Origin of the sequence: Massilia solisilvae, assembly GCF_024753215.1 — a bacterium.
Classification (GTDB): Bacteria; Pseudomonadota; Gammaproteobacteria; order Burkholderiales; family Burkholderiaceae_D; genus Telluria; species Telluria solisilvae.
This window is the reverse complement of record NZ_JANUGV010000003.1, coordinates 1-446,615: the sequence shown is the minus strand read 5'-3', so window position 1 is coordinate 446,615 and position 446,615 is coordinate 1. Positions and strand designations below refer to the sequence as shown.

The following is a 446,615-nucleotide window of genomic DNA, read 5'->3' as shown; positions in this document are numbered from 1 at the left end:
AGCCACGCAACGCGTGGCTTTCGTTTTTCCGCAGCCGCCAATCAGCGGTGCGAGGTCAGGTTCGACGGCAAACTGGCCAGGTAAGCCGCGATGTCGGCCTTGTCCTTGTCCGACAGCGGCGCGGCCATGCCGCCCATGATCGGGTTGTTGCGGCCGAATGCTTTGCCGCCGCGCTGGTAGGCGGTCAGCGCGTGGTTCAGGTAGTCGGCGTGCTGGCCGGCCAGCTTGGGATAGCTCGGGTCGATCGGGCTCTTGAAGTCGGCGCCGTGGCACGAGGCGCAGTTGTACTTCTTGGCCAGCGCTTCGCCGTTGGCGGCGTCGGCCGCGTACACGTTCATCGAGATGGCGCCGAAGATCAGCGCGGTGATCAGTTTTTTCATGGCGCTGTCCTTATTTGCCGGGCTGTTGTTGGGAGTAGAACGCTGCGACGTCCGCAATGTCCTGGTCGGACAGGGCGGTGGCGATGCCGTTCATCGAAGGATGCTTGCGGTCCCCCTTTTTGTAAGCATGCAGGGCGGCTTCGATGTACTTGGCAGACTGCCCGCCGATCTTGGGCACGCTGTAGACCTCCGGGAAGCTGGATTTGTAGTCGGGAATGCCGTGGCAGCCGATGCAGTTTTCTACCTTGCCCTTTCCGGCGTTGGCGTTTCCGACGACATCAGCTCCGAAGGCGGCCTGGGCACAGCCAGCGAGCACGAGTACTGCTAAAAGTTTTTTCATGGTGGGCAATCGGTTAAGGGGGTGAATCGATACCGCAAACGTTAAAAAAGTTAGCATTTGTACTACCAGCGCCCGATTCTATCCGAAGACTTTGTTATCGTCTATAAACGGTGCAACATCGACAGCGATGGCCTCGGAACTGGCTTATACTCGAATAATTCATTCTTTTTTGTTGACGCGTATGCAAGCACCTCATCGCTTCGAAGGCACCGACAGCTACGTCGCAACCGACGACCTGAAGCTGGCCGTGAACGCCGCTCTCACATTGGCGCGACCGCTCCTGATCAAGGGCGAACCGGGCACCGGCAAGACCATGCTGGCCGAGGAGGTGGCGGCCGCGCTGAACCGCCCGCTGCTGCAATGGCACGTCAAGTCCACCACCAAGGCGCAGCAGGGCCTGTACGAGTACGACGCTGTGTCGCGCCTGCGCGACTCGCAGCTGGGCGACGAGCGCGTGCGTGACATTCATAACTACATCGTCAAGGGCGTGCTGTGGCAGGCTTTCGCGTCCGACGAGCCGGTGGTGCTGCTGATCGACGAGATCGACAAGGCCGACATCGAATTCCCCAACGACCTGCTGCGCGAGCTCGACCGGATGGAGTTCTACGTCTACGAGACGCGCCAGATGGTGGTGGCGAAGCACCGGCCGCTGGTCATCATCACCTCCAACAACGAGAAGGAACTGCCGGACGCCTTCCTGCGCCGCTGCTTCTTCCACTACATCAAATTCCCGGACAAGGAGACGATGGCCGACATCGTCAAGGTCCACTTCCCGCACCTGAAGCAGGACCTGCTGGCCGCAGCCCTGCAAAGCTTCTACGAGCTGCGCGACGTGCCGGGGCTGAAGAAGAAGCCGTCCACCTCCGAGCTGCTGGACTGGCTCAAGCTGCTGCTGGCCGAGGACATTCCCCCGGACGCCCTGCGCAGCCAGGACGCGAAGGCGATCGTGCCGCCGCTGGCCGGCGCGCTGCTCAAGAACGAGCAGGACGTGCACCTGTTCGAGCGGCTGGTGTACATGTCGAGGACCAACCGATGATCGAGGTGAAGCCGGTCACCCTGGAGTTCAACGGCGTGCGGCTGGAGCCGCTGGCGCCGCACCACGCCGACGGCCTGCGCGACGCCGCCGCGGACGGCGAGCTGTGGAACCTGCGCATCACCTCGGTGCCGGAGCCGCACAACGTCGAGCAGTACATCCGCGACGCGCTCGACATGCGCGACCGGCTGCCGTTCGCGGTCGTCGACGCCTCGACTGGCACGGTGATCGGCACCACCAGCTACCACGACATCGTGCCGCGCATCGACCGCGTGGAGATCGGCTGGACCTGGTACGCGAAAAGCCGCCAGCGCAGCCACGTGAACACGAGCTGCAAGCTGCTCCTGCTGTCGCACGCGTTCGACACGCTCGGCTGCGCGGTGGTGGGCCTGCGCACCGACATCTTCAACCACGCGTCGCAGCAGGCCATCGAGCGGCTGGGCGCGAAGAAGGACGGCGTGATCCGCCACCACCACCCACGCCGCGACGGCACGGTGCGCGACACGGTCATGTACAGCATCCTGCGCGGCGAATGGCCCGAGATCAAATCGCAGCTGCACTACAAGCTGGCGCAGCACGCCCGCGCTTGACCCCACCATGCTGATCGACTTCTTCTTCACGCTGCGCGACGCCAAGGTCCCGGTGACCATCCGGGAGTTCCTGACACTGCTGGACGCGCTGCAGAAGAACGTGATCGCGCCGTCGCTGGACGAGTTCTACTACCTCGCGCGCCTGACGCTGGTGAAGGACGAGGCCCACTTCGACAAGTTCGACCGCGCGTTCGGCGCCTACTTCAAAGGCATCGACGCGGTGTTCGACACCAAGGCCGACATTCCGCTCGACTGGCTCATCAAGAGGCTGCAGCGCGAGCTCACGCCGGAGCAAATCGCGCAGATCGAAAAGCTCGGCTACGACAAGCTGATGGAGCGCCTGAACCAGCTGCTCAAGGAGCAGAAGGAACGCCACGAAGGCGGCAGCAAATGGATCGGCACCGGCGGCACCTCGCCGTTCGGGAATGGCGGCGCCAACCCGGAAGGCATCCGCATCGGTGGCAAGGGCGGCAGGCGCAGCGCGGTCAAGGTGTGGGAGCAGCGCAGCTACCGTGACTATGACGGCGAGCGCGAACTGGGCATCCGCAACATCAAGGTGGCGCTGCGCCGCCTGCGCCGCTTTGCACGCCAGGGCGCGGCCGAGGAACTGGCGCTGGACGAGACGATCCGCGCGACCGCAAGCAACGCGGGCTACCTCGACATTCGCATGCAGCCCGAGCGCAAGAACCGCATCAAGGTGCTGATGCTGCTGGACGTGGGCGGCACGATGGACGACCACATCGAACGCACCGAAGAACTGTTTTCGGCCGCGCGCACCGAATTCAAGAACATGGAGTTCTACTACTTCCACAACTGCGTGTACGACTACCTGTGGAAGAACAACCGCCGCCGCCACGCCGAGCGCTTTCCAACCTGGGATGTGCTGCGCAAGTACCCGCCCGACACGCGCCTGATCTTCGTGGGCGACGCGACCATGAGCCCGTACGAGATCGTGCAGCCGGGTGGATCGGTGGAGTACAACAACGAGGAAGCCGGGGCCGAATGGCTGGCGCGCTTCTGCAATGCCTTCCCCAAGTTCGCGTGGCTCAATCCGGAACCCGAGAACCTTTGGCAGTACCGGCAGTCGATCGCGATCATCCGGCAGCTCGTGAACAACCGCATGTATCCGGTGACGATCGATGGGCTGGAGCGGGCAATGCGCACGTTGAGCAGGTAGGGTGGGCGGCTGTGCCGCCCACGCGTTCAAGCGGATCCTGTTACGTCGCGGCGCCATTTCAGCCGGTTGAACGCGTGGGCGGGAAACCCGCCCACCCTACGTCAATCGTGCGCGCCCCGCCCTCTTGTAGAATCGGCCAGAACCGACTTGCCAAGAGGACAAAGGATGCCCAGCCTGCTCTCGATCCTGACCAGCCTTGCGTGGCCGATCGCGATCACGATCGCGTGGCTGGTGGGCGAGTTCGGGCAGCGCTGGACCGGGCTGCCGCGCATCAGCTTCTATGGCCTGGCCGGCTTCGCGCTGGCCTCCACCCAGCTCGGCGTGCTGCCGGCGCCGGGCACCGACGACACCATGGCGCTGCTCGCGGACGTGGCCTTCGGCCTGATCCTGTTCGAACTGGGCTACCGCATCAACCTGCACTGGTTGCGCATCAATCCGTGGATCGGGGTGGCGGGGCTGGTGGAGGCGCTGGCCACGTTCGCCGCCGTGTACTTCGTGGCGGTGCGCTTCGGCACGGCGCAGCTCACGGCGCTGATGCTGGCCGCACTATCGATGGCCACCTCGCCCGCCACCGTGGTCCGCGTCATCAACGAACAGGCCAGTTCCGGCCAGGTGACTGAGCGCGCCCTGCACCTGTCGGCGCTCAACTGCGTGCTGGCCGTGTTCGCGTTCAACGCGGTGCTGGGGTTCTGGATCTTCCGCACCTCGGAAGACCTGGGCGACGCCATCTGGAGCAGCCTGGTGGTGCTGGCCGTGTCCGCGCTGGCCGGTGCGCTGCTGGGCGTGGCGGTGCCGGCCGTGCTGCGCGCGATCGGCAACGTGCGCCAGGACGCCACCGTCGCGTTCGCGCTGGCGGTGATCCTGCTGGTGGCAGTCACCTACACGGTGCGGCTGTCGCCGGTGGTGGCCACGCTTGCATTCGGTCTCGCCGCGCGGCACCGGCGCGTGGCCTTCAGCCAGGCGCAGCGCAATTTCGGCGCGTTGGGCGAGATCCTCACCGTGCTGCTGTTCGTGTTCGCCGCCTCCACGCTCGACTGGCGCAAGGTGGTCGCGGGCGCGGCGCTCGCGCTCACGCTGGTGGCGGCGCGGCTGGTCACCAAAACCGTTGGCGTGATGCTGTTCGCGCACCTGTCCGGGGTGTCGTGGCGCAAGGGCGCGCTCACGGGGCTGGCGCTGGCGCCGCTGTCGGTGTTCGTCATCATGCTGCTCGAGCATGCGCGCCACACCGGCCTGCGCGTGGTGGACGAGCTCCTGGCCATGGCCGCCGTGACCATGCTGCTCGAGGTGTTCGGCCCGATCATCATCCAGCGCGCCCTGGTGTGGGCGCGCGAGGCACCGGAGAAGAGCCATGCCCCTTGAACCATTCGCCTCGTCGCAGCCGCTCACCTTTGGCGTGGAGCTGGAACTGCAGCTGGTGAGCCTGTCCGACTTCAACCTGACGGCGGCCAGCCCCGACCTGCTGCACCTGCTGGAACGCAAACCGTTCCCCGGCAACGTCACGCCCGAGATCACCGAGAGCATGATCGAGATTAACTCGAGCGTGCACTCGCAGCACGCGCCGCTGCTGGCCCAATTGCAGGAGATCCGCGACACGCTGGTCACCGCCGGCGACACGCTCAACATCGGCATCTGCGGCGGCGGCACGCATCCGTTCCAGCACTGGTCGGAGCAGAAGATCTTCTCCAAGCCGCGCTTCCAGCACTTGTCCTCACTGTACGGCTACCTGGCCAAGCAGTTCACGGTGTTCGGCCAGCACGTGCACATCGGCTGCGCCAGCGGCGACGACGCGCTGTACCTGCTGCATGCGCTGTCGCGCTACATTCCGCACTTCATCGCGCTGTCAGCCTCGTCGCCCTTTGTGCAGGGGCACGACAGCCTGTTCGACTCGGCCCGGCTCAACTCCGTGTTCGCCTTTCCGATGAGCGGGCGCGCGCCGTTCGTGCTGCGCTGGGCGGAATTCGAGGACGTGTACTTCGCCAAGATGGAGCGCACCGGCATCATCAAGAGCATGAAGGACTTCTATTGGGACATCCGCCCCAAGCCCGAGTACGGCACCATCGAACTGCGCGTGTGCGACACGCCGCTCACGGTGGAGCGGGCGGCCGCGCTGGCCGGCTACCTGCAGGCGCTGTGCCGCCACCTGCTGTTGCGCGAGGACCCGCCCCCGCTCGAGGATGACTACCTCGTGTACAACTACAACCGCTTCCAGGCCTGCCGCTTTGGGCTGGACGGCACGGTCACGCATCCCAAGACCTACGAGACCATGTCGCTGCGCGAGGACATTCTGCACACGCTGCGGTTGATGGAACCGCACGCGGACGCGCTGGGCAGTTACGACGCGCTGCGCGAGCTGGCCGACGTTGCGCGTGCGAACAACGACGCCACTTACCTGCGCCAGCAGGTGGAAACGCAGGGCAGCGCAGAAGGCATGGTCAACGCGGCCATCCAGCGCTTTCGCATGGGCGACAGTTGACCGGCAGGGTGGGCAGCGAAACGGCCCACGCGTTCTACGCTAAGATCGCGGTATGAAAGACGGACCCAACATCACGACCATCGCCGCACTGATCGGCGACCACGCGCGCGCCGAAGTGCTGACCGTGCTCATGTCCGGCATGGCGCTGACCGCGACCGAGCTGGCCGATGCTGCCGGCGTGACCCGGCAGACCATCAGCGCTCACCTGAGCCGGCTGCACGACGCCGGGCTGCTGGCGATGGAAGCGCAGGGACGGCACCGCTACTTCCGGCTGGCCAGCGACGAGGTGGCGCAGCTGCTGGAGTCGCTGATGGGCGTGGCGTTCGGCGCCGGCGCGGTGCGCGTGCGCTCCAGCCCGCGCGAGCCGGCGCTGCGGCGCGCGCGCGTGTGCTACGACCACCTGGCCGGCGAGCTGGGCGTGATGGTGTACGACGCGCTGGCACGGCGCGGAGCGTTTGCGATCGATGGCGATGGGATCGGGCTCACCAGCCAGGGGCGTGCACTGGTCGGCGCGCTGGGCATCGACGCTGCTGCGATCAAGCCGGGGCGGCGGGCGCTGTGCCGCACTTGCCTGGACTGGAGCGAGCGGCGACATCACCTGGCCGGGGCGCTGGCGACGCAGATGCTGGCGCGGTTCGAAGAACTGGGGTGGGGAAAGCGAATGGATGGGTCGCGCGTGTTTGCGTTCACCGCATCCGGTGAAGCTGCCCTGCGCGACTGGCTGGCAGCTTAACCCCCCGCCCACTCCCCTTGCACGTCGTCCCGGCGAAGGCCGGGACCCATGCTGAGCCACCAGGCACGCGACGTATGGGTCCCGGCGTTCGCCGGGACGACAGCAGCTGTGGTCAAAACCGCGTTTCGCTCGCCGCGCGCAGGAACTCGTCGAGCACCGGCGTGCAGTCGAGCAGCTCGGTGCCCTTGGCCCGGTGGAACTCGGGATGCCACTGCAGCCCCACCACGAAGTCCGCCCGCTGGTAGCGGATCGCCTCCACCACCCCGTCCGGCTCGGACAATGCCTCCACCCGGATGTCGCGGCCCAGCTCCTTGACCGCCTGGTGGTGGATCGAGTTGACCACCGCGCACGGCACGCCCGGGAACATCTGCGCCAGCGAGGACCCCGGCGGGAACACGATCGAGTGCCGGTGCGCGTCGTAATCGTCGTTCACGTGCGCCTGCGCGTCCGGCAGGTTGGTCGCCACGTCCTGGTACAACGAACCGCCGAAGGCCACGTTGATGAGCTGGCACCCGCGGCAAATGCCAAGCACGGGCTTACCCGCGTCGATGAATTCATGCACCAGCTCCAGCTCGTACAGGTCGCGCGCGCGGTCGCCGCCCCATTCCGGCCGCGTGGGCGTTTCCGAATAGGTCATCGGCGAAACGTCGGCCCCGCCTTGCAGCACCAGGCCGTCCAGGTGGCGCGCGTAGTGGCGCAAGGTGATATTACTCGGGTGCAGCAGCCCGTTGGTGTTGACCGTCGGAATCATCAGCACCAGCACGTCGCGGGACATCACCCACTGCGCAATCGATTCCTCCAGGTATTGCAGGTTCTTGCTGCGCAGGCCGGTTGCGCCCGGCTCGGGGTGGAAGATGCGCGCGGAGACGCCGATGCGCAGTGTGCGGCGCATGAAGTCGCGGCTGAGCCGGTCGCGCAGGGCGCGCCAGCGCGCCGCCAGCACACGGCCGGCCAATGCGAACGGGGTGTCGCCGTGGCGCTGGTAGCGCGGCGGGCCCTCGGGCGAGCGCCGGTCCGGAATGCGCTTGGGGCCGGGACCGCCGGGCCGCGGCGGGCCCGCGTTGTCGCCGTGCGTGTCCTTGTCGTCAGCCATGCCCCACTATAGCTTGTGCACGCCTGCGCACGATTCGGAGGATGTAACAAATCCCGCATCGCTTGCGACAGCCTTCAACCGTCGTCCCGGCCTCCGCCGGGACGACGGTTTCTAGTGCTATCACGGCAGCGAGAGCAGCTTGTGCAGGGCCGCCACCAGGTGCCGGTCCGCCACCGGCTTGTCGAGCAGTCCGCGCACGCCCGCGTCACGCGCGCGCAGGCTGTCGTAGTGGAAGTTGCGGCTGACGAGGAAGATCACGGCCGTACGCGCCGCCCCACCCTGCGACTTGATCTGGCTGCACAGCGCATACGGATCGATGCCGGGCGTGGAGGTGTTGATCATCACGAGCGAGACCGGCGTCTCGTCGCACAGGCGCACCGCGGTCGGCGCGCTGTCGGTCCATTCGACCGGCTGCTTGCGCGCGCCCAGCACCTCGGCCACATGGTCGCGGAAGGCGCCGCCCTTGTCGATGATGAGCACGGCGCCGCTGGGCGGCGGCTGGCGCCGGCTGTAGAACGCATCGACCGGCTGGTCGGTTTCCAGGCGCGCGTGGCGCCGGCGGTCGGTGGACAGTGGCCGGGGCGGCGCGGCCAGCTGGCCGAGCGCCTGTTCGCGCCGGGTCATCAGCTGGGCCAGCACGCCGTGCAGGCGCGCGTCGTCCAGCGGGACGGACAGGCAGGGCCAGTGCAGCTGGTCCGGCACGCCACCCACCACCACCGCCGGCTGCAGCGGCCCGGGCCGCGCGGACTCGAGCCGCGCCAGCGCCAGCGGGTCCGCGCCGTTGGCCACAAACAGGTCCGGCTCTTGCAAACTCTCGTCCAAGAGGCAAAAATAGCCCGGCCCCGACGCCGGCGAGCGCGTCAACGCGGCTGCCAGCCGCGCGCCCTCATCCTGGGCGAACCCGATCAGGCGTACCGCAAACGGGGGTTTTGGTGCATGCATGGCATGGACCCGAACAAGCGTCCCAAAACGACCAATCTAGTCGCGATTGAGCAAAGTGACAAGGCCAGACTGGCCGCGACTCCTTATTTTCCTGACGACAAGCTAGAATGCGCAGGCATCCGTATAAATGAAGATCCAGCATGGCGACTAAAAAACCGGCAACCGACTACAGCGAATCATCCATCCGGGTCCTGAAGGGACTCGAACCGGTCAAGCAGCGGCCGGGCATGTACACCCGCACCGAGAACCCGCTGCACATCATCCAGGAAGTGATCGACAACGCCTCGGACGAGGCGCTGGGCGGCCACTGCAAGCACATCGCGGTGACGATCAATACCGACGGCTCGGTAACCGTGGACGACGACGGCCGCGGCATTCCGGTCGGCCTGCACCCGGAAGAGCACGTGCCGACCGTGGAGATCGTGTTCACGCGCCTGCACGCCGGTGGCAAATTCGACAAGGGCGCGGGCGGCGCGTACGCGTTCTCCGGCGGCCTGCACGGCGTGGGCGTGTCGGTCACCAACGCGCTGTCCACTCGCCTGAAGATCGAGGTGTGGCGCAAGGACGACGCCGGCAACGGCTACCACGAGATGGCGTTCGCGGACGGCGACGTGGTCGAGCCACTGGCTTCGCGCCCGGCCCCGCGCGACGGCAAGAAGTCCGGCACGCGCGTGACGGCCTGGCCGAACCCGAAGTATTTTGACTCGCCGAACATCCCCATGGCCGAGATGCAGCGCCTGCTGCGCTCGAAGGCCGTGCTGCTGCCGGGCGTGACCGTCACGCTCACCAACGCCAAGACCGGCGACACCCAGACCTGGCGCTACGACGAGGGCCTGCGCGGCTACCTGAACGAGGCGCTGGCCCAGGTGTCGAACGGCCAGCCGGTGATCCCTGTGTTCGAAGGCGCCCAGTTCGCGCCGCCCGGCGACGAAGGCTTTGCCGAAGGCGAAGGCGCGGCATGGGTGGTGGCCTGGACCGAGGAAGGCCAGGTGGTGCGCGAGTCGTACGTGAACCTGATCCCCACGCCTTCCGGCGGCACGCATGAATCGGGCTTGCGCGAGGGCCTGTTCGGCGCGGTGAAGAGCTTTGTCGAGCTGCACTCGCTGCTGCCCAAGGGCGTCAAGCTGCTGCCGGAGGACGTGTTCGCGCGCGTCTCGTTCGTGCTGTCGGCCAAGGTACTCGACCCGCAGTTCCAGGGCCAGACCAAGGAACGCCTGAACTCGCGCGACGCGGTGCGGCTGGTGTCCACCTTCACCAAGCCGTCGCTGGAGCTGTGGCTGAACGAGCATGTCGAGTACGGCAAGAAGCTGGCCGACCTCGTCATCAAGCAGGCGCAGTCGCGCATGCGCTCGGCGCAGAAGGTCGAGAAGAAGAAGTCGTCCGGCGTGGCCGTTTTGCCGGGCAAGCTGACCGATTGCGAATCGTCCGACATCACGCGCAACGAGCTGTTCCTGGTCGAGGGTGACTCGGCGGGCGGCTCGGCCAAGATGGGCCGCGACAAGGAATTCCAGGCGATCCTGCCGCTGCGCGGCAAGGTGCTCAACTCGTGGGAGACCGAGCGCGACCGCCTGTTTGCGAACAACGAGATCCACGACATCGCGGTGGCCATCGGCGTCGATCCGCACGGCGAGGGCGACAGCCCGGACCTCTCTAGCCTGCGCTATGGGAAGATCTGCATCCTGTCCGATGCGGACGTGGACGGCTCGCACATCCAGGTGCTGCTGCTCACGCTGTTCTTCAAGCACTTCCCGGCGCTGTTCAACCACGGCCACATCTGCATCGCGCGTCCGCCGCTGTACCGCGTGGACGTGCCGGCGCGCGGCAAGAAACCGATCCAGAAGCTGTACGCGCTGGACGATGGCGAACTGCTCGCGATCGAGGACAAGCTGAAGAAGGAAGGGCTGAAGGAAGGCTCGTGGGGGATCTCGCGCTTCAAGGGCCTGGGCGAGATGAATGCCGAGCAGCTGTGGGAAACCACCATGAACCCGGACACGCGGCGCTTGCTGCCGGTGGCGCTGGGCGACTTCGGCGTGGCCGAATCGGCCGCGCGCTTCAATATGCTGATGGGTAAAGGCGAAGCGGCCGCACGCCGCGCGTGGATCGAGGAGCACGGGAACGAGACGGAGGCGGATATCTGATTTTGTGCGCGGCCGTTCACGCCGTCCATGGGTCCCCGCCTGCGCGGGGACGACGTTCATGAGCTAGCTCTAAGACCGTCGTTCCCGCGCAGGCGGGAACCCATAGAACGCTGGCAAGACCGCATGCGCCAAGCAGAGTTAGCCCGAACACTGACCGAATACTGAATATGTCTATCCAAGCAAACCTCTTTGAACAGCAAAACGAACCGAACGACAACGGCGAAGCGCTGATCCTGTCCACGTTCGCCGAACGCGCCTACCTCGACTACGCGGTCTCGGTAGTCAAGGGCCGCGCCCTGCCGGACGTCTCGGACGGCCAGAAGCCGGTGCAGCGCCGCATCCTGTACGCGATGAACGAACTGGGCCTGGGCCCGACCGCCAAGCCGCGCAAATCGGCCGCCGTGGTCGGCGACGTGCTCGGCAAGCTGCACCCGCACGGCGACCAGTCGGTGTACGACGCGCTGGTGCGCATGGCGCAGGACTTTTCGCTGCGCTACCCGCTGATCGACGGCCAGGGTAACTTCGGCTCGCGCGACGGCGACGGCGCCGCGGCGATGCGCTACACCGAAGCGCGCCTGACCCCGATCTCGCGCCTGCTGCTGGACGAGATCGACATGGGCACGGTGGACTTCCAGCCCAACTACGACGGCTCGACCGAGGAACCGCGCACGCTGCCTGCACGCCTGCCGATGGTGCTGCTGAACGGCGCATCGGGCATCGCCGTGGGCCTGGCGACCGAGATCCCGTCGCACAACCTGCGCGAGGTGGCCGACGCCACCGTCGCCATGATCAAGAACCCGAAGATCACGCACGCCGAGCTGATGACCTACATCCCCGGCCCGGACTATCCGGGCGGCGGCCAGATCATCACGCCGGCGTCGCAGATCGCCGACATGTACACGAACGGCCGCGGCTCGCTCAAGGTGCGCGCGCGCTGGAAGATCGAAGAGCTGGCGCGCGGCCAGTGGCAGGCGGTGGTCACCGAACTGCCGCCTGGTACCTCGGCCCAGCGCGTGCTGGAAGAGATCGAAGAACTGACCAACCCCAAGGTCAAGCTCGGCAAGAAGACGCTCACGCCCGAGCAGCAGGCGCTCAAGCAGACCGTCCTGTCGGCGCTCGACACCGTGCGCGACGAAGCCGGCCGCGACGCGCCGGTGCGCCTGGTGTTCGAGCCGAAGTCGAAGAACCAGGACCAGGCCGAGTTCATGAACATCCTGCTGGCACACACGTCGCTGGAGACCTCGAGCCCGATCAACCTGGTGATGATCGGCGGCGACGGCCGCCCGCGCCAGAAGGGCCTGTCCGAGATTCTGCAGGAGTGGATCGACTACCGCTTCGTCACCGTGCGCCGCCGCACGGAGTTCAGGCTGGGCAAGGTCAACGACCGCATCCACATCCTGGAGGGCCGCGAGACGGTCCTGTTGAACATCGACGAGGTGATTCACATCATCCGCAATTCGGACGATCCGAAGGAGGCGCTGATGGCGCGCTTCCGCCTGACCGAGCGCCAGGCCGAGGACATCCTGGAAATCCGCCTGCGCCAATTGGCCCGGCTGGAAGCGATCAAGATCCAGCAGGAGCTGGCCGAGCTGCGCGGCGAAAAGGAAAAGCTGCAGGACATACTGGACAACCCGAACTCGATGAAACGCCTGATCATCAAGGAGATCGAGCAGGACGCCAAGCAGTTCGGCGACGCGCGCCGCACGCTGATCGAGGAAGCGCAGAAGGCGGTGGCCGAGCAGAAGGTGATCGACGAGCCGGTCACCGTCATCATCTCGGAAAAAGGCTGGGTGCGCGCGCGCACCGGCATCGGCCACGATCCGTCGCAGTTCACGTTCAAGGCCGGCGACTCGCTGTACGGCGCCTTCGAGTGCCGCACGGTGGACACGCTGCTGGGCTTTGGCGACAACGGCAAGGTGTATTCGGTGCCGGTGTCGGCGCTGCCGGGCGCGCGCGGCGACGGCGTGCCCATCTCGACCCTGGTCGACCTGTCGGGCGGCGTTCGCATCCTCCACTACTTCGCCGGCAAGGCCGATACGCGCCTGGTCATGGCGAGCTCGAACGGCTTTGGCTTTATCACCAAGGCTGGCGACATGGTCAGCCGCCTGAAAGGTGGTAAATCGTTTATCACGCTGGACGAAGGCGCGGTGCCGCTGTTCCCGCGCGTGGTGCAGGACAATGCCGGCGCGATCGCCTGCCTGTCCGAGAAGGGCCGCGTGCTGGTGTTCGGCATCGACGAGATGAAGACGCTGACCAACGGCGGCCGTGGCGTGATCCTGATGGAGCTGGAGCCGAAGGAGAAGCTGCTGGCCGTGCAGCCGATCAGCCCGCGCGGCGTGAACGTGCTGGGCACCTGGGCCGGCTCCAAGCCGCGCATCGTGGAGCTGTTCGGCAGCGTGCTCGAGCCGCACTTCGGCAAACGCGCGCGCAAGGGCAAGCCGCTGGTCCAGAAGATCAAGGCCCAGGACCTGGCGCCGCGCTACACCGAAGGCGACGTGGCGAAAGCGCAGTCCGAGTAACCCGCCCCGTAGGGTGGGCGGGTCCCCCGCCCACGCGTTCAACCGGCGTTTTCGAAGGCCGCGGTCATGCGGGCATTCGTTGAACGCGTGGGCAGCAAGCTGCCCACCCTACCAGTCGGCCGTGCGAACGCATGATGCCCACGCCGCCGGTCACGCACAACAAAAAAAATGGCGCCATCAGGCGCCCAATCTCCTACTTGGATCGGAGTACGGACCGGCAGCGTACGATCGGCTGTTCCTGTGTTGGCGACAAAGGCCAGCCGGGCGTTGCTGCCGCCCCGTGGTAAAGCTTACTTCGCGGCGCTCTTGTGCAGGTCGGCTGCAGCCTCGCCGCGCTTCTCTTCGGTCTTGGCGTGCGCCTTGGCCTTGTCGGCACTGGTCTCGGCCTTGACCTTGTTGAGCTTCTCGTCGGCCTTGATCATCTTCTTCTGCGCGTCGTAGTTGGCGTCGGCGATTTTCTTCTCCGCCTTCGCCTCTGCCTTGGCGCGGTCTTCCGGATCGGCCTTCGTCACCTTCTCGGTGGCGTCCGCCTGCTTCCTGGCGGCCTTTTCCTGTGCCTTGGCTTTCTTCTTCTCGGCCTTGGCGGCTGCCTTGTTCAGCTTCTTGTCGGCCTTGGCATCGGCCTTGACTTCCTTCTCCTCGGCCTTGGCCACGTCCTTGTCGGCGTCGGACTGGGCCTTGGCCATGTCGTGGCTGGTGGTCGTGGTGGTGGTCGTGGTGCTGGAGCTGGTCGCGCTGGTGGTGCCGGCGGTGCTGCCGGCCGCGCCCATTGCGCTGTTCTGGTTGACGGCGCCGCTGTTGGTGGCCGGGTCAACGGTGGTGGACTGGGTCGCCGGCGTGGTCGAGTTCAGCGGCGGCGTGGTGCGGGTCGGCTGGGTGGCCTGGGTGCCGGTCTGCGCATAAGCGGAGGCGGCAAGCAGGCCGCCGATCAGGGTAGCGAGCAATTTGTTCATCGTGTGTCCTCTTTCCGTTTCGATGGTTGGGCAAACGCCGGTCATTGCGCCGGTGTCGTAACTTTTTGTCATGCTGAGTTCCAGCATAGGACGCGGAAAAAGACAGGTCTGTTCGCCAGCTCACACAACCGAACCCGGCCGTGGAAGACGTCAACGATGGCCGGCGTACAGGTCGATGATGGCGGAGATGGCGTCCTGGCAGACGGGGCAGAAGCGCTCGCTGCGGTCGAACATGATGCATTGCATTGCCGGCCGGTAATAGCCGCTGGCTTCGTAGTTCGCGCCTTCGAATGCGCCCACCGCGCCGTGGTACTTCTGGCGCGCGAACAAGGCATTGGTGTGGGCCAGGTCTTCACGGAACAGGGCATCCATCTCGGACTCGGGCGCGTTTGCCGCCCGCAGCGCGGCGCGCTTTTTCTGATAGGCGCGCGAGTATTCCTCGTACTCGGCTTTGGGCCACGGCGTGGGAAGCGGCGTGCCCGCCTGCACGTGCTGGCGCCATTTGAGCCTGGCGGGGTCGCGCAGCGCGGTCACGTTTGGCTCCCACGGCTCGGGGCGCGCGCTGCTGGACTGGTACGCGACCGGCGAGGTGTAGTACTCGTCGGCCAGCCCGGCAAAGTGGTGCGCGAACTCGTGCACGAACAGGTAGTTGGCCCAGCTGTTGCCGGCGGCTGCGGTGCTGAACTGGCCAAAGATGCCGCCGCCGCCGTAGGTCTCGTTGTTGACCAGGATTTCGATGAACTCGTACGGCGCGTACTGGGCGATGTCGCGCAGCGCGCGGTTGTCCAGCGCCAGCACGTAGCGTTCGCTGCCGAACACGTCGTAGCGGGCGCCGAGCGGCGAGGCATGATAGGTCCCGGTCGATGGGCGCGACACGCCGGACTCCTGCGTGGGCACGGCCATTGCCCACACGTTGAAGTCGCTGGCACGCTCCTTGAACGGCGTGACGTCGAACAGGTGCTGCGACAGGCGCCTGGCGTCTGCTTCGAACTTGGCCATCTCGGCCTGCGTGTAGCCGTCGCCGAGGATCAGCAGGTCCACCTTGTGCGGCGATGGCCCGCTGACCTTGATCGGGATCGGCCTGGCCGGCGCCGGCGGCTGCTTGCGGATCACGTCCTGCGCATCCGCATCCACCTCCACGGTCCACGCCATCGAGAACGCATTGCGCTCGTCGCGCTTGAGGATGCGCACGCGCACCGGGCGGTCCGGCTTGGGAAAGCGCACCGATTCGTGGAACGCGCGGCTCATGCGGCCGGCTTCCTCGGTGGTGCGCCACTCTCCGAACACGGTGGAGAAGTCGCGCGAGTACAGCAGGTCGCCGGTCTTCGCGTCCGCCACCTCGACCCGGTTCTGGCCGCGGTTGGTGTCGTCGAACGGCTTGTTCATGTCGCCCGGCCACGGCAGCGGCTCGACCAGCACGCGTTCAAGGGCGTACTGGTCTGACAGCGCGTTGCCACTGTGGGTGTAGTCGACACGGATTATCGCGGGCTGCGTTTGCGCCTGCGCGAGCGATGCCGCCAGCGCCAGCGCGGCCAACAGGAAGCGATTCGTCGTGAGGAACACGGGGGCCGCCTTACTGGGCCGGGGCAAAGTCGCGCAGTTGCGCCACCGTCTTTGCGTCGAGCTGCATCAGCATTGCCACCACCAGCTCCACCATCTGATCGAAGTCCTGGCGAATGACCACGCCGTTGTGCGCGTGCGTGTACCGTACCGGCACCACCAGGTTGATGGTGGGCGTGCCGCCGTTACTGAGCTGCATTTCGGCCGAGTCGTCGCCGTAGCCTTGCACCAGGTCGGCCTGCAGCGGCAGCTTGTTTGCCGCTGCCGTCTTGCGCGTGAAGGCCACCAGTTTACGGTTGGGCAGCGTACTGGAGTCGTACAGGAACATGCCAGGCCCGGCGCCCAGCCTGGCCTGGGTTTCCTCCGGCTTTGAACCCGGCGTGTCACCACTGATGCCGCCTTCGATGGCGATGCCGATGTCGGGCTTGACCGTTTGCGTGGCCGTACGCGCACCGCGCAGGCCGATTTCCTCTTGCGTGGTGGCGACGTAAAACAGCTGGTTGGGGTGCGCCATGGTGGCCGTGCGGCGCATGGCTTCGATCAGCACGGCGCAGCCGATGCGGTCGTCCCACGCTTTGCCAACATAGTTTTTGCTGCCGTTCAGGACCATGAACGGCGCGTCGGGCACCACCGGGTCGCCCGGCGACAGGCCCATGTCAGCCGCTTCCTTCGCGTTTTTCGCCCCAACGTCGAGGAAAATCGCGTCACGCGGATAGACCTTGGTGCGCTCGTCGGCAGGCACGATGTGGATGTCACGAATGCCGGTCACCGCGCGCACAGGCCCCTTGGAACCGATGATGATCCAGCGTTGGCCGAGCAGGGCCTGGTCCAGCCAGCCGCCGAGCATCTGCATGGTAACGAAGCCATCCGACGTCACGCGCCGCACCATGCCGCCCAGTTCGTCCATGTGGGCGTCGATCATGATGCGCGGCCCGGTCTTGCCCTGCTGGGCGATGACGGAACCGAGCCCGTCGTAGCGGATCGGCTCGCTGGCGTAAGCCTTCATCTCGTTCACCATGATTGCACGTACCGCCTCTTCCGCGCCCGGGGGACCTGCCGCGTTCGACAGCTTCTCAAGCAGGAGTTCGACCCGGTCAGCCGCTTTTGCATCCATTGTTTGAACCGTTAGCGCCAGCACGGCGACGCAAGCCGATTGACCGATCAGGCGAAGAGCTTTCAGCACGAGTGAACTCCGAGGTGACAAAGTGCGATGAACCTCCCGGCACGGTGCCACCGGGACAGATCGTGGCAATATAGCACTAATGTTGCCTCGCCTCACGCGCCCGAGGGCGCGGGCTCACTTGTACTGGTACAACGGCCGCCGGATCAGGATGGGACGGATATCCAGGCGGACGTTATAGACGGAATACGCGTCGGTGGCGGACGACTGGTAGCCGACGCTGTCGCTGGTGCGGGAGAACTTGAACTCGAAGCCCAGGTCCGGCTGCACGCCGTGCGGGCTGCCGAGCGTGAGGCCGATCGCGTCCTGCTGGTCGCTGTCGATCAGCTTGGCCATCAGGTCCACCACGGTGCTGTTGCCGAGGATGTCCGCCGAGAACAGCGGCTCGCGGTAGTAGGGCTTGGCCGGATCGAGCTTGCCGTCGGCCTTGTCCGGCGACGGGGTGAAACTGCGGGTGGCGATGTTGAAGCGGTCGCCGTTGTCCAGGTAGCTCAGGCGCACATTGGCCACGTTGAACGGCCCGTCCTGCGCGCTGGCGCCCGCCAGGTCGATCAGGAGCGCGCCCTTGTAGCCGACCACTTCGACGTCGCGGTTGGGGCTCACCACCATGGCCGTGTTCTCGTCGATGCCCAGCCCGAGCTTGTAGCCCTTCTTGAGCATGGCCGGCAGCATGCGCGCAAAGCGCCCGCGCACCAGGAGGTGCTGGTCGACGAACACGTCGTCGCCGATGAAGCCCAGGCCCTGCGTGATCTCATGGCCGTCCGCCACGCCCAGCTTGAGCGTGGCCAGCACCGGCTTGGGAGCGCCGAACATGGTGCTGCTCATGATGGCAGCGCCGGCGCTGGAACCGGCGATCACGCCGCCGCGCCGGTACATGTCCCACAGCGCGTCCAGCACCAGCGTGTTGCTGCCGTCCGGGTGCTTGAGCGCGCGCGTGATGCGCTCCTGGTCACCGCCGGCGAAATAGGCGCCGCCTGCGCCGCGCACCGCCGCCGCGACCTCGGGGTCGTCCGCCATGGCTTTGTAGTCGACGCCCGCCAGCTTGACGGCGACTGGCACGAAGAAGGCGTCGGCGCCGTACTTGTCGAGCCGCTCGACATTGTTCATGCCGGTGGTCTCGGGGTAGGCCGAGGCGGAGGCGAAAACGGCGATGCGGGCGCCCTTGCCGCCGGCGAGCTGCACAATGCGCTCCCAGACGGCAGCGTTATCGGCCCGCAGGTTGCCGCCGATAATAACCAGCGAGCCCTTGATGGCCAAGGCTTCGGCAGCCTGGATGCCAGCGCCGCTCAACATGGACAGCGCTAACGCGACACGAACAGCGAATCGAAACATGCGACTCCCTCCTCCTGGCCGGACAATCGTAAGCCTGATTCCAGAAGGGTGTCGCCGTGTTGAGCGTGGTCAGGAGAGGTAAATATTCGGGAAATAGCGCTCCATCAGTGTCTCGGGCTTGGCGGGCGCGGTGAAGCCGAAACGGGTGTACAGCCCGTGCGCGTCGCTGGTGGCGAGCGTGAAGCGGCGCAGGCGCTGCAGGCTGGGATGATCGATGATCGCCTGCATCAGCCATTTTGAATAACCGCGGCCGCGGTATTCGGGCAGTACGAACAGGTCCACCAGGTTCGCGAAAGTGGCGTAATCGGTGATCACACGGGCAAACGCCACCTGGCGGCCATCGACAAAGCCGCCGAAACACAGCGAGTTCTCGATCGAGCGCTCGACGACATCTCGCGAGATGCCGATCGCCCAGGTAGATTGCTCGCTCAGGAAGCGGTAGATCATCGCGACGTCGAGCCGCGACCGGTCGGTGCTGATCTGGAAGTTGGAATCGTTGAGCATGTCATGCAATCCGGCTGAAAAGGCCATTCTAGCGCTGATTGGCGAAACACCAACGTCCTGTGCGAGCGCCAACCAGCGATGCCAAATCGTTACTGTTTTTTCAGGTAGCGCTCGGGCAGCTTGAGGTTCGCGTCCTCGCCGCGCCACAGCACGCTGACGATGTGCCAGCGCTTGCCGTCGTTGTACAGCTGAATGCTGTTGATCCCGCGCGCGAACGGCTGCGCGTCCGAACTGGCATGCTTGGACTGGTAGGTGGAGAACACCTGCGCCACCTGGCCGAACACTTCGGTCGTGCGCGCCACTTCGCTCTCGAAGAAGCCATTGGACGCAAAATGCGGGCTGTTGCGGGTGATGTAGTCGTCAACACTCATGGTGCGGATCACGAACGCCCCGTCCTTGGGCACCACCGCGCGCAGCGTGCCGTCGGCGGCGAACAGCGAACGCATGCGGTTCCAGTCGCGCTCCTTGCCGGCCGGGCCGGAGATCACGTCGTACAGTGCGGCGACGATGCCGTCGATGGACTCCACGTCCTTTGCCTGCGCCTGGACCGTCGGGGCGTTGGCCTGGGCCTGCTGCGCGAAGGCGCTGCCGGTGAACGGGCCAAGTGCGAGAACCGCCGCCAGGCCGAGCTGTGCGAATCGCTTCATGTTGTCTCCTGTTGTTATTTAATGAATTAATAGACTGCTAATTGCGGATTCTAACCGTCTTTTCAACCCGCCGCTTCCCCTGTCCCTGGCCCGGCGCAGTTTATAATCGTGTAAATCAAACCGGACCATTCCCCCATGACTGATCAATTTTCCAAGAAGGCCGAAGCCTGGTCGGCCCGCTTTTCCGAACCCGTGTCGGACCTCGTCAAACGCTATACCGCCTCCGTCTTCTTCGACAAGCGCCTGGCGCTGTTCGACATCGAAGGCTCGCTCGCGCATGCCGAAATGCTGGCCGCGCAGGGCATCATCAGCCAGCAGGACCGCGCCGAGATCGAGCGCGGCATGGCGCAGATCCGCGGCGAGATCGAGGCCGGCAGCTTTGAATGGCTGCTCGACCTGGAAGACGTGCACCTGAATATCGAGAAGCGCCTGACCGAGCTGGTGGGCGACGCCGGCAAGCGCCTGCACACGGGCCGTTCGCGCAACGACCAGGTGGCCACCGACATTCGCCTGTACATGCGCGCCGCCATCGACGACGTGCTGGGCATGCTGGCCGGGTTGCGCTCCGCGCTGGTTGACCTGGCCGAACGCCATGCCGACACCATTTTGCCGGGCTTTACCCACCTGCAGGTGGCCCAGCCGATCACTTTCGGCCACCACATGCTGGCCTACGTGGAGATGTTCGGCCGCGACGCCGAGCGCATGCAGGACGCGCGCCGCCGCGTGAACCGTCTGCCGCTGGGCGCCGCCGCCCTGGCCGGCACCACCTTCCCGATCGACCGCCTGCGCGTGGCCAAAACCCTCGGCTTCGAGGACGTGTGCCACAACTCGCTGGATGCCGTCTCGGACCGCGACTTCGCGATCGAATTCACGGCGGCTGCGTCGCTCATCATGATGCACATCTCGCGCATGTCGGAAGAGCTGATCCTGTGGATGAGCCCGCGCGTGGGCTTCATCGACATCGCCGACCGCTTCTGCACCGGCTCGTCGATCATGCCGCAGAAGAAAAACCCGGACGTGCCCGAGCTCGCGCGCGGCAAGACCGGCCGCGTGTACGGCCACCTGATGGGCCTGCTCACGCTCATGAAAGGCCAGCCGCTGGCGTACAACAAGGACAACCAGGAAGACAAGGAACCGCTGTTCGACACCGTGGACACGCTGATCGACACGCTGCGCATCTTCACCGACATGGCCGGCGGCATCACCGTCAAGCCGGAAGCAATGCGCGCGGCCGCGCTGCAGGGCTACGCCACCGCGACCGACCTGGCGGACTACCTGGTCAAGAAGGGCCTGCCGTTCCGCGACGCGCACGAGGCCGTGGCGCGCGCGGTGCGCGCGTGCGACATCGCCAAGTGCGACCTGTCCGAAATGCCGCTCGAGCGGCTGCGCGAGTTCTCGCCGTTGATCGAACAGGACGTGTATGCAGTGCTCACGCTGGAAGGTTCGGTGGCGGCGCGCGACCATGTGGGCGGCACGGCGCCGAACCAGGTGCGTTCGGCCATTGCCCGGGTGCGCAAGCAGCTGGAAGGCTGACACAGCGCCGGCGCGCAACAGGAAGAGAGGGCGAGCGATTCGCCCTCTTTTTTTGCCTGTGCGACGATCAGTACGGCGTGCCGTCCTTGTGGTGGTAGCCGTCGCGGCCCGGATGACAGACCATGTCGATGTCCGGGTACTCGGCACGGTCTTGCTGCGGGTTCCGAGTGCCCACTTCAAGGCAGATCGCGACCTGGTCGCTGCGGTTGACCAGGTGGTGGCCGTCGGGCACACCTGCGGGGAAGCCTGCACAGTCGCCTGCGCGCATGACCTGCTCGCCCTCGTCCGTGACCAGCACCACTTCGCCGGAAACGATATAAACGAATTCGTCCTCGTGCGAATGCCAGTGGCGCTGGGCGGACCAGCTGCCGGGCGAAAGCTGAAGCAGGTTGACGCCGAACTGGGTCAGGCCGGCGGCGTCGCCCAGGCGCTGGCGGATGCGCTCCTTCATCGGGCCGGCGAACTGCTCGGGGTAGTTGGTGCCCTTGCGTTGTTCGATGTTGCTCAGGTCGAGTTTTGGCATGCTTCCTCCGGTCTGCTTACAATTGTTGAACGCGTGGGCAGACGAGCTGCCCACCCTACCGTGATGCGTCGCGTAGGGTGGGCAGGTTCCTGCCCACACGTTGAGCTATTGGACGATCAGCCGCGCTTTTGCACCAGCGTGAGAATGTCGTAGCTGGCCACCAGCTCGTCGTTTTGGTTGGTCACCTGCACGTCCCATGCCACCACCCCCTGCCCGCGGCCCTGCTCGTCGGTGCGGTTGCGGTCCACCTTGCGCTTGCAGGTCAGGCGCGCGCGGATGGTGTCGCCAATGGCCACCGGCGCCACGAAGCGCAGGTTGTCCAGCCCATAGTTGGCCAGCACAGGCCCCGGTGCAGGCGAGACGAACAGGCCCGCCGCCGCCGACAGCACGAAGTAGCCGTGCGCGATGCGCTTGCCGAACTGCGTTTCCTTGGCCGCGATCTCGTCGAAATGCATGTAGAAGTAGTCGCCCGAGACACCGCCAAAGTTGACGATGTCCGCCTCGCTCACGGTGCGGCGGTGCGTGAGCAGCGAGTGGCCAATCTCCAGGTCCTCGAAGTAGCGGCGGAACGGGTGGATGTCGCTTTCCTTGACCGCGCCGCCGCGCACGTATTCACCCGTCACGGCCGTCAGCATCGTCGGCGATCCCTGCACCGCCGCGCGCTGCAGGAAGTGCTTGACGGCGCGGATGCCGCCCAGCTCCTCGCCACCGCCGGCGCGTCCCGGGCCGCCGTGCTTGAGCTGCGGCAGCGGCGAGCCGTGGCCGGTGGAATCGACAGATGCTTCGCGGTCGAGGATGTGCACACGGCCGTGCGAGGCCGCTGCGATGGGCACGGCATGCGCGGCAATCGCCGGGTCCCTGGTCACCAGCGTGGTCACCAGGCTGCCCTTGCCGCGTGCGGCCAGTTCCAGCGCCTCGTCGATGTCGGTGTAGGTCATCATGGTGCTCACCGGGCCAAAGGCTTCGATGTCGTGCACCGCGTCGTTGCTCATGGCGTTGCGGCACAGGAGCAGCGTGGGGCTGAAGAAGGCGCCGCTCTCGGCGCCCTCGCCCAGCGGCTTGAAGCCGTCGCGGCCTGAAAACAGCACCTCATTGCCGCGCGCGAGCTGCTCCACGCGCTCGGACACGTCGCGGTGCTGGTCGAGCGAGGCCAGCGCGCCCATGCGCACGCCTTCCATCTTCGGGTTGCCGACAACGACCTTGGCAAGACGCTCGCGCAGGCGCTGGCCAAGCGCCTCGGCGCGGTTTTCGGGCACGATGATGCGGCGGATCGCGGTGCACTTCTGGCCCGCCTTGCCGGTCATCTCGCGCACAACCTCTTTCACGAACAGGTCGAATTCGGGATCATCAGGCGTCACGTCCGGCGCCAGGATCGCAGCGTTGAGCGAATCCGCCTCGGCGGTGAACGGCACGGCCTGCGCTATCAGGTTGGGGTTGGCGCGCAGCTTGGCGGCGGTGTCGGCCGAACCGGTAAAGGTCACCGCATCGAACCCGGTCAGGCGGTCGAGCAGGTCGCCGGTGCCGCCGATGACGAGCTGAAGCGAGCCCTCTGGCAGCAGCTTCGATTCCATCATCATCTTGACCACCGCGTGCGTCAGGTAGCTGGTGGCGGTGGCGGGCTTGCCGATGCACGGCATGGCAGCCAGGAAGCTGGGCGCGAATTTTTCCAGCAGGCCCCAGATCGGGAAATTGAAGGCGTTGATGTGCACCGCCAGACCACCGCGCGGCACCAGGATGTGCGTTCCCGAAAAGCCGCCGCGCTTGCCCAGCGCCATGGCCGGGCCCTCGTGCAGCACGTTGGAGGACGGCAGCTCGCGGCTGCCCATGCTGGCGTAGGCGAACAGGGTGCCGATGCCGCCTTCCACGTCCACCCAGCTGTCCGGGCGGGTGGCGCCGGTCAGGTGCGAGATTTCGTACAGCTCTTCCTTGCGCTCCATGAGGTACAGCGCCAGCGCTTTCAGGCGCTGGGCGCGCTTCTGGAAGTCGAGCTTCATCAGCTCGGGGACGCCGGTCTTGCGCGCGTAGTGCACCGCTTCGGCGAAGTCGATTTTTTCGGCGTGCGTCTGGTAGATCGGCTTGTTGTCGAGCGCGCTGTGCAGCAGGGTGTGCGCTTCCTGGCCGAGCCAGCGGCCGCCGATGAAGCTTTGCAGGGTCGAGAGGTTGCCCATGTAATCGTCTCCTCAGGTGCCGTCGTTCCCGCGCAGGCGGGAACCCATGCTGAGCGTGCATTCACGCGGTCTATGGGTCCCCGCCTGCGCGGGGACGACGGTTGTTTAAGTTTTGGGTTTATGCAGGTCCGGCCCGAAGTCGATGCCGCGGCGGCCAGGTTCCGGTTCGGTGAACGCCTCGACCTCGCGCATCGTTTGCAGCGAGCGAACGTTCAGGTCGTGGTACTGCTTCGTACCCCGCATCTTCCATTTCACGTCGTCATCGGTCAGCGCGCGCACGATGCGCGCCGGCGTGCCCATCACGAGCGAGCGCGGCGGAATGATCATCCTCGCCTTGACGAAGCTCGATGCGGCCACGATCGATTCCTCGCCCACGACGGCGCCATCCATCACGACCGCGTTCATGCCCACCATGGCGTTACGCTTGACCTGGCACCCGTGCAGCACGGCGCCATGGCCGATGTGGCCGTCCACTTCGACGATGGTCACTTCGCCCGGAAAGCCGTGCATCACGCATGTGTCCTGCAGGTTGGCGCCCTCTTCCAGCACCAGCCGGCCGAAGTCGCCACGCATCGACGCCAGCGGCCCGATGTAGCAGCGAGGACCGACGATCACGTCGCCGATCAGCACCGCGCTCGGATGCACGTACGCGGTCGGATGCACCACCGGGCGCACGCCATTGATTTCGTAAACCTTGACCATGTTCACACTCGCTCGATGATGAGTGCAATGCCCTGCCCAACGCCAATGCACATGGTGCACAGCGCGTAGCGGCCACCGGTGCGATGCAGCTGGTTGACGGCGGTCGTGACCAGTCGCGCGCCGGAAGCGCCGAGCGGATGGCCGATGGCGATCGCACCGCCGTTCGGGTTCACGTGCTCGGCGCCGTCCGGCAGCCCCAGGTCGCGCGTGACGGCCAGCCCTTGCGCGGCGAACGCCTCATTCAGTTCGATCACGTCCATCTGGCCGATGGAAAGGCCGGTCTGGGCCAGCACCTTTTTCGAAGCGGGCGACGGGCCAAAGCCCATGATCCGCGGCGGCAGGCCGGCGGTGGCCATGCCGAGCACGCGGGCGCGCGGCTTGAGGCCAAATCGGTCCAGCGCGGCGCCAGACGCCAGCAACAGCGCACAGGCTCCGTCGTTCACGCCGGACGCGTTACCGGCGGTGACGGTGCCGTCCGGCGTGACCACGCCCTTCAGCCTGGCGAGCGCCTCGATGGTGGTGTCCGGGCGCGGGTGCTCGTCGGTGTCGAACACGCGCGACTCGCCCTTCCTGCCGTGGATCGTGACCGGCACGATCTCGTCCTTGAAGAAGCCGGCGGAATTGGCCTTGGCCCAGCGCTGCTGGCTGCGCAGCGCGAACGCATCCTGGTCGGCGCGGTTGACGTTGAACTCGCGCGCAACATTCTCCGCCGTCTCGGGCATCGAATCGATGCCGTATTTCGCCTTCATCAGCGGATTCACGAAGCGCCAGCCGATGGTGGTGTCCTCGATCTTTGCGGCGCGCGAAAAGGCGCTGTCGGCCTTGCCCATCACGAAAGGCGCACGGGTCATGCTTTCGACGCCGCCGGCGATGACGAGATTCGCTTCGCCGGCGCGGATCGCGCGCGCGGCGGTGCCGACGGCGTCCAGGCTCGATCCGCACAGGCGGTTGATGGTATTGCCTGGCACCTCAGGCGGCAGGCCCGCCAGCAGCCCGGCCATGTGGCCAACGTTGCGGTTGTCCTCTCCCGCCTGGTTGGCGCAGCCGTAGTACAGGTCGTCCAGCATGGTCCAATCCACGCCCTTGTTGCGCTCGATGAGCGCGGCGATCGGCAGCGCGGCCAGGTCGTCCGCGCGCACCGAAGCGAGCGCGCCGCCGTAGCGGCCGAACGGGGTGCGGATGGCATCGACGATGAATGCATCGGTCACTTCAAATCTCCTTGTGTTCACTGTTTGTGGCGCTTGTCCACGACGCGCCGGGCCTTGCCCGTGAGCGTGCGCTCGATGCCCTGCGAGGGCAGCAGGGTCACGCGCGTCGTCACGCCGATGTTGGTCTTGATGCGGTACTGCAGTTCGCGCGCGAGCCGGTCCACCGCCTCGTGGCCCAGGTCCTCGCGCAGCTCGGCCAGCACTTCAAGCGTGTCCAGGTGGCCTTCGCGCGCCAGCACCAGCTGGTACTGCGGCGCCAGCGCCGGCATCTTGAGGATCAGTTCCTCGATCTGGCTGGGGAAGACGTTCACGCCGCGGATGATGAGCATGTCGTCGGAGCGGCCGGTGACCTTGCCCATGCGCCGCATCGAGCGCGAGGTGGGCGGCAGCAGCCGCGTGAGGTCGCGCGTGCGGTAGCGGATCACCGGCAGCGCTTCCTTGGTCAGCGAGGTGAACACCAGTTCGCCCTCCTCCCCTTCGGGCAGCACTTCGCCGGTCTCGGGATCGACGATCTCCGGGTAGAAGTGGTCTTCCCACACCACCGGCCCGTCCTTGCTCTCCACGCACTCGCTGGCCACGCCCGGGCCCATGACTTCGGACAGGCCGTAGATGTCCACCGCGTCGATGCCGGCGCGCTCTTCGATCTCGGCGCGCATCGCCTCGGTCCACGGCTCCGCGCCGAAGATCCCGACACGCAGCGAGGAGGCCGACGGGTCGAGCCCCTGGCGCGCGAATTCCTCGATCAGGGTCAGCATGTACGACGGCGTGACCATGATGACCGAAGGCTTGAAGTCATTGATCAGCTGGACCTGCTTTTCGGTCTGCCCGCCGGACATCGGGACCACCGTACAGCCGAGCCGTTCGGCCCCGTAGTGCGCGCCCAGCCCGCCGGTGAACAGCCCGTAGCCGTAGGCCACGTGGATCATGTCGCCGGGCCTGCCGCCAGCAGCGCGGATCGAACGCGCCACCAGGCCGGCCCAGTTGTCGATGTCCTGCCGGGTGTAGCCCACCACGGTGGCCTTGCCGGTGGTGCCGGACGAGGCGTGGATGCGCACGACCTGCTCGCGCGGCACGGCAAACAGCCCGAACGGGTAATTGTCGCGCAGGGTCTTCTTGTCGGTGAAGGGGAACCTGGCCAGGTCGGCCAGGGTCTTGAGGTCGTCCGGGTGCACGCCGGCCGCATCGAACGCGGCGCGGTAGTGCGGGACGTTGTCATACGCATGGCGCAGCGACCACTTCAGGCGCTGCAGTTGCAGGGCCTGCAGCTCGTCGCGGCTGGCGCACTCGATCGGGTCCAGCGCGCCCGGGTCGGCGGTACTCTTGGCCATGCTGCCTCCTTTGTCAGGTGGGGACGTCGACCACGTGGCCGCTGACCCGGTGCGACTTGCCGCGGAAGAGCGCGATCTTGCGGCCCTCCTGGTTGGTCACCACGATGTCGTACACGCCGGTCTTGCCGGTCACGGCCTGTTCCACAGCTTCGGCCGTGAGCGTATCGCCTTCGCGCCCCGGGGCCAGGTAGTCGATGCTGCAAGCCGCGCCCACGGCAGCCAGGTTATGCGAGTTGCATGCGAAGGCAAACGCGCTGTCGGCCAGCGTGAAGATGAAACCGCCGTGGCAGGTGCCGTGGCCGTTGAGCATATCACCGCGCACCGCCATCGACATGCGCGCGTAGCCCGGACGGATCTCGTCGAGCGTCATGCCGAGCGCCTTGCTGGCCGGGTCGCGCTCGTACATCGTTTTGCCGGCCAGTTCGGCCAGTGCTTGTGGATCCCTATGCATGAAACCTTGCTCCTGCTGACAGCTTACGGCGCAGCAGCGGCGAGACGCGATAGCGGTCTTCGCCATAACTGGCTGCGAGATTGGAAAGAACGATGACGATCTGTTCGATGCCGACCGAGTCGGCCCACGCCAGCGGGCCGCGCGGGTAGTTCACGCCCTTGCGCATCGCGGTATCCACCGCGGCGGCGCTGCATACGCCCTGGTTGACTGCGTCCGCAGCCTCGTTGGCGAGCATGGCGACGGTGCGCATGACGGTCATGCCCGGAACATCGTCGATGCGCGTGACCGCGAAGCCGGCTGCCTGGAACAGGCCAACCGCGCCGTTGTATGCGGCATCGCTGCACTGGTCGGCGCGGGCCAGCGCAATGCGCGTGGCGCCCGCGGGGTCGAGCAGCAGGTCGTACAGCACGGTATCGCGCACTTCGCTTTCGCTGGCGCGCTCGGTGGCAGTGCGCCCGTCGGTCAGGTGGATTGCCGTGTTCTGCAAGTGAAAGCGCGCTTCGCCACGCTCGGCGTCGGCAATCACCTGCACGCCAGCGGCCTTCAGGCGCTGCGCGATGGCGTCGGACATGGCATCTTGCGCGCCCGGGCCAAAGCTCACATGCGCGGGCGCGGGCCGGTGCGGCTCCAGCTGCGGTTCGGGCCTGGTGGCGTCTTCGCCATAGCGATAGAAGCCGCGCCCCGATTTGCGGCCCAGGAAGCCGGCGTTGACCAGCTCCTGCTGCAGCACCGACGGCGTAAAGCGCGGGTCGCCGAAGTAGGCGTTGAAGACCGATTGCGTGACCGAGAAGTTGACGTCATGGCCGATCAGGTCCATGAGCTCGAACGGCCCCATGCGAAAGCCCCCGCAGTCGCGCATGACGGCGTCGAGCGTGGCCGGATCGGCGGCGCGCTCGAGCAGCAGGCGCAGCGCCTCGGCGTAGTACGGACGAGCCACGCGGTTGACGATGAAGCCGGGGGTGGACCTGGCGTGCACCGGCTCCTTGCCCCACGCTTGCGCCGTCGCGTTCACGATCTCGGCCACCTCGCGGCTGGTGGCCAGGCCGCTGATCACCTCCACCAGCGCCATGAGCGGAACCGGGTTAAAGAAGTGCATGCCAACCAGGCGCTCCGGCCGGCGCAGCGGCGCGGCGATCGACGTGATCGAGATCGACGAGGTGTTGGTGGCGAGGATGCAGCGCTCGCCGACGATCGCTTCCAGGTCCGCAAACAACTTGCGCTTGACGTCCAGGTTCTCGACGATGGCCTCGACCACGATGGCGGCGTCGGCCAGTTCTTCCAGCGTGCTGGCCGGGTGCAGGCGTTCGCGAGCCAGGTTCGCTTCAGCGCTGCTCATGCGGTCCTTTTCGACCAGGCGCGCGTAGGCCTTGCCGATGTCCGCAATCGCCTTTGCCACCGCTTCCGGGCGGGAGTCGTACAGCCGCACCGGATAGCCAGCGGCGGCGGCCACCTGCGCAATGCCGGAACCCATGGCGCCGCTGCCCACGACCGCGACGATGCTGCCTTTCGGAAGAGCGTTCGCCATCTTATTCGCCCTTGAATTGCGGGGCGCGCTTGGCCATGAACGCGGCCACGCCTTCGCGGTAGTCGTGGCTGTAGCCCAGCTCGCGCATCATGTCCGCTTCCAGCTGCAGCTGCTGCGGCAGCGTGTTGGCGTAGCTGGCCTGCAGCGCCTTCTTGGTGAACGCCAGGCCCTTGGTGGGCGCGCTGGCAAAGTGCGTGGCCATCTTCATCGCCTCTTCCATCAGCGACTCGTCCGGCACGGCGCGCCAGATCAGGCCCCATTCCTCGGCCTTTTCGGCGGGGAGCTTCTCGCCCAGCATGGCCAGGCCCATGGCGCGCGCCATGCCAACGGTGCGCGGCAGGTGCCAGGTACCGCCGGTGTCGGGGATCAGGCCCAGCTTGCAGAACGCTTCGATGAAGCTGGCGGATTTGGCGGCCAGGACGATGTCGCAGGCCAGCGCGAGGTTGGCGCCGGCACCGGCGGCCACGCCATTGACAGCGCAGATCACGGGCATGGGCAGCGACCGCAGCGACATGACCAGCGGGGCGTAGAACTGCTCGACCGACGCGCCCAGGTCCACTCCCGGCGAGCCCGGCTCGACGGCGCGGTCGGACAAGTCCTGGCCGGCGCAGAACCCGCGGCCGGCGCCGGTGAGCACCAGCACCCGCACCGAGCGGTCGGACTGCACCTGCTCCAGCGCGTGGCGCACCTCCAGGTGCATCGCCTGGGTGAAGCTGTTCAGCTTGTCCGGACGGTTCAGGGTCAGTATGGCGATGCCGTTGTCGATCGTGAAGCGGATCGATTCGTAGTTCATGTTTATCCTCTCGTGTGACACACTGCACACTCAGCATGGGTCCCGGCCTTCGCCGGGACGACGTTGTTTTAGTGCGCCGCTGGTGCAGGAGCTTGCGGTGTCATTCCGCGATGTCGAAGTCCAGCACCACCTTGTCGGTGAGCGGGAAGCTCTGGCAGCTCAGGACGAAGCCACGCGCCACTTCGTAGTCTTCCAGCGCGTAGTTCACGTCCATCTCGACCTGCCCTTCCATCACCTTGCAGCGGCAGGTCGAGCATACACCGCCTTTGCACGAGTAGCGCATGTCCAGGCCGGCGCGCAGGCCCGCGTCCAGCACCGACTCCTTATCCTTGTCCATGCTGAAGCTGGTCGCGTTGCCGTCCATGATGACCGTCACCTCGGTCTGATGCTGCACGCCCGCTTCCACCTTGCGCGGCCGATGCTCGTGTTTCGGGATGCTGGCCGCGAACAGTTCGATGCGGATGCACTCCTTCGGCAGCCCGGCCTTCTGCAGCGCGGCCGATACGCCATGCATCATCTCTTCCGGCCCGCAGATGAAGGCCATGTCGATCTCGTCGATGTCGATCCAGTGCTTCAGGAACTGGGCACACTTGTTTCCGGTGATGCGGCCGTTGAACAGATCGATGTCCTGCTGCTCGCGGCTCATCACATACACCAGCCGCAGCCGTTCGAGGTAGCTGTCCTTCAGGTCGGTCAGCTCGTCGCGGAAGATCACCGACGAGGTGGCGCGGTTGCCGTACACGAGCGTGAAGCGGCTCCCCGGTTCCGCCGCCAGCGTGGTCTTGATGATCGACAGGATGGGCGTGATGCCGCTGCCGGCGGCGAACGCGAGGTAATGCTTTTCGTTGGCCGGGTCGAGCGGCACGTTGAAGTGGCCCATCGGCGGCATCACGTCAAGCGTCATGCCTGGCTTGAGGCTTTCGTTCGCCCAGCTCGAAAACAAGCCACCCGGCGTGCGCTTGATGGCCACGCGCAGCAACTTGTCCTGCACCGCCGAGCAGATCGAATACGAACGGCGCACGTCCTCGCCGTCGATGGTCGCGCGCAGCGTCAGGTGCTGGCCCTGCTGGTACGCGAAGGTCTCCTTCAACTCGGCCGGCACGTCGAAGGTGACGGCGATGGCGTCGCGCGTTTCATGCCGCACGCCGGCCACGGTCAGTGGATAGAATTTGCTCATGTTCGGCCTTAATGGCTCTTGAAATAATCGAAGGGCTCGCGGCAGTCCAGGCACTTGTAGAGCGCCTTGCATGCCGTCGAGCCGAACTGGCTGACCAGCGCGGTGTGCATCGACCCGCAATGCGGACATGCCACGTCGGGCTCCGGCGCCAGCCTGCGCGACAGGCCGCTGATGTCGATGGCCTGCTGCGCCGGCGGCGCAATGCCGTAGCGCTTGAGCGCGGCCTTGCCGGCGTCGCTCATCCAGTCGGTGGTCCATGCGGGCGCGAGCCGCGTGGCCAATCGCACCTTGGCGATGCCGTGCTTGTTCAGCTCCGCGGTCACCGATTCGGCGATCACCTGCATGGCCGGGCAGCCCGAGTAGGTGGGCGTGATGGTGACGACGCATTCGTCGCCATCGAACGCCACATCGCGCACGATACCAAGGTCCACCACCGAGATCACGGGGATCTCGGGGTCGGCCACTTCATCGAGCCAGGCCATCACCTGCTCGCGCGTTGCGTGCCCCGCCTGCATTACCATTCCACGCCCGGATAGGCGCGCTGCAGGAACTGCATCTCGGCCAGGATGTAGCCGAGGCGCTCGCTGTGGCGCCCCTGCTTGCCGCCGCGCTGCATGTAGGTCTCCAGCGGCGGCACGGTGAGCGTGGCTTCGTCGAAGATCTCGGCCACGTGCTGCAGGAAGGCCGCGCGCAGCACTTGCGACGCCGGGGCCACGCCTTGTTTGACCATCGCCTCGTCCACCGCGTCATAGATGAACATCTCGCCGGTGAAGCGCCACAACTCGTTTGCCGCAGCCTGCATGCGCGCGTGGCTCTCTTCGGTGCCGTCGCCCAGGCGCACCACCAGGTCGCTGCTGCGGCGCAGGTGGTAGGTCACTTCCTTGAGCGACTTGGCGGCGATCTCGGCGATGCGCTCGTCGCGCGAATTGGACAGGCCTTCGATCAGGAAGTAGTGCCACACGTCGAAGTAGAACTGGCGCATCAGCGTGTCGGCGTAACTGCCGTTGGGCTGCTCGACCAGCAGGCAGTTGCGGCAGGCGCCGGCGTCGCGCAGGAAGGCAAGCTTGTCCTCGTCGCGCCCCCGGCCTTCGACCTCGGCGGCGTACGTGAGCCACATGCGGGTCTGGCCGAGCAGGTCGAGCGCAATGTTCGACAGCGCCATGTCCTCTTCCAGCGCGGGGCCCTTGCCGGTCCACTGGCACAGCTGCTGCGCGAGGATGAGCGCGTTGTCGCCCTGGCGCAGCAGGTATTCGAACTTCTCGTTCATGGCCGCGCTCACAGGTTCTTGACTTCTTCCGGCATCGGGAAGAAGGTCGGGTGGCGGTAAACCTTGTTGTTGGACGGCTCGAACAGCGCCTCCTTGTCGGCCGGGCTCGATGCGACGATGTCCTGCGCCTTGACGACCCAGATCGAGACGCCCTCGTTGCGGCGGGTATAAACGTCGCGCGCGTTATTGATCGCCATTTCGGCATCCGGCGCATGCAGGCTGCCCACGTGCTTGTGTGCCAGGCCGTGCTGGCTGCGGATGAATACTTCCCACAGCGGCCATTCTTTGCTCATTGTTGTCTCCATTCGGTTTTGTAGGGTGGGCAGATTCTGCCCACGCGTCCAGCTATGCGTCGTGCAGTCGAACGCGTGGGCAGGAGACCTGCCCACCCTACGCGGCTGCTTGTTTTGCGGCTTTCTTGTCGGCGTGCGCCACCAGCGCGTCGCGGAACCATTGGCCGTCCTCGTACGCCTTCACGCGCGTGGCGAGGCGCTCCTTGTTGCACGGGCCGTTGCCCTTCAGGACGTTGTGGAACTCGCTCCAGTCGATCTCGCCAAAGTCGTAGTGGCCGCGCTCCGCGTTCCACTTGAGCTTGGGGTCGGGAATCGTGAGGCCCAGGTATTCGGCCTGCGGCACGGTCTGGTCCACCATGCGCTGGCGCAGCTCGTCGTTGGAGAACAGCTTGATGCGCCAGTTCATCGACTGCTGACTATTGACCGAGTCCGCGTCCGGCGGGCCGAACATCATCAGCGAAGGCCACCACCAGCGGTTCAGCGCATCCTGCGCCATGGCCTTTTGCTCGGGCGAGCCCTGCGCGAGTTTCATCATGATGTCGTAGCCCTGGCGCGCGTGGAAGGCCTCTTCCTTGCAGACGCGGATCATCGCGCGCGAGTACGGCCCGTACGAGCAGCGGCACAGCGGGATCTGGTTGGTAATGGCCGCGCCATCGACCAGCCAGCCGATGGCGCCCATGTCGGCCCAGGTGAGCGTGGGATAATTGAAGATGCTCGAGTACTTGGCGCGGCCGCTGTGCAGCGCGTCGAGCAGCTCGTCGCGCGAGACGCCCAGCGTTTCGGCGGCGCTGTACAGGTACAGGCCATGGCCCGCTTCGTCCTGGATCTTGGCCAGCAAAATGGCCTTGCGCTTGAGGGTGGGCGCGCGCGTGACCCAGTTGCCCTCGGGGAGCTGGCCCACGATTTCGGAGTGCGCGTGCTGCGAGATCTGGCGCACCAGCGTCTTGCGGTAAGCCTCGGGCATCCAGTCCTTGGGCTCGATCTTGACCCCGGCGTCGATCCGGGCCTGGAACGCCTGCTCCTGCGCGCTCATATCTTCGACGGACTGGACCTTCTTGAGGCCAGTGTCGACCATTTGTGCGTACATCGTTGTCTCCGTTGCATTCGTTATAAATCCATAATACGATACAAAATTCGCGATGTATAGCGGAATTTTGAATCATATTGAGCCGCCACAGGCCGCCCCGCCACCATGAATCTTGCCACCAGCAGCGCGTGGATCGACCGCTTCCTGAGCGCCGAACCGCCCCGTTCCAAATCCCTTGTGATGACCGTGCTGGGCGATGCCATCGCGCCGCACGGCGGGGCCGTGTGGCTGGGCAGCCTGATCGAGCTGGTGGCGCCGCTGGCGGTGACCGACCGGCTCACGCGCACCAGTGTGTTTCGCCTGGTGAACGAAGGCTGGCTGATCGCAAGCCGCGAGGGGCGGCGCAGCCGCTACCTGCTGTCGCCGCAGGCGCTGCCGCGGGTGGCGCGCGCCAACCGCCGCATCTATTCCAAGCCGGGGCTGCACTGGGACGGGCGCTGGGTGCTGCTGCTCACGCCAAACGGCTCGCTTGACGCCGACCAGCGCAGCGCGCTGCGCCGCGAACTGCAGTGGGATGGCTTTGCCATGCTCGCCGCCGGCGTGCTGGCCCACCCGGCCCCCGACCTGACCAGCCTGGGCGAGATCCTGCGCCGCAACGACGCCGAAGGGCGGCTGTTTGCCTGCACCGCCACCGAGCTGCCGGGCGTGGCCTCACGGCCGCTGCCCGAACTGGTGGCGGAGGGTTGGGACCTGTCGGGCGTGGCCGCGCAATACCGCCATTTCATCGACACCTTCGCGCAGCTGGAGACGCTGCTGCTGGACGACATCGAGCCGCAAACCGCCTTCATGGTGCGCACGCTGCTGGTGCATGCCTACCGCCGCCTGCAGCTGCACGACCCGATGCTGCCGCTGGAGCTGCTGCCTGCGCAGTGGCCCGGCACCCAGGCGTACGAGCTGGCGCGTTCGATCTACCTGCGCACCTTTGCACGGGCCGAGGAACACGTACTGGAAGTGCTGCGGCGCGAAGACCCGCAGGCGCCCGGCGCCGACACCGGATTCTACGAACGCTTTGGCGGCCTGCCCAAGGACGGCTAGCAGTTGAACACGTCGCGCTTGCGGCGCGAGACAAGCGGGTTGCGCAGCGACTGCAAGGGAAGGTCGATGTGCAGCAGCGGCCAGTAAAGGCGCGCGCCCAGGCACTCGACCTGGCACACCTGCGCGATGCTGGCATGCTCGAACTCGGGGAACTCCAGGAACGGCAGATACAGTTCCTCGCCGCGCAGCTCGAGCCAGAAGCCGCGGCGGTTGATGATGGTGACTTCTGGATGCGTAACACAGATGGCCATGCTTGCCGTTCCCCCATGACGTGGCGCGGAAAGCTTCCAAGTTAACAAATCGCGGCCGGCCCGGTTTGAGCCGCCGCAGGACAAAGCCCGGTTTCGGGCGCGCGAAAAAACGGTATCATCTCGGCTTTCTGCCATCCACAACAGGGAACACCCATGCCCATCAAGATCAGCAGCCAGTTCGATGCTGGCGCCATCGAGATCGTGAACGCCACAAGCGCAAGCGCCATCGATCTGAACATCCGCAAGGATTCGCACGCGGACATCATCCAGTGGTTCTATTTCCGCCTGCAGGGCGCGCAGGGCGAAGCCTGCACCATCCGTCTGCTCAATGCCGGCAAGGCCGCCTATCCGGCCGGGTGGGAAGGCTACCAGGCGATGGCGAGCTATGACCGCATCAACTGGTTCCGCGTGCCGACCACCTTTGACGGCAGCGTGCTGACCATCGAGCACACCCCGGGCATGGACAGCGTGTACTACGCTTATTTCGAGCCGTACTCGTGGGAGCGCCACCTGGAGCTGCTCGACCGCGCGCAGATGTCCGAGCACGTGCGCATGCTGGACCTGGGTTCGACCATCGACGGCCGCGACCTGAACATGCTGGTGATCGGCGAGCCGGCCGCAAACAAGAAAAAGGTGTGGGTGATCGCACGCCAGCATCCGGGTGAGACGATGGCCGAATGGTTCGTCGAAGGCATGCTCGACGCGCTGCTCGACCCGGCCAACCCGTTCGGCCGCCAGCTGCTGAACGAAACGGTGTTCTACGTGGTGCCGAACATGAACCCGGACGGCTCGGTGCGCGGCAACCTGCGCACCAACGCGGCGGGCGCGAACCTGAACCGCGAATGGATGAACCCGACCATGGAACGCAGCCCCGAGGTCTGCCTGGTGCTCGAAAAGATGAAGGAAACCGGCGTGGACATGTGCCTGGACGTGCACGGCGACGAGGGCCTGCCCTACGTGTTCATCGCCGGCAGCGAGGAGCTGCCGAACTTCACGGCCGAACAGGCGGCATGGCAGAAGAAGTTCTCGGACGACTTCATGATCGCCAGCCCCGACTTCCAGGACCAGCACGGCTACCCGAAAGGGAACTTCAGCGACGAGACGCTGACCATGGGTTCGCCGCACATCACGCACCGCTTCGGCTGCCTGTCGCTCACGCTCGAACTGCCGTTCAAGGACAACGCCAACGACCCCGACCCGCAGGTGGGCTGGGACGGCGCCCGCAGCGCGCGCCTGGGCGCGGCGGTGTTGCAGCCGGTGCTGAACCACGTGCGTTCGCTGAAGTAAGCGAGCCGGTGGCAAACGCGCGCAAGGGATGGCTGTGGGCGGCGGCGGGCGCCGGGCTGGGTTTGGCGGCATGGCTGGGCCACCAGCGCCAGCAACGCGCCAGCGCCACGCTGCGCGACGCCCTGCTCGGCCATGACGCCGGCGCGAGCGCGCCTGCGGCGCGCGTTCGCTTCGACCAGCTGGACGCGCTGCCCGGGCCGGTGCAGCGCTATTTCAGGCATGTGCTGGCCGACGGCCAGCCCTTGATCGCGAGCGCGCAGGTAGAACAGGCCGGCAGCCTGCGCACCACGCTCGACACACCGCGCTGGATGCCGTTCACCGCCACCCACCTGGTGCGCCCGGCGGCGCCCGGATTCCTGTGGAATGCGCGCGTGCAGGCGGCGCCACTGGTGCACCTGCGCGTACTGGACGCGTATGCCGATGGCCATGGCGCCAGCCGCTTGTTCGCGATGTCCGCGCTACAGGTGGCCGCCGCCCGGCCCGGCCCCGAGCTCGATGCCGGCGCGCTGCACCGCTACCTGGCCGAAGGGGCCTGGTACCCCACCGCCCTGCTGCCCAGCGAGCACCTGGCCTGGACGCCGATCGACGAGCACCGGGCCATGGCCACCATCACCGACCACGACACCACCGTGTCGCTGGAATTTCGCTTCAACGCCATCGGAGAGATCACGGGCGTGTACACGCCTGGCCGCTGGGGCAACTTCGGCGGCGGCTACCAGTTGCGTGGCTGGGAAGGCCGCGTGTCCGATTATGTGGAACAGGACGGCATGCGCGTGCCGTCGCGCGCCGAGGTGGGCTGGTACGACGACGCGCTCCAGTGGCAGCGCGTGTGGCAGGGCCAGGTCACCGGCCTGCGCTACGAGATGCTGCCCGGCGCGCCGGGCAGCGAACAGTAAGACCGGCCAGGCCGCCACGCAGCGGCCCGGCACGAAGGCCGCGCCTCAATAACGCGCGTCAGCCGGCTTCTTGTCCTTCGGCCAGTCCTTCACCTTGTCCGGGAAGTCCGGCCGCGGCTGGTGCGAGAAATACTCGGCCACGTCGACCGCCTCCTGGTCGCTCAGACCGCCCTGCCCCAGCGGGAACTTCTCGTGGAAGCCGACCGGCATATTGCGCTTGACGAAGGCCGCTGCTGTGTAGGTGCGCGCCATGCCCGCCCCGATGTTGAACGACTGGTCGCCCCACAGCGGCGGATAGATCATCGTGTCGTCGGCGCGCTTGAGCCCTTCGCCATTGCTGCCGTGGCACACCGCGCACTGCTGCGTATAGACCTTGCGGCCATTGTCAACATTCGGCTTGATCGACTGGTCGATCTTGCCCACGCCGCGCCCGGCCACCTTGTCGCCCGGCTTGGTCTCGCGCTTCATCCAGTCGAAGTAGGCCACCATCGCCTTCATGTCGGCCGAATCGACCGGCAGCGGCTTGCCGTTCATGGAACGCCGGAAGCAGCCGTTGATGCGGTCCTCGAGCGTGATCTCGCGCCCGGCACGCGGCGCGTAGCTCGGGAAGAAGGCGGAGACGCCGACGAACGGCGAACCATCGGCCACGGTGCCGGCGTTCAGGTGGCAGCTGGTGCAATTGAGCTGGTTGCCCACGTTTTTCGGCAGCAGCGCCTTGGTGTTCAGGTGCAGCTGCATGCCGCGCACCAGCTGGGCCGAGTTGGGCGCGTCCAGCATTTTCGCCATGCGCGGGGTATCGAACTTGCCCGAGTCGGTGGTGGCCGGATTCAGCGCGGCGCGCGCCCTGGCCACTGCCGATGCCTCCACCAGGCCGGCCTTGTTGCCCCAGCTTTGGCGCACGAAGCTCAGGATGTCGGCGATCTCGCTGTCGGCCAGCCGGGCAAAGCCGGGCATCGTGTACACCCGCGGGTGGGCCGATGTCTGCACCGTCTTCCACCCGGTCAGCGTGATGTGCAGCAGGGTGGCGGGGTCGGTGCTGGTCACGCTCTGGTTGCCGGCGAGCGCCGGGAACACGCCCGGCACGCCGCCGCCGTCGTGGCGGTGGCAGTCGATGCAGAACTGGGCATAGCCAAGGCCGCCGCGGGTCGTGTACAGCGTGGCCGGCGCCGCGGCCGGTGCACGTGGCGTGGACGGCATCGGCAATTCGCCCTTGGCCGGCGGCAGCGATTTCAGGTAGGTAGCGATCGCCACCAGGTCCGCGTCGCTGAAGTACTGGGTACTGTGGTGGATCACATCCGCCATGTTGCCCGACACGGTGGCAAAGCGGTTCTGGCCCGTCCTGAGCAGCTCGACCGTGTCCTGCACCGACCACAGGTTGCGCAGGCTCAGCGCGCGCCATCCCTCCACGGTCTCGCCGGCGAGGAAGGCCGAGCCGTTCGAACCGGCATCGTCCATGGCCTTTTCCTGGAACGCAATGCCGCGCGGCGTGTGGCAGGCGCCGCAGTGGCCGAGCGACTGCACCAGGTAGGCGCCACGGTTCCAGTTGGTGTCACGCGACGGATTCGGCCGGAACGGCTTGTCGTCCAGGAAGACGCCATTCCAGAGCGACATGCCCCAGCGCATGCTGTACGGCCAGCGCATGGCCGACGGGCGATTGGGCTGGCGCACCGGCTGCACGCCGCGTTGCAGGTAGGTGTAGAGCGCGGCCATGTCGTCCTTGCTCATCCTGGCATAGGACGGATAAGGCATGGCCGGATACAGGTTGTGGCCATCGGCCGCCACGCCCTTGCGCATCACGCGGTCGAATTGCTCGAAGGTGTACTTGCCGATGCCGGTGTCGCGGTCGGGCGTGATGTTGGTGGAGTAGATGACGCCCATCGGCGTCTTCAGTTCAAGGCCGCCGGCCATCGCCTTGCCGCCGGTAGCGGTGTGGCAGGCCATGCAATCGCCCAGGCGGGCGACGTAACGGCCACGCTCGATCAGCTGGGCGTCTTGCGCAGACTGGGCAACAGCATGGGGAGCCTGGGCCAGGAACACGGCGCCAAGCGCGGCAAACAGGTGGGGAAATCGCATACCGTTCCTTACAGATGGAATCCATCGCGCATCGATCGAGGGCGCGGGGCCGGACGGTAGTGCGACGGATGCGACAGGCAAATCGACGCACCGCTGCCGCTGTCGCCCGGCAGCAGTGCAGGGGCAAGGCGCCAGATCAGGCCGGCGTGCTGAACTCCTTGAATGCTGCAATCGCGTTGGCCGAATACATCAGCGACGGGCCGCCGCCCATGTACACCGCCATCGCGAGCGTTTCTTCCACTTCGCGCAAGGTAGCGCCCAGGCGCACGAGCGCCTTGGTGTGAAAGCCCAGGCAGGCATCGCAACGCACGGCCACGCCCAGCGCCAGCGCGATCAGCTCCTTGGTCTTCTCGTCCAGCTCGCCGGCTGCGGTGGCAGCGCGCGCCAGGTCGTTAAAGCCCTTCATCACGTCCGGCAGGTCGGTGCGCAAGGTGGCCAGGTTCTTCGACACCTCGCGGGTCAGTTCCTGGTAATTCGGAATCGCGGCCATGTCTTAGTCCTTCCTGGTGCTGCAGCTACGAAAGCCGAACGGCAGGTAGGCCGGGCAGAATCCGATGACGCCGGTTGCCGCGACGAGCACGCCGAGCCAGCCCCATGCGCCGATTGCGCCGGCCAGCGTGGCGCCGACCAGTCCCAGGCCAAGGACGACCCGCAGCACGCGGTCGATACCACCAACATTTGTTTTCATTGCTTTTCCCCTTTCAGTGAACGAGATTGCGGTTACCGGCCCTTGGCCGGCTGGGTGAACGACTGGCTGGTGCGCGACGCCTGCTCGAACCTGCGCGCGATGCTGCCGCAGACCAGGTCGCACAAGGCATGCACCGACGGATCGGCGATGCGGTAGAAGGCGCTGGTGCCGCGCGCGGTGCGGGCCACCAGGCGGTGGGAACTGAGCACGCCCAGGTGGCGCGAAATGTTCGCGGAGGTGCAGCCGCAGCGCTCGGCAAGATCGCCCACGCTGAGCTCTTCCTGCTGCAACATGCTCAGGATCTGCAGCCGGGTCGGCTCGGCCAGCGCCTTGAAATAGTCGGCGACGTGCTCCAGTGCTTCCCTTGATAGCTGCCCCATGCATGCTCCTTGTACGACTCATTGAGTATTTGCGCATTTAACCAAATAGTCATATGCGCAAGCATTGATGCTCATCAAAAAATTGCTGGAATACAAAAGAAAACGCCCCGGGCTGGCCGGGGCGTTTGCTTGACTGCGGTGACTGCGTCAGATAGTGATGACCGGGTGGTCCACCACCAGGCCGGTGCCGATCAGGGCCACGCTCTGCTGCACGTTCTCGGGGCTGTCGCTGATCGCGGCCAGGACCTGGGCGTTGGTCGCCGCGTGGCTGTCGAGCACGCCGGCCCAGAAATCGATGCCGGCCTTCTCGCCGGTGCGGTGCAGGATGTGCTCGTAGTATTTGCCCACCAGCTCGGCATTGGTGAGCCCGCTGCCGTACAGCTTCTGGTATTCGGCCGACTTGATGAACTCCTGGGCGATGTTCTCTAGCTTGTACAAGCCCCGCTCCATCTGCGCCTCCCAGTAGTTCATGCCGTCCGCATCCGGCTTGCGGTCGAGCGCAGCCTGGTACAGCCGGAACAGCTGGCCGCTGGCGCCGGTCACGTCCACCGGCAGGAAAATCTTGTCTCCGAACTCGACGCGCTCGACGTTCACCAGCGTGTCGGTGCCGGAATCGCCTTTCAGGCCCGTGACGGCGACGCCGCCGGTGGTGCGCTCGATCTTGTAGTCGGCGATCGCGCCGGTGTAGCGCACCGTGTCGATCTCGATGCCGCCGTCGATCGTGTCGTTGCCGGGCCCGCCGATGATGAGGTCATTGCCCATGCCAGCCTGGATCGTGTCGTCGCCGGCGTAGCCGTACAGCTGGTCGTTGTAGCTGGTGCCCTTGATGGTGTCGTTGCCGCTCAGCAGGTAGGCAAAGGTCTGGCGCGAATCGGTCACGTTGTCGATCAGGTTGGTCAGCATGGCAGCGGAGAGCTCCAGCCCGGTGACCTTGAACACCTCGGTGCTGGCCTGCAGGAAGCTTACCTCGGTGACCCTGCCGCTTGGCATCGTGTCGGCCGTGACCACGAACTCGCCGGTCAGGACGATTTTTTGCGCACCATTCGTGTAGGTGATGCTGGTCGAGGTGGCGGCGGCCGGCGCCCAGTTCCAGTCAGGCAGGGCGTCGAACGAGAGGAAGGGATTCGAAAGCGTCAGGTTTGCCATGGAGTTCTCCGCATTAGTAAGTGATGACCGGCGCGTCGAACACCAGCCCATTGCCGATCAGCTGCACGCTGAGGGCCAGGTTTTCCGGGCTCTCGCTGATGGCGGCGAGCACCTGGGCGCTGGTCGCCTTGTGGCCGTCGAGGACGCCAGCCCAGAAGTCCAGGCCGCCCTGCTCGGGCGCGCGGTGCAGGATGTGCTCGTAATACTTGGCCACCAGGTCGCGGTTGGACTGGACCGAGCCGTACAGCTGCTGGTATTCGGCCGACTGGATGAACGAGCCGGCCAGCGCTTCCAGCTTGACGCCGTGGTCCTCGACCTGCGCCTGCCAGTAGGTCAGCCCCGGCTCGTCCGGCAGGCGGCCCAGCGCTGCCTGGTACAGCCGCACCAGCTGGCCGCCGGTGCTGTCGGGCGTGATGAGTGCGACGTTCTTGTCGTTGAACCAGGCGCGTTCGACATTGGTCAGGGTGTCGGTGCCGCCACTGCCCTTGAGGTCGGTGATCGTGTAGCCGTTCGCGGTGCGCTCGACCTTGTAGTTCGCAAATACGCCCTGGAACACCGCGACGTCGAAGCCGGCGCCGCCATCCACGCTGTCGTTGCCCGCGCTGGCGCCGATGCGGTCGTCGCCGGCGCCGGCGCGGATGGTGTCGTTGCCGCCGAAACCCTGGATTGCGCCGTGCAAGGTGGAGCCGGTGATGGTGTCGTCGCCGCTGAACAGGAAGGCATACACGTCGGCATCGTATTTGGCGCCGAGGATCACGTCCACCAGCTTGGCCGCGTCAACGGAAAGATCGGTCGCGCGCAGCACCTGGGCGCCGTTGAAGCCCCTCGAGTACACGTTCACGCCCGTCGTGGTGCCCGCCACCTGGCCGCCGGCGCCGATGGTGAAGTTCCCGGAGATGGTCAGGTCCAGGAACTGGCTGGTGTACACGACGTGGTCCGACGCGGTGGTAACGACCGTCCATTGGGTTGCGGTGGCGCCGATCAGGTCCACATAGGGACCCAGAATGTCCAGCTTTGCCATCATGCTCTCCTGCGATTTAACGAAAAGTCAGGATAGCATCGGTAACAAGAGGTATCTACAAGCGGTTGTCCGGAAATTGTCTTCAAATGGTATCGAATGCGCGCATCGCGACGACAAGCGCGGCGCTAGAGCCCGGTCGGGGGCATGCTCAGGAAGCCGTTCCCGATCAGGGTCACGCTCAGGTCCACGTTTTCGCGGCTCTCGCTGATCGAGGCCAGCACTTGCGCAGCGGATGCGGCGTGGTGGTCGAGTGCGCCGGACCAGAAATCCAGCCCCGCCGGGTCGGGCGCGCGGTGCAGGATGTTCTGGTAGTACCTGGCCACCAGTTCGTGGCTGGACAAGCCGCTGCCGTACATCTTCTGATACTCGCCCGACATGGAGAACGCGCCGGCCACGGCTTCCAGGCTCACGCCCTGCTCCATGCGGCCCTTCCAGTAGTCCAGGCCCGCCAGGTCGGGCTCGCGGTCGAACACCGCCCGGTACAGGCGAAACACCATGCCGCTGATGCCGTGCACCTCCACCGGCGCGGCGACCGTGTCGTCGAACACGATCCGCTCGACATTGATGAGCTTGTCCGTCGCGCCGCCCGCCAGCGCGGTGACGGTGACGAGGCTGCCGCTGTTGTCGATGCGGTAGTCGGCCAGCTTGCCGGCGTAGCGGACGGTGTCCATGCCCGAGCCGCCATCGACCGTGTCGTTGCCGGGGCCATCGGCGATGATGTCGTCGCCCGGGCCCGCGACCAGCGTATCGTTGCCGGCGTAGCCCTGCAGGACGTCGTTGCCGTCGCTGCCATACACGATGTCGTCCGCGCCGAACAGCATCTGGACGTAGGCCAGCGCATTGGCGTCGTCGTCCACGGCCTTCGCCAGCGCCGCGGCATCGAGCGACAGGCCGGTGGCTTGCCACAGGTCGCCCGGGCCGGAGGTCATGCTGGCGCCGGTCACGGTGCCGGTCACGTCAGCGTGGCTGTCGAGTGCAAAAGCGCCCGTGAACACGAGCTTGCGCACGCCGGACTCGAAGGTCAGCGTGGAGGACGTGACGCTGGTCGCCGTCCAGAACCACGGCTGGGCCGACGTGAAATCGACTGCGTTGGAAAGGCGGAAGGTAGCCATGCTGTTTCACCTGTCGTCGTGGGCGGGGCGCGCCGGCACAGCCGGCGCGTGTCGCTGGACAGTATGAAACAACATGGGAAACGGGCGCGCACTGTTGAGCTCGCCCGTGGGCCGGCATCAGCTGCCGGCCACCACCATTTTCTCGATCAGGATCGAGCCGGTCGACTTGTTGCCGCGCGTGAGCACGTCATTGCCGATGCCGACGATGTCGCGGAACATGTCCTTCATGTTGCCGGCGATGGTGATTTCCTCGACCGGGTACTGGATCACGCCGTTCTCGACCCAGTAGCCGGACGCGCCGCGCGAGTAGTCGCCGGTGACGTAGTTCACGCCCTGACCCATCAGCTCGGTGACCAGGAGGCCGGTGCCCATCTTGCGCAGCATGCCTTCGAAGTCATCGGCCAGTTTGGTGTCCTTCGACACGATCTCGAGGTTGTGCGAACCGCCGGCATTGCCGGTGGTTTGCATGCCCAGCTTGCGCGCCGAGTAGGACGACAGGAAATAGCCCTGCAACACGCCGTCGCTGACCACCTTGCGCGCGACGGTGCGCACGCCTTCCTCGTCGAACGGGGACGAGCCCATGCCGCCGACCAGGTGCGGGTCCTCGACCACCTGGACGTGGCCAGGGAAGACCTGTTGGCCGAGCGCATCGAGCAGGAAGCTCGACTTGCGGTACAGCGCCCCGCCGGAGGTGGCTTGCACGAAGGCGCCGAGCAGACCGGCGGCCAGCGGCGCCTCGAACAGCACCGGGCAGGTGCGGGTGTCGAGCTTGCGGGCGTTCAGGCGCGCCAGCGCGCGCTCGGCGGCGTAGCGGCCCACCTTTTCGGGGTCGGCCAGCTTGTTGGGGTCGCGCGCGCTGGTGTACCAGTCGTCGCGCTGCATCTTCGAGCCCTTGCCCGCGATCGGCGCCACCGAGACGGTGTGGCGCGAGAACGGGTAGCCGGCGCAAAAGCCGAGCGAGTTGGCCGCGACGAAGTGGGTCTGCTGCACGTACACGCTGGCGCCCTCGCTGTTGGTCACGCGCGGATCGACCGCGAACGCGGCATCCTCGCAGCGGCGGGCAATGTCCACCGCCTCTTCGGCCGGGATCATCCACGGGTAGCACAGGCGCAGGTCGCGCGGGTTCATCTCGAGCAGCTCGGCGTCGGGCAGGCCGGCGCACGGGTCTTCGGCCGTGAAGCGGGCGATGTTGTAGGCCGCTTCGACGGTCGCGCGCAGCGACTCGGGCGCGAAATCGGACGTGTTGGCGTGGCCGCGGCGCTTGCCGCAATAGACGGTGACGCCGATGCCCTTGTCCTTGTTCTTCTCGATGGTCTCGACCTGGCCCTTGCGCACCGTGACCGCGAGCCCGCCGCCCTCGCTGACCTCGACCTGGGCATTGCTGGCGCCCTGTTCCCGGGCATAGCCCAGCATGTCCTGGGCCAGTTGCTTGAGCTGATCTTGGGAGTAGGTGAAGACGGACTCGTTCATGTGTGTTTTCGTAGCGGGCTTTAAAACAGTTATCATAGCAGCCGTTTATTGTTTTTACTGATCGGCCGCGCGCCAATCGGATCTCCATCATGCCAAACCCAAATCGCGGCTCGTGCGGCTTCCAGTCCAACGAGTTCGAACAGGAATACGAACGCCCTTCCAAGTCCGCCATGAAGCGGCAGATGAACGAGCTGCAAAAGCTCGGCGAGCAGCTTGTCGCCGAGCCGCGCGACCGGGTCAAGCGGGTGCCCATGCCGGAAGAGGTGCGCGACGCGATCCTGATGTGCCAGACCATCACCAACCACGAGGGCCGCCGCCGCCAGCTGCAGTATGTGGGCAAGATGATGCGCACCCTGGACGAAGAAGAGGTGGCGGTGATCCAGCGCACCATCGACAGCTGGAAGGGCACCTCCAAGGCCGAGGCGGCCGCGCTGCACGCGCTCGAGCGCCGCCGCGACAAGCTGCTGGCCGACGACAAGGCGCTCACCGACCTCCTCGCCGAGCACCCGGAACTGGACGTGCAGCACCTGCGCACGCTGATCCGCAACGCGCGCCGCGAACAGGCAGAGAACAAGCCGCCCAAGGCCTACCGCGAGATCTTCCAGATCCTGAAGGAGCTGGGCAAGCCGCAGGGCGCGGCCACCGACGACGAGGAGCCAGGCGAGGATGAATCCGACGAATAACGAACTGGTGGTCGGGCTGGTGTCGGTCTCGGACCGCGCCAGCGGCGGCGTGTACGAAGACAAGGGCATTCCGGCCCTGACCGACTGGCTGGCATCGGCCTTGAGCACGCCGTACCGCATCGAATCGCGCCTGATCGCGGACGAGCGCGCGCAGATCGAAGCCACGCTCGTCGAGCTGGTGGACCGCGAGCGCTGCCACCTGGTGCTGACCACCGGCGGCACCGGCCCCGCGCGGCGCGACGTGACGCCCGAGGCGACGCTGGCCGTGGGCACCAAGGAGATGCCGGGCTTCGGCGAGCAGATGCGCCAGATCAGCCTGCGCTTCGTGCCCACCGCGATCCTGTCGCGACAGGTGGCGGTGATCCGCGAGACGCCAGACCATGCGGCGCTCATCATGAACCTGCCGGGCCAGCCCAAGTCGATCAAGGAAACGCTCGAGGGGCTCAAGGACGAACAGGGCAAGGTGGTGGTGGGCGGCATCTTTGCGGCCGTCCCCTACTGCATCGACCTGATCGGCGGCCCCTACATCGAAACCAATCCCGCCGTGACGGCCGCGTGGCGCCCCAAGAACGCGCAGCGTCCTTTGCAGCCCAAGGAGTAATCCATGACCCAGCTACTTGAACACATCCAGGTCGACACCGGCCCCGAGCCGACCGCATCGATCATCTGGATGCACGGCCTGGGCGCCGACGGCAATGACTTCGTGCCGCTGGTGCAGGAACTCGACTACACCGGGCTGCCGGCGATCCGCTTCGTGTTCCCGCATGCGAAAACGATGCCGGTGACGATCAACGGCGGCTACGTGATGCGCGCGTGGTACGACATCACCGGCGCGGAACTGACGCGGCGGGAGGACGAGAACGGGCTCTACGCGTCGCAGCGCGACGTCGAGGCGCTGATTGCGCGCGAGAAGGAGCGCGGCGTGCCGGCGTCGAAGATCGTGCTGGCCGGTTTTTCGCAGGGCTGCGCCATGACGCTGCAGACGGGCCTGCGCCATCCGGAGAAACTGGCCGGCATGCTGTGCCTGTCGGGCTACCTGCCGCTGGCGGACAAGGCGGCGGCCGAGCGCACGCCGGAGAGCCTGGCCACGCCGATCTTCATGGCGCACGGCCGACAGGACCCGGTGGTGCCGTTCATGCGCGCCGAGCGGTCGCGCGAGGCGCTGGTGGCGCTGGGCTATCAGGTCGAGTGGCATGAATACATGATGCAGCATTCGCTGTGCATCGAAGAGGTACGGGACATCAACGCTTGGCTGCGTAAGGTCCTAAGCTGACGCCACCACCAACGCAAAACAACGTCGTCCCGGCGAACGCCGGGACCCATAGGCCGCGTGAGCAACCGAAGGCCGGATTGTGTCACGCTCAGCATGGGTCCCGGCTTGCGCCGGGACGACGTGTTTGAGGGTTACGGTTACTCCGGCATCGGCGGCATCGTCGACGGCGGCACAGCCGTTTGCGCGGTGTTCATCACCATCGCCAGGAAGGTGTAGTAGCCGTTCAGCCCCATCAGGTCCACCACCCCCTGCTCGCCGAACAGCGCGAGCGCCTCGCCGTAGGTGTGGTCGGACACCTGCTTGTCGCGATGCAGCTCCACGCAGAAGTCGTACACCACCGCCTCGTCCACCAGCATGCCCTGCGGCCGCTCGCGCCGCGCGATGGCGCCGATGACGCCCGGCGGAATGCCCACCTGCGCTGCGATCGGCGCGTGGATGGCCCACTCGACCTGCTGGTTCCAGGCACGCGCCGTCACCAGGATCGCCAGCTCGGACAGGCGCACGCCGATCGCGCTGCGGTAGCGCAGGTACTCGCCCATGCGCTGGGCATACTCCATCAGTTCGGGACTGCGCAAGAGCGGGATGAAGGGGCCGTACACGGCGCCGCGCGGGCCTGCGATGATCGCCTGCGCCGCGGCGCGCTGGGCGTCGCTCATTTGCTCCGGGGGGATCGGGCCTAGCCGGTCGGTCATGGGTCGGGGCGCGGAGCGCCAAGTGTCTGGGCGGAAAAATATTCGCACAGCTTCCAGCAAAAATCAAAAGAAACGGTGGTGTTCAAGCTTATTGTCAATCGTCAACCTGAACCGGGAGGGACGAGCAATGAGCCACATCATCCACCGCAGCTTGCGCCAGGTTCCGCCGGTGGCGGTCAGCGCCAAGGGCATCTTCATCCGCGACAGCGAGGGCAATACCTACATCGACGCAAGCGGCGGCGCGGCCGTCTCGTCGCTGGGGCACGGGCACCCGGACGTGCTGGCGGCCATGCACCGCCAGATCGACCACTGCGCCTACGCGCACACCTCGTTCTTCACCACCGAGGTGGCCGAGGCGCTGGCGGACAAGCTGGTGTCGAAGGCGCCGCAGGGCATCAGCCAGGTGTACTTCGTGTCCGGCGGCTCGGAGGCGATGGAGACGGCGCTCAAGCTGGCGCGCCAGTACTTTGTGGAGGCGGGCGAGGAACAGCGCACCATGTTCATCTCGCGCCGCCAGAGCTACCACGGGAACACGCTGGGCGCACTGGCGGTGGGCGGCAACGAGTGGCGCAGGAAGCCATTCGCGCCGCTCCTGATGGAAGTGCCGCGCGTGTCGCCCTGCTACGAGTACCGCGGACGCGGCGAGGACCAGACAGTCGAGGAGTACACCCAGGCGCTGCTGGACGAGCTGGAGGACGCAATTGTGCGCACCGGGCCCGAGAAGGTGATCGGCTTTTGCGCCGAACCGGTGGTGGGCGCGACCGGCGGCGCGATCCCGCCCACGCCGGGCTATTTTCGCGGCGTGCGCAAGCTGTGCGACCAGTACGGCATCCTGTTCATCGCGGACGAGGTCATGTGCGGCATGGGCCGCACCGGCACCATGTTCGCGATCGAGCAGGACGAGGTGGCGCCGGACCTGATCGCGGTGGCCAAGGGGCTGGGCGCGGGCTACCAGCCGATCGGCGCCGTGTTGGCACAGGGCGCGATCGTGGAGCGCCTGCGCCACGGCAGCGGCTCTTTCCTGCACGGGCATACCTACATCGGGCACCCGGTGGCGTGCGCCGCCGCGCTGGCGGTGCAGCAGGTGATCGAGCGCGACAACCTGCTGGCGCAAGTGGCCAGGCGAGGATCGAGCCTGCGGCGCATGCTGGGCGAGGCGTTCGGCAACCACCCGCATGTGGGCGATATCCGCGGGCGCGGGCTGTTCATGGCGATCGAGCTGGTGCACGACCGCCCGACCAGGAACCCGTTCCCTGCGTCGCGCAAGCTGCACGCCAAGATCAAGGCCGAGGCCATGATGCGCTCTCTGATGGTGTATCCGATGGGCGGGACGATCGACGGGCAGCGCGGCGACCATGTGCTGATTGCGCCGCCGTTCATTGCCTCGACCGGGGATCTGGCGGAGATCGTGGGCCGGCTCGCCGAGTCGGTGGAGGCGGCGCTGCGGTTGAAGTGAACGGTAGGGTGGGCAGCTTGTCTGCCCACGCGTTCAGGCAGTGCGTGCGCGGTTTGAACGCGTGGGCAGGAGACCTGCCCACCCTACGTGTCTTACGCTTTAGGGTACGCCACCACTTCCTGCTGCTGCTCGCCCAGGCCGGCGATCCCCAGGCGCAGCTTGTCGCCTTTTTTCAGGAAGCGCTGCGGCGTGCGGCCCAGGCCCACGCCCGGCGGGGTGCCGGTGCAGATGATGTCCCCCGGTTCGAGCGTCATGAAGCGCGATACGTAGCTGACGATCTGCGCGACCGTGAACACCATGTTCTTCGTGTTCCCGGTCTGCATGCGCTTGCCGTTCAGTTCCAGGTACAGGTCGAGGTCCTGCACGTCGAAGATCTCGTCCTTGGTGACCAGGAACGGGCCGACCGGGCCGAAGGTGTCGCAGCCCTTGCCCTTGTCCCACTGCGAGCCGCGCTCGAACTGGTACTCGCGCTCGGACACGTCGTTGACCACGCAGTAGCCGGCCACGTACTTGAGCGCGTCGGCCTCGTCCACGTACTGCGCGCGCGTGCCGATGACCACGCCCAGCTCCACTTCCCAGTCGGTCTTCTTCGAACCCTTGGGCAGCACGATGGGATCATCCGGGCCGGACAGGCAGGTGATCGCTTTCATGAAGAAGATCGGCTCCTTCGGCACCGGCGCGCCGGTTTCGGCGGCGTGGTCGGCGTAGTTCATGCCGATGCCGATGAATTTGCCGGTGCCCTTGACGGGCACGCCGAAACGGCGTTCGCCGCGGACCAGCGGCAGGGTCTTGTAGTCGATCTTGGCGATCTTGCGCAGGGCACGATCCGACAGGACGGATGCATCGATGTCCGTAATGACGCCGGACAGATCGCGCAGCCGTCCTTCTTCGTCGAACAGGCCCGGTTTTTCCTTACCGGGACGACCGTAACGTACCAATCTCATATTCTTCCTTCGTTGCGAGCAAAACAGCCTCGCATTGTACCGGACGGCGTCGAAGGAAGTAGCGCACCAGCCCGGGCAGCTGGAGCAGGACCAGCACGCCGAACGCGACCCGGTAGGCGGTGCCCGGATAGTGGCCCAGCGGGCCGGGTTGCCAGGCGCCGATGATCTGCCCGAAGCCGGCCTGCACCAGGAACGCGCCGATAAAGATGAGCAGGTTCAGGCAGGTCGAGGCGCGCCCGGTCAGCTCGCGCGGCATGGCCGCGGCAACGATGGTGTACTCGATCCCGGTGATCGAGCCGACCAGCGTGAACAGCGTGGACACCAGCTGGAAGCTCGGCGCGTAGTTGAAAATCGGGACCGCCTGCACCAGCACGAACAGCGCCACGCCGCACGCAGCCACGTCGAGCGGCTTGATGCCGCGGCGCGCGGCCCATTCGGTGATCATGCCGGTGCCGATGGCGCCAAAAATCACGGCCGCCATGCCCAGGTAGAGCAGCCAGGCCACGGCGCCGTCGGAAAAGCGCGCGGCATCGGACAGCCAGCGCCCGATCCACAGGCCCTGGATGCCGAAGAACACCATGTGCGGCACCAGCACCAGCGAGACGACCTCCCCGAACGCAGGATGGCGGTAGACCTCGAGCAGCGAGCGCAGGGTCGGCGGGCTGCGTTTGGCCGGCAGCTCGGCCTTCGGGTACAGCAGCAGGATCAAGAGGCCGGCGCAGGCGATCAAGCCGCCCAGCAGCAGGAACAGGTGGCGCCAGTCGGTGAACTGCAGCGCGAGCCGCACCGGGGTGGTGCCGGTGGCCGCGCCCAGCCCGCCGGCGGCGATCAGGTAGCCGTTGATCGATGGGAGCTTTTCGGCCGAGATCCAGGTGGCGATCGCCTTCATCGCCGACATGAAGCAGCCGCCCAGGCCCAGGCCCATGATGAAGCGCGCCAGCACCAGGTCGCCGAAGCTGCGGCCGGCCGCGAACAGCAGCACGCCCAGCGCGGCCAGCAGCATCAGCGCCGGCTGCACGCGGCGCGGGCCGTAGCGGTCGAGCGCGATCCCGACCGGCAGCTGCACCAGCGCGAACGAGAAGAACAGCGCACTGGTGAGCAGCCCCAGTTGGCCGGGAGTCAGGCGCAGCGAATCGACCAGCCACGGGGCCAGCACCGCGTTCACGTTGCGCATCAGGCAGGACAGGTAGTGCCCGAGCGCGAACGGCAAGAACACGCAGAAAAAAACCGCCGCGCCGGTCAGGCGTGGCGGCTGGGTGGGCGAGTCCATGGGGGCCTTTCGCGAACGATCAGGCGGCGGTGGGCTGGGTGTCGCTGGCGCGCTGGTTGTGCTGGCGCGGCGTGCTCGCGATCGGGATCACGCGCCCGGCCGGGAGGTGGAAGTCGGCCTTGCCGCCCTCTTCCTCGAAGAAGAATTTCTGGCGCCCGAAGGCCGGTTTGAGGTGGTCGAGCCAGGTGGCCTGGGGGTCGTATTTGGCGAAGAAGGGCTTCCTCACCCAGTCCGGGTTACGCGCTTGCAGAAACTGCAGCGCGAACAGCTTTTCGCCATTGACCTGGACCACGCCGTCGATCACCACCTTGCCCGGGAATGCGCTCATCGACGGCCCGCGCACGGTGCGCGCCAGGCCCGAGACCTGCTGGTAGGCCTGCTGGAACACCTCGTGCGCGCGCGCCAGCGGCAGCGCGAAGTAGTCGCGCGGGCCGGTGTCGCGCTCGACGAACATGTAGTACGGGATCGCGCCCAGGCGCACGCCGGTGGTCCACAGCTCGGCCCAGCTGTCCGGGTCCTCGTTGATGTGGCGGATCAGGGGGCCCTGCATGCGCAGCGTGGCGCCGGTGCCGACGATGCGCTTGACGGCCTGCTGGGCGACCGGGCTCCTGAGCTCGACCGCGTGGTTGTAGTGCCCCATGATCGCCATGTTCTTGCCGCTGGCGACCACCTTTTCGAACAGGCGCAGCAGGTCGTCGGCGTCCTTGTCCGACACGTAGCGCTGCGGCCAGTAGGCCACCGACTTGGTGCCGATGCGGATGTTCTGGATGTGCGCCAGCTCGGGCGCGAGCAGCGGCTCGATGAACTCGGTGAGCGAGCGGGTATTCATGATCATCGGGTCGCCGCCGGTGATCAGGACGTCGGTCACGTCGGGGTGTGTCTTCAGGTAGGCCACCAGTTCGCTGCATTCGCGCGCGTCGAACTTGAGGTCGTCCATGCCGACGAACTGCGGCCAGCGGAAGCAGAAGGTGCAGTAGGCATGGCAGGTCTGGCCCGAGCTCGGGAAGAACAGGACGGTCTCCTTGTACTTGTGCTGCAGGCCGCGCAGCGGCGCGTCGTTCACGCGCGGCACGTTGTGGGTCAGCTGGCCGGCCGGGTGCGGGTTCATGCGCATGCGGATCCGGTGCACCAGCGCGTTGATCGCCCCCTCGTCCTTCTTGTGCAGCACCAGGTCGCGCAGCTGTTCGTACTCGGCGGCGGGCAACATGTCGCGGTGCGGGAAGGTCAGGCGGTAGATCGGGTCATCCGGTATGTTGCTCCAGTCGATCAGCTGGTCCATCACGTACTGGTTGGTGCGGAACGGCAGCACGTGCGATACCACCTGCACCGCTTCCTGCAGTTCGGGGCTCATCCATTGCCACTGGCGCGCGTTGACGATGGTCTGGCGCGTGTACGGTTTGAACTTGGCGGGCGCGGCGGCATCGGGCTGGGTCACGGCATTCTCCTGATAAGGAAAGATGGTGGGGCGGCATTCTTGGCAACAAGAATTGCCGAACGGGAATTTCATGGTAGGCCCGGGCTATGCGTATCGAATTGCCGCGAATCAATTGATTCAAAGGAAGATTTCCGCGCGGAACAAACTTCATGCGTGCCGGATCGCAACTTCGGCGCTTCCTGATTGCGCCTGCGCAAATTGCGCTATGGCAGGACGCGTACAGTCGTGAATGCATCTAAGCAACACCTGACCCCCATTGGAATTTTGCGAAAGGATGTTCACCATGAAGCTGACCGCCACCGCCACCGCCCTGTGCCTGAGCCTTGCCTGCGCCGGCGCCCTGGCCAACGAACCGACCGAGAAGGACGCGATCGCCATGGCCGAGCGCGGCGCCGCGTTCTTCAAGGCCCACGGCAAGGAAGAGCTGATGAAGAAGATCGCGGCCAAGGACCCGGATTTTTCCCAGGGCTCGCTGTACATCGACATGCGCGACATCAAGACCGGCATCGTGCTGGCGCACCCGCACAACCCGTCGATCGTGGGCAAGGACCTGACCGACGTGCCGGACGCCAACGGCAAGAAATACCGCCGCGAGATCATCGAACTGGCCGCCGCCAAGGGCAAGGGCTGGGTGGACTACATGTACAAGAACCCGGTCTCGGGCAAGATCGAGCCGAAGACCACCTACATCCTGAAGGTGGACGATTTCGTGCTGGAGGCCGGCCTGTACAAGAAGTGATCGGCTGGTACGCGGGCGGCATGCAGCCGCCCTTTTTCGTTTTCGCCGGGAGGCAAGCATGTTGAAGAAACTGCGAATCGGCCCCAAGCTGCTGCTGGCGCCGGGCCTGGTCCTGTTGCTGCTGACCCTGCTGTCGGGGGCGTCCTACTACGGCATGGTGCGCCAGAACGCCTCGCTCGAGAACATGGTGCTGGTGCGCGCCGCCCACCTGAAGAGCGCGGCCGACGTCGCCGGCGAGGCCAAGGGTGCGCACGCCAACATTTACCAGCTGCTGGCCTGGGTGAACGGCAGCTTCGCCAAGAACCGGCTCGACGCGCTGGTGGCCACGATCAACCAGAAACACGCCACCATCGGCGCCCAGCTCGACGCGCTGGCCAAGGTCTCCAGCGTGGACGAGCGCAAGCTGGTCGATGCCTCGGCGCGCGCGCTGGCGGCCTACCGCAAGAGCGTGGCCGAAACCATCGAGATGGCCCAGGTGGACGTATCGATCGCCGCCAATTCAATGCAGAAGGCGGAGGCGCAATTCGTCACCCTCAACGGCCAGCTGGCCCAGCTGTCGGCGCTGGAAAAGACGCTCAGCGAAACGGCTTACGCCGGCGCGCGCGCCGAATTCCGCTCGCTGGGCGTGACGATGGCGGTGCTGGTGCTGCTGTCGATCGCGCTGTCGCTGGTGGTCACGATGCTGGTGCGGCGCGCCATGCTGGGCGACATCCGCGCCATTGCCGACGTGGTGGCCGAGCTGGCCGAAGGGCGGCTGATCGCGTGCCGCCGCAACGAAGGCCGCGACGAGATCGCCGACACCTCGCGCGCGCTCGACCACACCATCGCCAACCTGAACGCGGCGCTGCGCAAGATCCTGTCCTCGGTGGCGTCGATCGACACCGCATCGCGCGAGATCGCCACCGGCAACCTGGACCTGTCCACCCGCACCGAGATGCAGGCCGGTTCGCTGCAGCAGACCGCCAGCGCCATGCAGACCCTGACCACGGCGGTCAAGGACAACGCCACCAACGCGCGCCAGGCCACCGAGCTGGCGGCCGAGGCGGCGCGGCTGGCTTCCGATGGCGGCGACGCGGTCAACCGCGCGGTCAAGACCATGGAGTCGATCAAGGCCAGCTCGCGCAAGATCGTCGAGATCATCGGCGTGATCGACGGGATCTCGTTCCAGACCAACATCCTGGCATTGAACGCCGCGGTGGAAGCGGCGCGCGCCGGCGAGCAGGGGCGCGGTTTTGCGGTGGTGGCGGCCGAAGTGCGCACGCTGGCGCAGCGCTCGGCGGCGGCGGCCAAGGAGATCAAGGCGCTGATCGCCAGCTCGGTGGCGGTGATCGACAGCGGCAGCGACTCGGTCAACCAGGCCGGCGCCAGCATGGGCAACATCGTCGCGTCGGTCCGGCAGGTCAACGAGATCATCGAGCGCATCAGCGCGGCCAGCACCGAGCAGGCGGACGGCATTGCCGAAGTCAACCGGGCGGTCGGGCAGATGGACGACATGACCCAGCAGAACGCGGCCCTGGTCGAACAGGCCGCGGCGGCGGCCGAAAGCCTGCACGAGCAGTCGGTCAATTTGTCCGAGGCGGTGGCGATCTTCAAGATCGACGGCGCGCCGGCAGCCGCGCCGCCCGCAGCCGAGCCGGAAACCGAGTTCCGCGAGCCGCAGTACGAGCGCCGCGCGCCGGACAGCCCGATGCGCGCAAGCGCCCGGCGCGCCCTGCCCGACCCGGCGCGCTCGCGCAAGCGCGGCTAGCGCCGGGGAAACGACCGGCTCACGTAGCGCGAGCCGGCCAGCCCGAAGCGCCAGGGCACCTCCATCGCCTTGGAAATGCCGATGCGCGGACCGGTGACCACTTCGATCCCGGCCGGCGCGGGCAGCAGCGCGAACGGCGGCGCCCACAGGGAGCTGCCGTTCAGGTCCCGCGTCACGCCCAGCGCCTGGCACAGCTTGCCCGGGCCGGAGCACAGCAGGTAGTCGTTGTCGGTGTGGCGCCGCGCGCGCATCGCGGCGATGCCGGCCACGGGCTCGAGCGCGCGGATCAGCACCCCGGCCCCGTGCCCTTCCTCGCGGCAGACGAAGTTCAGGCACCAGTGGATGCCGTACGAGCGGTACACGTAGGCGTGCGCCGGCGGCCCGAACATCGCCGCGTTGCGCTCGGTCGGGCCGGAATAGGCGTGCGAGGCCGGGTCCTCGCGGTCATAGGCTTCGGTTTCGACGATGCGCCCGCCCACGCCGTCCACCAGCAGCGTCACGCCGATCAGCTGGCGCGCGACCAGGTGCGACGGTTCCTCGAAATCGATTCCGGCAAGCAGCGTTTTAAGCATTCCGAGATTCTATAACGCCCCCGCGGACGAGGTCGCGCTGTCCGTTTCGCCACAGTTTTGATGGTTTTGCTGCAACACCCAGCGCTCTGGTTTATAGTGGCGGTTCCGCGTTTCCGCGCGGAACCATTGGAATCGCCTTGATGAGCAACCTAGCAGCCCACGCCCCCGCAGATTCGGTCGACGCCCTGATCAAGTCGATCCGCATTCCTCCCCGTCCCAGCCTGTTGGCGGACCTGCAGCGCGAGCTGGCCGCGCACGAGCCCTCGCCCGAGGCGATCGCGCGCATTGCGGCGCGCGACGTGGGCATGGCAGCGGCGCTGCTCAAGCTGGCCAATTCCTCGTTCTACGGGGGCAAGCGCAAGGCCAAATCGGTCGAGCAGGCGATCCTGTTCCTCGGGATTAACCAGGTGGCGTCCCTGATGACCGGGCTGCTGGCGCGCCGGACGATCACGGCCGACAGCGCCGCACTGGCCACTTTCTGGGACATCTCGACCCGCCGCGCGCACGCCATGGTCTACCTGTCGCGCCGCCTGCGCATTGGCGAAACCGACGTGGCGCACACCTTTGGGCTGTTCTGCGACACCGGCGTGCCGCTGATGATGGATCGTTTTCCCGGCTATGCCGCCACTTACGGCGCGGCGGCGCTGGACGAGGCGCGCCAGTTCACCGCGCTCGAGGACGAGCGCCACCACGCCAACCACGCGGCCGTGGGCTGCCTGTTGGCGCGCAACTGGGGCCTGTCGGCCGACGTGGGGTGGGCCATCTTGCACCACCACGATCATGCGGTGCTCGACGATGTGGCCACGCCCGATTCGGTGCGCTCGCTGGTTGCACTGTCGCTGCTGGCCGAGCGCGCAATCCGCAAATACCAGGGCGACGGCGACTGCCCGGAATGGAACAAGGGCGGCGCGCGCGCCTGCGCCTACCTTGGCCTGTCGGACGACGAAACCGGCGACCTGCTCGACGCGCTGCACGAGGCGCTGCACGACGACGCCTGACCTTTGACATGCCGTCCACGTCGGAAGATACTGGCTCGATGGAGCGAGGGAGGGTGTCATGAAAATTGCGGCGGTCCTGCTGTCAGCGCTGCTGGCCGGCTGTGCCAGCGCGCCGCCCCCTGCCCTGCCGCCCGGCCCTTCGCTGTTTGACGACGGCGCATTCGGCGCGTCGTCCGAGCCGGTGGATACCAGCACGCTGTTCGCGCTCAGCCCCGAAATGCGGGCCTACCTGCACAGCCCCGGTTTCTCGACCCGCGTGCGCGAGAAAGGCGCGGTGGCCGGGCTGCTCGATGCGCTCTACGACAAGGGCGAACTGAAGCTCGAATACGAATCAAGCACCACCCGCACCGCCGCGCAAACCTTTGCCGCCAAGTCCGGCAACTGCCTGTCGCTGGTGATCATGACGGCCGCGTTCGCGTATCAGCTGGGCATGAAGGTGCAATTTCAGAGCGTGGACGTGGACGAGACCTGGAGCCGCACCTCGGGCCTGTACCTGGTCAGTTCGCACGTGAACCTGTCGCTGAGCACGCGCAACAAGGAAGGGCTGCGCATCGGGGATCTCGACCATCCGGTCACGGTGGACTTTTTGCCGCCGCCGGAAGCGGCGCGCTTTCGCACCCGCGCGCTGGAAGAGGACGACATCGTCACGCTCTACATGAACAACCGCGCGGCCGAAGCGCTGGTGCAGAACCGCATCGACGACGCCTACTGGTGGGCGCGCACGGCGGTGGCGCGGTCGAACGCGCCGGTGATGGCGTTTAACACGCTGGGCGTGGTGTACCAGAAGCGCGGCGACGGCGAGCACGCCGAGCGGGTGTTTCGCGCCGCGCTCGAGCGCGATCCGGACAACCTGGTCGTGATGCAGAACCTGGTGCCGGTGCTGGCCGCGAACGGCAAGCCGGCCGAATCGGCCGCGCTGGCGGCGCGCCTGGCCAGGCTCGACCCGGACCCGCCGTTCCGCTTCTTCGACGAAGGCATGAAGGCGTTCAACCGCGGCGACTACGCGGCGGCCAAACGGCTGTTCGAGCGCGAGGTCGAACGCGCGCCCTACAACGACGAGTTCCACTTCTGGCTGGCGCTGGCCTGCCTGCGCCTGGGGGAACCGGCACGCGCGCGCGAGCAGCTGTCGATCGCCATCGACACCACCACCCGGCGCGAAACGCGCGCGTTGTACTCGGCCAAGCTGGCGCACCTGCGTAGCCTGGTGCCGCAGGCGCCAGCGCGCTAGCGCGTCAGCGGCGGCGCGGGAAACGCTGGTGGGGCGTGGCGGAACGCGTCTCGATATGGCGGAACACGATCCTGCCCTTGTTCAAGTCGTAAGGGGACAGTTCCAGGGTCACCTTGTCACCTGCGAGAATGCGGATGTGGTTCTTCTTCATCTTGCCGGAAGTGTAGGCAACGAGCTTGTGGCCGTTGTCGAGGTCAACGCGAAATCGCATTTCCGGCAGAATTTCGGTCACCATACCGCTCATTTCGATCAGTTCTTCCTTTGCCATGCGTAGGTCCTTTTAAAAAAATGAATAGCAACGCCGACGCAAAGATGCGCGACGCCTGTGTGCCGCGCTGCTCGAGGCGCGCGAACGGGAATGCGGGGTGAAGATGTCAGGGCGGCAGCATTGCGCTGGCCACCGGGTGAATGAGGAAGGGCTGGGAAAAGCCGGCCTTTCATCGGGCTTTGCCTCAGTGTATCACGTGCGTCGATATCGCGTCCGGAAGGCCCTTGCGACGCAGGGCAGCAGGTGCTACCTTGGTGACACCATCGTCAACCCGCGCAAACACTCATCATGTCGACCACGACCCTTAAACTTCCCGATGAAGTCAAGCAACGAGCAGTCAAGGCAGCCCAGGAACTAGGCATCAGTCCGCATGCGTTCATGGTCGACGCCATCCGGCAAGCGACCGATGCAGTAGAACAGCGCTCGCAATTTGTTGCTCATGCACTGGCGGCGCGCGATGAGATGCGCCAGAGCGGACGAGGGCATGACGCGGACGAGGTACGCACGTATCTGCGCACACGCATCAGCGACAAACAGACGCCCAGGCCGGACACCAAGACATGGCGGAAATAAGCTATTCCAGCCAAGCGCTTGCCGACCTTGAGCACATCAGCGACTTTCTAGCAGGGCAAGGTGTCAGCGCACAACTGGAAGCGCTCGACTTGATTGATGATGCAGTAGGTGTACTCGCTCGCCACCCCTTGATCGGCCGACCGGCCGAGTCCGGGCTCAGGGAACTCGTCATCTCACAGGGTAAAACCGGCTATGTCGCACTCTACAGCTATGAAGCCAACGACGATGCCATTCTGATACTCGCGATACGGCACCAGCGCGAAGCCGGATTTTTCCATACTGATGCAGGGCCTCGGAATCCGTGAGCTTTGCGCCACCCGATCACTTCAGCGCCAGCCACGCTTCCAGCTTGCGCTCGTAGCTCATGCTTGCATGGGCGGGTGAAGACGAGGGCAGCACGACGGTGCGAAAGCCCGCCTGCGCGAACTGCGGCGCGAATTTGCCCGATGCCTGGCCGTTGAAGCCAATCGTCTCCAGTTGCGGGCAACGCTCGCGCAGCAGCGCGAAGTCGTTGGCCCGGGCATTGCGGATGCTGGCATCCAGACTGCCCTTGCGCTCGCACGCGCCCAGCACGTCCCACAGACCGATCCGATGGGCGAGCAGCCGCGGCAGCCTTTCGGCATACGGCAGCGCGGCCAGGTCTTCCCCGGCCACGGCGGAGATGAGGCGCCAGAACTGGTTGCGCGGGTGCGCGTAATACTGGCCGGCCGCGAGCGATGCGGCGCCCGGAAAGCTGCCGAGCACGATCACGCGGATCGCCGGCGAAATGACGGGCGCGAGGCCCGCGAGCGGGGCATTCGAACGATCTGGAGTGGAAGCCATGGCAGCGATTCTAGCCGGTGTAGAATTCCCGCATAAAACTGAACACGAGGGGACGACCATGGAACAGGCCGCACAACCGCGCACCATCGACGCGCTGCTCGCGCAGTACGCCGAGAGCCACCGCAACCCGACCAACGAGCTGATCCACATCGTGTGCGTGCCGGTGATCGTGTTCACGCTGCTTGGCATGCTGTGGGCGCTCAATCCGCTGGTCGCGCTGATCGTGGCCGAGGGCTCGCTGTGGTACTACGCCAAGCTGTCGCGCCGGTTCGCGGCCGGCATGTTCGTGATGACCACGCTGATGCTTGGCGTGCTCCTGTTCATGCCGCCGATGACGGTACTGCCGATGTCGCTCGCACTGTTCGTGCTGGCGTGGGTCGGCCAGTTCATCGGCCACAAGATCGAGGGCAAGAAGCCGTCGTTCTTCGACGACCTGCGCTTTTTGCTGATCGGGCCGCTGTTCGTGCTCGGCTTTTTGTACCGCCGGCTGAACCTGGCTTACTGAGCGCGTTACATACAGATACCTTTTGCCGCTGGCAGTGCGCCAAAGCGGCGCGTAAGCTGTCTTCGACCGGACCTCGTTCCGACCGGAGGCTGCCATGAAACTTGTCCCCGTCCTTGTGCTTGCCAGCGTGCTGGCCGGCTGCGCCACGCCGCCGCAATCGTCCAGCGTGTACAACTACTACCAGACGCAGAACGAACAGTTCGTGCGTACCGGCACGGTCGAATCGATCCGCAACGTCAGCATCGTCAATCCCGAGCGGGGCGTGGGCACCGTCGGCGGCGCCGCGCTCGGCGGGCTGGCCGGCTCCAACATCGGCGGCGGCAAGGGCGAGGCGGCGGGTGCGATTGTCGGTGCGCTCGCCGGTGGCTTGCTCGGCCAGCGGATCGAGCAATCCGCCAACACCAAGCAGGGCATCGAGATCACGGTGCGTCTGGACACCGGCGAGCTGGTGGCGATCACGCAGACGGCCGATGAACAGTTCCGGCCGGGCGAGCGCGTGCGTCTGTTGAGTAACGGCACGACGACGCGCGTGTCGCACTGAGGGCGGCGGCGAGCTGGTGCGGCGCCGCCTGGCGCCGCGTATCACCGCGTGGGCACACGGCGCCCACCGGCCATCCATATTCATGCCAACAAGAAACTGCGAAAGCACGTATACTTTCGCGATGCCTTCTTCCGCGCTCTTTGCCATCGCCTCCATCATCTGGGGTTCCACTTTCTGGGCCATCACCCTTGAACTGGGTGAAGTGCCGCCGGCCGTGTCGGTGGTCTATCGCTTTGGCCTGGCGTCGAGCGCGCTGTTCGCAACTTGTCTGCTGCGCGGCGGCAAGCTGATGCTGCCCTGGCGCGCGCAAAAGTGGATGATGTTGCAGGGCCTGCTGACCTTCTGCGTATCCTACGTCTGCACCTACAACGCCGAGCAGCACGTGGTCTCGGCGCTGGTGGCCGTGCTGTTTGCGCTGATGGTGTTCTGGACGCCGGTGTGTGCGCGTGTTGGCCTCGGTACGCCGCTGTCGCCGCGCACCTTCACCGCGGGCATGGCCGCGATCGCCGGTGTGACCATGTTGTTCTGGCAGTCGATCGGCGAAGCGCTGCAGGAGCTGACGCACGGCGGCACCGGCGGCTTTTTGCTGGGCGCAGCGCTGGCGGTGGTGGCCTCCATTGCCAGCTCCGCCGGCAGCGTGGTGGTGACCAAGGTACGCGAGCAGTCGTCCAACCTGATGCTGACGATGGCGTGGTCGATGCTGTGGGGGACACTGTTCGTGGCCCTGTGGTGCGTCGCCACCGGCCAGCCGTTCGTGCTGCCCGCAAAGCCGAGCTACTACGCGGGCCTGATCTACCTGTCGCTGTTCGGCTCGGTGATCGCGTTCTTCGCCTACTTCACCCTCATCAACCGGATCGGCTCGCAAAAAGCCGTGTACACCACCGTGATTTCGCCGGTGATTTCGGTGCTGCTGTCGATCCGCCTCGAACATTTCCGTCCCGGCCTCGTCGAGTGGCTGGGCATCGCAGTGTGCCTGGGCAGCGTGGCCTGGGCCTTGCGCGCGCCGGCCGCCAAGCCGGTATCCATCCGTTTAGACAACGCCATCGAAACCACACCATGACCACGAACCAGCTTTCCATCCGCCCGGCCACCCCTTCCGATGTCACCCACATTTACTCGATGATCCTCGAGCTGGCCGTGTTCGAAAAGCTCGAGCACCTGGTGGTGGCCACCGAGGCGCTGCTGCACGAGGGCCTGTTCGGCGCCAACCCGTCGTGCGAGGCGATCGTCGGCGAGGAGAATGGCCAGGTGGTGACCTTCGCGCTGTTCTTCCATAACTTCTCGACTTTCCTGACCAAGAAAGGCCTGTACCTGGAGGACTTGTACGTGCGCGAATCGCACCGCGGCAAGGGCTACGGCACGGCCATGCTCAAGCACCTGGCGCAGATCGCGGTGGAACGCCAGTGCGGCCGCTTCGAGTGGTCGGTGCTGGACTGGAACGAGCCGGCGATTAATTTTTACAAGGCGATGGGCGCGGCGATCCTGCCCGATTGGCGCATCTGCCGGGTGACCGGGGAATCGCTGACTGCGCTTGCGGCGGACTGAGTCCGACGAAACAGCTGGGCACACGCTGGTTGGACGCGTGGGCAGGAATCTGCCCACCCTGCGTTTCGCGATCCGTCGCGGCAAGAAAAGAAAAGCCCACGGCGCTGTTGCTGCCGTGGGCGAACCCATTTTTTAGATGGGGAGGGGAGACTGGAATCAACAACAAGTTGTACTTTAACTGTTGGGGTCAAGCCATTCCGCTCTCTTTACATCTGGTTACCGCTTTCGCGACTACCCTTAGTTCAATAATTACTCAGCTGGAAAACTGTGGTTTGAGCCCGGTCAACTGGACAGCGCCCGTGTGGCGCGATTGAGTTAACACAAGAACAATGGCCGGCGGTAACCGAAAATGGTGGCTTCTCCAAGAGGGCGACCACCATGAAATCAAGCGTCAAAGCGATCACCTCACAGCTGTACAAGGCGTGGCAAAAAGCGGTGCTGCGGGCCCGCCTCGACAGCTACACGCGCCACCTGCAGGCCATCGCGGCCCAGCGCGAGAATGACTTCCACGCCGAGCGCATGCTGCACCGCGCGGTTTCCGCCACACGGGCCAAGCTGCAATCGCTTTGATCGACGCTGGTTGCGCTGGCCACACAGCCGGTTGGCGCCACGCCTGTTGCGACGCGCCCACGTATCGTCCGCGGTTCCTTGATGCTCAGCAGGCGCTTGCCGGCATCTGCGCCGGCCGCAGCGCGCCCGCGTTGACCACCGCCTGGCAGGGGTTAAAGCCGATGCCGTAGGCCAGGTCGGCCGGGCGCGCAATCTTCCACAGGGCAAAGTCGGCGCGCTTACCGACTTCCAGCGTGCCGGCCTCGTCGTGCATGCCGAGCGCGCGCGCCGCGTGGACGGTGCAGCCCGCCAGCGCTTCCTGTGGCGTCAGGCGCCACAGCGTGCACGCCATGTTCATTGCCAGCAGGAGCGAGGTCATCGGCGAGGTGCCCGGGTTGCAGTCGGTGGCCAGCGCGATCGGCACACCGGCCGCACGCAGCGCGCCTACCGGCGGCACCACCGTCTCGCGCAAGAAGTAAAAGGCGCCCGGCAGCAGCACCGCCACCGTGCCCCCTTCCGCCATCGCACGCACGCCCTCGGGCGACAGATGCTCCAGGTGGTCGGCTGACAGCCCGCCGTAGCGCGCGACCAGCTGCGCGCCCTGCTGGTCCGTCAACTGCTCCGCGTGCAGCTTCACCGGCAGGCCGAGCTTGCGGGCGGTCTCGAACAGGCGCTGCGTCTGGTCGTGCGAAAAGCCGATCCGTTCGCAGAACGCGTCCACCGCGTCCACCAGCCCCTGCCCCGCCAGCTCGGGCAGCATGTGCTCGCACAGGTGGCCGATGTAGTCGTCGGCACGGCCGGCGAACTCGGGCGGCAGCGCATGGGCGCCCAGGAAGGTGGTGGCCACCCGCACCGGCAGCAGTTCGCCGATGCGGCGCGCGGCCTGCAGCATCGCCCGTTCACTTTCCAGCGTCAGGCCATAGCCCGACTTGATCTCGATGGTGGTCACGCCCTCGGCCAGCAGGCTGGCCACGCGCGGCAGGCTGGCGCGCACCAGCTCGTCCACGCTGGCCGCGCGCGTGGCGCGCACCGTGGACATGATGCCGCCGCCGCGCCGTGCGATCTCCTCGTACCCTGCCCCGTTCAGGCGCGCCTCGAACTCGTCGCTGCGGTTGCCGGCATAAACGATATGGGTGTGGCAGTCGATCAGGCCGGGCGTCATCCATGCGCCGCCGCAGTCGTGCACCGCGCGCGCTTCGCCCGGGGCCTGGCCGCGCGGCCCCAGCCAGGCGATGCGCCCGCCCGCCACGGCGATGGCGGCATCGACCAGCTCGCCGTAGCCATCGGTCATGGTGGCCAGGTGCACGTTGGTGAACAGCGCGTCCCAGCGCGCGCGCGCCGGCTCACTCATAGAAAATATCAACGATGAAGATCTCGGCCTGGACCGCCTCCAGCGTCCACAGGGCGTCGCCGTCGAAGACCAGCGCGTCGAACCGCACCATGCCGATGCGCTCGGCATCGTTCGAAACCGTGAGGCTGTCGCCCTGGGCCAGGAACAGCACCGTGACGTCGCCGCGCGGCGCGAACGTGGACGTGCCGGCCAGTACGCGCCGGCCGAACTCGTGATGGCAGCGCTCGCGGCGCGTCATCACGTTGAAGTCGGTGGTGGCGCCGCGATTGAGCTTGGCATCGACGCGGGTCTCGCCGGGGAAGGCCGCCAGCGGCTCGTCCTCGCACACCAGCATGCGCTCGCCATCCTCGAAGTCGAGCGTCACGCCATGGCCCTCGACCAGCACCAGCGTGCGGTCCACGCCCGGAAACTGCGAGAACGGCCCGTCCGCGGCAATCGTGGCCAGGCTCACGCGCCATTCGAACTCGTCGAAGAGCGCGTCAGGCGGGGCGATGGCGATCTCGGTGGTGCTGCCGCCGCCGTTTTTCCACGGGACCGGCGACAGTCCTGCAAAAGGAATCAGAGTGCTCATGGGCGCACCTCGCGCAGTTGGTGGATGGCGTGGCGGTAGCGCTCGGCGATCGCGTCCTGCGCGATGTGGCGAGCGCCCTGCACGACCCAGTGGCCGCCGGCCAGCACGTCGCGCACCAGGTTGTCGTTGCCGCAGAAGATGAAGCGCCCGAGCACGTCCTCGTCGGCCACGCCTTCCAGGTTGGGATGCGCACCATCGAGCACCAGCAGGTCGGCACGCCGCCCCGCCTCGAGCGCGCCAACCCGCCGGCCGGCTGCCTGGGCGCCCCCGCGCAGCGCCTCCTGCCACAGGTATTGGCCGACGTCGGGGCGGTCGCGCGTGGCGGCCACGTTGCGGCGCTGGCGCAAGAGGCGCTGGCCATACTCCAGCCAGCGCAGCTCCTCGACCGGGCTTTGCGACACATGGCTGTCGCTGCCGATCCCGAACTGCCCGCCCGCCTCGATGTAGGAGGCCAGCGGGAACAGACCGTCGCCCAGGTTCGCTTCGGTCGTCGGGCACAGGCCGGCCACTGCGCCGCTCGTGGCCAGCGCCTCGACCTCTTCGTCCACCAGGTGGGTGGCGTGCACCAGGCACCAGTGCTCGTCCACGCCGACGCGCTCCATCAGGTATTCGACCGGCCGCTTGCCGCAGGCCGCAAGGCACTGCTCGACCTCGGCCTGCTGCTCGGCGACGTGGATGTGCAGCGGGCGGCCGTGCGGCAGCGACGCCGCCAGCTCGCGCACCTGCGCCGCGCCGGCCGCGCGCAGCGAGTGCGGCGCGGCGCCCACTTCGAACTGACCGCCGCGCAGTTGTTCCAGGCTTTCGGCGATCGCCAGCACCAGCGCGACGTCGCTGCGAAAGCGCTGCTGCTCCGGCCTGAGCGGCTGCTCGCCGAAGCCGGCATGGCTGTAGAGCACGGGCAGCAGGGTCATGCCGATGCCGGCCTGCTGGGCCCCAGTGGCGATCCGTTCGGCCATCTCGGCCGGGCGCGCGTAGGTGGCGCCGTTGGGGTCACGGTGCAGGTAGTGGAACTCGCACACGGACGTATAGCCGTGGCGCAGGCATTCCACGTACAGCTGTGCCGCAATCGCTTCCAGCTGCGCGGGCGAGATGCGGCCCGCAAACCGGTACATCAGCTCGCGCCAGGTCCAGAAGCTGTCCGGGCCGTCGCCGAGCTTTTCGGTCAAGCCGCCCATCGCGCGTTGGAACGCGTGCGAATGCAGGTTGACCATGCCCGGCACCACGTAGTCGGCGCGCGCCACGCCGAGCCTGGGGGAGGCGCCGGCCTGCACGCGCACCAGGTCGCCCTTGCTGTCCCATTCCACCAGCACGTCGCCCCGCCAGCCCTCGGGCAGCAGCGCATGGCGCGCGAACAGGGCCATCATGTGCGCACCCATTCGAGCGCGGCGCCGACCATCTGGGCCAGCAGCGGCTGGATCTCGGCGGCGACCTCGGGCCGGTAGGCAAACGGCGGCGCCTCATCCATGTACAAGCACTGGCACATCTCGAGCTGGATCGCGTGCACGTTCTCGTGCGGCCGCCCGTAGTGGCGCGTGATGTAGCCGCCCTTGAAGCGGCCGTTGACCGCGATCGAGAACCTGCCGTGCGCGCGCGCCACGTCCACCACCGCTTGCTGCAGCCCCGGGTCGCACGACTTGCCTTCGGCGGTGCCGAAGTTCAGGTCCGGCAGGCGGCCCTCGAAAAAGCGCGGCACGGTGGACGCGATCGAATGCGCGTCCCACAACAGCACGCGGCCGTGCAGCGCCAGCAGGCGGTCCAGTTCGGCGCGCAGCTGGTCGTGGTAGGGACGCCAGTGGCGCGCCAGGCGCCGCTCGACTTCAGCGTGGCCGGGCTCCCTGCCGGGCAGGTACAGGCTCTCGCGGCCGAAGGTATCGACCGGGCACAGGCCGGTGGTGTCCATGCCGGGGTACAGGTTGGTGTCCTCGGGCGGGCGGTTCAGGTCGATGACATAGCGCGACCAGCGCGCCGACAGCACCGAGATGCCCAGCGCCTCGGCGAAGTCGTACAGCCGCGTAAGGTGCCAGTCGGTGTCTGCGAGTGCGCGTGCGCACGGCGCCAGCGTATGCGCGACCTCGTCCGGGATGTCGGTGCCCACGTGCGGCATCGACAACAACATCGGAACAGTGCCTGCCTTGAACCTGAACTCCATGGACGACTCCTGTTGTTAGCTGGGTTGCGATTCAGGCGTGCAGCGCCGCGAACAGCTCCTTGCACGACGCCGACAGCTCGCCGTCGACCACCATGCGGCGCGCGGCCTCGATGTCCGGCGCGAAGAAGCGGTCCTCGTCGAAGCGCGGCACCCGTTGGCGCAGGCGCGCATGCACGTCTTCGAGATAAGCGGAACTGGCGAGCGGCCGGTGGAAGTCGATCCCCTGCGCCGCCGCCAGCAGCTCGATCCCGACGATGACCGCCGTATTGTGCGCCATTTGGCCCAGCCGGCGCGCCGCGAAGGTGGCCATGCTGACGTGGTCCTCCTGGTTGGCCGAGGTGGGCAGGCTGTCCACGCTGGCCGGATGCGCCAGCGACTTGTTCTCCGACGCCAGCGCCGCAGCGGTCACGTGCGCGATCATGAAGCCCGAATTGACGCCCGGCTCGCGCACCAGGAACGGCGGCAGGCCGGACAAGGTGGCGTCGATCAGCAGCGCAATGCGGCGCTCGGCCAGCGCGCCGATCTCGGCGATCGCCAGCGCCAGCGTGTCGGCCGCGAACGCTACCGGCTCGGCGTGGAAGTTCCCGCCCGAGATCACCTCCCCTGCGTCGGCGAACACCAGCGGGTTGTCGGTGACCGCGTTGGCCTCGATCAGCAGGGTGCGCCCGGCGCCCCCGATCAGGTCCATCACGGCGCCCATCACCTGCGGCTGGCAGCGCAGGCTGTACGGGTCCTGCACGCGCTCGTCGCCGACCAGGTGCGAGGCGCGGATCGCGCTGCCGGCCACCAGCTGGCGGTAGATGGCCGCCGCCGCGATCTGGCCCGGCTGCCCGCGCACTGCGTGCACGCGCGGGTCGAACGGCGCGTCGCTGCCGCGCGCGGCGTCCAGCGACAGCGCGCCCGACACCATGCCCGCTTCCAGCAGGCGCTCGGCCATGAACAGTCCGTCGAGCGCGAGCGCGGTCGAGACCTGGGTGCCGTTGATGAGCGCCAGGCCCTCCTTCGGCCCCAGCTCGACCGCTTCGATGCCGGCTCGGGCAAGCGCCTCGCTTGCATCGAGCAGGCGCCCGTCCACGCGCACCTGGCCGACGCCGAGCATGGCCAGCGTCATGTGCGCCAGCGGCGCCAGGTCGCCGGACGCGCCGACCGAGCCCTGCGACGGAATGGCCGGCATGATGCCGGCGTTGTAGAGCGCGACCAGCGTATCGACGATCACGCGCCGCACGCCGGAATAGCCGCGCGCCAGGCTGCCGATTTTGGTCAGAAGGATGAGGCGAACCACTGCGTCAGGCAGCAGCTCGCCGGTGCCGACCGCATGCGACAGGATCAGGTTGCGCTGCAGCTGCGCCAGCTGGTCGTGCTCGATGTGCTTTTTGGCGAGCAGGCCAAAGCCGGTGTTGATGCCGTACGCCGGGTCGCCCTTGGCGACGATGGCCTGGACCGCGGCGGCGGAGGCGTCGATGGCAGCGTAGGCGCCGGGTTCGAGCGCGAGCGTGCCACGCGCTCCCCACGCGGCGCGCAGGTCGTTCAAGGTGAGTGCGCCGGGGCGCAGGACGAGGCTGGATTCGGATCGTTTCATGGATGCCTTACTTGATCATCGGGAGGTTCAGGCCGGCGCGCCGGGCGCAGGCCACCGCGCTGTCGTAGCCGGCGTCGGCATGGCGCATCACGCCCGAAGCCGGGTCGTTGAACAGCACGCGCGACAGGCGCTGGGCCGCGGCCTCGGTGCCGTCGGCCACGATCACCACGCCCGCGTGCTGCGAGTAGCCCATGCCCACGCCGCCGCCGTGGTGCAGCGAAACCCAGGTTGCACCGCCGGCCGTGTTGAGCAGGGCGTTGAGCAGCGGCCAGTCGGACACCGCGTCGGTCCCGTCGCGCATCGCCTCGGTCTCGCGGTTGGGGCTGGCCACCGAGCCGGTGTCGAGGTGGTCGCGGCCGATCACGATGGGCGCCTTGAGCTCGCCGTTCTTCACCATCTCGTTGAACGCCAGGCCCGCCAGGTGGCGCTCGCCCAGCCCGAGCCAGCAGATGCGCGCCGGCAGGCCCTGGAAGGCGATGCGCTCGCGCGCCATGTCGAGCCAGCGGTGCACGTGGCGGTGCTGCGGGAACAGCTCCTTGATCTTGGCGTCGGTCTTGTAGATGTCCTCCGGATCGCCGGACAGCGCAACCCAGCGGAACGGCCCGCGCCCTTCGCAGAACTGCGGACGGATGTAGGCCGGCACGAAGCCCGGGAAGTCGAACGCCTCTTTCACGCCCTCGTCGAGCGCGACCTGGCGGATGTTGTTGCCGTAGTCAACCGCGCGCGCGCCCATCAGCTTGAAGTCGAGGATGGCGCGCACGTGCTCGGCGCAGGATTGCGCCGCCGCCTTGGTCAGGCGGGCGTGCTGCGCCGGGTCCTGCTGGGCCGTGCGCCACTCTCCGATCGTCCAGCCGCGCGGCAGGTAGCCGTGGACCAGGTCGTGCGCCGAGGTCTGGTCGGTGACGAGGTCGGGCACCAGGCCGCCGGCGCGCGCACGGCGCACCAGCTCCGGCAGCACCTCGGCCGCATTGCCGAGCAGGCCGATCGAGACCGCCTCGCGCCGCGCCTTGTGCTCGGCCACCAGCGCCAGCGCCTCGTCGATGCTGGCGGCCTGCTTGTCCAGGTAGCGGGTGCGCAGGCGGAAGTCGATGCGGGTCTGGTCGCATTCGACCACCAGCGACACCGCGCCCGCGAACGTGGCCGCCAGCGGCTGCGCGCCGCCCATGCCGCCCAGGCCCGCGGTCAGGATCCAGCGCCCCGCCATGTCGCCGCCAAAGTGCTGGCGCCCGGCCTCGGCAAAGGTCTCGTAGGTGCCCTGCACGATACCCTGGGTGCCGATGTAGATCCAGCTGCCGGCCGTCATCTGGCCGAACATGAACAGACCCTTGCGGTCCAGTTCGTTGAAGTGTTCCCAGGTGGCCCACTTGGGCACGAGGTTGGAGTTGGCCAGCAGCACCCTCGGGGCGTCGGGATGGGTACGGAACACGCCCACCGGCTTGCCGGACTGCACCAGCAGGGTCTGGTCGTCCTCGAGCTCGCGCAGCGTGGCCAGGATCTGGTCGAAGCACGCCCAGTTGCGCGCGGCGCGGCCGATGCCGCCATAGACCACCAGGCGCTGCGGGTCCTCCGCGACCTCGGCATCGAGATTGTTTTGCAGCATGCGGTAGGCTGCTTCGGTCAGCCAGCTCTTGCAGCTAAGCTCGCTGCCGCGGGGGGCGCGAACGACGCGGCTGGGATCGAAGCGCGGGTCGACGCCGGATTGGTGCGATTCTGCGGTCATGGCAACTCCCTTCGAAAGGAAACGGCGCGCGAAACCGATCGCGCGCCTTGCGATGCTCAGAGTCTAAGTTGTCTATACAACCTTGTCAAACCGGCCGGACCCGGCGTGCCGCCTGGATCAACGACCGTCTTGCTGCAGCACGGGACGGCCGGCCACCCAGGTCTGCAGGACGCGGGTCTGGTAGATATCGTACGGCGACATCTTGAACAGGTCACGGTCGATCACGATGAAGTCCGCGTATTTACCAGGTTCCAGCGAGCCTACGTTGTTTTCCTGGTGGCCGGCGTATGCTGCGTCAAGCGTGAAGCAGCGGAACGCTTCCTTGAGCGACATTTCCTGCTCGGGATACCAGCCGGCAATCGGCTGGCCCTGGTGGTCCTGCCGGGTCACGGCCGCGTGGATGCCGTAGAACGGGTTGGGCGACTCGACCGGGAAATCGGAACCGCAGGCGATGCGCGAACCCTGTTGCAGGAAGGTGCGCCAGGCATAGGCGCCCTTGATGCGCTCGTGCCCCACGCGCTGCTCGGCCATGTTCTTGTCCGAGGTCGCATGGGTCGGCTGCATCGACGGGATGATGCCGATCGATTTGAAGCGCGGCAGGTCGCTGAGGGCCACCACCTGCGCGTGCTCGATGCGGTGGCGCAGCGCGCCGGTCTTCGTGGCCGGGATCTCCTTGGCGAAGGTGTCGAGGATCTGGCGGTTGCCGGCGTCGCCGATCGCGTGCACGTTGACCTGGTAGCCCTTCTGCATGGCCTTCTTCATCATCGCGTCGATCTCGGCGCTCTTGTGGAACAGCAGGCCGTGCGAGGCCGGTTCGTCCGAATATGGCTGGATCAGCGCGGCGCCACGGCTGCCCAGTGCGCCGTCGGCGTACAGCTTGACGGCGGCCAGCGCGTACATGTCGCCGGCATAGCTTTTGAGCGGGCCGTTCTTGGCCAGCTGATCGAAGTCGGCGCCGGTGCCGCCGATCATGGCGTAGATGCGCGCGGTCAGCTTGCCGTGGTCGGCGTAGTCGCGGTACAGACGGTCTTCGTTCACGCCGATGCCGGCGTCGTGCACGCTGGTCAGGCCCACCTGCGCCATTTGCCTGAGCGCGGCGTCGAGCTGGCGGCGCGCCTCCTGTTCACCCAGCCTGGGCACAACGCGGTTGACCAATTCCTGCGCCGCGTCCACCAGCACACCGGTCGGGTTGCCGTCGGCGTCGCGCATGATCCTGCCGCCCACCGGATCCGGCGTGGCCTTGGTGATGCCGGCTGCCGCCAGCGCGCGGCTGTTGGCCCAGCCGGCGTGGCCGTCCACGCGCTGCAGCCATACCGGGCGGTCGCCCACCACGGCATCGAGTTCGGCGGCGGTCGGGAAGCGCCCCAGCTTCCAGTTCTCCTGGTTCCAGCCGCGCCCATGCAGCCAATCCCCTGCGCTGCGCGTGGCCGCGTACTGGCCAATGGCCTTGAGCGCATCGGCCAGCGAGGTGGTGGCGGACAGGTCGAGCTGGGTCAGCATGCCGCCCAGGCCGAACACGTGGCCGTGCGCGTCGATCAGGCCCGGCAGCACGGTCTGGCCGTGCAGGTCCACATGCTTTGCGCCCGGCGCCCTGGCGGCCACCTCGCCCGCCGCGCCCACCGCGATGATGCGGCCCTTGTCATCGAACGCCATCGATTCGAACTGCACCATGTCGCCCTTGGTATTGAGCGTGTAGCCGTTGGCGCGGTCGATCACCGTATCGGCATGGGCAAGGCTGGCGAAGCCGACGGCGGCAAGCAAGGAACACTGCAGGGGAATCTGGCGCAGGCGCATGGGATGTTTTCTCCGTTCTTGTGATGGAGGACCCCATTGCGGGATCCGGGGCAAGAAGCAGAGTGTATAGAAAATTGCGGAATGGTCAAACCGCAGCGGATGAGCTCAGGCAGCGTCGTGGAAGATGATGCCGAGCGTGTGCCGCACGCCACTGCGCACGCGGCTCACGCCGTGCCGCATATTGACGCGGTATGGCCCGCGCGTGCCGCCCACCGGCCGCTGGCTGACGGGGAAGATCACGGCATCGCCCTGCGCCAGCGGCACCACCTCGACGCGCGACTGCATGCGCGGCCGCTGTTCGGTCAGCACGAATTGGCCGCCGGTGAAATCCGCCCCCGGGCGCGACAGCAGCACCGCCACCTGCAGCGGGAAGACCAGTTCGCCGTACAGGTCCTGGTGCAGGCAGTTGTAGTCGCCCGCGCCGTATTGCAGCAGCAGCGGCGTCGGGCGCGTCTGGCCGGCGGCATGGCAGCGCGCCAGGTACTCGGCATGGGCAGGCGGAAAGCGCCCGGACTCGCCCAGCGCCTGTTGCCAGCCGTTGGCGATGCGCGCCAGCGGCTCGTAGAGCGCGCCGCGCAACGCGGCCAGCCCTGGCGGCAGCGGATAGGCAAAGTACTGGTATTCGCCGCGCCCGAAATGGAAGCGCTCCATCACCACCCGGCTGCGAAACAGCCCGGGCCGCGCATAGCTTTGCGCGTAGCTGTCGCATTCGGCGGGAGACAGCAGGCCGGGGATGGTCGCGCAGCCGAACGCATCGAGCTCTTCGCGCACGCGCTCCCAGTCGTGCGTGATCATCGGCTGCCCTCGCGTTCGAGCAGCGCCTGCTTGCGCTCCACGCCCCAGCGGTAGCCGGAAAGCGCGCCGTCGTTGCGCACCACGCGATGACAGGGAACGGCCACCGCCAGCGCATTGGCGGCGCAGGCGCTGGCCACGGCGCGCGCGCCCTGCGGCATGCCCAGGCGCCGCGCCAGTTCGGCATAGCTCACGGTCTGCCCGGCCGGGATCTCGCGCAGCGCCTGCCACACCCGCTGCTGGAACACGGTGCCGCGCACGTCCAGCGGCAGGTCCAGGCCGATGCCGGGCGCCTCGACAAAGCCGACCACCAGCGCCACCGTGCGTTCGAAAGCGGCGTCGCCGCCCAAGAGCTCGGCGCGCGGGAAGCGGTCCTGCAGGTCGCGCACCAGGAGCTCGGGGTCGTCGCCGATCAGGATCGCGCAGATGCCCTTGGCAGTGGAAGCGACCAGGATCGCGCCGAGCGAGCAGCCGCCGACGGCGAACCGGATCGTCTCGCCGCTGCCGCCGGCGCGAAACCGGGTCGGCGTCATGCCCAGCACCTCGTTCGAGGCTGCGTACAAGCGCGCGCTCGAATTGAAGCCGGCATCGTAGGCCGCCGTGGTCACGCTCGGCGCCTGCGCCAGCTCGCGCTTGAGGCGTTCGGCGCGGCGCGCGGCGGCATAGGCCCTGGGCGTGATTCCGGTGTGGGCCTTGAACACGCGGTGGAAGTGGAACCGGCTCATGCCCGCTTCCTGCGCCAGGCTGTCCAGGTCCGGCTGTTCCTCGGCTTGTTCGATCAGGCGGCAGGCGCGCGCGACCGCGGCGGCCTGGCGCTCGGCCAGCGGCGGCTCGCCGGGGCGGCAGCGCAGGCAGGCGCGAAAGCCGGCGGCCGCGGCATCGGCGCAACTGTCGTGGAAAGCGACGTTCTCACGGCGGGCCGGGCGCGACGGGCACGATGGCCGGCAGTACACCCCAGTGCTCCTGACTGAATAGACGAACAGGCCGTCGGCGCTTGCGTCGCGCGCGCGCACGGCGGCCCAGCGCTCGTCTAAGGTGGCAAATCGCTTGCTGCTTGGTGCTTGCATGGCGCGCTCCTCTGGTTGGCATTGGGACCATCGTAGTGCCCCGCCGCCGCGCCGGCACTCCGACTCTTGCTGTCGAATTGGCGGTAGAATCCGGCTATACCCGGCCGCGTCGCCGGGAACTTCGGAGAGTAGTTTGGAAGAACACAGCGCGCAAGACAACACCCCGATCTTCCAGCGCATCAAGGACTACCTGGTTGCCGAAATCGCCAGCGGCCGCTGGAAAGAGGGGGACCTGGTGCCGTCCGAGCAGGCGCTGGTGCGCCAGTTCGGGGTATCGCGCATGACCGTCAACCGTGCCGTGCGCGAGCTGACCGCCGAGCAGGTGCTGACCCGCCGCCAGGGCGCCGGCACCTTCGTCGCCCCCCAAAAGTACCAGGCCACGCTGGTCGAGATCCGCAACATCGCCGACGAAATCCGGGCCCGCGGCCATGCGCACCGCAGCGATTGCCGCCTGCTCGAGCGCGCCCCGGCCAGCGAGGCGCTGGCGGCCCGCTTCGGGGTGGCGCCGGGCACGCCGCTGTTCCATTCGGTTATCGTGCACCTGGAAGACGAGGTACCGATCCAGGTCGAGGACCGCTGGGTCAATCCAGCCTGCGCGCCGTCCTACCTGGAGCAGGACTTTTCCAGCATCACCCCGAACGAGCACCTGATGAAGGCCGCCCCGCTGTCCGGCGCCACCTACCGCATCGAGGCGCTGCCGGCGCCCGCGGAGGTCGCGGCCATGCTCGGGATCGAAGCCAAGGCCTGCTGTCTGGTGCTCAAACGCCAGACCATGTCGCGCGGCATGGTGGCCACGGTCGCGACGATGTGGCACCCCGGCCATCTGGCGCAATTCTCGGGGAGCGTCGGCTAGGCGCGCCGGGTTCGGCAAAGCCGTTGCGCACCCGCCGTGCATGTTGAGATTTTGTACAAACGCCGGAACACTTTTCTGGAAAATCGGTTATTATTTCGACTAATCCCCGCCTGACTCCCTCTAGCCGCCCTCCAGATATTGAATATCGCACACCGTGTCTCCACCATCGTGTGCGCCGGCCTGGCAGACAGGCGGCAGCCGGTTGATCGATCGACGGGCAAGGCATTAATTGACTACCTCACTTGAGGAACATAATGAGCGAAAACATCAAACACATCAGCGATGCCTCTTTTGAAACCGACGTGCTCAAGTCCGAGCGCCCGGTCCTGGTCGACTTCTGGGCCGAGTGGTGCGGCCCCTGCAAGATGATCGCCCCGATCCTGGAAGAGGTCGCGAAAGAATACGACGGCAAGATCGTGGTCGCCAAGATGGACGTGGACGCCAACCAGACCGTGCCGGCCAAGTTCGGCATCCGCGGCATCCCGACCCTGATCCTGTTCAAGAACGGCGTGGCGGCGGCCCAGAAGGTTGGCGCAATGGCCAAGGGCCAGCTGACCTCGTTCATCGACAGCAATATCTGATACCATAGGCGGCGGCAGCGCGCCCGCGCTGCCGTCATTTCCCAAACGGGCACCGGGGTTTAAGCTCCAGCCCAGTTTAACGAACCCGCGTAGTTCCCTCCCCTACCTTTACTTTCCCGCCACGGGACACCCACACACATGCACCTCTCAGAACTGAAGGCAATGCACGTCTCCGCCTTGCTGGAGATGGCGATCAGCCTCGATATCGACAACGCAGCGCGCCTGCGCAAACAAGAACTCATGTTCGCGATCCTGAAAAAGCGCGCGAAACAGGGCGAGCAGATTTTCGGCGACGGCGCGCTCGAAGTGCTGCCCGACGGCTTCGGCTTTTTGCGCTCGCCGGATGCGAGCTACATGGCCTCGACCGACGACATCTACATCTCGCCGTCGCAGATCCGCCGTTTCAACCTGCACACGGGCGATTCGATCGAGGGTGAGGTGCGTACGCCGAAGGATGGCGAGCGCTATTTCGCGCTGGTGAAGGTGGACAAGGTCAACGGCGAATCGCCGGAAGCGTCCAAGCACCGCATCCTGTTCGAGAACCTGACGCCGCTGCACCCGAACGTGCCGCTGCGCCTGGAACGCGACATGAACGGCGCCGAGAACATCACCGGCCGCATCATCGACCTGATCGCGCCGATCGGCAAAGGCCAGCGCGGCCTGCTGGTGGCCTCGCCCAAGTCGGGCAAGTCGGTCATGCTGCAGCACATTGCGCACGCGATCACGGCCAACCACCCCGATGTCACCCTCATCGTGCTGCTGATCGACGAGCGCCCCGAGGAAGTGACCGAGATGCAGCGTTCGGTGCGCGGCGAAGTGGTGGCCTCCACCTTCGACGAACCGGCCACCCGCCACGTGCAGGTCGCCGAGATGGTGCTGGAAAAAGCCAAGCGCCTGGTCGAGATGAAGAAGGACGTGGTGATCCTGCTGGACTCGATCACCCGCCTGGCACGCGCCTACAACACCGTGATCCCGGCCTCGGGCAAGGTGCTGACCGGCGGCGTGGACGCCAACGCGCTGCAGCGCCCGAAGCGCTTCTTCGGCGCGGCGCGTAACGTCGAAGAAGGCGGCTCGCTGACCATCGTGGCCACTGCGCTGATCGAAACCGGCTCCCGCATGGACGACGTGATCTACGAAGAATTCAAGGGTACCGGCAACATGGAGGTGCACCTGGAGCGCCGCCTGGCCGAGAAGCGCGTGTACCCGGCGATCAACCTGAACAAATCCGGCACCCGCCGCGAGGAACTCTTGATCAAGCCGGACCAGCTGCAGAAGATCTGGATCCTGCGCAAGCTGCTGTACTCGATGGACGAGATCGAGGCGATGGAGTTCATCCTCGACAAGATGCGCGCGACGAAGAACAACGTGGAGTTCTTCGACATGATGCGCCGAGGCGGGTAACCCCTCCCGCCACAAGTGAGGCGCAAGGAGCTTGGCCAAGCATGGCCAAGCCGTTCCGCAGGCATGGGGCGTTGCCCCATGAAACCCCTGCTTCACCGCAGGGGCGGTTAAGTTCGCTCAGCGCACTCACGAAAGGCGGCCGCGTGCCGCCTTTTTTATTTGTCCGCTACCATAGGCAGCTCAAGACGCTTGCGGCCTGCCTTCGCAACAATGGGCCATTCCACTCGGAGTGATACATGGCGACCAACCCAACCGAAGCGACAGCCGATCCCTATCGGCTGGACCACAGGCTTACCGTCCTCGAAACTCGGTCCGACACAATCTTGCCAACACTTGCCACCAAAGCAGACCTGGCGGACCTCAAATCGGAACTGCGGGCGGAATTCGTGAGCTTGTCACGCTGGATGGCCACACTCCTCGTCACCGTCGTCCTTGGGTTCGCTGGCATGTTTGTGACCATGTTCACGATGTTGCACCACTGATATTGCCTCCCCTTCCGCGATAGCTGTATAATCGCCGGTTCAGTATTCAACCCCTGGCAAGTGATCGGCAATCGGGTCAAGAAGCAGGACGACCGACGAAGTGCTGGTTGGCTACCAAACTAACCGAGGCAAAACCATGAAGACCGATATCCATCCGGATTACCGCGAAGTTGTGTTCCACGACCTGTCGTGCGACTTCAAATTCATCACCCGTTCGACCATCGCCACCCGCGAAACCATCAATTTCGAAGGCAAGGAATACCCGCTGGTCAAGATCGAGGTGTCCGCTGAATCGCACCCGTTCTTTACCGGCAAGCACAAGATCGTCGACACCGCTGGCCGCGTCGAGAAGTTCCGCCAAAAGTTCGGCTCGGTCGGTTCGAAGACCTCCGTCGCCAACGGCTAATTTCGTGCACGCACCCCGGAAAGCCTGCTGGCTTTCCAACAAGAAAGGAAGCCCCCGGCTTCCTTTCTTTTTTTCGCGGCTATACTACGCGACTAATATCGAATTGCTTCCGCTATAGATGAAACCCGTCCGCCTTCCCGCCGCCGCCACCCTCGCGCTGCCACGCTGGGCGCTGTTCGCGCTTGGCCTGCTGTACATCTTGCCGGGGCTGATCGGGCGCGATCCGTGGAAGGACGATGCCGCCAGCTTCGGCATCATGTGGACCATGGCGCACGGGAACATCAGCGACTGGCTGCTGCCCAACATCGCCGGCCTGCCGGCGCCCGAGGAAGGACCGCTCGCGTTCTGGCTGGGCGCGCTGTGCATCAAGCTGTTCGGCTGGCTGCTGGGCGACGTGCTGGCCGCGCGCCTGTCCACCATCGCCATTTTTGTCGCCGGCACCGCTTCGCTGTGGTACACCGCCTTCCACCTGGGCCGCCGGGCCGAGGCGCAGCCGCTGCGGCTGGCGTTCGGCGGCCAGCCCGAGCCGGACGACTATGGCCGCACGCTGGCCGACACCGCGGTGCTGATCTACCTGGGCTGCCTGGGCCTGCTCGCGCTCAGCCACGAGACGCTCGCGGCCACCCTGCAAGGCTCGCTGCTGGCCTACTTCCTGTACCGCGCGGTACGCTATGTCGAGCTGCCGTCGCCGCGCAACGCGGCCCTGATCGGCCTGTCGCTCGGGGCGCTGGCCCTCACCCGCGGCTACGCCTCGCCGCTGGTGCTGGTGCTGGCCTTGTTCCTGTGCACGCGCTTTCTCAAGATGCCGGCCGCCCCCACGCTGCGCGACCTGGCGCTGGCCGTGGCCACGGGCGTCGGCATCACGCTCATCTGGATCGTGCCGGCGCTCCTGGCCCACCCCTACAACGGCACGCCGATCGGAAGCTGGAACGCGTGGAACCTGTCGCAACTGGCCCTGCCCGGCTGGTTCTCGGTCAAGACCTTCTTCCGCGTGGGCGTGTGGTTCTTCTGGCCGGCCTGGCCGTTCGCATTCTGGGCGATCTGGGCCTGGCGGCGCCAGGAAAAGCTGCTGCACATCGTGCTGCCGCTGTACTTCGTGGCCGCGCTCACGGTGCTGATCGTGTGCGACCCGCTGCCGGAAAACGGCGACATGCTGCGCCTGCTGCCGCCGCTCGCACTGATGGCCGCGTTCGGCCTGCCGACCATGAAGCGTGGCGCGATCAACGGCATCGACTGGTTCTCGGTGATGGTGCTGACCACGTTGGGCGCGCTGGTCTGGCTGTTCTGGATCGCCAAGCTGACCGGCTGGCCGGCGCAGCTGGCCAAAAACGCGCTCAAGCTGGTGCCAGGCTTTCACCCGGAGTTCGGCCTGGTCGCCTTCATCGTCGCGCTGGCGGCCACGGTCGGCTGGTTCTTCCTGGTCCACTGGCGCATCTCGCGCCAGCCCTCGGTGCTGTGGCGCGCGGTGGTGCTGTCTTCCGGCGGCCTGATTTTGCTGTGGGTGCTGGTGATGACGCTGTTCCTGCCCGACCTTAACTACAGCAAGAGCTACGCCAGCGTGGCCCAGCAGATCGCGGCGCGCCTGCCGGCCGAGACCAACTGCATCGACACCAATGTCGGCCCCGCGCAGCGCGCCTCGTTCGCCTACTTCGGCCACCTGCCGTTCGCCGGCGTCGAGAACGCCGGGCGTTGTGACTACCTGCTGCTGCAGGACAGCGTGCGCCTGAAGGACGAACGCCAGATGGCGCAGCAGTTCCGCCTGCGCGACTACACCATGCTGTGGGAAGGACGGCGCCCGTCCGACCGCGACGAGCGCTTCCGGCTCTACCGCCGGCGCTGACCGACAGCCCCGCCCGCGCGGGGCTCTTTTTCATCCGCGCCGCCCGGCGGCATGCATGCCGCATGCGCGCATTGTTTTATTGCAAATTGCTCCACTTTTGAGCAAAATCAAGCGCCAAGCGAGCCGGACCGGGACACAATGCCGGCAAGCAGCGCAGCTTTGCCACTGGGGAGTTCAAGGATGAAAAGCGTCAGTTTTTCGGAAGTGGTCTATGCCCATGAGGTCGCGCCCTGGCTCAGCCCGCACCGGCCGCGCCGGCGGCTGGCCACATTCGCGCTCGTCATGGTCCTGGGCCTGGCCGGACTGGTCGTGCTGTTCCGAAAGCTCGACCCCACGGCGCCACTGGCCTACATCGTGATCCCGGTGCTGGCGGGCGGCCTGTTGCCGCTGTTCGCGCTCATGCCGGCACGGTTCGAGGTGACCACGCGGTTCGAGGCGCGGCACCTGCTGCGCGCGCTGGAAGAGGGATTGGCGACGCTGGGCTACGAACGCATCCCCATGCCGCCGGGCTTCCTGCGCTACCGGCCGCGCGGCGGCCTGCGCTGGCCCTCCCGTGACATCGAGGTCACGCTGCGCGAACACGTGCTGGCCGTCACCGGGCCGGCGATCACGCTGCACGCGCTGCGCAAGTGCCTGGGCGCTGCCCCGCAGGGCTGAGCCCCGCTGCCGGCCGCCGACGCCGGGTTACACCTTCATTGGCAGAATCACCATCTGCAGACCTTCCAGGTGCAGGCGGCGCTGGACCGCGAGCGACGCCTGGTTGTGCAGCAGGCGGATCAGCCAGTTATCGGACCCGAACACCAGCTTGCTGGTGAAGAAAATCGCATTCGGGAACTCGTTGCTGATGCGCTCGCACATGCGCGTGATCTCCTCCACCGCGTCGGTGCCGAACCCGATGTACGAGGCGGCAGCCATGCCGTGGCTGTGGCAGAAGTCGACGAAGAACTCGAGCGTTTCGGCCGCGTCCTCGCGCATCTTTTCCATCGCCCCCTCACCGCCGTACACGTGCGCGTCCACCGTGCGCGCGTTCACGAACAGGAAGTTCTTGAAATGGCCGGGGAACATGCGCTGCACCCACAACAGCGCGTGCAGGCCGCCGCCGCGCGAGTTCCCGACGATGAACACCGCGGTCTGCGCCTGCGGGTCCGGCTCGATGGGCTCACGGCCGGGGCCGAACGGCTGGCTCGCGAACACGGTGTCCACCAAATGGATGGCGCGCTTGGTTTCGCGGTAGTGGTTGCGGATGAAAATGCACAGGCAGGCGATGGCGGCGATGATGGCGGCGGTGGCCCAGCCGCCATCGGCAAAGCGCTTGACCAGCAGGATCGCCAGGATGCCGGCGCAGATGATGAAGCCGACCAGCGAGAGCAGGAAGCGGCCGATCCAACGCGTCCCCTCGGGGCCGCCGCGGTTGCGCCACCAGTACACGCACAATCCGAACAGAGAAATGGCGAAGGTGAGGAACACCGACAGCGAATACAGCACCAGCAGCATGGTGACCTGGCCGCCGGTCCAGAACAGGATCGCGAGCGCGGCGATGCCCATCACCAGGATGCCGTTTTGCGTGACCAGGCGCGAGGACAGGTAGCGGAACTGGTGCGGCACCCACGAGTCCGACGCCATGTTCGAGAGCACCGACGGGCCGCCCAGAAAGCCGGTGTTGGCGGCCACGAACAGCAGCCCGGCCTCGAACAGCAGCACCACCGCGAGCATGACCTGGTTGAGCACCGGCCCGCCCAGTCCCATGTTGGCGATGATGACCTTGAAGGTGGAAGCGTTCAGGGTCTGGCCTTCGACCGGATGCGCGTCCCACAGCAGGTAGAGCATGATGATGCCGCCCGCCGTGATCGCGAGCGACACGGCCATGTAGAACATCGTCACCTTCCCGGTGCGAACGCGCGGCTCGGCCAGCATGTTCACGTTGTTCGACACCGCCTCCAGGCCGGTGTAGGTGCCGCCGCCCTGCGAGTAGGCGAACAGCAGCATGCCGGCCACGCTGGACCAGCCGATGCCCTGCGCCAGCGAGGTGGTTTCGGCGATGGTTGCCGGAATCAGCAGCGGCAGGTGCGAGGCATGGGCCACGATCCCGTACACGATCAGGACCAGGTGGGTGGCGACAAAGCCGAGGAAGATCGGCAGCAGGATGCGGATCGCCTCCTTCAGCCCGCGCAGGTTCATCATGATCAGCGCGGCGATGAAGAAGGCCTCGGCGGCCAGCTTGTACGGCTGTACCCAGAGCGGCAGGAAGGACGCGAGCGCATCCACCCCTGACGCGACCGAAATCGCGATGGTGAGCACGTAGTCGAGGATCAGCGCGCAGCCGGAGACCAGGCCGAGGTAGGGTCCGACCAGCTTGGTGGCGACGCGGTAGCCGCCACCGCCGGTGGGGAACAGTTCGATCACCTGGTTGTAGGCCAGCGCGATGATGAACACGGTGGCCGCGGTGGCCAGCGCCATGTACAGGCCCAGGTGGGTGTGCGTGCCGAGCGCGCGGAAGGTCTCCTCCGGTCCGTACGCGGACGAGGACAGGCCGTCGGCACCCAGTCCGACCCAGGCCAGGAAGGCCACCAGCGCCATCGAATGGCGGGTCTCGCTCTTCATCGGGTCCAGGGCTTTGCCGAGGATGATCTCGCGTATCTTCTTGTTTTTCATCGTGTCCGCCACCGCCGGGATGGCTCTGTTTCTGAAGGGAAGCGAGATCATACGCTGGAACCCGGCAAAAGCACACAATGGCGCTATCACGGGTGGGGGAAACCGCCACGACGCTTCAATGCGATCTTGTTTTCCCCTTATCGGCATCTGCCCGGTCGGGGGCGGCATCGCTGTAGGCTGGTCAGTTGCCAAAACGGTGTGCTAATATGCGTGCCTCCCTGCAGTGCCTCTGTGGCGGAATTGGTAGACGCACTTGACTCAAAATCAAGCGCCGAAAGGCGTGCCGGTTCGATTCCGGCCGGAGGCACCACTCATCCCATCTGTTGTTCTTCGCACCGTTATCGCATAGGCTGCTCAGCAAAACTTCCTGACGGGAGGCGTTTCGCCGTACCCATCCTGACTCTTGCTTTGCGGCGGTTTTTAGCGTCCAGTTCTTGCTATAAATCAATCGCCTGCTCAACCAAGGACGGCGCTCGGCCGAACTGTCGCTTACCAGGCATTATCGAGCCGCTCACAGCGACCACATCTGGTGTCGTTCTTGCCTGGGCGCTCCTTCCTGTCCACGTAACGTGGACGTTGCATTTAAATGCACAGCGCTGCATAATGGATTGTCCACGTTTCGTGGACACATAAATAAAGTGGACACTTATGCGCCTTGAGGACACACTTCTCGATCAAATTGTTGACGGTCTGAAACGAGCGACCGGATTTAACGTCGAACTGTTCAGCCAGGCGGTGAGAGATGAATCTTTCGACCAGGTCCTACAGTTTGCGACTAATGATAAACGGCCGTTTGTGCTGCCAATCGAGGTAAAGGCGACTGTCGATCGTCGAGATCAGATTCTGAGCTTCAAGAACCGTCATGGGTCTGAGGGGGTACTGGGCACCCGGCGAATGTCCGCTGAACTGGGGCAGTACTGTCGGGAGAACAATGTGATGTTTGCTGACGCCGCAGGCAACTGTTTCCTTAAAACGGACGACCTTCTTGTGTTTATCCTGGGGCAAAAAGCTAGTCCACAAAACCTGCTGTCGAGCGAGCCTACCGTGACTCCGGCTACGCTGCGGGTCATGCTCGCCGTGCTGACACAGCCTCATTTTCTTAACGCGTCCGTGCGTGAAATTGGTGAGGCTGCGCGAATTTCACACGGCGCAGCCGGAAAGGCATTGGAGAGCTTGCGGCAACTCGGCTTCTATGTTGAGACAAACTCCGCACGACGCATGCTATCGATACCCGAGCGCTGGCTTGACGTTTGGACCGAAGGCTATATCGCACGAATTCGCCCAAAGCTCCTCAAGCGCCGGATGCGCGCTGCCTCGATGGACGCCGCACGTGACCTAGTGTCGCCAGCCATGGGGGAAGTCGAGCTTGGTGGTGAAGCTGCAGCGTCGAAGCTCGGATATTCGCTCGTCCCCGGCGAACTGACGCTCTATGTGAATATGCAAGAGCCCGGAGTGTTGCCGGACCTCGTGCGCTGGCTCAAGCTGCGCGCCGACCCAGCCGGGTCAATAGAACTTGTGGATATGTTCTGGAACAGTCCAGCCCTCCGATCCTTTCCGACGGTGCCAGAGCCACTGATCTACGCCGACTTGATCTGGAGCTCAAATAGCCGCAATCTCGAGATTGCCCAAGAATTGAGAAAGGCGATCTGTGAACGCGTACAGAGTCAGTCCTGAACGTGCGCTGCCGGACGAAATGGTCGCAGTCATGCGCCACGTCTCCGAAGCCGCTCACACACTTAACTTGGACTTCTTCGTGATCGGAGCCGCTGCGCGCGATGCCCTGCTCTGGCACGTACACGGTATCGAGCGCACGCGAGCCACGAAAGATGTGGACTTTGCGGTCGGCGTTGCCGACTGGAACGCCTTCTCACAGCTTAAGCAGGCCTTGCTCGCAACGGGAGATTTTGAACCGGGAAACCAAGACCATCGCCTCGTCTACAAAAAAAGCCTGATCTACCCGCTCGATTTGGTCCCATTTGACGGTGTAGAGCAGAACGGCGAAATTGCCTGGCCTCCCGCCGGGGATTTTGTCATGAATGTCGCCGGATATAAGGATGCTTTTGAATCCTCTCTGCTGGTTGAGGTTGAGCCTGGCTTTTCGGTCCGCGTCGCATCCATACCTGCAATTGCAATCTTGAAGATACTCGCGTGGAACGACAAACCGTCGAACGATAAGCACGCGACGGACATCTTATACCTGATGCGCAACTACCATCAGGCCGGCCAGCAGGACCGCTTTTATACTGACGGACTGGACCTGATGGAAACCGCAGGGTATGACGTTGAACTTGCGGGCGCTGGGCTGCTGGCACGCGATGCCAAGAGAGACGTGCAGCTTGATACGTGCGCACAGGTGGTAAGAATTTTAACAACCGAACCCAGAAAAAAGTACCGCTTCCTCGGACAAATGTCACATAGGTCCGCGCTTCCCCCGGAAAACATCGAAGCACTTTTCGACATTTTTTTGAAGACTCTATCAAGCTAAGAAACGCTTGTGCGGCCGAAGCGACGATGCCACGAACTTGGCCCCGGGCAGATCGCTACCGGCAGCGTGAAATGACCAAAATCCAATCAGGCGCTCGTGTTGACGGCATTCCCCGCCGGATGGACGTCGGCCATCTTGCTCTGCAGGCTTTGCAGGAAGCTGTTCAGTTTATCGCTGCTGCCATCGGTGGACACACCCAGGGCAGACAACAGGTTCTTGAAACTGTCCTGCAGCGTGCTGGTGCCGCTATCGCTCGGCGTGCTGTGGCTCGATGTGGTGCTGTCGCTGCTGGTCGAGGTGCCGGTACTGCTCGACGCCAGCTTCTGGATCAGGCTTTGCAGGTCCGATTCCATGCGACCGGGGCCGCCCTGGCCCATGCGCGGCCCCTTGTGGCCATCGCCGTCGCCGTCCGGATCGCGGCCGTTGGTGCCGCTCGACGCGCTCGCGCCTGCGCCCTGCGCGTGCAGCGCCGACATCAACGACTGCATGAAGCTGCCCAGCGCCTGCTGCGCGCTGGCCACGTCGGTGGTGCCCGCGGTGCTGGCGGCCGTGCTGGTGCTGCCGTCGGTGGCGCTGGCGCCGCCAGCGGACGAGGTGTCGATGCCGAGCGTGTCGGCCAGCGACTGCATCACGGCCTTGCCCAGCCCGCCCCCGCCGTGCGGCCGCGGCGGCGCGCCGCCCTGCACTTGCTGCGCCTGGTCGTCGGCGGATGCCCGGCTGGCACTTCCCAGCTGGCTGGTCTGGGTCAACGAAGAGAGGGAACTGGAGATGCTGCTGATGGACATGTGGCTTCCTTGTTGGTTGAGTGACACGCCGTGCAGTGTGGCGGCCAAGGCGGTAAATCGCAGTAAAGCCCGGGTAAATTTACGTAAAGTAATGTGACCCGCTGAATACGTCTGCGCGGGGGCCGTTATCATCGGCGTTCTGGTCACGGAAAAATACGCATGGCAAAAGTGTTATTGATCGACGACGACGTGGAGCTCGTCGAGATGTTGAAGGAATACCTGGAGCAGGACGGCTTCGAGGTGGCGGCGGTGCACAACGGCGCCGACGGGCTGGCGCAAGCCGTGGGCGGCGAGTTCGCGATCGCGGTGCTGGACGTGATGATGCCGCGCATGCAGGGCATGGAGACGCTGCGCCAGTTGCGCACGCGCAGCCAGTTGCCGGTGTTGATGCTGACCGCGAAGGGCGATGACGCCGACCGCATCCTGGGCCTGGAGCTGGGCGCGGACGACTATGTGTCCAAGCCCTGCACGCCGCGCGAGCTGTCGGCGCGCATCCGTGCGATCCTGCGCCGCACCCAGCAGCTGGGGTCCGGCGACAGCAACCAGTTCGTGGTCGGGCGCCTGGCCATGTGGCCGGAGCAGCGGCGCGTGCAGTGGGACGGCAATGCAGTGGCGCTGACCAGCACCGAGTTCAACCTGCTCGAGGTGCTGGTGCGCCATGCCGGGCACACCGTCAGCAAGCAGGACCTGTCGGAAAAGGCGCTGTTTCGTCCGCTGGCGCGCTTCGACCGCAACGTGGACGTGCACATGAGCAGCCTGCGCCACAAGCTGGGCACGCTGGCGGACGGCCGCTCGTGCATCCAGACCGTGCACCGGCAGGGCTACGTGCTGGTCAAGGACTGACATGGGCCGCCTGTTCTGGAAGTTCTTCTTTGCCACCTGGCTGGTGCAGGCGCTGGCGGTGCTGGCGATCAGCACCGGTATCTGGTTCAAGGACCGCAATGCGGCGCACCGCAGCGCGCGCGTGGACTTTGGCCCGCCGGGCGCGTTCGCGGTGGACGCGGCGGCGCAGACGCTGCGCTTTGGCGGCCTGCCGGCGCTGCGTGCCCTGCTCACCCAGCATGACGGGATACAGTTGTATGCCGTGGATGCGGGCGGCCACGAGCTGCTCGGCCGGCCCACCGACGCCGCGCTGCTGCAGGAGCTGCGCCAGCTGCATGCGCGCGATCCGGCCGCACACGCACTGCAGACGGTCCAGGCAGAGGGTAACGACTGGCTGCTGTTCGCGGCGCGCAGCGAGCAACGCGGCGCGCGCGCGCGCAGCCACGGCCTGGGCGGTCACCGGGCGCCGCGCGACGGCTATTTTCCGCTGATGCCAATGCTGCTGGCGATGCTGGGCAGCCTGGTGTCGGCGGCGCTGCTGGCATGGCATTTCGCCAAGCCGATCCGCAGGCTGCGCACGGCGTTCGATGCGGTGGCCGCCGGCAAGCTCGATACCCGGATCGGCGCCCCGGCCAGGCGCGGCGACGAGCTGACCGACCTGTCGCGCGACTTCGACCGCATGGCGCAGCGGCTGGAGGACGAGCATGCGGCCCAACGGCGCCTGCTGCACGACGTGTCACACGAAATGCGTTCGCCGCTGGCGCGCCTGCAGGCAGCGATCGGCCTGGCGCGCCAGCGGCCGGACCGGGTCGGCACCTGGCTCGACCGGATCGAGCGCGAGAGCACGCGCATGGATGCGATGATCGGCGAGGTGCTGGCGCTGGCGCGGCTCGACGCCGGTGTGGGCGGCGCGCTCGGGGACGAGGTGGTGATCGATGAACTGGTGGCCCAGGTGGTGGATGACGCGCGCTTCGAGGCCCAGGCCAGCGGCAAGTCGGTGTCGCTCAGCGCCACCGGCGCCAGCGTGGTGCGCGGCGGCGCCGAGATGCTGCACAGCGCGATCGAGAACGTGGTGCGCAACGCGGTCAAGCATACCGAGGACGGCACCGCGGTGACCGCCAGCGTCACGCCCGACCCGCGCGCCGGGCTGGTGCGCATCGCGGTGTGCGACCACGGCCCCGGGGTGCCGGACGCGGAGCTGGCGCTGATCTTCCGCCCGTTCCAGCGCGGCAGCCAGAACACGGCCCTGCCGGGGCACGGGCTGGGTCTGGCGATCGCCCAACGGGTGGTGCGCAGCCACGGCGGCGAGATCAGCGCGCGCAACCGCGATGGCGGCGGCCTGTGCGTGGAAATCGTGCTGCCGCTGGCAAGCGGCGCCGGCGCGCCGCGCTAGCGGCTGGCGTAGTAGCGCACCAGTTCGTCGATTTCCTGCGCCGTCAGCTGGTGCGCGGCATTGCGCATCTGACGGTTGATGTCGTTGGCGCGGGTACCGGCGTGGAAGGCGCGCAGCTGGGTGCGCAGGTAGTCGGCGTTCATGCCGTCCAGGTTTGGCGTGGCCGGCCGCTGCACGTTGGGGCTGTGGCAGGCCGAGCAGGCGCCGATGTTGCGCATCGGGTCGCCGTTGCGCACCAGGCGCGGCGTGGCCGGGCTGATGCGCGCCGGGATCGGCCGGTCACGCTTCTGGCTGGCGTAGTAGGCGGCCAGGTCGCGCATGTCCTGGTCGGACAGGTTGGCCACCATCGGCTGCATGATCACGCTCGGGCGGTGCCCGGACTTGAAGTCGGCCAGCTGCTTGTAGATGCTGGATGCCTGCTGGCCGGCCAGGTGCGGCGTGCCGGCCGGGCTGGTGCCCTGGGTGCCGTGGCACATGGTGCAGGCCAGCGCCAGCGTGGCGCCGCGGCCAACCTCTTGCTGGCTGCCTGGCCCCATCATGTCGGCGCTGACCACCACGGTGCTGGGGAACACCGCCTTCTCGCCGGGCAGCGCGGCGTTCTGGAAGCGCGCCGGGGCGCCGGCGGCGCTGCAGATCGCGTCCCACAGGCTGAGCGCGCCGGCGTTGTGCGTGCGCGGCAGCCAGACGAAGCCGACCATTCCGGCCGCCACCGCAATGACGACCAGGATGCCGACGCTGCGGGTGAACCAGGGATTGCGGGTGCTGAACAGGTCACTCATGGATGGCCTCCCACCGGCACCGCCGGCACCGACGTTTCCTTCAGCGGCAGTAACTGGGCGATCGGGTAGCCGTAGTTGACCACCGACAGGCCGACCATCAGCGCCAGCCACAGCGCAAAGCTGTTGAGCGCGACCGGCAAGCGCGCGGTCGCATGCACCGGCTGGCTGAAGCGGAACTCGGGCAGGCGGATGGCCTCGGACATGTGGCCGCGCAGCAGCACCAGCAGGAACAGCAGGCCGGACACGACCAGCAGCAGCCCGCCGATGAAGCTGATGATGACGGTGATCGCCTGCGGCGCCAGCTCGGGGTTGCTGTAGTCAAAGTAGGCCATCCGGCGCGGCATGCCCATCACGCCCACCACGTGCCATGGGAAGGTCAGGACGATCATGCCGACGAACCACAGCCACAGCTGGGCCTTCATCATGCCGCTGCTCTCGAGCTGCTTGCCGGTCAGGTGCGGCCACAGGTCATAGGACAGCGCGAAATACATGATGACGATGGCGCCGGCGAAGATCAGGTGGAAGTGGCCGGTGATCCATTGCGTGTTGTGCACCGCGAAGTCGAGCTGGTAACTCATGTTGATGATGCCGCCGGCGCCGCCAAAGCCGAGCAGGATGAACGAGAACGCGACCGCCAGCATCATCGGGTTGTGCCAGGGCAGCGCGCGGATCCAGCCGAACGCGCCCTTGCCGCCGCGCAGGCGCCCGGCGATCTCGACCGAGGCGGTGATGGTGAAGATGGTCAGCAGCGTGGGCACCGAGACCATGCCGGTGAACACCGCGTGCAGGAACTTGACGCCGGAGCCGACCTGCGGGTCCTGGAACAGGTGGTGCACGCCGATCGGCATCGAGAACACGAGGAACAGGATGAAGGCCAGGCGCCCCATGGTGTCGCTGTACAGGCGCGCGCCGATGGCGCGCGGCACCAGGGTGTAGAACGCGATGTAGGCCGGCATCAGCCAGAAGTAGACGATCGCGTGCAGGGTCCACGAAAAGAACACCCGCGCCAGGCCGGCGTCGATGGTGGTCTTGAACCCGAGCGCGACCGGCAGGATCAGGAACAGGATCTCGATGGCGGCGCCGAGCGAGGTCCAGGCCCACAGATAGGCGCCGGCCACGTTGGCGAACATCGGCAGCGGCACCGCCACCCCCGGGTTGGCCTTTTTCCACACGCGCAGGTTGACCGACATGAGCGCGACCCAGATCCACGAGCCGACCACCACCAACACCACGCCGATGTAGTAGGCCGGGTGGCCAATCAGCGGCGGGTAGAAGGTGTACAGCACCGACGACACCCCGGCCGAGACCGGCGCCATCGCCACCACCACCCCGAGCAGCAGCAGGAAGAAGCCGCCCCAGGCCCAGCGCTTGCCCACCAGCGGCTGCTTGAGCGACAGCTCGACGATCGCGTAGCCGAAGCCCATCGCCACCAGCGTCGGGAACACGTAACCCATGGCCGAGCCGTGCGCGGTGACCGAGCGGTAGTACAGCTCGGGGTTGCCGATCCAGTCGCGCAGCGGGCTGCGGATGTACATCTGCCACTCGCCCAGCAGCAGCGCGACGAAGAAGGCGATGAAGGCGATCCAGAAATGGGCCAGCACCAGGCGCCGGGTATCGTTACTTAACACAGCTTAGCCTCCTGGCGGTCGCGGCGCGCCGCATGAACTCGCCCTTGTCGATGATCTGCACATGCGCCCACATCGAGGCATGCCCGGTGCCGCAGTACTCGTGGCACGGCATCAGGTGCTCGCCCGGTTCGGTGAACCGGGTGCGGAAGTTCGAGATGTAGCCGGGCACCAGCATCATGTTGACGTTGGTGGTGGCGATCGAGAAGCCGTGTACCACGTCGGCGGCGGTGGCGCGGATCGTGACCGGGGTGTCGGTGGGCACCACCACGCACTGCGGGGTGAACGAATACTGGTTGGCCACCACCCGCACCGTCACCGCGCCGTCCGGCTCCAGCGCGGTTCCGAGGTTGCCCTCGACGAATTCGCCGGCGATGTGCAAGGTGCTCGGGTCGATGGTCTCGGTGCGCACCGGCGGCATGGCCGCCCAGTGCAGGCTCATGTAGGCCGTCATCGCCAGCAGAAACAGGATGATGGCGCCGACCACCATCGCCCAGCGCGACTCGGCGGCGGCGGCGACGTGGGCGCCGTGGTCGTGGATGTCGCTGGTGGCCATGTCAGTTCCCGCCGCCGCGCGCGACGAACACGCCGAAGAAGAATACCAGCCAGATCAGCAGCACGAGGGCGGTGGCCACGCCCGCCAGCGCGAACGCCCCGCGCGGCCCGCGCGCCACCACCGCATCGACCTGGCGCTGGGCCTCGGCCGGGTCGCGGTCCACATCAGTTGGTTCGTAGAACATGGATTCTCCAGTCAGGTCTCATTCGACGACGGTGGCCGAGCGCAGGCGGTTGACCTCGCGCACCGTCACCGGCCCGCCGCGGTTGCCCCAGGCGCTGCGGATGAAGGTGACGACGGCGGCGATGTCGTCGTCCGACAGCACCTGGGCGAACGGCGGCATTCCGTAAGGCATGGGGTTGCGGCGGGTGCCGGGCGGGTAGCCGCCGTTGAGCACCATCCGGATCGGGTTGACCGCCGAGGTCATGTTGATCGACTGGTTGGCGGCCAGTGGCGGGTAGTGCGGCAGCTTGCCGCGCCCTTCGGCGCCATGACAGCTGGCGCAGCGGTCGGCATAGATGCGGCGCCCGGTATTGAACGCCTCGCCGGCGCGCAATGGCGAGGCGCCCACGTCGGCGGTGACCGGCTGGTCGGCCGGCAGGGCCTTGAGGTACACCGCCATGGCGCGGATGTCCTCGTCGCTCATGAACTGCAGGCTGTTGTAGGTCACCTCGGCCATCGGGCCGTACACGGTGCCGCGGTTGGACACCCCGGTGGCAAGCAGGTCCATGATGTCGCGGATCTCCCAGTTGCCAAGGCCGGCCTCGCGGTTGGAGGTGAGCGAGGGCGCGTACCAGTTCTGCATCGGGATCAGGCCGCCCTGGAAGGCCTGCTCGGCCGAGGAGCCGCCCAGCGCGTTGATCGGCGTGTGGCACATCGCGCAGTGGCCCAGCCCCTGCACCAGGTAGGCGCCGCGGTTCCACTCGGCCGACTTGCTGCGGTCGGGCTGGTACTCGCCTTCCTGGAAGTACAGGGTACGCCAGCCGATCAGCAGCGCCCGGTTGTTGTAGGGGAAGCGCAGGTCGTGCGGGCGCGACTGCTGGCGCACTGGCGGGACCGAGCGCAGGTAGGCGAAGATGGCGTCGCAGTCGGCGCGCGTGACCTTGGTGTAGGAGGCGAACGGCATGGCCGGGTACAGCAGATCGCCGTTGCGCGAGCGGCCGGTGTGCATCATGCGGTAGAACTCGTCGGCGGTCCAGCGGCCGATGCCGGTCTCGGGGTCGGGCGTGATGTTGGGCGAGTACAGGGTGCCGAACGGTGTGGGCATGGGCCGGTTGCCGGAAAAGATTTTGGCGCCCGGGATCGTGTGGCAGGCGATGCAGTCGCCGGCCTGGGCCAGGTAGCGTCCGCGCTCGACCTGCGACTGCGGGGCCGGCGCGCGGCCCTTCGGCTGCGCCAGCGCCGCGCTGCCCAGCCCAGTGGACAGCGCCAGCAGCGCAACCAGTTTGAACAGGAAACGGACGGACATCGGTGCTCCCCTTTTATTGCGGTTGGCTGCCGCAGGCCAGCGGCAGGCGCGCGCCGCCGGCCCTGGCCGGACGGTTGCCCGACACCGGCAGCGACGCCAGGTAGGCGGCTACCGCGGCAACCTCGGGTTCGGACAGGCTGGAGGCGACGAATTGCATGCAGTCGGGCGCAAGCGCGGTACGGGTGCCGTAGCGCCACGCGCCGAGCTGGGCGCTGACGTAGTCGGCGCGCAGGCCCAGCAGGCCCGGGATGCCGGGTTCACGCCCGGTCAGCTCGGGGGTGTGGCAGGCGATGCAGGCGGGGATCTTTTTGCCGGGCACGCCCTGGGTGACGATGCGCTTGCCGTCAGCCAGCAGCGTCGGCGGCGCGTTGGTGGCCGGCTGCACCAGCGGCGGCGGGTTTTGCGCGGCGAAATACTCGGCCATGCGCATCAGGTAGCTGTTGGGCAGGTATTCCAGCAGGTAGTTCATCGGCACGTAGCGGCGGCGGCCGTCGCGGAACGCCACCAGCTGGTTGTACAGGTAGCCGGCCGGCTTGCCTGCCAGCCGCGGGAAATAGACGTTGGCCACGCCGCGGCCCTGCAGGCCGTGGCAGCCGACGCAGGCGGCCACCCGCGCTTCCATGGTGTCGGGGATGCGGTCGGGCGCGCGCTGCTGCGCCATCGCCGGCCCGGCCAGCGCCAATCCCGCGATCGCTAGACTCAGGAAAATCTTCAATTGATTCCTCTCCTGCAACAAGGCCGTGGCCGGCCTCTCTCGCCACCGTCAATGTGGAGCGAAAGTTAGCATGATCGCCACAAGTCCGACGCACGCTTCGGACCGGATGGCGGCAGGAGAAACGGGAAAAGCGGGCGCCCTACTCTGGCGAGCCGGGCGGGACCCAGGCATCGTACTTGCGTTCGATGCGGCGCATGGTGCCGTCGCGCGTCATCGCCTCGACCGCGGCATTCATGCGCGCCACCAGTTCGTCGGGCACGCCGCGGTTGCAGGCCAGGTACACCCGCAGCCGGTTGAAGGTCAGCACCGGCGCGATCTGCTTGTCCCAGCCGTGCTGGCCGAGCACCAGACTGCCGTGGCGCCAGGCGGCGGCCCACAGGTCGATGCGCCCCATGATCAGCTTGCGCGGGTTGATCAGGTCGTTGGGGGCCGGATCGACCTGGAAGCCGCGCTCGCGCAGGTACTGGTCGCGCGCGTCGCCGTTGTAGGTGCCGATGCGGTACTTGCGCGCGTCCTCGAGCGTGTTCAGGCGGATGCCGCTGCCGATACGCGCCGCCAGCACCCACTGCGCCTCGTCGGTCGGGCCGACCCACTTGAACAGCGCCTCGCGCTCGGCGGTGCGGGTGGTGGAGAACACGCAGGCGTCGGGGCGCTCGAGCGCGGCCATGTAGGCGCGCTTCCACGGCAGCAGGTCGATGGTGTAGTCGATGCCGGCGCGCGCCATGATCTCGCGCACCTTGTCGGTGCCGATGCCGGTGACGCGGCCGCCTTCGATCATGCTGGAAGGGGCCGAGGTTTCGGTCGTCAGGTACAGCTTGGGTTGGCCCTGCGCGGTTGCGGTGGCGCAGAGCGCAAGCAGTAGCGCTATCGCAGTTGATTTCGTCGACATTGGCTAACCCCGGGATGCGCCGCTTGCGGTGGCGTCGGGTTCTAGCATAACCGCAACGATGTCGGGGCAGCAAGAATGCATCGCGCTGGGGGAAAACTGCTGTATGCGCGCAACAGTCAGGCGCTGCGGCTCAGGCCTTGGCCGTGGCCAGTGTCTGCCCGGCGTGGCGCGCCACCAGTTCGCGGTACAGCGCGGTATAGCTGGCGGCCATTTGTTCGGACGTAAACAGCTCGCGGTAGCGCTGGGCGGCGCGGCGTCCCATGTCGGCGGCCAGCGCCGGGTTGTCCCACAGCCTGCGCATTGCCTCGGCCAGCGCCTGCGGGTCGGAGGGCGGCACCACCAGTCCGGTCTCGTTGTCGATGTTGATGTAGGTGGTGCCGGTGCCGATTTCGCTGGAAATCATCGGTTTGCCGAACATTGCGCCCTCCAGCAGCGAGATGCCGAATGCCTCCGAACGCAGGTGCGACGGGAAGGCCACCGCATAGCACAGCTTGAGCAGCGCCACCTTGTCGGCGTCGTCCAGCGCGCCGACGAAGTGCACATGGGACAGGCCCAGGCGCGCGGCGTGCGCCTTGAGCTCCTGCTCGATCGGGCCGGCGCCGACGATCACCACCGGGTAGTCGAGGTGCTCGACCGCGTCCAGCAGGATGTGCAGGCCCTTGTAGTAGCGCAGCACGCCGACGAACAGGAAGAACTTGGCGCCGACCCGCGCGCGCCACTGGTCCAGCAGCTCGGGCGCCGGCTCGGGGTAGGTATCGCGGTCCAGGCCGTAGGTGATGACGCGGGTCTTGTCGCGGTAGCGGTCCAGCACCGCGGACGAGGCCATGTAGTTGGGCGAGGTGGCCACGATCGTGTTCACGCTGTTCAGGAAGCGGTGCTTGAGCGGCTGGTACAGGCGCAGCAGGTGCTTCTGGCGCACGATGTCGGAGTGGTAGGTCACCAGGCTCGGCTTGTTCACGCGCGCCATGAAGTGGGCCAGGTCCATGAACGGCCACGGGAAATGGTAGTGCACCACGTCGGCCTCGCGCGCCATGCGCGCCAGCTGCCCGATCGCGGCCAGCGAGCAGGCGTTGGAGGCGATCTCGAAGTCGAGCGGCACGCGGTGCACTTCGGTGCCCTCGAACACGTACGGTGCCAGGTCCTTCTGGCGCGACAGCGACAGCACCTGGTTGGTCACCCCCAGCCGCCCGGTGCCCACGCACAGCTGACGGATCACCTGCTCGATCCCGCCCAGCGAGTCGGGGTAGTAAGTCTTGTAGAAGTGGAGGACGCGCATCGGTGCTGCCTGGCTCATCGGTTAAGGACGCTATGGTACACGGCTGCGGTGCTGCATGCCGTTTCGTGCCAGGTCAAGCGTGCGGCGCGCGCGCGCCCGGCCGCGGCGCAGCGCGCGCGCAACGCCGTATCGCGCGACAGCAGCAGCATCGCCTCGCCCAGCGCGCCGGCGTCGAGCGGATCGACTTCGAGCGCGGCGCCCTGCGTCACCTCGGGCAGCGAGCTGGCATTGGAGGCCACCACCGGCACGCCGGAGGCAAACGCCTCGACGATCGGGATGCCAAAGCCCTCGTACAGCGAGGGGAACACGAACACCCCGGCGCCCGCGTACACGTGGCGCAACTGGCGGCCGTCGGTCAGGCGGTCGAGCCAGACCAGGTTCTCGCCATCGGCTTGGGCAGCGCGCAGGCGCGCGACCAGCTGCTCGCAGCGCCAGCCGGGCGCGCCGACGATCACCAGCGCGCGCTCGGCGCGCACCGCCTGCGGCAGCGCGAGCCAGGCCTGCAGCAGGCGCTCGACGTTCTTGCGCGGCTGCAGCGTGCCGACGAACAGGAAATAGCCCGGCTGAAGCTGGAGCGCCGCCAGCGTGGCCGCGACCTCGCCCGCATCGGGCGGCTGCAACCACTCGTCGTCCACGCCGCACGGCACCACCGAGACGCGGCGCTCGTCCACGCCGAAGCACTGAACCAGCTCGTCCACCGCGAAATGCGACAGCGCGATCACGTGGTCGGCCTTCTGCGCCGCCTTGCGCTGCAGCCAGTTCTTCAGCTGGCGCAGGCGCGGGCTGCACCACTCGGGGTATTTGATCGGCAGCGCGTCATGCAGGGTCGCCACCACCGGGCAATCCATGCGCACCACGCGGTAATCGGTGACGTGGAACAAGTCGGCAGGCATGTGCACGCGGTGCACGCGCGGGGTCACCAGCTCGACCAGCGAGGCGGCCTCGAACGACTGCGGCATCGGCTGGCCGATGCTGATCGCGTCTGCGGCGGCATTGCCGGAGAGCGGCCGCGGCCAGGAATACGGCGCCACCTGGCAGCCGGCGCGCGGCAGGTGCCGCAGCAGCGCCTGGGTGTACACCCCGATGCCGTCGAGGCGGCCGCCGGTCAGCCCCGGCTCGATCATGTTCGCGCCCAGGCCGACGGTAAGCATTGCCGCACTCACGCCTGGAACATCCAGCGCAGGGTGTCGGCCAGCGGGATCGGTTCGAGCGGCCCGATCGCGCGCGCCAGTTTGGCGTTGCTGCCCATGAGATTGAGCACATCGTTGGCACGTACGAACGCGGGATTGACGCGCACCTCGATGCGGTAGCCGGCGATGGCTTCCATCATTTCTATCAGGCTGGCGAGCGCATGCGAGCGGCCGGAGCAGACGTTGAAGGCTTCGCCCGCCGGGCAGGCGGCAAGCAGGCGCCGGTAGCACGAGGCCACCATGCGCACGTCGGAAAAATCGCGCGCGATGGCCAGGTTGCCCAGCTCGATCTGGCGCGCGCCGCGCCGGAAGTGGCCGACGATCTTGGGGATCAGGAAGCTTTCGGTCTGGCCCGGGCCGGTATAGTTGAACGGGCGCGCGATCACGATCGGCAAGCGGTCCATCCACAGCCGCGCCATGTATTCCATTGCCAGCTTGCTGACCGCGTAATCGTTGGCCGGGCTGGGCGAGACGCTCTCGTCGATGACCTCGACGCTTGCATTGCCGTAGATATTGGCGGAAGAAGCCAGCAACACGCACTGCGGCCGGTGGCCGCAGCCGGCCAGGGCGGCCAGCAGGTTGCGCGTGCCCACCACGTTGACCTGGTAGATTTGCCCGGCGTCGCCATGTCCGACGAAGGCGATGCCGGCCAGGTGCGCCACCACGTCGGGCTGCACCTTGGCCACCATCTCGGCCACTGCGGCCTGGTCGAGCAGGTCGACCGCGAAGGTGTTGGCGGCGGCCGGTTCGCCCGGCAGCACGGTGCCGAACACCTGGTAGCCGGCCCGTTCCAGCTCTTGCTGCAGATAGTAGCCAGTGAAGCCGCGCAACCCGGTGACCAGGGCACGCTTGCCCGCACCCTCTTGCGGGCCGGCTTCGATGGCGTTCGGGTTCATGTCAGAACGAGAAGCCCTGTTCGTTACGGCGCAGGTCGGCGTCCACCATCATCTGGCACAGCTGCTCGAGGGTGGTTTCGGCCTGCCAGCCCAGCTCGCGGCGGGCCTTGGCGGCGTCGCCGATCAGCAGGTCGACCTCGGCCGGGCGGTAGAAGCGCGGCGACACCCGCACCAGCTCGCGGCCGGTCTTGCCGCACAAGCCGCGCTCGGCCTCACCGCTGCCGGTCCATTCGACCGTGATGCCGGCCCCCTTGAACGCCATGTTGACGAAGTCGCGCACGGTCTCGGTGCGGTTGGTGGCCAGCACGAAGGTGTCAGGCACGTCGGCCTGCAGGATGCGCCACATGCCTTCGACGTATTCGCGCGCGTAGCCCCAGTCGCGCTTGGCGTCGAGGTTGCCCAGTTCGATCACGTCCAGCTTGCCCAGCACGATCTTGGCCACGCTGTCGGTGATCTTGCGGGTGACGAATTCGCGCCCGCGCAGCGGCGACTCGTGGTTGAACAGGATGCCCGACGAGCCGAAAATGCCGTACGACTCGCGGTAGTTGACCGTCATCCAGTGCGCGTACAGCTTGGCCACGCCGTAGGGGCTGCGCGGGTAGAACGGGGTTGCCTCGACCTGCGGAATGGTCTGCACCTTGCCGAACATTTCGGAGGTCGATGCCTGGTAGAAGCGGATCGCCGGGTTGACGATGCGGATGGCTTCGAGCAGGTGGACCGCGCCCATGCCGGTGATCGACGCGGTGGCGATGGGTTGCTCGAACGACACGCCGACGAAGCTCTGGGCGGCCAGGTTGTACACCTCATCCGGTTCGGCAGTCTGGATCAGGCGCAGACTCGAGGACAGGTCGGTCAGGTCGTACTCGACCAGGGACAGGTTGGGGTGCGCGGCAATGCCGAGCTCTTCGATACGCCAGAAGTTGACCGAGCTGGACCGACGATAGGTGCCGGTCACGTGGTACCCTTTTTCCAGGAGCAGCTCTGCCAAATATGCGCCGTCCTGTCCGGTAATGCCGGTGATCAGGGCTCTCTTCGTTGTGTGCATGTTCGTGGTAATTCTAGGTGGTGATCGCGCAAGCCGGCGCGTTGATGCTGATAACCTGCCATTGTAACAGAGCCATTGCCCGCACCTTTGCACAAAAGAAAACGGTGACAGTGTGAGAACAATTTCTGACAATTATCCCGGCAAACGCGATCGAAACTCAGCCTCGAAACGAATTGTTACGTGAATTCAGGCGTTGCGGCAGGCGTGTTCACGATGATGTGACACGAGTCAACGCCGAGTGAAGACGGCCGAACTTTTGCAAGCCCGGCCGTAAATACGCTGCTTCAGCGCCCCGTGACAGCATCGACCACGCACAGCGCGGTCATGTTGACGATGCGGCGCACGGTGGCCGAGGGGGTGAGGATGTGGACCGGGCGCGCGCAGCCGAGCAGCACCGGGCCGACCGCGATGCCGTTGCCGGCGGCGGACTTGAGCAGGTTGTAGGCGATGTTGGCCGAGTCCAGGTTCGGCAGCACCAGCAGGTTGGCGTCGCCCCTGAGGGTCGAGTTCGGCATGGTGGTCAGGCGCAGCTTGGTGTCCAGCGCGGTGTCGCCGTGCATCTCGCCGTCCACCTCCAGCTCGGGCGCGCGCTGCTGGATCAGGGCCAGCGCCTCGCGCATCTTGCGCGCCGACTCGCTGCTCCCCGAGCCAAAGTTCGAGTGCGACAGCAGCGCCACGCGCGGGCGGATGCCCAGGCGTTCCAGCTCCTGCGAGGCCATCACGGTGATCTCGGCGATCTCGCAGGCGGTCGGGTTCTCGTTGACGTGGGTGTCCACCAGCGCCAGCTGGCGGTCCGGCGTGATCACGAAGTTTACCGCCGCGTACACCTTGGCGCCCTCGCGCTTGCCCAGGATCTGGTCGATGAAATTCAGGTGCAGGTGGGTCGCGCCGATGGTGCCGCAGATCATGCCGTCGGCGTCGCCCTTGTGCACCAACATCGCGCCGATCAGGGTGTGGCGGCGCCGCATTTCGAGCTTGGCCCAGTCCTGGGTCACGCCCTTCCTGCAGGTCATCTCGAAATAGGTCTGCCAGTAGTCGCGGTAGCGCTCGTCATGCTCGGGGCTGATCACGTCATAGTGTTTGCCTGCCTTCAGGCGCAGGCCAAAGCGTTCGATGCGCTGCTCCAGCACGCTGGGGCGGCCGACCAGGATCGGGCGCGCCAGGTTTTCGTCCACCACCACCTGCACCGCGCGCAGCACGCGCTCCTGCTCGCCCTCGGCGAACACGATGCGCTTGAGCTCGCGCGGGGCCTTCTTGGCGATCGCGAACAGCGGCTTCATGAAGCTGCCCGAACGGTACACCAGCTGCTCCAGGCTTTGCGCGTAGGCGGCCAGGTCGGCGATCGGGCGCGTGGCCACGCCGCCGTCCTGGGCGGCCTTGGCCACCGCCGGCGCGATATGGGTCAACAGGCGCGGGTCGAACGGCATCGGGATCAGGTATTCCGGACCGAACGACAGGTTGGAGATGCCGTAGGCCGAGGCCACCACGTCCGACTGCTCGGCGTGCGCCAGCTCGGCGATCGCGTGCACCACCGCGATTTCCATCTCGCGCGTGATGGTGGTCGCGCCGCAGTCGAGTGCGCCGCGGAACATGTACGGGAAGCACAGCACGTTGTTGACCTGGTTCGGGTAGTCCGAACGGCCGGTGGCGATGATCGCGTCGCTGCGCACCGCCTTGGCGTCTTCCGGCAGGATTTCCGGGGTCGGGTTGGCCAGCGCCAGGATCAGGGGATTGGGCGCCATGGTGGCGACCATCTCGGGCTTGAGCACGCCGCCGGCGGACAGGCCCAGGAAGATGTCGGCATCCGGGATGACCTCGGCCAGCGAACGCTTGTCGGTCGGCTGCGCGAAGCGCTCCTTGTCCGGGTCCATCAGCTCGGCGCGGCCCTTGTACACCACGCCGGCCAGGTCGGTGACCCAGATGTTCTCGAGCGGGAAGCCCAGGTCCACCAGCAGGTCCAGGCAGGCCAGCGCCGCGGCGCCCGCGCCCGAAACCACCAGCTTGCACTGTTTCAGGTCCTTGCCGACCACCTTCAGGCCGTTGAGGATGGCCGCGCCGACGATGATCGCGGTGCCGTGCTGGTCGTCGTGGAAGACCGGGATCTTCATCTTCTCGCGCAGCTTGCGCTCGATGTAGAAGCACTCGGGCGCCTTGATGTCTTCCAGGTTCACGCCGCCGAAGGTCGGCTCGAGCGAGGCGATGATGTCGACCAGCTTGTCCGGGTCGTTTTCGTTGATCTCGATGTCGAACACATCGATGTTGGCGAACTTCTTGAACAGTACGCCCTTGCCTTCCATGACCGGCTTGGAGGCCAGCGGGCCGATGTTACCCAGGCCCAGCACCGCGGTGCCGTTGCTGATCACCGCCACCAGGTTGCCGCGCGACGTGTATTTATACGACGCGGCCGGGTCCTTGACGATTTCTTCGCAGGGGGCGGCCACGCCCGGGGAGTAGGCCAGCGCGAGGTCGCGCTGGTTCAACAGCTGTTTGGTCGCCGTGACACTGATCTTGCCCGGCTGGGGAATCTGGTGATAGTCGAGCGCTGCAGCACGCAGTTGTTGACGTATTTCTTCTTTTTTGTCCAATGACGAATCCATGCTTTGCAGCCTTCCTGAACTGACGGGGAGACCTTTGATTTTAGCAGAGGCAAAGCACTCCGCACTCCTACGTATTTTTCCTTACTGCCCATCAACAACAAAAACTATTGATTCGATCCAAACAATCAATTTCATTTATTGATCGTCGTTCTCTATCATTCATTCCATACCGATTAACGCAGCAAATCACACCAGGAGAAACGCGATGACTACCCAGACCCAGTCCGTGACGATTCAAAACCTCGAAGCCGCCTTCGCCGGCGAATCGATGGCCCATATCAAATACCGCTACTTCGCCAAACTGGCCCGTGCGGCCGGCGCCATCGAAGTGGCCGAGGCGTTCGAAGCGACCGCCGACCAGGAAGTGGCGCACGCATTCGGCCACCTGGACCTGTTGTACCCGAAGGACAAGCTCACCCCTGCCAAGGCGCTCGAAATCGCGATCGAGGGCGAGACCTACGAGTACACCGAGATGTACCCGAAGTTCCGCCACCTGGCCGTGGAGGAAGGCAACGCCGCCGCAGTGGCCGAGTACGACGAGCAGATCGCCGAGTCGAAAGAGCACGCCGGGCAGTTCAAGCGCACGCTCGAAGTGGCCGCCAAGCGCTTCGCCGCGCTGGCCAGGGTGGAGGAACGCCACGCCAACCACTACCAGGCCGCGCTGGACAAGCTGAACGCCGCCTGAACGACAGCCCGAATTCAACATACATACAAGGAACACCATGAAGACCTACCAATGCATCGTATGCGGTTTCATCTATGACGAAGCGGCCGGCATGCCGGACGAAGGCATCGCGCCCGGCACCCGCTGGGACGACATCCCGGCCGACTGGGAATGCCCGGACTGCGGCGTGGCCAAGGCCGACTTCGAAATGGTCGAGATCTGAGATGGACGCCCCAATCATCATCGTCGGCGCGGGCATGGCCGCCTACAGCCTCGCGCGCGAGTTCCGCAAGCTGGACCAGGCCACGCCGCTGATGCTGGTCGCGGGCGACGCCGGCGCGGCGTACGCCAAGCCGATGCTGTCGAACGCCTTCGCGCTCGGCAAGGACGTGCCCCGGATCGTGTCGAACGACGCGGCCACGATGGCCACCACGCTCAAGGCCGAAGTGCTGACCCACACCCGGGTGCACGTCATCGACCCGGCCACGCGCACCATCGACACCGACCAGGGCAGCTTCGCCTACGGCAAGCTGGTGCTGGCCCTTGGCGCCGACCCGATCCGGCTGCCGCTGGCCGGCGACGGCGCGGGCGAGGTCCTCTCGGTCAACCACCTGGACGACTACCGCATGCTGCGCGAGCGCCTGGAGCAGGCCGGGCCCGGGGCGCGCGTGGCGATCATCGGCGCCGGCCTGATCGGCTGCGAATTTGCCGAAGACCTGGCCGCCGCGGGCTACCAGGTCACGTTGGTGGACCCGAACCCGCGCCCGCTGTCGGCACTGGCCGCGCCCACGCTGTCCGATGCGCTGGTGCGCTCATGGTCCGGGCAGCCGATCGGCCTGCGCCTGGGCACCACCGCCACCAGCGTCGTGCGCGGCCGCGCCGGGCTCGAACTGAAACTGGCCGATGGCGGCGTGGTGGATGCCGACGTGGTGCTGTCCGCGGTCGGGCTGCGCCCGTCGGTGGCGCTGGCGCAGCAGGCGGGCCTGGTCACCCGGCGCGGCATCGTGGTCGACAGCCTTGGCCAGACCAGCGCGCCGGGCGTCTATGCGCTGGGCGACTGCGCCGAGTACAGCGTGGGCGGGACCGCCGTGGTGATGCCGTACGTGGCGCCGATGATGGCCGCCGCGCGCGCCATCGCCGCCACGCTGGCCGGCACCCCGTCGGCCATCGCCCACCGGCAGGAGGCGGTGATCGTCAAGACGCCGAGCTGCAAACTGGCGCTGCTGCCGCCGCCGCCGGGCACACCCGGGGCGTGGATCAGCGTTGCGGACGGCGCGCGGATCGTGGCGCGCTTTCGCGACGAGGACGGCGTGCTGCGCGGCTTCGGGCTGTCGCAGCACACGCCGGCGCTGCGCGGCCAGCTGCTGTCCGAGCTGGGCAAGCGCGCGTAGCTAGCGTTCGCCGCGCGCGATCCGCAGCACCCGGCCGTGGTCGAAGTCGGACACGTACAGTGCATGGTCCGGGCCGAACACGAAGCCGAGCCCGGACGCCTGCCTGGAATCGAAGCCGGTCCCGATGACGGTGCCCTTGCCGTTCGCGCTGAAACGCAGCAGCGTGCTGCCGGACAGCACGTACAGGAACCGGCCGAAGCCGCCTGCGCCTTCGCCGAACACGATATAGGTGTTCAGGCCCGTTTCCAGACCGGATGCAAAGGTGCCGGCCGGTGTGCCGCTGCGGTTGTACACCCTGATCGTGCCATCGCTCAGGGCCACGAAGATACGGCTGTCCGGGTCGATCGCGATGCTGCCCGGCCGGCTGGGCGTTGCGAACAGCACGAATGGCGGGCCGCCCGCGCTGGCCAGCACCTGCGGCGCGTCATCCGAAAAGATGAGCCGGCCGCTGCGGTCGAACTTCATGTCGTCCACATCGCTGAAGCCGGCATCGAACAGCACGGCCGACGAGCCATCCGGGAAAATCGCCGCGAGGATGCCGTTCCCGCCCACCAGGACCGAGCGCTTGACGCGGCTGATGCGGCCGCACGCATCGAACAACACCGCATCCGGATCCTGTTGCGGGGGCCCGAACGGCGCCGACGTGCCGCCTGCGGGCGGAACGCGCCGGATCCGGTCCACACTGCCGCTCTGGCCCACGTACAGCGTGCCGTCGGGCGCGAAGGTCAACTTTTCCGGCCCTGGCACGCAGGCGTAACCCGCGATGTGAAAGCCGCGTATCACCCGCGGCAAGCCTGGCGCAGGCGACGCCTGGCCGGTCAGCCAACCCGATTCGTTTTTCATGTCCGGCTCCCCCGAAATGGATCGATGCATGCGTCATCTTAGGAGCGGTGCGCGGCGGGCCCATGCGTGCCATCAAGCGGACACGACCGTGCTCGGCCGAAACAGCGGACGATGCCAAGGTACAATCGACCCATGCTTTCCGAATTCGACCTCATCAAGCAATACTTCACCCGGGCAAGCGGTGGGCGTGCCGTGCTCGGCATCGGCGACGACTGCGCCCTGCTCGCCCCGGCTGCCGGCATGCAGTTGGCGGTGTCCACCGACATGCTGGTCGAGGACCGCCACTTCTTTGCCGGCGCCGACGCGCGCAAGCTGGGTCACAAGAGCCTTGCAGTGAACCTGTCCGACCTGGCCGCGATGGGCGCGCGCCCGCTGGCGTTCACGCTGGCGCTGTCGCTGCCCCAGGCCAACCGCGAGTGGCTGGCCGGCTTCTCCGAAGGACTGTTCGCGCTGGCCGACGCGCATAGATGCGAACTGGTGGGCGGCGACACCACGCGCGGGCCGCTCAACATCTGCATCACGGTATTCGGCGAGATCGAACCGGGCCACGCCTTGCGGCGCGACGCCGCGCGCGCGGACGACGACATCTGGATTTCCGGGACGCTGGGCGACGCCCGGCTCGCGCTGGCCGCATACCGCCACGAGCTGACGCTGGACGAGGGCAGCCTGGCGCAGGCGGCCACGCGCATGCACACGCCGGTGCCGCGCGTGGCGCTCGGGCGCGCGCTCGCGCAGGCGCGGCTTGCGCACGCGGCGCTCGACATTTCGGATGGGCTGGTCGGCGACCTTGGGCACATCCTCGCCGCGTCGCGCGTCGGCGCCACGCTCGACCTGGACGCGCTGCCCGCCGGGGCGGCATTGGCGCGGCAGGACGTGGCGCTGCGGCGCCGGTTCACGGCGGCCGGAGGCGACGATTACGAGTTGTGCTTTACCGCGGCGCCGGCGCAGCGCGAGGCGATCGTTGCTGCCGGTCGCGCGACTGGCACGCCGGTCACGCGGGTTGGCCGGATCGAGGCAGAGCCGGGGCTGCGCATGGTCGATGCGAACGGGGCGTCGCTCGATTTAGGGCTGGCCGGCTGGGACCACTTCACATCGTAGGGTGGGCGGGTCTCCCGCCCACGCGTTCCACCATCGCATGCGCCGCCTGGACGCGTGGGCAGGAGACCTGCCCACCCTACGTTTTCAGCGCTCGCTCGGCGCCGGACCGGGCCCCGTGCGCGGCTCCTTGCGGTCGTCGTACGGCCCGTGCTGCAGCCAGTAGTGGCGAAACGCCAGCCGCACGTTGTCGCGCAGCTGGTCGTCGTCCCACGGCTTGGTATAGAAGCGGTAGATCGCGCCGCGATTGATCGATTCGAGCACCGTGCCCACTTCGGTGTAACCGGACAGGATGATGCGGATCGTGTCCGGGTACATCTCCTTGACCCGGCTGAGGAATTCGGTACCGCTCATCACCGGCATGCGCTGGTCGCACAGGATCACCTGCACGTTGTGCAGCGCCAGCAGCTCGAAGCCCTCGGCCGGAGAGGACGCGGTCAGCACGCGGTAGTTGTCGCGCCTGAACAGGCGGTGCAGCGACGCGAGCACATTGACGTCGTCGTCCACCACCAGCAGCGTCTGCATATTGCGCTCGTCACTGGCTGGCGCATCCGGCTGGCTGCGGTTCTCCTGCACCATCTGCGCCAGCTCGGCGGGCGGCAGCGAGCGCGAGAAATGGAAGCCCTGGATCTCGTCGCAGCGGTGGCGCCGCAGGTACGCCATCTGCGCGCGCGACTCGACCCCTTCCGCGATCACCAGCATGTGCAGGCTATGCGCCATGCTGATGATGGCCTGCGCGATGGCCGCGTCGTCGGGATTGGTGATGATGTCGCGGACAAAGGCGATGTCGATCTTGAGCTTGTCGATCGGGAAGCGCTTGAGGTAGGCAAGGCTGGAGTAGCCGGTGCCGAAGTCGTCGATCGCGATCCGGATGCCGAGCAGCTTCAGGCTCGCCAGCACCTCGATGGTCTGCTCGGCGTTGGACATCAGCGCGCTCTCGGTCAGCTCCAGTTCCAGCAAGCCCGGCTCCACGCCGTGGCGCTCGATCGCGGCCCGCACCACCTTCTCCAGGTCGCCCTCGACGAACTGGCGACTGGACACGTTGACCGCCACCCTCAGGTCGCGCACGCCCTGCGCGTTCCACTCGGCGACCTGGCGGCACGCCTCGTCGATGATCCATTCGCCGACGCGCACCACCAGCCCGGTCTCTTCCATGACCGGCACGAATTCGGCCGGGTACACCAACCCGAAGCCAGGGCGGTTCCAGCGCAGCAGTGCCTCCACGCCGGACACGCGGCCCGTGTTCAGGTCCATCTTGGGCTGGTAGTGCAGCACGAACTGGCCCTCTTCCAGCGCGCCGCGCAGCGCCAGCTCCAGGTCGAGCCGCGCCAGCACCTGCACGTTCATGCCGGCGGTGAAGAAGCGGTAGCCGTCGCGCCCCGCCTCGCGCGCGCGCACCATCGCGGTGTCGGCGTAGCGCACCAGGGTGCCCGGGTCGGTGGCGTCGTCCGGGTACATGGCAATGCCGATGCTGGCGGTGAGCGCGGCGTGCTGCCCGTGCAGGTCGAACGGCGCGCGCAGCGCCTCGCGCACCTCGTTGGCCACCTGCGCCGCTTCCTGCTGCTCGCGCGCCATGGTCAGGATCAGCGCGAATTCGTCGCCGCCCAGGCGACCGACCGTGTCGCGCAGGCGCACGCAGCGCACCAGGCGCGTGCTGAACTGGCGCAGCAGCTCGTCGCCCAGCGCGGGACCGAGCGAGTCGTTGATCATCTTGAAGCGGTCCAGCGAAATGAACAGCACCGCCACGCGCCAGTGCTTGTCGCGCGCCAGTTCAATTGCATCGCGCAGGTTCTGGAAGAACAGGCTGCGGTTGGGCAGGCCGGTCAGCCCGTCGTAATGCGCCAGGTGCTTGAGCCGCTGCTGCGCCTGCAGCCGCTCGCTGATGTCGCGCGCGACCGCGATCAGCATGCGGCCGTGGCCGTCCGCCAGCCGCTGCCAGCCGATCTCCACCGGCACCGCGCCCTGACCGCCGGCGCGCAGCAGGTCGGTCTCGACCACGTCGTGCTCGCGCGGGGTGCCGTCATCGGCCAGCAGGCGCTCGAGCTGCTCTCTGGTGGCCAGCCCCAGCGCGACCGGGTCGATGCGCAGCAGCGCCTCGCGCGAAAAGCCGAGCATGCGGCAGGCGCCGTCCGAGACGTCCACCATCGCCATGCGCTCCGCGTCGATCAGGAAGATCGCATCGGCGGTGGCGTCCATTGCGCCGCGAAAGCGCGCCAGCTCGGCGGTGCGCTCGCGCACGGTCTGTTCCAGTTGCGCGCCATGCTCGCTCGACTCGCGATGCAGCAGGCGTACCTCGAGCAGGTTGCGGATGCGCGCCAGCACCTCGACCGTGTCGAACGGCTTGCTGATGAAGTCGCGCGCGCCGGCCTTGAGCGCGGCCAGCTTCTTGTCCGGCTCGGCCGTGACCACCAGCACCGGCAGCCAGGCGCCCTGCTCGATCGGCGCCAGCTGCTCCATCACCTCGAAGCCATCCATGCCCGGCATGTGCAGGTCCAGGATGATGAGGTCGTAGTGGTTGGCGCGGTGCAGGTCGGCGACCTGGCGCGGGTCGCTGCAGTTGTCGACGTTTTCGTAGCCGGTGGTCGTGAGCAGGTAGTCGAGCAGCTGGATGTTGACCGCCTGGTCGTCCACCACCAGGATGCGCGCGCGCCGGATGTCTTCCTGCGTGATCATGCGGCGCCCTCCCCGGCGTGCCGCGCGCGGACGTGTTCAAGGGTACGGTCGATGGCTTCGTTGAACATGACGATGTCGATCGGTTTGGTCAGGTAGCGGAAAAACCCGGCGCCCATGCCGCGCTCGACGTCGCGTGGCATGGCGTTGGCGGTCAGCGCAATGACCGGAATGGCGGCCGTATCGGGCGTCTCGCGCAGCACGCGCAAGGCCTCCACGCCGCTCATGCCGGGCAGGTTGATATCCATGAGGATGAGTTCGGGATGGTGCGCGCGCGCCAGCTCGATCCCCAGCCGCGCATCCGGCGCCGACAGCAGGCGCAGGTCGGCGCGCAGGCGCACGAGCTCCTCCACCAGCTTCAGGTTGGCCGGGTTGTCCTCGACGTACAGCAGCAGGTGCGCCGCGTCCACGGACGCATCGTGCGAAGCGGCCGGCTGCCAGGCGGGTTCGGGCGCGTTCAGCGTCGCCGGCGCGGCCGACGCCAGCGCGATCGAGAACACGCTGCCCACGCCGGGACTGCTGGTCACGCCGATCTCGCCGCCCATCAGCTCGACCAGCCGGCGCGTGACGACCAGGCCGATGCCGGTGCCCTCCTGGGTACTGTTCTCCTGCCCCAGCCGGTTGAACGGCTGGAACAGCGCGTCGATCTGGTCCTGGCGCAGGCCCATGCCGGTGTCCTGCACCGACAGCCGCAGCCGCCCGGACGGATCCGGCGCGCATGCCAGCACCACCGCCCCGCCCTCGCGGTTGTACTTGACCGCGTTGGAGAGCAGGTTGAGCAGCACCTGCTTCAGGCGCGTGCGGTCGGCGCGCACCACGGCGAGCGTATGGTCCGGGAACAGCACGCGGATGCCGCGCTTGTGCGCCTGCGCCTCGATCATGCTGCGGCACTCGGCGAGCACGTCGTCGATGCCGACCGGCTCCATCGACAGCGTGACCGCGCCCGATTCGATCTTGGCCAGGTCGAGGATTTCGTTGATCAGGGTGAGCAGGTGGCGCCCGGCCTTGACGATGTGGTCGGCGAACTCGCGCTTTTGCTCGTCGCTGGCCGGCAGCGCGTCCGAGTTCAGGATCTGGGCAAAGCCAAGGATCGCATTGAGCGGCGTGCGCAGCTCGTGGCTCATCGACGACAGGAACGCGGACTTGGCCTGGTTGGCCTTGCGCGCCTCCTCGATTGCGCGCACCAGCTCCTGGTTGGCCAGCTCCAGCTGCAAAGTGCGCTCGTGCACGCGCTCTTCCAGCTCCTCGTTCAGCCGCATCACCTCCTGCTGGGCGCGGGCGCGCTCCTGCGCCTCGTGCGCGATCTCCTGGTTCGAGCGTTCCAGCGCCAGCGTGCGCTGCTCGATCTCGCCGAGCATGGCGTTGAACGAGTCCGCCAGGTCGGCCGCTTCGTCCTTGCTGATACGCTGTGCGCGGCGCGAGTAGTCGCGCGTGGCCACCACGTCGCGCGCGATCCCGGTGATGGCCACGATCGGCGCCGTGATCACGCGCCCGATGCGGCGCACCACCAGCCACGACGTGGCCAGCGCCAGCAGGGTGACGCCGGCCGCGATCAGCAGGTAGTCGACGATGCGCTGCAGCAGCCGGTTCTCGGCGCGCAAGTACACCGTGCCGAGCAGTTCGCCGTTGTCGACGATGGGCTCGGCCAGCACCAGGTAGCGGCCCTGCGCGCGCGGCTTGCCGGCCTCGGGACGGGGCGGGAATTCGGCCGGCTCGCCGGGCGCCACGTAGGACGCGACCAGCTTGCCGGCGGCATTGTAGATCGCGCCGGCGCGCACCAGCGGCCGGGCGCGCAGCAGCGCCAGGTTCTCCTGCGCCAGCCGCGCATCATCGAAGTTGAGCGCGGCGGCGGTCATCCGGCCAAGCAGCTCGGCCTGGGTCACCAGGTCCGACTTGAGCGCGTGCTGGTAGCTGCGCAAGTCGTAACCGATCACGGTGCCAACCGAAACCAGGGTCGCGGCAAGAGTGGTGGACATCACGACCGCCATCAGCTTGGTGCGGATCGAACGCAGCCGGATCACAGCCGTGCCGGCCGCTGGCATGCAGAACTTGGGTGCGGCATCGCGGGTCGGGTTGATGGTTGGAAAATGCCTTCGGTGCAGGCGATTGCAGGATAGCAGCATGCGTACCCGGCATGGCGCACGGAACACTTGCGACAACTGATCCTAGTCAATACGCGCGGCACGCGGCCATGGCATGTGGGAGGATGCACATGAATGTTTGCAACACCCATTGACGGCGCTGCGCGCTAGAATGGCCCTTATGCGCGGCGTGCGCGCCGGACCAGCATAGACCAAAGGAGACGAATGTGAGCACTGACATGATCGACCTGGCCACCCGGGTAGGCCGGGCGCTGGAAGCCAAACGGCTGATGCTGGCGACAGCCGAATCCTGCACCGGCGGCGGCGTGGCGCAGGCCATCACCGAGATCGCCGGGTCCACCGGCTGGTTCGACGCCGGTTTCGTCACCTATTCCAACGCTTCCAAGACCGGCATGCTGGACGTGCCGGCCGCGCTGATCGCGCAGTTCGGCTCGGTGAGCGAGGAAGTGGCCGCGGCGATGGCCGAAGGGGCGCTGGCCAACAGCAATGCCGACGTCGCCGTCTCGACCACCGGCATCGCCGGGCCCACCGGCGCGGTGCCCGGCAAACCCGTGGGCACGGTATGCTTCGGCTGGTCGCGCGGCGACACCACCTACACCGAACGGCTGGTATTTGCGGGCGACCGCCACGCGGTGCGCGAGCAGACCGTCGCGCACGCGCTGCAGGGACTGCTGCGCTTCATCGAATAACCCGGTGCGCCGCGCCGGGATGAGATTGGCTTTCGTGCTCGCCGCGGCCAGCGTGGCCGCCGGCGCGCACGCGGCCCCGGCGCTGACCGTGTATGCGGCCGGCGACATCGCGCGCTGCCCGCACCCGGACACCCGCTTTTCCGGCGCCGCCGAGACCGCCGCCGTGGTCGCCGCGGGGCTGGCGGCCGACCCTGGCGCGGTGGTGCTCACGCTGGGCGACCACACCTACCCGCGCGGCCGGCCCGAGGAATACACCGCCTGCTACGGCCCGACCTGGGGCCGGTTTCGTGACCGCACCTATCCGGCGCCGGGCAACCGCGAGTACGCCACCGCGCGCGGCAAGCCCTACTTCGACTATTTCGGCCAACGCGCAGGACGCGGTTACTACAGCTTCGACCTGGGCGGCTGGCACCTCGTTTCCCTCGACAGCGACCTGTCCGGCGCGGCCATGGCGGCGCAGCTGGCGTGGCTGCGCGACGACCTGACCGCCCATCCGGCCCGCTGCACGCTCGCCTATTGGCATCACCCGCTGTATAGTTCTGGCGGGCACGGAAATGTTGCCGTAATGCACGACGCCTGGAACCTGCTGTACAAGGCCGGTGCCGAGCTCGTGCTGTCCGGGCATGACCACGACTACGAGCGCTTTGCGCCGCAGGACGCCGATGGCCGCCTGGACCAGGCGCGGGGCATCCGCCAGTTCGTGGTCGGCACCGGGGGCGCGTTTGCGACGCCGTTCCTGTGGCCGGTCGCCAACAGCCAGTTCCGCGAGAACAACCGCTACGGCGTGCTGCGCCTGCGGCTGTTTGACGGCGGCTACGAATGGCGGTTCATGCCGGTGGCCGGCACGCAGGAACAGGGCCCGGAGCCGGACCACGGCAGCGGCACCTGCCACTAGGGGGCGGGGAAGAATAACGATTGGAGCATTGGATGCAAAACACGGTTCACTTCATCTTGCAGGGCAAGGGCGGCATCGGCAAGACCCTGGTCTCGACCATCCTGGCGCAATGGCTGGCGCAAAAGGACGACAAGCCGCTGCGCTGCTTCGACACCGACCAGGAAAACCCGACCTTCTCGCGCTACAAGGCGATGAACGTGAAACATGTGCCGGTGATGACCGACACCCGCACCATCGATCCCAAGCGTTTCGACGCGCTGATGATCGACATCCTCGAGGAAGACGGCAACTGCGTGATCGACAACGGCGCCAACAGCTTCACGCCGCTGATGGCCTACTTGCTGGAGAACGACTGCTTCGCGATGCTGGAGGAAGCCGGGCGCAAGGTCTACATCCACACCATCGTCGGCGGCGGCGACACGCTGCACGACACCGCCACCGGCTTTGCCGCCACCGCGAAAGCCACGCACGTGCCGCTGGTGCTGTGGGAGAACGAGCACTTCGGCCGCCTGGCTTCGCCCAGCGGGAAGGTGTTCACCGAATCGCAGACCTACCTGGAGCATGCGGCGCGCGTGCGCGGCCGGGTGGTGCTCACCGCGCGCAACCCGGACACCTTCGGCGCCGACATCAAAAAGATGAACATGGGCCGCCTGACGCTGGACGAAGTGCGCGCGAGCGACCGCTTCAACGTGATGGAGAAGCAGCGCATCAAGGTCGTGTTCCGCGACCTGTTCGAGCAGCTCGACAAGGTCAACTGGTAAGCCGCCATGGACCAGCAAAAACTGCGCACCCTCGTGTTCGAAAAGACCGGCGTGAAGATCGACGTCGACGATCCCGTGTTCGCGCTGGTGGCGCTGAACGAGGCGGTGCTGGAGGAAGCGGTCGAGCGCCACGTGGCGCTGTTGAACGAGGCCAGCGACGAACTGGCCGCGCAGCTGTCGGTGCTGCCGGGCCGGCCGGCCGTCGCCGCCCCCGCTCCCGCGTCCGGCATCGACAAGCGCCACGCGCTGATGCTGGCCGGCGGCGCCGCGGTGCTCGCGGCCGTGCTGGTGCTGGCCGGCCAGGCGCTGTTCTTGCGCAGCGCGCCACTGCCTGCCGTGGTGCAGGCGAAGGAACTCACGCCCGAACAAACCGCGGCGATCGCCAGGGGCGAGAAGCTGGCGAAGATCGTCGAGAAGCTCGACCGCAAGACCAGGAGCGCCATCGAGGCCGAGATGCAGAAACCCTAGCGCGGCCGCCAAGCCGCATTGGAGCGCGACATGAAGCCACGCTTGCTGTTTGCCGTTTCCACCCTGCTGGCCGCGCTCGGCGGCCCCGCCCCCGCGGCCGACGCCCCCGCCCCGCCTGCCGCAGCCGCCGTCCACATCGACTACCAGAAGACGGTGCTGCCCAACGGGCTCGAGGTGATCCTGGTCGAGGACCACCGCCTGCCCATCGTCGCCGTCAACATCTGGTACCACGTCGGCCCCGCCAACGAAGCGCCGGGCCTGACCGGCTTTGCGCACCTGTTCGAGCACATGATGTTCGCCGGGACGAAGCACGTGCCGCGCGGCGAAGCCGATCGCCTGCTCGAAGGCGCGGGCGCGACCGACAGCAACGGCAGCACCGACTTCGACCGCACCAACTACTACGACACGGTGCCGTCCAACCAACTGGAGCTGGCCCTGTGGGTGCATGCCGACCGCATGGGCTACCTGCTCGACGTGCTGGACCAGCAGGCGCTGTCGAACCAGCAGGACGTGGTGCGCAACGAGCGGCGCCAGAGCATCGAGAACCAGCCCTACGGCATCGTCGAGGAGGCGCTGTACCACACGCTGTTCCCGAAGGAGCACCCGTACTATGCCTCGGTGATGGGCTCGCACGCCGACATCCAGAGTGCCAGGCTGGCCGACGTGCGCGCTTTCTTCACCCGCTACTACGGACCGAACAACGCCAGCATCGTGATCGCCGGCGACATCGACAAGGCCAGGACGCTCGCGCTGGTGCGCAAGTACTTCGGCGGCTTCAAGCGCAGCGCGCCGGTGCTGCACCCGAAGGTGGTCACGCCGCCGATCACGCGCGAGCGCCGCGTGGTGGTGCCGGACCGGATCGAACTGCCGCGCGTGTTCATGGGCTGGCTCACGCCGCCGGCCTACCAGAACGGCGACGCCGAGCTCGAAGTGCTGGCGCAGATCCTCGCCGGCGGCAAGTCGAGCCGGCTGTACAAGTCGCTGGTGTACGAGCGCCAGATCGCGCAGGACGCCAACGCCGCGCAGAACTCCTACGCGCTCACCTCCACCTTCGTGATCGACGTGACCGCCCGGCCGGGCCACACGCTCAAGGAGATCGAGGACGCGGTGGACGCCGAACTGGCGGCGCTGCGCGACTTCGGCCCGTCCGAGCGCGAGGTCGAGCGTGCGAGGAGCACCATCGAAACGCGCAAGCTGGCCAGCATCGAAAAGCTGGGCGACAATGGCCTGGCGAACCTGGTCAACCGCTACAACCAGTACCTTGGAGACCCCGGCTACCTGCAAAAGGATCTGGAGCGCCTGCGCCGTGTCCGCGCCCAGGATGTGCAGCGCGCCGCGCGCGCCTGGCTGCAGCAAGGCACGCGCGCGGTGATCGAGGGCGTGCCCGGGCGCCAGCAGCTGCCGCCCGACGTGGCGGCGCCACCAGCCAAAGCCGGCAAGACCACGACGGCCGGCATCAACCGCGACGAGGCGTGGCGCTACAAGGCGCCCAAGGCTGGCCCGGCTCCCCGCTTGACGCTGCCGCGCGCCGATGTGTTCCAGCTCGCGAACGGCTTGAGCGTCATCCACCAGTACAACCCGGCGCTGCCGCTGGTGGCCGCACGGCTGGTGGTGGCGAGCGGCACCGACGCGAACCCGGACGACGAGCCGGGGCTGGCGAGCTTCACCGCCGCCATGCTGGACGAAGGCACAGCCACGCGCAGCGCACCGCAGATCGCGGACGAGGTGGCGCAACTGGGCGCCTTCCTCCACACGGACAGCAATGCGGACGCGTCCTTCGTGTCGGTGTTTTCGCTGCGGTCCAAGTTCGCGCAGGCGCTCGACCTGCTGGCCGACGTGGCGCTGAACCCGGCGTTCCCAACGGCCGAAGTGGAACGGCAGCGCGCCAGCCGTCTCGCCGAGCTGGTGCAGCAGCGCGACGAGCCCGAGGCGGTGGCCGCAGTGGCGGCGGCCGGTGCGCTGTACGGCGCCGATCACCCGTACGGCTACGGTCGGCTCGGCACCGAAGCGGCGACCCGTACGGCCACGCGCGAGGACCTGCTCGGCTTCTGGCGCAGCCATTACGCGCCGGCGAACGCCGCGCTGGTGGTGGCGGGCGACATCACGCGCGACGAACTGAAGGCGCTGGCCGAAGCGAAGCTGGCGGCGTGGCCGCGCGCGGCATCGCAATCGAGCGCACCGGGCATGCCAAAGACCACGCGCGCGCGCCTCGTCCTGGTGGACAAGCCCGGCGCGGCGCAGACGGCACTGCGCGTGACCGCGATTGCCGCCGAGCGCAGCACGCCCGACTATCCGGCGCTGGAAGTGATGAACGCGGCGCTCGGCGGCCTGTTCTCGAGCCGCATCAACAACAACCTGCGCGAACAGAAGGGCTACAGCTACGGCATGTTCTCGCAGTTCCGCTACGACCGCACGCCCGGCCCGTTCTCGATCGCGGGCAGCGTGCGAACGGACGTGACGGGACCATCGGTGTCAGAGATCTTCAAGGAAGTGGCGCGCATGCGCGACGAGCCGATGGCAGGCACGGAGTTGGCTGGCGCCCGCAACTCGCAGATCCTGTCGCTGCCCGTACAGTTCGAAACCAACGAAAGCATCGGCGCCAGCCTGGCGGACCTGTTCGTGTTCGGCCTGCCCGCCGACTACTACCAGCAGCTGCCGGCACGTTACGCGGCCGTCACGGCGCAGCAGGCGCAGCAAGCTGCGCGAAAGTACCTGGTGCCAGAAAAAATGGTGGTGGTGGCGGTGGGCGACCGCGCGAAGATCGCGCCGCAGCTCGATGCGCTCAAGCTGGGCGCGCCGGAACTGCGCGACAGCGACGGGCAGTCGCTTCCTTAACGCTGCTGGCCCTCGAGGTCGGCGATCAGCTGTTTCATCTCGCCGATTTCCTTCTTCTGGGTCGCGATGATGCCGTCCGCCAGCTTGCGCACGCGCGGGTCGCTGATACGTGCGCGGCTGCTGGTCAGGATCGCGATCGAGTGGTGCGGGATCATCGCGCGCATGTACGACACGTCATCCACCGTGCTTTGGCTACGCACCAGATACAGCGCGACGGCGAAGGCCAGCGCGCTGCCGGCCAGGATCATCAGGTTCGTCGACTTATCCGGATACATCTTCCACATGAACACGAGCATCAGGACAGACATCACCGCGCCCATCACCACCGCCATCCAGGCACGGGTCTGGCTGAAGAAAATGTGGTCGGCCTGGTACGTGTTGAGGTACATGAGCCCGAACATGACGACTGTCGAGGTGGCGGTCATCAAGGCGTGCTTGCGGTAGGGCGACATTGCGCCTGCTTGGCCGTGGTGGTGTTCCATGGCTTTCTCCGGGAGGCTGTGGCGTGCGTGTCACCATAACGTGCCCGTCCTGCCGCGTCGGTGCGCGAAACCACATTTGTCATACCAGAGCTGGATGACGTACTTTGCGGTGGGCGGGAAGCTGACCGAAGCCTGCGCCTGGATGATAAGCTTTGTCAAAAACATAGGTAATGCGCACCGCCGGCGTTTGTTCCACGACCTGTTAAACCAGAAGTATTCCAATTGAAATTCCTGCTGATCGAAGACCACGCCCTGTATCGGCGTGGGTTGCTTTTCCTGCTCGAGCAACTCCCCGGAGAACATCAGTTCCTCGAGTCCGACAACTGCGAAGACGCCATCTCCAAGGCATCCGTCCACCCGGACATTAGCCTCATCCTGCTGGATCTCGCTTTGCCGGGGATGAACGGACTGGATGGCTTGCTGCGGCTTCGCAGCCTTTGCCCGACAACGCCAATCGTGCTGCTGTCGGCCAATGACAACTCCAGGCTCATTGTCGATGGCATGCGACGGGGTGCACAGGGTTTCATTCCCAAGTCGTCCAGCCCGGAAGTGATGACAGCGGCGTTGCAAGTGGTCCTTGCGGGCGGCACATATGTTCCGCTCCAGGGAGTGCTGCGCGACTCGCCATCCCTGAACGAGTCCCGCAGCCTCACCGGGCGGCAGCGTGAAGTCCTGGCCTTGATTGCCAGGGATTACTCGAACAAGGAGATCGCCATGCAACTCGGCATGCGGGTCAACACGGTGCGGGTGCATGTGGCGGCGATCCTGGATGCCTTGAACGTCGCTAACCGCGTGGAAGCGGCCCGTATGGCGGCGGCGCTGGGATTGTCAAGCGATGCCCGGTAAGCCGATACCCGCGACCACGCTCCAGGGGCAGCTCGAAGCCGAGAAGATCGAGGTACTGTTCCGCAATACATCGTTTGCCCTGATTACTAACCTATTGCTGTCCGCCGGGCTGGTCTGGGTATTGTGGAATGTCGCCGAACGGAACACCCTGATCGCCTGGTGGGCGGCCATCATTGTCCTGGTGATCGCCCGACTGGGTTTACTGGTGTGCTACCGGCGCCGGGCGGTGACCGGTACGCGGCCCTGGCACATCTACTTGACGGTGGCAACCATGCTTGCCGGGGCAGCGTGGGGAGCGGCCGGAACACTGTTCTTCAATCCTGATTCGACGATTGCCCTCATCTTCATCACCATCACCCTGGCTGGCATTACCGCGGGGTCGGTCGCCAGCTATTCTTCCTGGCGTCCCGCCCAATACGCCGCTATCCCCACTGGCCTGCCAATTGCATTGAGTTACCTGATGGCGGGCGGGGATTTCTGGATCATGGGGCTGATGTGCATACTGTACCTCTTCAATGTCCTGGCATCGGCACGCCAGGTTTCGCGCGTGTTGGACGAGTCGATTCGATTGCGGATCGAGAAGCAGGGACTGGTGCGGCAATTGCAGGATGAAAAAAAGGCCGCGGACCAAGCCCGGATGCGGGCGGAGGAAGCCAATCTCGCCAAGTCGAAATTCCTGGCTGCCGCCAACCATGACCTGCGCCAACCCCTGCATGCGGTGAACCTGTTTGTCGAGGCATTGCGGCACGCACCAGACGCGGCACGGGCCGGCGAGATCCTGGAACACCTGCAGGCATCAACCCAGTCGCTGGAGGGACTGCTCAATGAACTGCTCGACATTTCCAAGCTGGAAGCGGGGCTCTTCAAGCCCCAGGTCAGCGTGCTCCGCCTTCAGGATATGTTCGATGGCCTGGAGCGGGAACTGCGGCCGGTGGCCGAGGAAAAGGGCATCGAGCTGGGGTTTGTCGCGAGCCGTCTGGCCATCTTGAGCGACCCGCAGATGTTGGGGCGCGTGCTGCGCAACATCATCACCAATGCCATCCGTTACACCGACCGCGGGGCAGTGCTGGTTGGGGCAAGGCGCAAAAGGGATGGCGTGGCCATCGCCGTCTATGACACCGGAAAGGGAATCGCGCCAGAACATCACCAGGCCATCTTCCGCGAGTTTTACCAGCTCGAGAATCCCGAGCGGGATCGCCGCAAGGGCCTGGGACTGGGGCTCGCGATCGTGGAACGGCTTTGCCGCATTCTCGACCATCCCCTGGCGCTTCGTTCCGCGCCCGGACGCGGCACCGCTTTTTTTGTCCAGGCGCCCCTCGCAGCTGAAGGAACAAGGCTTCTTGAAACAAACGAGGAAGATTCCCCTGCCGAGCTGGAAGGCTGGTCGGTTCTTGTCATCGACGACGAAGCGGTCATCCGCCACGCGATGGCAGAGGTGCTGGGCGGCTGGGGCTGTCGAACGCTGACCGCCGAAAGCGCCGAGGAAGCGCTGGCCATGATCGAGCGCGAGGGCGTTGTGCCGGATGTGATCATTGCCGATTACCGGCTGCGAGAAGGGCACACGGGAAGCGAGGCGATAGCCCGCGTGCGCAAGGCGATTGGATCGCACATCCCTGCCCTGATCCTGACAGGAGACACGGCACCGGAGCGACTGCGGGAAGCCAGCGCCAGCGAGTGCTTTTTGTTGCACAAGCCGGTACATCCGGGCCGATTGAAATCTGCACTCACCCGCTTGCAGGAGCTGGTCCACGAGCAGGGCCTGTAACGCCACTTGGCCCATATCCAGGGCGCCTGCTTCCGGTGCCGGGCTGCCGTCAACCCGGCGTTTCCAGTGGCCCGGCGCGCGCCGTTGGAACTAGTCCTTGGCCTAGTCCTGCCTAGTCCCGCGCGTTATTTATCCCGGTAAAGATCGTCGCTATACTCCGCCGCTCCAAGGCCGATGCCCTCGCGGTGGTCTGAGCGCGAGAGCTTGCGCCGCGAACTGGCGGCAACTGCGGCACAAGCCGCATGCATCGCGTAACGACATCCACAACAAAGGGAAAGCCTCACATGTTCCATTCATTGCCTCGGCGCGCATCCACCGCGAGTGCGCTCGTTCTCGCCGGCTTGTTGCAGGCCTGCGGCAGCGACGTCGCAGACTCCAGCCCGGTCGGCACCGCCGTTTCCAAGCCGGCGGTCGTCGGTTTCGTCAGCTTCGATCAGCCGATGCAGAACGCGAGCGCCAGCGTCATCGATTCTGCGAACCCGGCGGCGGCGCAATCGCTCGGCGCCACCAATGCCAACGGCATGTTCACGGGAGCGGGGCTGAAGGCAGGCGGTAATTACCGGATCACGTCGAAAGGCGGAACGCTCCCGGACGGAACGCCCCTCAACGGGACGATGGCGGCAGAGGTGCGCAACTACAGCGGCGGGGCGGTTTACCTCACGCCGCTCACGACGCTGGCCAGCCGGTACCTGGCGGCACATCCGGAGCTGGATTTGCCCAAGGCAGAGGCAGCCGTGCGGCGCTTCCTGGGTTTGCCGGAGAACCGCGACCTGGGCGCAGGATCGAGCGCCAGCACGCCCGAGTTCTCTTACAGCAAATTTATCGCGGCCATGGGTGATGCCGGCATGGACCGTTTCATCGATTCCCTGGTCGCCAACATGGATGCGACTCCCGCCACCACGGTCAGCTTCGCGGCCGGCCCGTTGCTGCAGAGCGGAAGCGGCGCCATCGCCACCTACGTCGGCAGTGCACTCGTCGAGGGCGCGCTGAACGAATTGGGTGGGATGGCCGTATCGTCCGCACTATCGGGACTCGGCCTTGGGGACCAGACCGGCGCGCAGATTGGGCAGATCAACGAGCAACTGAGAGCCATCCAGAATCAGCTCAGGGACATGCAGACCCAGCTCAGCAACGTGCAGTTGGTGACGAGCCGGATCGCAACGGACCTGAAGATGGCGCAATACAACGATGGCGTATCGACCCTCGGCCCCTTGCTGCAAACCGTGCAGGCGCTCACCACGGAGCTGACGGCGCTTGTCAACGAAAGCGACGATGTCAAGCTCACCGAATCGTATAAGCAAAGGCGCACCGATTTTCTCAACAGCGTCTGCAAGATCTATACGATCGACCGGTCGTTCTCCCCATCGAGCGACGTGATCGACAACAGGCTGCGTGGCTTGCAGGCTGGCGCCACGCCACTGATCACCTTGTACAAGCAGGCCAAGACGGTGAACCGCTTGTTGTTCAACGCCGACGACTCGCAAGACCTGTATGCGGTGCGCAAGTACTGGGAAACGGTGCAGGCCCAGCTGTTCAAACTGGTGGACGTGTACCTGTCGGTCGGCCCGTCCGCGGATGGCTGCAATGCCAAGATCGCCAGCAAGCGCTATCCGGCGAACGACAGCAACCCGACCTACAAGCATGAACGCGAGAACCTGGTGAACGGGTTCAAGCAGCGCCAGCTGGCGCAGCTGCCGCTCTACCCGACCCAGCTCCTGCCCAAGGACACGGCCGTGGACCTGCAGCGCGACATCATGGTGCGCACGCAAGCACCGATCAAGAGTGTGATGACCGCGTATTCATGGGCCCGTGGGTACTCGACCAGCCAGGACAGCCTCTGGAACTATGCCCATATCACGATGGCGTCGGACCAGTCGCCGATGCCCGCCTCCCCGGCCTACCTGCGCCAGGGCTGGCGGCTGATCAACAATGACGAGCTCAGGCGCTATTTCCTCCAGGGCTACGACATGGCTGTCCAATATGGCTGGCCGGCAGCGTCGGTCTGGGGCGACTGGAATGCCGTCATGGAAGACATCACCATTTCCGACGAGTACTACCTGGTCGGCTTCAATCCCGCCCGAAGGAACTACGGCGTGCTGTACTCGAACACGAGCGCCCAAGGCGTGGCGATCGCCGTGCGTCCGCTGGTCCCTGGCGAAGACTACCGGCCCAAGTAGGGCGTGGTTGGTACCGGTAGCTGCTTGCTACGACTGCTGGCCCCGAACCTTCAGCCCGCTGCAGATTGGGCCAGCAGATGCGCACGCGTGCAGCGCCCGGTCACCTTGAGCCAGGCGCCAAACTCGGCTGCGGGAAACGGCTCGGCCACATAATAGCCTTGGGCTTCGTCGCAGCCATACTCGGTCAGCACATCCCAGATCTCTTTGGTCGACGTGCCCTCTGCCACCACCGACATCCCCAGGTTGTGCGCTAACTCGATGGTGGACTTGACGATCGCCGCAGAGCGCGTGTCCTCAAGCATGCGCATGGTGAACCCGTGGTCGACCTTGATGACGTCAACCGGCATCCTGGTGAGATAGCCGAGCGAAGAATATCCGGTGCCGAAATCGTCAATGAACAAGCGAAAGCCCATGCGGCTGAGCGCGGCGATTTTCGCAATCGACTCGTCCGGATCCGTGATCAGGCTGCTTTCGGTGATTTCCAGGCCCAGCCAGTCAGGGCTCCCGCCCCAGGTGTGCAGCAGCGTTTCGAGGTTCGGCACCAGGTCGTGCGACAGGAGGTTTCGGGGCGAAATGTTGACTGCCATCGGGATATAGACACCCTCGCGTTGCCAATTGAAACACTGGCGCACCGAGGCCTGCAACATGTGGCGGGTCAGTACGTGGATCAGCTCCGTGTCCTCCACCAGCGGCACGAACAGCGAGGGCGAGATCATGCCCAAACGCGGATGGCGCCAGCGGACCAGCGCCTCGGCCCCGATCACCGCGTTGGTCCGCATCTCGACTTTCGGCTGGCAATATAACTCGATCTGCCCGTCCTGTATCGCCTTGCGGAATTCGCCCAGCAGTGCAAGGCGATCCGACTTGTAGGGATCGTCCGCCGCGGCATATCCCAGTATGTCGGTGCCAATCCGACGCGCCTGGAACACCGCGACATCGGCCTTGCGCATCAAGTCGACCGGATCCGAGGCGTCCCCGGGACACAGGGCGATGCCGATATGCACGTTGATGTCGTACTGGATGCCCGCCACCTGGAAAGGCGCTTCGAACGCCCTCAACATCGTGCGCGCACAGTCCTTCGATTCATAGGCATGCTCGTGCGACAGGACTGCCGCGAACTGGGAGCCGCCAATGCGCGCCACGTAGGCACTCGCCCCTATCGCACCGGCGATGCGCACCGAGACGTCCTTCAACAGAACGTCGGCATTGTTGTGGCCAAGCGTCAGGCCGATGTCGCGGAAGCGCGCGACGTCGATCAATATGAGCGCCAGTGGCGCAAAGCCCGGGGAGTCGATCAGCGTTGCACGCTCCAGATGGCGGCGCAGCGCCACGCGGTTCGGCAGGCCGGTGACCTCGTCCTGGTAGGCCAACCTCTGGATCTGCTGTTCCGCCAACTTGGCTTCGGTGATGTCGCGGGTGTAGCCGACCATCCGGACGGCCCTGCCCGACGCATCCGTCTGAACCTCGGCCTGGCTTTCCACGTAGTACATCTCGCCGGGACGAGGCAGGACACGGAATTGCACGGAATAGCCCGTGCCTGGATGCGCGAGGCAATAACTGCGAGCGGTCTCGACCACAGGGAGATCGTCCGGATGAATGCGTGAGTTCAGGAACGCGAGCGGAACCTCGGACTCGCTGAAACCGAACACCTTGTGCATCTCCTCGGAAGTGGTGATTGCAGTGCCGGTGGTAAAGTCGACAACCCAGGTGCCGACCCGGGCAATGCGCTGCGCAAGCGACAAATCAGCGCGGGCCAGGCGCAGGTTTTCTTCCGTGCGCCGCTTATCGGTCAGGTCGAAGCTGGCGCACACGAAGGCGTAGGGAGTTCCGTCGGCATTGTCCTTGCGACTCCCCTCGACGCGAACGATGCGCTCGCTGCCATCCGGCCAGCGCAGCATCCATTCGGTGTCGAATAGCACACCGTCGTCAATGCAAGCATGGATCGCTGCTGCGGCGCGTTCCCGGTCGAGCTCATGGACGCATCCGATCAGGACCTTGATGGCCCCGTCCAGATCATTCGGTATGGTGCCGGGCTGCAATCCGAAATTGCGGCACTGCTGCCTGGACCAGGTCTGTCGCCCCCGCTTCAGTTCAAAGACACAGTGCCCCGCTCCGCTCAGCTCCTGCGCCAGCCAGCAATGCTCTCGAATGACGGATAACTCGACCAGCATCTCTTGCTGTGGCGTTACGTCCTGCACGCACAACATCACTTGCCGGCGCTGCCCTTCACCCAGGAGCGTCAGCGACGCCGCAGCCCAGAAGATGCTGCCATCGCGCCGCCAGTGTTTGACGATATCCGGCGGCCCTGGCTGCGCGGCACCGGAGCCGCGCAGTTCTTCCTTTAGGGCCGGGTGCCACTCGGCGTCGTAGATGTGGAAAAGCGACACGGCGTTCCACTCGTTCGCGCGGTAGCCGTACGCCTGATCCGCGGCGCTGTTCGCCTGAACACAAAAGCCGGTGTCCAGGTCGAAAACCATCAGCGGCATCGTGGCACGCGCGAACGCCGTCCGATACAACCCCGCTTCGACGCGGTACTCCATGCTATCCCCTGTTGCCAGACGCGACATGCATATCGCGAGGGCGCGCCGTGGTCCGTCAAGTCATCGCGGACATTCTAGTACAGATGGCAGGGATGAACAGTGACGCGGACATGTTTCCTTGAACCGCGCCCGCTCCGCTTTCAGGCGCCCTTGCTTGCCAGAGTTGATTCGCGATAACTGGACGGATCCACCCCGTACGCCTCCTTGAAAGCCCGAGCGAAACTGCTACGGCTGGCATATCCGGAGTTGCGAATTACATGATCCATGGACAAACTCCCGGCTGCCAAATCGGTCGCCGCCAGACGCATCCGCAAATCCCGAAGCACCATCATCGGCGAACGCCCAATGGCATTATTGAACCTCACCATGAACGCCGACCTGCTCAGGCAGGCTGTCTCTGCCAGCGTGTGAACGGTATGGGCCTTGCCGGGTTGGGCGACCATATCCGCAAAAGCATGGGCGATCTGGGGGTCGCTCAACATGGAAAAGCGTTCAACCCAGACCTTCATTGAACTGAGCGACTTGCGCACTAGCGCCACAATAACCTGCTTGAGCAGCGCACCGGTCATTGCGCCGGAACCGATTTCCTGCGACATCAGTTCAGCCATTGCAATCTTCAGCTTGGCGTCGAGCTGGTCGCCTGCACAAAAGTTCTCGATGATCGGGGCGGAGAGCGTCTCGAACAGGTCCATCGACGAGCCATACAGCGTCTTGAAGAAGCCGCATATCATCACCGTTTGAGGCCCAGCATTACCTGCCGTGAAGCGACGTATCGAGTCGACCAGCTTCATATTGTCTGCCCCATTTATCGCTGCCGTTGAACCTGGCTGCCCGCCGTCATTGATCACTTCCAGGCGGAACGGGCAATTCGGGGGCAGAATGACCAGCGTATGAGGCTCGACCTTCACTGGCGGGTCATTTCGAACATACATCCAACCTGTTCCCTCGAGCACGTAATGAATGCCGGGGAACTCATGTCCTCCCAGCACCAGGTTGTAGCCTGGGCTGACCAGACATTCCGACAAGCCAACTACTTGAACGTCCAGCACCGCAATCAAGCGGTTCAAATCGGGACCCGAAATTCGAGAGACGGACTTCATTGAAAAAGAACTCCTTGGTTGGCACTGTCTTCCGTTTTCATTACGACCGCCGCCAGGCGCCCTGCGCACTGTCTCGCTCGGGCCGCCAAAGTCACAATCGGTATATCGAAATGATGCCAGAAGCCGGATGGATTTTGCGGAGCCACCCCTAGATTAGGACGATCGAGCACATTTCACGGATTTTAGAGCCATGGGAGTCTTTAACATTCACCCATACCAAGATTCACAGTGACGAGAGCAAATGCACGACGTGGCATCAAAGCGCGAGATAAGGATTGCATACCACCTGGTCGATATCCGCAACCTGAAGTCGATTCAAGCCCATGGTTTGCTCAGTACGCAGAGGTTGGTAGAACTTTCTACGAACGTGAACCGCTCAATGCTTCGCCAGCATCGGCCTGAGGAAATGCATTTGGATTTTGGTGCGTTCATCAGAGATCAAAGCACCATGCAGCGAAAGTCGATTGAGCGAGCGCTGCGCTCGGGCGTTACCCCTGAAGATTGGTTCGAACTGCTGAATTCAAAGGTGTTTTTCTGGCTGGACCTGGATAGTCTCAACTGCCACCGCGCCGCTTGCAAGAACCAGAAGCAGGTCGTGCTGGCGATAGATGTGCGCCGCATGCTGGACGAATATGCTCCTTTGGCAAGCGTCAGCCCAATCAATTCGGGCCACGCGATGCGCAGCGCGGCACCCAGGAACCTTTCCACTTTCGTCCCCTATGAAAAATGGGTCGAAAGCGGATGGGATAGCGAACAGGTTCCCGGCATTTCTCGCCGCGGCAGCTTGTGGCCGGCAGAACTAGCAATTACCGGACAGATCCCGGACATCGCGCGATTCGTTATTGGGAGCGTGTATTGGGATGCCAGTGAGGCGCTCACCGAGCGCCACATCGCCACGCAAGCGCGAGTGGCGAGCAACGAATGAAACGACTCAACACCAAGTAAGCAAATACGAGCAGTCCTGTTAAACCCGATCTATCACACCGAAAGGAAAGATCATGCACGTAAAAAAAATGCTGGAAAAAGTCAACTCGGGCGCCGCGGTTACCCCAGTCGAAGCGCGCGATGCGATGCTCGGTTGCTTCGTCACGATTCATGGCGAGTCCCTCAAGCGAGGCGCCGAACTGCTGGGCAAATCCCTGAGCGACGCGGAGGCGGAAAAGCACGCGACCGTGATCATGAAGGGTCTGCTCGGTAACAACTGGGACAATCCGACCTCCAGGTCGCTGCATGACGCACGCATTGTCATGGACCGCAAGATGAGCTTTTCCAAGGCGCCGAAGGATTTGCGCGACATGCATGACCAAACGTGCAATCTCATCGTCAGCAAACTCTGAATCCGATCTCGGCAAGGCGGGCTGCGTCGTTCGACGCCGCGGCTCGCCTTGCACTGTATCCGACGGCAACTGCTGAAAGCGACGAGCCATGCATGCAAACGAAGGAGATACGATTCCGCCAGTGGCTCTGTGTGGTTTTACGCCACGCGTCGCCATTAGCCAGGTCGTCACACCTGCCCCTTCCTGGCTGGTTGTTGCGGATCTCGATCGCCTGGTCAGCACAATGGATGTCCAGGTGATTGCGCTCTCAGAATGCGTCGTCGGGCCAGGATTCGCACTCGACCTTGACGGGCTCGACACGCCAAGCTTTCACTACATCAGGCAGGGGCATGGATGGCTGTACACGTCAAACGAGCAGCCAGCCGAGATTGGATCGCAAACGCTGATCATCGTTCCGCCCCACTGCCCGTTCAGGTTCGAACTGGGGCCGGCACGCCCGTCAGCGCCCGGATCAGCAAAACTATCGCGAGATCGTGATCGTACAGAGACCACTGCTTTCATGTTGTGCGGCATATTCCGCAGCCTATACGGCAATTCGACCGACCTCTTCGATACGCTACGCGTGCCAATCGTCGAACAGTTTTCGAAAGACGACGGACTGGAGCTCAAATTGCAGCTCGCGCTGACCGAGCTGATTTCACGTCAGGTTTGCGCCGATGTGCTGGCCTCGACCACCATCAAGCAGGTCATTGTCGCACTGATACGCCGATCGGTCCTGTCGCTGCAAGACTGGACACGGCGGTTTGCCGCCCTGTCGGTCGCTGGATCACCGCGCGCCCAGGTAAATTCAGAAAAGGACAACACCAAATGAGCCTGCCTGTGATCGTTCACCGCAATTTATCAACGGCCAGTCTGGAAGCCATCCAGGCTGCCTTCGGCGCTACGCACGAGCTGATCCAGGCAGACGCCACGACAGGTATCGCAGCGGAAGGAAACGAAGAACGCGTCGCCCTGGTTGTCATTGGTGTGGACAGGGAAAATATCGCGCCGTCCCAAGATTTTCGGGTGCCCACAGTCCTGATCGCGAGGCAACACAATATGGAGCAGGAGCTAAAGGCACTGGAAGCCGGCGCAGTTGACTACTTTTCGGATGCAACGCCCGTGCCCGTGCTGGCGGCGCGGCTGCGCAACCACCTCTCCGGACGGATTTCAAAACTCGCATGCTATATCCGGGAACTCGAACGGCAACAAAAGAAAAACGCGAAGCTGAACCGGTCTCTCGCAATGCTAAGCGGAACGAACTCGGCCATTGCGCGGCTGCGCGATCGCGCTGTCCTGTTCAAGGAAACCGCGCGCATCGCAGTCGAACATGGCGGATATGGCGCAGTACTGATCGGAATGCGTGACAAGGATGAAAACCTTGCACTCGTTGCGAGCAACGGGCTTTCGCATGACGACCTTGCGGCCTTCGCCAAGTTGCTCGCTCATGGCGGCGTGATACAACAGAGCATGGACTCGGGCGCAGTCCAAATCCATTATCCGAGTTCGCTGGTTGACGTTGCTGGCCCAGGCGGCATGGTGGGATCCACGCGCCGCTTTGGGGGCTTGGCCATCGTGCCGCTCAAACCCTGGGACAGGGTCGAAGGCATGATCGCACTATTTGCCGACGAAGGACTGCTGGACGACATTGACGTGCCGCTCTTATCCGAACTGAGCCAGGACCTGTCGTTTGCGTTGCGAAACTTCGAGCAACAAGACAGGGCGAACTACCTGTATTACTACGATGTGCTGACAGGTCTGCCGAATTTCCCGCTGTTCCTCGACCGGCTGACCGAGGTTATCGGCGCGGCCTCTAACCGGGCGCGTGGGGTCTACGTACTGGTCGTAAACCTCGGGCATTTCAAGCACGTCAACGAAGTATGGGGCCGCACGGCAGGCGACCAGGTGCTGGAAATTATCGCTCAGCGCTTGCGTGCCGGCTTGCCCGAACAGGCCAGCATCGCCCGGGTCATTGGCGACAGTTTCGCTATCGCCGACCTGTATTCCGACAATGCCGATTTGACCCTGCTGATAGACCACGTCACTGGGATGATCGAGGAACCGATACAGCTTGAGGGCCACACGCTGCAGCTATCGGCGCGCATGGGGTGCGCGACATGCCCCGCTGACGGCGAAGAAAGCGAAGTGGTATTTCGCAACGCAGAAGCGGCACTGAAGCACGCCAGGCGGAGTGGAGAACGGGCTTGTTTCTACTCGCCCGAACTGAACGCACATGTGCGTGCCCAGCTTGAGCTGGAGGGCCTGATGCGCTCTGCCATCGGAACCGGACAGTTCGTCATGCACTACCAGCCGAAGGTCGATGTGCAATCCGGAGAAATGGTGGCCGCTGAAGCCCTGATACGCTGGATTCATCCGGAAAAAGGGATGATTTCTCCTGGGCGCTTCATACCGCTGGCGGAAGAAACAGGTTTGATTGTCCCGATCGGAAAATGGGTCATCGATACTGTTTGCGCCCAGCAGGCAGCATGGCGGGCCCAAGGAATTCCAGTCGTCCCGGTGGCCATCAATATCTCGGCCATGCAATTCAAGGGAAGCGATGTATTCAAAGACGTTCAGGCCGGACTCATGTCCTACAACCTGGTCCCGGAGCATATCGAGCTGGAGCTGACGGAGACGCTGGTGATGCAAGACCCTGCTGCAGCAGAGGAGACCATGCGTTCGCTTCGTGAGGCCGGGTTGCATTTGTCATTGGACGACTTCGGCACCGGCTACTCTTCGCTGGCATACCTGAAACGTTTTCCCTTCAGCTCGGTGAAAATCGACCGCGCGTTTGTCACCGACATTACGACCAACCCCGGCGACGCGGCCATCGCAAAGGCGATCATCGGGATGGGGCACAGCCTGCAACTGAAGGTAATCGCCGAGGGTGTCGAGACCGCAGAGCAGGTGCAGCTGCTGCGTGAGAGCGGCTGTGACCAGATACAAGGCTTCTATTTCAGTCAGGCGGTTCCTGCGGACGAGTTCTCGGGAATGCTTCGGGCACGAAAAGTATTCGCTGAATGTAACGCGTTGAATTGAATGCCGCGGCATATCGATGTGAATGGTCTCAACATTCACCGGTGTGCCCTGGCCGCACTTCCTTTAGATATGAGCATGAACTCGCATACCGCCTTTGAAGAGACATCGATTCAATGGGGTGCGCTACGAGCCCTGAATCTGTTCAGCGCGAATCCCGACGAGCGCTTCGACCGGCTTACGCGCCTGGCCAAGCGCCTCTTCGATGTGCCGGTAGCCAAGGTGACGCTTGTCGCGCGAGAAATGATCTACACCGTCGCGTGCACGGGAGAACAAAAGGCGCCGATACCACGTGAGCATTCGTTCTGTTCCGAAACAATAAAAAGTGACGACGTCATGATCGTCCCTGACACGCTCGCAGATGGCCGGTTTGCGGACAATCCTTTCGTCCTCGGGGCCCCCCACGTCAGGTTCTATGCCGGGTGCCCGCTGGTGATCAACGGCTGCCGGCTGGGAACCCTTTGCCTGGTCGACGACGTCCCCAGGAACATGACGCAGGAAGACATCATGCTCATGAAAGACCTGGCGGCGACGGTCGAACATGAGCTGACGGCAATGCATTGGGCCATCGTCGACGGGCTCACGGGGCTGGTGAACCGCCGCGGGTTCGAAAAGCTGGCCCAGAACGGACTGAATGCGTGCAGGCGCATGCAGCGCCCGGCTTCCTTGCTATTTTTCGACCTGAACGGCTTCAAGGTCATTAACGACACGTTCGGGCACGCTGAAGGCGATCTTGCTTTGCGAAACTTCGCGGGCGCGCTGAAACTGACCTTTCGCAGTACAGACATCATTGGACGGCTGGGCGGCGATGAGTTTGCCGTCCTGCTGCTCGACTCAAGCCCGTCTGACACCGGCGCCGCCATACAACGCCTGCGGACAATCCTCAAATCGCAGGACGAACGAGGAAGGCGCGGCTACCAGCTCCGATTCAGCGTCGGCCACGTGGATACTGACGGTCTGGAAGCTGCGGATATTGGCCGAATGCTGCTCGACGGAGATACCCTGATGTATTCCGACAAGCGCGCACTATTCAGGACTCCCGCGTCAACAAACCGGACTTCTTGACGCGACGCAAGATTTAGCATGGCACCTTCTGCCTGGGATTACCAGTTTGTCTGATACCGACATGGACGCCATGAACATTCATCAAATCTACCCAGGCGGCACCGTCTCCGGCGCGCTGGCTCTGATCAACCCCGGCGAGACGCCGATGCCGCTGGCGCCCCGGGTCGAGCTGACGAACGGCAAATCTTGCATCCCCCAGCACTACCTGCAGTATGAGCAAACGGTAGAAAGCATCTCTGCCGTCTTGAACGATATCGAAGCGGTCGACGATATCCTGCTGTTTTGCGGGGAAGATGATTTCGGTTTGTACCTGCAAGCTGGTTCCGTCGGCCACGACAACTTCAAACGTAAGGGTGACGCCGGCAATCGGCGCATCGTCTACGGCCGCCGGTGGCGTATCGACACCTATATCCCGACCTCGGAAGTAATACAGACGGCGTTCCTGGCAATAAAGAAGGCTTGCGAGCATGAGGTAAGGGAACTGCTGACCATTCACGACCTGGATGCCGGCCGAACCGGCACACCGTTCAGTACTCACCTTGACCTTCCACTGATGGCACGCTTTCCTTCACTTGTCATGCGCGAATCCGGTTCCGCGAACCAGCCACTTCTGGAAACGTGGTTACATGGCGTTCGCTTCAACGGCCGCGACATCAGGATCGACGATGTTGCGATCCACCGCAATGGCAATCTTGTCGTCGACCTTGCCTTCGCTGAAAGCTCGTCACCCCGGGCCCGCCAGGGATTCGATCACTTGCCGATGACGATCGTATTACACGAGTTAACCCAGGCCAGCGTGGTGCACGAAATCATGGACGCGCTGATACGGCATAGCGATCGCCTGGTTGATGAACAATTCCGCTATCGCGGCTTTGCGCGGTTCAGCCGGGACATCGATCCAGTGCGCCTGGCGCAAATGTCCGTCTCAACGCGCAACGCGAGTTTGCGCGATGAACAATTCGAACGTGTTCGCACTGCGCTGAACTACGATACCGACACGCGCAGGGTGCCGTCATTAGGCGCCGGCATGCTGGCGCACAGAAATCGTCAGGCACTGCTGCAGGAAAGCGGGCTTGGCGGCCACATGCCGATCGGATTCACGTCAGAACCGGAAGCGGCCGAGGCAGGCTAAAAGAAGGAAAGCGGTAGCAGGCATGCCTGCCTCTCCGCCCAGCGCGTAGGCGTTCAAAGCGGACCATCATACTCGCCGCGCGCGGGATACTCTTTGGTGATGGCGAAATCTATCGCCTGAAGCAATTCCGAGAACACCGGGCGAGCGAACGGCATGGTCTGAACCGCGCCGTAATACAAGGTGCCATCCGGCCGTACGAGAAACACGCCAGGCTCCGAAAACAGCGCCGGCTCTTCGATGTTGATCGAAGATTTTCCACGCGACGTCGACATGTAGAGCCCCCACTTGCGGGCGACCGGCAATGGCAGAGAGTGCCCGAATCGCAAGTTGCCGGCACCGACCTTCCGCGCCATCTCCTGGGCCCGCTCGGCAGTGTCCGAACTGATGGCGATCACTTTCGTGCCACGGCCCTCGAACTCGGGAACGAGGGCCTCGAGGTCGCGCAGATACTTCAGACAGATCGGGCAATGAAGGCCGCGGTAAAAGCATATCAACGTGAAACGCTCCGGCGCATCATCGGCAAGATTGAACTCGCCATGCGAAAGCGTCGGAACACGAAGTTCGGGAACCAATTGCCGGGGCAGTAACATTTTTTCTCCGTACTAGCTCAATCTCAATTTGTCGGGCCCTTCCGTTTTCCGGCCAGGGCTAGGCCGCCGTTACTTGCAGACCGCGCTGCACCGCAGGACGCGCGAGTCCACGCTCGAGCCAGGCCGGAACATGCATCAGGCTGTCGAAGGCGACAAGCTGGCGCGCTTCGTAAAAGCCGATCAGGTTGCGCACCCAGCCAAGCAGCGAGATATCGGCGATGCTGTAGTCCGCTCCCATCACCCAATCGCGGCCGGCGAGCCGTTCGTCGAGCACACCGAGCAGCCGGGCCGCTTCGGTCACGTAGCGGTACAGCGGGCGTTTGTCCTCATAGGCTTTGCCGGCGAATTTGTTGAAGAAGCCGACCTGGCCGAACATCGGTCCGACACCGCCCATCTGCCACATCAGCCACTGGATTGTTTCGTACCGGGTGGCTGGATCGGTCGACAGGAACCGCCCCGTCTTTTCGGCGAGATAGATCAGGATCGCGCCTGATTCAAACAACGCCAGAGGCCGGCCGCCGGGCCCGGCGTGATCGTAGATCGCGGGGATCTTGCCATTGGGGTTGAGCGCGAGGAAGGCCGGATCATGGCTCTCGTTGGCCGTGATGTCGATTCGGTGTGCTTCGTAGGCCAGGCCTGTCTCCTCGAGCATGATGCCGACCTTCACCCCGTTGGGCGTGGGCAGCGAAAAAAGTTGAAGGCGATCGGGGTGCTGCGCCGGCCAGCGCGTAAAAATGGGATGATCGAGTGCCACTTGCTTACTCCAGGATTTGTGGGTTCACTTGCAGGGCCAGGACGCCTTCCCAGGCTTTCTCCCGGGTGGTGCCTGCCCTGGCGCTGCAGCGAGGTCAGATCGAGCCAGCCGGCGCAACGGCCGGGAAGTCCTTCTCCGGATCGAACACGTTGTTGAAAAAGTTCGTCAGCGAGTACATGGCAACCAGCGCGACAATCTCCATGATGTTCGCGTCCGTGTAGCCAGCGTCCTGGACGGCTTTCAGGTCGGCGTCCGCGACGTTGCCGCGGGTCTCGATCACTTTGCGTGCGAACTGGACCGCGGCGGAGCGCTTCAGGTCGCTGGCATGGCCCTTGCGGGCGAGAATAATTTCATCGGCCGGCATCTTGGCCATGTGTTCGGCCGTGAAGCTATGAACCGCCAGGCAGTAGTTGCAGCCATTTACCTCCGACACGGCGAGGCCGATGCTGTCCCGCGTCTTCACGTCGAGCGCCTTGCTCAACGAGCCGAGCAGGGTTGCCCAGGCGTTGAACGCGATCGGGCTCTGGGCGAAGCTCGCCATCATGCTGGGGGTGAATCCGATGTTCCTGGTGAACGCATCGAGAGTCGATTTCGAAGCGGCCGGCACCTGTTCCGGCGTGAGAGCTACCGTTCTTGCCATCATAATCTCCGTAAGTTACGCGTTTCATTCATCGGGAAAGGTCCATGTGGCCCCCTCCCTCTGCTTGCTTCATGCCCGGGTTCCAGACCGAAGCGGATCAGACCTTGAAGTGGGAGCACCTTGCCGTCCCACTGGAAGGCTGCGTGGTCGTCCGGCACGAACGCCGAACGCCGATGCCCCTATATCAGATCCAGCACCTCGGCCAGCGGGCGGCGCGGCTTCTGCGGCCAGTTCCCCGGGCGCTCCGCGCCGACAGACAACAGCAGGACCGGCACTTCGTCCTGCGCAAGTCCGAACTCGCGGTGTACTGCGTCGGCATCGAAACCGATCATCGGCGTCGAGCCCAGGCCCAGCGCGCGAGCCGCATAGATCATTGTTGCGGCGCCGAACGTAGCGGTGCGCACTGCCTCGTCGCGGCGGCGCTGCGGAAATGCCATGTACAGCTCGCGCGCGGGGTTTTCCCATTCCGGCACCACGGCCGCCGGCATGATGCCTGCTTCAACCACCGGAGCCAGGCGGTCCGGAATGACGCTGGTATCGACCAACTGGCCGCAGATGATGAAAGTGACGGCTGCATCCTTGATTGCAGGCTGATTCCAGGCGATCGGACTGAGCCGGGCCTTGGCTTCAGGCGTGCGCACCGCGATGAAGCGCCAGTTCTGCAAGTGGAACGATGTCGGCGCGGTGGTGCCGATTTGTACGAGCTCGCGGATTTGATCGTCGCTCAAGGTGGCGGCACGGTCGTAGTACTTGGCGGCGCTGCGGCTCAAAATGCATTCGATGACGGCGTTGGTCTTGGTATTTGCGTTGGTCATGGTTATTCCTCGGGGTGACAGGGCAGGTTGAGGTGGCAGCGAATCGGTTCTCCTGGGATCACACAGGCCGCCAATGCCAGCTCGGCTTCGACATCAAGCAGCGCTGTTCAGGAGGCACGGGCAAGGCGGCAAAACGCGGCGAACGTCTTCGCGATACGGCCACCTGCGGTCTTGCCGTGCCCCCCCGATATCAGTGGTGGCGCCGGTGCCCGGAGCAAACGGGAAAAATGCGAGATGGCTCATGGTGCGGCACTTTCATCAGGTGGTCAGGAGCCTGTACTTTAGGCCTGCGCGATGCCAGTTTCGAGACTGCATTGGCTCAATAAGCTGCCCAGGAAGATCAAACAGCGACACAGGCCATCCCAAGTTCCACGCCACGCATACATGGCGCAGTCAGAAATGAAAACGGCGGCCGCATACGCGGACCGCCGCAAAGGGGCGACCTCAATCCAAACGGGCAGTTCAGTTTTTCGCCTGGGCGTTCTCGCCGGTGGCCGGCGCGTCCCAGCCTCCGCCAAGCGCCCGGATCAGTGCCACTGTCGTGGCCGCCCGGTTGCCGCGCAACTGCACCGCGCTGCGCTCGACCGCAGCCAGGTTGCGCTGCGCATCGAGCAGCTCCAGATAGCTTGAACGGCCGCCCTCGTACAGCTTCTGCGCCAGATGCGCCGTCCGGCGCGCCGAAACAACGGCCTGGTCAATCTCGGCGGTCTGGCCGGCCAGGACGCGCAAGCCCGCCAGATTGTCTTCGACCTCGGCGAACGCCACGAGAACACTCTGGCGGTAGGCCGCAACGGATTCCTCCAACGCCGCTTCGCTGCGCGCGACATTGGCCTTGTTACGGCCACCGTCGATCAAAGGGGTCGCCAGCAGCGCCCCCAGCATCCACGAGCGGCTGCTCCACTCGAACACGTTGGCGAAGGTGTCGCCCACGCCACCGCCCGCGGCATTCAGTGTCAGGGCCGGAAACATCGCGGCGCGCGCCACGCCCACCCGTGCATTGGCCGCTTCCATCGCGCGCTGCGCGGCCACGATGTCGGGCCTGCGCTCGAGCAGCGACGACGGCAGGCCTGCCGGAATGGACGGCATCCGCGTCGCGTCGAGCAGCGGGCTCGGACCGGCCGAGAAAACGGCTGCCGGCTTGCCCAGCAAAACCGCGAGCGCATGCTCTGCCGTCGCGCGCTGGCGCCGTAGCCCGGTGGCGTCGGCACGGGTGGTTGCCAGTTCCGTCCTGGCGCGCGACAGGTCGAATTCGCCGATGTCCCCCAGCTCGAAGCGACGCTGGTTCACCTTGACGTTTTCTTCGCGCAGGCGCACGGCGCGCTCGACGGTGTCCAGCTCGGCATCGGTGGCGCGCAGGCGGAAGTACTGTTGCGCGACGTCGGCCTGCAGCGACAGCAGCACCGAACGGTAATTGGCTTCCGATGCCGCCGCGTCGCCACGCGCAGCGGCCACGTTCGACGACACGCGGCCGAACAGGTCCACCTCGTAGCTTGCGCCCAGGTTGGCGCGGTAGCTGGTTTGCGCTGCAACCGGCGCGTCCTGCGGCTGGCCGGCCTGCAGCGGCGCGAGCCGGCCACGCTGGGCGTCCACATTCACGCCAACTTGCGGCACGCGCTCGGCGCCCGCGATCCCGGCGAGCGCGCGCGCCTGCTTGACGCGCGCCGCGGCCACCGCCAGGTTGGCATTGCCGCGGGTTGCCTCGCCGATCAGCGCCGTCAGCGCCGGATCGTTAAACGCCAGCCACCATTGCCCGCGCGGCTGCTGCTCCGCCGGATGTCCCTGCTTCCAGCGGCTGCCGTCCGCGGCCATCCTGACTTCGTCGGAGGCGCGCTGCGATTCCTTGAATGCGGCCGGCTTCTCGATCGCCGGCTGCTTGAGCACAGGTGAGCCGCATGCCGTCAGCACAAGCGCCGCCACGAGGGGAGCCACGCCTTTTGATATCCGCGCTTTCATGTCACTGGGCTCCTTCCATTTTGGCGGCGGCCGAAGCGACTGCCGGGGTCTTGCGGCCCAGGCGTTGCGCAAGCGTGCGCAGCAGAACATAGAACACAGGCGTGAGGAACAGGCCGAAGAAGGTCACGCCCAGCATGCCGGAGAACACCGCCACGCCCATCGCGTGACGCATCTCGGCGCCTGCGCCGTGGGAAAACACCAGCGGCACCACGCCCATGATGAACGCGATCGACGTCATCAGGATCGGGCGCAGGCGCAGGCGGCAGGCTTCCAGCGCCGCGGCGACGATGCTGCGGCCCTGCTGCTCGAGCTCGAGCGCGAACTCCACGATCAGGATGGCGTTCTTCGACGCCAGGCCGACCAGCACGAACAGCGCGATCTGGGTGAAGATGTTGTTGTCGCCGCCGCCGAGCTTCACGCCGATCAGCGCGCACAGGATCGACATCGGCACGAGCAGGATCACCGCCAGCGGCAGGGTCCAGCTTTCGTACTGGGCCGCCAGCACCAGGAACACCAGCAGCACGCACAGCGGGAACACGTACAGCATGGTGTTGCCGGCCAATTTGTCCTGGTAGGTCAGCTCGGTCCATTCGTAGCCGATCCCTTTTGGCAGGGTCTGCCTGGCGATCTGCTCGATGATCACCTGGGCCTGGCCGGACGACACGCCCGGAGCCGGGCCGCCGTTCAGTTCGGCGGCGAGGTAGTTGTTGTAGCGCTGGACGCGGTCCGGGCCGTAGGTGTCCTTCACCTTCATCAGCGACGACAGCGGGATCATCTCGCCCTTGTCGTTGCGGACCTTGAGCTGCTCGATCTGTTCACGCTGCGAACGGAACTGGGCGTCCGCCTGCACCCGCACCTGGTAGGTACGCCCGAACTGGTTGAAGTCGTTCACGTACACCGAACCAAGGTTGACCTGCAGTGTCTGGTTGATCTCGGCCAGCGGCACGCCCAGCTGCTTGGCCCGCACGCGATCGATGTCCGCGAACAGCTGCGGCACGTTGATCTGGTAGCTCGTGAACACCCCCTTGAGCTGCGGGTTTTTGGACGCCTTTTCCTGCATCGCCTTGACGGCCTGGTACAGCTCGTCGTAGCCGAGGTTGCCTCGGTCTTCGATCATCATCTTGAAGCCGCCGGTGGTGCTCAGGCCGCTGACCGGCGGCGGCGGCAACACCAGCATGAAGGCATCCTGGACCGCCTTCATGCGCTTGTTGATCTCGGCGGCGATCGCCTCGGCGCTCTGCTCCTTGCCGTGCCTCTGGTCGGCCGGCTTGAGAGTGGTGAACACGATGCCGGCATTGGGCGCATTGGTAAAGCCGTTGATCGACAGGCCAGGGAAGGCGACCGAGTTCTCCACGCCCGGGATGTCCTTGGCGATCGCAGACATGTTGCGGATCACCGCATCCGTCCGGTCCAGCGAGGCCGCATCGGGCAGCTGGGCAAACCCGATCAGGTAGCCCTTGTCCTGGCTCGGCACAAATCCTGGCGGCACCGCCTTGAACATGAAGATGCCGGCCACCGCGAGCAGCAGATAGACGCCCAGGGCTGCGCTCTTGCGCCGCAATACACCCTGCACCCCGCTCTCATAACGGCGCGAAGCGCGGCCGAAGATGCCATTGAATGCGGCGAAGAAGCGGCCGAAGAGCGTGTCCATGAGCCGGGTCAGGCGGTCCCTGGGCGCACCATGGGGCTGCAACAGCGCAGCAGACAGGGCTGGCGCCAGGGTCAGCGAGCTGAAGGCCGAGATCACGGTCGACATCGCGATGGTCAGTGCGAACTGGCGGTAGAACTGGCCGGTGAGGCCCGAGACGAAGGCGATCGGCACGAATACGGCGCACAGCACCAGCGCGATGGCGATGATCGGCCCACTGACTTCCTTCATCGCCTGGATCGTCGCCTCGCGCGCAGGCAGGCCGTTGGCGATGTTGCGCTCGACGTTTTCGACCACCACGATGGCGTCATCGACCACGATGCCGATCGCCAGCACCAGGCCGAACAGCGACAGCGTGTTGATCGAAAAGCCGGACAGCAGCATCACGGCGAACGTTCCCACCACCGACACCGGCACCGCCAACAGCGAGATCACCGAGGCGCGCCAGGTTTGCAGGAACACGATCACCACGATCGCCACCAGCACGATCGCTTCGACCAGCGTATGGACCACCGATTTGATCGACTCTCGCACGAATTGGGTCGGGTCGTATGCGATTCTGTATTCGACACCTTCCGGGAAATCTTTCGACAGGCGCTCCATCGTTGCGCGTACGTCGCTTGAGAGCTGCAGCGAATTGGCGTTGGGCGCCTCCCTGATCGGCAGGGCGACGGCCGATCTGTTATTGAGCAGCGAATGCAGCGCGTACGAATTCGAACCCAGCTCAAGACGCGCGACATCCTTGAGCAGCGTGGTCGCGCCGTCCGCATTCGTCTTGACGATGATGTTGCCGAATTCCTCGACGGTCTTCAGGCGTCCCTGCGTGTTGACGGTGAGCTGGAAGTCGGCATCCCTGGACGGGCCCTGCCCTACCACGCCCGCCGCGACCTGGACGTTCTGCTCCCGGATCGCGGCGACGATATCGCTCGCCGTGAGGTTGCGCGCGGCGACCTTCTGCGGGTCGAGCCAGACCCGCATCGCGTAGTCGCCCGAACCGAACATTGTCACCTCGCCCATGCCTGGAAGACGGGCCAGCTGATCCCTGATATTCAGGATCGCATAGTTGCGCAAGTACAGGTCGTCATAGCGGTTGTCCGGCGAGATCAGGTTCACCACCATCGTCAGGGTAGGCGACGTCTTGAGCGTGGTAACGCCGAGCTGGCGTACCTCCTCCGGCAATCGCGGCAGCGCGCGCTGCACACGGTTCTGGACCAGGGTTTCCGCCTGCTCGACATTGGTGCCGATCTTGAAGGTCACCGTCAGCAGCAGCGCGCCGTCGGAGGTGCTCTGCGAAGTCATGTACAGCATGTTCTCGACCCCGTTGATTTCCTGCTCCAGCGGGGTGGCCACGGTTTCCGCGATCACCTTGGGGTTGGCGCCCGGGTACTGGGCGCGCACCACCACCGATGGCGGCTGCACGTTGGGATACTCCGAAATCGGCAGCAGGAAGATCGCAATGAGGCCGGCCACGAACACCAGCACCGACAGCACGGCCGCGAAAATCGGCCTGTCGACGAAAAAGCGTGAGAAATTCATGCGCTTATTCCTTCTTGCTTGTGGCGGCGCTGGCCAGCATCGGCACGTTCTGGACCGTGACCGGGACACCGGGCTTCACGCGCTGCAAACCGTTGACGATGATCGTCTCGCCCGGCTTCAGGCCATGGCGAACCACACGCAGGCCGTCGACAATGGGCCCGAGCGTCACTTCGCGGTATTGCGCCTTGCCCTGCGGGCCGACCACGAATACAAACTTGTGGCTCTGGTCGGTGCCGACGGCACGGTCGGTAATGAGCAATTCCTCGCGTTGGTCGCCGCGGATCTGCACACGCGCGAACAAGCCGGGGGCCATGTCGCGATCTTTGTTGGCGAACACGGCGCGCATGCGCACGCTGCCGGTGCGGGTGTCGAGCTGGTTGTCGACGAATTCCAGCTTGCCCTCGTGCGGGAAGCCGTCCTCGTTGGCCAGGCCCGCGCGCACCACCACAGGCTTGCCGCCGTGTGCGCGCTCGGCCAGGCGCAGGTAGGTGCTCTCGTCGCCGTCGAAACCGGCGTAGATGCGGTCCTGCGACACCAGCGAGGTCAACACGGTCGTCGAGTCGACCAGGTTGCCCAAGGTGATTTCGGCCTTGGACACACGCCCGGTAATCGGCGAGATCACGCGGGTATAGGACAAGTTCAGTTTTGCCGCCTCGGCCTGCGCCCTTGCGGAACGTGCGCTGGCGTCCAGCTCCTTCCAGGCGGCCGCGCGCTCGTCATATTCGCGTTGAGAGATCGCCTGGTCGGCCACCAATTTTTCGGCGCGGTTCAGTTCAAGGCGTGCCAGTTCTGCCTTGGCACGCGCGGCGTCAAAGACCGCGGTGGCGCGGTCGGCCTCGGCCTGGAACGGACGGCGATCGATCTCGAACAAAACGTCGCCGTTCTTCACTTCGCTGCCGGGCTTGAAGTTCACGGCAGTGATGTAGCCGCTGACGCGTGGACGGATCGCGACGACGTCGATTGCCTCGAGGCGACCGGAAAATTCCTGCGTTTCGGCGATAGTCTTCTCGACCACTACCGACGCCGAGACTGGCGGCGCTCCCGCTACGGCAGGCGCGGCCTTCCCGGTGGCATCGCTGCACCCGGCCAGCGCCGCCGCTGCCAGGGCAGCCCCTCCCAATGCAAGGGCCAGCGGCCGGGCCCGCGTCATGATGGGATATCGACTTTTCATTCTTGTTCCTTCGATGTTGTGAATAGCAAGACAAGGCGGGCCAGCGCCATTTGCCGAAAGACACGAACAACACGGTGCCCACCGTGCCGCACAGGCACGTTGTCAAAACGACGGACGATTGATTCAAACAGGGCCGGCAAGACCGGCGGCAGCGGACGGACGACGGGTCGAACTTCAGGATCGCAGGCCTGTTGCCGTAGTGTTCCGGCCCATGGCGTGACTCTTTCATCAGGTATCAGAGGCTCCACTTTAGGCCGCCTCACGAGCGATTTCGAGACTGGTTCTTCTCAATAAAATGCCCAAAAGGATCAAGAGCCTTGGGCCGCTGGCGACGGCCACGGACCCGGCACCTGTTCACCGATCGGTTTGCGTTCGTTCAGCCGATCCTGACGCCGCACATCCCGGCCATGACCGCGGCCGCGACCATCGCGCCGAACACGACGGCGGCGCCCCAAAGCCGGTCGGCAGTGCGTTGGGCCGTGCCGTGGGCGATCAGCACGACCCGCAGGCCCGACGCCATGTGGCTCAGTACAAAGAACACGCCGAGCGCATAGTGCGGCAGCAGCCTGATGTTCCAGGCGTCATGGATGAGCCCGGCCGGAGCACCGATCGCGAAATCCCAGCCGGTCGGTATGCCGAGAAAGCTGCGCGCGTAGATAAAGACCGAGTTCATGTGTCCGAGCACAAACAGCGACAGGTAGGTGCCGGAGGCAACCTGATATGTCCGGTGAAAGGCCTGCGGTCCGGCGCTCCAGCGCCATGCGAGATGCAGGCCGGATCCGACCTGGAACAGCATGGCAGCCACCAACAGCGGTTCCCCCAGGCCTGAACGGTAGACGAGGCGCCCGATCTTCATCACGGCCGCATGGGCATCTTCGCCAGCAAGCCCGAACAGGTGGTTGGCGACATGGAACAACACGTACAGGCTCAGGATCGCGGCAGTCAACCCATGTACGACGCGCAGGCGCCGCACCGAAGGTACAGCCGCAACGACGCGATTCGGCGCGAGCTGCGACCAGATCGCGATGGTGATCCAGATCAGGCACCATACGGCTTCGTCGGGAATGGGACTGTTGACCAGGGCCTGGACGACGCCGAGGAAGACGTAGAGCGTCGGCGCGGTCATGCTGGCATACGCCAGCCGCCTCGCTCCCGCACTCGCGCTCAAGCGCAGGGCGAATGCGAGCCCGAGCAACGGCACGGCGACCGCGACGGCCAGGGCAAGCACCGCGACGAGGATCGCAAGGGACGAAGGCGCTACGTCCGGCGTGGCTACGGCGGTATGGAACCCCTTGAGAAGGAAGGGATAACAAAGAGCCGCCGCGGCCGGGGCCAGCGACCGGTAGTCGAAGCGTTTCTCAAGAAGGGGACCGCTGTTGCCTGCAAATAGGGTTTCGTTCTTCATTGTTTCCTCCGGCCCCGCCGCCCGCTCATTGCGCAGGGTTGGCGCGGCCACCGATGGCCTGATCAAATTTCTTTCCGCGAGCGCTGCAACCACGCCTCGAGATCGAGGTGGCCCAGACGCGCCTGGCCCAATGGCACAAGTGACTTTTCCTTGAGGCGCCCGCCGAAATATCGGGCTTCGTGATCCGTCACGACCTTGCGCGTGTCACCGACGGCCCTCAAATAGCGGGCAACGATGTCCTCGAACGGCGCCCGCTCCGGGCCGGCAATTTCGACGACCCCGTTTCGCGGACTGCCGAGGGCCAGTTCGGCAACGATGGCAGCGACGTCGGCGGCGGCGATCGGCTGCAGCAGGCTGGGTGCAAGCCGGACCAGGCCTGCCGCCGTGCTCGCATCGGCGATGGTGCCGAGGAATTCCAGGAACTGGGTCGAGCGGATGATCGTATAAGGAATACCGGACGCCTCGATCAGGTCTTCCTGCGCGACTTTGGCGTGGAAATAGTCCTGTTCAGGCACCCGGTCGACCCCGACGATCGATAGCATCACATGGTGCCGGACGCCCGCTGCGACCTCTTGCGCGAACAGGTTCCTGCCGGAGATCTCGAAGAATCCCAATACCGCCTCGCGATCATAGGAAGGCGGATTGGAAAGGTCGATCACCACCTGTGCGCCGGCCATGGCTTCTTTGAGCCCCACTCCCGTGATGGTGTCGACACCACGCCTGGGCGACGCCGCAACCACCTCGTGGCCGCCCTGGCGCAGAATGGCAACGGTTTTGGCGCCGGTCAGGCCGGTGCCTCCGATCACGACTATCTTCATTGTTCAGTCTCCCGACGGGCTCCTTTATCGCCCGGTCACGTGCCTCTACCTTAGGCCCTCCTCGAACCAATTTCGAGACTGCATTGGCTCAATAAAATGCCCAGGAAGATCAAGACGTCCGATGCCATCGATCGCCCACGCGTGGCAGGGCTCGAGCGTCCGCTTGCGATTGAGATTCAGGTGCAGATATCGCCGGGCGCGGCATCAATTGCCGGGGCGAAGGATCAGCTGGCCCAGGCCACAGTGCCAGCCCGCGCACCCAGCCGCCCGGCAAAAGCGTGTACTACTCGCCTGCGCGCGCCTGCCGACGCCACTGACCCGGTGTCATACCCATCTTGTCGGTGAACACGCGCCGGAAGGCTGCCACGGATTGATATCCAACCGACTCGGCCACGGACTCGGTTGTCATTGCCGGCTTCTTCAACTCGTTGGCGGCCCGGCTCATCCGGATATCGGTCAGCAGTTCGATGGCCGAGCGTCCAAGCTTGTCCTGAAAGTGGCGCACGAAGGTGGCGCGTGACATGCTGCACAAGTCGGCCAGATCAGGCAGGCTCCAGGATCGCGCCGGGTCGGCGAACATCGCCGCAATGGCCGGAGCCAGGCGTGGGTGGCCGGAAAGCGCGAGCAAGCCTGCCGGGGCCTGGTCGGACTCACTGGCCGCGCGCAGTACCAGCGTGAACAGCACCGACGTCAGGGCGTTGAGGATTGCGTTACCGCCCAATTTGTCACCGGCGGACTCGGTGCGCATCAGCCCCACGAGATTGGCCAGGCGGTTCGAGGCAGGCCCGCTATCCTCTTCACCATGGCCGTCCATGGCTCGCACCACGAGATTCGTCGGAAGATAATTGCGGATCAGCCGATGATGTGGCGAGCCGATGAAAAATCGCCCGCACAACATGTCCAGATGCTCCCCCTGGCCATCATTCTCGCTTAGCCTCCATCCTGCCAACGCCTGGCGCACGTGGGCTGGCGCCGGCGCGCGTCCGCTGCCATCGTGCAGCACGTGGGCAGCCCCGTGGGGCAACAGGACGATGTCGCCACCCACCAGCTCGGTGGCGGTCTTTGTCTCCGGATCCTCGATGACGGCCCGGCCGTTAAGGACGACATGGTAAGGAATCTCGTGCGCCGCCGCCTGCGGCCAGGACACACGCCATGGCGCCCCGTAGGCGCAGCGGACTTCCAGCCGGCCAGTGACGGTGATCAGTTGCAGGAAATGGCTCAGCCAGTCGACTTGTTGCATAGGACTTCCGGAACTTGAAATGCTCAAGCATCTTATTGGGCTTACATACCAGTTCTATGGAAAGCATCGCCCAAGATGCTGCTTATTTGAGTGGCTTGGTCAGCTCTTTGTCGTCGCTGTCAACGACGAATACCGCCAACAGCTTTGCAGGCCGGGTCTTGCTCGCGTTCCGGCTTACCGCATGGGTCGCGCCGGGCGGTTCGGACCAGCTCTGGCCCGCGCGGTACACGTGCACCTCACCATCGTTTACCTTTGACTCGACCGCGCCCGATACCACGTAGGCGTAAATGAAGGCAGACTTCGCGTGCATGTGAGGCGGCGAGCCAGCGCCCGGCGGATAAACGACTTCTACGGCGACCAGTGATTTGCCCGGCAGATTGGGAATTGTTTGTTCAAAATTCGGTTTTACGTTGGCACCGGGCCCATGCGCTGACGCGGAAGCGCTAGCGAAGATCGCAACCGTTGCGCAAGCTGCAGTCAGAATCGGACGTATGATCATGTGGTTCTCCCCTTCTTGAGCTTTACATTTTCCATGACCGATGGTGCGAATAAAAGGACCAAGATTCCCCATTTTTGTGTGTACCAAGATATGGATTCGGGCCTGCAGATTCAGCTCGACTGGAGAGCGCAGCTGCCCTTATCTGAGCAAATTCGTGCGCGCATTTACATGGGCATAGCGTCCGGGCTGCTGCTACCTGGCACCGATTGCCTTCGTGGCAGGCTCTGGCCGCGCAGCTCGGCGTGGCGCGCGTCACAGCTCACGCGGCGTACGAACGATGATCCGACTGTGTTCCGGGACATCACATGCGGCCTGCTGGCTCCCGCTTGGGAAGTACCCAGTCGGCGCGAGGGAAGTGGCAGGTGTACCCCTCGGGCCACTTCTCAAGATAATCCTGGTGCTCCGGTTCGGCTTCCCAGAAGTCTCCGACAGGTTGGACCTCGGTGACGACTTTGCCCGGCCAAAAGCCCGACGCGTTCACGTCCGCGATCGTCTCCTCCGCCACCTGTTTCTGCTCCTCGCTCGTATAGAAAATCGCCGAGCGGTAGCTTGCGCCCAGGTCGTTGCCCTGGCGATTCAACGTCGTGGGATCGTGGATTTGGAAGAAGTACTCAAGGATCCGCCGGTAACTCGTCTGCGTCGTATCGAAGACGATCTCGATCCCTTCCGCATGAGTGCCATGGTTGCGATAGGTCGCGTTCGGCGTGTCGCCACCGGTGTAGCCGACGCGAGTCGAAACCACACCCGGGAGCTTGCGGATCAAGTCCTGCATCCCCCAGAAACATCCCCCGGCAAGTACAGCGCGCTGATACATGTTAAACCCCTCCTACCTGGTCGAGATATTGGCCGTAACCCTCGCGCTCCATGTCGTCCCGGTGGACGAACCGGAGCGACGCCGTATGGATACAGTAGCGCAGGCCACCGCGTCCTCAGGGACGAACGCGGATGATCGTCTTCCCTTTTCCCGGTTCGGTGAGCGCCGCGACGGCCTGGTCGAGGTTCGCCACGGTGCCGATGTTCGTCCGCAGCCTTCCGTCCCGCACCCGCTGGACGATCTCGCTGAGCTGCGCCCGGTCGGCCTCGACAACGAAGTCAATCGCGCGGCCGTCAGCGGGGCGCGCCTCAGGCGGCCCGACGACGGACACAAGTGTTCCTCCGCCGCGAATCAGGCGCGCTGACCGCTTCCCGATGTCGCCGCCAATGACGTCGAACACCAGGTCGACGCTGCCGACGTCTTCCAGCGCTTCACTGTCGAGATCGACGAACTCGTGCGCACCGAAGTCGAGCGCCTTCTGGCGGTCGGCGGCACGTCCGGTGCCGATGACGTGTGCGCCGGCCAGTCGGGCCAGTTGCGTCACCATCGAGCCCACCGCGCCGGCCGCACCGTGCGCAATCAAGCTTTGTCCCGCCCGAAGGCGGCCGTGATCGAACAGTCCCTGCCACGCGGTGAGGCCCGAGATGGGCAGGCTCGCTCCCACGGTGAAGTCCACGTCGCCGGGCAAGGGCGCGAGGTCGCGTGCCTCGATCGCCACGTACTCGGCCAGTGAACCGTCGCGATACCAGTCCGCGAGGCCGAACACCCGTTGTCCTAACGTAAGGCCCGTCGTGCCGTAGCCGATGGCCGTGACCACGCCAGCGAGCTCGTGGCCGGGGATCGTGGGTGTCCGGTCGCCACCGCGGCGATCCGTCCAGGTGGATGGCCATGCCAATTCAGTCCCGACGAATCCCGACGCATGGATCTGAACGATCACATCGTTTATCGCTGCCTGCGGCTCCGGCCGCTCCACCAGCTTCATCCCGGCCATTCCCGCGGCCTGGTCGATTACTACGATCGCCTTCATCATTTTCCTCCCGGTTGCGAGTCCGCGCAGGCACCCGCTTCGAATTGCGGAGCAATTGGCTGACCGATGGAACATTCCGTTCAGTCACGTGCCAGCGCAAGCTTTAGACCGATCGCCGTTCACGGCTATCCGCTGTGGGCTTCTCCCGACGAACGGTTGGCACCATGCTAGCTTCTTTGCGTACTCTGAAGTCTCGAAATGGTTCTGATTAGTCCAGAACTCACATTGGAACAATGCTTCTTGGGAAGAGGTATACCCCGCGGTTGTGTGGCGAGCATCTCCTTCAATGCCCGCCACTTCAGGGACGTTTGTGGTTACCGCGTCGGCAGGCGCGTCCGCGTCTCGCTTACACGACGCTCAGTTCGACTGGATCGTGATTGCGCCTTCTCCCACGACCGTCCCTTGCCGATCGGTGTCGGGTGCGCGGCTATTCAGTTGATTGTCGTAGTCGACAACCTCGGCCTGCGAACCCGGCGCGTAATGCCAAATACGGACCCGCACCCAATCTTTCCCACTTCCGGAAGTTGTGTCACGCACGCGGTTCAGCATGAAATAGTAGCCGTCCGTCCCATTCACGTTGCCCCGGCCGCGGAACTGCACGCTGTCGCCTTGCATCGACTGCGCGTCGATTTGCTGGCTGCGGAAATTGATGCCGGCAGCCGTGAACTCGACGTTGGCCTGCGCGGCGCTGAGGGCGCTGCCGGTGTTCGATAAGACGGCGAAGGTGGCGATGCCGGCGTGCGTTCGGGCCATCCTGGACGCTCCCGGCGGCGACATGAACCATCCTTCTCCGGCGACGTAAGTGCCGGTACCGACGACGGTAATTTTCTTTTGCACGGTCGTGCTCACACCGCTGCTGTCCGTGACCGTGAGCGTGACGGTATAGATGCCGGGCGCCGCGAAGGCATGCTGGGCGCTCGCGTAACCGCCCCCGTCCTTCTCGCTGATGGTGCCCACATCCTTGCTCCCGTCGCCCCAGGACCAGCTGGCCTTGAGCGTATACGCGACGGAGCCAGCGGCCGGTGCTGGAAGCTTCGAACGCATGGCTGTCGATGGAGCCGACGACCTGGTTGATGCGCACGCCTACCTGTGGACGCGACGCGGGGGGCTGCTCGCTCGGGCCCAGCTGGATGACTGTGTAGGTGGTTCCTGCCCGGGCCGCCTCGGGGGCGGTCAAAGGCAAGCCCTGCCGAGGCCGGACGCTTATGTTTTCTCGGAGTGTAGGAGCTGACAACGGGACCTTCATCCCGATTGCCGACTTGTTCTATTCAAGCTTCTATGCCGGCGGAACACACATTCGCGCTTGTGAGCCGCCGGCTTTTGGCATAACATGTGAACGTATATTCAAACGTTGAGCATGACTACCCACACCGATCCCGCCGACTGGGTAGACCAGCTCGCCGACCTGTTCCACCTGCTGGGCGACAAGACGCGCCTGCGCATCGTCATCGCCTGCCTGGCGCGGCCGATCTCGGTCGGCGACATCGCGGCCGAGCTCGACCTGTCCAGTTCCCTGGTCAGCCACCACCTGCGCCTGCTGCGGGCCGCGCGCATCGTCAAGGCCGAACGCCAGGGCAAGCAAGTCTTCTACGCCGCCGCCGATGCCCACATCAGCGGCCTTTTGGCCGACATGGCCGACCACATCGCCGAACCGGCCGCACTGCACGAAGCATGAGTCAACATCACCACCATCACGACCACGACGATCACGACCACGATCACGGCCACCACCACGAGCATGGACACGGGCATCACCACCATCACCCGGCGCCGGGCGACAACACGCGCGCGTTCGCACTGTCGGTCACGCTCAACGCCCTGTTCGTGGTGGTCGAATTCGTCTATGGCTTCATCGCCAACTCGACCGCGCTGATGGCCGATGCCGGCCACAATTTGTCGGACGTGCTGGGCCTGTTGCTGGCGTGGGGCGCCGCGCTGCTGGCCAAGTCCAAGCCGGACGGGCGCTACACCTACGGCCTGCGCAGCTCGTCGATCCTGGCGGCGCTTGCCAATGCGCTGCTGCTGATGGTCGCCTGCGGCGCGATCGCGTGGGAGGCGGTGCTGCGCTTTGCGCACCCTCCCGCCGTGGCCGGGCTCACCGTGTCGGTGGTGGCGGGCATCGGCGTGCTGGTGAACGGCTTTTCGGCCTGGCTGTTCATGGCGGGCCGCAAGGACGACCTGAACGTGCGCGGCGCCTACCTGCACATGGCGGCGGACGCGGCGATCTCGCTGGCCGTGGTGGTGTCAGGCCTGGTGGTCATTTGGACCGGCTGGACCTGGCTCGACCCGGCGGCCAGCCTGGTCATCGTGCTCGTGATCGTGATCGGCACCTGGGCGTTGCTGCGCGAATCGACCCAGCTGGTGCTGGCGGCGGTGCCGGCCAACATCGACGCGCTCAAGGTGCAGCGCTTCCTGGAGCAGCGCCCGGGCGTGCTGGAGGTGCACGACCTGCACATCTGGGCGATGAGCACCACCGAGGCAGCGCTGACGGCGCACCTGGTGATGCCGGGAGGCTATCCGGGCGACGCGGCGATCGACGAGATTGTCGAGCAGCTAAAGCATGATTTCAGGATCGACCACACCACGCTGCAGGTGGAGGAAGGGACCACCGATCACGGATGTGCGTTGCATGGGGCGAGGCATTGAGGCGAGCGCCACGGCGTGCATGGCGGCACCCCTACTGACACCACGCACCACAGCACGTCATCCCGGCGCATCCTCGGCGGCCCGGCCGGGGTCCATAGAACAGTCGCGTTGCCGCGCACTCGGCATGGGTCCCGGCTTGCGCCGGGACGACGATGCACAGAGGTGTGACCCGGTCAGCCAGCCAGGTTGGCGTACAGCGGCGTGCTGAGGTAGCGCTCGCCGAACGACGGGATGATCGTCACGATCACCTTGCCCGCGTTCTCGGGCCGGCGTGCGACCTGGATCGCTGCCCACAGTGCCGCGCCGGACGAGATGCCGACCAGCAGCCCCTCTTCCCGCGCCGCGGCGCGCGCGGTCTCGAAGGCGTCGTCGTTCTTGACCGTGATGACTTCGTCGTAAGCCTGGGTGTTGAGCACGGCCGGCACGAAACCGGCGCCAATGCCCTGGATCGGGTGCGGGCCCTTGGTGCCCTTGGACAGCATCGGCGACGCTTCCGGCTCCACCGCAATGGCCTGAAAGCCGGGCTTTCTCGCCTTGAGCACTTCGGCCACGCCGGTGATCGTGCCGCCGGTGCCCACGCCGGCTACCAGGATATCGACCTTGCCGTCGGTATCGCGCCAGATTTCCTCGGCCGTCGTGCGGCGGTGCACTTCGGGGTTGGCCGGGTTGTTGAACTGTTGCGGCATGAAGCAGCGCGGGTCCGCGGCCACGATTTCTTCGGCACGCTTGATCGCGCCCAGCATGCCTTCCGAGCCGGGGGTGAGCACCAGCTCGGCGCCGTAGGCGCGCAGCAGCATGCGCCGCTCGTTGCTCATGGTTTCGGGCATCACCAGCTTGCAGCGGTAGCCGCGCGAAGCGCACACCATGGCCAGCGCAATGCCGGTGTTGCCGCTGGTGGGCTCGACGATGATGGTGTCGGGACCGATCTTGCCGGCTTGCTCCGCCGCCTCGATCATCGCCAGGCCAATGCGGTCCTTGACGCTGTGCGCCGGGTTGTAGAACTCCAGCTTGGCCAGCACGTCGGCCACGCCGTCCCGCGCCAGGCGCCGGATGCGTACGAGCGGCGTGTTGCCGATCAGTTCAGTGACGTCGTTTGCGATTCTCATGCCGGCCCCTTGTCGTTGATGTAATGGTTATTGCTTCACGTCCAGCAGTTCGACGTCGAAGATCAGGTCGGCGTCGGGCGGGATCACGCCGCCGCCGGCGCCGCGCTTGCCGTACGCCAGCTCGCTGGGAATGATCAGGGTGCGCTTGCCGCCCACCTTCATGCCGGCCACGCCCTGCTCCCAGCCCTTGATGACCTGGCCGGCGCCGAGGTTGAAGTCGAGCGGCGAACGGCCCGGTTCGAGCGAGGAGTCGAACTTCTTGCCGTGCTGGTTGCGCGCCAGCGGCTTGAACAGCCAGCCGGTGTAGTTCACCGTCACTTTGCTGCCGATGACCGCTTCCTTGCCCTTGCCGACCACGTGGTCGATGATTTCCACCTTGGGCCCCTGCGGCTGGGCCGGGGCGGCGGCAGGCTGGCTGGCCTGCGGCCCTGCGGCGGCGGATGCTGCCTGGCTGCCCTCCTGGGCAGTCGCGGTGGCCGCTGCCAGCAGCAGGGCGAGGAAAACGGATCGACGTATCATGTTGGCTCTTTCATTGAAAAGATTTCAAACCGAAATCTTATGATAGCAAGGCCGCTTGCTGTTGGACAGTTGCCACGCCGGCGGCCGCGTTGGCCGCATCGGCCAGCTTGCGCAGCACATGCCCGGCCGCGACCATGCCGAAGGTTGCGGTAACCACCATACTGGAACCGAAGCCGGCGCAATTGAGGCCGGTCACGCTGCCCGCGTCCACCGCGCAGGCGTCGCCGCTGTCGGGATAGCGCAGCGGCTCCATCGAGAACACGGCGTCGATGTGGTACTTGCTCTTCTCGCCCTTGGCAAAGCCGTAGCGCGCGCGCAGGATCTTGCGCACTTTCTTGAGCAGCGGCTCCTGCTCGGTGCGGGCCAGGTCGCGGATCTCGACCTTGGTCGGGTCGAGCTGGCCGCCGGCGCCGCCCACCGTCACCAGCGGAATGCCGTGCTCGCTGCAATAGGCGATCAGCGCCGCCTTGGGCTTGACGCTGTCGATGGCGTCGATCACGTAGTCAAAACGGTCCACGCCGATCATGCTGTCCAGGTTGTCCGGGTCGATGAAGTCCTCGACCAGGTGCACCTCGCAGAATGGGTTGATCTCGGCGATGCGGCGCTTGAGCGCCTCGATCTTGGGCAGGCCCACGGTCGAGGACAGCGCCTGGATCTGGCGGTTGATGTTCGATTCGGCCACGTTGTCCAGGTCGATCAGGGTGAGCTGCCCGATGGCGCTCCTGGCCAGCGCCTCGACCACCCAGGAACCGACGCCGCCCACGCCGATCACACAAACGTGCGCCGCGCGAAAGCCTTCCAGCGCACGCTCGCCGTACAGGCGGGCAATGCCGCCAAAACGGCGCGCGAAATCGACCTCTTCGTCCAGCGATGCCACGAAGGATTGGGTGTTGATTGTGTTCATCCCTGAATTCTAGCGGACCTTGCCGTACAGACTGCTCTAAAATAGCTCCTAGTCAATCGAATATTTCCACCTATTAATAATCCGAAAATGAAGAACCTGTTACCCGAGGCCGCTCCCGGCTTCGACCAGCCGGTCGCCGTGCTCAAGCACTGCCATGGCCGTATCCGCAAACAACTGGCCACGCTGGACAAGCTGCTGGCCCACCTGCCCCAGCATGGCGCCGACCAGCAGGCGCAACAGGCGGCGCAGGCGGTGCTGAACTATTTCGACAAGGCCGCGCACCTGCACCACGAGGACGAGGAGCAGGACCTGATCCCGATGCTGCGCGCCACCGCGCAGGGCGACGACGCGGCCACGCTGCAGGCGCTGGTGCCGGTGATCCTGCAGGACCACCAGGACATGGACGCGCTGTGGCTGGCGCTGCGCCCGCAGCTGGTGGCCATTGCCGAGGGCAGCGCGGCGGTGCTGGCGGCGGACACCGTGCAGCGCTTTGCCCAGCGCTACACGGCCCACATGGAGCGCGAGGAAGGCACGATGGCGCCGATGGCGCTGCGCCTGTTCAGCCCGGAGCAGATGGAGCGCATGGGCCAGTCGATGCAGGCGCGGCGCGGCATCACTGCGGCGGCGGCCCAGCCGGCGCCGGCGCAGGCGCTGGGTTCGCGCGTGGCCGACCTGCGCAAGGATTACGGCCAAGCAAGCTTGTCCGAGGAAGACGTGGCCGAAGACCCGATCGCGCAGTTCACGCACTGGTTCGAGGAAGCGCTCAAGGCCGAGGTCAACGAGCCGAACGCAATGAGCGTGTCCACCGTGGGGGCGGACGGGCGCCCGAGCTCGCGCATTGTGCTCATCAAGCAGTTCGACGAGCGCGGCTTTACGTGGTACACCAACTACGAAAGTCAAAAAGGCCAGCAATTGAGCGCCCATCCGTTTGCCGCTTTGTTATTCTTTTGGAGCGAACTTGAACGCCAGGTGCGAATCGAAGGCCGGGTGGAACGCGTGGCGGCAGAGGAAAGCGACCAGTATTTCCACAGCCGCCCGCTGCAAAGCCGCTTGTCGGCCATCGCGTCGCACCAGAGCGCCCCGATTGCAAGCAGGGCTGCGCTAGAACAGAACTACGAAGCGGTAGCAAGGCAGTATGGCGAAGAGCCGCCGAGGCCAATCCATTGGGGTGGTTTCCGTCTCGTGCCGGAACGCATTGAATTCTGGCAGGGGCGCCGGTCCCGTTTCCACGACCGCATTGTGTACACGCGGCAACAAGACGGGCGCTGGACGCGGCAACGTTTACAACCGTAGGCTGGCCACGCAGGCCGGCCTGCTGTCGACAGCCGGAGGTCATGCGTGTTCACCGAGATGAAGCTTTCCGCCTGGAGCACAGGCGTTCGCAGCAAAGTCAACCTGCCGCTACGGATCGAACTGTGGAACGGGCAAACGTTCGACCTCTCGTCCGATCCGCCGCGCGTCACGCTCAAGGTGTCCGGCCCGTCGGCGCTGCGCTACCTGATGGTGCCGTCGCTGTACAACCTGGGCCGCGCCTACGTCGAGGGCGCCATCGACGTGGTCGGGCGCGTCATGGACATCATCAACATCGGCAACGAGCTGGCGGCGTCGTCGGCCAAGGTGCCGGGGCGGCTGGCGCGGGCCATGCACCTGGTGTCCAACCACACCAAGGAAAAAGACGCCGAGGCGATCCGCTACCACTACGACGTCTCCAACGAGTTCTACCAGGCCTTCCTCGACCCCAACATGGTCTATTCCTGCGCCTACTTCGAAACCGGCGAGGAAGACCTGGCCACGGCGCAGGTGCGCAAGATCGACCACATCCTCAACAAGATCGGGCTGCAGCAGGGGCACACGCTGCTGGACATCGGCTGCGGCTGGGGCGCGCTGGCAATCCGGGCCGCGCAGCGCGGCGCGCGCTGCATCGGCGTGACCCTGTCCGAGAACCAGGCCCTGCTCGCGCGCGAGCGGGTCGAGCGGCTGGGTTTGTCCAACCAGGTCGAGATCCGGCTGCAGGACTACCGCGATGTCGAGGGCCAGTTCGACCGCATCACCAGCGTGGGCATGTTCGAGCACGTGGGCGTGGACAACCTGCCCGCATACTTCGGCCGCATCAACCAGCTGCTCGCGCCCAATGGCGTGGTGATGAACCATGGCATCACCACCACCGACATCGACTCCCGCTCGACGCCATATGGCGGCGGCGAGTTCATCGACAAGTACGTGTTTCCGCACGGCGAGCTGGCGCACCTGTCCACCGTGATCCAGACCATGCAGCAGGGCGGACTGGAAGTGCGCGACGTTGAAAACTTGCGCCGGCACTACGCGCGCACCTGCGCCACCTGGTCCGAAAATTTCGAGAACAACAGCGAGCGCATCCGCGCGCTCACCGACCAGAAGCACTACCGCATCTGGCGCGTGTACCTGGCCGGCTGCGCGTATGCGTTCTCGCATGATTGGATCAGCCTGTACCAGATCGTGTGCGGCAAGGCGGGGCAGGATCCGGCCATGATGCCGTGGTCACGGCGGTATATGTACCACTAGCCGCGAGCCGCCCGCACCGTCGTCCCGGCGAAGGCCGGGACCCATAACCCGTCAGCAGAAGAGCAAGCTCCGGCGCAACCAAACAGCCGGCTCAGCATGGGTCCCGGCCTTCGCCGGGACGACGTGCTGCTGTTAGCGGCTAAAGGCCAGGCTGGGTCACGCCGTCTCTTTCAGCCTGTTCGCAAACACCTTCCTGAACTTGGCCACCTTGGGCGCGACCACGAACGCGCAGTAACCCTGCAGCGGGTGCTGGTTGAAGTAATCCTGGTGGTAGGACTCGGCCTTGTACCAGGTTTTGGCCGGCTCGATGTGCGTGACGATCGGCGCGTCCCACACGCCGGCCATCTCGGCCATCACCTTGCGCGCCACCGCTTCCTGCTCGGCACTGGTGGTGAAGATCACCGAACGGTACTGCGTGCCGACGTCATTGCCCTGGCGGTTGAGCGTGGTCGGATCGTGAATCGTGAAGAAGATCTCGAGGATGTCGCGGTAGCTGATGAGCGCCGGGTCGAACTCGAGCCGGACCACTTCCGCGTGCCCGGTGGCGCCGCCGCACACCTGCTCGTAGGTGGGGTGCGGGGTGTCGCCGCCCATGTAGCCCGATTCGACGCGGGTGACCCCGCGCGCCTGCTGGTACACGGCCTCCAGGCACCAGAAACATCCGCCGCCCAGGATCGCCACTTCCGTGCGCGCGCCTTCGTTTTGGTTAGCCACAGCATCCATCTTCGACCCCACAACAAATACCTGCCCGAACGACTTGCTGCCAGCGAACTGTTCCGCCGGCAATCTCGGCAGTAAATATTCCCATGCCTTTAACTGTAACGCAAAGTACCTGCCTTGTGCAGCCTCAATTCTGCGGGGAGCGACAGCGGCCGCCGCCGGGCAATGGCATAATGGCGGCAACAATCCAGGGCCCCAATGAACACACGCTTTCCCCGCGCCGCAACGCGCGGTTTCGACTCGGTACAGTTTCGCCGCGCGCTGTCGCAGTTCGCCACCGGCGTGACGGTCATCACCACGCGCCTGGCCGATGGCAGCTACCGCGGCCTGACCGCCAGTTCGTTCAATTCGGTGTCGCTCGACCCGCCGCTGGTGCTATGGAGCCTGGGAAATGCCGCCAACAGCCTGCCCATCTTCAGCGGCAATTCGCACTATGTGATCAACGTGCTCTCGGCCGGCCAGCAACACCTGGCGGACCGCTTCTCGCGCCGCACCGATAATCCCTTCGCCGGCATCGAATTCGAGCTGTCGCGTACCGGCCAGCCGATCCTGAAAGGCACCGCGGCCTGGTTCGAGTGCCACAACCGCAGCCGCTATCCCGAGGGCGACCACGTGATCTTCGTGGGCGAGGTCGAAGAGTGCTCGGCCCACCCGCAACCGGCCCTGCTGTTCCATCGCGGCCAGTTTGGCAGCACGCAAGAACGTTAGGGCCAGTCCGCCTATCCTTGTCGCTCAAGCAAAAATGAAAATGGCTGTCGCAGATTGGAAAGATGCGACCGGCCCGTGTTTCTATAATTGAACGATTCGCGGCCCGTCCACCGTGGCCGCCTGACGACAAGAACCTACCGAGACAGGACCACCCATGAAGCCTTCCAGCAAAGCCCAGTTCCACTGGGACGACCCCCTGCTGCTGAACGAACAGCTGACCGATGACGAGCGCATGGTGCGCGACGCGGCCGCCGCTTACTCGCAGGACAAGCTGCAGCCACGCATCCTCGAAGCCTTCCGCCACGAGCGCATGGATACGTCGATCTTCCGCGAGATGGGCGAACTGGGCCTCCTGGGTCCGACGATTCCCGAGCAGTACGGCGGCCCCGGCCTGAACTACGTCTGCTATGGCCTGATCGCGCGCGAGGTCGAGCGCGTGGACTCGGGCTACCGCTCGATGATGAGCGTGCAGTCGTCGCTGGTGATGGTCCCCATCTACGAATTCGGCACCGAGGCGCAGCGCCAGAAATACCTGCCCAAGCTGGCCAGCGGCGAATGGATCGGCTGCTTTGGCCTGACCGAACCGAACCACGGCTCGGATCCGGGCTCGATGGTCACCCGCGCGCGCAAGGTCGATGGCGGCTACGCGCTCACGGGCAACAAGATGTGGATCACCAACTCGCCGGTCGCGGACGTGTTCGTGGTCTGGGCCAAGGACGACGAAGGCGCGATCCGTGGCTTCGTGCTCGAAAAAGGCATGAAGGGCCTGTCGGCGCCGGCGATCCACGGCAAGATGGGCCTGCGCGCCTCGGTCACCGGCGAAATCGTGATGGACGACGTGTTCGTGCCGGAAGAGAACGCCTTCCCGGACGTGCGCGGCCTGAAGGGCCCGTTCACCTGCCTGAACTCGGCGCGCTACGGCATTGCCTGGGGTGCGCTGGGCGCGGCGGAGTTCTGCTGGCACATGGCGCGCCAGTACACCATGGACCGCAAACAGTTCGGCAAGCCGCTCGCGGCCAACCAGCTGGTCCAGAAGAAACTGGCCGACATGCAGACCGAGATCACGCTCGGCCTGCAGGGCTGCCTGCGCCTGGGCCGCATGAAGGACGAAGGCACGGCTGCGGTCGAGATCACGTCGATGATGAAGCGCAACTCGTGCGGCAAGTCGCTCGACATCGCCCGCGTGGCGCGCGACATGCTGGGCGGTAACGGCATCTCGGACGAATTCGGCGTGATCCGGCACATGGTCAACCTCGAGGTGGTCAACACCTACGAGGGCACGCACGACATCCACGGCCTGATCCTGGGGCGCGCGCAGACCGGCATCGCCGCGTTCTGACGGCCACGGCGTCATCCCGGCGCACGCCGGGACGACGGTTTTGAGGCCAACAATAAAAAACCCCGCCGCAGCGGGGTTTTTCGTTACGGCGGGCGGGCTTAGAACTTGTAACCCACCGACACCATCACCGAGCTCGGATCGAGCTTCATGTGCTGGTTCTGGCCGCTCGAGAAGTGCACGTCGGTCGACAGCTTGGTCTTGATGTAGGCCGCGCTGGCGAACCAGCGCTCGCTGAAGTTCACCGCCACGCCCACTTGGCCCGAGTAGGTGAACTTGTTGTCGATCTTGAAGGTGGTCGGCACGCCGGTGCCCGGGTTGGTCAGCGCCGTCATCTGGCCCGAACCGGTCGCCTTCTGGAAACGTGCGTAGGTCGGGCCAAAGCCGATGTACGGACGGATCATCGAGCTCGGCTCGAAGAAGCGGTACTGGAAAAACAGGGTCGGGGGCAACGCCTCGACCGTGCCCAGCTGGCCGGTGCCTGCGATCGCGCCGGCGCCGTAGATCTTGTGCTTGTACGGCGTACCGAGCGCGCCTTCCAGCGAAATGTTGTCAGTCACGCCATAAGCAAACACCAGCACCGGCTGGGTGTCGCCGCTGACATCACCTTGCGATTTCGGCAGCGCCGGCGCCGAGATGTAGCCACTCTCGACGTGCGGGGTGATCTTGTTGACGCCGACCGAAGCCGTCCACTGGCCCGCCGACTGCGCCGATGCGCTCGATGCCGCGCCGAACACGCCCGCCAGCACCAGCATCTTCACGACGTTCTTCACACGTACTTTCATTTTATCTCCTGATTCTTATAGTGGAACGGCCCGCCGCAGCGTGGCGACGGGCCCGCCGTGATGATTACAGCCAGCCCTTGACGACCATCTGCTCGAGGACGTAGCGCGCGATCAGCGAGTTCTCGTACGGGGTCGGGTGGACATCGTCGGCGAACATGTAGTGGCTGACGTCGCCAGCAGCCAGGTTGCTGCCGTTGCAGACCAGCGAGCTGCCGCCCAGCGCGTTGTTGCCGCAGGCCTTGTCCTTGGTGTTGGTCAGGCCGTACGGACCCGGGTTGGTGACCTGGTCGTGGCTGATCGCCCACAGGTCCACGTACAGCACCTTGGCATCGTCTGCCACACCGGCCTTGAGCTGGGCGTTGAAGGCATCCACCGCCTTGCCGATCAGGGCGCGCACGTCGGCGCTCTGGCCGGTGGCCGACGGGGTGCTGGCCACGTCCGGCAGGTTGTTGACCACCACGTAGTTGGCGCCCTTGCCGATGATCTGGGTCTTGACCAGGGCTGCCAGCTCGGCGCCGGCGGTGCCCATTGCGGTCACGATGCCCGGGGCGTTGGCGGCAAAGTAGTCGGCGCCGGCCTTGGCGCCGGCCGCGGCCGCGTCGGCCTGGGCCTTGGTCACCATCGGGCCGTACACGGTCGGCGAGGCCACGGCCTGATTGCCCGGCTGCTGTGCGGCAGCGGTCACGGCGGCGGTCACGACGCTGGTGTCGGTGTGGCTCGGGTTGGCCGATTCGGTCTGGATCGCCAGGCCAATCGCCTGCGCCGCCGTTTGCGGGTTGGTCGCGCCGGCTGCCAGTTGCATGGTCAGCGAGGTGGCAAAGGTGGTCTGGCCGGCCTTGGTGCCGGCGGCGGTGGCGGCAGCCGACAGCTGGCCCATCAGCACCAGGATATCGTTACCGCCAGCCATCACGGTCACCACTTCGGTGCCGCTGAATTTGCCGCCGCTCTTGGCCAGGTGGTTGGCCACTTGCTGGACCACCGGCACGGTCAGCGCGCCCACCGGCGAACCGGTCAGCTTGTTGCCGGCGCCGACCGGGTTGGTCACGCGGGCGCCGCCCTGGGCGTAGTTGAAGCAGTTCGGGTGGTCGGTGACGGCTACCGAGAAGCCCTTGGTGGCGTCGCCCTGCAGGCCGGTCTGGGCCGCGCAGACACCGCTCACGCCGAGCTGGGCGCCGACCAGTTCGGTCCAGTTCTTGCCGGTCAGGGTCGGCTCTTTGGCGGTGTTGTCGCCGTTGATCGTCCATTTGCCGCCGCCCAGCGCCAGCACGCCGCCAACGGCATAGCTGCCAACGTCCGACAGGCTGTCGCCGAAGGACACCTGGGCGCTGTACTTGGTCTTGAGCGTTTGGTCGCCGGGTTTGCTGCCATTGCCGCCGCACGCAGCGAGGACGGCCGCGGTCAACAGCGCGAGCGCGAGATTGGTGTGACGCATTGTGTCTCCTAGATTGAAATGTTCTTGTTGAAACGAACGCCCGTGCTATTCGTGTCGCAACTAATATGCCAGTGTTCTGTTCGCTTGTATAGCGAAAGCATTGCAAAAACGTTAGTTCCCAGCAACAAGCTGTCAATACAGACGAGCAACTGGAGCGGTGGCGATTATAGCAACGCCGGCCGAGCACGCTAAACGAATTTGTGCGCGCAATAGCCGGGCTCAAGGAATGTTCATGCGCCGCGGGTTGGCACCCCGCGCACGGGAACTTTGGGACGCCGGCGCGGCACCTAGCGCGCCAGCACCGACTGGAACCAGTCGCGCGTGGCCGCCATGCAGAACGGCGCGACCAGCCCGGCATGGTAGCTGGACGCCACCGCGTCGCCGCCATTGGCCGCGCGCAGCGCCGCCTTGGCGGTGGCAAAGCCCAGTTTGGGCAGGCGGAAGAAGTCGTTCAGGCCATCCAGCGAGGAATCGATGTTCAGCTCGGTGACGGCGGCGCCACGCGCGCGGAAGTAGGTGGCGCTGTCGCTGGTATTGAAATACGGGACGGTCGGGTCGCCGTCGCCGCCACACAGCAGCAGCGGCACATTGGGCGCGTAACTGCGCAAATCGTTGCGCACCAGCCAGGAGCGCAGCGCCTGCGCCGGCGCGCACGACAGCGGCGCGCGCGCGTCCTGGCTGCACGGGTGGACGGCCATGTCGGCCAGGTAGCCGGCGCGGTAGTCGCTCCTGAGCAGGTTGCCCGAGCCGAAGTACTGTCCATAACCGCTGGCCTGCGGCATGGAGTCGGCCGCAAACAAGGCGGTGGCCGGCAGCTTGCCCTGGCTGACCAGTTCGCCCGCTCCCAGCGTGCCCGGCACCAGGTCCACGATCCCGCCGGCGTACTGCGCCTCGTAGATCTCGGCGGGATTGCGGTACAGCCCCGCGCCGGCATGCTGGCCTGCATTGACAAGCAGCGGCACCACCACCGTCGCGCCGTCGCGCGGGGCGCCGCCGAACAGCTGGTCGCCGAACCGGGCCAGCGCGTAGGGGCCGGACATGCCGGCCGCCGCCGTGACCGCAAACTCGCTCGCGCCCTGCAGCTGCATCGCGCGCTGGGTCGCCAGCGCCACGTAGCCGCCCTGCGAATAGCCGGTCACCATCAGCTTGCCCGAGTCGCGTGCGCCGATCGCCGGGAAGGCGGCGCGCGCGGCGCGCAAGGCGTCGATCATGTCGGCCGATTGCTGGTCGCGGTCCAGGTAGGGGTGGTAGCCGAGCGAGGAACCGCCGTAGCCGGCATAGTTGGGCGCCACCACGATGAAGCCCTGCGCGGCGAAGATGGCGGCGGCCAGCCGGGACTCGGTGTTGTTGGCGATATCGGCCATGTCGTACGCCTTTTGCAGCGAGGTGCCGTGCGCATACAGCAGCACCGGGCGCGAATTGCTGCACGAGCTGCCTGTCCCGGACGGCACCATCACGGTGGCGCTGGCGTCGGTTGCCTCGCCGGCGCCGCCGATGGTGTTGTAGTGCACGCGGTAAATCGACACCGCACACTGCGGCGGGCCCGAGATGGCGGTGGTGCCGCTTTGCGCGGCCTCGAGGAATGCGGCCATTTCCGCCGGCTGCACGGTGGCAACGCGCACGCTGGCCGACAGCGCCACCGGCACCGCGGTGGCGCTCGCGAGCAGGCTGCCGCGCGCCGGGGCGGCCACCGGGGTGGGGTTGGCGACGCCGGACGGGGTGCCGCCGACCGTGGTCCCGCCGCCGCATGCCGCGAGCAGGAGTGGAAGGGCGAAGGCGAGCGGGTAACGCATGGTCGATCCTGGTGCTGGGTCTTGTCTGCAGGCGCGCGGACGCGCCGAGGCGGCCTGGCGGATGCAAGGCGCGGGGATGAGACGAAGGGATTGTTGGCGACGGCAGGGACTAATGCCGGGTTCGTTCAGGATCGTATCACTGCTGATGAGGCTGGCGGGCTGAATGTTGCGCTACGGCCACGAATGGCCGTCGTCGCGGCGAAAGCCGGGACCCACGCTGAAGCGAGCTGGAGCCGCACGCTTTGCATCATCGCAAACGATGTATGGGTCCCGGCCTGCGCCGGGACGACGTTGGAGACGGTGGGGAATGATGAAATGCGCGGCTTCGGTTGAAGCCGCGGTTTACTTCAGCAGTGCCTGCAGTGCGCCCTCGGACCCGTGCGCGGCGCGGCGCAGACGGTCGTTCACGCCCAGCCAGGCGTCGTCACGCGGGGGCGCTTCGACCAGGATCACGTCCGCGCCCACGCCATCCATGGCGCGCAGTGCAGCGTACAGGTCGTGCGCGTAGCCATCGGGGGTGGCGGGCAGTTGTATGGCAGCGTGCGCGGCAGGCAGTTCCGAGAAATGAATCAGGGTCGCCTTACGCCCCGCCGCGGCGATGCGTTCGAGCGTTGCGGGCAGCGTTGCGCCAGCCTGCAGCACCACCGGCGTGCTCGGCGCGTAGTGCGATTCGAGCGTGCCCGAGGCGCGCGGCGCGGCGGCGTCGGGAGCGGCCGGGCGTTGGCCGATCACGCGCTCGATCGCGTCCGCGCCAATGTGGCCGGGCCGCAGCAGCACCGGGCCATGCGTGGCCAGCCGCGAAAGGTCCACGATGGTCGATTCGATGCCCACCTGCGACGCGCCGCCATCGAGCACCAGCGCCACGCTCGCGTCGCCCGCGAACTCGTCGCGCACGTGCTGGGCCAGGGTCGGGCTCACGTGGCCGAACTTGTTGGCCGACGGCGCCGCGACGCCGCCCTGCCCGCCCTTGAAGGCGCGCAGCAGCGCCACCGCCACCGGATGCGAGGGGCAGCGCAGGCCGATCGTGTCCTGGCCGCCGCTGACGGCATCGGGAATGCCAGGTGCGCGTTTGAGGATCATGGTGAGCGGCCCGGGCCAGAACGCCCGTGCCAGCGCGCGCGCTTCGTCGGGAATGTCGCAGGCCCAGTGCTCCAGTCTGCCCTCGGGCGCCAGGTGCACGATGACCGGATGGTCCTGCGGTCGCCCCTTGGCCGCGTAGATGCTGGCCACGGCCGCCGGGTTCTCGGCGTCCGCACCCAGGCCGTACACGGTCTCGGTCGGGAACGCGACCAGCCTGCCCTGTTCCAGCAGGCGCGCGGCGTCCTGCACCGCGCCCTGGTCGATGCCCTGCCCGTTCACGGTGCGATGCCCAGGATGGCGCAGGCCGCGCGCAGCTGGTCTTGCGCTTCGCCCAGCGTGGGGGCGACGAAGGTCACGTGGCCCATCTTGCGGCCGCGGCGCGGTTCTTCCTTGCCGTACAAGTGCAGGCAGGCGCCGGGCAGCGCCAGCACTTTGTCCCACGCTGGCTCGCGCACGGCGTCGCCGTCATACCAGATGTCGCCGAGGATGTTGAGCATCACCGCCGGCGAATGCTGGCGACAATCGCCCAGCGGCAGCCGCGCCATTGCGCGTACCTGCTGCGCAAACTGGCTGGTGACGCAGGCGTCGATGGTGTAGTGACCGCTGTTGTGCGGGCGCGGCGCCATCTCGTTGACGACCAGCGAGCCGTCCTGCAACACGAAGAACTCGATGCACAGCACGCCCACGTAGCCCAGCTGCGCGATCATCGCCGTCGCCGCGTCCTGCGCCTTCTTGGCGCATGCGGCCGACACGTTCGGGCCCGGCACGGTGGTGGTGAACAGGATGCCGTCGCGGTGCACGTTCTCGGCGATCGGATAGACCACCGATTGACCGTCGGCGCCGCGTGCGGTCAGCACCGACACCTCGTACGCCAGCGGCAGCATCTTCTCGAGCAGGCAGGTCACGCCGCCCATGGCGTCGAACGCCGCGCGCACGTCGTCGCGCGTTTTCACGCGCACCTGGCCCTTGCCGTCATAGCCCATGCGCACCGTCTTGAGAATGCCGGGCAGGAGCTCGTCGGGGATGGCGTTGATGTCGTCGTGCGAAGAGATCGCCTTGTGCGGCGCGGGCATCACGCCCGAATGCGGCGCGCACTCCACAAAAAAGCGCTTTTCAAGGATGCGGTCCTGCGCCACCGACACGCACGATGCGCCCGGCGCCACGAACACCTGCTGCGCCAGGCGCGACAGGCTCGCGGCCGGCACGTTCTCGAATTCGGTGGTCACCGCCACGCACTGCGCGGCCAGTTCGTCCAGGCCCTGCGCATCCTGGTAGGCCGCCTCGACCACGCGATTGGCCGCGTGCCCGGCCGGGCAATCGCGCGTCGGTTCGAGCACCGCCACACGGTAGCCCATCGCCTGCGCGGCATGGGCGAACATGCGGCCCAGCTGGCCGCCGCCCATCACGCCGAGCCAGGCCGGCGGGAGGAATGGAGTCTGCTGCGTGTCGCTCATACGGTCGGAAGGGCCATGGCCTTGGCGGCCGCGGTCTGCTGGTTGCGGAATTCCTGCAGCTTGGCCGCAAGCGCGTCGTCGTTCGCCGCGATCATCGCCACCGCGGTCAGGGCCGCGTTGGCGGCGCCCGCCTCGCCGATGGCGAAGGTGGACACCGGCACGCCCTTGGGCATCTGGACGATCGACAGCAGCGAGTCCTCGCCACGCAGGTACTTGGACGGCACCGGCACGCCCAGCACCGGCACGATGGTCTTGGCGGCCACCATGCCCGGCAGGTGGGCAGCGCCGCCGGCGCCGGCGATGATGGCACGCAGGCCGCGCTCACGCGCAGCTGCCGCATACGCGAACATCTCGTCCGGCATGCGGTGCGCGGAGATCACCTGCGCCTCGTGCGGCACGCCGAACTGCTTGAGGATGGCGACCGCATGCTGCATCACGTCCCAGTCCGAGGACGAGCCCATGATCACGCCGACCAGCGGTTTTGCTTGCTCGGCCATCGCGTCAGACCTTCAGCTTTTCGCCGGTCAGGCGCTCGATCGCCTCGAAATACTTGGCCTGGGTCTTTGCGATCACGTCCTGCGGCAGTGCCGGGGCGGGCGCGGTCTTGTTCCAGTCCTTCAGCGTCTCGAGGTAGTCGCGCACGAACTGCTTGTCGAACGACGGCGGGCTCATGCCCGGCGCGTACGAGTCGGCCGGCCAGAAGCGCGACGAGTCCGCGGTCAGCACTTCGTCCATCAGGTGCAGCACGTTGTTCTCGTCCAGGCCGAACTCGAACTTGGTGTCGGCGATGATGATGCCGCGCGTGGCGGCGTAGTCGGCCGCGGTCTTGTACAGCTGGATGCTGATGTCGCGGATTTTGCGCGCCAGCTCGGCGCCGATGCGCTGTTCCATCTCCGCGAAGCTGATGTTCTCGTCGTGCTCGCCCAGGTCGGCCTTGGCGGCCGGGGTGAACAGCGGTTCGGGCAGCTTGTCGGCCTGGCGCAGGCCTTGCGGCAGCGTGATGCCGCAGATGGCGCCGCTGGCCTGGTAGTCCTTCCAGCCCGAGCCGATGATGTAGCCGCGCACCACCGCCTCGACCAGGATCGGTTTGAGGCGCTTGGCCACGACCGCGCGGCCCTTGACCTGCTCCACTTCGTCCGGGCGCACCACGCTCTCGGGGTCGATGCCGGTCAGGTGATTCGGCACGATGTGGCCGAGCTTGTCGAACCAGAAGTTGGTCATCTGGTTGAGCACCATGCCCTTGCCGGGGATCGGCTCGTTCATCACGACGTCGAAGGCCGACAGGCGGTCGGTGGTGACGATCAGGATCTTGTCGTCGCCCACTGCATAGTTGTCGCGCACCTTGCCGCGGCCCAGCAGCGGCAGGGACTGGATAGTGGATTGGTAGAGGCTGTTCATAGAAGGGTATCGAAAAAACGCAAAACCGGCGGGGAACGCCCGCCGGTGTCAGAAACTGGTTTCCGGCGTAACCGGAACGTGGTGCCGCCAACCTGTACCGCGTCGTCCCGGCGGACGCCGGGACCCATGCTGAGTTGCCCGGCAAGCGGTTTCGTTTCAGTCAGCATGGATCCCGGCTTGCGCCGGGATGACGTTTTTCGGGCGCCCGAAAAACGTCATTTTACTTCACTTCACGATCTGGGCCAGCTCACCGGCCTTGTAGCGCTCGGCGATCTTCTCGAGCGGCATCGGCTTGATCCTGGCGGCCTGGCCTTCGCAGCCGAAGGCGATGTAGCGTTCCTTGCAGATCTTCATGGCCGCTTCGCGGGCCGGCTTGAGGTAGTCGCGCGGGTCGAACTTGGACGGGTTCTGCGCCATGTACTGGCGGATCGCGGCCGTCATCGCCAGGCGGATGTCGGTGTCGATGTTGATCTTGCGAACGCCGTGACGGATGCCTTCCTGGATCTCCTCGACCGGCACGCCATAGGTTTCCTTCATGTCGCCGCCGAATTCGCGGATGATGGCCAGCAGGTCTTGCGGCACCGACGACGAGCCGTGCATCACCAGGTGGGTGTTGGGGATGCGCGCGTGGATTTCCTTGATGCGGTCAATCGCCAGGATGTCGCCGGTCGGCTTGCGGGTGAACTTGTAGGCGCCGTGCGAGGTGCCGATGGCAATGGCCAGCGCGTCGCACTGGGTTTGCGCGACGAAGTCGGCGGCCTGGTTGACGTCGGTGAGCAGCTGCTCGCGTGTCATGGTGCCCTCGGCGCCGTGGCCGTCTTCCTTGTCGCCCTTCATGGTCTCGAGCGAGCCGAGCACGCCCAGCTCGGCCTCGACGGTCACGCCGATCGCGTGCGAGAACTTGACCACTTCCTTGGACACGCCGACGTTGTATTCGTAGCTGGCCACGCTCTTGCCGTCGGCCTGCAGCGAGCCGTCCATCATGACGGAAGTAAAGCCCGAGCGGATCGCGGCCATGCACACCGCCGGCGACTGGCCGTGGTCCTGGTGCATCACGACCGGGATGTGCGGGTAGGCTTCCACCGCCGCCTCGATCAGGTGGCGCAGGAAGGCTTCGCCGGCGTACTTGCGGGCGCCGGCCGAGGCTTGCATGATGACCGGCGCGCCGACGGCGTCGGCGGCGGCCATGATAGCCTGCACCTGCTCAAGATTGTTGACGTTGAATGCCGGAAGGCCATAGCCGTTTTCGGCGGCGTGGTCCAGCAGCTGACGCATTGATACGAGTGCCATGGTTGAACTCCAAAAATAATAAAAAAACCTGTTATTCGTATTCGCCTACCCGCACGATCTTGAGCGCGTTGGTGCTGCCCGCCTGGCCCATCGGCGAGCCCCAGGTCACGACGATCATGTCGCCCTTCTTGACCACGCCCACGCTCATCAGGAGCTCCTCGGCCTTGGCCAGCACGGCGTGGCTGCCGCCCTCCTGCTGCAGGGGGAAAGCTTGCACGTTACGATACAACGATGCCTTGCGCTGCGTCGTCTGGGACGGGGTCAGCGCGAAAATCGGGGTGTTGACGCGGTGCCGGCTCATCCACAGCGCGGTGGAGCCGGACTCGGTCAGGGCGACGATCGCCTTCACGTTCAGGTGGTGGGCCGTGAATAAGGTTGCGTAGGCAATCGACTGGTCGATGCGGGTAAACTGCACGTTCAGGAAGTCCGCTTCGAGCTTGTTGTACTCGGAGCGCTCGGCTTCCAGGCAGATCGCCGACATCATTTCGACGGTCTCGACCGGGTACTTGCCGGCGGCGGTCTCGGCCGAGGTCATCACGGCGTCGGTGCCGTCCAGCACGGCGTTGGCCACGTCCGACACCTCGGCGCGGGTCGGCACGGCGTTCACGATCATCGACTCCATCATCTGGGTCGCGGTGATGGCCAGCTTGTTCGAGTCGCGCGCCATCTGGATCATGCGCTTTTGCAGCGCCGGCACGGCGGCGTTGCCCACTTCCACCGCCAGGTCGCCGCGCGCGACCATGATGCCGTCGGAGGCGTCGAGGATTTCCTGCAGCACGGGAATGGCTTCGGCGCGCTCGATCTTGGCGATCATCAGCGGCTTGTGGTGGTAGGGCTCGCCGGCGATGTTGGCCAGCTGGCGTGCCATTTCCATGTCGGTGGCGCTCTTGGGGAACGAGATCGCCAGATAATCAGCCTGGAAGCGCATCGCGGTCTTGATGTCTTCCATGTCCTTGGCGGTGAGCGCGGGCGCGGTCAGGCCGCCGCCCAGGCGGTTGATGCCCTTGTTGTTGGACAGCTCGCCGCCCACCTTGACGGTGGTGTGGATCTCGTGGCCGACGATCTTGTCGACGATCAGCACGATCAGGCCGTCGTTGAGCAGCAGCGTGTCGCCCGGGCGCACGTCGCGCGGCAGCGCCTTGTAGTCCAGGCCCACGCGCTCCTGGTTGCCCAGTTCGCCGTTGTCGCCGTACCTGGCGTCGAGAATGAACTTGTCGCCGTTGGCCAGTTCGATTTTATTGTTCTCGAACTTGCCGATGCGGATTTTCGGACCCTGCATGTCGGCCATGATCGCCACTTCGCGCCCGCATTCGGCGGCCGCGCGCCGCACCAGGTTGGCGCGGTCGATATGGTCCTGGGCACGGCCATGCGAAAAGTTCAGGCGCACCACGTCCACGCCCGCTCGAATCATCCGGACGAGGACATCGAAATCAGAGGAAGCGGGGCCGATGGTTGCGACGATCTTGGTACCACGTTGCATAGCGATCCTTCAGAAAAGAAAAGCGCAGCCGTCCGGAACTGCGCTAAGGTTTGCTTACTTGGCGCTGCGCTGCAGCAGGATCTCCACCGCCGGCAGGGTCTTCCCTTCGAGGAACTCGAGGAAGGCGCCGCCGCCGGTCGAAATGTAGCCGATCTGGTCGGCGATCTTGTACTTGGCAATCGCGGCCAGCGTGTCGCCGCCGCCGGCGATCGAGAACGCCTTTGAATCGGCGATCGCGTGGGCCAGCGTTTTGGTGCCTTCGGCGAACTGGTCGAACTCGAACACGCCCACCGGGCCGTTCCAGACGATGGTGCCGGCCTTGGCCACCTGCTCGGCCAGCATGGCGGCGGTCTTGGGGCCGATGTCCAGGATCATGTCGTCGTCCAGCACGTCCTTCACATCCTTGACGGTGGCGGCGGCGGTCGGGGCGAATTCCTTGGCGCACACCACGTCCACCGGGATCGGCACCTGGGCGCCGCGCGCGGCCATCATGTCGATGATGGCCTTGGCCTCGCCGACCAGGTCGGCTTCGGCCAGCGACTTGCCGATCGGCAGCCCGACGGCCTTCATGAAGGTGTTGGCAATGCCGCCGCCGACGATCAGGTTGTCCACTTTCGAGGCCAGGCTTTCCAGGATCGACAGCTTGGTCGAGACCTTGGAGCCGGCCACGATGGCCAGCAGCGGACGCTGCGGGTTGTGCAGCGCCTTGCCCAGCGCGTCCAGCTCGGCGGCCAGCAGCGGGCCGGCGCACACCACGGGCGCGAATTTGGCGATGCCGTGGGTGGTGGCCTCGGCACGGTGCGCGGTGCCGAAGGCGTCGTTGACGTACACGTCGCACAGCTTGGCCATCTTCTGGGCCAGCTCGTCCGTATTCTTCTTCTCGCCCTTGTTGACGCGGCAGTTCTCCAGCAGCACGACCTGGCCCGGCGCGACCTCGACGCCATCGACCCAGTTCTGCTTCAGTTCGACCGGCTGGCCGAGCAGCTCGGACAGGCGCCTGGCGACCGGCGCCAGGCTGTCTTGCGGCTTGAACTCGCCCTCGGTCGGGCGGCCCAGGTGCGAGGTGACCATGACGGCGGCGCCGGCTTTGAGCGCGTCGCGGATCGCCGGCACGGATGCGCGGATACGGGTGTCTTCGGTGATGTTGCCGGCGTCGTCTTGCGGGACGTTCAGGTCGGCACGGATGAACACGCGCTTGCCCTTGAGCGACCCCTGGTCGATCAGATCCTGCAAACGGGTGAAATTGAGAACGCTGTTCATGGCTTGCTCAGCAGTGGGATGGTGAAAAATTGATATTCTACCTTAGGCCACCGCGCCAAAAACGTGGAAGACGCGCAACAGTGTGAAGGCGAGCATGCCAAAGCCGATCGTCTGCAGCATGTTACGGCGCAGCAAGTAAAAGCCCAGCGACAGTACGCCCGCGACCAGGCGCGGATTGGCCAGACCCAGGTGCAGTTCCCCGCTGCCGCCGTGCACCAGGTCGGGCACGACGATGGCGGCCAGCGCGCAGGCCGGGGCAAAGCGCAGCATCTCCTGTACCCGCTTGGGGATGGTCACGCGGTGGCCGAGCAGCGCGACGCCGCTGCGCGTGAGCGCGGTCGAGATGGCCAGCAGCACGATGACGAGCCAGACTTCCCAATCAGCCACGGCGCGCCTTTCGTTTCTCGTTGGTTTCCTCGACCACCATCGCGGTCACCATGCCGCCCAGCACGGCCAGCAGCAGGCCCAGCTTGTACGGCAGCGGGTCCGCGATCACGGCAACCGCGCCGGCCACCGCCACGCCGCACAGTGCGGCATTGCTGGTCACCAGCGGCACCGTCATGCACAGGATCGCCAGCGTACCGGCGAAATCGAGGCCCCAGCTGGCGGGAACGGCGCTGCCGAGCAGGATGCCGACCAGGCAGCACAGCTGCCAGACGACCCAGTTGGGATACAGCAGCCCTTTCAGGTAGGACAGCTTGCCCGGCACCGGGGACGGGTCCGGATAACGTTGCAAGTACAGGGCGACGGTCATGTCGCCGGCGATAAAGCTGAGCAGGAAGCGCTGGCGCCAGTGCAGGTGCGCAAAGTGCGGGGCCAGCAGCGCGGAAAAGATCACGAAGCGCAGGTTGACGACCAGCGCGGTGGCAAAGATCACCCACAGCGGCGCGTGGGCGGCCATCAGCGGCAGCGAGGCCAGCTGCGCGGAACCGGCGTACACGAGCAGGGTCATACCGCTGGCCTGCCAGGCCGTCAGCCCGGTCTTGACCATGGCCACGCCAACGACCACGGCCCAGGCGCCAATGCCCAAGAGCAGCGGCAGGCCGTCGCGAAAGCCCTTGCGCCAGGCAAGCGGGTCGTGCTGGTCGCAGCGCGCATGCGCCTCGGCGGCCGAACGGAGCGGGCTCATGTAGCTATCCCGCAACAGCAGGCTGGCACGGCGGCGGAATTGGCGCGGTCGGGCATGGAAAAGAACGAACGGGGACTCTGGAACAGCCCGCCATTTTACCCGGCCATTCCGGCAAGGGGTGTGAATCCGTTAGAATCGTGGTTTTGAGTAAACTGCCTGACGGAGAACCAGATGACTGAGAAGACGATACCTGTGGTGGAATTGCAGGCCCAGGACCTGCCGGCCTACTGCCCGAACCCGGCCATGCCGCTGTGGTCGTCGCACCCGCGCGTCTTCCTCGACTTCGACCACGCCGGCCAGGCCAAGTGCCCGTACTGCGGCACCCGCTACCAGCTGGCCCCGGGCGTCGAGCTGTCGCACCACTGATCCTGCCGCGGGGGGCGCGCATGCAACACCCGGGCGCCGATTTCACCCACCTGCTGCGCTACCGCGCGCCCCGCTGGCTGCAGGGTGGCCACCTGCAAACCATCCTGCCGGCCACCTGCATGGCCAGGCCGAAGGTCAGCTACCGACGCGAGCGCTGGGACACCCCGGACGGCGACTTCATCGACGTCGATTGCGTCGACGGCGCCCCGGGCCAGCCGTTGGTCGTGCTGTTTCACGGGCTGGAAGGCTCGTCCGACAGCCATTACGCGCGTTCGCTGATGGCGGCGCTGGCCGCGCGCGGCTGGTCGGGCGCCGTGCCTCATTTCCGCGGCTGCTCCGGCGAACTGAACCGGATGCCGCGCTTTTACCATTCGGGCGACGCACCCGAGATCGACTGGATCGTGCGGCGCCTGCGCCCGCGCGCGTCGGGCCGGTTCTACGCGGCCGGCGTCTCGCTCGGCGGCAACGCGCTGCTGCGCTGGCTGGGCGAATCGCAGCACCAGGCCGGCATCGTGGACGCGGCCTGCGCGGTCTCGGCGCCGCTGGACCTGGCGCGCGGCGGCGAATCGCTGTCATCCGGGCTGAACATGCTCTACACGCGCATGTTCCTGCGCTCCCTCAAGCCCAAGGCGCTGGCCAAGCTGGAGCGCTTTCCGGGCCTGTTCGACCGCGACGCCCTGCTCGCCGCGCGCGACCTGTACGAATTCGACAACATCGTCACCGCGCCGCTGCACGGCTACCGCGATACCGACGACTACTGGCACCGGGCCAGCGCCAGGCACGTGCTGGGCGACATCACCGTGCCCACCCTCGTGCTCAACGCGCGCAACGACCCGTTCCTGCCGGGCCAGCACCTGCCGGACCAGGCCGCGCCGTCCGTGGTGCTCGAGTATCCCGAGACGGGCGGCCACGTGGGCTTTGCAGTGGGCGCGCCGCCTGGACGCATCGACTGGCTGCCGCGGCGTATCCTGCATTTTTTCGAACACGGCGCCGGAGGCCAACATGGATGAAATCGTCAAACAAGCGATGGCCAAGTGGCCGAACGTACCGCACTGCTACGGCTGGCTGGCGCTGGACGCGCGCGGCGCCTGGCGCATGCGCGACGAGGCGGCCCAGCGCGCCGGCGCGCCGGGCGACAAGTTGACCAATGCCGCGCTGGTGGGCTTCATCAACCGCAATTACCTGCACGACGAGCGCGGCTGCTGGTATTTCCAGAACGGGCCGCAGCGGGTGTACGTGAACCTGGAAGCGACGCCGTTCATCGCGCGCACCGATCCGCTGGCGGGGTTCTTGCTGCACACCGGGCGGCCGCTGGGCCAGGTGGAGCAGGCGTTCATGACCGACCTTGGCCAGGTGATCCTGCAAGGCGCGGACGTTGTCGCGCAGGTCGACGACCGGGACGTGGCGCAACTGCTGCCGTGCATGGAACTGGATGGCGCGCCGGTCACCGATGACGCACTGGCTGGCTGGATCGAACATGGCGGTGACGAAATGCTTCTGCGCCATGGTGGAAAGGCAGTGCGCATCGAGCACCTCAGGGCGGAAGAAGTGGCCGCCAGGTTCCGCTTCATCATGCAACCGCAATTGCCCGGCTGAGGACCGGCAGGGTGATGGCGGGGAGCGCCGCGGCGATTGTCTCGTTTAACGTTATTTTTCCTCGTTTTGTCTCGCGTGACGCTGGGCGAAATGGTTCCTGTCGAGGGAAGCGCCGCGCGCTGTCGGCCGGCTGCGAGCAAACGCGAGTACGCACGAGACAAAACGAGACACCCCCCCCAGCCGCAATCACCCTACGGCCGGTCCTTCTTCTCTTCCTTTTCGTCCTTCTGCCTGGCCTTGATCTCGCGTTCGCGCGCGTCGATCACCGCCTGGTCGTAGAACGACACATCGCCCGCCTTGCGCGCGATGTCCAGCTGGTCGACCGCCGCCGGCAGGGCGCCGCTGAGCGCGTAGGATTCGGCCAGCGCCATGTGCTGCAGCGCGATCTTGCCCTGCTTGGCATAGGTCTTGGCCAGTTGGTCGTAGAGCTTGGGTTCGGCGCGGTACTGGCTGATCTGGTCGCGCAGGAAGCGCGCGGCATCATCGAGCTTGCCGGCGGCGACCATCGCGTCCGCATACTGGCGCGCAATGGCCCGCGACAGCGGGAACTGCTGGTGCGCCTGCGCCGCATCGCGCACGGCCTGCTGCACTACCGCATCCGGCTGGCCGGGCGCCAGCTTGATCTCGATCTGCAGTCCGGCCAGCATGGCAGCGCCGTCGTTGCTGTCGCGCTCGGCCGAGAACACGCCGGGCCGCGGCTTGAGCGCGGCGCGCGCCTTGTCCAGCCAGCTTTGCGCACCGGCCAGGTCGCCGCCGCGCAGGGCCAGGAACGCCAGCCCGTACTGCGCCGCCACCTGCTGCTGGCGGCTGGGCTGCTCCATCTGGGCCAGGAACGCCGCCCTGGCGTCGTCGCGCGCCTTCACGGTTTCGTCCTGCAGCACGCGGGCGCGCGAACGCACCAGGTAAAAGTCGAGCGAATCGGCATGCGGGCGCTGGTGCGGCGCCTCGCGCACGCGCGACTGGATGTCGACGATGCGCTCGGCCGTGAGCGGGTGGCTGGACAGCCAGGCCGGCATTTCCGAGTAGTTGCGCGTGGCCGTCTGCAGGCGCTTGAAAAACGCGACCATGCCGGAGGTGTCGAAACCGGCCGCGTTCATGATCTGGAAACCGACCCGGTCGGCCTCGCGCTCGGCGTCGCGGCTGAAGTTGAGCTGACGCTGGATCGCCAGGCCCTGCCCGCCCAGTGCAATGCCCATCGCGGCATCCGGGCTGCTCTTGGCGGCCAGCGCGGCCAGGATGAGCGCCGCCAGCGGCAGCAGCATGTCCTCGCGCTGCTTGCCCAGCATGCGCGCAATGTGGCGCTGCTGGACGTGACCGATCTCGTGCGACATCACCGAGGCCAGTTCGGATTCGTTCTGGGCCGCGATCAAGAGCGCCGAGTGCACCGCGATGAAGCCGCCCGGCAACGCGAACGCGTTGATCATCGGGTCGCGCACGGCGAAGAAAGAAAAGTCGAAATTGGCCTCGCCGCGCGCGCCGGGGGCAGCCGCCACCAGCGTGGTGCCCAGGTTGTTCAGGTATTCGAGCAGCGGATCGTCGTCGAGAAAATCGCGGTCGCGCCGGATATCGTTCATGATCTCCTCGCCCAGCTTGCGCTCGACGATCGGCGACAGGTCCTCGCGCGCCGGCTCGCCCAGCGTCGGCAGGTTGGTGTTGTCCGGCGGCTTGCGATAGACCTCGGTCGGCGACGCGAGGGCGAGCGCGGCCGATACGGACAGGCAGACGGCAGTCAGAGCGCGCGGCCACCGGCGTGGCGGCATCTTCGCTGGGACGGGGATCGAATTCACGGGTGCTATCATACCCTCATCGGCAGTTGTCGAACGGCTGGCCGAAACACTTTGTTACCCTGCATTATCAACCAAACAATCGCACGATGACCTCCCCCGACCAGCTCACCCATTTCGACGCCACCGGACAAGCCCACATGGTCGATGTCGGCGCCAAGGCCGAAACGCACCGGATCGCGGTGGCGGCCGGCACGATCCGGATGAAGCCGGAGACGCTCGAACTCGTCACCACGGGCAGCGCCAAGAAGGGCGACGTGATCGGCATCGCGCGCATTGCCGCCATCATGGGCGCCAAGCGCACCAGCGACCTGGTGCCGCTGTGCCACCCGCTGCCGATCACGCGAGTGGCGGTGGACTTCGAAATCGACCAGGCCACCAGCAGCGTGCACTGCCGCGCGCAGGTCGAAACCGTGGGCAAGACCGGGGTCGAGATGGAGGCGCTGACTGCCGTGCAGGTGGGCCTGTTGACGATCTACGACATGTGCAAGGCGGTCGACCGCGGCATGGTGATGACCAACGTGCGGGTGCTGGAGAAGCACGGCGGCAAGAGCGGCGATTGGACCGCCGAGTAGCGCCGCAAGGTGTTGTAGGGTGGGCAGGTTTCCTGCCCACGCGTTCAAACGCCTCCCGCAACACCGCAACGAAAGTCCAGCCCCGTCCGGCCCACCCGCGCCGCTACCCCGGGCACGCTGCGGCATCACGCTCCTGACAGTTGAACGCGTGGGCAGAATCTGCCCACCCTACGCACCCTTCAGCCCGCTATTCCCAAAGGCAGCCTCAACGTTTGACGCGGCGCATGCTTGATGTGCGGTCCTTGAACCGCGTCAGTATCTGCCGCTCAAATGCTTGCGTTGAATTGAAAAGCTTGCATTAACGTCAAGCCCACTCGGCGCGCGCGCAGCCGCGCATCTTTCCAGGCAAACCCATGTGACCCGCCTTGCCCGCGGGAGGGGCCTCTTTTTGCCCAAATTTTTGTAAGGAGAACAGGTACCCGAGGAACTGCCAGTACCAGCGTCCGCTTTATCCGTACTTATCCAAACTCAACAGAAGAAGAAGGAATACGAAATGAACAAGTTGTTCCCTCCTGCTTTGGAAGTCCGACTCCACGCCTGGTTATGCTGTCTCGCGATGGTGTTGCTCTCAGCATGCAGCGGCGGCGGTTCCGACACCAGCCGTCAACAGCCCCAGCTCGCGGCCGATGTGGCGGGGGTCCCGGCCCCCGGCATTGCCCCGGGCGAACCGCCGCCCACGCCCGGCCCCGCCCCTTCCCCGAACGGCACGCCCAGTGACGACGACATCGGCGGCCTGTACTGGTGGCTGCTCGGCCGTGCGCCCAGCGCCACGGACCTGCTGTTCTGGAAGGCGTCGAATCTGGGCCTGGACGACATCGCGTTCCAGTTGAAGAAGAGCCACGAGCTGGTGGACCTGCACGGCTGGAGCAGCATCGGCCAGAACACCCGCACCAGGATTTACGTCGATGCCTCGGCAACCGGCGAGCGACCGGACGGCAGCGAAGCCAATCCCTATAGGACCCTGGCCGCGGCCGCGAGGGCAGTCAAGGGGCCCAGCACGACCATCTTCGTCAAGCCGGGCGTGTACGAGGGCGGCCTGCGCACAACCACCGATGGCGCCGACACGGTTGCGGGCGGCTACGACGGCAGGATCTACTGGGTTTCGACCATGCGCTGGGGCGCAAAGATCGTGCCGGCGCCGGCCTCCACCAACGAGGCCGACAACAGCACCGGCTGGACCAACACCGGCAACTACGTGCACATCGTCGGCTTCGAAGTGGACGGCTCCTCTTCCGCCAGCGCCACGCGCGACAACTGGCGCCAGGGAATCTACACCAGCGGTTCGCACAGCGTGGTGCGCGAAAACTACGTGCACGACATCGCGCGCTGGTATTCGTGCAGCAGCGGCAGCGGCGGCGCCGGCATCAACATCGACGCCTACGACAACGGCGGCCTGAGCGATGCGGTGGGCAACTGGGTGCGCGACATCGGGCGCGATGCCGCCGGTTGCAACCGGTTCCAGGGCATCTACGTGAGCAGTTCGGGCAGCGTGGTCAACAACGTCGTCTATCGCGCCTACCGGGGCGCGGCGATCCACCTGTACCACGAGGCCAATGCGGTCAAGGTCATCAACAACACGGTGGCGGCGTCCTATGTGGGCATCGTGGTCGGGACCGGGGCGTACCGGGGGCCCAAGGTGGAGCATAAGGACACGCTCGTCTACAACAACATCGCTTACGACAATTACATCGGGATCGAGGAATACGTCGGCAGCGGCGGCATCATGGGCGTGAACTACTACCGCAACAACCTGCTCGCGCAGAACACGCGCGACTGGGGACCGATGCGCAACACCGATACCGGCACGCTGACCGCCGATCCGGCCTTCGTCCGCTACGAGAAGGCCATGCTGCTGCCGAATTTTCACCTCGCGTCGCACTCGGCGGCGATCGACAGCGGCACGACCAGCAATGCGCTCGCCAACGATTTCGACGGCCGCATGCGCGACCCGAGCAATGGCAGTTGCATCGGCGCCTACGAGGCGCCGCAGTAGCCAGCTGCGGTCATGCTCCACTGAAGCTTTCCCCGCATGGTACATTGCTGACCTTGCGCCGCCGGAGCCGGCAGGCGCCTGTCACAAGAACCTGAAGGGGATTGCATGAGATACCATTTGCTCGCGCTGGGCGCCGCCCTGGTGGCGACGGGCGCGTCGGCCGCGCCGCGCGGCTTTACGGTCGAGGACCTGGTCAACATGGAGCGCGTCGGCAGCCCGGCGGTGTCGCCGGACGGCTCCCGCGTGGTGTACACCGTGCGCAGCACCGACATGGCCAAGAACCGCGGCCACACCGACCTGTGGATGGTCGACCTGCGCGCGGCCAAGCCGGCGCCGGTGCGGCTGACCAACCACAGCGCCAGCAGCACCGATCCGGAGTGGTCGCCGGCCGGCGACGCGATCTATTTCCTGTCGGGCCGCTCCGGTTCGTCGCAGGTGTGGCGCCTGCCGCTGTCCGGCGGCGAGGCGTCGATGGTCACCAGCCTGCCGCTGGACGTGGACAATTTCCGGCTGTCGCCCACGGGCGACCGTCTGTTGATGAGCATGTCGGTGTACCGCGAATGCCCGGACCTGGCCTGCAGCAAGGCCAAGGACGAGGAGCGCGGCAAGACCAAGGCTTCCGGCCGGGTGTACGACAAGCTGTTCGTGCGCCACTGGGACACCTGGGCGGACGGCAAGAACGCGGTGCTGTATTCGGCCCCGATCGACGCCAGCGGCCGCGTGAGCGCGGCGCCGGCCAGCCTGTCCGGCACGCTCGACGGCGACGTGCCGTCCAAGCCGTTCGGCGACCATGACGAGTATCGCTTCAGCCCGGATGGCAAGACGGTGCTGTTCTCGGCCCGCATCGCCGGCAAGACCGAGGCATGGTCCACCAACTTCGACCTGTATGCGGTGCCGGCGGACGGCAGCGCCGCGCCGCGCAACCTCACCCAGGACAACAACGCCTGGGACACCAAGGGCGTCTATTCGCCGGACGGCCGCACCATCGCCTACCTGGCCATGACCCGCCCCGGCTTCGAGGCGGACCGCTTCCACATCGTGCTGATGGACGTTGCCAGCGGCAAGAAGCGCAACGTGGCCGAGAGCTGGGACCGCTCGCCGGGCAGCATGCAGTGGAGCGCCGACGGCAAGTCGCTGATCGTGGACGCGGAAGACGTCGGCAACCACAAGCTGTTCTCGATCGACGTCGCCAGCGGCAAGGTGACCGCGCTGACGGACAAGGGTTCGATCGGCGGCTTCGACGCGCGTCATGACACGATCGCTTTCACGCAGTCGAACCTGCAGTCCGGTGCGCAGCTGTTTGCGCTCAAGGGCGGCAAGGCGCGCCAGCTGACCAACCAGAATGCGGACCGCCTGGCCGACGTGCGCTGGGGCGAGTACGAACAGTTCTCGTTCGCCGGCGCGGGTGGCGACACGGTGCACGGCTACGTGATGAAGCCGTGGAACGCGACGCCGGGCCGGAAGTACCCGGTGGCCTTCCTGGTGCACGGCGGCCCGCAGGGCAGCTTTGGCAACGGCTGGAGCTACCGCTGGAATCCGCAGACCTACGCCGGCGCCGGCTATGCGGTGGTGTTCATCGACTTCCATGGCTCGACCGGCTATGGCCAGAAGTTCACCGACGCGATCAGCGGCGACTGGGGCGGCAAGCCGCTCGAGGACCTGAAGAAGGGGCTGGCCGCGGCCGAGGCGAAGTACCCGTGGCTGGACCACGAGAAACGCTGCGCGCTGGGCGCCTCGTACGGCGGCTACATGATGAACTGGATCGAGGGTAACTGGTCCGACGGCTTCAAGTGCATCGTCAACCACGACGGCGTGTTCGACGCCCGCGGCATGGCGTTCTCGACCGAGGAACAGTGGTTCACCGACTGGGAAAACGGCGGCGCCTACTTCGCCGTGCCGGAAAATCACGAGCGCTTCAATCCGGTCAACTACGTGAAGAACTGGAAGACGCCGATGCTGGTCGTGCAGGGCGACATGGACTTCCGCATCCCGACCGCACAAGGCCTGTCCACCTTCACGGCACTGCAGCGCCGCGGCATCGAGAGCAAGCTGCTGTTCTTCCCCGACGAGAACCACTGGGTCCTCAAGCCGGCCAACTCGGTGCTGTGGCATCACACGGTGCTGGACTGGCTGGATGCGCACCTGAAGCAGTAAGCGGGGTGGGGCCGGCGGCGCGGCCTCGCGCCGTCGTCAGAAATAACCTTCCTTCCACAGCCGGGGCCACGACGGTCCCGCGTTCACGGCTTCCAGCGCCGGGCTCAAGGGCTCGGCGCGCAAGCGTGCCAGCCCGTCCGGTAGCAGGTTCGCCAGCCCGGCCATGGTGGCGACAACCAGCACGGCGCCCACAAGGCGCGCGGTCCCGCCGGCGCCGGACACCTGCGTCACCGGCACGACCGTGCGGTACCAACCGGTCGCGCAAGCCAGGTACAGAGCGATCCCCAGCTGGCTCTGCGGCATCACAATGATGCCGGAAACCGTCCCGTCAACCAGGATCGCCACCGCCCCCACCAGCAGGGCTGCGGCAACGGCGCGGTTGTTCCGATCGTGTGCATCGACCTGGCGTGCCGCGCGCACCAGCGCACGCAGGACGATCGCGATCGCGGCCAGCAGGCAGACCAGCGCCGGCAAGCCCCATTCGCTGGCGATCTGCAGCAGCCAGTCGTGCGGGTGGGCTCCCTGGTGCACCGGGCGGCCAAAGTGAGCAAAGTGCATCGGCCCGACACCAAGCAAGGGGTGCTGCAGGATCAGCGTCACGGCCTGGTGCCACAGGGGCAACCTTCCGGAGGCCGGATCGGTCACCGTGCGCTCGACCGCAAAGGTGAAGGCGCCGATTCCTTGCGCGCCGAGCAGCGCGGGAACGATCACGAGCAGCACGACGTAGCCGACCACGCCCAGCATTGCGGTCAACCCGACCTGCCGGAGATAGGGCAAGGCGGCGCCCCGCAGCAGGAAGGCAGCCGCGGCGCAGGCGGCGGCCATGCCCGCCAGCGTGCCGCGCGCGGTGGTCGCGTACAAGGCCATCCACCAGTAGGCGGTGACGGCCAGCCACAGCCAGCGCAGCCGGGACGCGCGCGGCGTCAGGCTGCACAGCAGGACCAGCAAAGGCAAGGTCGAGGTCTGGACGTGGTTAAAGAAGCGGATATTGCTGAAGCCAGGCGTGAAATCGTCGGCCGCCAGCGCAATGTCAAGATAGAACGAGCCGAAGTAGGCGGCGAAGAACTTGATCGTGTAAAGAGCGCCGGCAATGGCGACGACCTGCAGGATCCGAAGCAATGCCGGCAGTCCACGCTTGGCGATCTCGGCGCCTGCAGCGATGGCGACGGCATACAGCAGGAAAAATACGGAGGTTTCGAAAGCGGCCAGGCGCGGTTCGCGTGCCTGAATGCTGCTGAGCATGCCGAGCAGGAAAAACACCGCGAGCATCTTGCCAGCCGCTCCGGCAAACAGCCGGCCTGCCACGTCCGAACGCGACGCCAGCAGCCAGGCCCCAACGCAAAGCAGGGTGACGATCTCGACAACGCGCTGGAAATCGTGCCCGGCCACCAGCATGAAATTGGCGCACAAGGCTGTGCAGAGCAAGGTGACAACCAGCATCCCGTTCTCTCTCGTCGTTTGCAAGATCGCCCTCGGCCTGTGTTTTGGGGATAAAAAAGCCGCCTGGCTTACACCAGACGGCTTTCTGTCGATGGCGATGCCCGGGCATCGCCATGGTCTGGATTAGCTACCGTTGCAGCTGGTGCCAGCGATCTTGGTCTTGTCGGCGGCTGCCAGGTTGGTGTCGCAGCTCCAGGCACCGGCGCCAGTGCGGCTCAGGGTGATCGTCTTGCCGGCAACGGTTGCCGGGCCACCGTTGATGGTGCAAACGAGGGTCACAACACCGGCGTTCGCGGCGCTGGCGGTGTCGCTGCTGCAAGTGTTGCTTGCCGCTTTCAGGCCCGATGCGCTCTGCACGTCTGCTTGCACTGCATTCGGGTCTTGGTTCATCAGGACGTCGACGCCGGTCTTACCAGCAGACACTTCCGCCAGCGCAGCGGCGAATTTCGACTTGGCGACGTAGTCCTGGTAGGCCGGGATTGCCACGGCGGCCAGGATACCGATAATCGCAACCACGATCATCAGTTCGATCAGGGTGAAGCCGGCTTGGGCTTTCTTAACGATCTTCATCGATTTCATTTTTCATCTCTCCAGGTTAAGGTTGGGTGACACCGCTTCTTGCCACGCTTTCCTATGAGCAATTGCCGTGCCAGCTGGAAAGTATGGCGATTTATTGCTGAATATGCAATAAGCAGCCGTTTCCGGAACATTTTTTGTTCGATAAGTGACAAAAATTGTCAGCGCGCGCGGACAAAGTTTGTCATTGGTCAAAAGAGAGGGGCGGATGAAAAAAGGGAGCCCGCAGGCTCCCTTTTCGCTACGACCAGAATGTCTTACAGCATGGCCTTGAGCAGGCGAGCCATTTCCGACGGGTTCTTGGTGACCTTGATACCGCAGGCTTCCATGATTTCCAGCTTGGCTTGCGCGGTGTCGGCGCCGCCCGAGATCAGCGCGCCGGCGTGGCCCATGCGCTTGCCCGGGGGGGCGGTGACGCCAGCGATGAAGCCAACCACCGGCTTCTTCATGTTGTCCTTGATCCAGTAAGCGGCGTTGGCCTCGTCCGGGCCGCCGATTTCGCCGATCATGATGACGGCGTCGGTGTCCGGGTCGTCATTGAACATCTTCATGATGTCGATGTGCTTCAGGCCGTTGATCGGGTCGCCGCCGATACCGACTGCCGACGACTGGCCCAGGCCCAGCGCGGTCAGCTGGCCAACCGCTTCATAGGTCAGGGTGCCCGAGCGCGACACGACGCCGATGCGGCCCTTCTTGTGGATGTGGCCCGGCATGATGCCGATCTTGATCTCGTCCGGGGTGATCAGGCCCGGGCAGTTCGGGCCCAGCAGCAGGGTCTTGGAACCAGCCTTGGCCATGCGGTCCTTCACTTCCATCATGTCGCGGACCGGGATGCCTTCGGTGATGCAGATTGCCAGGTCGAGCTCGGCTTCAACGGCTTCCCAGATCGCGGCGGCGGCGCCTGCGGGCGGCACGTAGATCACCGACACGGTGGCGCCGGTTTCGGCCTTGGCTTCCTTGACGCTGGCGAAGATGGGGATGCCCTCGAAGTCCTCGCCGGCTTTCTTCGGGTTCACGCCGGCCACGAAGGCTTCACGGCCGTTGGCGTAGTCGCGGCACATGCGGGTGTGGAACTGGCCGGTCTTGCCGGTGATACCCTGGGTGATAACTTTGGTGTCTTTGTTAATCAGAATCGACATTTTTCTATCCTTCGCGTATTAGGCTTTGCCAGCAGCAGCGGCCACGACCTGCTTCGCTGCGTCTTCCATGGTGTCGGCCGAGATGATCGGCAGGCCGGATTCGGCCAGCATTTTCTTGCCGATGTCTTCGTTGGTGCCCTTCATGCGCACAACCAGCGGCACGTTCAGCGACACGGCCTTGGACGCGGTGATCACGCCTTCGGCGATCACGTCGCAACGCATGATGCCGCCGAAGATGTTGACCAGGATGGCCTTCAGGCCCGGGTTCTTCAGCATGATCTTGAAGGCTTCGGTCACTTTCTCGGCCGTTGCGCCACCGCCCACGTCGAGGAAGTTGGCCGGCTCGCCGCCGAACAGCTTGATGGTATCCATGGTGGCCATGGCCAGGCCGGCGCCGTTCACCAGGCAGCCGATGTTACCGTCCAGCGAGATGTAGGCCAGGTCGAATTTCGATGCCTCGACTTCGGCCGGATCTTCTTCGTCCAGGTCGCGGTAGGCGACGATTTCCGGATGACGGAACAGGGCGTTCGAGTCGAAGTTGAACTTGGCGTCCAGTGCGATGACCTTGCCGTCGCCGGTCAGGATCAGCGGGTTGATTTCAGCCAGCGAAGCGTCGGTTTCCCAGTACGCCTTGTACAGGCCTTGCAGGTTCTTGCGCGCGTCGGCGATCGAGCCTTCCGGCACGCCGATCTTGCGGGCGATGTCATCGGCGTCCTTGTCGGTCAGGCCGATCGACGGGTCGATCACCACGTTGTGGATCTTTTCCGGGTGCGAGTGCGCCACTTCCTCGATGTCCATGCCGCCTTCCGACGAGGCCATCAGCACCACGCGCTGCGAGACGCGGTCGGTGACCATCGACACGTACAGTTCCTTCTTGATGTCGGCGCCTTCCTCGATCAGCAGGCGACGCACTTTCTGGCCTTCCGGGCCGGTCTGGTGGGTGACCAGCTGCATGCCCATGATCTGGTTCGCGTATTCGCGCACCTGCTCGAGCGACTTGGCCACTTTCACGCCGCCGCCTTTGCCGCGGCCGCCAGCATGGATCTGCGCCTTGACTACCCAGACCGGGCCGCCCAGCTGTTCAGCTGCTTTCACGGCCTCGTCCACCGACATGCACGGAATGCCGCGCGGAACGGTCACTCCAAACTTCCGGAGGATTTCTTTGCCTTGATACTCATGGATTTTCATGCTGTCTTCCCTTCCCTCTTACAGGTCTGATTAAGGTTGAAATCGAAAAAACGCGACGCCTAACTGGTCACGGGCTTGGCCACCCAGCGCGGGTAGAACTTGGCCACGGCCGGGCCATCGGCACGCAATGCGTGGCAGCGGTCGATCTGGAACGGGCGCTCGGCGCCGTCCTCGTCCACGCCGTCGCGGGTTTGGAACACGTCGTTGGCGTAAGCCTGGATCGCCGCCGTCGGCAGGACCTGCGCCAGTTCGGTGAGATGGGTGCAACCGAGCACGCCGGACAGGCGGTCCTTCAGGTGCAACCGGAAATGTTTCATCAGCGACAAGCCGATCAGTTTCTTGTAGGCGTCGGCGATGGTGTCGCAAAAACCAGGATAGGGAACGGCATCGGATGCGGCTTCGGCATCGACGATCACGAGCTCGCGGTCGATGGTCACCCGCAGCTTGAGGTCGTGCACCGGCTTGCCGCCCTCGCGCACGCCAGAGGCGAGCAGGATGTCCCTGACCTTGACGTCGCTGATGGACGCGTCGAGATCCCACAAGCCGTCCTCGCGCGCGTACGCTTGGACAGTGATGGCGCGCGTGTGCCGGAGCTGGCGCGGGACGGGAGAAGACAGGGGCATAAAAACCAAGTGCCGGGAATGCGGCGATAAATTACGCAGCCGTGTGCCTGATGCACGTTGCCGCAGCTTCTACGGCAACTACCGCTCATGCGGCGCTGCTGAAACCTCGAAAGTTTAGCACATGCTTGCGACTGGCTGCACTGCAGCATTCGATAATTGCCAAGCAGGCAACGCGATCGTGAATACCTGAGTTCGGGTCCTTTGGATGACTGACAGGGACCTGACAGCCCGTGCGGTCAGGTCGCCGACTGCGGCAAGGGAAAACAAAACCAAGCGCGCAGCGCCATCTGCGGTGAGGAGCACGCGGGTTAGACGTGCGGCGGATGGCGCTCCGCGCTTGATTCTGTGGCGCGCAGGTTGGGCTCCTGCTTGCGCGCGCCTGGTGCGACGCGCGTCGCATCGCGTGGGCTCGAGAGCCCACCCTACAGTTCGTCGTCGTCCGCGCCGCCCTGCATGGCGGCACGCACGGCCCGCTGCGAAAAGCCGCGCTGCAGCAAGAAGCGCATCTGTTTGGCGCGCTCGGCGGCATCCTGTGCCACCTTGCCGAACTTGCGGCGCCAGACTTCCCTGGCGCGCGCGAGCTCGGTTTCGGCCAGCCCGGACTTGAGCTCGGCCAGGGCCTCGCCGCCCACGCCGTGGTTCTGCAGTTCGGCCACCACGCGACTGTTGCCGTAGCGGCCGGCCTTGCGGTGCACGAGCGCTTCGGCAAAACGCTCCTGCGACAGCCAGTTGTTCTTCTCGAGGAAGTCGAGCACGGCTTCGACGTCCTCACCCTCCTCGGCGTAGCGTGCCAGCTTGCGGCCCAGCTCGAGCCGGCTGTGCTCGCGCGTGGAGAGGTAGCGCAGTGCGCGGGCTTTCAGGCTCAGTTCGGGCATGGCTGGTCGGCTCCCGCTTCGTGCACGGCGTGGGCTCGAGAGCCCACCCTACCCATCATTCGTCGGCGCCGACGGCCTTGAGCTTGGGCTTGCCACCGTCTTCTTCGACCGGCGGCAGCTCGCGCACGCCGAGTGCGGCACGGACCTTGTTTTCGATCTCGCGCGCCAGCGCCGGACGCTCCTTCAGGAACTGGCGGGCGTTGTCCTTGCCCTGGCCGATGCGCTCACCGTTGTAGCTGTACCACGAACCGGACTTCTCGATGACCTTGTTGTCGGCGCCCAGGTCGAGGATTTCGCCTTCCAGCGAGGTGCCTTCCCCGTACAGGATGTCGAAGTGGGCTTCCTTGAACGGCGGCGCGATCTTGTTCTTGACGACCTTGACCTTGGTTTCGTTGCCGATCACCTCGTCGCCCGACTTGATCGAGCCGGTGCGGCGGATGTCCAGGCGTACCGACGCATAGAACTTGAGCGCGTTGCCGCCGGTGGTGGTTTCCGGGTTGCCGAACATGACGCCGATCTTCATGCGGATCTGGTTGATGAAAATGACCAGGGTGTTGGTGCGGTTGATCGAGGCGGTGAGCTTGCGCAGCGCCTGCGACATCAGGCGTGCCTGCAGGCCCGGCAGGGCGTCGCCCATGTCGCCTTCGATCTCGGCGCGCGGGGTGAGCGCGGCCACCGAGTCGATGACCACCAGGTCCACCGAGCCCGAGCGCACCAGCGCATCGGTGATTTCCAGCGCCTGCTCGCCCGTGTCCGGCTGCGAAATGAGCAGCTCGGACAGGTTGATGCCCAGTTTTTGGGCATAGGTGACGTCCAGCGCGTGCTCGGCGTCGATGAAGGCGCAGGTGCCGCCCAGCTTTTGCATTTGCGCGATGGTCTGCAGGGTCAGCGTGGTTTTACCGGACGACTCGGGACCGTAGATCTCGACGATGCGCCCGCGCGGCAGGCCGCCCACGCCCAGCGCGATGTCCAGCCCGAGCGAGCCGGTGGAGACGGTTTGCACTTCTTCGACCGGCGCATTGGCGTCCATGCGCATGACCGAGCCCTTGCCGAACTGCTTTTCGATCTGTGCCAGAGCGGCGGCCAGCGCCTTGCTCTTTTCGGAAGCATTTACTGCGGATTTTTTGTCGTCCATAATTTTCTTTCAGTCAGAAGAAGGCAAGGTCGCTGGGAAAGCGCAAAAACGGCCGCGCGTCATCACAGGCGGTACTGTATAAAAAAACAGTAGTGTTTGCAAGCGCAAAATTGCCGGGTGTTTGACAAAGCTCGCGTTGTTGCGGCAAATCAAACACAATACAGAGATATATCAGGTCTAATCACACACCTTTCACCCGGTGCCCCGAAATGCGTATTTTACTTGCCGAAGATGATAGCGTGCTCGCCGACGGCCTGACCCGCTCGCTGCGCCAGTCCGGTTATGCGATCGACTGCGTCAAGAACGGCCAGGATGCCGACACCGCCCTGTCGACCCAGGAATTCGACCTGCTCATCCTTGACCTTGGCCTGCCCAAGCTGTCCGGGCTCGAGGTGCTGCGCCGCCTGCGCGCGCGCGGCTCGCTCCTGCCGGTGCTGATCCTCACCGCGGCCGACTCGATCGAGCAGCGCGTCAACGGCCTGGACCTGGGCGCGGACGACTACATGGCCAAGCCGTTCGCGCTGTCCGAGCTCGAGGCGCGCGTGCGCGCCCTCACCCGCCGCGGCGCCGGCGGCGGCCCCACCGTGATCCGCCACGGCCCGCTCACCTACGACCAGGTCGGGCGCAGCGCCTACATCAACGACCAGATGCTCGACCTGTCCGCGCGCGAACTGGGCCTGCTCGAGGTGCTGCTGGCGCGCACCGGGCGCCTGGTCTCGAAGGAGCAGCTGGTGGACCACCTGTGCGAGTGGGGCGAGGAGGTCTCGAACAACGCGATCGAGGTCTATGTGCACCGCCTGCGCAAGAAGATCGAGGTCGGCGGGGTGCGCATCGCCACCGTGCGCGGCCTTGGCTACTGCCTGGAAAAATACTCGGACGCCAACCGTCCCCCCACCGCAGCGGCCACTGACAGCAAGTGAACGATCGCGACGCCGGCCTGACCAGGCTGCCCGATGCCCGGGCCGCCGAGGCGCCGTACGTACCGCCCAATCCCGAGCCCGAGGAGAACATCCAGCACTCGCTGTTCGGCGAGATCCTGGACTGGATGCTGGCGCCGCTGCTGCTGCTGTGGCCGATGAGCATCGCGATTACCTATTTGGTGGCCAAGTCGATCGCCAACGAGCCGTTCGACCACGCGCTCAAGGACAACCTGACCGTGCTGGCCCAGCAGGTGCGCGAGGTGGACGGCAAGCTCACCGCGCACCTGCCCGACAGCGCGCGCGACATCCTGCGCGCCGACGACGTGGACAGCGTGTACTTCCAGGTGACCGGCCCGCACGGCGCCTTCGTGGACGGCGACCGCGACCTGCCGCTGCCGTCCGAGGAAGAGGTGGTGGACGGCCCCGAGGTCCAGTTCCGCACCGACCGCCTGCACGGCACCCCGGTGCGCATCGCCTACGCCTATGTGCACCTGGACCCGGCCCATCCCGACGCCGACGGCAGCCTGGCGCTGGTGCAGGTGGGCGAGACGCTGGAAAAGCGCGCCCAGCTGGCCAACGCGATCATCAAGGGCGTGATCCTGCCCCAGTTCATCATCCTGCCGGTGATCCTGGCGCTGGTCTGGTTCGCGCTCTCGCGCGGGCTGTCGCCGCTGGCCCAGCTGCAGGAGCGCATCCGCGCGCGCCGCCCGGACGACCTGTCGCCGATCGACTCGCGCCAGGTGCCGGAAGAGATTTCGCCGCTGGTCGGCTCGCTCAACGACATGCTCGAACGGCTGTCGCAGACGATCGACATGCAAAAGCGCTTCATCGCCGACGCCGCGCACCAGATGAAGACCCCGCTGGCCGGCATGCGCATGCAGTCCGAACTGGCGCTGCGCCAGCTCGACGCCGACGAGATCCACCGCTCGCTCGAGCAGCTGGCCAAGAGCAGCGAGTCGGCCACACGCCTGGTGAACCAGCTGCTGGCGCTCGCGCGCGCCGAGAACCAGCCGCACGCGGGCCTGGCGTTCGAGAAGGTCGACCTGGTCCAGCTGGCACGCAACACGGTGCAGGAATGGGTGCAGGCCTCGTTCGCGCACCAGATCGACCTGGGCTTCGAGCCGCTCGACGACAAGATCGAAATCGCCGGCAACGCGATGATGCTGCGCGAGATGCTGTCGAACCTGATCGACAACGCGCTGCGCTACACGCCCGCGGGCGGCAGCGTCACCGTGCGCGTGCGGCGCGACGGCGAGAACGCGCTGCTCGAAGTGGAAGACACCGGCCCGGGCATCGCCCCGTCCGAGCGCGCCAACGTGTTCGAGCGCTTCTACCGCATTCTTGGCTCGCAGGCCTCCGGCAGCGGCCTGGGCCTGGCCATCGTGCGCGAGATCGCGCAGCAGCACGGCGCCGAGATCGACCTGTTCAACAACCCGCGCAGCCATTCGAAAAAAAACCCGGGCAGCCTGTTCCGGCTGACCTTCCCGCCACCCGCGATCACCGACGACCATGCCTCCTAGCGCCCCTCCCGCCTCCGTGCCCGACCAGCAACAGCGAGAACAGCTTGCGCGCGCGCGCGAGCTGCACTGGCAGCGCGCGCGCCGCTTCACGCTGCTGCTGCTGGCCCTGTGGCTGGCGACCGGCTTTTGCACGGTCTACTTCGCGCGCGCCCTGGCACACCTGACGCTGTTCGGCTGGCCGCTGTCGTTCTACATGGCGGCGCAGGGCGCCTCGCTGGTGTACCTGGCCATCATCGGCGGCTACGCGATCCGCATGCGCCGCCTGGACCGCGAATATGCGCGCGCGGCCGGGGAGATCGCATGAACGCGGCGCACAACTACTTCCAACGGCTGTCGCGCTACTATCTCTGGTACACCGCCTGCTTCATCGCCTTTTTGCTGGCGCTTGGCCTGCTCGAGCGCGAAGGCATGCCGCGCCTGTGGATCGGCTACCTGTTCATGTTCGCGACCATCGTTCTGTACGCGACCATCGGCGTGATCACGCGCACCTCCAACGTCTCGGAATACTACGTGGCCGGGCGGCGCGTGCCGGCCCTGTTCAACGGCATGGCCACCGCCGCCGACTGGATCTCGGCGGCCAGCTTCATCAGCCTCACCGGCAGCCTGTACCTGCGCGGCTTCGACGGGCTGGCCTACATCATGGGCTGGACCGGCGGCTACTGTCTGGTGGCGCTGCTGATCGCCCCCTACCTGCGCAAATTCGCCCAGTACACCGTGCCCGACTTCCTGGCCGCGCGCTACGGCGGCGGCGCGGGTTCGCGCGGCGGCCCGGTGCGCGTGATCGCGGTGGGCGCCACCATCATCATCTCGTTCACCTACGTGGTGGCGCAGATCTACGCGGTGGGCCTGATCGCCTCGCGCTTTACCGGCGTCGATTTCTCGGTCGGGATCTTCCTCGGCCTGGCCAGCATTCTGGTGTGCTCGTTCCTGGGCGGGATGCGCGCGATCACCTGGACCCAGGTGGCCCAGTACATCATCATTCTGGTCGCGTTCCTGATCCCGACCATGTGGCTGTCCACCAAGCACGCCGGCAACCCGGTGCCGCAGATCGCCTACGGCTCGGTGCTGCCCAAGCTGGCCCAGCGCGAAGCCCAGCTGGTGCACGACCCGCGCGAGCAGGACGTACGCGACCGCTTCCTGCAGCGCGCGGCCGACTACCAGCGCCGCCTGGCCGGCCTGCCGGCGTCGTGGGCGGCCGGCAAGCGCGAAGTGCAGCGCAAGCTGGACGCGGCGCGCCTGCGCAACGCCTCGCTCACCGAGATCCGCGCCGCCGAGCGCGAGCTGGCGGCCTACCCGAAGAATCCCGAGGACGCGGTGCGCGTCTGGACCGAGCTGAAGGCGTCCAACCTGGCGCGCGCGCGCCCGCCCGAGCCGCACGCGACGCCCTTCCCCGGCGCGTCCGACGAGGCGTCCGACATCCGCCGCAACAACTTCCTGGCGCTGGCGCTGTGCCTGATGATGGGCACCGCCGCGCTGCCGCACATCCTGATGCGCTCGTACACCACGCCGTCGGTGAACGAAACCCGGGTGTCGGTGTTCTGGACCCTGTTCTTCATCCTGCTGATCTACCTGACCATCCCGGCGCTGGCGGTGCTGGCCAAGTACGACATCTACACCTTCCTGGTCGGCAGCGACTACCACCACCTGCCCTCGTGGATCTCGTACTGGGCCAACGTGGACCGGGTCAACCCGCTCATCAACGTCACCGACATCAACGGCGACGGCATCGTGCAGCTGGCCGAGATCGCGATCGACGGCGACGTGCTGGTGCTGGCCACGCCCGAGATCGGCGGGCTGCCCTACGTGGTCTCGGGCCTGGTGGCCGCCGGGGGCCTGGCGGCCGCGCTGTCCACCGCCGACGGGCTGCTGCTGGCGATCTCCAACGCGCTCTCGCACGACATCTACTACAAGATCGTGGACCCGGGCGCCTCCACCCAGAAGCGGGTGACGATCTCCAAGCTGCTGCTGCTCGCGGTGGCCTTCATTGCCGCCTACGCCGCCTCGCAAAAGCCGGCCGACATCCTGTCGCTGGTCGGGGCCGCGTTCTCGCTGGCGGCATCGACCCTGTTCCCGCCACTGGTGGCGGGCGTGTTCTGGAAGCGCGCCAACCACGTCGGCGCGGTGTCAGGCATGGTGGTGGGCTTCGTGGTCTGCCTGTTCTACATGCTGCACACGAACCCCAGCCTGGGCGGCAGCCTGGCAGCGGCATGGTGGAACATCGCGCCGATTTCGGCCGGCGTGTTCGGCGTGCCGGCCGGTTTTGCCGCGATCGTCATCGGCAGCCTGCTCACCGCGCCGCCACACCGCAGCAGCGCCGGGCTGGTCGATTACATCCGCGCGCCGGAACAGGCGGCCGATTCACAGGCGCCAACGCCGCAGTGAGCGGCCCAGGTCCATGCCGATGTGATAATTTTCTTGCTGTACAACAAAACCATCAAAGGAGACCACCGAATGGCAGCGCGCACCCTGTTGAAGATCCTCTTGCTGGCCTTGCCGGCCGCCGTGCAGGCGACACCCCAGAACGACCAATGGCACGCCAAGGCGCGCGCGCTGCTCGAGCATGCGGTGAACGTGCCCACGGTGGCGGGCCGCGACCGGGTGCCCGAACTGGCCAACTGGCTGGCCGACCAGTACCGCGCGGCCGGTATCCCGGATGCCGACATCCACGTCATGCCCTACGAGAAGACGGCCGCCCTGATCGTGCGCTGGCGCGCGCCCGGCAAGCCGGCCGCCAAGCCGATCATGGTCATGGCCCACATGGATGTGGTCGAGGCCAAACGCGAGGACTGGTCGGACACCGATCCGTTCGTGTTCACCGAAAAGGACGGCTATTACTACGGCCGCGGCACCACCGACATCAAGTCCGGCATCGCCGCCACCACCGCCGCCATCCTCAAGCTCAAGGCCAGCGGCTTTGCGCCCAGGCGCGACATCATCGTGTTCTACACCGGCGACGAGGAGACGGTCGGGATCGGCGCCACGCTCGGCGCGACCAAGTGGCACGACCTGCTGGACGTCGAATACGGCCTGAACGCCGACGGCGGCGGCGGCGGCTTCACCCCGGACGGCCGCGCGCTGGGCTTCACCATGCAAAGCGCCGAAAAGACCTTTGCCGACTACACCTTCACGGTGAAGAACCGCGGCGGCCACTCGTCCAAGCCACGCGCCGACAACGCCATCTACCAGCTGGCCAACGCATTGCATCGCCTGGAGACCTATCGCTTCGAGCCGGTGCTCAATGAAACCACGCGCGCCTACTTCGCCGGCCGCGAAAAAAACGAGACCGGCGCCCTGGGCGACGCGATGCGCGCCTGGCTGAAGAACCCTGCGGACGGCAAGGCCGCCGACTTCATCGAAGCCGACGAAGGCGAAGTTGGCCTGACGCGCACGCGCTGCGTGGCCACGCTGCTGTCCGGCGGCCATGCCGACAACGCGCTGCCGCAGACGGCCACCGCCAACATCAACTGCCGCATCATGCCGGGTGTGTCGCCGGATGCGGTGCGGGCCGAGCTGGAAAAAGTGGCGGCCGATCCGGGCGTGGCGGTCACGCGCGCCGACAAGTACGTGACCTCGCTGGCTTCGCCGCTGCGTGCGGACGTTGTGGCCGCGTTCACCGAGGCGGTCCACACGCACCATCCGGGCGCGCCGGTGTTCCCCGAGATGAGCACCGGCGCCAGCGACGCGCGTGCGTTCCGCGAGGCGGGCATTCCGGTGTACGGGGTCGATGGCGGCTGGTCGATCGTGCCGACCGACCTGCGCGCGCACGGGCGCGACGAACGGCTGCCGGTGAAGGCGCTGGACGACAACGTGGACCACTGGGTGGTGCTGCTGAAAAAACTGGGCGGGTAAGTTCGGCGCCGGCGGCACGCGCGGGCAGGAAAACCTGCCCTATCCGCCGCGCATGAAATGGCAACAGCGCATAGCGTCATGGAAACCTAGCTGTTATTCTTGAGCAAGCCGCCCGGCGGCACAACGACCAGAATAACAAGGAAGAAAACCCATGCCGTTCCCTTACCGTACCGCGTGCGCCAGCCTGCTGCTCGCGCTTGCCATCTCCACCGCCCACGCCGAACCGGCCGCCGCGCCCGCTGCGCCGCCATCGGTCGAAGCGTTCTTCGCCAGCGCCAAATTCGGCGGCGCGACCCTGTCGCCGAGCGGTAAATACATCGCCGCCCGCGCCGGCGCCGAAGGCCAGCACGACATGCTGATGGTGGTGGACCTGACCGCCAACACCGGCAAGGTGGTGGCCGCCTACAACGACGCCGACATCGACACCTTCCGCTGGGTGAACGACGAACGGCTCGTATTCAACGTGCAGGACAAGGATCTGGGCCTGGGCGACAAGCGCTACGCGCCCGGCCTGTTCGCGGTGAACCGCGATGGCAGCAACCTGGTGCAGTTGGCGGACCGCTTCATCGGCGCCCAGTCGCTCGGCCGCAAGATCCAGCCCTACAACACCTACCTGTTCGAGCAGTCCGGCCCCAAAAATTCGGAATGGGTGTACGTGTTTCGGCCGGAGTGGGCGGAAACCGAAAAGCTGAGCCATATCTCGCTGCTGCGCCTGAACACGGTCACTGGCCAGACCGAGATGGTGCCGCGGCCGGCCAAGGTGCAGGGCTGGATGCTCGATGAGAAGGGAGAGCCGCGCCTGGCCACAGGCACGGACAAGAACCTGACCACCATGTACTACCGCGACCCGGCCAACAACGAATGGCGCAAGCTGGCCAGCTTCGACCCGTACAAGCAAGACAGCGACAAGATCCTCCCGGTCGGCTTCGGTCCGGACGGCACGCTGTACGTGACGGCCATGGCCGGCAAGGACACCCGGTCGCTGTACACCTTCAACTTCAAGACCGGCACCATCAATCCGGATCCCGTGATCGTCACCGCCGGGTACGACTTCAACGGCAAGCTCATCACGAACAAGGACAAGGTGCTGGGCCTGGACTTCACCACCGATGCCCGTTCGCAGGAATGGCTCGACCCGGGCATGAAGGCGCTCCAGCAAGAGGTGGACAAGGCCCTGCCTGCCACCGTCAACCTGCTGCTGTCCACGCCCAAGAAGGAAGCGCCGTGGGTGCTGGTGGTGGGCTATTCGGACGTGATTCCGCCGGCCTACTGGCTGTACAACAAGGACACCAGGCAAGTCAGCAAAGTCGGCGACTCGCACCCCGCCATCAACCCGAGGCAGATGGGACGCCAGCAGCCGATCCGCTACAAGGCGCGTGACGGCCTCGATATCCCTGCCCTGCTGACCCTGCCGCCCAGCGGCAAGAGCAACCTGCCGCTGGTGGTGCTGGTCCACGGCGGCCCGTGGGTCAACGGCACCGCCTGGGGCTGGAACCCGATCAGCCAGTTCCTGGCCTCACGCGGCTATGCCGTGCTCGAGCCGTCGTTCCGCGGCACCACCGGGCTGGGCTCCAGGCACATGCTGTCCAGCTTCAAGCAATGGGGCCTGGCCATGCAGAACGACGTGGCCGATGGTACCCGCTACCTGATCGGCAAAGGCATCGCCGACCCGAAGCGGATCTGCATCGCCGGCGCCAGCTACGGCGGCTACGCCACCCTGATGGGCCTGGTCAACGACCCGGACCTGTACAAGTGCGGCGTGAATTGGGTTGGCGTGACCGACATCAACCTGATGTACAAGGGCAGCTGGAACTACCGCTCGGACATGACGGACGAATGGAAGCAGTACGGCATGCCCGAGATGATCGGCGACCCGGTCAAGGATGCGGCCCAGCTCAAGGCGACCTCGCCGATCGAGCAGGCGTCGCGCATCACCCAGCCGGTGCTGATGGCCTACGGTGGCGTGGACGAGCGCGTGCCGATGTACCACGGCAAACAGTTCTATGATGCGGTGACCAGGACGAACAAGAACGTCGAATGGATCGAGTATCCGGACGAAGGACACGGTTGGCATCTGCCGAAGAACAACTACGATTTCTGGACCCGCGTCGAGAAGTTCTTGGACAAGAACATCGGGCCGGGCTCGCAGAAGCAGCAATAACCAGCCGTCGTCCCGGCGAAAGCCGAGACGCATGCTGAGCTTGCAAAGTTGTCGGCAGTGCGGTCCTGCGAACTCAGCATGGGTCCCGGCCTGCGCCGGGACGACGTATCAACGCTAACAAATCGCGAGGATGCTATGTCGTCAGGCAAAATATTGGTCGCACAGGGAGGCGGCCCCACCGCTGTCATCAACCAGTCGATGGTCGGGGTCACGCTCGAGGCGCGGCGCTTTCGCAACGTCACCCGCATCTATGGCGCGCTGCATGGCGTGCGCGGCATCGTCAACGAGGACTTCCTCGACCTGACCCAGGAGACCAGCCACAACCTCGAGCTGGTCGCCGCCACCCCGTCGTCGGCGCTGGGCTCGACGCGCGACAAGCCGGACATGGCTTACTGCCAGCGCATCTTCGAAGTGCTGCGCGCCCACGAGATCGAACACTTCTTCTACATCGGCGGCAACGACTCGGCCGACACCGTGCGCATCGTCAGCGAAGAGGCGCGCAAGGCAGGCTACCCGCTGCGCTCGATCCACATTCCCAAGACCATCGACAACGACCTGGTCGGCAACGACCACGCGCCCGGCTTTCCGTCCGCCGCGCGCTTCGTGGCGCAGGCCTTTGCCGGCGCCAACCTCGACAACGCCGCGCTGCCGGGCGTGTACGTTGGCGTGGTGATGGGGCGCCACGCCGGCTTCCTCACGGCCGCTTCGGCATTGGGCAAAAAATTCCCCGACGACGGCCCGCATCTGATCTACGTGCCCGAACGTACCTTCGAGCTGGAGCGCTTCCTTGCGGACGTGAAGGCGATGTACGAGCGCCATGGCCGCTGCGTGATCGCGGTGTCCGAAGGCATCCACGATGCGTCCGGCCAGCCGGTGGCCACGCTGCTGGCCAAGGAGATCGAGCGCGACCAGCACGGCAACGTGCAGCTGTCCGGCACCGGCGCGCTGGCCGACCTGCTGTGCGATGAGATCAAGTCCAGGCTGGGGATCAAGCGGGTGCGCGGGGACACCTTCGGCTACCTGCAGCGCTCCTTCATCGGCTGCGTGTCGGACGTGGACCAGCGCGAGGCGCGCGAAGTGGGCGAAAAGGCGGTGCAGTTTGCGATGTGGGGCGACCGCGACGGCTCGGTGGCGATCCGCCGCACCGGCTTCTACTCGGTCGATTACGAACTGCAGCCGCTGGACGCGGTCGCGGGCAAGACCCGCACCATGGAGGACGAGTTCATCGCGCCCTCGGGCACCGACGTCACCGATGCGTTTCGCCTGTACCTGCGGCCCTTGCTGGGCTCGCGCATGCCGGACGCCTTCCGCCTGCGTGGCGCGACGGTCGAGAAGGTGCTCAAGCGATGAGCTTCCCCCTGCCTTCCCCGCTCACCCTGCGTGCGGCCACGGAGGCGGACGCCGCCTTCTGCCGCGCGCTGTTTGCCTCGACGCGAGACGACCTGCGCCAGTTGCCGCTGCCGCCGCCCGTGCTCGAACAGCTGATCGACATGCAGCGCCACGCACAGGAAACGAGCTGGCGGATGGCGTTCCCGCACGCCGCCGCGCTGATCCTCGAGTGCGACGCCCGGCCCATCGGCCGCCTGTTGCTCGATGCCTCGGGACGCGACTGGCGTGTGGTGGACATAGCGCTGATGCCGGGCGAGCGCGGACGCGGCCATGGCGGCGCGCTGCTCGGCGCGGTGCGCGACCAGGCGCAGGCGGCGCACGCATCGCTTGCCCTGTCGGTCTTACGCAGCAACGAGGCCGCGCTGCGCCTCTACCAGCGCCTGGGCTTCACGCTGGCGCGCAGCGACGAGATGCGCCACGAGCTGCTGTGGCAGGCCGGCGCTGAAGCGACGCCGGCACGGTAGCACCAGGACGCCTCAGACCAGGAAGTCCCAGTTCGTTACCATCTCGCGGTGCCCGTTCATTTCCGGCGCCTGCACCATGTAGTCGGCCACTTGCTCAAGGCTCAGCCCCTGCTGCTTCATCACACCGACCCAGAAATCCAGGCCCGCAGCATCGGCCTTGCGGCTGAACAGCGCTTCATACAGCACTTCGACGTCGTGGCTGGTGGTGCCGTTGAGCGCCTCGTGCTGCGCGTTCCACTCGCCCTGCGTGATCATCATCATCGCCATTTTGCCCCAGCTCATGCCGTGCTGCTGGTGCGCATCGGCCCAGAACTCGAAGCCGTACAGGTCGGCCTGGCGGCCGTAGATGCCCTGGTACAGGCCGGCAATGGTGGTGAGGTCGTCGCCGGTCGGGATGGCGAGCGCGCTGTCGCCGAACTGCAGGGTCTCGACGTTGACCACCAGCGCCTTCACGGACGGCTGGGCCTTGCTGCTGACCACCTGGTAGCCGTTGTGGAACTCGATGTTGAAGCTGTCGCGGTTGCCATTGAAGGTGATTGTGTCGCTGCCCGCGCCGCCGTGCATTAGCGTCTGGGTAGCCACAGGCGCCACGTCTGCCCGTACGTTCGCGCCGTTCTGCGCCGGCGGCAAGCCCCAGGTGAAACCGTCGTTGCCGCCGCCGGCGTAGATCGCGCCGGAACCGCCGGTGGCCACCGTGAAGTGCTGGCTTGCAGCGTCGCCCGACAGCAGCTGCGAGCGGCCGTCGGACACCACGTTGGCGCCGCCGATCACCGCCGCAAAGTCGACGTTCTGCAGGCCGATGGTGGAACCGCTGGGCAGCCTGCTGGTGTCGATCACCAGCGCCACGTGCTGGTCCAGGCTTCCCGCGCCGTTCAGATTCAGGCTGCCCGTCGGGGCTGTGGGGCCGGCCACCACGGGCACCACGGTCTGGACCAGCAGCGGCTGCGCCGCCGGCAGCTTGTCCAGGAAGCTCTGGCCGTTGCCGGTGAGGTGGCCCTGGTCGTCGATCGGGTGGTCAGGCGTGGCGGCCTTGATCGCGGCGATCAGCGTGGCACTTGCGTTCGCAGCCGGCTGGCTCGGCGCACCGGTGGCCGTCAAGCCATACCCCGGTGCTACCTGCGCGGTGAGGACGCTGCCGCCGGCGTTGCTTGCCAGCGGAATGTCGGCCACGCCGGGGCTGCCGGTGCTTTCGACACGGGTCGGCGTGACGATCGGGATAACGACGGCCGCGCCGGCCTGGCCTCCCGGCAGGGTCACCTGCGTCGTCCCAACCTGTACGCCATCGACCAGGCTGGTCTGCGCGGCTTTTTCGACGACGCGCAGCGCGAACGTCGCGCTGGCGCCGGACAGGTTTCCAGCTGCGTCATACTGGCGCGCGGTCACGCTGTGCGTACCAAGCTGCATACTGACCGGCGCAATCGTCCACTTGCCGCTTGCGTCGGCCGTGGCGGCGCCGATCCTGGTCGCGCCGTCAAACAGCTCGACCCTGGCATTGGCCAGCGCACTGCCCTCGAACACCGGCAAGTATTCGGTGACACCATCGCCCCGGGTATCGGAGTCGGAGGCGGCCGTCAGCGTGGGCGCGGCCGGCGCGGCCGGCGCGGTGGTGTCGATCACCAGGTTCAACGGCGCGCTGGCTGCGGAGACGTTCCCGGCGGCGTCGGTTTCCTTGACGCTCAAGGCATGGCTGCCGTCGGCCAGCGTGCTGGCGGTGATTTGCCAGGCGCCGGTTGCATCCGCCTGCGCGCTGCCCAGCAGCGTGGCGCCGTCGGTGTCATACAGGCTCACCTGCGCGAACGCCTCGCCGTGGCCGGCGACGGTCGGGGTGGCCAGGTTGGTCAGCCCGTCGCCCACGGCGCCGCTGTCGCTTGCCGCCTGCAGCACCGGCACGGCCTGCGCCGTCGGCGCCGTCAAGTCGATGTCAATGTGCAGGCGCGCGGGCGCGTCCCCGGTGTTGCCTGCGGTGTCGGTCGCGGTCGCGCTGACATCGTGGCTACCGCCCGCCATCGCCGACGCGGTGATCGTCCAGCTGCCCGCGCCGTCCGCGGTCGCGCTGCCCAGCAGCGTGGTTCCATCCGTATCGAACAGCTTGACCAGTGCGCCCGCTTCCGCGGTGCCATTGAAGGTCGGGGTGGCCAGCCTGGTCAGCCTGTCGGTGCCGGAGATGCCAGTGTCGGACGACGGCGCCAGGCCGCCGATCGCGACCGCCGGCGCAGCCGCGTCGAGCACATAGGATTGCGAATAGACCGGGCCGTCGTTGCCGGCCATGTCGCTCACCTTGACCTTGATGACGCCGTTGCCCGTGAGGGTCTGCCCCGGCAGCGACCAGGTGGTCTGGCCCGGCAAGGCGTTGGCCATCGTCCAGGTGACACCATCGTCGAGCGACACATACACGGCGTCATTCAGGCCTTCGGCGCTGGCCAGCGCGGCGGTGAGAGTGCCGCTGATGGTCTGCGCCGCGGTGCGGGTCACCAGGTCGGTAGCGGAAGCGCCGGTGTCGCTGGAGAAGCTGACGCTCGCGCCGGTATTGGCCGGCGCAGCGCTGTCCAGCACGTAGAAATGGCTGGCCACCGCGCCGTCGTTGCCGGCCGCATCGACGACCTTCAGCTTGATGGTGTCGCCGGTGAGCGTTGCGCCGTCCCAGGCCAGCGTGGTGCCCGAGACCTTGGCCGTGACGTCGGTCCAGGTGGCGCCGTTGTCGGTCGATCCGTACACGATGTCACCAAGCGCCAGGCTGCCGCTCAGCGTGGCGGTGATGGTCTGGACGGCCGTGCTGGTGACGAAGTCGCTGGCGGAAGCGCCGGTGTCCGCCGACAAGGCCAGGTTCGAGAAGGTGGTGGCCGGAGCGGTCGTATCCAGCGTGTACGCGTGCGAATACACGGCGCTGTCATTGCCGGCGATGTCGCTGACCTTGACCTTCAGCGTGCCGCTTGCGGTGAGCGTCTGGCCAGCCAGCGACCAGGTGCTGCCGCTGGCGCTGGCGGCGGTCCAGGTGGCGCCAGCGTCGAGCGATACATAGACGGTCTCGCCGGCTGCGACGCTGGCCGACAGCGTGCCGCTGATCGTCTGGGCCGCGCTCTTCGTGACCAGGTCCGTGCCCGAGGTGCCGGTATCGTTCGAGAACGCGGCGCTGGTCGCCGCGGCGGCGGGGGCTGTCGTGTCCAGCACATAGGCTTGGGCGTACACGGGGCCATCATTGCCGGCTGCGTCGCTCACCTTCAGCTTGATGGTGCTCGCGCCGGCCAGCAGCGCGCCGTCCCAGGCCAGCGTGGTACCCGAGACCCTGGAGGTGACATCGGTCCAGGTCGCGCCGCCGTCGAGCGAGCCGTAAACGGTGTCGCCGGCCGCCAGGGCCGCGCTGAGGGTCGCGCTGATGGTTTGGCTGGCCGCGCTGGTGACGAAGTCGGCGCCCGAGCCGCCGGTGTCGGCCGACAGGCGCAGGCCACTGAACGTTACGACCGGCGCCGTGGTGTCGACCGTCCAGGCCTGGCTGACCACCGCGCCATCGTTGCCCGCCAGGTCGCTGACCTTCAACTTGATCGTGTTGCTGCCGGCGAGCGTGACGCCGTCCCACGCAATGGTGGTGCCGGCAACCTTGGCCGTGATGTCGGTCCAGGTAGCGCCGCCATCGAGCGAACCGTACAGCACTTCGCCCGCGCCCAGCGCGCCGCTCAGGATGGCGCTGATGGTCTGGCTGGCGGTATTGGTGACGAAGTCGCTGGCCGACGAACCCGTATCAGCGGACAGGGCGATGTTCGCGACCGTGATCGCGGGCGCGGCGGTGTCGAGCACATAAGTGTGCGAATAGACCGGGCCGTCATTGCCGGCAGTGTCGCCAACCTTGACCTTGATGGTGCTGCTGCCCGAGAGGGTCTGCCCCGGCAGCGACCACGTCGCCTGACCGGCCGACGCGTTGGCCATGGCCCAGGTCGCGCCATCGTCGAGCGAGACGTACACCGCTTCGCCGCTTGCCAGCGCAGCGCTGAGCGTGCCGGTGATGTTCTGCGCGGCGGCGCCGGTCACGAGGTCCGTGGCCGAGGCGCCGGTGTCGCTGGAGAAGCTGACGCTCGCCCCGGTCCTGGTCGGTGCGGTGGTGTCGAGCACGTAGGACTGGGCGGTCACCGTGCCGTCATTGCCGGCAGCATCGCTGACCTTCAGCTTGATGCTGCTGCCGGTGAGCGTTGCGCCGTCCCATGTGAGCGTCGTGCCCGAGACCTTGGCCGTGACATCGGTCCAGGTGGCGCCGCCGTCGGTCGAGCCGTACACGATGTCGCCCGCCGCCAGGCCGCCGCTCAGCGTGGCGGTGATTGTCTGGCTGGCCGTGTTCGTGATGAAGTCGGTGGACATCACGCCGGTGTCGGCCGAGATGTGCACGTTGCCGAAGGTGAGCGCCGGAGCGATCATGTCGAGCGTGTACGCCTGGCTGGCGACGGCGCCATCGTTGCCGGCAAGGTCGCTGACCTTCAACTTGATCGTGTTGCTGCCCACGAGCGTGACGCCGTTCCAGGCGAGCGTGGTGCCGGAGACCTTGGCCGTGATGTCGGTCCAGGTGGCGCCGCCGTCGAGCGAGCCGTACGCCACGTCGCCTGCGGCCAGCGCGGCGCTGAGGGTGGCGCCGATGGTCTGGCCGGCGGTGTTGGTGACGAAGTCGGTGCTGGAGCTGCCGGTGTCCGCGGACAGGGCGATATTCCCGGCCGTGATCGCAGGCGCGGTGGTGTCGAGCACATAGGCGCGCGAAAAGACGGCGCCGTCATTGCCGGCCGTGTCGCCAACCTTGACCTTGATGGTGCCGCTGCCCGCCAGCGTCTGCCCCGTCAGCGACCACGTCGCCTGGCCCGGGACGGCGCTGGCCGTGGTCCAGGTCGCGCCGTTGTCGAGCGAGACATACACGGCTTCGCCGCTCACCAACGCGGCGGTGAGCGTGCCGGTGATGGTCTGCGCCGCGGTGCGGGTCACCAGGTCCGTGGCTGAGGTGCCGGTGTCGCTGGAGAAGGAAACGCTTGCGCCGGTCTTGGCCGGGGCGGTGGTGTCGAGCACGTAGGACTGGCTGGCCACCGCGCCGTCGTTGCCGGCCGCGTCGCTCACCTTCAGCTTGATGCTGCTGGCGCCGGACAGCAGCGCTCCGTCCCAAGCCAGCGCGGTGCCCGAGACCTTGGCCGTGACGTCGGTCCAGGTGGCGCCGCCGTCGGTCGAACCGTACACGATGTCGCCCCCAGCAAGTGCCCCGCTCAGCGTGGCGGTGATGGTCTGGCTGGCCGTGTTGGTGATGAGGTCGGAGGAACTCACGCCGGTGTCGGCCGAGATGTGCACGTTGCCGAAGGTGAGCGCGGGGGCGGTCGTATCGAGCGTGTAGGCTCGCGCCGTGCCGGCGCCCTGGTTGCCGGCGCTGTCCGCGACGAACAGCTTGAGCGTGCCGCTGCCGGCAGCCAGCGTGACGCCATTCCAGGCCAGCGTGGTGCCGGAGACCTTGGCGGTGATGTTGGTCCAGGTGGCGCCGCCATCGATCGAGCCGTACAAGGTCTCGCCTGCCGCCAGCGCCGCGCTGAGCGTCGCGGTGATCGTCTGGGCCGCGGCGTTCGTGATGAAGTCGGTGCTGGAGCTGCCGGTATCGGCTGACAGCTGCAGGTTGCTGAAGGTGACCGTCGGCGCGACGGTGTCAAGCACATACGCTTGCGCGTACACCGGACCGTCGTTGCCGGCCACGTCGCTGACCTTGACCTTGAGCGTGCCACTGCCGGCCAGCACCACGCCGGCCAGGTTCCACACGTTGCCGGCGCTGGTCGCGGCGGACCAGGTGCTGCCGTTGTCGAGCGACACCCAGACCGTTTCGCCGGCGGCGATGTTGGCGCTGAGCGTGCCACTGATGGTTTGCAGCGCGCTGCTGGTGACGAAGTCCACCGGCGACACCCCGGTATCGCTGGAGAACCCGGCGGTGCTGATGCTTATGGTCGGCGCAACGGTGTCCAGGGTGTAGGACTGGGTGCTGACGGTACCGTCGTTCCCCGCCAGGTCGGTCACCTTGAATTTGATCGAGTCGGTGCCATTGCCGAGCGTGGCGCCGCTCCAGATGATCGAGGTGCCCGACACCCTGTTCGTGATGTTGGTCCAGGTGAGGCCGCCATTGACCGAGCCATACACGATGTCGGTTCCTGCCACGGGCGCGCTCAAGGTCGCGGTGATGGTCGGGCTGGTGCTTTTGGTGATGAAGTCGGTGGACGAAATGCCGGTGTCCGAAGAAAGCGCGATGGCTCCGATCGTGTTGGCCGGAGCGACAGTATCGAGCACATAGCTGGTCGAATACACGCTGCCCTCGTTGCCGACGGCGTCGACGAGCTTGACCTTGAGGGTGTCGCTGCCGAACAGTGTGCCGAAGAACATGAAGGTGGTCGAGCCGACGATGCCGTTGGCGTTGATCCAGGTGGCGCCGTTGTTCAGCGAGGCCATGATCGTCTCGCCCGCAGCCAGCGGGGCCGAGAGCATGCCCATGATCGTCTGCGAGGCGACGTTCGTCACCAGGTCGTTCGCGGATGCGCCGGAGTCCGCGCTGAAATAGATTGCGGTTGCGCTGGCGGCAGGCGGGGTGGTGTCGATGACGATGGCCTTGTTGGCGCCGAGCGAGCCGGCTGTTCCGGGCACGGCCAGCGTCGTGTTCGCGTCCACGTTCGCGGCATTCCTGATCGTGGCGCCGTTGAGCGACAGCGCGGCTGTCGAGCTGTAATCCAGGTCGGACGAGTTCTCGTTGGCGCCGACCACATAGCTGAAGCTCAGCGTCGACGTGCCCGAGCCGCCGCTGTAGTTTGCGGTGCCGCCGCTCGACAGCGCCAGCTTGGGCGTGCCGCCGCTGGTATCGACCGTGACCGCGCTGCTCATGCCGACCGTGATCGTCAGCGTCGAACCGGCCTTGTAAGCCACGTTCGCATCGGACGAGGTGACGTTGGTGACGGTCGGGATCTCCGTGACCAGCGACCATGTCGAGCCGGTTTGGGTCAGGCTGCCATTGCCGTCGTTGGCCGTCACCTTGACACTGAGGTACTTGTCCTTGTCCGAAAGGCTCGGGGTGTAGCTGGCGGTGTTGGCCCCGGTTATCAGCGCCGCGTTGGTGCCGCTGCTGTCGTCGGCACGGAACCACTGGTAGCTGTAGGTAAGGGAGTCGCCGTCGACGTCGATCCAGCTGCCGCTGGCGGCGCCCACCGCGCTGCCGACGGCCACGGTGCCCGTGATCGTCGGGCGCGCCGTGTTGACCGGCACCGAGTCGGTCACGGCGGTCCACCCCGATGCACTGGTGACCGCGTGGCCCTGGCCGTCGTTGGCCGTCACCGCGACCTTCACGTACTTGTGCGCATCGGCGGCATCCAGCATGTAGGTGCTGTTCGCAGCGCCGGTGATCATCGCGGCGGAGGTGCCGCTGCTGTCCACTGCCCGGTACCACTGGTAGCTGTAGGTCAGCGTATCGCCGTCGAAATCGGACCAGGTGCCCGTGCTGGCGCCGAGCAGGCTGCCCAGCGTTGTGGTGCCGCTGATGGAAGGGGCGGAGACCGAGGTCGGCGGACTGTTGGACTGCTTGAGGTCGTTGATCAGGATGTTGTCGAACATCGGCGAGTAGCTTCCGGCATCCTGCAGCGTGATCCGGAACCCGTGGATGTCGTTGTATAGCGGCGTCAGGTAAGCCGGCACCTCCGCCGGCGCAAAAGTCGGCGCGGTGGCACTGGTGCCGCTTGCCGAGATGGAGAATGCCGAGCCGGCGATCAGGTTGTTCGACGAGTCGATCGCCTGGATCGTGAAAGTGCAGCCGATACTCGTCGGCGCAAGATCGAACGATTGCAGGTCGAACGTGTAAGTGCTGTCGTTCAGTGTCCAGTCCACATAGCTGATGTTGCTGCCTTGAACGCGAACGAACGCCTGACCATTGTTATAGACGCCTTTGACGGTAAAGACGATGCTGCTGCTGGCGGTATATGTGTTCAAATTCCAGCCGCTGCCAGCGATGTCGGAAACGCTGAGCGTCCCAGGGATACCGGACGCAAGCTGGCCGTAGGAGATCGGCGCGGTGATATTGGAAAAGGTCGTATACCCGTTCGCAGGCAAGGTCAGCACGCCGGCATAGGCGTCCTGGTGGCTGACGTCGACAACGCTGGCGCTGTCGATCTGGCCGCTGCTGAATTCAAGGCTCCAGTTGCCGCCCATGCTGGCGGCGCCGGTGGTGTCGGTGGAGGCGGCAACGTCCGCATGGGTGGCCGTGGCGATGGCGGCCACCAATTGCTGCCCGTCCGCGCCAGCGCCAACGTCGCAGCCATACAGCAGCAGGTCGCCGCCCGCATTGAGCGCTTGCCCGAGCGCGGCGAACTGGTCCCGCACCGGGGCCGACGCCACGTTCGCCGTATTCACCTCGTCGGTGCCAATGCGCAGTGTTCCCGCCGTACCGTGCGACAGGATGTGGATCGCGTCGTAGCCGCTATGCGTTTGCGCCCACGTTGCAAGCTGCGCCAGCCCGTCCTGGCCGCCATCGATCCTGACCACCTCGACGCCCGGGCGCACCGCCGCTTCCAGCGACAGGTAGTCGGCGACCGCGGTGTCGATGAAAACGACTTCCTTGCGCGCCACGTTGCTCGTGGTTGCGCTTGCGAAGGCTGCGCCGTCCTCGACGGCTGCGTTGGGTGTGCCGGTGGCGGCATCGATCAGGGTGCGGTTCATTCTTGTTCTTTCTGTTTGGCTGGCGGACGCGCGGCGCGCTGGCGCACGTCACCGGGCCTGGGGACACGGTTGACCGGACTTGACCAGATCGGACAACAGCAACGTCTGCGCGCGGATGGCTGGACCGGGGCTTGCGCGCCGGGGCTCCCGGACTGTGGCAGGCAAAATTGACGCGGTGATGACCAGCAAGGTCTGTTCAGAACCGGGAATATACTGGCGAAAGTGACTTGCGAGCAACAAATCCGCAGCATTGCGCTCGGGAAAGAGGGGGCGTGGAGATCGGTATTGCCGAAGTGTGAGGCGGGGTGAGGCGCGGCGGGCCCCGGTCCAGGGCGCTTTAGCAACAGGAATGGATGCGCCCGGGATCAGCCCGGGCCAGTGCGGCCCCGCCCGGCAGGCGGGCCGCACACGCGGAGAATCAGCGCACGATGGTTTGCGCTTCGGCGCCGTTGCGCTCGCGGATCTGGCCAATCCGGTACACGGTTTCGCCGGCCGCCTGCAGCTGGGCGGTGGCCGCGTCGGCGTTCTCGGCCGACACGATCACGCACATGCCGATGCCGCAGTTGAACACGCGGTGCATCTCGGCGTCGGCCACGCCGCCGTGCTGCTGCAGCCACTGGAACAGCGGCGGCAGGGTCCACGACTTGCCATCCAGCTCGGCGGTCAGGTTCTCGGCCAGCACGCGCGGGATGTTCTCGACCAGGCCGCCGCCGGTGATGTGCACCATGCCCTTCACTTCCATCGACTGCATCAGCGCCAGCAGGGGCTTGACGTAAATACGGGTCGGCGCCATCAGCACGTCGGCCAGCTTCTTGCCGTGGAAATCGGCTTCCAGGTCGGGCTTGGCCACTTCGATGATCTTGCGCACCAGCGAATAGCCGTTCGAGTGCGCGCCCGACGAGGCCAGGCCCAGCACCACATCGCCCGGGCGGATCTTGCTGCCGTCGATGAGCTGCGACTTTTCGACCGCGCCGACGGCAAAGCCGGCCAGGTCGTACTCGCCTGCCGGGTACATGCTCGGCATTTCGGCGGTCTCGCCGCCGATCAGGGCGCAGCCGGCCTGCTCGCAGCCGGCCGCGATGCCCTTGACCACGGCGGTGGCGGTCGGCACGTCCAGCTTGCCGCAGGCGAAGTAGTCGAGGAAGAACAGCGGCTCGGCGCCCTGCACCAGGATGTCGTTGACGCTCATGGCGACCAGGTCGATGCCGACCGTGTCATGACGGTTCAGCTCGAAGGCGAGCTTGAGCTTGGTGCCGACGCCGTCGGTGCCGGACACCAGCACTGGCTCCTTGTACTTCTTGCTGATCTCGAACAGCGCGCCAAAACCGCCAATACCGCCCAGCACGCCCTCGCGCATGGTGCGCTTGGCAAACGGTTTGATCGCTTCGACCAGGGCATCGCCGGCGTCGATATCGACACCCGCGTCACGGTAGGAAAGGGAGACGTTGGATGGTTGGCTCATGGTATTTGGCAGCGGAGGCGGTAAAATAGAAAGCGGAACGCCAAAATCTGGCTAGTCCGCTATTTTAGCAAAACGGCCTGTCTCGACGCCGAACCACCGACATAACAATAACGAGAATGTCTTTTTCCCTGACTCCGGAGCAGAAACAAACCACCTTCTGGTTGGCACTCTGGCTCGCGTTGGCGGGGTTGCTCTACCTGCTTGGCCCCGTCCTCACCCCGTTCATCGCGGCCGCGATCCTGGCCTATGGCCTCAATGGCGGCGTGGACCGGCTGTGCGCCTGGCGCATCGCCCGCTTCACGATGCCGCGCGCGCTGGCGGTGGTGCTGGTGATGCTGCTGGCCGGCGCGGTCATCGGCGCCCTGGCGCTGACCGTGGTGCCGGTCCTGCAGAAGGAAGTGCCGATGCTGGTCGGGCAGATCCCGGCCTTTTTGGCCAAGATCGACAGCGTACTCGCGCCGCGCCTGGCCCAGTACGGCATCGACCTGTCCCTCGACAGCACGCGCATCCGCGGCTTGGTGACCCAGCAGCTGGCCGCCGGCGACTGGACCAGCGTGCTGGCCAGCGCGCGCGTGGGCGGCAGCGCCCTGCTCGGCTGGGCCGCGACCGTGTTCCTGGTCCCGGTGCTGCTGTTCTACCTGCTGCTGGACTGGCACCGCATGCTGGCCCAGGTGCAGGGCGCCATCCCGCGCCGCTGGGTGGTTCAGGCCACCAGCATGGCGCGCGAGGTCAACGTGCTGCTGGCCCAGTACCTGCGCGGGCAGCTGCTGGTGATGTTCGTGCTGGCAGTTTACTACTCGGCCGCGCTGGCGCTGGCCGGGTTCGACGTCGCGCTGCCGGTCGGCATCCTGACCGGGCTGCTGGTGTTCATCCCCTACCTCGGCTTCGGGCTGGGCCTGGCGCTGGCGCTGATTGCGGCGGTGCTGCAGTTCCCCGGCCTGTCCGGGCTGGTCTATGTGGCGGCCATCTACGGCGCCGGGCAGGTGATCGAGGGCTTTTTCCTCACCCCGCGGCTGGTGGGCGAGCGTATTGGCCTGAACCCGCTGGCGGTGATCTTTGCCCTGCTCGCGTTCGGCCAGCTGTTCGGCTTTGCCGGGGTGCTGCTGGCCCTGCCCGCATCGGCGGTGCTGATGGTCGCGTTCCGCCACCTGCGCCACCACTATCTGCGCAGCACCTTCTATAATGCCTGATGCACATGATATTTTTTGTTTTGAGAACATCGGCATGAAACAACTGGTGCTCGACTTAGGCGCGGAGCCGGCACACCGCCTCGAGACCTTCCAGGTCGGGGAAAATGCCGAGCTGGCGTACATGATGCACCTGTTCGCCCAGCGCACCTCGCGCGAGCATTTCGCCTACCTGTGGGGCGAGACCGGCGCCGGCAAGACCCACCTGCTGCAGGCGCTGGCCGCAACAAACGGCTCGCGCTACATCGCGCACGACGCGAGCGCGGACCAGTTCGCCATGGCCCCGGACGTGAGCCTGTACCTGCTTGACGACACCAACCTGCTCTCGCCCGAGCGCCAGATCGACGCCTTTGCCCTGTTCAACCAGATCCGCGAGCACGGCGCCGCCTACCTGGTGGCCACCGGCCCGGTGCCGCCGGCCGTGCTGCACGTGCGCGAGGACCTGCGCACGCGCATGGGCTGGGGCCTGGTGTACCAGGTGCACGGGCTGTCCGACGACCAGAAAATCGCCGCCCTGACCCAGGCCGCCGAAGCGCGCGGTTTGACCTTGTCGGCCAGCGTGTTACCCTATTTGCTGTCCCATTTCAAGCGCGACATGCGCTCTTTGTCGACGATGCTCGATGCCCTCGACCAGTATTCCCTCGAGACCCAGCGGCCGGTCACGCTGCCGCTGCTGCGCGATTTGTTGCTTCAAGGGACACCGAATCCACCTGCGGAACCCAAGGAATGACCAATCTCGCGCTGTTTGACCTCGACCATACGCTGCTGCCGATCGACTCGGACTACGAATGGGGACAATTCCTGGTGCGCATCGGCGCGGTGGACGCGGCCGAATATGCGCGCCGCAACGACGAGTTCTTTGCCCAGTACCAGGCCGGCACGCTCGACCCGGTGGAATATCTCGAGTTCGCGCTGGGCACGCTGGCGCGCTACCCGCGCCGCGAGCTCGACGCCATGCACCAGCAGTACATGCGCGAGGTGATCGAGCCGGCGATCCGTCCGCGCGCGCAGTATCTGGTGCGGCGCCACCAGGACGCGGGCGACCTGGTGGGCATCATCACCGCGACCAACCGCTTCGTCACCGAGCCGATCGCGCGCGCCTTTGGCGTGCCGCACCTGATCGCCGCCACGCCGGCAGTGGACGCGCAGGGCAACCTGACCGGCAAGCTGGCCGGCACGCCGACCTCGGGCCCGGGCAAGGTGGACCACATGCACGCGTGGCTGGACAAGCTGGGCATGCGGTTCGAGGACTTTGGCAGCAGCCACTTCTACAGCGATTCGCACAACGACATCCCGCTGCTGTCGGTTGTCTCCCATCCGGTGGCGACCAATCCGAGCGCGAAGCTGGCCGCACACGCGAGCGAACAGGGCTGGCCTTTACTCCATCTATTCAATGATTAAAAAATTCATCCGTAAAATTCTTGGTGTGAAAGACCAGCGCGATCCAACCGAACCCGTGGTCCTTGGTCCCGACCAGCACGGGATCGACCCCAAGCTCGTCTCGCCCAATGCGATCCGGGTGACCCAGACCTTGCAGGAAGCCGGCTTCAAAGCTTTCGTGGTGGGCGGCGCGGTGCGCGACCTGCTGCTGGGCGTGAAGCCCAAGGATTTCGACATTGCCACCGACGCCACGCCGGAAGAGGTCAAGCGCCTGTTCCGGCGCGCCTTCATCATCGGCCGCCGGTTCCAGATCGTGCACGTGATGTTCGGCCAGGAACTGCTGGAGGTGACCACCTTCCGCGGCAACGGCAGCAACAACGCGCCCAAGGACGAGCATGGCCGCGTCCTGCGCGACAACAATTTCGGCCCGCAGCACGAGGATGCGGCGCGGCGCGACTTCACCATCAACGCCATGTACTACGACCCGGCCACGCAGTCGGTGCTCGACTACCATGGCGGCACCGAGGACATCCGCGCCAAGGTCCTGCGCATCATCGGCCAGCCGGAAGCGCGCTACCGCGAAGACCCGGTGCGCATGCTGCGCGTGGTGCGCTTCGCGGCCAAGCTGGGGTTCACCATCGAGCCGGAAACGCGCGCGCCGATCCCGGTGATGGCTCCGCTCATCAACAACGTGCCGACCGCGCGCGTGTTCGACGAGATGCTCAAGCTTCTGATGAGCGGCCAGGCGATGGCCTGCCTGAACGAGCTGCGCGCCGCCGGCCTGCACCATGGCCTGCTGCCGCTGCTCGACGTGGTGCTGGAGCAGCCGATCAGCATGAAGTTCGTCACGCTGGCGCTGGAATCGACCGACAACCGGGTCAAGGCCGGCAAGGGCGTCTCGCCCGGCTTTTTGTTCGCTTCGCTGCTGTGGCACCAGGTGCTGGAAAAGTGGAACGCCTACCGCGCCGCCGGCGAGTCGCCGATTCCCGCGCTGCACCTGGCGGCCGACGACGTGCTCGATGCGCAGACCGAGAACCTGGCCCTGCAGCGCCGCATTGCTTCGGACATGCGCGACATCTGGGCCATGCAGCCGCGCTTTGAGCGCCGCACCGGCAAGAGCCCGTTCAAGCTGCTGGAAAACCCGCGTTTTCGGGCCGGCTACGACTTCCTCGAGCTGCGCTGCCAATCGGGCGAGCTCGACGCCGAACTGGGCGCATGGTGGAAGGCCTTCGTCGAAGGCGACAACGCCGAGCGCGAACGCCTGCTCAACACGGCGCGCGAACCGGCGGCCGGCGGCGCCAAGAAGCGCCCGCACCGCCGCGGCCCGCGCAAGACCGGAGAAGGCGGCAGCGGCGCGGTCGCGAACGAGGCGGGCACGGGCGGCGCCACCGGCACGGACGGCAAATGACGGCCTGGGTCGGCATCGGCGCCAACCTTGGCGACGCCCACGGGAACGTGCTCGACGCCCTGGACCGCCTGACCTGGGTGCCGGGCGTGCGCCTGCTGCGCGCCTCCTCGCTGTACCGCACCGCGCCGATCGACTCCTCGGGCGAGGACTACATCAACGCGGTAGCCGAACTGGACACCTCGCTGAGCCCGCGCGCCCTGCTGGCAGCCCTGCTCCGCATCGAGCAAGCCCACGGTCGCGAGCGCCCGTACCGCAACGCCCCGCGCACGCTCGACCTCGACCTGCTGCTGTATGACGACGAGGTCATCGCCGATCTTCCCACCCTGGCCGTGCCGCATCCGCGCATGCACGAGCGTGCCTTCGTGCTGGCGCCGCTGGCCGAGCTCGCGCCCGGCCTGCCGATTCCCGGCCGCGGCCGCGTGGCTGACCTGTTGCCCTTTGTTGCGCACCAGGCCATCGAAAAAATCTAGCAAAGCTGTTATGCAAACTGTCCTGCTCCTCGCCGCGTCTAACATCTTCATGACGGTTGCCTGGTACTGGCATTTAAAGGGCGGCATGAGCAAGCCGCTGGTGCCGGTGATCCTGATCAGCTGGGGCATCGCCTTCGTCGAATACTGCCTCGCCGTGCCGGCCAACCGGATCGGTTTTGCCACCGGCTGGAGCGCGGGGCAGCTGAAAGTCGTCCAGGAAGCGATCGCGCTGGTGGTCTTCGGCATCTTCATGGTCACCGTGCTGGGCGAACCACTCCACTGGCGCCACTTCGCCGCCTTCGGCTGCATCATGGCGGCTGTCGCCTTCCTCTTCGTCGGGCGCTAAACGAACGCGCTCACAACAGCCTGGTGCCCAGCGGGACCTCGTGCTCGGGCGCGCACAGGCTGACGTTGCCCGAGGCGTCGTGAAATCCCGTCACCAGGCATTCCGACATGAAGCGCCCGATCTGCTTTTCGGGGAAGTTGATGACGGCCACGACCTGCTTGCCGATCAGGGTCTCCGGCGTGTAGAGCGCTGTGATCTGCGCGCTCGACTTGCGCACGCCGATCTCGTCGCCGAAATCGATCTGCAATTTATAGGCCGGCTTTCTCGCCTCGGGAAACGCTTCGGCGGCAATGATGCGTCCGACACGAAGCTCGACCTTCATGAAGTCCGACCACTCGATCTTTTCGCTTGTGCTCATGTGTAGGGGCAGGCGCAGAAGTTGGCCTTAAATAAACTCGTGCAACAAGGTTATCATGGCCGAAGGATGCGGGCAGGAATCCTGTCGCGGCATTATACTAACGACGATTTACAGAGGAAGAACGATGAGCGGATATTTGCAGGGCAAGGACATGGCGGCGCCGGGAGAGGGCAAGCATGCGCAGGCGCCGGTGGCGGCGCCCGCCAAGCCGGTTTCGATGGCCGTGACGATCCCGTCGCTGCGGACGATGCGTGCGGCCGGCCAGAAGATCTCCATGCTCACCTGCTATGACGCCAGCTTTGCCTCCCTGATGGACCGTTGCGGCGTGGAAGTGCTGCTGATCGGCGACTCGCTCGGCATGGTGTGCGCCGGTTACGACTCGACCCTGCCGGTCACGGTGGCCGACGTCGCCTACCACACCGCATCCGTGGCGCGTGGCAACAAGAACGCGCTGGTGCTGGCCGACATGCCGTTCGGCAGTTACGGCACGCCCGAGCAGGCGCTGGCCAATGCCGTCATCCTGATGCAGGCCGGCGCGCAGATGGTCAAGATCGAGGGCGGCGCCTGGCTGGTGCCGACCGTCCGCTTCCTGACCGAGCGCGGCGTGCCGGTGTGTGCGCACCTGGGCCTGACCCCGCAGTTCGTGCACCAGCTGGGCGGCTACAAGGTGCAGGGCAAGACCGAGGAATCGGCCGAGCGCCTCAAGCGCGACGCGCTGGCCCTGCAGGAAGCCGGCGCCACGCTGGTGGTGCTGGAAGCCATCCCGACCGGGCTTGGCAAAGAAGTCACCGAGATGCTGTCCATCCCGACCATCGGCATCGGCGCCGGCCCGGACTGCTCGGGCCAGGTGCTGGTGATGCACGACATGCTGGGCGTGTTCCCCGGCCGCAAGGCGCGCTTCGTGAAGAACTTCATGGAAGGCCAGACCACGATCGAAGGCGCGGTGCAGGCTTACGTTGCCGCCGTCCGGGACGGCAGCTTCCCGGCCCAGGAGCATTGCTTCTAAGCCCGCGAGGCCAGGCATGGCGCGTCCCGCCACCACCCGCCTGTTCCTTGCGCTCTGGCCCGACCCGGCCATCCGCGAGGCGCTGCGCGCGTGGCGCGACGCCTGGACCTGGCCGGTTGGTGCGGTTCCGGTGTCCACCGACAAGCTGCACATGACGCTGCACTTCCTGGGCAACCAGCCGAGCGTGCGGGTGCCGGAGCTGGTTGCGGGGCTGGCGGTGCCGCTCGCGCCGTTCCGCCTGGAGCTGGGCGTGCCCAAGGCCTGGCCCGGCGGCATCGCGGTGCTCGAACCGTTTCATGTGCCGGGCGCGCTGCTCCAGCTGCACGCCGGTTTGTCCACCGCCTTGCTGTCACTCGGGCTGTCCTTGGAGCCGCGCGCCTACAGGCCGCACGTCACGATGGCACGCCGCGCCGGCCAGGCAACGCTGCCAGCGCAGGCGCCACCTCTGGCGTGGGACATCTCCGGCTATGCGCTGGTCGCGTCACGCTTGGGCGGCTACGATGTGCTCGCCCGCTACGGCTGACTTTGTTGCGTAAGCCAAGGCTTGCGGTAGTTGGACGCGCGGGCAGCAAGCTGCCCGCCCCGCCCGCCTGTTATGTCCACCTGGCCAAGTAGTTTGTTACACTGGCGGAAACTTTCTCGGAAGAATTCCCCATGGACAAGTCCGCCGCCATCCTCATCGTTGACGATTACCTGCTGATCCGCACCGCGGTGCGCCAGGTGCTGGCCGAACTGGGCTTCATCAACGTGTTCCAGGCCGACAACGGCAAGGCCGCGCAGGACGTGATGCTCAAGCAGCGCATCGACGTGGTGATCGGCGACTGGGGCATGCCGGTGATGAGCGGAATCGACCTGCTCAAGTGGATGCGGCGCGACGCGCAGTATGCGGACACCCCGTTCATGATGCTCACCGCCGAAGCCAACCCGGCCTCGGTGCGCACCGCGCTGGCGGCGGGCGTGAATGCGTACATGATCAAGCCGTTCACGGTGCACAGCTTCGCCAGCAAGTTCATGGCCATGCTCGGCCCGATGCTCGAAGGCGGCCCGGCGGCCCAGCTGGTGGCGCCAGTTGCGCCCCCTGCCCCGGCCGTGCTGGCCCGCCCGGCGGTCTTGCCGGATGGCGCGGCGGCGGCCGACGTGATCGGCCTGGAACCGCCGATCGCCGAGCGCCTGCGCAAGTGCACGGTGCTGATCGTGGACGACATCGCCACCAACATCGAGGTGCTGGCCGGCGCGCTCAAGGACGAATATGCGATCAAGGTTGCCATCAACGGCAAGAAGGCGCTGGAGATCGCCAACGCCTTCCACGTTGACCTGATCCTGCTCGACATCATGATGCCGGTAATGGACGGCTTTGAAGTGTGCCGCCAGCTCAAGGCCAATCCCAGGACGGCCGACATCCCGATCATCTTCCTGTCCGCGCGCGACGGCGTGGAGGACGTGGTGGCGGGCCTGAAGCTGGGCGCGGTGGACTACGTATCCAAGCCGGCCGACCCGACCATCCTCAAGGCGCGGCTGTCGGCGCACCTGACGCTTGCCACCGCCATGGCCGACCTGAAGCGCCAGAACGACCTGCTGGTGGAAAACGCGCACCTGCGCGAGGACGTCGAGCGCATGACGCGGCACGACCTGAAAAGCCCGATCGCGGTCGCGCTGCACGGCGCCCAGGCGCTGCTTGGCAGCGAGCTGACCGATAGCCAGCGCGAGAGCGCGCGCATGATCGAGCAGGCTGCCGGCAACGCGCTCGAGATGATCAATCGCACGCTCGACGTGTACAAGATGGAGCAGGGCCAGTACCAGCCGCGGCTGGAGTCCTTCGACCTCTTTGCGCTGCTGGACAAGGTCGCGCGCCAGACCGAGCTGGCGTTCGGCGCGCGTGCGCTCACGGTCAGGGTATCGAACATGCCGGCCGACGTGCGCTGCCTGGCCGAGCCGATGCTGTGCTACTCGCTGTTCAACAACGCACTGAAGAATGCGGCGGAGGCTTCTCCCGACGGCGCCGCCGTGACGGTGGAGTTTGCGCCCGGCTATGGCTGCGTGCACGTGGTGATTGAAAACCAGGGCGAGGTGCCGGCGGCGATGCGCGGCCACTTCTTCGACAAATACGCGCCGTCCGAGAAGGTCGGCGGCCACGGCCTGGGAACCTATTCGATCCGCCTGATGGCCGAGGTGCAGGGTGGCGACGCCACGATGGATACCGGCGACGGCGTGACACGGCTGACGATCACCCTGCCCTCTGCTTGAGCGAATACGCAGTTGCGTCAAGCGTTGCAGATGACGCGTCGTTCCCGCGAAGGCGGCAACCCATGCTGAGCGTGCACACACGCGGTCCATGGGTCCCCGCCTTCGGGGGGACGACGGTTCAGGCGGCAGCTTTCACACCAGCAGCATCAGGTGCTCGCGCTCCCAGGAGCTGATCACCCGGCTGAAGGTCGCGAACTCCAGCTCCTTGACCTCGCAGAACGCCTGCACGAACAGCTCGCCGAGCATGTCGGCCAGCTGCGGGCACTTGCGCATGCGCAGGATCGCGTCTTCGAGGTTGCGCGGCAGGTGGTCGTGCACATGCTCGGCGCTGTCGGCCGTCGGCGCCGACGGCCTCAAGCCCTCGACCATACCCAGGTAGCCGCAGCTCAGCGTCGCGGCCATCGCGAGGTAAGGGTTGACGTCCACGCCCGGCACCCGGTTCTCGACGCGCCGGTTCTCGGGATTGGAATTGGGAATGCGAATGCCGCAGGTGCGGTTGTCATAGCCCCAATGCACGTTCATCGGCGCCGACTGGAAGCGCGACAGTCGCCGGTAGGAATTGACGTGCGGCGCGAACATCACCAGCGCGGACGGCACGTATTTTTCGAGGCCCGCAATGTAGCGGAAGAACAGCTCGCTCTCGCTGCCGTCCGGGTTGCTGAAGATGTTGCGGCCGGTGGTGGCGTCCACCACGCTCTGGTGCACATGCATGGCGCTGCCCGGCTCGGTTTCCATCGGCTTGGCCATGAAGGTGGCGAAGATGCCGTGCCGCAGCGCGGTCTCGCGCACCGCGCGTTTGAACAGGAACACGCGGTCGGCCAGTTCGAGCGGGTCGCCGTGCGCGAAATTGATTTCCATCTGGCCCGCGCCGGCCTCGTGAATCAGCGTTTCGACGCCCAGCTCGTGCTCCTTGCAGAACGCGGACAGCTCCAGGAAGAAGGGGTCGAAGTCGTTGACCGCGTCGATCGAGTACGACTGGCGGGTCAGCTCGGTCATGCCGCTGCGCCCGGTGGGCGGGGTCAGCGGTTCATGCGGATTGGCGTTGCGGGCCACGAGGTAGAACTCCATTTCGGGCGCCACCACCGGCTTCCAACCATGCTCGGCATAGCATGCCAGCACGCGCCGCAGCACGTTGCGCGGCGCCAGGGAGACCGGGCTGCCGTCGAAGTTCTGGCAATCGTGGATGACCAGCGCCACCGACTCGGCGGCCCACGGCACCACGCGGATCGTATCGGGGTCGGGCATGCACACCATGTCCGGATCGGTATCGCCCACGTACGGCGTGTTGTTGGGCTGCTCGCCGTTGACGGTATTGAGCAACACGCTCTTGGGCAGGCGCATGTGGTCGGCGCCGAGGAACAGGTCTTTGGGCAGGATCTTGCCGCGCGCGATGCCGGTCATGTCCGTGATCACGCACTCGACTTCGTGGATGCCGTGTTCGCGCAGAAACTCGCGCATGCCGTCACTCATCACTCTCCCCGGCCGACGCCGAAGGGGCGACTATAGCACCGGCGAGATGCTGCCCGCGCGCGGGACGCAACGTAGGGTGGGCAGATTTCTGCCCACGCGTTCAAACATGGCGTGCACGAATCGCAGGCCCGCTCGGTGGCGCGTCCGTGCCCGGCTTGGTTGAACGCGTGGGCAGGAAACCTGCCCACCCTACGATCATTTGCAGTACAGCCGGTCGATGGCGTGCGTGTCGGCCAGGTAGTGCCGCGTCTTGTACGACAACGCGCAGCGGTAGGCGCAGTGCGGGTCGTTCTTGACCACCACCTTGAACCCGCCGTCGTTACCCGGTGTGTGCGGCCCGCCTGCACCGCCCCTGAACAGGTAGTTGGAGAGCGGTGGCGGCGGCACGAAGCTGGCCGTCGGCAGTTCCGGAGGCTGGTGCAGCAGCCCGCCGTTGTTGCCGATCGTGAGGCTGAACGTGCGCAGGTGCGGGTGGTCGATCGTGTACAGGATGTGCACGTTCTCGCCCGACACCGGATTGCAGGCATTGGTGCGCAGTTCCTCCAGGTCCAGCGCCAGCACCGGCGGCGTGTTGTCCAAGACGATGGCGCCCAGCGTGTCGGTCGCCAGCGTGGCCAGCGAGGTGGCGTCGCGCACTTCGAACATGAGTCGGTAGCGGCGCACCGGCTCGCGCTCGGCGTTGGTGAGCGCGCGCCCGGCCTGCGACAGCGGCAGCCCGCCCGGCATGCGCAGCGGATGCGCGCTGGTGATGGCCGGCGTGTTGAGCGTGAACAGGTCGAAGGTGCGCAGGAACTTGTCGGTCTCCACATAGCGGATCGCGTTGGTGCCGTTGCGCATGTCCACCACCACCGCCTTGCCGTCCACCTTGATCCAGCCGTCCGCCCCCACGTCCGCCGGGCCCACGATGACCGGCGCCGAATCGGCCATGCCGAGGGCGTTGGTGTAGAACAGGTAACCGACGTGGGTCGGCAGCAGCTGGGTGACCGGCACCATCGTGGCCGGCGGCACGATGGGCAGCGCAGCCGGGTCTTCGGTGCCGCCCGGCCAGCCCCACTCGCCAATCAAAAAGCGGTATTCGACCGAATGGGCCAGCTCGGCCGCATTGCGCAACGGGCAATTGCCGCGCAGTCGCACGGCGCCGCCGAACACGTAGGATTCGGCGGCGGTGCCGGCGTAGCCCTCGGCCGAAAAGCCGGTCGCCGACGGGAACGGGTGGATGTCGAACACTTCCACCTCCTGCCAGTGCGGCGTGGTTTCGACCGAGCCCGGGCGCACCTGGTCGGAACACAGATTGACGCACAGGCACGGCCCGGCATTCTGGCGCCCCGGCTTGCGGCCGTCGAGCTGGGTTTCGGTCAGGATCGCCATGCCGCCCAGCTCGGCGGTGAAGTACACGTCCGGGCCGCCCACCCATTCGATGTTGATCAGCGGCGAGAACGGCGTCACGCGGAACTTGGCGCTGGTGTAGTCGATGCGAAAGCGGCCGGCGGCATCGGTCACTGCGGTGCCCAGCGTGTCGTCCTGCCACCAGTCGGCATCGTAGGCGCTGATGGTGGCGCCGCCAATCGGCTGGTGCGGCTCGGCGCAGGTGGTCAAGCGCCCGCAGATGGTCCAGGCGCCGAACAGGCTGCGGATATAGCACCAGATACGCTGCGGCAGGCAGTAATCCCAGACGGCGACATAGCCGTCCTGGTTCTGGCGCCAGCGCGGCTGCAACGTGGTGATCGAGAACTGCAGTGGTTCGCGTTCCGGCTTGCCGGCGTGCCCAGGCACGTCGGTGACGAGCACATCGATCTCGAACGCCTCGCCCTTGTAGTTCTCCTTCTCGCCGAGCTGGAAGCTGAAGTTGCCGTCGGCGTCGGCCTGGGCCTCGGCCAGCAGCGCCACCGCCTTCTGCCCGGCCTCGGCGGCCGGCAACAGCGCGAACGTGTCCTTCGGCTGCGCGGCGGCGCGCGCGGTCACCGTTTCCAGGTCCTGGTTGCGGTACAGCCGGACCGTCACACCGGCCAGCCCTTCCTGGCAGTCATCGCAAATCAGGCCGCACAGTCTTCCGCGAAAGGTATATCCCATGGCCGTTCTCCTGTTAAGAAAGCAGCCATTTTGTTCCCCAAGCAAGCTCATCTATTGAGCCAGCTCAAACCCCCGTTGAGTGTTGCCGTTTTGGCACAGCGGCTACCCGATCTGGATCCAGGTGGTCTTCAGTTCGGTGTACTTGTCGAACGCGTGCAGCGACTTGTCGCGCCCGTTGCCGGACTGCTTGTAGCCGCCGAACGGCACGGTGATGTCGTCGTTGTCGTACTGGTTCACGTGCACGGTGCCGGCGCGCAGCGAGCGCGCGGTCTGGATGGCCTTCGTCATGTCGGCGGTCCAGACGGCGGCAGCCAGGCCGTAGGGCGTGGCGTTGGCCTGCCGTACCGCCTCGCGCAGGTCGGTGAAAGCGAGCACGGACAGCACCGGGCCAAAGATCTCTTCGCGCGCGATGCGCATGCGCTGCTCCACGCCGTCGAACAGGGTCGGCTCGACGTACAGGCCGCCGGTGTCCTGGCGCGCGGCGCGGCCGCCCGCCAGCAGCCGCGCGCCCTCTTCCTTGCCGGACTCGATGTAGCCCAGTACGGTCTTCATCTGGGCGTGGTCGACGATGGCGCCCATCACGGTCGATTCGTCCAGCGGATCGCCCGGCGCGAAGCGGGGCAGCAGCGCCAGCGCCTTTTCCATGAACGCGTCCTTGATCGACGCCTCCACGAACAGGCGCGAGGGCGCGTTGCAGCTTTCGCCCTGGTTGAAGTAGATGGAGCCGACCGCGGCCGCCACCGCGGCATCCAGGTCCGGGCAGTCGGCGCACACGATGTTGGCGGACTTGCCGCCGAGCTCGGTCCAGGCGCGCTTGAGGTTGGACTGGCCGGCCATCTGGATGATCTGCTTGCCCACGCGGGTGGAGCCGGTGAAGGCGATGCAATCGACGTCCATGTGCAGGCCGAGCGCGCGGCCCGCATCGTCGCCAAAGCCGGGCAGCACGTTGAACACGCCGGGCGGGATGCCTGCCTCCAGCGCCAGCTCGGCCAGCTTGAGCGAGGACAGCGGCGCCTTTTCGGACGGCTTGAGCACCAGGCTGTTGCCGGCGGCCAGCGCGGGGCCGATCTTCCAGGCAGCCATCAGCATCGGGTAGTTCCACGGGATGATGGCCGCCACCACGCCCACCGGCTCGCGCGTGATCAAGGCCAGGCTGTCCTCGGGGCTGGGCGCGACCTGGTCGTAGATCTTGTCGATCGCCTCGCCGTACCAGCGGATGCAGTTCTGGGCCAGCTGCACGTCCACGCTGCGGCTGTAGCGGATTGGTTTTCCCATGTCGAGCGTTTCGAGCAGCGCCAGCTCGTCGCGGTGCGCCAGCATCAGGTCGGCCAGCCGCACCAGCACGCGCTTGCGCTCGGCAGGCGGCTTGCCGGCCCAGCGCCGGTCCTCGAAGGCGGCCCGGGCCGCCGCCACCGCGGCGTCCACGTCGTCCGGGCCGCAGCGCGCCACTTCGGCCAGCTTGCGTCCGTCGATGGGTGAGATACAGTCAAAGCGCTGGCCGGTGCAGGAATCCACCCGTTTTCCGCCGATGAAGGCGCGGGCGTCGATCTGCAGGGATGCGGCACGGTCGTGCCATGTTGGCGTTGCCATACGGTCTCCTCCCGGGCTGGACAGAATCGTGCTGTCAATATACCAAAACCCCGCCCACGGCCGATTTTCGCAGCTATAATCGCCCAATTTTCTAGCAGCAACCAACCGCCCGGTGGAGCAAGCAAGCCAAATGAACCTCACCCTGATCACCTGTGTCGTCCTGTACCTGCTCGGCACGCTTGGCCTCGGCGTCTGGGCCGGCTCGCGCATCAAGAACACCAGCGATTTTGCGGTGGCCGGCCGCAGCCTGCCGCTGGTCATGGTCATCACGACCACCTTCGCCACCTGGTTCGGCGCCGAGACCGTGATGGGCATCCCGGCCAAGTTCGTGCAGGGCGGCCTGAACTCGCTGATCGAAGACCCGTTCGGGGCCGGCACCTGCCTGATCCTGGTCGGCCTGTTCTTTGCCACCCGCCTGTACAAGCTGAACCTCTTGACCATCGGCGACTACTACCGCCAGCGCTACGGCAAAGGCATCGAGGTGTTCTGCTCGGCGGCGATCATCCTGTCCTACCTGGGCTGGGTGGCGGCGCAGATCACGGCGCTGGGGCTGGTGTTTTCGGTGCTGACCAATGGCGCGATGAGCGAGACCGCGGGCATGATCGTCGGCACCCTCGCCGTGCTGATCTACGTGGTGGTGGGCGGCTTTCTGGCCGTCGCGCTCACCGACTTCATCCAGATGATCGTGCTGGTGATCGGCCTGTCGATCATCGCGTTCTTCTCGGCCGACCTGGCCGGCGGCGCCGGCACGGTGGTCACGATGGCGAGCAAGGCCGACCTGTGGAAGATCCTGCCGGAGGCGAAATTCACCGACCTGGCGTTCTTTCTGGCCGCGGGTGTGACCATGATGTTCGGCTCGATCCCGCAGCAGGACGTGTACCAGCGCGTGATGTCGGCCAAGGACGCCGGCACCGCCAGAGCCGGCGCCGTGATCGGCGGCGCCAGCTACATCCTGTTTGCCGCGGTGCCGATGTTCATCGTCGCCTGCGCGGTGGTGGTGATGGGGCAGAACGCGCTCGACCTGGCCAAGAACGACTACCAGCGCCTGCTGCCGACCTTCGTAATGACCAGGATGCCGCTGGTGATGCAGATCCTGTTCTTCGGCGCGCTGCTGTCGGCGATCAAGAGCACCTCGTCGGCCACGCTGCTGGCGCCGGCCACCAGCTTCGTCGAAAACATCCTGAAGAACCTGCGCCCGCAGATGAACGACCGCCAGCAGCTGTTCGCCATGCGCGCCACCATCGTCGTGTTTGCGGCCATGGTGCTGCTGTACGCGATTGCGATGAAAGGCACCTCGATCTACGACATGGTCGGCCAGGCCTACCAGATCACGCTGGTGGCGGCGTTCGTGCCGCTGGTGATGGGCCTGTACTGGAAGCGCGCGACCACGCAGGGCGCGATCCTGTCGCTGGCGGCCGGGCTGTTCACCTGGCTGGTGTTCTTCCCGCAGATCTCGACGCTGGGCGCGCACTTCCCGGGGCAACTGGCCGGCCTGCTGGCCGCGTTTGCCGGCATGATCCTGGGGTCGCTGGCGCCGCAGGTGCTCAAGAACCGGCACGAGCCGCGCCACGTGGCCGAAGCGAGCGTTTGAGCGCCGGTTGAACGCGTGGGCAGAATCTGCCCACCCTACAAATGCCGGGACGCCCACGCGTCCGGCGGCGCGGGTTCAGCCACCCTTCGGCTTGCGCGCCGCGATCGCCTCCTGCAGCTCGGCCATCTTGCGCTGTTCGGCCAGCGCGCGCGGCGTGTCCCCGGTGTTCGACGGGATGTCGGGATCGGCACCCATCTGCACCAGCTGCACCGCCAGCTTCGGCTGCTGGTTGGTCGCCCACATCAGCGCGGTGGCTTGCTCGATATCGCGCGCGTTGATGTCCGCGCCGTGCGCCACCAGCAGCTTGACCAGCTCGCCGTGTCCGCCCGCGGTGGCCAGGTGCAGCGCGGTCAGCTCCAGCCCGTTGGCCTTCGCGCGGTGCGACACGTCGGCGCCCAGTTCGATCAGTTTGGTCGCGGCCTCGATCCGCCCGTCGCGCGCCGCTTCCATCAAGGGCGTAAAGCCGATCGGGTCTTGTGCGTCCAGCCGCGCGCCGGCGGCGGCCAGCACCCCAATCGTCTTTTCATCGCCCAGCCGCGCGGCCAGTCCCAGCGCCGAGCGGCCAGTGGAGTCCGTGGCGTTGACGTTGGCGCCACCGGCAAGCGCCTGCTTGACTGCCTGGGCGTTCTTGTCCGCTGCCGCCTCGAACAGCGGACGGTTACGCGCCTGCACCACCTGGCGGCGCTCCAGGTAATCGGTGTAGCGCTCCACCAGCTTCTGGTGCCCGCGCCGCAGCGCCACGTCGAGCGCGTTGCCGTGGCCGTAGAGGGTGGCGTCGATCTTGCGCGCAAGGAGCAGTTCGGCGATCGCTTCGTCCCCGTAGAAGGTGGCCCAGTTGAGCGCGGAGTCGCCCATCTTGTCGGTCAGGTTCACGTTCGCGCCCGCGTCGAGCAGCAGCTTGACCATGTCCGCATCGCGGTTGTTCGCGGCCAGCATGAGCGCGGTGGCGTTGTAATAGGTTGCGTGACGGGCGTTGACGTCGGCGCCGCGCGCCAGCAGCAGTTGCGCGATGTCGTGCTTTTTCAGCACCACGGCCAGCACCAGCGGCGGCGACTGCTTGTCGGTGCCGGCCACCATCGGCGACAGCCCGCCGTCGAGCAGCGCCTGCACCTGTGCCTGGTCCCCGGCCTTGACCGCCGCGGCCAGGTCCGCATACGTGCTCGCCTGCGCCGCGCCCGCGAAGCACAGCGCAGCCAGCGACAGCACGGCAATGGTGTTCCCGACTCTCATCCGCACACTCCTTCGATTGACATGCGCAGATTGTACCGTCAAGGATACCGAACGTAGCTGAATTATTTTGACTGGAAGGCTAGTCAACCCAGCCCCGCGCGCGCAGGTCGGCGTGCGTGAGGTCCAGGCAAAAGCGGATCCGTTCCAGCATCTCGTCGATCTGCGCACGGGTCATCACCAGCGGCGGCGCGACGATCATGCGCTCGCCCACGGCGCGCATGATGACGCCATTGTCGAACATGTGGCCACGGCAGACCATGCCGACCGCCAGCGACGGATCGAAGCGCTCGCCGTCGTGCACCGAGCTGCCCTTGCGTCGCACCAGGTCGAGCCCGGCCACCATGCCGCAGGTCTCCGCGTGGCCAACCAGCGGATGCGACGTCAAGTCCGCGAACCCGGCCTTCAGGTACGGCCCGGTCTCCTGCGCGACACGCTCGACCAGGCGCTCGTCGCGCAAAATGCGGATGTTCTCCAGCGCCGCCGCGCATGCGACCGGATGGCCCGAATACGTGAATCCGTGGTTGAAGTCCCCGCCCTTCTCGATCAGCACCTGGGCCACGCGCTCGGCCACCAGCACGCCGCCCAGCGGCACATAGCCGGAGGTGACGCCCTTGGCAAACGAGATCAGGTCCGGCGTGGCGCCCATCAGTTCGCAGCCGAACCAGCGCCCGAGCCGGCCGAAGCCGCAGATCACCTCGTCCGACACCAGCAGCACGCCGTACTTGTCGCAGATGCGGCCGATCTCGGGCCAGTAGGTCGGCGGCGGAATGATCACGCCACCCGCGCCCTGTACCGGTTCGCCGATGAAGGCCGCCACCTTGCCCGGGCCGAGCTCGAGGATCTTCTCTTCCAGCCAGCCGGCCGCCTTGATGCCAAATTCCGCTTCGCTCATGCCCTGCCCGTGTTCGGCATAGCTGGGCTGCCCGATGTGCACGATGCCGGGAATCGGCAACCCGCCCTGCGCATGCATGCCGGCCATGCCGCCCAGCGAGGCGCCGGCCATGGTGCTGCCGTGGTAGGCGTTGTGGCGGCTGACGATCACGTCGCGCTGCGGCTGCCCCATCACGTCCCAGTAGCGGCGCACCATGCGCATCACGGTGTCGTTGGCTTCCGAGCCCGAGGTCGTGAAGAACACATGCCGGAACTGCGGCGGCGCCAGCTCGGCCAGCAGCGCGGCCAGCCGCACGGCAGGCACGTTGGTGGTGTTGAAGAAGCTGTTGTAGAACGGGAGCGTGGTCGCCTGCCGGTGCATCGCGTCGGCGATGCTGTCGCGCCCATAGCCCACGTTCACGCACCACAGGCCGGACATGCCGTCGATGACGCGCTTGCCGTCCGAGTCCCACAGGTAGATGCCGTCGCCGCGCACCATCACGCGTGCGCCGCCGCGCGCGCGCAGCTGCGCGTGGTCGGTGAACGGGTGCAGGTAGTGCGCCGAGTCGAGCCGCTGCAGCGCCTGCGTGTCGTACGCCTCGGGCGCCGCGCGCGCCGTGGTCCCAGCCGTTGCGGCGCCCGGCGCCTCGTGCATCGCAGCCATGATGAACCTCCCCCGTTTCTACGAACCAGACAGGCCTTGCGGATGACTCAGACGTGCAGCAGCAGGTGCTCCCGTTCCCACGGGCTGATCACGGTCATGAACTCCTGGTGCTCGAGTTCCTTGATCGCGGCGTACACGTCGATGAAGCGCTCGCCCAGCACCTCGCGCAGCTTGTCGTCGCCGCGCAGCAGCGCGAGCGCCTCGGGCAGGCCCTGCGGCAGCTCGACCTGCATGTTGTAGGCGCTGCCCTCGACCATCGGGGTCGGCTCGATCTGCTCGACCATGCCAAGGTAGCCGCAGGCCAGCGTAACGGCCAGCGCGAGGTAGGGGTTGGCGTCGGCACCGATGACGCGGTTCTCCACGCGCCGGTCCTGCGCGCCCGACACCGGCACCCGGAAGCCCACGGTGCGGTTGTCCACGCCCCACTGCAGGTTGATGGGCGCAGCGGTGTGGCGCACGATGCGGCGGTACGAGTTGACGTAGGGCGCGACGATCGCCATGGCCGACGGCATGTAGCGCTGCAGGCCGCCGATGTAGTGGTGGAAGATGCGCGCCGGCGAGCCGTCGGGATCGCTGAAGATGTTCTGGCCGCTGGCGGCATCGACCACGCTCTGGTGCACGTGCATGGCCGAGCCGGGCTCGCCGCCCATCGGCTTGGCCATGAAGGTGGCGTACATGTCGTGCTTGAGCGCCGCCTCGCGCAGCGTGCGCTTGAAGTAGAACACCTTGTCGGCCAGGCCCAGCGGGTCGCCGTGCTGGAAGTTGATCTCCATCTGGCCCGCGCCGATCTCGTGGATCAGGGTGTCCACGTCCAGGTTCATCATGTCGCAGTAGTCGTAGATGTCCTCGAACAGCGGGTCGAATTCGTTGACCGCGTCGATGCTGTACACCTGGCGGCTGGTCTCGCCGCGGCCGCTGCGCCCGATGGGCGACGTCAGCGGCAGGTTGGGGTCGATGTTCTTGGCCGTCAGGTAGAACTCGAGTTCGGGCGCGACCAGCGGCTTCCAGCCCTTCTGCTGGTACAGCCTGAGCACGCGCCGCAGCACCGAGCGCGGCGCAAAATCGACCAGCTTGCCGTCGGCGAAATAGCAGTCGTGGATCACCTGCGCGGTCGGGTCCACCGCCCACGGCACGGTGGTGATGGTGGTCGGGTCGGCCTTGAGGATCATGTCGCGGTCGGTGCTGGAAATGGCACGCTCGAACGCAACGTCGCCGCTGGGCGAGTTGCCGGTCACGGTCATGCCCAGCACCACTTCGGGCAGGCGCATGCCGCGCTCCTCGGTGAACTTCACGCGCGGCAGGATCTTGCCGCGCGCCACCCCGGTCAGGTCGGGGACCAGGCATTCGATTTCGGTGACTCGCTTCGCATTGAGCCACTCTTCCATGTCGTTGTAAGTAAAGTTTTCGCGGATTGCCATCATCGCCTCACTGTCTGTTGATCGGGCCGCGGGGGCGCACCTGCGCCGCGCCGCGGGACGCTACGAGGGACGGGATGACACTACGGGACAGGGCGCGCCGCCCATTTTTCATAGGCGGTCATGGCCGGCTCCTGCGCTGCGCCTGGTACTCGCGGCAGGCCTGGCCGAAAGCACCGAACATCTTCATCGAATAGGGGTTGTGCGTGATGCGCCACTCGGGGTGCCACTGCAGCGCGAGCGTGAAACCGGGCGCGGTGCGCACCGAGAATGCCTCGACCAGCCCGTCCTCGGCGGTGGCCTCCACCACCAGGCCGCTGGCCAGCTCGTTCACGCCCTGCCCGTGCAGCGAGTTGACGGGAATCTCCGCCACGCCCAACAGGCGCTCGAGCATGCCGCCGGGCGCGAGCTGCACCTTGTGCGCGTCGCCGTACTGCTCGTCCAGGCCCAGTGCGGGATTTTCGCGGTGGTCCATCTTGCCCTCGACCGTCTGCACCGCCTGGTGCAGGCTGCCGCCGAGCGCCACGTTCATCTCCTGGAAGCCGCGGCAGATCGCGATGATCGGCACCCCGCGCGCGACCGCCGCACGAATCAGCGGCAAGGTGGTCTCGTCGCGCGCCAGGTCTTGCGGCAGCGAAGGATCGATCAGCTCCTCGGAATAGAAGCTGGGATGGACGTTGGAGGCCGAGCCGGTGAGCATGATGCCGTCGCACAGGCCGAGCACGGTTTCAAGGTCGAGCGCCGCGCCCAGCGACGGCAGGATCATCGGCGCGCAATCGGCCCCAAGCACGACGGCATCGACGTACTTGTACTGCGCCGCGTGGTACGGATGCTCTCCGAAGTCGCGCGTGCAAGCCGGAACGATAACGATGGGGCGCATGGTCTCTCTACCCTCGTAGTGTGACGCACACAGACCATCATAGTTGCTATCTGGTCCGAATGCGAGTAGCCATTAATGCAGATCAAGCGGCGCGCAAATATGCCGCGCGCATGGCCCGGATCTGCTATCTGGAGCGGACCTTGCTGGGCTGGGGTCCGTAACAAAAGCTTAATGGCAAGCGAGAAACCATGCCAACACAAAAGGCCGGCCGGCAGCCCGGCCTTCCGCGAGGCAACCCTAACGCGGGCTCAGCCGTGCAGCGGGGTGTAGGCGAAACCGTTGCCGATGATGGCGGCGGCGTTGGCGATATTTTCGGTGCTGTCGCTGAACGCCGTCACCAGCGTCGCCGGGCTGTTCAGGCCGCGGCTCATGGTGTCCACCCAGAAGTCGTGGCCGGCCTGGTCCGGCGCGCGGTGCAGCACGTTCTGGTACACCGAATTGACCAGGGCCTCGGCCGACGGGCTGGCGCCATACAGGTCGACCGCCTCCTTGGACGCCATGAACTGGCGCGCGATGTCGACCAGGGCCATGCCGCCATCCTTGGCGTTGATCCAGTAACCGAGCCCGCCTTCATCCGGCTCCCGCCCGAACGCAGCCTGGTACAGCCGGTACACCTGGCCGGCATCGCCATTGATGTCGAGCGCGACGTTCTTGTCGGTGAACGCCAGCCGCTCGATGCCCGCCAGGGTGTCCACGCCGTCCTTGCCGGTCAGGTCGGTGACGGTGGCCTGGCCGCCGCTTTGCGCAATGCTGTAGTTCGCACGCGGGCCGAGGAAGACGACCGTGTCGAGCCCGCCCTTGCCGTCGATACTGTCGTTCGCCGCGGTGCTCACGAAACGGTCCGCCATCGCGGTGCCGGTCTGGCCGGATGCAGCCGCCGCGGTCGCGGCGCTGGCGCTGATGGATGCGCCGCCGATGATTTTGGCGATGATGTCCTTGACCGTGGCGTTCGGGCTTTGCTGGAACAGCAGGGCCGCCAGGCCCGCCACATACGGACCGGCGAACGAGGTGCCGCCGTCGGCGCGGTAGGTGTAGCCGCCGTCCGCGTTGGGCAGGTAGCCGCTGGAACTGGCCATCACCCACGGGAACGGCGTCGCGCCCGGGGTATTGGACGACTGGAACGGCGTGGCCGCCATCGCGTCGAGGTTACCCACGGCAAGCGCCTCGCCGGTCTTGGCGATCAAGGCCAGTCCGGTTGCCCCGTAGGTGCTGAAATTGCCGCCGATGATCACGGTGAGCACGTTGTGCTGGTAGGCGTAGTGCACCGCATCGGCCACCACCGGATCGGGGCTGGCGCTGTTGTTCTGCAAGGGCATGCAAATGACCTTGGCGCCCTGGTCCACCGCCCAGCGAATGCCGCTGGCGATGTTGGTGGACGGCGAGCCATTCGACGAGCCGACCCGCACGTTGAGCAGTTGCGCATCCGGCGCCACGCCCATCGCATCCTGCCCGGCGTGCGGCGCATGGCTGGCGGCGATGATCGCGGCCACGCCCAGCGAATGGTCGCGGTAGTTGCCGTTGTCCGGCGCCGGGTTGGTGTCGTTGTCGAAAAAGTCGTAACCGCCGACGATGTTGGCGTTGACTTCGGAATTGCTGGCAATGCCGGAATCGATCACGGCCACTTTCACGCCCTTGCCGGTGATCCCCGCCGTCCAGGCCGAGGACGCGCTGATCACGTCCAGCGCCAGGTTGTTGCCCTGGGCGTTGAGCGGCAAGGTGTAGCCAAGGTCGGGCACGCCCAGCGACTTGGCCACGTTGATGACGCCATAGCCTTCCGCCGTCGACCAGTCGCCCTGCGCGGTGTGGATGATGCGTTCGGAGAAATCGGTAAATCCCGGCGTGCCGCTGCCGGTCACGTCGATGGCGCCGGCAACGGTCGGGAAGAACTTGAAGCCGATCGCGCCATCCTTGGACTTGATCTCCCATGCATGGCTGGAGAACGTCGGCTGGTTGAAGCTGGCCCCCGGCTGCACTTCGCCATACAGCTGCTCGGCGCCCGCGCGGTCGATCCAGAACACCTGCAGCACCTGGGTGCTGTGATTGGCCAGCGTGAACTGGCTCGGCGAGCCGCTGTCCGTCGAAAGGATGGAAGCCGTCAGCGGCTGGAAGTTGAGGCTGGCGCTACCGGCGGATGCAGTCATCAGTATTTCCCGTTGAAAACAAAAATTAAAAACGGGAAATACTAGCAGGATTATTGAACGGCGTGGCCCACGCCGTTCACCTCACCGCCATTACTTGCGCAAGCTGGCCAGTGCGGCTTCCAGCACCGTGTCGCGCCCCTTGCGAATGTCGGCCACGGTCGGCGCCACAGTCACATTCGGCGCGATGCCCTTGCCGATCCAGACGCGCCCGTCCGGGTAGGTGACGCTGCGTGTGCAGATGCGCGCGTGGCCGCCGCCGGGCAGGTCGAAGAACAGCGGCTGGCCGGTGCTGCCGCCGGTCGCTTCGCCGATGATCTGCCCGCGCTGCAGGATGTCGAACGCGAGCGCAAAGTCTTCCGCCGCCGAGTAGGTGCGGGCCGAAGTCAGCACCACCACCGGCTTGCTGTACTGGTGCGCCATGTCCGGCCCACGCGGCGTGTCCAGCTCCTCGTGGTCGGGGTTGGCCATCTGCCAGGCGCGGTAGGTGGGCCGGTAGTCGCGCGTGCCCCACTTGCCCGGCACGTAGGTCTTGTCGGTCAGCGTGGACAGCACGCGGTAGCCCTCGCCCGAGTTGCCGCCACCGTTGTTGCGCACGTCGATGATCAGCGCTTGCGACCTGGCGATCTGGTCGAACGCGGCAAGGAAACCGTCGGCCGCCTTGCTGTTGCCGAAGCTGTTCAGCGCCACGTAGGCCACATTGCCGGGCAGCATGCGAAACTCGAACGCCTCGATCTTCGGCGCCAGCTTGCCGTACTCCTGGAAGCTCACGCGCTTGACCGGCGCGTCGAACGCCTTGCCGGCGGCGGTGCGAAAGCTCACCCGCGGCGCCACGTCCACCGGCCCTTGCAGGAACTGGTAGCCGTACACGCGCTGGTTCATGTCATGCTCGCTGGACGCGCTCACGTAAGGCCGGATCTCGCGCTCGGCCCAGGCCTTGACCGGCTCGCCGTCCACCTCGGTGATCTCGGTGCCGCGCGCCACGCCCCTGGCCACCAGATCCGGGTCGAACACGGCGTCCACCACCACTTTTCCTTCGACCAGCCGGGTCTTCAAGAGCGGCTTGGCCCAGTCCTTGTTGAGCAGCTCGTCCGCGCCCCAGATGCCGGTGTGGCCGTCGCGCAGCTTTGCGCCAAGCTGGATCAGCACGCGGTAATACTCGGCCGTGGAGGTGGTCGCGCGCACCTTGGGCAGCGTCTCCAGGTAGAGCTTGTCCCAGTCCAGCTCCTTGAGCCTGTCCGTGTACACGAAGTTGTACTTCACCTCGGACCAGAACTTCGACAGCCCGGCCACCTTCTCGTCTTCCGGCAGGTCGTCACGGTAGGGCGAGCGCAGCGCCGCCGAGTTGAACAGGCGCGCCTCCAGCACCTCCTTCTGCTTCATCTGTTCCAGCAGCGCCGGCCAGCGCGGGTCGCCGTGCAGCGCGGCCAGGTCGCTGTCCTTTTCGGCCAGGGTGGCGTTGAAGAAGCCGTTGGCCAGCGCGCGCTGGAGCGTGCGCATCGCCTGTTCCTTCTGGCCGCCCAGTGCATAGGCGCAGGCCGCGTTGTACAGCTGGGCCGGCTGCGGCTGGCGCTCGAAGGATTGCTCGAGCAGCGTGCCGGCGCGCTCGTAGTCCCTGGACGCGAAGGCCATGTTGGCCTGCATCTGAAGGTCAGCGGCAGTTTGCGCCAGGCTGGCAGAGGCGGCAGCCGCCAGCGCGGCGGCCAGGATGAGACGTCGTGGCATCGGCAATACTCCTCGAAATTAACATGCCGGCAGCGTAAATATTGCCGGGATAGAAAGCCACGGCGATGCGACAGACTGCACAAATCCGGGAGCAGGCTGTACCGAACGCACCCGGCGGCGGGAGCAAAAAAGCACTACCATGAGCGAATTGCATGCTTATCGAACAAGGACGAGGACCCCATGCTGAACCTGAAAGACCCTTCCCTGCTGCGTCAGCAGGCCTACATCGACGGTCAATGGTGCGACGCCGAGGGCGGCGCCACGGTGGACGTGCGCAACCCGGCCACCGGCGAAAAGATCGGCACGGTGCCGCACATGGGCGCGCAGGAGACGCGCCGCGCGATCGAAGCCGCCAACGCCGCCTGGCCGGCCTGGCGCAAGAAGACGGCCAAGGAGCGCGCCGCGATTCTGCGCAAGTGGAGCGACCTGATGCTGGAAAACGCGGACGACCTGGCGGTGTTGATGACGGTCGAGCAGGGCAAGCCGCTGGCCGAATCCAAGGGCGAGATCGGCTACGCGGCCTCGTTCTTCGAGTGGTTCGGCGAACAGGCCAAGCGCGCCGATGGCGACGTGATTCCGTCGCCGTGGCCGGACCGCCGGATCGTGGTGACCAAGGAGCCGATCGGCGTGTGCGCCGCGATCACCCCGTGGAACTTCCCGTCCGCGATGATCACCCGCAAGGTCGCGCCGGCACTGGCGGCCGGCTGCCCGATCGTGCTCAAGCCTTCCGAGCTGACACCCTACTCGGCGTTTGCGCTGGCCGTGCTTGGCGAGCGCGCGGGCGTGCCGCGCGGGGTGTTCTCGATCGTGACCGGCGACGCGCAGGCGATCGGCGGCGAGATGACCGGCAACCCGACCGTGCGCAAGATGAGCTTTACCGGATCGACCGCCGTGGGGCGCCTGTTGATGCAGCAGTGCGCGCCGACGGTGAAGAAGATTTCACTGGAACTGGGCGGCAACGCGGCCTTCATCGTGTTCGACGACGCCGACCTCGATGCCGCGGTAGAGGGCGCGATCGCCTCCAAGTACCGCAACGCCGGCCAGACCTGCGTGTGCGCCAACCGCCTGTACGTGCAGGACGGCGTGTACGACGATTTCGCACGCCGGCTGGTGGCCAAGGTGCAGGCGCTCAAGGTCGGCAACGGCCTGGAGCCGGGCGTGAGCCAGGGGCCGCTGATCAACGCCAAGGCGGTGGAAAAGGTGGAAGACCACCTGGCGGACGCGCTGTCCAAGGGTGCGCAGGTGGCGGTGGGCGGCCAGCGCCACGCGCTCGGGCACAGCTTCTTCCAGCCCACCGTGCTCACCGGGGTGACCTCGGACATGAAGGTCGCGCGCGAAGAGACCTTCGGCCCGCTGGCGCCGCTGTTCCGCTTCCGCACCGAGGAAGAAGTGATCGGCATGGTCAACAACACCGAATTCGGCCTCGCGTCGTACTTCTATTCGCGCGACATCGGCCGCGTGTGGCGCATCGCCGAGGCGATCGAAACCGGCATGGTGGGCGTGAACACTGGCCTGATCTCGAACGAGCTGGCGCCGTTCGGCGGCGTCAAGCAGTCGGGACTGGGACGCGAAGGGTCGAAGTACGGGATGGACGATTACCTGGTCATCAAGTACATCTGCATGGGCGGCATCTAGGCTGGCTTCGCTACACCCGCCGCTCGATTGCGGCGGGTGTGATGGCTGTGCCCGCCCCCCCCTCCTTCTTGCATCAGTGCAAACTTCTGTATCCAATAAGTAACACTTCTTGAAATACCGTCGCTGACGCCGCCACAGTGTTTTGTCAGTACGTTCTTCCCTAATAGAATCTCCTCCCGGTTGCACCGATTTCGCAGCCACCGCTCGCCCCGCAAGTCCGTCCACTGCCCTGCCGTGTTGATTCGCCAGGTGCATCTGTCCAGGCCGTTGCGCCGTCCGAAACGCGATACCAATCAAGAGGGAAGAATGAACATGAATGCACTCAAGGTGGGCACCCGCCTTGTGATCGGTTTTGGCTGCCTCAGCCTGCTGCTGGTCATGATTATTGCAGTCGGCGTCAACAAGGCCTCCACACTGAACGCGGCCAGCGCGCAGATCGCGCAGCAAGAGCTGCCCAAGCTCGAGCAGTCGAGCATCCTGCTCGCCCAGGTAGACAGGATCGCGATCGCGCTGCGCAACATGATGCTCAACCCCGAGCCGCAGGACCGCAAGAAGCAGCTCGATACGATCGAGGAAGCGCGCGGCACCGCGAACGCGCAGCTTGACCTGCTGCGCGCCGAGCTGGTGGCGCCGGACGGGCGCGCCCTGGTGCAAACGGCGCAAGAGGCGCGCGCGCGCTACCGCGCCGGCCAGGACGCGCTGATCGCGCTGATCCAGGGCGGCAAGGACGATGAGGCGAAAACCTACCTGGCCACGCAACTGCGCCCGGCGCTGGCCAACTACAAGGGCACTGTCGAAAAACTGATCGCGCACGCAACCGGCCGCATCGACGCGGCCTCGCGCGATGCGGCCGCTACCTATGCCACTTCGCGCAATACCATGCTGGGACTGGGCGCACTGGCGCTGGCACTGGCGGCCATCATCGGCGCCACGATCAGCCGCAGCCTGCTCAAGCAGCTGGGCGGCGAACCGGATTACGCGGCACAGGTCGCCGGCGAGATCGCCGCTGGCAACCTGACGGTGCGGGTGGACCTGAAAGCCAACGACGAGTCGAGCCTGCTGGCGGCCATGCAGGACATGCGGCGGCAGCTGGAAGGCGTGGTGCGGCAGGTGCGCACCGGGACCGACACCATCAACACGGCCGCCGGCGAAATCGCGGCCGGCAACTACGAGCTGTCGGCCCGCACCGAGCACCAGGCCAGCGCGCTGGAAGAGACCGCGTCCTCGCTGGAGGAGCTGACCTCCACCGTGCGGCAGAACGCGGACAACGCACGCCAGGCCAACCAGCTTGCGCTGTCGGCCTCGGAGGTGGCGCAACAGGGTGGCGCGGTGGTGTCGCAGGCAGTCGAGCGCATGGCAAGCATCAACGCCGCGTCCAGGAACATCGTCGAAATCATTTCCGTCATCGACGGCATCGCCTTCCAGACCAATATTTTGGCGCTCAATGCGGCGGTCGAAGCCGCGCGCGCCGGCGAGCAAGGGCGTGGCTTCGCCGTGGTTGCCGCCGAAGTGCGCACGCTGGCCCAGCGCTCGGCGGCAGCGGCCAAGGAAATCAAGACGCTGATCGACCATTCGGTGGCGCAGGTGGACAGCGGCGCCAGGCTGGTGGACCAGGCCGGCGCGACCATGAAGGACATCATCGAGAGCGTGCGCCGGGTCACCGACATCATGGGCGAGATCACCGCCGCCAGCAGCGAGCAGAGCGCGGGACTGGAGCAGATCAACAAGGCGGTGGTCCAGATGGACCAGGTCACGCAGCAGAACGCCGCGCTGGTGGAGGAAGCCGCCGCCGCCTCGGCCTCCATGCAGGAGCAGGCGGCGAGTCTGGCCCGCACCGTGGGCGTGTTCCAGCTCGACCAGCTGGCCATCGCCGCCCCGTCGCGCAGCAGGCTGGCATTGGCCTGAGCATGCCGTGCTGCCGGGGCGCCGCGCGTCCCGGAAAATCATAGTTATTTGCAATCTAAATATCCCGCGGGAAACTTTTTCACCTATACTTGTCCTGTTGTCTATACAAATCCCTGGAGCGGACCACCGTGCCCGCTCCTGCACTTGTTGACCTGGACCTGAATGAAAATTGCAGACCTTCGCATCGGCGCCAAACTGGGCGCCGGATTCGCCCTTTTGCTCCTGTTTATGACGGTGCTGACGGCCGTCGGCATCTACCTGCTGCGCGACTACCAGGGCAGCACCGAAACGATCCTCAAGGAGGACATCGCGAAGGAACGGCTGGCCACCGAATGGATGACCGCCTCCGAGCTGAACGGCGTCCGGGCCGAAGCCCTGATCGGTGAAGACAACCCGGCCGTGCGCGCGCGCCTGGAGTTGCAGGTGAAAACCACGAGCGAACGCATCAGCAAGGTGCAGGCCGAGCTTGAGCGGCTGGTCTCGAGCGAAACCGGCAAGCAGCTCTACGAAGAAGCCACCGCCAAGCGTGACAAATACATCCGTGCGCGCGATGCCGCCGCCGCCAACGCGGGGGCGGGCCTGGACGCGATGGAAGCCGCATTGCAGGACTACGGCCACGCCATCGGCGCGCTGGCCACACACCAGCGCGAGCGCGCCGAGGGCAATGGCGACGCGGTGATCGCGCACGGCAAGACCGGGCAACTCGTGCTGTCCGCGCTGTGGGCATTGTCGATCGTCATCGCGGTCGGCTGGACGGTGCTGGTGACGCGGTCGATCACGGGCCCGCTGGGGCGCGCGATCAAGGTGGCCGAGGCGGTCGCGCAAGGCAAGCTCGATAACCGCGAACAGACCTTCTCGCGCGACGAAACCGGCCAGCTGCTCAGCGCGCTCAACCGCATGAACCGCGACCTGTACCGCATCGTCAGCGCGGTGCGCGACAGCACCGGCGCAATCGCCAGCGCCTCCGACCAGATCGCCAGCGGGAACGAAGACCTGTCGGTGCGCACCGAACAGCAGGCCGGATCGCTGGAGGAAACCGCGTCGTCGATGGAAGAACTGACCAGCACCGTCAAGCAGAACGCCGACAACGCGCGCCAGGCCAACCAGCTGGCCGACGCGGCGTCCACCGTCGCGCAGCAGGGCGGCCATGTGGTCGAGCAGGTCGTCACCACCATGGGCTCGATCAACGCATCGGCGCGCAAGATCACCGACATCATCGGCGTGATCGACGGCATCGCATTCCAGACCAACATCCTCGCGCTCAACGCCGCCGTCGAGGCGGCACGCGCCGGCGAACAGGGGCGCGGCTTTGCGGTCGTGGCGACCGAAGTGCGCAACCTGGCTCATCGTTCGGCCAGCGCGGCCAAGGAGATCAAGACGCTGATCGAGGCCTCGGTGCTGGAAGTGGACAACGGCGCCCAGTTGGTCGGCAAGGCCGGCAAGACGATGGAGGAGATCGTGGCCAGCGTCAGCCGTGTGACCGCGATCATGCGCGAGATCACCACCGCCAGCGCCGAGCAGGAAGCCGGCATCGAGCAAATCAACGAGGCGGTGAGCCAGATGGACGCGATGACGCAGCAAAACGCGGCGCTGGTCGAGGAAGCCGCGGCCGCGAGCGCGGCGATGCGCCAGCAGGCCGCCCAGCTGGAGCAGGCGGTGAGCGTATTCCAGCTCGGGCACGGCAGGTCGGAGCACAGGCTCATGCAGCCCCCGGCACCGCCCGCGCTGCGGCTGGCAGCCTGACAGTCCGTCCGCTGTACGCAACGGTCCCCGCGCGGGACCGTTTTTTTTGTGCGCCGCGTCGCGCCACGTGTTGCAGCCGCGCCTCATTTCTTTCTCTGAAAACACCAATATTTACACGCCGCAAAATACCAGTCGCATAATGGTAGGCCGGCTTTTGCTATGGAAAATGGAGCGAATGGCGGGGCCGCGCCACGAACCGGGACGGAACCGGGCCCATACTTTTATCCATAACGACAACAATGATGAGACTGGATGACCTGAAAATCGGCACGCGGATGGGGGCCAGCTACGCTCTCCTGTGCCTGCTCATGACCTTGCTGACGGCCGTCGGCGTGTGGCTGCTGCGCGACTTCGGCGCACGCTCCGAGGAAATGATGACGGATGCGCTGGCCAAGGTACGCATCATCAACGACTGGCGCGCCGCGACCGAGTTGAACGGCATGCGCACCACCATCATGATCACCTCCGAGAACGAAGCTGAGCGCACCGCGCTGGCGCCGCAAATCAAGCAGACCAGCGCGCGCATTTCGAACCTGCAAAAGCAGCTGGAACAACTGGTCGAGGACGCCGAAGGCAAGGCGCTGTACGCCAGCATCGGCACCAAGCGCAAGGCCTACATCGCACTGCGCGACAGCGCGTTCAAGGCGCGCGCCGACGGCAATGCGCAGGAGGCCGCCACGATCGCGCGCGGCGACATGGCGGCGGCGCAAAAGGCGTATGTGGACGAGATCGACAGCCTGGTCGAACACGCCAGGGCGATGGCGGCCGGCCAGGCGGCGCAAGTGAAGGCGCGCGGCGCGGCCGGACAGAAGGCGCTGGGCGCGCTGTGGCTTGGGGCGCTGGTGGTGGCGGTGAGCAGCGCCGTGCTGGCCGCCCGCTCGATCGGCCGGCCGCTGGCGCACGCGGTGGAGGTCACCAACGCCGTGGCGCAGGGCCGGCTGCACAACCGCGAGGAACGGCACGCGCATAACGAGACCGGACAGCTGCTGGCGGCGCTCAACCGCATGAACCGCGACCTGTATCGCGTGGTGGGCAAAGTGCGTGACAGCAGCGCGGCCATCGCCGCCGCCTCGGGCGAGATCGCGCACGGCAACGTGGATTTGTCGGCGCGCACCGAGCAGCAGGCCAGCTCGCTGGAGGAGACCGCGGCGTCGGTCGAGGAACTCACTTCCACCGTGAAGCAGAACGCCGCGCACGCGCGCCACGCAAGCCAGCTTGCCAGCAACGCATCCGGGGTGGCGGCCAAGGGCGGCGAGCTGGTGGCGCAGGTGGTGGGCAGCATGGACGCGATCAACACGTCGGCGCGCCGGATCACCGACATCATCGGGGTCATCGACGGCATCGCATTCCAGACCAACATCCTGGCGCTCAATGCGGCGGTGGAAGCGGCGCGCGCCGGCGAACAAGGGCGCGGCTTTGCCGTCGTCGCCTCGGAAGTGCGCAACCTGGCCCAGCGCTCGGCCAGCGCGGCCAAGGAAATCAAGGCGCTGATCGAGGTGTCGGTACAGGAGGTGGGCACCGGCAGCAGCCTGGTGGGCAAGGCCGGCGCAACGATGGAGCAGATCGTGTCCAGCGTGCACGAGGTGAGCGCCATCATGCAGGACATCGCGCTGGCCAGCAGCGAGCAGGAAGCCGGCATCGGCCAGCTCAGCCAGGCGATCAGCGGGATGGACGCGATGACCCAGCAAAACGCGGCGCTGGTCGAACAGGCCGCCGCGGCCAGCGAGACGCTGCGCCAGCAGGCGCAGGAACTGGAGGAAGCGGTGCGCGTGTTCCAGCTCGAGCAGGACGCGACGGTCCATTCGCTGCAGCCGCCTGGCGCGGGCGGCGCGCGCTCGCTGGCGCTGGCCGCCTGAGCGGATGTAGGGAGAGCAGGTTTTCCTGCCCACGCGTTCAAACAACGCATGCGTGATCTGAACGCGTGGGCGGGAGACCCGCCCACCCTACGGAAGACTACGCCTGGCCGTCGCGCTTGTATTCGTAGTACTTGCGCGCGTCGCCGCGCACCTGGTCGGCGGGGTACTTGGCGCGGTTCAGCACCATTTTTTCCTGCACCGCCGCCACCAGGTCGACGTCGAGCTTGTCGGCCAGCCGCACCAGGTACACCAGCACGTCGGCCATCTCGTGCTTCACTTCGCGCAGCTTCGCTTCGCCCAGTTCGCCGGGGCGGCCGTGCTGCAGCCACTGGAAGTGTTCCAGCAGCTCGGCCGCTTCGACCGCCAGCGCCGCCGACAGGTTCTTCGGCGTGTGGAACTGGTCCCAGTCGCGCTCGTCGACGAACTGGCGCACCAGGTCGCGCAGCTGCAGGAACTGGCCGGACGGTTCGCTCACGCCGGGGTCCAGCCTTCGGCGTAGCGCGCCAGCAGCGACTCGTACTTCTGTGCGAGTTCTTCGGCGCTGGACACGGTCACGCCCAGGTCGCGCAGCAGGCCATCCTTCAGGCCATAGACCCAGCTGTGGATGGTCAGTTCCTGGCCCCGCTCCCAGGCGTCCTGCACGATGGTGGTCTGGGCGCAGTTGATCACCTGCTCGGCCACGTTCAGCTCGACCAGGCGGTCGTGCGCGACGCCCTTGGGCATCACCTCGCCGAGGTAGCGGCCATGCTTGTGCTTGACGTCCTGGACGTGGCGCAGCCAGTTGTCGGCCAGGCCCACGCGCTGGCCGGTCAGCGCCGCGCCCACGCCGCCGCAGCCGTAGTGGCCGCAGATGATGATGTGCTTCACCTTCAGCACTTCAATGGCAAACTGCAGCACGGACAGGCAGTTCAGGTCCGAGTGCACGACCACGTTGGCGATGTTGCGGTGGACGAACATCTCGCCCGGCAGCATGCCCAGCAGTTCGTTTGCCGGCACCCGGCTGTCCGAGCAGCCGATCCACATGAACTCCGGCGCCTGCTGGGCGGCCAGCGATTTGAAGAAGTCCGGGTGTTCGGCGACCACCGAATCGGCCCATGCGCGATTCTTGGCGAATAGTTCCCGGGTGATGGGTTTTGAGTTTGGCATGTGTTCCCTTTTTGCTTACGCTACCTTGACCCGTCGCCCCGGCGCACGCCGGAGCCCATGCTGAGTCTCCGAAAGCCATGGCGGCGGCGTGCCGCAGCGTTTCCTGCAAACCGTCCATGGGTCCCGGCCTTCGCCGGGACGACGTTGTTTTAGCGCTAATGGCTAACTCGAAAAAAAACCGCTGGGACTCGCGCCATCCAGCGGTTCGGACCCTTACTCGAAGAAGTCCTTCACTTTGTCCATCCAGCCCTTGCTTTGCGGGCTGTGCTTGGCGCCGCCCTCCTTCGTCAGGCGATCGAACTCGCGCAGCAGGTCTTTCTGCTTCTCGGTCAGCTTGACCGGCGTTTCGACCACGACGTGGCAGAACAGGTCGCCAGTATACCCCGAACGCACGCCCTTGATGCCCTTGCCCTTCAGGCGGAAGGTCTTGCCGGTCTGGGTGCCCTCGGGCACGGTGAACGAGACCTTGCCAGACAGGGTCGGCACTTCGATCTCGCCGCCCAGCGCGGCCTTGGTGAACGAGATCGGCATTTCGCAATGCAGGTCGTCACCCTCGCGCTGGAACACCTGGTGCGGCTTGATGTGGATTTCCACGTACAGGTCGCCCGGCGGCCCGCCGTTGGTGCCCGGCTCGCCGTTGCCGGTCGAGCGGATGCGCATGCCGTTGTCGATGCCGGCCGGGATCTTCACTTCCAGCGTCTTGTTGCGCTTGATGCGCCCGGCGCCGCCGCAGGCCGCGCACGGCTCGGGGATCACCTTGCCGCTGCCGTGGCACTTGGGGCAGGTCTGCTGGATGCTGAAAAAGCCCTGCTGCATGCGCACCTGGCCGTGACCATGGCAGGTCGAGCAGGTGACAGGCGAAGTGCCCGGCTTGGCGCCGGTGCCGTGGCAGGTGTCGCACTTGTCCCAGCTGGGCACGCGGATGGTGGTGTCGAAACCGTGCGCCGCCTGCTCCAGCGTGATCTCCAGGTTGTAGCGCAGGTCCGCGCCGCGGTACACCTGCGGGCCCGAGCTGCGCCCGCGGCCACCGCCGAAAATGTCGCCGAAGATGTCGCCGAACGCATCGCCGAACCCGGCGCCGCCGCCAAAGCCGCCAAAGCCGCCCGCGCCCATGTTGGGATCGACGCCGGCATGGCCGTAACGGTCATAGGCCTCGCGCTTCTCCGGGTTGGTCAGCATCTCGTAGGCTTCTTTCACCTCCTTGAACTTCTCTTCCGCTTCCTTGTTGTCCGGATTGCGGTCAGGATGGTATTTCATCGCCAGCTTGCGATAAGCCTTCTTGATGTCCTCTTCCGAGGCATTCTTCGCGACCCCGAGGATCTCGTAAAAATCACGCTTTGCCATTTGTCGGCACCTTGCTGTTTATCTCAACTGTTGAAACGGTCTTTGCAAAAAAACCGAGCCGGGCACCATACGGCTGCTTCGGCTCGGCACTTTTCGCGGGATCAGCAAAGCCGATCCCCTTGTATTACTTGGCGTCCTTGACTTCCTTGAACTCCGCGTCCACCACGTCGTCCTGCTTGGCCGACGAGGCCTGCTCGGCGCCGGCGCCCGGCTGTGCGCCAGCTTGCGCGCCGCCAGCCTGTTGCTGCTGCATGTCGGCGTACATCTTCTCGCCCAGCTTTTGCGCCGCGGTGGTCAGGGCCGCGATCTTGGCATCGATGTCCGACTTGTCGCCGCTCTTGAGCGCGCCTTCCAGGTCGGTGATCGCCGCTTCGATCTTCTCCTTCTCGCCGCCTTCCAGCTTGTCGCCGTACTCGGTCAGCGACTTGCGGGTCGAGTGTACCAGCGCATCGCCCTGGTTGCGCGACTCGGCCAGTTCCTTGAGCTTGTGGTCCTCGGCCGCGTTCAGCTCGGCGTCCTTCACCATCTTCTGGATCTCTTCTTCCGACAGGCCCGAGTTGGCCTTGATGGTGATCTTGTTTTCCTTGCCGGTGGCCTTATCCTTGGCGCCCACGTGCAGGATGCCGTTGGCGTCGATGTCGAAGGTCACTTCCACCTGCGGCACGCCGCGCGGTGCCGGCGGGATGCCTTCCAGGTTGAACTCGCCCAGCGCCTTGTTACCGGCAGCCATTTCGCGCTCGCCCTGGTAGACCTTGATGGTCACGGCCGGCTGGTTGTCGTCGGCGGTCGAGAACACCTGCGAGAACTTGGTCGGGATCGTGGTGTTCTTCTGGATCATCTTGGTCATCACGCCGCCCAGGGTTTCGATACCCAGCGACAGCGGGGTCACGTCCAGCAGCAGCAGGTCCTTGCGGTCACCGGCCAGCACCGAGCCCTGGATCGCGGCGCCCACGGCCACCGCTTCGTCCGGGTTCACGTCCTTGCGCGGATCCTTGCCGAAGTACTCCTTGACCTTTTCCTGCACCTTGGGCATGCGGGTCATGCCGCCGACCAGGATGATGTCGTCGATGTCCGAGACCTTGACGCCAGCGTCCTTGATCGCGGTACGGCACGGCTCGATGGTGCGCTCGATCAGTTCCTCGACCAGTGCTTCCAGCTTGGCGCGGGTGATCTTCAGGTTCAGGTGCACCGGGGCGCCGTTGGCCATCGCGATGTACGGCTCGTTGATCTCGGTCTGCTGCGACGAGGACAGCTCGATCTTCGCGCGCTCGGCCGAAGCCTTGATGCGCTGCAGGGCGATCGGGTCCTTCTTCAGGTCCAGGCCGTTGATCTTCTTGAACTCTTCGATGATGTAGTCGATGATGCGCTGGTCGAAGTCTTCGCCGCCCAGGAAGGTGTCGCCGTTGGTCGACAGCACCTCGAACTGCTTCTCGCCTTCGACGTCGGCGATCTCGATGATCGAGATGTCGAACGTGCCGCCACCCAGGTCATACACGGCGATCTTGCGGTCGCCCTTTTCGGTCTTGTCCAGGCCGAATGCCAGCGCGGCCGCGGTCGGCTCGTTGATGATGCGCTTGACGTCCAGGCCCGCGATGCGGCCGGCGTCCTTGGTCGCCTGGCGCTGCGAGTCGTTGAAGTAGGCCGGCACCGTGATCACGGCTTCGGTCACTTCTTCGCCGAGGTAGTCTTCGGCGGTCTTCTTCATCTTGCGCAGCACTTCAGCCGAAATCTGCGGCGGGGCCAGCTTCTTGTCGCGCACGCTGATCCAGGCGTCGCCGTTGTCGGCCTTGATGATCTGGTACGGCATCAGGCCGATGTCCTTCTGCACTTCCTTCTCGTCGAACTTGCGGCCGATCAGGCGCTTGACGGCAAACAGGGTGTTCTTGGGGTTGGTCACGGCCTGGCGCTTGGCCGGCGCGCCGACCAGGATCTCGCCGTCGTCCTGATACGCGATGATCGACGGGGTGGTGCGCGCGCCTTCGGCGTTCTCGATCACCTTCGGCTGGCCGTTTTCCATGATGGCGACGCAGGAGTTGGTGGTCCCCAGGTCGATACCGATGATCTTGCCCATGATTTTGTTCCTTTTATGTAATAGATTTCAGATGGCTCAAATATTGGGAAAAACTGCGTGCTTTCAAGGGTGTTTTCCGGCCAGCACGATGTTTTTTGTTATTTCGGCTGTGCCGCCGTCACGATCGCGGGACGCAGCAGGCGGTCGGCGATCATGTAACCCTTCTGCAGCACGTTGACCACGGTATTGGCTTCCTGCTCGGACGGAACCACGGCCACGGCCTGGTGCTTGTTCGGGTCGAGCTTGTCGCCCGGCTGGGGCATGACCTCGACCAGCTTGTTGCGTTCGAAGGCGGCATTGAGCTGCTTGAGCGTCATTTCCACGCCTTCCTTGATCGATTCGACGGTCGGCGCTTCGACCTTGAGTGCCATCTCCAGGCTGTCCTTCACCGGCAGCAGCGCCTCGGCGAAGTTTTCGATGGCGAATTTGTGAGCCTTGCTCACGTCTTCCTGAGCGCGGCGGCGCACGTTGTCGGCCTCGGCCTTGGCGCGCATGAAGGCGTCATGCGTTTCGGCCAGTTTGGCTTCGGTGGCGCTGAGCTGTTCTTCGAGGCTGGGCTCGCCAGCGGCCGGCGCCGCTTCCTGGGCCGGGACCTGCTCCTGGCCGTCCGGCTGGTTCGGCACCTCTTGGTTTTCTTGGTCTTGCATCGAAAAAACTCCTAGAATCAAGGACTTGGCAAAGTGTTGGTGTTGTCCTGCTGTTGTACAGGCCACCAGATGGGGCGATCTCCTACATTTTCAAGGGGAATGCGGCTCAAACTGTTATGTTGCCATTTCACCATTCGTTACAAAATTTACACAACCGGGGATTCTTTTCGGCGGCGGAAGTTCTAAGATGGACTTGTGAGCAGCGTCGCGCACGAGCGACGTTTTTGTGTCGCCCTTGGGGTCGAAACCATGAAATTGCAATTGATCAGTGCCGCCATCGTGGCCTACACCATCCTCGCGATGGCGTGGATCTGCTACGCCGGCCTGGGGGTCCAGGCACACTGAAAACCTGACATTTTAACAGGCCGGCAACGCCGGTTCCTGCCTCTGGCTCCTGAACCGGCCTGGCCCGCCTGCGTCACGACCGACCGCGTGACCGCAAGCCCTCGGCGCTCCCGCCCCTTACACCGCTCCCATCTGCTCGGCCCGCTCACCGCCGATCGCGGCATCGCGCCGTTCGGCTTCACGCTGGGACGGGCTCATCATCGTGGGCCAGCCGATCAGGTGCTGCTCGGCAATCTCGGCCATGCCGGCGATCCAGGCCGGCGCCTCGTTCAGGCAGGGGATGTAGTGGTAATCCTGCCCGCCGGCGGCCTCGAACTCGCGCCGCACTTCCATGTTGATTTCCTCGAGCGTTTCCAGGCAGTCGCTGGTAAAGCCGGGGCAGATCACGTCCACCCGGCGGAGCCCATCGCGCGCCAGTTGCGCCACGGTGGGCGCGGTGTACGGCTGCAGCCATTCGGCGCGCCCGAAGCGCGACTGGAAGGTGACGATGTAATCATTGGGCGACAGGCGCAGGCGGTCGGCCAGCAGGCGCGCGGTCTTGTGGCATTCGCAGTGATAGGGGTCGCCCAGCAGCAGGGTGCGCTTGGGCACCCCGTGAAAGCTCATCACCAGCTTTTCGCCGCGGCCGTTCGCCTCCCAGTGCTCCAGGATGGTGTCGCGCAGCGCGTCGATGTAGCCGTCGTGGTCGTGGTAGTGCTTGACCAGGCGCAGCTCGGGCACGTTGCGCACCGTGGCGTAGTGCGCGAACACCGCGTCCCAGATCGAGCCGGTGGTGGTGCCGGAGTACTGCGGGTAGGCCGGCATGATCGCGATCCGGTCCACGCCCTCGGCCTTCAGGCGCGCCAGCACCTCGGCCAGCCCGGGCGCGCCGTAGCGCATGGCCCAGGCCACCTTGATCGAATCATGGCCGCGCTCTTCCAGCGCCGCCTGCAGCAGCGCGGCCTGCTTTTCGGTGTGCACGCGCAGCGGCGAGCCGTCGCGGGTCCAGATCATCTCGTACTTGGCGGCCGATGCGCCGGAACGGAACGGCAGGATGACCAGATGCAGGATGAACCACCAGATGCGCCTGGGAATCTCGACCACGCGCGGGTCGGACAGGAACTCTTTCAGGTAGCGGCGCACGGCCCGGCGGCTTGGCGCATCCGGGGTGCCGAGATTGACCAGCACGAGCGCGTTGCGGGCAACGCTGCCGTGGGTGTGCGGTGGTTCTTTTTGGAAAGGCATCTGTGCGTGTATGGACGGCTTGAGACCCGCCATTATAAATTCAGCCACGGTTTGTGCAGAAAGGATATTTGTCGTGCCGTCGCGACTCAGGTAGGGTGGGCAGCTCGCTGCCCACGCGTCCAGTTCGTGCTGGCGCTGCCTGAACGCGTGGGCGCGGGCCCCGCCCACCCTACGACGGACGGTGCCCACACCGGACGCGCACCTCAGGACGCCAGCAGCTCGCGCGCGTGCTTGCGCGTGGTCTCGGTGATCTCCAGCCCGCCCAGCATGCGCGCGACTTCTTCCACCCGTTCGCGCGCGCCCAGCACGTCGATGCGCGAGACGGTCTTGCCCGAATCCAGCGTGCCCTTGGCCACCTGGAAGTGCTGGTTGGCCTGGCTGGCCACCTGCGGCAGGTGCGTCACGCACAGCACCTGGCGCTGCTGGCCCAGGCGCTTGAGCAGGCGGCCCACCACTTCGGCCACGCCGCCGCCGATGCCGCTGTCCACCTCGTCGAAGATCAGCGTCGGCGTGACCGTGGCGCTGGAGGTGATCACCGAAATGGCCAGCGAAATGCGCGCCAGCTCGCCGCCCGAGGCCACCTTGGCCAGCGGCCGCGGCGCCACGCCTGCATGGCCCGCCACCAGGAACTCGACCTGTTCCAGGCCGTGGGCAGTCGGCTCGCAATCATTGAGCGCGACCTCGAACCGGCCGCCGCCCATGGACAGATCCTGCATCGCCACCGTCACCTGCTCGGACAGCGTTTTGGCCGCCTGTGCGCGGGTGCGCGAGAGCGCTTCGGCCAGCGCCATGTAAGCCGCCTTGGCTTTTTGCTCCTGGCGGCGCAGGCCGTCGATGTCGGTGGCGTCGGCCAGCTGGCGCAGCTTGTCGGCCAGCGCCGCGTGCTCGGCCGGCAGCTCCTCGGGCGCCACGCGGAACTTGCGCGCGGTGCCGTGGATGGCCTCCATGCGCGCGTCCACTTCGCGCAGGCGCTCCGGGTCCAGCTCGACCTTGTCGATGTAGTCGTTGAGCGCGTACACCGCCTCCTGCAGCTGGATGCGCGCCGGCTCCATGCAGTCGAGCACCGGCTGCAGCGCCGCGTCCACGTCCACCAGCTTGGCCAGCTTCTGGTTCAGGCCGGAGAGCTGCGACAGGATCGGATGGTCCGATTCCGAAATGGCGGCCAGCGCCTCCTGCGCGCCTTCGAGCAGGCTGGCCGCGTGCGACAGGCGGCTGTGCTCATTGCTGATCTCGGTCCACTCGCCCGGCTTGACGGCCAGCTTGTCCAGTTCGCCCACCTGCCACTCCAGCCGCTCGCGTTCGAGCATCACGTTCTTGGCATTGGTCTCGAATTCCTCGAGCTGGCGGGCCAGCTGGCGCCAGGCCCTGTAGCCGGACGCCACCGCCTGGGCCTGCGCGCGCGCGGCCGGGTCGTGCACGGCCAGCAGGTTGTCCAGCAGCGCGCGCTGCGCGTCGTTCTTGAGCAGCGACTGGTGCGCGTGCTGGCCGTGGATATCGACCAGCATCTCGCCCAGCTCGCGCAGCTGCGCGGCGGTTGCGGCGACGCCGTTGATGTAGGCCTTGGAGCGCCCCGCGTTGTCGATCACCCGGCGCAGCAGCGCCCCGCCCTCGTCCACCGCGAACTCGTTCTGCTCCAGCCAGGCCTGGGCGTCGGGCGTGGCCGCGAAATCGGCCGTGATGTCGGCCTTGGCCGCGCCCTCGCGCACCATGCTGGCTTCGCCACGCCCGCCCAGCGCCAGCTGCAGCGCGTCGATCAGGATCGATTTGCCGGCGCCGGTCTCGCCGGTGAAGACCGAAAAGCCGCTCGAGAATTCGAGCTCGATGGCATCGACGATGACGAAGTCGCGGATGGTCAGGGTGCGCAGCATGAAGAAACAGGTCTCCTGTGTGTACTTATGAGAGCTTGCCGTCGCTGGACGGGTACTCGTTCCAGTGCAGCTTTTCGCGCAGCGTGCCGTAGTAGCTCCAGCCCTGCGGGTGCAGGAAGGTGATCATGTGCGGCGAGCGCGAGAGCACGATCTCGTCCCCGTGCTGCAGGCTGGCGAAGGTCTGCATGTCGAAGTTGACGCTGATGTCGCGGCCGTTGACGATCGTGACCACGATCTCGCTGGAGTCGGGCACCACGATGGGCCGGTTGGACAAGGCGTGCGGCGCGATCGGCACCAGCGCGAAGCCGCGCACGCTCGGGTGCAGCAGCGGGCCGCCGGCCGACAGCGCATAGGCGGTGGAGCCGGTCGGCGTGGTGATGATCAGGCCGTCCGAGCGCTGGTTGTACATGAACTGGCCGTCCACCGTCACGCGCAGCTCGGCCATGCCGGCGCCGGTGCCGCGCGCGACCACCACGTCGTTCACGGCCACGCCGCAGAAGATCATTTCGCCGGCGCGCATCACGCGCCCTTCGAGCAGGGTACGCTGTTCGGTGGTGGCGCTGCCTTCGAGGATCTCGCCCAGCGCCGGCAGCATGCGGTCGATCGGGATGTCGGTGATGAAGCCCAGGCGCCCCTGGTTGATGCCGATGAGCGGCACGTTGTACTTGGCCAGCTGGCGCGCGATGCCGAGCATGGTGCCGTCGCCGCCGACCACCACCGCGTAGGAGGCGTGCTTGCCGATCTCGGGGGCGCTCATCGCGGCCACGCCCGGCATCTGCACGTGGGCCGCGGTCTCGGCCTCGAACACGACGCGGTAGCCGGCACCCTGCAAAAAGCCGACGATGCCGGCGACCGTTTCCTCGATCCCGGCGGTGTTGTGCCGCACGACCAGGGCGATGGTCTTTTGTGGTTCAGGCGAAGCGGGCATAGGCTAGTGGTGGGTCGATGGGTGGCACACGCGGCAGATTAACCGATTATCCAGGGCGCGGCTACACGGCGGCCGGCCCGGGACTGTACAAACGCACAGTATAGTTGGGCCGGCCGGCGCGCCGCAAGTTCAGTGCGCAAGCGCCATCGCCAGGGCCGCCAGCACCGCGATGGACATTCCGAGCAGGTGCAGCGCCATCAGCACGACCCAGCGCAGCGCGGTGGCGGTGCGCGAGCCGCCATAGACGCGGCGCATGGCGGTGGGCAGGTAGAACGCGAGCCAGAAGCCCAGCGCCGGGCGCAGGTACGGCACGTTCGCGGGCAGCACCATCATCAGGATCAGCATCAGGAACGCGAACGCGTTAGTGTGCAGCGCGAACAGCAGGTGCTCGCCGTACAGGCGCCCGGAACCGAGGTACAGCAGCTTCAGGTACAGCGCAAACACCGGCATCATCGCGAAGATCGCGTACGGGCCAAAGGCGAAGAACGCCGACTTGAGCGCCTCGAACTGCTCCTCCCGGGGCAGCCTGCTGAAGTGGCCGATCTTGGCGGCCAGGTTCTTGCCCAGGCGCGCTTCCAGGCGCTGCTCGTCACCCTCGTCCAGCCTCAGGAAATCGGTATTGCCCTCCCCGTCCGGCTCCGCGCGCTTGGCCGTATCGATGGCCTTTTGGGCCAGCACCATTCCGGCGGCGGTCGCCGCGCCGCCTTCCTTCTTGGCGGCGTCGATGTCCGCCTGCGCCTTGTCGAGCTGCCGCGCCTGCTTTGCCTGCTCGGCTTGCTGCGCGGCGGTGACCGGCTCCTTTGGCTTTTCCGTATTGAAGCCGTGCGTGTTCATCTTCAGCACCGCGAACAGCACCAGGCTGAACGTCAGGTACAGGCGCAGCGGCAGCACATAGCGCACGCGCTTGCCTTCGATGTAATCACGCGTCAGCCGTCCAGGCTTGAACAGCAGCAGCACCAGCGTCTTCCAGAGCTTGCTCTCGAGCGCGATGTAATGGCCGACGAACTCGTGGATGTACTCGCCCACGCCCGGCACGTGGGCGTGCGTGTCCTGCCCGCAGTGCTGGCAGTACGCGGCCTGCACGGACGCGCCGCAGTTCAGGCAGTGGGCAGGCGGTTGGTGGACGACGGCTTCGTGTTTCAAGGCACACCCTGGAATAGTTCAAGAACGACAAGTTTAATGGCTTCGTTTCCGAATTGCATCATCCAATTGCGCGACCGCCCACGCCGCAGCGCGTTACGATCCAGGCAACAGCATCGAAAGGAGAAGTGATGGTTACCGAAACCAAGGACCGCTTCATCAATACCAGGGCGCCGATGGAAAACGACCAGGTCAAGCGCGAGCCGCACGAGCGCGACGAGTCGCCCGACGCGCAGGACCAGCGCCCGCGCGGCGTGATACGCCAGGCCGCCGAAGACCTGGCGCAGGGCCTGGTGGACACCGATGCGCGCGACGGCACCGACATCGAGCAGGCCACCCAGCCGGCGCCGGGCGCGAGCGGCCAGGCCAACCCGCTGCCCGACCGTTCGCGCGACATGCGCGACCACGATGCGCCCCATCCCGGCCAGGGGAAAAACAAGTGAGCGCCCGGCTGGCGCTGGCCGCCGGGCTTTGGGCCGCGGCGGCAACGGCAGTCGCGCAGAACATGCCAGCCGGCTTCGGCCCCAACCCGGCCTTGCCGGAACCGGAGCATTCCCTCATCCCGACCCTGCACGTCGCACCCACCGAGCCGTGGCCCAAGGGCGCGCACCCGGCGCCCGCGGCCGGGCTGGAAGTGTCCGAGTACGCGAGCGGGCTGGACCATCCTCGCAACGTTTACGTGCTGCCCAACGGTGACGTGCTGGTGGCCGAGACCAATCGTCCGGCCAGCGCCAAGGAAAAGCAAAGCATCCGCAACATGGTGCAAAAGCACGAGCAGAAGGTGGCCGGCGCCGGCGTGCCTTCGGCCAATCGCATCACGCTGCTGCGCGGGCTCAAGGCTGACGGCAGCGCGGCCACCAGAACCGTGTTCCTCGAAGGCCTGAACTCGCCGTATGGGATGGTGCTGGTCGGCCAGGACTTGTACGTGGCCGATGCCGATGCGCTGCTGCGCTTTCCGTACAAGACCGGCGAGACGCACATCGCGGCCAAGGGCAAGGAGGTGCTGGCCCTGCCGGCGGGCATCAATCACCACTGGACCAAGAATGTGGTGGCCAGCGACGACGGCAAGAAGCTGTACGTGTCGGTCGGCTCCAACAGCAACATCGGCGACAACGGCATGGAAGTGGAACTGGGGCGCGCGGCGATCTGGGAATACGACATCGCCAGCGCCAAGGGCCGCGTGTTCGCCAGCGGCTTGCGCAACCCGAACGGGCTGGCGATCAATCCGCAAAGCCACGTGCTGTGGACCAGCGTGAACGAGCGCGACGAGATCGGCAACGAGCTGCCGCCGGACTACCTGACCTCGGTGAAGGAAGGCGGCTTCTACGGCTGGCCGTACAGTTACTGGGGCCAGCACGTGGACACGCGCGTCAAGCCGCAGCGGCCCGACCTGGTGGCCAAGGCCATCGTGCCCGATTACGGGCTGGGCGCGCACACGGCCTCGCTCGGCCTGGCGTTCTACGACGCCAGCCTGATGCCGCAGTTCAGGAACGGCGCGCTGGTCGGCCAGCACGGCTCGTGGAACCGCAGGCCGTTTGCCGGGTACAAGGTCATTTTCGTGCCGTTCGCGGACGGCAAACCAAGCGGGCCGCCGCAAGACGTGCTGGCCGGGTTCCTGAGCAAGGACGGGCACGCGTACGGACGCCCGGTGGGCGTGGCGGTGGACCGCCAGGGCGCGATCCTGGTCGCGGACGACGTGGGCAACAAGGTCTGGCGGGTCACGCCCGCCGGAAAACATTCACCTGAAAGGAGAACACAATGATCAATCGCACGGGCAGTGCCGTCTGGAGCGGCGGCCTCAAAGACGGCAAGGGCACGGTGTCGACGCAAAGCGGGGCGCTCAAGGACACGCAGTACGGCTTCAAGACGCGCTTCGAGGACGGCGCCGGGACCAATCCCGAAGAACTGATCGCGGCCGCGCATGCGGGCTGCTTCACGATGGCCTTATCGGCCCAGCTGGGCGAGGCAGGCATGACCGCCACCCGGCTGGAGACGACGGCCACGGTGTCGCTGGACAAGGCCGACGGCGGCTTTGCGATCACCGCGGTGCACCTGGCGCTGGTGGCGAGCATTCCCGGCGCCACCGAAGAAGCGTTCCAGGCCGCGGCGCTCAAGGCCAAGGAAGGCTGCCCGGTATCGAAGCTGCTCAAGGGCGCGAACATCACGATGGACGCGAAGCTGCAGGCGTAGCGTGAGCGGGTTTCCCGCCCGCGCGTTCAAACGGAGCATGCGTTGCCCGAACGCGTGGGCAGGAGAACCTGCCCGCCCTACCCGACATCCGGCAAGAACCGCCGCAAGCGCATACAATCGCAGCTTCGTTTCACATCTCACAAGGACCACGAATGCGCATCCTGCACACCATGCTGCGGGTCGGCGACCTGCAGCGCTCGATCGATTTCTATACCAACGTACTGGGCATGAAGCTGCTGCGCACCAGCGACAACCCCGAGTACAAGTACAAGCTGGCCTTCCTGGGCTACGGCAGCAATCCCGACCACGCCGAGCTCGAGCTGACCTACAACTACGGCGTGGACAAGTACGAGATGGGCACGGCCTACGGCCACATCGCCCTGTCCGCCGACGACATCTACAAGGTGTGCGACCAGGTGCGTGCCAAGGGCGGCAACATCATGCGCGAGCCGGGTCCGGTGAAGGGCGGCAGCACGGTGATCGCGTTCATCACCGACCCGGATGGCTACAAGGTCGAGCTCATCGAACGCAAGGACGATGCAGGCGGCGCCGGCCTGAACGCCTGATCGCCCATCAGCTGCAGCGCTGGGTCAGCAGGCGCGGCAGCGTCACCCTGAAGCAGCAGCCGGCCTGGCCGTTGGCCAGGCATTGCGCATCGCCGCCGTGGTGGCGCGCAATCTGGCGCACCAGATTCAGGCCCAGGCCAACCCCGCCGGCCGCCTCGCTGGCGCCGGCAACACGATAGAACGGCTCGAACACGCGCTCGCGTTCACCCTCGGGAATACCCGGTCCGGCATCGCGCACCTCCAGCCGCAGCATCCCCTGCACCTCTTCCAGCCCCACCTCGACGGCCGAACCGGCGCCGTAACGGACCGCATTTTCGAGCAGGTTGCGCACCATGCGGCGCAGCAGTCTTGGGTCTCCCGTCATGCCGAGCGCGCGCGCCTGCAGCTGCGCACCGGCGCGCGCGCACTCCTCGGCGAGGATGCCGGTCAGGTCCACCTCCTCGGCCAGCGCGGCGCCGATGCCGACGGCCTCCAGCCGGCTGGCCAGCAGCACCTCGTCGATCAGCTGGTCCAGTTCGGCCACGTTGCGGCGCAGCTCGGACGCGACCGCAGGGGGCACCTGCCCGGCCGCCAGTTCGGCCGCCATGCGGATGCGCGCAAGCGGCGAGCGCAGTTCGTGCGAGGCGTTCGCCAGCAGCGATTTCTGGGCGCGCACCAGCGCTTCGATGCGGGTGGCGGCATCGTTGAAGCTTGCGGCCAGGCGCGCGACTTCGTCGTCGCCCTCGACCGGTACGCGCGTGGCCAACTGGCCTTCGCCCCACGCGTGGACGCTGTCCTGCAGCCGTTCCAGCCGGCGCGTCAGGCGGCGCACCACGGGATATGCCACCGTGGCTACGGCCAGCGCAATCAGCGCCAGCATCACCGCCAGCCCGGCCAGGTGCATGCCCGGGCCGACGACTGCGAGCCCGGCGGCGACGGGATCGAAGGCCAGGTGCGCCAGCGCGAACAGGAAGGCCGCGAGCAGCAGGCTGGCCAGCAAGGCCAGGTAGAGGCGCACGTACAGCCGCCGCGGCAGCGGCACGCGCGCGGCCGGCGGTGCGGCCTCACGCATCCTGCACCTTTGCGAACACGTAGCCGGCCCCGCGCACGGTGATGATGCGGCGCGGCTGGCGCGGGTCGTCCTCGATGGCGGCGCGCAGGCGGCCGATGTGGACATCGACCGAGCGGTCGAAGGGATCGAAGGCCGCGCCCTTGACGGCGTCGATCAGCTGCTCGCGCGATAGCACGCGCCCGGCGCGCTCGGCCAGCGCGACCAGCAGGTCGAACTGGTAGGCCGTCAGCGCGCGCGCCTGCCCGTCCAGCCGCACGGCGCGCGCGCCAAGGTCGATGTCGAGGCGGCCGAAACGCAGCACCTCGGCGCCGGCATCGTCTGCCAGCGGCGGGCGGCGCAGCACGGCGCGGACCCGCGCCAGCAGCTCGCGCGGCTCGAACGGCTTGGGAAGATAGTCGTCGGCCCCGATCTCCAACCCGAGGACACGGTCGAACGGATCGCCTTTGGCGGTCAGCATCACGACCGGGATCGAGCGCAGCGGCGCGGCCAGGGCGCGCAGCTGGCGGCACACGTCCAGGCCATCGGCGTCCGGCAGCATCAGGTCGAGCAGGACCAGCGCGAACGGCGCGCCCTCCTGCTGCAGCAGGGCCAGCCCCTCGCGCGCGCTGGCCGCATGCCGCAGCGCGAAACCGTGCGGCGCGAGGTAGGCCGCGAGCATGCCTGCCAGGCGCTCGTCGTCTTCGATCATGAGGACATGCTGGACCATGCGCGGATCATACCTCAATGCATGTGCGCCCTGAGGTGCTCGGCGAACCTGGCCCGCTGCTCGGGCGTGAGCACCTCGGCGGCATCGGCCGCCGCCGCCGTGATGCGGCGGCTGATCTGGTCGAACAGCCGCACCTGTTCGGCGCGCAGCTGTTCCAGCGCGGCGCGGTCCACCACCGGCGCCGTCAAAAGCTCGTGCGCGCGTGCGTGCGCCTGATGGAACTGTTCGTGCAGCGGGCCCAGGTCGGCCACGGCGGCGTTGGCGATGGCCTGCACCCGTGCCTTCTGGTCCGGGCTGGCGCCGGTAGTGAGCTGCTCGACCATCCGGTCCACGTGCGCCTGCATCGACGACTGCCCGCCGTGCCCGTGATGGCCGTGCATGCCGGGGGCGGCGCCGGCCAGGCTGGCATAGGCAGCGCTGGCCGCGATGGCCAGCGTGGCGCCGAGCAGCCAGCGCCGCAGCGGGCGGAAAGCGGAGATCTTGTTGTCGTCGTACGTTTTCATGGAGAGCCTCTTGTGTGGTGAAGGAGATTCCACTGTACGGCGGCCGTTTTGCGCTTCTGTGTGGCGCGGGTAAAGTCTTGTAAAGCGGCGCTGTGAAAAAAACGGCGCCCGCGGGCGCCGTCTCGTTTGGTGCATGCAGCGATCAGTGCTGCAGCAGGCCGTTCACCGGCGCCAGGTCTTCCTCGCGCAGGGTGCCGGCGGCCGACTTGAGCTTCAGGCCGTTGACGATGGTGTTGTAGCGCGCCTTGGCCAGGTCGGTGCGGGTCGAGTACAGCTGCTTCTGCGCGTTCAGCACGTCGATGTTGATGCGCACGCCGACCTGGTAGCCGAGCTTGTTCGATTCCAGCGCCGACTGGCTCGAGATCTCGGCCGCCTCCAGCGCCTTGACCTGCGCCAGCCCGCTGTTCACGCCCAGGTAGGCCTGGCGCGCCTGCAGCGCGGCGTTGCGGCGGGTCGCCTCGAGGTCGTTGCGCGCCTTGTCTTCCAGCGCGATCGACTCGCGCACTTGCGAGGTCACCGCGAAGCCGTTGAACAGCGGGATGCTCCACTGCACGCCGATCGCATTGTTTTTGGTGGTCGCCGAGTTCTGGGTCTGTCCGTCCACCTTCTGGTGGGTGGAGCTGGCCACCAGGTCCAGGGTCGGGTAGTGGCCGGCGCGGCGGCGCGAGATTTCGTGTTTGGACGATTCGACGTTCAGCTGCTGCACCTGGACCAGCGGATTCTGGTTTTCCGCCGAGCTGATCCAGTTGTCGATGGTGAGCGGCTGCGGCGCGGTCAGCGTGACACCCTGGCGCAGCGGCGCCAGGTCGCCCGGCACGGTGCCGATGATCGCCTGCAGCGCGTTGCGCTTGTTGTCCAGGTCGTTCACGGCGGCAAATTCCTGCGCCACGGTCAGGTCGTAGGCAGCCTGTGCTTCATGGGTGTCGGTGATGGTCTGGGTGCCGACCTCGAAGTTGCGCTTGGCCGAGGCCAGTTGCTCGGTCACCGCGGCTTTCTGCGCGCGCACCGATTCCAGCGTGTCCTGCGCGCCCAGCACGTCGAAATAGGCCTGCGCCACGCGCGTGATCAGGTCCTGGCGGGCCTGCGCGAACTGGGCCTCGGCGATCGCGGCGGCCAGCTTGCCCTGCTGGTACGTCTCCCAGCGGTCCCAGCGAAACAGCGGCTGGGTCAGCGAGACGCTCCAGACGTCGGTGCGCAGGTTGCTCGTCTTCTCGGTGACCAGGCCATCGACCGTGCCATCCTTCAGGACGTTGGGCGCACCCAGGTTCCACGGCGCGACGTTGGTGTCGTTCTTGGTGACGCTGCCGCTGGCGGCGATGGTCGGCAGCAATCCAGCACGCCCCTGCGTGGTCTTCTCGCGGCCCGCGGCCACCGCGGCGCGCGCGCTGGCGAACGTGGCGTCGTTGGCCAGCGCCTGCTGGTACACCTGGATCAGGTCGGTCGCTTGCGCTTCCAGCGAGAAGAAGGCGCCGGCCAGCAGCACGGCGATGAGGGGTTTCTGCATTGCTCTCTCCATCGGAGTCATCAAAAGTAGTAGGAACAGGTCAGTACTTCGGCATCGAAGGATCGACCTGCACGGCCCAGGCGTGTATCCCGCCTGTTAAATTCGTGATCTTGCTGAATCCGTTACGTTCCAGGAACGCCGCCACCTGCATGCTGCGCGCGCCGTGATGGCAGATGCAGACGATTTCGCTCTCGTCGTCCAGTTCGTTCACGCGGATCGGGATCAGGTGCATCGGGATCTGGGTCGAGCCGGCGATGTGGCAGGTCTCGAATTCCCAGTTCTCGCGCACGTCCAGCAGCAGCGGGCGTTCACGCGCCGGGTCGGCCAGCCAGCCGGCCAACTCGGGAGCGGTTATTTGTTGCATCCTCAGAACTCGAAGTGCGAGGCCACCGGCGCACCGGTCAGCGGCTTGACGTTGGTCTCGAACACCTTGACCGTGTTGTAGGCCGAGTCGGCCACACGGGTCACGATGTTGCACGACATGACCGGCGGCTCGCCGATGATCGCGGCGATGCGCCCGCCCACCTTGAGTTGCTTGAGGAAGCCTTCCGGCAGCGACTCGAGCGAGCCCGAGACCACGATCACATCGTACGGCGCGTGCGCGGGCCAGCCTTCGGCGGCGTTGCCCAGTTCCACGGTCACGTTGGTCACGCCGGCCCTGGCCAGGTTGGCTTCGGCCAGCGCCTTCAGTTCCGGCGAGATCTCGACGGCAGTCACGTGGCGGCCCTTGTAGGCCAGCAGCGCGGCCAGGTAACCCGAGCCGGCGCCCACCAGCAGCACGTCTTCGTGCTTCTTGAGCATCACTTCCTGCAGAATGCGCGCTTCGATCTTCGGCGCCAGCATTGCCTCGCCGCCCGGCAGCGGGATCTCGACGTCGGCGAACGCCAGGTTGGCGTACGCCTGCGGCACGAACTGTTCACGCTTGACCACGTGAAGCAGGTCGAGGACGTCCTGGTCCAGCACGTTCCAGGGGCGGATTTGCTGTTCGATCATGTTGAAGCGGGCTTGTTCGATATTCATCTCAATACTCGGCGGAAAAAGAAATAATCCGATATTTTATCGTTGAACTGCCTCAGGACGAACATCTTAACGACGAGCGCCCGCGAAGCAGGGGAAATTGCGACAGGTTGCAGTTTAGAGGGGATGAACGCCGAAAATTGCGGCCTGGCGTGTTTGACAACTCAGGCTGCGGGCCGGGCGCCGCTATCGGCGGGGAGCAGGCCGAACAAGGCCATGTCGAGGAAGGTGGCAAGGAAGGCGTCCGGGTTCAGCTCGGCGCGGGCGCAGGGGCCCACCGAATGCTTCCACGTGACCAGGGTGAGCATGGGTGCCATCAGCACCTGGGTCATCTGGACCACGTCCACCGGGCGGAACTCGCCGCGGGCAATGGCGCGCTCGAGCATGCCGCGGATCATCATGGTGCCGCGGGTGACCACTTCTTCCTGGTACATCTGGGCCAGCTCGGGAAAATTGCCCGCCTCGGCCATCACCAGCTTGACGATGCCGGAGGCCTTGGTCGCGCCGATGCGCTGCCACCAGTTCTGGATCACCTGGCGCAGCAGGTCGGCGCTGTGGCCTTCGAAGGCGGCGATCGAGACCTCGGCGTCGCCGATCACCGGCACGATGCTGTTGCGCACCACGGCCTTGAACAGCTCTTCCTTGTTCTCGAAGTACAAGTACAGCGTGCCCTTGGACACGCCGGCGCGGCGCGCCACATCTTCCAGGCGCGTGGAGGCGAAGCCGCGTTCGACGAACAAATCGAGGGCGGCAGCGAGCAATTCCTGCGGCCGCGCATCCTTGCGGCGTTCCCAGCGCGGCTTGTTCTCAGCAGGAAGTTGCATCAGGCAAACCAATGTAATTGTGGTTCATAAATATAGGCTGCCGTGAAATCCCCCGTCAACTGCCGCGCAGCCGCAACAGATTGAATCACAAATCCAACAAATTTCATAAATTATTGACGAAAATAGTTGCATGCGCGAAAATCGTGATTATCGCAATCATCCGCCCTGTCCGCCATGCTCAAAGATCACACTGACGTCTGCACCACACAGGAAGCTGCCGAGATTCTTGGCCTGTCGGTCACCTCGGTTCAGAAGCTGGTCGAAGGCGGCGAGATGCCGGCGTGGAAAACCCCGGGCGGGCACCGCCGCATCCCGCGCGAATCGGTGCTGGCCTTCAAGGCATCGGGCACGGTGCCGCGCCACGACAAGGGCGCCCCGACCCGCTCCACCCTGCTGGTGGTCGAGGACGAGGAGATGCAGCGCGCGGTGTTCGCGACCCAGTTCGCCAAATGGAACCTGCCGCTCGACGTCACCTTTTGCAAGAATGGCTACGAGGCGCTGATCGAAATCGGCCTGCGCGCGCCGGACATCCTGTTCCTGGACATCTCCATGCGCGGGCTGGACGGCTACGAGGTCATGGAAACCGTCCTGAACAGGCCCTCGCTGCGCGACGTCAATATCGCCATCGTCTCGGGCGTGCTGTCCGAAGAACTGGCGGCACGTGGCGGCGTGCCCCCGGGCGTCGCGTTCTTCCCCAAGCCCGTGCGCTACGACGAGCTGCGTGGTTTCGCCACCGCCTGCTGCATGCGCAAGCAGCGCCTGTATGCCTGAGGCTGCGATGACTGCGGACCGGGTCACTGGAGCGGCAGGCATGGGCGAGCCCGGCTGCATTCTGGTTGTGGAAGACAACGCGATGAACCAGCAGCTGCTGGTGCGCCAGCTCGCGCGGCTCGGCCATGCCAGCGTGGCCGTGGTCGGCAACGGGGCCGAGGCGCTGCAGTGGCTGGAACAGCACGCATGCAGCCTGGTGCTGACCGATTGCCAGATGCCGCACATGGACGGCTACGAAATGACGCGCCGGATCCGCGAGCAGGAACGCCACAGCGGACGCCACGTGCCGGTGATCGCGCTGTCGGCGGCCGTGATGGATGAGGACAAGGCCAACTGCTTTGCCGCCGGCATGGACGAGCACGTATCCAAGCCAACCCAGCTGGCCACCCTGGATGGCACCCTGCGCCGCTGGCTGGGGCCGCGGGAACCCGCTCGCACACCAGAGAAGGGGGCATCAAGGTGAGCCTGACATACCGATTGATCGACCCTGCCGTCCTGCTCGACGCGGCGGGCAACGACCAGGAAGGCTTTATCGAGCTGCTCGCGCTGTTCGTGCGGGTCGTGCCGGATGGGCTGCGCCAGCTCCAGCTGGCCGTCGATGCGGCCAGCCACCGGGACATCGCGCACCACGCGCATTCCCTCAAGAGCTGCCTGTCGCTGGTCGGCGCCCACGGCCCGGCCGGCCGGCTGGAGCAGCTCGAGCGGGCAGCGCGCGCCGGCCAGGACCTGCCCGGCGCCGGCTTCACCCTTGTTTACGAAGAGCTTATCGAGGTGATTGCAGAAGCGCTGGCGTGCCGGGTCTCGGCCAGCCAGCAGGCTTGGGCAATCACCGACATAGAAACGCCAAACCCTTGAAATATGGAGCGAACAACATGGACGCAAGAACGAATGCCGTAAGTGAAGCGCGCTGGGGCGCCCCAGTGGAGTACACCTTCTCTTGCGCGAATCCGCAGCGCTGGATCGACCGCCTGCGCGAGATGAAGCAGCTGCGCAGCGACGCCCAGCTGTGCCGCGTGCTGCAGGTGCCGCCGCCGATGATCAGCAAGATCCGCACCGGCCGCATCAACGTGAGCGCCGGCCTGATGATCCGTATTCACGAGGTCTACAACCTGCCGATCTCGGACCTGCGCAGGATGATGTCCGAACACTGACCGGTTGCGCTGCCGGCGCGTCACCCAGGACGGGTGCGCGCCGGACCGTGCGCAACAGGCAGATGGCCCGTCCTTGACAACGCGGCAATTTTCACAAGCGGGGGCCTGGCCGCCCACCTTCCAAACCATGATCAACCGCCTCAAGAGCGCCACGCCCGCCATCTTGCTGTGTGCGTTTGCGGCCATGCTCATCGCCGGCGTCTGGCTCACCACCACCAACCAGATCCGCGAAGCCCGCGAGCACCTGCTCGAGACCGCTTCGCACGACGCGGCCAGCCTGGCCCGGCTGGTGGAAGAGCATTCCGTGCGCACCATCCACTCGGCCGACCAGGCCGTGCAGTTCATCAAGCACGAATACAAGGAGCACGGCGCGCACCTGGACCTGGCGACCCTGGTCGCCGATGGCGTGATCCTGAACGATATCTTCAACCTGTACAGCATCGTCGGCCCGGACGGCGACGTTCTGCTGTCGGACAAACCGTTCGCGCCGGTCAACCTGTCCGACCGCGAACACATCCGAGTGCATCGCGAGCACCAGGTCGAGGGCCTGTACATCAGCAAGCCGGTGCTGGGACGGGTGTCGCAGAAATGGTCGATGCAGCTGACGCGCCGCATCGACGGCCCCGGCGGCCGCTTCGGCGGCGTGGTGGTGGTCTCGATGGACCCGTTTTACTTCACGCGCCTGTACGAATCGGCACGCATCGGCCCGCACAGCTCGGTCGCGCTGGTGGGGGACGACGGCATCGTGCGCGCCCGCCGCTCCGGCAACCTGAGCGAAATCGGGCAAAACGTCAGCAGCAGCAAGCTGTTTCACATCATGCGCGCCAACCTGGGCAAGGTATTCATCCGCACCAGCGTGCTCGACGGGCGCGAACGGGTGTACACGGCGCGCCGCGTGGAGGGTCAGCCGCTCATGGTGGTGGTCGGGATCGACACCGCCGACGTGCTCGACGGCTACGAACCGCTGCGCATCCAGTTGCTGCTGGAAGCGGCCGGGGTGACGTTGGCGATCGCCATCTTCACCCTGCTGCTGCTGATCCTGTTCCGCGACCTGGTCCGCAGCCGCGCCCAGGCGCTGTCGGCCAGCGCCGCCAAGAGCCAGTTCCTGTCCAACATGTCGCACGAACTGAGGACCCCGCTGAACGGCATCCTCGGCTACGCCGAATTGTTGCATGAAGACCTGCCCCAGGGCAGCGAACAACACGACTTCGCGCGCTTCATCCACGAAAGCGGCACCCATCTGCTGGCACTGGTGAACCAGGTCCTGCAACTGAACAAGATTGAATCAGGCAACGAGCGCGTGACGACGGAGGTCCTGGCCGTGCGCCCGCTGGTGCAGCAGGCGGCCAACGCGCACCGCAGCAGCGCCATGGCCAAGGGCCTGGCACTGGACTTCACGGTGGAACCGGACACGCCCGAGCTGATCGTGAGCGACCGCCTGAAGCTGACGCAGGTGCTCAACAACCTGCTCCATAACGCGGTCAAGTTCACCGAGACCGGCTCGGTGCGGCTGGAGGTGCACCGGGAAGGCGACCGGTTGCGCTTTGCCGTGAGCGACACCGGGCCGGGCATTCCGGTGGCCTTGCAGGGCAAGATTTTCGAGAAATTCTTCCAGGTCGATGCGCAGGCCGCGCGCCACAACGATGGCACCGGGCTCGGCCTGGCGCTGGTCAGTGAACTGGTGCGCATGCTGGGTGGGGAACTGACGCTGGCCTCGGAGACCGGGCGCGGCACCACCATCGCCTTCACCATCCCGTGCGTGCTGCCGCCGCAAGACGGCGACGGCAAGATGCAGGCGGCTGGCGCATGATCCGGCCCTGGCCGGAGCGGCTCAGCCCGGACCGGGTTTGCCAGGAGCGGCATCCGGCACGTTGTCGCCGCTGCCGAGCCCCCACTTCATCCAGTCGCTGCCAAAAATCTCGATCGGGTGCTGGGTCCGGTCCGACCCGTTGCCGCATGCCAGGTTGTCTGCCGGGCAATACTTGTCGCAACCCCAGCAGATGAGCTCTGGCTTGGCGGGGCTGTCGGGAAACTTCTTACTCATGTTGAAACCTCGAGTGCGGCCCCATGAAAAGCGCGACGCCAACGCGGTGCGCGGCTATCATTGCGACCTGTACCAGCCGATGCTACGCCTCGGCCCGCGCCAAATTCCATAACCCAGGTCAAACAAATGCGTAACCAGCCGCCGCCCTGCCGGCCCGGATGCGGCGCCTGCTGCACCGCGCCCTCGATCAGTTCGCCCATTCCCGGCATGCCCAAGGGCAAACCAGCCGGTGTGCGCTGCGCGCAACTGGACGACGACAATGGCTGCCGCATCTTCGGCCACCCCGAACGGCCGGCGGTCTGCGCCAGCCTGCAGCCATCGAACGAGATGTGCGGCGGTTCACGCGCGCAGGCGATGTTCTTCCTTGCCGAACTGGAACGCCTGACCGCCTGACGGGAATTCTTTGCGGCCGTCTTGCCGGGGGAGACGATGCTCGTGGTAAGCTTCGGACCCGCGCAGTTTCCTTCCGCAGCTGAAACTTTCCCAAACCATTTTCACAACACATGGACATCATCTTCGCGCTCAAGGCGGTCATCATGGGCCTGGTCGAGGGCTTTACCGAATTCCTGCCGATTTCGTCGACCGGCCACCTGATCCTGGCCGGCAGCCTGCTCAATTTCACCGACGAGCGCGCGAAGGTGTTCGACATTGCGATCCAGGCCGGGGCGATCCTGGCTGTGATGTGGGAATACCGGGCGCGCATCGGCACCGTGCTGGGCGGCATCGCGTCCGACCCGCGCCAGCAGAAATTCGCGCTCAACCTGGTGGTCGCGTTCCTGCCGGCGGCCATTTTGGGCTTTTTGTTCAACAAGGCGATCAAGGCGCACCTGTTCGCGCCGCTGCCGGTGGCGCTGGCGTTCATCGTAGGCGCGCTGGTGATTTTGTGGGCCGAGCGCCGCCACAAGACCCTGCCCGGCGCGCACCGCATCGAGACCGTGGACGACATGAGCATGATCGACGCGCTCAAGGTCGGCTGCGCCCAGGCGTTCGCGCTGATTCCCGGCACCAGCCGCTCGGGCGCGACCATCATCGGCGGCATGCTGTTCGGCCTGTCGCGCAAGGCGGCCACCGAGTTCTCGTTCTTCCTCGCCATCCCGACCCTGCTGGCGGCCACCGCCTACTCGGTGATCAAGGAACGCGCCGCGCTGTCCGCCGCCGACCTGCCGCTGTTCGGCATCGGCGGCCTGGCCGCCTTCGCCTCGGCCTTCCTGTGCGTGCGCTGGCTGCTGCGCTACATCAGCTCGCACGACTTTACCGCGTTCGCCTGGTACCGTATCGTGTTCGGGATCGTCGTGATCGCCACGGCCCATTTCGGCTGGGTGATGTGGGCGGAATAAGCCCGGGAACTTCAAGCACATGAGTACCGACCTCGGGGCGCGCGCGCTCCACCTGCTGCAGACCGTCTTTGGCTATCCCGCGTTTCGCGGGCACCAGGCCGAAATCGTCGAGCACGTGGCGGCCGGCGGCGATGCGCTGGTGCTCATGCCCACCGGCGGCGGCAAGTCGCTGTGCTACCAGATCCCGGCGCTCTTGCGCGACGGGGTGGCCGTGGTGGTTTCGCCGCTGATTGCGCTCATGCAAGACCAGGTCGATGCACTGGCCGAGGTGGGCGTGCGCGCCGCCTTCCTCAACTCGACCCAGACCTTTGACGAAGCGCTGCGCATCGAGCGCCAGGTGCGCACCGGCGACATCGATATCGTGTACGTGGCGCCCGAGCGCCTGATGACGCAGCGCTGCCTGGACCTGTTCGAGGATGCGCGCATTTCGCTGTTCGCCATCGACGAGGCGCACTGCGTGTCGCAATGGGGCCACGACTTCCGGCCCGAATACATCCGGCTGTCGATCCTGCACGAGCGCTTTCCGCAGGTGCCGCGCATTGCGCTCACCGCCACCGCCGACCAGCTGACGCGCGACGAGATCGCGCACCGCCTGCAGCTGACCGAGGCGCGCCAGTTCGTTTCCTCGTTCGACCGGCCCAACATCCGCTACCAGATTGTCGAGAAGACCAACGGCCGCAAGCAGCTGCTGGACTTCGTCACCACCGAACACGCGGGCGACTCGGGCATCGTGTACTGCCTGTCGCGCAAGAAGGTCGAGGAAACCGCCGAGTTCCTGGTCGAGAACGGCATCAAGGCGCTGCCCTACCACGCCGGCATGGAGCACGCGCAGCGCGCCGCCAACCAGGCGCGCTTCCTGCGCGAGGACAATATCGTGATGGTCGCCACCATCGCCTTCGGCATGGGTATCGACAAGCCGGATGTGCGTTTCGTCTGCCACCTCGACCTGCCCAAGAGCATCGAGGGCTACTACCAGGAGACCGGCCGCGCCGGCCGCGACGGCCTGCCCGCTTCCGCGTGGATGGCCTACGGCCTGCAGGACGTGGTGCTGCAGCGGCGCATGATCGACGAGTCGGAGGCCGACGAAGCGTTCAAGCGCGTGCTCTCGTCCAAGCTGGACGCCATGCTGGGCCTGTGCGAGACGCTGTCGTGCCGGCGCATGCGCCTGCTGGATTACTTTGGCGAGAAGTCCGGCCCGTGCGGCAACTGCGACACCTGCCTGGTGCCGCCGGTGTCGTTCGACGGCACGGTGCCGGTGCAAAAGCTGCTGTCGACCATCTACCGGGTGGACCAGCGCTTTGCGGCCGGACACGTGATCGACGTGCTGCGCGGTGCGCCAAGCGAGCGCATCAGCCAGTGGCACCACGACACGCTGTCGGTGTACGGCATCGGCAGCGAACGCAGCGAGCAGGAGTGGCGCGCAATCTTGCGCCAAGCCATTGCGCTGGGGCTGGTGACGGTGGACCACGAAAACTTCAGCTCGCTCAAGCTGACCGAGGCCGCGCGGCCCGTGCTCAAGGGCGAGAAAAAGGTGCAGCTGCGCCAGTACCAGAAGCCGGTCAAGCAAAAGCGCCAGACCGCCAGCCCGCGCGGCTATGCCGAGATCGAGCTGTCGAAATCAGAGCAGGAAATCTTCGACAAGCTGCGCTGGTGGCGCGTGGAGACGGCGCGCGCGCACGGCGTGCCGGCCTACGTGGTGTTCCAGGACGCCACGCTGCGCGAGATCGCCAAGGTCAAGCCGGGCTCGCTGGACGAGTTGCGCGGCGTGTCCGGCGTGGGCGAAAAGAAACTGGCGTCGTATGGCGACGAGATTGTCGCGCTGATTGCCGAGATGGCGTGAAGGCAGGCGTTCGTTGAACGCGTGGGCAGCGAGCTGCCCACCCTACGCCACCGAAGTTGTAGGGTGGGCAGGTTTCCTGCCCACGCGTTCAACTCCCCCAAAAGAGCACCGGCAGAAGGCGCCGGTCAGAACTTGGTCCGCACGCCGAATACGAAATTGCGCCCCGGCAGCGGCGCGATGTCCTTCAGCAGCGAGGTCGACATCCGGATATCCTCGTTCAGCAAGTTCTTGGCCAGCAGGAACCAGGTCAGGTCATGCTCGCCCAGCCGCTGCGTGTACGACAGATGTGCGTCGAGCTGGTTGTACGCCGCGGTCGGCGTGTGTTCCGATACGGCCAGCCGGTCCTGCCCGAACGCATGCGTCAGCGTCAGCCCGCCGCGCCAGGCTTGCTCCCGGTAGCCGACGCCCGCGCCGATGCGGTCGGCCGGCTGCAGCGGCAGGTTGCCGCCCGCGTCCAGCCGCCCGCGCGAGGTGTCGGCAAACACCCGGCCGGACCAGCCGGCGCCGGTCTGGTTGTAGCCCAGCTCGGCCTCGGCGCCCTGGATGTGGGCCTTGGCCTGCTCGAAAAGACGCTGGCGATACGGCCCGCCCGGGTTGCCGTCCTCGTCCACCAGCGTATCGGTCACGCGGCCGTAGATGAAGTTGCTGACGTTGTTGCGGAACAGGTTCGCCTTCCAGCGCAGCAGCCCGCTCGTCTTTTGCAGCGACAACTCGATGTTGCGCGAGCTCTCTTTCTGCAAGTCCGAATTACCGATGTCAAAGGTCTGGGTCGCGTCGTGCGGGCCGCCCGAGTACAGCTCGTCGATGGACGGCGCGCGCTGCGCGTACGAGACCGTGGCGCCGACGCTGTAGCCCGGCATGAACGGCCACAGCGCGCCAAACGAGCCGGAGCTCAGGTCGAACTGGCGCTCCTTGTTGCCCACCGGCGAACGTTTCACCGCTTCGTAGCGCAGGCCGGCGGACAGGCGCACCGGTCCGGCATCCGCTTCCTCCACGACGAACGCGGCGGCCGAGGTCGAGTGCGTGACCGGCACCGTATCCGGGCCGCCGTCCGCGCTGAGCGCCGAGAAGTGCGTATTCTCGGTCTGGAACCCGACCGTGCCGTGCAGGCCCGCCACCGGCTTGTGCTCGAGCTCGGCGCGCGTTTCCAGCGAACGGTTGGAGAACAGCGTGGCCGGGTTGCCTTGCTGGTCGAGCTCGGCATGGCGGTAGTCGGTGTAGCCAGCCTTCATGCGCAGCGACGTAAAGCCGGCCAGCGGCGCCTTGACCAGGCTGTCGAGATCGTAGCGGTCCTGCTTCTGGTCGATGCGCGAGCCCTCGGCGCTGGGAATGCCGTACAGGTTCGACAGGTGATTGGCGGACGCGCCGACATAGCCCCAGTCGTCGATGTAGGAGCCGCCCACGCCCACGCTCTTCTCATTGGTGTCGGTATGCGGCAGCCGGCCCGAGGCCGACCCCGGGTCGCCCGGCATGGCGTTGCCGGGGATCTTGTAGTCGGCCGTGTCGCGCCAGTTGGCGTCCGCGTGCAGGCCGAACTTGCCGCTGGAACCATCCACCGAGCCGGACAGGTTGCGGCCGTTATCCACGGTGCTGTAGCGGGCCTCAAGCTGGCCGCTGGCCTGCGGTGAGAGCTCGGTCGGGATGCGCTCGTTGACCACGTTGACCAGGCCGCCGATGGCGCCCGAGCCGTACAGCAGCGCGGCGGGCCCGCGCAGGATTTCGATCTGGCGCGCCACCGCGCCTTCGGAGGCGACCGCATGGTCGTTCGACAGGCCGGACACGTCCGAGGTGGCCATGCCGTTTTCGAGCATCTTGACGCGCGCACCTTCCATGCCGCGAATGATCGGGCGCGAGGCGCCGGCGCCGAACGCCGACGCCGACACGCCCAGTTCCTGGGACAGGGTGTCGCCCAGCGAGCTGCCGATCTTGTCGCGCAGTTCGTCGCCGCCCAGCACCTTGGCCGGGTTCAGGATCTGGTCGCTCTCGGCGCCGCGGATGGCGGAACCGGTGACGACCACCTTGGTCATCGGGGCGGCACCGGACTGGGCAAAGGCCGGGGCGCCGCACGCCAGCAGGACCGCGCTGGCGATCAGCGTACGTTGAATATGCATGTTACATCCTCAAGCAAAACTGATAACGGACAGCACTGCCGGCACCGGGGTGGCGGCAGTACTGGTCGGAACGGGTGTTATCAGGCTGAGGGTGGGGCGCGCGACAGGAAGACGCAGTGCGTCAGCAGGCACAGGGTGGGCGTGCGCGGCGCGGGGAGCAGGCTGAAGGCAAGCTCGACCGGCAGGAACAGGCGCACCACGCTGGGCAGCGCAAACGCCACCTGGGCGCTGGCCGCGCACTGCGCGCACAGGTCGAACAGCGCGGCCTTCGGCTGCCTGCTGCCGTCGGTCGTTCCCGCATCAACGACTTCAGCCGCTACCGGCGAACGGTCGAGCGAGGCGGCGTGCGAAATGCCATGCAGCAGCCCCACCTGCTGCGACAACAGCAGCAGGAGCGACAGCAAGACATGGGTCAGGTAACGTTGCACGCGTGAAAAACCTTACAGGGGACGTGTGCATTCTAAGCGGACAAGCCGACCTGTGCCAGCGATTCTTTCGGACGTCGCGCCGACGTATTTACCGCTTGGTGAACACCAGGTCCCAGACCCCGTGGCCGAGCTTGATGCCGCGGTTTTCGAACTTGGTCAGCGGGCGGTAGGACGGCTTGTCGGCGTAGCCGGCGGCCGTGTTTTGCAGCGCCGGCTCGCTGGACAGCACCTCGAGCATCTGCACCGCATAGTCTTCCCAGTCGGTGGCCAGGTGGATGTAGCCGCCCGGCGCCAGCTTCGCGCACAGGCCCGCGACGAACGGCCCCTGGATCAGGCGGCGCTTGTTGTGGCGCGCCTTGTGCCACGGGTCGGGAAAGAAGATATGCACGCCGGCCAGCGAGCCGTCCGGGATCATGTCGCGCAGCACCTCGACGGCATCGTGCTGGATGAGGCGCAGGTTGGTGATGCCCTGTTCGCCGATCTGCTTGAGCAGGCTGCCCACGCCCGGCGTATGCACCTCGACGCCGAGGAAGTTTTTCTCCGGCATGGCGCGCGCGATGTGCGCCGTGGTGTCGCCCATGCCAAAGCCGATCTCCAGCACCACCGGCGCCTTGCGGCCGAACGCGGCGTCGAAATCGAGCGGCGCCTTGCTGTACTCGACCAGGAATTGCGGCCCGAACTCCTCGAACGCGCGCGCCTGTGCGGTGGACAGGCGTCCGGCGCGGGTGACGAAGCTGCGGATGCGGCGCTCGGTCGGGTCGTACAGCATTTGGCGGGCCGGGCCGTTGTTCGGGGTATCGGAGGACATGGGATCGCGGGAAGAAAAAGACCGGCGGGATTATAGCTTACGGCGCATCATGGCCGGGCCCGGAACCGGCGTTGGCGGGATGAATCCAAAGCTGCATGGACAATAACGATCCGCGGTTCGACCGCATCGATGAACGGTTTGAACGCATTGACGAGCGTTTGGAGCGTCTCGACCATCTTTCGGAACAAACTCGCGAAGAAATGCGATCGGTCGACGTGCGCCTGACCAAAATCGAAACGCAGCTCGACCAGATGCCCACCAAGGCCGAGCTGGAACTAGCCATCAATTCCGTTGTTAAGTGGGTCGTCGGCACGATGCTCGGGGCCGGCGTGGTCGCGGTCACGGTGATGACCTTCATCCTCAACAATGCGGTACCCAAACAAGCCGCCGCACCGCCTGCGCCCATCATCATCCAGCTGCCGCCGGGTACACAAGTCGTTCCTTCCAAGCCGCCGTAACCAGAGCCGGGTCCCTGCGCGGTGCGCCGTTGTTTGGTATCGTTGCAAGATTCAGCCCGCGCACCGCTGCGCGGTTCGCCACCTTGACCACGACTGCACACGATGACCGATCTCAGCGCTTTCCCCATCACCAAGAAATGGCCGGCCCGGCATCCGGACCGCATCCAGCTCTACTCGCTGCCCACGCCCAACGGCGTGAAAGTCTCGATCATGCTCGAGGAAACCGGCCTGCCCTACGAGGCGCACCGCGTGTCCTTCGACACCAATGACCAGATGAGCCCGGAATTCCTGTCGCTCAACCCGAACAACAAGATTCCCGCAATCCTCGACCCGAATGGTCCCGGCGGCAAGCCGCTGCCGCTGTTCGAATCGGGCGCGATCCTGCTCTACCTGGCCGAAAAAACCGGCAAGTTCATCCCGCGCGACCCGGCCGCGCGCTACCAGGCCATCCAGTGGCTGATGTTCCAGATGGGCGGCGTCGGCCCGATGTTCGGCCAGGTGGGCTTCTTCCACAAGTTCGCCGGCCGCGAATTCGAGGACAAGCGCCCGCGCGACCGCTACGTGGCCGAATCGAAGCGCCTGCTCGGCGTGCTCGACAGGCTGCTGGCGAACCAGCCCTGGATCGCGGGCGACGAATACACGATCGCCGACATCGCCACCTTCCCGTGGGTGCGCAACCTGATCGGCTTCTACGGCGCGGGCGAACTCGTTGCATTCGACAACTACAAGAACGTCGCCCGCGCGCTCGATGCCTTCGTGCAGCGGCCGGCCGTGGCCAAGGGGCTGGAAATCCCCGGCCAGTAAGGCTCAGCGGCAGGGGCAGCCGGTGCCCGTGTTCGCCGGCTGCAAGCCATGCTCGAACACGTAGTTGGCGATGGCGTTGCCCTGCTCGATGCCCTCGAGGTTGAACTGCCAGTGCACGCCCAGGTAAATGCGGCTGACGCCATTTTCCAGCTCGGCCTGGCTCAGGCTGGAATAGCTGCGTTCGATGCGCGGCCGCACCCAGCCCTGGTTGTCGCGGCTTTCGCCGTTCCATTCGTCGGATACGAAGCTGAAGGCGATGCGGTCGGTGCCGTAGAAGCGGCGCAGCATCTGGAACATGGCGCCGCCGAATGACGCGTGACCGGACGGGTAGGCCGGGAACGGCGGCGTGAGGTCCGGGCGGCGCGTGTTGGTGGCCTGGGCGCCCAGCGGCGTCCAGTTGGGGTTGCCTCGGGTGGCGTGGTTGCCGTCCCCCTGTCCGGTCGGACCGCTGCCTTCGTCGGCTTCGCGAATGCCAGTGACGGGGCGCCAGAAGTCGTAGCGCCACTTGTCGTTCCAGGCCGCGATGCCGGCGTCGGCCATTGCCGCGTTCACCAGCGCCAGCAGGCGTGCCATCTCCACTGGGTCGCGCGTACGCTTTTGCGCGATGTTCACGACGATTGCGTTGTACATGCACGGCGGCGTGCCGATCCAGGGCGAGCCGTCGTAGCTCCAGAACATGCCGATCACCGTCTGCTCGCGGGTGCGGTCGGTCGGCGTGGTGCGGCCGTCGCCACCGAGCCGCTTGACCTGGTAGAACGCCGACGTGTACTGGCTGCTCGTCAGGGCCGGCGGGGGCGGCACACGGAACTGGTCCACGGACGGCACCACGAACGGACGAACCTGGCCCCAGGTCACGCCCAGCGCGGCCGTACTCATGCTGACCGGATCCGGCCGCCAGTGGCCCGGGGCATTGCTCGGAAAATAGTCCACGCCGACGGTGCGGTCGGTGTTGTCCGAATTATCGTCGGCGCGCAAGGCCAGCACTGCGGCGGCGGCCTGGCGGCCGACCGCGATGCCGTTATATTTGGCACGCCCGTCCGGAATGTGCGCCAGGTCGTTGGCCAGCCACTTGTCAAAGCGCGCCCGCTGCGAGGTCCACAGCGCGGCCAGCGCATCGTGCGCGGCCTGGGCGACGGCGGCATCGGCCGAGGTGTCGGACGGCGCGCGCGGCAGGCCGGCGTAGCTGGGGTACTTCTGGTCGATCGCGTTGATGGCGTCGAACACGGCCAACTGCACGATTGCCATCGCGCGGCTGCTGTGGGTGGGCCCGGCATGCTGGCCAGCGACCCGGTTTTCGCCGGGCGCCGCCGGCACGTGGTCGAGCTCCACTGCCCGGATCAGGGCATTGTTCCATTAGATGACGCGCTGCGTGGTCTGCGTGGCGGCGTGCTCGTGCCCTGCGGCAGTTTGGGCATGTGCGGCCGGCGGCGCGGTCAGGAACGTGGCCACACTCAATAAACATCCAATCAGCAATTTCATGGCGTCGCTCCCGTTGACAAGGCGAGCCCGGGCGCTGGTGACGCCCAACGTTTAAGCTCGCTCGGAGCTTAGGAAGGCGTCATCTCCGGCGCAAGCCCATCGGCGACAAAGTTTGCGCCAGCCGAAATCAGCCGTTCCACGCACGTAATTGTTGGAAGCTGGCAGCGCCTCAACGGCTGGTGGCGGGCGTTACGGCCGGGGCTGGCGGCGTCAGCGGCGTGGCCCGGACCGCGACGAACTCCCATCCGCCTGCGGTCGGGCGCAACAGCGAGAAGGTGAAGAATTCGCGCAACACGCGCTTGCCCTGGGCGCCATCGGGCGCTTCGATGTACACCGCGTTGTCGGTGGCGACCAGCTCGCCGATCCGCTCCAGCCGGCGCACGACGGTGCGGTGGGTCAGGCCGGGCGGCAGGTTGCGAAACGAGCCGGTAAAGTAGTCGAGCAGCTCGGCCTTGCCTCTCAGCTCGGTCTTGCCGATGGTGCTGGTGGCATCGCCGGCGTAGAACGCCACCATCGCGGCCGCGTCGCGGCGGTTCCAGGCATCGTCGGCGGCGCGCGCCAGCTCGGCCATGCCGGCGGGCAGCACGACATCGGCGGCAGCGGCGGGCCCGGCCAGCACGGCGGCCGACAGGAAGGCAAAGGTGATCAGGCAACGGCGGAAGGGATTGGTCATGGTGGCTCCTGTTGTGGTTAAAATGGCCACCTTAGCCAAGTCGCGAGACGTGCCCAAGCGCAAATTCGCCAATCGACACCGCCTTACGCCAGTGCCCGGACAGATGCAATCCACGAATCGCGAAATGAAACTGCCCCGCCTGCTCGCGCAGCTGGCCATTGCCGCCGGGCTGGGCGTGATGTTTGCGATCATCGGCCCGTTCGGCACCTATGGCGAGCTCGGCGCCACTGCGCGTTACGCCTACTGGATCGGACTGGTGCTGGTCGGCTACCTCAACATCGTGCTGTGTGCCCATGCGCTGGCCCGCCTGCGTCCCGGCTGGGGACAGCGCTGGAGCATCCCGCTGGTCACCCTGCTGTCGGCTGTGCCGACCTCGTTCGCGGTGGCGTGGGCCGAGTCGCTGCTGCGGCTGGGGCACCCGGTGGCGCTGGCGGTGATGCCGCGCGTGTACGGCAGCGTGGCCCTGGTCCAGCTCGTGGTGCTGCTGTTGCTGACCCGGCTGCAGCCGGCGGGACTGCCGCTGGTGTCCAGCCGATCGCCGGTGCCGGCCAACCTGCCCCCGCAGGCGGAACCTGAACCCGCCCCGCCACCGTTCCTTGCCCGGATTCCCGCCCATCTTGGCGGCCAGCTGCTCGCGCTGCAGGCCGAAGACCATTACCTGCGCGTGATCACCACGCAGGGTTCCGACCTGATCCTGATGCGCATGGCCGACGCCCTGCGCGAACTGGAGGGCGAGCCCGGACTGCAGGTGCACCGCAGCTGGTGGGTGGCGCACCGTTCGGTATGTGCCGTGAAGCGCGACGCCGGCAAGACCGTGCTGGAACTATCCAATGGGCTGCAGGTGCCCGTGAGCCGGACCTACCAGTCAGCCGTGCGCGCGGCTCCGTTCGAGGCTGCACTCCAGCGCTGACGGAAGCCGGGCGCGGCCCGCAACACGTTGTCGAATTTCGCTGCGGCCATTCGTCCATACCTGTATGTCTGACACTTATCAGGAGGAGCTTGACGATGACCATCACCATCACCGCCTTTGAACGTTCGCCCGACGGCGGCAAGGGGCTGGCGCGCGACACGCGCGTACGCTGGGCGCTGGAAGAAGTGGGCCAGCCTTACCAGGTGCGCCTGGTGTCGTTTGCGGCGATGAAAGCGCCCGCGCACCTGGCGCTGCATCCTTTCGGCCAGATACCGACCTATGAGGAAGGCGATCTCGCCCTGTTCGAAACCGGAGCGATCGTCCTGCACATCGGCGAGCGCCATGCCGGCCTGCTGCCGACCGATGCCAATGCGCGGGCGCGCGCGATCACCTGGATGTTCGCCGCCGTGAACACGGTCGAGCCACCGATCCTGGAACTCGTTACCGCAAGAATCCTCGAAGCGGACAAGCCGTGGAGCAATGAACGCATGCCCCTGGTCGAGGAGCGCGTGCGCGGGCGGCTCGCACAACTGTCTGCGCGCCTGGGCGATGCCGACTGGCTCGACGGTGCTTTCAGCGCGGGCGACCTGATGATGGTATCGGTGCTGCTCAGGCTGCGGCCGTCGGGCATCCTGGACGCGTTTCCGAATCTGGCGGCCTATGTCGCACGCGGCGAGGCACGGCCCGCCTACCAGCGTGCGTTCGCCGCGCAATTGGCGGTCAACGTCGGGCATCGCCGGGAACCGACCTGAATGTGTCGCGGGCCGCAGCGCGGCTTTTCAATGCTTTCTGGCGCTCATCCATGGGCGTAGAATGAGTTCGTCAACAATATTTATTAACCGATGGAGTACAGCATGTTTCCGGAATACCGCGACCTGATCACGAAGCTGAAAACGACCGACCACCATTTCCAAAACCTGTTCGACAAGCACAACGAGCTCGACCAGCAGATCAAGAACAAGGAAGCGCATGTGTCGGAAGCCGAGATCGAAGACCTGAAGAAGCAGAAACTGGCGCTCAAGGATGAGCTGTACGCGATCCTGCGCAAGGCCAGCGCGGCTGCCTGAAGAGCGGTGTCGTGTCACGAAAGGCGGCGCACTGCGCCGCTTTTTTGTTTTTCAGGCCCAGCGGCCGCTTCGACACTTGCGCGGAACTCTCTTCCCGGGTGCGAGTTCGCTCCCGGGCCTTGATTCCTGAGGATAGGCGCAACGGATACCAACTCTTAATCGGGCCATCGTTTGCGGTGGACGATGAGAGTTCGATGAATACCAGTTACAGGTTCGCCCGCGCCATGCTGGCGTGCGCAGCGGTCACGGCTGCGGGGTCGAGCACGCTCAATGCAGCGGAGCAGGCAAACAGGGCAGAGAGCCCGCGCCGCACGGTCCAGGCCAATGCCACATGGCAGGGGACGGGCGTGAGCGTCGGCCTAGGCCTGTTCGTGTGCGTCGCGGCAGACGGGCTGTGGTCGCATTGCGAGCAAGGCATCCAGGGGATCACCCCGTTCTACGGACCGCAAGGGTTCGGCAAGGACGAGCCGAATCTGTCCCGGAGGTCGTCTGCCGCACTGGTGCGCTGATCGGCACAATCGGGACAAACGGGCGCTGCGCCTGTCGATAAACGACGAGCCGGGGGCCTTCGACAATAACCGGGGACACATGCAGGTCCAGATCGCCAGGTGCTTTTCGATTTTGCGGAAGACTGTACGTGCCCCCATCGGCTGAAGGGAAAGTTGCGTTTGTATTACACAAGGATTACTCTAGCGTTTTTCCTGTTTCGCTCGCAGTAAATACAAAAAAAGCTCTGGCATATAGAAAGCGATTTGGTCGTTAGATTCATTCAGCAGAAGTCGGCGCAGACTGAAAAAGCGTGCTCAATGCCAGCCACTGAACATACTTTAATTTGTTGAGTTTATGCAGAAGTCGTTGGCCATTGCATTGAACAAATATCCGGTTATACCTCAGTCCCTTCGCGCAGTAAGACATCTCAACAGTGCGGTCACGGAAATCCGGGTAGATTTGGCGAGTCTTTACCATCACTACTATCTCGACTCTTTCGGGCGAACGCCGCCGAGTCCTGATCCTGCACAATTCGAGCACATCCAGTTTCTACTTCCGACCAAGGACTTTCGTTTTCAAGGAGCGGGATTAGGCATTGCTCCGGCCATAAAAAAGCACCGATCCAACGAGCTTGGTCAAGCATTTTGCCGCTGGTTCCTACATGAGCATTTCAACATCACCTATTTCGCGCACATGGAACATGTTCTCGACCGACAGCTCCATCGGGCCTTTGACGGCTGCCGGGTTGAGCGCATCTCAAAGGGTGATGCACCCGACTATTTTTGTGCTGAAAGCGTAGACCGCATCTTCTTAGCGGAAGCGAAAGGCCGCCATTCGCCAATTAGCTTTAAAAACAAGGAGTTCAACTCTTGGCGACAGCAATTTGAACGTGTGATATTTAAGGATGCAAGTGGAAAGCCACTCAGCATCAAAGGGCATATTGTAGCTACACGATTTATCACTGAGCATGACAGTTCGAAACTTAGATCAGGACTCTGGGCAGAAGATCCTGATAGCCCTGGCGAGCAAGGGGACCACTTCGACACAAAACCTGAGCTCGGAAGAGCAATAATTACTTCACATTATAGCGGGATTGCTACAAAATTAAATCAACCGATTCTCGCGACATCCCTCGCAAGCGGTGTTCCGCTCCCCAACGAAATAATCATTCAATGTGTTGCCTGGAAGGTAATCGTTGGGCCATTACAAGGTAAACGGTTCATTGGTGGCTACTTTGGAGGGCCCCATGGAAGTATGTTAGCTAGAGACGCCCAAGGACGCTATTCATTCGAGCGCCATGACCCACTGCGATTAGACAGCCCAAGTGTTACTTTTTTTGGTGTAGAGGAATCAATTTTTCGTCAAGTGGTTTTAATGGCCCGCAATGGTGGCGGATCAGCCGCACAGCTTCGACCGTTTAAACCAATAGAGTTCTTCTATAGCGGTTTCAGCATTCTTCGCGACGGAAGTGCATTGGCGCCTGCAGAGTTCTTCGTGCCCGTTGATATGCTTGCGTTATAGAAACGCAGACAGCGCCAGCATGAACTTCCGGCAATTGAAGCTTTTTTGATGTACGACGCAGGCCGTAGTTGAACGAATTTGCCCGCTAATGACATGCGACTGTTTTACGGACACTACTCTAAAACACCTATGCCGATTCCCGTCTTCCTCAAGGCTCAGTGAACAAAGCCTGTGCCTCTAGGGCAAGTAAAGGCTTCGTTAGCCGTCAGGCGCCAAGACGAACTCAGGGAACTCGCTTAGACCGAACACCCACGTCGGAGAACGACACCAAGAACGAGGGCTTAGCGAGAATTTTGCGGAAGTCAGTCGATTTTGCGGAAAAAACCGGATGCGGAACTGCGCTAGGCCTCTGATTTGACTGGAGCGGGTGAAGGGAATCGAACCCTCGTCGTAAGCTTGGGAAGCTTCTGCTCTACCATTGAGCTACACCCGCGAAGGACACCCGGCATTCTACGCGTCTTTGTGCTCAGCTGACAAATTTTTGGTGGAGCACGCTTGACCTGGCGCGCACCCAGCGGTCACGTCTGCATGTTGACAAAGAGGTGCCGCCGCCACTACTGTTGCCGACCAAATTAACACGGGGAGGCGGACATGGCGCTCAGGATGGCGGTCGAAATTTTCATGGCGCTGGCGGCGCTGGGACTGGGCATCGCGGCGATCGTGCGCGCGCGCCGCGCGGGCGAATCGGTGCTCGACCTGCTCGGCCTACGCTGGGGGCCGACCGCCGGGCGCGACCTGCTGGCCGGCATGGCGATCACCGGGCTGGCGATGGGCGGCGTCTTCGTTGCCGAACTGGGCCTGGGCGCGATCGCCACCGCGCCGGCGCCGGCCGCGGCCGGTTCCAGCCTGCTGGTGCTGGCCCCGGTCAAGCTCGCGTTCACGCTCAAGGAAGAGATCATGATGCGCAGCCTGCTGCTATCGGGCCTGCTCATGGTGCTGGGCGGGCGCGCCGCGCTGGCGGTCGGCCTGTCGGCGCTGGCGTTCGGCTGCATCCACCTGACCAATCCGGGCGCGAGCCTGCTGTCGGTGCTGGGCAATACGCTCGGCGGCGTCATCTACGGCAGCGCCTTCGTACTGGCGCGCAACCTGTGGCTGCCGATCGGGCTGCACTTCGCGTGGAACTTTGCGCAAGGCCCGCTGCTCGGCTTTCCCGTCAGCGGCATGGACGCGGGCGGCTTGCAACAGGTGCACGACCTGGGGCCGACCTGGCTGACTGGCGGCAGCTACGGCCCGGAAGCGGGACTGGTCGGTATCGTCGCCCGTTTCGTGGTGATGGCCCTCGTGCTGCTGTGGGTCGGCGCGCGCACCCGCGGCGCCAGCCCTGCGCTGCAAGCGGCCGCCAGCTGATTCAGGCGCCGGGCTTGTCCACGAGCTCCTGCGCCATCCGCAGGCCCTCCACCATGGTCGCAAAGGCCTGCTTGCGCGCGGCCTCGTCCGGCACCCGCAGCGCGTACGAGGGGTGGTAGATGGTCACCACCCAGCGCCCCTCGTGGCGCAGCGCGCGCCCGAGCGTGTCCTTGAGCGTGACGTGGCTGGTGCCGAGCACCGACTTGAGCGCGGTGGTGCCCATGGCGACGATCACCTGCGGTTTGATTTGCGCGAGCTCCTTTTCCAGCCAGTAGCTGCAGGCCTCGATCTCGCGCTGGGCCGGCGTCTTGTGCATGCGCCGCTTGCCGCGCGGCTCCCACTTGAAGTGCTTGACCGCGTTGGTAACGTACACAGTGCGCCGGTCCACGCCGGCCGCCTCGCACACTCGGTCGAGCAGCTTGCCGGCCGGGCCGACGAAGGGCGCGCCGGCGATGTCCTCCTGGTCGCCCGGCTGCTCGCCCACCAGCATGATGCGCGCGCGCTTGCTGCCCGCGCCGCCCACCGGCTGGGTCGCGTGCTGCCACAAGTCGCAGCGGCGGCATTCGTCGAGCGTTGCCGGGTGCTGGCCCGGTTCGCTGCCTGGCGCGTCGCCGCCTGCGCCGCGCCGCGTGCCGGCGGCCAGCAACGGGATCACGCGCTGCGCCCCCTGCCCCGGCCCGGCCGGGTACACGCTGCGGTAGTAGGCGAGCCAGGGCGCGATGCCGTCGCCGGTCAGCTCGGCCGCGTCGGCCACCAGCGGGCCGCAATTGTGCAGCGTGGCGCCGTCCCACAGCACGCTCGCGTCCGGCGTGGCGATCATCCAGCTCACGCGCCCCATGCGGCTGACGAAGTGCTCGGCCACCTGCGGCAGCACGTCGTGCGCCGGCGCGTACCAGGCGACGAAACGCGGCGGCCCCGCATCCGCCGGCCGCTCGTGGAATCGGATCTTGTCCTGCATGTCGTGCTCCTCGCGCCGCACTGCCGCCACCATCGCGTGCAGGCCTTGCCAGTCCGGGTCGCGGTCGGATGCGGCCTGTTCGCCATGCTGCCAGCGCCACACGAGCCGGTACAGCAGCGCCCAGCGGTCGGGCGCGCGGCAACAGGCGGCGGCATGCAGCAGGTCCATCAGCCAGCGCGGCAGGACCGGCGCCGGGGCGGGTTTGTTCAGTTGAATGGACGCATTATGCGGCGCGAGCCGGGCAGCTGGCGCACCCGAGAACGGCGCGGCCCAATCGACTGCATCGGGCGCAACGCCGGCAGCCAGCAGCTCGCGCGCGGCCTCGCGCCATTCGGCAAAGCTGCGTGGTGCTGCGGGCGGCGGGACAGGACCTGGACGGGTTGGCTCGATACTGTACATGCATACAGTATAAGCCGATGGCGAGGCGGCTGGCGTCCGCTAGGCGGTGTGCGCGCCGGCCAGCAGGCGCTTGGCGCGTTCGAGCTGGTCGGGCTCCATGCGCAGGCCGATGCGCTCGGCGTAGCGCGCCGCCCCGGGGGCATTCGACATTGCCGCGCGCTGCAGCCAGCACCAGGCCGCGACCAGGTCGCGCGCCACGCCCTGACCGCTCGCGTACATGACGCCGAGGTTGAACTGGGCGCGCCCATGGCCCTGGCGCGCGGCGGCCAGGTACCAGCCGTGGGCCTGCTCGTAGTCCTGGTCCAGGCCGGCTCCGCCACAGTCGTGGCGCAGCGCCAGCGCGAACTGGGCCAGCGCGTGGCCCTGCTCGGCGGCCTTGCGGTACCAGTCGCATGCTTCGAGCGGGTCGTGGCCGCCATCCTCGTCACGGTCGAGCAGTGCGCCGACCATGTACTGCGCCGGCGCGTATTCCTGCGCGGCGGCGCGGCGGTACCAGTGCAGCGCGCGTGCCAGGTCTCGCTCCACGCCGATGCCGTTCTCGAAGCGCAGGCCCAGGTCGAACTGGGCGCGCAGGTAGCCCTGCTCGGCCGCCTTCGCATACAAGGCGATCGCCTGCGCCGGGTCGGCCGGCACGCCGGTGCCGCTGTCATACAGTACCGCCAGGTGGTACTGCGCGCCGGGCAGGCCCTGCTCGGCGGCCTGGCGGTACCAGTGCGCGGCCTGCGCGTGGTCCTGCGCCACACCCTTGCCCAGCTCGTAGCGCAAGCCGAGATTGTCCTGCGCACCGGCGTGGCCCTGCTCGGCGGCCCTGCGGAACCAGGCCAGCGCCTGTTCCTCGTCGCGCGCCACGCCATGCCCGCTGTCGTAGATCAGCGCCAAGTTGAACTGCGAGCTGGCGTGTCCCTGCTCGGCCGCGCGCAGGTACCAGCGAATGGCGCGTGTGGAGTCCTGCTCCAGGTCGATGCCCTTGTCGTAGCGTAGCGCCAGGTTGAACTGGGCCGGCGCATAGCCCTGCTCGGCGGCCTTGCGGAACCAGCCCAGGGCCTGCTGCGGATCGCGCGCGGCGCCCTGCCCGCCGTCGTAGCGCAGGCCCAGGCTGAACTGGGCGCGCGCGTGGCCCTGCTCGGCCGCGCGCCGGTACCACTGCATGGCCTGGTCCTGGTCCTGCGGCACGCCACGGCCGGCTTCGTACATCAGGCCCAGGTTGTGCTGGGCGTTGGGGTCGCCCTGCGCGGCAGCCAGTCCAAACCAGTGCAGCGCCTGCTGCACGTCGGCCGCCACGCCCAGGCCCTTGGCGTACAGCCAGCCCAGGTTGTACTGGGCGGCGGCATAGCCCTGCTCGGCCGCGCGCTGGTACCAGTAGAAGGCCTGCTGGTAGTCCTGCGCCACGCCCTGGCCCTTCTGGAACATCACGCCAAGGTTGTACTGGGCCTGCGCCAGCCCGCCGGCGGCCGCCATGCGGTACCACGCGACGGCCATCTCGTAATTCTTCGGCACGCCCTGGCCGTTGACGTACATGAAGCCCAGGCTGTGCTGGGCGTTGGCGTTGCCCGCTTCGGCCAGCGCCTTCATGCGCACGAACTCGGCGCTCGGGCGCTGCTGGCCCGCCGCCGTGGCTTCGTGGATGCTGGCCGCCTCGCCCATCGCTACGCCTGGATCGCGACGGCGCCCTGGCCGCCCGCCTGGGCGCGCAGCGCGCCGATGAAGTCGGGCAGCGCGATCGGCCGGTAGTACAGGTAGCCCTGCATGGTGGCGCAGCCGTTGGCCTCGAGGTAGCGCGCCTGCGCCTCGGTCTCGACGCCTTCGGCCACCAGGTTCATGCCCAGTCCGCGCGCGATCGAGATGATCGCCAGGATCACCGGGTAGTGGCCATGTTCGTCATGGATCTCCTTGACGAACGACTGGTCGATCTTGATGGTGTGGATCGGGAACCGGTGCAGGTACGACAGCGAAGAATAGCCGGTGCCGAAGTCGTCGATCGCCACCGACACGCCCAGCTGGCACAGCTTGTTGAGCTGCTCGATCGCGTACTGCGGGTTGCGGATGCAGATGTTCTCGGTGATCTCGACCTCGATCTGGGCAGGCGCGATGCCGTAGCGCGCCAGCGCCCCGCGCATCTTCTCGAAGAAGTCGCCACGGTCGAGGTATTGCGGCGACACGTTGAGCGACAGGCGCACCGGCCCTGTCGCGGCCTGGTTCCACTTGAGCATGTCGCGGCACAGCGCGCCGATCATCCAGTCCGAGATCGGCAGCATCAGGCCGTTCTCCTCGGCGAACGGCAGGAACTCGCCGGCCGACAGCAACCCGCGCTGCGGGTGGTTCCAGCGCATGAGCCCTTCGGCGCCGACGATGCGGCCGGTGACCACGTCGATCTGCGGCTGGTAGTACATCTCCAGCTCGTCGTTCTCGAGGGCGTTGCGCAGGCTGCGCTCCAGTTCGATCTTCTGCGTCGATACGTCCTGCATCGACGCGTGGTAGAAGCTGTGGCCGTTCTTGCCCAGCCCCTTGACCTGGTACATCGCGATGTCGGCGTGGCGCAGCAGCTCGTCGATGGTTTCGCCATCGCCCGGATAGATCGCAATGCCGATCGAGGCAGAGATGTGCACCTGGTGGCCATCCAGGTCGAACGGCTGGTGCAGGCACTCGAGGAATTTGTCGGCCACCATGCACGCGTCGGCGCGGTCGCGCAGTTCCGGCAGCACGATCGTGAATTCGTCGCCACCCTGGCGCGCCAGCGTGTCGCCGCGGCGCAGGCATTCCTTCAGGCGCAGCGCGGCCTGCTGCAGCAGCTCGTCGCCCTTGACGTGGCCGAGCGTATCGTTGACCAGCTTGAAGCGGTCCAGGTCGATGAACATCACGGCCAGCTCGGTGCCCTTGCGCTTGGCCTGGATCAGCGCCAGGCCCAGGCGGTCCTTGAACAGGATCCGGTTCGGCAGGTCGGTCAGGATGTCGTGGTAGGCCTGGTACGAGATCAGTTCCTCGGCCCGCTTCCTGTCCGTGATGTCGCGCGCCACGCCGTAGGTGCCGAAGAACTCGTGCTTCTTCACGTCGTGGTCGGGCACGTGCATGCCGATCGAGTTCAGCGCAATCGTCATCAACGTGTTGTTGAAGGTGCGTTCGTGGCCGCTGCCGGTGCGGCACTTCAGGCGCAGCTCGACGTTGCGCGAGGCGCGGTCGTCGGAGCGGCGCTCGTTGAACACGTAGCGCGCGCGTTCCAGGTCTTCCTCGTGCACCACTACCGAGTAGTGCTTGCCGATCAGCTCTTCGCGCGTGTAGCCCAGCAGCTGGCTGGCGCGGTCGTTCACGAAGGTGAAGCGGCCTTCGTGGTTGAGCGTGTAGATGATGTCCGGCGAGCTGTCCACCAGGTAGCGGTACATCTTTTCCGAATTTTCCAGCTGCTGCGCGATGCGCTCGTTCTCCAGCTTCAGGCGGCGCTGCGCGAGCGCGTTGGCCACCGTCTTGAGCAGCTCTTCGCGGCTGTAGGGCTTGCGCAGGTAGTCGTAGGCGCCACGCTTGACGGCGCCGATGGCCGCGTCGATCCCGACCTCGCCGCTCATCACGATCACGTCGGCGTCGATCTCCTTGGCGTTGATGAAGTCCATGATCTCGTGGCCGCCGATGTCGGGCAGGCGCAGGTCGAGCAGGACCAGGTCGAAGCGCAGCCGCGACAGCTGGGCCAGCGCCTCGCTGCCGGAGCCGGCGGTGACGAGATGGTAGCCGCGGTCGCGCAGCAGTTCGTGGAGCGACGCCAGCAGGCGCGGTTCGTCGTCCACCAGCAGCAGGCGCGGCTGCATGTCGGCGTCGAACGGGGCGGCGCCGCCGTGAAGCATGGTGGCGGTGCTGGCGGTATTCGGTGTCATGGTCATTTTCAGGCTGATCCGAGAACACGCGCCGGCAGGGCCGGCGGCGCGCTCACGCCGGCGCTGGTGGCGGCCGGCAGCAGGATTTCAAATGCAGTGCCGGTGCTGCCGCTGCGGCAGGCGATGTGCCCGCGCAGCTTCTTCACCAGGCTGTGGACAATGGACAGGCCCAGACCATGATGGGCGCCGTCCTTGGTACTTTTCACGGCAGAGAACAGATTGGCCAGCACGTCGCGCGGCAGGCCCGGGCCGGTGTCGGCGACGGCCAGCTCCACGTACAGGGTGCGGTCGCGGTTGACCAGGCCCCGGCTGATGATTTCGATGCGCCCGCCGGTCGCTTCCAATGCCTCGATCGCGTTCTTGACCAGGTTGACCAGCACCTGCTTGAGCATGTCCGCGTCGCCGTCGATGCGCGCGTCGTCCTGCACCGACAGCACCACGTCCACGTTCGCAGGCAAGAAGCCGGTGGTGCGGAACAGGCGCAGCACTTCGTTCGCGACTTTGGCCACCTGCACCGAATCCGGGCTGGTGGCGGCAGGCTTGAGGTCCGCCAGACCGTTGATCAGCTGGCCGACGCGGTCGATTTCCTCGTTCAGGATCGACATCTCGCCCGAGACCGGCTCCTGGCGCGCCAGCTTCTCGTCCAGCACCGACAGGTAGTTCTTGATGATCGAGAGCGGGTTGTTCACCTCGTGCACCACGCGGCGCGAGGCTTCGCGGTATTCCTCGGCCACCTGGGCCAGCTGGCGGCGCGCGTGGCCGCGTTCGGACAGGGTGTTCTCGAGCGCGGTGGCGGCCTGCGCGCCGAACGACTTGAGGAAGTGCTCGCGCTTCTTGACGGCGCCGAACTGCCAGGCCGGCAGGCCGCCCACCAGCACGCCCAGGCAGCGCGCGCCCGCCACCAGCGGCACGCACACCATGCTGTCGCTGCCGAGCATGCGCAACAGCTGCTCTTCGGCCAGCCCGAGCCCCTGGTCGTCGCGCCGCACGAAGGCGGTCTGGCGCGCCAGCGCGCTGTGCGCCACCACGCCGCCGCGCGCGAGCGGGATCGAGAATTCGGCCAAACGCGCCACGCCGCCAACCGGTGCGCCAACCAGCGCCTGGCCAGTCGGGTTCTCGAGCAGCACCAGCGCCGACTCGAAGTCGAACAGCATGCGCGCCGAGCGCACCATCGATTCGAGCAGGCCCGCCTCACCCTGCTGACGCGCGAATGCCTGGCCGATCTCGGAGACCAGCACCAGGTTGCGCATCTCGTCGGACAGGCGCTGCGCGACCGGATCCAGCTGGGCCGGCGCCTGCGCGCTCGGAGCCGGGATGTCGTCGGCGCCCGCCAGGTCGATGCCCAGGTGCTCGGCCGACTGCATGACCTGGCGTTCGGCCAGCGCCAGGATCTCGTCCAGGTCGGGGCGCGCCAGGCCGCACAGGCCCGCGCCTTCGAGCAGCGCCGCCTCGTCGTCCGCGTGCGCGGCCATCAGGTGCGCCAGGCGCACGATGCGGATCAGGGGATGGGCCGACTCCAGGCGCGAGCTGGCTTCGTGGTGGTACAGCACCGAATCGGCAAGGAAGGAGTCGAGCTGCCAGCGCTCGATCAGCCAGGCGCCGGCCTCGGTGTGGGTGATCTGCAGCGTGCGCTGCTCGACCGCGCACAGGTCCTCGTCGTCGCGCGCCGTGAAATTGAAGGCGTATTCGCGCGGCGCGGTGGCCAGCAGCGCCAGCCGCCCCACGTTGTGCAGCAGCCCGGCGAGGTAAGCTTCCTCGAGCGAGCCGTAGCCGGTGCGGCGCGCCAGCTCGCGCGCGACCACGGCCGCGGTCAGCGAATTCTTCCAGAACGCGCGCAGGTCGGTGCTGCCGGAATGGGGGAAGTTGTTAAAGGTCTGGAACACCGACTCGCTGATCACCAGCGTCTTGATCATGTCGGTGCCGAGCGAGACCAGCGACTGCTCCAGGTTGGCGCTGCGCGTGCCGCGGTGGTAGGCCGAGCTGTTGGCCACGGCGAGGATCTTGCCGGTCATGCCGGCGTCCTGTGCGATCAGCGCCGCCAGTTCCGGCATGCCCAGGTCGTCGGCCTGCAGGTGACCGATCAGCTTGATCAAAATCTGCGGCATGGCCGGCAGGCGCGCGATCAGCAGGCGATTGCGGATGTCCTGGTCTGGTTGGTGCATTGGTCTCGGGCTGGGCCACCCGGGGCGGGCGGCGGTTAGCTGCTGTCAATACTGGTCTTGCGAGTCTGGAAATGTTTCTTGTTCCATTTCCCCGCTGAAATACTTTAGCTTAGCATATATACACGAGTTGTGATTCCAACACAACAGTTTCCTCACAGATTCTCATGTTTGCCACGCTCCTGCCGTTTACATGGCCCCATTGGCGGCCTGGCGGTAGCGGTACCAGCGCGACACCAGCCAGCACGCCAGCGCCGCCAGCGCAAAACCGGCCTGGCCCAGCGCCAGCGCCAGCACCGAGTGCGACAGCGCCGGCGAGATCACCCCGGCCACGATCGCACCCAGCAGCGTGGAGACGAACGACTGGCACGAGGCGACCGTGCCGCGGATGTGCGGGAACAGGTCGAGCGCGAGCAGCGTGGCGCCGGGTGCGATGATCGAGCTGCCGAAGGTGAAGAAGAACATGGGCAGCACGGTCCACGGCAGCGCCGGCGGGTTGAGCAGGTGGTAGCCGACGTTGAACGTGACCGCGCACAGCATGAAACCGAAGCCGATGCCGATCTGGCGCGCAAAGCTCATCTTGCCGGCCATGCGGTTGGCCGTCAGCGCGCCAAGGAAGATGCCCGACACCGATGGGATGAACAGCCACGCGAACTGCGACGGCCCCAGGTGCAGGTGCACCGGCATGAGCACCGGCGCGGCCGAGATGTACAGGAACAGGCCGGCAAAGTTCAGCGCCACCACGCCCGACTTCATGTGGAACAGGAAGGAGCTGAAGATCGCGCCATAGTTGCGCGCGACGAAGCGCGGGTTGAACGGCTGGCGCTTCTCCCTGGGCATGGTCTCGGGCAGGTGCTGCCAGCAGACCCACCACAGCACCAGGCTGTAGGCGAACAGGGACAGGAAGATGGCGCGCCAGTCGAACAGCGTCACGATCCAGCCGCCCAGCACCGGCGCGATGGCGGGCGCGATCGAGAAGATCATCGTCACCATCGACAGCAATCGCGCGGCCGGCGCGTCCGAATACAGGTCGCGGATGATGGCGCGGCCGACCACCACGCCAGCCCCCGCCGAGACGCCCTGCAGGATGCGGAATACCCACAGGTAGTGCACCGAGTGCGAGGCGGCGCAGCCGAAGGTGCCCAGCGCGAACACCACCAGCGCGGTCAGGATCACGTTGCGGCGGCCGTAGGCGTCCGACAGCGCGCCATGCCACAGCACCATGCCGGCGAAGGCCAGCATGTAGGCGGTCAGCGTCTGCTGCACCTCGATGCTCGAGGCATGCAGGTTCGCCTCGATGCGCGGGAAGGCCGGCAGGTAAGCGTCGATCGAGAACGGCCCGAGCATCGACAAGCCGGCCAGCAGCGTCGCCAGCCCGCCGGCGCTGAGCATGGTGACCTTGTGGGGAGTGGGAAGCGGGACTGGCGTTATCGGGTCTTTGGGCAGGTTGGGCGGCTCGGTCGGTAGCATAAATCAGGGCGACTGCGGGGACTGCTTGGGTTTGGCTTCCTCGCGGCGGTTGAAGCCGGCCACCATGTCGAAGCGGAACAGGCGGCACTCGAGCGCGCCGTTGAAGAATGGTGTCTTGCGCGATTCCTTCAGGCGCAACAGCTTGGGCAGGCCCAGGTCGGCCGTGAACAGGTACACCTTCCAGCCGGCAAAGCGCTGCTTGAGCGTGGTGGAAAAGCTGGCATAAAACTGGTTGGCCATCTCGTCCTGCGGCAGCGTGCGGTCGCCGCGCACGCCGATGCGCTCGCCGTACGGCGGGTTGGTCAGCAAAATGCCGGGCGTGGCCACCGGCGGCTGCACCTGCTGCGCCTCGATCTGCTTGAGCGGCACTTCGAACAGAATGCCGGCACGGCGCAGGTTATGGCGCGTCATCGCCACCATGTCGCCCGAGATGTCCGAGCCGAAGATGGTGGGTTCGGCCGGCAGCGCATTTGGCTTGATCGCCGTTTTGATCTGCTGCCAGGCGTCGCGGTCGAAGTCGCGGAATTTTTCGAACGCAAAGCGGCGGCGCGCGCCCGGCGGAATGCCCTGCACCATCTGGGCCGCTTCGATGAGGATCGTGCCCGAGCCGCACATCGGGTCGAACAGCGGGGTTCCCGGCTTCCAGCCGGCCACGCGCAACAGGCCCGCGGCCAGGTTCTCGCGCAGCGGCGCGTCGCCCGTCTCCTCGCGCCAGCCGCGCTTGAACAGCGCCTCGCCCGAGGTGTCGAGGTAGATGGTGAAGTTGCGCTGGTCGAGGAAGCCGAAGATGCGCATGTCCGGCGTGCGCGTGTTGACCGACGGGCGTTTGCCGAACTGGTCGCGGAAGCGGTCGCACACGGCGTCCTTGATCTTGAGCGTGGTGAATTCCAGGCTCTTGAGCGGCGACTTGACGGCGGTGAGGTCGACGCGAATCGTCTGGTCCCAGTTGAACCAGTCTTCCCACGGCTGTTCCAGCACCAGGTCGTAGATGTCGTTTTCGTTGTCGTAGCTCGACATGGCCACGCGCATCAGCACGCGCGAGGCGATACGCGAGTGCAGGTTGATGCGGTACGAATCGACGAGCGAGCCCGAGCAGTGCACGCCGCCGGGCACCTGGTTGTGCACCTTGAGCGTGGTGCTTTGCTGGGCGATCTCGCCCAGTTCTTCGGCAAGCGCCGCTTCCATGCCTCGCGGGCAGGGGCAGAAAAATGAAGTCATCGGTGTTCCCTTTGTCCGTTAAAAAAACCAATTACAGAATGCGCCGTCGTTCCGGCGAAAGCCGGAACCCATGCTGAACATGCGAGAAGGCCAGCGTCAGCTTTGCTGCAAACTCAGCATGGGTCCCGGCGTGCGCCGGGACGACGGTTTTACGTGTGGTGGTTAAAAAGGCTTTACCACCACCAGAATCACAATCGCCATGAGCAGCAGCACCGGCACCTCGTTGAAGTACCGGTACCACGTATGGCTGCGCTGGTTCTGGCCGCGCTCGAACTTCTTGAGCAGCGAACCGCAGGCGTGATGGTAGCCGATCACGATAATGACGAGCGCCAGTTTCGCATGCAGCCAGCCGCCCTTGAAACCGTAGCCCAGCCACAGCCAGATGCCCAGCAAGGTGGCCGGCACGGCCAGCATGGTGGTGAAGCGGTACAGCCGCCGCGCCATGCCGAGCAGGCGCTCGGTCGCCGCGGCATTGGTCTCCTGGGCCAGGTTGACGTAGATGCGCGGCAGGTAGAACAGCCCCGCAAACCAGGAAGCGATAAAGACGATGTGGAAGGCCTTAATCCAGAGCATGCGGTGCTTTCTTTTGTTATTCGCGAATCTCGCCGTGGCCAAAGACCACGTACTTCAGTGAAGTCAGTCCTTCCAACCCCACCGGGCCGCGCGCGTGCAGCTTGTCGTTGGAGATGCCGATCTCGGCGCCAAGGCCGTATTCGAAACCGTCCGCAAAGCGCGTCGAAGCGTTGACCATCACCGATGCCGAGTCCACCTCGCGCAAAAAGCGCATCGCATCGCTGTAGTCTTCGGTCACGATCGCCTCGGTGTGCTTGGACGAGTAGGTGTTGATGTGCTCCATCGCCTCATCGATGCCGGCCACGACCTTGACCGACAGGATCGGCGCCAGGTATTCGGTGCGCCAGTCTTCTTCGACCGCTTCGACCAGGTTCGGGTAGCCGCGCAGAATCTCGTACGACTCGGGATCGGCGCGCAGCTCGACCTCTTTTGCCGCGTACAGCTCGGCCAACCGCGGCAGCACGGCCGGTGCGATGTCGCGCGCGACCAGCAGCGTCTCCATCGTGTTGCAGGTGCCGTAGCGGTGGGTCTTGGCGTTGAGCGCGATGCGCAGCGCCTTGTCGATGTCGGCCTTGCTGTCGATGTAGACGTGGCAGATGCCGTCCAGGTGCTTGATCATCGGGACCGTGGCTTCCTTCATCAGGCGCTCGATCAGCCCCTTGCCGCCGCGCGGCACGATCACGTCCACATATTCGGGCATGGTAATCAGGGCGCCGACTGCGGCGCGGTCGGTGGTGTCCACCACCTGCACGCCGTGCGCGGGCAGGCCGGCGCCGGCCAGCCCTTCGGCCACCAGCTGCGCCAGCGCGCGGTTGCAGTGGATGGCTTCGGAGCCGCCGCGCAGGATGGTGGCGTTGCCGCTCTTGATGCACAGGCCCGCCGCGTCCACCGTCACGTTGGGGCGCGCTTCGTAGATGATGCCGATGACGCCCAGCGGCACGCGCATCTGGCCGACCTGGATGCCGCTCGGGCGCACCTTCATGTTGCTGATTTCGCCGATCGGGTCAGGCAGCGCGACAATCTGGCGCAGGCCGTCCACCATGGTCGCGATGGCCTTGTCGGATAGCGCAAGGCGGTCGAGCAGCGCGGGGGCCAGGCCGGCCGCGCGCGCGGCGTCCAGGTCCTGCTGGTTGGCCGCTTTCAGGGCGGCGGCGTCGCGCTCGATCGCGTCGGCGATCAGCAGCAACGCCTTGTTGCGCGTGGCGGTGCTGGCGCGGGCCATCGCGCGCGAGGCCGCGCGTGCCTGGCGGCCGAGTTGTTGCATGTGTGCGGTGATGTCCATGATTCGTATGCTCAGTTTCAAACGGGGCCGGTAATGCGCCGATGCGGTTCGGCCTTCGTAGCGTGGGCGGGTCCCAACGCCCACGCGTTCAGGCAGCGCAAGCCTGGACTGGACGCGTGGGCAGGAGACCTGCCCACCCTACGGGTTTCAGCGCGCCACTTTCAAAGCCAGCTGCAGCATCGCGTCCCAGGCGTCGCCGCCGAACTGCTTGCTGCGCAGGCCCTTGACCATCTTGTCCACCTGCGCCGCGTCCTGCAGCGCCGCTTCCAGCGTGCCCAGCGAAACGCGGCGCAGCGCCGGCTCCATCATCCGCTCGCGCGGCCCCCAGATCCGGTATTCCTTCATCAATGCCGGCAACGGCCGCCCCTGCGCCATCCCGGCCTTCAATTTTAGCAGCGTGCGGATTTCCTCGGCCACCGCCCACAGCACCAGCGGCAGCGCCTCGCCCTCGCCCTTGAGCCCTTCGAGCATGCGCGCCAGCCGCCCCGGGTCGCCCGCCAACATCGCCTCGGACAGTTTGAACACGTCGTAGCGCGCCACGTTCATGACGGCGTCGTGCACCTGCTCGTAACTGAGCTTGCCGGGCTCGTACAAGAGGCCCAGCTTCTGAATCTCCTGGTGCGCCGCCAGCAGGTTGCCCTCAACCCGGTCGGCAATAAAGTCCAGGCTCGTGCGGTCCGCGCTCTGCCCTTGCTGCGACAGCCGCATGCCGATCCAGCCCGGCAGCTGCGCACGCTCGACATTCGGAATCTCGACGTACACCGCCGCCTGCTGCAGGCTCGCCACCCACGACGACTTGGCGGTCTGCCAGTCCAGCTTGGGCAGCGTGATGAGGGTCAGGTTGTCGGGACCTAAGTCCTTGACGTAGCTTTGCAGCGCGGCGCTGCCGTCCTTGCCCGGCTTGCCGCTGGGGATGCGCAGCTCGATCAGCTTCTTGTCCCCGAACAGCGACAGCGCCTGGTTTGCCGCCAGCAGCTCGCCCCATTTGAAGCTGCGCTCGACGGTGAGCACCTCGCGCTCGGAATAGCCCTGCGCGCGTGCGGCGCGGCGGATGCGGTCGGCCGCTTCCAGCGCGAGCAGGTGCTCGTCGCTGGTGATCACGTACAGCGGCGCCAGGCCCTTTGCGAGTTGGGCATCGAGCGCCTCAGGCCGCAGCTGCATCGCGCTCCTTCACGAGGCGGCCGGCGCGGGCGTTGCCGCCGGAGCGGCCGGCTTCATCGCAGCCAGGCGGCGCAGGATCTGCTGCACCAGGTCGCTCTGCATGTCGCGGTACAGCAGGTTGGCTTCGGCTTCCTTCGCCAGCACCTCCTGCTCGCTGAAGGCCATGTTGCGGGAGAGGCGAATCTCGGTGGGGCCCAGCAGTTGCGCGCCCTTGGCATCCGTGACGCGGAAGGTGAAGGTGTAGGTGAGCAGGTATTCGCGCACCCGGCCCAGGTTGTTCAGCGAAAGGATCTGGCGGCCACGCGCCTCGGACATCACCACCAGTTGGGCGTCGGCGCCCTCGGGCTTGTCCGCGATGACCACCGAGTCGGCCGCGCGCAGGTTGCGCTTGAGCTCAGTGCCCAGCGGCGACGTGTCCGGGAAGCCGACGTAGATGCTATGGAACGGCATGTTGTAGGTGCCGTTCGAGCCGCGCAGCTTGAAGCCGCAGCCCGCCAGCAGCGCCACCACGAACAGGGCCGCGAAGAAGCGCGCAAAGGGGAGACGGGCCGCGTTCATCGCTTACACCACGATGTTGACGAGTTTACCGGGCACGACGATGACCTTCTTCGGCGTGCCTTCGACGAACTTCTGGGCCGCTTCCGACGCCAGCGCAGCCTTCTCGATGGCGGCTTTGTCCAGGTCCTTTGCCACCTTGACCGAGCCCCGCAGCTTGCCGTTCACCTGGATCATCAGTTCGATCTCGCTCTGTTCGAGTGCCGCCGGGTCCACCTCCGGCCACTGCACGTTGAGGATGTCGCCGTACTTGGCCGCATAGCCCAGGTCCTGCCACAGCGCGTGGGTGATGTGCGGCGCGACCGGGTTCAGCAGGCGCAGGAAAATCGACAGGCCTTCGGCGATGACCGCGTCGGTGGCCACGCCCTCTTCCAGCTTGCTCGATTCGAGCGTGTTGAGCATCTTCATGCAGGCCGAGACGACCGTGTTGTACTGGATGCGCTTGAGGTCATAGTCGGCCTGCTGCAGCAGCTTGTGCACTTCGCGGCGCACGGTCTTCTGCGCGTCCGACAGACTGCCCTGCTGCTGGCCGGCCAGCGCGCGCGCCACGGCCTCGCGCTGCGCATAGGCGAAGGCCCACACGCGGCGCAGGAAGCGGCTGGCGCCTTCCACGCCGCTGTTGGACCACTCCAGGGTCTGCTCCGGCGGCGAGGCGAACATCGTGAACAGGCGCGCGGTGTCTGCGCCGTACTGCTCGATCTGGGCTTGCGGGTCGATGCCGTTGTTCTTCGACTTGGACATCTTCTCGGTGCCGCCGATCGCCACCGGCTGGCCGTCGGCCTTGAGCACGGCCGACACCGGGCGGCCCTTGTCGTCGAAGGTCAGTTCGACGTCGGCCGGGTTGAACCAGGTCTTCTTGCCCGACGCGTCCTCTCGGTAGTAGGTCTCGTTGAGCACCATCCCCTGGGTGAGCAGGTTGACGAAGGGCTCGTCGAACTTGACCAGGCCGAAGTCGCGCATCACCTTGGTCCAGAAGCGCGCGTACAGCAGGTGCATGACCGCGTGCTCGATGCCGCCGATGTACTGATCCATCGGCATCCAGTAGTCGTTGCGGGCCTTGTCCACCATCGCGTCATTCGAACCCGGCGAGGTATAGCGCATGTAGTACCACGACGAGTCGATGAAGGTGTCCATCGTGTCGGTCTCGCGGCGCGCCGGCTTGCCGCATTTCGGGCAGTCGCACTTGAGGAAGCGTTCATCCTTGTTGAGCGGGTTGCCGGTGCCGTCCGGGACCAGGTCTTCGGGCAGCACCACCGGCAGGTCTTTTTCGGGCACCGGCACGGCGCCGCAGTCCTCGCAGTGGATCATCGGGATCGGCGTACCCCAGTAGCGCTGGCGCGAGATGCCCCAGTCGCGCAGGCGGAACGTCACCTTCTTGTCGCCCAGGCCCATGTTCGCCAGGTCGCCGGCGACCGCGTTGACGGCAGCCACGTAATCGAGGCCGTCGTACTTGCCCGAGTTGATGATCCTGATGTTTTCCTTGGCGCCGTACCACTCCTGCCAGCCTTCCAGCGAGAAGGTCTCGCCTTCGACTTCGACCACCTGCTTGATCGGCAGGTCGTATTTTTGCGCGAACGCGAAGTCGCGCTCGTCGTGGCCCGGCACGCCCATCACGGCGCCGTCGCCGTAGGTGATGAGCACGTAGTTGCCGACCCAGACCGGCACCTGCTCGCCCGAGACCGGGTGGGTCACGGTCAGGCCGGTCGGCATGCCCTTCTTCTCCATCGTCGCCATGTCGGCTTCGATCACGCTGCCCTTCTTGCACTCGGCGATGAAGGCCTGCAGCTCGGGGTTGTTCCTTGCGGCGTGCTGTGCCAGCGCGTGTTCCGGCGCCACGGCGCAGAAGGTCACGCCCATGATGGTGTCGGCGCGGGTGGTGAAGACGAAGAGCTTGCCGTCGTTGATGAGCTCACCGGCGTCGTTCTTGATCTGGTGCGGGAAGGCGAAGCGCACGCCGGTCGATTTGCCGATCCAGTTGGCCTGCATGACGCGCACGCGCTCGGGCCAGCCCGGCAGCTTGTTTTCGACGTAGTCCAGGAGCTCGTCGGCGTATTCGGTGATGCGCACGTAGTACATCGGGATTTCGCGCTTTTCGATCAGCGCGCCCGAGCGCCAGCCGCAGCCGTCCACCACCTGTTCGTTGGCCAGCACGGTCTGGTCCACCGGGTCCCAGTTCACGGTGCCGGTCTTCTGGTAGATGATGCCCTTTTCGAGCATCTTCAGGAACATCCACTGGTTCCACTTGTAGTACTCGGGGCGGCAGGCGGTCATCTCGCGCGACCAGTCGATCGCCAGGCCCATCGACTCCATCTGCCCGCGCATGTGGGCGATGTTCGAGTAGGTCCACTCGGCCGGCGGCACGCCGTTGGCCATTGCGGCGTTCTCGGCCGGCATGCCGAACGCGTCCCAGCCCATCGGCATGAGCACGTTGTAGCCGTTCATGCGCAGGTAGCGGTACATCACGTCGTTGATCGTATAGTTGCGCACATGGCCCATGTGCAGCTTGCCGGAGGGGTAAGGCAGCATCGAGCACGCGTAGTACTTGCCTTTCGGGAAGCGTGGATCGTTCTCGACGGCCTTGTAGGCGTCGATCGATTTCCAATACGCTTGCGCGGCCTGTTCGACTTCGGCGGGACTATATTTCTCTTGCATGATGTTTCTGCGGGCAAAAATTAGGGGTGGAGCAGAACATTATACTGGTTCATCTTGCACTGCGGCGTGGGCGGGCGCAGCGGAGCCTGCAGTTGGCTTAGCGTAACGGGGAACGGCAAAAAGGAATGAAGTGTCGAAGCATCATGGACGATGACTTTGATTACTCGGCACTTGTCGAAAAGCTAAAGGCTTCGGGAACGCCCGTGTTGCAAGCGATTTCCGAAGCGTCCACTTTCAGCAGGCTTCACCGCAAGCTCGAATCAGAGATTTATCGATTGAAGCTGAGGGAACAAACCCATGAGTTTCAGATCAATGTCTTAACCGTTATGGTGGTTGCCTTGTTTTTTCTTTTGCTCTTTGTGTTAAGCCGAATGGAACGATTTTGACGAACGTTTCCTCAGCGACCGGTTCAGCGGCGGATCTGCGCGCCGAATTACCCGAAGCGGAACGAAGGCTGCGCGACGAAATAAAGGACGCCGTGGCCGATCTGAAAGACAAAATCGACAAGCTGGAGACCAGGATGAACTGGATAAGCGGGCTGATCGTCGCGGCGCAGTTTGGCCTGTTTGCGATGGTAGCAGGTCTCTATCTGCGCTAATGCTCGTCAGCCCAGCACCAGCTCCAGCGCCGGCTTTTCGCCGTAATCCTCGTAGCGCTCGTTGATGCCGATGATGCAGAACGCCATCTCCTCGAGGATGTCCCCGGCCTGCGCGCGCATCTTTTCCGCGTCCTTGACCACGATGCGCAGCACCTCGTCGTCCTTGAGCCGGTACTTGGACATGCCGTCCTCGTCGCGCAGGTAGCTCAGGCAGTCCACCCAGGCGTCCATCGTCGCCTGGTACGAGTCCGGAAAGCCGAACGCGCGCTTGCATTCGGCGTGGAAGCTCGCCTCGTCGGTGATCGCCGCGCCGTTCAGTTCAGCGGTGGCCATGGCATCAGCCCTTCAGGCCGAGCACGTCGAACATGTCGTACTGGCCGCTCGCCTTGTCCGCCAAAAAGCGGGCGGCGCGCAGCGATCCGTTGGCGTAGGTCACGCGGCTGCTGGACTTGTGGCTGATCTCGATGCGCTCGCCGATGCCGGCAAACAGCACCGTATGGTCGCCCACGATGTCACCGCCGCGCACCGTGGCAAAGCCGATGGTGGACGGGTCGCGTTCGCCGGTGACGCCTTCACGGCCGTACACGGCGCATTCCTTCAGGTCGCGGCCCAGCGCGTCGGCAATCACCTCGCCCATCTTGAGCGCGGTGCCGGACGGCGCATCGACCTTGTGGCGGTGGTGCGCCTCGATGATCTCGATGTCGTAGCCTTCGGCAAAGCTCTTGGCCGCCATTTCGAGCAGCTTGAGCGTCACGTTCACGCCCACGCTCATGTTCGGGGCGAACACGATCGCGGTCTTTTCGGCCGCTTTGCTGATCGCGGCCTTGCCGGCGTCGTCGAAACCGGTAGTGCCGATCACCATCTTGATGCCGTGCGCGGCGCAGTATTCCAGGTGGCGCAGCGTGCCCTCGGGACGGGTGAAGTCGATCAGCACGTCGGCGCCGGCCAGGCCCTTGTCCAGGTCGGACTGGATCACCACACCGGTCAGCTGGCCCGAAAAGGCGCCCGCATCGGTGCCAATCTCCGGCGAGCCGGCCACACCCAGCGCGCCGACCAGCTCGGCGTCAGGCGAGGCCTGCACGGCCTCCACCAGCATGCGGCCCATGCGCCCGCTGGCGCCCGCAATCGCGATCTTGATACTCATGTTGGTTCCTTACTTGCCTTCCTTGCGCTGGCGCACGTCCTCGAGCGACTTGCGCTCGTCCGGCGGCGGCGCGGCCACGGTGCCGGCGATGCGGGCGATGTATTCCTTCTCGGTCGGCAGGTGGCCGCCGTCGAAGTGATCGACCTTGTTGTCCTTGAAGAAGACGGTCACGCGGCTGGTGGTCAGCTCGCCGTTGCCGCGCGCGAGGTAGAACGGGTAGTCCCAGCGGTCGGCGTGGAACATGTCGGTCAGGAGCGGCGTGCCGAGCACGAACTTGACCTGGTCGCGCGTCATGCCGGGCTTGAGCTGCTCCAGCATCTCCTGCGAGACGAAGTTGCCCTGCTGGATGTCGGGACGGTAGGGCGTGAAGATCCACAGGAACTTCTGCAGCTTGGTCACCGTGGTCGTCTGGGCGCCGGCGTTGGCAGCGGCGGCCGAGCGGCTGGCGTCGGCGGCGACGGCCTCGGGCGAGGCGTTCGCCGGGGCTGTCGGCTGGCTGCGCAGGCTCGAGCAGCCGGACAGCGCCAGCGCGCACGCCAGGCCGCCGGCAGCGGCTGCCAGCGCACGAAAACGGTAATTTACGGCAATCTTGACGCGCATAGGGGTCCTCAAAACGTTTGAGCAGGAGCTCCAAAACGCTATATCATAAAGCACTCTGCCCATTCACGAGTATCAAAACATGAGCAATAACCCAACCGACCTGAAGGCCAGCGGGCTGAAAGCGACGCTGCCGCGACTCAAAATTCTGGAAATCTTCCAGAACAGTGAGGTACGGCACCTGACGGCGGAGGACGTCTACAAGACCCTGCTCACGGAGAACATGGACGTGGGGCTGGCGACAGTGTACCGGGTGCTCACCCAGTTCGAGCAGGCGGGCCTGATCAACCGCAACCACTTCGAGACGGGCAAGGCGATCTACGAGCTCAACGTGGGCACGCACCACGACCATCTGGTGTGCCTGGACTGCGGCCACGTCGAGGAGTTCGTGGACGAGGAGATCGAGGCGCGCCAGCACCGCATCGCCGAAGAACGCGGCTTTCGCATCGCCGAGCACGCGCTCGCCATCTACGGCAACTGCACCAAGCAAAACTGCCCGCACCGCCATTAGGATGCAGCGCGGGCGTTCAGTCCAAGCGCGCGGCGCCTGAACGCGTGGGCGGGAGACCCGCCCGCCCTGCACAGCACGCTCACAGCGCCTTCAGGTACTCGGCCAGGTCGGACACCTCGGCCGGACTCAAGCCCAGCGCCTTGCGCTGATTGTAGATTTCCACCACCTCCTTCAGCGTCGCCGCCTTCCCGTTGTGGAAGTACGGCGGGTGCTGCCAGACGCCCATGAGCGGCGCGGTGCGGTACAGCTTGGTCGCGCTCCGCGAGGCGTAGCTCGGCGCTCCGTTCGGCTCCGGCTCGCTCACGACCTGGAACGGCGCGTGCAGGCCCAGGTTGGCGTCGGTGAATTTGGACCCGAGGTGGCAGGTGATGCAGCGCCCCTTGCCGACGAACAGCGCACGCCCGCGGCCCACCGCATCATAGTCGAAGCTGCCTGGCGGCGGGGGCGGCGCCTTTAGCGACAGCTGGTAAGCGCGCAGCGCCGGCAGCGCCGGCCGCACCAGGTCGATGCTGCCGTTGGTGACGTCCACGCCAATGCGATCATCCTCGAAATGCCCCAGCCCGCCCATCTGGGTGACGGCCACGTAGCGGTTCCAGTAGGTGACGTCGTCGCCGTCGCCGGTATAAGTGATCTTGTGAATGCCGGCCAGGCCATAGGCCGGCGGGATCTCCACCGGCCCGTTCTTGCCGTCGATGTTAAAGCGCGGGTCGTAGCGGCCCCGGCCCCAGGAGTTGTACACCGCCTTCTGCGCCGCGGTGAGCGCGGGCGACAGCGCGATCACGGCGCCCACGTTCAGGTCGCGGTTGGGCCATCCGTCCAGGCGCTTGCCGATGCCGGCGGCGAACCCGTTGTCCACGGTGGAGTGGCACAGCGCACAGGTGATGCCCACGCGCTCGAGCACCTCCTGCCCGCGCACCGTTTCCACCCGGCCCAGGATGCCGACCACCGCGCCCAGCTTGAGCAGGGTCACCGTGGTCCTGGGGCTGTTCAGGTCGATGCTGCCGTTCCTGATGCCTTCGCGCACCGCCGGCGGCAACGCGTCCACGTCCACCTTGATCCCGAGCGCCAGGGCGGCGGCCGGACTGACCGAACTGGCGATCACCTCGTGCATGCGCAGCTGGTCGGTCCACTTGGCGCCGTCGCCGAAGGTGTCGTAGCGGAAGATCTGGCGGCCCTTGGCAACCAGCAATGGATCAAGCTCATCATCGTCGCGGTGGTGGCCGGCACAGGCGGCAAGCACGGCGCTCGCGAACAGCGGCAGGCAAAGCTTTCTGGCGAGCATGGTGTCCTCCTTCGGGCGCGACAGGGCGCCTGATTTCTACGGTACACCTCGCCAACCGAGCTGATCTTCAGCCAGCGCAAACGCGGCTCAGGACGCCCCAAGCCGCGCGAGCACCGCCGCCACGATGCGGTCGCAGCGCGCGCCGTCGAACGAGAACGCATCCTCGAGCGCCAGGTCGAACTGGCTGGCCAGCGCGGCGCGCAGCATGGCGCGGGCGCGGAAGAAGCGCGAGCGCACGGTCGCCTCCGGAATGCCGAGGCAGGCCGCAACCTCCTCGCCGCTCATCTCCTCCACGGCGCGCAGCACGAACACGGTGCGAAACGCCTCGGGCAACGCGTCGAGCGAGCGTTCCAGCAAAACCCGTGCTTCGGCGCGCATCGCCTCTTGCTCAGGAGAGTCCGTGCGCTCCTCGTCCATGGCGGCCTCCACTGCGCTGTTGCCGTGCTCGTCGGCGGGAAAAAGCGGTGTGATGTTGCCGCGCCGCCGGCTCTTGCGGCTGCGCGCAATCGCCTCGTTGACGACGATGCGGGTGAGCCAGGTGGAGAGCCTGGCGTCGCCACGGAAGCTGCCAATGGCGCGGTAGGCCTGCAGGTAGGCGTCCTGCAGCGCATCCTCGGCTTCGCCGTCGTCGCGCAGGATGCTGCGCGCGGCGCGAAACAGCGCCCGGTTGTGGCGCCGCATCAGCAGTGCGAACGCATGGTGATCGCCGGCGGCGATGCGTGCGGCGAGGTCGGCGTCGGTCAGCGAGGCGTCGTCGTTGGTGTTGGTTGCGGTGCGCATGGAACTCCCCGATCGTGGATGACGCGGCATTGGATGATGCCAGCGTCCGCGGCGTTCCCAGGCTCGTTGGACGCGTGGGCAGGAGACCTGCCCACCCTACTGCGCCGCCGTTCAGCTCACGCGGTGTTCAGGAGTGGCTCAGCGCGTTCGAGAGCAGCTTGGCGGTGATGTCCACAATCGGGATCACGCGCTCGTAGGCCATGCGGGTCGGGCCAATCACGCCCAGGGTGCCGACGATCTTGCCGTTCACTTCGTAGGGCGCGGTGACCACGCTCATTTCGTCCAGCGGCACCAGTTTCGATTCCCCGCCGATGAAGATCTGCACGCCGCCAGCCTTGCTCGACACGTCCAGGAGCTGCATCAGCCCGGTCTTCTGCTCGAACATCTCGAACATCTGGCGCAGCGAACTCATGTTGGAGGACAGGTCGGACACCGACAGCAGATTGCGTTCGCCGGCGATGACCACGTCCTCGCCCTCGGCCATCGCCTCGCTGCCGGCCTCGACGGCGGCCTGCATCAGCCGGCCCATGTCGTCGCGCAGCTGGCGCAATTCCCCGGTCAGGCGCATGCGCACTTCGTCGAACGACAGCCCGGCGTAGTTCTGGTTCAGGTAGTTGGCCGATTCGATCAGCTGCGACGGCGAGTAGTCCACGTCGGTCAGCAGCAGGCGGTTCTGGACGTCGCCGCGCGGGTCCACGATGACCAGCAGGATGCGCTTTTCGGACAGGCGCAGGAACTCGATCTGCTGGAACGCCGATTCGCGGCGCGGGCTTTGCACCACGCCGGCGAAGTGCGACAGCGAAGAGAGCATCTGGGCCGCGTTGGCGATCACCTTTTGCGGCTGGTGCGCCGGCAGGCGCATGCTGGCCTCGACGCTGTGCTCGTCGAGCTGCTGGACGGTGAGCAGGGTGTCGACGAACAGCCGGTAGCCGCGCGGCGTGGGCACGCGCCCGGCCGAGGTGTGCGGGCTGGCCACGTAGCCCATTTCCTCGAGGTCGGCCATGATGTTGCGAATCGTGGCCGGAGACAGGTCGAGCCCGGAGATCCGGGACAGCGCGCGCGACCCTACCGGCTGGCCGTCCGCGATGTAGCGTTCGACCAGGGCTTTGAGCAGGGTTTGGGCACGATTATCGAGTTGCATGATTTTGCGGTGGGCACCGGGTTGCCCTCCTATTATGCACGTTCGGCCCGCTGCTGTGCAGTCATCCGTGCTCGCGCTGCAGCCAGTCGAGCAGCTCGTGGAAGCTGCTGACGATGGCGTCCGGGACCACCTCGTGCTCCAGGTGGCGGGTGCTGCCGGTGCGGTTCATCCACACCGCGCGCAGGCCGGCGCGCTGGGCGCCCTGCACGTCGAGCAGCACGTCGTCGCCGACGTACACCGCATCCTCCGGCGCCACGCCCAGTTCCTTGCAGGCAGCGTGGAAAATCGCCGCGTCGGGTTTGGCGCAACCAAGCTGGTGCGCGGCGACCGAGACCTTGAAGTGGTGCGACAGGCCGATCGCCTTCAGGTCGGCATTGCCGTTGGAAATGGAGCCGACCAGCACCCGGTCCTTCAGCCGCGACAGGCCCGGCAGCACGTCGTCGTAGGGAATCACCGCATTGCGTGCGGCGAAGAATTCGATCATCGCCTGCTCGACCTTGGCCGGGTCCTCGCCGGCCTGCTCGAACGCGGCCACCAGCCCGGCGCGACGCAGCGCGCCCAGGTCGAGCGCGAACGCCGGGTTCTGCGCCAGCAGCGCCATGCGCGCCTGACGCAGCTCGTCGATCGAGAAGCGGCGCGCCACCGCGGGCGCATTGGCGGCCAGCCAGGCATGCAGCGTTTGCTCGGCCTGCACGATCACCGGCGCGATCGGCCACAGAGTGTCGTCCAGGTCGAACAGAATGGCCTTGGGCCAGGCGCGGCGCGTCGTTGTCATCTGAAGCGGGGGAAGAGAAAGGTGGGCCAGCCAAGAATAGCGACGGCGGCGCTGAAAATCAATCCTGGCCCAGCGGTTACACCGTGATACAAGGGTAATGGCTCAGCAAGCTGACAAATCGACTAAAATGGCGGCTATTTGTCTTTCAGGCGCACTCGGCTTTGGCGCCTTTCCTGTCCGCATTGGAGAAAATATGAAAAGTACGTACCTGCGCGCCGGCGTTGCCGCGCTGGCATGCGCGCTGGGGCTGTCCGCTTGCGGCGGCAGCAGTGGCCAGCTGGCGCTGGGCGGCACCATCTATGGCCTGACCAAGGAACAGATCGTGCTGCAAAACAATGGCGCGCATGACTACACGATCACGCCGTCCATGCTGGGCGCGGGCAACACTTTCTATTTCCCGGACCTGATCGGCATCGACGAGGCGTACAAGGTGACCGTCAAGAGCTTCCCGTCCAACGTGACTGGCTGCACGGTCAACTACGGCACCGGCCGCTCGGCCTTCAACGTGACCAACATCCAGATCGTGTGCACGCTCAAGACCCACAAGCTGGGCGGCACCATCAGCAACCTGAAGGGCGATGGCCTGGTGCTGGTCAACGGCAGCGACAAGGTCACGGTGCCGGCGGGCGCAACGTCGTTCCAGATGACCGAGGTCGGCGAAGATCAGGCGTTCGGCATCACGGTACTGAGCAGCCCTGCCAACCAGAGCTGCGTCGCGAGCAACGCGAGCGGCATCATGGGTACCGCCGACAAGAACGACGTCGTGGTCACCTGCACCCCCTGACGCGGCCGAGCCACTTTCCTGGAGAAACAGTCAATGAAGTTCACTTCGATGCGCAGCCTGCTGGCACTGGGCCTGGCCCTGACCCTGACCGCCTGCGGCGGCGGCAAGGCGACCTATACCATTCCGGGCACCGTGAGCAACCTGCAGTACGGTCCGCTGGTGCTGACCAGCAACGGCATGGACGTCACGGTCAACCCGTCCTCCACCCTCGTGCCGCCGGTCTACGACTCGGCCAAGGTCCCCGCGGTCACCTTCGAGTTCCCCAAGCAGCTTGAATATGGCGACCAGTATCTGGTCACCGTCAAGCAGCAGCCGCCGCACCAGACTTGCGCCATTCCCAAGGGCTACGAGCAGGACACCGTCGGGCACCGGGCCACGATCAACGTCCCGGTCAACTGCCTCCTGCAGTCGCATGCGGTTGGGGGTACGGTATCGGGACTGACCGCGACCGGCCTGGTGCTGGTCAATGGCGGCGGTACCCTGCCCCTGGCGTCGGGCACAACCGAATTCACCTTCCCCAACCCGGTGATCTACGGCCAGACCTACGGCGTGACCGTGCTGTCGAACCCGACCGGCCTGTTCTGCAGCGTGAACAACGGCGCCGGCACCATGCAGGACGCGGATGTGGCCAACATTACGGTCACCTGCGTGCCGTCGGCCTGATATTCAGTTGCGTGATGGAGAGCATTCTAAAAGGAAATTGGACGAATATGCTGTAGCGCAGCATACTGCACCTGTCTCCTCCAACTCTCCTCAGAAAAGAATTGGATTTAAGCCCGCCTCCCGGCGGGCTTTTTTTTATCTGCGCCCGGTACGGTGGGCAGCTTGGCTGCCCGCCCTGCGCTCAGAGGTTGGCCAGCGCGACGTATTGTTCCAGGCTCACGGCCTCGGGACGGGCGCCGGGGTCGATTCCGGCTTCGATTAGCTGCGCCTCGGTGAACATGCCGGCCACGCAGTTGCGGATCACCTTGCGGCGCTGCGAGAACGCCTTCTGCACGACGCTTTCCAGCCGCGCGCCGTCCACGGCCAGCGGCTGGCGGTGCGGGATCATGCGCACGATCGCGGAATCAACCTGCGGCGGCGGGTCGAAGGCGGTCGGCGGCACCACGAACAGCAGCTCCATGTCGTAGCGCCATTGCAGCATCACCGACAGCCGCGAGTAGGCCTTGGTGCCCGGCTCGGCCACCATGCGCTCGACCACTTCCTTTTGCAGCATGAAGTGCTGGTCCTCGACCTGCTGCGCATACTGCGCCAGGTGGAACAGCAGCGGGCTCGAGATGTTGTACGGCAGGTTGCCGACCACGCGCAGCTTCTGCCCCTCGGGCACCGGGATCGATCCGAAATCGAACTTGAGCGCGTCGCCCGCATGCACCGTCAGGCGCTCGCGCGGGTAGGTTTTCTCCAGCCGCGCCACCAGGTCGCGGTCCAGCTCGACCACGTGCATGTGGTCCAGGGATTTGAGCAGCAGCGCGGTCATCGCCGCCAGGCCCGGGCCGATCTCGACCATCACCTCGCCACGGCGTGGCGCAATCGCGTCGATGATGTTGTGCAGGACGTGGTCGTCCGTCAAAAAGTTCTGGCCGAAGCGCTTGCGGGCGACGTGTTTCATGCTTGTTGTGTTTTTCTGAGAATCAGGGATGGGCGCGGCGTGCCTGCACCATGTGCATGGCCACGCGCACTGCTTCTTCCATGCTGCCGCAGTCGGCCAGGCCCAGGCCGCGCGCGGCCAGGTCGAGCGCCGTGCCGTGGTCCACCGAGGTGCGGATCAGCGGCAGGCCGAGCGTGATGTTGACCCCGCGTCCAAACGTGGCGTGCTTGAGCACCGGCAGGCCCTGGTCGTGGTACATCGCCAGCACGCAGTCGGCGTCCTTCAGGTACTTTTGCTGGAACAGCGTGTCGGCCGGGAACGGGCCGCGGGCATCGATGCCGCGCGCCTGCGCCGCCTTGAGCGCCGGTTCGATCACGTCGATCTCTTCGCGCCCCAGGTAGCCGTTTTCGCCCGCATGCGGGTTCAGGCCGGTGACCAGGATGCTGGGCGCGGCGATGCCGAACTTGGTCTTGAGGTCGTGGTCGATGATGTCCAGCACCTGCGCCAGCGTGTCCTGCGTGATCGCGCCCGGCACGTCCTTGAGCGGCAGGTGGGTGGTGGCCAGCGCCACGCGCAGGTAGGGCTGGTGCTCGCCGGGCGAGCCGGCCAGCATCATCACGACCTTGGGGGTATGGGTTTTCTCGGCCAGGTACTCGGTGTGGCCCGAGAACGGCACGCCGGCGTCGTTGATCGTGCTCTTTTGCAGGGGCGCGGTGACGATCGCGTCGAACCAGCCCGCCGCGACGCCTTCGATGGCGGCGTCGAGGATGTCGAGCACCGCGCGCCCGTTGGCGGCATTGAGCGTGCCCGGCACCACGTGCTCGGCCAGCGGCACGTCCACCACGGTGATGCGCTCGGGGCCGAAGTGCGGCAGGCCGCTGTAGCGCAGCGCCTGCAGCGACACGGCCGACAGCCGGATCGCCGGGTCGATGGCGCCTGCCGTCATCGCCAGGAAGGCGGCATCGCCAACCAGCACGCAGTTGGCTTGCGCGCGCAGCGCCCACGCCGCGCGGATCGAGATTTCAGGCCCGATCCCGGCCGGCTCGCCGGTCGTGATCGCGAGCGTCGGACGGCGCGCCACTGCGTTCATCGGATCACTTGTCCTCGCGGAACTCGACGTAGGCGCGGTCGCGCACTTCGCGCGCCCAGTCCTCGGTCGCTTCCTGCAGCTTGCGCTCGTGGATGACCTGGCGCGCCACGCTGCGTTCCTTTTCCTTGGACAGGTCTTCGGTCTTGCGCTCGATGACCTGGATCAGGTGGAAGCCGAACGGGCTCTGCACCACGCCCGAGATTTCACCCGGCTTGAGCTGGTTCATCGGGTTCTCGAACTCGGGCACCGTATCGCCCGCGGCCAGCCAGCCCAGGTCGCCGCCCTTGGCCGCCGAGCCGTCCTGCGAGTACTGCTTGGCCAGCTCCTCGAAGGTGGCGGCCTTGTTGTCGATCTTTTCCTTCAGCTCCAGCAGCTTGCGCTTGACCTCGGCTTCGGTCATGGTCGGCGTCACCTTCATCAGGATGTGGCGCGCGTGGGTCTGGGTTTCCTCGGCTGCCTTGGCGTCCTTGTTGTCGGCCGGCTTGCGCTGGTCCACCAGCTTGATGATGTGGAAACCCGTGCTGGACTTGATGACCGGCGTGGTCTGGCCCGGCTTGAGCTTGCGCAGTTCATTGGTGAACAGCGGCGGCAGGCGGTCCGGGTCGCGCCAGCCGATCTCGCCGCCCTTGAGCGCGTCCGGCGCGTCCGAATACGTGGCGGCCATCTTGGCGAAGTCGGCGCCGGTGCGCAGCTGGCGCATCACCTCGTCGGCGCGCGCCTTGCGGGCGGCGATCTGCTCGGGCGAGGCGTTCTGCGGGATGCCGACCAGGATCTGCGAGATGTTCATCTCGACCTTGTCGGCGGCGGCTGCCTTCTCGGCGGCCAGGTAGGTGTCGATCTCGGCCTCGGAGACCTGGATCTTGGCGTCCACCTCGTGGTCGCGCAGGCGCTGCAGCATGATCTCGTTGCGGATCTCTTCGCGGAACTGGTTGAAGGGCAGGCCCTCCTTTTCCATCTGGTTGCGCATGTCCTGCACCGACAGCTTCTGGTTCTCGGCGATGCGCGCGATGGCACGGTCGAGCTCGATGTCGGCGACCTTGACGCCGTATTCCTTGGCCAGCTGGATCTGGGCGCGTTCGACGATCATCGCCTCCACCACCTGGCGCTGCAGGTCGGCCAGGTCGGGCACCTGGGCGCCCTGCGCGCGCATGCGCTGCACCACCTGGTCCACGCGGCCTTTCACCTCGTTTTTGGTGATCACGTCGTCATTGACCACCACGTAGATCGAATCGATCACCTTGGCGTCGGCGGACGCCGGCGGCAAAAAGCCGCCGGTGCTGGCCTTCGGGGCCGCGTCCGTCTTGGCGGCCTGGGCATGCGCGGAACCGGCGGCGAGCGCACACAGCAGCGCCGCTGCGAGCGAGATCTGTTGCAAACGGGTAGTACGCATCATCTGGGAAGCACTCATTTCAGGTTGATCCATTGCTCACCGGTCAGGGGCGGCCGACGTTCGTGTTCAGCCGGGTGTAGCCGGGGATGCTCTTGTTAAACGATTCCAGCGGGTTGCCGAAACCGAGGCGCGACAGTCCGTTCAGCTCGATCTGGAAGAAGATCGGCGTCGAGGTGGTCTGGGCCGCCGTCACGAAGCGCGAGGCGCCGAACCGGAACACCCAGCAATCGGCCTTGTACTCCAGGCCGACCAGGCTTTCGAGCAGCTTCTTGTCCTTCAGCGAATAACTGACCCGGCCCACGCCATACCAGCGCGCCGACAGCGGCCACTGGCCCGACAGGTCGGCGTTGCGGAAGCTGTCACGCTGGTAACGGTACTCGGCGTTGACCACCTTCATCGGGGCCGGCTGCCATTGCAAGCCAGCGTTCGAGCTGTACAGGCTGTGGCCCTGGGCGTCGTATTGTACCCCGGTATCGAAGTTCCAGTGATCGGAAATGCGCCCGCCGGCGGCAAACAGCGCGTCCGACCGGCTCTGGTTCTTCGCATCGTTGGCGGTCAGGGTCACGCGCGGGTTGCTGAAGTAATAGCGGGTGCCCACCGCCACGCGCAGGCGCTCGGCGCCGTTGCTCTCGATGAAGCGCGACACCACGGCGGCGGTCAGCTGATTGGCGTCCGACACGCGGTCGGCGCCGACGAAGCGGTTTTCGGTGAACAGCTGGGCGTAGTTGAAGCCGGCAATGGCCGTGTCGAAGTTCGGGATCTGGGTCTGGTCGCGGAACGGCGTGCGCACGTAGAACAGGCGCGGCTCGAGCGTCTGGGTGGCGGGGCGGCCGAACAGGCTGGCCTCGCGCTCGAAGATCAGGCCGCTGTCGAGCGAGAAGGTCGGCACCGCGCGGTCCTGTTCATTGGGCGCGGGGCGGCCGAACTGGTCCTTGTTATCGGTCAGGTCGTACTTGGTCGCGTGCAGCATCAGCTTGGGCGTGATGAAGTAGCCCGGGCGCACGAACGGCAGGCTGACCTGCGGCACGAACACGAAACGGTTGCCCTGCACGATGTCGCCCGGCTGCGAGAAGCGCGTCGCCTCGGCATCGACTGCCCAGTCGAACCCGCCCAGCACGTCGTAGCGGCCGGCGTGGAAGTTCAGCTGCGGCAGCCGGTCATACGGGCGCGGCACGAACAGCGCCGGGTTGCCGGTCGGGCCGATCGCGGCCGGGTCCTGCAGCACCTGGTAGTTCTGCACGCGCGCCGACAGGCTCCAGTACTGGGTGCCGTAATCGGTGCGCAGCTCGCGCAGCAGCTGGCGCTCGGCCGACGCGGCCACCGTGCGCGAGAAGTCGCTGGGGTAGTTGTCGTCCGAGGCCGCATGCACGGTCCAGCCGTAGGTCCAGCCCGGCGCGACGGTCTGGTTGTGCAGCGACTGCACCAGCCAGCGGTTGCGGTGGCGGATGCGGTCGTTGGGCAGCCCCTCGACGTGGGTCTCGCCGCTGTACGGGCCACGGTCGGTCAGCCCAAGGTAGCGGAAGGTGGCGCCCAGCTGCACGCCGCGGTTGAAGATCACGCGCGGGAACAGCGTCAGGTCGCGGTTGGGCGCGATGTTGACGTAGTACGGCACCATCAGCTCCGCGTTGCCCTTGGAGCCAGCGCCGATCGACGGCGGCAGCCAGCCGGAGCGGCGCGCGCCCGACAGCGAGAACGACAGCGCCGGGGTGCCGATGATCGGCACGCCCTTGAAGTAGATGACCGTGTTGGCGGCGGTGCCGACGTCGCGGCCCTGGTCCAGGCGCAGCTTGGACGACTTGAGGTACCAGTCGGGGTCCGGCCCCTCGCAGGTGCTGTAGGTGCCATCCGAGACCACGCCGACTTCCTCCGACAGGAAATCGATGCGGTTGGCGCGGCCCTGCGCGTTATTCAGCTGCATGTGGTACTGGGGATTGAGCACCCAGCCCTTGCCGGTCTCCAGATTGAGCTGCAGCGCGTCGCCCTTGTAGCGGTCGCCGAAGCGCCACATCGTGACATGGCCCTGCGCGGTCACTTCGTCCTCGACCCGCATGTAGCAGGCGGTGTCGGCAGTCATGCCGGTGCCGTCGCGGGTGATCTCGACGTTGCTCTTTAAATTCAGTTCGCGGTCCGGGCGGCCGGTGATTTCCTCGGCGCGGATCGTGACCGGCTGATCCTGTTCATCGGTGCTTGGCGGCTGGGCGCTTGGGGCCGTTTGTGCGTGCAGCGGCCCCGTGGCCACGGTGACGAGCGCGGTCAGCGCGAAGGCGCCTTTGCGCGAAGGTGGAAGGGCCGAAAACCAGCTCATGAAACGACTTGTTGCACCATAAACAGGCGATTTTTTGGATTGAATCCCTTATTATATGGGAACTTCACAATCAACCGGATTCCCCAGCCCGCTTCATGTCTTCTCTGTCTCAAAATTCCCCCACTTCCGCTGAAAAAGATGCGCGCCTGGCCCTCCTGACCGAGTGGCTGGCGGGCCTCGGCCTGGTGGACGCGGGCTCGCGGCGCCCGGCTTCTTCCGATGCGAGCTTTCGCCGCTACTTCCGGCTGGACGTGCTCGAGCCCATGCGTGACAAGCTGGGCGAAACCCTGATCGCGATGGACGCACCGCCCGAGCGCGAGAACGTGCCGGCCTTCATCCACGTGGACGGCCTGTTGATGGCCGCCGGCGTGACCGTGCCGGCGATCGTGGCGCGCGACGTGGAGCGCGGCTTTTTGCTGCTGTCGGACCTGGGCACCACCACCTACCTGCAGCGACTGAACGCGGACAACGCGGCCTTCATGTACTCGGATGCGGTGGACGCGCTGCTCAAGTTCCAGCTGGCCAGCCAGCCGGGCGTGCTGCCGGAGTTCGACCGCGCGTTTGCCCTGCGCGAGATGAACCTGTTCCCGGAATGGTATGTCGGCAAGCACCTGGGCATCACCATGACGGATCAACAAAAAGCGCAGCTGGACCAGGTGTTCGACGCGATTTGCGCCAACGTGCTGGCCCAGCAACAGGTGTACATGCACCGTGACTACCACTCGCGCAACCTGATGTGGCTCGAACAAGGCAACCCCGGCGTGCTGGACTTCCAGGACGCGGTGTACGGCCCCGTCACCTACGACCTGGCTTCGCTGCTGCGCGACGCCTACATCCAGTGGGACGAGGAACTGGTGCTGGACTGGGTGGTGCGCTACTGGCAAAGCGCCAAGAAGCTGGGCCTGCCGGTGAACCCGGACATCGACGCCTTCTACCGCGACTTCGAATTCATGGGCCTGCAGCGCCACCTGAAAATCCTCGGCATCTTCTGCCGCCTGAACTACCGCGACGGCAAGACCATCTACATGGGCGACCTGCCGACCGTGATGGACTACGTGCGCAAGACCGCCAACCGCTACAAAGAACTCAAGCCGCTGCTGCGCCTGCTCGATACGTTCGAGGGCGAGGCGCCCAAGGTCGGCTACACCTTCTGAAGAATTCCCGATGAAAGCCATGATTCTGGCCGCCGGCCGCGGCGAGCGGATGCGCCCGCTGACCGACACCTGCCCCAAGCCGCTGCTCAAGGTGCGCGGCCGCCCGATGATCACCTGGCACGTGCTGAACCTGGTGCGCGCGGGGATCACGGACATCGTGATCAACCACTCGCACCTGGGCCACATGATCGAGGCCGAACTGGGCGACGGCAGCCGCTATGGCGCGCGCATCGTGTACTCGCACGAACCGACCCCGCTCGAATGGGCGGGCGGCATCGCCAATGCGCTGCCCCTGCTGGGCGACGAGCCCTTCCTCGCGGTGTCGGGCGACATCTACGCGCCCTACTTCGATTTCACCCTGGCGCTCGATGCGCTCAAGGACGCGGACGTGCTGGGCAACCCCTATCCGAAGGACGCACGCGACATCGCCTGGCTGTACCTGGCGCCGAACCCGTGGCATAACCCGAAAGGCGACTTCGCGCTGACGATGTTCGAGGTGGCCAACGAGGGCAGCCCGATGTGGAACTACGCCGGCATCGGCGTGTACCGCCCGGAGATGTTCGAGGCGATCAGTCCGGGCGACTTCGTCAAGTTCGGCGCGCTGGTGCGCAAGTACGTGGACCAGGGCCGGGTTGGCGGCGAGATCTACAACGGCCAATGGGTCAACGTGGGCGTGGCCAGCCAGCTCGAGGAGCTGAACGCGCCGTTTGCGAAGGCCGCGTCATGAAACAGTTCGCTGCTCGCCGCGCCCGCCTGGCCGCAGCGATGCAGCCGGGCGCGGTGGCCGTGCTGTTCACCGCGCCTGAAGCGCCGCGCAACGGCGACAGCGATTATCCCTACCGCCACGACAGCTACTTCTACTACCTGACCGGTTTTACCGAGCCGGAAAGCGCGCTCGTGATCGTGGCGGCGCAGGGCGACAAGCCGGCACGCTCGATCCTGTTCTGCCGCGAAAAGGACGTGCAGCGCGAGATCTGGGACGGCTTTCGCTACGGCCCGCCGGGCGCCAAAGACGCCTTCGGCCTGGACGAGGCATATGCAATCGGCGAGCTCGATGCGCAGATGGCGCGCCTGCTGGCCGACTGCCCGGCCGTGTGGTATCCGCTCGGGCGCGGCCTGCCGGTCGAGCAGCGCCTGGCCGGCTGGCTGGCCGCGGTGCGCGCGCAAGGCCGCAGCGGCATCACCGCGCCGCCGGCCGCGCACGACCTGCTGCCCGTGCTCGACGAGATGCGGCTGCACAAGGACGAGACCGAGCTGGCCACGATGCTGCGCGCCGGGACCATCTCTGGCAACGCCCATGCACGCGCGATGCGCGCCACGCGAGCCGGCATGTTCGAGTACGAGATCGAGGCCGAGCTGCTGCATGAATTCCGGCGCTGCGGCGCGCAGTTCCCGGCCTACACGCCCATCGTGGCCGCCGGCGCCAACGCCTGCGTGCTGCACTACATCGCCAACAACGCACAGGTTGCCGACGGCGATCTGGTGCTGATCGACGCCGGCTGCGAGCTGGACTCGTACGCGGCCGACATCACGCGCACCTACCCGGCCAACGGCCGCTTCTCGCCTGCGCAGCGCTCCCTGTACGAACTGGTGCTGGCCTCGCAGCAGGCTGCGCTCGATGCGGTCGCGCCTGGACGGCCGTACAGCGACATCCACGACGCGGCGGTGCGGGTGCTGGCGCAGGGCATGCTCGACCTGGGCCTGCTCGACAAGGCAAAGTACGGCAACGTGGACAACGTGGTGGCCGAGCGCGCGTACCAGCAGTTTTACATGCACGGCACCGGGCACTGGCTGGGACTGGACGTGCACGACGTGGGCCGCTACCGCGACACCACTCTGGAGGGCAAACCCTCGCGCAGCCTGCTGCCGGGGATGGTACTGACGGTGGAACCGGGCATCTATGTGCGCCCCACCCAAGGCGTGCCCGAGACATACTGGAACATCGGCATCCGGATCGAGGACGACGTGGTCGTGACCGACGCGGGCTGCCGCGTGCTGACCGGCGCCGCGCCCAAGCAGGTGGACGAGATTGAAGAACTGATGCGCAAACCATGATGAACGAAGAACTGCAAGTGGACGTCGCGGTCTGCGGCGCCGGCCCGGTGGGCATGGCGCTGGCCGCGCTGATGGCCAAGCGCGGCGTGCCCGGCAAGCGCATTGCGCTGGTCGATGCCAAGTCGCTGGGACAGGCGATCTCGGACCCGCGCTCGATCGCGCTGGCCTGGGGCAGCCGCCTGCTGCTGGAAGAACTGGGCGCGTGGCCGCTGCCGGCCACCGCGATCCACCAGATCCACGTGAGCCGGCGCGGGCGCCTGGGGCGCAGCCTGATGGACCGTGCCGAGCACAAGCTGGCCGCGCTGGGCTACGTGGCGCGCTACGGCGACGTGGTCGATGCGCTGGCGCGCGCCTGCGAACGCGCCGGCGTGACCGTGATCCGGCCGGCACGCGTGGTGGGCGTGGACGAACAGAGCGACCGCGTCACGCTCACGCTCGACGACGGCCGCACGATTCGCGCGCTGGTGGCGGTGCAGGCCGAGGGCGGCATCTTCGGCCAGCAGCAGGACCGCTCGATCAAGCGCGACTACGGGCAGACCGGCGTGATCGCGCGCATCACCGCGAGCAACCCGATTCCCCATCGCGCCTTCGAGCGCTTCACCGAGGAAGGGCCGCTGGCCCTGCTGCCGCAGGACGGCGCCGACGGCCACCAGTACGCGCTGGTGTGGTGCGTCAAGCCCGAGCGCGCGGCGCAGCTGCTGGAGCTGGACGATGCGCACTTCCTGGCGCAGTTGGGCGACGCCTTCGGCTCGCGCCTGGGGCGATTTACCGCCGCATCGACGCGAGTGGCCTATCCGCTGGGGCTGAACGCAGACGCGCGCGCCACCGCGCGCACGGTCGCGGTGGGCAATGCGGCGCAAACGCTGCATCCGGTGGCGGGACAGGGCATGAACCTGGGCCTGCGCGACGCCGCGGTGCTGGCGCGCGTGCTGGCCACTGAAGGAGCGGGCCCGCATGCGGTCCAGCGCTTCGTGGACGAGCGCCAGCATGACCGGCGCCTGACCATCAGCGTGACCGATGCGATGGCGCGCATCTTCACCGACACCGGGCCACTGCAGTCGCTGTTCGGGTTGTCGCTGGCGGTGCTGGACACCGTCAAGCCGGCGCGCATGCTGCTGGCCGAGCTGATGATGTTCGGCCACCGCGGCGGGCGCGTGCCGCGCTACACGCAACAGTCATAACCTGCGGCTTAAAGACCGTCGTCCCTGCGGAGGCGGGGACCCATACTGAGCGTCCCCTCACGCTGTCTATGGGTTCCCGCCTGCGCGGGAACGACGTGCATAGGCTGCGGCTTAACCCGACGCCTCGGACCTGATCATCTCCACCAGTTCGCGCGCATACGCCGGCAGCGCCTCGAGCTTCTGCACCACGATGCTGCGCTCGCGCACGGCCCAGTCATCGGACAGATCCACCAGCGCCAGTTTCATCGTCTGGCTGTGGCGCCGCGCCGCGGACTGCGGCAGGATACCGATGCCCACGTTCGCCTCCACCATGCGGCACATCGCATCGAAGCCGCGCACCTGGATGCGCAGGTTCAGGCGGTCGCCGCTGTCCGTCACCACCCGGTTCAGGAAGTGCTGCAGCGTGCTGCCCTCGTGCAGGCCGATGTGGGGATATTCCAGCGTCTCGGCAAAGCCGATGCTGCCGGCCTGCGCCAGCGGATGATCCGCGGCCGTGGCCAGCACCAGCCGGTCGGTGGAAAAGTTGATGATCTCCAGCCCCTGCCCCTGCACCGCGCCGGCGGCAACGCCGATGTCGGCAGTGCCTTCCTGCACGCCGCGCACGATGTCGTGGTTCAGCCGCTCTTCCAGCGCCACGTTCACCTGCGGGTGCGACGCGAGGAAGGTGCCGAGCACGTGCGGCATGAATTCCGTCACCGCGGTCGTATTGGCGAAGATGCGGATATGACCCTTGATGCCGTTGTTGTACTGCTGCATGTCGCTCTTGAGCAGCTCGACCTGCTGCATGAAGCGCTGCGCGTGCGCCAGCAGTGTCTCGCCGGCCGGCGACAGGCTCACGCCCTTGTTCTCGCGATACAGCAGGCGCATGCCGAAGCGCGATTCGAGCTCCTTGATCCGGTTGCTGGCGGCCGCCAGCGACAAGTGCATCCGTTCCGCCGCGCGGGTCAGGCTCTTTAGTTCTGCGACGAAGATGAACAGGCGCAGGTCGGTCAAGTCGAAAAGCATGTGCGCGTTTCCTTATTTCACTCAGGCATTCTAGCCCAAGCGCCTTGCCTACGCCGAAACCGTAGCCCCCCTTCCAAAAGCACAGATTGTGCGTTCCGGGTGTCCGGCCCACACTGGCCACCTTGTTACTGATGACCCTGACATCCATGACTGCTGACGCCCTCGACAATTCCTTACTGCAACAATGGGTCGGCAAGACCGAGACGCTCGAAACCCGGGTCGGCGCCACGACCGCCAACGCGATGGCCGCCACGCTCGACCGTAGCGACACGTTCAAGGATGGCGACGCCTTGCCGCCGCTGTGGCACTGGGCCTATTTCTGGTCCGCCGCGCCGCAATCGGAGATCGGTCCGGACGGCCACCCGAGGCGTGGCGGCTTTTTGCCGCCGGTGCCGCTGCCGCGCCGCATGTGGGCCGGCGGCCGCCTGAGCTTTGCCGAACCGCTGCCGGTCGAAGGCGTGGCCGCGCGCACCTCGCAGGTGATGAGCGTGACGCCCAAGAGCGGCGCAAGCGGCAGCCTGGTGTTCGTCACCGTGAAGCACGAGCTGGCGCATGCGGGCCGCGTGTGCGTGACCGAGGAACACGACATCGTCTACCGTCCGCTGCCCACGCCCGGCGCGGCGGCCCCGGCCCCGAAGATGGCCCCGCTTGACGCCGCCTGGTCGCGCATTGTCACGCCCGACCCGGTGCTGCTGTTCCGCTACTCGGCGCTCACATTCAACGGCCACCGCATTCACTACGACCGCAGCTATGTGACCAAGGTCGAGGGCTATCCCGGCCTGATCGTGCACGGCCCTCTGATCGCCACCCTGCTGGCCGACCTGCTGCGCCGGCACATGCCAGATGCGCGCATGGCCACCTTCTCGTTCCGCGCGGTCGGCTCGCTGTTCGACATCGAGCCCTTCACCCTGTGCGGCCGGCCCGACGCCGATGGCCGCACCGTGCACCTGTGGGCCCAGAACATGCGCGGCGAGCTCGCCATGCAGGCCGAGGCCACGCTGGCCTGACGCGCCAGACCAAGAATAACTTCCGGAGACACCAATGCATCACCACGACAACTACGAAGACATCCGCGACGCGGTGCGCGCCCTGTGCGGCGAATTCTCGGCCGAGTACTTCCGCAAGATCGACGAGGAGCGCGGCTACCCCGAGGCGTTCGTCAACGCGCTGACCCAGGCCGGCTGGCTGGCGGCGCTCATCCCGCAGGAGTACGGCGGCTCGGGCCTGGGGCTCACCGAAGCCTCGGTCATCATGGAAGAGATCAACCGCGCCGGCGGCAACTCGGGCGCCTGCCACGGCCAGATGTACAACATGGGCACGCTGCTGCGCCACGGCTCGAAGGAGCAGAAGGAACGCTACCTGCCCCAGATCGCCAGCGGCGCGCTGCGCCTGCAGTCGATGGCCGTGACCGAGCCGACCACCGGCACCGACACCACCAAGATCAAGACCACGGCCGTGCGCAAGGGCGACCGCTACGTCATCAACGGCCAGAAGGTGTGGATCTCGCGCGTGCAGCACTCGGACCTGATGATCCTGCTGGCGCGCACCACGCCGCTGTCGGACGTGACCAAAAAGTCGGAAGGCATGTCGATCTTCATCGTGGACCTGAAGGAAGCGATCGGCAAGGGCTTGACCGTGCAGCCGATCCTGAACATGGTCAACCACGAGACCAACGAGCTGTTCTTCGAGAACCTGGAGATCCCGGCCGAGAACCTGATCGGCGAAGAAGGCAAGGGCTTCAAGTACATCCTCGACGGCCTGAACGCGGAGCGCACCCTGATCGCGGCCGAATGCATCGGCGACGGCTACTGGTTCATCGACAAGGTGACCAAATACGTGAAGGAGCGCGAGGTGTTCGGTCGCCCGATCGGCCAGAACCAGGGCGTGCAGTTCCCGATCGCGAAAGCCTGGGTGAACGTGGAAGCGGCCAGCCTGATGCGCTACAAGGCGGCCAGCCTGTTCGACGCCCACAAGAACTGCGGCGCCGAGGCCAACATGGCCAAGATGCTGGCGGCGGACGCGTCGTGGGAGGCGGCCAACGCCTGCCTGCAGTTCCACGGCGGCTTCGGCTTCGCCTGCGAGTACGACGTCGAGCGCAAATTCCGCGAGACGCGCCTGTACCAGGTTGCGCCGATCTCGACCAACCTGATCCTCGCGTATATCGGCGAGCACGTGCTCGGCATGCCGCGCTCGTTCTGAGGAGACCCGTCATGCGACCACTGGATGGAATCACCGTCATCACGCTGGAACACGCGATCGCCGCGCCGTTCTGCACGCGCCAGCTGGCCGACCTCGGCGCGCGCGTCATCAAGGTCGAGCGGCCGGGCGTGGGCGACTTCGCCCGCGCCTACGACCAGCGCGCACGCGGCCTGGCCTCGCACTTCGTATGGACCAACCGCTCCAAGGAGAGCCTGACGCTGGACGTCAAGCACGAACAGGCACAGGCCATCCTCGGCAAGCTGCTCGAAGGCGCCGACGTGCTGGTGCAGAACCTGGCGCCGGGCGCGGCCGCGCGCCTTGGCCTGTCGTACGAAGCCCTGCGCGAGCGCTTTCCGCGCCTGATCGTCTGCAATATCTCGGGCTATGGCTCGGACGGTCCATACCGCGACAAGAAGGCTTACGACCTGCTGATCCAGAGCGAGGCCGGGTTCCTGTCGATCACCGGCACGGCCGACGAGATGGCCAAGGCCGGCTGCTCGATCGCCGACATCTCGGCCGGCATGTACGCGTACTCGAACATCCTGGCGGCGCTGATCCAGCGCGGCAGAACGGGCCAGGGTTGCGAGATCGACGTGTCGATGTTGGAGTGCATGGCGGAGTGGATGAACTACCCGCTCTACTACAGCATGGACGGCGCCTCGCCGCCGCCACGCGCGGGCGCGGCGCACGCGACCATCTACCCGTACGGGCCTTTCCCGGTTGGCGATGGGCGCATCGTGATGCTGGGGCTGCAGAACGAGCGCGAATGGGGGCTGTTCTGCGCCAAGGTTCTGCTGCAGCCGGAGCTGGCGACCGACCCGCGCTTCAATTCGAACTCGGCGCGCAACGCCTCGCGCGACGCACTGCGCGCAATCATCAACGAAACCTTCGCCAGCTTGAGCGCCGAACAGCTGATCGAGCGCCTCGACGCGGCCCAGATCGCAAACGCGCACGTGAACACGATGCACGACATCTGGGACCACCCGCAGCTCAAGGCGCGCAATCGCTGGGCCGAAGTGGATTCGCCCGCCGGCCCCCTGCCGGCGCTGGTGCCGCCCGGCGTGCCCAATACCTGGAGCGCGCGCATGGATCCGATTCCGGCGCTGGGGGCGAACACGCAGGCGATCCTGGCGGAGCTGGGGTACGAGGACAAGGACATTGCCGCGCTGCGCGAGCAGATGGCAATTTAGCCCAGTCACTAGCCCCAACACGTCGTCCCGGCGCAGGCCGGGACCCATGCTGAGGTTGCAGGTACGCGGCACACGCTTGCTGCCACTCGCGCTCAGCATGGATCCCGGCCTTCGCCGGGATGACGGTCTTGAGGGTTGGGGCTGACGGAAAAGCAGCGAAAGAGAACACGAGGAGACATTTGGATGCATGACGACCACCCAAGCCTGACGCTGGCCACCTTCGCCGCCGGCCTGCGCTTCGAAGACATTCCCGCGCCGGTGATCCGGCGCGCCGAAGACCTGTTCCTGGACTGGTTCGGTTCCGCGCTGGCGGGCAAGACCGGCAAACCGGTGCAGATCATCGAATCGTTCGCGCGCCGCATGGGGCCGCAGGACGGCCCGTCCGAAGTGCTGGCCTTGCGCCGCAAGACCAGCCCGCTGTTCGCCGCAATGGTCAACGCCGCCGCGTCGCACTACGTGGAGCAGGACGATGTGCACAATGGCTCGGTGTTCCACCCCGCGACCGTGGTGTTCCCGGTGGCGCTGGCGGTCGCGCAATCGCTTGGCGCCAGCGGGCGCGAGCTGCTGGCCGCTTGTGTCGCCGGCTACGAGGTCGGCATCCGCGTCGGCGAATTCCTCGGCCGCTCGCACTACAAGATCTTCCATACCACCGGCACCGCCGGCAGCCTTGCCGCCGCTGCCACCGTCGGCTGCCTGCTCAAGCTCACGCCCGAGCAGATGCTGCATGCCTTCGGTTCGGCCGGCACGCAGGCAGCGGGACTGTGGGAATTCCTGCGCGACGCCGCCGACTCCAAACAGCTGCACACGGCGCACGCGGCAAGCACCGGCCTGATGGCGGCCTACATCGCCAGCGAAGGCTTCACCGGCGCGCGCCGCATACTGGAAGGCGCACAGGGCATGGGCGCCGGCATGTCGCGCGACGCGGACCCGGCAAAGCTGGTCGCGGGCCTGGGCCAGCGCTGGGCGCTGGCGGAAACCTCGTTCAAGTTCCACGCCTCGTGCCGCCACACGCATCCCGCGGCCGACGCACTGCTGCAGGTGCTGGCCGCGCACGGCTTGAAGGCGGAGGATGTCGCGCAGGTGACCACCCGCGTGCACCAGGGCGCAATCGACGTGCTCGGGCCGGTGGTCGATCCGAAGACCGTGCACCAGGCGAAGTTCTCGATGGGGACCGTGCTTGGCCTGGCCGCCGTGTTCGGCAATGCGGGGCTGAAGGAGTTCGACGAGTCGTTCCGCGACCCGCGCGTGATCGCGTTCCGCGACAAGGTGGAGATGGTGCTGGACGAGGAAGTGGACAACGCCTACCCGGCGCGCTGGATCGGCAAGGTCACCGTGCGCACCGTCGATGGCCGCAGCTTCGATGGCCGCGTGGACGAGCCGAAGGGCGACCCGGGCAACACGCTGTCGCGCGAAGAGCTTGAAGCGAAGGCGCTGCGCCTGGCGCAGTTCTCGGACGCTGCCAGCCCTGCCGAATTGCGCGCCGTCTTTGCGCGCATCTGGGACCTGGAGCACTGCGACCGGATCGACACCTTGCTGGCCGCGCGCTGATCCATGCTGTCGCGTTCCTATCTCTTCGTGCCCGGCCACCGGCCGGACCGCTTCGACAAGGCCTGCGCGGCCGGCGCCGACCAGGTGATCATCGACCTGGAGGACGCGGTGCCGCCTGCGGACAAGGTGGCGGCGCGCGCGGCGCTGGCCGCCTGGCTGTCGCCCGAGCGCCAGGTACTGGTGCGCATCAATGGCGCCGAGAGCGAATGGTTCGAGGACGACCTGACCCTGTGCGCCATGCCTGGCGTGGCGGGCGTCGTTCTGCCCAAGGCCGAGCGGGCGGCCGACCTGGCCACGCTCGCCGCGGCCGGCGCCCCGGCCATCCTGCCGCTGGTCGAAACTGCTCTCGGGCTGTGGAACTGCTCGGTGCTGGCGCGCATGGAGCGCGTCGAGCGGCTGGTGTTCGGCGCGATCGATTTCTGCCTTGACCTGGGCATCCAGGAAGGGCACGAACAACTGCTGTACGCGCGCTCGCAGCTGGTGCTGGCTTCGCGTGTGGCGGGCATTGCGGCGCCGGTGGATGGCGTGACGACCGCGTTCGACGACCCGGGCCTGGTGCGTGCGGACACGCTGCGCGCGCGCGGCCTTGGCTTCGGCGCCAAGCTGTGCATCCACCCAAAGCAGGTGGACACCGTCAACGACGCCTTCGTCGCCACGGCCGGGGAGCTGGCCTGGGCCGCGCGCGTGCTGGCGGCGAACGAGTCGGCGCGCGGCGCCGCAGTGGCGGTGGACGGCCGGATGGTCGACCGCCCCGTGGTGCGCATTGCGCAGCAAATGCTGGACGAAGCGCGGCGCCGCGGCCGCGCATGACACGACACATCGCGTGCCGATGCGGCGTCGCACGCGATTCATACAAAGCCGCAGACCTTACAACCATTTGGAGACATCGTATGAAATTCAAGCCAATGCATGCGGCGCTGCTTGCCGCCGCCCTCGTCAGCACCAGCGCCTTCGCGCAGGAGCCGATCGTCATCAAGTTCAGCCACGTGGTCGCCAACGACACCCCGAAGGGCCAGGGCGCGCTCAAGTTCAAGGAGCTCGCCGAGAAGGCGACCCGTGGCCGGGTGAAAGTGGAGGTGTACCCGAACAGCACGCTGTACAAGGACAAGGAAGAGATCGACGCGCTGCAGATGGGCTCCGTGCAGATGCTGGCGCCGTCGCTGGCCAAGTTCGGCCCGCTCGGCGTGAAGGAGTTCGAAGCGTTCGATATGCCGTTCATCTTCCCCGACAAGCAGGCGCTGTACCGCGTGACCTCGGGCCCGGTGGGCAAGTGGTTCTTCAACAAGCTCGAAGCCAAGGGCATCCACGGCCTGGCCTATTGGGATAACGGCTTCAAGGACATGACCGCCAACAAGCCGCTGCGCGTGCCGGCGGACTTTCGCGGCATGAAGATGCGCATCCAGTCGTCCAAGGTGCTCGACGCGCAGTTCCGCGCGCTGGGCGCCAATCCGCAGGTGATGGCCTTCTCCGAGGTGTACCAGGCGCTGCAGACCGGCGTGGTGGACGGCACCGAGAACACGCCGTCGAACATCTTCACCCAGAAGACCCACGAGGTGCAGAAGCACATGACGATCTCGGACCACGGCTACATCGGCTACGCGGTCATCGTGAACAAGAACTTCTGGGACAAGCTGCCGGGCGATATCCGCACCGAGCTCGAAGGCGCACTGAAGGAGGCGACCGCCTACACCAACCGAATCGCCAGCGAGGAAAACGAGCAGGCGGTGGAGGGGATCAGGAAGGCGGGCAAGACCACCGTCTACACGCTCACGCCGGCCGAGAAGGCGCAGTGGCGCACGGCGATGGCGCCGGTGTACAAGCAGATGGAGGGACGTGTGGGCAAGGAGGCGTTGCAGGCGATCGAGAAGGCGGTGGCGGGCAAGTAAGCCGCCGGCCCCAGCACGTCGTCCCGGCGAAGGCCGGGACCCATGCTGAGTTTGCGACTTCGGATAGTCAGCATGGATCCCGGCGTGCGCCGGGATGACGGTTTTGAGGGTGGTGGGCTATTCGACGGCTTTTACCATCGACTCGATCACCTTCTTGGCGTCGCCAAACACCATCATCGTGTTCGGCTGGTAGAACAGCTCGTTGTCCAGCCCCGCGTAGCCCGAGGCCATCGAGCGCTTGTTCACGATGATGCTCTTGGCCTTGTACGCCTCCAGGATCGGCATGCCGGCGATCGGCGATTTCGGGTCCTTGGCCGCCGGGTTCACCACGTCGTTGGCGCCCAGGATCAGCGCCACGTCGGTCTGGCTGAATTCGCTGTTGATGTCCTCCATCTCGACCACCTGGTCGTACGGCACCTCGGCCTCGGCCAGCAGCACGTTCATGTGCCCCGGCATGCGCCCGGCCACGGGGTGGATCGCGTAGCGCACCGTCACGCCGTGCTCGGTCAGCTTGTCCACCAGCTCCTTCACCGCGTGCTGCGCGCGCGCCACCGCCAGGCCATAGCCCGGCACAATGATCACCGACTCGGCGTTCTGCAGCAGGAAGGCCGCATCCTCGGGCGAGCCGGACTTGACCGGGCGCTGCTCCTTGGCGCCGCCAGTATCGGCCGCTGCCGCGTCGCCGCCAAAGCCGCCCAGGATCACGTTGAAGAACGAGCGGTTCATCGCCTTGCACATGATGTACGACAGGATCGCGCCGCTTGATCCGACCAGCGAGCCGGCGATGATCAGCATGGCGTTATTGAGCGAAAAGCCGATGCCCGCCGCCGCCCAGCCCGAGTAGCTGTTGAGCATCGAGACCACCACCGGCATGTCGGCGCCGCCGATCGGGATGATGATGAGCACACCGAGCAGGAACGACAGTGCGGCCATGAGGATGTACGGCGTCCAGTGCACGCCGCCCGCGTCGGCAAAGCAGAACATCAGGCCCAGCGCGATGATGGCAATGGCCAGCGCCAGGTTGAGCATGTGCTGGCCGGCGAAGCGCACCGGCGCGCCCTGGAACAGGCGGAATTTGTATTTTCCCGACAGCTTGCCGAACGCGATCACCGAACCGGAGAACGTCACCGCGCCCACAAAGGTGCCGATGAAAAGCTCGAGCTTGTTGCCGAACGGGAGAACGCCGTTGCGCTCGACGATGTTGAAGGCCCACGGCTCGGACACCGCGGCGATCGCGATGCACACCGCGGCCAGGCCGATCAGCGAGTGCATGGCCGCAACCAGCTCCGGCATCTTGGTCATCTCGACCTTTTTCGCGGCGTAGGCGCCGATCGCGCCGCCCACCACCACGCCCAGCAGCACCAGGCCAAAGCCCATGCCGCCCTGCGCCAGCTGCTCGCGCAGCTTCATCATCAGCGCGATGGTGGTGACGGCGGCGATGGCCATGCCGCTCATGCCGAACACGTTGCCCAGGCGCGCCGTGGCGGGCGAGGACAGGCCCTTGAGCGCCTGGATGAAGCACACCGACGCGACCAGGTACAGCAGGGTGACCATGTTCATGCTGATCGCGCTCATGCCATCTCCTCCTTGGCTTTGGCTGCGGCGGCGGGAGCGGCCTTGGGCTCCTTCTTCTTGAACATCTCCAGCATGCGCTGGGTGACGAGGAAGCCGCCGAACACGTTCACCGCGGCCAGTGCGACGGCCAGCGTGCCGGCGACCTGCCCGGCCAGCCCTTCAGTGAGGCCGGCAGCCAGCATGGCGCCGACGATGATGATCGCGGAGATCGCGTTGGTGACCGCCATCAGCGGCGTATGCAGCGCCGGCGTGACGTTCCAGACCACGTGGTAGCCCACGTAGATGGCCAGCACGAAGATGACCAGGTTGATGATGATGTGACTGACTTCCATTTGCTTGCCTCCAGGCCCTATCTGTAATTCGTAGGGTGGGCAGCTTCGCTGCCCACGCGTTCACACAGTGCTTGCGTACGTTGGACGCGTGGGCAGGAAACCTGCCCACCCTACATTATTGTTTGCGCAGCAGCTCGCCATCCATGCACATCAGCGTGGCGCGCACGATCTCGTCCTCGCGGTCGATGACGAGCTTGTCTTCCTTGTCGATGATGAGCTTGAGGAAGTCGAGCACGTTGCGCGCGTATAGCTGCGAGGCGTCGGCCGCCACCAGCGTGGCCAGGTTCGGCTCGCCGATGATGGAGACGCCATGCTTGACCACCGTCTTGCCCAGTTCGGACAGCTCGCAGTTGCCGCCCTGCTCGACCGCCATGTCCACGATCACCGAACCCGGCTTCATGGCCTTGACCATCGCTTCGGTGATCAGGACCGGCGCGCGGCGCCCAGGGATCAGCGCGGTCGTGATGATGATGTCGGCCAGCTTGGCGCGTTCGCCCACCAGCTCGGCCTGGCGGCGCATCCAGTCGGCCGGCATCGGGCGCGCGTAGCCGCCGGTGCCCATGGCAATCTCGCGCTCTTCGTCGGTCACGTAGGGCACGTCGATGAATTTGGCGCCCAGCGATTCGACCTGCTCCTTGACCGGCGGGCGCACGTCGGACGCCTCGATCACCGCGCCCAGCCGCTTGGCGGTGGCGATCGCCTGCAGGCCGGCCACGCCCACGCCCATGATCAGCACGCGGGCGGCCTTGACGGTGCCGGCCGCGGTCATCAGCATCGGCATGAAGCGCTGGTAGGTGTTGGCGGCCATCATCACGGCCTTGTAGCCGGCGATGTTGGCCTGCGACGAGAGCACGTCCAGCGATTGCGCGCGGGTGATGCGCGGCGCGGCCTCCAGCGCAAACGCGGTCAGGCGCGCACCGGCCAGCGCGGCCAGGTTGTCCTGGTCGAAGGGATTGAGCATGCCCACCAGCACCGCGCCCGGCTTCATCTGGCCGCGCTCGTGCTCGTCGGGTGCGCGTACCTTGAGCACCAGGTCGGCGCCGAGCGCGTCGGCGGCACTGCCGATGGTGGCGCCAGCCGCTTCGAACGCGGCGTCGGTCACCGACGACGACAGCCCGGCCCCGGCCTGCACCACCACCTGGTGCCGCGCAGCCAGTTTCTTGACCGTTTCAGGGGTCGCGGCGACGCGGGTCTCGCCCGGCCGGGTTTCAGCCGGAATACCAATTCTCATCAATCCCTCCGATCAGTTGAATGTATGCACACCATCATATACCGGAAAACCTCTTGTTATCCAAGTATCAAGGTTGGTAATGGTTGAATCTGCCATTTTCGGGCCAAACATGATTCAACTGCAGTTATATCCCACGGTTTTTTGTATCAAATCAAGCTAACCTGCACGGTGCGGGCCGGGGGCGCGCACGTATGGATGAGCGGGCCTGGGACACACCATGTAAAATGTCGGCTCATCGTCGAGGACCCGCATGCCCCATATCTGGAAACCGTCAGTCACCGTTGCCGCCATCATCGAACGCGATGGCCGCTTTCTGCTGATCGAAGAGGAAACCAGCGAAGGGATCCGGCTGAACCAGCCGGCCGGCCACCTCGACCCGCACGAGTCGCTGCAAGAGGCGGTGGTGCGCGAGGCGATGGAAGAGACCGCGCACGAATTCGTGCCCGAAGCGCTGGTGGGCATGTACATGTCGCGCTACATGTCCAGGTCGCGCGGCACCGACGTCACCTACCTGCGTTTCACCTTCTGCGGCCGCCCCGGGCGCGAGCTTGACCGGCCGCTCGATCACGGTATCATTCGCACCCTCTGGATGACACGCGAAGAAATGGCCGCCTGCCGCGAACGCCACCGCAGCCCGATTGTGCTGCAGTGCGTGGATGATTACCTGGCCGGCAAGCGCACGCCGCTGGCGTTGCTGCACACGCACGAGTCGGTGTACGACCGTGCGCTCACCCTCAAGACGGACGTTACATGAGCAAGAAAAAAGTCGTGATCGGGATGTCGGGCGGAGTCGACTCCTCGGTTGCGGCCTGGATGCTGAAGGAGCAGGGCTACGAGGTCGTGGGCCTGTTCATGAAGAACTGGGAAGACGACGACGATTCCGAGTACTGCTCGTCGCGCCAGGACTGGATCGACGCGGCCAGCGTGGCCGACGTGGTCGGGGTCGATATCGAGGCGGTCAACTTCGCCGCCGAGTACAAGGACCGCGTGTTCGCGGAATTCCTGCGCGAGTACCAGGCCGGGCGCACGCCCAACCCGGACGTGCTGTGCAACGCCGAGATCAAGTTCAAGGCCTTCCTCGACCACGCGATGAAGCTGGGCGCCGACCTGATCGCGACCGGCCACTACGCCCGCGTGCGCGAGAACGATGGCAAATTCGAGCTGCTCAAGGCACTCGATTCGACCAAGGACCAGAGCTACTTCCTGCACCGCCTGAACCAGGCGCAGCTGTCCAAGTCGCTGTTCCCGCTGGGCGAAACGCCCAAGACCGAGGTGCGCAAGATCGCCGAAAAAATCGGCCTGCCCAATGCGGCCAAGAAGGACTCGACCGGCATCTGCTTCATCGGCGAGCGCCCGTTCCGCGAGTTCCTGTCGCGCTACCTGTCGCACAAGCCGGGCCCGATCCGGCTCGACGACGGCACCGTGGTGGGCGAACACGTGGGCCTGTCGTTCTACACGCTGGGCCAGCGCAAGGGCATCGGCATCGGCGGCCTGAAGTCGCACAAGAACGCCGACGGCACCAGCGAGCCGTGGTTCGTGGCGCGCAAGGACATTGCCAACAACACGCTGTACATCGTGCAGGGGCACGACCACCCGTGGCTGCTGTCGTCGCGGCTGGAAGCCGGCCAGGCCAGCTGGGTGCTGGGCGAGCCGCCCGGCCAGCGCAAACTGTCGGCCAAGACCCGCTACCGCCAGGCCGACGTGGCCTGCACCGTCACCTCCGAAGGCATGGAGCGCTTCGTGCTCGATTTCGACGAGCCGCAGTGGGCGGTCACGCCGGGCCAGTCGGCCGTGCTGTACGACGGCGACGTGTGCCTGGGCGGGGGCATCATCGACGGGGCAAGCAACACCTGACCCGTCCGTGGTTCCGGGCCGGCCCTAGTCCTGCATGCACACGTCTTCCAGCAGCTCGCCGGCACGGCGGCGCGGTTGGGGCGTGCGGCGCTCGCATGCGGGCAGCGCCTGTGCCGTTGCATGGTCCACCAGCGCCAGCGCCGTCTGCAGGGTCTGGGACATGCATTGCGCCGCCGCGTTCATCGCTTCGAACGGGGACATGGTTGGCGCCTGCTGATGTTCGGCCTCGCGCCGCAGCAACGACGCCGGCCGCCAGCGCATGGCCCCGGGAAGCAGTACCCACAACGCGCGCCATGCGTTGTAACCCTTGCCCGCGACCGACAAGGTCATCTGCCGTGGCGACACCGCCCGCCCTTCGTAGATGAGGTCGCTTCCTTCGACCGTCGCATCGTAGCTGCGGCCGCCGCAATGCATGCGCAGCCGCGTGCCCTCCGGCAGGAACAAGGTCTTCCAGCGGTAGCCCCGGTCCGGCGCCACCACGCGCTCGAGCAACTGCCCGCGCTTGGCGGCAATCCATTGATCGATGGCTTGGGCCGCGGCCTCGGGAGCCGTCAGCGTATCGCCCGAGTCGGCGAGAAAATCGGCAAGGCGGCGCATGGCCTGGGAGGGGGCCAGCGGGGCGAGTGGCGCATTCATTCTCGTTCTCCTGTCGCGTTGTGTCTCGTTCTATCTCTTTCGACCTTATTTCAATTGATGAGTTCAATGGAGACGCAAAGAGACACGAAGAGACACGATGTGCAGCACAAAAGAGAACGAATGCGGCAGTTCCGTCGCCGCCAACCCCGCCCTCCCGGCCAGGCCGACCGACCGGCCGCTGGCCGCCTGCCGCCTGCCGCCTGCCGCCTGCCGCCTGCCGCCTGCCGCCTGCCACCTGCCGCCTGCTGCCTGCAGCCCGCTGCCTGCTGCCCGCTGCCGCTGCCCGCTGCCCGCTGCCCGCTGCCCGCTGCCGCTGCCCGCTGCCCGCTGCCCGCTGCCCGCTGCCCGCTGCCCGCTGCCCGCTGCCTGCTGCCCGCTGCCTGCTGCCTGCTGCCCGCTGCCCGCTGCCTGCTGCCTACGCCTGCCTGCCGCTACCCGCTACCCGCTGCCCGCTACCCACCTGCTGTCAGGCAGCTGCCAGCCGCTGTTAAAATTGGCCGCAGCCGTATAGCAAGCATCGACCATTCGGCATAGGGGAATCTTGCATGCACTTCCAACGACAAATATCGTTGCGTCACACCCCGCCGGCGTCCATCGCGCTGTTTGCCGGGCTGCTTCAGATCGCGCTCCTGTGGGCTGCGCCGCCGCCCGCCCGCGCCCAGTCAGTTAACGCCAAGCCTGCCACGCCGGCTCGCGCCACAGCCGACGCGATGTGGGTGGGCTCAGTTGGCCATTGGGGGAGCTTCGGGATAATCGAGATGCGCGCAAACGGCAAGGTGAGCCGGCTCACTCGCTACAGCAATGGCGATTATCTCGCCGAAATCGCAACTGCCGGGAAGCTCCAGCGGATGTTAATGGCAGGTCCGCAGCTGGCACCGCTGTACTTCGGATTATCCGGGCAAGAACTGGAGTTCAGCCGCAACCCCTTCTTCATGTTCCTCGAAGGGGCCGCGATTCCACTATTCGCCCTGCACATGGCCTTTCCGGCCGGCCCAGCCAGCCTGCTCCCGGCGCCATCCGAACGCTTGGTCAGGATAGGACCGGATGGCGTCGCGGTCTCTGCCTGGAAAGCGCTTGAAGCGGGAGTGATCGAATACCGGATGGACGGCGATGCGCAAACCCCGAAGGTGGCGGGCCGAATCGGCATGACGCGGCCCGAACCTTTGACGCGACGCGAGATCGATAGCTGGGGGCCGCCGCAGCAGGCGATGCCGCCGCAGCCGATGGCCCGGCCCTAGCTCGCCGCCGCCTGGTGCTTCTTGACGACCGCGATCACGGTATTACGGATCGTGCGCAGCACCGCATCGGCCTTGAACGGCTTGACGATGAAACCGTGCACACCGCGCGCCACCGAGGCCTGAATGGTGGGCGCGTCCAGCGTGCCCGACACCATGAAGATGAGCGCCTTGGGCAGCTGCTCGCGCAACTGCTCGACCACCTGGCTGCCGTCCTCCACCTGCTCGCGCGCGATGCAGACGAAATGCGCCTGGTGCTTGATCGCCAGCGCCAGCCCCTGCGGGCCGGTATGCGTCTGGCCGACCACGTTGTAGCTGCCGTCGGTCAGCACCGTATTCAACAGCCCGCGCGAAATCGCGTTCGAATCCACAATCACCGCCTTGAGCATCTGCCTCCCCTGTCTTTACACTTCGTATGCCAGCATGTTCCACGTCACGCCCAACCGGACGTCGGTCTTGAGCTCGACCAGCCGGCGCGAAAGATAGAGTATCTCACGCTCGGCCCTTAACCTCTCTCCAAGTGGGGTTTTGAGGATGCCGGCGCCGGCCATCACCGCGTCCAGGTCGCCGTAGGCGTTGAGCAGCCGGGCGGCCGTCTTCATGCCGACCTTGGACACGCCGGGCACGCCGTCGGTGGCGTCGCCCATCAGCGCCAGCAGGTCGTGCAGGCGCTCGCTGGCCACGCCAAAACGCTGGCGCACCCACGCGTCGTCGTGCCACTCGCCCTTGAAATGGTCCCACACCAGCGCGCCGTGCGCGATCAAGGCGTGCAGGTCCTTGTCGGTGGTGGCCACCACCGCTTCGCCGCGCCCCTCGGCCAGCCAGCGCAGTACGCCGGTGCCGATCACGTCGTCGGCCTCCACCTCCGGCACCGTCACCGCGCGCACGCCCACGCGCGCAAGCGACTGGTGGAACTCGGGCAGCGCATCGCGCAGGTACGACGGCATCGGCGCGCGGTGCTCGCGGTAGCGCGGATAGAGCGCGTGGCGCCAGGTCGGCCCGCCATGGTCGAACGCGGCCAGCACGTGGGTGGGCTGGTGCGCCTCGAGCAGGTTGCGGAACGACGAAAACGCATGGCGCAGCGCGATCCCCGCCTTCAGGTCCGAGTCCGGCTCGGGACTGGCCTCGTACACGCGGCGCACGATGTTCAGGCCATCGATCGCAAGCAGCTTGCCCATGTGGTGTGGTGGATGTGGTGGATGCAGTTTTGCATTATCACTCGTCAGTGCTCCCGTGCAAAGACAGCGCTCGCGTGCGCTACCCATGCTTTTTGGGTTCGGTGTACTATGCGCAACGGCAACTTTTTGCAAAGTTGCATCAACATTCAAACGAATATGTGGAGAACCCGATGCCCCGCCGAAGCACGCTGAAGCTGTCCGCCCTCCCCTTCCTGCTCGCTGCCCTGTTCCAGCCGGCGCTCGCCCAGACCCCGTACATGGCGCCGGACATCCCGGCCACCAAGTTCACGGCGACGCTGCCCGAGGCCGACTACGTGAAGCAGGAAGTGATGATCCCGATGCGCGACGGCGTCAAGCTGCATACCGTGATCGTGATCCCGAAGGGCGCGCAGCACGCGCCGATCATGCTGACCCGCACCCCGTACAACGCCTCCAAGCGCGCCGAGCGCATGGAGAGCCCGCACATCGCCTCGCTGCTGGGCGACGCGGATGACGCCTTCATCGAGCACGGCTACATTCGCGTATACCAGGACGTGCGCGGCAAGTACGGCTCGGAAGGCGACTACGTGATGACCCGCCCGCTGCGCGGCGCGCTGAACAACACGGCGGTGGACCACTCGACCGACGCCTGGGACACCATCGACTGGCTGGTCAAGAACCTGCCGCAGTCCAACGGCAAGGTGGGCATGGTCGGCTCGTCGTACGAAGGCTTCACGGTGCTGATGGCGCTGGTGGACCCGCACCCGGCGCTGAAGGCCGCCGTGCCGATGAGCCCCATGGTGGACGGCTGGCGCGGCGACGACTGGTTCCACAACGGCGCCTTCCGCGAATCGAACCTGGGCTACATCGCCAGCCAGAACGCCGCGCGCGGCAAGGGCGTGGAGATCGCCACCGGCATCTACGACGACTACGACGCGTTCCTGCGCGCCGGTTCGGCCTCGGACTTTGCACACCAGTACGGGCTGGACCAGCTGAACTTCACCAGGAAGATCTTCGAGCACCCGGCCTATGACGTGTATTGGCAGGAGCAGGCGCTGGACAAGATCCTGGGCAAGCGCGACCTGAAGGTGCCGACCATGACGCTGGTGGGCCGCTGGGACCAGGAAGACATCTACGGCGCCTACGCCACCTACGCGGCGCTGGAGCCGAAGGACAAGGACAACAACATGAACTTCCTGGTGGTGGGCCCGTGGCGCCACAGCCAGGTCAATGGCGACGGCTCGAGCCTGGGCCCGCTCAAGTGGACCGGCGACACCGCCGCCGAATTCCGCCGCGACTACATGCTGCCGTTCTTCGACCAGTACCTGCGCGACGGCGCGCCCAGGTTCGACACCCCGCCGGTGCTGTCGTACCAGACCGGCCCGAACCGCTGGCGGCGCCTGGACAAGTGGCCGCTGGCGCCGGCGTCCACGCCGCTGTACCTGGAGCCGGGCCAGCACCTGTCGTTCAACAAGCCGGCCGGCCAGCAGCAGTTCGACGAATACGTGTCCGACCCGGCCAAGCCGGTGCCGTTCGTGCAGCGCCCGGTGCGCATGGGCGACGGCAACGTGTGGCGCCCATGGCTGGTGGCCGACCAGCGTCCGTACTCCGACCGTCCGGACGTGCTGACCTACGTGAGCGAGCCGCTCAAGGCGCCGCTGCAGCTGGCGGGCCAGCCGATGGTGAACCTGTTCGCCGCCACCAGCGGCAGCGACGTGGACTGGGTGGTCAAGCTGATCGACGTGTACCCGGACGAGGTGGCGCGCCAGCCCGAGATGGGCGGCTACCAGCTGGCGATCGCGATGGACATCTTCCGCGGGCGCTACAAGGACGGCTTCGACAAGCCGCATGCGATTGCCTCGAACAAGGTCGAGCGCTACCGCTTTGCCCTGCCGAACGTGGACCACGTGTTCCTGCCGGGCCACCGGGTGATGGTGCAGATCCAGTCGAGCTGGTTCCCGCTGTACGACCGCAACCCGCAGACCTTCGTCCCCAACATCTTCTACGCCAAGCCGCAGGACTACAAGAAGGCGACCCAGCGCATCTACCACGCGCCGGGGATGGAATCGGCGATCGAGCTGCCGGTCGTAAAGTAACCGCAACATCAAACCTCGTCGTCCCCGCGCAGGCGGGGACCCATAGAGCAGTTGCGCCGAGGCACGGTTAATCGCAGCAGGCCAGCAAGCTCAGCATGGGTCCCCGCCTTCGCGGGGACGACGGGTTAGCGCTAACAATCCCAGCTCCGTTCGCCACCACACGGAACCAAACTGCCCGCCGCGCTATCCTTCGCCATCATGGGCGGCGCAATCTACATCGGCATTTCCGGCTGGCGTTACGAGCCCTGGCGCGGCGTGTTCTACCCCGAGGGCCTGGCGCAGCACCGCGAGCTCGAATACGCCTCGCGCCAGCTGCCGACCATCGAAATCAACGGCTCGTTCTACTCGCTGCAGCGGCCCGAAAGCTACGCCGCCTGGTACGCGGCCACCCCGCCCGGCTTCGTGTTCTCGGTCAAGGGCAACCGCTTCCTCACCCACATCCTGCGCCTGCGCGAGCCCGAGGGGCCGGTAGCCAACGTGCTGGCATCGGGCGTGTTCGAACTGCGCGAGAAGCTCGGCCCGTTCCTGTGGCAATTCCCGCCCAACTTCCAGTACGAGCGCGAGCGCATGGAGCGCTTCCTCGCCCTGCTGCCGCACGACACCGACGAGGCGCTGGCACGGGCCCGCCACTACGAGCCGCGCATGGAAGGCCGCACCTCGCTCGACGCTGGCCCCAAGCGACCGATGCGGCACGCGGTGGAGGTACGCCACGAACGCTTTCGCGACCCGGACTTCATCGCGCTCTTGCGCAAATACAAGATCGCGCTGGTCGTCGCGGACACGGCCGGCAAGTGGCCGTACATGGAGGACGTGACGGCCGACTTCATGTACCTGCGCCTGCATGGCGACAAGGAGCTGTACGCCAGCGGCTACAGCGACGAAGCGCTGGAACGCTGGGCCGCGCGCATCCGTGCCTGGACCGGCGGCGGCCAGCCCGAGGATGCGCAGCTGGCTTCGAGCAAGGCGCCGCCCCGGCGCGCCAAACGCGACCTGTTCTGTTACTTCGACAACGACATCAAGGTGCACGCTCCGTTTGACGCACGCAAGCTGATGGAAAAACTGGGGCTGCGCTAGAATCGGCTGGCAGAGTTGATGTGTTCAGGAGATTGCCATGAAATCACTCAGCTTCATCCTCGCCGTGCTGCTGGCCGCGCCCGCGCTGGCCGCCGACCCGCCGGTGCACAAATCCGACGGCATGCTGGTCGATGCCAAGGGCATGACGGTGTACACCTTCGACCAGGACAAGGGCGGCAAGAGCACCTGCACCGGACAGTGCGCCGAGAACTGGCCGCCGGTTGCGGCCGGCAGCGCCACGCTCGAGTCGCCTTATTCATCGATCACGCGCGAGGACGGCACCAAGCAGCTCACCTACAAGGGCAAGCCGCTGTACACGTTCTCAAAGGACAAGAGCCCGGGCGACAAGAAGGGCGACAAGGTCAAGGACATGTGGCACGTCGTGAGCGACTGATCTGGCGTGACCTGAACGCGTGGGCGGCAGACCCGCCCACGCTACGAGAACAACAGCGGCTCACGTAGGGTGGGCAGCTTGTCTGCCCACGCGTCCAGGCGGCGCGTGATTGGCCGTAGCGTGGGCTCAGGAGCCCACCCTACCGGTCGACGTGGAGCTTGATGACGCGGTGCTTGCCCGCAGGCGGCGCCGGCTCGCTGGTATCGCACGCATGGCAGCTGCTGCAATCGCTGCCGCTGCCGCTGCTGCTGCCGCAACCGGCATCGGTATCGAACCAGCGCGCCAACCGCGACTGCCTGGTGCCGCGCCCGTTGAGCAGGTACACGATCCGCCGCTTCAGCGCGGCCGGCATGTACTTGCGCGCCGCAAACGCAGCGGCAACCAGCACGATGACGGCGACGATCAGCTGCTGCACCATCTCAGGCCCCCAGCGCCAGCGCGACGCGGTAGGTGATGAACGAGGCCGTGTACGCCAGCGCGAACATGTAGCCAGCCATGATGAACGAATAGCGCACGCTGCCCGTCTCGCGGCGCACCACCGACAGGGTGGACATGCACTGCGGCGCGAACACATACCACGCCAGCAGCGACAGCGCCGTGGCCAGCGACCACGAATGCGCCAGTACCGGCGCCAGCGCGTCAGCGATGTCGTCGCCGCCTCCGGCCAGTGCGTACACCGTGCCCAGTGCGCCCACCGCCACTTCACGGGCGGCCATGCCCGGCACCAGCGCAATGCAGATCTGCCAGCCAAAGCCGATCGGCTCGAAGACCACCGCCAGCGCGCGCCCCAGCATGCCGGCGATGCTGTAGTAGATCGGCGGCTGAGTCGCGCCTTCGGGCGCACCCGGGAAGCTCGACAGGAACCAGACCAGCACCATCAGCGTCAGGATCATCGTCCCCACCCGCGTGAGGAAGATGCGCGCGCGTTCCCACAAGCCAAGCGCCAGGTTGTGCAGGTGCGGCCAGTGGTAGGCCGGCAGCTCGAGCATCAGCGGCTGCTGGCGGTTGGCGCCCATGGTGCGCTTGATGAACCAGGCGACCGCCATGGCGCTGGCCACGCCGGCAAAGTACAGCAGGAACAGCACCAGGCCCTGCAGGTTCATCATGCCCCACACCTTGCGGTCGGGGATGAAGGCGGCGATGATCAGGGCATACACGGGCAGGCGCGCCGAGCAGGTCATCAGCGGCGCGATCATGATCGTGACCAGCCGGTCGCGCGGGTTCTGGATCGTGCGCGCAGCCATGATGCCGGGGATCGCGCAGGCGAACGAGGACAACAGCGGAATGAAGGCACGGCCCGATAGTCCGACCCCGCCCATCAGCCGGTCGAGCAGAAAGGCCGCGCGCGGCAGGTAGCCGCAGTCCTCGAGCACGAGGATGAAGAAGAACAGGATCAGGATCTGCGGCAGGAACTGCAGCACCGTGCCGACGCCGCCGAAGATACCCTCCACCAGCAGACTGCGCAGCGGCCCCTCCGGCAGCAGGTTGCCGACGAATGCGCCGGTCGCCTCCACGCCGCTCTTGATCAGCTCCATGGGCGGCTGGGCCCAGCTGAACACGGCCTGGAACACCAGGAACATCAGCGCAGCCAGGATGACCGGGCCCACCACCGGGTGCAGCACCACGTGGTCGATCTGCTCGGTCAGGTTGCCGGTGTCGTTGGCATAACTGGTGCACTCGTCCAGGATGCGGCGCACCTCGCGCTGGGTCTCCTCGACCGGCACCGCGTCGATCGCGGCCAGTGGGTTGGGGGACAGCTTGGTATCGAACGGCATGCGGTCGAGCAGCGCCAGCAGCGCCTTTTCGCCGCCGGCCTGGATCGCCACCGTCTCGACCACCGGGAAGCCCAGCTCCGCTTCCAGCTTGGCCGTGTCGATCAGGATGCCGCGTTTTTTGGCCACGTCCACCATGTTCAGCGCCAGCACCATCGGCAGGCCCAGGCGGCGGATCTCCAGCACCAGGCGCAGGTTCAGGCGCAGGTTGGTGGCGTTGACCACGCAGACCACGGCGTCCGGCGCCTGTTCGCCCTTGCGCAAGCCGGCCACCACGTCGCGCGTGATCGCTTCGTCCGGGGTGTGCGCGGACAGGCTGTAGGCGCCCGGCAGGTCGAGCACACGGAACGCGCGTCCGCCGGGCGAGGTGAACGAGCCTTCCTTGCGCTCGATGGTCACGCCGGCGTAGTTGGCGACCTTCTGGCGCGCGCCGGTCAGGCGGTTGAACAGCGCCGTCTTGCCGCAGTTGGGATTGCCGAGCAGCGCGATCAGCGGCGTTTTGGTCGCCGCGCGCACCTGCTGTTCCAAAGCGCCCATGACTTACTCGGGCTTGATCGAGACCAGCGCCGCCTCGAAGCGGCGCAGGGCGAAGGTGGACTGGCCGACCTTCACCGCCAGCGGGCCGCCGGGCAGCCCGCGCTTGAGCATGCGGATACGCTCGCCCGGCACGAAGCCCAGCTCCATCAGCCGGCGCGGCACGTCGATCCCGTCCGAGCCGCCGGAGGGCGCCAGGTGGATCACAATGCCGCTCTGCCCCGCTTTCAGGGCGTCCAGGGTGGTCAGGGTCGATGCCAGGGTCATGGTGTGGTGCGCGTAAGCCGGATGGACAGATGAGAACATCATAAACCTAAATGCGAATAATTTCTATTTGCGATTTGTATACGATGGGCTGCTTTGCCTCAATTCGGCAACAAAATGCTTGCGTCCGCAGCCGCGTTTGGCGAGAATATACCACAAATGAGAATGATTCTCATTCTTCTAGTCGAAACGGCAAGGAAAGAAAACGATGATCGTCTGTGTCTGCAACAACATCTCGGACCGCGAAATCCGCCAGGCGGTGGACCTGGGGATTTCGTCGATGCCGGAACTGCACCGGGAACTGGGCGTGGGCACCTGCTGCGGCAAATGCGTCAGCTATGCGCGCGACGTGCTCAATGAGCACCTGGACAGCAAGGTCACGGAGCTGCATTACAAGAAGAGCACTACCTCTGCCTGAGCGTTCCAGGAAGTAACGAGTACCACCAGCCCCGAAACGTCGTCCCCGCGGAGGCGGGGACCCATAGACCGCTTGCGCAGCCGCCCATTGACGGGCCCACCACGGCGCGTACTCAGCATGGGTCCCCGCCTGGCGCGGGGACGACGTTGTTTGGGGGATGTCGATACGCGCACCGCAGCGAATCCGGTCGCGCGCCACGTCCGGAACGCCTGCGCTAGAGTGTTTGCACAACACCACGCAAGGGCGACACATGAAGGGCGATCCGAACATCATCCGGCTGCTCAACGCGCAGCTGACCAACGAACTGACCGCAACCAACCAGTACTTCCTGCACGCGCGCATGTACCGGCACTGGGGCCTCGTCAAGCTGGGCAAGAAGGAATACGACGAGTCGATCGGCGAGATGAAGCATGCCGACAAGCTCATCGAGCGCATCCTCACGCTCGACGGCCTGCCCAACCTGCAGGCGCTGCACAAGCTGCTGGTGGGCGAATCGGCCCAGGAAATGCTGGAATGCGACCTCAAGCTCGAGCGCGCGGCCCAGCAGACGGTCAAGGAAGGCATTGCCGCCTGCGAGGTGGCGGCCGACTACGTCTCGCGCGACATCCTGCTGGCCATCCTGGAAGACACCGAGGAACACATCGACTGGCTCGAAACCCAGCTCGACCTGATCGTGAAGATCGGCCTGCAGAACTACCTGCAGGCGCAGATGATCGACGCGTGAACGCGGTTCAGTCGATCTGCTCCCAGCGCCGCAGCCAGGGTTCATAAAAGCCGAGGTCCTGCGGCACGGCGCCGCGGATGGTGCAGATCGCCCCGGCGAACGCGGTGGCCTGCTCCAGCATCTCGATGCAGGACCAGCCACGCGACATTCCGTACAGCCATACCGCCGAAAAGGCGTCGCCCGCGCCCACCGTGTCGCGCACCTGCACCCGTGCCGCTTTTTCCTTCAGCCGGCTTTCGCGGTCCACATAGCGTGCGCCGCCCTCGCCCAGCGTCAGCAGCACGGCTTCCAGGTCGAACAGGCCGATCAGCTCGCGGCAGCTGTCTTCGAACGACGAGTAGTACAGGTCGCGCCGCACCACCAGCGCGGCCAGTTCGTCCTCGCTCAGCTTGGCGACATTGGCCAGCTGCAGCGATTCGTCGATGCAGGCGTCGTCCAGCTCGTCGTCACGCAGGTTCAGGTCGAGAAAGCGCGGCCCCGGGCAGGCGCACGCCAGTGCCGCCAGTGCAGCGTGCGAGCGCGCATCGCGCTGGGCGAGCGTGCCGAAATACAGCGCGGACGGGGTCACCTCCGACAAGGCCTGCACGGCGAGCGCGGCATCGATCGCGTCATAGGCCTGGCCGGGCAGGATCTCGAATTGGTGGCTGTGCCCGAACGTCTTGACGAGCACGCGGCCGGTCGGCAGATCCGGATCGGTTTGCAGGCCTGCGGTGGACATGCCGAACCGTTCGAATTCGGCCCGCACCAGCTCGCCGTTGGCGTCGTTACCGATGCGGGTGACCAGCAAAGGCCGTTCGCCGAACGCGGCCAGGTGGCGCGCGACGTTGAACGGCGCGCCGCCGGCCACCTGGTGGTCGCCGAAATCATCGACCAGGGCTTCGCCAAACAGGACCGGCGCTGAACGCTGCCCGCTCACGGCTCGTAGGGAGCGGTGTCCTTGAACGACGCGCGTTCGGACAGCTTGTCGAACAGGCGTGCCAGGTTGGGGTATTCCTCGCGCCAGCCGATCTCGGGGAAGCGGAAGCTGAGCCAGCCGAGGCAGCAGCCCACCGCCACGTCCGCCAGCGTGTAGTGGTTACCCATGCAGAACGGCGAGTCGCCCAGGTTCTGCGACATGACGTGCAGGCCGGTGCACACCTTGACCATCTGGCGCTCGATCCATGCCTCGCTCTGCTGCTCGCGGGGGCGCAGTGTGCGCTCCAGGCGCACCAGCACGGCCGCGTCGAGCACGCCGTCGGCCAGCGCTTCCCAGACCTTGACGTCGGCCCGGTCGCGCCCGTTGGGCGGCAGCAGCTTGCACACCGGGGTGAGCGTATCGAGGTATTCGGCGATCACGCGCGAGTCGTACATCGCGCTGCCGTCTTCCATGACCAGGCAAGGCACCTTGCCCAGCGGGTTGGACTGGTGGATCCTGGTCTCCGCGCCCCAGACGTTGTCCAGCTCGAGCGAATAATCGACCTTTTTTTCCGCCATGACGACACGGACTTTGCGCACGTAGGGACTGGTGACAGAACCGATGAGTTTCATAAATGCTCAGGTAAGAGGATTGGATGACAGTATAGCATTGGCCCCCGTGCACAAAGTGGCGCGAGCACCAGCCTGCGGTGTGTCCACAACAAGGCCGCGCCACCCCGTCGGTGGTAAAATCCGCGTTTTTGCACGGACCGCCTGCCATGACCGCTAACACCCTCTCCACCCTGTCGGCCCTGTCGCCGCTCGACGGCCGCTACGCCGCCAAGACCGACAAGCTGCGCCCGATCCTGTCCGAGGCCGGCTTCATGCACCACCGCGTGAAGGTCGAGATCGCCTGGCTGCAGGCGCTGTCGCAAGCCGGCTTTGCCGAGATCAAGCCGTTCTCGCCGCAAGCCGCCAGTTTCCTCGACCAGCTGGCCGCCGGCTTCACCGAGCAGGACGCGGCGCGCATCAAGGAAATCGAGGCCGTCACCAACCACGACGTGAAGGCGGTCGAGTACTGGCTCAAGGAGAAGGTCAAGGACATTCCGGAGCTGGTCGCAGCGAGCGAATTCATCCACTTCGCCTGCACGTCGGAGGACATCAACAACACCTCGCACGGCATGATGCTCAAGAACGCGCGCGACAACGTGATGCTGCCCGCGCTGCAAAGCATCATCGCCAAGCTGACCGAGATCGCGCACGTCAACGCCAGCCTGCCGATGCTCTCGCGCACCCACGGCCAGACCGCCAGCCCGACCACCCTGGGCAAGGAATTCGCCAATGTCGTGGCGCGTCTGTCGCGCGCGGCCAAGCGCATCGCCGAGGTCGAAATCCTCGGCAAGATGAACGGCGCGGTGGGCAACTACAACGCGCACCTGTCGGCCTACCCGGGCTTCGACTGGCCGGCCTTCAGCAAGAACGTGATCGAGCAGCGCCTGGGCCTGACCTTCAACCCGTACACCATCCAGATCGAGCCGCACGACTACATGGCCGAGCTGTTCGACGCCATCTCGCGCGCCAACACCATCCTGCTCGACCTGAACCGCGACATCTGGACCTACGTGTCGCTGGGCTACTTCAAGCAGAAGCTCAAGGCCGGCGAGATCGGCTCGTCCACCATGCCGCACAAGGTGAACCCGATCGACTTCGAGAACTCGGAGGGCAACCTGGGCCTGGCCAACGCGACCCTGCGCCACATGGCCGACAAGCTGCCGGTCTCGCGCATGCAGCGCGACCTGACCGACTCGACCGTGCTGCGCAACATCGGCGTGGGCTTCGGCTATGCGCTGCTGGCCTATGACAGCTGCCTGCGCGGCCTGAACAAGCTGGAAGTGAACCCGCAGCGCCTGGAGCAGGACCTGGACGCGAACTGGGAAGTGCTGGCCGAGCCGGTGCAGACCGTGATGCGCCGCTATGGCATCGCCAACCCGTACGAGCAGCTCAAGGAGCTCACCCGCGGCAAGGGCATCACCAAGGAAGCGCTGCGCGAGTTCATCGGCACGCTGGCCATTCCGCAGGAGGCGAAGGACGTGCTGCTGCAGATGACGCCGGCGAACTACACCGGCCTGGCTGCGCAGCTGGCCGCCGCGATCTGATGACGGGCTCCGCCAACGGAGCCGACCATACCAGCCCCTTCAACCCGTCGTTCCCGCGCAGGCGGGAACCCATGCTGAGCGTCCTGGCACGCGGTCTATGGGTTCCCGCCTGCGCGGGAACGACGTCGTTGGGCTAACGGTGGCCTCAGCGCCGCCACACCAGTTTCACCGCCACCCTGCGCGGCACCTCCATGCGCGTGCCCACCGGCCCGAACTCGGCATGTGAGCCGTTCAGGTTCTGTCCGCTCACGGACAGCTCCAGTTCGCGCGACAACCACCACCCGAAGCGCGCATCCACCGCCGTGTAGCCCGACACCGGCCCGATCGCCAGCGCCCCCACGTTGCGCACAGCCACCTCCAGTTCGCGCCGGTCATCGAAGCTGTAGCTCGACCGGAGCTGCGCCGTATGCGCCGGATCGAACCCGCTCGTGGCTGGGTCCCCCACGCTGTTACTGCCGGGCTTGAGCCGGAACCGTTCGCGCAAGGCCGTGAACCCGGCCGACAGGCGCCATTGTTCCGTCACCTGGTAACTGCCCCACGCTTCCACCCCATCGGCCGTGCCTTCCATCAGGCTGGCGAATGCAAGCGCCGTGCCGCTGGGCAGCAGCTCCACCGTGCGCAGGTGGTCGTAGTCGTTGTGGAACAGCGCCAGCGAATACGACAGCCCGGCCGCCGGCTGACCGCGATAGCCCATCTCATACACCCTGGCCACCTCGGAGCGCACCAGCGGGCCGCCGGCCACGATGTAGGGCGGCTGGCCGGGCACGAAGGCATCGACGTCGATGCGCGAGGGCGCGCGCACCGTGCGCGAAGCGCTGGCCCACAGCGCATGCCCGGCTGCCGGCTTGTACGCCAGCCGCGCGGTCGGCAGCCATTCGCTGCCGGTGTAGGGATTGCGCTCGACCCGCGCGCCCACGGTCAGGCGCAGCTTGTCCGACAGGCCGATCTCGTCCTGCGCGAACACGCTGGACCAAGCCTGCCTGTCGTCGGCCGGCAGGAAAGCGACGATGTCGCTGTTCGTGACCCGATCCCGGCTGTGCCGGTAGTTCACGCCCCACACCACGCTGTGCGCGCCAAGCGCCGGCAGCGAGTGCTGCAGCTGCAGGTCGGCGATGTCGAGCGATTCGGTAAAGCTGGGCGGCACCTCGCGCCGGGTGTAGTCGAGATAGGCCTGCACGCCCAGCGTGCCGCCGTCGTCGAGCAGGCGTTGCCAGTGCGCGGTGAGGTTGGCGCCTTCGGTGCGGATGGTCCCGAGCCGCTGGTCCGAGCCGGGCACGTTGATCAGGCCCGGCTCCGGCTGCTCCTGCTTGCCGCGATACGCGTTGGCGTTCACGCCGAAACGGTCGGCCCCGCGCTCCCAGTCGGCACGAAAGCCCAGCTGCGACTGGTGCCAGCCGTCGTTGACCGGTGCGCCCGACGCCAGCTCATTGTGCGAGCGGACCAGGGTCTTTGCGACCACGCGCCAGCTGGCCGTGCCGCTGGTGGCGCCGTAGCGCAGCGCGGCATCGGCGCCATCGCTGGCCGCGCGCGCCAGCGCCAGCGTGCCGCTGGTCTGGTGCGCCGAGCGCGTGGTGATATTGATGACGCCAGTGACCGCGTTGACGCCCCACAGCGTGCCGCCCGGCCCGCTGATCACCTCGATGCGCTCGACGTCCTCGAGCAGCACGTCCTGCGCGTCCCAGAACACGCCCGAGAACAGCGGCGTGTACACCGAGCGCCCGTCCACCAGCACCAGCAGCTTGTTGGGCGGACTGTTGCTGCTGCCGTTCATGCCGCGCGCGGTGATCGAATACGTCTCGTTGCTGGTCTGCGCCACCTGCAGGTTCGGCGCCAGCCGCAGCACCTCGGGCAGTGTGGCCGCACCCGAGCGGCGGATGTCCTCGGCGGTGATCACGTACACCGACGCCGGCGCGTCGATCAGGCGCTCCGGCTTCTTGGACACCGAGGTGACCTGGATGTTGGCCAGCTCCTCGATCGTCATGTCGGCCAGCTCGCCCTGCACCTGCGGCGCCGCGCGCGCAGGCAGCGCCAGCGCCAGGCCGGCAAACAGGGCCAGCAGGCGTCGGGCGGGTGAGCCGGTCTCGTGCATAATGCTCATGCGTCTTGCGGACAACGTAGCTTGAGGTTATTTTTGCTAAACCGATAATCGCAGATTTTACATTCCTTCCGTGTCTTGTGGCGTTTCGAGGCGCGCGCAGGCGCTGTAGTTTCTTGATACTATTTTGTTCTAATACGTACTAATTCTAAAAATGCAACGCTACACCATTCCGGCCATCGTCCTGCACTGGCTGATCGCCCTGCTGATCGTGGCCGCCTTTGTGCTCGGCCTGGTGATGACCGACATCCCGGGCCTGACGCCGGCCAAGCTGCGCTATGTGTCGTGGCACAAGTGGCTGGGCGTGACGGTGCTGGGGCTGGCGGTGCTGCGCCTGCTGTGGCGCCTCGGCCACCGGCCGCCGGCCCTGCCCGCCTCGACGCCGGCCTGGCAGCAAGGCGCCGCGCACGGCCTGCACGCGCTGCTGTATGTGCTGATCTTCGCGGTGCCGCTGTCCGGCTACGCGTTTTCGCTGGCCGCTGGCGTGAAGGTGGTGTATCTGGGCGTGTTCGAGCTGCCGGTGCTGTTCGGCCCCGACCCGGCCCTGAAACCCGTGCTGCGCGCGGTGCACTACTGGCTCGACATGTCGCTGGCCGCAGCCGTGGCGCTGCACCTGGCCGCCGCGCTCAAGCACCAGTTCGTCGACCGCGACGGCCTGCTCGCACGCATGCTGCCGTTTGCCCCAACCAAGGAGAACCCATGAAGTCATTCCGCCTGCTGATGCTCGCGCCGCTGTTCGCGGTGTCGGTCGCCGGCGCCGCCCCCTACAAGGCCGATTCGGCCAACAGCAGCATCAGCGCCGTGTTCAAGCAGATGAACGTGCCGGTCGATGCCAGATTCAAGCGCTTCGACGCCCAGCTCGACTACGACCCGGCGCACCCCGAGAAGGCGCGCGCACAGGTGGCGGTGGACACCGCGAGCCTGGACCTGGGCGACCCGGAATACAGCGGCGAGGTGGCGAAGAAGGAATGGTTCAACTCGGCGCAGTTCCCGAAGGCGACCTTCGTCTCCACCGGCATCAAGCCGGCGGGCGCGGGCAAGCTGACGGTGTCGGGCAAGCTGACCATCAAGGGCCGTGTGCTCGACGTCAGCTTCCCGGTGGTCGCCCGGACCGAGGGCAACAAGCAGGTGTTCGAGGGCCAGCTGCCGATCCGGCGGCTGGCGTTCAATGTGGGCGAAGGCGAGTGGAAGGACACGAGCATCGTCGCCGACGAAGTGGTGATCAAGTTCCGCGTGAGCGCGGCCAAGTAATTTCAACCGACGAGGGAAAGTCCAAATGAAAGCAAGCAAACCCCTGATGGCCCTGGTGATCGGCGCGTGCGCCAGCGCGGCGTTCGCGGCCGACACCTACACGATCGAGCCGAAGCACACCTTCCCCAGCTTCGAGACCGACCACATGGGCATCTCGGTGTGGCGCGGCAAGTTCACCAAGACCAGCGGCACCGTGGTGCTCGACCGCGCGGCCAGGACCGGTTCGGTGGACATCGCGATCGACCCGGCCAGCATTCAGTTCGGCCTGGTGGCGCTGGACGACCACGTGAAGGGCGCCGACATGCTCGACGTGACCAAGTACCCGAGCGCGACCTACAAGGGCCCGGTCGTGTTCAAGGGCGAGGTGCCGGCCGAGATCAATGGCGAGCTGACGCTGCATGGCGTGACCAAGCCGGTCAAGCTGGCGATCAACAGCTTCAAGTGCATCCAGCACCCGATGCTCAAGCGCGAGGTGTGCGGCGCCGATGCGTCGGGCTCGTTCAACCGCGGCGACTTTGGCGTGTCGTACGGGCTGCCGAAGTTCCAGCCGGAGGTGCGCTTGCAGATCCAGGTGGAAGCGATCAAGCAGTAAGCCGGAAGGCGGCGCAATAAACTGCCGTCGTGCCGGCGGACGCCGGGACCCATGCTGAGTATCCTCTGACGCGGCGATTTCGTAACGCCGCATCGGCGCCACCTCAGCATGGGTTCCGGCTTTCGTCCGAACGACGAGCTTTTGGTATCGAATAACGGGGTTTCCACGCAAGCGGGAACCCCGTTGTCACATCAGCGTCCGTCGCCGTCGAAGTCGCCCGGCATGGCGCGCTCGACCTTGTCCCAGGCCGCGCGGCTGGCCATCCTGGCCTGGTCCCAGGTCAGGCGCGACTTGCCCTTCACGCGGTCCCAGTCGTCGGCCATGTGGCGTTCGGCCAGGTCGTAGCTCGGGTAGCGCGCCGCGCTGTTGTAGCCCAGCGCGTAGGCCGGCTGGTAATCGTCGTAGGTGTAGCCCGGCGTGTAGTAGGGCTGGGTCTGGTAGTTGGTGCTCCAGTAGCTATCTTCCGCCTGCGGATTGACCGCACGGCCAGCCGCCTTGCCGACCGCGCCGCCGGCCAGCGCACCGACTGCCGCACCGGCCGCCATGCCCACCGGGCCGCCCACCGCGCCCAGCGCCGCACCGGCCGCCGCGCCGCCGCCCGCGCCCACGCCTTGCGCCAGGTTGTGCTCATGCAGCTGGTCGTCGGTTTTGGGGTTGACCACTTCGCCCGCGCCACGGCCGGCCGCGCCCCCCGCCAGCCCGCCGATCACGGCGCCTGCTGCCATGCCGACCGGGCCGGCCACCGTGCCCGCAGCGGCGCCGGCCGCCGCGCCGGCGCCCGCGCCCATGCCCTTGGCCAGGTAGTGCTGCGACAGGTCATCGCCGGCTTTCGGGTTGACCACTTCACCGGCACCTTTGCCGGCCATGCCGCCCGCAATGCCGCCAATGACCGCACCTGCGGCCGAGCCCACCGGGCCGGCGGCCGCGCCGATGCCCGCACCGGCCAGCGCGCCGGTGCCGGCGCCCAGCCCCGTGCCGATCACGTGCGAGCCGCCGTTGTCGGTCCAGGCGCGCTGGATGTGCTCGACGTCTTCGTCCGAGCGCGCGTGCACGCCCATCAGGATGCCGCCGTTCTTGATGCCTTCCTCGTAGTGCTTGACGCGTTCTTCGGGAATCCCGGCGCCGATCAGCGCGCCGATCAGGCCGCCGGCGATGCCGCCCGCGCCGGCACCGGCCAGCGCCGCTGCCAGCGGGCCGGCCACCACCAGGCCGAAGCCCGGCATCACCAGCGTAGTGCCGACGGCGGCCACGCCCGCCAGCACGGCGCCGATGGTGCCGCCGATGCCGGCGCCCACGCCCGCGCCTTCCGCGGCCTTGCTGCCCAGTTCGGTCTCGGTGTCGCCGAAGTGGGTCTTGCGGGTGCTGTCGGACATCATCAGGTTGACGTCGTCCTTGCCGTAGCCGCGGGTGGAGATTGCGCCATATGCGCGTTCGGCGCTGGCGCGGTCGGGGAACAGGCCGGTCACCATGCGCTGATTCTGCTGCGTCGTCGTGTCGTAGTTGCTCATGTCGAATCCTTCCTTGTCTGAGGGTGGGGGCTTGCCGCGCAAGCCGGGAGGCGTGCTGCCTTCCGGCCAACGATAGGACGGGACCGCCCACTCTTCTGTTCGCTGACGCACCCAGTCGCGGCATTGTCGCCTTGTAAAAGAACGCGGCGGAGGAATCGCAATCTAACGTTCGTTGCCGCACCGACCTGAGGAGAGTCGGCCCTCTAGACTTTTTCACATGGCCACGGCAATCAATTGGCCTGGGGTATGTTCATCCATTGAGAGGAGGAATCAACATGTTATTCATCATCTGGATTGTCGTTGGTGGCATCTTGGGCTGGCTCGCCAGCATGGTCATGAAAACCGATGCCGAGCAGGGCATGATCCTCAACATCGTGGTCGGTATCGTCGGCGCCTTCCTCGGCGGCTGGCTGCTCTCGCCGCTGTTTGGCTCGGGCACGATCAATTCGGACGACTTCAGCGTGTCGTCGCTGCTGGTTTCCTTCCTCGGCGCCGTGATTTTGCTGGCCATCGTCAACCTGCTGCGTCGCGGCCGGGTACGCTAAGTCATCCAATTTCTTGAAAACCAACGCTCATCGCGTTGGTTTTTTTGTACCCGTGCAGACCAAAACTGTCATCGTGGCAATGACGAGCAGCATCCTCTCGCTGTTCGTTGGTTTCCTCGCGCTCAATTTCATGCCGAGCGAGAAGAAAATCGAGACCCAGCTGGTACGCCAGTACGACACCGCCGACCCGCAATTCCGGCGCTCGCTCGGCGTACTGCTGGGGCCGCCGATTATCGAGGGCAACAAGGTCGAGGTGCTGCGCAATGGCGACCAGATCTTCCCGGCCATGCTCGATGCGATCCGCCATGCGCAAAAGACGATCACGTTCGAGACCTACATCTACTGGTCGGGCACGATCGGGCAAGAGTTCACCGAGGCGCTGGCCGAGCGCGCGCGCGCCGGCGTGAAGGTGCACCTGATGCTCGACTACATCGGCAGCATGAAGCTGGACCGGCAGCAGATCGAGGCGATGCGCGCGGCCGGGGTGCAGGTGCAGCGCTACCACAAGCCGGTGTGGTGGAAGCTGGCGCGGCTGAACAACCGGACCCACCGCAAGCTGTTGATCGTGGACGGCAAGGTCGGCTTCACCGGCGGCGTGGGCATCGCCGACAAGTGGCGCGGCAACGCGCAGGACGAGAACCACTGGCGCGACACCCACTTCCGGGTCGAGGGCCCGGTGGTCGGCCAGATGCAGGCGGTGTTCATGGACAACTGGACCAAGGCGACCGGCGTGGTGCTGGACGGCGAGGAGTACTTCCCGCCGCAGGAAACAGCGGGCGACCTGCCGGCCCAGATGTTTTCCAGTTCGCCCACTGGCGGCAGCGAGAGCATGCACCTGATGTACCTGATGGCGATCACCGCGGCGCGCAAGACGATCGAGCTGTCCTCGTCCTACTTCGTGCCGGACGAACTGGCGGTGAAGGCGCTGGTGGCGGCGGCAAAACGCGGGGTCAAGGTGCGCATCATCACGCCGGGCAAGATCATCGATTCGGACGTGGTGCGCATCGCCTCGCGCGAGCGCTGGGGTGACCTGCTGGCGGCCGGGGTGCGTATCGCCGAGTTCCAGCCCACCATGTACCACGTGAAGGCGCTGATCGTCGATGCACGGCTGGTGTCGGTCGGCTCGACCAACTTCGACAACCGTTCGTTCTCGATCAACGACGAGGCCAATCTCAACGTCCTCGACCCCGATTTCGCGCGCGAGCAGGTGGCCGTGTTCGAAGACGACTGGCGCCGCGCGCGCCCGATCAGCTTGTCGCGCTGGGAGGATCGGCCGTGGCTGGAGAAGCTGTCGGGCGAGTTTGCGTCGCTGATCGGGGCGCAGCTGTAAGTACGGCCAAGATTGCGGTTGACTATATGCATGTCGTTTCCCATACTGACGGGCACTCCCCTGCGGAGCGGACGTGTTTTTCCACCCATCACAACACCGACACGCATGAAAAAGACCCTTCTCTCGCTCGCCATCCTGACCAGCTTCGCCGCGCACGCCGACGAAGGCATGTGGATGCCGCAGCAGCTGCCACAAGTAGCCAAGCAACTGAAAGCCGCCGGCCTGAAGCTGGACCCGAACACCCTGACCAAGCTTACCGAGTTCCCGATGGGCGCCGTGGTGAGCCTGGGCGGCTGCTCGGCCTCGTTCGTCTCGCCGGAAGGCCTGATCGTCACCAACCACCACTGCGTGTACAACAGCGTGGCCGTCAACTCGACGCCGCAGAACGACCTGCTGGCCAACGGCTTTCTGGCCAAGACCAGGGCCGACGAACTGCCGGCCGCGCCGGGCAGCCGCGTGTTCGTGACCGAGGAGGTGACCAACGTTTCGGACAAGATCATCGACGCCGCCACCGCCAAGCTCACCGGCAAGGCGCGCATCGACGCGATCGAGAAGAACGAGAAGCAGATGGTTGCGCAGTGCGAGAAGGACCCGGGCCACCGCTGCACCGTGGCCAGCTACTACGGCGGGCTGGAGTTCTACCTGATCAAGCAGCTCGAGATCCGCGACGTGCGCCTGGTGCACGCGCCGCCTTCGGGCATCGGCAAGTTCGGCGGCGACACCGACAACTGGATGTGGCCGCGCCACACCGGCGACTACGGCTTCTACCGCGCCTACGTCAGCCGCGACGGCAAGGCCGCCGACTTCTCGAAGGACAACGTCCCTTACGTGCCGAAGCACTACCTGAAAATCGCCCAGCAGGGCGTGAAGGAAGGCGACTTCATCATGGTGGTGGGCTACCCGGGCCGCACCAACCGCCACCGCCTGCCGAACGAAATCGCCTGGACCTTCGACTGGAACTACCCGGCGTTCGTGAAGGCGTCCGGTGAGATCCTGGCGATCATCGACGAGCAAACCAAGAACGACCCGGCCGCGCGCCTGAAGTACGCGGGCCAGATCGCGGGCGTGAACAACTACTACAAGAACCGCAAGGGCATGATCGCGTCCTACCAGGACAGCGACATCCTGGCGCGCAAGACGGCCGAGCACAATGCGCTCAAGAGCTGGGTGAACGCCAACCCGGCGCGCAAGGCCGAGTTCGGATCGAGCATCGATGACGCCGAGAAGCTGATCGCCCAGCGCGACCAGGAAGTGAAGAAGGGCTTCTTCGTCAGCTACGCGACCCCGCGCTTCCTGGGCTCGGCACGCACGCTGTACCGCCTGGCCAACGAGCGCGCCAAGCCGGACGCCGAGCGCAAGACCGGCTTCCAGGACCGCGATACTCCACGCCTGACCTCGGTGATCGCCGGCCAGGACCGCACCTACGACGAGAAGGTGGACAAGGCGCTGGTGCTGAACTTCCTGAAGCAGTACCTGGCCCAGCCGCAAGCCGAGCACAACGCCGCGTTTGACGCCGCCCTGGGCGTGCGTTCGGGCATGAGCGATGCCGAGCTCAAGGCGCAGCTGGACACGCTGTACGCCGGCTCCAAACTGCAGGACAAGGCCGAGCGCCTGGCGTGGATGAAGAAGTCGCCGCAGGAGTTCAAGGCCAGCAACGACGCCTTCATCAAGGCGGCAGTGGCGATGTACGAGCCGGGCCTGAAGCAGGAGGCTGAAGAGGAAGAGCTTGGCGGCAAGATCCAGCAAGCCTATGCCAATTACATGAAGGCCAAGATCGCCTACATGCACAGCAAGGGCCAGGCCGTGTACCCGGATGCCAACAGCACGCTGCGCGTAACCTTCGGCAAGATCGCCGGCCGCGACCACGGCGCCGACGGCACCGGCTCGTGGACCGCGTTCACCACCGTCAAGGGCGTGCTGGCCAAGCACACCGGCGAAGGCGAGTTCAACGCGCCGGAGCGCCAGCTGGCCGCGATCCGCGCCAAGGACTTTGGCAAGTATGCCGATCCCAAGCTCAAGACCGTGCCGGTGGACTACCTGGCCACGCTGGACATCACCGGCGGCAATTCTGGCTCGGCCGCGCTGAACGCAAAAGGCGAGCTGATCGGCCTGGCTTTCGATGGCACGCTCGATTCGATCATCTCGGACTGGGACTTCAACAAGGCCAACACGCGCGACATCCAGGTGGACGTGCGCTACATCCTGTGGAACATGAAGCATGTGGACCACGCCGACAACCTGCTCAAGGAAATGAAGGCCGAGTAAGCCCCGCACGCCGGGCGACAGCAGCCACGCCGCCGCAAGGCCGCGTGGCTTTTTCTTTGGCGCTTCTGGCGGCGGGCGCGCGTCAATCGGTGCAGCGGCGCACTTGCTGGCGGCGTTCAAGGCCCGGACGGAACGGGAACCGGGCATTTGCCGCACGCCACGCTGACGCCCGTGACCACAGGTCGTTGACGGTGCGGCGTATCCAGATGTCGCGCCAGGCGTTGCGCACGCCTCCGGTCACCAGCAGCCCCCACTCCCGCGGCGACACGGTCTGCCCTTCATACATGATCCGGTCGCGCACCACCTGCGCGTAATACCAGACGCTGTGGTAGCGCATTCGCAGTTCCGTTCCCTCGGGCAGGAACACGTCCTGCCACTGGTAACCGCGGGCGCCCGCTCCCACCTGGCGAGCGCTGCGGCCAGCCATCCACTGCCTGAGCGCAAGCGGCAGGATTTCGTCCGGATTGCGCAAGTCGCCGTGCTTTCGCAGATGGAATGCCAGGTCGAGATAGACCTGGGTGGGGAGCTGCACGGGTATCGTCTCGTTTAACATATTTTTTCCTCGTTTTGTCTCGTCGTCGGTCCGGTTGAGACTTGTCTGCCGAGGGAGAGTTCGCCAACAACGGCCCGCGCACGAGCAAACGCGAGCATTCACGAGACAAAGCGAGACATATCCGCCAACGCGCACCCCAGGCTCTCACATGCGGCAAATGCTGCATTGCAGCATCAATCAATCTTCGGCCACGGGTGTGATTTTCCGAGGGGCTCGCTGCCACCCACGCACGCGCTCCACCGCGCCTGCAGTTGTACAACGGAAAACTTTACCGACCTCGGTTTTTCCCTAGCAAATTAGTAGGTTATTAGGCAAGAAGAACCACTTTTGAACTTGATTGAGAACAATTTGATGCAAATCAAGTGCCTCTTTTGACCAACCGGAAAAACCATAACCTTGGTCATGTTTCTTTTCGGCACCAGTCGCGAGAATGTGCACCAGCACAAACGCCCTTTTTTAATGGAGAGATCTCGATGGATCGCGACAACAACGAAAAAAATGTCACTGAAACGACGCAAGACAGCCGCCGTCGTTTCCTCGGCCGCAGCGCGATGCTGGGCCTCGCCAGTGCCGGCGTGGCCGCGCTGGCCGGTTGCAAGGAAGAAGCCCCGGGCAAGGCCGCGCCGACTGCGGCAGCCGTCCCCAACACCGGCGGCGCCTTCCACGAAGTGGCCCCGGGCCAGCTCGACGACTACTACCTGCTGTCCAGCGGCGGCCACTCGGGCGAAGCCCGCGTGATCGGCATCCCGTCCGGCCGCACCCTGCGCCGCATCCCGGTGTTCAACGTCGACCCGATGGTCGGCTGGGGCATCACCAACGAGTCCAAGGCCATCCTCGGCACCCGTCCGGACGGCCAGCTCAAGTACCTGACCGGCGACACCCACCACGTGCACGCCAGCTACAAGGACGGCACCTACGACGGCAAGTACGCCTGGATCAACGACAAGATCAACTCGCGCATGGCCCGTATCCGCCTGGATACCATGGAATGCGACAAGATCACCGAGATCCCCAACGTGATGGGCATGCACGGCCTGTTCCCGGACAAGTGCGACCCGGTCGACAAGAAGATCAACTACACCACCCGCGTGTTCGCCGGCTCCGAGTTCCACCTGCCGCAGCCGAACGACGGCCGTGACCTGGACGATCCGTCCAAGTGGTACGCCCTGTTCTCGTGCCTGGACGCCGAGACGATGGAAGTGCGCTGGCAGGTCCGCGTGGACGGCAACATGGACCTGGTCGCCACCTCGTACGACGGCACGCTGGCCGGCTCGAACCAGTACAACACCGAGAACGCCGCCGACCAGGCCGGCATGATGGCCGCCGAGCGTGACGCCTGCGTGTTCTTCAACATCGCCCGCATCGAAGCTGCCGTCAAGGCCGGCAAGTTCACCCACATCGGCAACTCCAAGGTGCCGGTGGTGGACGGCCGCAAGGTCTCCAACGGCGATCCGAAGACCGCCCTCACCTGCTACGTCCCGGTCGCCAAGAACCCGCACGGCGTGAACGCCAGCCCGGACGGCAAGTACTTCGTCTGCTCCGGCAAGCTGTCGCCGACCGCCACCGTGATCGACCTGTCGCTGGTGACCAAGTGGTTCAACGGCGAACTGAAGACCGAGCGCGACGCCGTGGTGGCCGAGCCGGAAATCGGCCTGGGCCCCTTGCACACCGCCTTCGACGGCAAAGGCAACGCCTTCACCACCCTGTTCCTGGACAGCCAGATCGTCAAGTGGAACGTGGATGACGCAATCAAGCAGTACAAGGGCGACAAGACCGTCAAGCCGGTGCGCGACCGCGTGGACGTGCACTACCAGCCGGGCCACGGCTACATCTCGATGGGCGAGACCAAGGAAGCCGACGGCAAGTACTTCAACTCGGGCAACAAGTTCTCGAAAGACCGCTTCCTGCCGGTCGGCCCGCTGCACAGCGAGACCGAGCAGCTGATCGACATCTCGGGCGACAAGATGCGCATCGTGTCCGACCACACCGCGTATCCGGAACCGCACGACGCGATCATCGTGCGCCGCGACATCATCAAGACGCGCCAGATCTACAACCTGGATGACTTCCCGAACAAGGTCACGTCCGAGAACGCCGGCATCGAACGCAAGGGCAACAAGGTTCATGTGCGCATGATGTCGCAGGCGCCGCAGTACTCGCTGCCGGTGATCAAGGTGAAGAAAGGTGACGAAGTGACGCTCACGCTGACCAACTACGACAAGGTCGAAGACCTGACGCACGGTTGCGCGATCCCGAACTACAACATCAACTTCATCGTCAACCCGCAGGAGACGAAGTCGGTGACCTTCAAGGCTGACAAGCCGGGCGCCTACTGGATCTACTGCACTCACTTCTGCCACGCGCTGCACCTGGAAATGCGCAGCCGCTTCCTGGTGGAGGCCTGATAGCAGGTTAAGGCAATGTTCAAGCGCCTCTTCGCGGGCCACATGGCGCAAGCCATGTGGCTCGCGCTGTGCATGCTGCTGCCGCAACTGGCGGCGGCATCGCTATACAGCACCGAGCTGCCGCCCGAAGTCGTGAGCGGCCCCAACCTCTGCGCCGCGGCCCCGTGCCGCGACGTGCTGCCTGCCGCGCAGTCGTTTTCGCCGCGCAAGGGCTCTCCGTTCTACGTGGAAGGCTACGGCGCCGACAAGCGCGTGGTCGGCTACGTGTTCCTGTCCACCGACGTGGTCGACATCCCCGCCTACTCCGGCAAACCGGTCGTCACCCTGATCGGCATGGATACCACCGGCGTGATCACCGGCGTGCGCATCCTCAAGCACTCCGAGCCGATCCTGCTGGCCGGTTTGCCCGAGACGGTGCTGACCAACTTCGTCAAGCAGTACCTCGGCAAGCGCGGCGACGCCAAGATGGAAATCGGCGCCGGACAGGCCGATGGCGGACTGAATTTCGACGGCATCAGCGGCGCCACCGTGACCGCGATCGCCGAGAACCAGGTCATCGCGCAAAGCGCCTTCATCATCGGCAGCCAGGTCGGCATCTTCAAGCGCAAGGAGCGCCCGCCCGCGCACTTCAAGCCGCTCGCCGAGCGGCTGTCGTGGGACGCGCTGGCCAAGGAAGGTTCGATCGGCCACCTGGTGGTGGCGGCCGAGGACGTCGGCGCCGACCCGTCCAAGGGCCCGTACATGGACCTGTACTTCGGCTACCTGAACGCGCCGACGGTCGGCACCAGCGTGCTGGGCGAGCATGGCTACAAACGCCTGATGCAGGACCTGAAGCCCGACGAGCACGCCCTGTTCGTGGTGGCTAACGGCCAGGTGTCGTTCAAGGGTTCCGGCTTTGTCCGCGGCGGCATCTACGACCGCGTCCAGGTACGCCAGGACAGCGCCAGCTTCACCTTCCGCGACACCGACTACCTGAACCTGTACGGCGTCGAGGCCGCGGGCAAGCCGGCCTACCGCGAGTCCGGCATCTTCATCATCCGCTCGAAGAACTTCAATCCGGCCTGGCCGTGGCAGCTGAGCTTTTTGGCCAACCGCACCGACAAGCAGACCGGCGCCAAGGTGTTCGCGCACTTCGACGAAGAATACTGGGTCCCGGCGCGCTACCTCGAAGGCGGCCGCCCGCGTGTGGAGCGCCCCGAGCCGGCCTGGCACAAGGCCTGGAGCGGCAAGAAGCTGGAGATCGCCCTGTTCGCGCTGGTGCTGCTGACCGCCGCCGTGCTGTACGCGCAGCGCGACAAGCTGGTGCGCGCGTCCAAGCGCAAGCACAAACCCTGGATTTCGGTGCCGCGGCACCTGCTGTGGATCGCGAGCGTGGTGTACCTTGGCTGGATGCTGAAAGCCCAGCCGAGCGTGACCCAGGTGCTGACCTGGTTCCACTCGCTGATCCACCAGTGGAAGTGGGAACTGTTCCTGTCGGACCCGTTCATCTTCCTGTTCTGGATCTTCCTGGCCGTCACCGTGCTGCTGTGGGGACGCGGCCTGTTTTGTGGGTGGCTGTGCCCGATGGGTTCACTGCAGCATCTGGCATACCGGCTCGGCCAGGTGATCGGCCTGGGAAGATACCAACGCCTGCTGCCCAAGCGCGTGCACGACAAGCTCAAATGGACCAAGTACGTGGTGTTCGCGGTCCTGCTGGCGGTGTCGCTGTGGTCGATGGAAGCGGCCGAGACGCTGGCCGAGATCGAGCCGTTCAAGACCACCTTCCTGGTCGGCCCGTGGAACCGCCCGTGGCCGTACACGCTGTTCGTGGCGGTCATCCTGGGCATCTCGATCCTGTCCGAACGGCCCTACTGCAAGTACCTGTGCCCGCTGGGCGCGTCGCTCGCGGTGCCGTCCACGTTCCGCCTGTTCGGCCTGAAGCGCAAGCAGGAATGCACCACCTGCCACGCCTGCGCCGCCGGCTGCGGCTCGCACGCGATCGACGCCCAGGGCAACATCGACCAGCGCGAATGCCTGGCCTGCCTGGACTGCATGGTGATGTACTACGACGACCATGCCTGCCCGCCGCTGGTCAAGGAGCGCAAGGCGCGCGACAAGGCGGGACAGCCGCTCACGCCGATCGACGCGCGCGGCTACTTCATCCCGCTCGAGAAGGTGCGCTCGGAACTGGCAACCAAGGCCGGCCAGCAGCAGGGGACCGGCAAATGAAGGGGCACATAGGCCTGCTGGCCGCGCTGATGCTAGCTGCGGCCAGCGCCCACGCCGCCGTGCTGCGGGTGGAAAGCGGCCAGTCGATTGCGGCCGCGCTGCGCGCGGCGCGCGTCGGCGACACCGTGCAGGTGGCCGCCGGCACCTACCGCGAGAACCTGGTGATCGACAAGCCGCTCACGCTCGAAGGCGTGGGCAAACCGCTGGTGCACGGCGGCGGCAAGGGCGACGTGATCCGGGTGCGCGCCCAGGACGTGACCATCCGCGGCCTGGCCGTGCAGGGCAGCGGCATCAACCTGGACGCGCAGAACGCCGGCATCTACATCCAGCCCGGCTCGGACCGCGCGCGCGTGGCCGATTGCGAGCTCACCGCCAACCTGTTCGGCGTGTGGCTGGAGCAGTCGGCCGATTCCACCATCGAGCACAACACCATCGTCGGCCGCGCCGACCTGTTCTCGGCCGACCGCGGCAACGGCATCCAGGTGTACAACACCATCAACTCGCAGGTGATCGGCAACACCGTCAGCCACACCCGCGACGGCATCTACGTGGACTACTCGCAGCACGCGCTGTTTCGCGGCAACCGCCTGCACGACGTGCGCTACGGGACCCACTACATGAACACCAACGACAGCACCTGGGAAGACAACGAGACCTGGCACAACCGCGGCGGGCTGGCGCTGATGGAGGTGCGCCACCTGGTGGTGCGCCGCAACCGCGCCTGGGGCAACGAGGAGCACGGCATCATGCTGCGCACGATCCAGGACTCGCTCATCGAGGACAACATCGTGGCCGGCAACGACCGCGGCTTCTTCATCTACGACGCCGAGTTCAACACGATCCGTGGCAACCTGGTGGTCGGCAACCGCAACGGCGTGCAGCTGACCGCGGGCTCCAGCAACAACCAGGTGGACGGCAACGACTTCATCAACAACCAGGAGCAGGTCGAATTCGTCGCGTCCAAGGACGTCGAGTGGGGCCGCAAGCAGCCCAACTACTGGAGCAACTACCGCGGCTGGGATCAGGACGGCGACGGCCGCGGCGACCTGCGCTACGAAGCGAACGACATCGTGGACCGCATCAGCTGGCAGTACCCGCTGGCCAAGCTGATGCTGTCCAGCCCCGCGCTGCAGGCGCTGCGCTTTGCCGCGCGCCAGTTCCCGGTGCTGCGTGCGCCCAGCGTGACCGAGCAGCACCCGCGCATGAAGCCGTGGCACACCAATTGGAGCAAATGGAATGGCGGACTACCGCATTGAAGTACGCAACGTGAGCTGCCGCTTCGGCGAGGTGCAGGCGCTCGACGGCGTGAGCCTGGCCATCGGCAGCGGCCAGATGGTCGGCCTGATCGGCCACAACGGCGCCGGCAAGAGCACCCTGTTCAAGGTGATGCTCGGCCTGATCCAGCCGACCAGCGGCGACGTGCTGCTGGACGGCGCCCCGGTCAGCGGCGAGCGCTTTCGCCAGGCGCGCCGCCGCATCGGCTACCTGCCCGAGACCTTCGCCACCTACGACAACCTGACCGGCGGCGAGGTGCTGCGCCTGTTCGCCGACCTCAAGGGCGTGCCGCGCAAGGAGTGCATCGGCGTGCTCGAGCGCGTGGGCCTGGCGCGCGCCGCCGGGCGCCGCGTGGGCGGCTACTCGAAGGGCATGCGCCAGCGCCTTGGCTTTGCCCAGGTGCTGCTGGGCGAGCCGGACCTGGTGTTCCTCGACGAGCCGACCAACGGCCTTGACCCCGAGGGCATCCACGACTTCTACCAGGTGCTGCGCGAAGTGCAGGCCGGCGGCACCACGGTGGTGATCACCTCGCACATCCTGGCCGACATCCAGGACCGCGTGGACCAGCTGGTGATCCTGCGCGCCGGCCGCGTGGCCGCGCGCGGCACCCTGGCCGAGCTGCGCGCATCCACCTCCCAGCACGCGCGCATCGAGGTGCGCGTGCGCGAAGGCGACGCGATGCGCATCGAAGCCAGCCTGGCCGGCGAGCACGCCATCGAGGTGCTGGCCGACCGCGTGCGCATCGCCTGCGCGCCGCACCAGAAAATGGCGCTGATCGCGCGCGTGGCCGCGCTGGGCGACGCGGTGCTCGACCTGTCGGTGCAGGAAGCATCGCTCGAACAACTCTTCCTTGGATTTGGAGGCAAGCATGGCACGCATTGAATTGCGCCAGGCAGGCGTGATCGCGCGCCAGGAATTCCGCGACCGCCTGCGCAACCGCTGGGTGCTGGCCGTGGCGCTGGTGCTGGCGCTGCTCGCGCTGGCCATCGCCTATGCCGGCAGCGCCCAGCAGGGCCAGGTCGGCTTTCGCGGCATCGAGGTGACGGTGGCCAGCCTGACCAGCCTGGCCGTGTACCTGGTGCCGCTGATCGCGCTCATGCTCGGCTACGACGCCATCGTCGGCGAGCGCGAACGCGGCTCGCTCGACCTCCTGGTATCGATGCCGATCACGCGCTTCGAGATCCTGCTCGGCAAATTCGCCGGCCTGTCGGCGGCGCTGGCCTGCGCCACCGCCGGCGGCCTGGTGCTGGCGGCGCTGCCGCTGGCGCCGCACTTCAAGAGCCACGACGTGTGGCACTACGCGGGCTTTGCAGGCAGCGCCGTGCTGATGGGGATGGCCTTCCTCAGCATGGCGATGCTGGTGTCCGTGCTGTCGCGCGACCGCATCCGCGCCAGCGGCGCCGCCATCGGCCTGTGGTTCCTGTTCGTGCTGGCCTTCGACCTGGGCCTGACCGGCGCGCTGGTCGCCAGCAACGGCGCGCTCGGCAGCGGCGTGTTCGGCGCGCTCCTGATGCTCAATCCCGCCGACGTGTTCCGCATGCTGAACATCTTCGGTTCCGGCGACGTGCAGGACATGTATGGCCTGGCCACCGCCGTGCCCGGCGTGCTGACCTCGCCGCTGCTGCTGGTGGGCGCGATGGCCGCGTGGATCGGCGTGCCGCTCGCGCTGTCGGCGTGGCGCTTCCGCTGACAAGGAGCTTGCGATGAGAATCCTGTTCATTGGCTGGCTGTTCCTGCTGCTTGCGGGCTGCGCCCGGCACGACCAGGTCTATCACGTGCAGGGGCACGTGTTCGGCACCCAGGTCGAGGTCAGCATCTACGGCGAAAGCGAACAGCGCGCCCAGCAGCTGGGCGACGAGGTGCTGCGCGAATTCGACCGCCTGCACCACAAGTTCCACGCCTGGCAGCCAAGCCAGCTCACGGCGCTGAACGACGCGATCGCGCGCGGCGAGACCTTCCAGGCCGACGCCGAAATGGTCAGCCTGCTGCAATCGGCCGCGCTGCTGTCGGCGCAATCGGACAACCTGTTCAACCCCGCGATCGGCCACCTGATCCGGTTGTGGGGTTTCCAGAGCAGCGACATCCACGCGCAGGGGCCATCGCAGGCCGAGATCGACAAGTGGGTGAAGGCCAATCCGCGCCTGTCGGACCTGCGCTACCAGGGCACGCGCATCCGCAGCGTGAACCCGGCGGTGATGATCGACCTGGGCGGCTACGCCAAGGGCTACGCACTGGACCGCGCCGTGGAGATCCTGCGCGCCGCACACGTGAAGGCAGCGCTGGTCAACACCGGTGGCAACATGATCGCCATCGGCCAGCCGGGCGAACGCCCTTGGCGCGTGGGCATCAAGGACCCGCGCGGCGACGGCGCGCTGGCCAGCGTCGAGCTGCACGACAACGAAGCGATCGGCACCAGCGGCGACTACCAGCGCTACTTCATGAAGGACGGCAAGCGCCACCCGCACATCATCGACCCGCGCACCGGCGACACCACCGACACGGTCGCTTCGGTGACGATCATCGCCAGCGGCGGCGAGCACGTGGGCCTGCGCTCGGACGGCCACTCCAAGCCGCTCTTCGTTTCCGGGCCGCAGCACTGGAAAGAAATGGCCGAGCGCCTGGGCCTGACCGAAGTGCTGCTGGTGGACGCCAACCGCAATGTCGTGATGACGCCGGCAATGCAGGCGCGCCTCGACAAACATTGACGCGTAGACACGTAGGGTGGGCAGGTTTCCTGCCCACGCGTCCAAGCGGCTCATCCCTGGCTGAACGCGTGGGCAGACGCAACTATGCTGCCGTTCGCATTCGCTTGCGTTCGAACAGGGACAAGTGCGCATCGCGTGCAAAGATGAAGACGCATGCCACTCAAACAAGAAGGCGTCAACGCGCTGCCGCGCGGCGGGCTGGTGGTCCTGCCTGGCGGCAGCGCGGCGGACGTGTGCCGTACACGCAAGGCCACACCCGTCCCTCCATTTTTCATGATTTGGTTCATTTTTTTTGCAGCAATTCGCCGGGACAATGTACAGTTGCAGAATCCCGCAACCAAAACCGCATCAAAAGGAACGTTTCATGAAAGTATCGAAGCTCGTGATCCTGGCTGTGGCCAGCCTGGCCGCATTCGGCGCCCAAGCCGCAGGCAAACCCGACCTCGCTCTCGGCGAAAAAACCTACAACGCGACCTGCGTCTCGTGCCACGGCAGCGGCGTGCTGAACGCGCCCAAGCTGGGCGACAAGGCTGGCTGGGCGCCGCGCATCAAGCAAGGCAAACCGACCCTGTACAAGCACGCGCTGGAAGGCTTCAAAATGATGCCGTCCAAAGGCGGCAACCCGGCGCTGAAAGACGCCGAAGTGCAGGCAGCGATCGACTTCATGGTCTCCAAGTCGAGCTGATCGGCGCAGCGCGCACGCACCGAAAAAGGGCCGGGAATCTCCCGGCCTTTTTCTTTGGGCTGGCGCATTCAGCGCGTGGCGCGGTCGTGGCGGGCGTGCCGCGTCTCGCGCATGCGCACCGCCACCACCAGGCCCGACAGGAAGGTCAGGGCCGCCACCACCCACACCGCGACGGGAACACCGAAGCGGTCCGCCACGAGGCCGGACAGCAAGGCGCCGACCGCATAACCGAGGTCGCGCCAGAGCCGATAGACGCCGACGGCGGAAGCGCGCCAGGCCGGGTTCACCACGTCGCCGATCGCGGCCAGCAAGGTCGGATAGACCATGGCCGTGCCAACGCCAAGCAGCAGCGCGCCGCACGCGAACCACGCGAACGCCGCAGACACGGCGACCAGCGCGATGCCCACCGCCTGCACCCACATGCCCGCCACGATCAGGCCCTTGCGCCCGATGCGGTCGGACAGTGCCCCGGTGAACAGCTGGCACACGCCCCACACCGCCGGATAGAGTGCCGCCAGCACGCCAATCTGCCGCAGCGACAAGCCCGCCGCGGCGAAAATGAGCGGGAACAGGCCCCAGGCCATGCCGTCGTTGAGATTGTTCACCAGGCCCGCCTGGCTGATCGATGACAGGTCGGGGTCGCGCCAGGTGGTGCGCGCATAGATCTCGCGTTGCGAGGGCCGCGCCGCTGGTGGCGCGGCGCCGGCCTCGTGGTGCGCGTAGTCGCGCGTCTCGCGCACCGCCGTCACCGACAGCAGCAGTCCGAGCACGACGTAAGCCACGCCCAGGTAGAACGGTTCGGGCCGCAAGCCGTAGCGCGCCGCCAGCCAGCCGCTGGCCAGCGCCGCGGCGCCGACCGCGCAATAGCCGGCAAACTCGTTGATGCCCATCGCCGTGCCGCGGTTTGCGGGCCCGGCCAGGTCGATCTTCATGATCACGGTCGTCGACCAGGTCAGGCCCTGGCTGATGCCAAGCAGCGCATTGGCGGCGAGGATCCAGTTCCACGACGGCGCCCACATCAGCATGAACGGCACCGGCACCGCGCACAGCCAGCCGGCAACCAGGATCGCCTTGCGGCCATACGCATCCGAAAAGCGCCCGGCAACATAGTTGGTGAGCGCCTTGGCTACGCCAAACACGACGATGAAGGCGAGGATCGCGGAATGCGCGACCAGCCGGAATTCCTGTTCCGCGATCGCCGGCAGGATGGCGCGCTCCATGCCCACCATGGCCCCGACGAAGGCGTTGACCAGGACCAGCAGCGCGAACTGGCGCCAGTTTGCCTTCAGCCCCAGTTGCAGCGCGTGCCTGACTGGCCGGGGCGCGAGATTGCGCGCTGCCTCGGACATCGCATCCCTCCTATATTCCAACGATTATTAGAATATAATGTAATCCACGCCCGCACGGCACGTCAACCCGGCCGGCACTTGACCCCGTGTCCGGCATTGCCCAGACTTCTCCCATGACATCGAATCGAAGCATCAAGGACGCGCTCTACGAGCAGGTGGCGCGCATCGGCAAGGCGGCGGCCAGCCCAAAGCGGCTGGAGCTGCTGGAACTGTTGTGCCAATCGCCCAAGACGGTGGAGGTGCTGGCGCAGGACGCGGGCATCAGCGTCAAGCTGACCAGTGCACACCTGAAGGAACTGAAGGCCGCGCGCCTGGTCGATGCCGAGCGCCAGGGACGCTTTGTCGTCTACCGCCTGGCAAGCGAAGATGTGGCCCGCTTCTGGGTCGCGATCCGGCTGCTGGCCGAAGACCGCCTGTTCGAGCTGCAGGAAGCGCTGCGCGGCCTGCGCGCCGCCACCCATGAATGGGAAGGCAACAACCGTGACGACCTGCTGGCCAAGGCACGTCGTGGCGACGTGGTGGTGATCGACGTGCGGCCCGCGGACGAATTCGAGGCCGGCCACTTGCCGTTTGCGCGCTCGATGCCCGTCGCGGAGCTGAAAACGCGGCTGTCCGAGCTGCCCCGGGACAAGCCGGTAATCGCCTACTGCCGCGGGCCGTTTTGCCTGATGTCGGCCGATGCCGTGCGGCTGCTGCGCCGGCACGGCATCGACGCCGTCCAGCTGCAGGAAGGCGTGGCCGAGTGGGCGGCCTGACGCCCCTTAGCGGTGGTTCAGCCGGCTGTTGCGCACGCCGTACACGAAGTAGGTAATGATCGCCACCGTCATCCAGATCGCGAACACGCGGAAGGTCGTGTGCGACAGGTCCTTCATGATGTACAGGCAGGCCAGGATCGACAGCCCCGGCACGACATAGGGCCCGAACGGCACGCGGAAGCCCTTGCGTACGCCCTCGCCCTGCTTCTTGCGGATCACCGGCACCGCGATCGACACCACGATAAAGGCGGTCAGCGTGCCCATGCTCACCATGTCCCAGAGGAAGGTCGAATCGACCAGGCCGGCCACGATGCCGACCACGACCGACACGATCACCGTGTTGCTCACCGGCGCCAGCGTGCGCGGGTTGACGGTCTGGAAGGTCTTGGGGATCAGGCCATCGCGGCTGATCGCGTACAGGATGCGGGTCTGGCCATAGATCGTCACCAGCGTCACGGAAAACACCGAGATCACCGCGCCGGCCGACAAAATCAGCGCCGGCCAGGCCTGGCCGGTCACGTTCTGCAGGATCACCGACAGTCCCGCCTCCTGCCCTTCGAACAGCGCGGCCGGCTGCGCGCCGAGGGCGGCCACCGCCACCAGCATGTAGAACACGGTCACAATGCCCAGCGCCAGCAGAATGCCGATCGGCACGTCGCGGGTCGGGTTCCGGGTTTCCTCGCCCGCCGTGGCGATGGTGTCCAGGCCAATGAACGAAAAGAACACCGTGCCGGCGGCCGCCGTCACGCCTGCCATGTCGCCCAGTCCCTTGGTGCCCGCGAAGAACGGATGGAAGTTGTTGATGTTAAAGCCAGTAAAGGCGATCACGGAAAAGAACACCAGGATCGCCAGCTTGATCAGCACCATGATCGCATTGGTGGTGGCTGACTCGCGCGTGCCGCGGATCAGCAGCACGCAGCACAGCACCACCAGCAGGATCGGCGGCAGGTTGATGTGGCCAAAATGGAACTCCGTGCCCGCCTTGCCGGAAACGATCATCGGCGAGCGCAGCGCTTCGGGGATCTGCCAGCCGACCGCGTTGTGCAGGAAATTGTTCAGGTAGTCGGACCAGCCGATCGCCGTGGCCGACGCTGCCAGGCCGTATTCGAGCAGCAGGCAGGCCGCCACCACGAAGGCACCGAACTCGCCCACCGTGGCGTAGGCAAACGAATACGACGAGCCCGACGCCGGCACACGGTCGGCCAGCTCGGCGTAGCACAAGGCCGTCAGGCCGGCGGTGAGCGCGGCCAGCAAGAACGACAGTACGACCGACGGGCCGGCCTTGGGCACCGCCTCCACCATGGTGAAGAAAATACCGGTGCCGATGGTTGCCCCGACACCGATCATGGTCAGCGGAAACAAACCCAGCGTGCGACCAAGCCGGTTGCCGTCGTGGCCATGGCCCTCGTCCAGTGTGCGCTCTGCGGTTTTGGTGCGGGTCAGCTTTTGGCTCAGTGTCGTCGTCAAGGCGTGTCCTTTTGTCGCGCTGGTCGCAGGCAACGGGATCTCCGCGGCCCAAAGCCCGGATTATAGGGGTAATGCGCATGCGAAAGAAAAAACTTTCCTTAAACATTCATAAGTTCTGCATCTTTTGCGATACAATCCTGCCCCTGCCCTGCTCGCCCATGACCAGCGGGCATTTTTTCAGTCCATAAACATGCATATTGCATGAACGTATCGAAGGAATTCGAATGATCTCCGCCGCATCGCGTCCGTACATCGACGCCAGCGTGCCGGTCCTGCGAGAGCACGGCCTGGCCATCACGACCACCTTTTACCGCAACATGTTTGCCGCCCATCCTGAACTGACCAACCTGTTCAATATGGGCAACCAGGCTGCCGGCAAGCAGCAGCAATCGCTCGCCTCGGCCGTATTTGCCTACGCGGCCAACATCGACAATGCCGCCGCCCTGGGGCCGGTGGTCAGGCGCATCGTGCACAAGCACGCCTCGGTCGGCATCAAGGCCGAACACTACCCGATCGTCGGCCACCACCTGCTGGGCGCGATCAAGGAAGTGCTGGGCGAAGCGGCCACGCCCGAACTGATCGCCGCCTGGGCCGAGGCCTACGGGTCGCTGGCCACGCTGCTGGTGGACGCCGAGCGCGCGATGTACGACGAAGCGGGCGTCGCGGCCGGCGAAACCCGCGCCATGCGCGTCACCGGCGTCACCCGCGAGAGCGAGACCGTGCTGTCGATCCGCCTGGTGCCGGAAGATGGCGCACCGCTGCCGCCGTTCGCCGCCGGCCAGTACGTGAGCGTGGCCGTAGACTTCGGCGACGGGCGCCGCCAGCTGCGCCAGTACAGCCTGTCGGACGCACCGGGCCAGGACAGCCTGCGCATTTCGGTCAAGCGCGAGGACGGCGCCGGCGGCATGCCGGCCGGCACGGTGTCGAACTGGATCCACGCGAACGTCAAGCCGGGCAGCGTACTGCAGGTGACGCACCCGTTTGGCGAATTCACCCCGGACACCGAGTCGATCGACCCGGTGGTGCTGCTGTCGGCCGGCGTGGGCATCACGCCGATGATCGCGGCGCTCAACCGCATCGCGCAAGCCAACCCCGAGCGCCGCGTGATCTTTGCGCACGCAGCCGTCGATGCGGCGCACCACGCGCACCAGGCCGACATCGCGGCGGCCAAGGCGCGCATGCCCTACCTGCACGTGGTGACGTTCTATGAAGAGGTGGACGGCGACGCGGGCGCGCTGCCGGGACGGATGGACCTGGCCCGGCTGCCCGGCTGGCCGCTGTCGGAGACCAACGTGTACATGTGCGGCCCGCTGCCCTTCATGCAGGAGCAGTGGAACGCGCTGCTGGCCGCCGGCGCCCCGGCTGAACGCCTGCACCGCGAAGTGTTCGGACCGGACCTGCTCGACAACCTGCTCTGAGACGGTCGTCCCGGCGGACGCCGGGACCCATGCTGACTTCCCGAAGTCGCAACTGCGACCATTATCCCGGCGTGCGCCGACTGACCGCTCAGTCGACCAGCCGCACCGACTTGCCGCTGATATTGCGCTCTGCCGGATTGCCGCGCACGCGGATCGGGCCCGAGCCGGTGGTTTGCGCCAGCAGTGTCTGGCGCACATTGGCGTAGATGCCGCCCGAGCCGCTCGTGGCCAGGTCGGCGCGATCGCTCGTCAAGCCTTCCAGTTCCGCGTTACCCGATCCGGTAGTGCGCACGTTCAGCACGCGCACCATGCCGCGCGCCTGCACCTGGCCCGAGCCGTGGATGCCGATGGTCGCGTGGTCGCCACGCAGTTCCCCGGCGATCAGGCTACCCGATCCATTCACCTTCAGTTCCGCGCCGGCCGAGCGCAGGCGGCTTGCATCCAGCCGGCCCGACCCGTTCAGGCGCGCATCGAACTGGTCCACGTCGCCGGCCAGCTCCACCGCGCCCGAGCCGTTCAGTTGCACGCCCAGGGGCGCGCCGTTCAGGCCCAGCACTGTAACGCGGCCCGATCCGTTCGAATGCAGTTCGGTCAGGCGCGGCACCGTGTAGGTGATGTGGACCGGATTACGGCTGCGGATGCGGTCGGCGTAGATGTTCAGGGTGTCGCCGCTGCTGTCGGTATGGATCAGCGGCAGCAGGTTCGAATCGGCCTCCACCACCAGCGAAGGCGCGGGACCGACGCGCACGTCGACCACCATCGCGCCGTTCACGCGCAGGTGCTGGAAGCTGCCTATCACGCGCTCGTCGCGCGCAGAAATGCCGTTGCCTTCGACAGCGGGGTCGCTGCTGAAGGCAGTACGGACGTGAACGTCGCCATCGTTGGGACTGACGATGATGGCGCACCCGCCCAGGACAGCGAGGCAGGCGATGGAAATCAGTTTGCGCATGAGGGGGCCTTTTTCGTTATTTGTGTCAGCTGGCCTCAAGGACCATGCTGTCACTTTAACCAGCCCCCCGTCACCCCGCATCGCCGTTGCGACGAGCTGCAGGATTTGCGTGCTGAAGCGTCGAAAGCGCGGACCAGTGGCGGTCTGGCCTTCGTAGGGTGGGCAGCTCGGCTGCCCACGCGTTCAATCAACGCAAGCGCTTGCTGGACGCGTGACCACCGTACCGGTCAGCGCTGCCCCAGTTTGGTCGGCCCGAACAAGTTCTTGAGCTGGTGCGGCTGCGAACGCCAGTACTGCGGCGGCGCCGACACCTGCGCGCCCAACTCGGCGGCGGCGTGCCACGGCCAGCGCGGGTCGTACAGGATCGCGCGCGCCAGCGCCACCATGTCCGCCTGGCCCGACTGGATGATCGTCTCGGCCTGCAGCGGCTCGGTGATCAGGCCCACCCCGATGGTCGGCATGCTGGTCTCGGCCTTGATGCGGGCGGCGAAGTCGATCTGGTAGCCCGGGCCGAGCGGAATCTTCTGCTGTGGCGACAAGCCGCCGCTGGACACGTGGATGAACTGGCAGCCCAGTTTTTCCAGCTCCCTGGTCAGCACGAGGCTCTGCTCCAGGTCCCAGCCGCCCTCGACCCAGTCGGTGGCCGAAATGCGCATGCCGACCACCATCGGCGCCGGCACGGCGTCGCGCACGGCCTTGAACACTTCCAGCGGAAAGCGGATGCGGTTTTCCAGCGATCCGCCGTATTCGTCGGTGCGCCGGTTCGACAGCGGCGACATGAACTGGTGCAGCAGGTAGCCGTGGGCGCCGTGCAACTCGATGGCGTCCAGACCCAGCGCATGCGCGCGGCGGGCGCAAGCGGCAAAGCCTTCCTTGATGCGCGCCAGCCCCTCCTTGTCCAGCGCCACCGGCACGGTTTCGCCTTCGGCATGCGGGAGCGCGGACGGCGCGACGGTCTGCCAGCCGCGCGGATTGTCCACCGGCAGGTTCGCGCCGCCCTGCCACGGCACTTCGCTCGACGCCTTGCGCCCGGCATGGCCAAGCTGGATGGCGATCTTGATCGGCGAATAGCGGCGCATCGATTCGATGGCAGGCTTGAGCGCCTCAGCATGCGCGTCCGACCACAGGCCCAGGTCATCCGGCGAGATACGGCCTTCCTGCGTGACGGCGGTCGCCTCGATGATCAGCAGCCCCGCACCCGACAGCGCCAGGTGGCCGAGATGAATGGTGTGCCAGTCGGTGGCCATGCCGTTGCCGTCGGCCGAGTACTGGCACATCGGCGCGATCGCGATGCGGTTTTCCAGTTGCAGCGGGCCGAGTGCGATGGGCGTGAAAAGCTTGCTCATGAAGACTCCCGTGTTTTCGAAACAGCTAGTCTAGCGCGCACGGGAGAAGTGTGCTGCGGGTGATTCAGGCGACGCGAACGACCATCAAGCCAGCCCGCAGGCCGACCCGGACGTCCGGATTGGGAAACACGACCAGCTCCTCGTCGTGCTGAACGGTATAAACAGTATCGCCGTCGGTGGCGATGACCTCGCCACGCTTGAGCGCCGTGAAGTTCTGCGTGTCGCGCCCAACGCTCATGCGGAAAGCGTCGGAATGCTTGATGATTTCCTGCACCTGCTTGAACACGTGCGGCTGCCCGGCCTGCCGCTGCGGCTCGCCGCGCAGCAGCCGATCCAGCGCCGCCGCAACGTCGGCAAACTGCGACAGGTCGTTCTGCCCCAGCGTGCCGATGCGGCCCAGTTCCACCGTGCTGGCGGCCGCGCCGTGATGCTCCGCGCAGTGGTAGCTGTAGGTGCCGGAGGACTTCGGGTTCATGATCACCGCGCCGATAGCCGCTGCGCCGAGCCAGCCGACCAGCGCCTGCTTGCGGTCCTGTTCAATCAGCTCGGGCACCACCGCGAACGTCGGGTAGTGCGAGGCGCGGATCGCCGTGTGCAGGTCCAGATGCCAGCGCACCGGCCCTGCCCCGTCGAAGAACGCGGCAGTGGCCGCGATCATCGCGTCCGCCCGCGCCGCCTCGGCGGTGCCGGCCAGCGCGCCGCGCTGCGCCCGGAACATGCGATTGAGGTCGGCGTCGATGAAACGTTTGCCCGCCCGAATCGCGTCGATGTTCCCGACACACAGCATCAGGTCCACCGCCAGCTGCTGCGGCGCGCGCGACAGCGCCTCGACCGCGTGCGCGACCATTTCGATCGGCCCGGTCTCGTCACCGTGCACGCCCACCGACAGCAGCACGGCGGGACGGGTCTGGCCATCCGCCGGCTTGACGGTCATGATGCCCTTGGCGGGCAGCGCGACCGCAAAGCCGGCGTCGCGAAAGCGCTGCGCGACTGTGCCGAAATCCGCTTCGGCCAGTGCGCGCACTGCTTCCGGCAGCGCGTTGCTTGGCTGGGAGCTCAGCATCAGGCCGCGATGCGATCCGGGCTGGTGCCCTCGGACAGCGCCCACACGTCGAGCATGGCCTGCTCCAGGTCCGTCGGCAGGGTGTAGCCGGCCAGGCCACGCTCCTGCATCACGGCGCGCACGGCAGCCATCGCATCGCCGCCTTTGGCACGCTCCAGCACCTGCATCAGCAGGCGTTGCTGGGTGCGGCGCAGGGCCTGCATCGCGTAGTTGCGCAGCTGCTCCTGGGACTTGCTGGTCGCCGCCAGCTTCAGGCCGCGCTCCAGGTTGTCGATGCCGGCCGCCTGGCGCAGCGCCATGCCAACTTGCAGGAACTGCGGCAGCGACATGCCCACTGCTCGCTGCACCGACACCGCCGCGAACAGGAAGGTCGACAGCGAGTCGACGGTATCGACCGCCTTCCATGCCTGCACGAAGTCCTGCGGCAGGCCGGCGTGGCCGTCGGCCTCCAGCTTGGCGGGCATCAGCTGGCGCACCTGGTCCGCTTGCGCGAACAGGTTCGACAGCTCCTGCATGCCGTCGGCGCCGCCCGGCAGCGACAGCACGCCTTCGATCACGGCGCGCAGCATGGCGCGGGTGCGCATGTCCACGATCACCGAGACGTCGCGCGGCACGTTCAGCGCGTCGGCGTCGAGCGCGTGGAACACCGGCTCCAGGTGCAGCGCGGCCCAGGCGCGGCCGAATGCCTTGATCACCTCGGCTTCGTCCACGTGGTGCTCGGTGGCCAGGTCGCGCAGCATCAGCGGGCCGCAGCGGTTGACCGATTCATTGGCCAGCACGGTCGCCAGGATCGCGTTGGCCAGCGGGTGCGCCAGCGGATCGCGCTTGGCCACCAGCTGCGCCGGGAAGTACGGGCGCAGCACGGTGCGCGCCCACGGCAACTCGGTCAGCGGCAGGGTCGCCAGGATGCGCTTGAAGCGGTTCTTCACGTTGGCGATCACCACCGCCAGTTCCGGCGCGGTGAGGCCCAGGCCCAGCGCCTTGCGGCGCGCCAGTTCGGCGTCGGTCGGCAGCTGCTCCAGGTCGCGCGATACGGCGCCTTCGCTTTCCAGGCTGGTGATGAGGGCAGCGTAGCCATCGACCACCGAGGCGTTCGATTGCGCCTGTACCTCGCGCACCAGCAGGTGGGTCTGCAGCTTGTTGTCGCGCAGGACCAGGTCCTCGATGTCGCCGGTCATGGCGGTCAACAGGTGGTTGCGGTCCGCTTCGGACAGCTCGCCGGCGTTCACCTCGGTGTCGAGCCAGATCTTGACGTTGACCTCGTGGTCCGAGCAGTCCACGCCGGCCGAGTTGTCGATCGCATCGGTGAAGATGCGGCCGCCCGCCAGCGCGAACTCGATACGGCCGGCCTGGGTCGCGCCCAGGTTGCCGCCCTCGGCCACCACCTTGCAGCGCAGCTCATTGCCGCTGACGCGGATGTTGTCGTTGGCGCGGTCCTTCACCTGCGCGTTGGTCTCGGTCGAGGCCTTGATGTAGGTGCCGATGCCGCCGTTGTAGAACAGGTCCACCGGCGCCAGCAGGATGCGGTGCATCAGCTCTTCCGGCGTGAGCGTGGTCTCTTCGATATCCAGCGCCTCGCGCACCTGCGGCGAGAGCTCGATATGGCGGGCGCTACGCGGGAACACGCCGCCGCCGGCCGAGATCAGCGACTTGTCGTAGTCTTCCCACGACGAGCGCGGCAGCGCGAACATGCGCTGGCGCTCCTTGAACGAGACTTCGCAGTCCGGGTTCGGGTCGAGGAAGATATGGCGGTGGTCGAACGCGGCCAGCAGCTTGAGCTTGCGCGACAGGAGCACGCCGTTGCCGAACACGTCGCCCGACATGTCGCCCACGCCTACCACCGTCACCGGGGTGGTGTTCATGTCGTGGCCCATCTCGTAAAAGTGGCGCTTGACCGCTTCGAACGCGCCTTTGGCGGTGATGCCCATCTTCTTATGGTCGTAGCCGTTCGAGCCGCCGGATGCGAACGCGTCGCCCAGCCAGAAGCCGCGCTTGACCGCGATGCTGTTGGCGATGTCCGAGAACGTTGCGGTGCCCTTGTCGGCGGCAACCACCAGGTACGGGTCGTCCTGGTCGTAGCGCACCGTGTCGCTCGGCGGCACGATGGCGCCGCGCACGCGGTTGTCGGTCACCTCCAGCAGGCTCGCAATGAACAGGCGGTACACTGCCTCGCCTTCGGCCGCCACCACTTCACGCGCCGCGTCCTTCGGCATCATCTTGCAGATGAAACCGCCCTTGGAGCCGGCCGGCACGATGACGGCGTTCTTGACCATCTGCGCCTTCACCAGGCCCAGCACCTCGGTGCGGTAGTCTTCCATGCGGTCCGACCAGCGCAGGCCGCCGCGGGCCACCGGGCCGCCGCGCAGGTGCACGCCTTCGAAGCGGCGCGAGAACACATAGATTTCGCGGAACGGGCGCGGTTCCGGCACCAGCGCGAGGTGGCTGGTGTCGAACTTGAAGATGATCTTGTCGCTGCCCGCTGCCTCGGCCTGGAAGTAGTTGGTGCGCACCGTGGCCAGCGCCAGGTCCACCAGCGCGGCGAAGATCTCTTCGGTGTCGGCGTGGTTGACCGATGCCAGGCCAGCCTTCAGGGCCTGCAGCTTGTCGGTGCCGGCGGCACGCTCCTGTTCGGAGAGCGCCGGGTTAAAGCGCTGCAGCACGCCGCCCACCAGTTCCTTGGCCAGATCCGGGCGCGAGCGCAGGGTCTCGGCCATGTAGCGCACGGTGAACTTGCTGCCGGCCTGGCGCCAGTAGCTGATGTACGCGCGCACCAGCTGCACCTGGCGCAGCGACAGGCCGCCCAGGATCGCCAGCCCGTTCAGGCGGCCGTCCTCGGCTTCGTCGTTGAACAGCGCCGTGAACAGCTCCTCGGCCACCGGCGCAATGCCCGGCTTGGCCAGGTTGGCGGCAGAATCAATATCCGCGGCCAGGCTGGTCACGTAGTGGCGCGCGCCGTCGGAGGTGGTGATGGCAAAGGTCTGCTCGCGGTCGATGGCCACGCCGGCATTGTGCAGCGCCGGCAGGATGCGCGACAGCGAGGGAACGGAGTCGCCGGTGTACAGGCGCACCGACGCGTTGGTGCCGTCGGTCTCGACGCGCACGGTCACGTGGTTCGGCTGGCCGTTCTTGAGCACGGCCTGCAGGTCGCGGAAGGCCACTTCCGGCGGGGTCGCGGTCACGTAGTTCACCGGCAGGGTCGGCACCAGCTTCTTGAGCGCGTTGCGCGGGCCGGCGTCGTCCAGCGTGTTGACCAGGGTGGCGAAGCGGTCGTGCCAGCCGTCCAGCACGGACAGCAGCGGCTTCTGGATGTCGGTTTCCAGGTCCAGCGGATAGCGCGCCGCGTGCGCGGTCAGGTACACGCGGGCCAGCGGGCCATCGGCCACCAGGGTCTGCGAGCGCACTTCGCGCGCGCCCGAGCTGGCCTTGAGCGCTTCGGCCAGCGATGCTGCCACGGCGCTGGAGAAGCGCTCGCGCGGCAGGTACACCAGCACGTTCAGGTGGCGGCCGTACACGTCGCGGCGCGCGAACACCTTGGCGCGCGGCTGCTTGTATAGCGACACCACCGAGCTGCACACCTGCGCCAGCCATTCCGGATCGGCTTCCAGCGCCTCGGTGCGCGGCAGCGATTCGAGGATCTCGACGAACTTCTCGGCGCGGAAGCCTTCCTGGCGCACGCCGGCGATCGACAGCACCTTGGCCACCCGGCCGCGCGCGAACGGCAGGCGCGCCAGCGGGGTAGAGGTGGCGGCGCGGGTGAACAGGCCCACGAAGCAGTGCAGGCCCAGGATGTTCCCTTGCGAGTCGGCGTTGCGTACACCGATGAAGTCGAGCGGCTGGTCGCGGTGCAGCGTGCCCTCGGCATCGGCTTTCACGATCGACAGCGGCTCGCTGAATTTGGCCAGGGTCTCGACGTCGCCCGGGATGTTGGCGATGCAGGTGCCGTACACCGGATGCGCCGTATCCTGCAGCACGCCGGTGCGGCTGGGAATGTCGCGCTCCAGTTCCTTGGCGCCCGGCTTGGCCACGTAGTAGGCGTAGCCGAACGCTTCGAAGCCTTCGTTCTTGGCCCATTCCAGGAATGCGGCCACTTCCTGGCCTGCGGGCGTGCCGCTGGCGGCAGCGGCGGCGGCCACCGCGGTCATGCGGTCGGCCATGGCGACGGCGTCGCGATGCACGATGGACGCGTCGTTTGCCACCATGCGGATGCGCGCGGTCAGCTTGTCCAGTTCGTCGAAAGACAGGTCCTCTGCCAGCAGGCACAGCACGTACGACTCGAGCGGCGCCCCGGCTTCGCCAACCGACTGCACCATGCCGTTGGCGTCGCGGCGCACGGCCAGCACGGCGTTCATCACGCCGGCGGCGGCGATGCGCTCGCGGCGCAGGGCCATCACGAACGAGTCTACCAGGTAGGGCATGTCGTCATTCAGGATCAGCAAGGCGGTCGCCATGCCTCCGCGCCCGTCGGAATAGCGCATTTTCGCGATCTGGCAGCTGCTGCCCTGGCGCTGGGCGACCTGGGTGAAGCCGTCCCACAGCACCGGCGCAAGGCTCTGCGGCGCGGTGCCGGCCAGGTCTTCTTCGTCGAGCGATTCGATCCAGGCGCTGATGAGGGCGCGCACCTCCTGGGTGGCGCCGGCAGCGCCCTGGCTTGCGCTCACCAGAGCCAGTGTCTGGGCACGCAAATCTTGAGGCATGTCTTTCATGTTGCTTCTCCAAAGCGTAGATATTGTTGCCGGTCGGGCGCAGGCTTTTGGCCTTTGCCCTGTCGGCTTTGTTGGGGACGGGGTTGGCCCGTCCAAATCCATCGGCTCCCTTATCCTGGGAGCATCATTAGCGTGCTATTAGAACATGCCGTGCGGGTGGAATCACCTTGAACACGGCCATCTTTTTTCAAATTCACGACAAGTCGTACAGGCCAGGCAGGCCCAGGATCGTCTCCAGGTCCTCCAGCGCGGCCATGCATTCGATCGCCAGCTGCGGGTCGGCCAGGTCCTTGGGCTCGATCCGGTCGCGGTAGTGCTTTTCCACCCATGGCACCAGGCGTGCATACAGCGCCTCGGTCATGATCACGCCCTGGTGCATCGCGCGCGCTTCTTCGTCGGTGAGGACGACGCGCAGGCGCAGGCACGCCGGGCCGCCTCCGTTGCGCATGCTCTGGCGCAGGTCGAACTCGACCAGCTCGTCCACCGGGCCGCCGCTGGCGGTCAACTGGCCCAGGTAGCGCGCAACCGCAGGGTTCTCGTGGCACTCGTGCGGCACCACCAGCGCCATCTTCCCGTCCGGCTTGGACAGCAGCTGGCTGTTGAACAGGTAGCTCGCCACCGCGTCGGCCACCGGCACGTCGGCGCTGTCCACCCGGATGGCGGTGAGCCCGGCGTCCACGTTTTCCATCGCGACGCGCAGTGCCGCCAACGTCTCCTGCTCGTCGGCGAAGGCCTGCTCGTGGTAGAACAGCACGTTGCCGTTGCCGACCGCGATCACGTCGTTGTGGAACACGCCCTGGTCAATCACCGCCGGGTTCTGCTGGGCGAACACGACCTGCGCCGGGTTCAGCCCGTGCAGCCGCGCGATCGCCTGCGACGCTTCGAGCGTCTGGCGTGCCGGGTACTTTTTGGGGAACGGGGCGGACGGGTCGAACTCGACGCGGCCATACACGAAGAATTCCACGCCCGCGCTGCCATGCTCGCGCGCCAGGCGCGTGTGGTTGGCCGCGCCCTCGTCGCCGAACGCCGGCGTGGGCGGCAGCGCGTCGTGCACCACGAACCGCTCCTGGTCGGCGAAGATCGCGCGCAGCGTGCGGGTGGCCTGCCGGTGCTCTTCCGAGCGGTGCAGCTTGTTGTTCAGGTTCGCGCTGGTGAAGTGCACGCGGCCATCCAGCGTGTCGGCCGACGGGCTCACGGTGGCGGCGTTGGCGGTCCACATCGGCGCGGCCGAGTACGCACAGGCCAGGATCACCGGCGCATCGCGCCAGGCCTGGGCCACCACGTCGGCATCGGTGCCGGAAAAACCGATCGCGCGCAGCATGCGAAAGTTGGGACGCGCCTGCGGCGGCAGCAGCGCCTGCGCGAAGCCGCGCTGGGCCAGCGCGCGCATCTTGGCCAGCCCCTGCAGCGCGGCCTGGCGCGGGTTGGAGGCGCTGCGCACGTTGTTGAACGAGGCGACGTTACCGAACGAGAGCCCCGCGTAGTTGTGCGACGGCCCCACCAGCCCGTCGAAGTTGAATTCGCGCGCGCCCAGCATCAGATCACCAGCCCCGGCGACAGCTTGGCCGGCATTTCGAGTTCGGCCGCCTCGATCGAGGCGACCGGGTAGGCGCAGTAATCGGCGGCGTAGTAGGCGCTCGGGCGATGGTTGCCCGACTTGCCGACGCCGCCGAACGGCGCCGAGCTGGCGGCGCCCGTGGTCGGGCGGTTCCAGTTGACGATGCCCGCGCGCGCCTTGACGGCAAAGCGCTTCCACAGTTCTTCCGACGGCGACAAGAGCGCCGCGGCGAGACCGAATTCGGTGGCGTTGGCGACCTTGATCGCCAGGTCGAAGTCCTTCACGCGGATCACCTGCAGCAGCGGGCCGAACCACTCTTCGTCGGGGATGCCCCTGGCATCGGTCACGTCCACGATGCCGGCGGTGACAAAGCCCGCGTCCGGGTTCAGCTGGCGCATCTGCAGCAGCACCTTGCCGCCCTTCTCTGCCATGTCGGCCTGCGCCTTCACCAGGCGCGCGGCAACGGCGGCGGATACCACCGGGCCCATGAACGGCTGCGGGTCCGCGTTGGACGGGCCGACCGCCAGCTTGGCCGCCACCTCGACCAGGCGGTCGATGAAAGCCTGGCCTTCGGGCGTATCGTGCACGATCAGGCGGCGCGCGCAGGTGCAGCGCTGGCCGGCCGAAATGAAGGCCGACATCACCGCATGGTGCACGGCCGCGTCGATATCCTTCACGTCCCACACCACCAGCGGGTTGTTCCCGCCCATCTCCAGCGCCAGCATCTTGCTGGTCTGGCCGGCGAACTGCTTGTGCAGCGCGGCGCCGGTCTGGCTGCTGCCGGTAAACAGCACGCCGTCGATCAGCGGGTTCTGGCCCAGCGCCACGCCGGTGTCGCGGCCGCCGTTGACGAGGTTGAGCACGCCCTTGGGCAGGCCGGCCTTCTCCCACAGCTGCACGGTTTTCACGGCGGTGCGCGGCGCGTACTCGCTGGGCTTGAATACCAGCGTGTTGCCCGCGATGAGGGCGGGGACGATGTGCCCGTTGGGCAGGTGGCCCGGGAAGTTGTACGGGCCGAACACGGCGAACACGCCGTGCGGGCGGTGGCGCAGCACGGCATTGCCGTCCGCGACCTTGGCGGCGGTCTCGCCGGTGCGCGCGTTGTACGAGGCGACCGAGATGTCGATCTTGCCCGCCATCGTGGCCACTTCGGTGCGCGCTTCCCACAGCGGCTTGCCCACTTCCTCGGCGATGGTGGCGGCGAGGTCCTCGGCGTTTTCCTTCAGCAGGTCGCGAAAGCGCTGGCAGATCGCGATGCGCTCTTCCAAGGACGTGAGCGCCCAGTCCTCGAACTTGTCATGCGCCGCCTGCGCGGCACGGGCCACATCGCCCGCGGTCGATTCGTTGCTGGTCCAGGTCTGGCGCCCGGTGGACGGGTCGATCGTCGCCAGCAAGGGACCACTGCCGGCTTGCCATTCGCCGTTGATGTAATTCGACAGGTTAGCCATTGGTGTTCTTCCTTACGTTGAGTGACAGCGTGCGCACCTGGTCGCCCGCCTGGCAATGCAGCTGCGACAGCTCCTGCGCGGTGAGCGCAATGCGCGGCTCGCCCGGGCACGCCTGGGTCAGCACCATGCGAAAGTCGTCCAGCTTCGTGTTCGATACCAGCACGTGGTCGGTCTCGCCCTCGGGCCGGCCTTCCTCGGCCACCGCCAGCACGCTGTCGCGCACCGCGCGCAGCTCTGAGACGCGGCCCTGCAGCACCGGGCCAGCGTCGAAGATGTCGATGTAGCCCTCGTAGTGCATGCCCTCGTGCTCGAGCAGCTTGCGCGCCGGGAGCGTGGAGCGGTGCACCTGGCCGATCGCGTCCTGCGCCTCTTGCGGCAGGTAGGCCACGTACAGCGGCTGGCGCGGCATCAGCTCGGCGATGAACGACTTCTTGCCGAGCGCGGTCAGGCCGTCCACGTGATTGAAATCCATCTTGAAGAAGTGGCGCCCCAGTCCTTCGTAGAACGGCGAGGAGCCGTCGTCAAGCTGGAAACCGCGCATCTCCGCGATGATCTTCTCGGTGAACAGATGCGCGAACTGGGCGATGAACAGGAAGCGGCTTTTGGACAGCCACTTGCCGTTGAAGCCCGCGCGGTATTCCGGCAGCAGGAACAGTGAGCACAGTTCGGACGAACCGGTCAGGTCGTTGGACAGGTACAGCGTGTCCATGCGGGTGAACACGCCGAGTTCGCGGCTGGAGTGCACCAGCGTGCCGATGCGGTAGTTGTAGAACGGCTCGGTCAGGCCGACGGCGCCCTTGATCGCGCACACGCCGGCGATGCGGCCGACGGCGGTGTCCTCGAGCACAAACATGTAGTCGCGCTCTTCCGGCGGTATCGTCTGCGCGAACGAGGCTACGGCGCAGGTCACGCGCGCGCCCAGCATCTCGCGGTCGGGCTTCAGGGTGGTCATGCCGCTGCCCACCTGGCGCGCCAGGTCGATCAGGGCGTCCAGGTCGTTGGCTTGGATGGCACGGATAAGGAGCATGGCTTCCTCTTTCAGATTCTCACGCAGATGACGTTCTCGCCCGGTTCCACCTTCAGCGCGCGTTGCGCGTCGGGCGGCAGGCAGATCGTCTCGCCCGTGTCGGCCGAGGGGCAGGCCACGGTCACGGCGCGGAAATGGTTTTCGCTGCTGGCCACTGCGTAGTTGACCAGCGCATCGGGCGCGCTGGCGATCTCGTCGCAGGTCGCCACGCGGCGCATCATCGAGCCGGCGAACGAGCGCAGCGCGTTCTTGTGCGCCAGCAGGATCGGGCCGCCGTCAAAGATGTCGATGTATTCGTCCGACTCGAAGCCCTCTTCGGCCAGCAAGTTGAACGCGAGCTGGCCGCTGGGGTGGATCTGTCCCATCGCCGCCTGCGCGTCGCCGGGCAGCAGCGGCACGTACACCGGGTAGTGCGGCATGAGCTCGACGATCAGGGTGCGGTTGCGGGTGCCGCCGGTGACGCGCTCGGCGTCGAGGAAGTCCATCTTGAAGAACTTGCGGCCCAGCGCATTCCAGAACGGCGACTGGCCTTCGGCATCGGTGACGCCGGCCAGCGGCACGAAAAAGCGGTCGCCGAAGCGGTGCGGCGACAGCACGGCGAACAGCAGGCGCGCGCGAGAGAGCAGCGCGGCCTCGGCGCCGGCGTCGTCGCCCTCGCGCACGTAGAAGCCCGACAGCTGCGAGTACGCGGTCAGCTCCGAGCACAGGGTCAGCGCATGCACGCTGTGGCTGATGTTCAGGTCGCGCGAGACCTGCTGGATGACGTCGTTGCGGAAAGCGAAATAGGTGCCGTTCGACCCGGCCGAGGCGTGGATCGCGGCGGTGCCGACGATCTCGCCGCTCCCCGTATCCTCGAGCACGAACATGTACGACTCTTCGCTCGGGATATCGACGTGCGCGGCGAACGATGCGATCGAACGCTCGACCGATGCGGTCAGCTTTTCGCGCGTGCGCGGCAGGGTGTGCACTCCCGGCATCGGCAGCGCGGCCAGGGTCTCCAGGGCGCCGACATCCGCTAGTTCCACCGGACGGACTACAAACATGTGAACTCCCAAAAGTGCGTGCGACAGACCGCCACCCTTTGCGCGTCGTCCCCGCGCAGGCGGGGACCCATGCTGAGTGTGCGGCTCGTTGCCGCTTGCGGGTCCTGCTGGCTCAGTATGGGTCCCCGCCTGCGCGGGGACGACGTAGCTCGAGCTGGTAGTTAGGCCGCAGCCAGGAACTCGTCCGCAGCCTGACGCATGATGCGGTCCGCGTCGGCGATCTGCGCGTCCGACACGATCAGCGCCGGCGCCAGGCGGATCACGTCGGGACCGGCCACCAGCAGCATCAGGCCGAGCTTCTCGGCGGTCTTGGTGTAGTCCTTGGCCTTGCCCTTGTAGCCTTCGGCCATCGGCAGGCCGATCAACAGGCCCTTGCCGCGCACCTTGCCGAACAGCTGCGGGTAGTCGGCGGCCAGCTTTTCCAGGTTGGCGAAGATCCTGGCGCTGGCTTCCTTCACGCGCGCCAGGAAGGCCGGCTGGTTGATCGTCTCGATCACGTTCAGCGCCACGGTCGAGGCGAGCGGGTTGCCGCCGTAGGTGGTGCCGTGCGCGCCGACGTTGAAGTACTGGGCGATCTCGTTGGTGGTCAGCATGGCGCCGATCGGGAAGCCGTTGCCCAGCGCCTTGGCCGAGGTCAGGATGTCCGGGGTCACCCCCACGTTCATGTAGTCGTACAGCGCGCCGGTGCGGCCCACGCCCGACTGCACTTCGTCGAAAATCAGCAGCGCGCCGGTCTTGTCGCACAGCTCGCGCAGGGTCTTGAGGAACTCGATGTCACCCGGGATCACGCCGCCTTCGCCCTGGATCGGCTCGACGATCACGCACGCCACGTCATCGGTGATCGCGGCGCGGGCCGACTCGATGTCGTTGTACTTGATGTGGTTGATTTCCGGCGGCAGCGGCTCGAAGCCTTCGGTGTACTTGGCCTGGCCGCCGACCGAGACGGTAAACAGGGTGCGGCCGTGGAACGAGGACAGGCAGGACACGATGCGCGACTTGTGCGGGCCGAATTTGCCGTGCGCGTACTTGCGCGCCAGCTTCAGGGCCGCTTCGTTGGCCTCGGCGCCCGAGTTGCAGAAGAAGGCGCGGTCGGCGAAGGTCGCTTCGGTCAGCGCCAGGCCCAGGCGCAGCACGGGCTCGTTGGTGTAGGCGTTGGACAGGTGCCAGACGGTCTTGAGCTGGGCGGTGAGCGCGTCGGTCAGCTGCGGGTTGGCGTGGCCGAGGCTGCAGACCGCGATGCCCGAGGTGAAGTCGAGGTAATGCTTGCCTTCCTGGTCCCACACGTCCAGGCCCGAGGCGCGCACCGGCACGAAATTGGCCGGGGCGTAGGTCGGGACGAGGACCTCGTCGAAGGTCTGCCGAGTGACAGGCCGTGTGGTGACACCCGAATCAAGCTTTGCGTTCATGGCTATTCCTCATCCAATCTGATCAAAAGGGATGCGCGGACTCCTCCGCCGCGCAGTAAAGGCCATTATAGGAACGCAACTAGGCAGATTCTTTTCAATCTGCGACAGGCATTTTCATTTTTAGTCGAACGACAAGTTTGTTTGAGCTTACCCAAACCCTCAGCACGTCGTCCCCGCGGAGGCGGGGACCCATGGACCGTGAGCAGGTGGAAGAACTACGCCGCAGGCCCGCATACTCAGCATGGGTCCCCGCCTCCGCGGGGACGACGGGGTGCGGCTACTGGGCCAGCTTGCGCTGGCGCTCTTCGCGCGGCGTGTTGCCGAACAGGGCGCCAAAGGCCGTGGAAAAGTGCGAGCCGGACGAAAACCCGCACATCAGCCCCACCTGCACGATCGAGTGATTGGTATCGAGCAGCAGCTGCCTTGCGCGCTTGAGCCGCAGCTCCAGGTAATACCGCGACGGCAAAGTGCCCAGGTACTGCTTGAACAAGCGCTCCAGCTGCCGCCGCGAGATGCCAGCCAGCTGCGCAATCTCGTCGGTGGACAGCGGCTCCTCGATATTCGCCTCCATCAGCGTGACGGCCTCGGTCAGCTTGGGCTGCAAGGCGCCGAAACGCGCCTGCAGCGCCACCCGCTGGCGCTCTTCCGGGCCGCGCACGCGGTCCACGCACAGCACTTCCTTCACCTGCGCCTGCACCGAGGAGCCGAACAGCGTCTCGACCAGGGTGAGCGCAAAATCGATGCTGGCCGCGCCGCCGCAGCAGGTCAGCTTTGCCCCATCGACCTCGTACAGGTGCGGCGTGAACACGGCCTGGTCGGCGATATCGCCGGCCTCCGCGTACAGCGACCATGGCAGCGCCGCGCGCACGCCGTCGAGCGCGCCCGCATCGGCCAGCCACAGCACGCCCGCCCCGACCCCGCCCCAGAACGGCGCGGCCCGGCAGCGCTGCACCAGCGCACGCATGTTGGCGGGCTTGAGCCCGCTTTCGGATTCGTCCGCCACCAGCAGCACGATGTGCCAGGGCCGGGCGGCGTCGGCGGTGAATTTGTCGGGGCTGCGGATGTCCACGTGCAGCCGCTCGGGGCCCACGCTCTTGGCCGCCAGCCGCAGCGGTTGCACCAGGCCGGACCACGTCAGCGCGTCGGGCGCGCCCGCGTTCAGCAGCAACACGCGCAGCGGCCTTTCCTGCGCGAGGCGGGACAGGTCAGCGTGCTGCATGAAAGCGCGGGGACAGGGTCATTACTCGGGGGCGAGCGCGCCCGCGGGACGGCTCTCGGAATTCCATTGGCTGACTATCATACCGGAGATCAACAGGGCGGCGCCGAGCCAGCCGCGGGCCGTCAGTTCCTCGCCCAGCCAGAAGAAACCGAACACCGCCGCTGCGCCCGGCTCAAAGGCATACATCACCGCCGCCTCGTTGGCCGTGGTGCGCGACTGGCCCCACGACTGCAGCGAGATGATGGCCGCGGTGGCCACCACGCCCAGGTAGGCAAAGTTGATCCAGTAGCGGCCCGTGGTCTGGCCGAGGTAGGCCCAGTAGTTGGCCACGTCGTCCGCGGCGCGCGGCACTTCGCGCGTGAACAGCCAGAGCGCCGCGAACACCGCCACGGTGGTGATCTGGCTTGCCGTCACCGCCAGCAGGCGCGTGGCGCGCTGGGTGCGCACTTCCATCACCTTGACGTACGCGCCGAAGGTGAGCGCCGACAGCAGCGCCAGCGTGTCGCCCCGGCCCCAGCCGCCGCCATCCCAGCACAGCGCGGTCAGGCCGCCGATGGCCAGCAGCAGCGCCAGCACGATGCGCCGCTCGGGCAGGCGCCCGCCGATCACGCCCAGCAGGGGCACCACCAGCACGTTCAGGCCGCAGATGAAGGCGTTGCGGTTGGAGGTGGTCAGCGTCAGCCCTTCAACCTGGAAAATGAAGCAGAAAAACAACAAAAAGCCGAGGATCACGCCCGACCACACGTCGTCGCGGCGCGCCTTCCACAAGAACGGCGCCAGCAGCACCGCGGCCAGCGCAAAGCGGACCAGGATGATCCACACCGGCGAGAAATTCGCCGTCAATTCCTTCATGGCAGGGAAAGTCGTGCCCCAGACCATGGTGACGACGAACAGGGCAAGGATGCCGGAAAGCTGGCGATTCATGAGACTTGGTGCTATTGATAAAGGGTCTATGGTAACCGTCCCGCCCGCAAAACGCGAACGGCCGGGCATCAACCTGCGGCGGGAAGCTATAATCAATCCATGGGGGAACGATACTTACGCAGCATTCGCCTGCTGGCCGAATGCCTGCAGGGCTTCGAACGCCACACCGGGGAATCCGTGCGCGCCTGCGGGCTGACGCACGCCCAGTTCGACATCCTGGCCACGCTTGGCAACACCGCCGGGATGAGCTACAAGGAACTGGGCGAGCGCACCCTGATCACCAAAGGCACGCTGACGGACGTGATCGAGCGCCTGGAGCAGAAACACCTGGTCGAGCGTGAACGCAGCAGCGGCGACAAGCGTTCGTTCTTCGTGCGCCTCACGCCGCAGGGCCAGGCCCTGTTTGGCGAGGTGTTCCCCAAAGTCGTCGAGCACGGCAAGAAGCTGTTCGCCAACTATGGCGCGGCCGATTTCGACCAGCTGGACGAGGCGCTCTTAACCCTGCGGCAACGCATGGCGGACGCTGCGACCAACCACGAAACAAAGGAGCCATCTTGAAAACCACCCTGCTCGAGGGCAAAAAGCCCGCCCATTTCGACAAACACATCATCGGCAACCTGCTACTGGACGTCGCGCCGGTGGAAGAAGTGCGCCAGGAAAAGCTCCTGATCGGCGTGCGCAACGAAGCCGGCGAGATCTACCGCCTGATCGGCGCTACCAAGCACAACAGCTTCATGAACGCGGTCGAGGAGCTGTTCGACCTGGGCCTGGTGGACGAGCTGGAAGACACCGAGGAAACCCGCGACGGCTGCGACGCGATTTTCAGCGAACCCTGACCCTCTCCGAAAAATTCCCTCGGGCAACATTTCCCGAGGGTTGTGATTTACCGGGAGTATAATTTCCCGATGGACAGAATCGACGCCCTCAAGGCTATCGCCGGCCAGGCCCAGCGCGGAGAGCTCGCGTTCCCCACCAGTGTGGACGCGACGCTCAAGCTGCAGCGCGCGCTGGCGGACCCGGACTGTCATCTCGAGGCGGCGGCCAGGCTGGTCCAGGCCGAGCCGGTGCTGGCCGCGCGCACCGTCGCCATCGCAAACTCCGCCGCCTACAACCACACCGGCCACGACGTCACCAACGTCAACGCGGCAGTGCAGCGGGTCGGCTTTCGGACGCTGGGCGCGCTCGCTGCGTCGGTCATCGTGCGCCAGCTGGCCGGCGAGCTGACCGATCCGCTGCTGCGCGCCAAGGCCGACCAGCTGTGGCAGCACAGCGCCCACGTGGCCGCACTGGCCCAGGTGCTCGCGCGGCGCGTCTCGCGCGTCGATGCGGATACCGCCCTGTTTGCCGGCATCGTGCACGAGGTCGGCGGTTTCTACCTGCTCGCGCGCGCCGCCGAATTCCCCGGGTTGCTGGACGATTGCGCGGACGACTGGCTCGATCATGGCGAGGTGCCGATCGGCCGCGCGGTGCTGCTCAAGCTGGGCGTGCCGGCGCCGGTGACGGGCGCGATCGAAGCGCTGTGGAACGGCATGCGCGCGCTGCCGCCCGAAACGCTGGGCGACACCCTGCTGCTGGCCAACGACCTGGCCCCGGTCGGTTCGCCCCTGCATGAGCGGCCCGGCGCCACCACGGCGCAGGGCGCGACCACGATTGACCTGACCTCCGGCGAAGGGACGCTGGTGCGCGTGCTGCAAGAGTCTGCGGACGAGGTGCGCAGCCTCGCAGCCGCCCTGCTCTGACCACCCGGCCGGGGTCCGCGGGAACGCGGCGGCGCCGGCCTTCATCCAATGCGGCAGTTTTCCTGTTCAACTACTTGAAAGGTACTGCCATGAAGATGTTCCACACCATTATTGCCGCCTGCCTGTTCGGCGCCAGCGCCGCTGCCATGGCCCAGGCCAGCGCACCGACCGACCCGCAAATCGCCGCCATCGTGGTGGCCGCCAACAACGCCGATATCGAAGCCGGCAAGCTGGCCGAGAAAAAAACCAGCGATGCCCAGGTCAAGGCATTCGCGCACCAGATGGTGTTCGACCACACGGGCGTGAACAAGCAGGCGATGGACCTGGTGAAAAAGCTGAAGGTCACGCCCGAGGAGAACGACACCAGCAAGAGCCTGAAGAAGAGCGGAGACGAGAACGTGGCCACGCTCAAGAAGCTATCGGGCAAAAGCTTCGACAAGGCCTACGTGGACCATGAAGTGACCTACCACCAGTCCGTCATCGACGCGCTGGACAAGACCCTGATCCCGAACGCGAAGAACGCCGAGCTGAAGAACCTGCTGGTCGGCGTGCGCCCCGCGTTTGTCTCGCACCTGGAGCACGCCAAGTCGGTGCAGGCCACCCTGAAGTAGCCAGTCGGACGAACAAAAAAAAGCGCTGTCCGCGTTAAGTGTCGACCTAAGCACGTCGTCCCCGCGGAGGCGGGGCCCCATACTGAACACCCTGTCACACCGCACGCTCGAGAGCCGCAGGGACGCAAACTCAGCATGGGTTCCCGCCTCCGCGGGACCGACGTAGTTGTGTCAACACTTAGCGCAGACAGCGCACAAAAAAAATGCCCGCTCCTGGGAGCGGGCAAAGTCCAAAACTAGGGATGTCCTGAAAGAGACGGTTCCATATTAGTTCCCGCGCCTTGCGCACTCTGTGCGATGACTCACACAACACGCAAGTTCTTGCGCACCGCTATTCGATGTCCAGGCCAGGCATGAGCGTGCGAATCGCTTCGCAGGTCAATTGAATATGGACCGAAATCGCCTCGGTCACTGCGTCCGCATCGCGCGCGATTGCCGCCTCAAAAATCGTGGTGTGCTCGGCATGCACGTCGCGCGGCAGGGTCCGATCGGAAATCACCAGGTGGCGATAGCGTTCCGACTGCCGGTACAGCAAGCCGATCACGTAGCGCAACCAGCGCGAGTCACAAGCCCCGATCAGCGCCTCGTGAAAGTCGCGGTTGCGCGCTTCCCATTCCCAAAGGTCCTTCTCTTCACGAGCTCCGAGCTTTTCTTCCGCCTTGGTCAGGCGATGAAATGCGCCGATCAGGTTGGCTTCCCAGGCGTCGTCGCCCGCGCTGATCGAGCGGCGCATCGCTTCCCCTTCCACCAGCACGCGCGTGCGCGTGATGTCGTCCAGGTCGGTCAGCGACATCGGCGCAACATGGAAGCCGCGCTGGCCCTGGTTGACCACCAACGCGTCCGACAGCAGCTGCGACAGCGCTTCGCGCAGCGTGCCGCTGCTCGCGTTGTAGCGATCCTTCAGGTGCTCGATGCGCAGCTTTTCGCGGGGGCGAAGCTTGCCCTCGATGATATCGCGGCGCAGCCGAAGATATGTGACTTCGGTGAGCGTGTTCGGCGTATTGTCGACCTCGGCAAACGCAGAGCTGAATTTATGTGACTGAAGCATGAACGCTCAACGCCCGAGTTGGCCTGCCGTCTTGCCGCCGATGCCGAAGTGTTCCTTCGGCATCTCGCTCAGGATGACGCGCACGCTTTCGCGCGGTGCGCCGATGGCTTCATGCACCGCGTCCGTGATCTTTTCGATCAACAGCCGCTTCTGCTCGACGGTGCGGCCTTCGATCAGATGGATCTGGCAAATTGGCATGGTCTCCTCCTTATGCAAAACGCATGCCGACGCTGCCCAGGTCCTGGATGCGCAGAGTGATATTGTCGCCGGCCGCAACCGCCACGGCCTCGGTCACGCCGCCGGACAGAATCAGCGTCCCGGCCGGGATTTCTTCGCCGCGCGCACCGAGCTGGTTGGCCAGCATCGCGATGGCGGCCGCCGGGTGGCCCAGCACCGCCGCGCCCGCGCCCAGCGACACCACCTGCCCGTTCTTTTCCATCACAACGCCGAGCGTGCGCAGGTCGAGCTTGTCCACCGGGGTCATGCGGCCGCCGACGACGAAGCGCGACGACGAACAGTTGTCCGCCACGACGCTCTTGAGGTCGAATTTGAAATCACGGTAGCGCGAGTCGATGACCTCGATGGCCGGCATCACGAAGTCGGTGGCCGCCAGCACCGTGCCGATATGGCAGCCCGGCCCCTTGAGCGGCGCCTTGGTGACGAACGCAATTTCGGGCTCGACCTTCGGGTGGATCAGCTCGGCCATGTTGGCCTCGCCGCCTTCGGGAATGGCGAAGTAATCGGCAAGGAAGCCGAAGACCGGCGTTTCCACACCCATCTGCTTCATTTTCGCGTGCGAGGTCAGGCCGGCCTTCAGGCCGACGATGCGCGCGCCGCGCGCGATCTTGCGGCGCTTGATCTCGTCCTGGATCGCATACGCATCGTCCCAGTCCATCTGCGGATATTCGTCGGTGATCTTCAGGGTGTCGCGCGCACCGAGCTCGCAGGTTTCCAGATGTGCGGCCAGTCGTTCAATGGTGTTCTTGTCCAGTTTCATTTCATTGTCCTTTGCTTCATGCGCCCTGGTTGCGGCGCTTGGCCAGCGTCAGCGCGGTGTCTTCGATCATGTCTTCCTGGCCGCCCACCATGCCGCGCCGCCCCATTTCGACCAGGATGTCGCGCGCCGGCACGCCGTACTTCTTCTCGGCGCGCTTCGCAAACAGCAGGAAGGAACCGTAGACGCCGGCGTACCCGAGCGTGAGCGCATCGCGGTCGATACGGATCGGGAAGTCCATCATCGGCACGACGAGGTCTTCGGCCACATCCTGTATTTTGTAGACGTCCACGCCGGTTTCGATGCCCATGCGCGCGCACACGGCGATGAACACTTCCATCGGCGTATTGCCGGCCCCGGCGCCCAGCCCCGCCGCCGCCGCGTCGATCCGGTTGGCGCCGTATTCGACGGCGGCGAGCGAGTTGGCCACGCCCATGGCCAGGTTGTGGTGGCCGTGAAAGCCCAGTTCGGTTTCAGGCTTGAGCCTGTCGCGCAGCAGGCCGATGCGGGCCTTCACGTCTTCCGGCAGCATGTAGCCGGCCGAATCGGTGCAATAGATGCAGTTCGCGCCATAGCTCTCCATCAGCAGCGCCTGCTCGAGGATCTTCTGCGGTGACGCCATGTGGCTCATCATCAGGAAGCCGACGGTATCCATGCCAAGCTTGCGCGCCATGCCAATGTGCTGTTCGGCGACGTCCGCTTCGGTACAGTGGGTCGCGACACGGACGGTGTTCACGCCCAGCTCGCACGCCATCTTCAGGTGGTCGACGGTGCCGATGCCCGGCAGCAGCAGGGCCGACACCTTCGCCTTTTTCATCAGCGGAATGACGGTGGCCAGGTATTGCTCGTCAGTGTGGGCCGGAAAGCCGTAGTTGACCGACGAGCCGCCCAGGCCGTCGCCGTGGGTGACTTCGATCAGCGGTACGCCGGCGTCGTCCAGTCCCTGGGCGATCGACTTCATCTGTTCCAGCGTCATCTGGTGGCGCTTCGGGTGCATGCCGTCGCGCAGCGTCATGTCATGGACGGTGACTGTCTTGCCTTTGAGTGTCATGTTGTTTCCTTATTCTGCGGCGGGTTGGAGAGTCAGCTTGCCGGACAGGATCTCTTCGGCAAACATTTCCGCGGTGCGGGCAGCCGCCGCGGTCATGATGTCGAGGTTGCCCGCGTATTTCGGCAGGTAGTCGCCGAGGCCCTCGACTTCCATGAAGATCGATACGCGGTTGCCGTCGAACACCGGGCCGTTGACCAGCTTGTAACCCGGCACATACTTCTGCACCTCCTTGATCATCTGGTGCACCGATGCGGTGATCCGGTCACGGTCCGGTTCGGTCTCGGTCAGGCAGTGGATGGTGTCGCGCATGATCAAGGGCGGCTCGGCCGGGTTGATGATGATGATGGCCTTGCCCTGCTTCGCGCCGCCAACCTTTTCCACCGCGCCTGCGGTGGTGCGGGTGAACTCGTCGATGTTCTTGCGGGTGCCCGGGCCGACCGAGCGCGAGGACACGGTGGCGACGATTTCGCCGTACGCGACCGGCTGCACGCGCGACACCGCGGCCACCATCGGGATCGTGGCCTGGCCGCCGCAAGTGACCATGTTGACGTTCATTTCGCGCTTGCCGACGTGCTCGGTGAGGTTGACCGGCGGCACGCAGTAAGGGCCGATGGCGGCCGGCGTCAGGTCGATCATCAGCACGCCCAGCGCGTTGAGCTTGCGCGAATTTTCGGCATGCACGTAGGCAGAGGTCGCATCGAACGCGATCTGGACCTCGTCCGCGGCGACATGCGCCAGCAGGCCGTCCACGCCGTCGGCGGTGACCTTCAGGCCGAGCTCGGCGGCGCGCTTCAGGCCCTCGGAGGCGGGGTCGATGCCGACCATCCAGACCGGCTCGAGCACCGGGCTGCGGCGCAGCTTGTACAGCAGGTCGGTGCCGATGTTGCCCGGGCCGATCAGTGCGCATTTGATTTTTTTCATGGGATCGTTCCTTGGATTCTTGTGGAAAGGCGCAGTCAATAGAACCGGACGGAGCAACCGCCAATGCCGCCGATCGACACGCGCAGGTTGTCACCAGCCTTGACCGGCAGCATTGCGGCCAGCGAGCCGGACAGGATGACTTCGCCGGCCCTGAGGGGAATGCCCAGCTTGCCCAAGGTATTGGCAAGCCATGCCACGGCGTTCACCGGGCTGCCGATTGCCGCCGCGCCGGCGCCGGTGGCGGCCACTTCGCCGTTCTTTTCCAGCACCATGCCGCAGGTGGTCAGGTCGACCTTGCGCGGGTCGACGGCGCGGTCGCCGAGCACGAACACGCCGCACGAGGCGTTGTCCGCCACCGTGTCCTGGATCCGGATCTTCCAGTCGCGGATGCGCGAATCGACGATCTCAAAGCAAGGCATCACGCATTCGGTCGCGCGCAGCACGTCGGCGTTGCTGATGCCCGGTCCCAGCAGGTCGTGTTTGAGGATGAACGCGATCTCCCCTTCGGCCTTTGGCTGGATCATCGATTCGACCGGAATGGCCTCGCCTTCGTTGTACAGCATGGTATCGAGCAGGTAGCCGAAGTCCGGCTGGTGCACCTGCAGCAGGTCCATGACCGCCTGGCTGGTGACGCCAACTTTTTTGCCGACCACGCGCGCGCCCTGTTCGATCCGGCGCGCCGTCATGCGCTGCTGGATGTGATAGGCGTCCTCGATGGTCATGTCCGGGTGCCGTTCGGTGAGCGGCGTGACGGTTTGGCCACGGACCAGGGCGTCGTAGAGCTCGTTCCCGAGCTGGTCGATAAGAGTGTTTTCCATGATTAGAGTTTGATGCAGACGTTTTTCAGTTCGGTGTAGAACTCGAGCGAGTGCACACCACCTTCGCGGCCGATACCCGACTGCTTGGCGCCGCCAAACGGCGTGCGCAGGTCGCGCAGGAACCAGCTGTTGACCCACACCAGGCCGGCCTCGATCTTTGCCGCCACGCGATGGCCGCGCTGCAGGTTGGTGGTCCAGACCGATGCGGCCAGGCCATAGGTGGTGTCGTTGGCGCGGCGGATCACTTCCTCTTCGCTGTCGAAGGGGAACACGTGGCAGCACGGCCCGAAAATCTCTTCGCGGCACACGCTCGCCTCATCGGACAGGCCGGTCCAGATGGTCGGCTGCACCCAGGCGCCCTGGGCAAGATCGCCCGGCATGTCGGGCACGCCGCCGCCGGTGACCACGGTGGCGCCCTCTTCGACCGCCTTGCGGTAATACGACAGGACCTTGTTGCGATGCTCCAGGCTGATGAGCGGCCCCATGCCGGTTGCCGGATCTTCCGGCGTGCCGATCCGCAGCGCTTGCGCGCCTTCCTTCAGCGCCGCGACGAACTTGTCGAAGATCGGCCGCTCCACGTACACGCGCTCGGTGCCCAGGCAAACCTGGCCGCAGTTGGCAAAGGCCGACCGCAGCGTGCCCTCGATGGCCGCGTCGAAGTCGCAGTCGGCAAACACGATGGCGGGGTTCTTGCCGCCCATCTCCAGCGAGACCGGGCGCGCACCTTCCGCCGCGGCCTTCATGATGGCCGCGCCGGTGCGGGTTTCACCGGTAAACGTGATCGCATTGACGCCCTGGTGGCGGGTCAGGAACTCGCCGGCGGAGCCGGGGCCGAAGCCGTGCACCACGTTGTACACGCCTCTCGGCATGCCCACGCTGTTCATGACTTCGCCCAGCAGGGTGGCGGTCTGCGGCGTTTCTTCCGATGGCTTCACGACCACGGTGTTGCCGCAGGCCAGTGCCGGGCCGACCTTCCACGTCATCAGCAGCAAGGGCAGGTTCCACGGGCAGATCACGCCGACCACGCCGACCGGCGAGCGCGTGGAATAGTTGAGGGCGCCGCGGCCGTCGGGCGTCGCCATCTCAAAAAATTCGGAGGGAACATTCTTCACCACGTCGGCGAAGATCTTGAAATTGGCGGCGCCGCGTGGAATATCGAGGTGGCGCGCCAGGCTCATCGGCTTGCCGGTATCGGCACACTCCGCCTCGACGAACTCGTCAAGGCGGCGGTCGATTTCATTGGCCACCGCATAGAGCAGTTCAACCCGTTCGGCGACCGCCATCTTTCCCCACGGGCCGGCCAATGCGGCGCGCGCGGCCTGTACCGCGGCAACGACTTCCACCGCGCCGGCTTCGGCAACCCGCGCGATGACGGCGTTGTTCAGCGGCGAGCGCTTGTCGAACAGGTTTACGGTCGAGACAAATTCGCCGTTGATAAAATTGTTGATCTGCTTCATTAGTCATCTCCGTATTCAAGAACTCGGTACTGCATGCTGTCGTCACCAGGCTCGCCTGTGTCCGATTCCAGGCCGTGGCGGGCACGGCCTGGCACTTCACTCCTGCTTAAAAGCGGTAGCGCACGCCCGCCATCGTGCCCAGCTGGGCCTTGCCGGCGCTGGCCGCCGCACCGGGGCCGCCGGCCGACACGCTGTAGGCCGCGGTGCTGCCGTTATCCATGTAGCCGGCGGTCAGGTAGGCGCTCAGCTGGTCGTCGATCTTGCGGATGGCCCGGATCACATACAGGTTTGCGCTCTTGCCCTGGGTGTCGTTCGAGACGCGGAACACGCCGCCATCGACCACCCACTTGGGCGAGATCGCGTACTCGCCCTGCAACCAGGTCGTTTCCTGCTTGACGTTGCCGGCAGCCGCGGCGAGGCGGCGCGAGAGCCAGCCAGCGCCCAGCTTGAACGCGCCGAAGCGCGCATAGCCGTTGGCGGTGACGCGCTTGTCCTCGTCGCTGGCCGCGGTCATGGTGAGCGGCGCCGATCCGTTGAAGAAGTTCGCTTGCGCCCCGGTGCCGCCACGCTGCTTGTCGATGGCGACCGACGCGCCGAAGGCCTGGCTGTCGTACCTGGCCATCGCCGACCAGCCGCGGCAACGCGACGTGTCGGTCGCATCTTCGCCAGCGCACACGCCCGACGCGGGCACGGTATTGCTCACGGTATCGCGGCCGAACGAGTAGTGGGCGCCCAGCGACACCTGGCCGACGGCCTTGCGCCATGCGACGGAGTTGTCGGCGCGCGCGTTCGGGATGTAGGCGTCGATCGAGCTGAGGCCGTAGATGTTGGGGCCCAGCACGTCCGCGCCCTGCAAGCCGTAGAACAACATCGAGTACTGGCGGCCCACGGTGACGGTGCCGAGCGCGCTGTCCACGCCCACGAACATCTGGCGGCCGAACAGGCGCCCACCCTGGCCCGACGAGCTGCTGTCCAGGGCAACGCCCATTTCAGCCTTGGCGACGGCGGCCACGCCATCGTTCAGGTTGCCCCTGAAGTCCAGGCCGATGGCGCTGGGCGTGGTGCCGGTGGTGGACGGCACGCGCGTCAGGGTCTTTGCGGTCGGGCCGACGTTGCTGATGCGTTCGACACCGCTGTCCAGGTTGCCATAGATCTTGAGCCCTTTCGGCAGCAAGTTTCCGGATGCCGGCTCGGCGGCCTTCGCCGGCGCCTGCTCGATCGTCGCCACCTTCTGCTGGAGCGTCGCGATCATCGCCTTCAGTTCCTGCAGTTCGCTCTCGGTGCCGGCCGCCAGTGCCGGTGCGGCAACGCATGCCGGCGCGATCAACGCAGCCAACATGGCTTTGCGCAGTACCCGACGATCCCGGTTGTTGGTTCTTGCTTTCATTTTTTTTTGTCTCCCTCGTAGTGTCTGCGCCTGCGCGCAGTGTTGTTAAAACCCTGAATTTGGCGTGAGCGTGGCCCGCCATGCGCGAAAAGCGCACGGCAAGTCACAAGCTTCTTGATTGGTCTAGAGGACCTTGGGGCGGATGGCCTTGCTGATCAGATCCGGTGCTCCTCTAATCGAAGGCATGAACCAGGAACAGGCACATCGTCGGGAACAACAGCAGCAACGCGATGCGCAAGAAGTCGGACACCAGGAACGGCACCACGCCCTTGAAGGTTTCGATGAGCGGCACGTCTTTGGCCAGCCGGTTGATGATGTAGACGTTCATGCCGACCGGCGGATGCACGAGGCCGATCTCGACCACCATCAGGGCCAGGATGCCGAACCAGATCGACTTGTCGGTCTGGCTCAGCGACCAGAAGTCCAGCCCCATCACCATCGGATAGAAGATCGGGATGGTGAGCAGGATCATTGCCAGCGAGTCCATCACGCATCCGAGCACGATGTAGATCGCCAGGATCATGATCATGACCAGCATGGGCGGCATGCCGCTGTCCTTGACCCAGTTGGCCAGCTCAACCGGCATCTGCGACAGCGCCAGCGCGCTGTTGAGCATGTCGGCGCCCAGCAGCACCAGGAAAATCATGGCGGTCGCTTGTGCCGTGCCCACCAGGCACTCGAGCACACCGTTGAAGCGCATGCCGCCGGTCACCACCGCGAGGATCCCGCAGGCGGCCGCGCCGATGGCTGCCGCTTCGGTCGGGTTGGCCCAACCGCCGTAGATGCCGACGATGACAACCAGGAACACCAGCAAGACCGGCAATACCCTGACCATGCTGGCGATCCGATCCCCCCACGCCACCCGCGGGCCGGCCGGGCCGGCGGCGGGATCGAGGCGAACGATGAGGCCGACCACCGCCATGTACCCGAGCATGGCGACCGCACCGGGAATGACAGCGGCAATGAAGAGCTTGCCGATCGATTCCTGCGTGAGAATCGCGTAGATGACCAGCGGTACCGAAGGCGGAATCAGGATCCCCAGGGTGCCGCCGGCGGCCAGCGCGCCGGTGGACAGTGCGCCCGAGTAGCCATAGCGTTTGAGCTCGGGCAGCGCCACCTGGCCCATGGTGGCCGCGGTGGCAAGCGACGAGCCGCAGATCGCGCCGAAACCGGCGCAGGCGCCGACCGACGCAATCGCCATGCCGCCGCGGCGGTGTCCAAGGAAGGCCGACACGAAGCGGAACAGCGCGGAGGAAAGCCCGCCGTTGGTGGCGAATTGCCCCATCAGCAGAAACAGCGGGATGACCACCAGGTCGTAGTTCGACAAGCGGGCATAGGCCAGGTTCTTCAGCGAATTAAGCAGCGGCCCGGTGTCGCCGGTCAGGTAAAAGTACCCGCCGAAACCGACCGTGAACATGCTCACACCGATGGGGATGCGCGCTACCAGGAGCACCAGCATCGCGCCGAACATCAGAAAGCCAATTGTCGTGCCGCTCATTGCAGGGCTCCTTCACCAGCGCGGCCGGCCATATTGAATTGGTGGACGCACATGTACAGGGCAATCACGGCCATGGCCGCGAAGCCCGGCACCATTAGCGCCTGCGGGATCCAGACCGGCCACGCAAGAATGGGAGAGGTCTCGCCCGACTCCATCACCGTGATGGCGCCGGCCGCCGAACGCCAGGCGATCAGGCCGGCGAACAGGCAGACGAACAGCGATCCGATGGCGTCCATCCGCCATTGCGTCGGCTGCGCCAGGTTGTGTGTGAAGAAATCGACCTTCACATCCCCGTGCAGCATGTGGCAATAAGGGAAAAAGGAAGCGGAGGCACAGGCCGCGAGCATCTGCAGGATCTCGACGTCGCCTGGCACGGCGTAATCGAACAGCTTGCGCCCGACGATGGAGGTGACCGACATGATCACCAGGATCACGAAAATGGCGCCGCCGACGATCGCCATGGCGCGCGCGACTGCAAGCAGCAGGTTGCCGAAGGGCCCGAATGAGTCTTTCAGCACGTAGGGAGTGTGGGGTCGTGGTTCTTGCATTTGGTTCTCGTTCTCGAAAGTGCGGCGGCGCCTCTGCGCCGCCGCCTGCACCCAGGGCTGGCCGGGATCAGCGATACTTGGCGATCAGCTTCTTCGCATCCTCCAGCAGCGCCTTGCCGTTCGCCCCCTTGGCCGAAACTTCCTTGACCCATTCGTCGTCCACATTCGCGCAGGCCTTGACCCAGCGCTCGTTTTCCTCGGGGCTGAGCGTGATGATGGTGTTCTTGCGCTCCTGCGCGACCTTGTGGCCGCCTTCGATGGTCACGTCGGTCACCCGGCCGGCCCAGCGCGACGTCTCGACGCCGCTGTTCTGGTCGATCACCTTCTTCAGGTCGGCCGGCAGCGCATCGTATTTGGCTTGATTCATCAGGAAGCCGAACACGATGGTCGACATCTTGGGCGAGTTGGCAGGCGTCTCCACGTGGACCTTGGCGACCTCCTGGATCTTCATCGAGGTCCCGGCTTCCCACGACATCATCACGCCGTCCACCACGCCCTTGCTCATCGCCTCAGGCACCTGCGGGGCCGGCATCTGGATCGGAATCGCACCGAGCGCGGACAGGGTGCGTGCCCCGATGCGGGTCGCGGCGCGCACCTTCACCCCCTTGAAATCCTCGAGCTTGCCGACCTTCTTCGACCCCATGTGCAGCGGCAGGCCGTCATTGAAGTGCATGAAGATGGGACGGGTGCCGCGGAACTCGTCGAGCGCATTTTTCTGCACGTATTCCCACAGCGCCGGGCTGCTCTTTTCGGCCGAGTCCATCATGTACGGCAGTTCGAACACTTCGGTCTTGGTGAAACGGCCGGCCTGGTAGGTCGGCACCGTCCAGACGATGTCCACCACGCCATCCTTGACCTGGTCGAACAACTGCGTGGGCGCGCCGCCCAGTTGCATGGCGGGGTAGATCTGGCACTTGAGCCGGTTGGCCGACTCCTTGTTGATCTTGTTGCACCAGGGCTGGATCAGGTTTTCCTGGACGTTCGAGTTCGGCCCGAGAAAATGGTGGACTTTAAGGATGGTCTGCTGCGCCAGCACGGCCTGTGCGGACGTCAGCAGCAAGGCGCCAAACACTGCTTTTCCTGCGATTTTCATTGTCTTCCTCCGTTATGTATTGTTTTAAATGTTCAAACTGCCGGCGAACGCTCTTCGTCACCGCGCGTCAGGTACTCCCAGACCCGCTCGGCGATCCGGCCCTCCCATGTCGCCCGTGTCCGCGCCTCTTCGCCTTGCAGCAGGTGCCCCGATTGCGCCATTCCGGCCGCCAGCGCCGCCAGTTCGACGCGCGCCGCGTCCTCGAGGAACCAGGCCAGCGCCAGGGCCTGCTCCGGCGTCGCGCCCACCGTCACGGCCCCGTTGACGTTCAGGACCAGGGCCGGCGCCGTGCCCATCAGCTCGGCCACTCCGGCCGCCAGCTGGTCGTCGCGCACCAGGGCCGACTGCGGCCAGAACGGCACCGCAGGCGCAAAGTAGGCGCCGAACCCGTGGCGGGGATGCGGGGTGCGGCCGATGGCGGCCAATGCGGTGATCTGCGGAGAGATGAAGCGGCAAATCGCATTGACCTCGGGCCGGCGCGCATACACCTGCTGGTGGATGCGCACTTCGCCCAGCACGCGCGCCGGCAGCGCCCCGGCGACGGGCACCTCGGTGCCGCGATCGTCCGCCGTGATGAGCGCCATCGGGCGCGGCGCGCAGACGAGGAAACTGTCCTCGTCCAGCCGCACGCTGCAGTGGCCGAAGGGCCCGGTCAGCCCGTTGCGGCCCAGCGCCCGCGCCAGCTGGCGCACCACACGCTGCTGCTGGTCGCTGGCGGCGATCATCCGTTGAATTCCGCGATGTCCGGCTTGGAGCCCCACATGCAAAACGAGCTGGGGTCCAGCGGGAACTGGCGCGGGCGATAGGTCGACAAGTCTTCGATGATCTTGCGGTCGCTGTTGGAGTATTCGAAGATCACGCCGTCCGGGCCTTCGAAATAGAGGAAGTTGCCGCCGGAGGTGGGATGACGGCCGGGGCCGAAGGTGATCTTGATGTTCTTCTCGTTCAGGAAGTACCACGAACGCATCACGTCGTCGATCTCGGCCACTTGGTGATTGATGTGCTGGATGCCTTTGCGCTGGGCCGCGAACAGCGCCATCTGGTGGTGGCGCGGATTGACGCGCAGCAGCGGGCACGGACCGATCCAGTCGCTGATCATCGCGTTGAAGTGGGTCAGCCAGAACGCCTGGTCGCGGACCGGGTCGGTCGAGCAGATGCCGACGTGGCCGAAGCCCAGGATGCCGGCGTCGCGCGACGGAATGTAGCGGCGCCCGGCTTCATGCGGACGGGCGACCAGTTCGATGCGATTGCCGGTGGGATCGAGGAACCAGACAAAGGCCTCGACATGGCGGTCTGCCGCTTCGGCGCTGGTGCCCAAGCCGCACGGCACGCCCGCGGCACGCAGTTGCTCGTACGCCGCACCAAGCCTGGACCAGTCCTTCAGTTCGTACGCAATGATCTGCTCGGAAGGGTCGCCGAGGAAATAGCAGAGCGTGTGATGACGGCTGTCGCTCTTGAGGTACAGGCGGTCCGCGGTACGCTCGACTTTCTGGAGCCCGACAATTTCAGTCGAGAATTTTTCTGCAGCGTCGAGGTCCTGGGTGCCCAGGCGGGTGTAATGGATGTCGCGAAGCTCAATCATCATGTCTCCTAGAAATATTTCGAGAAAATTTGGAAATCTCGATATTGCGTGAGGGATTCTAGGTTTCGCGTTATATTCACACCAATCACATTTCGTGTACGGCAATATTTATGCTGTAAATTTTGATATATGAAAAGCAACATCATGCGTTTGCACCAGCTGGACCTGAACCTGCTGCGGGTACTGAAGGTGGTGTACCGGACGCGCAGCGTCACCAAGGCCTCCGAGCAGCTCTTCATGACGCAGTCGGCCGTCAGCAACGCGCTGCGCAGGTTGCGCGACCATCTGGATGACCCGCTCTTCATCCGGCGCAACGAAGGCATGGTGCCGACCGCGCTGGTCGAGTCGATCATCGGCTCCATCGAGTACAGCTTGCGCAACATCGAAGATGCCCTGCACTCGCACCTGAAATTCGACCCGTTCACCTCCGCGCGGCTGGTGCGCCTGCTGTCGAACGACCTGGCGCAGATGGTGTTTTTGCCGCGGCTGGTCAAGCATCTTTCCGACGTCGCACCGGGCGTGCGGCTGGAAACGGTCGAGACCCCGTGGGATGAGGGGAAGCGGGCGATGTATGAGGGCCGGGTGGATGTCGCACTGGGCAACTGGCCGCGCGCGGGCAGCGACTATGTCCGGGTGGAGCTGTTCGACGAGCGTTTCGTGGTGCTGATGGGCGCGCAGCATCCGCTGGCAAAGCAGGAACTGCACCAGTCGGACTACCTGGCGGCACGCCACATCGACTACCGGCCCGGAGGCGAAAGCTATAACGCCCTGCGCGGCAAGCTGGATAAATTGCTGGCCCAGGAAAACCAGATGCGAAACATCGTCTTTACGGCCGCCCACGGTTTGGGGCTGGCGTCCATTGTCGCCGAGTCGGATGTCCTTTTGACCATCCCCAGCCGCCTGGCCGCGGGCATGTCGGTTCTGAGCCAGGGTGCGCTGGTCGTCAAGCCGCTTCCGTATCCGGTGCCGTCGGTGATGATCACGATGCAGTGGCACGCCCGCGCGGACCACGATCCTGCATTGGTGTGGTTCCGCCAGCAGGTAATCGAGCTGTTTCAGAGCCCTTCATCGTCTGCACCCCAGGCGGATTGATGACTGCCGCTGTGCAGCGGCCCAAAAAAAACCCGCTCACAGGGAGCGGGTGAAGTCCAAAACTAGGGATGTCCTGAAAGAGACAGTTCCCATATTACGCACAGAGGCCAGGGCGCTCTGTGCGATAACTAACATAATTCAAAAAAGCCACATCAAACGACCGCGCCATCGGTCTCGTCGCGCTGCTTGACCGGCTTGACCAGGTCCTCGCGCTTCACGCCCAGCCACATGGCGATCGCCGCGGCCACGAACACCGACGAGTAAATACCGAAGCAAATACCGATCGTCAGCGCCACCGCGAAGTAATGCAGGGTCTGGCCGCCGAAGAACAGCATCGACAACACCATCATCTGGGTACAGCCGTGGGTGATGATGGTACGCGAAATGGTGCTGGTGATCGCGTGGTCGATGACTTCGGTCACGCCCATCTTGCGCTGCTTGCGGAAGGTTTCGCGGATCCGGTCGAAAATCACCACCGATTCGTTGACCGAATAACCCAGCACCGCCAGCACCGCAGCCAGCACGGTCAGCGAAAACTCCCATTGGAAGAACGCGAAAAAGCCGAGAATGATCACCACGTCGTGCAGGTTCGCGACGATGGCCGCCACCGCGAATTTCCATTCGAAGCGCACGGCCAGGTAAATCATCACGCCGATCACCACCATCACCAGCGCATTCAGGCCGTTCTGGGCCAGTTCCTCGCCCACCTGCGGGCCGACGAATTCGACGCGCTGCAGGCTCACCACCTCCTTGCCGGCCGCGTCAAAGCAGCCAGTGCGGCTGACTGCCTCGCCTTTTTCGGTGGTCGCCTGGATCTGCTTGGGCGTGCCGTTTTCGGCCGCGCACAAGGCGCCAAAGACCTTGGCCGAGGAATTCGAGCCGGCCTGGCCTTTCGGCAGGCGCAGCAGCACATCCTGCGCGGTGCCGAAACTGGACACCTCGGGCTGTTCATAGCCGAGCTTTTCCAGGTTGCGCCGGATCTTTTCCTGGTCGGCCGCGTGCGGATAGCGCAGCTCCATCACGGTACCACCCGTGAACTCGACCGAGAGATGCAGGCCCTTGGTCGCCAGGAACACCACGGCGGCGACGAAGGTCAGCGCCGAAATCACGTTGAAAATCAACGCATGGCGCATGAACGGGATGTCCCGTTTGATTTTGAAAAATTCCATCTTCTTTCCCGGTTGAGGTTATTTCTTCGCTGCGCCGGCGGCCGGAATACCGGCCGTCCACACGGTGCCGATGGCGATCTTGCCCAGCTTCTTCTTGCGGCCGTACCAGAGGTTGACCACACCGCGCGAGACAAACACGGCCGAGAACATCGAGGTCAGGATGCCCAGGCAGTGCACCACCGCGAAGCCGCGCACCGGGCCGGAACCGAACACCAGCAGCGCCAGGCCGACGATCAGCGTGGTCACGTTCGAGTCCAGGATCGTGGCCCACGCGTGCTGGAAACCGGCCGAGATCGCCGCCTGCGGGCTGTTCCCGTTGCGCAGCTCCTCGCGGATGCGCTCGTTGATCAGCACGTTGGCGTCAATTGCCATACCGAGCGCCAGTGCGATAGCGGCGATACCCGGCAGCGTCAGCGTCGCCTGCATCATCGACAGCAGGGCCAGCAGGAACAGCAGGTTGCAGGCCAGCGCCAGCACGCTGAAGAAACCGAACAGCTGGTAGTAGATGATCATGAAGATCGCGATCGCCACGAAGCCCCACAGGGTCGAGTGCAGGCCCTTGGCGATGTTCTCGGCGCCCAGCTGCGGGCCCACCACGCGCTCTTCGATGAATTCCATCGGCGCCGACAGCGCGCCGGAGCGCAGCAGCAGGGCCAGCTCGGCCGCTTTTTCCGGCGTGCCCATGCCGGTGATGCGGAAGGTGGAACCCAGTTCGCTCTGGATCACCGGCGCGGTCAGCACCTGGTACTTGCCTTTTTCCTTGAGCAGCACAGCCATGCGCTTGCCCACGTTTTCACGGGTCGCCTGGCGCATCTTGCGGCCGCCATCGCCGTTCAGGTCGATCGACACGGCCGGCTGCTGGTTCTCGTCGAAGCTCGGGGTGGCGCTGGAAATGTAGTCACCGGTCAGGATCACGTCCTTCGACACCACGATCGGGGCCGCCGGACCAGTGGTGAACAGCTCGTCGTTCAGCGGGATCTGGGCGGTCGCTTCGGTGCCCGGGGTGATGCTCGGGTCCACCATGCGCAGTTCCAGCGTGGCGGTGCGGCCGATGATGTCCTTGGCACGAGCCACGTCCTGCACGCCCGGCAGCTGCACCACGATGCGGTCGGCACCCTGCTGCTGGATCACCGGCTCGGACACGCCCAGCTCGTTGATACGCTTGGACAGGGTCGAGATGTTCTGCTTGACGCCCTCTTCCACCGTGCGCTGCAGCGCCTGCGGCTTGAGCGAGACCAGGAGGCGCAGGTCGTTGCCGTCGGCGGCGTCGGCGAACGCCAGGTCCTGGTTCTGGCCCAGCGCGTCGCGCGCCTGGGCGCGGGTGGCGTCGTCGCGGAAGTGGATCACCAGCTGGTCGCCATTGCGCTCGATACCGGCGTGGCGCACGTTCTTGTCACGCAGGATGCTGCGCGCGCTCGCCTGGATACCCTTGATCTTGGTCTCCAGCGTCGCCTTGGCGTCCACCTGCAGCAGGAAGTGCACGCCGCCGCGCAGGTCCAGGCCCAGGTTCATCGGCTTGGCGCCGAGCGATTCCATCCAGTGCGGGACGTTCTTGGCCAGGTTGACGGTGACGATGTAGTCCGGGTCGGTCGGGTCGCGGTTCAGGTCGCGCTCCAGCGCCAGCTTGGCCTTGAACTGGGCGTCGGTGCTGGTGAAGCGCGCGCGCACCGAGGCCGCGTCACCCACGCCTTCCACGCTGACCGCGGTCGCGGCCAGGCCATCACGCTTGAGCGACTCGGCCACCGTGGTGGCCAGGTCGCTGGTGACCTTGGTCGTGGACTTGCCAGCCGTGACCTGCAGCGCCGGCGACTCGCCGAAGTAGTTGGGCGCCGTGTACAGCAGGCCCAGCAGGACCGTCACAACGATCAGTATGTATTTCCAGACGGGATAGCGATTCATGGTGTTCCAGCGTTCTATGTTGGGCTGCCGGGCGGCCGCGCGGGCCGCCAGGGACGCTTACAGGGACTTCAGGGTGCCTTTCGGCAGCAGCGTCGTGATCGCGTTCTTCTGCACGACGACTTCGGTGTTCGGCGCCACTTCGATGGTCACGTAGGTTTCGTTGACCTTGCTGACTTTGCCGATGATGCCGCCGGCAGTGACGACTTCATCGCCTTTGGCCAGCGCATCCATCATGGCCTTGAGTTCTTTCTGGCGCTTTTGCTGGGGACGGATCATGAGGAAATACATGACCACGAACATCAGGATCAGCGGCAGGAAGGTGGTGAGGTTGCCCATCAGGCCGGGTTCGGCCGCTGCCGTGGTTTGCGCGTAAGCGTTGGAAATGAACACAAGGACTCCGATTGTGATAGTTAGATTGAAAAAATAGCGCTGTATTCTAGCACCGGGCACTCGGCGCGGGCCATTCCCGGCCATATGGAGGTGAGTTGCACCATTGCAAGGTGTTGACTGAAAAACCACGGCAGAAACCGCTCGACCAACATTACGACACCATCAACCAACGTCACCCCGGCGCAGGCCGGGATCCATAGACCGTTTGATCGGTGCAAGCGCGATGCCGCAGGCCCGCTAGCTCAGCATGGGTCCCGGCCTGCGCCGGGACGACGTTGGTTAGCGGTGGCGAGAACTCACACACCCCTGGCCCGGTCCGCATTGAACTGCAACCGGAACGCATGGAACCGATCCTCGTCAATCGCGTCGCGGATCTCCTGCATCAGCATCAGGTAATAGTGCAGGTTGTGGATCGTATTGAGCCGCGCCCCCAGAATCTCCTTGGAGCGGTGCAGGTGATGCAGATACGCCCGCGAAAAATTCTTGCAGGTGTAGCAATCGCACGACTCGTCCAGCGGCGCCGTGTCGTCCTTGTAGCGCGCGTTCTTGATCTTCAGGTCGCCAAAGCGGGTGAACAGCCAGCCGTTGCGCGCATTGCGGGTTGGCATCACGCAGTCGAACATATCCACGCCGTTGGCCACGCCATCGACCAGGTCTTCCGGCGTGCCCACACCCATTAGGTAGTGCGGCTTGTTTTCCGGCAGGCGCGGGCCGACGTGGGCCAGGATGCGCTGCATGTCCTCCTTCGGCTCGCCCACCGACAGGCCGCCGATGGCCAGGCCCGGGAAGTTGATTTCTTCCAGCCCGGCCAGCGACTCGTCGCGCAGGCGCTCGTACATGCCGCCCTGGACGATGCCGAACAGCGCGTTCGGATTCTCGCCGCGATTAAATTCGTTCATCGAACGCTGGGCCCAGCGCAGCGACATGCGCATCGACTTGGCCGCTTCCTCGCTTGTCGCGGGCCGGCCGTCGATTTCGTACGGCGTGCACTCGTCGAACTGCATCACGATGTCAGAGTTCAGCGAACGCTGGATCTGCATCGACACTTCCGGCGACAGGAACTGGCGCGAGCCGTCGATCGGCGAAGCGAACTTGACGCCCTCTTCCGTGATCTTGCGCATCGCGCCCAGCGAGAACACCTGGAAGCCGCCCGAGTCGGTCAGGATCGGCCCGTGCCAGCCCATGAAGCCATGCAGGCCGCCGAACTTGTCCAGCACGTCGGTGCCCGGGCGCAGCCACAGGTGGAACGTGTTGCCGAGGATGATCTGCGAGCCGACCTCCTTCAGCTCCACGGGCGACATCGCCTTGACCGAGCCATAGGTCCCGACCGGCATGAAGATCGGCGTTTCGATCGTGCCGTGGTTGAGCTTGAGGCGGCCGCGGCGCGCGTGCGACAGGCCGCTGGTGTCTTTTTTGAGAAGGGTAAATTCGAGCATTTAGAATCGGGATTGGGTGGTCAGCAGCATGGCGTCGCCGTAGCTGAAGAACCGGTATTCATGGTCGATGGCGTGCGCGTAGGCCTTGCGGATCTCTTCATAGCCAGCGAAGGCCGACACCAGCATCATCAAGGTGGACTTGGGCAGGTGGAAGTTGGTGATCAGGCGCGTGACGGTCCTGAATTTGTAGCCGGGGGTGATGAACAGGGCCGTGTCGTCGCTGCCTGCCTTGAGTTCGCCCGACTGCGAGGCCGACTCCAGCGCGCGCAGGCTGGTGGTGCCGACGGCGACCACGTCGCGGCCGGCCGCCTTCGCCGCACGCACCGCGTCCACGGTCTCTTGCGGGATCGTGTACCACTCGCTGTGCATCTTGTGCTCGTCCAGGTTCTCCACCCGCACCGGCTGGAACGTGCCTGCGCCCACGTGCAGCGTCACGTACGCGAGCTTGACGCCCTTGGCGGCCAGCTTGTCCAGCAGCGGCTGGTCGAAGTGCAGGCCGGCGGTCGGGGCTGCAACGGCGCCCGGCTCCTTGGAATAGACAGTCTGGTAACGCTGCTCGTCGAACTCGCTCGCGCTGTGGTCGATGTAGGGCGGCAGCGGCAGGCTGCCGTGCACCTCGATCAGCTCGAACACGTCGGCATCAAAAATCAGGGTGAAAAACTCGCCCGAGCGCTCGCCGGTGGTGACGTCGAACGCGTCGGCAAGGCGGATCTTCGTGCCCGGCTTGGGCGACTTGGACGCGCGCACCTGCGCCAGCACCGTGCGCGGATCGACCACGCGCTCGACCAGCACCTCGACCTGGCCGCCAGTTTCCTTGACGCCGAAAAAGCGCGCCTTGAGCACACGGGTGTTGTTCATCACCAGCAGGTCGCCCGGCTGGAGCTGGCCGACGATGTCGGCAAAATGGCGGTCGGTGATCTGCTCGCCATCGAGCTGCAGCAGGCGCGAGGCGCTGCGATCGGGCAGCGGGAACTGTGCGATGCGCTCGGGCGGCAGGTTGAAATCGAAATCGGAGAGCGTGTACATTCTGGTCATTACTGGAACAATCGACGCTGACACCCGTACAATACGGGCCTCAGCTTTTGCGCGGCGAACCCACTATTTTACGCCAGCGCACGCCAAATCGCCGCACTATGCCCGCACCCAAACCCAAGCAGTCGTCCGCCCAGATCGAAGCCAAGCTCGCCAAGCTGGGCCTGCGCTCGGACATGGACCTGGTACTGCACCTGCCCATGCGCTACGAGGACGAGACCAGGATCGTCACGATCCGCGAAGCCTGCATGCGCGGCGGCCAGACCTGGCAGGTCGAGGGTGTGGTGGTCAAGAACGAAATCGCGTTCAAGCCGCGGCGCCAGCTGCTGGTGACGATCTCGGACGAGACCGGCGAGCTGCTGCTGCGTTTCATGAACTTCTACGGCAGCCAGGTCAAGCAGCTGGCCGAAGGCACGCGGGTGCGGGCGCGCGGCGACCTCAAGCACGGCTTTTTTGGCGCCGAGATGGTGCACCCGGCCTACAAGGTCGTCAACGAAGGCGCGCCGCTGCCCACCTCGCTTACGCCCGTCTACCCATCCGGTGAAGGGCTGTCGCAGGCCATCCTGCGCCGCGCCATTGCCGACGCGATGAAACGGGTGGACTGGCGCGACACGCTGCCGCAGGCGCTGCGGGCGCAGTTGCAGCTGTCGGACTTTGAACCGTCGATCAAGCTGCTGCACTACCCGCCCACCGACGTGGACGAGCACGCGCTGACCGAGCGCACTCATCCCGCATGGGTACGGATGAAGTTCGACGAACTGCTGGCGCAGCAGCTGTCGCTCAAGCGCGCCCAGCGCGCGCGGCGCGACAAGGGCGCGCCCCAGCTGCGCGCGGTGGGCGCACTGTCCGACGCGTTCCTGGCGGCCCTGCCGTTCCAGCTCACCGGCGCGCAGCAGCGCGTGGTGCGCGAGATCCGCGCCGACCTGCGCGAAGGCTTTCCCATGCAGCGGCTGCTGCAGGGCGACGTCGGCAGCGGCAAGACCGTGGTGGCGGCGCTGGCCGCAGCGCAGGCGATCGACAGCGGCTATCAGGCCGCACTGATGGCGCCGACCGAAATTCTGGCCGAGCAGCACTTCCGCAAGATCGCGGCGTGGATGGAACCGCTCGGCGTGAAGGTGGCGTGGCTCACGGGCAGCCTGAAGAAAAAGGAAAAGGAAGCGGCGGTCGAGATGGTGGAATCGGGCGAAGCGCAGCTGGCCATCGGCACGCACGCACTGATCCAGGACACGGTCAATTTCGCCAAACTGGGCCTGGTCATCGTGGACGAGCAGCACCGCTTCGGCGTCGGCCAGCGCCTCACCCTGCGCAACAAGGGCGCGGGCAGCGAGGTGCCGCACCAGCTGATGATGTCGGCCACGCCGATCCCGCGCACGCTGGCGATGACCTACTACGCCGACCTTGAAGTGTCGGTCATCGACGAGCTGCCGCCCGGCCGCAGCCCTATCGTTACACGCGCGATCGACCAGAACCGGCGCGACGAGGTGATCGAGCGCGTGCACGCGGCGGCGCTCGAAGGCCGGCAGGTGTACTGGGTGTGCCCGCTCATCGAGGAGTCGGAAGCGCTGCAGCTGCAGACCGCGACCGAAACCTACGAGACGCTGGCCGAAGCCCTGCCCGACCTGAAGGTGGGCCTGGTCCACGGACGGCTCAAGCCAGCCGAAAAGCAGGAGGTGATGGACGCATTCGCCGCCGGCCAGGTGCACGTGCTAGTGGCCACCACCGTCATCGAGGTGGGCGTGGACGTGCCGAATGCATCGCTGATGGTGATCGAGCACGCGGAACGCTTTGGCCTGTCGCAGCTGCACCAGCTGCGCGGGCGCGTGGGTCGCGGGTCCGCGGCCAGCGTGTGCCTGCTGCTCTACCAAAGCCCGCTGGGGCCCGTGGCCAAGCAGCGCCTGATGACAATGCGCGAGACCACCGACGGCTTCGAGATCGCGCGGCGCGACCTGGAAATCCGCGGCCCCGGCGAATTCCTTGGCGCGCGCCAGTCCGGGCAGGCGATGCTGCGCTTTGCGAATCTGGAGACCGACCAGTGGATCGTCGAACAGGCGCGCGACGTGGCGCAGCACCTGCTGCAGGAAGAGCACGGACCGTACCGCTTCACGGTGGACGCGCACCTCGAGCGCTGGCTTGGCGGGCGCGAGGAATTCCTGAAGGTCTGAGACTCGCCGCCACATGCGAACACGTCGTCCCCGCGCAGGCGGGGACCCATGCTGAGCGTGCGTTCACGCTGCCTATGGATCCCCGCCTGCGCGGGGACGACGGTTCCGATGTTCGCCGTGGATCGCGGCGCTACCGATTACTTGGCAGCGGCAGCCGGCTCGGTCTTGGCAGCGCCGGTGTCGGTAGCTGCTTCAGCCTTCTTGGTCACCTTCTTGTGGGCCTTGGCTTTCTTGTGCTTCGGCTCGGCCTTGGCGACCTTGGTGGTGTCGGTCGCAGCAGCTTTCGCATCCGTCGCCGGTGCAGCGGCTTCAGTCTTCTGAGCCGGGGCAGCCGGAGCAGCGGCCGGGGTCTGCGCGAATGCAGCGGTTGCGAACAGGCCGGCGATCAGGGTAGCGATAACTTTTTTCATGGCAGTGGTCCTTTGTGGTTTATCAGGTAGTGCACGATTTGCGTGCTACTGAGCCATAAACGGGTCGCCTGCCCAGCCTGTTGACGCCATTTACAATTGCTTACGTGGCATGCAAACGGTTACAACTGTAGGGTGGGCAGGTTTCCTGCCCACCCTACGGTGCATCCGGATCGTCGGACGAATACGACAGGCCGATTTGCCGGCGAATGTCGTCCATGACCGCCATTAGCGACAGCGTCTCATCATGCGTCATGCCCGGGCTTTCGATCAGCCCGGCCGCAAAGCAGCGCTGCGCCTCGATCGCCTCGTGTACGTAGCCGTTGCCAATGAACGGCGTGTGCACGGCGCGCGAGCTGCCGTCATCGAGCACCACGCTTAGCGATTGCGCCTTGTAAAACATGGTGTTCATGCGCACGTGCCCGCGTTCGCCGGACACCGTGAGTTCTCCCGGCGCCCGTGCCAGCAGCGAGCAGCCGCACATCGACATGCCGCCGCCCTTGTGCTTGAGCGTGAACCCTGTCTGCACGTCGACACCCGTGACGCCAAACTCGGCCTGTGCCCGCACCGACGCCACCGGCCCAAGCAGCGCAGCCGCAATCGACAGCGGATAAATGCCAAGGTCAAGCAGCGCGCCGCCGCCCAGCGCGGGATTGAAGGCGCGGTGCTCGGGGCCGAAGTCAGCCTTGAATCCAAAGTCGGCAAATACCTGCCGCGGCTTGCCGATTTCGCCGGAGTCGATGATGCGCCGCACCTCGGCCATCGCGGGCAAAAAGCGCGTCCACATCGCTTCCATCAAGAACAGCTTCTTCGAACGCGCCAGCGCCACCACCTGCTCCGCTTCACGCAGGTTCATCGCAAACGGTTTCTCGCACAGCACGCCCTTGCCGCCGTGGAGCGCCAGCAGCGCGTTCTGTGCGTGCATGGGGTGGGGCGTGGCGATGTACACCAGGTCCACGTCTGTGGAATCGGCCAGGTCCTGGTACGAACCGTATGCCCACTCAACCTCGAATTCGGCCGCAAAGCGCTGCGCCGACTCCAGCGTGCGCGATGCGACGGCAGTGAGCACCGCGCCGGGCGTATCCTTGAGCGCGCTGGCGAACGCGCGCGCGATCTTGCCGGTGCCGATAATCCCCCAGCGTACCTTGTCGCTCATGGGCTCTCCCATCAAATGCTCCGCTTGGGCCGGAACACGCTCGCGTCCGCGTAGAACGCCTCGTCCTGGCCATGCCACCAGCCGGGCACGCCGAGCACCGGCAACGGTGTGAAGCACGAATTGTCGAGCCCACCTTCCCTGAGCTCGGCCGCGACGCGCTCGTCGATCCAGCCGCGCTGCTCGTGTGCGGGCAGCGCAAAATACCCATCCTCCGCCACCACGACGCGAGTATGCGCCGTGATCGCCTTGCGTGGCGCCACCAGCTTTTCCATCAGCGCGTGGCCGAACGACCATACCTGCGCGTCCCGGCCGAACATGGCGCGGCGCTCGAACAGCGCATCGTGCCACTGGTGCGCGCGCAGCAGCTCTACCAGCGCCCTGCCCTCGTCGGAATCGCGCACCACCAGCAGCGCCGCGTTTTCGTCGAAGATGGTGGCGGCATCACGCGCCGGGCCACGCGATTTGCCCACGCCGGCCTGCGCGATCTGCGCTGCCTGCAGCGCGTTGAGCTCGCGCTTGATGAGCGGGAAGGTCTGCCACACCAGCGCGTTGAAGAAGTCATGCAGGTTGTCGCGCGTGGGCACGCAGCCGGTCGCACCGATATGCTCCTCGTAGGCCGTCCCTTCCGGCAGCGCGGCCTGCGGCACGAAGCGGATCGGCTGTCCGCGGTGGTTCACGAGCCCCATCGCCGCAGCGCTGGCGTTGAACGCGTCAATGAACTCGTCGCCCGCCAGGTGCAGCCGCGCGAACGCCGGCCGCACCGAATCGAGCCACGGCCGCGACCAGTCGATTTGCGACAGCATGGCCCGTTACAGCATCTTCCAGTTGACCTGCTCGCCGGCGTTCAGCGGCACCAGCTGCGATTCGCCGAACGGCACGGTGGCGGGCAGCGTCCACGGCTCGCGCGTTAGCGTGATGGTGCCTTCGTTGACCGGCAGGCCATAGAAGGCCGGACCATTCAGGCTGGCGAAGGCTTCGAGCTTGTCGAGCGCGCCGGCCTGTTCGAACGCGGTGGCGTACAGCTCCATCGCGTGCAGCGCGGTGTAGCAGCCGGCGCAGCCGCACGATGCTTCCTTGGCGCCGATTGCGTGCGGCGCCGAGTCGGTGCCGAGGAAGAAGCGCTCGTCGCCGCTGGTGGCGGCCGTGAGCAGCGCCAGACGGTGCTCCTCGCGCTTGAGCACGGGCAGGCAGTAGTAGTGCGGGCGAATGCCGCCGCGGAAGATCTCGTTGCGGTTGTAGAGCAAATGGTGGGCGGTGATGGTCGCACCGATCGGGCCTTCGGCCTCGGCCACGTACTGCGCCGCGTCCTTGGTGGTGATGTGCTCGAACACGATCGGGAGTTCCGGCAGGTCGCGGCGCAGCGGGCGCATCACGCGCTCGATGAATACGGCCTCGCGGTCGAACAGGTCGATGTCGCCGTCGGTCACCTCGCCATGCACCAGCAGCGGCATTTCCACTTCCTGCATCGCTTCGAGCGTCTTGTAGCACTTCTTCAGGTCGGTCACGCCCGCGGCCGAGTTGGTCGTCGCGCCCGCCGGGTACAGCTTGACCGCGTGGATGAAGTCGGTGTCCCGCGCGCGGCGGATCTCATCCGGGGAGGTAGCATCGGTCAGGTACAGCGTCATCAACGGCTCGAACGTGGAACCGGACGGCAGCGCGGCCAGGATGCGCTCGCGGTAGGCGCTGGCGGCGGCCACGGTGGTGACGGGCGGCTTCAGGTTCGGCATCACGATGGCGCGCGCGAACTGGCGCGCGCTGTGCTGCACCACGCTGGCCAGGTGTGCGCCGTCGCGCAGGTGCAGGTGCCAGTCGTCTGGGCGGGTGATGGTGATCGTTTGCGGGGTTTCGATGGAGGACATGAGACGGCTTTCGTAGAGCGGACTGCCCGCTATTTTACCTGCAGCCACCCGCGGCCTGCGCGCCGGGCCCGTATTGACGCGGCGAGGTCATCCGGACACAGACACAATTCATCTAGATGATTCAGTTGACACGTATGAATTCGGGGAGTACGATGGCTTCACGGTTCAAACACGAACTGACCGGACAAGGAGACAGAAATGATTCATTTTGTGGTGCATGAAGAGGGTGATTCGGTGGGCACGGTGGTGGTCGTTGACGGCGTCAAGGCTGGCGCCTCGCTGAGCGGCTGGGTGATGGAGCAGGACAAGATCGTCGAGATGCGCACCGGCAGCGACATCCCCGTCGGCCACAAGATCGCGCTGAAGGACCTGAACGTGGGCGACACCGTGTTCAAGTACGGCGTGGACATCGGCAAGGTCGTCTCGCCCATCAAGGCCGGCGAGCACCTGCACGTGCACAACGTCAAGACCAAGCGCTGGTAAGCCGAGCGGCACCCAGGCAGAGCCCTAGCAAACGAATTCGGAATCGGAGACAGAAATGATTAACAAGGACACCACCTTCCTCGGCTACCGCCGCGAAAACGGCCGCGTTGGCGTGCGCAATCACGTCATCATCCTGCCGGTGGACGACATCTCGAACGCCGCCGCCGAGGCAGTGGCCAACAACATCAAGGGCACGATGGCGCTGCCGCACCCGTACGGCCGCCTGCAATTCGGCGCCGACCTGGAGCTGCACTTCCGCACCCTGATCGGCACCGGCGCCAACCCGAACGTGGCCGCGGTGGTCGTGATCGGCATCGAGCCCCAGTGGACCAAGCTGATCGTGGACGGCATCGCCGCCACCGGCAAACCGGTGCAGGGCTTCGCGATCGAGCACCATGGCGACCACGACACGATCTACCGCGCATCCAAGGCGGCACGCGAGATGGTGCAGTTCGCCTCCGAAAAGCAGCGCGAAGTGTGCAACATCAGCGAACTGTGGGTCTCGACCAAGTGCGGCGAATCGGACACCACCTCCGGCTGCGGCGCCAACCCGACTGTGGGCAACGCGTTCGACAAGCTGTACGACGTGGGTGCGACGCTGGTGTTCGGCGAGACGACCGAGCTGACCGGCGGCGAACACCTGGTGGCGGCGCGCTGCGCTACCCCGGACGTCAAGGAAAAGTTCATGGCCTTCTTCAACCGCTACCAGGACGTCGTCAACCGCCACAAGACCAGCGACCTGTCGGACTCGCAGCCGACCAAGGGCAACATCGCCGGCGGCCTGACCACGATCGAGGAAAAGGCGCTCGGTAACATCCAGAAGATCGGCAAAAAGTGCAAGGTGGATGGCGTGCTGGACAAGGCCGAAACCCCGACCGGACCGGGCCTGTGGTTCATGGATTCGTCGTCGGCCGCGGCCGAGATGGTGACCCTGTGCGCGGCGTCGGGCTATGCGGTGCACTTCTTCCCGACCGGCCAGGGCAACGTGATCGGCAACCCGATCCTCCCGGTGATCAAGATCTGCGCCAATCCGAAGACGGTGCGCACGATGGAAGAGCACATCGACGTGGACACCTCGGGCCTGCTGCAGCGCGAGCTGAACATGGATGGCGCCGGTGACAAGCTGCTCGAATGCCTGCTGCGCACCGCCAACGGCCGCCTGACCGCCGCCGAGGCGCTGGGCCACCGCGAGTTCGTGCTGACCCGACTGTACGAGTCGGCATAAAAAGCCAACACTAGCTCAAGCACGTCGTCCCCGCGAAGGCGGGGACCCATAGAACGCTCTCAGGTGGCACGGTTTGAGGCCACCGAGGTGCAGGCTCAGCATGGGTCCCCGCCTCCGCGGGGACGACGTTTTTGAGGTATCGAAAAAATGGTACCGTCGTCCCGGCGAAGGCCGGTACCCATGCAGAGCCTGCAATATCTCGGCAATTCGTCTTCGGAGCCTCAGCATGGGTACCGGCTCTCGCCGGCACGACGTTTTGAGGTCAACAATCAGCCGCGCTTTGCCACCGCCGCCTTCGCATCCGGAAAGCACTCCTTCACCGCTTCGGTGAACGCCATCCTGCTGTGGCGCGTCCTCTCCAGCAGCCCCACGCAGCGTTCGGTCGTCACCCCGGGCAGCGGGATCACCCGCAGCGCCTTGTCCTTGTCCCATTGAACGTTCGCCAGCTGCGGCACAATCGATACCCCAAAACCCTGCCGCACGATCTCGATCATCGCCTCCACCGAGTTCAGCTCCAGCTCGTCGCGCGTGGTCACGCCCACCTGGCTGAGCACGTCCTTCACCAGCAGCCCGGTCCACGTATCGCGGTCGAAGCGGACGAACGGCGCCTGCTGCAGAATGTCCAGCGGCAGCGCCGGCAGCTTGAAGTGCGGCCGGCGCGGCACGATCAGCACCATCGGCTCGTTGTACAGCGGCGTCCACAAGAGCGTCGAGGCCAGCGCGCGCGGCGGCTTGGTGACGATCGCCGCGTCCAGTTCGCCGTGCTCCACCTGGTAGGCGAAATCGCTCGACAGTCCCACGAACAGCTGAATCTTCAGCCGCGGATGCTCGCGTTTGAGCCGCCAGAGCGCATCCGCGAACGACCCCATCAGCGTTGACACCAGCGCGCCCATCATCACCCTGCCCGACAGTTCACCGCTTTCTTCCGCATTGGCCAGCGCCTCGAAGCGCACCAACAGTTCCTCGACCTGAGGCACCGCCTTGCGCCCCGCCGTATTCAGGACGACCGAGCGCGGCCCGCGATCGAACAACACTTGGTTCAGTTCCTCCTCCAGCGCGCGGATCTGCAGACCCACGGCGGCCGGGGTCAGCCCGATCTCCTTGCCGGCCGCGGCAAAGGTGCCGTACTTGGCGACGGCCAGGAAGGTCTTGAAGGTTCGGATCGATGCCACGCTGGCCTCCTGCAAGAGTGAAAAACGACACGCAAATAATAAAGAATTTCTTTAGGTCGAACAAATAAAGTTTAGCTTTCGTTTGCCTATGCATTGGTCCAGAATGGACTTGTCAGCTGAATCATTTCAGCGCATCTCCAAGTTAGGATCGACATGACGACCAATCTGGAAGTGAAGGTCTGGCGCGGCAAGGAAGACGGCGAGTTCGTCACCTACGAGGTACCCCGCCTCGAGAGCCAGACCGTGCTGGATGTGGTAACCCATATCCAGCGCCGCATCGACCCCGGCCTGTCCTACCGCTACGCGTGCCGTGTCGGCATGTGCGGCTCGTGCGCAATGACCGTCAACGGCAAGGCGCGATGGACTTGCCGGACCCATGTGGCCAACGTGGCTGCCGACGGCAAGCTCGAACTCGCTCCCCTGTCCAACCTGCCCGTCATCAAGGACCTGGTCACCGACATGACCGGGTTCTTCGACAAGTGGGCGCGCGCCAAAGGCAGCTTCAAGGGCGCCAAGACCCGCGAGGATGAGTTCGCGCTGGTCGAGCCGCAATCGACCATGCGCCTGGCGGCCGACGCCGGCATCGAATGCATCGGCTGCGGCGTGTGCTACGCCTCGTGCGACGTGGTGAGCTGGCGCCCGGACTATCTCGGCCCGGCCGCCCTGAACCGCGCCTGGACGCTCATCAACGACGTGCGCGACGTGCGCAACCGCGAGCGCCTGCTGGCGGTTGCGGGCGACGCCGGTTGCCACGCCTGCCACACGCAGGGCTCGTGCACTGAGCGCTGTCCCAAGCACCTGGAGCCGACCGCATCCATCTCCGGCCTCAAGCGCCTGTCCGCCAAAACGCTCGGGAGGAAAGCATGACCGACACCGTGACCGAGGTCAGGCTCTGGTACTGGGGCCGCATCAGCGCCATGGCGCTCACCTTTTTCGTGTTCGTGCATCTGGCGGTCATCATCTACGCCGTGCGCGGCGGGCTGACCGGAACCGAGATCCTTGAACGCACCCACGGCAACCTCGCGTTCGGGCTGTTCTACGCGGCGTTCGTCCTCGCGTGCACCGTACACGTGCCGCTGGGCCTGGCCCGCATCCTGCGCGAGACGCTGATGAGCGACCGCACGGCGAACGCCGTCTCGGCCCTGTTCGCGCTGCTGCTGCTCGTGCTGGGCCTGCGCGCTGTCTATGGAGTGGTCCTCGCATGAACAAGTCAAAGATGCGCACCAACGACTTCCGCGCCCGCAACCACCCGGCGTACTGGGCCTTCCTGGTGCACCGCTTCTCGGGCCTGGCGCTGGCGCTGTTCCTGCCGGTGCACTTCTGGGCGCTGGGCCATGCGATCAACGGCGCGGCCTCCCTCAACGGTTTCATCCACGTGACCGACCAGCCGCTGTTCAAGTTCGGCGAATGGGGGCTGGTGATCCTGCTGGCCGCGCACATGGCCGGCGGCGTGCGCCTGCTGCTGATCGAGTTTGGCAAGTGGAGCGGGCTGCGCAAGAACCTGATCGCCGTCACCGCCGGCTTTGCCGCCATGACCGGCATGGCGTTTGCCCTTGCGCTGGTGTTCTGAAAGGAGCTGAAGAATGAAGATCGATTTGGCCGATGTCGAAGAGGCCGCAAAGCAGCTGTACATCCGGGCACTGAAGGTACTGCCGCCCGATATCAAGGGCGGGTTTGCACGCCTGACCGAAACCGAGACGGTGCCGCGCGCGCAGAACATCCTGGCCACGATGGTGCAGAACATTCACGTGGCCGAGGACAACGAGAACCTGCTGTGCCAGGACACCGGCGTGCCGATCTATAACGTGACGATCGGGCGCAACGTTCAGGTCGACGGTTACGACCTGAAGCAGGCGATCCGCAAGGGCTGCGAGCGCGCTACCCGCGAGCACCCGCTGCGCTCGTCGGTGGTGCACCCGCTCACGCGCCAGAACGAGCACACCTCGTGCGGCATCGAGGTGCCGGTGATCCATATCGATTTTTCCGATGTGCCGGACCAGCTGTCGATCCAGATGATCCCCAAGGGCAGCGGCTCGGAGAACAACTCGTTCCTGAAGATGGCCATTCCAGCGGAGGGCATCGACGCGATCAAGGAATTCGTCATCGACTGCGTGATCAACGCCGGCGGCAAGACCTGCCCGCCGACCATCGTTGGCGTGGGCCTGGGCGGCACGTCGGACCTGGCCGTGCACCTGGCAAAACGCGCGGCCACGCGGCCGCTGGGCAGCCACTGCGCCGACCCCGAAGGCGCAAAGCTGGAGAAGGAGCTGTCCGCCGCCGTGAACAAGCTCGGCGTCGGCCCGCAGGGTCTGGGCGGCGACTCGACCGCGTTCGCGGTGCACATTGAGCTGGCCTCGACCCACATCACGATGAACCCGATTGCCGTCAACATGCAGTGCCATTCGGCGCGCAGGGCCACCGCGACCCTCGCGCCTGAAGGCGTCACCTACGGATTCTGACATCATGGCCCACTACGAACTCACCATGCCGGTCACCGAAGAGCAGGTGCGGCAGCTGCGCGTCAACGACACCGTCACTCTGCAGCAGACGCTGTTCGGGATCCGCGACGCGACCCAGATCCACATGCTCGACCGTGGCCGCACCACCCGCTTCGACCTGCACGGCCACGCCGTCATCCACACCGCGCCCAACGTGCGCAAGGTCGACAAAAGCCCGCAGTACCCGGCCGGCTACCAGCCGATCTGCATCGGCACCACCACTTCGGACCGGATGGAGCGCTTCACCCGCCCGCTGATGGAGCAGTACGGCGTGCGCCTGATCGTCGGCAAGGGCGGCCTGCGCCAGGGTTCGCTCGACGCCTTCCGCGAGCTGGGCGGGGCCTACCTCGCCATCGTCGGCGGCACCGCAGCCCTGGAAACCACCTGGATCGAGCAGATCGAGGACGTGGACCTGGACGACCTGAACCCGGAATCGCTGTGGAAGTTCAGGATCCTCAATTTTGGCCCGCTGCTGGTGGCCATGGACAGCCACGGCAACAGCCTGTACACCGACATCAAGGCCGACGTGAACAAGCGCCGCGCCGAAGTGCTTGCCAGCCTGGGGGTACACCAATGAACGCCATCAAACGCATCCAGACCGACATCCTGATCCTGGGCTCCGGCGGCGCCGGGCTGTTCGCGGCCCTGCACGCGCACCAGGCCGACCCCAGCCTGTCGATCACCGTCGCAGTCAAGGGCCTGCTCGGCAAGTGCGGCTGCACCCGCATGGTCCAGGGCGGCTACAACGTGGCGCTGGCCCAGGGCGACTCGGTCGAGCGCCACTTCATGGACACGATCGAGGGCAGCAAGTGGCTGTCGAACCAGGAGCTGGCGTGGACGCTGGTGACCAAGGCCGTCGAGCGCATCCACGAGCTGGAGAACGAGCTGGGTTGCTTCTTCGACCGCAACCCGGACGGCACCGTGCACCAGAAGGCGTTCGCCGGGCAGACCTTCGACCGCACCGTGCACAAGGGCGACCTGACCGGCATCGAGATCATCAACCGGCTGTCCGAACAGGTGTGGGCGCGCGGCATCCACCGGCTGGAGGAACACCGCGCCGTCGAACTGATCAAGACCGAGGACGGCAAGGCGCTGGCGGGCGTGCTGATGATCGACATGCGCACTGGCGAGTTCGTGTTCGTGCAGGCCAAGGCGGTACTGCTGGCCACCGGCGGCGGCCCGACCATGTACAAGTTCCACACCCCGTCCGGCGACAAGAGCTGCGACGGCCTGGCGATGGCGCTGCGCACCGGCCTGCCGCTGCGCGACATGGAAATGGTGCAGTTCCACCCCACCGGCCTGCTGGCCGGCACGCACACGCGCATGACCGGCACCGTGCTGGAAGAAGGCCTGCGCGGGGCCGGCGGCTACCTGCTCAACGGCGATGGCGAGCGCTTCATGACCAATTACGACCCGCGCGGCGAACGGGCCACGCGCGACATCGTCTCGCGCGGGATCTACGCCGAGATGCGCGCCGGGCGCACCACGCCCAACGGCGGCGTGTACATCCAGATGTCGCACCTGGGCCCGGACAAGGTGCGCAAGCAGTTCAAGGGCATGGTCGAGCGCTGCGGCGACTGCGGCTTCGACCTGGCGGGCGGGCGCGTCGAAGTGGTGCCCACGGCCCACTACATGATGGGCGGCGTGGTGTTCAAGCCCGACTGCACCACCGAGCTCACCGGCCTGTTTGCGGCCGGCGAGGACACCGGCGGCGTGCACGGCGCCAACCGACTGGGCGGCAACGGCGTGGCCAATTCGACCGTTTTCGGCGGCATCTCCGGCGAGACAATGGCCGAGTGGACCGCGCGCAATCCGCAGTTTCGGGCACCGAGCGAAGCGGCGATCGCGCGCAGCATGCTCGAGCACGAGCTGCCGTTCACGCGCGAACCGGGCGACCTGGAGGCGATTCGCGAGGCGCTGTACGAATGCATGTGGACGGACGTGGGCATCCTGCGCACGGCCGAGGGAATCCGCCGTGCCCAGCGCCGGCTGGAGGAACTGGACGCCCAACTGGCGCGCACCGGCATTCCGGCGGGCGACCGCGCCTACAACCTGAGCTGGCACGACTGGATGAACCTGCGCAGCCTGATCCAGGTGAGCCAGGTGATCGCCGCGGCCGCGCTGCAGCGCGAGGACTCGCGCGGCGCCCATTTCCGCGAGGATTTCCCGCAGGCGGGCGATTTGGACACGTCCAGCTTCACCGTGGCGCGCATGGAACACGGCGGCTTGTCGCTGACGCGCGAACCCGTGCGTTTCGAGCGCGTGCGCCCGGGCGAGACCATTTTGACGGAGGAACCTGCGGCAGCGCACTGAAAATGCTGCGACCGCAAACAAATCATTTAAGTGATCTAGTTGAATTTACCTGAACACTGGACTACCATGGGCTGTCCAACAGAGACAAGGATTCAGGGCTAGACAGAAGTACCATCCAAAGGGGAAGAGACACAACAAACAGGCGCACAAGCGCTGCCCCTCTCACCAACTATTGGAGGAGACATCCAATGCAACTCAAATCCATCCTGGCATGCGCCGCCAGCGCTGTTTTGTTTGGCACCACGCTCACCACCCACGCCGCCGAGGTGAAGGAACTGAAGATTGCCGAGCAGTACGGCATCAGCTACCTGCCCCTGATGATCATGGAAGACCAGCACCTGGTCGAGAAATACTCGAGCGAGGCGGGTGCAGGCGGCCTGAAGGTCACCTGGGCAAAGTTCGCTGGGGGTAACGTGATGAACGACGCGCTGCTGTCGGACAGCCTGCACATCGCGGCCGGGGGCGTTGCGCCACTGGTCACGCTATGGGCCAAAACGCGCGGCAACTACGACGTCAAGGCCGTGGCCGCGCTCAACTCGATGCCGCTGTTCCTGAACACGCGCAACCCGAACGTCAAGACGATCAAGGATTTCACTGACAAGGACAAGATCGCGCTGCCCGCGGTGAAGGTGTCGATCCAGGCGGTGACGCTGCAGATGGCGGCCGAGAAGGCATTCGGGCCGGGCCAGCAGAACAGGCTGGACCGCCTGACCGTGTCGATGAGCCACCCGGACGGCCAGGCCGCCCTGCTGTCGGGCACCAGCGAAGTGGACGCGCATTTCAGCTCGCCGCCGTTCCAGTACCAGCAGCTCGAAAAGCCGGGCATCCACACCGTGCTGAACTCGTACGAAGTGCTGGGCGGTCCCGCCACCTTCAACCTGATCTGGACCACCACCAAGTTCCGCAAGGAGAACCCGCGGGTGTACGCGGCCTTCACGATGGCGCTTGACGACGCGATCGCGATGATCAACAAGGACAAGCGCTGGGCTGCCGAAACCTACCTGCGCATCTCGAAGGACAAGGACACCGTCGAGGACATCATGAAGATGCTCGACGATCCGCAGGTGAAATTCACGACCACTCCGCAAAACGTGATGAAGTACGTGGACTTCATGCACAAGACCGGCTCCATCAAAGTCAAGCCGGCATCCTGGAAGGACCTCTTCTTCGACAACGTGCAGAACCTGCCGGGCAGCTGATCCTTTCCGGGATCACCAGCAGTTCGCTTGCCAGCATAAGGATGGAAAGTCATGGATATGAGTCAGAACCAGCAGCCCGATCCCCGCCCCCTTTTGGACGTGCGTGACGTGACGCTGCAATACAAGACGAAGGCCCACCTGGTGACCGCGACCTACCGCGTCAACTTCCAGGTGTTCAAATCGGACCGCTACGTGCTGCTCGGCCCTTCGGGCTGCGGCAAATCGACGCTGCTCAAGGCGGTGGGCGGCTACCTCACTCCCACCGAGGGCGAGATCCGGCTCAAGGACAAGCTGGTCACGCGACCGGGGCCGGATCGGATGATGGTGTTCCAGGAGTTCGACCAGCTGCTGCCGTGGAAAACGGTGAAGGAGAACGTCATGTTCCCCCTGTGCGCCTCGGGCAAGCTGACCGGCAAGGCCTGCGAAGAAAAGGCCATGCAGTACATCGAGAAGGTCAACCTGGCCAAGTTCGCCAACCACCACCCGCACATGCTCTCTGGCGGCATGAAGCAGCGCGTGGCGATTGCGCGCGGCATGGCCATGGAGCCGGACGTGCTGCTGATGGACGAGCCGTACGCGGCGCTGGACGCCCTCACCCGCCGCAAGATGCAGGACGAGCTCCTGCAGCTGTGGGATGAGACCCACTTCACGGTGCTGTTCGTGACCCACTCAATCCCCGAGGCGATCAAGTGCGGCAGCCGCATCCTGCTGCTCTCGCCGCACCCGGGCCAGGTCAAGGCCGAACTGGCCAGCGCGCCGCGTGACTGCAGCGACCCGAAGGTGGCCAAGGAACTCGAACACGAAATTCACAAGATGCTTTTTGCAGACGAAATCGAAGAGAAGGAGGTGCAGCATGTCTAAGGACGCCATCCTGTGGTCGCGGCCGCCGATCCATCGCGAGCCGCTCGATTCATCCAAGTTCGGGGTGGTGGAAAAGCCGCTGTCGCCGTTTGAAAAGCTGTACAACTACAGCGCGCTGCGCAAGACCTTCATCCTCATCGTGCTGGTGGTGGCGTGGGAAGTCGGCGCGCGCGTGCTGAACAACGAGCTGCTGTTCCCGACCTTCGTCGCCACCGTGGACGCCCTGTTCAACGGACTGGCCAGCGGCGACCTGCTGCTCAAGATCTGGGCATCGCTCAAGGTGCTGCTGATGGGTTACGGGATCGGCATTGCGCTGGCCGGCGTGCTGACCGCGATCGGCATCTCGTCCAGGATCGGCACCGACTTCCTCGAGACGCTCACCTCAATGTTCAACCCGCTGCCGGCGATCGCGCTGCTGCCGATCGCGCTGATCTGGTTTGGCCTGGGTAACGGCAGCCTGGTGTTCGTGCTGGTGCACTCGGTGCTGTGGGCGGTGGCGCTCAACACCCACTCGGGCTTCCTGGCCGTCTCCAACACGCTGCGCATGGTCGGCCGCAACTACGGCCTGGGCGGGTTCAAGTACGTCTCCAAGATTTTGATCCCGGCGGCCTTCCCGAGCATCCTCACCGGCCTGAAAATCGGCTGGGCATTCGCATGGCGTACCCTGATCGCGTCCGAACTGGTGTTCGGCGTGAGCTCCGGCTCCGGCGGTCTTGGCTGGTTCATCTACGAGAACAAGAACCAGCTCGAGATCCCGAACGTGTTCGCGGGCCTGCTGACCGTGATCCTGATCGGCCTGATCGTCGAAAACCTCGTCTTCCGCACGATCGAAACCCATACCGTGCGCAAGTGGGGCATGCAGGCTTGAGGCGGAGGCACACATGAAGATCGTCATCTCCGAATTCATGGACGAGCAGTCCGTGGACGAGCTACGCCAGCGCTTTGACGTGGTGTACGACCCCAAGCTGGTGGACAAGCGCGAGGAACTGCTGCGCCAGCTGGGCGACGCGCAAGGGCTGGTGGTGCGCAACCGCACGCAGGTCAGGCCCGAGCTGCTGGCTTGCGCGCCGCAGCTGCGCGTGGTCGGGCGCCTCGGCGTAGGGCTGGACAACATCGACGTGCCAGCCTGCGAGGCGCGCGGCATCGGCGTGATCCCGGCCACCGGCGCCAACGCGCTGGCGGTGGCCGAATACGTGATCGCCAGCGCGATGGTGCTGCTGCGCGGGTCCTACCTGTCCTCCGCCTCGGTGGCGGCCGGCGATTGGCCGCGGGCGCAGCTGTCCGAAGGACGCGAGAGCGCAGGCAAAACGCTCGGCCTGGTCGGTTTTGGGGGCATCGGCCGCCTGACCGCGCAATTGGCGAAAGCGCTCGGCATGCAGGTGGTCGCCTACGACCCGATGCTCGATGCCGGTTCGCCGGTGTGGACCGCGACGGGGGCGCGCTGCGCCAGCCTCGACCAGCTGGTCGCCGAAGCCGACGTGGTCTCCCTGCATGTGCCGCTCACCGATGCCACGCGCGGCCTCATGAACGCCGAGCGCATCGGCCGCATGAAGCCGGGCGCGGTGCTCATCAACACGGCGCGCGGCGGCATCGTGGACGAAGCCGCGCTGGCACAGGCGCTGCAAGGCGGCCGGCTGGCCGGCGCCGCGCTCGACGTGTTCGAGGACGAGCCGCTCCCGGCGGGCTCGGTACTGGCCGGCGTGCCCAACCTGATCCTGACCCCACATATCGGCGGCGTCACCAAAGAATCGAACGAGCGCGTGAGCGCAATGATTGCCGAGCGGGTTGCCGAGCACCTGCTCGGCGCCACAACCACGGAGCAGTCATGCCAACACTTAGCATTACAGACTTAACCCAACTGGCGGCCGACGCGCTGCGGCGCGCAGGCGCCAGCGGCGAAATGGCCACGGCCACCGCCGCCGCCCTGGTCGCCGCCGAGGCGCAGGGGCTGGCCTCGCATGGCCTGTCGCGCATCCCGCAATACGCCGGCCACCTGCGGGCCGGTCGCGTCAACGGCGACGCGAAACCACGCGTGCAGCAGAGCCGTCCGGCCGCGCTGCTGGTGGATGCCGAGGAAGGCCTGGCCTTCCCCGCCTGCGCGCTTGCCGTGCATGAAGCGATCCGCTCTGCCCGCGAATGCGGCGCGGCCTTCGCCGGGGTCACCCGCAGCCACCACTTCGGCACGGCGGCTCATCACCTGGAGGCCGTCGCGCAGGCTGGCATGGTCGGGCTTGCGTTTTCCAACTCGCCGGCCGGCATGCCGGCATGGGGCGGCAAGCGAGCGCTGTTCGGCACCAACCCGATCGCCGCCGTCTTTCCGCGCAAGGACGCGCCGCCGCTGGTGATCGACCTGTCGCTGTCCGAGGTCGCGCGCGGCAAGCTGATGGTTGCCGCGAAAAAGGGCGAGTCGATCCCGCTCGGCTGGGCACTGGACAAGGACGGCAAGCCCACCACCGACCCGAAAGCCGGGCTGGAAGGCATGATGATGCCGGCCGGCGGCGTGAAAGGTGCGATGCTCGCGCTGGTGGTTGAGTTATTATGCTGCGCGTTGACGGGCGCATCGTTCGGTTTCGAAGCCGATTCGTTCTTCAACGAGGAAGGCAACCGCCCGCGCATCGGCCAGGTGTTCATGATCATCGACCCGGCTGCGCTCGCGGGAACCGACGTGTTCAACGAGCGCCTCGAAACGCTGGTCTCGGCCATGCTGGTCGATCCCGACGTGCGCCTGCCGGGCCAGCGCCGCGAAGCGCTGGCGCAGAAGGCCCAGGCCGAAGGCATCGAGGTGCCGCAAGCCCTGATCGATCAGCTGCAGGCGCTGGCCAGGCCGTAGTTGTAGGGTGGGCGGCTGTGCCGCCCATGCGTTCAAGAACGGCATGCGCCGAGGTCAAGCAGAAAGCAGGAGTCAGTCACAAATGGCATTCGGGATCGAGACGGTCGTGCTGCTCGCACTAATCGTCATGTTGGCCTACACGGTATTTGGCCTGACCGGCTTTGGTTCCTCGATCACGGCCATGCCGATGCTGGTGCAGGTGATCCCGCTGAAGATGGCCGTGCCGCTGATGCTCATCTTCGACCTCACCTCCGGCCTGCTGCTGGGCATGCGCAACCGCAAGGTGGTGGACCGCAAGGAGCTGCTGCGCCTGATCCCGTTCATGCTGGCCGGGATGGCGATCGGCGTGATCGCGCTGGTCAAGGTGCAGGAACGGCTGCTGCTGCTCCTGCTCGGCGCCTTCATCCTGGCCTATTCCGCCTGGAGCCTGCTGCTCAAGAAAGAGCCGACGCCATTGAGCGCCCGCTGGTCCGCCCCGCTCGGCATGGTGGGCGGCGTGTTCACCGCCCTGTTTGGCACCGGCGGCCCGATTTATACGATTTACCTCGCGCGCCGGCTGGACGACAAGGCGGTGCTGCGCGCCACCATCAGCGCGCTGATCTTCGTGACCGGCTTTTCGCGGCTGGTACTGTTCTCCACCGCCGGCTTCTACAAGCAGGAATCGCTGCTGTGGCTCGCCGCAATCCTGCTGCCATGCTCGCTGCTCGGGCTCTTCCTCGGCAACCGCCTGCACAGCAAACTGCCAGCGCATCGGGTGGTGCAAGTCATCTGGGCCATCCTGATCCTCGGCGGCACCAGCCTCATTTTGCGGAACTGGTAAGCAGCATCCGCTTTCGTTCAGGCGTGAAGTACCACCACGGCCGCGGCTCGTCCCCGGCCATGAAGCTTGTGATCGACATGAAAACGTCGAGCACGCACGGGTCATGGCGCACGCCGGTCTTCAAGCATAGCTCCTGATACAGATCGAACGGCGACTTGCCAATGAGCTGGGTCGGTTCGCGGATGCCGATCAGTTGAAGATCCTTTGCGCCAGCCGCACCGATGTTCGGCAGGTCCGTCAGGACCCGGACACGTTCCCGCATCACTTTGGACGGATTCATCTCATACCCTCAAGTTCGGTGGGCGCTAACGCGGCGCGAAGTGGATACAGCTTACCTCAACCTGCGATTCCGTCGTTCCCGCGCAGGCGGGAACCCATGCTGAGCGTGCACGCATGCGGTCCATGGGTCCCCGCCTGCGCGGGGACGACGGCTTATGCGGCAACGCTGCGCAAAAAAACTCCCGGTGCGCGTCCGCCGAACTGGCCGAACGCTGCACCGGGAGTTTATGTGTACGACTGCGCGCCGGTATCAGGCCAGGGCCGGCTTGGTGACCGGCACAGCCACCGGGCGCGGCTGCAGCTCCTGGTCCACCTGCGGCTCGACGTCCACGTCCAGCACCGGCACGATGTCGCCATTGAGCACCGCACGGGCGCGCTGCAGATCGAGCTCGCCTTCCCAGCGCGCCACCACGATCGCGGCCACCGCGTTGCCGACCAGGTTGGTCAGCGCACGGATCTCGTTCATCAGGCGGTCCACGCCGATCACCAGGGCGATGCCGGCCACCGGCAGGATGTGGGTCGAGCCGAGCGTGGCGGCCAGTGCCACCAGTGCTGCACCGGCCACGCCGGCGCCGCCCTTGGAGGTCAGCAGCAGGATCGCCAGCAGGCCCAGCTGTTGCCACAGCGACAGGTCGATATTCAGCGCCTGGGCGATGAAGAGCGAGGTCATGGTCAGGTAGATCGCGGCGCCGTCCAGGTTGAACGAGTAGCCGGTCGGGACCACCATGCCCACCACGGTGCGCTTGACGCCCATGGCTTCGAGCTTTTGCATCAGCTGCGGCAGCACGGACTCGGTGCTCGCCGTGCCCAGCACGATGAACATCTCTTCCTTGAGGTACTTGATCAGCTTCCACAGCGACACGCCAGCCACCTTGGCGATCGTGCCCAGCACCACGAACACGAACAGCAGCGTGGTCAGGTAATACGCGCCGATCAGCGTGGCCAGCTGCTGCAGCGTGCCGATGCCGAATTTTCCGACGGTGAAGGCCATTGCGCCGAATGCGCCGATGGGAGCCAACTTCATCACCAGGCCCACCACGCCCAGCAGCGCCTTGCCGAATTCATCGACGATCTCGCGCGCCTTGCGGCCACGCTCACCCATGACCGACAGGCTCACGCCAAACAGCGCCGAGAACAGCAGCACCTGCAGCAGGTTGCCCTTGGCGAAGGAATCGACCACCGAGCTGGGGACGATCGAGGTGATGAACTGCAGGGTCGTTTGCGGGTGCGCCTTGTCGGCGATGGCCGCCACCGCGCCCTTGTCGAGCGAGGCGATGTCCGCGTTGATGCCGGCGCCAGGTTGCACGATGTTGGCGACCACCATGCCGATGACCAGCGCCAGCGTGGTCACCAGTTCGAAATAGAGCACCGCTTTACCACCGACGCGGCCGACCTTCTTGAGGTTTTCCATCCCGGCGATGCCGGAAACGATGGTGCAGAAGATGACCGGAGTGATCACCATCTTGATGCCGTTGATGAACACGTCACCAAGGGGTTTGAGATCGGTTGCAATGGCGGGATAAAAATGCCCGACCGCGACGCCGGCTACCAGCGCCACAACCACTTGGAAATACAGACTGCGAAACAGCGTGCTCCTCATCTACTCCTCCTACCGCTTCATGTAATTTGTCCCGTGCGGCTATATGCCATCTTCAGGAGATCCGATCTTTGCCGGACACGGGGACGCTTTGCTTTGGCCGTGAAAGGACGGCCGGCCACTACTTCCTATTCCACCTCTACTTTCTGTTCCGTCGTCCCCGCGCAGGCGGGGACCCATGCTGAGCTAGCATTCAGACTGCATTTGTCCGTGCGGCCAGCGTGCGGTCTATGGGTTCCCGCCTCCGCGGGAACGACGGTGATACGGCTAACGGATTATGCCGACTCGTACAGCCGGGTCAGCACAAACTCGCGATGCCCCAGCGCCTCGGCGGCGGTCAGGCGGCCGTTGGCGGTACGCAGCATGCACTCGAGCAGCTTATCACCCGCGCCATCCATGTTCAGCTCGCGCTGCAACAAACCGGACGTATCCACGTCGATATGCTCGGCCATGGTGCGCACCGTCTTCGGGTTGGCGCAGATCTTGATCACCGGGACGATCGGGTTGCCGATCACGTTGCCCTGGCCGGTCGGGAAGAAGTGCACCACGTAGCCGGAAGCGGCGCACAGCGTGACCATCTCGGCCGCGGCGGACGACGAGTCCATGAACCACAGGCCGGAGCCGGTGGGCGTCTCGGCCTTGTCCAGCACGCCGTCCACGCGGCACTTCTTGCCGATTTTCTGGATGTTGCCGAGGGCCTTCTCCTCGATGGTCGTCAGGCCCCCGGCGATGTTGCCCTTGGTCGGCTGCGAGTCCGACAAGTCGCTCGTCTTGTGGCGGTTGACGACTTCCTGGTAGCGGTTGAAGAAGGCCATGAACTTCTCCCTGACCTCCGGGGTGGCGCAGCGCTCGGCCACCAGGTGCTCGCCGCCGGTCAGTTCGGTCGTTTCACCGAAGACCAGGGTCGCGCCCAGCTCATACAGCTTGTCGAACGCATTGCCCACGGTCGGGTTGGCGCCGCAGCCGGAGGTGGTGTCCGATTCGCCGCACTTGGTCGAGACCCACAGCTCGCTGATATTGCATACTTCGCGCTGCTTTTCGGAGGCGAACTGCACCAGCTCGCGCGCGGCCTTGGAGGCGCGCATGATGGTGTCGTGGTCGCCGTGGTGTTCGATGGCGAAGCCCTGCACCGGCTTGCCGGTGGCGGCGATGCCATCGACGATCAGCTTGGTCCATTGCGGCTCGATGCCGATCACGACCACGGCGGCCACGTTCGGGTTGGCGCCGGTGCCGATCAGGGTGCGGAAGTGCAGCTCCAGGTCGGCGCCGAATTGCAGGCGGCCGTACGGGTGCGGCAGCGCCATCGTGCCCTTGATGTTGTTGGCCACTGCCTCGGCGGCGGCGTTCGAGATGTCGTCCACCGGCAGGATGATGACGTGGTTGCGCACGCCAACGCGGCCGTTTTCGCGGCGATAGCCGAGGAAGGTGGTGTCCTTGTTGATCATGTCTGTCTCCTTGATGCTTTTGTGGGACCGGCGGCTTACCAGCGCTTGGTCTTGACGTTATGAACGTGCAGGTGTTCGCCGGCCTTGATCGGCGCGACCACCTTGCCAATGTCCACGCCGTACTTGATGACGGTGTCGCCCGGCTGCAGGTCCTTGAGCGCGATCTTGTGACCGATCGGGATATCGCTCACGGTTCGCATCTCGATCACGTGGTCCGGCTCCATCACCCAGCCGTTCAGCGGCGAGCCGGCAGTGACGCCCTCGACCACCACGGTCCCCACGGAATCCCCATCTTCGTGCACCACAAAGTGAATCATTTTTGTCTCCTCGTTTTCAGGTCCAACACGACTGGCTCAAGACCATCCTAGCGCAGCGTTTCGCAGACTGTCAACCATATCATCTATATGATTTCGTGCTTAAACAAAGGCGGTAATGAAGCGATTGATCACATACCCGCCGGTCATCAGGAACAGGAACAGGATACTTGCCAACAGGATTGGCTTGGCGCCCGCTTGCTGCACCGCGCCCACATGGGTACGCAGGCCCAGCGCGGCCATCGCCATCGCCAGCAGCACGGTATCGACCTGCAGGATGGCGGCCACCAGCCCGGCCGGCAGCAGGTGCAGCGAGTTCACGCCGGCGGCCACGATGAACAGCACCGCAAACCAGGGAACCGTGATCTTGCGCTTGGCCGCGCCGGTGCCGCCTTCGTTGCCGATGCGGCTGCTCAGGATGACCAGGAACGGGGCCAGCATCATCACCCGCAGCATTTTTTCGATCACGGCGAACGAGGCCGCCTGCTCGCTCACCGAGCGCCCTGCTACCACGACCTGCGCCACCTCGTGGATGGTGGAACCGGCATACAGGCCGTACGCAGTCTCGGACAGGCCCAGGTACGGGTACAGCAGCGGATACACGAACATGCCCAGCGTGCCGAAGATAACCACCGTGGCCACCGCCACCGACACCTTGTGCGCCTGGCCGCGCACCACCGGCTCGGTCGCCATCACGGCTGCCGCGCCGCAGATCGAGCTGCCGGCGCCGATCAGCATGGCGGTCTGCTTGTCCAGCCCGAACACGCGGGTGCCCAGCTGCACCGCCAGCGTGAAGGTGGTAGCGATGATCAACAAGTCGATCAGGATGCCGGCCCAGCCGATGTGCCCGATCTCCTGGAAGGTGATGCGAAAGCCGTACAGGATGATCCCCAGGCGCAGCAGTTTGGCCTTGGCGAACTCCACGCCGTCCGCGCTGAACGGCGCCACGCGCGGGAACACCGTGTTGCCCAGTGCAATGCCGATCACGATCGCCAGCGTGAGTGCCGAAATGCCAAGATGCTGCACGGCCGCCAGAGCGGCGCCCCAGATGCTGGCGGCGGCAATGGCGCCAGCCAGCGCCAGCCCGAGGGCGAACGGGGCGGGACGAATGGGCGAAGTTGTCATTGTTGTGCTCTCCGTGATGAAACCGAGCACCAACAGTACGCCGCTGCCTTTTATTATAAAAACGAGTAATATTGATATGATTAATCAGCATAAGTGATATAGAGGATGCTGCGCACCACTCTCAGGCAGATCGAAGTGTTCGTCGCCACCGCGCAAAAGGGCAGCGTGACCCAGGCCGCGGCCGCGATCGGCATGACGCAATCGGCGGCAAGCATGGCGCTGGCCGATTTCGAAAGCCAGCTCGGCACCCGCCTGTTCGACCGTGTCGGCAAGCGCCTTTCGCTCAACGACGACGGCCGCGCGCTCTACGCGCAGGCGGTGGAGATGATCGAACGTGCGCACGAGATGGAGCAGTTGTTCCGCAAGGACGGCCGCGCGGTGGACCTGCGGCTGGCCGCCAGCTCCACCATCGGCAACTACCTGCTGCCGCAGCTGATCGGGCGCTTTCGCGAACAGCGCCCTGGCAGCCGGATCGAGCTCGACGTGGGCAACACGCGGCACGTGATGCAGAAGGTGCTCGCGTTCGAGGTGGACGTCGGCTTCGTCGAAGGGCCGTGCATGGATGCCGACATCGAGGCCATCTTCTGGCGCGCCGACGAGCTGGCGATCTGCGCGCGCCCGGACAGCCCGCTCGCCCGGCCCGGCGCCGCCACGCCCGAGGCGCTGCGCGAAGCCGGGTGGATCCTGCGCGAGCGCGGCTCGGGCACGCGCGAGGTGGTCGAACAGCTCTTGACCAGCCAGCTCGGCGACATCAAGCTGGCCATGGACCTGGGCGGCAGCGAAGCGATCAAGCGCGCGGTGGAGGCCGGGATCGGTATCTCCTGCCTGCCCAAGCTCGCGCTGCAGGGGGCGATCGAGCGCGGCAACCTGGTCATGCTCGACACGCCCTTCCTCACGCTCACGCGCTCGTTCCACATCCTGCTGCACAGGCAGAAGTACCGGACCGAAGCCGTCCAGAGCCTGCTGGCGTTCTGCCAGGCGTAGCGCTTGTGTGCGCCGGCCCACAGTGCGCGCAAATTCAACTAGGTGATCTGCATGAATTAACCCCCGAACGGGCTTGTATTTGCTATGATGCGGTCAACTGACCTTATCTACCTGCCGGCAAACATCTCATGCAACAACTTTTTCGTTCGGACGTCGCCCTGGGCCTGCCCTTGTACCGCGAAGTCAAGCACAAGCTGATGGAGTCCCTGCGCGACGGCGAATGGAAGGCCGGCGACATGATCCCGGCCGAAAAACGCCTGTGCGAGCGCTACGGCGTCTCGGTGGGCACCTTGCGCAAGGCGGTGGACGAACTCACCGCCGAGAACATCCTGATCCGGCACCAGGGGCGCGGCACCTTCGTCGCCTCGCACAGCCAGGACCGCTACATGTTCGGATTCTTCCACATCTGCCCCAAGACCGGACAGAAGGAATATCCGAAGGTCGAGTTCATCAGCCTGTCCCGGGAAAAGGCGGACGCGGACAGCGCGCGCCGGCTCGGCATCGGCAAGGGCTCCAAAGTGCTGCGCATCGTGAACCGCCTGAGCCTTTCGGGACGGCCGGTGATCGTGGACCAGATCGTGCTGCCCGAGCGCTTCTTCCCGGGCCTGACCGAATTTCAGCTGCGCGAGCGCCGCACCACCTTGTACCAGCTCTACCAGGACAGCTTTGGCGTGGCCGTGCTGCGCACCGAGGAGCGGCTCGACGCGGAAGGCGCCAACGCCGAGGTGGCCAACCTGCTGTCGCTCGACCAGGGCACGCCGCTCCTGCACATCGTGCGCCGCGCGCTCTCGTTCCGCGACGAGGTGGTCGAGCTGCGGCACTCGTGGGTGCTGACCACCGATCACGAATACTTCGCCGGCGAGCGCGGGCAAGCCAGCGAATAACCCGACAACCTGTGCACCGTCGTCCCGGCGTTCGCCGGAACGACGGGTATCTGTTAGTGAATGATCCGCGCCAGGAAGTCCCGCGCGCGTTCCGACCGCGGGGCGCTGAAGAATTCTTCCTTGGGCGTGTCTTCCACGATGCGCCCGTGGTCCATGAACACGATCCGGTCTGCGACCTTGCGCGCAAAGCCCATCTCGTGCGTCACCACCATCATGGTCATGCCTTCCTGCGCCAGGCCCACCATCACATCGAGCACCTCGTTGATCATTTCCGGGTCAAGCGCCGATGTCGGCTCGTCGAACAGCATGGCGATCGGATCCATCGCCAGCGCGCGCGCGATCGCCACGCGCTGCTGCTGGCCGCCGGAGAGCTGGCTCGGGTATTTGTCCTGATGCTTGAGCAAGCCCACGCGGTCAAGGTATTTGAGTCCGCTGGCGGTCGCTTCATCCATGCTCCGGCCCAGCACCTTCACCTGGGCCAGCGTCAGGTTCTCGCGCACCGACAGGTGCGGGAACAGCTCGAAGTTCTGGAACACCATGCCGATCTTGGCGCGCAGCCTGGGCAGGTCGGTCTTCGGGTCGCCGACCGCAATGCCGTCCACCCGCACCGAACCCTGCTGGAACGGCTCGAGCCCGTTGACGGTCTTGATGAGCGTGGACTTGCCGGAGCCGGACGGACCGCACACCACCACCACGTCGCCGCGCTCGACGCGGGTGCTGCACTCGCTGAGCACCTGAAAAGCGCCGAACCACTTGCTCACACCGTCAATTTCGATCATGTTTTTCCATCTACGGGAAAGCGCACGCGCACTGTTGTCGCACACCCTCGGGGCATGCTTGACAGCACCATCTGCGCCAAGGATACTGCGGAACTTGCCAATACAATCAGAACTAAAACTGGCAACTCGCTGATAAAAACACTGCTATTTTGCACGATAAACGAGCGGTGCAGGACGAAAACCCGGCAGTGGAGACACCATCGGCCGGCTCTTACAGGAAGCAGCATATGAATAATCGAAACCGCCTGACCACCTACATCCTCGTCGGCCTCGTCCTCGGTATCGCCGTCGGCTACGTCGTCAATACCACTGTCGCAAACCCGAACGGCTTTGCCGACACGATGTCGCTGGTGACCACCCTGTTCCTCCGCCTGATCAAGATGATCATCGCGCCGCTGGTGTTCTCCACGCTGGTGGTCGGCATCGCCAAAATGGGCGACGCCAAGGAGGTCGGCCGCATCGGCGTGAAGGCGCTGGGCTGGTTCATCATCGCCTCGATCATCTCGCTCACGCTGGGCCTGATCCTGGTGAACATCTTCCGCCCGGGCGACGCGCTGCATCTGGCCGCGCAGCAGGCCGCCGACGTGCTCCCGGCGACAACCGCCTCGTCGGGCATTTCGGCGTCCGGCCTCACGCTCAAGGAATTCGTCACCCACCTGGTGCCCGCCTCGATCGTGGACGGCATGGCCAAGAACGAGATCCTGCAGATCGTGATCTTCTCGATCTTCTTCGGCACCGGCGCCGCCGCGGTGGGCGCGCGCGCCAATGCGCTGATCGAAGCGGTCGACGGCGTGGCCCACGTGATGCTCAAGGTGACGGGCTACGTGATGAACTTCGCGCCGGTGGCCGTGTTTGCGGCGGTGGCCGGCGTGATCGCCAAGAGCGGCGTCAAGGTGCTGTCGACCTACGGCGTATTCATGGGCGAGTTCTACCTCGGCATTGGGCTGCTGTGGGTGCTGCTGACGCTGGCCGGCATCCTGTTCGTCGGCCCGCGCATCCTCAAGCTGCTGGCCGAGCTGCGCGAGCCGACCCTGATCGCGTTCTCGTGCGCGTCGTCGGAAGCGGCGTTCCCGAAAACCCTGGAGGGCCTGGAGCGCTGGGGCGTGAAGAACCGCCTGGCCGCGTTCGTGCTGCCGATCGGTTACTCGTTCAACCTCGACGGCTCGATGATGTACTGCACCTTTGCGACCGTGTTCATCGCCCAGGCCTATGGGATCCACATTCCGTTCGGCGACCAGCTGGTGATGATGCTGGTGCTGATGTTGACCTCGAAAGGCATGGCCGGCGTGCCGCGCGCATCGCTGGTGGTGATCGCCGCGACGCTGGGCCAGTTCCACATCCCCGAAGCCGGCCTGGTGCTCCTGCTCGGCATCGACCACTTCCTCGACATGGCGCGTTCGGCCACCAACGTGATCGGCAACGGCATCGCCACCGCGGTGGTCGCCAAGTGGGAAGGCGAGCTGACCGACGGCGTGGCCGCCAACAAGGACATCGCTACGGCCCCGCTGCGCTAAAGGGCGGCTGTCACTGAAGTACACGAAGGCCTTCCAGCGATGGGAGGCCTTTTTTTCGCTATTACAAAAACGATAAAAGGAGATTCGCATGAAGAAGCTGTACCTCGCAAGCGTGCTGCTTGCCATGGGAAGCGCGCAAGCCGCGCCGCAGACGGTCGTGGACTGCGGGCGCCTGCTCGACGTGAAGAGCGGGACGTGGCGCGAGAAGGTGTCGATCGTGATCGAGAACGGCAGCGTCAAGTCGGTGGGCCCGATGGCCGGTGGCGCCGGCCACGTCGATTTGTCCGGCTACTCCTGCCTGCCCGGCTTCATCGACGCGCACGTGCACCTGTCGCACGAAACGCGCCCGCGCGTGGCGGCCCTGCACGACGAGATCAGCGCCAACCCGGCCGACTCCGCCTATCGCTCGGTCAAGTACGCCGAGCGCACGCTGCTGGCCGGCTTTACCACCGTGCGCGACGTGGGCGGCGAGGATGGCCTGAACGTCTCGCTCAAGCGCGCGATTGCCGAAGGCGACGTGCCCGGCCCCCGCATGTTCACCGCCGGGACCATCATCTCGACACTGGGCGGCCACGGCGACCCGACCAACGACTACTCGCACCGGCTGTCGCGTGCGCTGGGCCAGCCCGGCCCGGCCGACGGCGTGATCTCGGGCCCGGACGAAGCGCGCCAGTCCGTGCGCGCGCGCTACAAGGAAGGGGCGGACCTGATCAAGGTCACGGCGACCGGCGGCGTTCTCTCGGAAGAGACCAGCGGCGAAAACGCCCAGTTCACCGAAGACGAGCTGCGCGCCGTGGTTGCAACGGCCAAGGATTACGGCTTTCGTGTGGCCGCGCACGCGCACGGCGCCGAAGGCATCAAGCGCGCGCTGCGCGCCGGCGTGACCTCGATCGAGCACGGCACCTACATCGACGACGAGGCCATCGAACTGTTCAAGAAGACCGGCGCGTGGTACGTGCCCACCATCTCGGCCGGCCGCTACGTGGCGGACAAGGCCAAGCTGCCCGGCTACTACTCGCCGCTGGTGCAGCCGAAGGCGGCCGCGATCGGCCCGCTGATCCAGGCCACGGCAGGCCGCGCCTACAAGGCCGGCGTCAAGATTGCGTTCGGCACCGATGCGGGCGTGTTCCCGCACGGCGAAAACGCAAAGGAGTTTGCCTACCTGGTGGAAGCGGGTCTCACGCCGATCGACGCGATCCGTGCGGGCACCGTCAACGCCGCCGCGCTGCTGAACCAGTCCGGCCGCCTGGGCACGGTCGAACCGGGCTACGCCGCCGATATCGTGGCCGTCTCGGGCGACCCGCTGCGCGACATCGCGCAGCTGCAGCACGTGAAGTTCGTGATGAAGGAAGGCGTCGTCTACAAGAAGCCGTAACCAGGTCGGCCCACAAGGCCGGCCGCTGAAATAAGGAGAAACCCATGCTGTACCAAAAAACCGCCCGCTTCCTGTGGGTGCTGTTCGCGTGCCTGGCCCTGCTGTCGTTGAACGCGCAGGCGCAGAACGCCAAGCTGCCGAACGTGATGATCCTCGCGACCGGCGGCACCATCGCAGGCACCGGCGCCACCAGCACCACCACGGTTGGCTACACCGCCGCCAAGGTCGGCGTCGAGGCGCTGATCAAGGCGGTGCCCGAGCTGTCGAAGGTGGCCAACGTGAGCGGCGAGCAGGTGTTCCAGATCGCCAGCGAGAGCATGACCAACGAGCACTGGCTCACCTTGGCCAAGCGCGTCAACGCCCTGCTGGCGCAGCCGAACGTGGACGGCATCGTCATCACCCACGGCACCGACACGCTGGAAGAGACCGCGTACTTCCTGAACCTGGTCGTCAAGAGCAAGAAGCCGGTGGTGCTGGTGGGCTCGATGCGCCCGTCCACCGCGATCTCGGCCGACGGCCCAATCAACCTGTACAACGCGGTGGTGCTGGCCGGCAGCCCTGACGCGATCGGCAAAGGCGTGCTGGTCGCGCTGAACGACCAGATCAACGGCGCGCGTGACGTCACCAAGACCAATACCGTGACTGCGGACACCTTCAAGGCGACCGAGCTGGGCATGCTGGGCTACATCGTGGGCGGCAAGGCGCACTTCTACCGCGCCTCGACCCGCAAGCATACGGTCGATACCGAGTTCGACGTTGGCAGCCTGAGCGCGCTGCCGGCGGTGGACGTGGCGTATTCGTATGCGAACGTGGGCACGACGGCGGTGGATGCGTTCGTGGCGCAGGGTGACGTGGGCATCGTCCACGCCGGCACCGGCGACGGCAGCCTGCCGGCACGCACCAAGCCGGCACTGGTGGCGGCGCGCAAGAAAGGCGTGATCATCGTGCGCTCGAGCCGCGTGGGCCAGGGCATCGTGGCGCGCAACGGCGAGGCGAACGACGACGAGCTCGATTTCGTGGTGTCCGACACGCTCAATCCGCAGAAGGCGCGCATCCTGCTGATGCTGGCGCTGACGAAGACGCACGACACCAAAGAGATCCAGCGGATGTTCTACACCTACTAATCAGTTCAGTTAGCTCCAAGACCGTCGTCCCCGCGCAGGCGGGGACCCATGGACAGTTTGCGGCAGAGTTGTCGTCGGCTCTCAAGCAAACTCGGCATGGGTCCCCGCCTGCGCGGGGACGACGTTTTCGAGCTGGCGTGATTCAGACGAGCGCGTGGCCCATCATGCGCGTGAGGATGGCCAGTGGGCTCGCATCCGGATCGTACTGCTCCGACGGCGGCAGCTGCGCCGTCAGCTCCATCATGTACTGCCCCGACATCGCCGCATGCGGGGTCTGGTCCGAGAAGCACACCCAGGTGCACCCGGCCGGGAACGGCATGGTCAGCTGCGGCCCGTTCTTCTGGTACTCCATGTCCGACTTCATCGCGTCATGCAGCTGCAGCATCAGGTGGTCGTACTCGCTGCGCAGCGACTTGGTCACCCTCAGCGCCTTGAGCGCCCTGGCCTGCCACGCCGAGTAAGGCTTCACACGCGGCAGAAAGCGCTGCGCCACCACCTCGAACGGCTCGCCCACGCGCCACACGCGCGGCACACCCTCTGGGTTCACGTTGGCGAACACGCGCAGCAGCCGCTCGCCACGGTTGGGCCGCGACGGGAACGCGTCCACGTGCAGCCTGCGGTCGTCCGCGCGCCACGACTGTTCGCGCGTTTCCACCACCGACGGGCGAAAGCTCACCGGTCCGCGCCGCACGTGCTCCATGTAGCGCGGCGCCATCGTGGCCAACAGGCCCTCGGCCTGCTCGCGAAAGCGCTGCATCATTGCCGCCAGCTTCTGCTGCGTGGCCTCGTCGCCGGCGGCTCCCTTCAGCCGGCCAGTAGCGTCCTGGCTGATGTTGCGGCTCTTGGGGTCGCGAATGGCCGGGGTGAACAGCTTGAGCTCGTCCGCGGTGGGCTCAAAGGCCAGGTTGGGGAAGTACAGCACCTTGCCGGCTTCGAGCGCCGTGACCAGCGACGGATCACCCGCGCGCGGGCGCTCCGCTATCTCTAGAATTTGATTTTCCATGGAAGACCATTATTCCGGGACCCGGTGCCGCGCGGTCAGGCCACCGGGTCATTTGTTAATCTCGATCAAACGAGATTTTACTCTTCTTCCACTTCGAGCGCTGAGCCGAGCTCTTCCTCCTTGCGGGCCTGCTGGCGCTCCCACATCTGCTTGTACAGCCCGTCTTCCGCCAGAAGCGACTGGTGCGTGCCGCGCTCGACGATGCGGCCGTGGTCGAGCACGATGATCTGCTGCGCATCGGCCACGGTGGACAGCCGGTGCGCGATGACCAGGGTGGTGCGGTTCTTCGCGATCTCCTTGAGCTGTTCCTGGATCGCCTGCTCCGACTTCGAATCGAGCGCCGAGGTGGCTTCGTCGAAGATCAGAATGTCCGGGTTCTTGAGCAGCGTGCGCGCGATCGCGACGCGCTGCTTTTCGCCACCCGAAAGCTTGAGCCCGCGTTCGCCGACCATGGTCGCGTAGCCGTCGGGCAGGGTCTCGATGAACTCGTGGATCGACGCGGCCCGCGCAGCCGCGACGATGTCCTCTTTGCTGGCGCCCGGGCGGCCGTACGCGATGTTGTATTCGATCGTGTCGTTGAACAGCACCGTATCCTGCGGCACGATGCCGATGTGCGCGCGCAGCGATTCCTGCGTCACGCTGCGGATGTCCTGGCCGTCGATGCTGATGGCGCCCTGGTTCACGTCATAGAAGCGGAACAGCAGCCGCGCCAGCGTCGATTTGCCCGAGCCGCTGTGCCCGACCACGGCGGTGGTCGTGCCGGCCGGGATGGCGAAATCGACATCGAACAGAATCTGCCGCTTGGGGTCGTAGCTGAACTCCACGTGCGAGAACGCGACCCGCGCGCCATGCGTGCGCAGCGGCTGTGCGCCGGGCGAGTCGGCCACCTCGCGATTCTGCTCCAGCAGCGAGAACAGGCGCTCCATGTCGGCCAGGCTCTGCTTGATCTCGCGGTAGATCACGCCCAGGAAGTTGAGCGGAATGTACAGCTGTATCATGAACGAGTTCACCAGCACCAGGTCGCCCAGCGTCATCTTCCCGTCGATCACGCCCTGCGTGGCGCGCCACAGGATCAGCGTGACGGCGGTGGCGATGATGAGCGACTGGCCGCTGTTGAGCAGCGACAGCGAGGTCTGCGAGCGCACGGCCGCGCTCTCGTACTTCTGCAGGCCCTGGTCGTAGCGCCGCGCCTCGTAATCCTCGTTGCTGAAGTACTTGACCGTCTCGTAGTTGATCAGCGAGTCGATCGCACGCGTGTTCGCCTTCGAGTCCAGGTCGTTCATGGTGCGCCGGAAGTGCGTGCGCCATTCGGTGACGGTAACCGTGAACGCGATGTACACCACCAGCGCCACCGCCGTGATGACGGTGAACCAGACGTCGTAGTGCAGCGCCAGGTAGCCGAGCACCAGCGCGATTTCCACCAGGGTTGGCAGGATCGAGAACAGCGAATACGACACCAGCGAACTGACGCCGCGCGTGCCGCGTTCGATATCGCGGGTCATGCCGCCGGTCTGTCGGTTCAAGTGAAAGCGCAGCGACAGCGAGTGCAGGTGCCGGAACACCTTGAGCGCAATGGTGCGCACCGCGCGCTGCGTGACGCGCGCGAACAAAAACTCGCGCAGCTCGGTGAACAAGGTGGTGGCAAAGCGCAGCGCGCCATACGCCACCAGCGCGCCCAGCGGCAGCACCAGCAGCGCCTGCGGGTTGTTCGGGCTGATGGTGAGCGAATCGATCAGCCTCTTGAGCACCAGCGGCACGCCCACGTTGGCCAGCTTGGCGCCGACCAGGCAGGCGAGCGCGGCCAGCACGCGCCACTTGTACACCCACAGGTAGGGGAACAGGGTCTTGAGGGTGGCCCAATCGTTGCGCGGACCGCCTGGCGGCGGCGGGGTATCGGAACGTGCGGAATGGCGGCGCATGGCAGGTGTCTGGGATTTATGGTTCAATTCGGGAGGATTGTAGCCTTTCAGAGAAATTCACGATGACCACGCCAGAAAATACCCAAGCCCCCGTTAATGCACTACCAGAGGGCAAGATGCCGGTGCTGCGCGTCATGCCGGCGCCGTCGGACGCCAATGTCTATGGCGACGTGTTCGGCGGCTGGATCATGGCCCAGGTCGACATCGCCGGCTCCCTGCCGGCCACCCGGCGCGCCAACGGCCGCGTTGCCACCATTGCAGTCAACTCGTTCCTGTTCAAGCATCCGGTGTTCGTCGGCGACCTGCTGTCGTTCTACGCGGACATCGTCAAGGTCGGCAACACCTCGATCACCGTGTATGTGGAAGTGTACGCCGAGCGCAATCGCCTGCAGACGCACGTGGTCAAGGTGACGGAAGCCACCCTCACCTACGTCGCCACCGGGCCGGACCGCAAACCGCGCCAGCTGCCCCCGCTCGAATCGCTGATGTCGCAGTAAGCGCGATGGACGCGCGCAGGCGCCTTCTGCTGCTGGGGACGGCCCGGCTGTCGGCAGCGCTCGCCGTTCCACTGGTCGGACGAGCAGCGCCAGCAGATGCGGCCAGGGTCAATCCGTTCAGCCTTGGTGTCGCTTCCGGCTCGCCGCTGCCCAATGCGGTGATCCTATGGACGCGCCTGCTGGCCGATCCGCTGGACGCCGCGTCGATGCCGCCGGTCGCGCTCACTGTGCGCTGGGAGGTGGCCGAGGACGAGCAGTTCCGCCGCATCGCCGCCAGGGGCACGGCGGTGGCCGCGCCCGAGCTGGCGCACAGCGTGCACGTGGACGCGCGCGGGCTGGAACCGGGACGCTGGTACTGGTACCGCTTCATGTATGGCGACGCGGTCAGCCCCGTCGGCCGCACGCGCACTGCGCCCGCGCGCGACGTGCTGCCGTCAATGCTCAAGCTCGCGGTCGCCTCGTGCCAGCATTGGGAATACGGCAGCTATGCCGCGCACCGGCACATCGTGCGCGAAGCGCCGGACCTGGTGGCGTTTTTAGGCGACTATATTTACGAATGGGGTCCGTTCCAGCTGCGCCACCCGGACAAGCCGCAGCGCGTCAACGAATCGTTCACGCTGGAGCAGTACCGGGCGCGCTACGCGCAGTACAAGAGCGACCCGGACCTGCAGGCCGCGCACCTGGCGGCGCCATGGATCGTGACCTGGGACGATCACGAGGTGGCCAACGATTACGGCGGCCTGCGCGACGAGCGGCTCGCGACCGACTTCCCGGACCGCAGGGCTGCCGCCTACCAGGCCTTTTACGAACACATGCCGGTGCGTCTGCCCGATCCGCGCAGCTTTGCCAGCGTGCGCATGTACCAGCGCTACGACTGGGGCCGGCTGGCGCGCTTCCACGTGCTGGACGATCGCCAGTACCGCACGCCGCAAGCGTGCGCCAAGCCTGGCCGTGGCGGCTCGAACGTCGTCAACGCGCGCGCCTGCGCCGAGCTGCGCGATCCCGCGCGAACGATGCTGGGCGGCGAGCAGGAGGACTGGCTCGCGCAGGGATTGGCCACGTCGCGCGCGCGCTGGAACATCTTGGCACAGCAGACGCTGATGGCGCAGACCACCTACGCGCCCATCGTCACGCCCGAGGACGGACGATTCTGGACCGATGGCTGGGACGGCTATCCGCTGGCGCGGCGCCGGCTACTCGACAGCCTGGTGAAAAGCGGCGCCACCAATCCGCTGGTGCTGGGCGGCGACGTGCACACGTTCTACGCGACCGAACTGCGCACCGACTTCAGCAGGCCGGAATCGGCGCAGAACCGGGTGGTGGCCACCGAGCTGTGCGGCACTTCGGTGACGTCGAGCTCGCGGCCGCAAGCGAAAACGCTTGAATACCTGACGCGCAACCCGCACATCAAATACGGGCGCAGCGACAAGCGCGGCTACATGATGCTGGAAGTGACGCCACAAGCCACGCGGGCGCGCTTCATGGGGCTGGATGATGTGCGCATTGTGCAGTCAGGCGTCGCACCACTCGCCACGTTCCGCGTCGCCGATGGCCGGCCGGGCCTTGAACAGATCGGCTAAACATCCCGCGCCACCACCTCAGGCACGTCGTCCCGGCGAAGGCCGGGACCCATGCTGAGCATGCAGCTGCGCTGCGGTTCGGAGTTTCGACGACGCACACGGTGTATGGGTCTTGGCCTTCGCCGGGACGACGGGCTTAGTGGCTCGCGGCAGGCACCGCCGGCTTCTCATCCCTCAGCTCGCGCCGCAGGATCTTGCCCACGTTGGTCTTCGGCAGCGCATCGCGGAACTCGATGTGCTTGGGCCGCTTGTAACCCGTCAGCTCCTGCTTGCACCAAGCCATGAGCTCTTCCGCGGTCAGGTTCGGATCGCGCCGCACCACGTACAGCTTGACCGCCTCGCCCGAGTGCTCGTCCGGCACGCCCACGCAGGCCACCTCGAACACGCCCGGATGCGCCGCCACCACCTCCTCGACTTCGTTCGGGTACACGTTAAAGCCCGAGACCAGGATCATGTCCTTCTTGCGGTCGACGATGCGCGTGTAGCCGCGCTGGTCCATGACGCCGATGTCGCCGGTCTTGAAGAAGCCGTCCGGTGTCATGACCTTGGCCGTCTCGTCGTCGCGCTGCCAGTACCCCGCCATCACCTGCGGCCCGCGCACGGCGATCTCGCCGGCCTGGCCGAACGGGACCACGTTGCCGTCGTCATCGAGGATCTCCACTTCGGTGGACGGCAGCGGCAAGCCGATCGTGCCGGTGAACTCCTTGATGTCGCAGCGGTTCGCCGTGACCACCGGCGAGGTCTCGGACAGGCCGTAGCCTTCGACGATCGGCGTGCCCGTCATCGCCAGCCATTTGTCCGCGACCGCCTTCTGCACCGCCATGCCGCCGCCGTTACAGACCAGGAAGCTGGAGAAATCGAGCTTGGCGAAGTCCGGGTTGTGGAGCAGCCCGTTGTACAGCGTGTTCACGGCCGGGAAGATGTTGATGCGGTACTTCGAGAGCTCCTTGACGAAGCCCGGAATGTCGCGCGGGTTCGGGATGAGCAGGTTCAGGCCGCCGGTACGCTGCCCCATCAGCGCGCAGATCGTGAGCGCGTAGATGTGGTACAGCGGCAGCGCGCACACGAACTGCAGCTGCTGCCCCTCGGGCTGCTTCGACATGGTCGGCTTGAGCCAGGCTTCGTTCTGCAGCACATTGGCGATCACGTTCCGGTGCAGCAGCACGGCGCCCTTCGAGATGCCGGTGGTGCCGCCGGTGTACTGCAAAAAGGCGATGTCGTCGTGCCCCAGGCGCACCGGGGTGAGCTTCATGCGCGCGGCATCGGCCAGCATCTTGTTGAAGCCAACCGCGCCGGCGATCTCGTAGCGCGGCACCATCTTCTTCACGTTGCGCACCACGAAGTTGACGACCGCGCCCTTGAGCGTGCCGAGCAGGTCGCCCATCGACGCCACCACCACATGCTTGACGCTGGTGTGCGCAATCACCTGTTCCAGCGTGTGCGCAAAGTTCTCGAGCACGACGATGGCCTCGGCGCCCGAGTCCACCAGCTGGTGCTGCAGCTCGCGCGGCGTGTACAGCGGATTGACGTTGACGATGGTGCAGCCGGCGCGCAGCACGGCCGCCATCGCGACCGGGTATTGCAGCACGTTGGGCATCATGATCGCCACGCGCGCACCCTGCTTCAATCCGCGGTTCTGCAGCCATGCCGCCATCTGCTGCGACATCCGGTCCACCTCGGCGTAGGTGAGCGTCTTGCCCATGCACGCATACGCGGGACGCTCGGCATACTTGCGGAAGGACTCTTCCAGCAGGTGCGTCAGGGAGCGGTACTGCGTCCAGTCGATCTCCGCCGGCACGCCCTCCTGATACCACTTCAGCCAAAACCTATCCATTCATGCCTCGCCTTCTTCTTGTGCTATCCAACAAACTGCAAACCGTCCCACATTGGCTGGGCCCGGTAGGGTGGGCGGGTCTCCCGCCCACGCGTTCAAATCACAGCGTTCATGTCGCTGCCTTGCTGTGGCTGCGCATGCGTCAATTGGACGCGTGGGCGGGAAACCCGCCCACCCTACGCAGCCATTGGCCACACACCGCGCCATGCATGCTTACGCGGCTTGTGCCTCCTCGCGCAGCGCGCGCCGCAGGATCTTGCCGACGTTCGTCTTCGGCAGCTCGTCGCGGAATTCGATGTACTTCGGTTTCTTGTAGCCGGTGAGCTGCTGCTTGCAGTACTCCATGAGCTGGTCCGCCGTCAGGTTCGGGTCGCGCCGCACCACGAACACCTTGACCGCCTCGCCCGAGTGCTGGTCCGGCACGCCGACCACCGCGCATTCGAGCACGCCGGCGTGCGCCGCGATCACCGCCTCGAGCTCGTTCGGGTACACGTTAAAGCCGGACACGAGGATCATATCCTTCTTGCGATCGACGATCTTGACGTAACCATTCTCGTCCATCACGCCCACGTCGCCGGACTTGAAGTAGCCGCCACCGGTCATGACCTTGGCCGTTTCGTCCGGGCGGTTCCAGTAGCCGGCCATCACCTGCGGACCGCGGATCGCGATCTCGCCGGGCTGGCCGAGCGCGACCTCGTTGCCGTCGTCGTCGAGGATCGCAATCTCGGTGGACGGCAGCGGCAGGCCGATGGTACCGGTATAGACCGGCACGTCGCAGCGGTTGGCGGTGGCCACCGGCGAGGTCTCGGACAGGCCGTAGCCTTCGGTGATGTGAGTGCCCGTGACCTGCTTCCACTTGTCGTTGACGGCGGCCTGCACCGCCATGCCGCCGCCATTGCAAAGGCGCAGGCCCGAGAAATCGACCTTGGCGAAATCGGGATGGTTGGCCAGCGCGTTGAACAGCGTATTCACGGCCGGGAACATGTTGACCTGGTACTTCTGCAGCTCCTTGATGAAGCCAGGGATGTCGCGCGGGTTCGGGATCAGCAGGTTAAGCGCGCCGGCGCGCATGCCCCACAGCGCGCATACGGTGAGTGCGAAAATGTGGTACAGCGGCAGCGCACACACGATGGTTGATTGCTCGAGGATCGGCTCGCGCGTCATCACCGGCTTGGACCACTCCTCCATCTGCAGCACGTTGGCGGTCACGTTGCGGTGCGTGAGCGTGGCGCCCTTGGACACGCCGGTGGTGCCGCCGGTGTACTGCAGGAAGGCGATGTCGCTGGCCTTCACGTCCTGCGCGGTGAACGTCATCCTGGCGCCCTGCGCCAGCGCATCCTTGAAGCGCACCATGTTCGGGATCGTGAACTCGGGCACCATCTTCTTCACGTTGCGCACCACGAAGTTGACCAGCATGCCCTTCACGCCGCCGAGCATCTCGCCCATGCTGGCCACGACCACGTGGCGCAGCTGGGTCTTGCCCAGCACCTCTTCGACCGTGTGCGCGAAGTTCTCCAGCACGATGATCGCCTCGGCGCCCGAGTCGCGGATCTGGTGCTCGAGTTCGCGCGCCGTGTACAGCGGGTTGACGTTGACCACCACATAGCCCGCGCGCAGGATCGCGGCCAGCGCAATCGGATACTGCAGCACATTGGGCATCATGATCGCCACGCGCGCGCCTTTGGCCATGCCGCGGCTTTGCAGCCAGGCGGCCAGCCGCTTCGAGTAGGCGTCCAGCTCGCCGTAGGTCAGGAACTTGTCCATGCAGACGTACGCGTTGCGTCCGGCGTACTTCTGGAAGGCTTCTTCCAGCAAGTGCACCAGCGAGCGGTATTGGTCGGGATTGATGTCAGCCGGTACCCCGGGCGGGTACGACTTGAGCCAAATTTTATCCATCGGGCGCCTCTGTCTCGAATGTAGTTATCGTGTGGGGCCGCTGTACAGGCCAGGCAAAGCGACAGCCGCGCGGCGCGCACGGATGCCTTGTGGCTTTGCCATTGCTGCTGTGATGCTATCGGGCAGAGCGCCGCTGTGCAAGCGCTTTTGCCCGGTTTGGAGCTTGTCCTCTAGCGCGAGGCGCCGATGGTGCGCTGCAGCACAGGCAGCGCCGGGAGGGTTGCGCCAAGCGACTTGAGCACGCGGTTGCGGTCCTCGCGCTCGAGGTCGGCGATGCGGCGCACTGCCCGGTAGAACGCCGGGAAGGACTTTTCGCGCGCCAGCAGGTTGCGGAACGCCGGCACGAAATCGTTGTAGGTGGCGATCGAGGCCAGGTGCGCGTTCGACAGCGGCTCGGCAAAGAACTTGTCATAGCCGGCATAGCCGCCCCAGCGCACCTTCAGTTCCTGATAGTCGTCCTTCAGGCGCGCGAACAGCTGGGCCTTGGCCTGCCGCTTGGCGCCGTCGCTGACCGGCGACTTGTAGGTGTACTCGAGCTCCTTGCGGTACTTGAGCAGCAGCTCCAGGAAGTCCTGCTTGCGCGTGCGGTACTTGTCGTAGGCCTCGCGCATCGCCGGGTTGCCGAAGCGGTCCAGCCAGCGCTCGACGCCGGCCTGCTCGACGGTACTGGCAAAGGACTCGTTGAACTGTGAGTCGCCCGGCACGTACACGATCTGGTGCGCGAGCTCGTGGAAGATCAGGCGCGCCAGCTCCGCATCCGGATAGTTGATGAAGGTCGAGACCAGCGGATCGCTGAACCAGCCCAGCGTCGAGTAAGCCGGCACGCCGCCCACTTCGACGTCGTTGCCCTGGGCGCGCAGTTCGTTGGCGTACTGCTGCGCGTCTGCCTTGTTGTAGTAGCCGCGGTAGTTCACGCATCCGGCCACCGGGAAGCACCACTCCAGCGGCTGCAGCGACAGTTCGGGCGTGGCCACCACGTTCCACAGCACGTACGGGCGCTTGAGGGCCGCGTAGTTCTTGTAGCTGTTATTGTCCGGCAGCGCCATCTCCTGCACCGCAAAGCGGCGGATCTGGCGCGCGGTTTCCAGGCGATGGCGCAGCTTGGGATTGGTGGCCGGGTCGGCCAGCCAGTCGTCGATCGGCTTTGCGTCCGAGAGCAGTTCAAGCTGGCCCTGCGCCGCCTGAGTGTAGTAGTTCAGCGTGGAGCAGCTGGCCAACAGGCCCGCAGCCGCCCCCGCGACGAGGACGGTGCGGATCGGCCGGGTGATTCTCAAGCGTTTCATGTCGATCAGGGCGCGGCTTTTTCTACCTGCACCAGTAAGTCGTAGAAGGTCGGCCCCCGCCCCATGTCGGTCAGGTGCTGGCTGGTCACTTCGTTGGCGTTCCTGCCGTCGCTGGCGAGCTTCTTCCACCACACCGACAGCGCCACCACCAGGCCTTCGCGCGCCTTGTCGGTCACGCGCGCCCGGGCCACGAACGAGCCGCGGTCGTTGAAGATGCGGGCCATGTCGCCGTGCGCAATCCCACGTGCGGCCGCATCGTTCGGATGGATGTCCAGGTGCGGCTCGCCTTCGGTGGCGCGCAGGCTTTGCACGTTCACGAAGGTGGAGTTGAGGAAGTTGCGGGCCGGTGGCGATATCATCGACAGCGGATATTTGGCGGCCAGCGCCGGATTGGACGCGACCGATTCGTACGGCGCGATGAAGGCCGGCACCGGGTCCAGGCCGTCGGCCGCCATCGTGCTCGAATAGAACTCGCACTTGCCCGACGGGGTCGGGAAGCCGCCTTCGGCAAACGGCGCCTCGGGCATGTTGAGCTTTTGCCAGCCGCGGCGCTTGAGGGACTCCCAGTCGAAATGGATGGCGCGCGGGTGGCTCTTGTCGAAGGCCTGGGCCGCGAGCTCGTCGTCGGTTTCGCGGAACAGCGGATCGTCAAAGCCCATGCGCGCGGCGAGCAGGCGGAAGATCTCGGCGTTCGATTTGGCTTCGCCCAGCGGCGCGATCGCGGCGTTATTGGCCATCATGTACAGGTGGCCGTACGCCAGGTGCGCGTCCACGTGCTCGAGCTGCGTGGTGGCCGGCAGCACGATGTCCGCGTAATCGACGGTGTCGGTGGCGAAGTGTTCGAGCACGACCGTGAACAGGTCCTCGCGCGCAAAGCCCTGCTGCACCTTGGGCGACTCGGGCGCCACCGCGACCGGGTTCGAGTTGTACACCACCACCGCTTCGATCTTCGGTCCGAAATCGGGCGATGCCTCCGCCAGCAGCGCGTCGCCGATCTGGACCATGTTCACCGAGCGCGGCTTGCGTTCGCCCAGCAGGTCCGGGCGCTGCAGCGCCGGTTTGTTGGCCGGGAATGAGCCGGACGTGGACAGCTGCACGCCGCCCGCCGCGTGGCGCCATGCGCCCACCAGCGCCGGCAGGCAGGCCACGTTGCGCACGGCCATGCCGCCGCCGTGGACGCGCTGGATGCCGTAGTTCATGCGGATCGCCACCGGCTCGCCACGGCGCGCCGCCTGGCCGTACTCGCGGGCCAGGTTCACCACCTCGTCCACGGTGATGCCGCAGGTGGCGGCGGTGCGCTCAGGAGTCCACTCGGCCGCGCGTTCGTTCAAGGCCTCAAAGCCGAGCGTGTAGCGCTCGATGTAGTCGTGGTCGAGCAGGTCTTCCGCGATCAGCACGTGCATCAGGCCCAAGGCCAGCGCCGCGTCCGTCCCCGGCAGCAGCGCGATGTGCTGGTGGCACTTCTCGGCCGTCAGCGAGCGGTAGGGGTCGATCGCGATCAGCTTGGCGCCGCGCCGCTTGGCTTCCTGCGCCCGGGTCCAGAAGTGCAGGTTCGATGCGATCGGGTTGCCGCCCCAGATCAGGAGCAGCTTCGCGTCCTGGAAGTGCTCGAGGTCGGTGCCGATGGAGCCACCGATCGTGTACTTGTAGCCGGTGGCGCCCGCCGTGGCGCAGATGGTACGCTCGAGCAGCGATGCGCCCAGCTTGTTGAAAAAGCGGGAAGACATCGCCTCGCCCTGCACCAGCCCCATGGTGCCGCAGTAGCTGTACGGGACGATCGCCTGCGGGTCGCGCGCGGCGATCTCGGACAGGCGCCTTGCGATCTCGTCGAGCGCCTCGTCCCAGCTGATGCGCTCGAACTTGCCCTCGCCCTTCTTGCCGACGCGGCGCAGCGGGTGCAGCAGCCGGTCCGGGTGGTAGGTACGCTCCACGTAGCGCGAGACCTTCGTGCACAACACGCCAGCCGTGGTCGGGTGGTCCGGATCGCCCTTCACTTCGGTCGCCACGCCGTCCTTTACGGTGACGAGCAGGGCGCAGGTGTCGGGGCAATCGTGGGGGCAGGCGGCCCGGACTACGGTGGTGGTCATGGAGGAGGATTCCAGCGAAAAAAACGTCGGTAAACCAATACTTTATACGAAGACGGCCCCGCTTGTGGCGGGTGTAGATGAGATTTGCCCGGAAGGCTTACAATAGTTTTTCAAATGGCATGGCATGCCCGCAACAGATTGGAGGCAATGGATGAAACTGGTCGAACCTATCCTCGCGTTTCAGCAAGAACTACAGCACATCCGGCGCGACCTGCACGCCCATCCGGAGCTGTGCTACGAAGAGCAGCGCACCGCTGACGTGGTGGCCGCCAGGCTGGCCGAATGGGGCATTCCGGTGGTGCGCGGCCTGGGCGTCACCGGCGTGGTCGGCATCATCAAGAACGGCGACTCGCCGCGCGCGATCGGCCTGCGCGCGGACATGGACGCGCTGCCGATGCAGGAACTGAACGCCTTCGGGCACGCGTCGCGCCACAGCGGCAAGATGCACGCCTGCGGCCACGACGGCCACACCGCCATGCTGCTGGGCGCGGCGCGCTACCTGGCCGAGCATCGCCACTTCGACGGCACCGTGTACCTGATCTTCCAGCCGGCCGAGGAAGGCGGCGGCGGCGCCAAGCGCATGATCGAAGACGGCTTGTTCGACAAATACCCGATGGAGGCGGTGTACGGCATGCACAACTGGCCCGGCATCCCGGTCGGGCAGTTCGGCGTGGTGGCCGGGCCGCAGATGGCCTCGTCCAACGAGTTCCGCGTGGTCGTCAAGGGCAAGGGCGCGCACGCTGCCCAGCCGCACCGCGGCATCGACCCGGTGATGGTGGCGGTGCAAATCGCGCAAGCCTGGCAGACGATCGTCTCGCGCGAGAAGAACCCGCTGGATACGGCTGTGCTGTCGATCACGCAGATCCACGCGGGGAGCGCCACCAACGTGATTCCCGACGAAGCGGTGATGGTGGGCACGGTGCGCACCTTCACCACTGGCGTGCTCGACCTGATCGAAAAGCGCATGCAGGAGATCGCCAGCGGCGTGGCGGCCGGCTTTAACGCGAGCATCGACTTCGAGTTCGAGCGCAATTACCCGCCGCTGGTCAACCACGCGCGCGAAACCGCGTTCGCGGTCGAGGCGATGAAGGCCGTGGTGGGCGAGGCGAACGTGGACACGAACGTCGAGCCGACGATGGGTGCGGAAGACTTTGCCTACATGCTGCAGGCAAAGCCGGGCTGCTACGTCTTCATTGGCAACGGCGAAGGCGAACACCGCGCGCACGGCCACGGCCTGGGGCCGTGCCAGCTGCACAACGGGAGCTATGACTTCAACGACCAGCTGCTGCCGATCGGCGCCAGCTACTGGGTGCGACTCACGGAAATGAGCCTGCCGCTGGCTTAACGGATACCAGTAAAGTTCGCACGTCGTCCCTGCGGAGGCGGGGACCCATGCTGAGTGCGAGCCGCCATCAGTCCCAGCGGCCAGCCCGGGCGTTCAAACGGTCTATGGGTTCCCGCCTCCGCGGGAACGACGTCCGGTCAGGTTCCGGCTTTTGGCGCTGCGACGGCTAGGGCAGCTTGTCGGGGCCGTCCCCCACCCTCTTGCCCGGATTATCCCTCTCCAGCCCGATCAGCGCCGCGCTGTGATCCGCCGTGGCCAGCTCGTGCTCGATGGCCGCATAGCGCCGCTCGGCCAGCTCGGCAAACGGCAGCATCAAGCCGGCCTGCCGCGCCGCCGCCAGCACGTTGCGGTGATCCTTCACCTGGCTCTTCACCTGCCCGCCGGGCATGAAGTCGCGCTCGAGCATGCGCTGCCCGTGCACCTCGAGAATGCGGCTGCCGGCAAACCCGCCGCGGATTGCCTCGCGCACTGCCGCCGCGTCCGCACCGGCCGCTTCGGCCAGCAGCAGCGCCTCGGCCACGATGTTGATCGTCGCCCCCACGATGAGCTGGTTGCACAGCTTGGCCACCTGTCCGCTGCCCACCGGCCCCACGCGCATCGGCGTTCCCATCACGCGCAGCACCGGCTCGGCCTCGGCGAAGTCCGGTTCGCTGGCGCCGGCCATGATCGCGAGGGTGGCCGCTTGCGCGCCGCCCACGCCGCCCGACACCGGCGCGTCGATGAAACGCACCTGCCGCTCGCGCAGCAGCAGCGAGAACGTCAGCGCCTCGTCCTGCCGGGTCGAGCTCATGTCGATCCACAACGCGCCCGGTTGCAGCGACGGCAGCGCTGCCTCGATCACGTCGCGCACCGCCGGTCCGGCCTCGAGCATGGAAATAACGATCGCCGCGCCACGCACGGCCTGGGCCAGGTCGGCATGCGGCTCGGCCCCGGCGCCACGCAGCGCGTCGGCCTTGTGCGCGCTGCGGTTCCAGGCGCGCAGCGGATAGCCGGCCTGTGCCAGCCGGGTCGCCATCGGGGCGCCCATCAGGCCGATGCCGAGAAATGCCAGGGTTGGCAAAGTCATGGTGTCCTCACAAGATGTCACTGTACGATTTTAACAACCGGCCGAACGCAGCGCGGAATCGCCGTGACCAGTACAATAACTGGCACAGCCAGCAGTATCGGCGTCAACTCGAGAAAAGAAATAACCCATGGTCTCTATTCGTAAAGTCGCAAAATCGGTGGCGGCACTGGCCGCGTTGATGGTATCCCACGCAAGCTTCGCAGGCGATGGGCTGGATTCGTACTCGCTCGAACTGGGCGCGGGCGACCAGGTCGGCATGGTGCGCGCCGCGGTCCAGAAGGACTGGAACGTGCAGTGGTTCGCGTCGAACGGCCGCCATCTGGGCGGCTACTGGGACGCCAACATCGCCTTCTGGCGCGGCACCGACTACCGGCACGTCTCCGGCCAGAACCAGAACCTGTGGGTGATCGGCGTGACGCCGGTGTTCCGCTACCAGAACGACAACAAGCTGGGCTGGTACGCGGAGGGCGGCATCGGCGCCAGCCTGTTCTCGGAGCTGTACAACAACGCCGGCAACCGCCTGTCCACCGCGTACGAGTTCGCCGACCACATCGGCGTGGGCTATGTGCTCGACAACAAATGGGACATCAGCGCGCGCATCCAGCACTACTCCAACGGCGGCATCAAGCATCCGAACAGCGGCGTGAACTGGGCCGTGCTGCGGGTGGCGCGTCCGTTCTAAAGCCCTGCTGTCCGGTTGAAATCGGCTTCTTCGGGTTTGTGTGAAAATCGGGTTGGCGCCCGCGCTTGACGGGCCCACCCGACAGGAAGAACCTCGATTGGATAGTTCCAGCACCGCCAAGAAATACCTGCCGTGGCTGGTCGCAACTGCCCTATTCATGGAGCAGCTCGACGCCACCATCGTCAATACCGCCGTTCCCAGCATCGCGGCCAGTCTCAACGTCACGCCGCTGAGCCTGAAGTCGGTGGTCACCAGCTACATCCTGAGTCTGGCCGTCGGCATCCCCGTGAGCGGCTGGATTGCGGACCGCTTCGGCACGCGCCGCGTGTTCGGCAGCGCCATCGCCCTGTTCACGTTTGCGTCCGTGTTGTGCGGGCTCTCGCTCAACGCGCCGATGATGGTGGCCGCGCGCCTGCTGCAGGGTATTGGCGGGGCGCTGATGATGCCGGTCGGGCGCCTGACCATCGTGCGCACCTTTCCCAAATCGGAATTGCTGGGCGCGATGAACTTCGTGATCATCCCTGCGCTGATCGGCCCGCTGCTGGGGCCAACGGTGGGCGGCGTGATCGTGCACCTCGTGTCCTGGCGCGCAATCTTCTGCATCAACGTGCCCGTCGGGCTGGCTGCGCTGTTCCTCGTGTACCGCTACATGCCGGACTACCACGGCCAGGAGCGCCGGCCGCTGGACGTCGTTGGCCTGATCCTGTTCAGCAGCGGCACCGCGATCCTGTCCTGGCTGCTCGAGATCTTCGGCGAGCACACGCTGGACCCGATGACCGCCGGCCTGATGCTGGTGCTGTCGATTGCCCTGCTCGGCGCCTATGCCTGGCACGCCGCGCAGCGCAAGTACCCGCTGCTGCGCCTGTCGCTGCTGCGCATTCGCACTTTCCGCATTTCCGTGCTTGGCGGCTTCCTGACGCGGCTGGGCGTGGGCGGCATGCCCTTCCTCCTGCCGCTGCTGTACCAGGTCGGCCTGGGCCTGCCGGCATGGCATTCGGGCCTGTTGATGATGCCCACCGCTGCGGCGGCCATGGGCATGAAGCTGATCGCGCCGCGCGTGCTGGGCACCTTCGGCTACCGCCAAGTGCTGGTGGTGAACACGGTGTGCATCGGCCTGACCATCGGCCTGTTTGCGCTGGTCGGGCCGGGCACGCCAACCGCGATCATCATCGCCATCGGCCTGCTGCAGGGCTTCTTCAACTCGCTGCAGTTTTCCAGCATGAACACCCTGGCCTATGCGGACGTTGGCCAGAAAGACACGAGCATGGCGAGCACCATCTCCAGCTCATTACAGCAGTTGTCCATGAGTTTTGGCCTGGCGGCGGGCACGCTGATCACTGCCTGGTTCCTGGGCAACGTGCCGCAGACAAACCAGCCGATGGTGGCAAGTGCCCTGCATCACGCCTTCATTGCGCTGTCGGTGCTGACGATCGCCTCGTCGGCCGTATTCTGGGCACTGAAGCCCAACGACGGCGAGAGCATCAGCAAGGGGGCCAAGCGCCGCGCCGACGAGGAGTCGACCTCGGCGGCGCAGTGAAATGCCCTTAACGCCGGGAAGGCTTGTCCGGCGCGTGCGGCTTGCTCGTGAAGTCAGAAGCCGGCTCATTCAGGCCGGGCTTGCGGTTGTGGGCACTGGAAGCGCCAGTCTGCGGTTCCGCCTGCCGGCTTTCCTGCGCGCCGGCATGCTGGTACTGCTCCTGTCCGCCATAGCCCGATTGCTGGCTCTCCCCGCGCCGCTGCTCCTCCGCGCGGGCTTGCATGCGCTGGGCCTGCTGGCGCGCACTCCAGCCCGCTTGCTGGGAGCCGGCGCCACCGTACTGTCCCCCCTGGGATTGCAGGTTTGCCGATTGGCGGGAACCGTGCAGCAAGCCTGCGTCACGGTCCTCCAGCTTGCCCGGCCCGGCACCGGGCGAGCGCGACTGCAAGCTGCCTTCCGCGACCGGAACGATCTTCTCCTTCGCGCCTGCCTTGCTGGGTCCTTGGCCCTTCTGTTTTGAGCTCATGTGCTGTTCCTCCCTGAACGGCGCGTCATGACGACGCTATCGACCGATCATGAGGGCGGGACCGCACAGGGACTATCGGACCAAGGACTAATCCCATGTAGGATTGTGCTGACTGCCCAGGCCCCCCCGGATGCTTGCTCAGTGCTGTTGGATCTCCAAACCCTTCCAGCTGGGGTGCGTAAAATGTGTCCCGTAGGCGTCCAATGCCTCGGCCATGCGGTGCAACCCGTCCATGCGCGGCTTGGCCGGTGCCTTGCCTGCCATCACACCGCTGGAGGCCATCATTTCCGAGATCAGGACGTGTAATTGCGCGTCCGCGGCGGGATCGAGCTTGCAGTTCTGGATGATATTGGAAATCTGGCGATCGATACGATTTGCCGCAGCCGCGTACGTGGCGTCGGTGGCAGTCCCTGCGTACATGCTCGCTATCGTAGCCGCAGTCACCTCACGGATGGTATTCATGCCCTTTCGCAAGGGCGCATCGGTCGGCCACTTCTTGCCGTTGTCGAGTTCGATTTTGATGGGTTGGCTCTTTGCATGTGCGACATGGTCGTGATGCTCGTGCTGGCCGGCACCAATGGCAAACAACGGCAAGGCGACCAGAAGCGCGAACGTGAGTTTTTTTGTGCGTGTCATTTTTGAAGAACCGAAAAAGGATTACCGAAATCCTAGCACTGGCAAGGCCGTCAAAAAACAAACCCAGTTCAAGGAACCGCAATAGAACGACGGCGCCGGCAAGCCATTGCGCGATCTGCAGGCCACTGCACTGTGCGCATGGCACCCGTAGCGATGTTCTCTTCCATGAGTTTCGAGGATCAATCTCCGCCGCTCTTTCCAAAACAAAAAAGCCCCGCCTGCACCGAACGCGATCTTGAGCGCGTTCAGGCCGACGGGGCTTTTCCAAAAGCGAAAAACCCCCACCCGCACTGAACGCGATCTTGAGCGCGTTCAGGCTGGTG

General features: G+C 65.9%; 409 protein-coding genes and 2 tRNA genes. 181 read left to right on the top strand and 230 right to left on the bottom strand.

Annotated features, from left to right (window positions below; genetic code table 11):
* Nucleotides 1-41 precede the first annotated feature (41 nt).
* Complete coding sequence (locus NX773_RS15005) at nt 42-380, bottom strand: c-type cytochrome (RefSeq protein WP_258857119.1); 339 nt, start codon at nt 378-380, stop codon at nt 42-44.
* Between the two features lie 10 nt (nt 381-390).
* Nucleotides 391-720 carry a c-type cytochrome gene (locus NX773_RS15000; RefSeq protein ID WP_258857118.1) on the bottom strand — a complete coding sequence of 110 codons (330 nt, stop codon included), beginning with the start codon at nt 718-720 and terminating at the stop codon, nt 391-393.
* A gap of 181 nt (nt 721-901) precedes the next feature.
* Between NX773_RS15000 and NX773_RS14995 the strand changes: the two genes are divergently transcribed.
* The 6 genes from NX773_RS14995 to NX773_RS14970 all read left to right on the top strand — a co-directional run bounded on the left by NX773_RS14995 (nt 902) and on the right by NX773_RS14970 (nt 6,726).
* Entirely contained in the window at nt 902-1,756 is an 855-nt protein-coding gene (locus tag NX773_RS14995) for an AAA family ATPase (RefSeq protein WP_258857117.1), read from the top strand.
* Nucleotides 1,753-2,343 (top strand): GNAT family N-acetyltransferase, encoded by a 591-nt coding sequence (locus tag NX773_RS14990; RefSeq protein WP_258857116.1) that lies wholly within the window; start codon nt 1,753-1,755, stop codon nt 2,341-2,343. Before NX773_RS14995 ends, NX773_RS14990 begins: the two co-directional genes overlap by 4 nt.
* Nucleotides 2,344-2,350: 7 nt before the next feature.
* Nucleotides 2,351-3,520, top strand: coding sequence for a vWA domain-containing protein (locus tag NX773_RS14985; RefSeq protein ID WP_258857115.1), 1,170 nt, complete (start codon nt 2,351-2,353; stop codon nt 3,518-3,520).
* A gap of 165 nt (nt 3,521-3,685) precedes the next feature.
* A complete protein-coding gene (locus NX773_RS14980) occupies nt 3,686-4,879 on the top strand; it encodes a cation:proton antiporter (protein WP_258857114.1) in 1,194 nt (397 codons plus the stop codon).
* Nucleotides 4,869-5,993, top strand: a complete 1,125-nt coding sequence (locus tag NX773_RS14975; protein ID WP_258857113.1) for a YbdK family carboxylate-amine ligase — start codon at nt 4,869-4,871, stop codon at nt 5,991-5,993. Before NX773_RS14980 ends, NX773_RS14975 begins: the two co-directional genes overlap by 11 nt.
* Nucleotides 5,994-6,045: 52 nt before the next feature.
* Nucleotides 6,046-6,726: an ArsR/SmtB family transcription factor gene (locus NX773_RS14970; protein ID WP_258857112.1), complete on the top strand. Its 681-nt coding sequence runs from the start codon at nt 6,046-6,048 to the stop codon at nt 6,724-6,726.
* Nucleotides 6,727-6,838: 112 nt separating this feature from the next.
* Here NX773_RS14970 and NX773_RS14965 read toward each other — a convergent pair whose 3' ends face one another.
* Together NX773_RS14965 and NX773_RS14960 are read right to left on the bottom strand one after the other, a co-directional pair.
* On the bottom strand, nt 6,839-7,819 hold the full coding sequence (locus NX773_RS14965; protein ID WP_258857111.1) for a gamma-glutamyl-gamma-aminobutyrate hydrolase family protein: 981 nt from the start codon (nt 7,817-7,819) through the stop codon (nt 6,839-6,841).
* 120 nt (nt 7,820-7,939) lie between these two features.
* Nucleotides 7,940-8,761 carry a response regulator gene (locus NX773_RS14960; RefSeq protein WP_258857110.1) on the bottom strand — a complete coding sequence of 274 codons (822 nt, stop codon included), beginning with the start codon at nt 8,759-8,761 and terminating at the stop codon, nt 7,940-7,942.
* A 140-nt stretch (nt 8,762-8,901) separates the two neighbouring features.
* Between NX773_RS14960 and NX773_RS14955 the strand changes: the two genes are divergently transcribed.
* Nucleotides 8,902-10,899, top strand: a complete 1,998-nt coding sequence (locus tag NX773_RS14955; protein ID WP_258857109.1) for a DNA topoisomerase IV subunit B — start codon at nt 8,902-8,904, stop codon at nt 10,897-10,899.
* Nucleotides 10,900-11,066: 167 nt separating this feature from the next.
* Nucleotides 11,067-13,418 carry a DNA topoisomerase IV subunit A gene (gene parC, locus NX773_RS14950; protein ID WP_258857108.1) on the top strand — a complete coding sequence of 784 codons (2,352 nt, stop codon included), beginning with the start codon at nt 11,067-11,069 and terminating at the stop codon, nt 13,416-13,418.
* A gap of 290 nt (nt 13,419-13,708) precedes the next feature.
* Here parC and NX773_RS14945 read toward each other — a convergent pair whose 3' ends face one another.
* The 6 genes from NX773_RS14945 to NX773_RS14920 form a co-directional block, all read right to left on the bottom strand.
* Nucleotides 13,709-14,371 carry a hypothetical protein gene (locus NX773_RS14945; RefSeq protein ID WP_258857107.1) on the bottom strand — a complete coding sequence of 221 codons (663 nt, stop codon included), beginning with the start codon at nt 14,369-14,371 and terminating at the stop codon, nt 13,709-13,711.
* Between the two features lie 150 nt (nt 14,372-14,521).
* Nucleotides 14,522-15,934: an IgA Peptidase M64 gene (locus NX773_RS14940; protein WP_258857106.1), complete on the bottom strand. Its 1,413-nt coding sequence runs from the start codon at nt 15,932-15,934 to the stop codon at nt 14,522-14,524.
* Between the two features lie 10 nt (nt 15,935-15,944).
* Nucleotides 15,945-17,045 carry a M42 family metallopeptidase gene (locus tag NX773_RS14935; RefSeq protein WP_258857105.1) on the bottom strand — a complete coding sequence of 367 codons (1,101 nt, stop codon included), beginning with the start codon at nt 17,043-17,045 and terminating at the stop codon, nt 15,945-15,947.
* A 183-nt stretch (nt 17,046-17,228) separates the two neighbouring features.
* On the bottom strand, nt 17,229-18,443 hold the full coding sequence (locus NX773_RS14930) for a cyanophycinase (RefSeq protein WP_370662255.1): 1,215 nt from the start codon (nt 18,441-18,443) through the stop codon (nt 17,229-17,231).
* 69 nt (nt 18,444-18,512) lie between these two features.
* Complete coding sequence (locus tag NX773_RS14925) at nt 18,513-18,947, bottom strand: GNAT family N-acetyltransferase (protein ID WP_258857104.1); 435 nt, start codon at nt 18,945-18,947, stop codon at nt 18,513-18,515.
* An 89-nt stretch (nt 18,948-19,036) separates the two neighbouring features.
* Entirely contained in the window at nt 19,037-19,594 is a 558-nt protein-coding gene (locus NX773_RS14920) for a hypothetical protein (RefSeq protein ID WP_258857103.1), read from the bottom strand.
* Nucleotides 19,595-19,729: 135 nt separating this feature from the next.
* Here NX773_RS14920 and argH point away from each other — a divergent pair, with 135 nt between their 5' ends.
* Complete coding sequence (argH, locus tag NX773_RS14915; protein ID WP_258857102.1) at nt 19,730-21,127, top strand: argininosuccinate lyase; 1,398 nt, start codon at nt 19,730-19,732, stop codon at nt 21,125-21,127.
* Nucleotides 21,128-21,194: 67 nt separating this feature from the next.
* Here argH and NX773_RS14910 read toward each other — a convergent pair whose 3' ends face one another.
* The 13 genes from NX773_RS14910 to paaA form a co-directional block, all read right to left on the bottom strand.
* Nucleotides 21,195-21,650: a cupin domain-containing protein gene (locus tag NX773_RS14910; protein WP_258857101.1), complete on the bottom strand. Its 456-nt coding sequence runs from the start codon at nt 21,648-21,650 to the stop codon at nt 21,195-21,197.
* A gap of 116 nt (nt 21,651-21,766) precedes the next feature.
* Nucleotides 21,767-23,818, bottom strand: a complete 2,052-nt coding sequence (gene paaZ / locus NX773_RS14905; RefSeq protein ID WP_258857100.1) for a phenylacetic acid degradation bifunctional protein PaaZ — start codon at nt 23,816-23,818, stop codon at nt 21,767-21,769.
* 105 nt (nt 23,819-23,923) lie between these two features.
* Nucleotides 23,924-24,520: a phenylacetic acid degradation protein PaaY gene (locus tag NX773_RS14900; RefSeq protein WP_258857099.1), complete on the bottom strand. Its 597-nt coding sequence runs from the start codon at nt 24,518-24,520 to the stop codon at nt 23,924-23,926.
* 2 nt (nt 24,521-24,522) lie between these two features.
* Entirely contained in the window at nt 24,523-25,728 is a 1,206-nt protein-coding gene (pcaF, locus tag NX773_RS14895; protein WP_258857098.1) for a 3-oxoadipyl-CoA thiolase, read from the bottom strand.
* A gap of 17 nt (nt 25,729-25,745) precedes the next feature.
* Nucleotides 25,746-27,056 carry a phenylacetate--CoA ligase PaaK gene (paaK, locus tag NX773_RS14890; protein WP_258857097.1) on the bottom strand — a complete coding sequence of 437 codons (1,311 nt, stop codon included), beginning with the start codon at nt 27,054-27,056 and terminating at the stop codon, nt 25,746-25,748.
* Nucleotides 27,057-27,069: 13 nt separating this feature from the next.
* The gene (gene paaI, locus NX773_RS14885; protein ID WP_258823549.1) at nt 27,070-27,507 is read right to left on the bottom strand and encodes a hydroxyphenylacetyl-CoA thioesterase PaaI; all 438 of its coding nucleotides are present in this window, start codon (nt 27,505-27,507) and stop codon (nt 27,070-27,072) included.
* Nucleotides 27,500-29,032: a 3-hydroxyacyl-CoA dehydrogenase PaaH gene (gene paaH, locus NX773_RS14880; RefSeq protein WP_258857096.1), complete on the bottom strand. Its 1,533-nt coding sequence runs from the start codon at nt 29,030-29,032 to the stop codon at nt 27,500-27,502. The genes paaI and paaH overlap by 8 nt, the downstream gene beginning before the upstream one ends.
* A 1-nt stretch (nt 29,033) precedes the next feature.
* Nucleotides 29,034-29,825: a 2-(1,2-epoxy-1,2-dihydrophenyl)acetyl-CoA isomerase PaaG gene (gene paaG / locus NX773_RS14875; RefSeq protein ID WP_258857095.1), complete on the bottom strand. Its 792-nt coding sequence runs from the start codon at nt 29,823-29,825 to the stop codon at nt 29,034-29,036.
* A gap of 100 nt (nt 29,826-29,925) precedes the next feature.
* Nucleotides 29,926-31,002 carry a 1,2-phenylacetyl-CoA epoxidase subunit PaaE gene (gene paaE / locus NX773_RS14870; RefSeq protein ID WP_258857094.1) on the bottom strand — a complete coding sequence of 359 codons (1,077 nt, stop codon included), beginning with the start codon at nt 31,000-31,002 and terminating at the stop codon, nt 29,926-29,928.
* A gap of 8 nt (nt 31,003-31,010) precedes the next feature.
* Nucleotides 31,011-31,517 (bottom strand): 1,2-phenylacetyl-CoA epoxidase subunit PaaD, encoded by a 507-nt coding sequence (gene paaD / locus NX773_RS14865; RefSeq protein ID WP_258857093.1) that lies wholly within the window; start codon nt 31,515-31,517, stop codon nt 31,011-31,013.
* Nucleotides 31,517-32,269: a 1,2-phenylacetyl-CoA epoxidase subunit PaaC gene (gene paaC, locus NX773_RS14860; RefSeq protein WP_258857092.1), complete on the bottom strand. Its 753-nt coding sequence runs from the start codon at nt 32,267-32,269 to the stop codon at nt 31,517-31,519. The genes paaD and paaC overlap by 1 nt, the downstream gene beginning before the upstream one ends.
* Nucleotides 32,270-32,277: 8 nt before the next feature.
* Nucleotides 32,278-32,562, bottom strand: a complete 285-nt coding sequence (paaB, locus tag NX773_RS14855; RefSeq protein WP_258823543.1) for a 1,2-phenylacetyl-CoA epoxidase subunit PaaB — start codon at nt 32,560-32,562, stop codon at nt 32,278-32,280.
* A gap of 97 nt (nt 32,563-32,659) precedes the next feature.
* Complete coding sequence (gene paaA, locus NX773_RS14850) at nt 32,660-33,649, bottom strand: 1,2-phenylacetyl-CoA epoxidase subunit PaaA (RefSeq protein WP_258857090.1); 990 nt, start codon at nt 33,647-33,649, stop codon at nt 32,660-32,662.
* A gap of 105 nt (nt 33,650-33,754) precedes the next feature.
* Between paaA and paaX the strand changes: the two genes are divergently transcribed.
* On the top strand, nt 33,755-34,684 hold the full coding sequence (gene paaX / locus NX773_RS14845; protein WP_258857089.1) for a phenylacetic acid degradation operon negative regulatory protein PaaX: 930 nt from the start codon (nt 33,755-33,757) through the stop codon (nt 34,682-34,684).
* Here paaX and NX773_RS14840 read toward each other — a convergent pair.
* Nucleotides 34,681-34,935: a DUF2442 domain-containing protein gene (locus NX773_RS14840; RefSeq protein WP_258857088.1), complete on the bottom strand. Its 255-nt coding sequence runs from the start codon at nt 34,933-34,935 to the stop codon at nt 34,681-34,683. The two genes, paaX and NX773_RS14840, sit on opposite strands and share 4 nt — an antisense overlap.
* Before the next feature lie 153 nt (nt 34,936-35,088).
* Between NX773_RS14840 and NX773_RS14835 the strand changes: the two genes are divergently transcribed.
* Together NX773_RS14835 and NX773_RS14830 are read left to right on the top strand one after the other, a co-directional pair.
* Complete coding sequence (locus tag NX773_RS14835) at nt 35,089-36,222, top strand: M14 family metallopeptidase (RefSeq protein ID WP_258857087.1); 1,134 nt, start codon at nt 35,089-35,091, stop codon at nt 36,220-36,222.
* Between the two features lie 8 nt (nt 36,223-36,230).
* Entirely contained in the window at nt 36,231-37,118 is an 888-nt protein-coding gene (locus NX773_RS14830) for a DUF6544 family protein (RefSeq protein ID WP_258857086.1), read from the top strand.
* Nucleotides 37,119-37,163: 45 nt separating this feature from the next.
* On the opposite strand, the gene NX773_RS14825 is transcribed toward NX773_RS14830, so the two are convergent.
* The 8 genes from NX773_RS14825 to pmbA form a co-directional block, all read right to left on the bottom strand.
* Nucleotides 37,164-39,191, bottom strand: a complete 2,028-nt coding sequence (locus NX773_RS14825; RefSeq protein ID WP_258857085.1) for a c-type cytochrome — start codon at nt 39,189-39,191, stop codon at nt 37,164-37,166.
* Between the two features lie 136 nt (nt 39,192-39,327).
* Nucleotides 39,328-39,681 carry a carboxymuconolactone decarboxylase family protein gene (locus NX773_RS14820; RefSeq protein ID WP_258823536.1) on the bottom strand — a complete coding sequence of 118 codons (354 nt, stop codon included), beginning with the start codon at nt 39,679-39,681 and terminating at the stop codon, nt 39,328-39,330.
* A 3-nt stretch (nt 39,682-39,684) separates the two neighbouring features.
* Complete coding sequence (locus NX773_RS14815) at nt 39,685-39,879, bottom strand: YgaP family membrane protein (RefSeq protein ID WP_258857084.1); 195 nt, start codon at nt 39,877-39,879, stop codon at nt 39,685-39,687.
* A 32-nt stretch (nt 39,880-39,911) separates the two neighbouring features.
* Nucleotides 39,912-40,259 (bottom strand): ArsR/SmtB family transcription factor, encoded by a 348-nt coding sequence (locus NX773_RS14810; protein ID WP_258857083.1) that lies wholly within the window; start codon nt 40,257-40,259, stop codon nt 39,912-39,914.
* A gap of 147 nt (nt 40,260-40,406) precedes the next feature.
* Nucleotides 40,407-41,405 carry a DUF4214 domain-containing protein gene (locus NX773_RS14805; RefSeq protein WP_258857082.1) on the bottom strand — a complete coding sequence of 333 codons (999 nt, stop codon included), beginning with the start codon at nt 41,403-41,405 and terminating at the stop codon, nt 40,407-40,409.
* 13 nt (nt 41,406-41,418) lie between these two features.
* Entirely contained in the window at nt 41,419-42,426 is a 1,008-nt protein-coding gene (locus NX773_RS14800) for a DUF4214 domain-containing protein (protein WP_258857081.1), read from the bottom strand.
* A 125-nt stretch (nt 42,427-42,551) separates the two neighbouring features.
* Nucleotides 42,552-43,538, bottom strand: a complete 987-nt coding sequence (locus NX773_RS14795; RefSeq protein WP_258857080.1) for a DUF4214 domain-containing protein — start codon at nt 43,536-43,538, stop codon at nt 42,552-42,554.
* A 117-nt stretch (nt 43,539-43,655) separates the two neighbouring features.
* Complete coding sequence (gene pmbA, locus NX773_RS14790) at nt 43,656-45,008, bottom strand: metalloprotease PmbA (RefSeq protein ID WP_258857079.1); 1,353 nt, start codon at nt 45,006-45,008, stop codon at nt 43,656-43,658.
* A gap of 89 nt (nt 45,009-45,097) precedes the next feature.
* Between pmbA and yjgA the strand changes: the two genes are divergently transcribed.
* The 3 genes from yjgA to NX773_RS14775 are packed head-to-tail and all read left to right on the top strand — an operon-like array spanning nt 45,098 to nt 46,964.
* Nucleotides 45,098-45,691, top strand: a complete 594-nt coding sequence (gene yjgA, locus NX773_RS14785; protein ID WP_258857078.1) for a ribosome biogenesis factor YjgA — start codon at nt 45,098-45,100, stop codon at nt 45,689-45,691.
* Entirely contained in the window at nt 45,675-46,292 is a 618-nt protein-coding gene (gene mog / locus NX773_RS14780) for a molybdopterin adenylyltransferase (RefSeq protein WP_258857077.1), read from the top strand. Before yjgA ends, mog begins: the two co-directional genes overlap by 17 nt.
* Before the next feature lie 3 nt (nt 46,293-46,295).
* Nucleotides 46,296-46,964: an alpha/beta hydrolase gene (locus NX773_RS14775; protein ID WP_258857076.1), complete on the top strand. Its 669-nt coding sequence runs from the start codon at nt 46,296-46,298 to the stop codon at nt 46,962-46,964.
* 137 nt (nt 46,965-47,101) lie between these two features.
* Here the strand turns inward: NX773_RS14775 and NX773_RS14770 are convergent, their stop codons facing one another.
* A complete protein-coding gene (locus tag NX773_RS14770; RefSeq protein WP_258857075.1) occupies nt 47,102-47,656 on the bottom strand; it encodes a carboxymuconolactone decarboxylase family protein in 555 nt (184 codons plus the stop codon).
* A gap of 127 nt (nt 47,657-47,783) precedes the next feature.
* Between NX773_RS14770 and NX773_RS14765 the strand changes: the two genes are divergently transcribed.
* On the top strand, nt 47,784-49,112 hold the full coding sequence (locus tag NX773_RS14765) for an aspartate aminotransferase family protein (RefSeq protein ID WP_258857074.1): 1,329 nt from the start codon (nt 47,784-47,786) through the stop codon (nt 49,110-49,112).
* Nucleotides 49,113-49,204: 92 nt separating this feature from the next.
* Here the strand turns inward: NX773_RS14765 and NX773_RS14760 are convergent, their stop codons facing one another.
* Genes NX773_RS14760 through NX773_RS14750 form a run of 3 tightly spaced genes read right to left on the bottom strand, consistent with a single transcriptional unit; the run spans nt 49,205 to nt 52,761 of the window.
* On the bottom strand, nt 49,205-50,056 hold the full coding sequence (locus tag NX773_RS14760; RefSeq protein ID WP_258857073.1) for a fumarylacetoacetate hydrolase family protein: 852 nt from the start codon (nt 50,054-50,056) through the stop codon (nt 49,205-49,207).
* Nucleotides 50,025-51,326 (bottom strand): MFS transporter, encoded by a 1,302-nt coding sequence (locus tag NX773_RS14755; protein WP_258857072.1) that lies wholly within the window; start codon nt 51,324-51,326, stop codon nt 50,025-50,027. Before NX773_RS14755 ends, NX773_RS14760 begins: the two co-directional genes overlap by 32 nt.
* A gap of 19 nt (nt 51,327-51,345) precedes the next feature.
* Nucleotides 51,346-52,761, bottom strand: coding sequence for a KamA family radical SAM protein (locus NX773_RS14750; protein ID WP_258857071.1), 1,416 nt, complete (start codon nt 52,759-52,761; stop codon nt 51,346-51,348).
* Nucleotides 52,762-53,044: 283 nt separating this feature from the next.
* On the opposite strand from NX773_RS14750, the gene NX773_RS14745 reads away from it, so the two are divergent.
* Both NX773_RS14745 and NX773_RS14740 read left to right on the top strand, forming a co-directional pair.
* Nucleotides 53,045-53,500, top strand: a complete 456-nt coding sequence (locus NX773_RS14745; protein ID WP_258857070.1) for a cache domain-containing protein — start codon at nt 53,045-53,047, stop codon at nt 53,498-53,500.
* Nucleotides 53,501-53,558: 58 nt separating this feature from the next.
* Nucleotides 53,559-55,247, top strand: a complete 1,689-nt coding sequence (locus NX773_RS14740; protein WP_258857069.1) for a methyl-accepting chemotaxis protein — start codon at nt 53,559-53,561, stop codon at nt 55,245-55,247.
* Here the strand turns inward: NX773_RS14740 and NX773_RS14735 are convergent.
* Entirely contained in the window at nt 55,244-55,819 is a 576-nt protein-coding gene (locus tag NX773_RS14735; RefSeq protein WP_258857067.1) for a DNA-3-methyladenine glycosylase, read from the bottom strand. The genes NX773_RS14740 and NX773_RS14735 overlap by 4 nt on opposite strands.
* Before the next feature lie 140 nt (nt 55,820-55,959).
* On the opposite strand from NX773_RS14735, the gene NX773_RS14730 reads away from it, so the two are divergent.
* Together NX773_RS14730 and NX773_RS14725 are read left to right on the top strand one after the other, a co-directional pair.
* Nucleotides 55,960-56,817, top strand: a complete 858-nt coding sequence (locus NX773_RS14730; protein WP_258857066.1) for an HDOD domain-containing protein — start codon at nt 55,960-55,962, stop codon at nt 56,815-56,817.
* Nucleotides 56,818-56,875: 58 nt separating this feature from the next.
* Nucleotides 56,876-58,045: a tetratricopeptide repeat protein gene (locus NX773_RS14725; RefSeq protein ID WP_258857065.1), complete on the top strand. Its 1,170-nt coding sequence runs from the start codon at nt 56,876-56,878 to the stop codon at nt 58,043-58,045.
* Between the two features lie 4 nt (nt 58,046-58,049).
* On the opposite strand, the gene infA is transcribed toward NX773_RS14725, so the two are convergent.
* Nucleotides 58,050-58,313: a translation initiation factor IF-1 gene (gene infA, locus NX773_RS14720; RefSeq protein ID WP_258857064.1), complete on the bottom strand. Its 264-nt coding sequence runs from the start codon at nt 58,311-58,313 to the stop codon at nt 58,050-58,052.
* Nucleotides 58,314-58,601: 288 nt separating this feature from the next.
* On the opposite strand from infA, the gene NX773_RS14715 reads away from it, so the two are divergent.
* Both NX773_RS14715 and NX773_RS14710 read left to right on the top strand, forming a co-directional pair.
* A complete protein-coding gene (locus NX773_RS14715; protein ID WP_258857063.1) occupies nt 58,602-58,886 on the top strand; it encodes a CopG family ribbon-helix-helix protein in 285 nt (94 codons plus the stop codon).
* Nucleotides 58,874-59,191: a type II toxin-antitoxin system RelE/ParE family toxin gene (locus tag NX773_RS14710; RefSeq protein WP_258857062.1), complete on the top strand. Its 318-nt coding sequence runs from the start codon at nt 58,874-58,876 to the stop codon at nt 59,189-59,191. The genes NX773_RS14715 and NX773_RS14710 overlap by 13 nt, the downstream gene beginning before the upstream one ends.
* A 16-nt stretch (nt 59,192-59,207) precedes the next feature.
* Here NX773_RS14710 and NX773_RS14705 read toward each other — a convergent pair whose 3' ends face one another.
* Nucleotides 59,208-59,708, bottom strand: a complete 501-nt coding sequence (locus NX773_RS14705; protein ID WP_258857061.1) for a DNA-deoxyinosine glycosylase — start codon at nt 59,706-59,708, stop codon at nt 59,208-59,210.
* Between the two features lie 58 nt (nt 59,709-59,766).
* Here NX773_RS14705 and NX773_RS14700 point away from each other — a divergent pair, with 58 nt between their 5' ends.
* The 5 genes from NX773_RS14700 to NX773_RS14680 all read left to right on the top strand — a co-directional run bounded on the left by NX773_RS14700 (nt 59,767) and on the right by NX773_RS14680 (nt 62,869).
* Entirely contained in the window at nt 59,767-60,213 is a 447-nt protein-coding gene (locus tag NX773_RS14700) for an Mpo1 family 2-hydroxy fatty acid dioxygenase (RefSeq protein ID WP_258857060.1), read from the top strand.
* Between the two features lie 94 nt (nt 60,214-60,307).
* Nucleotides 60,308-60,754, top strand: a complete 447-nt coding sequence (locus tag NX773_RS14695; protein ID WP_258857059.1) for an outer membrane lipoprotein — start codon at nt 60,308-60,310, stop codon at nt 60,752-60,754.
* Nucleotides 60,755-60,875: 121 nt separating this feature from the next.
* Nucleotides 60,876-61,814, top strand: coding sequence for a DMT family transporter (locus NX773_RS14690; protein ID WP_258857058.1), 939 nt, complete (start codon nt 60,876-60,878; stop codon nt 61,812-61,814).
* On the top strand, nt 61,811-62,299 hold the full coding sequence (locus NX773_RS14685; protein WP_258857057.1) for a GNAT family N-acetyltransferase: 489 nt from the start codon (nt 61,811-61,813) through the stop codon (nt 62,297-62,299). Before NX773_RS14690 ends, NX773_RS14685 begins: the two co-directional genes overlap by 4 nt.
* 378 nt (nt 62,300-62,677) lie before the next feature.
* On the top strand, nt 62,678-62,869 hold the full coding sequence (locus NX773_RS14680; protein ID WP_258857056.1) for a hypothetical protein: 192 nt from the start codon (nt 62,678-62,680) through the stop codon (nt 62,867-62,869).
* A gap of 85 nt (nt 62,870-62,954) precedes the next feature.
* Here the strand turns inward: NX773_RS14680 and hutI are convergent, their stop codons facing one another.
* The 9 genes from hutI to ada all read right to left on the bottom strand — a co-directional run bounded on the left by hutI (nt 62,955) and on the right by ada (nt 73,871).
* Complete coding sequence (hutI, locus tag NX773_RS14675) at nt 62,955-64,199, bottom strand: imidazolonepropionase (RefSeq protein ID WP_258857055.1); 1,245 nt, start codon at nt 64,197-64,199, stop codon at nt 62,955-62,957.
* Nucleotides 64,192-64,770: a HutD/Ves family protein gene (locus NX773_RS14670; RefSeq protein WP_258857054.1), complete on the bottom strand. Its 579-nt coding sequence runs from the start codon at nt 64,768-64,770 to the stop codon at nt 64,192-64,194. Before NX773_RS14670 ends, hutI begins: the two co-directional genes overlap by 8 nt.
* On the bottom strand, nt 64,767-66,134 hold the full coding sequence (locus NX773_RS14665; protein ID WP_258857053.1) for a formimidoylglutamate deiminase: 1,368 nt from the start codon (nt 66,132-66,134) through the stop codon (nt 64,767-64,769). Before NX773_RS14665 ends, NX773_RS14670 begins: the two co-directional genes overlap by 4 nt.
* Entirely contained in the window at nt 66,131-66,919 is a 789-nt protein-coding gene (hutG, locus tag NX773_RS14660; RefSeq protein ID WP_258857052.1) for an N-formylglutamate deformylase, read from the bottom strand. Before hutG ends, NX773_RS14665 begins: the two co-directional genes overlap by 4 nt.
* A 31-nt stretch (nt 66,920-66,950) precedes the next feature.
* Nucleotides 66,951-68,498: a histidine ammonia-lyase gene (gene hutH / locus NX773_RS14655; protein ID WP_258857051.1), complete on the bottom strand. Its 1,548-nt coding sequence runs from the start codon at nt 68,496-68,498 to the stop codon at nt 66,951-66,953.
* A 7-nt stretch (nt 68,499-68,505) separates the two neighbouring features.
* The gene (hutU, locus tag NX773_RS14650; RefSeq protein WP_258857050.1) at nt 68,506-70,218 is read right to left on the bottom strand and encodes a urocanate hydratase; all 1,713 of its coding nucleotides are present in this window, start codon (nt 70,216-70,218) and stop codon (nt 68,506-68,508) included.
* Between the two features lie 117 nt (nt 70,219-70,335).
* The gene (locus tag NX773_RS14645) at nt 70,336-72,012 is read right to left on the bottom strand and encodes an amidohydrolase (protein WP_258857049.1); all 1,677 of its coding nucleotides are present in this window, start codon (nt 72,010-72,012) and stop codon (nt 70,336-70,338) included.
* 105 nt (nt 72,013-72,117) lie between these two features.
* On the bottom strand, nt 72,118-72,807 hold the full coding sequence (locus NX773_RS14640) for a 2OG-Fe(II) oxygenase (protein WP_258857048.1): 690 nt from the start codon (nt 72,805-72,807) through the stop codon (nt 72,118-72,120).
* Nucleotides 72,804-73,871, bottom strand: a complete 1,068-nt coding sequence (ada, locus tag NX773_RS14635) for a bifunctional DNA-binding transcriptional regulator/O6-methylguanine-DNA methyltransferase Ada (protein WP_258857047.1) — start codon at nt 73,869-73,871, stop codon at nt 72,804-72,806. Before ada ends, NX773_RS14640 begins: the two co-directional genes overlap by 4 nt.
* 133 nt (nt 73,872-74,004) lie before the next feature.
* Here ada and hutC point away from each other — a divergent pair, with 133 nt between their 5' ends.
* The 7 genes from hutC (at nt 74,005) to NX773_RS14600 (ending at nt 80,091) form a co-directional block, all read left to right on the top strand.
* Nucleotides 74,005-74,724: a histidine utilization transcriptional repressor HutC gene (gene hutC / locus NX773_RS14630; protein ID WP_258857046.1), complete on the top strand. Its 720-nt coding sequence runs from the start codon at nt 74,005-74,007 to the stop codon at nt 74,722-74,724.
* A gap of 254 nt (nt 74,725-74,978) precedes the next feature.
* Entirely contained in the window at nt 74,979-75,305 is a 327-nt protein-coding gene (gene trxA / locus NX773_RS14625; protein ID WP_258823497.1) for a thioredoxin TrxA, read from the top strand.
* Between the two features lie 138 nt (nt 75,306-75,443).
* Entirely contained in the window at nt 75,444-76,706 is a 1,263-nt protein-coding gene (gene rho / locus NX773_RS14620; protein ID WP_258823496.1) for a transcription termination factor Rho, read from the top strand.
* Between the two features lie 236 nt (nt 76,707-76,942).
* Nucleotides 76,943-77,188 (top strand): hypothetical protein, encoded by a 246-nt coding sequence (locus NX773_RS14615; RefSeq protein ID WP_258857045.1) that lies wholly within the window; start codon nt 76,943-76,945, stop codon nt 77,186-77,188.
* Between the two features lie 136 nt (nt 77,189-77,324).
* Nucleotides 77,325-77,594 (top strand): type B 50S ribosomal protein L31, encoded by a 270-nt coding sequence (locus NX773_RS14610; RefSeq protein WP_091665976.1) that lies wholly within the window; start codon nt 77,325-77,327, stop codon nt 77,592-77,594.
* 118 nt (nt 77,595-77,712) lie between these two features.
* Nucleotides 77,713-79,434 (top strand): glycosyltransferase family protein, encoded by a 1,722-nt coding sequence (locus NX773_RS14605; RefSeq protein ID WP_258857044.1) that lies wholly within the window; start codon nt 77,713-77,715, stop codon nt 79,432-79,434.
* Nucleotides 79,435-79,614: 180 nt separating this feature from the next.
* Nucleotides 79,615-80,091 carry a hypothetical protein gene (locus NX773_RS14600; RefSeq protein WP_258857043.1) on the top strand — a complete coding sequence of 159 codons (477 nt, stop codon included), beginning with the start codon at nt 79,615-79,617 and terminating at the stop codon, nt 80,089-80,091.
* A 27-nt stretch (nt 80,092-80,118) separates the two neighbouring features.
* On the opposite strand, the gene NX773_RS14595 is transcribed toward NX773_RS14600, so the two are convergent.
* Nucleotides 80,119-82,086 (bottom strand): APC family permease, encoded by a 1,968-nt coding sequence (locus NX773_RS14595; protein ID WP_258857042.1) that lies wholly within the window; start codon nt 82,084-82,086, stop codon nt 80,119-80,121.
* A gap of 225 nt (nt 82,087-82,311) precedes the next feature.
* Here NX773_RS14595 and NX773_RS14590 point away from each other — a divergent pair.
* The 3 genes from NX773_RS14590 (at nt 82,312) to NX773_RS14580 (ending at nt 84,571) form a co-directional block, all read left to right on the top strand.
* A tRNA-Leu gene (locus NX773_RS14590) sits at nt 82,312-82,396 on the top strand.
* A 338-nt stretch (nt 82,397-82,734) separates the two neighbouring features.
* A complete protein-coding gene (locus NX773_RS14585) occupies nt 82,735-83,760 on the top strand; it encodes a type IV toxin-antitoxin system AbiEi family antitoxin (protein ID WP_258857041.1) in 1,026 nt (341 codons plus the stop codon).
* Between the two features lie 31 nt (nt 83,761-83,791).
* On the top strand, nt 83,792-84,571 hold the full coding sequence (locus tag NX773_RS14580) for a nucleotidyl transferase AbiEii/AbiGii toxin family protein (protein WP_258857040.1): 780 nt from the start codon (nt 83,792-83,794) through the stop codon (nt 84,569-84,571).
* 86 nt (nt 84,572-84,657) lie between these two features.
* On the opposite strand, the gene NX773_RS14575 is transcribed toward NX773_RS14580, so the two are convergent.
* Complete coding sequence (locus NX773_RS14575) at nt 84,658-85,356, bottom strand: hypothetical protein (protein WP_258857039.1); 699 nt, start codon at nt 85,354-85,356, stop codon at nt 84,658-84,660.
* Between the two features lie 159 nt (nt 85,357-85,515).
* On the opposite strand from NX773_RS14575, the gene NX773_RS14570 reads away from it, so the two are divergent.
* The gene (locus tag NX773_RS14570; RefSeq protein ID WP_258857038.1) at nt 85,516-86,199 is read left to right on the top strand and encodes a response regulator transcription factor; all 684 of its coding nucleotides are present in this window, start codon (nt 85,516-85,518) and stop codon (nt 86,197-86,199) included.
* A gap of 1 nt (nt 86,200) precedes the next feature.
* Nucleotides 86,201-87,571, top strand: coding sequence for an ATP-binding protein (locus NX773_RS14565; protein ID WP_258857037.1), 1,371 nt, complete (start codon nt 86,201-86,203; stop codon nt 87,569-87,571).
* Here NX773_RS14565 and NX773_RS14560 read toward each other — a convergent pair.
* From NX773_RS14560 to NX773_RS14505, 12 genes are all read right to left on the bottom strand, one after another.
* Nucleotides 87,568-88,350: a c-type cytochrome gene (locus tag NX773_RS14560; protein WP_258857036.1), complete on the bottom strand. Its 783-nt coding sequence runs from the start codon at nt 88,348-88,350 to the stop codon at nt 87,568-87,570. The genes NX773_RS14565 and NX773_RS14560 overlap by 4 nt on opposite strands.
* The gene (locus NX773_RS14555; protein WP_370662258.1) at nt 88,347-89,951 is read right to left on the bottom strand and encodes a cbb3-type cytochrome c oxidase subunit I; all 1,605 of its coding nucleotides are present in this window, start codon (nt 89,949-89,951) and stop codon (nt 88,347-88,349) included. The genes NX773_RS14560 and NX773_RS14555 overlap by 4 nt, the downstream gene beginning before the upstream one ends.
* Before the next feature lie 16 nt (nt 89,952-89,967).
* On the bottom strand, nt 89,968-90,531 hold the full coding sequence (locus NX773_RS14550) for a cupredoxin domain-containing protein (RefSeq protein ID WP_258857034.1): 564 nt from the start codon (nt 90,529-90,531) through the stop codon (nt 89,968-89,970).
* A 1-nt stretch (nt 90,532) separates the two neighbouring features.
* Entirely contained in the window at nt 90,533-90,715 is a 183-nt protein-coding gene (locus tag NX773_RS14545) for a hypothetical protein (RefSeq protein ID WP_258823479.1), read from the bottom strand.
* 18 nt (nt 90,716-90,733) lie between these two features.
* Nucleotides 90,734-91,999, bottom strand: coding sequence for a c-type cytochrome (locus NX773_RS14540; protein WP_258857033.1), 1,266 nt, complete (start codon nt 91,997-91,999; stop codon nt 90,734-90,736).
* Nucleotides 92,000-92,012: 13 nt separating this feature from the next.
* Entirely contained in the window at nt 92,013-92,660 is a 648-nt protein-coding gene (locus NX773_RS14535) for a c-type cytochrome (protein WP_258857132.1), read from the bottom strand.
* Between the two features lie 193 nt (nt 92,661-92,853).
* Complete coding sequence (locus tag NX773_RS14530; RefSeq protein WP_258857032.1) at nt 92,854-93,603, bottom strand: substrate-binding periplasmic protein; 750 nt, start codon at nt 93,601-93,603, stop codon at nt 92,854-92,856.
* 130 nt (nt 93,604-93,733) lie between these two features.
* The gene (locus NX773_RS14525) at nt 93,734-94,879 is read right to left on the bottom strand and encodes a glycosyltransferase family 4 protein (protein ID WP_258857031.1); all 1,146 of its coding nucleotides are present in this window, start codon (nt 94,877-94,879) and stop codon (nt 93,734-93,736) included.
* Nucleotides 94,880-94,893: 14 nt separating this feature from the next.
* Nucleotides 94,894-96,030: a glycosyltransferase family 4 protein gene (locus NX773_RS14520; RefSeq protein WP_258857030.1), complete on the bottom strand. Its 1,137-nt coding sequence runs from the start codon at nt 96,028-96,030 to the stop codon at nt 94,894-94,896.
* An 8-nt stretch (nt 96,031-96,038) separates the two neighbouring features.
* The gene (locus tag NX773_RS14515; RefSeq protein ID WP_258857029.1) at nt 96,039-96,965 is read right to left on the bottom strand and encodes a GDP-mannose 4,6-dehydratase; all 927 of its coding nucleotides are present in this window, start codon (nt 96,963-96,965) and stop codon (nt 96,039-96,041) included.
* A 1-nt stretch (nt 96,966) separates the two neighbouring features.
* The gene (gene gmd / locus NX773_RS14510) at nt 96,967-98,010 is read right to left on the bottom strand and encodes a GDP-mannose 4,6-dehydratase (protein WP_258857028.1); all 1,044 of its coding nucleotides are present in this window, start codon (nt 98,008-98,010) and stop codon (nt 96,967-96,969) included.
* 284 nt (nt 98,011-98,294) lie between these two features.
* The gene (locus NX773_RS14505) at nt 98,295-100,607 is read right to left on the bottom strand and encodes an NADP-dependent malic enzyme (protein ID WP_307728594.1); all 2,313 of its coding nucleotides are present in this window, start codon (nt 100,605-100,607) and stop codon (nt 98,295-98,297) included.
* 205 nt (nt 100,608-100,812) lie between these two features.
* On the opposite strand from NX773_RS14505, the gene NX773_RS14500 reads away from it, so the two are divergent.
* From NX773_RS14500 to NX773_RS14490, 3 genes are read left to right on the top strand one after another with little or no spacing between them, the layout of a single operon-like run.
* Nucleotides 100,813-101,292, top strand: a complete 480-nt coding sequence (locus NX773_RS14500; RefSeq protein ID WP_258857027.1) for a rubrerythrin family protein — start codon at nt 100,813-100,815, stop codon at nt 101,290-101,292.
* Nucleotides 101,293-101,329: 37 nt separating this feature from the next.
* A complete protein-coding gene (locus NX773_RS14495) occupies nt 101,330-101,494 on the top strand; it encodes a rubredoxin (protein WP_258857026.1) in 165 nt (54 codons plus the stop codon).
* A 1-nt stretch (nt 101,495) separates the two neighbouring features.
* Nucleotides 101,496-102,662, top strand: a complete 1,167-nt coding sequence (locus NX773_RS14490; protein ID WP_258857025.1) for an FAD-dependent oxidoreductase — start codon at nt 101,496-101,498, stop codon at nt 102,660-102,662.
* On the opposite strand, the gene NX773_RS14485 is transcribed toward NX773_RS14490, so the two are convergent.
* A complete protein-coding gene (locus NX773_RS14485) occupies nt 102,663-103,505 on the bottom strand; it encodes an NHL repeat-containing protein (RefSeq protein ID WP_258857024.1) in 843 nt (280 codons plus the stop codon).
* Nucleotides 103,506-103,637: 132 nt separating this feature from the next.
* On the opposite strand from NX773_RS14485, the gene thiL reads away from it, so the two are divergent.
* A complete protein-coding gene (gene thiL, locus NX773_RS14480; protein ID WP_258857023.1) occupies nt 103,638-104,603 on the top strand; it encodes a thiamine-phosphate kinase in 966 nt (321 codons plus the stop codon).
* 84 nt (nt 104,604-104,687) lie between these two features.
* On the opposite strand, the gene NX773_RS14475 is transcribed toward thiL, so the two are convergent.
* Nucleotides 104,688-107,273, bottom strand: coding sequence for an EAL domain-containing protein (locus NX773_RS14475; RefSeq protein ID WP_258857022.1), 2,586 nt, complete (start codon nt 107,271-107,273; stop codon nt 104,688-104,690).
* Nucleotides 107,270-109,312 (bottom strand): sensor histidine kinase, YfiR-like protein-associated, encoded by a 2,043-nt coding sequence (locus NX773_RS14470; RefSeq protein WP_258857021.1) that lies wholly within the window; start codon nt 109,310-109,312, stop codon nt 107,270-107,272. Before NX773_RS14470 ends, NX773_RS14475 begins: the two co-directional genes overlap by 4 nt.
* A 278-nt stretch (nt 109,313-109,590) precedes the next feature.
* Between NX773_RS14470 and NX773_RS14465 the strand changes: the two genes are divergently transcribed.
* From NX773_RS14465 to NX773_RS14445, 5 genes are read left to right on the top strand one after another with little or no spacing between them, the layout of a single operon-like run.
* Entirely contained in the window at nt 109,591-110,061 is a 471-nt protein-coding gene (locus NX773_RS14465) for a CinA family protein (RefSeq protein ID WP_258857130.1), read from the top strand.
* A gap of 19 nt (nt 110,062-110,080) precedes the next feature.
* A complete protein-coding gene (locus tag NX773_RS14460) occupies nt 110,081-110,956 on the top strand; it encodes a metallophosphoesterase family protein (protein ID WP_258857020.1) in 876 nt (291 codons plus the stop codon).
* Nucleotides 110,957-110,988: 32 nt separating this feature from the next.
* Entirely contained in the window at nt 110,989-111,717 is a 729-nt protein-coding gene (locus NX773_RS14455) for a P-loop NTPase family protein (RefSeq protein WP_258857019.1), read from the top strand.
* Nucleotides 111,718-111,723: 6 nt separating this feature from the next.
* Nucleotides 111,724-112,185: a conjugal transfer transcriptional regulator TraM gene (gene traM, locus NX773_RS14450; RefSeq protein WP_258857018.1), complete on the top strand. Its 462-nt coding sequence runs from the start codon at nt 111,724-111,726 to the stop codon at nt 112,183-112,185.
* Nucleotides 112,186-112,215: 30 nt separating this feature from the next.
* Nucleotides 112,216-115,020, top strand: a complete 2,805-nt coding sequence (locus NX773_RS14445) for a M16 family metallopeptidase (RefSeq protein WP_258857017.1) — start codon at nt 112,216-112,218, stop codon at nt 115,018-115,020.
* Here NX773_RS14445 and NX773_RS14440 read toward each other — a convergent pair.
* Nucleotides 115,017-115,502 carry a DUF305 domain-containing protein gene (locus NX773_RS14440; RefSeq protein ID WP_258857016.1) on the bottom strand — a complete coding sequence of 162 codons (486 nt, stop codon included), beginning with the start codon at nt 115,500-115,502 and terminating at the stop codon, nt 115,017-115,019. The two genes, NX773_RS14445 and NX773_RS14440, sit on opposite strands and share 4 nt — an antisense overlap.
* A gap of 222 nt (nt 115,503-115,724) precedes the next feature.
* Between NX773_RS14440 and NX773_RS14435 the strand changes: the two genes are divergently transcribed.
* From NX773_RS14435 to NX773_RS14425, 3 genes are all read left to right on the top strand, one after another.
* Nucleotides 115,725-116,348 carry a response regulator gene (locus NX773_RS14435; protein ID WP_258857015.1) on the top strand — a complete coding sequence of 208 codons (624 nt, stop codon included), beginning with the start codon at nt 115,725-115,727 and terminating at the stop codon, nt 116,346-116,348.
* Nucleotides 116,338-118,113, top strand: coding sequence for an ATP-binding response regulator (locus NX773_RS14430; protein WP_258857014.1), 1,776 nt, complete (start codon nt 116,338-116,340; stop codon nt 118,111-118,113). Before NX773_RS14435 ends, NX773_RS14430 begins: the two co-directional genes overlap by 11 nt.
* Before the next feature lie 242 nt (nt 118,114-118,355).
* Nucleotides 118,356-120,290 carry a hypothetical protein gene (locus NX773_RS14425; protein WP_258857013.1) on the top strand — a complete coding sequence of 645 codons (1,935 nt, stop codon included), beginning with the start codon at nt 118,356-118,358 and terminating at the stop codon, nt 120,288-120,290.
* Between the two features lie 50 nt (nt 120,291-120,340).
* Here NX773_RS14425 and NX773_RS14420 read toward each other — a convergent pair whose 3' ends face one another.
* On the bottom strand, nt 120,341-122,830 hold the full coding sequence (locus tag NX773_RS14420; protein ID WP_258857012.1) for a sensor domain-containing protein: 2,490 nt from the start codon (nt 122,828-122,830) through the stop codon (nt 120,341-120,343).
* Nucleotides 122,831-122,970: 140 nt separating this feature from the next.
* Nucleotides 122,971-123,930, bottom strand: coding sequence for an AraC family transcriptional regulator (locus NX773_RS14415; protein WP_258857011.1), 960 nt, complete (start codon nt 123,928-123,930; stop codon nt 122,971-122,973).
* A gap of 241 nt (nt 123,931-124,171) precedes the next feature.
* On the opposite strand from NX773_RS14415, the gene NX773_RS14410 reads away from it, so the two are divergent.
* The 6 genes from NX773_RS14410 (at nt 124,172) to NX773_RS14385 (ending at nt 130,479) form a co-directional block, all read left to right on the top strand.
* Nucleotides 124,172-124,855: a DUF7002 family protein gene (locus NX773_RS14410; protein WP_258857010.1), complete on the top strand. Its 684-nt coding sequence runs from the start codon at nt 124,172-124,174 to the stop codon at nt 124,853-124,855.
* Nucleotides 124,856-124,928: 73 nt separating this feature from the next.
* Nucleotides 124,929-125,267, top strand: a complete 339-nt coding sequence (locus tag NX773_RS14405) for a hypothetical protein (RefSeq protein WP_258857009.1) — start codon at nt 124,929-124,931, stop codon at nt 125,265-125,267.
* A gap of 88 nt (nt 125,268-125,355) precedes the next feature.
* Entirely contained in the window at nt 125,356-126,078 is a 723-nt protein-coding gene (locus NX773_RS14400) for a cupin domain-containing protein (protein ID WP_258857008.1), read from the top strand.
* On the top strand, nt 126,075-128,285 hold the full coding sequence (locus tag NX773_RS14395; RefSeq protein ID WP_258857007.1) for a putative bifunctional diguanylate cyclase/phosphodiesterase: 2,211 nt from the start codon (nt 126,075-126,077) through the stop codon (nt 128,283-128,285). The genes NX773_RS14400 and NX773_RS14395 overlap by 4 nt, the downstream gene beginning before the upstream one ends.
* A 75-nt stretch (nt 128,286-128,360) precedes the next feature.
* On the top strand, nt 128,361-129,347 hold the full coding sequence (locus NX773_RS14390; protein WP_258857006.1) for a sensor domain-containing diguanylate cyclase: 987 nt from the start codon (nt 128,361-128,363) through the stop codon (nt 129,345-129,347).
* Nucleotides 129,348-129,408: 61 nt separating this feature from the next.
* A complete protein-coding gene (locus NX773_RS14385) occupies nt 129,409-130,479 on the top strand; it encodes a hypothetical protein (RefSeq protein WP_258857005.1) in 1,071 nt (356 codons plus the stop codon).
* Between the two features lie 53 nt (nt 130,480-130,532).
* Here the strand turns inward: NX773_RS14385 and NX773_RS14380 are convergent, their stop codons facing one another.
* The 14 genes from NX773_RS14380 to NX773_RS14315 all read right to left on the bottom strand — a co-directional run bounded on the left by NX773_RS14380 (nt 130,533) and on the right by NX773_RS14315 (nt 146,433).
* On the bottom strand, nt 130,533-131,069 hold the full coding sequence (locus NX773_RS14380; protein WP_258857004.1) for a peroxiredoxin-like family protein: 537 nt from the start codon (nt 131,067-131,069) through the stop codon (nt 130,533-130,535).
* A gap of 58 nt (nt 131,070-131,127) precedes the next feature.
* Nucleotides 131,128-131,823 carry a glutathione S-transferase N-terminal domain-containing protein gene (locus tag NX773_RS14375; RefSeq protein ID WP_258857003.1) on the bottom strand — a complete coding sequence of 232 codons (696 nt, stop codon included), beginning with the start codon at nt 131,821-131,823 and terminating at the stop codon, nt 131,128-131,130.
* 94 nt (nt 131,824-131,917) lie between these two features.
* Nucleotides 131,918-132,463 carry a carboxymuconolactone decarboxylase family protein gene (locus NX773_RS14370; protein WP_258857002.1) on the bottom strand — a complete coding sequence of 182 codons (546 nt, stop codon included), beginning with the start codon at nt 132,461-132,463 and terminating at the stop codon, nt 131,918-131,920.
* A 179-nt stretch (nt 132,464-132,642) separates the two neighbouring features.
* The gene (locus NX773_RS14365) at nt 132,643-133,278 is read right to left on the bottom strand and encodes a nitroreductase family protein (RefSeq protein WP_258857001.1); all 636 of its coding nucleotides are present in this window, start codon (nt 133,276-133,278) and stop codon (nt 132,643-132,645) included.
* A gap of 462 nt (nt 133,279-133,740) precedes the next feature.
* Complete coding sequence (locus NX773_RS14360) at nt 133,741-135,231, bottom strand: efflux transporter outer membrane subunit (RefSeq protein ID WP_258857000.1); 1,491 nt, start codon at nt 135,229-135,231, stop codon at nt 133,741-133,743.
* Nucleotide 135,232: 1 nt separating this feature from the next.
* Complete coding sequence (locus NX773_RS14355; protein ID WP_258856999.1) at nt 135,233-138,415, bottom strand: efflux RND transporter permease subunit; 3,183 nt, start codon at nt 138,413-138,415, stop codon at nt 135,233-135,235.
* A 4-nt stretch (nt 138,416-138,419) separates the two neighbouring features.
* On the bottom strand, nt 138,420-139,586 hold the full coding sequence (locus NX773_RS14350; RefSeq protein WP_258856998.1) for an efflux RND transporter periplasmic adaptor subunit: 1,167 nt from the start codon (nt 139,584-139,586) through the stop codon (nt 138,420-138,422).
* A gap of 376 nt (nt 139,587-139,962) precedes the next feature.
* Complete coding sequence (locus NX773_RS14345) at nt 139,963-140,991, bottom strand: hypothetical protein (protein ID WP_258856997.1); 1,029 nt, start codon at nt 140,989-140,991, stop codon at nt 139,963-139,965.
* Nucleotides 140,992-141,053: 62 nt separating this feature from the next.
* Complete coding sequence (locus NX773_RS14340; RefSeq protein WP_258856996.1) at nt 141,054-141,809, bottom strand: SDR family oxidoreductase; 756 nt, start codon at nt 141,807-141,809, stop codon at nt 141,054-141,056.
* A 283-nt stretch (nt 141,810-142,092) separates the two neighbouring features.
* A complete protein-coding gene (locus NX773_RS14335) occupies nt 142,093-143,049 on the bottom strand; it encodes an AraC family transcriptional regulator (protein WP_258856995.1) in 957 nt (318 codons plus the stop codon).
* Nucleotides 143,050-143,131: 82 nt separating this feature from the next.
* Nucleotides 143,132-143,548, bottom strand: coding sequence for a cupin domain-containing protein (locus tag NX773_RS14330; RefSeq protein WP_258856994.1), 417 nt, complete (start codon nt 143,546-143,548; stop codon nt 143,132-143,134).
* Nucleotides 143,549-143,849: 301 nt separating this feature from the next.
* Entirely contained in the window at nt 143,850-144,362 is a 513-nt protein-coding gene (msrA, locus tag NX773_RS14325; RefSeq protein WP_258856993.1) for a peptide-methionine (S)-S-oxide reductase MsrA, read from the bottom strand.
* A gap of 115 nt (nt 144,363-144,477) precedes the next feature.
* On the bottom strand, nt 144,478-145,389 hold the full coding sequence (locus tag NX773_RS14320; protein WP_258857129.1) for an NADP-dependent oxidoreductase: 912 nt from the start codon (nt 145,387-145,389) through the stop codon (nt 144,478-144,480).
* Nucleotides 145,390-145,746: 357 nt separating this feature from the next.
* A complete protein-coding gene (locus NX773_RS14315; protein ID WP_258856992.1) occupies nt 145,747-146,433 on the bottom strand; it encodes a PKD domain-containing protein in 687 nt (228 codons plus the stop codon).
* A 313-nt stretch (nt 146,434-146,746) separates the two neighbouring features.
* Here NX773_RS14315 and NX773_RS14310 point away from each other — a divergent pair, with 313 nt between their 5' ends.
* On the top strand, nt 146,747-147,064 hold the full coding sequence (locus tag NX773_RS14310) for an ArsR/SmtB family transcription factor (protein WP_258856991.1): 318 nt from the start codon (nt 146,747-146,749) through the stop codon (nt 147,062-147,064).
* Nucleotides 147,061-148,035, top strand: coding sequence for a cation diffusion facilitator family transporter (locus NX773_RS14305; RefSeq protein WP_258856990.1), 975 nt, complete (start codon nt 147,061-147,063; stop codon nt 148,033-148,035). Before NX773_RS14310 ends, NX773_RS14305 begins: the two co-directional genes overlap by 4 nt.
* A 173-nt stretch (nt 148,036-148,208) precedes the next feature.
* Here NX773_RS14305 and cysK read toward each other — a convergent pair whose 3' ends face one another.
* Genes cysK through tcdA form a run of 3 tightly spaced genes read right to left on the bottom strand, consistent with a single transcriptional unit; the run spans nt 148,209 to nt 150,564 of the window.
* The gene (gene cysK, locus NX773_RS14300) at nt 148,209-149,141 is read right to left on the bottom strand and encodes a cysteine synthase A (protein WP_258856989.1); all 933 of its coding nucleotides are present in this window, start codon (nt 149,139-149,141) and stop codon (nt 148,209-148,211) included.
* Between the two features lie 27 nt (nt 149,142-149,168).
* The gene (locus NX773_RS14295) at nt 149,169-149,660 is read right to left on the bottom strand and encodes an FKBP-type peptidyl-prolyl cis-trans isomerase (protein ID WP_258856988.1); all 492 of its coding nucleotides are present in this window, start codon (nt 149,658-149,660) and stop codon (nt 149,169-149,171) included.
* 37 nt (nt 149,661-149,697) lie between these two features.
* The gene (tcdA, locus tag NX773_RS14290) at nt 149,698-150,564 is read right to left on the bottom strand and encodes a tRNA cyclic N6-threonylcarbamoyladenosine(37) synthase TcdA (protein ID WP_258856987.1); all 867 of its coding nucleotides are present in this window, start codon (nt 150,562-150,564) and stop codon (nt 149,698-149,700) included.
* Between the two features lie 87 nt (nt 150,565-150,651).
* Between tcdA and pdxH the strand changes: the two genes are divergently transcribed.
* Both pdxH and NX773_RS14280 read left to right on the top strand, forming a co-directional pair.
* A complete protein-coding gene (gene pdxH / locus NX773_RS14285) occupies nt 150,652-151,857 on the top strand; it encodes a pyridoxamine 5'-phosphate oxidase (protein ID WP_258856986.1) in 1,206 nt (401 codons plus the stop codon).
* A gap of 45 nt (nt 151,858-151,902) precedes the next feature.
* Nucleotides 151,903-153,105 (top strand): class I SAM-dependent methyltransferase, encoded by a 1,203-nt coding sequence (locus NX773_RS14280; protein ID WP_258856985.1) that lies wholly within the window; start codon nt 151,903-151,905, stop codon nt 153,103-153,105.
* A 156-nt stretch (nt 153,106-153,261) separates the two neighbouring features.
* Here the strand turns inward: NX773_RS14280 and msrA (NX773_RS14275) are convergent, their stop codons facing one another.
* The gene (gene msrA, locus NX773_RS14275; protein ID WP_258856984.1) at nt 153,262-153,819 is read right to left on the bottom strand and encodes a peptide-methionine (S)-S-oxide reductase MsrA; all 558 of its coding nucleotides are present in this window, start codon (nt 153,817-153,819) and stop codon (nt 153,262-153,264) included.
* A 204-nt stretch (nt 153,820-154,023) separates the two neighbouring features.
* Between msrA (NX773_RS14275) and NX773_RS14270 the strand changes: the two genes are divergently transcribed.
* Nucleotides 154,024-154,533 carry a flavin reductase family protein gene (locus NX773_RS14270; protein WP_258856983.1) on the top strand — a complete coding sequence of 170 codons (510 nt, stop codon included), beginning with the start codon at nt 154,024-154,026 and terminating at the stop codon, nt 154,531-154,533.
* Nucleotides 154,534-154,687: 154 nt separating this feature from the next.
* Nucleotides 154,688-155,872 carry an acyl-CoA dehydrogenase gene (locus NX773_RS14265; RefSeq protein WP_258856982.1) on the top strand — a complete coding sequence of 395 codons (1,185 nt, stop codon included), beginning with the start codon at nt 154,688-154,690 and terminating at the stop codon, nt 155,870-155,872.
* A 98-nt stretch (nt 155,873-155,970) separates the two neighbouring features.
* On the opposite strand, the gene NX773_RS14260 is transcribed toward NX773_RS14265, so the two are convergent.
* The 12 genes from NX773_RS14260 to NX773_RS14205 form a co-directional block, all read right to left on the bottom strand.
* Entirely contained in the window at nt 155,971-156,654 is a 684-nt protein-coding gene (locus NX773_RS14260) for an OmpW/AlkL family protein (RefSeq protein ID WP_258856981.1), read from the bottom strand.
* Nucleotides 156,655-156,718: 64 nt separating this feature from the next.
* Nucleotides 156,719-158,086 (bottom strand): SGNH/GDSL hydrolase family protein, encoded by a 1,368-nt coding sequence (locus NX773_RS14255; RefSeq protein ID WP_258856980.1) that lies wholly within the window; start codon nt 158,084-158,086, stop codon nt 156,719-156,721.
* Between the two features lie 287 nt (nt 158,087-158,373).
* Nucleotides 158,374-159,879, bottom strand: a complete 1,506-nt coding sequence (locus tag NX773_RS14250) for an alpha/beta hydrolase family protein (protein WP_258856979.1) — start codon at nt 159,877-159,879, stop codon at nt 158,374-158,376.
* A 342-nt stretch (nt 159,880-160,221) separates the two neighbouring features.
* On the bottom strand, nt 160,222-161,238 hold the full coding sequence (locus tag NX773_RS14245) for an L-threonylcarbamoyladenylate synthase (RefSeq protein ID WP_258856978.1): 1,017 nt from the start codon (nt 161,236-161,238) through the stop codon (nt 160,222-160,224).
* The gene (locus NX773_RS14240; protein WP_258856977.1) at nt 161,235-162,413 is read right to left on the bottom strand and encodes a 5-(carboxyamino)imidazole ribonucleotide synthase; all 1,179 of its coding nucleotides are present in this window, start codon (nt 162,411-162,413) and stop codon (nt 161,235-161,237) included. Before NX773_RS14240 ends, NX773_RS14245 begins: the two co-directional genes overlap by 4 nt.
* Nucleotides 162,410-162,910, bottom strand: coding sequence for a 5-(carboxyamino)imidazole ribonucleotide mutase (gene purE / locus NX773_RS14235; protein WP_258856976.1), 501 nt, complete (start codon nt 162,908-162,910; stop codon nt 162,410-162,412). The genes NX773_RS14240 and purE overlap by 4 nt, the downstream gene beginning before the upstream one ends.
* A 4-nt stretch (nt 162,911-162,914) precedes the next feature.
* On the bottom strand, nt 162,915-163,811 hold the full coding sequence (locus tag NX773_RS14230; protein WP_258856975.1) for a phosphoribosylaminoimidazolesuccinocarboxamide synthase: 897 nt from the start codon (nt 163,809-163,811) through the stop codon (nt 162,915-162,917).
* Nucleotides 163,812-164,036: 225 nt separating this feature from the next.
* Nucleotides 164,037-165,101 carry a class II fructose-bisphosphate aldolase gene (gene fba / locus NX773_RS14225; protein ID WP_258856974.1) on the bottom strand — a complete coding sequence of 355 codons (1,065 nt, stop codon included), beginning with the start codon at nt 165,099-165,101 and terminating at the stop codon, nt 164,037-164,039.
* A 31-nt stretch (nt 165,102-165,132) separates the two neighbouring features.
* A complete protein-coding gene (gene pyk, locus NX773_RS14220; protein ID WP_258856973.1) occupies nt 165,133-166,581 on the bottom strand; it encodes a pyruvate kinase in 1,449 nt (482 codons plus the stop codon).
* A gap of 54 nt (nt 166,582-166,635) precedes the next feature.
* Nucleotides 166,636-167,841 carry a phosphoglycerate kinase gene (locus tag NX773_RS14215; protein ID WP_258856972.1) on the bottom strand — a complete coding sequence of 402 codons (1,206 nt, stop codon included), beginning with the start codon at nt 167,839-167,841 and terminating at the stop codon, nt 166,636-166,638.
* 42 nt (nt 167,842-167,883) lie between these two features.
* Nucleotides 167,884-168,228 carry an AzlD domain-containing protein gene (locus NX773_RS14210; protein ID WP_258856971.1) on the bottom strand — a complete coding sequence of 115 codons (345 nt, stop codon included), beginning with the start codon at nt 168,226-168,228 and terminating at the stop codon, nt 167,884-167,886.
* On the bottom strand, nt 168,221-168,970 hold the full coding sequence (locus NX773_RS14205) for an AzlC family ABC transporter permease (RefSeq protein WP_258856970.1): 750 nt from the start codon (nt 168,968-168,970) through the stop codon (nt 168,221-168,223). The genes NX773_RS14210 and NX773_RS14205 overlap by 8 nt, the downstream gene beginning before the upstream one ends.
* A gap of 171 nt (nt 168,971-169,141) precedes the next feature.
* Between NX773_RS14205 and NX773_RS14200 the strand changes: the two genes are divergently transcribed.
* The 3 genes from NX773_RS14200 to NX773_RS14190 are packed head-to-tail and all read left to right on the top strand — an operon-like array spanning nt 169,142 to nt 170,932.
* On the top strand, nt 169,142-169,336 hold the full coding sequence (locus NX773_RS14200; RefSeq protein ID WP_258823423.1) for a zinc-finger domain-containing protein: 195 nt from the start codon (nt 169,142-169,144) through the stop codon (nt 169,334-169,336).
* Between the two features lie 53 nt (nt 169,337-169,389).
* Nucleotides 169,390-170,346 carry a YheT family hydrolase gene (locus NX773_RS14195; RefSeq protein ID WP_258857128.1) on the top strand — a complete coding sequence of 319 codons (957 nt, stop codon included), beginning with the start codon at nt 169,390-169,392 and terminating at the stop codon, nt 170,344-170,346.
* Entirely contained in the window at nt 170,339-170,932 is a 594-nt protein-coding gene (locus NX773_RS14190; RefSeq protein ID WP_258856969.1) for a DUF2946 family protein, read from the top strand. Before NX773_RS14195 ends, NX773_RS14190 begins: the two co-directional genes overlap by 8 nt.
* A 191-nt stretch (nt 170,933-171,123) precedes the next feature.
* Here the strand turns inward: NX773_RS14190 and NX773_RS14185 are convergent, their stop codons facing one another.
* A complete protein-coding gene (locus NX773_RS14185) occupies nt 171,124-172,692 on the bottom strand; it encodes a M48 family metalloprotease (protein WP_258857127.1) in 1,569 nt (522 codons plus the stop codon).
* Between the two features lie 113 nt (nt 172,693-172,805).
* Here NX773_RS14185 and moaC point away from each other — a divergent pair, with 113 nt between their 5' ends.
* The 3 genes from moaC (at nt 172,806) to NX773_RS14170 (ending at nt 177,438) form a co-directional block, all read left to right on the top strand.
* Nucleotides 172,806-173,291: a cyclic pyranopterin monophosphate synthase MoaC gene (moaC, locus tag NX773_RS14180; protein WP_258856968.1), complete on the top strand. Its 486-nt coding sequence runs from the start codon at nt 172,806-172,808 to the stop codon at nt 173,289-173,291.
* A 556-nt stretch (nt 173,292-173,847) separates the two neighbouring features.
* Nucleotides 173,848-175,284, top strand: a complete 1,437-nt coding sequence (locus NX773_RS14175; protein ID WP_258856967.1) for a choice-of-anchor Q domain-containing protein — start codon at nt 173,848-173,850, stop codon at nt 175,282-175,284.
* A 105-nt stretch (nt 175,285-175,389) separates the two neighbouring features.
* On the top strand, nt 175,390-177,438 hold the full coding sequence (locus tag NX773_RS14170; protein ID WP_258856966.1) for a S9 family peptidase: 2,049 nt from the start codon (nt 175,390-175,392) through the stop codon (nt 177,436-177,438).
* A 36-nt stretch (nt 177,439-177,474) separates the two neighbouring features.
* Here NX773_RS14170 and NX773_RS14165 read toward each other — a convergent pair whose 3' ends face one another.
* The 7 genes from NX773_RS14165 to recA form a co-directional block, all read right to left on the bottom strand.
* Nucleotides 177,475-178,902 (bottom strand): O-antigen ligase family protein, encoded by a 1,428-nt coding sequence (locus tag NX773_RS14165; protein WP_258856965.1) that lies wholly within the window; start codon nt 178,900-178,902, stop codon nt 177,475-177,477.
* Nucleotides 178,903-179,001: 99 nt separating this feature from the next.
* Nucleotides 179,002-179,457, bottom strand: a complete 456-nt coding sequence (locus tag NX773_RS14160) for a pilin (RefSeq protein WP_307728592.1) — start codon at nt 179,455-179,457, stop codon at nt 179,002-179,004.
* A gap of 254 nt (nt 179,458-179,711) precedes the next feature.
* A complete protein-coding gene (gene sucD, locus NX773_RS14150; protein WP_258856964.1) occupies nt 179,712-180,593 on the bottom strand; it encodes a succinate--CoA ligase subunit alpha in 882 nt (293 codons plus the stop codon).
* A gap of 18 nt (nt 180,594-180,611) precedes the next feature.
* Nucleotides 180,612-181,781 (bottom strand): ADP-forming succinate--CoA ligase subunit beta, encoded by a 1,170-nt coding sequence (gene sucC, locus NX773_RS14145; RefSeq protein ID WP_258856963.1) that lies wholly within the window; start codon nt 181,779-181,781, stop codon nt 180,612-180,614.
* Nucleotides 181,782-181,840: 59 nt separating this feature from the next.
* Entirely contained in the window at nt 181,841-182,404 is a 564-nt protein-coding gene (locus tag NX773_RS14140) for a DUF2889 domain-containing protein (protein ID WP_258823411.1), read from the bottom strand.
* A 422-nt stretch (nt 182,405-182,826) separates the two neighbouring features.
* On the bottom strand, nt 182,827-183,279 hold the full coding sequence (gene recX / locus NX773_RS14135; protein WP_258856962.1) for a recombination regulator RecX: 453 nt from the start codon (nt 183,277-183,279) through the stop codon (nt 182,827-182,829).
* A 55-nt stretch (nt 183,280-183,334) separates the two neighbouring features.
* The gene (recA, locus tag NX773_RS14130) at nt 183,335-184,414 is read right to left on the bottom strand and encodes a recombinase RecA (RefSeq protein WP_258823409.1); all 1,080 of its coding nucleotides are present in this window, start codon (nt 184,412-184,414) and stop codon (nt 183,335-183,337) included.
* Nucleotides 184,415-184,623: 209 nt separating this feature from the next.
* On the opposite strand from recA, the gene NX773_RS14125 reads away from it, so the two are divergent.
* The 8 genes from NX773_RS14125 (at nt 184,624) to NX773_RS14090 (ending at nt 194,717) form a co-directional block, all read left to right on the top strand.
* Entirely contained in the window at nt 184,624-185,334 is a 711-nt protein-coding gene (locus NX773_RS14125; RefSeq protein WP_258856961.1) for a response regulator, read from the top strand.
* Nucleotides 185,331-186,854, top strand: coding sequence for a sensor histidine kinase (locus NX773_RS14120; protein WP_370662254.1), 1,524 nt, complete (start codon nt 185,331-185,333; stop codon nt 186,852-186,854). The genes NX773_RS14125 and NX773_RS14120 overlap by 4 nt, the downstream gene beginning before the upstream one ends.
* Nucleotides 186,844-187,158 carry a DUF4212 domain-containing protein gene (locus NX773_RS14115; protein ID WP_307728591.1) on the top strand — a complete coding sequence of 105 codons (315 nt, stop codon included), beginning with the start codon at nt 186,844-186,846 and terminating at the stop codon, nt 187,156-187,158. The genes NX773_RS14120 and NX773_RS14115 overlap by 11 nt, the downstream gene beginning before the upstream one ends.
* On the top strand, nt 187,155-189,236 hold the full coding sequence (locus NX773_RS14110; protein WP_258856959.1) for a sodium:solute symporter family protein: 2,082 nt from the start codon (nt 187,155-187,157) through the stop codon (nt 189,234-189,236). The genes NX773_RS14115 and NX773_RS14110 overlap by 4 nt, the downstream gene beginning before the upstream one ends.
* A 69-nt stretch (nt 189,237-189,305) precedes the next feature.
* Nucleotides 189,306-190,703, top strand: coding sequence for a M20/M25/M40 family metallo-hydrolase (locus NX773_RS14105; protein WP_258856958.1), 1,398 nt, complete (start codon nt 189,306-189,308; stop codon nt 190,701-190,703).
* Nucleotides 190,704-190,854: 151 nt separating this feature from the next.
* Nucleotides 190,855-192,864, top strand: a complete 2,010-nt coding sequence (locus NX773_RS14100) for a S9 family peptidase (protein ID WP_258856957.1) — start codon at nt 190,855-190,857, stop codon at nt 192,862-192,864.
* A 135-nt stretch (nt 192,865-192,999) separates the two neighbouring features.
* The gene (locus NX773_RS14095) at nt 193,000-194,214 is read left to right on the top strand and encodes a 6-phosphofructokinase (protein ID WP_258856956.1); all 1,215 of its coding nucleotides are present in this window, start codon (nt 193,000-193,002) and stop codon (nt 194,212-194,214) included.
* Complete coding sequence (locus tag NX773_RS14090) at nt 194,211-194,717, top strand: GNAT family N-acetyltransferase (protein WP_258856955.1); 507 nt, start codon at nt 194,211-194,213, stop codon at nt 194,715-194,717. Before NX773_RS14095 ends, NX773_RS14090 begins: the two co-directional genes overlap by 4 nt.
* A gap of 12 nt (nt 194,718-194,729) precedes the next feature.
* Here the strand turns inward: NX773_RS14090 and NX773_RS14085 are convergent, their stop codons facing one another.
* Both NX773_RS14085 and purM read right to left on the bottom strand, forming a co-directional pair.
* Entirely contained in the window at nt 194,730-203,408 is an 8,679-nt protein-coding gene (locus NX773_RS14085; protein ID WP_258856954.1) for an Ig-like domain-containing protein, read from the bottom strand.
* A gap of 418 nt (nt 203,409-203,826) precedes the next feature.
* Nucleotides 203,827-204,870, bottom strand: a complete 1,044-nt coding sequence (gene purM / locus NX773_RS14080) for a phosphoribosylformylglycinamidine cyclo-ligase (RefSeq protein ID WP_258856953.1) — start codon at nt 204,868-204,870, stop codon at nt 203,827-203,829.
* A gap of 116 nt (nt 204,871-204,986) precedes the next feature.
* On the opposite strand from purM, the gene NX773_RS14075 reads away from it, so the two are divergent.
* The 6 genes from NX773_RS14075 to NX773_RS14050 are packed head-to-tail and all read left to right on the top strand — an operon-like array spanning nt 204,987 to nt 209,661.
* Complete coding sequence (locus NX773_RS14075) at nt 204,987-206,060, top strand: AI-2E family transporter (protein WP_258856952.1); 1,074 nt, start codon at nt 204,987-204,989, stop codon at nt 206,058-206,060.
* Nucleotides 206,061-206,094: 34 nt separating this feature from the next.
* A complete protein-coding gene (gene hda, locus NX773_RS14070; protein ID WP_258856951.1) occupies nt 206,095-206,787 on the top strand; it encodes a DnaA regulatory inactivator Hda in 693 nt (230 codons plus the stop codon).
* Complete coding sequence (locus tag NX773_RS14065) at nt 206,784-207,458, top strand: histidinol-phosphatase (RefSeq protein WP_258856950.1); 675 nt, start codon at nt 206,784-206,786, stop codon at nt 207,456-207,458. Before hda ends, NX773_RS14065 begins: the two co-directional genes overlap by 4 nt.
* On the top strand, nt 207,451-208,845 hold the full coding sequence (gene pcnB, locus NX773_RS14060) for a polynucleotide adenylyltransferase PcnB (RefSeq protein ID WP_258856949.1): 1,395 nt from the start codon (nt 207,451-207,453) through the stop codon (nt 208,843-208,845). The genes NX773_RS14065 and pcnB overlap by 8 nt, the downstream gene beginning before the upstream one ends.
* Entirely contained in the window at nt 208,842-209,315 is a 474-nt protein-coding gene (gene folK / locus NX773_RS14055) for a 2-amino-4-hydroxy-6-hydroxymethyldihydropteridine diphosphokinase (protein WP_258856948.1), read from the top strand. Before pcnB ends, folK begins: the two co-directional genes overlap by 4 nt.
* A gap of 10 nt (nt 209,316-209,325) precedes the next feature.
* Nucleotides 209,326-209,661 carry a DMT family protein gene (locus NX773_RS14050; RefSeq protein WP_258856947.1) on the top strand — a complete coding sequence of 112 codons (336 nt, stop codon included), beginning with the start codon at nt 209,326-209,328 and terminating at the stop codon, nt 209,659-209,661.
* 10 nt (nt 209,662-209,671) lie between these two features.
* Here the strand turns inward: NX773_RS14050 and NX773_RS14045 are convergent, their stop codons facing one another.
* On the bottom strand, nt 209,672-210,019 hold the full coding sequence (locus tag NX773_RS14045; protein ID WP_258856946.1) for a tRNA-binding protein: 348 nt from the start codon (nt 210,017-210,019) through the stop codon (nt 209,672-209,674).
* Nucleotides 210,020-210,143: 124 nt separating this feature from the next.
* On the opposite strand from NX773_RS14045, the gene panB reads away from it, so the two are divergent.
* The 3 genes from panB to NX773_RS14030 all read left to right on the top strand — a co-directional run bounded on the left by panB (nt 210,144) and on the right by NX773_RS14030 (nt 213,269).
* Nucleotides 210,144-211,025 (top strand): 3-methyl-2-oxobutanoate hydroxymethyltransferase, encoded by an 882-nt coding sequence (gene panB, locus NX773_RS14040; RefSeq protein ID WP_258856945.1) that lies wholly within the window; start codon nt 210,144-210,146, stop codon nt 211,023-211,025.
* A 16-nt stretch (nt 211,026-211,041) separates the two neighbouring features.
* Nucleotides 211,042-211,548 (top strand): RNA 2',3'-cyclic phosphodiesterase, encoded by a 507-nt coding sequence (gene thpR, locus NX773_RS14035; RefSeq protein WP_258856944.1) that lies wholly within the window; start codon nt 211,042-211,044, stop codon nt 211,546-211,548.
* 131 nt (nt 211,549-211,679) lie between these two features.
* A complete protein-coding gene (locus tag NX773_RS14030) occupies nt 211,680-213,269 on the top strand; it encodes a response regulator (RefSeq protein WP_258856943.1) in 1,590 nt (529 codons plus the stop codon).
* Between the two features lie 132 nt (nt 213,270-213,401).
* Here the strand turns inward: NX773_RS14030 and NX773_RS14025 are convergent, their stop codons facing one another.
* From NX773_RS14025 to NX773_RS14015, 3 genes are all read right to left on the bottom strand, one after another.
* Nucleotides 213,402-214,739, bottom strand: coding sequence for a glutamine synthetase family protein (locus tag NX773_RS14025; RefSeq protein ID WP_258856942.1), 1,338 nt, complete (start codon nt 214,737-214,739; stop codon nt 213,402-213,404).
* Between the two features lie 195 nt (nt 214,740-214,934).
* A complete protein-coding gene (locus NX773_RS14020; protein ID WP_258856941.1) occupies nt 214,935-216,809 on the bottom strand; it encodes a transthyretin-like family protein in 1,875 nt (624 codons plus the stop codon).
* A 102-nt stretch (nt 216,810-216,911) separates the two neighbouring features.
* Nucleotides 216,912-218,399 carry an aldehyde dehydrogenase gene (locus NX773_RS14015; protein ID WP_258856940.1) on the bottom strand — a complete coding sequence of 496 codons (1,488 nt, stop codon included), beginning with the start codon at nt 218,397-218,399 and terminating at the stop codon, nt 216,912-216,914.
* A gap of 130 nt (nt 218,400-218,529) precedes the next feature.
* On the opposite strand from NX773_RS14015, the gene NX773_RS14010 reads away from it, so the two are divergent.
* The gene (locus NX773_RS14010; protein WP_258856939.1) at nt 218,530-219,990 is read left to right on the top strand and encodes a high affinity choline transporter 1; all 1,461 of its coding nucleotides are present in this window, start codon (nt 218,530-218,532) and stop codon (nt 219,988-219,990) included.
* A gap of 75 nt (nt 219,991-220,065) precedes the next feature.
* On the opposite strand, the gene NX773_RS14005 is transcribed toward NX773_RS14010, so the two are convergent.
* From NX773_RS14005 to NX773_RS13980, 6 genes are all read right to left on the bottom strand, one after another.
* A complete protein-coding gene (locus NX773_RS14005; RefSeq protein WP_258856938.1) occupies nt 220,066-221,220 on the bottom strand; it encodes an ankyrin repeat domain-containing protein in 1,155 nt (384 codons plus the stop codon).
* Between the two features lie 79 nt (nt 221,221-221,299).
* On the bottom strand, nt 221,300-222,745 hold the full coding sequence (locus NX773_RS14000; RefSeq protein WP_370662257.1) for an aspartate aminotransferase family protein: 1,446 nt from the start codon (nt 222,743-222,745) through the stop codon (nt 221,300-221,302).
* 56 nt (nt 222,746-222,801) lie between these two features.
* Nucleotides 222,802-224,172: a glutamine synthetase family protein gene (locus tag NX773_RS13995; RefSeq protein ID WP_258856936.1), complete on the bottom strand. Its 1,371-nt coding sequence runs from the start codon at nt 224,170-224,172 to the stop codon at nt 222,802-222,804.
* Nucleotides 224,173-224,290: 118 nt separating this feature from the next.
* On the bottom strand, nt 224,291-225,049 hold the full coding sequence (locus NX773_RS13990; RefSeq protein ID WP_258856935.1) for a gamma-glutamyl-gamma-aminobutyrate hydrolase family protein: 759 nt from the start codon (nt 225,047-225,049) through the stop codon (nt 224,291-224,293).
* A 248-nt stretch (nt 225,050-225,297) separates the two neighbouring features.
* On the bottom strand, nt 225,298-227,190 hold the full coding sequence (locus NX773_RS13985; protein ID WP_258856934.1) for a S8 family serine peptidase: 1,893 nt from the start codon (nt 227,188-227,190) through the stop codon (nt 225,298-225,300).
* 90 nt (nt 227,191-227,280) lie between these two features.
* Nucleotides 227,281-228,912: a S41 family peptidase gene (locus NX773_RS13980; protein ID WP_258856933.1), complete on the bottom strand. Its 1,632-nt coding sequence runs from the start codon at nt 228,910-228,912 to the stop codon at nt 227,281-227,283.
* A gap of 180 nt (nt 228,913-229,092) precedes the next feature.
* Between NX773_RS13980 and NX773_RS13975 the strand changes: the two genes are divergently transcribed.
* The 4 genes from NX773_RS13975 to NX773_RS13955 all read left to right on the top strand — a co-directional run bounded on the left by NX773_RS13975 (nt 229,093) and on the right by NX773_RS13955 (nt 236,051).
* Nucleotides 229,093-230,547: an NAD-dependent succinate-semialdehyde dehydrogenase gene (locus tag NX773_RS13975; RefSeq protein ID WP_258856932.1), complete on the top strand. Its 1,455-nt coding sequence runs from the start codon at nt 229,093-229,095 to the stop codon at nt 230,545-230,547.
* A 306-nt stretch (nt 230,548-230,853) separates the two neighbouring features.
* Entirely contained in the window at nt 230,854-232,452 is a 1,599-nt protein-coding gene (locus tag NX773_RS23550) for a methyl-accepting chemotaxis protein (RefSeq protein ID WP_307728590.1), read from the top strand.
* Nucleotides 232,453-232,614: 162 nt separating this feature from the next.
* On the top strand, nt 232,615-234,195 hold the full coding sequence (locus tag NX773_RS13960; RefSeq protein ID WP_258856931.1) for a methyl-accepting chemotaxis protein: 1,581 nt from the start codon (nt 232,615-232,617) through the stop codon (nt 234,193-234,195).
* Nucleotides 234,196-234,434: 239 nt separating this feature from the next.
* Nucleotides 234,435-236,051 (top strand): methyl-accepting chemotaxis protein, encoded by a 1,617-nt coding sequence (locus NX773_RS13955; protein WP_258856930.1) that lies wholly within the window; start codon nt 234,435-234,437, stop codon nt 236,049-236,051.
* 97 nt (nt 236,052-236,148) lie between these two features.
* On the opposite strand, the gene NX773_RS13950 is transcribed toward NX773_RS13955, so the two are convergent.
* From NX773_RS13950 to NX773_RS13910, 9 genes are all read right to left on the bottom strand, one after another.
* Nucleotides 236,149-236,526 (bottom strand): nucleotide pyrophosphohydrolase, encoded by a 378-nt coding sequence (locus tag NX773_RS13950; RefSeq protein WP_258856929.1) that lies wholly within the window; start codon nt 236,524-236,526, stop codon nt 236,149-236,151.
* On the bottom strand, nt 236,523-237,197 hold the full coding sequence (can, locus tag NX773_RS13945) for a carbonate dehydratase (RefSeq protein ID WP_258856928.1): 675 nt from the start codon (nt 237,195-237,197) through the stop codon (nt 236,523-236,525). Before can ends, NX773_RS13950 begins: the two co-directional genes overlap by 4 nt.
* 213 nt (nt 237,198-237,410) lie before the next feature.
* A complete protein-coding gene (gene dnaJ / locus NX773_RS13940) occupies nt 237,411-238,541 on the bottom strand; it encodes a molecular chaperone DnaJ (RefSeq protein WP_258856927.1) in 1,131 nt (376 codons plus the stop codon).
* A 124-nt stretch (nt 238,542-238,665) separates the two neighbouring features.
* Nucleotides 238,666-240,612 (bottom strand): molecular chaperone DnaK, encoded by a 1,947-nt coding sequence (gene dnaK, locus NX773_RS13935; protein ID WP_258856926.1) that lies wholly within the window; start codon nt 240,610-240,612, stop codon nt 238,666-238,668.
* A gap of 98 nt (nt 240,613-240,710) precedes the next feature.
* Nucleotides 240,711-241,259, bottom strand: a complete 549-nt coding sequence (grpE, locus tag NX773_RS13930; RefSeq protein WP_258856925.1) for a nucleotide exchange factor GrpE — start codon at nt 241,257-241,259, stop codon at nt 240,711-240,713.
* Between the two features lie 462 nt (nt 241,260-241,721).
* Nucleotides 241,722-242,828, bottom strand: a complete 1,107-nt coding sequence (hemH, locus tag NX773_RS13925; protein ID WP_258856924.1) for a ferrochelatase — start codon at nt 242,826-242,828, stop codon at nt 241,722-241,724.
* Nucleotides 242,829-243,031: 203 nt separating this feature from the next.
* Complete coding sequence (gene recN, locus NX773_RS13920; protein ID WP_258856923.1) at nt 243,032-244,696, bottom strand: DNA repair protein RecN; 1,665 nt, start codon at nt 244,694-244,696, stop codon at nt 243,032-243,034.
* A gap of 25 nt (nt 244,697-244,721) precedes the next feature.
* The gene (locus NX773_RS13915; protein WP_258856922.1) at nt 244,722-245,624 is read right to left on the bottom strand and encodes an NAD kinase; all 903 of its coding nucleotides are present in this window, start codon (nt 245,622-245,624) and stop codon (nt 244,722-244,724) included.
* Between the two features lie 129 nt (nt 245,625-245,753).
* A complete protein-coding gene (locus NX773_RS13910) occupies nt 245,754-246,767 on the bottom strand; it encodes a DUF3667 domain-containing protein (protein WP_258856921.1) in 1,014 nt (337 codons plus the stop codon).
* A 128-nt stretch (nt 246,768-246,895) separates the two neighbouring features.
* Here NX773_RS13910 and NX773_RS13905 point away from each other — a divergent pair, with 128 nt between their 5' ends.
* The 4 genes from NX773_RS13905 to gloA all read left to right on the top strand — a co-directional run bounded on the left by NX773_RS13905 (nt 246,896) and on the right by gloA (nt 249,520).
* Nucleotides 246,896-247,207: a hypothetical protein gene (locus tag NX773_RS13905; RefSeq protein WP_258856920.1), complete on the top strand. Its 312-nt coding sequence runs from the start codon at nt 246,896-246,898 to the stop codon at nt 247,205-247,207.
* 62 nt (nt 247,208-247,269) lie between these two features.
* The gene (locus tag NX773_RS13900) at nt 247,270-248,526 is read left to right on the top strand and encodes a PQQ-dependent sugar dehydrogenase (protein WP_258857124.1); all 1,257 of its coding nucleotides are present in this window, start codon (nt 247,270-247,272) and stop codon (nt 248,524-248,526) included.
* Nucleotides 248,523-248,954, top strand: coding sequence for an OsmC family protein (locus NX773_RS13895; protein ID WP_258856919.1), 432 nt, complete (start codon nt 248,523-248,525; stop codon nt 248,952-248,954). The genes NX773_RS13900 and NX773_RS13895 overlap by 4 nt, the downstream gene beginning before the upstream one ends.
* Nucleotides 248,955-249,106: 152 nt before the next feature.
* A complete protein-coding gene (gloA, locus tag NX773_RS13890; RefSeq protein WP_258856918.1) occupies nt 249,107-249,520 on the top strand; it encodes a lactoylglutathione lyase in 414 nt (137 codons plus the stop codon).
* Between the two features lie 7 nt (nt 249,521-249,527).
* Here gloA and NX773_RS13885 read toward each other — a convergent pair whose 3' ends face one another.
* The 7 genes from NX773_RS13885 to NX773_RS13855 all read right to left on the bottom strand — a co-directional run bounded on the left by NX773_RS13885 (nt 249,528) and on the right by NX773_RS13855 (nt 255,125).
* Nucleotides 249,528-250,571 (bottom strand): HAMP domain-containing sensor histidine kinase, encoded by a 1,044-nt coding sequence (locus NX773_RS13885; RefSeq protein ID WP_258856917.1) that lies wholly within the window; start codon nt 250,569-250,571, stop codon nt 249,528-249,530.
* A complete protein-coding gene (locus tag NX773_RS13880; protein ID WP_258856916.1) occupies nt 250,564-251,277 on the bottom strand; it encodes a winged helix-turn-helix domain-containing protein in 714 nt (237 codons plus the stop codon). Before NX773_RS13880 ends, NX773_RS13885 begins: the two co-directional genes overlap by 8 nt.
* Nucleotides 251,278-251,291: 14 nt before the next feature.
* Nucleotides 251,292-251,780, bottom strand: coding sequence for a Spy/CpxP family protein refolding chaperone (locus tag NX773_RS13875; RefSeq protein ID WP_258856915.1), 489 nt, complete (start codon nt 251,778-251,780; stop codon nt 251,292-251,294).
* Between the two features lie 142 nt (nt 251,781-251,922).
* On the bottom strand, nt 251,923-253,284 hold the full coding sequence (locus NX773_RS13870; RefSeq protein ID WP_258856914.1) for a TolC family outer membrane protein: 1,362 nt from the start codon (nt 253,282-253,284) through the stop codon (nt 251,923-251,925).
* A 40-nt stretch (nt 253,285-253,324) separates the two neighbouring features.
* Nucleotides 253,325-253,648, bottom strand: coding sequence for a rhodanese-like domain-containing protein (locus NX773_RS13865; RefSeq protein ID WP_258856913.1), 324 nt, complete (start codon nt 253,646-253,648; stop codon nt 253,325-253,327).
* 2 nt (nt 253,649-253,650) lie between these two features.
* A complete protein-coding gene (locus NX773_RS13860; RefSeq protein WP_258856912.1) occupies nt 253,651-254,304 on the bottom strand; it encodes a protein-L-isoaspartate O-methyltransferase family protein in 654 nt (217 codons plus the stop codon).
* Between the two features lie 161 nt (nt 254,305-254,465).
* Complete coding sequence (locus tag NX773_RS13855; protein WP_258856911.1) at nt 254,466-255,125, bottom strand: TetR/AcrR family transcriptional regulator; 660 nt, start codon at nt 255,123-255,125, stop codon at nt 254,466-254,468.
* 174 nt (nt 255,126-255,299) lie between these two features.
* Between NX773_RS13855 and NX773_RS13850 the strand changes: the two genes are divergently transcribed.
* The 5 genes from NX773_RS13850 (at nt 255,300) to NX773_RS13830 (ending at nt 258,857) form a co-directional block, all read left to right on the top strand.
* Nucleotides 255,300-255,896: a helix-turn-helix domain-containing protein gene (locus NX773_RS13850; protein ID WP_258856910.1), complete on the top strand. Its 597-nt coding sequence runs from the start codon at nt 255,300-255,302 to the stop codon at nt 255,894-255,896.
* Nucleotides 255,889-256,359 (top strand): response regulator, encoded by a 471-nt coding sequence (locus NX773_RS13845; protein ID WP_258856909.1) that lies wholly within the window; start codon nt 255,889-255,891, stop codon nt 256,357-256,359. Before NX773_RS13850 ends, NX773_RS13845 begins: the two co-directional genes overlap by 8 nt.
* Nucleotides 256,356-256,751, top strand: coding sequence for an Hpt domain-containing protein (locus NX773_RS13840; RefSeq protein WP_258856908.1), 396 nt, complete (start codon nt 256,356-256,358; stop codon nt 256,749-256,751). The genes NX773_RS13845 and NX773_RS13840 overlap by 4 nt, the downstream gene beginning before the upstream one ends.
* Before the next feature lie 17 nt (nt 256,752-256,768).
* Nucleotides 256,769-257,047, top strand: coding sequence for a helix-turn-helix domain-containing protein (locus NX773_RS13835; RefSeq protein ID WP_258856907.1), 279 nt, complete (start codon nt 256,769-256,771; stop codon nt 257,045-257,047).
* Between the two features lie 127 nt (nt 257,048-257,174).
* Entirely contained in the window at nt 257,175-258,857 is a 1,683-nt protein-coding gene (locus NX773_RS13830; RefSeq protein WP_258856906.1) for a sensor histidine kinase, read from the top strand.
* Nucleotides 258,858-258,878: 21 nt separating this feature from the next.
* On the opposite strand, the gene NX773_RS13825 is transcribed toward NX773_RS13830, so the two are convergent.
* The gene (locus tag NX773_RS13825) at nt 258,879-259,091 is read right to left on the bottom strand and encodes a DUF3079 domain-containing protein (RefSeq protein ID WP_258856905.1); all 213 of its coding nucleotides are present in this window, start codon (nt 259,089-259,091) and stop codon (nt 258,879-258,881) included.
* 126 nt (nt 259,092-259,217) lie between these two features.
* Here NX773_RS13825 and NX773_RS13820 point away from each other — a divergent pair, with 126 nt between their 5' ends.
* The 3 genes from NX773_RS13820 to recQ all read left to right on the top strand — a co-directional run bounded on the left by NX773_RS13820 (nt 259,218) and on the right by recQ (nt 262,268).
* Nucleotides 259,218-259,484, top strand: a complete 267-nt coding sequence (locus NX773_RS13820) for a YkgJ family cysteine cluster protein (RefSeq protein ID WP_258856904.1) — start codon at nt 259,218-259,220, stop codon at nt 259,482-259,484.
* Between the two features lie 110 nt (nt 259,485-259,594).
* Entirely contained in the window at nt 259,595-260,428 is an 834-nt protein-coding gene (locus tag NX773_RS13815; RefSeq protein ID WP_258856903.1) for an undecaprenyl-diphosphate phosphatase, read from the top strand.
* A 19-nt stretch (nt 260,429-260,447) separates the two neighbouring features.
* Complete coding sequence (gene recQ, locus NX773_RS13810; RefSeq protein WP_258856902.1) at nt 260,448-262,268, top strand: DNA helicase RecQ; 1,821 nt, start codon at nt 260,448-260,450, stop codon at nt 262,266-262,268.
* Between the two features lie 125 nt (nt 262,269-262,393).
* On the opposite strand, the gene NX773_RS13805 is transcribed toward recQ, so the two are convergent.
* The 3 genes from NX773_RS13805 to trmB form a co-directional block, all read right to left on the bottom strand.
* Complete coding sequence (locus NX773_RS13805) at nt 262,394-264,379, bottom strand: TonB-dependent receptor (protein ID WP_258856901.1); 1,986 nt, start codon at nt 264,377-264,379, stop codon at nt 262,394-262,396.
* An 80-nt stretch (nt 264,380-264,459) separates the two neighbouring features.
* Complete coding sequence (locus NX773_RS13800) at nt 264,460-264,807, bottom strand: hypothetical protein (RefSeq protein ID WP_258856900.1); 348 nt, start codon at nt 264,805-264,807, stop codon at nt 264,460-264,462.
* An 88-nt stretch (nt 264,808-264,895) separates the two neighbouring features.
* Nucleotides 264,896-265,576, bottom strand: coding sequence for a tRNA (guanosine(46)-N7)-methyltransferase TrmB (gene trmB / locus NX773_RS13795; protein WP_258857123.1), 681 nt, complete (start codon nt 265,574-265,576; stop codon nt 264,896-264,898).
* Nucleotides 265,577-265,710: 134 nt separating this feature from the next.
* Here trmB and NX773_RS13790 point away from each other — a divergent pair, with 134 nt between their 5' ends.
* Nucleotides 265,711-266,073 carry a hemolysin XhlA family protein gene (locus tag NX773_RS13790; protein WP_258856899.1) on the top strand — a complete coding sequence of 121 codons (363 nt, stop codon included), beginning with the start codon at nt 265,711-265,713 and terminating at the stop codon, nt 266,071-266,073.
* A gap of 102 nt (nt 266,074-266,175) precedes the next feature.
* Nucleotides 266,176-266,877: a glutathione S-transferase N-terminal domain-containing protein gene (locus NX773_RS13785; RefSeq protein ID WP_258856898.1), complete on the top strand. Its 702-nt coding sequence runs from the start codon at nt 266,176-266,178 to the stop codon at nt 266,875-266,877.
* Nucleotides 266,878-266,880: 3 nt separating this feature from the next.
* Here the strand turns inward: NX773_RS13785 and NX773_RS23625 are convergent, their stop codons facing one another.
* The 3 genes from NX773_RS23625 to NX773_RS13770 form a co-directional block, all read right to left on the bottom strand.
* Entirely contained in the window at nt 266,881-268,206 is a 1,326-nt protein-coding gene (locus NX773_RS23625) for a vanadium-dependent haloperoxidase (protein ID WP_258856897.1), read from the bottom strand.
* Nucleotides 268,207-268,230: 24 nt separating this feature from the next.
* Nucleotides 268,231-268,356, bottom strand: coding sequence for a hypothetical protein (locus NX773_RS13775; protein ID WP_258856896.1), 126 nt, complete (start codon nt 268,354-268,356; stop codon nt 268,231-268,233).
* 169 nt (nt 268,357-268,525) lie between these two features.
* Nucleotides 268,526-269,029, bottom strand: a complete 504-nt coding sequence (locus NX773_RS13770) for a YybH family protein (RefSeq protein ID WP_258856895.1) — start codon at nt 269,027-269,029, stop codon at nt 268,526-268,528.
* Nucleotides 269,030-269,153: 124 nt separating this feature from the next.
* On the opposite strand from NX773_RS13770, the gene NX773_RS13765 reads away from it, so the two are divergent.
* The 5 genes from NX773_RS13765 (at nt 269,154) to NX773_RS13745 (ending at nt 273,016) form a co-directional block, all read left to right on the top strand.
* Nucleotides 269,154-269,939 carry a LytTR family DNA-binding domain-containing protein gene (locus NX773_RS13765; RefSeq protein ID WP_258856894.1) on the top strand — a complete coding sequence of 262 codons (786 nt, stop codon included), beginning with the start codon at nt 269,154-269,156 and terminating at the stop codon, nt 269,937-269,939.
* 95 nt (nt 269,940-270,034) lie between these two features.
* A complete protein-coding gene (locus NX773_RS13760; RefSeq protein ID WP_258856893.1) occupies nt 270,035-270,691 on the top strand; it encodes a glutathione S-transferase family protein in 657 nt (218 codons plus the stop codon).
* Nucleotides 270,692-270,793: 102 nt separating this feature from the next.
* Nucleotides 270,794-271,006, top strand: coding sequence for an HP1242/YdcH family protein (locus NX773_RS13755; protein ID WP_258856892.1), 213 nt, complete (start codon nt 270,794-270,796; stop codon nt 271,004-271,006).
* A 194-nt stretch (nt 271,007-271,200) separates the two neighbouring features.
* Nucleotides 271,201-271,515: a hypothetical protein gene (locus NX773_RS13750; RefSeq protein ID WP_258856891.1), complete on the top strand. Its 315-nt coding sequence runs from the start codon at nt 271,201-271,203 to the stop codon at nt 271,513-271,515.
* Between the two features lie 346 nt (nt 271,516-271,861).
* Complete coding sequence (locus NX773_RS13745) at nt 271,862-273,016, top strand: hypothetical protein (protein ID WP_258856890.1); 1,155 nt, start codon at nt 271,862-271,864, stop codon at nt 273,014-273,016.
* A 359-nt stretch (nt 273,017-273,375) separates the two neighbouring features.
* Here NX773_RS13745 and NX773_RS13740 read toward each other — a convergent pair.
* Nucleotides 273,376-273,449 (bottom strand) — tRNA-Gly (locus NX773_RS13740).
* Nucleotides 273,450-273,607: 158 nt separating this feature from the next.
* Between NX773_RS13740 and NX773_RS13735 the strand changes: the two genes are divergently transcribed.
* Complete coding sequence (locus NX773_RS13735) at nt 273,608-274,363, top strand: CPBP family intramembrane glutamic endopeptidase (RefSeq protein ID WP_258856889.1); 756 nt, start codon at nt 273,608-273,610, stop codon at nt 274,361-274,363.
* Between the two features lies 1 nt (nt 274,364).
* On the opposite strand, the gene NX773_RS13730 is transcribed toward NX773_RS13735, so the two are convergent.
* The 11 genes from NX773_RS13730 to leuS all read right to left on the bottom strand — a co-directional run bounded on the left by NX773_RS13730 (nt 274,365) and on the right by leuS (nt 290,650).
* Entirely contained in the window at nt 274,365-275,720 is a 1,356-nt protein-coding gene (locus NX773_RS13730; protein WP_258856888.1) for a UdgX family uracil-DNA binding protein, read from the bottom strand.
* Nucleotides 275,721-275,759: 39 nt separating this feature from the next.
* Nucleotides 275,760-277,364: an SEL1-like repeat protein gene (locus NX773_RS13725; protein ID WP_258856887.1), complete on the bottom strand. Its 1,605-nt coding sequence runs from the start codon at nt 277,362-277,364 to the stop codon at nt 275,760-275,762.
* Between the two features lie 2 nt (nt 277,365-277,366).
* The gene (locus tag NX773_RS13720; protein ID WP_370662253.1) at nt 277,367-279,580 is read right to left on the bottom strand and encodes a putative bifunctional diguanylate cyclase/phosphodiesterase; all 2,214 of its coding nucleotides are present in this window, start codon (nt 279,578-279,580) and stop codon (nt 277,367-277,369) included.
* 8 nt (nt 279,581-279,588) lie between these two features.
* On the bottom strand, nt 279,589-281,742 hold the full coding sequence (locus NX773_RS13715) for an HDOD domain-containing protein (RefSeq protein WP_258856886.1): 2,154 nt from the start codon (nt 281,740-281,742) through the stop codon (nt 279,589-279,591).
* Between the two features lie 186 nt (nt 281,743-281,928).
* A complete protein-coding gene (locus NX773_RS13710) occupies nt 281,929-283,209 on the bottom strand; it encodes a multidrug effflux MFS transporter (protein ID WP_258856885.1) in 1,281 nt (426 codons plus the stop codon).
* Between the two features lie 3 nt (nt 283,210-283,212).
* Complete coding sequence (locus NX773_RS13705; protein WP_441295328.1) at nt 283,213-284,427, bottom strand: THUMP domain-containing class I SAM-dependent RNA methyltransferase; 1,215 nt, start codon at nt 284,425-284,427, stop codon at nt 283,213-283,215.
* 162 nt (nt 284,428-284,589) lie between these two features.
* Nucleotides 284,590-285,000 carry a CopD family protein gene (locus NX773_RS13700; protein ID WP_258856884.1) on the bottom strand — a complete coding sequence of 137 codons (411 nt, stop codon included), beginning with the start codon at nt 284,998-285,000 and terminating at the stop codon, nt 284,590-284,592.
* Between the two features lie 16 nt (nt 285,001-285,016).
* Nucleotides 285,017-286,282, bottom strand: a complete 1,266-nt coding sequence (locus NX773_RS13695) for a glutamate-5-semialdehyde dehydrogenase (RefSeq protein WP_258856883.1) — start codon at nt 286,280-286,282, stop codon at nt 285,017-285,019.
* A 147-nt stretch (nt 286,283-286,429) separates the two neighbouring features.
* Entirely contained in the window at nt 286,430-287,443 is a 1,014-nt protein-coding gene (holA, locus tag NX773_RS13690) for a DNA polymerase III subunit delta (RefSeq protein WP_258856882.1), read from the bottom strand.
* A 9-nt stretch (nt 287,444-287,452) separates the two neighbouring features.
* Entirely contained in the window at nt 287,453-288,001 is a 549-nt protein-coding gene (locus NX773_RS13685) for an LPS-assembly lipoprotein LptE (protein WP_258856881.1), read from the bottom strand.
* 3 nt (nt 288,002-288,004) lie between these two features.
* Nucleotides 288,005-290,650: a leucine--tRNA ligase gene (leuS, locus tag NX773_RS13680; protein ID WP_258856880.1), complete on the bottom strand. Its 2,646-nt coding sequence runs from the start codon at nt 290,648-290,650 to the stop codon at nt 288,005-288,007.
* 143 nt (nt 290,651-290,793) lie between these two features.
* Here leuS and NX773_RS13675 point away from each other — a divergent pair, with 143 nt between their 5' ends.
* Nucleotides 290,794-291,036, top strand: a complete 243-nt coding sequence (locus NX773_RS13675; protein WP_258856879.1) for a hypothetical protein — start codon at nt 290,794-290,796, stop codon at nt 291,034-291,036.
* A complete protein-coding gene (locus NX773_RS13670; protein ID WP_258856878.1) occupies nt 291,033-291,248 on the top strand; it encodes a hypothetical protein in 216 nt (71 codons plus the stop codon). The genes NX773_RS13675 and NX773_RS13670 overlap by 4 nt, the downstream gene beginning before the upstream one ends.
* Nucleotides 291,249-291,254: 6 nt before the next feature.
* Here NX773_RS13670 and NX773_RS13665 read toward each other — a convergent pair whose 3' ends face one another.
* Genes NX773_RS13665 through NX773_RS13655 form a run of 3 tightly spaced genes read right to left on the bottom strand, consistent with a single transcriptional unit; the run spans nt 291,255 to nt 292,992 of the window.
* A complete protein-coding gene (locus NX773_RS13665; RefSeq protein WP_258856877.1) occupies nt 291,255-291,581 on the bottom strand; it encodes a barstar family protein in 327 nt (108 codons plus the stop codon).
* A gap of 4 nt (nt 291,582-291,585) precedes the next feature.
* The gene (dapB, locus tag NX773_RS13660; protein WP_258856876.1) at nt 291,586-292,392 is read right to left on the bottom strand and encodes a 4-hydroxy-tetrahydrodipicolinate reductase; all 807 of its coding nucleotides are present in this window, start codon (nt 292,390-292,392) and stop codon (nt 291,586-291,588) included.
* 9 nt (nt 292,393-292,401) lie between these two features.
* Complete coding sequence (locus NX773_RS13655) at nt 292,402-292,992, bottom strand: outer membrane protein assembly factor BamE (protein WP_258824465.1); 591 nt, start codon at nt 292,990-292,992, stop codon at nt 292,402-292,404.
* Nucleotides 292,993-293,071: 79 nt separating this feature from the next.
* Here NX773_RS13655 and fur point away from each other — a divergent pair, with 79 nt between their 5' ends.
* On the top strand, nt 293,072-293,500 hold the full coding sequence (fur, locus tag NX773_RS13650; RefSeq protein WP_258824464.1) for a ferric iron uptake transcriptional regulator: 429 nt from the start codon (nt 293,072-293,074) through the stop codon (nt 293,498-293,500).
* Between the two features lie 79 nt (nt 293,501-293,579).
* Here fur and NX773_RS13645 read toward each other — a convergent pair whose 3' ends face one another.
* The 4 genes from NX773_RS13645 to NX773_RS13630 all read right to left on the bottom strand — a co-directional run bounded on the left by NX773_RS13645 (nt 293,580) and on the right by NX773_RS13630 (nt 297,478).
* Nucleotides 293,580-294,782 (bottom strand): c-type cytochrome, encoded by a 1,203-nt coding sequence (locus NX773_RS13645; protein ID WP_258856875.1) that lies wholly within the window; start codon nt 294,780-294,782, stop codon nt 293,580-293,582.
* Between the two features lie 87 nt (nt 294,783-294,869).
* Nucleotides 294,870-295,562, bottom strand: a complete 693-nt coding sequence (locus NX773_RS13640) for an RNA polymerase sigma factor (protein ID WP_258856874.1) — start codon at nt 295,560-295,562, stop codon at nt 294,870-294,872.
* 127 nt (nt 295,563-295,689) lie between these two features.
* A complete protein-coding gene (hrcA, locus tag NX773_RS13635; RefSeq protein ID WP_258856873.1) occupies nt 295,690-296,703 on the bottom strand; it encodes a heat-inducible transcriptional repressor HrcA in 1,014 nt (337 codons plus the stop codon).
* A gap of 61 nt (nt 296,704-296,764) precedes the next feature.
* Nucleotides 296,765-297,478 carry an HAD family hydrolase gene (locus tag NX773_RS13630; protein WP_258856872.1) on the bottom strand — a complete coding sequence of 238 codons (714 nt, stop codon included), beginning with the start codon at nt 297,476-297,478 and terminating at the stop codon, nt 296,765-296,767.
* Nucleotides 297,479-297,671: 193 nt separating this feature from the next.
* On the opposite strand from NX773_RS13630, the gene NX773_RS13625 reads away from it, so the two are divergent.
* Entirely contained in the window at nt 297,672-298,262 is a 591-nt protein-coding gene (locus NX773_RS13625) for a hypothetical protein (protein WP_258856871.1), read from the top strand.
* Nucleotides 298,263-298,295: 33 nt separating this feature from the next.
* Nucleotides 298,296-298,925 (top strand): hypothetical protein, encoded by a 630-nt coding sequence (locus NX773_RS13620; RefSeq protein WP_258856870.1) that lies wholly within the window; start codon nt 298,296-298,298, stop codon nt 298,923-298,925.
* Between the two features lie 181 nt (nt 298,926-299,106).
* On the opposite strand, the gene rsmA is transcribed toward NX773_RS13620, so the two are convergent.
* From rsmA to NX773_RS13600, 4 genes are read right to left on the bottom strand one after another with little or no spacing between them, the layout of a single operon-like run.
* The gene (rsmA, locus tag NX773_RS13615; protein ID WP_258856869.1) at nt 299,107-299,871 is read right to left on the bottom strand and encodes a 16S rRNA (adenine(1518)-N(6)/adenine(1519)-N(6))-dimethyltransferase RsmA; all 765 of its coding nucleotides are present in this window, start codon (nt 299,869-299,871) and stop codon (nt 299,107-299,109) included.
* Between the two features lie 22 nt (nt 299,872-299,893).
* Nucleotides 299,894-300,940 carry a 4-hydroxythreonine-4-phosphate dehydrogenase PdxA gene (pdxA, locus tag NX773_RS13610; protein ID WP_258856868.1) on the bottom strand — a complete coding sequence of 349 codons (1,047 nt, stop codon included), beginning with the start codon at nt 300,938-300,940 and terminating at the stop codon, nt 299,894-299,896.
* A 4-nt stretch (nt 300,941-300,944) separates the two neighbouring features.
* Complete coding sequence (locus tag NX773_RS13605) at nt 300,945-302,348, bottom strand: peptidylprolyl isomerase (protein WP_258856867.1); 1,404 nt, start codon at nt 302,346-302,348, stop codon at nt 300,945-300,947.
* Between the two features lie 25 nt (nt 302,349-302,373).
* Nucleotides 302,374-304,635: an LPS-assembly protein LptD gene (locus NX773_RS13600; RefSeq protein WP_258856866.1), complete on the bottom strand. Its 2,262-nt coding sequence runs from the start codon at nt 304,633-304,635 to the stop codon at nt 302,374-302,376.
* 95 nt (nt 304,636-304,730) lie between these two features.
* On the opposite strand from NX773_RS13600, the gene NX773_RS13595 reads away from it, so the two are divergent.
* Genes NX773_RS13595 through NX773_RS13580 form a run of 4 tightly spaced genes read left to right on the top strand, consistent with a single transcriptional unit; the run spans nt 304,731 to nt 309,025 of the window.
* On the top strand, nt 304,731-305,789 hold the full coding sequence (locus NX773_RS13595; protein ID WP_258856865.1) for an aminoglycoside phosphotransferase family protein: 1,059 nt from the start codon (nt 304,731-304,733) through the stop codon (nt 305,787-305,789).
* A gap of 10 nt (nt 305,790-305,799) precedes the next feature.
* Nucleotides 305,800-306,516, top strand: coding sequence for an N-acetylmuramate alpha-1-phosphate uridylyltransferase MurU (gene murU, locus NX773_RS13590; RefSeq protein WP_258856864.1), 717 nt, complete (start codon nt 305,800-305,802; stop codon nt 306,514-306,516).
* Nucleotides 306,513-307,844, top strand: a complete 1,332-nt coding sequence (gene pepP / locus NX773_RS13585) for a Xaa-Pro aminopeptidase (protein WP_258856863.1) — start codon at nt 306,513-306,515, stop codon at nt 307,842-307,844. The genes murU and pepP overlap by 4 nt, the downstream gene beginning before the upstream one ends.
* Complete coding sequence (locus NX773_RS13580; protein ID WP_370662256.1) at nt 307,844-309,025, top strand: UbiH/UbiF/VisC/COQ6 family ubiquinone biosynthesis hydroxylase; 1,182 nt, start codon at nt 307,844-307,846, stop codon at nt 309,023-309,025. The genes pepP and NX773_RS13580 overlap by 1 nt, the downstream gene beginning before the upstream one ends.
* 111 nt (nt 309,026-309,136) lie before the next feature.
* Here NX773_RS13580 and NX773_RS13575 read toward each other — a convergent pair whose 3' ends face one another.
* Nucleotides 309,137-310,030, bottom strand: coding sequence for a LysR family transcriptional regulator (locus NX773_RS13575; RefSeq protein WP_258856861.1), 894 nt, complete (start codon nt 310,028-310,030; stop codon nt 309,137-309,139).
* Nucleotides 310,031-310,176: 146 nt separating this feature from the next.
* Here NX773_RS13575 and NX773_RS13570 point away from each other — a divergent pair, with 146 nt between their 5' ends.
* From NX773_RS13570 to NX773_RS13545, 6 genes are all read left to right on the top strand, one after another.
* Entirely contained in the window at nt 310,177-311,037 is an 861-nt protein-coding gene (locus NX773_RS13570; RefSeq protein ID WP_258856860.1) for an HTD2 family dehydratase, read from the top strand.
* 34 nt (nt 311,038-311,071) lie between these two features.
* The gene (locus NX773_RS13565) at nt 311,072-312,229 is read left to right on the top strand and encodes an acyl-CoA dehydrogenase family protein (RefSeq protein ID WP_258856859.1); all 1,158 of its coding nucleotides are present in this window, start codon (nt 311,072-311,074) and stop codon (nt 312,227-312,229) included.
* A gap of 11 nt (nt 312,230-312,240) precedes the next feature.
* Nucleotides 312,241-313,419 (top strand): CaiB/BaiF CoA transferase family protein, encoded by a 1,179-nt coding sequence (locus tag NX773_RS13560; protein ID WP_258856858.1) that lies wholly within the window; start codon nt 312,241-312,243, stop codon nt 313,417-313,419.
* Nucleotides 313,420-313,602: 183 nt separating this feature from the next.
* Nucleotides 313,603-314,967, top strand: coding sequence for an MmgE/PrpD family protein (locus NX773_RS13555; protein ID WP_258856857.1), 1,365 nt, complete (start codon nt 313,603-313,605; stop codon nt 314,965-314,967).
* 3 nt (nt 314,968-314,970) lie between these two features.
* Entirely contained in the window at nt 314,971-315,777 is an 807-nt protein-coding gene (locus NX773_RS13550; protein ID WP_258856856.1) for an HpcH/HpaI aldolase/citrate lyase family protein, read from the top strand.
* An 80-nt stretch (nt 315,778-315,857) separates the two neighbouring features.
* On the top strand, nt 315,858-316,853 hold the full coding sequence (locus tag NX773_RS13545; protein WP_258856855.1) for a TRAP transporter substrate-binding protein: 996 nt from the start codon (nt 315,858-315,860) through the stop codon (nt 316,851-316,853).
* A gap of 117 nt (nt 316,854-316,970) precedes the next feature.
* Here the strand turns inward: NX773_RS13545 and NX773_RS13540 are convergent, their stop codons facing one another.
* From NX773_RS13540 to NX773_RS13530, 3 genes are all read right to left on the bottom strand, one after another.
* The gene (locus NX773_RS13540) at nt 316,971-318,428 is read right to left on the bottom strand and encodes an NAD(P)(+) transhydrogenase (Re/Si-specific) subunit beta (RefSeq protein WP_258856854.1); all 1,458 of its coding nucleotides are present in this window, start codon (nt 318,426-318,428) and stop codon (nt 316,971-316,973) included.
* Nucleotides 318,425-318,760: an NAD(P) transhydrogenase subunit alpha part 2 gene (locus NX773_RS13535; protein ID WP_258824441.1), complete on the bottom strand. Its 336-nt coding sequence runs from the start codon at nt 318,758-318,760 to the stop codon at nt 318,425-318,427. Before NX773_RS13535 ends, NX773_RS13540 begins: the two co-directional genes overlap by 4 nt.
* A gap of 115 nt (nt 318,761-318,875) precedes the next feature.
* Nucleotides 318,876-319,991, bottom strand: a complete 1,116-nt coding sequence (locus NX773_RS13530; RefSeq protein WP_258856853.1) for a Re/Si-specific NAD(P)(+) transhydrogenase subunit alpha — start codon at nt 319,989-319,991, stop codon at nt 318,876-318,878.
* A 250-nt stretch (nt 319,992-320,241) separates the two neighbouring features.
* Between NX773_RS13530 and NX773_RS13525 the strand changes: the two genes are divergently transcribed.
* Entirely contained in the window at nt 320,242-320,745 is a 504-nt protein-coding gene (locus NX773_RS13525) for an NUDIX hydrolase (RefSeq protein WP_258856852.1), read from the top strand.
* Entirely contained in the window at nt 320,742-321,845 is a 1,104-nt protein-coding gene (gene mnmA / locus NX773_RS13520) for a tRNA 2-thiouridine(34) synthase MnmA (protein WP_258856851.1), read from the top strand. Before NX773_RS13525 ends, mnmA begins: the two co-directional genes overlap by 4 nt.
* 24 nt (nt 321,846-321,869) lie before the next feature.
* Here mnmA and NX773_RS13515 read toward each other — a convergent pair whose 3' ends face one another.
* Nucleotides 321,870-322,481, bottom strand: coding sequence for a hypothetical protein (locus NX773_RS13515; protein WP_258856850.1), 612 nt, complete (start codon nt 322,479-322,481; stop codon nt 321,870-321,872).
* Between the two features lie 97 nt (nt 322,482-322,578).
* Between NX773_RS13515 and NX773_RS13510 the strand changes: the two genes are divergently transcribed.
* Entirely contained in the window at nt 322,579-322,992 is a 414-nt protein-coding gene (locus NX773_RS13510) for a hypothetical protein (RefSeq protein WP_258856849.1), read from the top strand.
* Nucleotides 322,993-323,026: 34 nt separating this feature from the next.
* Nucleotides 323,027-323,719 carry a hypothetical protein gene (locus NX773_RS13505; RefSeq protein WP_258856848.1) on the top strand — a complete coding sequence of 231 codons (693 nt, stop codon included), beginning with the start codon at nt 323,027-323,029 and terminating at the stop codon, nt 323,717-323,719.
* Here the strand turns inward: NX773_RS13505 and NX773_RS13500 are convergent.
* Both NX773_RS13500 and NX773_RS13495 read right to left on the bottom strand, forming a co-directional pair.
* The gene (locus NX773_RS13500) at nt 323,716-324,105 is read right to left on the bottom strand and encodes an ANTAR domain-containing response regulator (protein ID WP_258856847.1); all 390 of its coding nucleotides are present in this window, start codon (nt 324,103-324,105) and stop codon (nt 323,716-323,718) included. The genes NX773_RS13505 and NX773_RS13500 overlap by 4 nt on opposite strands.
* A 15-nt stretch (nt 324,106-324,120) precedes the next feature.
* Complete coding sequence (locus NX773_RS13495) at nt 324,121-324,894, bottom strand: 5'-3' exonuclease (RefSeq protein WP_258856846.1); 774 nt, start codon at nt 324,892-324,894, stop codon at nt 324,121-324,123.
* Between the two features lie 170 nt (nt 324,895-325,064).
* Between NX773_RS13495 and NX773_RS13490 the strand changes: the two genes are divergently transcribed.
* From NX773_RS13490 to NX773_RS13480, 3 genes are all read left to right on the top strand, one after another.
* Nucleotides 325,065-326,969, top strand: a complete 1,905-nt coding sequence (locus tag NX773_RS13490) for a CocE/NonD family hydrolase (protein WP_258856845.1) — start codon at nt 325,065-325,067, stop codon at nt 326,967-326,969.
* Between the two features lie 198 nt (nt 326,970-327,167).
* Complete coding sequence (locus NX773_RS13485) at nt 327,168-328,043, top strand: DUF72 domain-containing protein (RefSeq protein ID WP_258856844.1); 876 nt, start codon at nt 327,168-327,170, stop codon at nt 328,041-328,043.
* A gap of 37 nt (nt 328,044-328,080) precedes the next feature.
* Entirely contained in the window at nt 328,081-328,437 is a 357-nt protein-coding gene (locus tag NX773_RS13480) for a COG4315 family predicted lipoprotein (RefSeq protein WP_258856843.1), read from the top strand.
* A 139-nt stretch (nt 328,438-328,576) separates the two neighbouring features.
* Here the strand turns inward: NX773_RS13480 and NX773_RS13475 are convergent, their stop codons facing one another.
* From NX773_RS13475 to NX773_RS13465, 3 genes are read right to left on the bottom strand one after another with little or no spacing between them, the layout of a single operon-like run.
* Nucleotides 328,577-328,855 carry a DUF6587 family protein gene (locus tag NX773_RS13475; RefSeq protein WP_258856842.1) on the bottom strand — a complete coding sequence of 93 codons (279 nt, stop codon included), beginning with the start codon at nt 328,853-328,855 and terminating at the stop codon, nt 328,577-328,579.
* A gap of 1 nt (nt 328,856) precedes the next feature.
* Entirely contained in the window at nt 328,857-330,746 is a 1,890-nt protein-coding gene (feoB, locus tag NX773_RS13470; RefSeq protein ID WP_258856841.1) for a ferrous iron transporter B, read from the bottom strand.
* A 3-nt stretch (nt 330,747-330,749) separates the two neighbouring features.
* Nucleotides 330,750-331,052 carry a FeoA family protein gene (locus NX773_RS13465; protein WP_258856840.1) on the bottom strand — a complete coding sequence of 101 codons (303 nt, stop codon included), beginning with the start codon at nt 331,050-331,052 and terminating at the stop codon, nt 330,750-330,752.
* Nucleotides 331,053-331,215: 163 nt separating this feature from the next.
* Between NX773_RS13465 and NX773_RS13460 the strand changes: the two genes are divergently transcribed.
* Nucleotides 331,216-331,425 carry a (2Fe-2S)-binding protein gene (locus NX773_RS13460; RefSeq protein WP_258856839.1) on the top strand — a complete coding sequence of 70 codons (210 nt, stop codon included), beginning with the start codon at nt 331,216-331,218 and terminating at the stop codon, nt 331,423-331,425.
* A 250-nt stretch (nt 331,426-331,675) separates the two neighbouring features.
* Nucleotides 331,676-332,149 carry a bacterioferritin gene (gene bfr / locus NX773_RS13455; RefSeq protein WP_258856838.1) on the top strand — a complete coding sequence of 158 codons (474 nt, stop codon included), beginning with the start codon at nt 331,676-331,678 and terminating at the stop codon, nt 332,147-332,149.
* Between the two features lie 7 nt (nt 332,150-332,156).
* On the opposite strand, the gene NX773_RS13450 is transcribed toward bfr, so the two are convergent.
* Nucleotides 332,157-333,065, bottom strand: coding sequence for a PfkB family carbohydrate kinase (locus NX773_RS13450; RefSeq protein ID WP_258856837.1), 909 nt, complete (start codon nt 333,063-333,065; stop codon nt 332,157-332,159).
* On the bottom strand, nt 333,062-333,676 hold the full coding sequence (locus NX773_RS13445) for a glutathione S-transferase N-terminal domain-containing protein (RefSeq protein WP_258856836.1): 615 nt from the start codon (nt 333,674-333,676) through the stop codon (nt 333,062-333,064). The genes NX773_RS13450 and NX773_RS13445 overlap by 4 nt, the downstream gene beginning before the upstream one ends.
* 146 nt (nt 333,677-333,822) lie before the next feature.
* Here NX773_RS13445 and purB point away from each other — a divergent pair, with 146 nt between their 5' ends.
* A complete protein-coding gene (purB, locus tag NX773_RS13440; protein WP_258856835.1) occupies nt 333,823-335,199 on the top strand; it encodes an adenylosuccinate lyase in 1,377 nt (458 codons plus the stop codon).
* A 145-nt stretch (nt 335,200-335,344) separates the two neighbouring features.
* On the opposite strand, the gene NX773_RS13435 is transcribed toward purB, so the two are convergent.
* Entirely contained in the window at nt 335,345-337,297 is a 1,953-nt protein-coding gene (locus NX773_RS13435) for a TOL_0244 family TonB-dependent receptor (protein ID WP_258856834.1), read from the bottom strand.
* Nucleotides 337,298-337,448: 151 nt separating this feature from the next.
* On the opposite strand from NX773_RS13435, the gene NX773_RS13430 reads away from it, so the two are divergent.
* Genes NX773_RS13430 through NX773_RS13420 form a run of 3 tightly spaced genes read left to right on the top strand, consistent with a single transcriptional unit; the run spans nt 337,449 to nt 339,137 of the window.
* On the top strand, nt 337,449-337,997 hold the full coding sequence (locus NX773_RS13430; RefSeq protein WP_258824422.1) for a cytochrome b: 549 nt from the start codon (nt 337,449-337,451) through the stop codon (nt 337,995-337,997).
* Entirely contained in the window at nt 337,994-338,545 is a 552-nt protein-coding gene (locus tag NX773_RS13425; RefSeq protein WP_258856833.1) for a YceI family protein, read from the top strand. The genes NX773_RS13430 and NX773_RS13425 overlap by 4 nt, the downstream gene beginning before the upstream one ends.
* A gap of 25 nt (nt 338,546-338,570) precedes the next feature.
* Entirely contained in the window at nt 338,571-339,137 is a 567-nt protein-coding gene (locus tag NX773_RS13420) for a YceI family protein (RefSeq protein ID WP_258856832.1), read from the top strand.
* A gap of 191 nt (nt 339,138-339,328) precedes the next feature.
* On the opposite strand, the gene NX773_RS13415 is transcribed toward NX773_RS13420, so the two are convergent.
* The gene (locus NX773_RS13415; RefSeq protein WP_258856831.1) at nt 339,329-340,645 is read right to left on the bottom strand and encodes a hypothetical protein; all 1,317 of its coding nucleotides are present in this window, start codon (nt 340,643-340,645) and stop codon (nt 339,329-339,331) included.
* A 275-nt stretch (nt 340,646-340,920) separates the two neighbouring features.
* On the opposite strand from NX773_RS13415, the gene NX773_RS13410 reads away from it, so the two are divergent.
* From NX773_RS13410 to NX773_RS13400, 3 genes are all read left to right on the top strand, one after another.
* Nucleotides 340,921-341,190, top strand: coding sequence for a GlsB/YeaQ/YmgE family stress response membrane protein (locus NX773_RS13410; protein ID WP_211526581.1), 270 nt, complete (start codon nt 340,921-340,923; stop codon nt 341,188-341,190).
* A gap of 79 nt (nt 341,191-341,269) precedes the next feature.
* A complete protein-coding gene (gene cls / locus NX773_RS13405; RefSeq protein WP_258856830.1) occupies nt 341,270-342,520 on the top strand; it encodes a cardiolipin synthase in 1,251 nt (416 codons plus the stop codon).
* A gap of 105 nt (nt 342,521-342,625) precedes the next feature.
* A complete protein-coding gene (locus tag NX773_RS13400) occupies nt 342,626-344,785 on the top strand; it encodes a S46 family peptidase (RefSeq protein ID WP_258856829.1) in 2,160 nt (719 codons plus the stop codon).
* Between the two features lie 82 nt (nt 344,786-344,867).
* On the opposite strand, the gene NX773_RS13395 is transcribed toward NX773_RS13400, so the two are convergent.
* On the bottom strand, nt 344,868-345,338 hold the full coding sequence (locus tag NX773_RS13395) for a hypothetical protein (protein ID WP_258856828.1): 471 nt from the start codon (nt 345,336-345,338) through the stop codon (nt 344,868-344,870).
* A gap of 473 nt (nt 345,339-345,811) precedes the next feature.
* Here NX773_RS13395 and nosZ point away from each other — a divergent pair, with 473 nt between their 5' ends.
* From nosZ to NX773_RS13360, 7 genes are all read left to right on the top strand, one after another.
* Nucleotides 345,812-347,743: a TAT-dependent nitrous-oxide reductase gene (nosZ, locus tag NX773_RS13390; RefSeq protein ID WP_258856827.1), complete on the top strand. Its 1,932-nt coding sequence runs from the start codon at nt 345,812-345,814 to the stop codon at nt 347,741-347,743.
* A 15-nt stretch (nt 347,744-347,758) separates the two neighbouring features.
* Nucleotides 347,759-349,951 (top strand): 4Fe-4S binding protein, encoded by a 2,193-nt coding sequence (locus NX773_RS13385; RefSeq protein ID WP_258856826.1) that lies wholly within the window; start codon nt 347,759-347,761, stop codon nt 349,949-349,951.
* Complete coding sequence (locus NX773_RS13380; RefSeq protein ID WP_258856825.1) at nt 349,948-351,207, top strand: nitrous oxide reductase family maturation protein NosD; 1,260 nt, start codon at nt 349,948-349,950, stop codon at nt 351,205-351,207. Before NX773_RS13385 ends, NX773_RS13380 begins: the two co-directional genes overlap by 4 nt.
* The gene (locus tag NX773_RS13375; protein WP_258856824.1) at nt 351,188-352,108 is read left to right on the top strand and encodes an ABC transporter ATP-binding protein; all 921 of its coding nucleotides are present in this window, start codon (nt 351,188-351,190) and stop codon (nt 352,106-352,108) included. The genes NX773_RS13380 and NX773_RS13375 overlap by 20 nt, the downstream gene beginning before the upstream one ends.
* Complete coding sequence (locus tag NX773_RS13370; RefSeq protein ID WP_258856823.1) at nt 352,095-352,916, top strand: ABC transporter permease; 822 nt, start codon at nt 352,095-352,097, stop codon at nt 352,914-352,916. Before NX773_RS13375 ends, NX773_RS13370 begins: the two co-directional genes overlap by 14 nt.
* Nucleotides 352,917-352,929: 13 nt before the next feature.
* Complete coding sequence (locus NX773_RS13365; RefSeq protein ID WP_258856822.1) at nt 352,930-353,931, top strand: FAD:protein FMN transferase; 1,002 nt, start codon at nt 352,930-352,932, stop codon at nt 353,929-353,931.
* 364 nt (nt 353,932-354,295) lie between these two features.
* Nucleotides 354,296-354,616, top strand: a complete 321-nt coding sequence (locus NX773_RS13360; protein WP_258824407.1) for a c-type cytochrome — start codon at nt 354,296-354,298, stop codon at nt 354,614-354,616.
* 68 nt (nt 354,617-354,684) lie between these two features.
* Here the strand turns inward: NX773_RS13360 and NX773_RS13355 are convergent, their stop codons facing one another.
* Nucleotides 354,685-355,965 carry an MFS transporter gene (locus tag NX773_RS13355; protein WP_258856821.1) on the bottom strand — a complete coding sequence of 427 codons (1,281 nt, stop codon included), beginning with the start codon at nt 355,963-355,965 and terminating at the stop codon, nt 354,685-354,687.
* 113 nt (nt 355,966-356,078) lie between these two features.
* Between NX773_RS13355 and NX773_RS13350 the strand changes: the two genes are divergently transcribed.
* Nucleotides 356,079-356,720, top strand: coding sequence for an ArsR/SmtB family transcription factor (locus NX773_RS13350; protein ID WP_258856820.1), 642 nt, complete (start codon nt 356,079-356,081; stop codon nt 356,718-356,720).
* Between the two features lie 6 nt (nt 356,721-356,726).
* Here NX773_RS13350 and NX773_RS13345 read toward each other — a convergent pair whose 3' ends face one another.
* Nucleotides 356,727-358,187 carry an APC family permease gene (locus NX773_RS13345; RefSeq protein ID WP_258856819.1) on the bottom strand — a complete coding sequence of 487 codons (1,461 nt, stop codon included), beginning with the start codon at nt 358,185-358,187 and terminating at the stop codon, nt 356,727-356,729.
* Between the two features lie 224 nt (nt 358,188-358,411).
* Between NX773_RS13345 and hmpA the strand changes: the two genes are divergently transcribed.
* Complete coding sequence (hmpA, locus tag NX773_RS13340) at nt 358,412-359,605, top strand: NO-inducible flavohemoprotein (protein WP_258856818.1); 1,194 nt, start codon at nt 358,412-358,414, stop codon at nt 359,603-359,605.
* 88 nt (nt 359,606-359,693) lie between these two features.
* Here the strand turns inward: hmpA and NX773_RS13335 are convergent, their stop codons facing one another.
* The 11 genes from NX773_RS13335 to NX773_RS13285 form a co-directional block, all read right to left on the bottom strand.
* Nucleotides 359,694-360,554: a GIN domain-containing protein gene (locus tag NX773_RS13335; RefSeq protein ID WP_258856817.1), complete on the bottom strand. Its 861-nt coding sequence runs from the start codon at nt 360,552-360,554 to the stop codon at nt 359,694-359,696.
* A 227-nt stretch (nt 360,555-360,781) separates the two neighbouring features.
* Nucleotides 360,782-361,900, bottom strand: coding sequence for an NADH:flavin oxidoreductase/NADH oxidase (locus tag NX773_RS13330; RefSeq protein ID WP_258856816.1), 1,119 nt, complete (start codon nt 361,898-361,900; stop codon nt 360,782-360,784).
* 64 nt (nt 361,901-361,964) lie between these two features.
* The gene (locus tag NX773_RS13325) at nt 361,965-362,963 is read right to left on the bottom strand and encodes a succinylglutamate desuccinylase (protein ID WP_258856815.1); all 999 of its coding nucleotides are present in this window, start codon (nt 362,961-362,963) and stop codon (nt 361,965-361,967) included.
* A complete protein-coding gene (locus NX773_RS13320) occupies nt 362,963-367,666 on the bottom strand; it encodes an NAD-glutamate dehydrogenase domain-containing protein (RefSeq protein WP_258856814.1) in 4,704 nt (1,567 codons plus the stop codon). Before NX773_RS13320 ends, NX773_RS13325 begins: the two co-directional genes overlap by 1 nt.
* 193 nt (nt 367,667-367,859) lie before the next feature.
* On the bottom strand, nt 367,860-369,203 hold the full coding sequence (gene astB, locus NX773_RS13315; protein WP_258856813.1) for an N-succinylarginine dihydrolase: 1,344 nt from the start codon (nt 369,201-369,203) through the stop codon (nt 367,860-367,862).
* Nucleotides 369,203-370,672 (bottom strand): succinylglutamate-semialdehyde dehydrogenase, encoded by a 1,470-nt coding sequence (gene astD, locus NX773_RS13310; protein ID WP_258856812.1) that lies wholly within the window; start codon nt 370,670-370,672, stop codon nt 369,203-369,205. The genes astB and astD overlap by 1 nt, the downstream gene beginning before the upstream one ends.
* A complete protein-coding gene (astA, locus tag NX773_RS13305) occupies nt 370,665-371,699 on the bottom strand; it encodes an arginine N-succinyltransferase (RefSeq protein WP_258856811.1) in 1,035 nt (344 codons plus the stop codon). Before astA ends, astD begins: the two co-directional genes overlap by 8 nt.
* 11 nt (nt 371,700-371,710) lie before the next feature.
* Entirely contained in the window at nt 371,711-372,742 is a 1,032-nt protein-coding gene (locus NX773_RS13300) for an arginine N-succinyltransferase (protein WP_258856810.1), read from the bottom strand.
* Nucleotides 372,743-372,903: 161 nt separating this feature from the next.
* On the bottom strand, nt 372,904-374,148 hold the full coding sequence (locus NX773_RS13295; protein WP_258856809.1) for an acetylornithine/succinyldiaminopimelate transaminase: 1,245 nt from the start codon (nt 374,146-374,148) through the stop codon (nt 372,904-372,906).
* Nucleotides 374,149-374,425: 277 nt separating this feature from the next.
* The gene (locus NX773_RS13290) at nt 374,426-375,367 is read right to left on the bottom strand and encodes a GlxA family transcriptional regulator (RefSeq protein ID WP_258824393.1); all 942 of its coding nucleotides are present in this window, start codon (nt 375,365-375,367) and stop codon (nt 374,426-374,428) included.
* 21 nt (nt 375,368-375,388) lie between these two features.
* On the bottom strand, nt 375,389-376,291 hold the full coding sequence (locus tag NX773_RS13285) for a DMT family transporter (protein ID WP_258856808.1): 903 nt from the start codon (nt 376,289-376,291) through the stop codon (nt 375,389-375,391).
* Between the two features lie 99 nt (nt 376,292-376,390).
* Here NX773_RS13285 and NX773_RS13280 point away from each other — a divergent pair, with 99 nt between their 5' ends.
* The 4 genes from NX773_RS13280 (at nt 376,391) to NX773_RS13265 (ending at nt 378,641) form a co-directional block, all read left to right on the top strand.
* The gene (locus NX773_RS13280; protein ID WP_258856807.1) at nt 376,391-376,849 is read left to right on the top strand and encodes a MarR family winged helix-turn-helix transcriptional regulator; all 459 of its coding nucleotides are present in this window, start codon (nt 376,391-376,393) and stop codon (nt 376,847-376,849) included.
* Entirely contained in the window at nt 376,846-377,127 is a 282-nt protein-coding gene (locus NX773_RS13275) for a hypothetical protein (protein ID WP_258824390.1), read from the top strand. The genes NX773_RS13280 and NX773_RS13275 overlap by 4 nt, the downstream gene beginning before the upstream one ends.
* 69 nt (nt 377,128-377,196) lie before the next feature.
* On the top strand, nt 377,197-378,030 hold the full coding sequence (locus NX773_RS13270; protein WP_258856806.1) for an HDOD domain-containing protein: 834 nt from the start codon (nt 377,197-377,199) through the stop codon (nt 378,028-378,030).
* Between the two features lie 89 nt (nt 378,031-378,119).
* Nucleotides 378,120-378,641: a DUF4142 domain-containing protein gene (locus NX773_RS13265; protein WP_258856805.1), complete on the top strand. Its 522-nt coding sequence runs from the start codon at nt 378,120-378,122 to the stop codon at nt 378,639-378,641.
* A 331-nt stretch (nt 378,642-378,972) separates the two neighbouring features.
* Here the strand turns inward: NX773_RS13265 and NX773_RS13260 are convergent, their stop codons facing one another.
* The 13 genes from NX773_RS13260 to NX773_RS13200 all read right to left on the bottom strand — a co-directional run bounded on the left by NX773_RS13260 (nt 378,973) and on the right by NX773_RS13200 (nt 391,041).
* Nucleotides 378,973-379,689, bottom strand: a complete 717-nt coding sequence (locus NX773_RS13260; RefSeq protein WP_258856804.1) for a GntR family transcriptional regulator — start codon at nt 379,687-379,689, stop codon at nt 378,973-378,975.
* A gap of 6 nt (nt 379,690-379,695) precedes the next feature.
* Nucleotides 379,696-379,887, bottom strand: a complete 192-nt coding sequence (gene thmT, locus NX773_RS13255; protein ID WP_258856803.1) for a 2-hydroxymuconate tautomerase — start codon at nt 379,885-379,887, stop codon at nt 379,696-379,698.
* A gap of 10 nt (nt 379,888-379,897) precedes the next feature.
* The gene (gene dmpH / locus NX773_RS13250; protein ID WP_258856802.1) at nt 379,898-380,686 is read right to left on the bottom strand and encodes a 2-oxo-3-hexenedioate decarboxylase; all 789 of its coding nucleotides are present in this window, start codon (nt 380,684-380,686) and stop codon (nt 379,898-379,900) included.
* 16 nt (nt 380,687-380,702) lie between these two features.
* Entirely contained in the window at nt 380,703-381,734 is a 1,032-nt protein-coding gene (gene dmpG, locus NX773_RS13245) for a 4-hydroxy-2-oxovalerate aldolase (RefSeq protein ID WP_258856801.1), read from the bottom strand.
* A gap of 9 nt (nt 381,735-381,743) precedes the next feature.
* On the bottom strand, nt 381,744-382,655 hold the full coding sequence (locus NX773_RS13240; protein WP_258856800.1) for an acetaldehyde dehydrogenase (acetylating): 912 nt from the start codon (nt 382,653-382,655) through the stop codon (nt 381,744-381,746).
* Nucleotides 382,656-382,690: 35 nt separating this feature from the next.
* Nucleotides 382,691-383,473: a 2-oxopent-4-enoate hydratase gene (dmpE, locus tag NX773_RS13235; RefSeq protein WP_258856799.1), complete on the bottom strand. Its 783-nt coding sequence runs from the start codon at nt 383,471-383,473 to the stop codon at nt 382,691-382,693.
* 2 nt (nt 383,474-383,475) lie between these two features.
* On the bottom strand, nt 383,476-384,930 hold the full coding sequence (locus NX773_RS13230) for a 2-hydroxymuconic semialdehyde dehydrogenase (RefSeq protein ID WP_258856798.1): 1,455 nt from the start codon (nt 384,928-384,930) through the stop codon (nt 383,476-383,478).
* Between the two features lie 106 nt (nt 384,931-385,036).
* A complete protein-coding gene (locus tag NX773_RS13225; protein WP_258856797.1) occupies nt 385,037-386,269 on the bottom strand; it encodes a porin in 1,233 nt (410 codons plus the stop codon).
* Nucleotides 386,270-386,489: 220 nt separating this feature from the next.
* Nucleotides 386,490-387,815, bottom strand: coding sequence for a TRAP transporter large permease (locus NX773_RS13220; protein WP_258856796.1), 1,326 nt, complete (start codon nt 387,813-387,815; stop codon nt 386,490-386,492).
* Nucleotides 387,812-388,363, bottom strand: a complete 552-nt coding sequence (locus NX773_RS13215) for a TRAP transporter small permease (RefSeq protein ID WP_258856795.1) — start codon at nt 388,361-388,363, stop codon at nt 387,812-387,814. Before NX773_RS13215 ends, NX773_RS13220 begins: the two co-directional genes overlap by 4 nt.
* Before the next feature lie 67 nt (nt 388,364-388,430).
* Entirely contained in the window at nt 388,431-389,456 is a 1,026-nt protein-coding gene (locus NX773_RS13210; protein WP_258856794.1) for a TRAP transporter substrate-binding protein, read from the bottom strand.
* 32 nt (nt 389,457-389,488) lie between these two features.
* The gene (locus NX773_RS13205) at nt 389,489-390,181 is read right to left on the bottom strand and encodes a class II aldolase/adducin family protein (RefSeq protein ID WP_258856793.1); all 693 of its coding nucleotides are present in this window, start codon (nt 390,179-390,181) and stop codon (nt 389,489-389,491) included.
* On the bottom strand, nt 390,178-391,041 hold the full coding sequence (locus tag NX773_RS13200; RefSeq protein WP_307728582.1) for a VOC family protein: 864 nt from the start codon (nt 391,039-391,041) through the stop codon (nt 390,178-390,180). Before NX773_RS13200 ends, NX773_RS13205 begins: the two co-directional genes overlap by 4 nt.
* A gap of 126 nt (nt 391,042-391,167) precedes the next feature.
* On the opposite strand from NX773_RS13200, the gene NX773_RS13195 reads away from it, so the two are divergent.
* The gene (locus NX773_RS13195; RefSeq protein ID WP_258856792.1) at nt 391,168-392,130 is read left to right on the top strand and encodes a LysR family transcriptional regulator; all 963 of its coding nucleotides are present in this window, start codon (nt 391,168-391,170) and stop codon (nt 392,128-392,130) included.
* A gap of 152 nt (nt 392,131-392,282) precedes the next feature.
* Here NX773_RS13195 and secF read toward each other — a convergent pair whose 3' ends face one another.
* From secF to queA, 5 genes are all read right to left on the bottom strand, one after another.
* Nucleotides 392,283-393,299 (bottom strand): protein translocase subunit SecF, encoded by a 1,017-nt coding sequence (gene secF, locus NX773_RS13190; RefSeq protein ID WP_258856791.1) that lies wholly within the window; start codon nt 393,297-393,299, stop codon nt 392,283-392,285.
* A gap of 18 nt (nt 393,300-393,317) precedes the next feature.
* Complete coding sequence (secD, locus tag NX773_RS13185; protein ID WP_258856790.1) at nt 393,318-395,198, bottom strand: protein translocase subunit SecD; 1,881 nt, start codon at nt 395,196-395,198, stop codon at nt 393,318-393,320.
* Nucleotides 395,199-395,255: 57 nt separating this feature from the next.
* Entirely contained in the window at nt 395,256-395,588 is a 333-nt protein-coding gene (gene yajC / locus NX773_RS13180; RefSeq protein ID WP_258824385.1) for a preprotein translocase subunit YajC, read from the bottom strand.
* A gap of 296 nt (nt 395,589-395,884) precedes the next feature.
* Complete coding sequence (gene tgt, locus NX773_RS13175) at nt 395,885-397,024, bottom strand: tRNA guanosine(34) transglycosylase Tgt (protein ID WP_258856789.1); 1,140 nt, start codon at nt 397,022-397,024, stop codon at nt 395,885-395,887.
* Nucleotides 397,025-398,050 (bottom strand): tRNA preQ1(34) S-adenosylmethionine ribosyltransferase-isomerase QueA, encoded by a 1,026-nt coding sequence (queA, locus tag NX773_RS13170; protein WP_258856788.1) that lies wholly within the window; start codon nt 398,048-398,050, stop codon nt 397,025-397,027.
* A gap of 107 nt (nt 398,051-398,157) precedes the next feature.
* On the opposite strand from queA, the gene recG reads away from it, so the two are divergent.
* Nucleotides 398,158-400,218 (top strand): ATP-dependent DNA helicase RecG, encoded by a 2,061-nt coding sequence (recG, locus tag NX773_RS13165; protein ID WP_258856787.1) that lies wholly within the window; start codon nt 398,158-398,160, stop codon nt 400,216-400,218.
* 137 nt (nt 400,219-400,355) lie between these two features.
* Here recG and NX773_RS13160 read toward each other — a convergent pair whose 3' ends face one another.
* From NX773_RS13160 to pyrC, 4 genes are all read right to left on the bottom strand, one after another.
* Nucleotides 400,356-400,628, bottom strand: coding sequence for a hypothetical protein (locus NX773_RS13160; RefSeq protein ID WP_258856786.1), 273 nt, complete (start codon nt 400,626-400,628; stop codon nt 400,356-400,358).
* 154 nt (nt 400,629-400,782) lie between these two features.
* Nucleotides 400,783-401,781 (bottom strand): Gfo/Idh/MocA family protein, encoded by a 999-nt coding sequence (locus NX773_RS13155; RefSeq protein ID WP_258856785.1) that lies wholly within the window; start codon nt 401,779-401,781, stop codon nt 400,783-400,785.
* Between the two features lie 11 nt (nt 401,782-401,792).
* Nucleotides 401,793-402,584, bottom strand: coding sequence for a DUF3025 domain-containing protein (locus tag NX773_RS13150; protein ID WP_258856784.1), 792 nt, complete (start codon nt 402,582-402,584; stop codon nt 401,793-401,795).
* 6 nt (nt 402,585-402,590) lie between these two features.
* Nucleotides 402,591-403,640, bottom strand: coding sequence for a dihydroorotase (gene pyrC / locus NX773_RS13145; RefSeq protein WP_258856783.1), 1,050 nt, complete (start codon nt 403,638-403,640; stop codon nt 402,591-402,593).
* A 198-nt stretch (nt 403,641-403,838) separates the two neighbouring features.
* On the opposite strand from pyrC, the gene NX773_RS13140 reads away from it, so the two are divergent.
* Both NX773_RS13140 and NX773_RS13135 read left to right on the top strand, forming a co-directional pair.
* Nucleotides 403,839-404,123, top strand: a complete 285-nt coding sequence (locus tag NX773_RS13140) for a UxaA family hydrolase (RefSeq protein ID WP_258856782.1) — start codon at nt 403,839-403,841, stop codon at nt 404,121-404,123.
* Nucleotides 404,124-404,178: 55 nt separating this feature from the next.
* The gene (locus NX773_RS13135) at nt 404,179-405,348 is read left to right on the top strand and encodes a UxaA family hydrolase (RefSeq protein WP_258856781.1); all 1,170 of its coding nucleotides are present in this window, start codon (nt 404,179-404,181) and stop codon (nt 405,346-405,348) included.
* 269 nt (nt 405,349-405,617) lie between these two features.
* Here the strand turns inward: NX773_RS13135 and NX773_RS13130 are convergent, their stop codons facing one another.
* Nucleotides 405,618-406,520: a LysR family transcriptional regulator gene (locus tag NX773_RS13130; RefSeq protein ID WP_258856780.1), complete on the bottom strand. Its 903-nt coding sequence runs from the start codon at nt 406,518-406,520 to the stop codon at nt 405,618-405,620.
* Between the two features lie 153 nt (nt 406,521-406,673).
* Between NX773_RS13130 and NX773_RS13125 the strand changes: the two genes are divergently transcribed.
* The 12 genes from NX773_RS13125 to NX773_RS13070 all read left to right on the top strand — a co-directional run bounded on the left by NX773_RS13125 (nt 406,674) and on the right by NX773_RS13070 (nt 417,041).
* On the top strand, nt 406,674-407,387 hold the full coding sequence (locus NX773_RS13125; protein ID WP_258824375.1) for a succinate dehydrogenase/fumarate reductase iron-sulfur subunit: 714 nt from the start codon (nt 406,674-406,676) through the stop codon (nt 407,385-407,387).
* Complete coding sequence (locus NX773_RS13120; protein WP_258856779.1) at nt 407,384-407,725, top strand: succinate dehydrogenase; 342 nt, start codon at nt 407,384-407,386, stop codon at nt 407,723-407,725. The genes NX773_RS13125 and NX773_RS13120 overlap by 4 nt, the downstream gene beginning before the upstream one ends.
* Nucleotides 407,722-408,090 (top strand): succinate dehydrogenase, cytochrome b556 subunit, encoded by a 369-nt coding sequence (gene sdhC / locus NX773_RS13115; RefSeq protein ID WP_258856778.1) that lies wholly within the window; start codon nt 407,722-407,724, stop codon nt 408,088-408,090. Before NX773_RS13120 ends, sdhC begins: the two co-directional genes overlap by 4 nt.
* Before the next feature lie 13 nt (nt 408,091-408,103).
* Complete coding sequence (locus NX773_RS13110) at nt 408,104-408,979, top strand: fumarate hydratase (protein ID WP_258856777.1); 876 nt, start codon at nt 408,104-408,106, stop codon at nt 408,977-408,979.
* A 4-nt stretch (nt 408,980-408,983) separates the two neighbouring features.
* A complete protein-coding gene (locus NX773_RS13105) occupies nt 408,984-409,595 on the top strand; it encodes a fumarate hydratase C-terminal domain-containing protein (protein WP_258856776.1) in 612 nt (203 codons plus the stop codon).
* A complete protein-coding gene (locus NX773_RS13100) occupies nt 409,592-411,331 on the top strand; it encodes an L-aspartate oxidase (RefSeq protein ID WP_258856775.1) in 1,740 nt (579 codons plus the stop codon). Before NX773_RS13105 ends, NX773_RS13100 begins: the two co-directional genes overlap by 4 nt.
* A 188-nt stretch (nt 411,332-411,519) precedes the next feature.
* A complete protein-coding gene (locus NX773_RS13095; RefSeq protein ID WP_258856774.1) occupies nt 411,520-412,530 on the top strand; it encodes an ABC transporter substrate-binding protein in 1,011 nt (336 codons plus the stop codon).
* 57 nt (nt 412,531-412,587) lie between these two features.
* Nucleotides 412,588-413,391 (top strand): ABC transporter ATP-binding protein, encoded by an 804-nt coding sequence (locus NX773_RS13090; RefSeq protein ID WP_258824518.1) that lies wholly within the window; start codon nt 412,588-412,590, stop codon nt 413,389-413,391.
* Nucleotides 413,384-414,259 carry an ABC transporter permease gene (locus NX773_RS13085; protein ID WP_258824368.1) on the top strand — a complete coding sequence of 292 codons (876 nt, stop codon included), beginning with the start codon at nt 413,384-413,386 and terminating at the stop codon, nt 414,257-414,259. Before NX773_RS13090 ends, NX773_RS13085 begins: the two co-directional genes overlap by 8 nt.
* Nucleotides 414,260-414,272: 13 nt before the next feature.
* On the top strand, nt 414,273-415,244 hold the full coding sequence (locus NX773_RS13080) for a hydroxyacid dehydrogenase (protein ID WP_258856773.1): 972 nt from the start codon (nt 414,273-414,275) through the stop codon (nt 415,242-415,244).
* A complete protein-coding gene (locus NX773_RS13075) occupies nt 415,217-416,221 on the top strand; it encodes an Ldh family oxidoreductase (protein ID WP_258856772.1) in 1,005 nt (334 codons plus the stop codon). Before NX773_RS13080 ends, NX773_RS13075 begins: the two co-directional genes overlap by 28 nt.
* An 82-nt stretch (nt 416,222-416,303) precedes the next feature.
* Nucleotides 416,304-417,041, top strand: a complete 738-nt coding sequence (locus tag NX773_RS13070; protein WP_258856771.1) for a sulfite exporter TauE/SafE family protein — start codon at nt 416,304-416,306, stop codon at nt 417,039-417,041.
* Here the strand turns inward: NX773_RS13070 and NX773_RS13065 are convergent.
* From NX773_RS13065 to NX773_RS13045, 5 genes are all read right to left on the bottom strand, one after another.
* Nucleotides 417,022-417,321, bottom strand: coding sequence for a helix-hairpin-helix domain-containing protein (locus NX773_RS13065; protein ID WP_258856770.1), 300 nt, complete (start codon nt 417,319-417,321; stop codon nt 417,022-417,024). The genes NX773_RS13070 and NX773_RS13065 overlap by 20 nt on opposite strands.
* A 249-nt stretch (nt 417,322-417,570) precedes the next feature.
* Nucleotides 417,571-418,920, bottom strand: coding sequence for a C4-dicarboxylate transporter DctA (dctA, locus tag NX773_RS13060; protein ID WP_258856769.1), 1,350 nt, complete (start codon nt 418,918-418,920; stop codon nt 417,571-417,573).
* Nucleotides 418,921-419,192: 272 nt separating this feature from the next.
* Nucleotides 419,193-420,362 (bottom strand): UxaA family hydrolase, encoded by a 1,170-nt coding sequence (locus NX773_RS13055; RefSeq protein ID WP_258856768.1) that lies wholly within the window; start codon nt 420,360-420,362, stop codon nt 419,193-419,195.
* A 35-nt stretch (nt 420,363-420,397) separates the two neighbouring features.
* A complete protein-coding gene (locus tag NX773_RS13050; protein ID WP_258856767.1) occupies nt 420,398-420,679 on the bottom strand; it encodes a UxaA family hydrolase in 282 nt (93 codons plus the stop codon).
* Between the two features lie 99 nt (nt 420,680-420,778).
* The gene (locus tag NX773_RS13045; protein ID WP_258856766.1) at nt 420,779-421,801 is read right to left on the bottom strand and encodes a YeiH family protein; all 1,023 of its coding nucleotides are present in this window, start codon (nt 421,799-421,801) and stop codon (nt 420,779-420,781) included.
* A gap of 105 nt (nt 421,802-421,906) precedes the next feature.
* Between NX773_RS13045 and NX773_RS13040 the strand changes: the two genes are divergently transcribed.
* Together NX773_RS13040 and NX773_RS13035 are read left to right on the top strand one after the other, a co-directional pair.
* Nucleotides 421,907-422,785 carry a LysR family transcriptional regulator gene (locus tag NX773_RS13040; protein WP_258856765.1) on the top strand — a complete coding sequence of 293 codons (879 nt, stop codon included), beginning with the start codon at nt 421,907-421,909 and terminating at the stop codon, nt 422,783-422,785.
* Nucleotides 422,786-422,913: 128 nt separating this feature from the next.
* Nucleotides 422,914-423,669, top strand: a complete 756-nt coding sequence (locus tag NX773_RS13035; RefSeq protein ID WP_258856764.1) for a GntR family transcriptional regulator — start codon at nt 422,914-422,916, stop codon at nt 423,667-423,669.
* A 53-nt stretch (nt 423,670-423,722) separates the two neighbouring features.
* On the opposite strand, the gene NX773_RS13030 is transcribed toward NX773_RS13035, so the two are convergent.
* A complete protein-coding gene (locus NX773_RS13030; protein ID WP_258856763.1) occupies nt 423,723-424,448 on the bottom strand; it encodes an amino acid ABC transporter ATP-binding protein in 726 nt (241 codons plus the stop codon).
* A gap of 227 nt (nt 424,449-424,675) precedes the next feature.
* Between NX773_RS13030 and NX773_RS13025 the strand changes: the two genes are divergently transcribed.
* The 3 genes from NX773_RS13025 (at nt 424,676) to NX773_RS13015 (ending at nt 428,461) form a co-directional block, all read left to right on the top strand.
* A complete protein-coding gene (locus NX773_RS13025; RefSeq protein WP_258856762.1) occupies nt 424,676-425,962 on the top strand; it encodes a dicarboxylate/amino acid:cation symporter in 1,287 nt (428 codons plus the stop codon).
* 88 nt (nt 425,963-426,050) lie between these two features.
* Complete coding sequence (locus tag NX773_RS13020) at nt 426,051-427,337, top strand: metal-dependent hydrolase family protein (RefSeq protein WP_258856761.1); 1,287 nt, start codon at nt 426,051-426,053, stop codon at nt 427,335-427,337.
* 44 nt (nt 427,338-427,381) lie between these two features.
* Nucleotides 427,382-428,461: a type II asparaginase gene (locus NX773_RS13015; RefSeq protein WP_258856760.1), complete on the top strand. Its 1,080-nt coding sequence runs from the start codon at nt 427,382-427,384 to the stop codon at nt 428,459-428,461.
* A 142-nt stretch (nt 428,462-428,603) separates the two neighbouring features.
* On the opposite strand, the gene kdoO is transcribed toward NX773_RS13015, so the two are convergent.
* Complete coding sequence (gene kdoO, locus NX773_RS13010) at nt 428,604-429,464, bottom strand: Kdo hydroxylase KdoO (protein ID WP_258856759.1); 861 nt, start codon at nt 429,462-429,464, stop codon at nt 428,604-428,606.
* 77 nt (nt 429,465-429,541) lie between these two features.
* Nucleotides 429,542-431,383, bottom strand: a complete 1,842-nt coding sequence (locus tag NX773_RS13005) for an ABCB family ABC transporter ATP-binding protein/permease (protein WP_258856758.1) — start codon at nt 431,381-431,383, stop codon at nt 429,542-429,544.
* Between the two features lie 62 nt (nt 431,384-431,445).
* Between NX773_RS13005 and NX773_RS13000 the strand changes: the two genes are divergently transcribed.
* Both NX773_RS13000 and NX773_RS12995 read left to right on the top strand, forming a co-directional pair.
* Nucleotides 431,446-431,880: an acyl-CoA thioesterase gene (locus NX773_RS13000; RefSeq protein ID WP_258856757.1), complete on the top strand. Its 435-nt coding sequence runs from the start codon at nt 431,446-431,448 to the stop codon at nt 431,878-431,880.
* A 5-nt stretch (nt 431,881-431,885) separates the two neighbouring features.
* Nucleotides 431,886-433,460 (top strand): alkaline phosphatase D family protein, encoded by a 1,575-nt coding sequence (locus NX773_RS12995; protein ID WP_258856756.1) that lies wholly within the window; start codon nt 431,886-431,888, stop codon nt 433,458-433,460.
* Between the two features lie 136 nt (nt 433,461-433,596).
* Here NX773_RS12995 and NX773_RS12990 read toward each other — a convergent pair whose 3' ends face one another.
* The 4 genes from NX773_RS12990 to NX773_RS12975 all read right to left on the bottom strand — a co-directional run bounded on the left by NX773_RS12990 (nt 433,597) and on the right by NX773_RS12975 (nt 440,560).
* On the bottom strand, nt 433,597-435,294 hold the full coding sequence (locus NX773_RS12990; protein ID WP_258856755.1) for a long-chain-fatty-acid--CoA ligase: 1,698 nt from the start codon (nt 435,292-435,294) through the stop codon (nt 433,597-433,599).
* A gap of 213 nt (nt 435,295-435,507) precedes the next feature.
* Nucleotides 435,508-437,190 carry a long-chain-fatty-acid--CoA ligase gene (locus NX773_RS12985; RefSeq protein WP_258856754.1) on the bottom strand — a complete coding sequence of 561 codons (1,683 nt, stop codon included), beginning with the start codon at nt 437,188-437,190 and terminating at the stop codon, nt 435,508-435,510.
* 170 nt (nt 437,191-437,360) lie between these two features.
* A complete protein-coding gene (locus tag NX773_RS12980) occupies nt 437,361-438,473 on the bottom strand; it encodes an aminopeptidase (protein WP_258856753.1) in 1,113 nt (370 codons plus the stop codon).
* A gap of 5 nt (nt 438,474-438,478) precedes the next feature.
* Nucleotides 438,479-440,560, bottom strand: a complete 2,082-nt coding sequence (locus NX773_RS12975) for a molybdopterin-containing oxidoreductase family protein (protein ID WP_258856752.1) — start codon at nt 440,558-440,560, stop codon at nt 438,479-438,481.
* A 151-nt stretch (nt 440,561-440,711) separates the two neighbouring features.
* Between NX773_RS12975 and NX773_RS12970 the strand changes: the two genes are divergently transcribed.
* Complete coding sequence (locus NX773_RS12970; RefSeq protein WP_258856751.1) at nt 440,712-441,905, top strand: M20 aminoacylase family protein; 1,194 nt, start codon at nt 440,712-440,714, stop codon at nt 441,903-441,905.
* Nucleotides 441,906-442,071: 166 nt separating this feature from the next.
* On the opposite strand, the gene NX773_RS12965 is transcribed toward NX773_RS12970, so the two are convergent.
* Nucleotides 442,072-442,971 carry an NAD(P)-dependent oxidoreductase gene (locus tag NX773_RS12965; protein ID WP_258856749.1) on the bottom strand — a complete coding sequence of 300 codons (900 nt, stop codon included), beginning with the start codon at nt 442,969-442,971 and terminating at the stop codon, nt 442,072-442,074.
* 127 nt (nt 442,972-443,098) lie between these two features.
* Between NX773_RS12965 and NX773_RS12960 the strand changes: the two genes are divergently transcribed.
* Nucleotides 443,099-443,653 (top strand): acyloxyacyl hydrolase, encoded by a 555-nt coding sequence (locus tag NX773_RS12960; RefSeq protein ID WP_258856748.1) that lies wholly within the window; start codon nt 443,099-443,101, stop codon nt 443,651-443,653.
* 97 nt (nt 443,654-443,750) lie between these two features.
* On the top strand, nt 443,751-445,190 hold the full coding sequence (locus NX773_RS12955) for a DHA2 family efflux MFS transporter permease subunit (protein WP_258856747.1): 1,440 nt from the start codon (nt 443,751-443,753) through the stop codon (nt 445,188-445,190).
* Between the two features lie 7 nt (nt 445,191-445,197).
* Here the strand turns inward: NX773_RS12955 and NX773_RS12950 are convergent, their stop codons facing one another.
* Nucleotides 445,198-445,656: a hypothetical protein gene (locus tag NX773_RS12950; protein ID WP_258856746.1), complete on the bottom strand. Its 459-nt coding sequence runs from the start codon at nt 445,654-445,656 to the stop codon at nt 445,198-445,200.
* Nucleotides 445,657-445,794: 138 nt separating this feature from the next.
* Nucleotides 445,795-446,292, bottom strand: coding sequence for a hypothetical protein (locus NX773_RS12945; RefSeq protein ID WP_258856745.1), 498 nt, complete (start codon nt 446,290-446,292; stop codon nt 445,795-445,797).
* Nucleotides 446,293-446,615: the final 323 nt, after the last annotated feature.

Coding starts and splice junctions, on each gene's coding strand:
- NX773_RS15005 (WP_258857119.1), bottom strand. CDS start 380: ATGAAAAAACTGATCACCGCGCTGATCTTCGGCGCCATCTCGATGAAC.
- NX773_RS15000 (WP_258857118.1), bottom strand. CDS start 720: ATGAAAAAACTTTTAGCAGTACTCGTGCTCGCTGGCTGTGCCCAGGCC.
- NX773_RS14995 (WP_258857117.1), top strand. CDS start 902: ATGCAAGCACCTCATCGCTTCGAAGGCACCGACAGCTACGTCGCAACC.
- NX773_RS14990 (WP_258857116.1), top strand. CDS start 1,753: ATGATCGAGGTGAAGCCGGTCACCCTGGAGTTCAACGGCGTGCGGCTG.
- NX773_RS14985 (WP_258857115.1), top strand. CDS start 2,351: ATGCTGATCGACTTCTTCTTCACGCTGCGCGACGCCAAGGTCCCGGTG.
- NX773_RS14980 (WP_258857114.1), top strand. CDS start 3,686: ATGCCCAGCCTGCTCTCGATCCTGACCAGCCTTGCGTGGCCGATCGCG.
- NX773_RS14975 (WP_258857113.1), top strand. CDS start 4,869: ATGCCCCTTGAACCATTCGCCTCGTCGCAGCCGCTCACCTTTGGCGTG.
- NX773_RS14970 (WP_258857112.1), top strand. CDS start 6,046: ATGAAAGACGGACCCAACATCACGACCATCGCCGCACTGATCGGCGAC.
- NX773_RS14965 (WP_258857111.1), bottom strand. CDS start 7,819: ATGGCTGACGACAAGGACACGCACGGCGACAACGCGGGCCCGCCGCGG.
- NX773_RS14960 (WP_258857110.1), bottom strand. CDS start 8,761: ATGCATGCACCAAAACCCCCGTTTGCGGTACGCCTGATCGGGTTCGCC.
- NX773_RS14955 (WP_258857109.1), top strand. CDS start 8,902: ATGGCGACTAAAAAACCGGCAACCGACTACAGCGAATCATCCATCCGG.
- parC (WP_258857108.1), top strand. CDS start 11,067: ATGTCTATCCAAGCAAACCTCTTTGAACAGCAAAACGAACCGAACGAC.
- NX773_RS14945 (WP_258857107.1), bottom strand. CDS start 14,371: ATGAACAAATTGCTCGCTACCCTGATCGGCGGCCTGCTTGCCGCCTCC.
- NX773_RS14935 (WP_258857105.1), bottom strand. CDS start 17,045: ATGGATGCAAAAGCGGCTGACCGGGTCGAACTCCTGCTTGAGAAGCTG.
- NX773_RS14930 (WP_370662255.1), bottom strand. CDS start 18,443: ATGTTTCGATTCGCTGTTCGTGTCGCGTTAGCGCTGTCCATGTTGAGC.
- NX773_RS14925 (WP_258857104.1), bottom strand. CDS start 18,947: ATGCTCAACGATTCCAACTTCCAGATCAGCACCGACCGGTCGCGGCTC.
- NX773_RS14920 (WP_258857103.1), bottom strand. CDS start 19,594: ATGAAGCGATTCGCACAGCTCGGCCTGGCGGCGGTTCTCGCACTTGGC.
- argH (WP_258857102.1), top strand. CDS start 19,730: ATGACTGATCAATTTTCCAAGAAGGCCGAAGCCTGGTCGGCCCGCTTT.
- NX773_RS14910 (WP_258857101.1), bottom strand. CDS start 21,650: ATGCCAAAACTCGACCTGAGCAACATCGAACAACGCAAGGGCACCAAC.
- paaZ (WP_258857100.1), bottom strand. CDS start 23,818: ATGGGCAACCTCTCGACCCTGCAAAGCTTCATCGGCGGCCGCTGGCTC.
- NX773_RS14900 (WP_258857099.1), bottom strand. CDS start 24,520: ATGGTCAAGGTTTACGAAATCAATGGCGTGCGCCCGGTGGTGCATCCG.
- paaK (WP_258857097.1), bottom strand. CDS start 27,056: ATGGCCAAGAGTACCGCCGACCCGGGCGCGCTGGACCCGATCGAGTGC.
- paaI (WP_258823549.1), bottom strand. CDS start 27,507: ATGCATAGGGATCCACAAGCACTGGCCGAACTGGCCGGCAAAACGATG.
- paaH (WP_258857096.1), bottom strand. CDS start 29,032: ATGGCGAACGCTCTTCCGAAAGGCAGCATCGTCGCGGTCGTGGGCAGC.
- paaG (WP_258857095.1), bottom strand. CDS start 29,825: ATGAACTACGAATCGATCCGCTTCACGATCGACAACGGCATCGCCATA.
- paaE (WP_258857094.1), bottom strand. CDS start 31,002: ATGAGCAAATTCTATCCACTGACCGTGGCCGGCGTGCGGCATGAAACG.
- paaD (WP_258857093.1), bottom strand. CDS start 31,517: ATGCAGGCGGGGCACGCAACGCGCGAGCAGGTGATGGCCTGGCTCGAT.
- paaC (WP_258857092.1), bottom strand. CDS start 32,269: ATGAACGAGAAGTTCGAATACCTGCTGCGCCAGGGCGACAACGCGCTC.
- paaB (WP_258823543.1), bottom strand. CDS start 32,562: ATGAGCAAAGAATGGCCGCTGTGGGAAGTATTCATCCGCAGCCAGCAC.
- paaA (WP_258857090.1), bottom strand. CDS start 33,649: ATGTACGCACAAATGGTCGACACTGGCCTCAAGAAGGTCCAGTCCGTC.
- paaX (WP_258857089.1), top strand. CDS start 33,755: ATGAATCTTGCCACCAGCAGCGCGTGGATCGACCGCTTCCTGAGCGCC.
- NX773_RS14840 (WP_258857088.1), bottom strand. CDS start 34,935: ATGGCCATCTGTGTTACGCATCCAGAAGTCACCATCATCAACCGCCGC.
- NX773_RS14835 (WP_258857087.1), top strand. CDS start 35,089: ATGCCCATCAAGATCAGCAGCCAGTTCGATGCTGGCGCCATCGAGATC.
- NX773_RS14825 (WP_258857085.1), bottom strand. CDS start 39,191: ATGCGATTTCCCCACCTGTTTGCCGCGCTTGGCGCCGTGTTCCTGGCC.
- NX773_RS14820 (WP_258823536.1), bottom strand. CDS start 39,681: ATGGCCGCGATTCCGAATTACCAGGAACTGACCCGCGAGGTGTCGAAG.
- NX773_RS14815 (WP_258857084.1), bottom strand. CDS start 39,879: ATGAAAACAAATGTTGGTGGTATCGACCGCGTGCTGCGGGTCGTCCTT.
- NX773_RS14810 (WP_258857083.1), bottom strand. CDS start 40,259: ATGGGGCAGCTATCAAGGGAAGCACTGGAGCACGTCGCCGACTATTTC.
- NX773_RS14805 (WP_258857082.1), bottom strand. CDS start 41,405: ATGGCAAACCTGACGCTTTCGAATCCCTTCCTCTCGTTCGACGCCCTG.
- NX773_RS14800 (WP_258857081.1), bottom strand. CDS start 42,426: ATGGCAAAGCTGGACATTCTGGGTCCCTATGTGGACCTGATCGGCGCC.
- NX773_RS14795 (WP_258857080.1), bottom strand. CDS start 43,538: ATGGCTACCTTCCGCCTTTCCAACGCAGTCGATTTCACGTCGGCCCAG.
- pmbA (WP_258857079.1), bottom strand. CDS start 45,008: ATGAACGAGTCCGTCTTCACCTACTCCCAAGATCAGCTCAAGCAACTG.
- yjgA (WP_258857078.1), top strand. CDS start 45,098: ATGCCAAACCCAAATCGCGGCTCGTGCGGCTTCCAGTCCAACGAGTTC.
- mog (WP_258857077.1), top strand. CDS start 45,675: ATGAATCCGACGAATAACGAACTGGTGGTCGGGCTGGTGTCGGTCTCG.
- NX773_RS14775 (WP_258857076.1), top strand. CDS start 46,296: ATGACCCAGCTACTTGAACACATCCAGGTCGACACCGGCCCCGAGCCG.
- NX773_RS14770 (WP_258857075.1), bottom strand. CDS start 47,656: ATGACCGACCGGCTAGGCCCGATCCCCCCGGAGCAAATGAGCGACGCC.
- NX773_RS14765 (WP_258857074.1), top strand. CDS start 47,784: ATGAGCCACATCATCCACCGCAGCTTGCGCCAGGTTCCGCCGGTGGCG.
- NX773_RS14760 (WP_258857073.1), bottom strand. CDS start 50,056: ATGAGATTGGTACGTTACGGTCGTCCCGGTAAGGAAAAACCGGGCCTG.
- NX773_RS14755 (WP_258857072.1), bottom strand. CDS start 51,326: ATGGACTCGCCCACCCAGCCGCCACGCCTGACCGGCGCGGCGGTTTTT.
- NX773_RS14745 (WP_258857070.1), top strand. CDS start 53,045: ATGAAGCTGACCGCCACCGCCACCGCCCTGTGCCTGAGCCTTGCCTGC.
- NX773_RS14740 (WP_258857069.1), top strand. CDS start 53,559: ATGTTGAAGAAACTGCGAATCGGCCCCAAGCTGCTGCTGGCGCCGGGC.
- NX773_RS14735 (WP_258857067.1), bottom strand. CDS start 55,819: ATGCTTAAAACGCTGCTTGCCGGAATCGATTTCGAGGAACCGTCGCAC.
- NX773_RS14730 (WP_258857066.1), top strand. CDS start 55,960: ATGAGCAACCTAGCAGCCCACGCCCCCGCAGATTCGGTCGACGCCCTG.
- NX773_RS14725 (WP_258857065.1), top strand. CDS start 56,876: ATGAAAATTGCGGCGGTCCTGCTGTCAGCGCTGCTGGCCGGCTGTGCC.
- infA (WP_258857064.1), bottom strand. CDS start 58,313: ATGGCAAAGGAAGAACTGATCGAAATGAGCGGTATGGTGACCGAAATT.
- NX773_RS14715 (WP_258857063.1), top strand. CDS start 58,602: ATGTCGACCACGACCCTTAAACTTCCCGATGAAGTCAAGCAACGAGCA.
- NX773_RS14710 (WP_258857062.1), top strand. CDS start 58,874: ATGGCGGAAATAAGCTATTCCAGCCAAGCGCTTGCCGACCTTGAGCAC.
- NX773_RS14705 (WP_258857061.1), bottom strand. CDS start 59,708: ATGGCTTCCACTCCAGATCGTTCGAATGCCCCGCTCGCGGGCCTCGCG.
- NX773_RS14700 (WP_258857060.1), top strand. CDS start 59,767: ATGGAACAGGCCGCACAACCGCGCACCATCGACGCGCTGCTCGCGCAG.
- NX773_RS14695 (WP_258857059.1), top strand. CDS start 60,308: ATGAAACTTGTCCCCGTCCTTGTGCTTGCCAGCGTGCTGGCCGGCTGC.
- NX773_RS14690 (WP_258857058.1), top strand. CDS start 60,876: ATGCCTTCTTCCGCGCTCTTTGCCATCGCCTCCATCATCTGGGGTTCC.
- NX773_RS14685 (WP_258857057.1), top strand. CDS start 61,811: ATGACCACGAACCAGCTTTCCATCCGCCCGGCCACCCCTTCCGATGTC.
- NX773_RS14680 (WP_258857056.1), top strand. CDS start 62,678: ATGAAATCAAGCGTCAAAGCGATCACCTCACAGCTGTACAAGGCGTGG.
- hutI (WP_258857055.1), bottom strand. CDS start 64,199: ATGAGTGAGCCGGCGCGCGCGCGCTGGGACGCGCTGTTCACCAACGTG.
- NX773_RS14670 (WP_258857054.1), bottom strand. CDS start 64,770: ATGAGCACTCTGATTCCTTTTGCAGGACTGTCGCCGGTCCCGTGGAAA.
- NX773_RS14665 (WP_258857053.1), bottom strand. CDS start 66,134: ATGATGGCCCTGTTCGCGCGCCATGCGCTGCTGCCCGAGGGCTGGCGG.
- hutG (WP_258857052.1), bottom strand. CDS start 66,919: ATGGAGTTCAGGTTCAAGGCAGGCACTGTTCCGATGTTGTTGTCGATG.
- hutH (WP_258857051.1), bottom strand. CDS start 68,498: ATGAAACGATCCGAATCCAGCCTCGTCCTGCGCCCCGGCGCACTCACC.
- hutU (WP_258857050.1), bottom strand. CDS start 70,218: ATGACCGCAGAATCGCACCAATCCGGCGTCGACCCGCGCTTCGATCCC.
- NX773_RS14645 (WP_258857049.1), bottom strand. CDS start 72,012: ATGCGCCTGCGCCAGATTCCCCTGCAGTGTTCCTTGCTTGCCGCCGTC.
- NX773_RS14640 (WP_258857048.1), bottom strand. CDS start 72,807: ATGATCACGCACGACTGGGAGCGCGTGCGCGAAGAGCTCGATGCGTTC.
- ada (WP_258857047.1), bottom strand. CDS start 73,871: ATGCAAGCACCAAGCAGCAAGCGATTTGCCACCTTAGACGAGCGCTGG.
- trxA (WP_258823497.1), top strand. CDS start 74,979: ATGAGCGAAAACATCAAACACATCAGCGATGCCTCTTTTGAAACCGAC.
- rho (WP_258823496.1), top strand. CDS start 75,444: ATGCACCTCTCAGAACTGAAGGCAATGCACGTCTCCGCCTTGCTGGAG.
- NX773_RS14615 (WP_258857045.1), top strand. CDS start 76,943: ATGGCGACCAACCCAACCGAAGCGACAGCCGATCCCTATCGGCTGGAC.
- NX773_RS14610 (WP_091665976.1), top strand. CDS start 77,325: ATGAAGACCGATATCCATCCGGATTACCGCGAAGTTGTGTTCCACGAC.
- NX773_RS14605 (WP_258857044.1), top strand. CDS start 77,713: ATGAAACCCGTCCGCCTTCCCGCCGCCGCCACCCTCGCGCTGCCACGC.
- NX773_RS14600 (WP_258857043.1), top strand. CDS start 79,615: ATGAAAAGCGTCAGTTTTTCGGAAGTGGTCTATGCCCATGAGGTCGCG.
- NX773_RS14595 (WP_258857042.1), bottom strand. CDS start 82,086: ATGAAAAACAAGAAGATACGCGAGATCATCCTCGGCAAAGCCCTGGAC.
- NX773_RS14585 (WP_258857041.1), top strand. CDS start 82,735: ATGCGCCTTGAGGACACACTTCTCGATCAAATTGTTGACGGTCTGAAA.
- NX773_RS14580 (WP_258857040.1), top strand. CDS start 83,792: ATGCGCCACGTCTCCGAAGCCGCTCACACACTTAACTTGGACTTCTTC.
- NX773_RS14575 (WP_258857039.1), bottom strand. CDS start 85,356: ATGTCCATCAGCAGCATCTCCAGTTCCCTCTCTTCGTTGACCCAGACC.
- NX773_RS14570 (WP_258857038.1), top strand. CDS start 85,516: ATGGCAAAAGTGTTATTGATCGACGACGACGTGGAGCTCGTCGAGATG.
- NX773_RS14565 (WP_258857037.1), top strand. CDS start 86,201: ATGGGCCGCCTGTTCTGGAAGTTCTTCTTTGCCACCTGGCTGGTGCAG.
- NX773_RS14560 (WP_258857036.1), bottom strand. CDS start 88,350: ATGAGTGACCTGTTCAGCACCCGCAATCCCTGGTTCACCCGCAGCGTC.
- NX773_RS14550 (WP_258857034.1), bottom strand. CDS start 90,531: ATGGCCACCAGCGACATCCACGACCACGGCGCCCACGTCGCCGCCGCC.
- NX773_RS14545 (WP_258823479.1), bottom strand. CDS start 90,715: ATGTTCTACGAACCAACTGATGTGGACCGCGACCCGGCCGAGGCCCAG.
- NX773_RS14540 (WP_258857033.1), bottom strand. CDS start 91,999: ATGTCCGTCCGTTTCCTGTTCAAACTGGTTGCGCTGCTGGCGCTGTCC.
- NX773_RS14535 (WP_258857132.1), bottom strand. CDS start 92,660: ATGGCGCAGCAGCGCGCGCCCGACCGCATCCCCGACACCATGGAAGCG.
- NX773_RS14530 (WP_258857032.1), bottom strand. CDS start 93,603: ATGTCGACGAAATCAACTGCGATAGCGCTACTGCTTGCGCTCTGCGCC.
- NX773_RS14525 (WP_258857031.1), bottom strand. CDS start 94,879: ATGCGCGTCCTCCACTTCTACAAGACTTACTACCCCGACTCGCTGGGC.
- NX773_RS14520 (WP_258857030.1), bottom strand. CDS start 96,030: ATGCTTACCGTCGGCCTGGGCGCGAACATGATCGAGCCGGGGCTGACC.
- NX773_RS14515 (WP_258857029.1), bottom strand. CDS start 96,965: ATGAACCCGAACGCCATCGAAGCCGGCCCGCAAGAGGGTGCGGGCAAG.
- gmd (WP_258857028.1), bottom strand. CDS start 98,010: ATGCACACAACGAAGAGAGCCCTGATCACCGGCATTACCGGACAGGAC.
- NX773_RS14505 (WP_307728594.1), bottom strand. CDS start 100,607: ATGGATTCGTCATTGGACAAAAAAGAAGAAATACGTCAACAACTGCGT.
- NX773_RS14500 (WP_258857027.1), top strand. CDS start 100,813: ATGACTACCCAGACCCAGTCCGTGACGATTCAAAACCTCGAAGCCGCC.
- NX773_RS14495 (WP_258857026.1), top strand. CDS start 101,330: ATGAAGACCTACCAATGCATCGTATGCGGTTTCATCTATGACGAAGCG.
- NX773_RS14490 (WP_258857025.1), top strand. CDS start 101,496: ATGGACGCCCCAATCATCATCGTCGGCGCGGGCATGGCCGCCTACAGC.
- NX773_RS14485 (WP_258857024.1), bottom strand. CDS start 103,505: ATGAAAAACGAATCGGGTTGGCTGACCGGCCAGGCGTCGCCTGCGCCA.
- thiL (WP_258857023.1), top strand. CDS start 103,638: ATGCTTTCCGAATTCGACCTCATCAAGCAATACTTCACCCGGGCAAGC.
- NX773_RS14475 (WP_258857022.1), bottom strand. CDS start 107,273: ATGATCACGCAGGAAGACATCCGGCGCGCGCGCATCCTGGTGGTGGAC.
- NX773_RS14470 (WP_258857021.1), bottom strand. CDS start 109,312: ATGCCAGCGGCCGGCACGGCTGTGATCCGGCTGCGTTCGATCCGCACC.
- NX773_RS14465 (WP_258857130.1), top strand. CDS start 109,591: ATGATCGACCTGGCCACCCGGGTAGGCCGGGCGCTGGAAGCCAAACGG.
- NX773_RS14460 (WP_258857020.1), top strand. CDS start 110,081: ATGAGATTGGCTTTCGTGCTCGCCGCGGCCAGCGTGGCCGCCGGCGCG.
- NX773_RS14455 (WP_258857019.1), top strand. CDS start 110,989: ATGCAAAACACGGTTCACTTCATCTTGCAGGGCAAGGGCGGCATCGGC.
- traM (WP_258857018.1), top strand. CDS start 111,724: ATGGACCAGCAAAAACTGCGCACCCTCGTGTTCGAAAAGACCGGCGTG.
- NX773_RS14445 (WP_258857017.1), top strand. CDS start 112,216: ATGAAGCCACGCTTGCTGTTTGCCGTTTCCACCCTGCTGGCCGCGCTC.
- NX773_RS14440 (WP_258857016.1), bottom strand. CDS start 115,502: ATGGAACACCACCACGGCCAAGCAGGCGCAATGTCGCCCTACCGCAAG.
- NX773_RS14430 (WP_258857014.1), top strand. CDS start 116,338: ATGCCCGGTAAGCCGATACCCGCGACCACGCTCCAGGGGCAGCTCGAA.
- NX773_RS14425 (WP_258857013.1), top strand. CDS start 118,356: ATGCATCGCGTAACGACATCCACAACAAAGGGAAAGCCTCACATGTTC.
- NX773_RS14420 (WP_258857012.1), bottom strand. CDS start 122,830: ATGGAGTACCGCGTCGAAGCGGGGTTGTATCGGACGGCGTTCGCGCGT.
- NX773_RS14415 (WP_258857011.1), bottom strand. CDS start 123,930: ATGAAGTCCGTCTCTCGAATTTCGGGTCCCGATTTGAACCGCTTGATT.
- NX773_RS14410 (WP_258857010.1), top strand. CDS start 124,172: ATGCACGACGTGGCATCAAAGCGCGAGATAAGGATTGCATACCACCTG.
- NX773_RS14405 (WP_258857009.1), top strand. CDS start 124,929: ATGCACGTAAAAAAAATGCTGGAAAAAGTCAACTCGGGCGCCGCGGTT.
- NX773_RS14400 (WP_258857008.1), top strand. CDS start 125,356: ATGCATGCAAACGAAGGAGATACGATTCCGCCAGTGGCTCTGTGTGGT.
- NX773_RS14395 (WP_258857007.1), top strand. CDS start 126,075: ATGAGCCTGCCTGTGATCGTTCACCGCAATTTATCAACGGCCAGTCTG.
- NX773_RS14390 (WP_258857006.1), top strand. CDS start 128,361: ATGAACTCGCATACCGCCTTTGAAGAGACATCGATTCAATGGGGTGCG.
- NX773_RS14385 (WP_258857005.1), top strand. CDS start 129,409: ATGGACGCCATGAACATTCATCAAATCTACCCAGGCGGCACCGTCTCC.
- NX773_RS14380 (WP_258857004.1), bottom strand. CDS start 131,069: ATGTTACTGCCCCGGCAATTGGTTCCCGAACTTCGTGTTCCGACGCTT.
- NX773_RS14370 (WP_258857002.1), bottom strand. CDS start 132,463: ATGGCAAGAACGGTAGCTCTCACGCCGGAACAGGTGCCGGCCGCTTCG.
- NX773_RS14365 (WP_258857001.1), bottom strand. CDS start 133,278: ATGACCAACGCAAATACCAAGACCAACGCCGTCATCGAATGCATTTTG.
- NX773_RS14360 (WP_258857000.1), bottom strand. CDS start 135,231: ATGAAAGCGCGGATATCAAAAGGCGTGGCTCCCCTCGTGGCGGCGCTT.
- NX773_RS14355 (WP_258856999.1), bottom strand. CDS start 138,415: ATGAATTTCTCACGCTTTTTCGTCGACAGGCCGATTTTCGCGGCCGTG.
- NX773_RS14350 (WP_258856998.1), bottom strand. CDS start 139,586: ATGAAAAGTCGATATCCCATCATGACGCGGGCCCGGCCGCTGGCCCTT.
- NX773_RS14345 (WP_258856997.1), bottom strand. CDS start 140,991: ATGAAGAACGAAACCCTATTTGCAGGCAACAGCGGTCCCCTTCTTGAG.
- NX773_RS14340 (WP_258856996.1), bottom strand. CDS start 141,809: ATGAAGATAGTCGTGATCGGAGGCACCGGCCTGACCGGCGCCAAAACC.
- NX773_RS14335 (WP_258856995.1), bottom strand. CDS start 143,049: ATGCAACAAGTCGACTGGCTGAGCCATTTCCTGCAACTGATCACCGTC.
- NX773_RS14330 (WP_258856994.1), bottom strand. CDS start 143,548: ATGATCATACGTCCGATTCTGACTGCAGCTTGCGCAACGGTTGCGATC.
- msrA (WP_258856993.1), bottom strand. CDS start 144,362: ATGTATCAGCGCGCTGTACTTGCCGGGGGATGTTTCTGGGGGATGCAG.
- NX773_RS14320 (WP_258857129.1), bottom strand. CDS start 145,389: ATGAAGGCGATCGTAGTAATCGACCAGGCCGCGGGAATGGCCGGGATG.
- NX773_RS14315 (WP_258856992.1), bottom strand. CDS start 146,433: ATGCGTTCGAAGCTTCCAGCACCGGCCGCTGGCTCCGTCGCGTATACG.
- NX773_RS14310 (WP_258856991.1), top strand. CDS start 146,747: ATGACTACCCACACCGATCCCGCCGACTGGGTAGACCAGCTCGCCGAC.
- NX773_RS14305 (WP_258856990.1), top strand. CDS start 147,061: ATGAGTCAACATCACCACCATCACGACCACGACGATCACGACCACGAT.
- cysK (WP_258856989.1), bottom strand. CDS start 149,141: ATGAGAATCGCAAACGACGTCACTGAACTGATCGGCAACACGCCGCTC.
- NX773_RS14295 (WP_258856988.1), bottom strand. CDS start 149,660: ATGATACGTCGATCCGTTTTCCTCGCCCTGCTGCTGGCAGCGGCCACC.
- tcdA (WP_258856987.1), bottom strand. CDS start 150,564: ATGAACACAATCAACACCCAATCCTTCGTGGCATCGCTGGACGAAGAG.
- pdxH (WP_258856986.1), top strand. CDS start 150,652: ATGAAGAACCTGTTACCCGAGGCCGCTCCCGGCTTCGACCAGCCGGTC.
- NX773_RS14270 (WP_258856983.1), top strand. CDS start 154,024: ATGAACACACGCTTTCCCCGCGCCGCAACGCGCGGTTTCGACTCGGTA.
- NX773_RS14265 (WP_258856982.1), top strand. CDS start 154,688: ATGAAGCCTTCCAGCAAAGCCCAGTTCCACTGGGACGACCCCCTGCTG.
- NX773_RS14260 (WP_258856981.1), bottom strand. CDS start 156,654: ATGAAAGTACGTGTGAAGAACGTCGTGAAGATGCTGGTGCTGGCGGGC.
- NX773_RS14255 (WP_258856980.1), bottom strand. CDS start 158,086: ATGCGTCACACCAATCTCGCGCTCGCGCTGTTGACCGCGGCCGTCCTC.
- NX773_RS14250 (WP_258856979.1), bottom strand. CDS start 159,879: ATGCGTTACCCGCTCGCCTTCGCCCTTCCACTCCTGCTCGCGGCATGC.
- NX773_RS14240 (WP_258856977.1), bottom strand. CDS start 162,413: ATGAGCGACACGCAGCAGACTCCATTCCTCCCGCCGGCCTGGCTCGGC.
- purE (WP_258856976.1), bottom strand. CDS start 162,910: ATGGCCGAGCAAGCAAAACCGCTGGTCGGCGTGATCATGGGCTCGTCC.
- NX773_RS14230 (WP_258856975.1), bottom strand. CDS start 163,811: ATGAACAGCCTCTACCAATCCACTATCCAGTCCCTGCCGCTGCTGGGC.
- fba (WP_258856974.1), bottom strand. CDS start 165,101: ATGGCACTCGTATCAATGCGTCAGCTGCTGGACCACGCCGCCGAAAAC.
- pyk (WP_258856973.1), bottom strand. CDS start 166,581: ATGCAACGTGGTACCAAGATCGTCGCAACCATCGGCCCCGCTTCCTCT.
- NX773_RS14215 (WP_258856972.1), bottom strand. CDS start 167,841: ATGAACAGCGTTCTCAATTTCACCCGTTTGCAGGATCTGATCGACCAG.
- NX773_RS14205 (WP_258856970.1), bottom strand. CDS start 168,970: ATGAGCCCGCTCCGTTCGGCCGCCGAGGCGCATGCGCGCTGCGACCAG.
- NX773_RS14200 (WP_258823423.1), top strand. CDS start 169,142: ATGACTGAGAAGACGATACCTGTGGTGGAATTGCAGGCCCAGGACCTG.
- NX773_RS14190 (WP_258856969.1), top strand. CDS start 170,339: ATGGATGAAATCGTCAAACAAGCGATGGCCAAGTGGCCGAACGTACCG.
- NX773_RS14185 (WP_258857127.1), bottom strand. CDS start 172,692: ATGCCGCCACGCCGGTGGCCGCGCGCTCTGACTGCCGTCTGCCTGTCC.
- moaC (WP_258856968.1), top strand. CDS start 172,806: ATGACCTCCCCCGACCAGCTCACCCATTTCGACGCCACCGGACAAGCC.
- NX773_RS14175 (WP_258856967.1), top strand. CDS start 173,848: ATGGTGTTGCTCTCAGCATGCAGCGGCGGCGGTTCCGACACCAGCCGT.
- NX773_RS14170 (WP_258856966.1), top strand. CDS start 175,390: ATGAGATACCATTTGCTCGCGCTGGGCGCCGCCCTGGTGGCGACGGGC.
- NX773_RS14160 (WP_307728592.1), bottom strand. CDS start 179,457: ATGAAATCGATGAAGATCGTTAAGAAAGCCCAAGCCGGCTTCACCCTG.
- sucD (WP_258856964.1), bottom strand. CDS start 180,593: ATGTCGATTCTGATTAACAAAGACACCAAAGTTATCACCCAGGGTATC.
- sucC (WP_258856963.1), bottom strand. CDS start 181,781: ATGAAAATCCATGAGTATCAAGGCAAAGAAATCCTCCGGAAGTTTGGA.
- NX773_RS14140 (WP_258823411.1), bottom strand. CDS start 182,404: ATGCCCCTGTCTTCTCCCGTCCCGCGCCAGCTCCGGCACACGCGCGCC.
- recX (WP_258856962.1), bottom strand. CDS start 183,279: ATGCCCGAACTGAGCCTGAAAGCCCGCGCACTGCGCTACCTCTCCACG.
- recA (WP_258823409.1), bottom strand. CDS start 184,414: ATGGACGACAAAAAATCCGCAGTAAATGCTTCCGAAAAGAGCAAGGCG.
- NX773_RS14125 (WP_258856961.1), top strand. CDS start 184,624: ATGCGTATTTTACTTGCCGAAGATGATAGCGTGCTCGCCGACGGCCTG.
- NX773_RS14115 (WP_307728591.1), top strand. CDS start 186,844: ATGCCTCCTAGCGCCCCTCCCGCCTCCGTGCCCGACCAGCAACAGCGA.
- NX773_RS14110 (WP_258856959.1), top strand. CDS start 187,155: ATGAACGCGGCGCACAACTACTTCCAACGGCTGTCGCGCTACTATCTC.
- NX773_RS14105 (WP_258856958.1), top strand. CDS start 189,306: ATGGCAGCGCGCACCCTGTTGAAGATCCTCTTGCTGGCCTTGCCGGCC.
- NX773_RS14100 (WP_258856957.1), top strand. CDS start 190,855: ATGCCGTTCCCTTACCGTACCGCGTGCGCCAGCCTGCTGCTCGCGCTT.
- NX773_RS14095 (WP_258856956.1), top strand. CDS start 193,000: ATGTCGTCAGGCAAAATATTGGTCGCACAGGGAGGCGGCCCCACCGCT.
- NX773_RS14090 (WP_258856955.1), top strand. CDS start 194,211: ATGAGCTTCCCCCTGCCTTCCCCGCTCACCCTGCGTGCGGCCACGGAG.
- NX773_RS14085 (WP_258856954.1), bottom strand. CDS start 203,408: ATGAACCGCACCCTGATCGATGCCGCCACCGGCACACCCAACGCAGCC.
- purM (WP_258856953.1), bottom strand. CDS start 204,870: ATGAGCCAACCATCCAACGTCTCCCTTTCCTACCGTGACGCGGGTGTC.
- NX773_RS14075 (WP_258856952.1), top strand. CDS start 204,987: ATGTCTTTTTCCCTGACTCCGGAGCAGAAACAAACCACCTTCTGGTTG.
- hda (WP_258856951.1), top strand. CDS start 206,095: ATGAAACAACTGGTGCTCGACTTAGGCGCGGAGCCGGCACACCGCCTC.
- NX773_RS14065 (WP_258856950.1), top strand. CDS start 206,784: ATGACCAATCTCGCGCTGTTTGACCTCGACCATACGCTGCTGCCGATC.
- pcnB (WP_258856949.1), top strand. CDS start 207,451: ATGATTAAAAAATTCATCCGTAAAATTCTTGGTGTGAAAGACCAGCGC.
- folK (WP_258856948.1), top strand. CDS start 208,842: ATGACGGCCTGGGTCGGCATCGGCGCCAACCTTGGCGACGCCCACGGG.
- NX773_RS14050 (WP_258856947.1), top strand. CDS start 209,326: ATGCAAACTGTCCTGCTCCTCGCCGCGTCTAACATCTTCATGACGGTT.
- NX773_RS14045 (WP_258856946.1), bottom strand. CDS start 210,019: ATGAGCACAAGCGAAAAGATCGAGTGGTCGGACTTCATGAAGGTCGAG.
- panB (WP_258856945.1), top strand. CDS start 210,144: ATGAGCGGATATTTGCAGGGCAAGGACATGGCGGCGCCGGGAGAGGGC.
- thpR (WP_258856944.1), top strand. CDS start 211,042: ATGGCGCGTCCCGCCACCACCCGCCTGTTCCTTGCGCTCTGGCCCGAC.
- NX773_RS14030 (WP_258856943.1), top strand. CDS start 211,680: ATGGACAAGTCCGCCGCCATCCTCATCGTTGACGATTACCTGCTGATC.
- NX773_RS14025 (WP_258856942.1), bottom strand. CDS start 214,739: ATGAGTGACGGCATGCGCGAGTTTCTGCGCGAACACGGCATCCACGAA.
- NX773_RS14020 (WP_258856941.1), bottom strand. CDS start 216,809: ATGGGATATACCTTTCGCGGAAGACTGTGCGGCCTGATTTGCGATGAC.
- NX773_RS14015 (WP_258856940.1), bottom strand. CDS start 218,399: ATGGCAACGCCAACATGGCACGACCGTGCCGCATCCCTGCAGATCGAC.
- NX773_RS14010 (WP_258856939.1), top strand. CDS start 218,530: ATGAACCTCACCCTGATCACCTGTGTCGTCCTGTACCTGCTCGGCACG.
- NX773_RS14005 (WP_258856938.1), bottom strand. CDS start 221,220: ATGAGAGTCGGGAACACCATTGCCGTGCTGTCGCTGGCTGCGCTGTGC.
- NX773_RS14000 (WP_370662257.1), bottom strand. CDS start 222,745: ATGCACGAGGCGCCGGGCGCCGCAACGGCTGGGACCACGGCGCGCGCG.
- NX773_RS13995 (WP_258856936.1), bottom strand. CDS start 224,172: ATGGCAATCCGCGAAAACTTTACTTACAACGACATGGAAGAGTGGCTC.
- NX773_RS13990 (WP_258856935.1), bottom strand. CDS start 225,049: ATGCGCCCCATCGTTATCGTTCCGGCTTGCACGCGCGACTTCGGAGAG.
- NX773_RS13985 (WP_258856934.1), bottom strand. CDS start 227,190: ATGACTGCATCCGCCGGTAGCGCCAGCCTCAACTTCCAGCCGCTGACG.
- NX773_RS13980 (WP_258856933.1), bottom strand. CDS start 228,912: ATGCCACGACGTCTCATCCTGGCCGCCGCGCTGGCGGCTGCCGCCTCT.
- NX773_RS13975 (WP_258856932.1), top strand. CDS start 229,093: ATGCTGAACCTGAAAGACCCTTCCCTGCTGCGTCAGCAGGCCTACATC.
- NX773_RS23550 (WP_307728590.1), top strand. CDS start 230,854: ATGAACATGAATGCACTCAAGGTGGGCACCCGCCTTGTGATCGGTTTT.
- NX773_RS13960 (WP_258856931.1), top strand. CDS start 232,615: ATGAAAATTGCAGACCTTCGCATCGGCGCCAAACTGGGCGCCGGATTC.
- NX773_RS13955 (WP_258856930.1), top strand. CDS start 234,435: ATGATGAGACTGGATGACCTGAAAATCGGCACGCGGATGGGGGCCAGC.
- can (WP_258856928.1), bottom strand. CDS start 237,197: ATGCCAAACTCAAAACCCATCACCCGGGAACTATTCGCCAAGAATCGC.
- dnaJ (WP_258856927.1), bottom strand. CDS start 238,541: ATGGCAAAGCGTGATTTTTACGAGATCCTCGGGGTCGCGAAGAATGCC.
- dnaK (WP_258856926.1), bottom strand. CDS start 240,612: ATGGGCAAGATCATCGGTATCGACCTGGGGACCACCAACTCCTGCGTC.
- grpE (WP_258856925.1), bottom strand. CDS start 241,259: ATGCAAGACCAAGAAAACCAAGAGGTGCCGAACCAGCCGGACGGCCAG.
- hemH (WP_258856924.1), bottom strand. CDS start 242,828: ATGCCTTTCCAAAAAGAACCACCGCACACCCACGGCAGCGTTGCCCGC.
- recN (WP_258856923.1), bottom strand. CDS start 244,696: ATGCTGCGCACCCTGACCATCCGCGACTTCGTCATCGTCGATGCCATC.
- NX773_RS13915 (WP_258856922.1), bottom strand. CDS start 245,624: ATGCCCGCTTCGCCTGAACCACAAAAGACCATCGCCCTGGTCGTGCGG.
- NX773_RS13905 (WP_258856920.1), top strand. CDS start 246,896: ATGGTTACCGAAACCAAGGACCGCTTCATCAATACCAGGGCGCCGATG.
- NX773_RS13900 (WP_258857124.1), top strand. CDS start 247,270: ATGCCAGCCGGCTTCGGCCCCAACCCGGCCTTGCCGGAACCGGAGCAT.
- NX773_RS13895 (WP_258856919.1), top strand. CDS start 248,523: ATGATCAATCGCACGGGCAGTGCCGTCTGGAGCGGCGGCCTCAAAGAC.
- gloA (WP_258856918.1), top strand. CDS start 249,107: ATGCGCATCCTGCACACCATGCTGCGGGTCGGCGACCTGCAGCGCTCG.
- NX773_RS13885 (WP_258856917.1), bottom strand. CDS start 250,571: ATGCGTGAGGCCGCACCGCCGGCCGCGCGCGTGCCGCTGCCGCGGCGG.
- NX773_RS13880 (WP_258856916.1), bottom strand. CDS start 251,277: ATGGTCCAGCATGTCCTCATGATCGAAGACGACGAGCGCCTGGCAGGC.
- NX773_RS13875 (WP_258856915.1), bottom strand. CDS start 251,780: ATGAAAACGTACGACGACAACAAGATCTCCGCTTTCCGCCCGCTGCGG.
- NX773_RS13870 (WP_258856914.1), bottom strand. CDS start 253,284: ATGCAGAAACCCCTCATCGCCGTGCTGCTGGCCGGCGCCTTCTTCTCG.
- NX773_RS13865 (WP_258856913.1), bottom strand. CDS start 253,648: ATGCAACAAATAACCGCTCCCGAGTTGGCCGGCTGGCTGGCCGACCCG.
- NX773_RS13860 (WP_258856912.1), bottom strand. CDS start 254,304: ATGAATATCGAACAAGCCCGCTTCAACATGATCGAACAGCAAATCCGC.
- NX773_RS13855 (WP_258856911.1), bottom strand. CDS start 255,125: ATGCAACTTCCTGCTGAGAACAAGCCGCGCTGGGAACGCCGCAAGGAT.
- NX773_RS13850 (WP_258856910.1), top strand. CDS start 255,300: ATGCTCAAAGATCACACTGACGTCTGCACCACACAGGAAGCTGCCGAG.
- NX773_RS13845 (WP_258856909.1), top strand. CDS start 255,889: ATGCCTGAGGCTGCGATGACTGCGGACCGGGTCACTGGAGCGGCAGGC.
- NX773_RS13835 (WP_258856907.1), top strand. CDS start 256,769: ATGGACGCAAGAACGAATGCCGTAAGTGAAGCGCGCTGGGGCGCCCCA.
- NX773_RS13830 (WP_258856906.1), top strand. CDS start 257,175: ATGATCAACCGCCTCAAGAGCGCCACGCCCGCCATCTTGCTGTGTGCG.
- NX773_RS13825 (WP_258856905.1), bottom strand. CDS start 259,091: ATGAGTAAGAAGTTTCCCGACAGCCCCGCCAAGCCAGAGCTCATCTGC.
- NX773_RS13820 (WP_258856904.1), top strand. CDS start 259,218: ATGCGTAACCAGCCGCCGCCCTGCCGGCCCGGATGCGGCGCCTGCTGC.
- NX773_RS13815 (WP_258856903.1), top strand. CDS start 259,595: ATGGACATCATCTTCGCGCTCAAGGCGGTCATCATGGGCCTGGTCGAG.
- recQ (WP_258856902.1), top strand. CDS start 260,448: ATGAGTACCGACCTCGGGGCGCGCGCGCTCCACCTGCTGCAGACCGTC.
- NX773_RS13805 (WP_258856901.1), bottom strand. CDS start 264,379: ATGCATATTCAACGTACGCTGATCGCCAGCGCGGTCCTGCTGGCGTGC.
- trmB (WP_258857123.1), bottom strand. CDS start 265,576: ATGCTGTACGACCCGACCGAGCGCCGCATCCGCAGCTTCGTCACCCGC.
- NX773_RS13790 (WP_258856899.1), top strand. CDS start 265,711: ATGGACAATAACGATCCGCGGTTCGACCGCATCGATGAACGGTTTGAA.
- NX773_RS13785 (WP_258856898.1), top strand. CDS start 266,176: ATGACCGATCTCAGCGCTTTCCCCATCACCAAGAAATGGCCGGCCCGG.
- NX773_RS13775 (WP_258856896.1), bottom strand. CDS start 268,356: ATGAAATTGCTGATTGGATGTTTATTGAGTGTGGCCACGTTCCTGACC.
- NX773_RS13770 (WP_258856895.1), bottom strand. CDS start 269,029: ATGACCAATCCCTTCCGCCGTTGCCTGATCACCTTTGCCTTCCTGTCG.
- NX773_RS13765 (WP_258856894.1), top strand. CDS start 269,154: ATGAAACTGCCCCGCCTGCTCGCGCAGCTGGCCATTGCCGCCGGGCTG.
- NX773_RS13760 (WP_258856893.1), top strand. CDS start 270,035: ATGACCATCACCATCACCGCCTTTGAACGTTCGCCCGACGGCGGCAAG.
- NX773_RS13755 (WP_258856892.1), top strand. CDS start 270,794: ATGTTTCCGGAATACCGCGACCTGATCACGAAGCTGAAAACGACCGAC.
- NX773_RS13750 (WP_258856891.1), top strand. CDS start 271,201: ATGAATACCAGTTACAGGTTCGCCCGCGCCATGCTGGCGTGCGCAGCG.
- NX773_RS13735 (WP_258856889.1), top strand. CDS start 273,608: ATGGCGCTCAGGATGGCGGTCGAAATTTTCATGGCGCTGGCGGCGCTG.
- NX773_RS13730 (WP_258856888.1), bottom strand. CDS start 275,720: ATGTACAGTATCGAGCCAACCCGTCCAGGTCCTGTCCCGCCGCCCGCA.
- NX773_RS13725 (WP_258856887.1), bottom strand. CDS start 277,364: ATGGGCGAGGCGGCCAGCATCCACGAAGCCACGGCGGCGGGCCAGCAG.
- NX773_RS13720 (WP_370662253.1), bottom strand. CDS start 279,580: ATGACACCGAATACCGCCAGCACCGCCACCATGCTTCACGGCGGCGCC.
- NX773_RS13715 (WP_258856886.1), bottom strand. CDS start 281,742: ATGCACCAACCAGACCAGGACATCCGCAATCGCCTGCTGATCGCGCGC.
- NX773_RS13710 (WP_258856885.1), bottom strand. CDS start 283,209: ATGCTACCGACCGAGCCGCCCAACCTGCCCAAAGACCCGATAACGCCA.
- NX773_RS13705 (WP_441295328.1), bottom strand. CDS start 284,427: ATGACTTCATTTTTCTGCCCCTGCCCGCGAGGCATGGAAGCGGCGCTT.
- NX773_RS13700 (WP_258856884.1), bottom strand. CDS start 285,000: ATGCTCTGGATTAAGGCCTTCCACATCGTCTTTATCGCTTCCTGGTTT.
- NX773_RS13695 (WP_258856883.1), bottom strand. CDS start 286,282: ATGGACATCACCGCACACATGCAACAACTCGGCCGCCAGGCACGCGCG.
- holA (WP_258856882.1), bottom strand. CDS start 287,443: ATGCAGCTGCGGCCTGAGGCGCTCGATGCCCAACTCGCAAAGGGCCTG.
- NX773_RS13685 (WP_258856881.1), bottom strand. CDS start 288,001: ATGAACGCGGCCCGTCTCCCCTTTGCGCGCTTCTTCGCGGCCCTGTTC.
- leuS (WP_258856880.1), bottom strand. CDS start 290,650: ATGCAAGAGAAATATAGTCCCGCCGAAGTCGAACAGGCCGCGCAAGCG.
- NX773_RS13675 (WP_258856879.1), top strand. CDS start 290,794: ATGGACGATGACTTTGATTACTCGGCACTTGTCGAAAAGCTAAAGGCT.
- NX773_RS13665 (WP_258856877.1), bottom strand. CDS start 291,581: ATGGCCACCGCTGAACTGAACGGCGCGGCGATCACCGACGAGGCGAGC.
- dapB (WP_258856876.1), bottom strand. CDS start 292,392: ATGAGTATCAAGATCGCGATTGCGGGCGCCAGCGGGCGCATGGGCCGC.
- NX773_RS13655 (WP_258824465.1), bottom strand. CDS start 292,992: ATGCGCGTCAAGATTGCCGTAAATTACCGTTTTCGTGCGCTGGCAGCC.
- fur (WP_258824464.1), top strand. CDS start 293,072: ATGAGCAATAACCCAACCGACCTGAAGGCCAGCGGGCTGAAAGCGACG.
- NX773_RS13645 (WP_258856875.1), bottom strand. CDS start 294,782: ATGCTCGCCAGAAAGCTTTGCCTGCCGCTGTTCGCGAGCGCCGTGCTT.
- NX773_RS13640 (WP_258856874.1), bottom strand. CDS start 295,562: ATGCGCACCGCAACCAACACCAACGACGACGCCTCGCTGACCGACGCC.
- hrcA (WP_258856873.1), bottom strand. CDS start 296,703: ATGCAACTCGATAATCGTGCCCAAACCCTGCTCAAAGCCCTGGTCGAA.
- NX773_RS13630 (WP_258856872.1), bottom strand. CDS start 297,478: ATGACAACGACGCGCCGCGCCTGGCCCAAGGCCATTCTGTTCGACCTG.
- NX773_RS13625 (WP_258856871.1), top strand. CDS start 297,672: ATGAAAAGTACGTACCTGCGCGCCGGCGTTGCCGCGCTGGCATGCGCG.
- NX773_RS13620 (WP_258856870.1), top strand. CDS start 298,296: ATGAAGTTCACTTCGATGCGCAGCCTGCTGGCACTGGGCCTGGCCCTG.
- rsmA (WP_258856869.1), bottom strand. CDS start 299,871: ATGAAACACGTCGCCCGCAAGCGCTTCGGCCAGAACTTTTTGACGGAC.
- pdxA (WP_258856868.1), bottom strand. CDS start 300,940: ATGAACGCAGTGGCGCGCCGTCCGACGCTCGCGATCACGACCGGCGAG.
- NX773_RS13605 (WP_258856867.1), bottom strand. CDS start 302,348: ATGAGTGCTTCCCAGATGATGCGTACTACCCGTTTGCAACAGATCTCG.
- NX773_RS13600 (WP_258856866.1), bottom strand. CDS start 304,635: ATGAGCTGGTTTTCGGCCCTTCCACCTTCGCGCAAAGGCGCCTTCGCG.
- NX773_RS13595 (WP_258856865.1), top strand. CDS start 304,731: ATGTCTTCTCTGTCTCAAAATTCCCCCACTTCCGCTGAAAAAGATGCG.
- murU (WP_258856864.1), top strand. CDS start 305,800: ATGAAAGCCATGATTCTGGCCGCCGGCCGCGGCGAGCGGATGCGCCCG.
- pepP (WP_258856863.1), top strand. CDS start 306,513: ATGAAACAGTTCGCTGCTCGCCGCGCCCGCCTGGCCGCAGCGATGCAG.
- NX773_RS13580 (WP_370662256.1), top strand. CDS start 307,844: ATGAACGAAGAACTGCAAGTGGACGTCGCGGTCTGCGGCGCCGGCCCG.
- NX773_RS13575 (WP_258856861.1), bottom strand. CDS start 310,030: ATGCTTTTCGACTTGACCGACCTGCGCCTGTTCATCTTCGTCGCAGAA.
- NX773_RS13570 (WP_258856860.1), top strand. CDS start 310,177: ATGACTGCTGACGCCCTCGACAATTCCTTACTGCAACAATGGGTCGGC.
- NX773_RS13565 (WP_258856859.1), top strand. CDS start 311,072: ATGCATCACCACGACAACTACGAAGACATCCGCGACGCGGTGCGCGCC.
- NX773_RS13560 (WP_258856858.1), top strand. CDS start 312,241: ATGCGACCACTGGATGGAATCACCGTCATCACGCTGGAACACGCGATC.
- NX773_RS13555 (WP_258856857.1), top strand. CDS start 313,603: ATGCATGACGACCACCCAAGCCTGACGCTGGCCACCTTCGCCGCCGGC.
- NX773_RS13550 (WP_258856856.1), top strand. CDS start 314,971: ATGCTGTCGCGTTCCTATCTCTTCGTGCCCGGCCACCGGCCGGACCGC.
- NX773_RS13545 (WP_258856855.1), top strand. CDS start 315,858: ATGAAATTCAAGCCAATGCATGCGGCGCTGCTTGCCGCCGCCCTCGTC.
- NX773_RS13540 (WP_258856854.1), bottom strand. CDS start 318,428: ATGAGCGCGATCAGCATGAACATGGTCACCCTGCTGTACCTGGTCGCG.
- NX773_RS13535 (WP_258824441.1), bottom strand. CDS start 318,760: ATGGAAGTCAGTCACATCATCATCAACCTGGTCATCTTCGTGCTGGCC.
- NX773_RS13530 (WP_258856853.1), bottom strand. CDS start 319,991: ATGAGAATTGGTATTCCGGCTGAAACCCGGCCGGGCGAGACCCGCGTC.
- NX773_RS13525 (WP_258856852.1), top strand. CDS start 320,242: ATGCCCCATATCTGGAAACCGTCAGTCACCGTTGCCGCCATCATCGAA.
- mnmA (WP_258856851.1), top strand. CDS start 320,742: ATGAGCAAGAAAAAAGTCGTGATCGGGATGTCGGGCGGAGTCGACTCC.
- NX773_RS13515 (WP_258856850.1), bottom strand. CDS start 322,481: ATGAATGCGCCACTCGCCCCGCTGGCCCCCTCCCAGGCCATGCGCCGC.
- NX773_RS13510 (WP_258856849.1), top strand. CDS start 322,579: ATGTGCAGCACAAAAGAGAACGAATGCGGCAGTTCCGTCGCCGCCAAC.
- NX773_RS13505 (WP_258856848.1), top strand. CDS start 323,027: ATGCACTTCCAACGACAAATATCGTTGCGTCACACCCCGCCGGCGTCC.
- NX773_RS13500 (WP_258856847.1), bottom strand. CDS start 324,105: ATGCTCAAGGCGGTGATTGTGGATTCGAACGCGATTTCGCGCGGGCTG.
- NX773_RS13495 (WP_258856846.1), bottom strand. CDS start 324,894: ATGGGCAAGCTGCTTGCGATCGATGGCCTGAACATCGTGCGCCGCGTG.
- NX773_RS13490 (WP_258856845.1), top strand. CDS start 325,065: ATGCCCCGCCGAAGCACGCTGAAGCTGTCCGCCCTCCCCTTCCTGCTC.
- NX773_RS13485 (WP_258856844.1), top strand. CDS start 327,168: ATGGGCGGCGCAATCTACATCGGCATTTCCGGCTGGCGTTACGAGCCC.
- NX773_RS13480 (WP_258856843.1), top strand. CDS start 328,081: ATGAAATCACTCAGCTTCATCCTCGCCGTGCTGCTGGCCGCGCCCGCG.
- NX773_RS13475 (WP_258856842.1), bottom strand. CDS start 328,855: ATGGTGCAGCAGCTGATCGTCGCCGTCATCGTGCTGGTTGCCGCTGCG.
- feoB (WP_258856841.1), bottom strand. CDS start 330,746: ATGGGCGCTTTGGAACAGCAGGTGCGCGCGGCGACCAAAACGCCGCTG.
- NX773_RS13465 (WP_258856840.1), bottom strand. CDS start 331,052: ATGATGTTCTCATCTGTCCATCCGGCTTACGCGCACCACACCATGACC.
- NX773_RS13460 (WP_258856839.1), top strand. CDS start 331,216: ATGATCGTCTGTGTCTGCAACAACATCTCGGACCGCGAAATCCGCCAG.
- bfr (WP_258856838.1), top strand. CDS start 331,676: ATGAAGGGCGATCCGAACATCATCCGGCTGCTCAACGCGCAGCTGACC.
- NX773_RS13445 (WP_258856836.1), bottom strand. CDS start 333,676: ATGAAACTCATCGGTTCTGTCACCAGTCCCTACGTGCGCAAAGTCCGT.
- purB (WP_258856835.1), top strand. CDS start 333,823: ATGACCGCTAACACCCTCTCCACCCTGTCGGCCCTGTCGCCGCTCGAC.
- NX773_RS13435 (WP_258856834.1), bottom strand. CDS start 337,297: ATGAGCATTATGCACGAGACCGGCTCACCCGCCCGACGCCTGCTGGCC.
- NX773_RS13430 (WP_258824422.1), top strand. CDS start 337,449: ATGCAACGCTACACCATTCCGGCCATCGTCCTGCACTGGCTGATCGCC.
- NX773_RS13425 (WP_258856833.1), top strand. CDS start 337,994: ATGAAGTCATTCCGCCTGCTGATGCTCGCGCCGCTGTTCGCGGTGTCG.
- NX773_RS13420 (WP_258856832.1), top strand. CDS start 338,571: ATGAAAGCAAGCAAACCCCTGATGGCCCTGGTGATCGGCGCGTGCGCC.
- NX773_RS13415 (WP_258856831.1), bottom strand. CDS start 340,645: ATGAGCAACTACGACACGACGACGCAGCAGAATCAGCGCATGGTGACC.
- NX773_RS13410 (WP_211526581.1), top strand. CDS start 340,921: ATGTTATTCATCATCTGGATTGTCGTTGGTGGCATCTTGGGCTGGCTC.
- cls (WP_258856830.1), top strand. CDS start 341,270: ATGACGAGCAGCATCCTCTCGCTGTTCGTTGGTTTCCTCGCGCTCAAT.
- NX773_RS13400 (WP_258856829.1), top strand. CDS start 342,626: ATGAAAAAGACCCTTCTCTCGCTCGCCATCCTGACCAGCTTCGCCGCG.
- NX773_RS13395 (WP_258856828.1), bottom strand. CDS start 345,338: ATGTTAAACGAGACGATACCCGTGCAGCTCCCCACCCAGGTCTATCTC.
- nosZ (WP_258856827.1), top strand. CDS start 345,812: ATGGATCGCGACAACAACGAAAAAAATGTCACTGAAACGACGCAAGAC.
- NX773_RS13385 (WP_258856826.1), top strand. CDS start 347,759: ATGTTCAAGCGCCTCTTCGCGGGCCACATGGCGCAAGCCATGTGGCTC.
- NX773_RS13380 (WP_258856825.1), top strand. CDS start 349,948: ATGAAGGGGCACATAGGCCTGCTGGCCGCGCTGATGCTAGCTGCGGCC.
- NX773_RS13375 (WP_258856824.1), top strand. CDS start 351,188: ATGGCGGACTACCGCATTGAAGTACGCAACGTGAGCTGCCGCTTCGGC.
- NX773_RS13370 (WP_258856823.1), top strand. CDS start 352,095: ATGGCACGCATTGAATTGCGCCAGGCAGGCGTGATCGCGCGCCAGGAA.
- NX773_RS13365 (WP_258856822.1), top strand. CDS start 352,930: ATGAGAATCCTGTTCATTGGCTGGCTGTTCCTGCTGCTTGCGGGCTGC.
- NX773_RS13360 (WP_258824407.1), top strand. CDS start 354,296: ATGAAAGTATCGAAGCTCGTGATCCTGGCTGTGGCCAGCCTGGCCGCA.
- NX773_RS13355 (WP_258856821.1), bottom strand. CDS start 355,965: ATGTCCGAGGCAGCGCGCAATCTCGCGCCCCGGCCAGTCAGGCACGCG.
- NX773_RS13350 (WP_258856820.1), top strand. CDS start 356,079: ATGACATCGAATCGAAGCATCAAGGACGCGCTCTACGAGCAGGTGGCG.
- hmpA (WP_258856818.1), top strand. CDS start 358,412: ATGATCTCCGCCGCATCGCGTCCGTACATCGACGCCAGCGTGCCGGTC.
- NX773_RS13335 (WP_258856817.1), bottom strand. CDS start 360,554: ATGCGCAAACTGATTTCCATCGCCTGCCTCGCTGTCCTGGGCGGGTGC.
- NX773_RS13330 (WP_258856816.1), bottom strand. CDS start 361,900: ATGAGCAAGCTTTTCACGCCCATCGCACTCGGCCCGCTGCAACTGGAA.
- NX773_RS13325 (WP_258856815.1), bottom strand. CDS start 362,963: ATGCTGAGCTCCCAGCCAAGCAACGCGCTGCCGGAAGCAGTGCGCGCA.
- NX773_RS13320 (WP_258856814.1), bottom strand. CDS start 367,666: ATGAAAGACATGCCTCAAGATTTGCGTGCCCAGACACTGGCTCTGGTG.
- astB (WP_258856813.1), bottom strand. CDS start 369,203: ATGCTGGGCGCGCGCGAATTCAACTTCGACGGGCTGGTGGGGCCGTCG.
- astD (WP_258856812.1), bottom strand. CDS start 370,672: ATGGCTAACCTGTCGAATTACATCAACGGCGAATGGCAAGCCGGCAGT.
- astA (WP_258856811.1), bottom strand. CDS start 371,699: ATGCTCCTTATCCGTGCCATCCAAGCCAACGACCTGGACGCCCTGATC.
- NX773_RS13300 (WP_258856810.1), bottom strand. CDS start 372,742: ATGTTTGTAGTCCGTCCGGTGGAACTAGCGGATGTCGGCGCCCTGGAG.
- NX773_RS13295 (WP_258856809.1), bottom strand. CDS start 374,148: ATGAACGCAAAGCTTGATTCGGGTGTCACCACACGGCCTGTCACTCGG.
- NX773_RS13290 (WP_258824393.1), bottom strand. CDS start 375,367: ATGCAGCACGCTGACCTGTCCCGCCTCGCGCAGGAAAGGCCGCTGCGC.
- NX773_RS13285 (WP_258856808.1), bottom strand. CDS start 376,291: ATGAATCGCCAGCTTTCCGGCATCCTTGCCCTGTTCGTCGTCACCATG.
- NX773_RS13280 (WP_258856807.1), top strand. CDS start 376,391: ATGGGGGAACGATACTTACGCAGCATTCGCCTGCTGGCCGAATGCCTG.
- NX773_RS13270 (WP_258856806.1), top strand. CDS start 377,197: ATGGACAGAATCGACGCCCTCAAGGCTATCGCCGGCCAGGCCCAGCGC.
- NX773_RS13265 (WP_258856805.1), top strand. CDS start 378,120: ATGAAGATGTTCCACACCATTATTGCCGCCTGCCTGTTCGGCGCCAGC.
- NX773_RS13260 (WP_258856804.1), bottom strand. CDS start 379,689: ATGCTTCAGTCACATAAATTCAGCTCTGCGTTTGCCGAGGTCGACAAT.
- thmT (WP_258856803.1), bottom strand. CDS start 379,887: ATGCCAATTTGCCAGATCCATCTGATCGAAGGCCGCACCGTCGAGCAG.
- dmpH (WP_258856802.1), bottom strand. CDS start 380,686: ATGAAACTGGACAAGAACACCATTGAACGACTGGCCGCACATCTGGAA.
- dmpG (WP_258856801.1), bottom strand. CDS start 381,734: ATGACACTCAAAGGCAAGACAGTCACCGTCCATGACATGACGCTGCGC.
- NX773_RS13240 (WP_258856800.1), bottom strand. CDS start 382,655: ATGAAAAAAATCAAATGCGCACTGATCGGCCCGGGCAACATCGGCACC.
- dmpE (WP_258856799.1), bottom strand. CDS start 383,473: ATGGAAAACACTCTTATCGACCAGCTCGGGAACGAGCTCTACGACGCC.
- NX773_RS13230 (WP_258856798.1), bottom strand. CDS start 384,930: ATGAAGCAGATCAACAATTTTATCAACGGCGAATTTGTCTCGACCGTA.
- NX773_RS13225 (WP_258856797.1), bottom strand. CDS start 386,269: ATGTTGGCTGCGTTGATCGCGCCGGCATGCGTTGCCGCACCGGCACTG.
- NX773_RS13220 (WP_258856796.1), bottom strand. CDS start 387,815: ATGAGCGGCACGACAATTGGCTTTCTGATGTTCGGCGCGATGCTGGTG.
- NX773_RS13215 (WP_258856795.1), bottom strand. CDS start 388,363: ATGCAAGAACCACGACCCCACACTCCCTACGTGCTGAAAGACTCATTC.
- NX773_RS13210 (WP_258856794.1), bottom strand. CDS start 389,456: ATGAAAATCGCAGGAAAAGCAGTGTTTGGCGCCTTGCTGCTGACGTCC.
- NX773_RS13205 (WP_258856793.1), bottom strand. CDS start 390,181: ATGATCGCCGCCAGCGACCAGCAGCAGCGTGTGGTGCGCCAGCTGGCG.
- NX773_RS13200 (WP_307728582.1), bottom strand. CDS start 391,041: ATGATGATTGAGCTTCGCGACATCCATTACACCCGCCTGGGCACCCAG.
- NX773_RS13195 (WP_258856792.1), top strand. CDS start 391,168: ATGAAAAGCAACATCATGCGTTTGCACCAGCTGGACCTGAACCTGCTG.
- secF (WP_258856791.1), bottom strand. CDS start 393,299: ATGGAATTTTTCAAAATCAAACGGGACATCCCGTTCATGCGCCATGCG.
- secD (WP_258856790.1), bottom strand. CDS start 395,198: ATGAATCGCTATCCCGTCTGGAAATACATACTGATCGTTGTGACGGTC.
- tgt (WP_258856789.1), bottom strand. CDS start 397,024: ATGCTCGAATTTACCCTTCTCAAAAAAGACACCAGCGGCCTGTCGCAC.
- queA (WP_258856788.1), bottom strand. CDS start 398,050: ATGTACACGCTCTCCGATTTCGATTTCAACCTGCCGCCCGAGCGCATC.
- recG (WP_258856787.1), top strand. CDS start 398,158: ATGCCCGCACCCAAACCCAAGCAGTCGTCCGCCCAGATCGAAGCCAAG.
- NX773_RS13160 (WP_258856786.1), bottom strand. CDS start 400,628: ATGAAAAAAGTTATCGCTACCCTGATCGCCGGCCTGTTCGCAACCGCT.
- NX773_RS13155 (WP_258856785.1), bottom strand. CDS start 401,781: ATGAGCGACAAGGTACGCTGGGGGATTATCGGCACCGGCAAGATCGCG.
- NX773_RS13150 (WP_258856784.1), bottom strand. CDS start 402,584: ATGCTGTCGCAAATCGACTGGTCGCGGCCGTGGCTCGATTCGGTGCGG.
- pyrC (WP_258856783.1), bottom strand. CDS start 403,640: ATGTCCTCCATCGAAACCCCGCAAACGATCACCATCACCCGCCCAGAC.
- NX773_RS13140 (WP_258856782.1), top strand. CDS start 403,839: ATGATTCATTTTGTGGTGCATGAAGAGGGTGATTCGGTGGGCACGGTG.
- NX773_RS13135 (WP_258856781.1), top strand. CDS start 404,179: ATGATTAACAAGGACACCACCTTCCTCGGCTACCGCCGCGAAAACGGC.
- NX773_RS13125 (WP_258824375.1), top strand. CDS start 406,674: ATGACGACCAATCTGGAAGTGAAGGTCTGGCGCGGCAAGGAAGACGGC.
- NX773_RS13120 (WP_258856779.1), top strand. CDS start 407,384: ATGACCGACACCGTGACCGAGGTCAGGCTCTGGTACTGGGGCCGCATC.
- sdhC (WP_258856778.1), top strand. CDS start 407,722: ATGAACAAGTCAAAGATGCGCACCAACGACTTCCGCGCCCGCAACCAC.
- NX773_RS13110 (WP_258856777.1), top strand. CDS start 408,104: ATGAAGATCGATTTGGCCGATGTCGAAGAGGCCGCAAAGCAGCTGTAC.
- NX773_RS13105 (WP_258856776.1), top strand. CDS start 408,984: ATGGCCCACTACGAACTCACCATGCCGGTCACCGAAGAGCAGGTGCGG.
- NX773_RS13100 (WP_258856775.1), top strand. CDS start 409,592: ATGAACGCCATCAAACGCATCCAGACCGACATCCTGATCCTGGGCTCC.
- NX773_RS13095 (WP_258856774.1), top strand. CDS start 411,520: ATGCAACTCAAATCCATCCTGGCATGCGCCGCCAGCGCTGTTTTGTTT.
- NX773_RS13090 (WP_258824518.1), top strand. CDS start 412,588: ATGAGTCAGAACCAGCAGCCCGATCCCCGCCCCCTTTTGGACGTGCGT.
- NX773_RS13085 (WP_258824368.1), top strand. CDS start 413,384: ATGTCTAAGGACGCCATCCTGTGGTCGCGGCCGCCGATCCATCGCGAG.
- NX773_RS13080 (WP_258856773.1), top strand. CDS start 414,273: ATGAAGATCGTCATCTCCGAATTCATGGACGAGCAGTCCGTGGACGAG.
- NX773_RS13075 (WP_258856772.1), top strand. CDS start 415,217: ATGCCAACACTTAGCATTACAGACTTAACCCAACTGGCGGCCGACGCG.
- NX773_RS13070 (WP_258856771.1), top strand. CDS start 416,304: ATGGCATTCGGGATCGAGACGGTCGTGCTGCTCGCACTAATCGTCATG.
- NX773_RS13065 (WP_258856770.1), bottom strand. CDS start 417,321: ATGAATCCGTCCAAAGTGATGCGGGAACGTGTCCGGGTCCTGACGGAC.
- dctA (WP_258856769.1), bottom strand. CDS start 418,920: ATGAGGAGCACGCTGTTTCGCAGTCTGTATTTCCAAGTGGTTGTGGCG.
- NX773_RS13055 (WP_258856768.1), bottom strand. CDS start 420,362: ATGATCAACAAGGACACCACCTTCCTCGGCTATCGCCGCGAAAACGGC.
- NX773_RS13050 (WP_258856767.1), bottom strand. CDS start 420,679: ATGATTCACTTTGTGGTGCACGAAGATGGGGATTCCGTGGGGACCGTG.
- NX773_RS13045 (WP_258856766.1), bottom strand. CDS start 421,801: ATGACAACTTCGCCCATTCGTCCCGCCCCGTTCGCCCTCGGGCTGGCG.
- NX773_RS13040 (WP_258856765.1), top strand. CDS start 421,907: ATGCTGCGCACCACTCTCAGGCAGATCGAAGTGTTCGTCGCCACCGCG.
- NX773_RS13035 (WP_258856764.1), top strand. CDS start 422,914: ATGCAACAACTTTTTCGTTCGGACGTCGCCCTGGGCCTGCCCTTGTAC.
- NX773_RS13030 (WP_258856763.1), bottom strand. CDS start 424,448: ATGATCGAAATTGACGGTGTGAGCAAGTGGTTCGGCGCTTTTCAGGTG.
- NX773_RS13025 (WP_258856762.1), top strand. CDS start 424,676: ATGAATAATCGAAACCGCCTGACCACCTACATCCTCGTCGGCCTCGTC.
- NX773_RS13020 (WP_258856761.1), top strand. CDS start 426,051: ATGAAGAAGCTGTACCTCGCAAGCGTGCTGCTTGCCATGGGAAGCGCG.
- NX773_RS13015 (WP_258856760.1), top strand. CDS start 427,382: ATGCTGTACCAAAAAACCGCCCGCTTCCTGTGGGTGCTGTTCGCGTGC.
- kdoO (WP_258856759.1), bottom strand. CDS start 429,464: ATGGAAAATCAAATTCTAGAGATAGCGGAGCGCCCGCGCGCGGGTGAT.
- NX773_RS13005 (WP_258856758.1), bottom strand. CDS start 431,383: ATGCGCCGCCATTCCGCACGTTCCGATACCCCGCCGCCGCCAGGCGGT.
- NX773_RS13000 (WP_258856757.1), top strand. CDS start 431,446: ATGACCACGCCAGAAAATACCCAAGCCCCCGTTAATGCACTACCAGAG.
- NX773_RS12995 (WP_258856756.1), top strand. CDS start 431,886: ATGGACGCGCGCAGGCGCCTTCTGCTGCTGGGGACGGCCCGGCTGTCG.
- NX773_RS12990 (WP_258856755.1), bottom strand. CDS start 435,294: ATGGATAGGTTTTGGCTGAAGTGGTATCAGGAGGGCGTGCCGGCGGAG.
- NX773_RS12985 (WP_258856754.1), bottom strand. CDS start 437,190: ATGGATAAAATTTGGCTCAAGTCGTACCCGCCCGGGGTACCGGCTGAC.
- NX773_RS12980 (WP_258856753.1), bottom strand. CDS start 438,473: ATGAAACGCTTGAGAATCACCCGGCCGATCCGCACCGTCCTCGTCGCG.
- NX773_RS12975 (WP_258856752.1), bottom strand. CDS start 440,560: ATGACCACCACCGTAGTCCGGGCCGCCTGCCCCCACGATTGCCCCGAC.
- NX773_RS12970 (WP_258856751.1), top strand. CDS start 440,712: ATGAAACTGGTCGAACCTATCCTCGCGTTTCAGCAAGAACTACAGCAC.
- NX773_RS12965 (WP_258856749.1), bottom strand. CDS start 442,971: ATGACTTTGCCAACCCTGGCATTTCTCGGCATCGGCCTGATGGGCGCC.
- NX773_RS12960 (WP_258856748.1), top strand. CDS start 443,099: ATGGTCTCTATTCGTAAAGTCGCAAAATCGGTGGCGGCACTGGCCGCG.
- NX773_RS12950 (WP_258856746.1), bottom strand. CDS start 445,656: ATGAGCTCAAAACAGAAGGGCCAAGGACCCAGCAAGGCAGGCGCGAAG.
- NX773_RS12945 (WP_258856745.1), bottom strand. CDS start 446,292: ATGACACGCACAAAAAAACTCACGTTCGCGCTTCTGGTCGCCTTGCCG.